The 461,373-nt window shown below is 38.1% G+C and carries 432 protein-coding genes, 1 tRNA gene and 5 pseudogenes (2 of these 438 cut by a window edge); 260 read left to right on the top strand and 178 right to left on the bottom strand.

Annotation, left to right across the window (positions count from 1 at the left end; all coding sequences use genetic code 11):
• The 30 genes and pseudogenes from AOLE_RS12355 to AOLE_RS12210 all read left to right on the top strand — a co-directional run.
• Nucleotides 1–711 carry the 3' portion of a hypothetical protein gene (locus AOLE_RS12355; RefSeq protein ID WP_005303969.1) on the top strand. Its footprint begins 690 nt before the window's first position, so the window shows 711 of its 1,401 coding nt (coding positions 691–1,401); its start codon lies beyond the left edge, outside the window; its stop codon occupies nt 709–711.
• A 14-nt stretch (nt 712–725) separates the two neighbouring features.
• Complete coding sequence (locus tag AOLE_RS12350) at nt 726–1,709, top strand: PoNe immunity protein domain-containing protein (protein WP_013198303.1); 984 nt, start codon at nt 726–728, stop codon at nt 1,707–1,709.
• Nucleotides 1,710–1,763: 54 nt separating this feature from the next.
• A pseudogene (locus AOLE_RS20750) lies at nt 1,764–2,967 on the top strand (RHS repeat domain-containing protein); the annotation flags it as partial.
• A 17-nt stretch (nt 2,968–2,984) separates the two neighbouring features.
• Nucleotides 2,985–3,503 carry a hypothetical protein gene (locus AOLE_RS12340; RefSeq protein ID WP_013198301.1) on the top strand — a complete coding sequence of 173 codons (519 nt, stop codon included), beginning with the start codon at nt 2,985–2,987 and terminating at the stop codon, nt 3,501–3,503.
• A gap of 77 nt (nt 3,504–3,580) precedes the next feature.
• Nucleotides 3,581–4,117, top strand: coding sequence for a hypothetical protein (locus AOLE_RS12335; RefSeq protein ID WP_013198300.1), 537 nt, complete (start codon nt 3,581–3,583; stop codon nt 4,115–4,117).
• Between the two features lie 88 nt (nt 4,118–4,205).
• Nucleotides 4,206–4,544 (top strand): annotated as a pseudogene (locus AOLE_RS12330) (hypothetical protein); the annotation flags it as partial.
• Nucleotides 4,545–4,889: 345 nt separating this feature from the next.
• Nucleotides 4,890–7,517 carry a type VI secretion system Vgr family protein gene (locus AOLE_RS12325; RefSeq protein ID WP_013198298.1) on the top strand — a complete coding sequence of 876 codons (2,628 nt, stop codon included), beginning with the start codon at nt 4,890–4,892 and terminating at the stop codon, nt 7,515–7,517.
• Between the two features lies 1 nt (nt 7,518).
• Nucleotides 7,519–8,438: pseudogene (locus tag AOLE_RS12320) on the top strand (hypothetical protein).
• Nucleotides 8,431–11,184 carry a T6SS effector BTH_I2691 family protein gene (locus tag AOLE_RS12315; protein ID WP_013198295.1) on the top strand — a complete coding sequence of 918 codons (2,754 nt, stop codon included), beginning with the start codon at nt 8,431–8,433 and terminating at the stop codon, nt 11,182–11,184. The pseudogene AOLE_RS12320 and the gene AOLE_RS12315 overlap by 8 nt, the downstream one beginning before the upstream one ends.
• A gap of 10 nt (nt 11,185–11,194) precedes the next feature.
• Nucleotides 11,195–11,929 carry a putative type VI secretion system effector gene (locus AOLE_RS12310; protein WP_081399337.1) on the top strand — a complete coding sequence of 245 codons (735 nt, stop codon included), beginning with the start codon at nt 11,195–11,197 and terminating at the stop codon, nt 11,927–11,929.
• A 51-nt stretch (nt 11,930–11,980) separates the two neighbouring features.
• A complete protein-coding gene (locus AOLE_RS12305; RefSeq protein WP_013198293.1) occupies nt 11,981–12,751 on the top strand; it encodes a putative type VI secretion system effector in 771 nt (256 codons plus the stop codon).
• A gap of 16 nt (nt 12,752–12,767) precedes the next feature.
• Entirely contained in the window at nt 12,768–13,673 is a 906-nt protein-coding gene (locus tag AOLE_RS12300) for a tetratricopeptide repeat protein (RefSeq protein ID WP_005304006.1), read from the top strand.
• A gap of 692 nt (nt 13,674–14,365) precedes the next feature.
• Entirely contained in the window at nt 14,366–15,055 is a 690-nt protein-coding gene (locus tag AOLE_RS12295; RefSeq protein ID WP_013198292.1) for a hypothetical protein, read from the top strand.
• Between the two features lie 16 nt (nt 15,056–15,071).
• Nucleotides 15,072–15,575 (top strand): type VI secretion system contractile sheath small subunit, encoded by a 504-nt coding sequence (gene tssB / locus AOLE_RS12290; protein WP_003651049.1) that lies wholly within the window; start codon nt 15,072–15,074, stop codon nt 15,573–15,575.
• Nucleotides 15,568–17,049: a type VI secretion system contractile sheath large subunit gene (gene tssC, locus AOLE_RS12285; protein ID WP_013198291.1), complete on the top strand. Its 1,482-nt coding sequence runs from the start codon at nt 15,568–15,570 to the stop codon at nt 17,047–17,049. The genes tssB and tssC overlap by 8 nt, the downstream gene beginning before the upstream one ends.
• 49 nt (nt 17,050–17,098) lie before the next feature.
• Complete coding sequence (locus AOLE_RS12280) at nt 17,099–17,602, top strand: Hcp family type VI secretion system effector (RefSeq protein WP_003651052.1); 504 nt, start codon at nt 17,099–17,101, stop codon at nt 17,600–17,602.
• 78 nt (nt 17,603–17,680) lie between these two features.
• The gene (gene tssE, locus AOLE_RS12275; protein ID WP_002048404.1) at nt 17,681–18,157 is read left to right on the top strand and encodes a type VI secretion system baseplate subunit TssE; all 477 of its coding nucleotides are present in this window, start codon (nt 17,681–17,683) and stop codon (nt 18,155–18,157) included.
• Between the two features lie 16 nt (nt 18,158–18,173).
• Nucleotides 18,174–19,985, top strand: a complete 1,812-nt coding sequence (gene tssF, locus AOLE_RS12270) for a type VI secretion system baseplate subunit TssF (RefSeq protein WP_013198290.1) — start codon at nt 18,174–18,176, stop codon at nt 19,983–19,985.
• Nucleotides 19,949–20,947 carry a type VI secretion system baseplate subunit TssG gene (gene tssG / locus AOLE_RS12265; protein ID WP_013198289.1) on the top strand — a complete coding sequence of 333 codons (999 nt, stop codon included), beginning with the start codon at nt 19,949–19,951 and terminating at the stop codon, nt 20,945–20,947. Before tssF ends, tssG begins: the two co-directional genes overlap by 37 nt.
• Nucleotides 20,944–22,353, top strand: coding sequence for a hypothetical protein (locus tag AOLE_RS12260; RefSeq protein WP_023274271.1), 1,410 nt, complete (start codon nt 20,944–20,946; stop codon nt 22,351–22,353). The genes tssG and AOLE_RS12260 overlap by 4 nt, the downstream gene beginning before the upstream one ends.
• Before the next feature lie 30 nt (nt 22,354–22,383).
• Entirely contained in the window at nt 22,384–26,205 is a 3,822-nt protein-coding gene (gene tssM / locus AOLE_RS12255) for a type VI secretion system membrane subunit TssM (RefSeq protein WP_013198287.1), read from the top strand.
• 37 nt (nt 26,206–26,242) lie between these two features.
• On the top strand, nt 26,243–27,202 hold the full coding sequence (gene tagF / locus AOLE_RS12250; RefSeq protein ID WP_004793188.1) for a type VI secretion system-associated protein TagF: 960 nt from the start codon (nt 26,243–26,245) through the stop codon (nt 27,200–27,202).
• Nucleotides 27,203–27,204: 2 nt separating this feature from the next.
• Nucleotides 27,205–27,972 (top strand): OmpA family protein, encoded by a 768-nt coding sequence (locus AOLE_RS12245; RefSeq protein WP_013198286.1) that lies wholly within the window; start codon nt 27,205–27,207, stop codon nt 27,970–27,972.
• A 16-nt stretch (nt 27,973–27,988) separates the two neighbouring features.
• The gene (locus tag AOLE_RS12240; protein WP_005304032.1) at nt 27,989–28,252 is read left to right on the top strand and encodes a PAAR domain-containing protein; all 264 of its coding nucleotides are present in this window, start codon (nt 27,989–27,991) and stop codon (nt 28,250–28,252) included.
• Between the two features lie 147 nt (nt 28,253–28,399).
• Entirely contained in the window at nt 28,400–31,081 is a 2,682-nt protein-coding gene (gene tssH / locus AOLE_RS12235) for a type VI secretion system ATPase TssH (RefSeq protein ID WP_081399174.1), read from the top strand.
• A gap of 21 nt (nt 31,082–31,102) precedes the next feature.
• Nucleotides 31,103–32,197: a type VI secretion system protein TssA gene (gene tssA, locus AOLE_RS12230; RefSeq protein ID WP_013198284.1), complete on the top strand. Its 1,095-nt coding sequence runs from the start codon at nt 31,103–31,105 to the stop codon at nt 32,195–32,197.
• Nucleotides 32,198–32,213: 16 nt separating this feature from the next.
• Nucleotides 32,214–33,578, top strand: coding sequence for a type VI secretion system baseplate subunit TssK (tssK, locus tag AOLE_RS12225; protein WP_005304041.1), 1,365 nt, complete (start codon nt 32,214–32,216; stop codon nt 33,576–33,578).
• 17 nt (nt 33,579–33,595) lie between these two features.
• Nucleotides 33,596–34,402 (top strand): type IVB secretion system protein IcmH/DotU, encoded by an 807-nt coding sequence (gene icmH / locus AOLE_RS12220; RefSeq protein WP_004793176.1) that lies wholly within the window; start codon nt 33,596–33,598, stop codon nt 34,400–34,402.
• Between the two features lie 12 nt (nt 34,403–34,414).
• Entirely contained in the window at nt 34,415–35,035 is a 621-nt protein-coding gene (locus tag AOLE_RS12215) for a hypothetical protein (protein WP_013198283.1), read from the top strand.
• A 7-nt stretch (nt 35,036–35,042) separates the two neighbouring features.
• Nucleotides 35,043–35,996, top strand: coding sequence for a M15 family metallopeptidase (locus tag AOLE_RS12210; protein WP_005304046.1), 954 nt, complete (start codon nt 35,043–35,045; stop codon nt 35,994–35,996).
• Here AOLE_RS12210 and AOLE_RS12205 read toward each other — a convergent pair.
• Nucleotides 35,993–36,850, bottom strand: coding sequence for a LysR family transcriptional regulator (locus AOLE_RS12205; RefSeq protein WP_013198281.1), 858 nt, complete (start codon nt 36,848–36,850; stop codon nt 35,993–35,995). The two genes, AOLE_RS12210 and AOLE_RS12205, sit on opposite strands and share 4 nt — an antisense overlap.
• 148 nt (nt 36,851–36,998) lie before the next feature.
• Between AOLE_RS12205 and AOLE_RS12200 the strand changes: the two genes are divergently transcribed.
• From AOLE_RS12200 to AOLE_RS12185, 4 genes are all read left to right on the top strand, one after another.
• Nucleotides 36,999–37,667, top strand: coding sequence for an ankyrin repeat domain-containing protein (locus AOLE_RS12200; RefSeq protein WP_013198280.1), 669 nt, complete (start codon nt 36,999–37,001; stop codon nt 37,665–37,667).
• Between the two features lie 16 nt (nt 37,668–37,683).
• Complete coding sequence (locus AOLE_RS12195) at nt 37,684–38,166, top strand: nucleoside deaminase (protein WP_013198279.1); 483 nt, start codon at nt 37,684–37,686, stop codon at nt 38,164–38,166.
• The gene (locus AOLE_RS12190; protein WP_013198278.1) at nt 38,166–39,347 is read left to right on the top strand and encodes a cyanate transporter; all 1,182 of its coding nucleotides are present in this window, start codon (nt 38,166–38,168) and stop codon (nt 39,345–39,347) included. The genes AOLE_RS12195 and AOLE_RS12190 overlap by 1 nt, the downstream gene beginning before the upstream one ends.
• A gap of 130 nt (nt 39,348–39,477) precedes the next feature.
• Nucleotides 39,478–40,635 (top strand): winged helix-turn-helix domain-containing protein, encoded by a 1,158-nt coding sequence (locus tag AOLE_RS12185; RefSeq protein ID WP_013198277.1) that lies wholly within the window; start codon nt 39,478–39,480, stop codon nt 40,633–40,635.
• A gap of 38 nt (nt 40,636–40,673) precedes the next feature.
• Here the strand turns inward: AOLE_RS12185 and AOLE_RS12180 are convergent, their stop codons facing one another.
• Nucleotides 40,674–41,129, bottom strand: a complete 456-nt coding sequence (locus AOLE_RS12180) for a GNAT family N-acetyltransferase (RefSeq protein WP_013198276.1) — start codon at nt 41,127–41,129, stop codon at nt 40,674–40,676.
• A gap of 111 nt (nt 41,130–41,240) precedes the next feature.
• Here AOLE_RS12180 and pdxR (AOLE_RS12175) point away from each other — a divergent pair, with 111 nt between their 5' ends.
• The gene (gene pdxR, locus AOLE_RS12175; RefSeq protein ID WP_013198275.1) at nt 41,241–42,719 is read left to right on the top strand and encodes a MocR-like pyridoxine biosynthesis transcription factor PdxR; all 1,479 of its coding nucleotides are present in this window, start codon (nt 41,241–41,243) and stop codon (nt 42,717–42,719) included.
• Between the two features lie 277 nt (nt 42,720–42,996).
• Here pdxR (AOLE_RS12175) and AOLE_RS12170 read toward each other — a convergent pair whose 3' ends face one another.
• Nucleotides 42,997–43,656, bottom strand: a complete 660-nt coding sequence (locus AOLE_RS12170) for an epoxyqueuosine reductase QueH (protein WP_081399173.1) — start codon at nt 43,654–43,656, stop codon at nt 42,997–42,999.
• Between the two features lie 439 nt (nt 43,657–44,095).
• On the opposite strand from AOLE_RS12170, the gene AOLE_RS12165 reads away from it, so the two are divergent.
• The 3 genes from AOLE_RS12165 (at nt 44,096) to AOLE_RS12155 (ending at nt 45,648) form a co-directional block, all read left to right on the top strand.
• Nucleotides 44,096–44,389 carry a hypothetical protein gene (locus tag AOLE_RS12165; protein WP_013198273.1) on the top strand — a complete coding sequence of 98 codons (294 nt, stop codon included), beginning with the start codon at nt 44,096–44,098 and terminating at the stop codon, nt 44,387–44,389.
• Nucleotides 44,390–44,586: 197 nt separating this feature from the next.
• Nucleotides 44,587–45,054 (top strand): redox-sensitive transcriptional activator SoxR, encoded by a 468-nt coding sequence (gene soxR, locus AOLE_RS12160; protein ID WP_081399172.1) that lies wholly within the window; start codon nt 44,587–44,589, stop codon nt 45,052–45,054.
• A gap of 159 nt (nt 45,055–45,213) precedes the next feature.
• Nucleotides 45,214–45,648 carry an I78 family peptidase inhibitor gene (locus tag AOLE_RS12155; RefSeq protein ID WP_013198272.1) on the top strand — a complete coding sequence of 145 codons (435 nt, stop codon included), beginning with the start codon at nt 45,214–45,216 and terminating at the stop codon, nt 45,646–45,648.
• A 75-nt stretch (nt 45,649–45,723) separates the two neighbouring features.
• On the opposite strand, the gene AOLE_RS12150 is transcribed toward AOLE_RS12155, so the two are convergent.
• Nucleotides 45,724–46,347 carry a hypothetical protein gene (locus AOLE_RS12150; RefSeq protein ID WP_013198271.1) on the bottom strand — a complete coding sequence of 208 codons (624 nt, stop codon included), beginning with the start codon at nt 46,345–46,347 and terminating at the stop codon, nt 45,724–45,726.
• A gap of 542 nt (nt 46,348–46,889) precedes the next feature.
• On the opposite strand from AOLE_RS12150, the gene AOLE_RS12145 reads away from it, so the two are divergent.
• Nucleotides 46,890–47,825 carry a dihydrodipicolinate synthase family protein gene (locus AOLE_RS12145; RefSeq protein WP_013198270.1) on the top strand — a complete coding sequence of 312 codons (936 nt, stop codon included), beginning with the start codon at nt 46,890–46,892 and terminating at the stop codon, nt 47,823–47,825.
• A 56-nt stretch (nt 47,826–47,881) separates the two neighbouring features.
• Here the strand turns inward: AOLE_RS12145 and AOLE_RS12140 are convergent, their stop codons facing one another.
• Complete coding sequence (locus tag AOLE_RS12140; protein ID WP_013198269.1) at nt 47,882–48,787, bottom strand: DMT family transporter; 906 nt, start codon at nt 48,785–48,787, stop codon at nt 47,882–47,884.
• Nucleotides 48,788–49,208: 421 nt separating this feature from the next.
• Here AOLE_RS12140 and AOLE_RS12135 point away from each other — a divergent pair, with 421 nt between their 5' ends.
• From AOLE_RS12135 to AOLE_RS12110, 6 genes are all read left to right on the top strand, one after another.
• Nucleotides 49,209–49,892, top strand: a complete 684-nt coding sequence (locus tag AOLE_RS12135) for a GntR family transcriptional regulator (RefSeq protein WP_000174668.1) — start codon at nt 49,209–49,211, stop codon at nt 49,890–49,892.
• A 179-nt stretch (nt 49,893–50,071) separates the two neighbouring features.
• Entirely contained in the window at nt 50,072–51,004 is a 933-nt protein-coding gene (locus AOLE_RS12130; RefSeq protein ID WP_013198268.1) for a 4-hydroxyproline epimerase, read from the top strand.
• Entirely contained in the window at nt 51,001–52,104 is a 1,104-nt protein-coding gene (locus tag AOLE_RS12125) for an NAD(P)/FAD-dependent oxidoreductase (RefSeq protein ID WP_013198267.1), read from the top strand. The genes AOLE_RS12130 and AOLE_RS12125 overlap by 4 nt, the downstream gene beginning before the upstream one ends.
• Complete coding sequence (locus AOLE_RS12120) at nt 52,105–52,335, top strand: (2Fe-2S)-binding protein (RefSeq protein WP_000615330.1); 231 nt, start codon at nt 52,105–52,107, stop codon at nt 52,333–52,335.
• On the top strand, nt 52,335–53,597 hold the full coding sequence (locus AOLE_RS12115; protein ID WP_013198266.1) for an FAD-dependent oxidoreductase: 1,263 nt from the start codon (nt 52,335–52,337) through the stop codon (nt 53,595–53,597). Before AOLE_RS12120 ends, AOLE_RS12115 begins: the two co-directional genes overlap by 1 nt.
• A gap of 44 nt (nt 53,598–53,641) precedes the next feature.
• Nucleotides 53,642–54,394, top strand: a complete 753-nt coding sequence (locus AOLE_RS12110; protein ID WP_005304095.1) for an AraC family transcriptional regulator — start codon at nt 53,642–53,644, stop codon at nt 54,392–54,394.
• A 67-nt stretch (nt 54,395–54,461) separates the two neighbouring features.
• Here the strand turns inward: AOLE_RS12110 and abaF are convergent, their stop codons facing one another.
• From abaF to AOLE_RS12095, 3 genes are all read right to left on the bottom strand, one after another.
• The gene (gene abaF, locus AOLE_RS12105) at nt 54,462–55,751 is read right to left on the bottom strand and encodes a fosfomycin efflux MFS transporter AbaF (RefSeq protein WP_005304099.1); all 1,290 of its coding nucleotides are present in this window, start codon (nt 55,749–55,751) and stop codon (nt 54,462–54,464) included.
• Nucleotides 55,752–55,912: 161 nt separating this feature from the next.
• A complete protein-coding gene (locus AOLE_RS12100; RefSeq protein ID WP_013198265.1) occupies nt 55,913–57,493 on the bottom strand; it encodes an aldehyde dehydrogenase (NADP(+)) in 1,581 nt (526 codons plus the stop codon).
• A 153-nt stretch (nt 57,494–57,646) separates the two neighbouring features.
• Entirely contained in the window at nt 57,647–59,218 is a 1,572-nt protein-coding gene (locus AOLE_RS12095; RefSeq protein WP_013198264.1) for an APC family permease, read from the bottom strand.
• 450 nt (nt 59,219–59,668) lie between these two features.
• On the opposite strand from AOLE_RS12095, the gene AOLE_RS12090 reads away from it, so the two are divergent.
• The gene (locus AOLE_RS12090; protein ID WP_013198263.1) at nt 59,669–61,048 is read left to right on the top strand and encodes an L-serine ammonia-lyase; all 1,380 of its coding nucleotides are present in this window, start codon (nt 59,669–59,671) and stop codon (nt 61,046–61,048) included.
• A gap of 139 nt (nt 61,049–61,187) precedes the next feature.
• Here AOLE_RS12090 and AOLE_RS12085 read toward each other — a convergent pair whose 3' ends face one another.
• The 3 genes from AOLE_RS12085 to folE2 all read right to left on the bottom strand — a co-directional run bounded on the left by AOLE_RS12085 (nt 61,188) and on the right by folE2 (nt 64,122).
• Nucleotides 61,188–62,543: a dihydroorotase gene (locus AOLE_RS12085; protein WP_013198262.1), complete on the bottom strand. Its 1,356-nt coding sequence runs from the start codon at nt 62,541–62,543 to the stop codon at nt 61,188–61,190.
• Nucleotides 62,533–63,093, bottom strand: coding sequence for a gamma carbonic anhydrase family protein (locus AOLE_RS12080; RefSeq protein WP_013198261.1), 561 nt, complete (start codon nt 63,091–63,093; stop codon nt 62,533–62,535). The genes AOLE_RS12085 and AOLE_RS12080 overlap by 11 nt, the downstream gene beginning before the upstream one ends.
• Nucleotides 63,094–63,219: 126 nt before the next feature.
• On the bottom strand, nt 63,220–64,122 hold the full coding sequence (gene folE2, locus AOLE_RS12075; RefSeq protein ID WP_013198260.1) for a GTP cyclohydrolase FolE2: 903 nt from the start codon (nt 64,120–64,122) through the stop codon (nt 63,220–63,222).
• 898 nt (nt 64,123–65,020) lie between these two features.
• On the opposite strand from folE2, the gene AOLE_RS12070 reads away from it, so the two are divergent.
• The gene (locus AOLE_RS12070) at nt 65,021–65,572 is read left to right on the top strand and encodes a TetR/AcrR family transcriptional regulator (RefSeq protein WP_081399335.1); all 552 of its coding nucleotides are present in this window, start codon (nt 65,021–65,023) and stop codon (nt 65,570–65,572) included.
• 86 nt (nt 65,573–65,658) lie between these two features.
• Here the strand turns inward: AOLE_RS12070 and AOLE_RS12065 are convergent, their stop codons facing one another.
• Entirely contained in the window at nt 65,659–66,570 is a 912-nt protein-coding gene (locus AOLE_RS12065; protein ID WP_013198258.1) for a LysR family transcriptional regulator, read from the bottom strand.
• A gap of 98 nt (nt 66,571–66,668) precedes the next feature.
• Here AOLE_RS12065 and AOLE_RS12060 point away from each other — a divergent pair, with 98 nt between their 5' ends.
• Nucleotides 66,669–67,265, top strand: a complete 597-nt coding sequence (locus tag AOLE_RS12060; protein WP_013198257.1) for an NAD(P)H-dependent oxidoreductase — start codon at nt 66,669–66,671, stop codon at nt 67,263–67,265.
• 56 nt (nt 67,266–67,321) lie between these two features.
• Here AOLE_RS12060 and pobR read toward each other — a convergent pair whose 3' ends face one another.
• Nucleotides 67,322–68,137, bottom strand: a complete 816-nt coding sequence (gene pobR / locus AOLE_RS12055) for an IclR family transcriptional regulator PobR (protein WP_013198256.1) — start codon at nt 68,135–68,137, stop codon at nt 67,322–67,324.
• 141 nt (nt 68,138–68,278) lie between these two features.
• On the opposite strand from pobR, the gene pobA reads away from it, so the two are divergent.
• The 8 genes and pseudogenes from pobA (at nt 68,279) to phnX (ending at nt 77,770) form a co-directional block, all read left to right on the top strand.
• Nucleotides 68,279–69,493: a 4-hydroxybenzoate 3-monooxygenase gene (gene pobA, locus AOLE_RS12050; RefSeq protein ID WP_013198255.1), complete on the top strand. Its 1,215-nt coding sequence runs from the start codon at nt 68,279–68,281 to the stop codon at nt 69,491–69,493.
• A 175-nt stretch (nt 69,494–69,668) separates the two neighbouring features.
• Nucleotides 69,669–70,391, top strand: coding sequence for a UTRA domain-containing protein (locus AOLE_RS12045; protein ID WP_013198254.1), 723 nt, complete (start codon nt 69,669–69,671; stop codon nt 70,389–70,391).
• Nucleotides 70,392–70,482: 91 nt separating this feature from the next.
• On the top strand, nt 70,483–71,520 hold the full coding sequence (locus AOLE_RS12040) for a putative 2-aminoethylphosphonate ABC transporter substrate-binding protein (RefSeq protein ID WP_013198253.1): 1,038 nt from the start codon (nt 70,483–70,485) through the stop codon (nt 71,518–71,520).
• Between the two features lie 22 nt (nt 71,521–71,542).
• Nucleotides 71,543–72,745 (top strand): ABC transporter ATP-binding protein, encoded by a 1,203-nt coding sequence (locus AOLE_RS12035; protein ID WP_013198252.1) that lies wholly within the window; start codon nt 71,543–71,545, stop codon nt 72,743–72,745.
• Nucleotides 72,739–74,448, top strand: a pseudogene (locus AOLE_RS12030) (putative 2-aminoethylphosphonate ABC transporter permease subunit). The gene AOLE_RS12035 and the pseudogene AOLE_RS12030 overlap by 7 nt, the downstream one beginning before the upstream one ends.
• 101 nt (nt 74,449–74,549) lie before the next feature.
• Nucleotides 74,550–75,704 (top strand): TIGR03364 family FAD-dependent oxidoreductase, encoded by a 1,155-nt coding sequence (locus AOLE_RS12025; protein WP_013198251.1) that lies wholly within the window; start codon nt 74,550–74,552, stop codon nt 75,702–75,704.
• Between the two features lie 26 nt (nt 75,705–75,730).
• Nucleotides 75,731–76,918 (top strand): 2-aminoethylphosphonate--pyruvate transaminase, encoded by a 1,188-nt coding sequence (phnW, locus tag AOLE_RS12020; RefSeq protein ID WP_035331459.1) that lies wholly within the window; start codon nt 75,731–75,733, stop codon nt 76,916–76,918.
• A gap of 36 nt (nt 76,919–76,954) precedes the next feature.
• Nucleotides 76,955–77,770 (top strand): phosphonoacetaldehyde hydrolase, encoded by an 816-nt coding sequence (gene phnX / locus AOLE_RS12015; RefSeq protein WP_013198249.1) that lies wholly within the window; start codon nt 76,955–76,957, stop codon nt 77,768–77,770.
• Nucleotides 77,771–77,985: 215 nt separating this feature from the next.
• On the opposite strand, the gene AOLE_RS12010 is transcribed toward phnX, so the two are convergent.
• Nucleotides 77,986–79,236, bottom strand: a complete 1,251-nt coding sequence (locus tag AOLE_RS12010) for an MFS transporter (protein WP_013198248.1) — start codon at nt 79,234–79,236, stop codon at nt 77,986–77,988.
• Nucleotides 79,237–79,297: 61 nt separating this feature from the next.
• Complete coding sequence (locus tag AOLE_RS12005) at nt 79,298–80,449, bottom strand: acyl-CoA dehydrogenase family protein (RefSeq protein ID WP_013198247.1); 1,152 nt, start codon at nt 80,447–80,449, stop codon at nt 79,298–79,300.
• A gap of 331 nt (nt 80,450–80,780) precedes the next feature.
• Between AOLE_RS12005 and AOLE_RS12000 the strand changes: the two genes are divergently transcribed.
• A complete protein-coding gene (locus AOLE_RS12000; protein ID WP_013198246.1) occupies nt 80,781–81,998 on the top strand; it encodes a CaiB/BaiF CoA transferase family protein in 1,218 nt (405 codons plus the stop codon).
• A gap of 186 nt (nt 81,999–82,184) precedes the next feature.
• The gene (locus AOLE_RS11995; RefSeq protein WP_013198245.1) at nt 82,185–83,030 is read left to right on the top strand and encodes an IclR family transcriptional regulator; all 846 of its coding nucleotides are present in this window, start codon (nt 82,185–82,187) and stop codon (nt 83,028–83,030) included.
• Nucleotides 83,031–83,094: 64 nt separating this feature from the next.
• On the opposite strand, the gene AOLE_RS11990 is transcribed toward AOLE_RS11995, so the two are convergent.
• On the bottom strand, nt 83,095–83,904 hold the full coding sequence (locus AOLE_RS11990; protein ID WP_013198244.1) for an enoyl-CoA hydratase: 810 nt from the start codon (nt 83,902–83,904) through the stop codon (nt 83,095–83,097).
• Between the two features lie 229 nt (nt 83,905–84,133).
• On the opposite strand from AOLE_RS11990, the gene AOLE_RS11985 reads away from it, so the two are divergent.
• On the top strand, nt 84,134–85,105 hold the full coding sequence (locus AOLE_RS11985; RefSeq protein WP_013198243.1) for an NAD(P)H-dependent flavin oxidoreductase: 972 nt from the start codon (nt 84,134–84,136) through the stop codon (nt 85,103–85,105).
• A gap of 60 nt (nt 85,106–85,165) precedes the next feature.
• Here the strand turns inward: AOLE_RS11985 and AOLE_RS11980 are convergent, their stop codons facing one another.
• The 6 genes from AOLE_RS11980 to AOLE_RS11955 all read right to left on the bottom strand — a co-directional run bounded on the left by AOLE_RS11980 (nt 85,166) and on the right by AOLE_RS11955 (nt 91,739).
• Nucleotides 85,166–86,338, bottom strand: a complete 1,173-nt coding sequence (locus tag AOLE_RS11980) for an MFS transporter (protein WP_081399171.1) — start codon at nt 86,336–86,338, stop codon at nt 85,166–85,168.
• A gap of 64 nt (nt 86,339–86,402) precedes the next feature.
• The gene (locus AOLE_RS11975; protein WP_009391028.1) at nt 86,403–87,245 is read right to left on the bottom strand and encodes an IclR family transcriptional regulator; all 843 of its coding nucleotides are present in this window, start codon (nt 87,243–87,245) and stop codon (nt 86,403–86,405) included.
• A 109-nt stretch (nt 87,246–87,354) separates the two neighbouring features.
• Nucleotides 87,355–88,560: a 3-oxoadipyl-CoA thiolase gene (locus AOLE_RS11970; RefSeq protein WP_013198241.1), complete on the bottom strand. Its 1,206-nt coding sequence runs from the start codon at nt 88,558–88,560 to the stop codon at nt 87,355–87,357.
• Nucleotides 88,561–88,574: 14 nt separating this feature from the next.
• The gene (locus AOLE_RS11965) at nt 88,575–90,098 is read right to left on the bottom strand and encodes a 3-hydroxyacyl-CoA dehydrogenase (RefSeq protein WP_013198240.1); all 1,524 of its coding nucleotides are present in this window, start codon (nt 90,096–90,098) and stop codon (nt 88,575–88,577) included.
• A gap of 61 nt (nt 90,099–90,159) precedes the next feature.
• Nucleotides 90,160–90,921 carry an SDR family oxidoreductase gene (locus AOLE_RS11960; RefSeq protein ID WP_013198239.1) on the bottom strand — a complete coding sequence of 254 codons (762 nt, stop codon included), beginning with the start codon at nt 90,919–90,921 and terminating at the stop codon, nt 90,160–90,162.
• Nucleotides 90,922–90,950: 29 nt separating this feature from the next.
• Complete coding sequence (locus AOLE_RS11955) at nt 90,951–91,739, bottom strand: enoyl-CoA hydratase (RefSeq protein WP_005304184.1); 789 nt, start codon at nt 91,737–91,739, stop codon at nt 90,951–90,953.
• 311 nt (nt 91,740–92,050) lie between these two features.
• Here AOLE_RS11955 and AOLE_RS11950 point away from each other — a divergent pair, with 311 nt between their 5' ends.
• From AOLE_RS11950 to AOLE_RS11925, 6 genes are read left to right on the top strand one after another with little or no spacing between them, the layout of a single operon-like run.
• Nucleotides 92,051–93,205, top strand: a complete 1,155-nt coding sequence (locus AOLE_RS11950; protein ID WP_005304187.1) for an acyl-CoA dehydrogenase family protein — start codon at nt 92,051–92,053, stop codon at nt 93,203–93,205.
• 57 nt (nt 93,206–93,262) lie between these two features.
• Nucleotides 93,263–94,546: an MFS transporter gene (locus AOLE_RS11945; protein ID WP_013198238.1), complete on the top strand. Its 1,284-nt coding sequence runs from the start codon at nt 93,263–93,265 to the stop codon at nt 94,544–94,546.
• 47 nt (nt 94,547–94,593) lie between these two features.
• On the top strand, nt 94,594–95,262 hold the full coding sequence (locus AOLE_RS11940; RefSeq protein WP_013198237.1) for a 3-oxoacid CoA-transferase subunit A: 669 nt from the start codon (nt 94,594–94,596) through the stop codon (nt 95,260–95,262).
• Nucleotides 95,262–95,915 (top strand): 3-oxoacid CoA-transferase subunit B, encoded by a 654-nt coding sequence (locus AOLE_RS11935; protein WP_013198236.1) that lies wholly within the window; start codon nt 95,262–95,264, stop codon nt 95,913–95,915. Before AOLE_RS11940 ends, AOLE_RS11935 begins: the two co-directional genes overlap by 1 nt.
• Nucleotides 95,916–95,951: 36 nt before the next feature.
• Nucleotides 95,952–97,268, top strand: a complete 1,317-nt coding sequence (gene dcaP / locus AOLE_RS11930) for an outer membrane trimeric porin-like protein DcaP (protein WP_013198235.1) — start codon at nt 95,952–95,954, stop codon at nt 97,266–97,268.
• Nucleotides 97,269–97,286: 18 nt separating this feature from the next.
• A complete protein-coding gene (locus tag AOLE_RS11925; protein WP_013198234.1) occupies nt 97,287–98,504 on the top strand; it encodes an MFS transporter in 1,218 nt (405 codons plus the stop codon).
• A 20-nt stretch (nt 98,505–98,524) separates the two neighbouring features.
• Here the strand turns inward: AOLE_RS11925 and AOLE_RS11920 are convergent, their stop codons facing one another.
• The gene (locus AOLE_RS11920; protein WP_081399170.1) at nt 98,525–98,974 is read right to left on the bottom strand and encodes a PaaI family thioesterase; all 450 of its coding nucleotides are present in this window, start codon (nt 98,972–98,974) and stop codon (nt 98,525–98,527) included.
• A 305-nt stretch (nt 98,975–99,279) separates the two neighbouring features.
• On the opposite strand from AOLE_RS11920, the gene AOLE_RS11915 reads away from it, so the two are divergent.
• Nucleotides 99,280–101,082: an acyl-CoA dehydrogenase C-terminal domain-containing protein gene (locus AOLE_RS11915; RefSeq protein ID WP_013198232.1), complete on the top strand. Its 1,803-nt coding sequence runs from the start codon at nt 99,280–99,282 to the stop codon at nt 101,080–101,082.
• A gap of 196 nt (nt 101,083–101,278) precedes the next feature.
• Nucleotides 101,279–102,082: a thioesterase family protein gene (locus tag AOLE_RS11910; RefSeq protein WP_013198231.1), complete on the top strand. Its 804-nt coding sequence runs from the start codon at nt 101,279–101,281 to the stop codon at nt 102,080–102,082.
• A 61-nt stretch (nt 102,083–102,143) separates the two neighbouring features.
• On the opposite strand, the gene AOLE_RS11905 is transcribed toward AOLE_RS11910, so the two are convergent.
• Nucleotides 102,144–105,626 carry an indolepyruvate ferredoxin oxidoreductase family protein gene (locus AOLE_RS11905; protein ID WP_013198230.1) on the bottom strand — a complete coding sequence of 1,161 codons (3,483 nt, stop codon included), beginning with the start codon at nt 105,624–105,626 and terminating at the stop codon, nt 102,144–102,146.
• Between the two features lie 204 nt (nt 105,627–105,830).
• On the opposite strand from AOLE_RS11905, the gene AOLE_RS11900 reads away from it, so the two are divergent.
• Nucleotides 105,831–106,772, top strand: coding sequence for a LysR family transcriptional regulator (locus AOLE_RS11900; RefSeq protein WP_013198229.1), 942 nt, complete (start codon nt 105,831–105,833; stop codon nt 106,770–106,772).
• Nucleotides 106,773–107,023: 251 nt separating this feature from the next.
• Here the strand turns inward: AOLE_RS11900 and AOLE_RS11895 are convergent, their stop codons facing one another.
• Genes AOLE_RS11895 through AOLE_RS11875 form a run of 5 tightly spaced genes read right to left on the bottom strand, consistent with a single transcriptional unit; the run spans nt 107,024 to nt 113,537 of the window.
• The gene (locus AOLE_RS11895; RefSeq protein WP_013198228.1) at nt 107,024–107,926 is read right to left on the bottom strand and encodes a hydroxymethylglutaryl-CoA lyase; all 903 of its coding nucleotides are present in this window, start codon (nt 107,924–107,926) and stop codon (nt 107,024–107,026) included.
• Nucleotides 107,923–109,914 (bottom strand): acetyl/propionyl/methylcrotonyl-CoA carboxylase subunit alpha, encoded by a 1,992-nt coding sequence (locus tag AOLE_RS11890; RefSeq protein ID WP_013198227.1) that lies wholly within the window; start codon nt 109,912–109,914, stop codon nt 107,923–107,925. The genes AOLE_RS11895 and AOLE_RS11890 overlap by 4 nt, the downstream gene beginning before the upstream one ends.
• A gap of 11 nt (nt 109,915–109,925) precedes the next feature.
• Nucleotides 109,926–110,729: an enoyl-CoA hydratase/isomerase family protein gene (locus AOLE_RS11885; RefSeq protein ID WP_013198226.1), complete on the bottom strand. Its 804-nt coding sequence runs from the start codon at nt 110,727–110,729 to the stop codon at nt 109,926–109,928.
• A 9-nt stretch (nt 110,730–110,738) separates the two neighbouring features.
• Nucleotides 110,739–112,340, bottom strand: coding sequence for a carboxyl transferase domain-containing protein (locus AOLE_RS11880; protein WP_013198225.1), 1,602 nt, complete (start codon nt 112,338–112,340; stop codon nt 110,739–110,741).
• A 24-nt stretch (nt 112,341–112,364) separates the two neighbouring features.
• Complete coding sequence (locus AOLE_RS11875) at nt 112,365–113,537, bottom strand: isovaleryl-CoA dehydrogenase (protein ID WP_005304222.1); 1,173 nt, start codon at nt 113,535–113,537, stop codon at nt 112,365–112,367.
• Nucleotides 113,538–113,681: 144 nt separating this feature from the next.
• Here AOLE_RS11875 and AOLE_RS11870 point away from each other — a divergent pair, with 144 nt between their 5' ends.
• The 5 genes from AOLE_RS11870 to AOLE_RS11850 all read left to right on the top strand — a co-directional run bounded on the left by AOLE_RS11870 (nt 113,682) and on the right by AOLE_RS11850 (nt 119,865).
• Complete coding sequence (locus tag AOLE_RS11870) at nt 113,682–114,299, top strand: TetR/AcrR family transcriptional regulator (RefSeq protein WP_013198224.1); 618 nt, start codon at nt 113,682–113,684, stop codon at nt 114,297–114,299.
• 109 nt (nt 114,300–114,408) lie between these two features.
• Complete coding sequence (locus AOLE_RS11865) at nt 114,409–116,103, top strand: AMP-binding protein (RefSeq protein WP_013198223.1); 1,695 nt, start codon at nt 114,409–114,411, stop codon at nt 116,101–116,103.
• Between the two features lie 72 nt (nt 116,104–116,175).
• The gene (locus tag AOLE_RS11860) at nt 116,176–116,847 is read left to right on the top strand and encodes a class I SAM-dependent methyltransferase (protein WP_005304229.1); all 672 of its coding nucleotides are present in this window, start codon (nt 116,176–116,178) and stop codon (nt 116,845–116,847) included.
• A gap of 278 nt (nt 116,848–117,125) precedes the next feature.
• Entirely contained in the window at nt 117,126–118,409 is a 1,284-nt protein-coding gene (locus AOLE_RS11855; RefSeq protein WP_085942212.1) for a DcaP family trimeric outer membrane transporter, read from the top strand.
• 100 nt (nt 118,410–118,509) lie between these two features.
• On the top strand, nt 118,510–119,865 hold the full coding sequence (locus AOLE_RS11850; protein WP_013198221.1) for an MFS transporter: 1,356 nt from the start codon (nt 118,510–118,512) through the stop codon (nt 119,863–119,865).
• A gap of 48 nt (nt 119,866–119,913) precedes the next feature.
• Here AOLE_RS11850 and AOLE_RS11845 read toward each other — a convergent pair whose 3' ends face one another.
• Nucleotides 119,914–121,152 (bottom strand): SGNH/GDSL hydrolase family protein, encoded by a 1,239-nt coding sequence (locus tag AOLE_RS11845; protein ID WP_013198220.1) that lies wholly within the window; start codon nt 121,150–121,152, stop codon nt 119,914–119,916.
• Nucleotides 121,153–121,263: 111 nt separating this feature from the next.
• On the opposite strand from AOLE_RS11845, the gene AOLE_RS11840 reads away from it, so the two are divergent.
• Nucleotides 121,264–122,169: a LysR family transcriptional regulator gene (locus tag AOLE_RS11840; protein ID WP_013198219.1), complete on the top strand. Its 906-nt coding sequence runs from the start codon at nt 121,264–121,266 to the stop codon at nt 122,167–122,169.
• On the opposite strand, the gene AOLE_RS11835 is transcribed toward AOLE_RS11840, so the two are convergent.
• Entirely contained in the window at nt 122,162–122,464 is a 303-nt protein-coding gene (locus AOLE_RS11835) for a hypothetical protein (RefSeq protein WP_005304244.1), read from the bottom strand. The genes AOLE_RS11840 and AOLE_RS11835 overlap by 8 nt on opposite strands.
• A gap of 904 nt (nt 122,465–123,368) precedes the next feature.
• Here AOLE_RS11835 and AOLE_RS20505 point away from each other — a divergent pair.
• The gene (locus tag AOLE_RS20505) at nt 123,369–123,515 is read left to right on the top strand and encodes a hypothetical protein (RefSeq protein WP_005304246.1); all 147 of its coding nucleotides are present in this window, start codon (nt 123,369–123,371) and stop codon (nt 123,513–123,515) included.
• Between the two features lie 266 nt (nt 123,516–123,781).
• Nucleotides 123,782–124,210 carry a hypothetical protein gene (locus AOLE_RS11830; protein ID WP_013198217.1) on the top strand — a complete coding sequence of 143 codons (429 nt, stop codon included), beginning with the start codon at nt 123,782–123,784 and terminating at the stop codon, nt 124,208–124,210.
• Between the two features lie 90 nt (nt 124,211–124,300).
• Here AOLE_RS11830 and AOLE_RS11825 read toward each other — a convergent pair whose 3' ends face one another.
• The 3 genes from AOLE_RS11825 to AOLE_RS11815 all read right to left on the bottom strand — a co-directional run bounded on the left by AOLE_RS11825 (nt 124,301) and on the right by AOLE_RS11815 (nt 125,706).
• Complete coding sequence (locus AOLE_RS11825) at nt 124,301–124,618, bottom strand: hypothetical protein (protein WP_004793048.1); 318 nt, start codon at nt 124,616–124,618, stop codon at nt 124,301–124,303.
• 115 nt (nt 124,619–124,733) lie between these two features.
• Nucleotides 124,734–124,949 (bottom strand): hypothetical protein, encoded by a 216-nt coding sequence (locus AOLE_RS11820; RefSeq protein WP_013198216.1) that lies wholly within the window; start codon nt 124,947–124,949, stop codon nt 124,734–124,736.
• A gap of 280 nt (nt 124,950–125,229) precedes the next feature.
• Nucleotides 125,230–125,706 (bottom strand): CinA family protein, encoded by a 477-nt coding sequence (locus AOLE_RS11815; RefSeq protein ID WP_013198215.1) that lies wholly within the window; start codon nt 125,704–125,706, stop codon nt 125,230–125,232.
• Between the two features lie 316 nt (nt 125,707–126,022).
• Between AOLE_RS11815 and AOLE_RS11810 the strand changes: the two genes are divergently transcribed.
• Together AOLE_RS11810 and katE are read left to right on the top strand one after the other, a co-directional pair.
• Nucleotides 126,023–127,441, top strand: coding sequence for an iron-containing redox enzyme family protein (locus tag AOLE_RS11810; protein ID WP_013198214.1), 1,419 nt, complete (start codon nt 126,023–126,025; stop codon nt 127,439–127,441).
• Between the two features lie 43 nt (nt 127,442–127,484).
• On the top strand, nt 127,485–129,629 hold the full coding sequence (gene katE / locus AOLE_RS11805) for a catalase HPII (RefSeq protein ID WP_081399168.1): 2,145 nt from the start codon (nt 127,485–127,487) through the stop codon (nt 129,627–129,629).
• A 55-nt stretch (nt 129,630–129,684) separates the two neighbouring features.
• On the opposite strand, the gene AOLE_RS11800 is transcribed toward katE, so the two are convergent.
• Both AOLE_RS11800 and AOLE_RS11795 read right to left on the bottom strand, forming a co-directional pair.
• Nucleotides 129,685–130,563: an SDR family oxidoreductase gene (locus AOLE_RS11800; RefSeq protein WP_013198212.1), complete on the bottom strand. Its 879-nt coding sequence runs from the start codon at nt 130,561–130,563 to the stop codon at nt 129,685–129,687.
• 139 nt (nt 130,564–130,702) lie between these two features.
• Nucleotides 130,703–131,105 (bottom strand): annotated as a pseudogene (locus AOLE_RS11795) (DUF6367 family protein).
• Nucleotides 131,106–131,579: 474 nt separating this feature from the next.
• On the opposite strand from AOLE_RS11795, the gene AOLE_RS20820 reads away from it, so the two are divergent.
• Complete coding sequence (locus tag AOLE_RS20820) at nt 131,580–132,815, top strand: KGG domain-containing protein (RefSeq protein WP_013198210.1); 1,236 nt, start codon at nt 131,580–131,582, stop codon at nt 132,813–132,815.
• A 59-nt stretch (nt 132,816–132,874) separates the two neighbouring features.
• Here AOLE_RS20820 and AOLE_RS11785 read toward each other — a convergent pair whose 3' ends face one another.
• Nucleotides 132,875–133,108, bottom strand: a complete 234-nt coding sequence (locus AOLE_RS11785) for a hypothetical protein (protein ID WP_004793031.1) — start codon at nt 133,106–133,108, stop codon at nt 132,875–132,877.
• 288 nt (nt 133,109–133,396) lie between these two features.
• On the opposite strand from AOLE_RS11785, the gene AOLE_RS11780 reads away from it, so the two are divergent.
• Nucleotides 133,397–134,008 (top strand): LexA family protein, encoded by a 612-nt coding sequence (locus tag AOLE_RS11780; RefSeq protein WP_013198209.1) that lies wholly within the window; start codon nt 133,397–133,399, stop codon nt 134,006–134,008.
• Nucleotides 134,009–134,080: 72 nt separating this feature from the next.
• Here the strand turns inward: AOLE_RS11780 and AOLE_RS11775 are convergent, their stop codons facing one another.
• Nucleotides 134,081–134,692 (bottom strand): LysE family translocator, encoded by a 612-nt coding sequence (locus tag AOLE_RS11775; RefSeq protein WP_013198208.1) that lies wholly within the window; start codon nt 134,690–134,692, stop codon nt 134,081–134,083.
• A gap of 157 nt (nt 134,693–134,849) precedes the next feature.
• Between AOLE_RS11775 and AOLE_RS11770 the strand changes: the two genes are divergently transcribed.
• Nucleotides 134,850–135,305: an Lrp/AsnC family transcriptional regulator gene (locus tag AOLE_RS11770; protein WP_000376211.1), complete on the top strand. Its 456-nt coding sequence runs from the start codon at nt 134,850–134,852 to the stop codon at nt 135,303–135,305.
• A 56-nt stretch (nt 135,306–135,361) separates the two neighbouring features.
• On the opposite strand, the gene AOLE_RS11765 is transcribed toward AOLE_RS11770, so the two are convergent.
• Nucleotides 135,362–136,978: a purine-cytosine permease family protein gene (locus AOLE_RS11765; protein ID WP_013198207.1), complete on the bottom strand. Its 1,617-nt coding sequence runs from the start codon at nt 136,976–136,978 to the stop codon at nt 135,362–135,364.
• Nucleotides 136,979–137,173: 195 nt separating this feature from the next.
• Between AOLE_RS11765 and AOLE_RS11760 the strand changes: the two genes are divergently transcribed.
• Both AOLE_RS11760 and AOLE_RS11755 read left to right on the top strand, forming a co-directional pair.
• On the top strand, nt 137,174–140,635 hold the full coding sequence (locus AOLE_RS11760) for a hybrid sensor histidine kinase/response regulator (RefSeq protein ID WP_013198206.1): 3,462 nt from the start codon (nt 137,174–137,176) through the stop codon (nt 140,633–140,635).
• Nucleotides 140,635–141,594, top strand: a complete 960-nt coding sequence (locus tag AOLE_RS11755; RefSeq protein ID WP_013198205.1) for a response regulator transcription factor — start codon at nt 140,635–140,637, stop codon at nt 141,592–141,594. The genes AOLE_RS11760 and AOLE_RS11755 overlap by 1 nt, the downstream gene beginning before the upstream one ends.
• A 45-nt stretch (nt 141,595–141,639) precedes the next feature.
• Here AOLE_RS11755 and AOLE_RS11750 read toward each other — a convergent pair whose 3' ends face one another.
• Both AOLE_RS11750 and AOLE_RS11745 read right to left on the bottom strand, forming a co-directional pair.
• On the bottom strand, nt 141,640–142,710 hold the full coding sequence (locus AOLE_RS11750) for an alpha/beta hydrolase (protein WP_013198204.1): 1,071 nt from the start codon (nt 142,708–142,710) through the stop codon (nt 141,640–141,642).
• 45 nt (nt 142,711–142,755) lie between these two features.
• On the bottom strand, nt 142,756–143,232 hold the full coding sequence (locus AOLE_RS11745; RefSeq protein ID WP_013198203.1) for a cyclophilin-like fold protein: 477 nt from the start codon (nt 143,230–143,232) through the stop codon (nt 142,756–142,758).
• 285 nt (nt 143,233–143,517) lie between these two features.
• Here AOLE_RS11745 and AOLE_RS11740 point away from each other — a divergent pair, with 285 nt between their 5' ends.
• Nucleotides 143,518–144,408, top strand: a complete 891-nt coding sequence (locus AOLE_RS11740; RefSeq protein ID WP_002048265.1) for a LysR family transcriptional regulator — start codon at nt 143,518–143,520, stop codon at nt 144,406–144,408.
• Here AOLE_RS11740 and AOLE_RS11735 read toward each other — a convergent pair.
• Nucleotides 144,386–145,591, bottom strand: coding sequence for an MFS transporter (locus AOLE_RS11735; protein ID WP_013198202.1), 1,206 nt, complete (start codon nt 145,589–145,591; stop codon nt 144,386–144,388). The two genes, AOLE_RS11740 and AOLE_RS11735, sit on opposite strands and share 23 nt — an antisense overlap.
• A gap of 261 nt (nt 145,592–145,852) precedes the next feature.
• Between AOLE_RS11735 and AOLE_RS11730 the strand changes: the two genes are divergently transcribed.
• A complete protein-coding gene (locus tag AOLE_RS11730; RefSeq protein WP_001025680.1) occupies nt 145,853–146,137 on the top strand; it encodes a GNAT family N-acetyltransferase in 285 nt (94 codons plus the stop codon).
• Between the two features lie 106 nt (nt 146,138–146,243).
• On the opposite strand, the gene AOLE_RS19920 is transcribed toward AOLE_RS11730, so the two are convergent.
• A complete protein-coding gene (locus AOLE_RS19920) occupies nt 146,244–146,357 on the bottom strand; it encodes a hypothetical protein (RefSeq protein ID WP_014206469.1) in 114 nt (37 codons plus the stop codon).
• Between the two features lie 64 nt (nt 146,358–146,421).
• On the opposite strand from AOLE_RS19920, the gene AOLE_RS11725 reads away from it, so the two are divergent.
• The 5 genes from AOLE_RS11725 (at nt 146,422) to AOLE_RS11705 (ending at nt 150,310) form a co-directional block, all read left to right on the top strand.
• A complete protein-coding gene (locus tag AOLE_RS11725; RefSeq protein WP_013198201.1) occupies nt 146,422–147,081 on the top strand; it encodes an amino acid ABC transporter permease in 660 nt (219 codons plus the stop codon).
• Complete coding sequence (locus tag AOLE_RS11720; protein ID WP_000418067.1) at nt 147,071–147,736, top strand: amino acid ABC transporter permease; 666 nt, start codon at nt 147,071–147,073, stop codon at nt 147,734–147,736. The genes AOLE_RS11725 and AOLE_RS11720 overlap by 11 nt, the downstream gene beginning before the upstream one ends.
• Nucleotides 147,737–147,738: 2 nt before the next feature.
• A complete protein-coding gene (locus AOLE_RS11715; RefSeq protein WP_013198200.1) occupies nt 147,739–148,470 on the top strand; it encodes an amino acid ABC transporter ATP-binding protein in 732 nt (243 codons plus the stop codon).
• A gap of 30 nt (nt 148,471–148,500) precedes the next feature.
• Nucleotides 148,501–149,361, top strand: a complete 861-nt coding sequence (locus AOLE_RS11710; protein WP_013198199.1) for a transporter substrate-binding domain-containing protein — start codon at nt 148,501–148,503, stop codon at nt 149,359–149,361.
• An 82-nt stretch (nt 149,362–149,443) separates the two neighbouring features.
• Nucleotides 149,444–150,310, top strand: coding sequence for a cysteine ABC transporter substrate-binding protein (locus AOLE_RS11705; RefSeq protein WP_000209985.1), 867 nt, complete (start codon nt 149,444–149,446; stop codon nt 150,308–150,310).
• 247 nt (nt 150,311–150,557) lie between these two features.
• Here the strand turns inward: AOLE_RS11705 and AOLE_RS11700 are convergent, their stop codons facing one another.
• The gene (locus AOLE_RS11700) at nt 150,558–151,493 is read right to left on the bottom strand and encodes a LysR family transcriptional regulator (protein ID WP_013198198.1); all 936 of its coding nucleotides are present in this window, start codon (nt 151,491–151,493) and stop codon (nt 150,558–150,560) included.
• Nucleotides 151,494–151,584: 91 nt separating this feature from the next.
• Here AOLE_RS11700 and AOLE_RS11695 point away from each other — a divergent pair, with 91 nt between their 5' ends.
• Nucleotides 151,585–152,223, top strand: coding sequence for a LysE family translocator (locus AOLE_RS11695; RefSeq protein ID WP_013198197.1), 639 nt, complete (start codon nt 151,585–151,587; stop codon nt 152,221–152,223).
• A gap of 373 nt (nt 152,224–152,596) precedes the next feature.
• Here the strand turns inward: AOLE_RS11695 and AOLE_RS11690 are convergent, their stop codons facing one another.
• From AOLE_RS11690 to AOLE_RS11670, 5 genes are all read right to left on the bottom strand, one after another.
• On the bottom strand, nt 152,597–154,558 hold the full coding sequence (locus AOLE_RS11690; RefSeq protein WP_013198196.1) for a family 2A encapsulin nanocompartment cargo protein cysteine desulfurase: 1,962 nt from the start codon (nt 154,556–154,558) through the stop codon (nt 152,597–152,599).
• Entirely contained in the window at nt 154,533–155,465 is a 933-nt protein-coding gene (locus tag AOLE_RS11685) for a family 2A encapsulin nanocompartment shell protein (protein WP_001107602.1), read from the bottom strand. The genes AOLE_RS11690 and AOLE_RS11685 overlap by 26 nt, the downstream gene beginning before the upstream one ends.
• 257 nt (nt 155,466–155,722) lie before the next feature.
• Entirely contained in the window at nt 155,723–156,664 is a 942-nt protein-coding gene (epsC, locus tag AOLE_RS11680; RefSeq protein WP_081399167.1) for a serine O-acetyltransferase EpsC, read from the bottom strand.
• A gap of 18 nt (nt 156,665–156,682) precedes the next feature.
• Nucleotides 156,683–157,192, bottom strand: coding sequence for a rhodanese-like domain-containing protein (locus tag AOLE_RS11675; RefSeq protein WP_013198194.1), 510 nt, complete (start codon nt 157,190–157,192; stop codon nt 156,683–156,685).
• A gap of 236 nt (nt 157,193–157,428) precedes the next feature.
• Complete coding sequence (locus AOLE_RS11670) at nt 157,429–158,166, bottom strand: SDR family oxidoreductase (RefSeq protein WP_013198193.1); 738 nt, start codon at nt 158,164–158,166, stop codon at nt 157,429–157,431.
• Between the two features lie 125 nt (nt 158,167–158,291).
• Here AOLE_RS11670 and AOLE_RS11665 point away from each other — a divergent pair, with 125 nt between their 5' ends.
• Nucleotides 158,292–159,194 (top strand): LysR family transcriptional regulator, encoded by a 903-nt coding sequence (locus AOLE_RS11665; protein WP_013198192.1) that lies wholly within the window; start codon nt 158,292–158,294, stop codon nt 159,192–159,194.
• 60 nt (nt 159,195–159,254) lie between these two features.
• The gene (locus tag AOLE_RS11660) at nt 159,255–160,073 is read left to right on the top strand and encodes an AraC family transcriptional regulator (RefSeq protein WP_004793004.1); all 819 of its coding nucleotides are present in this window, start codon (nt 159,255–159,257) and stop codon (nt 160,071–160,073) included.
• A 38-nt stretch (nt 160,074–160,111) separates the two neighbouring features.
• Here the strand turns inward: AOLE_RS11660 and AOLE_RS11655 are convergent, their stop codons facing one another.
• A complete protein-coding gene (locus tag AOLE_RS11655) occupies nt 160,112–160,714 on the bottom strand; it encodes a LysE family translocator (RefSeq protein ID WP_013198191.1) in 603 nt (200 codons plus the stop codon).
• A gap of 154 nt (nt 160,715–160,868) precedes the next feature.
• Here AOLE_RS11655 and AOLE_RS11650 point away from each other — a divergent pair, with 154 nt between their 5' ends.
• Nucleotides 160,869–161,276: a DUF2000 domain-containing protein gene (locus AOLE_RS11650; RefSeq protein ID WP_005304339.1), complete on the top strand. Its 408-nt coding sequence runs from the start codon at nt 160,869–160,871 to the stop codon at nt 161,274–161,276.
• 67 nt (nt 161,277–161,343) lie between these two features.
• On the opposite strand, the gene yghU is transcribed toward AOLE_RS11650, so the two are convergent.
• The 3 genes from yghU to AOLE_RS11635 form a co-directional block, all read right to left on the bottom strand.
• Complete coding sequence (gene yghU, locus AOLE_RS11645; RefSeq protein ID WP_013198190.1) at nt 161,344–162,192, bottom strand: glutathione-dependent disulfide-bond oxidoreductase; 849 nt, start codon at nt 162,190–162,192, stop codon at nt 161,344–161,346.
• Nucleotides 162,193–162,225: 33 nt separating this feature from the next.
• Nucleotides 162,226–162,852, bottom strand: coding sequence for a glutathione transferase (gene yfcF, locus AOLE_RS11640; protein ID WP_013198189.1), 627 nt, complete (start codon nt 162,850–162,852; stop codon nt 162,226–162,228).
• A 120-nt stretch (nt 162,853–162,972) separates the two neighbouring features.
• Nucleotides 162,973–163,878 carry a LysR family transcriptional regulator gene (locus AOLE_RS11635; protein ID WP_013198188.1) on the bottom strand — a complete coding sequence of 302 codons (906 nt, stop codon included), beginning with the start codon at nt 163,876–163,878 and terminating at the stop codon, nt 162,973–162,975.
• Nucleotides 163,879–163,988: 110 nt separating this feature from the next.
• Here AOLE_RS11635 and AOLE_RS11630 point away from each other — a divergent pair, with 110 nt between their 5' ends.
• A complete protein-coding gene (locus AOLE_RS11630) occupies nt 163,989–164,420 on the top strand; it encodes a CidA/LrgA family protein (protein WP_013198187.1) in 432 nt (143 codons plus the stop codon).
• 12 nt (nt 164,421–164,432) lie between these two features.
• Nucleotides 164,433–165,122 (top strand): LrgB family protein, encoded by a 690-nt coding sequence (locus AOLE_RS11625; protein ID WP_005304352.1) that lies wholly within the window; start codon nt 164,433–164,435, stop codon nt 165,120–165,122.
• 7 nt (nt 165,123–165,129) lie between these two features.
• Here the strand turns inward: AOLE_RS11625 and pdxR (AOLE_RS11620) are convergent, their stop codons facing one another.
• The gene (pdxR, locus tag AOLE_RS11620) at nt 165,130–166,620 is read right to left on the bottom strand and encodes a MocR-like pyridoxine biosynthesis transcription factor PdxR (protein ID WP_013198186.1); all 1,491 of its coding nucleotides are present in this window, start codon (nt 166,618–166,620) and stop codon (nt 165,130–165,132) included.
• Nucleotides 166,621–166,735: 115 nt separating this feature from the next.
• Here pdxR (AOLE_RS11620) and AOLE_RS11615 point away from each other — a divergent pair, with 115 nt between their 5' ends.
• Both AOLE_RS11615 and AOLE_RS11610 read left to right on the top strand, forming a co-directional pair.
• A complete protein-coding gene (locus AOLE_RS11615; protein ID WP_005304357.1) occupies nt 166,736–167,371 on the top strand; it encodes an FMN-binding negative transcriptional regulator in 636 nt (211 codons plus the stop codon).
• A 42-nt stretch (nt 167,372–167,413) separates the two neighbouring features.
• The gene (locus AOLE_RS11610) at nt 167,414–168,007 is read left to right on the top strand and encodes a GNAT family N-acetyltransferase (protein ID WP_005304360.1); all 594 of its coding nucleotides are present in this window, start codon (nt 167,414–167,416) and stop codon (nt 168,005–168,007) included.
• Between the two features lie 7 nt (nt 168,008–168,014).
• Here the strand turns inward: AOLE_RS11610 and AOLE_RS11605 are convergent, their stop codons facing one another.
• Nucleotides 168,015–169,202 carry an MFS transporter gene (locus AOLE_RS11605; RefSeq protein ID WP_005304361.1) on the bottom strand — a complete coding sequence of 396 codons (1,188 nt, stop codon included), beginning with the start codon at nt 169,200–169,202 and terminating at the stop codon, nt 168,015–168,017.
• A 408-nt stretch (nt 169,203–169,610) separates the two neighbouring features.
• Here AOLE_RS11605 and mdcA point away from each other — a divergent pair, with 408 nt between their 5' ends.
• Genes mdcA through madM form a run of 9 tightly spaced genes read left to right on the top strand, consistent with a single transcriptional unit; the run spans nt 169,611 to nt 176,916 of the window.
• A complete protein-coding gene (gene mdcA / locus AOLE_RS11600) occupies nt 169,611–171,290 on the top strand; it encodes a malonate decarboxylase subunit alpha (protein ID WP_013198185.1) in 1,680 nt (559 codons plus the stop codon).
• Nucleotides 171,290–172,174: a triphosphoribosyl-dephospho-CoA synthase gene (locus AOLE_RS11595; protein WP_013198184.1), complete on the top strand. Its 885-nt coding sequence runs from the start codon at nt 171,290–171,292 to the stop codon at nt 172,172–172,174. The genes mdcA and AOLE_RS11595 overlap by 1 nt, the downstream gene beginning before the upstream one ends.
• A 2-nt stretch (nt 172,175–172,176) precedes the next feature.
• Entirely contained in the window at nt 172,177–172,476 is a 300-nt protein-coding gene (locus tag AOLE_RS11590) for a malonate decarboxylase subunit delta (RefSeq protein WP_013198183.1), read from the top strand.
• Nucleotides 172,469–173,320, top strand: coding sequence for a biotin-independent malonate decarboxylase subunit beta (locus AOLE_RS11585; protein WP_013198182.1), 852 nt, complete (start codon nt 172,469–172,471; stop codon nt 173,318–173,320). Before AOLE_RS11590 ends, AOLE_RS11585 begins: the two co-directional genes overlap by 8 nt.
• On the top strand, nt 173,317–174,144 hold the full coding sequence (gene mdcE / locus AOLE_RS11580; RefSeq protein ID WP_013198181.1) for a biotin-independent malonate decarboxylase subunit gamma: 828 nt from the start codon (nt 173,317–173,319) through the stop codon (nt 174,142–174,144). The genes AOLE_RS11585 and mdcE overlap by 4 nt, the downstream gene beginning before the upstream one ends.
• Nucleotides 174,135–174,743, top strand: a complete 609-nt coding sequence (locus AOLE_RS11575) for a malonate decarboxylase holo-ACP synthase (RefSeq protein WP_081399166.1) — start codon at nt 174,135–174,137, stop codon at nt 174,741–174,743. Before mdcE ends, AOLE_RS11575 begins: the two co-directional genes overlap by 10 nt.
• Nucleotides 174,744–174,755: 12 nt before the next feature.
• Nucleotides 174,756–175,694, top strand: coding sequence for a malonate decarboxylase subunit epsilon (mdcH, locus tag AOLE_RS11570; RefSeq protein ID WP_013198179.1), 939 nt, complete (start codon nt 174,756–174,758; stop codon nt 175,692–175,694).
• Between the two features lie 48 nt (nt 175,695–175,742).
• Nucleotides 175,743–176,159, top strand: coding sequence for a malonate transporter subunit MadL (gene madL / locus AOLE_RS11565; protein ID WP_005132242.1), 417 nt, complete (start codon nt 175,743–175,745; stop codon nt 176,157–176,159).
• On the top strand, nt 176,152–176,916 hold the full coding sequence (madM, locus tag AOLE_RS11560) for a malonate transporter subunit MadM (protein ID WP_009388184.1): 765 nt from the start codon (nt 176,152–176,154) through the stop codon (nt 176,914–176,916). The genes madL and madM overlap by 8 nt, the downstream gene beginning before the upstream one ends.
• A 36-nt stretch (nt 176,917–176,952) precedes the next feature.
• Here the strand turns inward: madM and AOLE_RS11555 are convergent, their stop codons facing one another.
• From AOLE_RS11555 to AOLE_RS11540, 5 genes are all read right to left on the bottom strand, one after another.
• Complete coding sequence (locus tag AOLE_RS11555) at nt 176,953–177,885, bottom strand: LysR family transcriptional regulator (RefSeq protein ID WP_005132240.1); 933 nt, start codon at nt 177,883–177,885, stop codon at nt 176,953–176,955.
• Between the two features lie 100 nt (nt 177,886–177,985).
• Entirely contained in the window at nt 177,986–179,404 is a 1,419-nt protein-coding gene (locus AOLE_RS11550) for an aminotransferase-like domain-containing protein (RefSeq protein ID WP_013198178.1), read from the bottom strand.
• A 93-nt stretch (nt 179,405–179,497) separates the two neighbouring features.
• Nucleotides 179,498–179,632 carry a hypothetical protein gene (locus tag AOLE_RS19905; RefSeq protein ID WP_023274259.1) on the bottom strand — a complete coding sequence of 45 codons (135 nt, stop codon included), beginning with the start codon at nt 179,630–179,632 and terminating at the stop codon, nt 179,498–179,500.
• Between the two features lie 14 nt (nt 179,633–179,646).
• The gene (gene cydB, locus AOLE_RS11545; protein ID WP_013198176.1) at nt 179,647–180,654 is read right to left on the bottom strand and encodes a cytochrome d ubiquinol oxidase subunit II; all 1,008 of its coding nucleotides are present in this window, start codon (nt 180,652–180,654) and stop codon (nt 179,647–179,649) included.
• Complete coding sequence (locus AOLE_RS11540; RefSeq protein WP_013198175.1) at nt 180,647–182,092, bottom strand: cytochrome ubiquinol oxidase subunit I; 1,446 nt, start codon at nt 182,090–182,092, stop codon at nt 180,647–180,649. The genes cydB and AOLE_RS11540 overlap by 8 nt, the downstream gene beginning before the upstream one ends.
• A 643-nt stretch (nt 182,093–182,735) precedes the next feature.
• On the opposite strand from AOLE_RS11540, the gene AOLE_RS11535 reads away from it, so the two are divergent.
• From AOLE_RS11535 to AOLE_RS11520, 4 genes are all read left to right on the top strand, one after another.
• Entirely contained in the window at nt 182,736–183,554 is an 819-nt protein-coding gene (locus tag AOLE_RS11535) for a hypothetical protein (RefSeq protein ID WP_013198174.1), read from the top strand.
• A 135-nt stretch (nt 183,555–183,689) separates the two neighbouring features.
• Nucleotides 183,690–184,985 carry an acyl-CoA dehydrogenase family protein gene (locus tag AOLE_RS11530; protein WP_013198173.1) on the top strand — a complete coding sequence of 432 codons (1,296 nt, stop codon included), beginning with the start codon at nt 183,690–183,692 and terminating at the stop codon, nt 184,983–184,985.
• A gap of 177 nt (nt 184,986–185,162) precedes the next feature.
• Nucleotides 185,163–186,554 carry an LLM class flavin-dependent oxidoreductase gene (locus AOLE_RS11525; RefSeq protein WP_004642499.1) on the top strand — a complete coding sequence of 464 codons (1,392 nt, stop codon included), beginning with the start codon at nt 185,163–185,165 and terminating at the stop codon, nt 186,552–186,554.
• A gap of 194 nt (nt 186,555–186,748) precedes the next feature.
• Nucleotides 186,749–188,215: an MFS transporter gene (locus tag AOLE_RS11520; protein ID WP_013198172.1), complete on the top strand. Its 1,467-nt coding sequence runs from the start codon at nt 186,749–186,751 to the stop codon at nt 188,213–188,215.
• 60 nt (nt 188,216–188,275) lie between these two features.
• Here AOLE_RS11520 and AOLE_RS11515 read toward each other — a convergent pair whose 3' ends face one another.
• Nucleotides 188,276–189,460 (bottom strand): hypothetical protein, encoded by a 1,185-nt coding sequence (locus AOLE_RS11515; protein ID WP_013198171.1) that lies wholly within the window; start codon nt 189,458–189,460, stop codon nt 188,276–188,278.
• Between the two features lie 441 nt (nt 189,461–189,901).
• On the opposite strand from AOLE_RS11515, the gene tauA reads away from it, so the two are divergent.
• The 4 genes from tauA to tauD are packed head-to-tail and all read left to right on the top strand — an operon-like array spanning nt 189,902 to nt 193,502.
• Nucleotides 189,902–190,942: a taurine ABC transporter substrate-binding protein gene (tauA, locus tag AOLE_RS11510; RefSeq protein ID WP_081399165.1), complete on the top strand. Its 1,041-nt coding sequence runs from the start codon at nt 189,902–189,904 to the stop codon at nt 190,940–190,942.
• Between the two features lie 9 nt (nt 190,943–190,951).
• Nucleotides 190,952–191,746: a taurine ABC transporter ATP-binding protein gene (locus AOLE_RS11505; RefSeq protein ID WP_013198169.1), complete on the top strand. Its 795-nt coding sequence runs from the start codon at nt 190,952–190,954 to the stop codon at nt 191,744–191,746.
• Nucleotides 191,743–192,612 carry a taurine ABC transporter permease TauC gene (gene tauC / locus AOLE_RS11500; protein ID WP_002114284.1) on the top strand — a complete coding sequence of 290 codons (870 nt, stop codon included), beginning with the start codon at nt 191,743–191,745 and terminating at the stop codon, nt 192,610–192,612. The genes AOLE_RS11505 and tauC overlap by 4 nt, the downstream gene beginning before the upstream one ends.
• A gap of 8 nt (nt 192,613–192,620) precedes the next feature.
• Nucleotides 192,621–193,502: a taurine dioxygenase gene (gene tauD / locus AOLE_RS11495; RefSeq protein ID WP_013198168.1), complete on the top strand. Its 882-nt coding sequence runs from the start codon at nt 192,621–192,623 to the stop codon at nt 193,500–193,502.
• A 66-nt stretch (nt 193,503–193,568) separates the two neighbouring features.
• On the opposite strand, the gene AOLE_RS11490 is transcribed toward tauD, so the two are convergent.
• Both AOLE_RS11490 and AOLE_RS11485 read right to left on the bottom strand, forming a co-directional pair.
• The gene (locus tag AOLE_RS11490) at nt 193,569–194,303 is read right to left on the bottom strand and encodes an aspartate/glutamate racemase family protein (protein WP_013198167.1); all 735 of its coding nucleotides are present in this window, start codon (nt 194,301–194,303) and stop codon (nt 193,569–193,571) included.
• Nucleotides 194,300–195,769 carry an NCS1 family nucleobase:cation symporter-1 gene (locus AOLE_RS11485; protein ID WP_013198166.1) on the bottom strand — a complete coding sequence of 490 codons (1,470 nt, stop codon included), beginning with the start codon at nt 195,767–195,769 and terminating at the stop codon, nt 194,300–194,302. Before AOLE_RS11485 ends, AOLE_RS11490 begins: the two co-directional genes overlap by 4 nt.
• Nucleotides 195,770–196,166: 397 nt before the next feature.
• On the opposite strand from AOLE_RS11485, the gene AOLE_RS11480 reads away from it, so the two are divergent.
• Entirely contained in the window at nt 196,167–196,907 is a 741-nt protein-coding gene (locus AOLE_RS11480; RefSeq protein ID WP_013198165.1) for a GntR family transcriptional regulator, read from the top strand.
• A 48-nt stretch (nt 196,908–196,955) separates the two neighbouring features.
• On the opposite strand, the gene AOLE_RS11475 is transcribed toward AOLE_RS11480, so the two are convergent.
• Nucleotides 196,956–197,846, bottom strand: coding sequence for a LysR family transcriptional regulator (locus AOLE_RS11475; RefSeq protein WP_013198164.1), 891 nt, complete (start codon nt 197,844–197,846; stop codon nt 196,956–196,958).
• A gap of 197 nt (nt 197,847–198,043) precedes the next feature.
• Here AOLE_RS11475 and AOLE_RS11470 point away from each other — a divergent pair, with 197 nt between their 5' ends.
• From AOLE_RS11470 to AOLE_RS19895, 3 genes are all read left to right on the top strand, one after another.
• Nucleotides 198,044–198,730, top strand: a complete 687-nt coding sequence (locus AOLE_RS11470; protein ID WP_001043290.1) for a hydrolase — start codon at nt 198,044–198,046, stop codon at nt 198,728–198,730.
• Nucleotides 198,731–199,040: 310 nt separating this feature from the next.
• On the top strand, nt 199,041–200,915 hold the full coding sequence (locus tag AOLE_RS11465) for an amidohydrolase (RefSeq protein ID WP_013198163.1): 1,875 nt from the start codon (nt 199,041–199,043) through the stop codon (nt 200,913–200,915).
• Between the two features lie 57 nt (nt 200,916–200,972).
• Nucleotides 200,973–201,134, top strand: coding sequence for a DUF1427 family protein (locus AOLE_RS19895; RefSeq protein WP_000784879.1), 162 nt, complete (start codon nt 200,973–200,975; stop codon nt 201,132–201,134).
• Between the two features lie 69 nt (nt 201,135–201,203).
• On the opposite strand, the gene arsC is transcribed toward AOLE_RS19895, so the two are convergent.
• Complete coding sequence (gene arsC, locus AOLE_RS11460; protein WP_013198162.1) at nt 201,204–201,632, bottom strand: arsenate reductase (glutaredoxin); 429 nt, start codon at nt 201,630–201,632, stop codon at nt 201,204–201,206.
• An 84-nt stretch (nt 201,633–201,716) separates the two neighbouring features.
• Between arsC and AOLE_RS11455 the strand changes: the two genes are divergently transcribed.
• Entirely contained in the window at nt 201,717–202,046 is a 330-nt protein-coding gene (locus AOLE_RS11455) for an ArsR/SmtB family transcription factor (RefSeq protein ID WP_013198161.1), read from the top strand.
• 101 nt (nt 202,047–202,147) lie between these two features.
• Complete coding sequence (gene arsB / locus AOLE_RS11450) at nt 202,148–203,182, top strand: ACR3 family arsenite efflux transporter (protein ID WP_013198160.1); 1,035 nt, start codon at nt 202,148–202,150, stop codon at nt 203,180–203,182.
• Between the two features lie 82 nt (nt 203,183–203,264).
• Here the strand turns inward: arsB and AOLE_RS11445 are convergent, their stop codons facing one another.
• Complete coding sequence (locus tag AOLE_RS11445) at nt 203,265–204,167, bottom strand: LysR family transcriptional regulator (protein ID WP_013198159.1); 903 nt, start codon at nt 204,165–204,167, stop codon at nt 203,265–203,267.
• A 101-nt stretch (nt 204,168–204,268) separates the two neighbouring features.
• On the opposite strand from AOLE_RS11445, the gene AOLE_RS11440 reads away from it, so the two are divergent.
• From AOLE_RS11440 to ahpF, 3 genes are all read left to right on the top strand, one after another.
• Nucleotides 204,269–204,829: a chromate transporter gene (locus tag AOLE_RS11440; RefSeq protein ID WP_013198158.1), complete on the top strand. Its 561-nt coding sequence runs from the start codon at nt 204,269–204,271 to the stop codon at nt 204,827–204,829.
• Nucleotides 204,829–205,350 (top strand): chromate transporter, encoded by a 522-nt coding sequence (locus AOLE_RS11435; protein WP_009388239.1) that lies wholly within the window; start codon nt 204,829–204,831, stop codon nt 205,348–205,350. The genes AOLE_RS11440 and AOLE_RS11435 overlap by 1 nt, the downstream gene beginning before the upstream one ends.
• Nucleotides 205,351–205,529: 179 nt before the next feature.
• A complete protein-coding gene (gene ahpF, locus AOLE_RS11430) occupies nt 205,530–207,095 on the top strand; it encodes an alkyl hydroperoxide reductase subunit F (RefSeq protein WP_013198157.1) in 1,566 nt (521 codons plus the stop codon).
• A 54-nt stretch (nt 207,096–207,149) separates the two neighbouring features.
• Here the strand turns inward: ahpF and AOLE_RS11425 are convergent, their stop codons facing one another.
• The 8 genes from AOLE_RS11425 to AOLE_RS11390 all read right to left on the bottom strand — a co-directional run bounded on the left by AOLE_RS11425 (nt 207,150) and on the right by AOLE_RS11390 (nt 220,712).
• Entirely contained in the window at nt 207,150–209,156 is a 2,007-nt protein-coding gene (locus AOLE_RS11425; RefSeq protein ID WP_035331446.1) for an esterase/lipase family protein, read from the bottom strand.
• Between the two features lie 115 nt (nt 209,157–209,271).
• Nucleotides 209,272–210,216 carry an ABUW_2363 family tetratricopeptide repeat lipoprotein gene (locus tag AOLE_RS11420; protein WP_005304468.1) on the bottom strand — a complete coding sequence of 315 codons (945 nt, stop codon included), beginning with the start codon at nt 210,214–210,216 and terminating at the stop codon, nt 209,272–209,274.
• 105 nt (nt 210,217–210,321) lie between these two features.
• Nucleotides 210,322–211,137, bottom strand: coding sequence for a serine O-acetyltransferase (gene cysE, locus AOLE_RS11415; protein ID WP_013198155.1), 816 nt, complete (start codon nt 211,135–211,137; stop codon nt 210,322–210,324).
• Nucleotides 211,130–211,969: an RNA methyltransferase gene (locus AOLE_RS11410; protein ID WP_013198154.1), complete on the bottom strand. Its 840-nt coding sequence runs from the start codon at nt 211,967–211,969 to the stop codon at nt 211,130–211,132. The genes cysE and AOLE_RS11410 overlap by 8 nt, the downstream gene beginning before the upstream one ends.
• Nucleotides 211,970–211,983: 14 nt before the next feature.
• Nucleotides 211,984–215,547, bottom strand: a complete 3,564-nt coding sequence (gene dnaE, locus AOLE_RS11405; protein ID WP_013198153.1) for a DNA polymerase III subunit alpha — start codon at nt 215,545–215,547, stop codon at nt 211,984–211,986.
• 198 nt (nt 215,548–215,745) lie between these two features.
• Nucleotides 215,746–216,813, bottom strand: coding sequence for a type II asparaginase (locus AOLE_RS11400; RefSeq protein WP_013198152.1), 1,068 nt, complete (start codon nt 216,811–216,813; stop codon nt 215,746–215,748).
• Nucleotides 216,814–217,497: 684 nt separating this feature from the next.
• On the bottom strand, nt 217,498–218,805 hold the full coding sequence (locus AOLE_RS11395; RefSeq protein WP_013198151.1) for a dicarboxylate/amino acid:cation symporter: 1,308 nt from the start codon (nt 218,803–218,805) through the stop codon (nt 217,498–217,500).
• Nucleotides 218,806–219,281: 476 nt separating this feature from the next.
• Nucleotides 219,282–220,712 (bottom strand): pyridoxal phosphate-dependent aminotransferase, encoded by a 1,431-nt coding sequence (locus AOLE_RS11390; RefSeq protein WP_004792890.1) that lies wholly within the window; start codon nt 220,710–220,712, stop codon nt 219,282–219,284.
• Nucleotides 220,713–220,949: 237 nt separating this feature from the next.
• On the opposite strand from AOLE_RS11390, the gene msrB reads away from it, so the two are divergent.
• The 4 genes from msrB to AOLE_RS11370 all read left to right on the top strand — a co-directional run bounded on the left by msrB (nt 220,950) and on the right by AOLE_RS11370 (nt 223,393).
• Nucleotides 220,950–221,369: a peptide-methionine (R)-S-oxide reductase MsrB gene (msrB, locus tag AOLE_RS11385; protein ID WP_004792889.1), complete on the top strand. Its 420-nt coding sequence runs from the start codon at nt 220,950–220,952 to the stop codon at nt 221,367–221,369.
• Entirely contained in the window at nt 221,366–221,851 is a 486-nt protein-coding gene (locus tag AOLE_RS11380; RefSeq protein ID WP_005304488.1) for a glutathione peroxidase, read from the top strand. Before msrB ends, AOLE_RS11380 begins: the two co-directional genes overlap by 4 nt.
• On the top strand, nt 221,851–222,696 hold the full coding sequence (locus AOLE_RS11375; RefSeq protein WP_013198150.1) for an AraC family transcriptional regulator: 846 nt from the start codon (nt 221,851–221,853) through the stop codon (nt 222,694–222,696). The genes AOLE_RS11380 and AOLE_RS11375 overlap by 1 nt, the downstream gene beginning before the upstream one ends.
• A 64-nt stretch (nt 222,697–222,760) precedes the next feature.
• Nucleotides 222,761–223,393 (top strand): LysE family translocator, encoded by a 633-nt coding sequence (locus tag AOLE_RS11370; RefSeq protein WP_013198149.1) that lies wholly within the window; start codon nt 222,761–222,763, stop codon nt 223,391–223,393.
• 58 nt (nt 223,394–223,451) lie between these two features.
• Here AOLE_RS11370 and dapC read toward each other — a convergent pair whose 3' ends face one another.
• From dapC to AOLE_RS11340, 6 genes are all read right to left on the bottom strand, one after another.
• Nucleotides 223,452–224,621: a succinyldiaminopimelate transaminase gene (gene dapC, locus AOLE_RS11365; RefSeq protein ID WP_013198148.1), complete on the bottom strand. Its 1,170-nt coding sequence runs from the start codon at nt 224,619–224,621 to the stop codon at nt 223,452–223,454.
• A 25-nt stretch (nt 224,622–224,646) separates the two neighbouring features.
• Complete coding sequence (gene glnD, locus AOLE_RS11360; RefSeq protein ID WP_013198147.1) at nt 224,647–227,310, bottom strand: [protein-PII] uridylyltransferase; 2,664 nt, start codon at nt 227,308–227,310, stop codon at nt 224,647–224,649.
• A gap of 27 nt (nt 227,311–227,337) precedes the next feature.
• Complete coding sequence (gene purT / locus AOLE_RS11355) at nt 227,338–228,555, bottom strand: formate-dependent phosphoribosylglycinamide formyltransferase (protein WP_081399164.1); 1,218 nt, start codon at nt 228,553–228,555, stop codon at nt 227,338–227,340.
• Nucleotides 228,556–228,657: 102 nt separating this feature from the next.
• Nucleotides 228,658–229,047, bottom strand: a complete 390-nt coding sequence (locus AOLE_RS11350; protein WP_005304505.1) for a tautomerase family protein — start codon at nt 229,045–229,047, stop codon at nt 228,658–228,660.
• 130 nt (nt 229,048–229,177) lie between these two features.
• Nucleotides 229,178–229,519 carry an L-valine transporter subunit YgaH gene (gene ygaH / locus AOLE_RS11345; protein WP_013198145.1) on the bottom strand — a complete coding sequence of 114 codons (342 nt, stop codon included), beginning with the start codon at nt 229,517–229,519 and terminating at the stop codon, nt 229,178–229,180.
• A 1-nt stretch (nt 229,520) separates the two neighbouring features.
• Nucleotides 229,521–230,243, bottom strand: coding sequence for an AzlC family ABC transporter permease (locus AOLE_RS11340; protein ID WP_013198144.1), 723 nt, complete (start codon nt 230,241–230,243; stop codon nt 229,521–229,523).
• A 121-nt stretch (nt 230,244–230,364) separates the two neighbouring features.
• On the opposite strand from AOLE_RS11340, the gene AOLE_RS11335 reads away from it, so the two are divergent.
• The gene (locus AOLE_RS11335) at nt 230,365–230,835 is read left to right on the top strand and encodes a hypothetical protein (RefSeq protein WP_176564279.1); all 471 of its coding nucleotides are present in this window, start codon (nt 230,365–230,367) and stop codon (nt 230,833–230,835) included.
• Between the two features lie 74 nt (nt 230,836–230,909).
• On the opposite strand, the gene AOLE_RS11330 is transcribed toward AOLE_RS11335, so the two are convergent.
• On the bottom strand, nt 230,910–231,236 hold the full coding sequence (locus tag AOLE_RS11330; protein ID WP_013198143.1) for a hypothetical protein: 327 nt from the start codon (nt 231,234–231,236) through the stop codon (nt 230,910–230,912).
• 171 nt (nt 231,237–231,407) lie between these two features.
• The gene (locus tag AOLE_RS11325; RefSeq protein WP_013198141.1) at nt 231,408–232,112 is read right to left on the bottom strand and encodes a Crp/Fnr family transcriptional regulator; all 705 of its coding nucleotides are present in this window, start codon (nt 232,110–232,112) and stop codon (nt 231,408–231,410) included.
• A 96-nt stretch (nt 232,113–232,208) separates the two neighbouring features.
• Here AOLE_RS11325 and AOLE_RS11320 point away from each other — a divergent pair, with 96 nt between their 5' ends.
• The gene (locus AOLE_RS11320; RefSeq protein WP_013198140.1) at nt 232,209–232,730 is read left to right on the top strand and encodes an Mpo1 family 2-hydroxy fatty acid dioxygenase; all 522 of its coding nucleotides are present in this window, start codon (nt 232,209–232,211) and stop codon (nt 232,728–232,730) included.
• Nucleotides 232,731–232,778: 48 nt separating this feature from the next.
• Here the strand turns inward: AOLE_RS11320 and ychF are convergent, their stop codons facing one another.
• From ychF to AOLE_RS11280, 8 genes are all read right to left on the bottom strand, one after another.
• Complete coding sequence (gene ychF, locus AOLE_RS11315) at nt 232,779–233,870, bottom strand: redox-regulated ATPase YchF (protein ID WP_002050104.1); 1,092 nt, start codon at nt 233,868–233,870, stop codon at nt 232,779–232,781.
• 93 nt (nt 233,871–233,963) lie between these two features.
• Nucleotides 233,964–234,623 carry a methionine ABC transporter permease gene (locus tag AOLE_RS11310; protein WP_004792864.1) on the bottom strand — a complete coding sequence of 220 codons (660 nt, stop codon included), beginning with the start codon at nt 234,621–234,623 and terminating at the stop codon, nt 233,964–233,966.
• On the bottom strand, nt 234,604–235,680 hold the full coding sequence (locus AOLE_RS11305) for a methionine ABC transporter ATP-binding protein (RefSeq protein WP_081399163.1): 1,077 nt from the start codon (nt 235,678–235,680) through the stop codon (nt 234,604–234,606). The genes AOLE_RS11310 and AOLE_RS11305 overlap by 20 nt, the downstream gene beginning before the upstream one ends.
• 5 nt (nt 235,681–235,685) lie before the next feature.
• Nucleotides 235,686–236,519 carry a MetQ/NlpA family ABC transporter substrate-binding protein gene (locus tag AOLE_RS11300; RefSeq protein WP_013198138.1) on the bottom strand — a complete coding sequence of 278 codons (834 nt, stop codon included), beginning with the start codon at nt 236,517–236,519 and terminating at the stop codon, nt 235,686–235,688.
• A gap of 13 nt (nt 236,520–236,532) precedes the next feature.
• Nucleotides 236,533–237,363 (bottom strand): MetQ/NlpA family ABC transporter substrate-binding protein, encoded by an 831-nt coding sequence (locus tag AOLE_RS11295; protein ID WP_005304526.1) that lies wholly within the window; start codon nt 237,361–237,363, stop codon nt 236,533–236,535.
• A gap of 14 nt (nt 237,364–237,377) precedes the next feature.
• Nucleotides 237,378–238,790, bottom strand: coding sequence for an LLM class flavin-dependent oxidoreductase (locus AOLE_RS11290; RefSeq protein ID WP_013198137.1), 1,413 nt, complete (start codon nt 238,788–238,790; stop codon nt 237,378–237,380).
• The gene (locus AOLE_RS11285) at nt 238,790–240,013 is read right to left on the bottom strand and encodes an SfnB family sulfur acquisition oxidoreductase (RefSeq protein WP_013198136.1); all 1,224 of its coding nucleotides are present in this window, start codon (nt 240,011–240,013) and stop codon (nt 238,790–238,792) included. Before AOLE_RS11285 ends, AOLE_RS11290 begins: the two co-directional genes overlap by 1 nt.
• A 12-nt stretch (nt 240,014–240,025) precedes the next feature.
• Nucleotides 240,026–241,261 (bottom strand): SfnB family sulfur acquisition oxidoreductase, encoded by a 1,236-nt coding sequence (locus AOLE_RS11280; RefSeq protein ID WP_013198135.1) that lies wholly within the window; start codon nt 241,259–241,261, stop codon nt 240,026–240,028.
• 356 nt (nt 241,262–241,617) lie between these two features.
• Here AOLE_RS11280 and AOLE_RS11275 point away from each other — a divergent pair, with 356 nt between their 5' ends.
• The 5 genes from AOLE_RS11275 (at nt 241,618) to AOLE_RS11255 (ending at nt 246,186) form a co-directional block, all read left to right on the top strand.
• Nucleotides 241,618–242,382, top strand: a complete 765-nt coding sequence (locus AOLE_RS11275) for a glutathione S-transferase family protein (protein ID WP_005304538.1) — start codon at nt 241,618–241,620, stop codon at nt 242,380–242,382.
• A 538-nt stretch (nt 242,383–242,920) separates the two neighbouring features.
• On the top strand, nt 242,921–243,814 hold the full coding sequence (locus AOLE_RS11270) for an amino acid ABC transporter substrate-binding protein (RefSeq protein WP_005304540.1): 894 nt from the start codon (nt 242,921–242,923) through the stop codon (nt 243,812–243,814).
• A 92-nt stretch (nt 243,815–243,906) separates the two neighbouring features.
• Nucleotides 243,907–244,749 (top strand): amino acid ABC transporter permease, encoded by an 843-nt coding sequence (locus AOLE_RS11265; protein WP_005304542.1) that lies wholly within the window; start codon nt 243,907–243,909, stop codon nt 244,747–244,749.
• 2 nt (nt 244,750–244,751) lie between these two features.
• Entirely contained in the window at nt 244,752–245,429 is a 678-nt protein-coding gene (locus AOLE_RS11260) for an amino acid ABC transporter permease (RefSeq protein ID WP_005304545.1), read from the top strand.
• A gap of 13 nt (nt 245,430–245,442) precedes the next feature.
• Nucleotides 245,443–246,186 carry an amino acid ABC transporter ATP-binding protein gene (locus AOLE_RS11255; protein ID WP_004792844.1) on the top strand — a complete coding sequence of 248 codons (744 nt, stop codon included), beginning with the start codon at nt 245,443–245,445 and terminating at the stop codon, nt 246,184–246,186.
• A gap of 52 nt (nt 246,187–246,238) precedes the next feature.
• On the opposite strand, the gene AOLE_RS11250 is transcribed toward AOLE_RS11255, so the two are convergent.
• Nucleotides 246,239–247,546, bottom strand: a complete 1,308-nt coding sequence (locus AOLE_RS11250) for a DcaP family trimeric outer membrane transporter (RefSeq protein ID WP_023274254.1) — start codon at nt 247,544–247,546, stop codon at nt 246,239–246,241.
• 344 nt (nt 247,547–247,890) lie between these two features.
• Between AOLE_RS11250 and AOLE_RS11245 the strand changes: the two genes are divergently transcribed.
• Nucleotides 247,891–248,361 (top strand): Lrp/AsnC family transcriptional regulator, encoded by a 471-nt coding sequence (locus AOLE_RS11245; protein ID WP_004642558.1) that lies wholly within the window; start codon nt 247,891–247,893, stop codon nt 248,359–248,361.
• Between the two features lie 43 nt (nt 248,362–248,404).
• Here the strand turns inward: AOLE_RS11245 and AOLE_RS11240 are convergent, their stop codons facing one another.
• The 3 genes from AOLE_RS11240 to AOLE_RS11230 form a co-directional block, all read right to left on the bottom strand.
• A complete protein-coding gene (locus tag AOLE_RS11240; RefSeq protein ID WP_013198133.1) occupies nt 248,405–249,154 on the bottom strand; it encodes a YebC/PmpR family DNA-binding transcriptional regulator in 750 nt (249 codons plus the stop codon).
• Between the two features lie 161 nt (nt 249,155–249,315).
• Nucleotides 249,316–249,861 carry a 1-acyl-sn-glycerol-3-phosphate acyltransferase gene (locus AOLE_RS11235; RefSeq protein ID WP_013198132.1) on the bottom strand — a complete coding sequence of 182 codons (546 nt, stop codon included), beginning with the start codon at nt 249,859–249,861 and terminating at the stop codon, nt 249,316–249,318.
• Nucleotides 249,862–250,034: 173 nt separating this feature from the next.
• Entirely contained in the window at nt 250,035–250,607 is a 573-nt protein-coding gene (locus tag AOLE_RS11230; protein ID WP_005304556.1) for a TetR/AcrR family transcriptional regulator, read from the bottom strand.
• 278 nt (nt 250,608–250,885) lie between these two features.
• Here AOLE_RS11230 and AOLE_RS11225 point away from each other — a divergent pair, with 278 nt between their 5' ends.
• Nucleotides 250,886–251,749, top strand: a complete 864-nt coding sequence (locus tag AOLE_RS11225; protein WP_013198131.1) for an iron-containing redox enzyme family protein — start codon at nt 250,886–250,888, stop codon at nt 251,747–251,749.
• 181 nt (nt 251,750–251,930) lie between these two features.
• On the opposite strand, the gene AOLE_RS11220 is transcribed toward AOLE_RS11225, so the two are convergent.
• Nucleotides 251,931–252,007 (bottom strand) — tRNA-Ile (locus AOLE_RS11220).
• Between the two features lie 1,182 nt (nt 252,008–253,189).
• A complete protein-coding gene (locus AOLE_RS11215; RefSeq protein ID WP_013198130.1) occupies nt 253,190–254,074 on the bottom strand; it encodes a LysR family transcriptional regulator in 885 nt (294 codons plus the stop codon).
• A gap of 89 nt (nt 254,075–254,163) precedes the next feature.
• Between AOLE_RS11215 and AOLE_RS11210 the strand changes: the two genes are divergently transcribed.
• Nucleotides 254,164–254,601: a PACE efflux transporter gene (locus tag AOLE_RS11210; protein ID WP_013198129.1), complete on the top strand. Its 438-nt coding sequence runs from the start codon at nt 254,164–254,166 to the stop codon at nt 254,599–254,601.
• A gap of 62 nt (nt 254,602–254,663) precedes the next feature.
• Here AOLE_RS11210 and AOLE_RS11205 read toward each other — a convergent pair whose 3' ends face one another.
• From AOLE_RS11205 to AOLE_RS11195, 3 genes are all read right to left on the bottom strand, one after another.
• Nucleotides 254,664–256,079, bottom strand: a complete 1,416-nt coding sequence (locus AOLE_RS11205; RefSeq protein ID WP_013198128.1) for a purine-cytosine permease family protein — start codon at nt 256,077–256,079, stop codon at nt 254,664–254,666.
• A gap of 245 nt (nt 256,080–256,324) precedes the next feature.
• Nucleotides 256,325–256,789: a hypothetical protein gene (locus AOLE_RS11200; RefSeq protein ID WP_013198127.1), complete on the bottom strand. Its 465-nt coding sequence runs from the start codon at nt 256,787–256,789 to the stop codon at nt 256,325–256,327.
• A 242-nt stretch (nt 256,790–257,031) separates the two neighbouring features.
• Nucleotides 257,032–257,961: a DMT family transporter gene (locus AOLE_RS11195; RefSeq protein WP_013198126.1), complete on the bottom strand. Its 930-nt coding sequence runs from the start codon at nt 257,959–257,961 to the stop codon at nt 257,032–257,034.
• Between the two features lie 94 nt (nt 257,962–258,055).
• Here AOLE_RS11195 and AOLE_RS11190 point away from each other — a divergent pair, with 94 nt between their 5' ends.
• Nucleotides 258,056–258,907: a LysR family transcriptional regulator gene (locus AOLE_RS11190; RefSeq protein WP_013198125.1), complete on the top strand. Its 852-nt coding sequence runs from the start codon at nt 258,056–258,058 to the stop codon at nt 258,905–258,907.
• 63 nt (nt 258,908–258,970) lie between these two features.
• On the opposite strand, the gene AOLE_RS11185 is transcribed toward AOLE_RS11190, so the two are convergent.
• The 7 genes from AOLE_RS11185 to AOLE_RS11155 all read right to left on the bottom strand — a co-directional run bounded on the left by AOLE_RS11185 (nt 258,971) and on the right by AOLE_RS11155 (nt 266,484).
• On the bottom strand, nt 258,971–259,597 hold the full coding sequence (locus AOLE_RS11185) for a sterol desaturase family protein (protein WP_013198124.1): 627 nt from the start codon (nt 259,595–259,597) through the stop codon (nt 258,971–258,973).
• A 99-nt stretch (nt 259,598–259,696) separates the two neighbouring features.
• Nucleotides 259,697–260,695, bottom strand: coding sequence for an AraC family transcriptional regulator (locus AOLE_RS11180; protein ID WP_013198123.1), 999 nt, complete (start codon nt 260,693–260,695; stop codon nt 259,697–259,699).
• Nucleotides 260,696–260,783: 88 nt separating this feature from the next.
• Nucleotides 260,784–260,963: a hypothetical protein gene (locus AOLE_RS11175; RefSeq protein WP_035331443.1), complete on the bottom strand. Its 180-nt coding sequence runs from the start codon at nt 260,961–260,963 to the stop codon at nt 260,784–260,786.
• Nucleotides 260,964–261,517: 554 nt separating this feature from the next.
• Complete coding sequence (locus tag AOLE_RS11170; protein ID WP_013198122.1) at nt 261,518–262,537, bottom strand: fimbrial protein; 1,020 nt, start codon at nt 262,535–262,537, stop codon at nt 261,518–261,520.
• On the bottom strand, nt 262,534–264,990 hold the full coding sequence (locus AOLE_RS11165; RefSeq protein WP_081399328.1) for a fimbria/pilus outer membrane usher protein: 2,457 nt from the start codon (nt 264,988–264,990) through the stop codon (nt 262,534–262,536). Before AOLE_RS11165 ends, AOLE_RS11170 begins: the two co-directional genes overlap by 4 nt.
• A gap of 140 nt (nt 264,991–265,130) precedes the next feature.
• On the bottom strand, nt 265,131–265,874 hold the full coding sequence (locus AOLE_RS11160; RefSeq protein WP_013198120.1) for a fimbrial biogenesis chaperone: 744 nt from the start codon (nt 265,872–265,874) through the stop codon (nt 265,131–265,133).
• 73 nt (nt 265,875–265,947) lie between these two features.
• Nucleotides 265,948–266,484 carry a fimbrial protein gene (locus tag AOLE_RS11155; RefSeq protein ID WP_421613622.1) on the bottom strand — a complete coding sequence of 179 codons (537 nt, stop codon included), beginning with the start codon at nt 266,482–266,484 and terminating at the stop codon, nt 265,948–265,950.
• Nucleotides 266,485–266,930: 446 nt separating this feature from the next.
• On the opposite strand from AOLE_RS11155, the gene AOLE_RS11150 reads away from it, so the two are divergent.
• Together AOLE_RS11150 and AOLE_RS11145 are read left to right on the top strand one after the other, a co-directional pair.
• Entirely contained in the window at nt 266,931–267,281 is a 351-nt protein-coding gene (locus AOLE_RS11150; protein WP_004792817.1) for a hypothetical protein, read from the top strand.
• A 63-nt stretch (nt 267,282–267,344) separates the two neighbouring features.
• Complete coding sequence (locus AOLE_RS11145) at nt 267,345–267,557, top strand: hypothetical protein (protein WP_005304605.1); 213 nt, start codon at nt 267,345–267,347, stop codon at nt 267,555–267,557.
• A gap of 47 nt (nt 267,558–267,604) precedes the next feature.
• On the opposite strand, the gene bioB is transcribed toward AOLE_RS11145, so the two are convergent.
• Entirely contained in the window at nt 267,605–268,594 is a 990-nt protein-coding gene (gene bioB / locus AOLE_RS11140; RefSeq protein WP_004792815.1) for a biotin synthase BioB, read from the bottom strand.
• Between the two features lie 87 nt (nt 268,595–268,681).
• Nucleotides 268,682–269,782, bottom strand: coding sequence for a tRNA epoxyqueuosine(34) reductase QueG (gene queG, locus AOLE_RS11135; RefSeq protein WP_013198118.1), 1,101 nt, complete (start codon nt 269,780–269,782; stop codon nt 268,682–268,684).
• A 26-nt stretch (nt 269,783–269,808) separates the two neighbouring features.
• On the opposite strand from queG, the gene AOLE_RS11130 reads away from it, so the two are divergent.
• Entirely contained in the window at nt 269,809–271,266 is a 1,458-nt protein-coding gene (locus AOLE_RS11130; RefSeq protein WP_013198117.1) for an NAD(P)H-hydrate dehydratase, read from the top strand.
• 7 nt (nt 271,267–271,273) lie between these two features.
• Here the strand turns inward: AOLE_RS11130 and ruvC are convergent, their stop codons facing one another.
• A complete protein-coding gene (gene ruvC, locus AOLE_RS11125; RefSeq protein WP_002121356.1) occupies nt 271,274–271,819 on the bottom strand; it encodes a crossover junction endodeoxyribonuclease RuvC in 546 nt (181 codons plus the stop codon).
• Nucleotides 271,820–272,017: 198 nt separating this feature from the next.
• Between ruvC and AOLE_RS11120 the strand changes: the two genes are divergently transcribed.
• Together AOLE_RS11120 and AOLE_RS11115 are read left to right on the top strand one after the other, a co-directional pair.
• Nucleotides 272,018–272,611, top strand: coding sequence for a helix-turn-helix domain-containing protein (locus AOLE_RS11120; RefSeq protein WP_013198116.1), 594 nt, complete (start codon nt 272,018–272,020; stop codon nt 272,609–272,611).
• The gene (locus tag AOLE_RS11115) at nt 272,608–273,153 is read left to right on the top strand and encodes a GNAT family N-acetyltransferase (RefSeq protein WP_013198115.1); all 546 of its coding nucleotides are present in this window, start codon (nt 272,608–272,610) and stop codon (nt 273,151–273,153) included. The genes AOLE_RS11120 and AOLE_RS11115 overlap by 4 nt, the downstream gene beginning before the upstream one ends.
• A 77-nt stretch (nt 273,154–273,230) precedes the next feature.
• Here the strand turns inward: AOLE_RS11115 and blaOXA are convergent, their stop codons facing one another.
• Nucleotides 273,231–274,052, bottom strand: a complete 822-nt coding sequence (blaOXA, locus tag AOLE_RS11110) for an OXA-213 family carbapenem-hydrolyzing class D beta-lactamase (RefSeq protein WP_013198114.1) — start codon at nt 274,050–274,052, stop codon at nt 273,231–273,233.
• A gap of 499 nt (nt 274,053–274,551) precedes the next feature.
• On the opposite strand from blaOXA, the gene AOLE_RS11105 reads away from it, so the two are divergent.
• On the top strand, nt 274,552–275,115 hold the full coding sequence (locus AOLE_RS11105) for an FxsA family protein (RefSeq protein WP_013198113.1): 564 nt from the start codon (nt 274,552–274,554) through the stop codon (nt 275,113–275,115).
• A 65-nt stretch (nt 275,116–275,180) separates the two neighbouring features.
• Here the strand turns inward: AOLE_RS11105 and AOLE_RS11100 are convergent, their stop codons facing one another.
• The gene (locus AOLE_RS11100; RefSeq protein ID WP_013198112.1) at nt 275,181–275,375 is read right to left on the bottom strand and encodes a hypothetical protein; all 195 of its coding nucleotides are present in this window, start codon (nt 275,373–275,375) and stop codon (nt 275,181–275,183) included.
• Nucleotides 275,376–275,633: 258 nt separating this feature from the next.
• On the opposite strand from AOLE_RS11100, the gene AOLE_RS20550 reads away from it, so the two are divergent.
• Nucleotides 275,634–275,882, top strand: a complete 249-nt coding sequence (locus AOLE_RS20550) for a hypothetical protein (protein WP_005304620.1) — start codon at nt 275,634–275,636, stop codon at nt 275,880–275,882.
• 124 nt (nt 275,883–276,006) lie between these two features.
• Here the strand turns inward: AOLE_RS20550 and metK are convergent, their stop codons facing one another.
• Entirely contained in the window at nt 276,007–277,173 is a 1,167-nt protein-coding gene (metK, locus tag AOLE_RS11090; RefSeq protein WP_004792802.1) for a methionine adenosyltransferase, read from the bottom strand.
• Between the two features lie 539 nt (nt 277,174–277,712).
• Between metK and tkt the strand changes: the two genes are divergently transcribed.
• Entirely contained in the window at nt 277,713–279,701 is a 1,989-nt protein-coding gene (gene tkt / locus AOLE_RS11085) for a transketolase (RefSeq protein ID WP_013198111.1), read from the top strand.
• 55 nt (nt 279,702–279,756) lie between these two features.
• Here tkt and AOLE_RS11080 read toward each other — a convergent pair whose 3' ends face one another.
• Nucleotides 279,757–280,164 (bottom strand): OsmC family protein, encoded by a 408-nt coding sequence (locus AOLE_RS11080; RefSeq protein WP_013198110.1) that lies wholly within the window; start codon nt 280,162–280,164, stop codon nt 279,757–279,759.
• A gap of 216 nt (nt 280,165–280,380) precedes the next feature.
• Here AOLE_RS11080 and AOLE_RS11075 point away from each other — a divergent pair, with 216 nt between their 5' ends.
• The gene (locus tag AOLE_RS11075) at nt 280,381–280,971 is read left to right on the top strand and encodes a YceI family protein (protein ID WP_013198109.1); all 591 of its coding nucleotides are present in this window, start codon (nt 280,381–280,383) and stop codon (nt 280,969–280,971) included.
• Nucleotides 280,972–281,016: 45 nt separating this feature from the next.
• Here AOLE_RS11075 and AOLE_RS11070 read toward each other — a convergent pair whose 3' ends face one another.
• Nucleotides 281,017–281,607, bottom strand: a complete 591-nt coding sequence (locus AOLE_RS11070; protein ID WP_013198108.1) for a lecithin retinol acyltransferase family protein — start codon at nt 281,605–281,607, stop codon at nt 281,017–281,019.
• Nucleotides 281,608–281,800: 193 nt separating this feature from the next.
• Between AOLE_RS11070 and AOLE_RS11065 the strand changes: the two genes are divergently transcribed.
• On the top strand, nt 281,801–282,547 hold the full coding sequence (locus tag AOLE_RS11065) for a phosphodiester glycosidase family protein (RefSeq protein WP_023274252.1): 747 nt from the start codon (nt 281,801–281,803) through the stop codon (nt 282,545–282,547).
• A gap of 35 nt (nt 282,548–282,582) precedes the next feature.
• On the opposite strand, the gene AOLE_RS11060 is transcribed toward AOLE_RS11065, so the two are convergent.
• From AOLE_RS11060 to putA, 4 genes are all read right to left on the bottom strand, one after another.
• The gene (locus tag AOLE_RS11060; protein ID WP_003651412.1) at nt 282,583–282,813 is read right to left on the bottom strand and encodes a hypothetical protein; all 231 of its coding nucleotides are present in this window, start codon (nt 282,811–282,813) and stop codon (nt 282,583–282,585) included.
• 248 nt (nt 282,814–283,061) lie between these two features.
• On the bottom strand, nt 283,062–284,147 hold the full coding sequence (gene trmA / locus AOLE_RS11055) for a tRNA (uridine(54)-C5)-methyltransferase TrmA (protein WP_013198106.1): 1,086 nt from the start codon (nt 284,145–284,147) through the stop codon (nt 283,062–283,064).
• A gap of 106 nt (nt 284,148–284,253) precedes the next feature.
• A complete protein-coding gene (locus AOLE_RS11050; protein ID WP_013198105.1) occupies nt 284,254–284,727 on the bottom strand; it encodes a GrpB family protein in 474 nt (157 codons plus the stop codon).
• A 106-nt stretch (nt 284,728–284,833) separates the two neighbouring features.
• The gene (gene putA / locus AOLE_RS11045) at nt 284,834–288,586 is read right to left on the bottom strand and encodes a trifunctional transcriptional regulator/proline dehydrogenase/L-glutamate gamma-semialdehyde dehydrogenase (protein ID WP_013198104.1); all 3,753 of its coding nucleotides are present in this window, start codon (nt 288,584–288,586) and stop codon (nt 284,834–284,836) included.
• Nucleotides 288,587–288,710: 124 nt separating this feature from the next.
• Here putA and AOLE_RS11040 point away from each other — a divergent pair, with 124 nt between their 5' ends.
• On the top strand, nt 288,711–289,199 hold the full coding sequence (locus AOLE_RS11040) for an Lrp/AsnC ligand binding domain-containing protein (protein WP_005304655.1): 489 nt from the start codon (nt 288,711–288,713) through the stop codon (nt 289,197–289,199).
• A 33-nt stretch (nt 289,200–289,232) separates the two neighbouring features.
• Here the strand turns inward: AOLE_RS11040 and putP are convergent, their stop codons facing one another.
• The 14 genes from putP to AOLE_RS10970 form a co-directional block, all read right to left on the bottom strand.
• Nucleotides 289,233–290,723 carry a sodium/proline symporter PutP gene (gene putP, locus AOLE_RS11035; protein WP_005304658.1) on the bottom strand — a complete coding sequence of 497 codons (1,491 nt, stop codon included), beginning with the start codon at nt 290,721–290,723 and terminating at the stop codon, nt 289,233–289,235.
• A 400-nt stretch (nt 290,724–291,123) separates the two neighbouring features.
• Nucleotides 291,124–291,831 carry an SIR2 family NAD-dependent protein deacylase gene (locus AOLE_RS11030; RefSeq protein WP_081399158.1) on the bottom strand — a complete coding sequence of 236 codons (708 nt, stop codon included), beginning with the start codon at nt 291,829–291,831 and terminating at the stop codon, nt 291,124–291,126.
• A gap of 91 nt (nt 291,832–291,922) precedes the next feature.
• Nucleotides 291,923–292,297, bottom strand: coding sequence for a glycine cleavage system protein GcvH (gene gcvH / locus AOLE_RS11025; protein ID WP_013198102.1), 375 nt, complete (start codon nt 292,295–292,297; stop codon nt 291,923–291,925).
• A gap of 37 nt (nt 292,298–292,334) precedes the next feature.
• The gene (locus AOLE_RS11020) at nt 292,335–293,360 is read right to left on the bottom strand and encodes an AraC family transcriptional regulator (protein ID WP_004792780.1); all 1,026 of its coding nucleotides are present in this window, start codon (nt 293,358–293,360) and stop codon (nt 292,335–292,337) included.
• Nucleotides 293,361–293,467: 107 nt separating this feature from the next.
• The gene (locus AOLE_RS11015; protein WP_013198101.1) at nt 293,468–293,908 is read right to left on the bottom strand and encodes a MaoC family dehydratase; all 441 of its coding nucleotides are present in this window, start codon (nt 293,906–293,908) and stop codon (nt 293,468–293,470) included.
• On the bottom strand, nt 293,908–295,755 hold the full coding sequence (locus tag AOLE_RS11010; protein ID WP_013198100.1) for an ABC transporter ATP-binding protein: 1,848 nt from the start codon (nt 295,753–295,755) through the stop codon (nt 293,908–293,910). Before AOLE_RS11010 ends, AOLE_RS11015 begins: the two co-directional genes overlap by 1 nt.
• A gap of 365 nt (nt 295,756–296,120) precedes the next feature.
• A complete protein-coding gene (locus AOLE_RS11005; protein ID WP_005304667.1) occupies nt 296,121–296,657 on the bottom strand; it encodes a DUF2058 domain-containing protein in 537 nt (178 codons plus the stop codon).
• A 3-nt stretch (nt 296,658–296,660) separates the two neighbouring features.
• Entirely contained in the window at nt 296,661–297,341 is a 681-nt protein-coding gene (locus tag AOLE_RS11000; protein WP_013198099.1) for a YoaK family protein, read from the bottom strand.
• A 4-nt stretch (nt 297,342–297,345) separates the two neighbouring features.
• A complete protein-coding gene (gene sstT, locus AOLE_RS10995) occupies nt 297,346–298,548 on the bottom strand; it encodes a serine/threonine transporter SstT (protein ID WP_013198098.1) in 1,203 nt (400 codons plus the stop codon).
• A gap of 398 nt (nt 298,549–298,946) precedes the next feature.
• Entirely contained in the window at nt 298,947–299,258 is a 312-nt protein-coding gene (locus AOLE_RS10990) for an ArsR/SmtB family transcription factor (RefSeq protein ID WP_002121379.1), read from the bottom strand.
• A 466-nt stretch (nt 299,259–299,724) separates the two neighbouring features.
• Nucleotides 299,725–300,288, bottom strand: coding sequence for a TetR/AcrR family transcriptional regulator (locus AOLE_RS10985; RefSeq protein ID WP_004792769.1), 564 nt, complete (start codon nt 300,286–300,288; stop codon nt 299,725–299,727).
• A gap of 368 nt (nt 300,289–300,656) precedes the next feature.
• Nucleotides 300,657–301,820, bottom strand: coding sequence for a ribosomal protein uL16 3-hydroxylase (locus tag AOLE_RS10980; protein ID WP_013198097.1), 1,164 nt, complete (start codon nt 301,818–301,820; stop codon nt 300,657–300,659).
• A 31-nt stretch (nt 301,821–301,851) separates the two neighbouring features.
• Nucleotides 301,852–302,445 (bottom strand): Maf family protein, encoded by a 594-nt coding sequence (locus AOLE_RS10975; protein WP_013198096.1) that lies wholly within the window; start codon nt 302,443–302,445, stop codon nt 301,852–301,854.
• Nucleotides 302,445–302,828, bottom strand: coding sequence for a DUF2237 family protein (locus AOLE_RS10970; protein WP_003651438.1), 384 nt, complete (start codon nt 302,826–302,828; stop codon nt 302,445–302,447). Before AOLE_RS10970 ends, AOLE_RS10975 begins: the two co-directional genes overlap by 1 nt.
• A gap of 138 nt (nt 302,829–302,966) precedes the next feature.
• Here AOLE_RS10970 and AOLE_RS10965 point away from each other — a divergent pair, with 138 nt between their 5' ends.
• The 3 genes from AOLE_RS10965 to fba all read left to right on the top strand — a co-directional run bounded on the left by AOLE_RS10965 (nt 302,967) and on the right by fba (nt 305,683).
• Nucleotides 302,967–304,154, top strand: a complete 1,188-nt coding sequence (locus AOLE_RS10965) for a phosphoglycerate kinase (protein ID WP_013198095.1) — start codon at nt 302,967–302,969, stop codon at nt 304,152–304,154.
• Between the two features lie 124 nt (nt 304,155–304,278).
• Nucleotides 304,279–304,524 carry a hypothetical protein gene (locus AOLE_RS10960; protein WP_013198094.1) on the top strand — a complete coding sequence of 82 codons (246 nt, stop codon included), beginning with the start codon at nt 304,279–304,281 and terminating at the stop codon, nt 304,522–304,524.
• A 121-nt stretch (nt 304,525–304,645) separates the two neighbouring features.
• Complete coding sequence (fba, locus tag AOLE_RS10955) at nt 304,646–305,683, top strand: class II fructose-bisphosphate aldolase (protein WP_005304678.1); 1,038 nt, start codon at nt 304,646–304,648, stop codon at nt 305,681–305,683.
• A 115-nt stretch (nt 305,684–305,798) separates the two neighbouring features.
• Here fba and AOLE_RS10950 read toward each other — a convergent pair whose 3' ends face one another.
• Nucleotides 305,799–307,109 (bottom strand): peptidylprolyl isomerase, encoded by a 1,311-nt coding sequence (locus tag AOLE_RS10950; RefSeq protein WP_013198093.1) that lies wholly within the window; start codon nt 307,107–307,109, stop codon nt 305,799–305,801.
• Nucleotides 307,109–309,547 carry an LPS-assembly protein LptD gene (locus AOLE_RS10945; protein ID WP_013198092.1) on the bottom strand — a complete coding sequence of 813 codons (2,439 nt, stop codon included), beginning with the start codon at nt 309,545–309,547 and terminating at the stop codon, nt 307,109–307,111. Before AOLE_RS10945 ends, AOLE_RS10950 begins: the two co-directional genes overlap by 1 nt.
• A 120-nt stretch (nt 309,548–309,667) precedes the next feature.
• Between AOLE_RS10945 and AOLE_RS10940 the strand changes: the two genes are divergently transcribed.
• From AOLE_RS10940 to pyrF, 28 genes are all read left to right on the top strand, one after another.
• Nucleotides 309,668–310,681, top strand: a complete 1,014-nt coding sequence (locus tag AOLE_RS10940) for an aminoglycoside phosphotransferase family protein (RefSeq protein ID WP_013198091.1) — start codon at nt 309,668–309,670, stop codon at nt 310,679–310,681.
• Nucleotides 310,681–311,370 carry an N-acetylmuramate alpha-1-phosphate uridylyltransferase MurU gene (murU, locus tag AOLE_RS10935; RefSeq protein ID WP_013198090.1) on the top strand — a complete coding sequence of 230 codons (690 nt, stop codon included), beginning with the start codon at nt 310,681–310,683 and terminating at the stop codon, nt 311,368–311,370. The genes AOLE_RS10940 and murU overlap by 1 nt, the downstream gene beginning before the upstream one ends.
• An 87-nt stretch (nt 311,371–311,457) precedes the next feature.
• Nucleotides 311,458–312,090 (top strand): 16S rRNA (guanine(527)-N(7))-methyltransferase RsmG, encoded by a 633-nt coding sequence (rsmG, locus tag AOLE_RS10930; protein ID WP_003651451.1) that lies wholly within the window; start codon nt 311,458–311,460, stop codon nt 312,088–312,090.
• A 21-nt stretch (nt 312,091–312,111) separates the two neighbouring features.
• Nucleotides 312,112–312,894, top strand: a complete 783-nt coding sequence (locus AOLE_RS10925) for a ParA family protein (protein ID WP_013198089.1) — start codon at nt 312,112–312,114, stop codon at nt 312,892–312,894.
• The gene (locus AOLE_RS10920; protein WP_005304694.1) at nt 312,891–313,778 is read left to right on the top strand and encodes a ParB/RepB/Spo0J family partition protein; all 888 of its coding nucleotides are present in this window, start codon (nt 312,891–312,893) and stop codon (nt 313,776–313,778) included. Before AOLE_RS10925 ends, AOLE_RS10920 begins: the two co-directional genes overlap by 4 nt.
• 50 nt (nt 313,779–313,828) lie before the next feature.
• Complete coding sequence (locus tag AOLE_RS10915) at nt 313,829–314,464, top strand: MotA/TolQ/ExbB proton channel family protein (protein ID WP_013198088.1); 636 nt, start codon at nt 313,829–313,831, stop codon at nt 314,462–314,464.
• 14 nt (nt 314,465–314,478) lie between these two features.
• Nucleotides 314,479–314,907, top strand: a complete 429-nt coding sequence (locus AOLE_RS10910) for an ExbD/TolR family protein (RefSeq protein WP_004642621.1) — start codon at nt 314,479–314,481, stop codon at nt 314,905–314,907.
• On the top strand, nt 314,904–316,631 hold the full coding sequence (gene msbA / locus AOLE_RS10905) for a lipid A export permease/ATP-binding protein MsbA (RefSeq protein WP_013198087.1): 1,728 nt from the start codon (nt 314,904–314,906) through the stop codon (nt 316,629–316,631). Before AOLE_RS10910 ends, msbA begins: the two co-directional genes overlap by 4 nt.
• Before the next feature lie 2 nt (nt 316,632–316,633).
• A complete protein-coding gene (lpxK, locus tag AOLE_RS10900; protein ID WP_013198086.1) occupies nt 316,634–317,644 on the top strand; it encodes a tetraacyldisaccharide 4'-kinase in 1,011 nt (336 codons plus the stop codon).
• A 9-nt stretch (nt 317,645–317,653) separates the two neighbouring features.
• Nucleotides 317,654–318,415 carry a 3-deoxy-manno-octulosonate cytidylyltransferase gene (gene kdsB / locus AOLE_RS10895; protein ID WP_013198085.1) on the top strand — a complete coding sequence of 254 codons (762 nt, stop codon included), beginning with the start codon at nt 317,654–317,656 and terminating at the stop codon, nt 318,413–318,415.
• A 13-nt stretch (nt 318,416–318,428) separates the two neighbouring features.
• Nucleotides 318,429–319,409 carry a hypothetical protein gene (locus tag AOLE_RS10890; RefSeq protein ID WP_013198084.1) on the top strand — a complete coding sequence of 327 codons (981 nt, stop codon included), beginning with the start codon at nt 318,429–318,431 and terminating at the stop codon, nt 319,407–319,409.
• Between the two features lie 10 nt (nt 319,410–319,419).
• Nucleotides 319,420–319,761, top strand: a complete 342-nt coding sequence (locus tag AOLE_RS10885) for a PilZ domain-containing protein (protein WP_003651467.1) — start codon at nt 319,420–319,422, stop codon at nt 319,759–319,761.
• 17 nt (nt 319,762–319,778) lie between these two features.
• Nucleotides 319,779–320,552 (top strand): TatD family hydrolase, encoded by a 774-nt coding sequence (locus AOLE_RS10880; protein WP_013198083.1) that lies wholly within the window; start codon nt 319,779–319,781, stop codon nt 320,550–320,552.
• Between the two features lie 36 nt (nt 320,553–320,588).
• Entirely contained in the window at nt 320,589–321,197 is a 609-nt protein-coding gene (locus AOLE_RS10875; RefSeq protein ID WP_013198082.1) for a TetR/AcrR family transcriptional regulator, read from the top strand.
• A gap of 9 nt (nt 321,198–321,206) precedes the next feature.
• A complete protein-coding gene (locus AOLE_RS10870; protein ID WP_013198081.1) occupies nt 321,207–321,761 on the top strand; it encodes a type II secretion system protein in 555 nt (184 codons plus the stop codon).
• Complete coding sequence (gene gspI, locus AOLE_RS10865) at nt 321,751–322,131, top strand: type II secretion system minor pseudopilin GspI (protein ID WP_004792732.1); 381 nt, start codon at nt 321,751–321,753, stop codon at nt 322,129–322,131. Before AOLE_RS10870 ends, gspI begins: the two co-directional genes overlap by 11 nt.
• A complete protein-coding gene (gene gspJ / locus AOLE_RS10860; protein WP_013198080.1) occupies nt 322,131–322,946 on the top strand; it encodes a type II secretion system minor pseudopilin GspJ in 816 nt (271 codons plus the stop codon). Before gspI ends, gspJ begins: the two co-directional genes overlap by 1 nt.
• Nucleotides 322,946–323,905 (top strand): type II secretion system minor pseudopilin GspK, encoded by a 960-nt coding sequence (gspK, locus tag AOLE_RS10855; protein WP_013198079.1) that lies wholly within the window; start codon nt 322,946–322,948, stop codon nt 323,903–323,905. Before gspJ ends, gspK begins: the two co-directional genes overlap by 1 nt.
• Nucleotides 323,906–324,133: 228 nt before the next feature.
• Nucleotides 324,134–324,730, top strand: a complete 597-nt coding sequence (locus AOLE_RS10850) for a 6-pyruvoyl trahydropterin synthase family protein (RefSeq protein WP_013198078.1) — start codon at nt 324,134–324,136, stop codon at nt 324,728–324,730.
• 53 nt (nt 324,731–324,783) lie between these two features.
• Nucleotides 324,784–325,497 carry a uracil-DNA glycosylase gene (ung, locus tag AOLE_RS10845; RefSeq protein ID WP_005304723.1) on the top strand — a complete coding sequence of 238 codons (714 nt, stop codon included), beginning with the start codon at nt 324,784–324,786 and terminating at the stop codon, nt 325,495–325,497.
• Nucleotides 325,494–326,618, top strand: coding sequence for an enoyl-CoA hydratase/isomerase family protein (locus tag AOLE_RS10840; protein ID WP_013198077.1), 1,125 nt, complete (start codon nt 325,494–325,496; stop codon nt 326,616–326,618). Before ung ends, AOLE_RS10840 begins: the two co-directional genes overlap by 4 nt.
• Nucleotides 326,619–326,623: 5 nt before the next feature.
• Entirely contained in the window at nt 326,624–327,127 is a 504-nt protein-coding gene (tadA, locus tag AOLE_RS10835; protein ID WP_005304734.1) for a tRNA adenosine(34) deaminase TadA, read from the top strand.
• A 67-nt stretch (nt 327,128–327,194) separates the two neighbouring features.
• A complete protein-coding gene (locus AOLE_RS10830) occupies nt 327,195–327,635 on the top strand; it encodes an SRPBCC family protein (RefSeq protein ID WP_013198075.1) in 441 nt (146 codons plus the stop codon).
• 10 nt (nt 327,636–327,645) lie between these two features.
• On the top strand, nt 327,646–328,326 hold the full coding sequence (gene cmk / locus AOLE_RS10825; RefSeq protein WP_013198074.1) for a (d)CMP kinase: 681 nt from the start codon (nt 327,646–327,648) through the stop codon (nt 328,324–328,326).
• Between the two features lie 111 nt (nt 328,327–328,437).
• The gene (gene rpsA, locus AOLE_RS10820; protein ID WP_004792715.1) at nt 328,438–330,111 is read left to right on the top strand and encodes a 30S ribosomal protein S1; all 1,674 of its coding nucleotides are present in this window, start codon (nt 328,438–328,440) and stop codon (nt 330,109–330,111) included.
• Nucleotides 330,112–330,267: 156 nt separating this feature from the next.
• Nucleotides 330,268–330,570 carry an integration host factor subunit beta gene (locus AOLE_RS10815; protein ID WP_003651488.1) on the top strand — a complete coding sequence of 101 codons (303 nt, stop codon included), beginning with the start codon at nt 330,268–330,270 and terminating at the stop codon, nt 330,568–330,570.
• A 25-nt stretch (nt 330,571–330,595) separates the two neighbouring features.
• Nucleotides 330,596–330,961 (top strand): lipopolysaccharide assembly protein LapA domain-containing protein, encoded by a 366-nt coding sequence (locus AOLE_RS10810; RefSeq protein WP_004792713.1) that lies wholly within the window; start codon nt 330,596–330,598, stop codon nt 330,959–330,961.
• Between the two features lie 185 nt (nt 330,962–331,146).
• On the top strand, nt 331,147–331,845 hold the full coding sequence (gene pyrF / locus AOLE_RS10805) for an orotidine-5'-phosphate decarboxylase (protein WP_035331586.1): 699 nt from the start codon (nt 331,147–331,149) through the stop codon (nt 331,843–331,845).
• Here pyrF and AOLE_RS10800 read toward each other — a convergent pair.
• Both AOLE_RS10800 and AOLE_RS10795 read right to left on the bottom strand, forming a co-directional pair.
• Nucleotides 331,842–332,753, bottom strand: coding sequence for a lysine exporter LysO family protein (locus tag AOLE_RS10800; protein WP_013198072.1), 912 nt, complete (start codon nt 332,751–332,753; stop codon nt 331,842–331,844). The two genes, pyrF and AOLE_RS10800, sit on opposite strands and share 4 nt — an antisense overlap.
• 48 nt (nt 332,754–332,801) lie before the next feature.
• Nucleotides 332,802–334,349: a flavin-containing monooxygenase gene (locus AOLE_RS10795; RefSeq protein WP_081399157.1), complete on the bottom strand. Its 1,548-nt coding sequence runs from the start codon at nt 334,347–334,349 to the stop codon at nt 332,802–332,804.
• 121 nt (nt 334,350–334,470) lie between these two features.
• On the opposite strand from AOLE_RS10795, the gene AOLE_RS10790 reads away from it, so the two are divergent.
• From AOLE_RS10790 to AOLE_RS10775, 4 genes are all read left to right on the top strand, one after another.
• Entirely contained in the window at nt 334,471–335,493 is a 1,023-nt protein-coding gene (locus AOLE_RS10790) for an AraC family transcriptional regulator (RefSeq protein WP_013198070.1), read from the top strand.
• Between the two features lie 77 nt (nt 335,494–335,570).
• On the top strand, nt 335,571–336,713 hold the full coding sequence (zapE, locus tag AOLE_RS10785) for a cell division protein ZapE (RefSeq protein WP_005304748.1): 1,143 nt from the start codon (nt 335,571–335,573) through the stop codon (nt 336,711–336,713).
• Nucleotides 336,714–337,079: 366 nt separating this feature from the next.
• Nucleotides 337,080–339,245: a malate synthase G gene (locus tag AOLE_RS10780; protein ID WP_013198069.1), complete on the top strand. Its 2,166-nt coding sequence runs from the start codon at nt 337,080–337,082 to the stop codon at nt 339,243–339,245.
• A gap of 100 nt (nt 339,246–339,345) precedes the next feature.
• On the top strand, nt 339,346–339,807 hold the full coding sequence (locus AOLE_RS10775) for a GNAT family N-acetyltransferase (protein WP_013198068.1): 462 nt from the start codon (nt 339,346–339,348) through the stop codon (nt 339,805–339,807).
• 51 nt (nt 339,808–339,858) lie between these two features.
• Here the strand turns inward: AOLE_RS10775 and AOLE_RS10770 are convergent, their stop codons facing one another.
• From AOLE_RS10770 to AOLE_RS10750, 5 genes are all read right to left on the bottom strand, one after another.
• On the bottom strand, nt 339,859–340,272 hold the full coding sequence (locus AOLE_RS10770) for an ExbD/TolR family protein (RefSeq protein WP_013198067.1): 414 nt from the start codon (nt 340,270–340,272) through the stop codon (nt 339,859–339,861).
• A gap of 19 nt (nt 340,273–340,291) precedes the next feature.
• On the bottom strand, nt 340,292–340,714 hold the full coding sequence (locus AOLE_RS10765) for an ExbD/TolR family protein (RefSeq protein WP_004792697.1): 423 nt from the start codon (nt 340,712–340,714) through the stop codon (nt 340,292–340,294).
• Between the two features lie 15 nt (nt 340,715–340,729).
• Nucleotides 340,730–341,611, bottom strand: a complete 882-nt coding sequence (locus AOLE_RS10760; protein WP_005304760.1) for a MotA/TolQ/ExbB proton channel family protein — start codon at nt 341,609–341,611, stop codon at nt 340,730–340,732.
• A gap of 41 nt (nt 341,612–341,652) precedes the next feature.
• Nucleotides 341,653–342,366, bottom strand: coding sequence for an energy transducer TonB (locus AOLE_RS10755; protein ID WP_005304763.1), 714 nt, complete (start codon nt 342,364–342,366; stop codon nt 341,653–341,655).
• A gap of 107 nt (nt 342,367–342,473) precedes the next feature.
• Nucleotides 342,474–345,143 (bottom strand): TonB-dependent receptor, encoded by a 2,670-nt coding sequence (locus AOLE_RS10750; protein ID WP_005304765.1) that lies wholly within the window; start codon nt 345,141–345,143, stop codon nt 342,474–342,476.
• A gap of 779 nt (nt 345,144–345,922) precedes the next feature.
• Between AOLE_RS10750 and AOLE_RS10745 the strand changes: the two genes are divergently transcribed.
• The 7 genes from AOLE_RS10745 to AOLE_RS10715 all read left to right on the top strand — a co-directional run bounded on the left by AOLE_RS10745 (nt 345,923) and on the right by AOLE_RS10715 (nt 356,189).
• Nucleotides 345,923–347,701, top strand: coding sequence for an ABC transporter substrate-binding protein (locus AOLE_RS10745; protein WP_005304768.1), 1,779 nt, complete (start codon nt 345,923–345,925; stop codon nt 347,699–347,701).
• Nucleotides 347,702–347,719: 18 nt separating this feature from the next.
• Nucleotides 347,720–349,540: an ABC transporter substrate-binding protein gene (locus AOLE_RS10740; protein WP_013198065.1), complete on the top strand. Its 1,821-nt coding sequence runs from the start codon at nt 347,720–347,722 to the stop codon at nt 349,538–349,540.
• Complete coding sequence (locus AOLE_RS10735) at nt 349,541–351,574, top strand: M3 family metallopeptidase (protein WP_013198064.1); 2,034 nt, start codon at nt 349,541–349,543, stop codon at nt 351,572–351,574.
• A 12-nt stretch (nt 351,575–351,586) separates the two neighbouring features.
• Nucleotides 351,587–352,525 carry an ABC transporter permease gene (locus tag AOLE_RS10730; RefSeq protein WP_013198063.1) on the top strand — a complete coding sequence of 313 codons (939 nt, stop codon included), beginning with the start codon at nt 351,587–351,589 and terminating at the stop codon, nt 352,523–352,525.
• 7 nt (nt 352,526–352,532) lie between these two features.
• The gene (locus AOLE_RS10725) at nt 352,533–353,675 is read left to right on the top strand and encodes an ABC transporter permease (protein WP_013198062.1); all 1,143 of its coding nucleotides are present in this window, start codon (nt 352,533–352,535) and stop codon (nt 353,673–353,675) included.
• A gap of 13 nt (nt 353,676–353,688) precedes the next feature.
• The gene (locus tag AOLE_RS10720; protein ID WP_013198061.1) at nt 353,689–355,422 is read left to right on the top strand and encodes an ABC transporter ATP-binding protein; all 1,734 of its coding nucleotides are present in this window, start codon (nt 353,689–353,691) and stop codon (nt 355,420–355,422) included.
• Between the two features lie 107 nt (nt 355,423–355,529).
• On the top strand, nt 355,530–356,189 hold the full coding sequence (locus AOLE_RS10715) for an SOS response-associated peptidase family protein (RefSeq protein ID WP_035331583.1): 660 nt from the start codon (nt 355,530–355,532) through the stop codon (nt 356,187–356,189).
• Nucleotides 356,190–356,247: 58 nt separating this feature from the next.
• Here AOLE_RS10715 and AOLE_RS10710 read toward each other — a convergent pair whose 3' ends face one another.
• Entirely contained in the window at nt 356,248–356,616 is a 369-nt protein-coding gene (locus tag AOLE_RS10710; protein WP_004792677.1) for a hypothetical protein, read from the bottom strand.
• Between the two features lie 296 nt (nt 356,617–356,912).
• Here AOLE_RS10710 and AOLE_RS10705 point away from each other — a divergent pair, with 296 nt between their 5' ends.
• Both AOLE_RS10705 and AOLE_RS10700 read left to right on the top strand, forming a co-directional pair.
• On the top strand, nt 356,913–357,770 hold the full coding sequence (locus AOLE_RS10705) for a 3'(2'),5'-bisphosphate nucleotidase CysQ family protein (protein ID WP_013198059.1): 858 nt from the start codon (nt 356,913–356,915) through the stop codon (nt 357,768–357,770).
• Between the two features lie 57 nt (nt 357,771–357,827).
• Nucleotides 357,828–358,562, top strand: coding sequence for a histidine phosphatase family protein (locus AOLE_RS10700; protein WP_004792672.1), 735 nt, complete (start codon nt 357,828–357,830; stop codon nt 358,560–358,562).
• 57 nt (nt 358,563–358,619) lie between these two features.
• On the opposite strand, the gene rpsT is transcribed toward AOLE_RS10700, so the two are convergent.
• Nucleotides 358,620–358,886 carry a 30S ribosomal protein S20 gene (rpsT, locus tag AOLE_RS10695; protein ID WP_004792670.1) on the bottom strand — a complete coding sequence of 89 codons (267 nt, stop codon included), beginning with the start codon at nt 358,884–358,886 and terminating at the stop codon, nt 358,620–358,622.
• A gap of 212 nt (nt 358,887–359,098) precedes the next feature.
• Between rpsT and AOLE_RS10690 the strand changes: the two genes are divergently transcribed.
• The 8 genes from AOLE_RS10690 (at nt 359,099) to AOLE_RS10655 (ending at nt 368,356) form a co-directional block, all read left to right on the top strand.
• Nucleotides 359,099–359,764, top strand: a complete 666-nt coding sequence (locus AOLE_RS10690; RefSeq protein ID WP_013198058.1) for an NAD(P)H-binding protein — start codon at nt 359,099–359,101, stop codon at nt 359,762–359,764.
• Between the two features lie 12 nt (nt 359,765–359,776).
• The gene (rraA, locus tag AOLE_RS10685) at nt 359,777–360,283 is read left to right on the top strand and encodes a ribonuclease E activity regulator RraA (protein WP_013198057.1); all 507 of its coding nucleotides are present in this window, start codon (nt 359,777–359,779) and stop codon (nt 360,281–360,283) included.
• 21 nt (nt 360,284–360,304) lie between these two features.
• Nucleotides 360,305–361,087 carry a glutathione S-transferase N-terminal domain-containing protein gene (locus AOLE_RS10680; RefSeq protein ID WP_081399156.1) on the top strand — a complete coding sequence of 261 codons (783 nt, stop codon included), beginning with the start codon at nt 360,305–360,307 and terminating at the stop codon, nt 361,085–361,087.
• Nucleotides 361,088–361,229: 142 nt separating this feature from the next.
• Nucleotides 361,230–362,162 (top strand): Dyp-type peroxidase, encoded by a 933-nt coding sequence (locus tag AOLE_RS10675; RefSeq protein WP_081399322.1) that lies wholly within the window; start codon nt 361,230–361,232, stop codon nt 362,160–362,162.
• Between the two features lie 82 nt (nt 362,163–362,244).
• Nucleotides 362,245–362,601: a hypothetical protein gene (locus tag AOLE_RS10670; RefSeq protein ID WP_004792661.1), complete on the top strand. Its 357-nt coding sequence runs from the start codon at nt 362,245–362,247 to the stop codon at nt 362,599–362,601.
• 134 nt (nt 362,602–362,735) lie between these two features.
• On the top strand, nt 362,736–366,197 hold the full coding sequence (gene mfd / locus AOLE_RS10665; RefSeq protein WP_013198054.1) for a transcription-repair coupling factor: 3,462 nt from the start codon (nt 362,736–362,738) through the stop codon (nt 366,195–366,197).
• Between the two features lie 201 nt (nt 366,198–366,398).
• The gene (locus AOLE_RS10660; protein ID WP_004792657.1) at nt 366,399–366,833 is read left to right on the top strand and encodes an HIT domain-containing protein; all 435 of its coding nucleotides are present in this window, start codon (nt 366,399–366,401) and stop codon (nt 366,831–366,833) included.
• A 56-nt stretch (nt 366,834–366,889) separates the two neighbouring features.
• On the top strand, nt 366,890–368,356 hold the full coding sequence (locus tag AOLE_RS10655) for an adenylate/guanylate cyclase domain-containing protein (RefSeq protein ID WP_023274248.1): 1,467 nt from the start codon (nt 366,890–366,892) through the stop codon (nt 368,354–368,356).
• A gap of 53 nt (nt 368,357–368,409) precedes the next feature.
• Here the strand turns inward: AOLE_RS10655 and fdx are convergent, their stop codons facing one another.
• The 8 genes from fdx to AOLE_RS10615 form a co-directional block, all read right to left on the bottom strand.
• Nucleotides 368,410–368,748: an ISC system 2Fe-2S type ferredoxin gene (gene fdx, locus AOLE_RS10650; RefSeq protein ID WP_004792653.1), complete on the bottom strand. Its 339-nt coding sequence runs from the start codon at nt 368,746–368,748 to the stop codon at nt 368,410–368,412.
• A gap of 17 nt (nt 368,749–368,765) precedes the next feature.
• On the bottom strand, nt 368,766–370,625 hold the full coding sequence (gene hscA, locus AOLE_RS10645; RefSeq protein WP_013198052.1) for a Fe-S protein assembly chaperone HscA: 1,860 nt from the start codon (nt 370,623–370,625) through the stop codon (nt 368,766–368,768).
• A 38-nt stretch (nt 370,626–370,663) separates the two neighbouring features.
• Nucleotides 370,664–371,182, bottom strand: coding sequence for a Fe-S protein assembly co-chaperone HscB (gene hscB / locus AOLE_RS10640; protein WP_005304822.1), 519 nt, complete (start codon nt 371,180–371,182; stop codon nt 370,664–370,666).
• Nucleotides 371,183–371,264: 82 nt separating this feature from the next.
• The gene (iscA, locus tag AOLE_RS10635; RefSeq protein ID WP_004792648.1) at nt 371,265–371,585 is read right to left on the bottom strand and encodes an iron-sulfur cluster assembly protein IscA; all 321 of its coding nucleotides are present in this window, start codon (nt 371,583–371,585) and stop codon (nt 371,265–371,267) included.
• A gap of 30 nt (nt 371,586–371,615) precedes the next feature.
• Nucleotides 371,616–372,002 (bottom strand): Fe-S cluster assembly scaffold IscU, encoded by a 387-nt coding sequence (gene iscU / locus AOLE_RS10630; protein ID WP_004792646.1) that lies wholly within the window; start codon nt 372,000–372,002, stop codon nt 371,616–371,618.
• A 67-nt stretch (nt 372,003–372,069) separates the two neighbouring features.
• Nucleotides 372,070–373,287: an IscS subfamily cysteine desulfurase gene (locus tag AOLE_RS10625; protein ID WP_013198051.1), complete on the bottom strand. Its 1,218-nt coding sequence runs from the start codon at nt 373,285–373,287 to the stop codon at nt 372,070–372,072.
• Between the two features lies 1 nt (nt 373,288).
• Complete coding sequence (locus tag AOLE_RS10620; RefSeq protein ID WP_004792640.1) at nt 373,289–373,762, bottom strand: Rrf2 family transcriptional regulator; 474 nt, start codon at nt 373,760–373,762, stop codon at nt 373,289–373,291.
• A 109-nt stretch (nt 373,763–373,871) separates the two neighbouring features.
• The gene (locus tag AOLE_RS10615) at nt 373,872–374,519 is read right to left on the bottom strand and encodes a hypothetical protein (RefSeq protein WP_013198050.1); all 648 of its coding nucleotides are present in this window, start codon (nt 374,517–374,519) and stop codon (nt 373,872–373,874) included.
• 208 nt (nt 374,520–374,727) lie between these two features.
• Here AOLE_RS10615 and AOLE_RS10610 point away from each other — a divergent pair, with 208 nt between their 5' ends.
• The 3 genes from AOLE_RS10610 (at nt 374,728) to AOLE_RS10600 (ending at nt 377,621) form a co-directional block, all read left to right on the top strand.
• Complete coding sequence (locus AOLE_RS10610; protein ID WP_013198049.1) at nt 374,728–375,183, top strand: phasin family protein; 456 nt, start codon at nt 374,728–374,730, stop codon at nt 375,181–375,183.
• A 168-nt stretch (nt 375,184–375,351) separates the two neighbouring features.
• Nucleotides 375,352–375,624, top strand: a complete 273-nt coding sequence (locus AOLE_RS10605; protein WP_001043034.1) for an HU family DNA-binding protein — start codon at nt 375,352–375,354, stop codon at nt 375,622–375,624.
• A gap of 131 nt (nt 375,625–375,755) precedes the next feature.
• Nucleotides 375,756–377,621, top strand: coding sequence for a SurA N-terminal domain-containing protein (locus tag AOLE_RS10600; RefSeq protein ID WP_013198048.1), 1,866 nt, complete (start codon nt 375,756–375,758; stop codon nt 377,619–377,621).
• 50 nt (nt 377,622–377,671) lie between these two features.
• Here AOLE_RS10600 and AOLE_RS10595 read toward each other — a convergent pair whose 3' ends face one another.
• Nucleotides 377,672–378,616, bottom strand: a complete 945-nt coding sequence (locus tag AOLE_RS10595) for an AraC family transcriptional regulator (protein ID WP_013198047.1) — start codon at nt 378,614–378,616, stop codon at nt 377,672–377,674.
• A 189-nt stretch (nt 378,617–378,805) separates the two neighbouring features.
• On the opposite strand from AOLE_RS10595, the gene AOLE_RS10590 reads away from it, so the two are divergent.
• Entirely contained in the window at nt 378,806–380,029 is a 1,224-nt protein-coding gene (locus AOLE_RS10590; protein WP_013198046.1) for an alkane 1-monooxygenase, read from the top strand.
• Nucleotides 380,030–380,137: 108 nt separating this feature from the next.
• Here the strand turns inward: AOLE_RS10590 and AOLE_RS10585 are convergent, their stop codons facing one another.
• The 4 genes from AOLE_RS10585 to AOLE_RS10570 form a co-directional block, all read right to left on the bottom strand.
• Nucleotides 380,138–381,343: an acyl-CoA dehydrogenase family protein gene (locus AOLE_RS10585; RefSeq protein ID WP_013198045.1), complete on the bottom strand. Its 1,206-nt coding sequence runs from the start codon at nt 381,341–381,343 to the stop codon at nt 380,138–380,140.
• Between the two features lie 23 nt (nt 381,344–381,366).
• On the bottom strand, nt 381,367–382,650 hold the full coding sequence (locus AOLE_RS10580) for an acyl-CoA dehydrogenase family protein (RefSeq protein ID WP_171056869.1): 1,284 nt from the start codon (nt 382,648–382,650) through the stop codon (nt 381,367–381,369).
• A gap of 229 nt (nt 382,651–382,879) precedes the next feature.
• The gene (locus AOLE_RS10575) at nt 382,880–384,253 is read right to left on the bottom strand and encodes an ABC1 kinase family protein (RefSeq protein WP_013198043.1); all 1,374 of its coding nucleotides are present in this window, start codon (nt 384,251–384,253) and stop codon (nt 382,880–382,882) included.
• Between the two features lie 233 nt (nt 384,254–384,486).
• Nucleotides 384,487–384,789: a hypothetical protein gene (locus tag AOLE_RS10570; RefSeq protein ID WP_004792622.1), complete on the bottom strand. Its 303-nt coding sequence runs from the start codon at nt 384,787–384,789 to the stop codon at nt 384,487–384,489.
• A 190-nt stretch (nt 384,790–384,979) separates the two neighbouring features.
• On the opposite strand from AOLE_RS10570, the gene ybaK reads away from it, so the two are divergent.
• The 8 genes from ybaK (at nt 384,980) to AOLE_RS10525 (ending at nt 393,641) form a co-directional block, all read left to right on the top strand.
• Nucleotides 384,980–385,447, top strand: coding sequence for a Cys-tRNA(Pro) deacylase (ybaK, locus tag AOLE_RS10565; RefSeq protein WP_004792620.1), 468 nt, complete (start codon nt 384,980–384,982; stop codon nt 385,445–385,447).
• A gap of 625 nt (nt 385,448–386,072) precedes the next feature.
• Entirely contained in the window at nt 386,073–388,220 is a 2,148-nt protein-coding gene (gene mtlD, locus AOLE_RS10555) for a bifunctional mannitol-1-phosphate dehydrogenase/phosphatase (RefSeq protein WP_013198040.1), read from the top strand.
• Nucleotides 388,221–388,325: 105 nt separating this feature from the next.
• The gene (locus AOLE_RS10550) at nt 388,326–388,952 is read left to right on the top strand and encodes a 2'-5' RNA ligase family protein (protein WP_013198039.1); all 627 of its coding nucleotides are present in this window, start codon (nt 388,326–388,328) and stop codon (nt 388,950–388,952) included.
• Nucleotides 388,940–389,458, top strand: coding sequence for a bifunctional adenosylcobinamide kinase/adenosylcobinamide-phosphate guanylyltransferase (cobU, locus tag AOLE_RS10545; protein WP_013198038.1), 519 nt, complete (start codon nt 388,940–388,942; stop codon nt 389,456–389,458). Before AOLE_RS10550 ends, cobU begins: the two co-directional genes overlap by 13 nt.
• Before the next feature lies 1 nt (nt 389,459).
• Entirely contained in the window at nt 389,460–390,515 is a 1,056-nt protein-coding gene (gene cobT, locus AOLE_RS10540; protein ID WP_013198037.1) for a nicotinate-nucleotide--dimethylbenzimidazole phosphoribosyltransferase, read from the top strand.
• Nucleotides 390,508–391,107 carry a histidine phosphatase family protein gene (locus AOLE_RS10535; protein ID WP_013198036.1) on the top strand — a complete coding sequence of 200 codons (600 nt, stop codon included), beginning with the start codon at nt 390,508–390,510 and terminating at the stop codon, nt 391,105–391,107. Before cobT ends, AOLE_RS10535 begins: the two co-directional genes overlap by 8 nt.
• 124 nt (nt 391,108–391,231) lie before the next feature.
• Nucleotides 391,232–392,791, top strand: coding sequence for a histidine-type phosphatase (locus AOLE_RS10530; protein ID WP_013198035.1), 1,560 nt, complete (start codon nt 391,232–391,234; stop codon nt 392,789–392,791).
• A 106-nt stretch (nt 392,792–392,897) separates the two neighbouring features.
• Entirely contained in the window at nt 392,898–393,641 is a 744-nt protein-coding gene (locus tag AOLE_RS10525; RefSeq protein WP_013198034.1) for an adenosylcobinamide-GDP ribazoletransferase, read from the top strand.
• Between the two features lie 74 nt (nt 393,642–393,715).
• Here AOLE_RS10525 and AOLE_RS10520 read toward each other — a convergent pair whose 3' ends face one another.
• Nucleotides 393,716–394,825: a 3-deoxy-7-phosphoheptulonate synthase gene (locus tag AOLE_RS10520; protein WP_013198033.1), complete on the bottom strand. Its 1,110-nt coding sequence runs from the start codon at nt 394,823–394,825 to the stop codon at nt 393,716–393,718.
• 96 nt (nt 394,826–394,921) lie between these two features.
• Entirely contained in the window at nt 394,922–395,809 is an 888-nt protein-coding gene (locus AOLE_RS10515; protein ID WP_013198032.1) for a sulfite exporter TauE/SafE family protein, read from the bottom strand.
• 61 nt (nt 395,810–395,870) lie between these two features.
• On the opposite strand from AOLE_RS10515, the gene AOLE_RS19880 reads away from it, so the two are divergent.
• Nucleotides 395,871–395,987, top strand: coding sequence for a hypothetical protein (locus tag AOLE_RS19880; protein WP_081399155.1), 117 nt, complete (start codon nt 395,871–395,873; stop codon nt 395,985–395,987).
• Here the strand turns inward: AOLE_RS19880 and AOLE_RS10510 are convergent.
• The 4 genes from AOLE_RS10510 to AOLE_RS10495 form a co-directional block, all read right to left on the bottom strand.
• Entirely contained in the window at nt 395,962–396,243 is a 282-nt protein-coding gene (locus AOLE_RS10510) for a hypothetical protein (protein ID WP_013198031.1), read from the bottom strand. The genes AOLE_RS19880 and AOLE_RS10510 overlap by 26 nt on opposite strands.
• Entirely contained in the window at nt 396,240–397,796 is a 1,557-nt protein-coding gene (locus AOLE_RS10505) for a PepSY-associated TM helix domain-containing protein (RefSeq protein ID WP_013198030.1), read from the bottom strand. The genes AOLE_RS10510 and AOLE_RS10505 overlap by 4 nt, the downstream gene beginning before the upstream one ends.
• A complete protein-coding gene (locus AOLE_RS10500; RefSeq protein WP_035331580.1) occupies nt 397,789–398,088 on the bottom strand; it encodes a hypothetical protein in 300 nt (99 codons plus the stop codon). Before AOLE_RS10500 ends, AOLE_RS10505 begins: the two co-directional genes overlap by 8 nt.
• 66 nt (nt 398,089–398,154) lie before the next feature.
• Nucleotides 398,155–400,290, bottom strand: coding sequence for a TonB-dependent siderophore receptor (locus AOLE_RS10495; RefSeq protein WP_023274247.1), 2,136 nt, complete (start codon nt 400,288–400,290; stop codon nt 398,155–398,157).
• A 220-nt stretch (nt 400,291–400,510) separates the two neighbouring features.
• Here AOLE_RS10495 and lpxB point away from each other — a divergent pair, with 220 nt between their 5' ends.
• Nucleotides 400,511–401,686, top strand: coding sequence for a lipid-A-disaccharide synthase (gene lpxB, locus AOLE_RS10490; RefSeq protein WP_013198027.1), 1,176 nt, complete (start codon nt 400,511–400,513; stop codon nt 401,684–401,686).
• On the opposite strand, the gene AOLE_RS10485 is transcribed toward lpxB, so the two are convergent.
• Complete coding sequence (locus tag AOLE_RS10485; protein ID WP_013198026.1) at nt 401,683–402,330, bottom strand: CerR family C-terminal domain-containing protein; 648 nt, start codon at nt 402,328–402,330, stop codon at nt 401,683–401,685. The genes lpxB and AOLE_RS10485 overlap by 4 nt on opposite strands.
• A gap of 118 nt (nt 402,331–402,448) precedes the next feature.
• Between AOLE_RS10485 and AOLE_RS10480 the strand changes: the two genes are divergently transcribed.
• Genes AOLE_RS10480 through AOLE_RS10465 form a run of 4 tightly spaced genes read left to right on the top strand, consistent with a single transcriptional unit; the run spans nt 402,449 to nt 407,482 of the window.
• Nucleotides 402,449–403,468, top strand: coding sequence for an HlyD family efflux transporter periplasmic adaptor subunit (locus AOLE_RS10480; protein ID WP_013198025.1), 1,020 nt, complete (start codon nt 402,449–402,451; stop codon nt 403,466–403,468).
• The gene (locus AOLE_RS10475) at nt 403,461–405,224 is read left to right on the top strand and encodes an ATP-binding cassette domain-containing protein (RefSeq protein WP_013198024.1); all 1,764 of its coding nucleotides are present in this window, start codon (nt 403,461–403,463) and stop codon (nt 405,222–405,224) included. Before AOLE_RS10480 ends, AOLE_RS10475 begins: the two co-directional genes overlap by 8 nt.
• A gap of 10 nt (nt 405,225–405,234) precedes the next feature.
• Complete coding sequence (locus AOLE_RS10470) at nt 405,235–406,359, top strand: ABC transporter permease (RefSeq protein ID WP_013198023.1); 1,125 nt, start codon at nt 405,235–405,237, stop codon at nt 406,357–406,359.
• Between the two features lie 4 nt (nt 406,360–406,363).
• Nucleotides 406,364–407,482, top strand: coding sequence for an ABC transporter permease (locus AOLE_RS10465; protein ID WP_013198022.1), 1,119 nt, complete (start codon nt 406,364–406,366; stop codon nt 407,480–407,482).
• A 35-nt stretch (nt 407,483–407,517) separates the two neighbouring features.
• Here AOLE_RS10465 and AOLE_RS10460 read toward each other — a convergent pair whose 3' ends face one another.
• On the bottom strand, nt 407,518–408,387 hold the full coding sequence (locus AOLE_RS10460; RefSeq protein ID WP_013198021.1) for a DUF2797 domain-containing protein: 870 nt from the start codon (nt 408,385–408,387) through the stop codon (nt 407,518–407,520).
• Between the two features lie 39 nt (nt 408,388–408,426).
• Between AOLE_RS10460 and AOLE_RS10455 the strand changes: the two genes are divergently transcribed.
• The gene (locus AOLE_RS10455) at nt 408,427–408,888 is read left to right on the top strand and encodes a DUF6231 family protein (RefSeq protein ID WP_005304907.1); all 462 of its coding nucleotides are present in this window, start codon (nt 408,427–408,429) and stop codon (nt 408,886–408,888) included.
• 99 nt (nt 408,889–408,987) lie between these two features.
• The gene (locus AOLE_RS10450) at nt 408,988–409,581 is read left to right on the top strand and encodes a YidB family protein (RefSeq protein ID WP_013198020.1); all 594 of its coding nucleotides are present in this window, start codon (nt 408,988–408,990) and stop codon (nt 409,579–409,581) included.
• Between the two features lie 107 nt (nt 409,582–409,688).
• Here the strand turns inward: AOLE_RS10450 and AOLE_RS10445 are convergent, their stop codons facing one another.
• The 3 genes from AOLE_RS10445 to AOLE_RS10435 form a co-directional block, all read right to left on the bottom strand.
• Nucleotides 409,689–410,795, bottom strand: a complete 1,107-nt coding sequence (locus AOLE_RS10445; protein ID WP_013198019.1) for a porin — start codon at nt 410,793–410,795, stop codon at nt 409,689–409,691.
• Between the two features lie 255 nt (nt 410,796–411,050).
• Nucleotides 411,051–411,464: an HIT family protein gene (locus tag AOLE_RS10440; protein WP_013198018.1), complete on the bottom strand. Its 414-nt coding sequence runs from the start codon at nt 411,462–411,464 to the stop codon at nt 411,051–411,053.
• 17 nt (nt 411,465–411,481) lie between these two features.
• The gene (locus tag AOLE_RS10435; RefSeq protein ID WP_013198017.1) at nt 411,482–411,751 is read right to left on the bottom strand and encodes a YARHG domain-containing protein; all 270 of its coding nucleotides are present in this window, start codon (nt 411,749–411,751) and stop codon (nt 411,482–411,484) included.
• 864 nt (nt 411,752–412,615) lie between these two features.
• On the opposite strand from AOLE_RS10435, the gene AOLE_RS10430 reads away from it, so the two are divergent.
• On the top strand, nt 412,616–413,080 hold the full coding sequence (locus AOLE_RS10430; RefSeq protein ID WP_013198016.1) for a hypothetical protein: 465 nt from the start codon (nt 412,616–412,618) through the stop codon (nt 413,078–413,080).
• 152 nt (nt 413,081–413,232) lie between these two features.
• Here AOLE_RS10430 and AOLE_RS10425 read toward each other — a convergent pair whose 3' ends face one another.
• Together AOLE_RS10425 and AOLE_RS10420 are read right to left on the bottom strand one after the other, a co-directional pair.
• Nucleotides 413,233–414,105, bottom strand: coding sequence for an NAD(P)-dependent oxidoreductase (locus tag AOLE_RS10425; RefSeq protein WP_013198015.1), 873 nt, complete (start codon nt 414,103–414,105; stop codon nt 413,233–413,235).
• A gap of 10 nt (nt 414,106–414,115) precedes the next feature.
• Complete coding sequence (locus tag AOLE_RS10420) at nt 414,116–415,201, bottom strand: alpha/beta fold hydrolase (RefSeq protein ID WP_013198014.1); 1,086 nt, start codon at nt 415,199–415,201, stop codon at nt 414,116–414,118.
• 135 nt (nt 415,202–415,336) lie between these two features.
• Between AOLE_RS10420 and AOLE_RS10415 the strand changes: the two genes are divergently transcribed.
• The 5 genes from AOLE_RS10415 (at nt 415,337) to AOLE_RS10395 (ending at nt 419,583) form a co-directional block, all read left to right on the top strand.
• Complete coding sequence (locus tag AOLE_RS10415) at nt 415,337–416,524, top strand: O-succinylhomoserine sulfhydrylase (RefSeq protein WP_023274246.1); 1,188 nt, start codon at nt 415,337–415,339, stop codon at nt 416,522–416,524.
• A 159-nt stretch (nt 416,525–416,683) separates the two neighbouring features.
• Entirely contained in the window at nt 416,684–416,917 is a 234-nt protein-coding gene (locus AOLE_RS10410) for a hypothetical protein (RefSeq protein WP_013198012.1), read from the top strand.
• A 281-nt stretch (nt 416,918–417,198) separates the two neighbouring features.
• Nucleotides 417,199–417,528, top strand: coding sequence for a YbaB/EbfC family nucleoid-associated protein (locus AOLE_RS10405; RefSeq protein ID WP_005304937.1), 330 nt, complete (start codon nt 417,199–417,201; stop codon nt 417,526–417,528).
• Nucleotides 417,529–417,537: 9 nt separating this feature from the next.
• On the top strand, nt 417,538–418,134 hold the full coding sequence (gene recR, locus AOLE_RS10400) for a recombination mediator RecR (RefSeq protein WP_004792557.1): 597 nt from the start codon (nt 417,538–417,540) through the stop codon (nt 418,132–418,134).
• A gap of 324 nt (nt 418,135–418,458) precedes the next feature.
• On the top strand, nt 418,459–419,583 hold the full coding sequence (locus tag AOLE_RS10395) for a ribonuclease D (RefSeq protein WP_013198011.1): 1,125 nt from the start codon (nt 418,459–418,461) through the stop codon (nt 419,581–419,583).
• 454 nt (nt 419,584–420,037) lie between these two features.
• Here AOLE_RS10395 and AOLE_RS10390 read toward each other — a convergent pair whose 3' ends face one another.
• Complete coding sequence (locus AOLE_RS10390) at nt 420,038–420,721, bottom strand: FMN-dependent NADH-azoreductase (protein WP_081399154.1); 684 nt, start codon at nt 420,719–420,721, stop codon at nt 420,038–420,040.
• A gap of 119 nt (nt 420,722–420,840) precedes the next feature.
• Between AOLE_RS10390 and AOLE_RS10385 the strand changes: the two genes are divergently transcribed.
• The 3 genes from AOLE_RS10385 (at nt 420,841) to AOLE_RS10375 (ending at nt 422,573) form a co-directional block, all read left to right on the top strand.
• Complete coding sequence (locus tag AOLE_RS10385) at nt 420,841–421,692, top strand: LysR family transcriptional regulator (RefSeq protein ID WP_013198008.1); 852 nt, start codon at nt 420,841–420,843, stop codon at nt 421,690–421,692.
• A 97-nt stretch (nt 421,693–421,789) separates the two neighbouring features.
• On the top strand, nt 421,790–422,056 hold the full coding sequence (locus AOLE_RS10380) for a hypothetical protein (protein WP_005304955.1): 267 nt from the start codon (nt 421,790–421,792) through the stop codon (nt 422,054–422,056).
• Between the two features lie 181 nt (nt 422,057–422,237).
• Nucleotides 422,238–422,573: a hypothetical protein gene (locus tag AOLE_RS10375; RefSeq protein ID WP_013198007.1), complete on the top strand. Its 336-nt coding sequence runs from the start codon at nt 422,238–422,240 to the stop codon at nt 422,571–422,573.
• A 68-nt stretch (nt 422,574–422,641) separates the two neighbouring features.
• Here the strand turns inward: AOLE_RS10375 and AOLE_RS10370 are convergent, their stop codons facing one another.
• Nucleotides 422,642–422,806, bottom strand: coding sequence for a hypothetical protein (locus AOLE_RS10370; protein ID WP_002113596.1), 165 nt, complete (start codon nt 422,804–422,806; stop codon nt 422,642–422,644).
• Between the two features lie 471 nt (nt 422,807–423,277).
• Here AOLE_RS10370 and AOLE_RS10365 point away from each other — a divergent pair, with 471 nt between their 5' ends.
• The 8 genes from AOLE_RS10365 to AOLE_RS10330 all read left to right on the top strand — a co-directional run bounded on the left by AOLE_RS10365 (nt 423,278) and on the right by AOLE_RS10330 (nt 430,694).
• Nucleotides 423,278–423,583 (top strand): YcgL domain-containing protein, encoded by a 306-nt coding sequence (locus AOLE_RS10365; RefSeq protein WP_005304960.1) that lies wholly within the window; start codon nt 423,278–423,280, stop codon nt 423,581–423,583.
• On the top strand, nt 423,576–423,962 hold the full coding sequence (locus tag AOLE_RS10360; RefSeq protein ID WP_013198006.1) for a hypothetical protein: 387 nt from the start codon (nt 423,576–423,578) through the stop codon (nt 423,960–423,962). Before AOLE_RS10365 ends, AOLE_RS10360 begins: the two co-directional genes overlap by 8 nt.
• Nucleotides 423,963–423,991: 29 nt before the next feature.
• On the top strand, nt 423,992–424,843 hold the full coding sequence (locus AOLE_RS10355) for an AAA family ATPase (protein WP_002113662.1): 852 nt from the start codon (nt 423,992–423,994) through the stop codon (nt 424,841–424,843).
• A 15-nt stretch (nt 424,844–424,858) separates the two neighbouring features.
• Entirely contained in the window at nt 424,859–426,046 is a 1,188-nt protein-coding gene (locus tag AOLE_RS10350) for a vWA domain-containing protein (protein ID WP_013198005.1), read from the top strand.
• A 37-nt stretch (nt 426,047–426,083) separates the two neighbouring features.
• Nucleotides 426,084–427,289: a tryptophan synthase subunit beta gene (gene trpB / locus AOLE_RS10345; protein WP_013198004.1), complete on the top strand. Its 1,206-nt coding sequence runs from the start codon at nt 426,084–426,086 to the stop codon at nt 427,287–427,289.
• A 238-nt stretch (nt 427,290–427,527) separates the two neighbouring features.
• A complete protein-coding gene (prmB, locus tag AOLE_RS10340) occupies nt 427,528–428,532 on the top strand; it encodes a 50S ribosomal protein L3 N(5)-glutamine methyltransferase (RefSeq protein WP_013198003.1) in 1,005 nt (334 codons plus the stop codon).
• Nucleotides 428,533–428,544: 12 nt separating this feature from the next.
• Nucleotides 428,545–429,636, top strand: a complete 1,092-nt coding sequence (gene aroC, locus AOLE_RS10335) for a chorismate synthase (RefSeq protein WP_013198002.1) — start codon at nt 428,545–428,547, stop codon at nt 429,634–429,636.
• A gap of 332 nt (nt 429,637–429,968) precedes the next feature.
• Complete coding sequence (locus tag AOLE_RS10330) at nt 429,969–430,694, top strand: hypothetical protein (RefSeq protein WP_013198001.1); 726 nt, start codon at nt 429,969–429,971, stop codon at nt 430,692–430,694.
• Between the two features lie 242 nt (nt 430,695–430,936).
• Here AOLE_RS10330 and AOLE_RS10325 read toward each other — a convergent pair whose 3' ends face one another.
• Nucleotides 430,937–432,166: a GGDEF domain-containing protein gene (locus AOLE_RS10325; protein WP_005304984.1), complete on the bottom strand. Its 1,230-nt coding sequence runs from the start codon at nt 432,164–432,166 to the stop codon at nt 430,937–430,939.
• 320 nt (nt 432,167–432,486) lie between these two features.
• Between AOLE_RS10325 and AOLE_RS10320 the strand changes: the two genes are divergently transcribed.
• The gene (locus tag AOLE_RS10320) at nt 432,487–433,239 is read left to right on the top strand and encodes a TenA family transcriptional regulator (RefSeq protein WP_005304987.1); all 753 of its coding nucleotides are present in this window, start codon (nt 432,487–432,489) and stop codon (nt 433,237–433,239) included.
• A gap of 50 nt (nt 433,240–433,289) precedes the next feature.
• On the opposite strand, the gene AOLE_RS10315 is transcribed toward AOLE_RS10320, so the two are convergent.
• Entirely contained in the window at nt 433,290–434,429 is a 1,140-nt protein-coding gene (locus AOLE_RS10315; protein ID WP_013198000.1) for a hypothetical protein, read from the bottom strand.
• Between the two features lie 157 nt (nt 434,430–434,586).
• Nucleotides 434,587–435,573 (bottom strand): lipoyl synthase, encoded by a 987-nt coding sequence (gene lipA / locus AOLE_RS10310; protein WP_013197999.1) that lies wholly within the window; start codon nt 435,571–435,573, stop codon nt 434,587–434,589.
• Nucleotides 435,574–435,925: 352 nt separating this feature from the next.
• On the opposite strand from lipA, the gene AOLE_RS10305 reads away from it, so the two are divergent.
• The 6 genes from AOLE_RS10305 to AOLE_RS10280 are packed head-to-tail and all read left to right on the top strand — an operon-like array spanning nt 435,926 to nt 442,772.
• The gene (locus AOLE_RS10305; protein WP_013197998.1) at nt 435,926–436,888 is read left to right on the top strand and encodes a thiamine pyrophosphate-dependent dehydrogenase E1 component subunit alpha; all 963 of its coding nucleotides are present in this window, start codon (nt 435,926–435,928) and stop codon (nt 436,886–436,888) included.
• Nucleotides 436,889–436,901: 13 nt separating this feature from the next.
• Nucleotides 436,902–437,921, top strand: a complete 1,020-nt coding sequence (locus AOLE_RS10300; RefSeq protein ID WP_013197997.1) for an alpha-ketoacid dehydrogenase subunit beta — start codon at nt 436,902–436,904, stop codon at nt 437,919–437,921.
• 1 nt (nt 437,922) lies between these two features.
• Entirely contained in the window at nt 437,923–439,458 is a 1,536-nt protein-coding gene (locus AOLE_RS10295; protein WP_023274244.1) for a 2-oxo acid dehydrogenase subunit E2, read from the top strand.
• Between the two features lie 10 nt (nt 439,459–439,468).
• Nucleotides 439,469–440,872, top strand: a complete 1,404-nt coding sequence (gene lpdA, locus AOLE_RS10290) for a dihydrolipoyl dehydrogenase (protein ID WP_013197995.1) — start codon at nt 439,469–439,471, stop codon at nt 440,870–440,872.
• A 26-nt stretch (nt 440,873–440,898) separates the two neighbouring features.
• Entirely contained in the window at nt 440,899–441,684 is a 786-nt protein-coding gene (locus AOLE_RS10285) for an acetoin reductase (RefSeq protein WP_013197994.1), read from the top strand.
• A gap of 29 nt (nt 441,685–441,713) precedes the next feature.
• Complete coding sequence (locus tag AOLE_RS10280) at nt 441,714–442,772, top strand: 2,3-butanediol dehydrogenase (protein ID WP_000642319.1); 1,059 nt, start codon at nt 441,714–441,716, stop codon at nt 442,770–442,772.
• Between the two features lie 48 nt (nt 442,773–442,820).
• Here AOLE_RS10280 and AOLE_RS10275 read toward each other — a convergent pair whose 3' ends face one another.
• Both AOLE_RS10275 and AOLE_RS10270 read right to left on the bottom strand, forming a co-directional pair.
• Complete coding sequence (locus AOLE_RS10275) at nt 442,821–443,732, bottom strand: bestrophin family protein (RefSeq protein WP_005305012.1); 912 nt, start codon at nt 443,730–443,732, stop codon at nt 442,821–442,823.
• A 69-nt stretch (nt 443,733–443,801) separates the two neighbouring features.
• Nucleotides 443,802–445,073, bottom strand: coding sequence for a sigma-54 interaction domain-containing protein (locus AOLE_RS10270; RefSeq protein ID WP_013197993.1), 1,272 nt, complete (start codon nt 445,071–445,073; stop codon nt 443,802–443,804).
• A gap of 191 nt (nt 445,074–445,264) precedes the next feature.
• Here AOLE_RS10270 and AOLE_RS10265 point away from each other — a divergent pair, with 191 nt between their 5' ends.
• The 4 genes from AOLE_RS10265 to AOLE_RS10250 all read left to right on the top strand — a co-directional run bounded on the left by AOLE_RS10265 (nt 445,265) and on the right by AOLE_RS10250 (nt 449,762).
• On the top strand, nt 445,265–445,960 hold the full coding sequence (locus tag AOLE_RS10265) for an MBL fold metallo-hydrolase (RefSeq protein WP_013197992.1): 696 nt from the start codon (nt 445,265–445,267) through the stop codon (nt 445,958–445,960).
• A gap of 9 nt (nt 445,961–445,969) precedes the next feature.
• Nucleotides 445,970–447,625 carry a bifunctional protein tyrosine phosphatase family protein/NAD(P)/FAD-dependent oxidoreductase gene (locus tag AOLE_RS10260; protein ID WP_013197991.1) on the top strand — a complete coding sequence of 552 codons (1,656 nt, stop codon included), beginning with the start codon at nt 445,970–445,972 and terminating at the stop codon, nt 447,623–447,625.
• Between the two features lie 231 nt (nt 447,626–447,856).
• Nucleotides 447,857–448,648 (top strand): sulfite exporter TauE/SafE family protein, encoded by a 792-nt coding sequence (locus AOLE_RS10255; RefSeq protein ID WP_013197990.1) that lies wholly within the window; start codon nt 447,857–447,859, stop codon nt 448,646–448,648.
• Nucleotides 448,649–448,757: 109 nt separating this feature from the next.
• Nucleotides 448,758–449,762 (top strand): homoserine dehydrogenase, encoded by a 1,005-nt coding sequence (locus tag AOLE_RS10250; protein ID WP_013197989.1) that lies wholly within the window; start codon nt 448,758–448,760, stop codon nt 449,760–449,762.
• Between the two features lie 32 nt (nt 449,763–449,794).
• Here AOLE_RS10250 and AOLE_RS10245 read toward each other — a convergent pair whose 3' ends face one another.
• Nucleotides 449,795–450,712 (bottom strand): DMT family transporter, encoded by a 918-nt coding sequence (locus tag AOLE_RS10245; RefSeq protein WP_013197988.1) that lies wholly within the window; start codon nt 450,710–450,712, stop codon nt 449,795–449,797.
• 166 nt (nt 450,713–450,878) lie between these two features.
• Here AOLE_RS10245 and AOLE_RS10240 point away from each other — a divergent pair, with 166 nt between their 5' ends.
• From AOLE_RS10240 to AOLE_RS10200, 9 genes are all read left to right on the top strand, one after another.
• Nucleotides 450,879–451,733 carry a helix-turn-helix domain-containing protein gene (locus tag AOLE_RS10240; RefSeq protein ID WP_013197987.1) on the top strand — a complete coding sequence of 285 codons (855 nt, stop codon included), beginning with the start codon at nt 450,879–450,881 and terminating at the stop codon, nt 451,731–451,733.
• A 318-nt stretch (nt 451,734–452,051) separates the two neighbouring features.
• A complete protein-coding gene (locus AOLE_RS10235; RefSeq protein ID WP_023274243.1) occupies nt 452,052–452,795 on the top strand; it encodes a GntR family transcriptional regulator in 744 nt (247 codons plus the stop codon).
• 28 nt (nt 452,796–452,823) lie between these two features.
• The gene (locus tag AOLE_RS10230; protein WP_013197986.1) at nt 452,824–454,557 is read left to right on the top strand and encodes a fumarate reductase/succinate dehydrogenase flavoprotein subunit; all 1,734 of its coding nucleotides are present in this window, start codon (nt 452,824–452,826) and stop codon (nt 454,555–454,557) included.
• A 20-nt stretch (nt 454,558–454,577) separates the two neighbouring features.
• On the top strand, nt 454,578–454,823 hold the full coding sequence (locus tag AOLE_RS10225) for a 4Fe-4S dicluster domain-containing protein (protein ID WP_002049790.1): 246 nt from the start codon (nt 454,578–454,580) through the stop codon (nt 454,821–454,823).
• 19 nt (nt 454,824–454,842) lie between these two features.
• On the top strand, nt 454,843–456,273 hold the full coding sequence (locus tag AOLE_RS10220) for an ABC transporter substrate-binding protein (RefSeq protein WP_013197985.1): 1,431 nt from the start codon (nt 454,843–454,845) through the stop codon (nt 456,271–456,273).
• A 34-nt stretch (nt 456,274–456,307) separates the two neighbouring features.
• Entirely contained in the window at nt 456,308–457,162 is an 855-nt protein-coding gene (locus AOLE_RS10215) for an ABC transporter permease (protein ID WP_013197984.1), read from the top strand.
• 1 nt (nt 457,163) lies between these two features.
• On the top strand, nt 457,164–458,003 hold the full coding sequence (locus tag AOLE_RS10210; protein WP_013197983.1) for an ABC transporter ATP-binding protein: 840 nt from the start codon (nt 457,164–457,166) through the stop codon (nt 458,001–458,003).
• On the top strand, nt 458,000–458,998 hold the full coding sequence (locus tag AOLE_RS10205; protein WP_013197982.1) for a HEAT repeat domain-containing protein: 999 nt from the start codon (nt 458,000–458,002) through the stop codon (nt 458,996–458,998). Before AOLE_RS10210 ends, AOLE_RS10205 begins: the two co-directional genes overlap by 4 nt.
• The gene (locus tag AOLE_RS10200) at nt 458,982–459,263 is read left to right on the top strand and encodes a DUF971 domain-containing protein (RefSeq protein WP_013197981.1); all 282 of its coding nucleotides are present in this window, start codon (nt 458,982–458,984) and stop codon (nt 459,261–459,263) included. Before AOLE_RS10205 ends, AOLE_RS10200 begins: the two co-directional genes overlap by 17 nt.
• Nucleotides 459,264–459,302: 39 nt before the next feature.
• Here the strand turns inward: AOLE_RS10200 and AOLE_RS10195 are convergent, their stop codons facing one another.
• Nucleotides 459,303–460,589 carry an MFS transporter gene (locus AOLE_RS10195; protein ID WP_013197980.1) on the bottom strand — a complete coding sequence of 429 codons (1,287 nt, stop codon included), beginning with the start codon at nt 460,587–460,589 and terminating at the stop codon, nt 459,303–459,305.
• 524 nt (nt 460,590–461,113) lie between these two features.
• Here AOLE_RS10195 and AOLE_RS10190 point away from each other — a divergent pair.
• Nucleotides 461,114–461,373: the 5' portion of a TonB-dependent siderophore receptor gene (locus AOLE_RS10190; protein WP_035331419.1), read on the top strand. 1,945 nt of this gene lie beyond the right edge of the window; 260 of the gene's 2,205 nt are visible here — the first part of the coding sequence; its start codon is at nt 461,114–461,116; its stop codon lies off the right edge, out of view.

The following is a 461,373-nucleotide window of genomic DNA, read 5'->3' as shown; positions in this document are numbered from 1 at the left end:
TCTATAGCCCAAACAGCGATAACAAATTTATCAAATAAATATAAAGGGATTTTAGGGGAACATATGGCAGATTATTATTGTCAAGAAGTTAAGGGATGGGGAAACTCATCTCATGATAAATTAGGAACGAAAAACCCTAATAAGTTAAATGATAAGGGTGAAATGGTTAATCTTTTTTCTACAAAGAGCCGTGGACGCGGAATTGATGGTGTATGGAAAAAAAACACGAGTGATGCAAAACCTTATGTGATAGTAGAGGCAAAATGCAGCCAGAATCCAGCATCTTCATTGAAAGAATTGTTAGGGGATGCAAACGATAAAAATGGTATAGATAAATCAATACCTCAACAGCAACAAAAGTCTGGAAGACGGTCAAGAACACGTACTGGAAGTAGTGCAAATAATAAAAATTTAACTTTAGGTGGTGAAAAGTATAGAGATTCGAAAGGTAAAGTTGTTCAAATGAGTCATCATTGGATAACTAACCGCCTTGTAAAAGCGGTAGGAATTCAATTGGCTCCAATTATACTAAAAAAGCGAAGATATGAACGATATGTTATTTTCTTTAGTGGGCTTCAAGTTGTTGAGCATGCAGTTGCTTTATTAAAATTTTTAGCAAAGCAACAAGTAAGTGATAAAGATCACTCTTCACATCATGCGACGAGAGTATGGACTGATAAAGAAATTAGTGTAGTGGTTAATAATAGGTAAGTGGAAGTAATAGCATGCTAGATTATAAATTTAATCGAAGACAACAATTTTTGGATGAAAAGTATTATCTCTCTACCAGAGCTGCTTTAGTAAATGCTATTCAAGACTTTTTAGGTGAATCTAATAGTGATGAGGATGTTGAAGCGGGATGGATTGATTCTTATTCTATAGCTGCAAGATATCAATTTGATCTATTTATACTAGACTATACTGCTGGAAGATCTATTGATCACTTACGTGTAGATTTTGAGAGTGTTATAAATTTATTTAATGTCTTATCTGAAAAGCAAAGAACTTATTATAAAGATCCAAGTTTTAGTGTCTTTGATTTAGAATTGCTTGATGATTATTGCTTATATATTTGGTTAATTAGTCTTTGTTATTTATTAAAAAGAAATGACTTATTGGTGAGTGTTGCCAAATTAGTAGATGGAGAGACTCAAGAAAATGGTGGTAAAGACTGGATCGTTGAAGAATTTTTAGCTTTTTCTGATGATAATCGTTTTGACTGTTCTGATGTTCTTTTTCCCCAGCCTTACTTTGAGCTTTCAAATGCTTTTGTAAGCCAAGATAATAAGGTTTCTCTGAAGCATTTACATAAATTTTTAAAGAAATGGTATAAAGATTTAGCAGGTGCACCTTGGCATGATACCCATAAAGCTGATGGTGGATATTATGGGTATTGGTCTTTTGAAGCTGCTTGTGCCGTTATTTTATTGGAAATAAATGATGACAAAGAATTATACGATTATCTTTATTATCCTAAAGATTTAATTGCTTTCTATCATTCATTCAATCCAACAGCAGGAGAGGAAAATTTATTAAATAATTATAATAGAATAGCGATTAAAGCAGGTGAGAAGGCTCCTCAATCGGGTTATTGGTTTACAGTAGCTAGTAATAATTCTCGACAATATTTTAATGCTGGAGAGATTCTTCCAGAAATTAAAAAACAAGATTGGGGAGAAGTTTACTGGCAGTTTGAAAAAGAAGAATAAAAAATTAAAATATATAAGTAAGAAAAAACCCCATTATTTAATGGGGTTTTATATCAAAAAAGTTATGGCTATAACCGCTTAGTTAATAACATAGTTAAAGAATATCTTGACCAACAATATCAATATGATGCTTTTGGGCAACTGATTCGACAAAAGTCATCACAAGGTGATTTAAATCTTGAGTGGGATGTGTTGGGACGTCTTGTTCGTAGCCGAAATAATCAATACACGGCAGAATATCGCTACGATGCTTTAGGCCGACGTATTAAAAAGAAGTAAGCATCAACATACAGGTCAAGAGCAGAACATTATTTATGGTTGGGATGGTGATACTTTAGCTTATGAATCTAGCGCTGATTTAACAAAACACTATTTCTACGAAAAAGATAGTTTCGTGCCTTTGTTGCAAGCGGCGTATCATCACTCAATTGAGCTACACCAAACCCAAAACTGGACAGAAAAAACATATAGCATTTATAAAGACCCTTTGTGGAATACCGTAAAACAAAGCCAAGGTTTTGATGATGTATGGTTCTATCACTGCGACCATTTAGGCACACCGCAAGAAATGACCGACTATACAGGTGCAATTATTTGGAAAGCCGAATATAAAGCTTGGGGCGAGTGTAAAGCAGAGAAAGCCAAGTCGAATTTCTTCGAAAACATTGAAATTATTTCAAATAATATCCGTTTTCAAGGTCAGTATTTTGATGAAGAGACAGGGTTACATTACAATCGTTATCGTTATTATTCGCCGTATGTAGGTCGGTTTATTAGTAAAGACCCGATTGGATTGCTGGGTGGCTCTAATATTTATGCTTATGCACCTAATCCAGTGGGTTGGGTTGATCAGCTTGGGCTAGCAAAAACACCAACTCGAACTCTGCAAAAAAATTGGAAAAATTATGTAGGTTGTAAACATACTAATTCAGATATTCATCATGGTTTTCCCGAAGAATATGCAGAAAGATTTAAAAATATAGCTGGTATCGATGTGAATAATCCACAATATTATTATAATCTTCCAAAAGAAAAGCATACTAAATCTCCTGGTATTCATACTAACAGTTCGCGTACTGGTCAGAATTGGAATAAAACTTGGGGGGGAATTTTAAACCAAGTTGAAGCTATGAATTTATCACAAGCTGAATCGAAGGAAATCTTGGAGCAACGTTTGAGAGCATTAGCAAGGAAAGAGCGTATTGGAAAGCACAATGCTACAGCTGTTAAGGGTGCAAACTTTTGTCAATTACAGTAAGTTAAAAGGTATATGAAATGTTCGATAAATTAATGACAGATCAAGAAATTAAAGCGAAATTAATTGAAAGAAGTAGCGAAATAACGAAATTTAGCAAACTACCTCAGCTTGATGGTAATTATTTATCTTTTTTAGGTAAATTTAGAGAAATAGAGATTACACCCGATATTATAATTTTTGGATATGAAACAGCATTAAAAGAAAATCAATATCTTCATGAAAATTATCCTGAAATTAGTGAGAAAGTTTGGATAATTGGTCGTACCGGTCAAGGTGATGAATGGTTTATAGGTAAGGAAAAAAATAATATCTTGTTTTATGATCATAACCAAGGGGAGTATTTGAATATTAATCAGTTTATAGATATGAGAATTACTTTTGAAGACTTTCTTAAAATGGCATTTTCGTATCAACAACTTGAAGAAGAATTGGATATAAACGAAGAGCTTAATAAAGTTGAACAAGATCAATTTAAGAAATTAGTCAATTCTATTAATGAGGGTTTATATGAAAGATATCCCTTTGAATATTTTTAGTTTTTGTATTGGGGTTTAATGATTTTTAGATAAAATATTTGATACTATTTAATTGTATTAAATAGGGAGTCTTAATAGTGCAGGTTTGTTTTAAAAAATTATTAGAGGAAATTGATGATTGTAATGAAATAATTTATGGTGAAAGATTTCTTATTAATCAGGTTAATTCTGTTAATGATGATCTGTTTAAAAGCTATTTAAGTTGTATTCCTGAAAATGATTTTAATATTGATCTAGGAGGGAATATAAATGATTTTTTAGGAAAAGATCCGTTAGGCAATATTCAATATATGTTTGAAGATATATTCGATGAAGAATGTGCTACAGTATTCTTAACACAGCATGATGTAAATATCGTATACATAAATCATAATAATGGCGAGATAGGAGCATGTATTTCAGGCGATGAATTACATATAATTGCTAAAAAATTATTTGATTTTTTTTCGCAAATTAATATTGTGCAGAATTTAATTATTGACCTATATGATCCTAACCCTAGAGGTGAAAATGGAGGGTATAAAACAGGTTTTTTAGAAGAGTTAAAGGAAATTCTTATAAATGAAAAAGTATTGTTAGATCTAGAGAGTTTTATAGAGTTTTTTTATGATTAAAGTGTAAGTAATATTCAAAAATAAGTAGTATTTCTAGATGCTTGTTTAAAAGTACTACTTTGAAATAAGATGTTTTAAAGGTTGGTCTGTGAATTTTTATACAATTTATCCGTCTGAGTATATTGATAGAGATTTTTCTTTTGATTTGAAAGGGAAACAAGAAATTGTCATTGATTATTTTAAATTTGACTTAAGTAATCAATTTTTAAAAAATCCTAGAATAAATTTAGATTATGATAATATTTTTTCTGATCAATTAAATGAGATATTAGAGACTGATTTTTATTATTCATCTTCTGGAATTTTACTATTTTCAAAAAGATTTTTTAATAAAATGAAAGAAATTCTTGAAGATGAGTGTGATTTCTATAAGTGCTATGTGAGGAATGAAGAGGTAGATATTTATGCTATGTATATTAAAAGAAAAAACAATTTATTAGATGAGGATGATTTCATAAAAAAAGATCTTGCAATAGATGAATTTTTTATTGCTAGAGATACGGATAAACCTTATATTTATGTAGTAAGTCAAAAAATTGTAGATACTATTAATAAATTTAAATTAAAAATGAATTTCTTAGAATGCTAAAATATTAATAACTTTTAAAAGTGAATTAATAGCGTAAGTTTTTAATTCACTTTATATCTTTATTACGTTCGTCATCTTCATCCACTCTTGTATTCATATGGTTAAGTTTTTCTTTACAAAATAGACAGATGTTTCTGTATTTTATAAAATAATGCCAATCCTGACAAAGTTTTCATAAAAAAGATGTTATCTCATATACATAGAATTCTAGAAGATTTGGGTATCAGCTCGCAAAAACGCGTGCTTCATGTTCAGTTTTCTAATCCATCGTTGAATACTCAAGTCTTTTTACAAAGTATTGAAGGGCAGCATCAGTTAAATGAAGGACTGACTGCCGATTTATTTTGTCTTTCTACCAATGCCCATATTTCATTAAAACAATTTATTGGATGTCAGGTTGCAGTCGATCAAGTAACTGATCAGGGGCAGTTATATAGAACTACCGGAATTATTACCGAAGCCAGTCAGGGGCAGAGTGATGGTTCATTAACATTGTATAAACTGAGATTACAAGATCCGACCGCGCTATGGCATAAACGCCGAAATAGCCGTGTTTTTATGAATAAAAGTGTACGGGACATTACTGAAATTCTATTTACTGAGTGGCAGAACAAAAGCCCGTTGTTTGCTTCTGGCTTAACTTTAGATTTAAAAAACCTAAGCCAAGACTACGATGTTCGACCTTTTGTCATGCAAAGTAACGAAACGGATTATGAGTTTTTAACTCGACTTTGGCGTAGTGAAGGCATTAACTGGTTGGTTGATGAAGCTCAGCTTTGGGCCGCTGATAGCTCGGATGAGATTCAATCACAAAAGTTACGTTTAATTGATAGTAATGAATCATATTTAGCATTAGACCGAAGAAATATCCGTTATCACCGCAGTAGCGCAGTTGAACAACAAGACAGTATGACGAGTCTTGTGCCAACTCGAAGCTTGCAATCTACAGCCGTGCATGTACAACGCTGGCAGGCTGATGCTTTAAGTCAAGAAGAAGGCATGGGCAGTGTTCAGTCAAAGCATAGCCATAGTGCTAATCAGGATAATGCGAGTTTAAGTCTAGAACATGCATGGCATGTCAGCCCTGCTTGGATGCAAGATTTAAAAGGTGAAGATCAAGCTACCGCATCGGGTCACCAGCAGCTAGAAAAACTCAACAATAATCTATCTGATTATTATGCGTCTCAATCAAAATATTTCCGTGCACAAACTACGGTACGTGATACGCAAGTTGGCTATTGGTTTGAATTGGATGAACATCCTGAAATAGATACGCATAGTGGATCAGACAAAGAGTTTCTGATTGTTGGGAAAAGCTTCTATCTGCAAAATAATTTGCCTAAAGATTTGCAACAGCAAATCAATCAACTTTTTAGTCAAAGCCAATGGCAAAACTATCAATCAGGGCTAAATGACCAGACTGAGCGTCAGATTAATGAGCTCATCTTGTCGCGTAGAAATATTAAAACTGTTCCTGAGTATCATCCGTTAGAGCACCGTCCAGCTGCTTACCCGCAGCGCGCTAGAGTGGTGGGCTTGGAAGGCGAAAGTATCCATGTTGACCAATGGGGGCGCATTAAAGTTCGCTTCCTATTTACCCGAACTGACGACCATAGCCATGATGGTGGTGCAGGAAGTAACGATAATGATACTGATTCGGCTTGGGTCGATGTATTAACCCCATGGGCAGGTGAGGGTTATGGCGCACGTTTCTTGCCTCGCGTGGGCGAGATCGTGGTGATCGACTTCTTTGACGGCAACATTGATCGCCCGTTTGTGGTGGGTCGTATTCATGAGGCTGAACGTCACCCAACGCAATTCGACCAAAAAGGCCAACTACCCGACACTAAAAAGCTCAGTGGTATCCGCTCAGAAGAAGTCGACGGCAAAGGCTTTAACCAGCTACGTTTTGATGACACCACAGGCCAGATCAGTGCCCAGCTACAAAGTAGCCATGCGGTAAGCCAACTAAACTTGGGTAACTTAAGCCATCCAAAAGATAAGGCGGAGAGTGAAGGTCGTGGTGAGGGTTTTGAAATCAGAACAGACCAGTGGGGTGCAGTAAGAGCAGGCAGTGGTTTACTCCTTAGTACCCACAAGCAAAATCAAGCTCAAGGCCTACACCTCGATGCAAATGAGGCCAAACAACAAATAGAAGGCAGCCTAAATAATGCTAAGGCACTCAGTGAAGTTGCTAAAAATCAGCAAACCGACCCGTTAGATATGCTTGAGAATATTCAGACTTTCTTAGAAGCTCTCAAACAAGAAGATCCTAAAAAAGCTGCTGAGTTTCAATCAGCAGTGATGCTGCTGGCATCTCCAAAAAGTATTGCTGTAAGTAGTAATGAAGATATACACCTTAGTGCAAATGGACAGCTCACTCAAAGTGCTGGAGATAGTATTAATATTAGTACGCAAAAGAATATAGTGAGTCATGCGAGTCAAAAAATAAGTCTGTTTGCCGCGCAAGAAGGTGCTCGGCTTTTTGCTGGTCAAGGTAAAGTTGAAATTCAGGCACAAGGTGATGGCTTAGATGTGATTGCTCGAAAGGGCGTACAGATTACGTCAACCGAAGACACGGTTTTTATTACTAGTCCAACTGAAATTAATCTGACTGCAAATGGGTCTCAAGTAAAGCTAAATGGTTCAGGTATTTTCCCTGTTACGGGCGGTAAGCTTGAGGTGAAAGCAGGGCAGCATTTGTTTATGGGGGGCTCATCAATAAATCCACCTGCATTAGATTTACCAGACTGTTCTGCTAAACAGTCAGATGCAGCAAAAAATGGATCAGCAAAAGTGATATTAGACTAAGATGAAGCTTTTATTTTCTAAAGATGAATTAAATTCTAAAAAGTTAAGTGATTTAATATCAAACTTATTTGAACAAAATGGCCATATTAGTTTTTTATGTGATGAGACTTTATTGAGTGGATTCTTTGATGAGTTTATCGAAAAGCTAAAAGATTATGAATTGGAACCAATAGAGATTGCAGCTGGTGCTAAAAAAAATAGCCGTCCAGCTCTTTTCTTTATAAAAATAAAAGTGAAAGAAGATCTAGCAAATTCATTAGAGTTTATTACTCATACATTATTAATGAATTTGGATCAAAATGAGGATGGTTACTTTATTCATGGATTTAGCAAAATTGTTGATCTAAAAATTGCAGTTCAAACTTTTAAAAAACTTGTTATTGCAAAAGATACAAAGAATAAATTTATTTTCCGTTGGTATGATCCACGAGTGTTGGTTTACTTGCCCGCAATAATTGATAAGAAAAGCGAACGAATTGAATCATTTTTAGAGAATTGGCATTTTGTTTTTTTAACGGTTTGTATAAGGTGAAAATTCAGGAAAAAAGGCCGCTTTTTCCTCTTACTTTTACAAATGCTGAGTCAGCAAAACTAGATTTAATTGAGTTGTCGAATACGGTGATTAAGCAATCTCTTATATATGACGAGAAGTTATTGATTCGTCACGATGAGATATTAGATTCACTTCATCAAGCAACAACACAGTATGGAATTTTACATGTAACGGATCTTATTGCTTATGGAATGTATTCCGTTATTTTGCATAGAAACTTTATAAAAAGTCGTTTGATTTCAGACATACTTGATCATTATTGGGTTGATAGAAGTGAGGCCAACTCATTTACCAAAGCAATGGACTATTTAGAAGAAAATCAATATTCACAAGTTATAAGAGAATGTAAAGAGAGCTACCATGGCTAATGATAAACCGACTTTTGCGAAACAAATGAAAAAATTTGGGACGCCAGCACAACAAGAGCAGAAAGTAGTTCAAAAGTTAGGTGTTAGTCCAAACCCAAGCAAAATTAGTCAGCAGGCTGCTGCATCGACGACTCAGAATAATAAAATACCAGTCACTCAGATGTCTAAAAAGGAATGTACTAACTTTTGTCGCCCTACAGGTATAAATATATTACCTCTTAAATATTCTGTAGCTCGTTTAGGAGTAAAGCCATTACCAGCACAATTAGGGGGCAATGTTACTAATGTTCCACTTAAGGAATATAAATATACGGTTCGCATGATTGATTCAGGATATATTTACTTACTTATAAAAAGAAAATCAGGGAAAAAGGAGTGGGTTGCGTATATTACCAATAAAAAGGGGTTTCATCAGGAGTTTGCTATAGGAAGTAAAGCTCCAATTGTTGCTCAAGATTTTGCATGCAATAAAGCTGGGCATAGTGCTAATGCTTCTTTAATTACTATTCCTTCGGTAAATAATGATGATGCCCAAACGGTCTATTTACTTCACGCTCACGCTCCACTCACCAAAAAAATGAGAGAACAATTTGAAAAAAATGCTGATCAGTATGCGACTTCAGGCTACTGGCAAAAAATTGATGTAACAAAAGGAGCTGTCCAGCAACATTGTCTTTCTAGTACCCAGTTAAGTGCTGTTGCATTACCTTTGGAATCATATGGTTCTGCTCGTTGGGGAGCAATAAACAAGAAATTTAGTGAGAAACCCAAAGAGCATATTGGTGTTGCGCTTTATGATCCGATTGGAATTACTTCTAAATTAAATGAAGATCGTAATATATTAAGCTTTAAAGAGATTGATAGTTTCTTAAAAGAAAATAAAGACGGCTTTAGCAACGAACATAAGCTTCAAACTATGACTTTGATTGATAATATGAAGCAAAACTTAGTTGCAAACTCTATTCAGGCAAAGTTCAAAATTATTGATTCAAATGAACAGCAAAGGAAGAAAATTACAGAACCTTATCTTCAAGCAGCGATTCAAAGAGCTGAACGTATGGGTGATAAAAAGGGACTTGAGAATCTTAAAAATTTCGAAAAAAATGCGCCTGCAAAAGCTGCAGCCGAACTTGAAAAACAGAGAGCAGAGGCTGTTAAACAAGCGACTGTGGATGGCGATCATGCATGGAAAAAGTATCAAGCACAGTTAGATCTGAATGGCTTGGAAAAGTTCCGTAAGGATGTCGATAAGAAATCGGAAGAGAGTTATGCTGCTGCGGCTCGCTATGTAGATGATCATTATAACTGGCTGGTTTCTTCTAATCTTTTAAAAGGTCTGTTCTATTTTGACCAGAGTGAGGAATTGAAACAGGGTAAAACACCGAAAGAAAGCAATGGCTTTATTTTTCATGCGGTTATTATGGACTTAATGTATGGAATGAATTTATTGCAAAAAGGGAAAGATTTACTTAATAAATGGATATGTGAAAAAAAAGTTTTGGATAAAAACCTATTCTTGAGAGCCTATTGTTTTAATAACAAAGTCTTGATGGATGAGTATGCCAAGATATTTGAAAGTCCAAGTTCAGCAAAAGACTTACTGGATTATAGTAAACAGAGTTTTAGTATGTTTACCGCAGCCGATGCTGCCTTTGATAGTTGGTTGGGTAGTATTGAGGGGAAAAAATTTATCTCGGCAAATGATTTTAAATGGCCAGATAAACTGTTCTACTGGATATCTTTGATGCTGAATACGGCTCTAAAAGAGTTTGGTGATATACGTTTAAGAACAATAAATATTAGTACAATTACTATAATGGCGCGTGAAGGTGCTCAACGTCATACAGCTCAATTGTTATATTTAAGATCAGGAAATTTGGCTCAACAAATCCCATTGATGAGATTGATGTATAACCTAGAATTTAGAGCTGCTGCAATTTCGTCTTTACCGCAAAGTGGTATGACTTATACTTATCGAAATACTAGGGCGATAGAAATTAAAAACTCAGTATCCTTAGCAGTTAAAGGGCAACCTGATATTACCAAAAATCGAATACTTGCTATCGTAGGTGTTTTTGAGTTACTGAATTTTTATTTCCAATATGATGCTTGGAAATCTGATATTAAAGATAAGCCAGAGCTATCCGTACAATTAGTAGGTTCGATGTTCTCGGTATCTGCTGTTGCATTTGATATGTTAGGTGAGAGTTGGAGCCGTAGAACTGCCACAGGTGCAGCGGCCTCTGCAGCAGCATTTAGATTAACTGCTGGAAGTCTTGGAACTTTAGGTGGAATAACTGGTTTATATGTAGATTCAAAAACCTTAAAAGAGACGAACTCACTTGTTATCCAAACAATGTTATTTACCAGAATTTTGATCAACTTAGGCTTGTCAATTGGACAGGCAGGTGTATTAGCTAGTGCTATTTTACAACATAGCAAAAATGCAGTAATTAAAAGAGTTTTAACTAAATTCACAGCGAATGCTCTAGTCGCATTTTTAATGAGTGCTCGAGTAATTGCTGGATTGAATCTTATAACATTAGGCTTAATTAGCGCAGAAATTTTACTTAAAAAATATGTTTTGGATGATGCAATGGAAGATTGGTGTCAAAAAACAGCTTTTAAATTAGCATCTGACCCTAAAAAAGAGTCAATATTTAAATCTACATCTAGAAATGAAAAAAAATTCCAAACTGCAGATGAAGAATATGAAGAGTTTATGAAAGCGATAGTGAGCGTTTAAAATGTATGAGATGTTAAAATTTGAAGGTCGCATTCAAAGATTAGAGATTTATGATGACTCTTTAAGTGCATTTGGAAAGTCTGGTGATGCTCAAATTGCATCTTCAGCGATTTTGAGTGGTGTGGCAGAAAATGTTTCATTGTCTGCACAAACTGTATTTCTCGCTTCACGTAGTCGTTTACATGTCAAATCAGTTGTTATGGAAATCGATGGTAAAGTTTGCGTAGGGCAATTCCATCGTGCGTTATTTGAACATAATGAATATGTCATTTGTGTCGTAAGACGTCTTGAAAAAAATTTGTATGAACTTTATTCAGTATTGAGCCCTAAAACAGGCTTACTTCATATGCAGGTTGGGATGGGAGCTTCTGTTAAAGCTCATCAGACTTCTATAGCTAAAGGTAGAAATGTTTGGTACGCAATAACAATTTTATTAGGATCTTTAATTTATTTTTGGGCAAGAGGTTTTAATCAGGTTGATATATTAATTTTTTTAGGAGTGGCTATTTTATTTTATTTTATTTTATTTTTTATTATTAAAAATGCATCCAACTCATTAAAACATTTTTCAGAAAAGTCAGAACAAATTTTTAGTTTGTATGGCTTTAAAGATCCGCAAGAGGTTTTTTTATTGCCAAGTCGTTATTTGAGTGAAAAAGATCATTTGTTACTAGAATCCGTATATGAATATAGAAAAGTTATTGAAAGTGATCCATATCCAGAAAGCTATATAGAGCAAAAATAAAAGAATGGGGCCAATAACTAAAGGCTAAAAGGTTATTTAAAGGTAAAGATTTTGAAATTACATCTTCAATTGGTTCAGGGCCCAATCCATTCTCTAGATAAAGCCAAATCTAAAATACCTGTAAATCAGGATGTGGGCGGCATCGCAGCAGGTACCGCTTTTGCAGGTGTACTTGCTGGAAGCAGCTCCTTACTTACAAGCTCACCTATTTTATTAATGGCTGGAAAAGCAAAAGATGGTATAACTTTTATAGGTGAAATAGATAAGTATCCATTAGTAGGGCAATTTACGACAGCACGTTTTGAAGAAAATGACGAATTGATTGCTGTAATTAGCGAAAAAACTATTGATGGACGTCATCAAGTTTATGCAATTGTTGATCCTAAATCAGGTCTATTGTATATGATCTATGAAATGGGTCGTTCAGTAAAAATGGGATATAGAGCTATTATGATGCAGACTTGTTTTTTTAGTGTTCTGTCATTTGGCTTGTTCATGGTGATACTTATATTTAGTTTTATCTCTTCTTCTGATTATTCTGGTGAGAGTATAATATTCTTCTTTGAGGCAGTGCTTATAACATTTTTTATTTCATTTTCTGCATTCATAAATTATTTTAGTTTTCGAAAATCATACGAGAATTTTGGCAATTTATCTGAACAAATATTTGAAAAATTAGGTTTTGAAAATCCTAAAGAGCAGGATTTTTATAATGATTTTTTAACTGATAATGGTGTTCAGATTAGTGTAATGAAGTATAGAAAAAATTTAAAAGGCCAAGATCCTTATCCAGAAGATTATTTTGATAAGAAAAATTTTTGAAGTAAAAGGTTAATTAATGAAGCTTAGATTGTTTGTCATTACCTTAATATTATTCACATCTGCATGCACTCAAGACAAAGAAGAACACACTCACGGAACTTTGACTAAAGATTATAAAGATGTGTCTGAATACAAGTCTAAACATGATCTGGAAAAGGCTGTGAAGGCAAATGATGCAGAGGCTATTTTTGTATTAGCATCTATGTATGCCACAGGCGAAGGTGAAAAATTTGATCAAAAGAAAGCATTGGAACTATTTGAAAAATCTGCACAACTAGGCTCCTCAAATGCCATGCTTCAATTAGGACTGATTTATCGAAATGGCAATGAAGTTGTTAAAAAAGATGATCAAAAAGCTTTAATTTGGTTTGAAGAAGGAGCTAAAAAGGGAAATCCTTCCGCAATTCACAATGTTGGGTTGGCCTATTACAAAGGTTTAAATGTAAAACAGGATAGAGCAAAAGCTTTTACATATTTTATTCGATCTGCTGAATTAGGACTCATACAATCCCAGACGGTAGTTGCTGCTCAATTATATGTAGGTGATGGTGTCGAGAAAGACATCAAAACATCTTTTAAGTGGTTATTAAAAGCTGCTGAACAGGGAGATCTTGAGTCACAAAACAATGTAGGCTTGGCTTATGAGCGAGGTGATGGTGTAGAGCAAGATCCGCTTCAATCACTTGTCTGGTTTAAACGCGCTGCTGATCATGGACATGCGTTAGCGCAATATAATACTGCTCTTAAGTATTATAATGGTGCAGGTATGAAACAGAATTTAGATGAATCAATCCGATATGCAGAAATGGCTGTACGCAATGGAAATAAATCTGGAGCAGAGTTGTTATTTAATATTTATTCGGATGATAGTAGTTCAAAATTTAGTCCTGAAAAAGCTAATTATTGGAAGTCTAAAATATAAATTTATACTTAAATAAAAGTTCTTTTGAGTGGAAAGGTCTTTTTATTTTTCTCTAACTTAAAACTCGCAATATTCTTTAAAACTATAACGCCAAATAGTTTATTTTTCTTGATATTGAGTGTGGTTTTGAACTATCTAAGAACTTGACCTTAAGAGAAAGATGGTTACTCATAAATCTATGAGTTTTATTGATTCTAATTGCTCTCCCAGAGTGAAATAAAAAATATACCAAATAGACAGATTAGTCTTGACAAGTTAAATTTTATTTACATTGAATTTTACTTTCATAAATTTGAAATGTATCTTTTGCAATCATTTAATCTGTCCAATCGTTTAAATCAAATAAAATATTTTTAAGAAAATGTTTCATAAAACTTAACTAAATGATATTTATGATAATTTTTGGTTTAGTTTTAATTTTTATTTAATGCATAAAAATCAACAACTTATTTTTAATTACAAAAAATAACAATATTATATTTTTATAAGAATAACTTTATTAAGCTATATTTTATAACCATCTTAACTATTTACTTTTAGTTTAAGTTGATATGATTTTTATATAAAATATGTTTGTTTATATGATAAACTGCGCGTAAATTTTTTGAATATAAGGTTTTTAGACTGATTTTTTAATGTTTTATTAATATTAACTTTTCAGTAAAGCCTTGAATAAATAAGAAAACAGAGGAATGAAAGTTGTGTTGAAACGAAGTATTTTGATACTTTCTCTGACTGGAAACATTATCGGTCTATCAGGTGCTCATGCAGCAGAACTTGAGCCTGTAAAACTTAAAAAAAGTTGTATTAAAAAAAATCCTTTAGCAGAAGGTCAGAATGACCCTGAGCTATTGAATATTTTTAAACAAGTTTGTGATAGTGATAATACGACTCAAAAAAATGATTTATTAGCTAAAGCAGCTATGCGCTTTTATCAAACCAATCAACCAGTTAAAGCATTAAATTTGGCAAGTCAATTGCAAAGTCAAAATATACGCGGTTCATTAATAACAGATGTTTTATTTTTATCTGGTGTAAGCATTGCAAATAACTCTTTGCAGCAAATGCGAAGTCAGGAAATGCGTTATTTAAGCAATGATGTAACTTATCCACCCGCTAAACAATTAATTGAAAATATCCATACTTCAATGCCTGCGCCAGATATTTCAAATGTTAAGGCGGCTACAGAAGGTGGCTCAGTTGATAATGAAAGAAGAAGTTATAGAAAACAAACTGTAACCCGCAACAGAGTTACAGCTTCCAGAGCAGCAACAAAACGAGTAGCAACTCCAGCAAAAGCAACTGCGGTTAAACCAAAAACTGCCCCTGTAGCCAATGTTAATAAATCAAAAAGTTCGCCTTTTGACCCTTTAATTAAATAATCAGGAATAGAATCTTATGGCTAAGAGAGAAAGCGTACAAAAGAAGCTTCAGCGAATTCGACCTCCACGTGTTCAGCTTACATATGATGTCGAAATTGGTGATGCAAAAGAAGCGAAGGAACTACCATTTGTTGTTGGTGTGATGGGTGATTTTTCGGCAGCTTCTGAGCTTGAACGTACAAAATTAAAAGATAAAAAATTCATTAATGTCGATTTAGATAATATTGATGAAGTTATGGAGTCATTGTCTCCAAGAGCTGCTTTTCAAGTAGATAATACGCTGACTGAAGAGGGCGGAAGAATTGCAGTTGATTTAACATTTAAGTCAATGGAAGATTTTCGCCCAGAAAATGTTGTTCAACAGGTTGACCCATTAAAGAAACTTGTTGAAGCACGTGAGCGTTTAACAGATTTAAGAAATAAGATTTCTAACAGTGAGCGTTTAGAAGACTTACTTGATGAAGTGCTTAAGAGTACTGATCAAATCCGTAAATTAAGTGCGGAGGCTGATCATGAATAATGCTCAATCTGCAGCAATGCCTCTTGTTGAAAATGAACAAGTTAATCTTCTAGACTCGATTGTTGAAGAGAGTCGTATTGCTCGAAATGAAGAAGAACATTCGCGTGCAAAAAGCTTAATCGGTGAACTTGCCAAAGAAGTAATGGCAGGAACAATTACAGTTTCTGAAAATATGACTTTATCAATCGATAAGCGTATTGCAGAAATTGATGCTCTGATTTCAAATCAATTAAGTCAGATCATGCACAATGAACAATTCCAAAAGATTGAGTCAACTTGGCGTGGTCTTTACTACTTCTGTCAAGAAACACCTTCAAATCCTCTCATTAAAATTCGTATGTTGAATACGACTAAAAAAGAGTTGGTCAAAGATTTTCAAGGTGCTACAGACTTTGATCAAAGTACTTTGTTCAAAAAAATCTATGAAGAAGAATATGGATCTTTTGGTGGTGCACCATATTCGGCACTGATTGGTGATTTCGAATTTGACCGTACGCCTTCTGATATGTATTTGCTTGAGCAAATCTCTCATGTTGCTGCAGCGGCTCATGCACCGTTTATTTCGGCGGCTAGTCCAAGCATTCTTGGTCTTGAATCATTTACAGATATTGATCGACCTAGAGATGTGTCGAAAATCTTTGAAACAGCTGAATATGTTCAATGGCGTTCATTCCGTGACAGTGAAGATGCTCGTTATGTCGCTTTAACCCTGCCGCATGTGCTGGGTCGTCTTCCTTATCATCCAAAGGAAGGAACTGCTACAGAAGGGTTTAACTTTGCTGAAGATGTTTCGGGTGCAAACCACAACGAATATTTGTGGATGAATGCTGCTTATGCTTTCGGTACTCGTTTAACAAATGCATTTGATATGCATGGTTGGTGTGCTGCAATTCGTGGTGTTGAAGGCGGTGGTTTAGTCGAAGGCTTACCTGTTCATACGTTTAAAACACAAGATGGCGAAGTGGTATTCAAGTGCCCAACAGAAATTGCGATTACTGATCGCCGCGAAAAAGAATTAAGCGATTTGGGCTTTATTCCTTTAGTGCATTGTAAAAATACCGATTACGCTGCTTTCTTTGGCGCGCAATCAACTCAAAAACCTAAAAAATATGACAATGATACAGCAAATGCTAACTCTGCTTTATCGAGTCAAATTCAGTACATCATGGCCGTTTCACGTATTGCTCATTATTTAAAAGCAATGATGAGAGACAAAGTGGGTAGCTTTGCTTCTGCTGGAAATGTTGAAGCATTCTTAAATGAGTGGTTGTCACAGTATGTATTACTTGATGATGGCGCTTCTCAAGAAGCGAAAGCTCAATACCCTCTACGCGAAGCGTCTGTAAAAGTTGTAGAAGATCCTGCTCAACCAGGTCACTACAAATCTGTGGTTTTCTTGCGACCACACTTCCAGCTGGATGAGTTGTCAGTTTCTTTGCGACTTGTTACTGAGTTACCTCAGTCCTCAAATTAATAAAGGTCAGCGAAAGAATAACTTTAAATTACAAATAGGAAAGTTCTAAATGAAAGATATATACGTTGAGTTTCGCGGTAAATATAAAGTTGATGGCGAGTCTCGTGACTCTGAGCACAAAGGCTGGTTAGAAGTTAACTCTTGGTCTCATAACATTCGTCAACCTAAATCTGCTACTTCAAGTAGTGTTGGTGGCCATACTGCTGAACGTGTTGAACATTCAGATATGCTTTTTATTAAAGACCTAGATGCAACTAGCCCGAAATTATGGGAAGCATGTTCAGCTGGTTATACATTTGATGAAGTACAAATTGATTTTTATCGTGCAAATGGCGATAAACGTATCAAGTACTTACAAATTAAATTGAAGCATGTTCTAGTTTCTAGCGTAACTCCAACAGTTAACGAAGAAGGTGTTCCAACTGAAGCGTTTGGTTTGAAATACGCAGCTGTTGAGTGGACTTATAACCAACAAGATATTAACGGTACTGCTAAAGGTGCTGTTACTAAGAAATGGTCACTTTCTAATAATACTGCTTCTTACGCAGCATAATTATTTAAGTGAATATTTGGTGGAGGCTGACATAAAGTTAGCCTCTGCTGTCTTTAAGCATGCTTGTTGTGAACGCGAATGAATTTAGATCGGCTTTATCCATATGGATTTCGTTCAACTTTGTTTGATCGCTTAATTCCTGAAAGTGAAGATTATGCAAAGGGTCTTTCTATTCAACAGTTAAGAGAATCGGTAGCAAAAGATTTAGAAGACTTGCTGAATAGTCGAGTCGCTAAATTGGATCATGTGGTTGATGATTATCCGCTAGTTAAAAAATCTATACTTCAGTTCGGGATTATTGATTTCGTGGGGCTTTCTACAGCCAATCCGCTAGATCGAGACAAGATTTGCCAATCCATTGAACAATCAATAGCAGCTCATGAACCTAGATTAAGACAAATACGGGTAGAGATGTTGTTGGATGGACATAATATGGGGGCACTATGTTTAAGTATTCAGGCCTATCTAAATATTCATCCACTGTATGAACCTGTCGTTTTTGATGCATTGCTAAAACCGACAACGCAGCAATATGTAATTTCAGCGAGAACCTAAGCGTAGTGGGTGTGTTGTGATAGAAGAGCTTTTACCGTTTTACGAAAAACAACTACAAGAATTTGGTCAGCAATCTCGTGAATTTTCGCAAAAATATCCGAAAATTGCTCAGCGTTTATCTTTAAATCAAGAGCAAATTGATGATCCGCATATTGAGCGTCTTATACAGGCGTTTTCATTAATTGCTGCCCGCATTGATAAAAAGCTTGCTGATAGTTATGACGTATTTACGCGCTCTCTATTTGAGGTGATGTTCCCTCAATACTTACGTCACTTTCCTGCTTGTTCGGTAGTCAGTTTCGACGATATAAATAAGATAAAGCAGCTCACAGAAGCGCATATTGTTCCTGCACACACCGTCTTAAAGTCGCGTAGTTTTAAAGGGGTTCAATGTGAGTTTAATACGACGCAAGAAGTCAAATTACTCCCGATAAGTTTGCAAGCGCTAGAGTTTAAAAGTACACCTAGTGCACATATGCATTTAAGTCAAAATGCGACTTTAAATTTTAAATTCGAAATTTTTAACAATGCTCATCTATGTTTAAAAGATGAAAAACTACCTATTTATTTAGATGCAATTTCTAATTTTCCACTTCAAGTGCTAGACAGTATTTTTAAGAAGGGGACAACTTTTGCTATTAAAATAGGGCAGAAAGTTGTTGAGCTGAATAAAAATCCATTTGAATTAACTGGCTTTTCAGAGCAAGAAAGTCTATTGCCTCTCGATCAGCATACTCACCATGCTTATCGTTTGCTGATGGAATATTTTTGTTTTCCTGAAAAATTTAATTATCTAAAACTCGATTTAAGTTTTTTAAAGCTTCTATCTCTAGAAGAGAGTGATTTTGAGCTGCTTATACATTTTAAATTAAATTTAAATGATCAAGCCGTAGTCCGAAATTATTCTGAATTAAATATCGCTAATTTTAAATTGTTTACTACGCCAGTCATTAATTTATTTGAAAAATACGCTGAACCTCAAAAAATTGTACACAAGCAATTAGAATACCCACTGATTACAGACGCACATCATCCTGAGTTTTATCAAGTTTATTCAATCACTGAAATGAATATGGTTCGTGAAAAAACTAGTCACGAAGAGAGCTATGTTCCGGTACTGCCTTTTTTCGCGATGAGCCATTACCATGCAGACAAGGCTCGTTTTTTCTATTCAGTGAACTATCAAAAATTACAACCCAATTTCGTCGAAATGGGGTATTCAATTATTTCTAAAAATCTAAATCCTTCGTCAACACGTTCGGATTTTATTAGCACAAAATTATTATGTTCAAATCGTGACTTACCACATGAGGCATTGGGTCAGTCTAATAATATATTGAACCTCAATGATAGTAGTTTGGCTCGCCGTGCGATTGTTTTAAAAAGACCTACAAAACCATATCAATTTGGTCAAAGTCAGAGTGAGCAGTGGCGTGTTATTTCGCACCTTTCATTGAATAGTTTAGCTTTAATGAAAGGTGATGCGGTATCTCATATTAAAGAGTTACTTGCTTTATACAACTTACCATTGTCAAAAGAAAATTACCTAATTATTGAATCAATCAAGCATCTTGAATTTTCACTTACTCATAAACTTGTAGATGGAAAGCCATTTCCAATGTTTGTAAGGGGTGTGAAGGCCGAATTGCAAATTGATTCATCTGTATTTAGAGGGCATAGCCTATACATTTTTAGCCAATTGTTAAGTCGTGTTTTTAATTTAAAGGTTCAAATTAATAGTTTCGTTGATTTGGTTGTTAAGGATTATTCATCTCAGCAGGAGTTATACCAATGCAGTCAGAACGTTGGTGGCAAGACTCTTCTATAACAGCTGAGCTCTTTACAAAGCCAAAGTCTTTTGAATTTATTCAAGCAACACGGCTATTAAGACACGATTCAAGTTGCACATTTGGTACATCTTGGGGTGATCATTTTAAGTTTGAGACATCCTTTAATTTAAATTTTCCTGCTACAGAAATTGAAAATTTAGAATTAACGGATGAGCGGATTTATATCACGAATTTAATTGTTGGTCTTACGGGCATACAAGGCGCTTTGCCTTATACATATACGAATAAGATTAAGCAGGCCCCGCGTCAGCAAAGAGCAGAAACTAAAGAGTTTCTGAGCTTATTTAACCATAAGCTTACTGCTCAATATGTAGAGTCGAGCATTACCTATAATTTGCCGATTCGATATGAGATCGAGCATAAAAATGATTATCTGGATATTTTACATGCGTTGAATGGCTATGTGCGGTCGCAACATCAGCAAACAGAGCTTGATGATTATTTTGCAGAGTTTTCTGGATTAATGCAGGGCCAGAATAATACAGTTCATGCATTAAAAACGATGCTGTCGTGTATTTTTAAACATGAAATTACGATCAAAGAGTTCATACAAGAGTCTTTTAAATTGGCGAGTGACCAATTAACAACTTTAGGTGGAGCTCAGCCGAGTCTACTTGGTGTTAATACATTTTGTGGCGAAACTATTCAACAAATTGATGGGAAAATTGAAATTCAAATTGGGCCATTAAAGCGTCAGCAATATCTCAGTTTTTTACCAAATCAAGAGTTAAGTTTAAAGCTTAAAAAAATTGTAGAAACTTGGTGCAGTCCAACTTTATCAATAGATCTTAGACTCGTATTGGATGAGTCAGAAATACAACCTATTTGTCTCACTCACCATAATCAGAATGGTTTGGGGCAAGGTTCTTTTCTTATATCACGAGAACCGAAAGTACATAGTCATGAAACTTGCTATAGCCTTATTGGAGAGCGAATATGATTAAAAAAATATTACTCTCGTTCATCGCTATTTTTGCGTTAGTTAGTGGATTTATTATTTTTTACTGGCGCGATGTTCAATATGACCCTGATAAGGGTGATTTTTTCCTTTATTTCCTGCTATTACCAGCAATTATTACCTTGGTGATCTTATCCCCATGGTTAGTTTATAGCGCTTATAAAAATTATAAAGAAAAGAAAGAACAAGCTATAAATCACGATAAAGATGATGCTAATCAAAAACAAACCGTAGTAGCAGATGCACCATTCGAACAGTTAGATTTTAATATTTACTCTTCTTTTGCTGTACATGCACTTGGTGAGAATGAAAGCATTATTGCGGAGCTGCAAAACTTTAAAAGTCCAGAGCTGGATGATCAACTGTTAAATTCTTATGGATTACCTCTTTTATCTTACCGAATTAAAGACTTGGATGAAGATAATCATGAGGAGAGCGAGTATGCATCTCCACGACAAGTTCGTATGATGTTATTAATAAAACAGCAATTAGAACAAAATATAGAAAACTTATATCTTCTTGCAGAGCATTTAAAACGTTCAACTTTATTTTATGAGTCGCAGCAAGCACGTGAATATCATATGCATCCGGCATGGGTTGATCCTGAGTCTGAATATGATGATGTTCAAATGCCGATAGTCGAAGTTTATCGTTTAAATCGCTTAAATCTACATATCCTTCTTTCTGAAGATTTATTACATATCTGGAATGATGACCAAAGTAATGAATTAATTTTAGAGTTTTTTGCTGAGATCGGCATTCCTGCTCAAAAGATCCATATTGAATATCATTTTTTTGGAGAGCAACTGGCTTACCAAGAGCTGGTCCACCTATTAAAGGGTATTCATAAAAGAGAACACGAGATGTTCTTTTTGCTCGTCGCAGATTCCGAAATTGATCAGGATCTAGTCGATGAAAAGTCTTGGATGATTAAAGATTATATTCCTGCTGAATTTGCAGCAAGCTGTTTACTTGCCGATCCTTTAGTAAAAATTCAAGAATTAGAACCTGCTAAAAATCTGAAAGTTGTTGTGGGCCAACAAGATACGGCAAAGCTTTTTACTAATTTTGAATTTCATGACTTACCTCAGCATGAAGGTGAGGATCCTTATGTACTGATACTGTCAGATCAGACGGATATAAAAGTTTCGAAGAAATTGCAGCAACACTTTCTTCAAACACCTGTAGAACCACATCACTATATTTATGTGAAATCTTCATTAGGGCATACCCAACATTTAGCTGATATTTATGGCTTTATGCTGAGCATGCATTTCCCTGAACATATCATTCCTTTTGTCTTTGGTGAAAATACGGTGTCAGCACATACATTTGTGCAAAGTGTCACTGAAAATTCAGAAGATGATGTGATGGTGTTGAATAACTAATTTAAACTTTGGACTTAGAACGAGAATAGAATGCATACAATTTTAGGCTACTTGTGGCAGTACATCACGAATCCTAAAGCAATTATCGCCTTGTCATTGTTCGTGGCATTGATGTCTTCATATACTTCAATTCCTCATCATATATTCTGGGCTTTAGCAACTGCCTATGCTTTGGGTCTTATTGTTTATGGTATCTATTGGCTTATTCAACGAAGAAAGCATGCTGCTCAGGGTGAAGAGCTAGCTGAAGCAATTGAAAAAGACAACCAAGCTGAATATGGCAAAAATAAAGATAAAGAAGAGCTTCAGCTTGTTAGTCAACAAATGAAAGAATCAATTCAACTGATTCGTAAATCTAAGTTGGGTGATAAAAAAGGAAATGCTGCATTATATGAGCTTCCTTGGTATATGGTTATTGGTAACCCAGCCGCAGGTAAAAGTTCAGCTATTTATAATTCTGGTTTAAAGTTTCCTTTCGAAGAAACGCATCAAAAAATGGTATCTGCTGGTTTAAGCGGTACTCGAAATTGTGATTGGTTTTTCTCTACAGAAGGTATTTTGCTCGATACAGCGGGCCGTTATTCTGTTTATAGCGAAGATCATTCTGAGTGGTTAGGTTTCTTAAATATTTTAAAAAAGAACCGTTCTAAAGCTCCGGTTAATGGTTTGATTTTAATTGTTAGTATTGCTGAGCTAATTAGTCAAAGTCCTGAAAACTCGTTAAAGCTAGCTAAAAATTTACGTGCTCGTATTCAAGATCTAACCGAACGTCTAGAAGTAGTTGTACCTGTTTATTTAGTCTTTTCAAAGATGGATTTGATTGCAGGTTTTACCGAATTTTTTGAATTTTACGAAGCTCAAGAATATAACCAAGCTTGGGGAGCAACGCTTCCATATGAGCAGAGTTCTTCTCATAACGCGGTAGATTTGTTCGAAAAACATTACACTATTCTTTATGATGGTCTAAAAGGGGTAAGTTCGACTCATTTAAGTCGCCGTCATTCGCAAAATATCTCACCAAGTGTAATGACCTTCCCATTAGAATTTAAAACATTAAAACCAGCTTTAAAAAGCTTTATCGGTACACTTTTTGAAGATAATCCATATCAATTTCAACCTGTTTTCCGTGGGTTTTACTTCACCAGTGCTTTACAGGAAGGTGTCATTGAAAGTCCAATGACAGAACAAATTGCACAAGAATTCCAGCTGACTCAAATTGCTCAAAGTGATTTAAAAGATCATTCAAAAATTACGCCTAACCATGGTTATTTCTTAAATGGTCTATTTTCAGATGTTATTTTAAAAGATAAAGATCTTGTTAAGCAGCATGTAAATACGGGTAGAAAACGTCAACGCTATATTGCATTTATTGGTGCTTTAGCGGGCGTTTCAATTATTCTTGGCGTATGGGTTTGGTCATATCGTAATAACCAACAATTAATTGGTGAAGTTCAAGCTGATTTAAATAAGGTTGTTCAACTAGAAAGAGCTTCTGGTCAGCAATTGTCTACCCAATTAGAAGCTTTACTTATTCTTCAAAGACGTCTACAGCAGTTGGATGAGTTTGATGAAAATAGACCGCTTAAGTTTAGTTTTGGTTTATATCAGGGCAATGAGCTTCGTGAAAAGCTAAAAGCCGAATATTTAAAAGGTGTTAAGCAAATTGTATTAACACCGACACAGCAAAACATTGCTCAATATTTGCAACGTGTAAAAAATAATGAAGCAACATTAAAAGCGAATCATACGAATGTGGAGATCAAGCAAACTGCTCAGTCTCAACAATATTTAGAACCTTCAGATACAAATCCTCAAGATGCTTATAATGCATTAAAAGCGTATTTAATGATGAGTAATCCACAATACATGGATGCAAGTCATTTGAGTGATCAGGTTACGCGTTTCTGGCGTTCTTGGTTAGACGCAAATAAAGGTCAAATGCCACGTGCAGATATGATTCAGGAAGCTGAACAAATCTTGTCGTACGCAATGACTTTGGCAAATGATAAACAGTTCCCAATTTTAGATGCAGATTCGCAAATTGTTGATCAAACACGCCAAGTATTACTCTCTGTTGTTCGAGGAATGCCGGCGCGTGATCGTGTTTATAACGAAATAAAAATGCGTGCAGCAGTACGTTTCCCAGCATTGACGGTAAGTCAGATTGTGGGTGAAGCAAATAAAAATGTTGTATTAGGCAGTTATGCGTTGCCTGGCGTATTCACCCAAAAGGCATGGAATGACTATGTAGAAAAAGCAATTGAAGAAGCAGCAGATAAGCCAACAGATAGTAAAGATTGGGTGTTAAATAGCCGTCAATCTGATGATTTAACTTTCTCAGGTAGTCCAGAGCAAATTAGAAAGCAACTGACAGCACTCTATAAGCAAGAATACATTGCGGAATGGAGAAAATTCTTAAGTGGTATTCATTATGCTAAAGCTGGCCAATTTGCTCAGCAAGTAAAAAATATTGATGTTTTAGGTGAGCCACAGAACTCTCCAATTAGAACATTAATTGAAAGAGTGGCAATTGAAACAAACTGGGATAATCCAGTTGTACAAGCTGAGTTGGCAGCTCCACAAAAAGGATTTGTTGCATGGTTTAAACGTAAGGTTTTAAATCATGATGATAAGACTGCCAATCAAGTGGCAACTAATGCTCAGGGCGCTATTTCTCAAGAATACCAAATGTTCTATCAGTTGGTTCGCAAACGCGATGATCAACAAGGTAAATCATTGCTTGATGAATATATGACAAATTTAGCCCTTGTTCGTAGCAAGTTTAATGAGCTTAAGAATGCAGGTGAAGTTGGGCCTAATGCGATGACATTAGTCAAGCAAACCCTGAATGAGCAAACTTCTGTATTTAACCAGACGCAAAAAATTGTAGATGAAAAAATGGCGGTTGGTTTTAGTGAAATTGATCAGCGATTACTACAAAAATTAGTAGTTAGCCCACTTACACAGGCTTTCGAGAGTTTAATTACACCGACACAAGACGAAATTAATAAATTATGGGTCATGCAGGCGTATCAGCCATTTACAGCAAATCTTGCTAAGAAATATCCATTTAATTCATCAGCTTCTTTGCAGGCGACAAGTAGTGAAATTGGACAAATTTTGGGCGAAAACGGCAGCATTTCTCGTTTTGTAAAAGAAAATCTTGATCCATTTGTGATTCGTCGTGGTTATACATTAACGTCTAAGACATGGAAGGATTTAGGAATTAGTTTAAATCCTCAATTCGTTATGAATTTCCAAAGATACGTTACTCCATCTAATGGTATGGCAACAGGTGAGTTGAATAGTCAAGCTCCTGCTGTACCTGCAACTAATCAATCTAACTTCCAGTTCTACCCAATTCCAAATCCACAATTGCTTTCATATACCGTGGATATTGATGGTCAGCGCATGACTTATGAGAATGGTGTGCAACAGTGGGTGAACTTCATTTGGCCAAATCAAGGCAGTATTCCAGGTGCTCGAATTACCGCTGTAGATTTACAAGGTCAAACGCATACGATTTTTGATGAGCCGGGTGAATATGGTATTAATCGCTTAATTGATAGTGCTCAGCGTAAAGAACAAAATGGCGGATTTGAAATGCTTTGGCGTAGTAAAACCGACCCATCATTAGTTGTAAAAATGAATTTCCGTCTGATCAGCAGTAATTCAGGCAGTATTGGCTCAAGCCGTGGTTATGCAGGTATGCAACTAGTGGATAAAGTCACTGCCGACAAAGCTGCTCGCGTGGTGTCTGCTCAGCAGGCGCCAGCTCAAGCAGCAGCTCCAGCAAAAACAGAAAATCCTGTTTCAGCACTTGCTCAGCCTTCTGCGGGAGTTAAACCATGACATGGAAAATAACCTCTATGCGAAAGGAGGAGCAATCATGCAAACATTAAAAACAACTCCTTTGTATTACGGCAAAAGTCCTGCACGAGGCGACTTCTTAAAAACAAAAGGTCAGAATGCTTTAATACAGTTGCTTGATCAGTGGATTACTGAAGCATTGGAATATGCAATGCAATCGGGCAGCTTTAAAGAAGCTTATAACACGTTGCCTTCGCTCGACTTCTTTATTGCGAATCCTAAAGAAAATATGTTTTTAGCGGCGAACCTTCTCGCAAGTGAAGATAGTTCGGGTCGATCTTTTCCAATGGTACTCAGCCATTTATTAGAAATTGATTTACCGTATGATAATTTGCTATATGCGCCATATAGCTATAAACATGTACTTGTTGATTTATTTCAAAACAATCGTACTTTAAAAGGAATTAAAGATTCAGATCTATTACTTGGAAAATTAGGTCACTTACAAAATCAAATTCAGGTTTTAACTGAACGCGAGTGTGTAGGTTTCTATGAAAATCATACGATGCATTCATTTGCTCAATTAATGAAACTCAGTATTTATGAGTTAGCGCAAAGTATGATTGGGCTAGGATTATTACTTCAGCCAATTTTACAAAATGGAACTAGTCGCTTAAATAAAGTTTTAATTTTGCCTATTAATAATCCTGCTTACAGTTATGAAATAGCAGCCTTTTGGGTCAGTATTATTTGTCGCTTTTTAAAGGAACATAATACTGAGGTGTTGATAGGTTTGTTACATCGAGAGCAACCCGTATTGTTCTTCGGTTTTCAAGGGGCTGATATTTTAGCCCTGAGCGATATTTTTACTCAGAATATGGATAGTAAACATTGGGTTTCTTTAATAGAAGCGCAGTGGATTGATACTTATTTGGAGCAGAATGCTGGTTTAGCTACGCTAGAACAATCATTATGCCAACGCCAATTAAGTTTAAATCAAGGCTTAAAACTATTTAGACAGACTTTTTTGGGTGAATAATAATGAATCAACGAAATCAAACTAAACTTACAAAGCTCATAAAAGGCTGTTTTATCTATGCAATAGCTAATTATGCTTTGGCTCAGCCCATTGTTGTAGAAGGTGTGGTTCCAAATGAGGCGAGTAAACAGGCCATCTTATTAAAAATGCAATCTGTTTATGGTGCTGATCAGGTAGTAGATAAAATACAAGTGAGACCCGTCGCTGCTCCAAATGGATGGAGTGATTCTGTTACACGAGTTATTACACCTGACTTAAAAAAAGTTTCGCAAGGCAAATTAAGCGTAAATGGTACTCGATTTGAGCTAAGTGGAAAAATGCTGAATCCAGCAGATATTCAACCTACTATTCAATCTTTTCAAGGGTTAGTACAGCCACCATATCAACTGTATTCACAGTTATCAGTCAATCAGGCTGAGCAGAAAATCATTGATGACGCACTTAAAAATCGAATTATTGAGTTTGAGTCTGGTAGTGCGGTTTTAACTGATGCGGGTCAAAAAATTCTAGACGAGATGGCTGTTGCCTTGAATAAAGTAGGCGGTAAAAAAGTCAAAATCGTAGGACATACAGATAGTTCAGGTGATGCGACTAAAAACTTGAAACTTAGCCAAGATCGTGCGTTAGCAGTAAAAAACTATTTGATTAGTAAAAGTATTCCTGCCGACCATTTATCTGCGGAAGGTTTAGGTTCATCTAAGCCTGTTGCAGATAATACTTCTCCAGAAGGCAGAAAGAAAAACCGTCGAATTGAGTTTACTGTTCTATAAATATAAGGAGAAGAACATGGCTAGCCCTTACATTACGATTGGATGCCCAACAACTGGTGGAGGGCAAGTCATTTCAGGAAACAGTACATTTTTAATTGATGGAATTGCAATTGCCTGTGTAGGAGACAAGGCGACTTGCCCGTTACACAAAATAGTTGCAACGATTGTATCGGGAGATCCGAATATGCTTGTTATGGGTAAATCAGCAGCACGTGTAAATGATTCATTATCATGCGGCTGTAAATTATTGCCAAAACAGAGTTTAGTTAATCAAGGATAAGGGCCGAGATATTTTATATAGATATAAATATCTACCAAAACATATTAACGCTTGAAATGATGAGTAGTTTGTCTGATAAAGCTGAATTTTGTTAATATACAGGCATTATGATTTTAAGCATTAAATTATTTAAAAATATTGAGAGTAATGATGAGTAATTTAAAAATTTTAATTACAAAACTTTCTACAGTTGCGCGAACTGCTTTAGAAAAATCGGCTAATGCTTGTGTTATTCAACAAAATTATGAAATTGAAATTGAGCATTTATTCTTAGAGTTACTTAATCAATCTTTAGAGAATGATTTAAAGATTTTATTAAAGAAATATAAAATTTCATCTGAAGCTTTGGCTGATGATTTAAAAGAAACAATTTCTCAATTACCGAAAGGTAATTCAAGAACTCCTATTTTTGCTAAATCTATTGTTCGTTTGTTTGAACAAGCATGGTTATTGGCTTCGGCTGAGCAAAATCCAGTTATTCGCAGTGGTCATTTATTAGTTGCGTTATTAACTGCACCTGATTTATATCAAATTGCGACTCGTGCTTCGAGTTTATTTGATCTTTTACCAATTGATTCAATGAAACATAAGTTTCTTGAAATTTGTGAGAAGAGTGTTGAACAACAAGATGAAACAAAAACACCTTCTGGTGAAGCTGAAGCAACAGAAACGGTTGTAGCAAATGCCAAAACTGCTAAAACACCTGCACTTGATCAATATACGATTAATCTCACTGAAAAAGCGAAAAAAGGCGGTATAGATCCAGTTATAGGGCGTGAATATGAAATTCGCCTAATGCTCGATATTTTAATGCGTAGACGCCAAAACAACCCAATCTTAACTGGAGAGCCAGGTGTTGGTAAAACAGCTGTGGTCGAAGGTTTAGCTTTAAAAATTGCTCAAGGTTTAGTGCCTAATGCCCTAAAAAACGTGCATTTACATGTATTGGATATGGGGCTTTTACAGGCTGGAGCAAGTGTTAAAGGCGAGTTTGAAAATCGTCTGAAACAAGTGATTCAAGAGGTCCAAGCCTCGGTTCATCCTATTATTTTATTTATTGATGAAGCGCATACTTTAATTGGTGCAGGTGGACAAGCTGGGCAAAATGATGCTGCAAATCTTTTAAAACCAGCACTTGCTCGTGGTGAGTTGCGTACTATTGCTGCGACAACTTGGGCAGAATATAAACAATATTTTGAAAAAGATGCTGCATTGAGTCGACGTTTTCAGGTAGTAAAAGTAGAAGAGCCAACCGAAGAAGTTGCCGTAGATATGTTGCGTGCGATGATTCCTGTTATGCAGCAGCATTTTAAATTACAAATTGATGATGAGGCGATTGTTACAGCGGTTCACTCTTCACATCGATATATTAGTGGTCGTCAACTTCCGGATAAAGCAGTTAGTGTTCTTGATACGGCAGCAGCACGTGTTGCGTTGACCCAAAATGCTCAACCTGTAAAGCTTGATCAGTTAAAGGCTCAAGAGCATAACTTAAAGCTTGAACAGCAAATTTTAGAAAATGAACATCGTCAGATTCCAATTCATCATGAACGATTAGAAACTTTAAAAGCTAATTTAGAATCTTTGCAAAAAGAGATTCATGAAACTGAAGAGCAGTGGAAAAAAGAATTAGAACTTGTTCATAAAATTCAGGAATTAGAAGCACAGAATCATTCTAATGAATCTGAAGCTTATGATCAGATTAATTTACTGCGTAAAGATCTTGCTGAAATTCAAGGCCAGCAACCATTAGTATTTGAAAGAGTAAACTCTCAAATCATTAATGAAATTATTTCTGATTGGACCGGAATTCCTGTTGGAAAAATGGTTAATGATGAAATTAAACAGATATTAACGCTTGAAGATAAATTGGGCGAGCGTGTAATGGGGCAAGATTATGCACTTACACAATTAGTTCAAGGCATTAAAACTTCAAAAGCAAGACTTGAAGATCCGAATAAGCCACAAGGTGTATTTCTTTTGGTGGGTCCAAGTGGTGTAGGTAAAACTGAAACTGCATTAACTTTGGCAAATGAATTATATGGCGGTGAGCAGCATTTAATCACCATCAATATGTCTGAATATCAAGAAGCACATACTGTATCTTCGCTTAAAGGTGCACCTCCTGGATATGTGGGATATGGTCAAGGTGGTGTTTTAACAGAAGCTGTTCGTCGCAACCCTTACAGTGTTGTGTTGCTTGATGAAATTGAAAAAGCACATAGTGATGTTCAGGAACTGTTCTATCAAGTATTTGATAAAGGTACTTTAGAAGATGGTGAAGGACGAGTAATTGACTTTAAAAACACTACTATTTTGTTGACTTCAAATGCTGGCTCAAGCGTGATTATGCAAGCTTGCTTAAATACACCAGTCGAAGACTGGCCGACAGCTGAAGAGTTGATTGACCACTTAAAACCAAGTTTATATAAGCAATTCAAGCCTGCATTTTTAGGTCGAATGAGAGTTGTGCCATATTTCCCATTGCATGACGATCTACTTGTACGAATTATTAAACATAAGTTAGGCAAGATCACAGCAAGAATTGAAAAACAATACGGTACACAAGTCCAGTATTCTGAAGATTTGGTAGAGCTGCTTTTAAGCCGCTGTACAGAAGTCGATAGTGGTGCACGTAATGTTGATAATATTTTAAATTCTACGGTGTTACCTGCATTGGCTACAGAAATTTTAGTGGCTTTAGCAGAGCAAAAGTTGCCAAAAATTATCATGATTGATGCTAAAGATGACGAAATTCAATATTTACTAAATCCAGTTGCAAAAGCTGCTAAAAAAAGGACCAGTAAAAAGTTGAAGTCAGAAGTTTAAATTGAATAGAGCTAAAATTAGATGAATATTGATATTTCTGAACTCCTTGAACCCATTAGCGATAGCTTACCTTGTGGTGATGACTTTTCATTTTCTAATGAATTTCATGAAATCAAAAAGGCGAAAACACAAGATGATCTATTGCTAGATCAAGGCGATTGGGTTGCTGAGCGAAAACAAGCCGACTGGGATTTTGTATCAAATAAAACGAGTGTTTTGCTAAAAGAGAATACTAAAGATATTCGTCTATTAACTTGGCTCATAGAGGCTTGGACTCATCTTTACGGTTTTGAAGGTATGGCGAAAGGCTTAACTTTAAGCCATACCTTACTTAATCAATACTGGCAGGAAATTCATCCTGTTATTGAAGATGATGACTTAGATCAACGCATTGGTTTATTACAGGGTTTAATTAATCAGTTGCCTGGCTTGTTGAAGAAAGTCTCTTTAACCAATACAGTGCCTTATTACAATTTGCTTGATTACGATAATTTTCTATATCACGAGAACATTCGTCGTAAGCAAACTGAAGAGTACGATAGTCAGTCGGGACCATCGGAGTTAGAGCAGTTCGATCAAGCTATATTCAATACGTCTAAAACTTTTCAATATTCTAATTATCAAGATTTTAGCTCAGTCTTAACCGAGTGGGATGTTTTAAAGCAAACCCTTGACCATTTAATGGGACTCGACTCACCAAGTTTTGGTGCAATTGATTCAGCATTTGAAACCATTCACAGCACATTACGCAAGATTTATAAAGCAGAAGCTTTTGGTACTGGACTTACGCCAGTCCAAGAGCAGGCGACTGTCATCACGAGTTCATCTATGGAAAATCAAGTGCCTGTACAAGTTGTTTCAGATCAGCCTGCTTTTCAGCCTCAAGCTCAAACACACTTGGCGAATCGTGAGCAAGCAATGAAAGTGCTGCAAGAAATTGCGGATTACTTTCAGGCAAACGAGCCTCATAGTCCTGTGAGTTATATGCTTCAAAAAACCATTAAATGGAGTCAAATGCCGTTACATGAATGGCTAGCACAAGTCATTAAAGATGAGCATCCATTACAAATGGTTCAGGAAATGTTAGGTGTGCAGCCTAAAAATGAATACGAATAAAGATTGGTAAAGACATATGTTTAAAGCTGAAAAAGTCCTTTGGGGCGAAGGTTTATTTTTAAGACCTCAACATTTCCAAATTCAAGATACCTACCATGAACAACGCTTGAATCATACGGTTCGTGCGGTCGTACCGTTTTCATATGGTATTCAGAAATTAAGTTTCGATGAGGCTCAATTGAGCACACATATTCTTGCTCTTGAGTCTGTAGAGATGATCTGGCAAGACGGTGAAATTTATCAGGCACCTGCATATGATTTATTGCCTGAGCCAATTTTATTGGATGATCTTAATTTACGTGGTGAGATGCTAATTTATTTAGCATTGCCACTCTTGCAAGCAAATAAGCAAAATCTAATTGATCAAAACCAAGCACAAAAGGGCAGATATCAATCTCACCTTGTCGAAACGCATGATCTTTTCACTAACGCTACCGAAGCAGATATTAGTTTGCTACGCCGCCGTGCTGTTTTTAAATTATTAGATGTACATAGTAACCCAGACCATAATCTAGATGGTTTTTTATATCTGCCGATTGGAAAGATTAAACGTCAAAGTTCGGGTGCTTTTGAAATTGATCGAAAGTTTATTCCACCAATTTTGCATGTAGATGCATCAGAAACACTTATTTCAAATTTAAAAAGAACACTGAACGTTATTAAGGCAAAAATTAAGACGATTCAAACCAATAACCGAGAAAATGAACAGAAATTAATTGAATTCCGTTCAGGTGATATCGTTTCGTTCTGGTTAGTAAATGCGTTAAATACAGCTCATGCTGGTCTAAATCATTTTGTGCAATATCCACAAATTCATCCAGAGCGTTTGTTCTTCGAATTATTGCGTTTAGCAGGTTCATTATTAACGTTCTCGACGGCCTATGATGTCGATCAGTTGCCTGCCTATAAGCACCATAATTTACAAGAAAGTTTCTCGCAGTTAGACACGATTCTACGTGATTTGCTCGATACGATTATTTCGAGTCGATATATCAGTATTGCACTTAAAGAGATCCGACCTTCATATTGGGTGGGAAGTCTTGAGACCGATAAGATTACTCGAGATACTCGACTTTATATTGCAGTATCAAGTAGCGCAATGCAGACACATGAATTAATCCAGATTGTGCCTTTACGATTCAAGATCGGTAGTACTTTAGATGTAGAACAACGTGTAGTTGCTGCATTACCTGCGATTCCATTGCATCACTTAATTCAAGTTCCAACAGCAATACCGGTACGTTCTGGTGTGAGCTATTTCGAGATTGAACCACATCATGAGCTTTATCAGCGCATGTTAGATTCAGAGACGATTTGTATTTATGTTCCGGCTGGTTTCCAAGATATCAGTATTGAACTGATTGCGGTCATGAACGCTTAAGGGTAAAGGAGAGAAAAATGTCACAATCCACAGGTGCTCCTTCTTTATTTGATGATGGGCAGATTGGAACGGGCGGGAACAATAATAGCCAGTCTCAAGCAAAACTACAGGCAATCAATCTTATTGATTTATTGCATGACGGCTTTTATTTGGTTTTCTTGATTCGAAATCAGTATGTGCCAGCAGATGCTCAGCAATTTCGTGAAAAAATCTTAAATTTACTCAATCAATTTGAGCAACAAGCCAAAAAGTTACAATTTTCAGCTGATGATATTCATGATGCTAAATATGCATTCTGTGCTTTGATTGATGAAACGATCGTAACGCAACAAGACCCAAGTTATTTTAATTTGCAAAATGCTTGGTTAATTAGCCCGTTACAATTGAGCTTGTTTGGTTCTCAGTTAGCGGGTTATCGCTTCTTTGAAATATTGGAGCAATTACGTAGCCGTGGAAAAGAACGTCTAGCTGCTTTAGAAGTATTTCATTACTGCCTTTTATTAGGTTTTCAGGGTAAGTACCGAATCGAATCTACGGAAAGTCTCAACCATTTAGTATCAAGAGTCGGTGACGAAATTGACTATTTGAAAGGGAAAAAAGTTGCTTTTTCGCCGTTCTCGGCCATTCCCGATCAGATACGAAATATTATTCATCGTGAAGTACCTTTCTTTTGGATTTTGATCTTTTTATTGATTTTTGCATTGCTTACCTTTGCAGGGCTAAGATTTATGCTGAATAATCAAAATGATAAAGCATTATCTAATTATCAAAATGTGATTTCTGCTCCTCAAGAGCAAGCACATATTACAATTTATTTACCTTGATGATGGTACGAAATGGCTCAGGAAAAACCAACTTCTATTCGAGTTTTACAATCGAATAAAAAAAAGCCGAAATCACCAATACTTTATATTGTCATTGGTGTTATTGCCGGGGTGTTTGTCAGCATCTCGCTATTCCTGTTCTTGTCTCAACCGCATTCGTCAGAATCAACAGCAATTGAGAGTAAATCAACAGAAGAACAGATTTTAAATCAAGAAACTGCTCATTCTGCTGATGAACAAAATCAGGTTGCTGTCAGTCAAGACAACGAAACAGATTCAATGAGCCGTGATGGCTTTGAACAACCTAAAGATAATGAATTAAGTAATATCTTTAAACCTGCTCAGCATAAGCCTGCTACTGTCAATCAACAGCGAGTTTCTCCATTTGACGAACAGCTCACGGGTGAAAAGAAAGTTCAGGTTGTGCCTCAACTACAGACGGGTGCAGCTAAAACGACTCAACCGAAGGTACAGCCAACTCAGCAAAAGCCAGTGAGTAAACCGCAGCAACAAGTGGCACAGGCTAAACCTGTTGTTGAGAATAAAGCTCCAGCCGAACCCGAAGCTGAGGTTGAACCACCTAAAGCATCGGTAGATATTAAAATTACACGAAGTCCTTTTGCTGTGAATTAATGAACAAATGATGATTTTTCTCATTTTCTTTTGCTTTACATGCTTAGCAATTGGTTTAGCGTTTTTAATGTCTTATGAGCTAAGGACGAGAAGCAAAGATTTTGTTTTGTCATTACTACCGCAAGGCCGTAAACAGCTTAATCAGGTTAGACAATTTGCTCAAACAATGAATCAGGCGGCTGCGCCTGAAAAGTTGCAATCCCATTGGCATTTGCAGCAGTGGTGGATTGTTATTGCAGGCTTTTTCTTGTTTGCCAGCATTTTAGTGTTTGCTTTTACTCGGCCTATTAGCTCAACTCGAATTGAAGCTGAATATCTCAAAAAAACAGATCCTCAAATCTACGCGCTTTTGAACGGTGAAATACTATCGCCACCACCAGAAGTGGATGAAAGCCTAATTGAAGCCGCAATTGTAGAGGCTACACAATTAGAGCAACAATATTCTGCTCAAAATAGTGGAACCATTAATTCTTCACCTATTGATAATACGAGTTTTGATGGCCGAGCTATTTTAGATACCAGTTTAGTAGATCGTAAATGGAGCAAAATGAACCCGCGTTATAAGCAGCGTTTACTCATGGTTTTTAAAATCATGAAAGAACAATATGGCTATGAGTTGGTTCTATTAGAGGGATATCGTAGTCCTGTACGTCAGAATATGTTGGCAGGTAATCCGAACACGACAAAAGCAAAAGGGTATCAGAGTTATCATCAATTTGGTTTGGCAGCAGATGTCGCCTTTAAACGAAATGGAAAAGTGGTTATTTCTGAAAGAGACCCTTGGGCTATGCAAGGCTATCGTTTATATGGGCAAGTTGCTGAATCGGTTGGGCTTACCTGGGGCGGACGTTGGAAATCTATTCAAGATTATGGCCATACCGAGTTCCGTATGCCGGGCTTAAGAAAAACACAGGAAATGGCTGAAAAACTGATCGCTGAAAGTTTGAATGAAGTAAGTTAAACACTTATTGACGATTGAAAACGTTCTTGTAAAACAGTTGTCATCTTGTCTACAAGCTGGGAAATGATCCCAGCTTTTTCCCATGTATAAATTGAAACAACCATAGGGGGGACAGTCCCTAATGAATCATATCGACGTACTCGACGTCCGCGGGTTGTTGCCACAGGCAATAAAGATAATCCTAAGCCAGTTTCAACACTAACTAACACGCTTTCTAGGCTACTACCCGTAAAGGCAATATACCAACGTCGCCGTTCACGCTCTAACGTTGCGAACATCTCATCCCGATAAAGTCCGCCTTGAGGAAAGGTCACTAAACTCATGGGATCAGACCATGTAGTTGTTGAATTCTCGCTTTCAAACCATGCCATTTCTTCCGGGAATGTAGCGTGGTGATCAGCACTGGCCGCAGGTTCTTTGACAATAATAATATCGAATTCACCATTCCGATAACGTTCTGTTAAGTTGCGACTCAAGCCAGAGGTTACGTCTAAACGAATGGAACGATGCTCTTTGGCAAATATACCAAAAACTTCAGCCATTGCTGGACTCATCATATCTTCTGGTAAACCAATACGAATAGGAATACTTCCTGCCGGATCTTTAAGTAGTGCTTCAGCTTCTTCTTGAAGGGTCAAAATCCTTTGTGCATAACCAATCAGATATTCTCCAGACACCGTCAATTTGAAAGGTCGTGCTGTCCGATCTATAAGTGCATGTCCCACTGATTCCTCAAGACGAGCTAACTGCTGACTAATTGTTGATTGAGTCAGGTGTAATTGATCGGCAGCTGCAGTAAAACTGCCAGTTTCAAAAATAGTGACGAAAGCACGTAAAAGGCGAGGATCAAACATTATTAGGTACTACCACGCTTAAAAGCTAATGAAATAAGTATTCATAATCTTAATACTATCGATTAAATAATTTAATTTCCAAATACTTTTGGTGAAGCTTATTCTAATTGCAAAATGTTTTGCCATAAATTTCTATTGGGAGGCCACCATGCGTAAGTCACTGATATGGATGAATCTGATCGTCGCACTGGGGGCTTTGGGTTTTACAAATATGACGAATGCAATGGGTGATTATCCTTTACATCAGGCAGTGATAAATAACGACACTCAATCTATCAAACAGATTTTATCCCAAAAGACCTTAATTGATGAGCGAGATGAAACTGGTTCAACTGCTTTGATGGTCGCAACAAGAGCAAATAATGTACATGCTGCTCATCTGCTGATAGAGGCAGGCGCTGATGTAAATGCAAAAGATAATATTCAAGACAGTCCATATTTATATGCTGGTGCGCAAGGATATTTAAAAATTCTAAGAATGACACTCATGCATGGTGCCGATTTAAAAAGTATTAACCGTTACGGTGGAACTGCGCTCATTCCAGCAGCGGAACGAGGCCATGTCGAAACAGTTCGTACATTAATTGCCGCTGGTGTAGATGTTAATCATGTTAATAATTTGGGGTGGACGGCATTGCTTGAGGCCATCATTTTGGGAAATGGAGAACTTAAATATCAACACATTGTAGAGCTTTTATTAAAAGCAGGTGCTGATCCGAACTTGGCAGATAAAGACGGGATAACCCCCTTACAACATGCGCGTTCAAGAGAATACCGCGAAATTGAAAAAAGACTTCTTGCAGCTGGTGCAAAATAGAAAGTGAGAGTATGTGATGGAAAAAGGTGAACAGTTTTTACGTAATGCGATTGAGCTTGCCTATAACAATATTGAAAAAGGTGGCAGACCATTTGGAGCCGTGGTTGTAAAGAATGGAGAAGTTATTGCTTCAGGCGTAAATCAGATTCTGACAACGAATGACCCCACCGCACATGCTGAATTACTGGCAATTCGTGCAGCCAGTCAAATTTTAGGATCTGCCAACCTAGAAGGCTGCTCTGTGTATGCAAGTGGACACCCATGCCCAATGTGTATGGCTGCAATGCGTTTAGCCGGTATAAAGTCGGTGAGCTATGCTTATTCTAATGAAGATGGAACACCGTTTGGTTTGTCTACGGCCGAAATATATATTGAGCTTGCCAAGCTGTTTGCTGAGCAATCAATGAAAATTCAATATATACCGATCAGAGTTGAAAACCGCACTGATCTTTATGTGCATTGGAAGAATTATCAAGCCAATCATTCAGGCTCAGAATAATGAAACAGTCTGGCGCTTTTTTGACTCGTCCCATGCTTGTTGTAACGGTAGCTTTGGTGGGCCTTAATTTAAGACCCTTTATAACTAGTATTGGGCCATTGATTGCCAATATTCGAACAGCCACTGGCTTAAGCTTACAAGGGGTAGCACTGCTCACTTTGCTACCGATGATGCTTATGGGAATCGTTGCATTTGTTGGGCCAATATTGCAAAACTTTGTCGGTGAACGAAAGGCTATTCTTGGTGCATTGCTGACCATTTGTGCGGGATGTGCTTTCCGATTTTTATTTCCTACTGCCGAAGGATTAATTCTTAGTGCCATAGTGATTGGATTCGGAGTCGCGATGATACAAGCGGCATTTCCCGGTATGATCAAAAGAGAATTTAGCCAACATATTGGTCCGATGATGGGGCTTTACTCAGCCATGCTTATGGGCGGTGGTGCCTTAGGAGCATGGTTAGCGCCTGTAGTTTCAAATATCACGGGTTTATGGTCTATTGGGCTATCTTTTTTTGCTATTCCAGCTTTGTTTGCATTTATATTGGCGCTGGCTTTTTTACCTACAAAAGCTAGCTCATCCATTCATCGTGCGCCGGTAAGAAAGTTATTAAAGCAACCTCGAACTTGGTTATTAATGGCTTGCTTTGGGCTTGTAAATGGTGGCTACTCATCAGTCGTAGCTTGGTTAGCGCCTTCTTTTCAAGATCACGGTTGGAGCGCAGCACAAAGTGGGAAATTACTTGCTCTTCTGGCCTTGAGCCAAGCAGCTTCAGCACTCATTTTGCCTGTTTTAGCTAGGAAATATAAAGACCGACGTCCATGGCTATGGTTTACGTTAGCAATGCAAATGATTGGTTTTTCAGGAATGGCTTTTATACCTGAGATCGCCGCTATGCTTTGGGCAATTTGTTTAGGCGTTGGCTTAGGAGGATGTTTTGCATTAACGCTTATAGTTGCATTAGACCATTTTGATGAACCCATTCATGCAGGTGCTTTATCTGCACTGATGCAAGGCGGTGGTTTTTTACTGGCAGCAATTCCGCCGTGGATTATTGCAATTTTGCATGATCTTACGGGAGCTTACAAAGCAGGATGGCTTTTTCATTTAGCCAGTGTGATATTGGTTGTTATTTTAGTGATTAGATTGGCTCCCAAAAGTTATTTTAAGATGAGTCTGTAAAATATTGAGTTGACCGAGATTCTTTTTATAAAGAATTACTGATGCTAAAGCACAAGCAAATTAGGAAATAGTGATAGGATAGAACTGAAATTTTTCCGCTTCTAAATGAATACAACAATATTTGATTTCTATGACTTCTTCTTTAAAACAGCTGACTTTATTTAATCAAGGCTTAGGAAAAACCAGTCGATTTACAAAAGGTGTGGATGGCACTTTACAGGCGATTGAGCATTTAGGATATGTACAGATTGATACCATATCGGTTGTAGAGCGAGCTCATCACCATATATTGTGGAGCCGAGTGCCAGACTATGATTTAAATCATTTAAATAGTTTGGTTCGTGAGCGCCAGATTTTTGAATATTGGTATCATGCTGCATCTTATCTTCCTATGAAAGATTATCGCTATGCGTTGCCTGCCATGATGTCTGTCAGGAACGGAGAAAGTCGTTATTTCAATAGAGGTGATCAGCACCTTATGAATGAGATATTGGTGCGTGTTCGTGCCGAAGGTAAAATTCGACTGCGTGACATTGATAAGAATAATAAAAAGAGTTTGGGAAACTGGTGGAATACCGGACCAGGCCGCCGTGCTTTTGAGCAGTTATATATGCAGGGTGACTTGATGATCTGTGAGCGTAACGGCATGGAAAAAGTCTATGATTTGACCGAACGCTGCCTACCTGAAAATATTGATTTAAGAATGCCCACGCTTTATGAATATGCGCAGTATTTATTTAATAATACGCTTCGAGCACATGGAGCATTTACATGGAAACAATTAGTTCATTTAAAGAAAAATGATTTAAAAGAGGCTATGAGTGTTGTGCTAAAAGAGCAGATTGATGCTGGTGTTGTATCAGTGGTTAAACTTGCCGATGGTCAAACCCTATATGTGGATGTAGCTGCAATAGAACAAAAAGTGGAGACTGATTTTGGTTTAAAAATACTTTCGCCTTTTGATAACTCGCTTATTCATCGTGACCGCTTAACTTCTTTATTTGAGTTTGATTATCGGATTGAATGCTATGTACCAGCGGCTAAACGGGTATATGGATATTTCTGTTTGCCGATCCTATATCAAGATGAGTTAGTAGGCCGACTAGATTGTAAAGCACATCGGTCTATCAAAGAATTAGAAATGATTAGCTTGCATCTAGAAAAAACAATCAAAGATAAAGAGCATTTCTTTTTTGAACTAGATCAAGAGCTCAAACGTTTCGCAGCATTTAACCAGTGCTTAACCATTAATGACAAAGTGATTAAGCTCATTCGTACTAAAATTTAAACACCAAAAGCACTCCAACTTTTGGTGTTTTTACTTCTTTAGTTCAAAGGCATACGATATTCAATAATCCCTGGTTTTTGTGCAATCCAGTCATAAAGCTTTTGTGCTGTTAGATTGGTTTCTTGAGTATGCCAATATAAACGGTCACAGTTGTGTTCAATTGCTTGCTTCTGCACATATTCAATAAGTTGCTTACCAATGTGTTGTCCACGAACTTCGGGTGAAACATAGAGGTCTTCTAAATAACAATAATTATCTTCTGCCCATGTTGAACGATGAATAACATAATGCACAATTCCCAAAACTTGCTCACCTTGTTTGGCAACAGCACAATAAACGGGTTCATTTTCATTGAAAAAGCGTTCCCAAGTCACTTTTGTGACATGAAGAGGTAAATTTACCTGATAAAAATTTTGATAAGCAAGCCAATATTTTTCCCATTGTGAATAGTCCTGCTGTTGAACAGGCACGATTTGAATATCTTGATTTTGCATAATAATTACACTCTATTTTAAAGTAATGGAAAATGGACAACTAGAGTGTAGTTTTGATAGTGGTGTTTTTATAAGGTACACTTTTGATATTTTTTACAGTACCAGTTTGTTATGGCAGCTTCGATTTCGGCATCTTTCCCACATTTGATTTTGCCAAAAGGTCAGATTAAAGATGGGCTATATTCGGCTTTGCGTGATGCTATTTTAGATGGAAGACTATCTGCTGGAACAAAATTACCCTCAAGTCGTGCCCTAGCAGAGGTGATGTCAATTTCAAGAAATTCTGTATTGGCAGCTCTTGAACGATTACTTGATGAGGGATATTTATTTACCAAACCAAGTTCGGGTACCTATGTTGCTGAGGTTGTGCCAGATCATTTAATACATGTCCAAGAAAATTCAGAAAAAACGTCTAAAAATAATCATCAATCCTTAAATATTAATCCGAATATTGAAGCTTTATTGGATTCATGGCGAGAGCAGTCATGGGCAAGTCAAAAGAAAAAAATGTTCCATGTAGGTGTAGGTTGTGTTGATTTATTTCCTCATCAACTTTGGGGAAAGTTATTAAATCAAGCTTGGCGGCAGTCGTATTATCAGCTTGGTCAATTTCACGACCCGCGTGGCTATCTGCCTCTACGTCAGGCAATTTGTGAATATGTTCGCTCCACCCGAGGGCTGAACTGCAACGAAGAGCAAATTATTATCGTAAATGGGACACAGCAAGCTATTCATTTAACAGCCTATGCTTTACTTCAAACAAATGATGAGGTGTGTTTAGATGAACCAGGTTATGACGCAGCTTTTAATATTTTCCGAAGTTTTGGTGCGCAGGTAAATTTAATTGAAAGTGATGAAGAGGGAATGCAAGTCTCTGACATTATTCATCGTTATTCAAAAAGCAAACTGGTCTATACAGCGCCTTCACATCAGTTTCCTGTAGGTGGGACCTTAAGTCTCACACGCCGTTTTTCGTTACTTGATTGGGCATCTCAACAAGGGAAGTGGATTTTTGAAGATGACTATAATAGTGAATTTCGCTACGGCACACATCCTATTCAAGCTCTACAAGGTTTAGATCAGCAGCAAAGAGTCATTTACTCTGGTACTTTTACCAAAATGATGTTTCCAGAGTTTCGGTTAGGATTCATGGTTGTGCCTGAAGCATTGATCGAAACGTTTAGTGCAGCCAAATACTATACCGATGTTCGAAGTTCTTATTTAGAGCAAGTGGCTTTGTCTCAATTTATACAAAAAGGCCACTATGCTCGGCATGTACGCAAAGTTCGAAAAGCTTGCTATGAGCGCCAACAAGCATTGATTAAAGCTATTGATGAGCATCTTTCAGATGTGCTTAGTGTTCAACCCACAGATTCAGGTATCCATGCAGTGTGTTGGTTAAAAGGTAAGTGGACAGAGCAAGAATTTATTGATCAGTGTTCAGCTCTAAACTTGGCTGTTCAGCCATTATCAAGATATTGTCAGATGCCAAACAAAAAGGGCGCGGTACTTTTTGGCTATGCGGCCCACACACCTAATGAAATTATTGAAAACATTCAAAAAATTGAACAATATTTACAAGAAAAGTAATAGCCTAAGTTTTGTTATTTAGATAAATTTAATCATTCTTTAAATGCTTAAATACGAATTTCTATGATGATCAATTGGTTATATGAAAATAGAGATATTATTAAAATTTTTAAAAGTTAATTTTAATTAATATTATTTTAAGCTAGCACAATTAATCTAACTACATCAAAGCTTATTTAGTACACCTTTTGGCCACATTCTCCAGATGTGGCCGTTTTTTTATCAAAAATAAATATAGTTCCGAATAGCTTAATTAACTCTTAAAGAGAAATAAAAATTAATCTTCTTCCATGGCATTACTATAAAACTTAACACCCAGTTTAATACGATCACGCCCATTACCCATACGCCAGCGATTAGTATCTCTTAAAGAATATACACAGCCACAATATTCTTGTTGATAAAACTCTTCTCGTTTACTGATTTCAATCATACGGCTTGAGCCACCGTTTTTACGCCAGTTGTAATCCCAGTACTGAATTTCAGGATAGTGCGCAGCAGCACGAATTCCGCAGTCATTGATTTGCGCCATATTTTTCCAGCGAGAAATTCCTAGCGAACTACTGATGAGACTAAAGCCGTGTTCATGTGCGTAAAGGGCAGTTCGTTCAAATCGCATATCGAAGCACATAGTGCAACGAATACCACGTTCGGGTTCATCTTCCATACCTTTTGCTCGAGTAAACCAATTGTCAGTGTCATAGTCTGCATCAATAAATGGAATATTATGCTTTTCGGCAAAACGAATATTTTCTTCTTTACGGATGAGATATTCTTTTACTGGATGAATATTAGGATTATAAAAAAATATTGAAAATTTAATTTCTGATTCGATCAATGCTTCCATAACTTCTCCTGAACAAGGAGCACAACAGGAGTGAAGTAATAATTGATCATGTCCAGATGGGAGTTCTAATTTTAAACGTTGAGTTGACATAATAAAAAAATTAAATTGTAATGCAATTCATTATATATTTATTTTTTATATAATGTGAAATGAATTATTTTCAATTTTACTGTGAAATTAATTTAATTTTATCTATTAATATTTTTAATACTAAACTAAATATAATCAAATAAATATTATACCAAATATTGAAGTCGTCTTTATAATTAGCCTTAAGGTTATTGTTAAATATACTATATGTTTAAATAAATTATGGATGGGTTTTATATATTTTAAAATAATAAAACTTAAATATTTTTTGATAAGTGATTGATGTATCTAAATATAATTTTAAGTTTTTATTGTGATATGTGTCACAAATAAACCTTATTTTTTCAATTAAAGTATTTCTTTAGATTTATATCTTTAATAAATTTATACTATAAAATTCAGTGTGTTTTTTTAATTTAAGCGTGTGATAATTTGAGATATGAAAGATTGGCAATGTAAGTATTGTAACGGTTACATTATGGTTAATCATTCAAAGATTAGCGTAGGAGAAAAAGTTTACTTTTTGGTATATAAATTTGATGCAAAGAATGAAAGGAAAAAATTATATAAAAAGGGAATTGTGATTGCACGTCACGATAATATACTTCACATTGAATCACGTAAAAAAACTTATAAGATCGAGCAAATTAAAGTCTATCCATTAGGCGCCCCAATGCCTTTCGTTTACAACATGTTTTGGATTTGTGGATGTCCCTGTACTCTACAAAACTAATTTCTTAAATTTAACTGATAGCAAGTTATTTTATAAATAGAACTGGATTAATCATCAATCCATTTTTGTCTTTTGCTTTTACAGATAAGACCTATAACTTGATAAAAGCGGCTCATAACATATAGCAAAATCCCTGTTATTTATTTGACAAAACAAAGACGTACTCTTATAAACCTCAAGTAAAGTTGAGGTCAATTGTGATGAGTGAAAATAAAAAAGCTGACCCTAGTCGCGTTTTGACTGTGGGTGAAGTTGCAAAAAGGAGCGGGGTTCCTGTTTCAACCCTTCATTTTTATGAAGCGAAAGGACTTATAAAAAGTATAAGAACTAATGGTAATCAACGTCGCTATCCCTTAATTATTTTAAGATATATTGCGATTATTAAAGTTGCTCAAAGGGTAGGTATTCCTTTAAATGAGATTAAAGAAGCTTTGAGTCAGTATCCGATTGGTAGCAAATTAACAGCTAAGCAATGGAAGGATTTATCGAGTCATTGGCGAGAAAATTTGGATGATCGAATTCAAAAATTAACTCGATTAAGAGATGAAATGGACTGGTGCATTGGCTGCGGTTGTTTATCGTTAGAGCAATGTCCATTAAGAAATCCTGAAGATATTTTAGGACAAGACGGATCAGGGGCCCGAATTTTAGAAAGACCTGAATAGAATAGTTCAAAAAATGGCTTTTAATTGGGAATATCTTAATTTCCAATAAATTAAATTTATTTTGCTAGAACATTCAAGTGAGTTTTTTATTGTAAACAAGTCATATGAAACATGAATTTTTTTGATATCTTTAGTTTTTTTAGTAAGAAGCAAAAAATTATGAAAAAAACTATCTTTCTTGGCTTAGCGCTTGTTTCGTTAACGGCTTGTTCGTCTGTACAACATAAAGATTCAACTCCACCAAAAATTGGTTCACCAAACCCAGCTAGTCAATATTGTGTTGAACAAGGTGGGAAATTAGAAATTAGAAATGAAGCAAATGGTCAGGTTGGGTATTGTCATTTACCAAATGGCCAAGTCGTTGAAGAATGGAAATTATTCCGTGATAATCAAGCGAACTGTGTAGCAGAAGAAGCTCAAAAATTAGTGGGGCAATCAGGCCTGACTGATGATCAAATTAAACAAAAAACTAAATCAGAAATTGTGCGCACAGTAGCTCCAGGTCAACCAATGACAATGGATTACCGCACAAACCGAGTTACAGTTACTATTGATCCTGCTTCTAAGAAAATTACTCAGGCAACTTGTGGTTGATTTGTTTTAATTAAAGTTTGTTAAACCAAATCTTGAAGTACAAAAGCCTGTTGAAATGCAGGCTTTTTTATGACTTTAATTTTGGGAATAACGAATGACTGGATACTCTTTTTGTTTAGTCAGTTGTTGCAAAGCCTGATTAATTTTAATGAGAAAAATATCAACTTTATCTTGGCTTGGATTGTTGGTGTTGTATGAAGCTCTTTCTTGATAGTTAATTCCACATCCAATAATTTTCATATTTGCGGGATTAAAGCTCCAGTCATTTTTATTTTTGATCGAGATATCTAAATCACTATCACATTCTTTCCAGAGTTTTAAAAATTGATTGGAATATACAGCGGGAGCTTCTTGTGCTCGGTAGGCTGTAAATCCCTGCATTTCGGAGTTAGCAAATTGAAGGAGATGATTGGTGGGCATTCCTCCCCAAAGCATAGCGCTATCTTTTGGTAGCTTTATTCCTGTTATATGTTCTTCTTTAAGGGGCGCAGTTTGCTCATTTTTCTGTTTGGACTTTTGAGATTTATAAACTAGTTTTGTTCCAACAGGAACCGTTACGCCTTTGACTTGACTGATTTGTGTTGTATAGAAATAAGGCGAAGTATCACGGTTACAGCCTGTCGGGTTATAACAGCCAATACAACCACTTAACAATAAAACCGGAAAACTTAAAATACTTAATTTGAAAATTCGATTCATTTTTCTTGTCTTTCATTATGTCTAGAAATTTAATATATCAGTATTTAAATCAATAATAAAAAAAGCCCCTAGCGGACTAGAGGCAGAAAAACATCAGATGCAAGAACAGGTGAATTATGCATCTGAGTTAAGTAGGTTGTATCAAACCATGGAAAGCACTTTACCAGCAAAAATGAATAAAAATAGGGAGGTGCGACTAATGGCTAATGTTCTACGGTTGTTTTTTAAGCGCCTATAAACTCGGATTTAATTTCTATTCTGAGCACTAATTTTTAAATTCCATAAATTTTTACATCCAATTTTTAAAAAAAATATGAGTCAAATTTTGCTTTTTAATTCGATTATTAAAATTAATATTTGTTTTATATGAATTTTTCCGTCGGTAAAGAATTTGGAAAGGAAGACTATTCTTTTTGTTGTATATCGTATACGATATATGAAGAATGATTAAGCAGCTATTAATCCCATTCCATAACTTTTGAGATGGATTAACTCGAAAGTACGACTACCCAGAGTTTTATTTGTATTACTGAGGAATAATTATGAGTAATATCTTCACAGGATGTATCCCGGCGCTAATGACCCCATGTACTCCTAACCGTGAGCCAGATTTTGACGCGCTTGTGAAAAAAGGGCATGAGCTGATTGAAGCTGGCATGAGTGCGGTAGTGTATTGTGGTTCTATGGGTGATTGGCCTTTATTGACAGAAGCTCAACGCCAAGAAGGTGTAGCACGACTTGTTGCTGCTGGCATTCCAACAATTGTTGGTACTGGTGCAGTTAATTCAAAAGAAGCAGTTTCTCATGCAGCTCATGCAGAAAAGGTAGGTGCACAAGGGCTTATGGTTATTCCACGTGTACTATCACGCGGCGCATCACCAGCTGCACAAAAAGCTCACTTTTCTGCCATTTTAAAAGCAGCTCCAAGCTTACCTTCGGTGATTTACAATAGCCCATATTATGGATTTGCAACTCGTGCAGATTTATTTTTTGAATTACGCCGTGAGTTTCCAAACTTAATTGGTTTTAAAGAGTTTGGTGGCGCTGCCGATATGCGTTACGCAGCTGAGTTCATTACTTCACAAGATGATTCAGTTACCTTAATGGCTGGTGTAGACACTCAAGTTTTCCATGGCTTCGTCAATTGTAATGCAACCGGTGCGATTACAGGGATTGGTAATGCTTTACCTAAAGAAGTTTTACTGTTGGTTGACCTTAGTAAGAAAGCTGCAGCAGGTGATGCAAAAGCCCGTCGCTTAGCACAAGAGTTATCAAGTGCATTAGAAGTTTTATCTTCTTTTGACGAAGGAACGGATCTTGTTCTTTACTATAAATACTTAATGGTACTTAACGGTGATAAAGAATATACCTTACACTTTAATGAGACTGATGCATTGAGCGAATCGCAACGTAAATATGTTGAAACTCAGTATGAGTTATTCCGTACGTGGTACCGTAACTGGTCAGCTGAAATCTAAGTAAGTATTCATAAAAAAGAGGCTAACAATTCAGCCTCTTTTTTTATTTCTATGGATTACTTTTTGGTCAGAACAATAACGCATAGGAAAATGAGAATTAAACCTAAATAACTATGCATTGTTAAACTTTCACCCACTACAACAACTGCTAATAATGCTGCAACTGGAATTTCCACCAAAGCTAGTGTCATAGCTTGACTTGCGGGAATTCGTTTAAGACCAAAGCTAAAAAATAAATAGCCTAAAAACATAGGAACAATCGGAATATAAATCGCAACCCAAATGTTAGTTGGGTAAACAAAAAGGTTTTGTGCCGTAATGAATAATGTAGGTAGTAACAGCACTGCAGAGATACCAAAAATCACTCCCATGGCAGCTCTTGAGTCGACATCTTGGCGAATTAGGTTTCTCATTATCCAAGAATATGTTGCATAGCTCAGGCTAGAGAGTAAGCCAAAAAATACCCCTAAAATACGATCAGATTGTACGATTTGATGCTGCGCATGATCACCGGCATAAGAGAGTAAAATAATTCCTAAAAAACCGAGAATAAAACTGATGAGCCATTTTAAAGAAAGTTTTCGTTTATCTAAAATCCATTCTAAAAGCACTGAAAACAAAGGCGCACAACCAATAGAAATTACTGTGCCAATAGAAACACCAGCCAAAGAGACAGATGAATAAAATGCAAATGGACAAAGAATTGAAACAATGACCGCAATAAAAACTTGGGATTTATAGTTAAATAGTTTTTGGTAATTTTTTTTAATGGCTTTTAAGCTTAAAAATGTATGAATTAATCCACCGAAGCCCACAGAAATGGTAGCAATTACAAGTGGACTAATGCCTTTTGCAAAAGATGCCGCTGTACCTGCTGTACCCCATAGAAAAGCAGCAAATAGTACAGATAAGAAACCCGTATAATAATTCAGAGAAAATTTTGCTTCTGTTGGCGTACTCATATGAAGTGACTCAAACTTTAAAAGTTTTATGCAGCATGATTTTTACAAGATAAAAAATTTATCTTGCAGGCAATAACTTAGCTAAACGGATAGGAATCTTTTTGACAGTTACCCATCAAGAGAACAGGGTAGTATGCTGCTATTTATTATGATTTGCTTGGTTAGATACAATAAAATGATGACGATTTCAGCATAGTCTAATAATAGTTTTGTGAATTAAATGGTATAAAGTATACTTTAGCTATTAATGCAGTTAAAAATTATTAGCTCCAATAAATAGAGAAAATGAGTTTTAGCAGTATTGAATTAAAGGTAAGCCGTGCCGAAAATAATGCTTGAAAAGCAATGATTTCATTATGGCGGATGAATAAAAATTATCATCCTTTTATTTGTGTCATATTTTGAGGTTAAGAGAATATTCGTGACGCTACCATCTTTTAATGTATCAAATCTTGGTGCAATGCCTTCGGTATCTGAAGTTATTGTCAAATATATTAGAGAAGCAATTATTGCAGGACATATTGCTGAAGGCGAACCGATTCGTCAGGATGAAATTGCCAAACTTTTTAATGTCAGCAAAATTCCCGTACGTGAAGCCTTAAAGCAACTTGAAGCTGAAGGCTTAGTTGAGTTTATAAAAAATCGTGGCGCAATTGTGACCCGCATCTCTGAAGAAGAGTTGGCACAGATTTTTGAAGTCCGAGTGATGTTGGAAACGAAGCTGATTCAGCTCGCCGTGCCGAATATGACGGAGGAAACTTATAAAAAGGCAGATGAAATTTGTAATGCCTTTATCGATAACATGGATATTGGAAGCTGGACCACACTCAATTGGCAATTACATGCATGCCTTTATGAACCAGCACAACGGCCTTACATGCTTGGATTAATTCGTTCTATTTACGATAAAATTGAGCGCTATCTAAGATTGCAGATGAATGTTTCAGAAGGCAAATCACGTGCAAATGATGAACATAAAGAAATCGTGAAAGCCTGCAAAGCCAAAGATGTTGATTTAGCGGTTAAATTAATTGAAGAGCATATTAATGGTGTTTGCCAATCACTTTATGAACATCTACCTCACCATAAAAATGTGAAAAAATAAGCGCTCCATTCTTAATCATTTCAGTGTTATTTGAATTAGGCCACTGGCCTAATTTTTTTGTCTTTAGTTTAGGTGAAGCAAGTTTTCACTATGCTGATTTCGTCATCGATTCATAAGAAAACGATCAAGCTTGCTGTTTTGAGATCAGTCATCCTAGAAAAAAATGTAAGGATACTTCTATGAAAACAGTAAAAATTTTGGACTCTCATACTGGTGGCGAACCAACACGATTAGTACTTGAAGGTTTTCCTGATTTAGGTACAGGAGACATGGAAAGTCGCCGAAAAATATTATCAGAACAATATGACCATTTCCGTAGAGCAACTATGTTAGAGCCGCGCGGTAATGATGTTCTGGTTGGAGCGTTATTGTGTAAGCCGCTGAATCCCAAAGCGAGCGCGGGCGTTATCTTCTTTAATAACACGGGCTACCTAGGCATGTGTGGTCATGGCACGATTGGTTTAGTGGCTTCGTTAGCACATTTGGGAAAAATACAAGTAGGTACGCATTTAATTGAAACGCCAGTAGGTGATGTTGAGGCGACATTGCATGAAGATCATTCAGTTAGCGTGAGAAATGTACCAGCATATCGTTATAAAAAAGCGGTCGAAGTTGATGTTGAAAAGTATGGAAAAGTTACTGGTGATATTGCATGGGGCGGAAACTGGTTCTTCTTGATTAATGACCATGGTCAACATGTTGCAAGTGATAATTTAGATCAACTGACTGACTATGCGTGGACAGTCAGACAAGCGCTTACGGCACAAGGAATAACTGGTAAAGATGGACAAGAAATTGATCATATTGAATTATTTGCAAGTGACGCCGAAGCGGACAGTAAAAATTTCGTACTTTGCCCAGGCAAGGCCTATGACCGTTCACCATGTGGAACTGGAACCAGTGCAAAAATTGCTTGCTTAGCTGCGGATGGCAAACTTGAGCCAGGAAAGTTATGGAAACAAGCCAGTATTATCGGTAGCCAGTTTATTGCCTCTTATGAGCAAGCTGGGGAATATGTTATTCCAACCATTCGTGGTGAAGCTTACATGAGTGCCGAAGCAACTTTATTTATGGATGAAAATGACCCATTTGCTTGGGGTATTCAGCTATGAGAACCGATGCCATCGTCATTGGGGCAGGCATTGTAGGTGCGGCATGTGCTTATGAATTGGCTCGGCAAGGGTTAAATGTGCAAGTTTTGGATGCTCGTATCGGTGGGGCAACAGCTGCGGGCATGGGGCATTTGGTCATTATGGATGACTTGGACGCCGAATTAAAGCTTAGCCATTGGTCAGTTCAGTTGTGGCATGAATTAGGGCACGAGCTTTCAGAAGAATGTGCCTATCGCCAAACACCAACTTTATGGCTGGCAAGTAGCCCAGAAGAAATGCAGATTGCCGAAGAAAAATATCAACGTCTCACTGCACAAGGTGTCCGTTGCCAACTTCGAAATGCAGAGGAAATCCGTCAGCTTGAACCTCACATAAAGCATGGTCTCTACGGTGGGTTGGAAGTTTTTGATGATGGCATTTTATATGCACCCTGTGCTGCTGAATGGTTGTTAAAACAATTCCCGCAAAAGATTCAGGTTCAACAAGCTAAAGTTATTCATATTGAAGAAAATCGGGTTCAGTTAAGTGATGGAACATGGCTCGAAGCAGCACATATTGTTTTAGCAAACGGCATTCATGCGACAGATTTTTTTCCAGAGTTACCTATTGAACCTAAAAAAGGTCATTTAGCAATTACCGACCGTTATCCCGAATTAAATGTAAAACATACGTTAGTGGCTTTGGCTTATGCAGCCAGCACTCAAGCGACAAGTGGAATTTCAGTCGCTTGTAATATTCAACCTAGACCGACAGGTCAGCTATTTATTGGGTCATCTCGTCAGTTCAATACGGTTGATCCGACTGTAGAGCCAGAAGTGTTTACTCAGGTGCTTAAAGAGGCTGCTGATTATTTTCCAGCTTTGGCTGATCTTAATGTTATTCGGGCATGGACTGGTTTTCGTGCAGCTACTCCGGATGGCATTCCTGTTATTGGACGACATCCTGCATTTCAATCGGTTTATTTAGCGGTTGGTCATGAAGGACTAGGTGTAACCACTGCGACAGGTACAGCAAGACTTATTGCTTCCCATGTGTGTGGGTTAACTTTTGATATAAATCCTGAACCTTTTTTACCTCATCGTTTTATAGGAGCTGCATAGATGATTCAGCTTTTTATTAACGGACAATCAGTTTCTGTGATTGAGGGCACCAGTGTTGCTGCTGCTTTAGCACAAGCAAAGTCTTACAGTCGTCTATCTGTTTGTGGTGAAAAACGTACTCCATTTTGTGGAATGGGAGTTTGTCAGGAATGCCGTGTCAATATTAATGGACTCAGAGTGCTTGCTTGTCAGACGCTGTGCCAGCAAGACATGAAGGTGGAAACACAATAATGGAAAAACAATACGATGTAGTAGTTGTAGGAGCAGGCCCTGCTGGGTTATCAGCTGCTATTGCGGCCGCCGAGAGTGGTGGGCGAATTTTAATATTAGATAATAACCCACAGGCGGGCGGTCAAATCTGGCGTGCTGGACCGATTTTTCCTGTACCTGAAATGGCGCAGCAGAAATATCAACAAATCAAGGCTTATCCTAATATTGAATTTATGTTTGGTGCCAAGATTGTCGCTGCACCTTTTGTAGGCCAATTACTCGTTGAGCGACCTCATGACAGCCTAAATTTGTCTTATCGCCAGCTTATATTGTGTACGGGTGCAAGAGAACTATTTTTACCTTTTCCTGGGTGGACCTTATCTGGAGTAACGGGTGCAGGTGGTTTACAAGCTTTAATTAAAGCAGGTACACCTGTAAAAAATGAACGTGTTGTGATTGCTGGTTCCGGACCATTACTCCTAGCAAGTGCGGACACAGCAAAAAAAGCAGGTGCTCAAGTTCTCTATGTTGCTGAACAGGCAGCTTCATCTTCTGTTCGTAAATTTGCACTACAACTTTGGCGCTGGCCTGCGAAAATAATACAGGCGTTATCTTTACCTTATCGTCTATATCACCCTGACAGTTATGTGATTGAAGCGATTGGTCAGGAGCATCTTGAACGAGTAAGACTACAAACGCCGAAAGGAATTGTTGAAATTGAGTGTGATCGACTCGCTTGTGGGTTTGGTTTAGTACCGAATACTCAATTAGGGCAGTTAATGGGTTGTCAAATTAAGGACAATGCGATTGCGGTCGATGACTATCAACGTACATCACAGCCACAGGTGTGGGCAGCAGGTGAGTGTACAGGCTTTGGCGGAAGTGAGCTGGCGATGGTTGAAGGTAGCATCGCAGGTTATGCAGCTATAGGCCAAAATGAAAAAGCCAGTCAATTATTTGCTCAAAGACAGCGGTATCGTTTATTTGCAGATCTACTTGAGAAAAGCTTTAAGTTACGTACTGAATTAAAAACGCTTGCACGCCCAGAAACTATTTTTTGTCGATGTGAAGATGTGACTTTTGATAAGGTTGCCGAGCGTAGTAGTTGGATTGATGCAAAATTACATACACGTTGTGGAATGGGAGCATGTCAGGGAAGCACTTGTGCAACAGCTGCCGCCTGCCTGTTTGATTGGCAGCTACCTAACTCTCGACCGCCATTACTGCCTACCCGTGTAAAAAGCCTCATGGCGATGTCTACTTCTCCTTTAAATCAAAAATGAAATGTTCTAGAGTAGACAAGTTATTACTTTGCCCGCTCTAGCTCATGACTTTGGTTCAAATTCCGAAACTAACCACAACTTTGGAAGATTTCTTAAAAAATCTGGAAAGTATTGAACCATTATTTGATGCTTTATCTTCGGTGGTATTTTTCATCAAAAATACTGAAGCACGCTATGTCTTTGTTAATCAAACATTGGTAAATCGCTGTGGTCTAAAAGATAAAACTGCGTTACTTGGAAAGACCTCGGAAGAAGTCTTTCCTCACTCTCTTGGAAAAATATATACATCTCAAGACTTGCAAGTCATTCGCCGTGGTAAAAAGTTAACAGAGCAATTAGAACTGCATTTATATGCAAAGAACCAGTCGGGCTGGTGTTTGACTTATAAAGAACCTTTATTTGATGCGGATGGAAAGTTAGTAGGAATAGCGGGTATTTCTAATGATTTAAATGTGCCTGAAAATACACATCCTGCTTTTTATAAAATGGTTCAGGTTGAGGAATATATTAAAAAGAATTATGCCGAAACGATTACGTTGGCACACTTGACCGCAATTGCTGGTGTGTCGGTGGCTCAGTTAGAACGCTATTGCAAAAAAATATACCATTTAACGCCGCGGCAAATGATTAGCAAAATTCGTCTTCAGGTCGCCACTGAACTGCTTGCGACTGACTTACCGATTACTCAAATTGGTTTGCGCTGTGGTTATACCGATCATAGTGCTTTTTGTCGTCAGTTTAAGTTGCATACAGGCATGTCGCCTACTTTGTATCGTGCCTCTACCAAAAATATTTAGATAAAAAAATTGGGCTGTATATAACAACCCAAAATCATTATTAAGCTCTTAATTTATATTTTAAAGATTAATCTTTAAAAGCCAATGATCGGCCTTTGGTTTCTTTTACCAGCAAAATCGAGACTATAGAAATCAGACTTGCGGCAACTAAATATAAAGAAATTGGAACCGAACTATTAAATTCTTTGAGTAAGGTCAAGGCAATTAATGGAGCGAGTGAACCTGCCATAATGGGTGCGACTTGATAACAAAATGAAAGCGCCGTATAGCGAATGTGAGTTGGAAATAACTCAGTCATTAAAGCAGAGTAAGGCGAGTAGGTCATCGATTCAATAAATAGACCGAGCACAATCGCTAACATGATGAGCCAGTTATTGCCTGTATCCATTAACGGAAAGCCGACAAAGCCCCAAAATGCAGTGAGTACAGCTCCAATAAGGTAAATTGGTTTACGGCCAAATATATCGCTTAAATGCCCCATAACAGGAATAATAAAGAAATGGATCAGGTGAGCGCCGAACATGAGCAGTAATATCTGCGAAGTATCTTTATGGACGACCAACTTTAAATAACTGATCGAAAAAGTAACCACCATATAGTACAAAATATTTTCTGCGAATCGGGCACCGATACCCGCAATAACAGATTTCTTATGATATTTTAAAACTTCAATAATCCCGAGTTGTTGTTTTTCAAGAAGCTGTTGTTTGGCCTGTGCTTCTTTAAATACCTCGGCATCGTCTACATTTTTTCGAATCCATAAACCAATCAGTACCACGACCGCTGAAAACCAAAATGCACAGCGCCATCCCCAATCTAGAAATTGTTCAGGGGAAAGGTTTTTTGAAAGTAGTAATAAAACCAGTGTTGCTACTAAATTCCCGAGCGGTACACCAGTTTGGGGCCAGCTTGCCCAATAGCCTCTGCGATCATCGGGACTGTGCTCTGAAACCAAAATAACTGCGCCACCCCATTCACCACCAAAAGCAAAGCCTTGAATTAAACGCAGCATAACCAATAGTGTAGGTGCCCAATAGCCAATTTGATGAAAGGTCGGAATACAGCCCATTAAAAAAGTAGTGATACCGACAATAATCAGGCTAATTTGCAATAATTTCTTACGACCAATTTTATCGCCGTAATGGCCAAATACGAGGCCACCAATCGGTCTTGCTAAAAAGCCAACGGCATAGAGGGCAAAGGCCGCCAAAATACCATCTATAGCATTACCCGTTTGTTGAAAGAAAAGTTCACCAAAGACGAGGGCGGAAGCAGTTCCATACAGGAAAAACTCATACCATTCAGCTACGGAGCCGACCATAGAGGCCGCCACTACCTTTTTTAATGTTGTGGTCATATACCAATATCCTTATTTAAAAATATGTTACGCATGAGTTTGTTTGAGCATCTTGCTATTCATTTTTTGCACTTTTTTATTCGAAGAATGTGCGGTTACGTTGTGAGATTTGGGTCTAAATAAAAAGGAGCTCATCTCTTGGATAAACTCCTTCAAAAATATTAAAGTGCAGCTTTACTCATTTCACCATTCACTAAGCGTTCAATACCAAGCGGATTGGCATTTTGAAGGGCAGGTGGTAATAAGTGATCTGGATAGTTTTGATAGCATACTGGTCGTAAATAACGGTCGATTGCTAAGGTTCCTACCGAAGTACCACGTGCATCGGAAGTTGCAGGGTAAGGACCGCCGTGTACCATGGCATCACAGACTTCCACACCTGTTGGGTAACCATTTAGAAGTAAACGTCCTGCTTTTTCTTCAAGTAATGGAATAAGGGTAGAGAAGTTCTCAAAATCTTGCAGCTCGGCAATTAATGATGCGGTAAGCTGACCACGAAGTCCATTTAACGCTAGAGCAAGTTGCTCTGCCGATTCAACTTCAATCACAATCGTCGTTGGGCCAAATACTTCTTCTTGAAGTAGTTCATCCTGCTCTAGTAAAAGAGATACATCAGCTTTAAAGAGCTGAGGATAAGCTTGATGGCCTTGCTGTGGTTGACCTGCTAAATGCTCAATTTTGTCGTGTGCGAGTAATGCTTTCAGACCATGTTCATAGCTTCTTAACGTGCCTTTGTTAAGCATGGTTTGTGGTGGTTGCTGAGCCATTGCAGCCGTGAACTGCTCAAGAAATTGGCTAAATTCAGCTGATTTAATTCCAATAATTAAACCCGGATTGGTACAGAACTGACCGCAACCTAAAACCACTGAACCACTAAGTTCGGCTGCAATTTTATCACCACGCACTTTTAGAGCTTCGGGTAATAAAACCATTGGGTTAATGCTCGACATTTCGGCAAAAACAGGAATTGGCTCAGGGCGTGCAGCAGCTAAATCGCAGAGAGCACGGCCCCCTTTGAGTGAACCTGTAAATCCAACTGCTTTAATTGCAGGGTGTTTTACCAGGGGTTCACCAACACCTTGACCATAAATCATGCTAAAGATGCCTTTTGGCATAGCGCATTTCTCAATTGCACTACAAATCGCATTTGCAATGGATTCGGCGGTTGCCATGTGGCCGCTATGCGCCTTCACAATGACAGGACATCCAGCTGCAAGTGCTGAAGCGGTATCGCCACCAGCAGTAGAAAAGGCAAGAGGGAAATTACTTGCACCAAATACCGCCACTGGCCCAACACCGATTTTATATTGACGTAAATCTGGACGTGGAAGTGGTTGACGCTCAGGTAAAGCCAAATCAATACGGGCACCTAAATAATCACCACGGCGTAATACTTGAGCAAACAGACGTAATTGGCCAGTAGTTCGCCCACGTTCACCGCGAATGCGAGCTTCAGGTAAAGCAGTTTCTTGACAGACAGTGGCAATAAACTGGTCATCAAGCGCATCAATTTCACTGGCAATTGTTTCTAGAAAAACAGCGCGCTGTTCTGGTGTGGTTTGTCTAAAAGCTGGATAAGCCAATGCAGCTGCTTGAGCTGCCTGATCAATTTCTTCAGGAGTGGCTTGAGCAAATTGATAGGGTAATGCTTCATCTGTTGCAGCATCATAACTTAAGACAAATTTACTGCCCGAACTTGAACGTTGACCTGCAATAAAATTTTGACCAGTAATATTTAACATTATCAACCTCACTTTAGAGTGAACGTCAAAAGTAGTTCTTCTGACGTTGGAGAATTATCGAAGCCTAGGTTTTACTTTCGAAAAATATAGTATTTTGTATACGTTATTAGTCAAAAGAAAACTCCAACCTATATGTGTTTAAGCAAGTGATCGCTAAGCTTCATCATCATTTTTAATGAGTGCTTTTGGTAAACCTGAATGTATTCCCCAGTAGTAACAACCAAGAGAAATCACCATAACTAAAAGTGTGTCAAACGGAGCTGCCAATAGGTGTGATGCACCATCACCAAAGCTGCCAAGGTAAGAAACAATAATCATTAAAATGTAGTAAACAAGAAGCCAAGCTGATGACTTTAATTGTTGGGCTAGGCTGACTTCTTGGGTTGGCACATAGCGTTTAAAAATGACATAGAGTGCAAACAATACGATTTGTGCGCCTAATAACCATGAAATGACATTCCAGCCAGACCAATAGACAATAAAAGAGGCAATCACGAAGGCAAGTGGGCCAAGAACGGTAAAACCTTTTACATAGAATGGACGTTCAAGCTCAGGAGCATTACGACGTAAGGCACCCACTGTGACAGGAGCTAGGGCATAACTTAAAACTAACGCTGCCGAAACTACAGAAATTAATTTATCCCAAGATGGAAACGGCATAGTCCAAAATACAGAAAGTGCAAATGTTAACCATAATGCATAACGTGGAATGCCTGATTTTGGATCTACACGAGTAAAAATACGGAAGAACGTATTACTGTTCGACCATGCATAAATGACACGTGGAGTTGCAGCCATATAGATATTGCCGCAGCCAGACGGAGAGATAATAGCGTCTGAAACAACTAAAAGCGCTAACCATCCCAAACCTAATAACATGGCAATGTCGCGGTAAGGTAATGGGAACTTGTCACTGAGTCCTGACCAACCATTTGCTAACATATCGGTAGGTACAGCACCTAAGAAAGCAACTTGAAGCACGACATAAATAATCGTTGCTAAAACGACAGATAAGATGAGTGCAAAAGGAATGGTAAATTGAGGACGCTTTACTTCACTTGCGACTGAAATAATCGGCGTTAAACCTAAGTACGCAAAAATAATACCGCCAGCAGAGACGGCACCTTGTACGCCGTGAGCACCCATTGGGGCAAACTCGGTCATTGAAAAATTTGCTGGTTTAAAGTGATAGAGAAGTGCAACCATCACTAAAACTGGAACCGCAAACTTCAATGCACTAATGAGGTTGTTGGCAATTGCAAAGGTTTTTACGCTGTAATAATTCAAAGCAAAAAATACGCATAAAAGTGCAAACTGAAACAACCATCCAATGGTAGTTGGAGATCGGATGCCATCGTGTATTTCTGTAAGTGAAGGGAACCATGCTGCTGCATATTCACGAGCAGCAACGACTTCAATTGCAATTAAACTTGAAAAGGCAATGACGGTCACAGAACCAAGTAAATATCCTTGTAAAGGACCATGTGAAAATACGGGATAACGGATAATACCGCCTGCTCGTGGTAAGGCTGCACCTAACTCACAATAAATAATTCCCAGAATTAAAACGGCAAAGCCCCCAATAATCCATGACAATATACCCGCAGGGCCGGCTTGAGAGGCCACATGACTTGCTGAAAATAACCATCCAGAACCGAAAATGGCGCCTAAGCCAATGAATGTAAGATCCATTAGAGATAACTGCTTTTTAAACTGACTTGTCATTACGTTTTCCTTAACGACAGAACTATTGTTCTTTCATATATCGTATACGATATATGGTTATTGGTAAATAGGGGAATTTTTATTCTATTTAATGGCAAAGAGTGATCTGAATATTTAGTAAGTTATTGTTTTTAAGTTTGTTTAAATAATTTAAATTCCAAATAAATAGCTTGAAAACCAAATTTTTTTTATAAAAAATTGGGAAAGGTTCGCTATTTTATTTGTTAAAAAGAACAATTCTTAAATATTTGTTGAGTAATTTACCATTTAAATTAATGGAAAATTCCATTTTTTGGAAAATATTGAGTTAGAAATTGATTGTGTTGTTTTTAGGCAATGACCCATTTATTTTCAGTGCTTTATGGATGGCTTAATGATAATTTTAGAGTTATCCGAAAGGACACAATAACGACGAACATACGAATAATAATGAATTGAAGGTAGGACCCAGTGTTTATTAGTGTATTTGATCTTTTTAAAATTGGTATCGGTCCATCTAGCTCCCATACAGTTGGACCCATGCGAGCGGCATACAGTTTTGTGGATGATTTATTAAATCAAAATGATCTACAAAACACGCTTAGAGTTCAGGTGAAGTTATACGGTTCGCTTGCAGCAACGGGTGTTGGTCATGCGACAGATAAGGCTATTCTTTTAGGATTAATGGGTTTTGACCCTGAACATATCGATACTCAAGTAAGTACAAGTTTGATTGAAGATGTTCTTGAAAATAAAACGATCCAGCTCGATCAGCAAAAGAGTATTTCTTTTGACTATAAACGTGATGTGCTTTTTTTAGATGAATCTTTGGCTTATCACCCCAATGCAATGGAATTGATTGCGTATAACGATACGGAAGAAATTTTATATAAAGAAACCTATTACTCGATTGGCGGCGGTTTTATTGTTAGTCAAAAACAATTAACACAAACCCAATCTGAAACCAGTGATGTTAAGGTTCCATATCCATTTCACAGTGCGGCTGAACTTTTAAGCTTATGTAAAACTCATCGTTTATCAATCAGTGAGTTAATGCTTGAGAATGAAAAAAGCTGGCGTAGTGAAAGTGAGATTCGCACCAAAATTATGGACATCTGGAAAGTGATGCAGCAGTGCATTCACAATGGATTAAATAATGAAGGGATATTACCGGGCGGATTAAACGTAAAACGTCGGGCTAAAAAAATTCACGATAAATTATTACATAAGAAAAATTCAAACCTGATTGTGACGACTTTTCATGCCATGGAGTGGGTCAATTTATTTGCCTTAGCGGTAAATGAAGAAAATGCTGCTGGCGGCCGAGTAGTCACAGCTCCTACAAATGGTGCAGCTGGAATCATTCCAGCGGTCTTATATTACTACGTGACTTTTTCTAAAGATTTTTCCGAAGACAAAGTGGTTCGTTTCTTTTTGAGTGCAGCAGCAGTCGGTATTTTATGTAAGCTCAATGCATCTATTTCTGGTGCAGAAGTGGGATGTCAGGGCGAAGTAGGCTCAGCTTGTGCGATGGCTTCGGCTGGTTTAGCCGAGATTTTAGGTGCATCACCTGAACAAGTGGAACATGCAGCTGAAATTGGCCTTGAACATAACTTAGGTTTAACGTGTGACCCGATTGGTGGTTTGGTTCAGGTGCCTTGCATTGAGCGAAATGCAATTGCAGCCGTAAAAGCCATTAATGCTGCGCAAATGGCACTTCATGATGAAGGTGAGCATTTTGTGACGCTCGATAAAGTCATTCAGACCATGAAAGAAACAGGCAGAGATATGTCTGAGAAATATAAAGAAACTTCAAAAGGTGGCCTCGCTGTTAATGCAATTGAGTGCTAAATAATCAGATGGGGCGAGGTGCCCCTTATTGCTTATTGGATGTTCAAGGGCTGCATCGAAATTTTGATGAAGCCCGTTTTTTGTCGACTAAATGTGGAAGACGAAAACATGAATGCGTTAGGCGGCGTGTGGGCTAGTGTTATCTGTCTATGTCTAATGCCTTGCCTCGACAGCTTAAAAATAACTGATTTTGATGCCAAGCCAATTGCCCTGAAACAATAGTTGTATCGACTTCATAACGGAAGGTTTTATTTTGAAATGGCGTCCAGTTACATCGCATATAGTTTTTTTGATCTTTAACTGCAATAGCCTCTTTATTTTCTTTAAGTAGAACTAAATCTGCCCAATAACCTTCACGGATATATCCACGGTTTTTGAGTTTAAATAAATCAGCGACTTGGTGTGATGTTTTCTTAACCATTGTTTCTATACTTATTTTTTTATCTGCCACAAGTTCCATGAGTGCTGGAACAGCATGTTGAACCAAAGGCAGGCCAGCGGGTGCTTTTAAATAAGATTGTTGTTTTTCGTCCCATGTATGCGGTGCGTGATCTGTACCAATAATATCTAAGCGATTGGACTGAGCAATCGCAGTGATGAGTGCATCTTTGTCTTGTTGAGTTTTAATGGCTGGATTACATTTTATTAAATGGCTAAGCGCAGCATAGTCTGATTCATCAAAACTAAGATGGTGAATACATACTTCAGCAGAAATATGCTTTAGATTTAAAGGTAAATCTTTAAACAAACACAATTCTTTGGCTGTACTTATATGTAAAACATGCAGTTGGGTCCCATATTTTTCCGCTAAAGACACCGCTAAACGTGAACTCTCAAAGCATGCTTGTTTATCCCGAATTTTAGGGTGCATATGTGCTGGAATATATTCACCATATTTCCCGAAATGTAAATTTTCTCTTTCTTTAATGCGAGGGGGATATTCGCAATGCGTTAAAAGAATAGTCGGGACATTAGCAAACAATCGTTCAAGAATTTGTGGGTCATCAACTAACATATTGCCAGTAGAGGCTCCCATAAAAACTTTTACGCCGCTGATGAGCTTGGGGTTAAGCTGCTCAATAATATCTAGATTTTGGGAGCTTACTCCAAAATGAAAGGCATAATTTGCCATGCTATATTGGGCAGCAATTTGTCTTTTTTGCATTAAGGCATCTAAAGATATTGTTGGGGGATTGGTGTTTGGCATATCCATATAACTGGTAATTCCGCCAATGACTGCTGCCATAGATTCCGAAGCAATACTGCCTTTATGTGGTGAGCCTGGATCTCTAAAATGAACTTGATCATCGATCATTCCTGGAATCAGCCAGTTCCCGTTCGCATGAATGGTTTTAGCATTAACAACATGAGAAATTGATGGAGCAATTTTTTCGATTCGTCCATCTTGAATAAGTACATCTACAAATTCCTGTTTTCCCTCATTCACTAAATTGGCATCTCGGATAATGATTTTAGAATAGGGTTTAAAACTCATTTTGTAATGCCTTATAGCCTTTGACCAATTCAATATTTGTTGAGACAACACTCTCTGAAAACTCACTAATAGAGATATCAACCGGAGGGTATTGGTCTAAGTCGGTTTTAGAGTTGATGTAGCTCATTGCAGGGACATAAAAATGGTTCGGTAAATCACGTCCATCGACGACTGCGTTATGACGAATAGCGCTGTGATGACCGACCTTAGAGTTAAATATAACGCTGTTGAAACCGACAAAAACATGATGACCAATTTCACAAGGCCCATGAATAATTGAACGATGAGCAATTGATGTATTTTCACCAATTACAACTGATGCACCAGCTTTGGAGTGAATCACAACACCATCTTGAATGTTGGAATTTGCACCAATAATGATAGGTTCCATCTCTCCATTTTCGTCGGTTTCATCTGCACGAATCACCGCATAAGGGCCAATAAACACATTGGCATGAACAATGACTTTGCCGCAAATAATAGCGGTTTGATCGACATAGGCTGATTGATCAATAACAGGGAGATGGCCAGATGGATTTTTACGTAGCATTGGATTACCGTTTAAATCTGTTTATTTAAGTTGGGATGTTGAGGGTAGTAAGTTGAAACTATTTGATTTGTGACAAACAAAAGTCATTTTTATAAAAATCCTGATCAGTTTCAGATATATAATGTCCTACCACTGCCATGTCCCTTGGGCCACAGCATCATGTGCATGCAAACTTTCTGCATGAGTCACTTTAAATTTGAAACCATGAATATTTTTGTGATGTATAAATGAACCATAAAGGCGTCTTAATGCATCTTCGCAGAACATTAGATTTTGACCGTTGGCAACCGCAAATGCCTGTTCATCAATACGTTTCACGGCAGTTTGCACAGGAGTCATTAATGCCAGTTCAGCTTGGTTTATAAATTCGATGAGTGGAATATCTTGAAGGTTTTGATCTAATTTAAATTGAAGGAGGGCAAAACTTCTTTGGCTATGGGGCGTTGCTGCAATTGCATCTGTGGTATTTAACCAGTTCATAATGTCTTGTTGGTCAAGTCGAATTGCTTGATTTTGTAAGGCCGACTCAAACCGTTGTTGAATAATATTTCTTGAAAGTGCCGCAGAGCATGGGCAGGTTGAAGAATAGGGGATCTCGACTTTTAATTCCGCCTCAAATTGATCATTAGAAAGTTGGCCTGACAAAACAAAAGGATAGCTTTTCCACCCTGAAAGCTTGCTGACTAAGGCTGGTCGCTCGATATAAAGTTTACTGTGAATTTCAATTTTGGCATGCTGCGATAAATTTTGATGGCTGTCTAAGAAGTCCTCTAAAACTAATTTTAAATCAGGCATATTTATATTTTCGAGTGATGTTAACTCTAAAAGTCGTGTGTATAGACGCGACATATGAATGCCTTTTGCTAAAGGATCATCCAGACTGACATAAGCATTTATGTGGCTTGGGCATAAGGTATTTTCAATTCGAACGGGTAAAGCAATGTTTTCCATGCCGACCCAATCAAGGCGGTGGCTATAAGCATTTGGTAAAGTTGGCTCGGCAGATATATCTGGGAGAACAAGGTTCATTTATTAGCGGCTTATATTGTGATATTAATGTAATGTTATAACATAACATTAATAAGTGGCAAGTTTGCTATAGGCCTTAATGGAGTTAAATAACATTGAATAAGTAAACATAGATATATAAGCTCCTTGTCTCTTTCCGTAATGGTAGGACGGGAGAGGGACACCCTCGGGTGTGCTGGAGTCGAAACCAGTCCGCGACCCCTCTTTCGTTTTGCCACCATAAATCTTATGTTTTGGCAGAACTTCTAATAAAAAAGAAGCTAACGGTCATTTATTAAAGCCTAAGCTCAAATATTTACTTTAATTTTCAATCCCAATTTAACAATAAATTTTAATTATTTAGCCTTAGTTTTTTAATGATCTAATTTAAAACAAATGTCATTTTGCGTGCTTGACTGTAATAGGACAGAGCACTATCCTTTGCCTGCTGGCCACATTGCCAGCCGGCTTTGACAGGCTGAATGAAAGATCGCATCAGAGTTATTCCGTCTGAGGGATACTCTTATGTGTAAACTCCTAGTCTCCTCCCGTAGCGGTAGGACGGGAGAGGGACACCTTCGGGTGTGCTGGTTATATCTTTCACCAGTCTGTCAACCCTCTTTCGTTCTGCCACCATAATTTCTATTCATGTCGGCAGAACTCCAAATAAAAAGGAGTTGGCTTTGCACATCCATTATTTCTTGGCAGCCTTTGCCAAAAGCTATAACGACACAGCTTAAAAAACTAAAGCAGCTTGATTGCCCTAAGGCTTTCAGGCTTAAAGTCATTTTTAATTAAAACTTAGCAACAACAAAACTTGAGATGTGCTACGCACAGTCTTTACGGCTTTGCTATGCCTTTTTTTCTCCCAAAAAAAGTATCTCATTTAGAAACAACAAGAATTTATAACGGTAAAACCATGCCAAATTTAGTTCTCCCTGCACGTGCCATGCAAGTCGTAAATGAGTCGATTCATTTATTTCACCATTTTGGGTTTCATACTGTTGGGGTCGATAGAATCGTAAAAGAGTCAAAAATCCCAAAAGCAACTTTTTATAACTACTTTCACTCGAAAGAGCGTTTTATTGAAATGTGTTTGACTGTGCAGAAAGAACGATTAAAAGAAAAAGTGGTTTCAATTGCTGAGTACCACCAAGGCTTAAGCGTGAACGAGAAACTTAAGAAACTCTATTTCTTACACACCGATGTAGACGGGATGTACTATCTATTATTTAAAGCCATTTTTGAAACTAAACTGACCTATTCAAAAGCCTATCAAATCGCGGTGAGGTATCGAACATGGCTCATCAATGAAATCTATAGCCAGCTTATAAAACTAAAAACCGATGCGACTTTTCAGGATGCAAAACTATTTTTATATATGATTGAAGGCACAATCATTCAGCTTTTAAGCTCAGATGGGGCAGTCGATCGGGAAAAGGTGCTGGATTGTTTTCTAAATTCTAAATAGAAGGTCAAAGCGTTTGAATATAAGCAATAAACTTTGGCTTCGTGTATTAAAAAAGTCTTGCTGAAATGGACAGGGCCTTATTTACTTTAAACTTGTTTGTTTAGTTCAGCGGGTAAATGCTGCGCCAAATAATCAATTGCAAGACGGGTTTTCAGTGGCATAAAAGGCAGCGTAGGCCATACCAAATGAATCGGAAAAGCAATGCTCGACATGGTTTCTAACACCTGTACTAGCTTACCATCCTGTAATTCATTTTGAATAAGCCAGTCGGGCAGCCAAGCGATACCAGCTCCAGCAAGTGCTGCATTTTTAATGGCTTGCAAGTCATTTAAAAGAAGTTTTGTTTTGGGTTTAAAAAATAAAGGCTCGCTATTTTCCTGTTGAAGTTGCCATTTTTTTATTTGACCAAAATGCGGATCGGCAATTGTGACGTGGTGGTCTAAGTCCTCAATATTTTCCAAAAGACCTGCTTCATTTAAATAGTCAGGTGAGGCACAAAGTAGCATTCGATGCTCACCAATCGGTTTGGCAACCAACTGAGTGGTGTCAGGTAACGTTCCGATTCGGATGCATAAATCAAAACCTTCTTCGACCAAGTCTACAGTTCGATCATTAAATGAAATTTCTAGCTGTAAGTCCGCATGCTGTTGAGCAAATTTAACCATGAGTGGGGCTGCAAAGAGTTGCCCGAACAGCACTGGCACAGACATTCGTAAACGACCTGTTGCGTTAATTTTCCCTTGGTCTAATAAAGCCGCTGCATTTTGTATTTCACTCAACGCTCGGCGGCTATGTTCATAAAACAAGGTACCTTCATCAGTCATGCTGAGTGTTCGCGTTGTTCTTTTAAATAAAGCAACGCCAAGCTGATCTTCAAGCCGAGCAATATTTTTACTAATGGCTGAGCGAGTTAAATGCAATTGCTCGGCAGCTTTTACAAAACTTCCAGCTTCAACCACAGTCACAAATATAGAAATTGCACTTAGCTCATGTTGCATGATTGTTGCCTAAAAGGAACCAATATAAAGAAATAATATCACCACTGTTGAATTTATTGTGGAGTTAATATGGTTTCATCGAAAACGTGGAGATGGTCATGGCTAAAATATTGGTATTAAAATCCAGCATTATGGGTGAGGGTTCACAGACCAATAGCCTGATTGATGTAATGCTTGAGCACCGTAAAGGCCAAGGTTTGCAAGATGACATCACCATACGCAATTTAGCGGAAATGAATCTGCCTGTATTAGATTTGGAAATTTTCCAAGCGCTGCGTGGGGCTGAAAATAACAATCAAGACATTAAACAGATTGTTGCTTTGTCTGATGAATTGATTGCTGAATTAAAAAGTGCTGATTTGTTGGTGATTGGTGCACCGATGTACAACTTAAATGTACCGACTCAACTCAAAAACTGGTTTGATTTAGTGGCACGAGCAAGACAAACATTCCGCTACACCGAAACTTACCCTCAAGGTTTGGTTGAAGGGGTAAAAGCAGTGGTGGTAAGTAGTCGAGGTGGTATTCATGTCGGCCAAGAAACTGAGGCAGTCACGCCTTATCTCAAAGCGGTGTTAGGGTTAATGGGCATTCATGACGTCGATTTTATCTATGCAGAAGGCTTAGACATGCAAGCCTATCGCAGCAATGCATTGGATCTGGCAAGCCAGCAAGTCAAAGAATTCGCTATTTAAAATTATGGGTTGAAACTCTTGTTCCTCTAATTGATAACAAGAGTTTCTAAATCTATTTAAATCACATTTCTAAGTTCATTTGCCGTGTTGCGCAGCAATGGCAAAATTTGCTGAACCAAATAATCTTCTTGTACACGGTTGGTTTGAGACATACAGTTAAGCGCTGCTATGGCTTGACCTTGTGCATTAAATACCGGCACTGCAATCGCAATTACGCCAAGCTCATGTTCTTCTTTGGAAAGACAATAATCTGATAACGAAATGCCCTTAAGCACTTCAAAAAACTTGGACTCATCTACAATGGTAAACGGGGTTAAGCGTTTTAAACCATAAGTTTTGACCCATGCATGCTGAGCTTCTTCTGGCAGTGCTGCCAGCAATACTTTACCTGTAGATGTGGCATGGGCAGGGAGTCGGTTTCCTAAATGCATACCATAAGGACTAACGCGCAAATTATCTTGCTGCGGTAAATAACTACGGGCAATCGGTACCACTTCATTATCGTCTAACACCACAATTGAAAACGTCAGAGATGTTTGCGCGCACAAAAGATTTAGAAATGATTGAGCAACTTTAGGCAGGTGTGCCGAACTTAAATAAGAACTTGAAAAGCGCAGCACACGATGAGTGAGCCAAAAGTAATGTTCATCGGTTTCTAAATAGCCTAAGTATTTTAAAGTTTTCAAATATCGTCTTGCCGCGGTACGACTAATGCCAGTTCGCTCGGCCACTTGAGTCACATTGAGCCGTTGCCGATCTGTTCCAAAAGCTTCCAGTAAAGCCAAGCCTTTTGCTAACCCTGCAATGTAGTCTTCTTGACGAATTTTCTCATGCGAGTTTGGGTGCTCTAAAAAAGCATCGAGAGAAGGCATCCTTTCATTCCTGTTATTTTGGTTGTTTTTGTCCGCTATTCGGACAAACTAGATGATAAACGGTTATTTTCGTCTTGGATACATAGTGCACAAAACTTAAAGCCAGTAATTTAAAAGTCAGGATGAAACAAGGATGAAGTTATGGATATTTTAAAGACACAGGTTGCAATTATTGGTTCTGGACCAGCAGGGTTATTGCTTGGGCAACTTCTATATAAAGCTGGCATCGACCATATTATTGTTGAGCAACGTAGTGCTGAATATGTGGCTTCACGGATTCGTGCAGGAATTTTAGAGCAAGTTTCGGTCGACTTACTGAAACAAGCAGGCGTTGACCAAAACCTAAAAGACAAAGGATTACCGCATTCGGGCATCGAAATCTTAACCAATGGTGAATTGCATCGCGTTGATTTAGCCGCACTCACGGGTGGTAAACAAGTGACCGTATATGGTCAGACCGAAGTGACTAAAGATTTAATGACTGCGCGTGAAGCGGAGCAGCTCACTTCATTTTATGAAGCTCAAAATGTACAAGTGAAAGATTTTTACACTGCACCAAAAGTTGAGTTTGAGCACCAAGGTAAAGCTTTTCAAATTCAGTGTGATTTTATAGCAGGGTGTGATGGCTACCACGGTGTCTGCCGTGCCAGCGTGCCAGAAGATAAAATTAAGACCTTTGAAAAAGTTTATCCGTTTGGCTGGTTAGGGGTGTTGGCAGACGTTCCACCTGTAGCCGATGAACTCATTTACGTACAGTCAGAACGTGGATTTGCTTTATGCAGTATGCGTTCTGAAACGCGTAGCCGTTATTATTTACAAGTCCCTTTAACCGATCACGTAGAAGACTGGTCAGATGAAAAGTTCTGGGATGAGTTAAAACTCCGCCTAGATCCTGAAAGCCGTGAAAAGCTAGTAACTGGGGCCTCTATTGAAAAAAGTATTGCGCCGTTACGAAGCTTTGTGACCGAACCAATGCGCTTTGGAAAATTATTTTTAGCAGGTGATGCTGCGCATATTGTGCCACCGACAGGAGCAAAAGGCCTAAACCTCGCTGCTTCTGATATTGCTTACTTATCAAGTGCGCTTGTTGAATATTATGTCGAAGGTTCAGAACAAGGGATTGATGAATATTCAGAGAAATGCCTACAACGTGTATGGAAAGCAGAGCGTTTTTCTTGGTGGATGACTCATTTATTGCATCGCTTTGAAACTGAAAGTGAGTTTGATCACAAGATTAAACAGGCCGAGTTAAGTTATGTACTGGGTTCAATTGCGGGTAAAACTACATTGGCCGAAAACTATGTAGGTTTGCCTTATGAGATTAAGCAAATTGATAGTTTTAAGCACGCAAGTTAAAGGTTAGATAAAAATAAAAAGGGCATGAAAATGCTCTTTTTTTATATAAAAAACTCAGAGGAAAGAAATAGACTAAGAGATTGTTTTGCTTAAAAGATCAGCATTAATAAAAGCTTTTGTCACATTTTTTCAGTATATTGCTATTAATTTCTTTATTTATAAATTCTAAGTTTGTATGGAACAGGACCAAGCACGCATACCTAAATATATTCCTATCCGCGATGCAATTGCCCATGATATTGAATCTGGTGTATTAGAAGCCCACGCAAAACTCCCATCAGAAAGAGTGCTGTCTGAACAGTTCCAAACCACTCGTGTGGCTGCACGTGAAGCTTTACTGGCTTTGGAAACTGATGGCTTGATTTATCGCTTGGACCGCCGTGGTTGGTATGTTCGTTCTCCTCGTATTATTTATCATCCGCAATCGACAAAAAACTTTAATCAATTTGTGATTGAACAAGGCTATGAACCTTCGACCGAAGTAATTTCGAGTGAGCTAACGACGGCTACTTCTTGGGATGCCAAGCATTTAAAAGTTGAAAAAGGGCACCCGATTTATTCAGTTTGGCGACGTCGTTGTATTAATGGTCGACCTGTTTTGGTTGAGCATTTACGTGTGAATGCTGAGCTTTTTCCCGAGTTTTTAACTCATGATCTCAAGCAATCCATTACTTTACTCATGGCAAATCAATATACCTGCCATATCACCCGAGCTGACATTAACCTCTATCCAACCGCTTTATCTGACCAACAGGCGAAAGCATTGCATGTAAATACGGGCGCACTCGGTTTATATATTTGTCGTAGCAACAGAAATGAGCAGGGTGTAATCACCGATGTTGACCAAGAATATTGGCTACACGATGTTTTAGATTTGCACTTCGAAGCTCGAGCATAAAAATACAATCTGGTTTAAACCAGATTAATCAAACTGTCATATAAAGCTGTTGAAATACAATCATCAAATAATTGCATTCGATGGTTTGCAGATGAAACAGTATGTTCAACAGACAATTAAACTCGGCACTGCATCAGTTTTAGGTGTGGTGGTCGCTATTCAAATGGGATGTTCATCGGCAACATCAAAAAACTCAGAAGAAATTACAGTCTATACGGCAGTGGAAGCCGACCAGCTTAAACAGTACCAAGAAGAACTACATAAAGCTTACCCAGAACTCAAAGTAAAATGGGTACGTGATTCAACAGGTGTGATCACCGCTAAACTTTTGGCAGAGCAGAAAAACCCACAAGCAGATGTAGTTTTTGGTGTGGCTTTAACCAGTTTGCTGGTCATGGAAAAGAAGGATATGCTCGAGCCTTTTAAACCTGAAGGCATCCAAAATTTAAAACCAGAATTTGTCAGCCAAAAAACTGTACCGACTTGGACGGGTATGGATGCATGGGAATCTGCAATTTGTGTCAATAAAGTCGAATTAGAAAAACGTAAATTACCGATTCCAAGAACTTGGAAAGATTTAACCAACCCCATTTATAAAAACATGATTGTGATGCCAAACCCAGCTTCAAGTGGCACAGGGTATTTGGATGTGACAGCTTGGATGCAAATTTGGGGTGAAAAGCAGGCGTGGGAATATATGCAGGCTTTAAATAAAAACATTTCGCAATATCCTCACTCTGGTTCAAAACCTTGCAAAATGGCGGCACAAGGTGAAATCCCAATTGGAATTTCTTTCGGTTATCCGGCATTTAAATTAAAAGCAGAGGGTGCACCTTTGGAAGTGGTTTATCCAACTGAAGGTTTAGGCTGGGAAATGGAAGCATCAGCAATTGTGAAAGGAACCAAGAAATTAAGTAGCGCACAGAAATTTATCAATTGGTCGGTAAGCAAGGCCGCAAATGAAGCTTATGCACACAACTTTTCAATGGTGGCTTATAAAGGCATTGAAAATACCACCATGGACTTCCCAAAAAATCTTCCTCAAATGCTGGTAAAAAATGATTTTTATTGGGCGGCCGAGCAGCGTGAACGTATTTTGGCTGAATGGTCAAAGCGTTTTGAAAAGTGATCTTTTGGATAAGAGCCTCATTATGCAAATTCCTTCTTCATTGCAATCATCGCTGCTTGGGCAAAACCAAAAGGCCGAGTTGGCGGGACATTTATTGTCGACCTTAACGACCTATAAATATCCTGAACATGGCCCTTCGGTTTTAGAAGTGGTGGATATTCAAAAAAAATTCCAACACTTTCAGGCTCTAACGCATATTAATTTAGACCTTAAAGCTGGCGAGTTCGTGAGCTTTTTGGGGCCTTCAGGGTGCGGTAAAACCACATTGCTACGCATAATTGCGGGTCTAGAAAAACCTGATTATGGAAAAGTCATAAAAAAAGGCACAGACATTACGGTGTTGAGTGCTGAAAAACGTCACTGTGGCATTGTGTTTCAGAACTATGCGTTATTTCCAAACTTAAATGTTGAAGAAAATATTGCTTTCGGCTTAGACAAAAAGAAATGGGATAAGGCACAGCGTAGTCAAAGGGTTCAACAGTTATTAGAACTGATTGAATTACCCGATATTGCTAAAAAATATCCAAATCAATTGTCAGGCGGGCAGCAGCAACGTGTTGCGCTTGCTCGAGCAATTGCACCGAATCCTGATATTTTACTGCTTGATGAACCACTTTCTGCACTCGATGCTCAGGTACGTCTTAACTTAAGACAAAAGATTCGCTCAATTCAATCACAGCTTAATTTACCAACTATTATGGTCACACACGATCAAGAAGAAGCATTAAGCATTTCTGACCGTGTTGTGGTGATGAATCATGGCGTTATTGAACAAATTGATACGCCGCACAATATTTACTACAAGCCACAAACCCAATTCGTTGCAAAGTTTATTGGCACCATGAACTTTTTGACTGCCACTTGTTCGGTAGTTAATCAGCTCGAGGTTTTAGGTTTTATTCCTTTAAAATTGGAACAGCAGAAACTTAAAGCTGGGCAAAACTACAGTATTGGTTTTAGACCCGAAGCTGTCGAGTTGGTTGATGATTTGGGTAGTGATAAAGAGTCGTTGTATTTGCCAGTTAAAGTATTAAGCACGGAATTTTTAGGCGCAAAACGTCGTTTGTTTTGCACTATTCATATCGATGGAATTGAACAGGCAAAACACCTTTTGCAAATTGAGATTGAAAATATCAAGTTCAAATCCTTGCAAGAACTCATGTTTATAAAAGTACCTAATCAGCTCATCCATGTCTTTGACGAACAAGGGTACGCACTATGTTAAATGAAGCTGCTTCAGCGGTTTTAAAAACACAGCCGCGTCGAAAAACTGAATATTCATTAAGATCAAATATTGCTTTGGCTAGCGTTGCAATTGTTTTGACTTTAGCGATTATTGCTCCTTTAATGATGCTGTTTGAAACTGCATTTTTTGATGAAAATCAGACGTTTGTTAGTCTTGAAAACTTCTATAATTATTTTGCAAGTCCAGCTTTACTCAGCTCTGTATTTAACTCGGTGTGGGTCGCTTGTGCTGCTACTGTCATTACAGTATTTCTTGCCAGTATTTATGCTTTTGCACTCACCAATGTGAATATGAAAGGCAAAGGCTTCTTTAAAGTGGTCGCTTTTTTACCGATTTTAGCGCCATCACTTTTGCCTTCTTTGGCATTGGTTTATTTGTTTGGTAAGCAAGGTGTGTTTAAACCTTTACTGGGCGATATACAAATTTATGGCCCAATTGGTATTTTAATCAGTTATTGCTTTTGGCTATTTCCAGCAATTTGAATGTTGATGATGGTGTCTTTTCGCAGTGTCGATCAGCGTTTAATTGAGGTATCTTTGTCGCTGGGTAAAAATATCTGGAAAACCCATTACCATGTCACACTACCTGCAATTCGTTATGGACTCATCAGTGCAAGTTTAGTGGCTTTTATTTATGTGTTGACCGATTTTGGTATTCCAAAAGTCATTGGCGGTTCATTTAACATGATGGCGCTTGATGTCTATAAACAGATTATTGGTCAGCAAAACATGAGCATGGGTGCGGTCATTTCCATCTTGTTATTGCTACCCGCAGTTTTTGTGTTCATTTTCGATCGTATACAAAGCAAGCGCCATGCACGTTTTCAAGCTTTTCAGGCTAAACCTTATGTCTCTGCACCGAATAAAAAACTTGAAGTCGTTCTGAGCCTATTTTGTGGCTTGGTTTCAGGTTCGATTTTACTGATTATTTTTACGGCTGTGCTGGCTTCATTTATCCAGTCTTGGCCATACGATCTATCTTTGACCTTAGCACATTACAGTTTTGAATATGTCGATGGCGGCGGTTGGGCTGCGTACTTTAACTCAGTTCGTATGGCCTTTTTTAGTACGGTTGTGGGCACGGCACTTATTTTTATGGTGGCACTGTTAACTGAACGTTTTAAGGCACATCCTCTCATTAAAAATTATGTGCAAGCTTTGGTTTTATTACCCCTTGCAGTGCCAGGGCTGGTCTTGGGTATAGCTTATATTTTGTTTTTTAACCATCAAAGTAATCCGTTAAATGTGCTGTATGGAACCATGACCATTTTGGTGATTTCAACCATTGTGCATTATTACACCGTGCCACACCTCACTTTAACCAATGCCATTAAACAGATTCCACTACAACTCGATCAGGCAGCACAAACACTAGGAACATCAAAGTGGAAAACTTTTTGGAAAGTGTATTTGCCCATGTGTTTTCCAGCGCTATGCGATGTGTCGGTCTATGTTTTTGTGAATGCCATGACCACTGTGTCGGCTGCCATTTTCCTCTATTCACCAGACACAAGTTTAGCTGCGGTGGCTGTTTTGAATATGGATGATGCGGGAGACACGGTTGCTGCTGTTGCCATGAGTATTTTGATTTTGACCACTTCATGTGTTGTAAAACTCATTCATTGGTTATTTACCCGAAAAATTATGGCAAGAAGTCAGCAATGGCGTGAAAGTTCTCATTAAGTTTTAGCTAAACACAATTTTTATTTAACCGACTGAAACGAAATGCTTTGTTCAACAAGGCAAGGGTTTGTTCATCCTAAATTTCGCAAATTGGAAGTCTTATGAATAACACACAGTTTGATTTAATTGTTGTCGGTGCCGGTATTTTAGGTTTGTCTGCTGCCATACAGGCACAAGAGCAAGGCTTAAAAGTTTGTATATTCGAGAAAAATGCCAAGCCTGTAGGCGCAACTCGTCGTAATTTTGGCATGGTCGGAACATCGACATTAACCCATCCAGAGCAACAGTGGCGAAAGTACGCGCTTGAAACGCGTTCTTTTTACCAACGTATTCAAGCTGAAACTGATATTTCATTTGCTCAAAGGCAAGGTATCTATCTCGCCAATACAGCACTTGAATGGCAGGTTTTAAATGAGTTTGCCGAGCATGTAAATAATTATCAAATACCTGTGCATTTACGAAGTCATGATGAGCTGGTCACCCAATTTTCCTATTTGAACCCCGAGCAGCAGTTTCAAGGCGGTTTGGTTTTCGAAGAAGACTATTCGGTCGAACCGCATGTGATTGGGCAGAGACTATTGGCATATGCCGAAAGAAAAGGTGTAGAAATTTATACCAATGCTTGTGTTGTTCAAACTCAATATCAGCATGGAAGCTGTCACGTTCGTTTGGCAAGTGGAGTGACTTATCAGGCAAATAAAGTTTTGATCTGTCACGGTGAAATCATCGATGTTTTATATCCAGATCTCTTACAAAGCTTGAACCTGAAACGTTGTGGCTTACAAATGGCACTGACTCAACCATTTCAACAAAAATTAAATGCTTCTCTTTATTCAGGCTTATCTATCTCACGTTATCCAGCTTTTGAAATTTGCCCAAGTCATGCTGAGTTGGTTAAAGCGTCACAGCAGGGTTTCATTCAAGAATTCGGCATTCATATTCTGATTAAACAAAATGAATTTGGTGAACTGATCGTAGGTGATAGCCACGAATATCATTCGATTAATGAAGCGCCTCAGTTTGAGCAGCGTGAAGAGATTAATGAGTTTATTCAAACGTACTGCCACGAAAAATTAGGGCTGACTTTACCGCCAATTCAAAAACGTTGGAATGGTTATTACCTGACCCATGAACATGAGTTGGCCTGTATCACTGAAGCTGAAAAAAACATCTTTCTGGTGAGTGCAATTGCCGGTAAAGGCATGACTACGGGGGCCGGATTTATGAAAGAAGTTTTAACACAAAATATTTATTAGTTTGTAATCTGGTTTAAACCAGATTGATGTATATTGAAATTAACGCGAACAAGATGAGCAACATTATGAACATGCAACCACAACTCGATATGGACTTAGAGAACAAATATTTGCTTCTAACGCCAGGTCCGTTATCAACATCGGCGACAGTACGCCGTGCGATGCAAAAAGATTGGTGTACTTGGGACCAAGAATACAACTCGCTGGTACAAGATATTCGCTCTCGTCTAGTCAACTTAGCAACCAGCCAACCTGAAAAATATACGGCTGTATTAATGCAAGGCAGTGGTAGTTTTGCCGTGGAGTCCGTACTTGGGTCAGCTATTCCGCGTGATGGCAAAATCTTGATCATTAATAACGGCGCATACGGTGCACGCATGGTGCAAATGGCGCGTTGCTTAAATATTGAAGTTGTAGAACTGAACTATTTAGAAACCCAGTCACCAGATTTACAAGAAATTGAGAGTGTTTTACAAGACCAAAACATTAGCCATGTTGCTTGTGTGCACTGTGAAACCACCACAGGAATTTTAAACCCGATTCAAGACATTGGCCGTTTAGTTAAAGCAGCAGGAAAAATCTGGATTGTAGATGCTATGAGTTCATTTGGTGGTGTGCCCATGGATATGGCTGAGCTGGAAATTGATTTCCTGATTTCAAGTGCAAATAAATGTATTCAAGGTGTTCCGGGCTTTGGTTTCATTTTGGCGAAACGGGATTGCCTAGACGCATGTAAAGGTTTGGCACGTTCGGTTAGCCTCGATTTGTATGATCAGTGGCATACGATGGAGCAGCATAACGGCAAATGGCGTTTTACCTCGCCAACCCATGTGGTACGTGCATTTTATCAAGCATTGCTTGAGCTTGAGACAGAGGGCGGAGTAGCTGCACGTTATCAACGTTATTTACAAAACCAGCAAACCTTATCTAAAGGTATGCAACAACTGGGCTTCGAATTGGTACTCGGTGAAGAGTGCCCACAATCACCCATCATTACCACTTTTCTTTACCCAACAGCCAAATCATTTAGCTTTCAGTCCTTCTACGAAACCCTGAAAAAATCAGGCTATGTGATCTATCCGGGCAAAGTCACCGATCTAAACTGCTTCCGTATTGGCAATATTGGCGAAGTTTATATTCATGACATTGAAGGGCTTCTTGCTGCGATTGCGAACTACTGTGAAAACCACCTAAACCAAGCTGTAACAGCATAATTTTTATTAAAACATTTGAATTAAAGGGAATACACCATGACGACCAACAATACACAAATTCAGGCTGTGGTTTTTGACTGGGCTGGCACAACTGTAGATTTTGGTTCACGTGCACCGATTTTGGCTTTTATTGCTTTATTTAAAGACAATAAAGTTGAAATTACGGTTGAAGAAGCGCGTGCCCCAATGGGTTTAGAAAAACGTGACCATATTGCAGCAGTTTTAAAAATGCCACGTGTAGCGGCGGCATGGCAGGAAGTATATGGGAAGCCTGCAACTGAAGCAGATATTGACCGTTTATATAAAGACTTTATTCCTTATCAATTAGATTCGATTCCAACATGCTCGGCTTTAATTCCGGGTGCATTGGAAACGTTTGAAAATATTAAAAAGCGTGGTGCAAAAATTGGAAGTAACACGGGCTATGCATCCATGATGATTGGTCGTTTGGTTAAAGATGCTGCTGATCAGGGCTATCGACCAGACTGTATTGTCACTGCCAGTGATGTGAAATATGGCCGTCCATATCCTGAAATGCTATGGAAAAATCTAATTCAACTCGACGTATCTGATATCAAAACTGTTGTCAAAGTAGATGATACCGTGGTGGGTATCGATGAAGGTTTAAATGCTGGATGCTGGACAGTTGGGCTTGCAATTAGTGGTAACGAAGTCGGTTTAAGCTTTGAAGAGTGGAGCGCGTTATCGGCTGATGAACAGATTGTTCTAAAAGATAAGGCATACCAGAAAATGAATGCGTCGGGAGCTCACTATGTGATTGATAGTGTCGCTGACTTACCAAATGTACTAGATGATATTGAACGCCGTTTGGGGCAGGGTGAACGACCTTAAATAGAGTTTAGGCCAATATATTTTTAAGCTTAGCTCCCTTGGGAGCTAAGCTTACCTAAAAAATTAAAATGAAGAGTAGATAAACTCTACATATATGGAAATAAGGAATAACTTAAACGAATAGATTCCTTATTTCCTGCTAACCATCTAAAACACTTGTTTAAATGGTTAGCACCATCAACCATATAGGCCTATGACCTATGTGATAGATCTTTTTATGACTTTTGAGGGTCATATAGTTTTTCTTTAATAAATAGGGCTGGTATCACACCACAAATCAGATAAGCTGCACCCATGACGACAAAACCTAAACCAATAGACCCGCCAGAGGCTAAGAATCCAATCGTTGCAGGGGCTAACGCAGCGCCTAAACGTCCGACATTATAAGCTCCACCAATGGCTGTACCGCGAATGGCAGTTGCAAAGCTTTCGGTCATATAGGTTGCATTTACGCCATAAGGGATACCGTAGAGGAAACCAAAAGTGATCAGTAAATATAGAATGTTGCTTGGTGAGTTATAAAAAACAATCAGAGGTAAGAAAATAGCAGTGCCAATAGCACCAAAGGCATAAGTAAAACGACGCCCTAATTTATCTGCCATCATGCCCGCAAGAACTTTACCTAAAATCATGGCGGTATATGTACCTACCATATAGGCAGTCATTTCTTTGAACTTCATACCGAGTTCACTTTCAAGGTATGACGGCATCCAGTTATTTACGCCATAGTAGCCAAACTGTAAAAAGCCTGCTGTTAAAGCCCATAAGATAAACATATTGCGGTTTCGTTTATCTTGGAAAATAAGCTTAAATGCCGAAGTTTTCGATGCGTTTTGAGCCAAAATAGGTTGTTGAAGTCGAGACTTTTGCCATGCTTCTGGTTCGGGTACTAAAATATGCATGAGAATAGCAATAATGACGGGAATAATCGCAACATAAAACAGCATGCGCCAGCCATGATCTGGAATAATCCAACCTGCAAGCAAAGTCGCAACAATATATCCTACGGTCCAGCCAGCTTGTAGTGTGCCCAGTACTGTTGTGCGGAAACGTGTTGGTACATATTCGGCCATGAGAGTATTACAGGCAATATAAAGTGAACCCAAACCGAGTGATGCAAAAAATCTTAAAATACCAAATTGAAGAAAGCTCTGAGTAAAACCTAAGCCACAGGTGAGGAGTGAGAAAATTAAAATAGAAATAACAACAATGCGGACGCGACCAAATTTATCGCACGCCCATCCCCCAAAAATTCCACCAACAGCCATACCTGCCAGTGTAAAACTGCCAAGCATACCTGCTTGTACTGAACTTAATCCAAAATCTGCCTTAATACTATTTAAGCTATAAGACAGCAGCATCAAATCTGCACCATCTACCAATAGTGCTAGAAATGCAAAAATAAATGCTATTTTCCACGTATGAGGCTGTATACGAGAAAGACCTTCTTTGTAATTTGTAGCCATAATCCATTACCTACATTTGATTGAAAGTACTTCAAGTCGTTTTGAAGTGCTTAAAATTTGATTAAGACGCAGCGCGAATCATGTTTCGGGCAATAATCATTTGTTGAATTTGGGTCGTGCCTTCATAAAGGCGGAACAAACGGACATCTCGATAAAAACGTTCAATCGCATATTCACTGATATAGCCCGCACCGCCATGAATCTGTACGCAGCGATCAGCAACGCGGCCACACATTTCGGTTGCAAACATTTTTGCGCAAGAAGCTTCGGTGCTAACGTTTTGACCTGCATCGCGTAGGCGTGCAGCGTCTAAGACCATACATTTAGCTGCATAAATCTCGGCTTTTGAGTCGGCAAGCATGGCTTGAATGAGTTGAAATTCCGCAATCGGTTGTCCAAATTGCTTACGTTCGATGGCGTAATTTAAAGAATCGTCTAGCATTCGGGTTGCTGCTCCAACACTCAAAGCCGCAATATGCAAGCGGCCTTTATCCAGCACTTTCATAGCCGTTTTAAAACCAACTCCTTCAACGCCACCAATGAGTGCTGAGGCAGGAATACGACAATTTTCAAAAATAACGTCACAGGTATGGGCGCCTTTTTGCCCCATCTTTTTATCGCGTTTGCCAAGAAAAATGCCCGGAGTTTGGCTATCGACAATAAACGCAGAAATACCACCAGCACCTTTAATATCAAAGTTTGTACGAGCCATGACTGTAAATACGCCAGCATGAGGAGCATTGGTAATAAAGCGTTTGGTGCCATTTAAAATGTAAAAGTCACCGTCTTTTACTGCGCTGGTTTTTAAAGAGGCAGCGTCAGAACCCGCATCTGGTTCGGTTAAGCAAAAAGAACTAATCACTTCACCATGTGCTAAACGAGGCAAGAAAAATGATTTTTGTGCCTCAGTACCATCAATAATCAGGCCACTTGAGCCAATGCCATTATTGGTTCCAATGAGAGAGCGAAAAGCAGGAGAGGTGCGACCCAATTCGAAAGCCACATAGACCTCTTCTTCCATTGTTAGTCCAAGACCTTCGTACTCTTCAGGAATGGTTAAACCAAATAAGCCGAGAGCTTTCATTTGCTCAACAATATCTTGAGGAATTTCATCCGTTTCAGCGACTTCATTCTCATGAGGAATTAATACACCTTCAACAAATTGTCGAATCATATCAACAAGTTGATCTAAGGTTTCCTGATCTCGAATCATAGTCTCGTCCTTTTACTACATGCAAAAAACATCAATGTGATGTTCGTAAAATCACCAATATTTGAAGCGATAGTAATCAAAGGATGAATGCAAAACAATACATTTTGAAAATTAATTTCGCAATGCGGTACTTTGTTGTTGGTTTATGTTTGGCTAATTTATTGATTTATTTAAGCTATATTTTCTTATAAAAAATCATTATTTTTAGTGGAAAATTAAAGTTTGATTTTTAAAAAGAGCTGTGTATATTAAAAATATATATCGCTATGCGAAATTTTAAATGGATAAGTTTTCCTATAGGAAATAAGTCACAAAATATAGTGGGATGAAGATGGGTGCTTTAAATGGAATTCGGGTACTTGACTTAAGTCGGGTATTGGCTGGGCCTTGGTGTGGGCAGATTCTTGCCGATTTAGGCGCAGAAGTAATCAAGATTGAACGACCGAAAGTCGGTGATGACACCCGTTCTTGGGGGCCACCTTGGATGAAAGATGACTCAGGCCAAGACACTCAAGAAGCTGCTTATTATCAGTCCACCAACCGCAATAAATTATCTGTTGCTATCGACATTGCGAGTTCTGATGGCCAAGAATTGATTAAAGCCCTCATTCAAGACACCGATGTCGTGATCGAAAACTACAAAGCGGGGTCTTTGAAAAAATACGGTTTGGACTATGAGTCTTTATCTGCCATTAACCCTAAACTGGTGTATTGCTCAATTACAGGTTTTGGTCAAAATGGCCCAAGAGCAGAAGAGCCTGGTTATGACTTTATTATTCAGGGCATGGGCGGGCTTATGTCAGTCACGGGTGAGCGTGATGATTTGCCGGGTGGAGGCCCTCAAAAAGTAGGGGTCGCATTTTCTGATTTAGCTACAGGACTTTATTCTACGATTGCCATACAGGCTGCTTTACTCAACCGCCATGTGACAGGTTTAGGTCAATACATTGATATGGCTTTGCTTGATGTTCAAATTGCCACAATGGCAAATCAGGGAATGAATTATCTTTCATCGGGTAATATCCCTAAACGCTATGGCAACGCACATGCCAATATTGTGCCTTACCAAGTGTTCAAAGCTTCTGACCGTGATTTTATTATTGCATGTGGAAATGACACTCAGTTTATTCAACTCTGTCGAAGTATAGGTTTACCCGATTTACCAAATGATGCGCGTTTTGCCCGAAATGCGGACCGAATCAAGCATCGTGATGAAATTATCGGAATTTTACAAACACACTTTTTAACTAAAACGGCTGATGAATGGGTAGATGCAATCTATGCGGCTAAAGTTCCGGTAGGTGTGATTAATAACTTGGAACAAGCTTTTCAAGAGCCGCAAGTCATTGCCCGAGAAATGTTAGTCGAGATGAACCATCCTCAACGTGAAAAATTGAAGGTAATTGGGTCACCAATCAAACTTTCTAGAACGCCAGTTGAATACAAAACAGCTCCTCCGTTGTTGGGTGAACATACGCAGGCGGTTTTAGGTCGAGTGGTTTCTTCGGAAAAACTAGCTGAGCTTAAAGAAAAGGGTGTAATTGGATAAGTGGCTTAAAAGCGGAAGGTTAAAATTATATTTAAAATCAGAAAATAAAATATTTAATCTTTCGCTTTAATGAGTTAAATGAAGTTATCTTTTAGATGCAGACTCGGATGTTTGCTCTTTTGCTATTTATAGAAAAAATAGATTATAATTTTCGCAGTGCGAAACAAAATATGGATTGGTATGACAATGAACGATGCAGTTGATGCAGAACCGACAGAAAAATTATTAGCGCCATTAAGGCATGAATTATTACATCCGATTGAAGACATGCAGGATGAAAATGATCGCCAATTTATTACTGCATTAGCACGTGGTTTAGAGCTATTACGTTGTTTTACGCCGAAGCATCAGCATTTGGGCAACCAAGAGCTTGCTCAGATGACAGGTTTGCCAAAACCAACCATTACTCGCCTTACACATACCTTGTCGCGTTTGGGCTATATCAAACAAGTACCTAACTCAAGCAAATTCCAGCTTTCAGTGGGTGTTCTTGCATTTGGTTATTCCATGCTGTCTAACGTGTCGATTCGCTCTATTGCTCATCCATATATGAAAAATTTGGCAGACTATGCGGGCGCTGCTGTTGCAATGGCAACACGTGATCGACTGAATATGATTTATCTTGATGTGGTACAGGGTAAAGGCAATATGACTATGCGCCGTCAAGTTGGAACCTATTTACCGATTCATTTAAGTTCGATGGGACGTGCGTGTTTAGCCGCGATGCCTGAAGATGAACGAGAGTTTTTACTTGATGCCATTCGTAGCAAGCACAAAGAAGACTGGATCAAAATTAATCGTGATCTAGACAAAGCCTTTAAAGACTACCAAGATTTTGGATACTGTTTTTCAATCGGTGAATGGCATAAAGATGTAAATTCAGTTGCAGTACCACTCATCCATGAACAACATGGTTTACTGGTATTTAACTGTGGCGGTCCAAGTTTTATTATGAACCGTGAAAAACTCGAAGAAGATATTGCACCGCGTCTTTTACACATGGTGAATAATATTCGTACCGAGATTAGCTAAACTTATCTGATTCACTTAAAAAAGCCAGCTTTGTTTTTCAAGGCTGGCTTTTTAGTGGGTGTATCTAGACTGTTTGGCTGTGAAAGTTCGGTTTTCTTTTTTCTTTGAAAGCACTTAATGCTTCTTTAAACTCGGAACCCTGTAAACAGTGTGAGAAAATAGTCGACTCATGGTCAATACGATTGAGTAGATCATCAATAGGCATATCTCTTAGCAATTTTTTACTCAGTTGTAAGGCTTGACTTGGTTTATGAGCAAGTTTAATTGCCACATCTTCAACTACTTGATCTAGCTCAGTTGCTTCAAATATTTCATTCACCAAGCCATAATTTTTTGCTTGCTCTGCCGAAAATTTTTCACCTAATAAAATAATTTCCGAAGCTCGAGCAAAGCCCAATAATCTTGGCAAGATGTAACTTGAACCCGCTTCAGGTACAAGTCCCAAATTCACAAAAGGAAACTGAAAAATAGAGTTTTGGCTTGCATACACAAGGTCACAATGTAGAAGCATAGTGCTGCCAATGCCAATTGCCACACCATTTACTTTAGCAATAATCGGTTTTGGAAACGTTGCTAAGCTTTTTAAGAAAACAATCGAAGCGGGTGGTTCTGAACTGGTGGTATCGCGTTTTTCAAATGCATTGACATCATTACCACTCGTAAATGCGGAGTCTTCACCAGTAAGCACAACCACATGAATGTCTTGATTAGTTGCAGCCTCATCTAATGACTGACTTAGCGCCGCATACATTTCATAATTAATCGCATTCTTTTTAGTTGGATTACTCATGGTGAGCGTTAGTATATTTCTATCAAAATATTCATGAATTGTGCCTGTTTTAAGCTCGTTTTGAGTTTTGTTGTCCTGCTGCATGATTCATTCCTTTAAATAACTTCTGTCTAAAAATTAAACTCATTAAAATAATGCTATCGAAAAACAATTCCGTTATCAATTATTTTGTTTTATATTGTGGTATATAATTTTGTATTGTGAAATTTTTAACTTAAATTACTTTAAATGCTGATAGGATTTATGAGTAAATAAGCATCTAGCTCTGCTAAGGAAATGAGAAGCTAGCTATAGAACAGTGAGTGGAAAGAATATGAAGACCAAAATTACAGAACTATTTGAAATCGAGCATCCAATTATTCAAGGTGGTATGCATTATGTTGGTTTTGCAGAGCTTGCTGCTGCGGTTTCTAACGCGGGTGGGTTAGGTATTATTACTGGACTGACTCAGCGAACACCTGAAAATCTGGCAAAAGAAATTGCACGTTGCCGAGAAATGACCGACAAGCCTTTTGGAGTGAATTTAACCTTTTTACCTACGGTAAATACCCCTGATTATCCGGGTTTTGTAGAGGCTATTATTAAAGGCGGAGTCAAGATTGTGGAAACAGCGGGGCGTAATCCTGAACAGGTGATGCCATATTTAAAGGCTGCTGGTATTAAAGTAATTCATAAGTGTACTTCGGTTCGACATAGCTTAAAAGCGCAACAAATTGGATGTGATGCGGTTTCTGTAGATGGTTTTGAGTGTGGTGGGCACCCAGGTGAAGATGACGTGCCAAATATGATTTTATTGCCTTTAGCAGCCGATGCATTAGAAATTCCGTTTGTTGCTTCAGGTGGAATGGCAGACGGACGCTCACTCGCTGCTGCATTAGCGATGGGAGCCGATGGAATTAACATGGGAACGCGTTTTATTGCGACTCAGGAAGCTCCCGTACATGCAAATGTGAAACAGGCGATTTTGAATGCAACCGAACGAGACACGCGTTTAATTATGCGTGCTTTGCGAAATACTGAACGTGTCATGAATAATGCTGCTGTAGAAAAAATCGTGGCAAAAGAAAAAGCACTTGGCGATAACATTAAATTTGAAGATATTATTGAAGAAGTTGCAGGGGTTTATCCAAAAGTCATGATTGATGGGGACGTTAATGCTGGCGCATGGTCATGTGGTTTAGTGGCAAGTTTGATTCATGATATTCCGACATGCGATGAACTGGTTAGCCGAATTGTTCAAGATGCAGAAGACATTATTCGTGGTCGATTATTAGGGCTTTTATAGGACTTAATCTAGCTCCTCTAATTAACTATTAGCATACTTTATATAAGATCAGCACAAGTTTTAATTGTGCTGATCTTTTGCATCACTCACACAATAATAAAGACATAAAGCAGCAAAAATTAAGCCTAAAATGCAGACACCTGCCCATCCGAAGTGTTTCCAAGCGTAGCTTCCTGCCGTTGTGCCTAAAGCGCCGCCAGCAAAGTAACCCGTCATATAAATCGCGTTAAAACGTGAGCGTAGTTCTTGATTAAGTTTAAATACAATACTTTGGTTGGTGACATGCACAGCAGAAAGAGAAGCGTAGAGAATAAGTAAAGCAATAATGTAAAAAGTGAAATGGTAGGGTAAAAGTGAAAAAAGTATCCAACTTAAAATAAGCCCAATGCCGCAAAAAATTGAAATTTTATGGATATAGCCTTGGTCAATAAATTTGCCTGAAAAATTGGCAACGAAAGTTCCTAACACGCCAACAAAACCGAAAAGGCCAATGGTAAAGTCACTAAAAAAATAGGGCGCTGGAGCCAGAAGCAAAGACATGGTGGTAAAGGTTAAGCTTACACAAGCAAATGTAAAACCACCAATATAAGTTCTGGTTCTTAACCGTCGATTTTGAATAAAAATCTGTGGAAGAGAGCGAATAGTTTTTACATAATTTTCAGATTTAGTCGGTGGAAATAACCCAATATTACGATGCAAAATGAAGGCAATCACAAGTAACAGAAAACCACTAACCAGATAAATAATATTCCATGCAAAAAGCGTAGACATCAGCCCTGAAAGAGAGCGGGCGAGTAAAACCCCCATCATCAGTCCACTCAGTAAAAAGCCAACAACACGGCCACTTTGTTGAATCGGAACCAGACTTGCAGCAAGGGGTAATAACAGTTGAGCTGAACTTGAAAATAGACCAGTAATGACGGTGCCAAGCAGTAAAAGATAGATGTTGTGCGAAAAACCGCTAATAATTAATCCACTTGAAGCCAATAACATAAAGATAAATAGTAGTTTGCGCTTTTCTATGATGTCTCCCAGCGGCATTAAGAAGAGTAAGCCACATGCGTAGGTGATTTGGGCTAGAGTCGGCACCCACGCTGTAGTTGTTTCAGTTAAATTTAGGCTTACACTAATTGAATGAATAAGTGGCTGACTAAAATAATTTCCGCCTGTACAAATGCCTGCTGCAATTGCCATTAAAATAATGGTTGGGGTATAGAGTGCGTTTTTCATCATGCCTATAGTCATAATGAAAGTGGAACTTTAATCAACACAACCATGACTGTTTTAAGTATGGTTATTAGTGCGTTTCATTCAATGCATCTTGAATATTGTGCACCATGTGGATTAAACGTGGTCCAATTTCACCTTCAAGTTTTTCTGGATTTAAATGAAAACTTGGCGCACCACAGTTAAAAACATAAAGACCATGTTTGGAGCTGACCAGAGGTACAGCCACCGAGTTCACTTCTTTATGCCACTCGCCTAAAGACAAACAATATCCATAATCTTGATAATCACGGAAAGCTCGTTCTAAAGAGCGTTTTATGGCTGGCCAGTTTTCGGGGTTCTTTTGTTTCAACGCATCAAGTAGAAAGTTGCGCTCACGTTCAGGAGTCGCAGCCAAGCATGCTCGTCCCATAGAACTGCTATGCAGTGGTAAGGTCGAACCAATTGGACGGCGCATATTTAAGGCTGTTTCAATTTGCACAACATCGATATACACCATATTTAAGCGGTCACGCGTTGCCATCGCCACAGGGGCCTGAACATACTGACTCAACTCTTCCATATATTGATGAGCAATATTACGAATTGAGATGTTAGATAATGCTGCATATCCTAAAGATAAAACACCAATGTCTAATGTGTATTTGGTTGAGTTAGGCAATTGTTTTAAATAACCTAATGACACAAGGGTATTGGTAATTCGTGCAATGGTCGGTTTAGGTAACCCCGTCATTTTTGCTAATTCTTGGTTACCGAGCACCTGATTATTTGCAGAAAAGCATCTTAAAAGTTCTAAACCGCGCGCTAAAGAAGCAATAAACTGCGGGTTGTTTTCCCGATGTATATGCGAAATAGGATCTAAACGTATCTCATCAAAATTTATTGGTTTTTCAGTTTCCGTGTTTTGAGACATTCGATCCTCAAATATAATTAAAGCAATAGTTTTGCCATTATATTTCGCTATGCAAAATAAATCCATTCATCACTGCGCTGTTGTGATGAATGGATATCTGGATCAATGGTTATGAAACGTTTTCAATCACCATCGCAAGACCTTGGCCTACACCAATACATAGGCTCACCACTGCATATTTCTTTTTACGGCGAATTAACTCACGAGCTACTGTTAAGCTAAGACGAGCGCCAGAGGCACCAAGTGGATGACCAACCGCAATCGCACCACCATTTGGATTTACGCGTGGGTCATTAAAATCAACATTTAAACCTTTTAAACAAGATAAAACCTGTGAAGCAAAAGCTTCATTAATTTCAATAATATCCATGTCATCTAAAGTAAGGCCAGCACGCTCAACTGCTTTTTTAATGGCTTCAATAGGGCCAGCACCCATAATGCGTGGCTCAATACCGGCGGCGGCGGCTGACAAGATTTTTGCCATTGGTTTTAGGCCATATTTTTGACCTGCCGCTTCTGAACCAATCAAGATGGCTGCTGCACCATCATTAATACCTGAGGCATTACCAGCAGTGACCACGCCACCTTCAAAGAGTGGTTTTAACTTTGTGAGTGCTTCAACAGTTGAGCTTGGGCGAGGGTGTTCATCTTCTGAAACGAGTTTAGGGGGTAATTTTTTGCCTTGGAAAACTTCAATTGGCGTAATTTCATCGGCAAAGAAACCTTCTTCTTTAGCTTTTTGATATTTAGCTTGTGATTGGGCTGCAAATAAGTCTGCTTGCTCACGGCTAATACCAAAATCGGCTGCAACGTTATCACCTGTTTCAGGCATTGAATGTCCGCCGTACTGAGCAATAATTTTTTTATTTGGAAAACGAGAGCCAATTGTGGTGTCATAAATTTTTGCATCACGGCTATAAGCACTTTCCGCTTTACCCATTACAAAGGGAGCACGTGACATACTTTCTACACCACCTGCGATATAGAGCTCGCCTTCACCACAAGTAATAGCGCGTGCTGAGTCAATGACCGCACCTAACCCACTAGCACATAAGCGGTTTACTGTCTGGCCCGGTACAGTGACAGGTAAGCCTGCAAGTAATAGCGCGTTTCTCGCCACATTACGACTATCTTCTCCAGCTTGGTTGGTATCGCCTAAAATCACATCTTCAATATCAGCACCCGGAACACCAGTTTTTTCAAGTAATTTTTGAATAACGGTTGCTGCTAAATCATCAGGGCGAATTGAGGCAAGTTCACCTGCATGACGGCCAAATGGACTACGTAAACCATCATAGATATATGCATTTAACATTGAGAAATTCCTTTTCAAGACTCGTGAGTAAAAGTAAGAGGTAAATGAAGTGCGACACGGCGCTGTAACCACGGGCTAGGGCGGTAACGTGGGTCATGCGTAAGCGCTGTTATACGGTTCAGAATGAGTAAGATTTTTTGGCTGCCGACTTGATCGCCCCATTCAATTGGACCAAATGGATAGCCTAAGCCAAGACGAACCGCGGCATTAATGTCATCTACTGTTGCAACATTTTGCTGGGCAATATCACAGCCTAGATTAATCACCATCGCTAAAACACGCTGAGCAACAAAGCCAATACTTTCATTAATCATACTCACCAGATTTCCATCTAGATTGAAAATAGAGTGAGCGGCTTGTCGGTATTCAGGTTTGGTAATAAGTGATGGCATTAAGGTTCGATGCTTTGTAATGCCATAAAGCATGTCTATAGCAACAGCATGTTCAGGGTTAACTCCTAAGCGGGTCGCCGCTTGGGTTGTGTCTTCGCCGTAACAAGCAAGTAAACATAAGCTATCTGTTTGTGGTTCAGGATTAGTGTCTAGGGCAATATTTTGCTGAGTTAAATAATCTTCGAGTTGTTTCTTATCTTCAGGGAAATCGGCAGCTACCCAAACTTTTGGATATTGTGCTAAACGCTCTACAAATTTGGCAGGTTGTTCACCTGTTTTTGAACCGGTTTCATAGTTATAAAAACCTTGATTGACTTTACGTCCAAGTTGTTTGGCATCAAGCATTTGCTTGGTTAACGGGTTTGGTTTGTAGCGGGCTTCTTCATAGTACTGATGATAAATCGACTCCATAACTGGATGAGAAACATCAAGACCAGTTAAATCGAGTAATTCAAAAGGACCCATTCTAAAACCAACGCCGTCACGTAAAATTCGGTCAATTTCACTGATGTCGCAGACATTTTCATTTAAAATTTTGAGTGCTTCGGTGCCATAAGCTCGGCCCGCGTGATTAATAATAAATCCAGGGGTGTCCTTCGCTACAACAGGGCGGTGACCAAATGCACGAGATAAATCGTTTAAAGCATCAATAATAAGTGGATCTGTTTTTAAACCACGAATGACTTCGACCACTTTCATGAGTGGAACGGGATTAAAGAAGTGATAGCCCACAACACGTTCAGGTTTTTTGCAGTTCGCCGCAATGGCTGTAATAGAAAGAGAAGAGGTGTTTGAGGCTAAAATAGTATTATCCGAAACAATGTCTTCAAGCTGTTGCATCAAGTTTTGTTTGATATCGAGGCGTTCAACAATTGCTTCTACAATGAGGTCACAATTTTTTAAATCTTCAATTTGATGAGCAACAACTAAATGGCTATTTGCCAGAGCTGCTTGCTCAGGTGTAATTTTATTTTTGTCGACTAACTTTTGAAATGTGGCAGCTAGTTTTTCTTTGGCCTGTTCTGCTGCACCGGCTTTGGCATCATATAAATAAGTGGTATGACCTGACTGTGCAGCAATTTGAGCAATACCGCTGCCCATAATACCGACACCAATCACAGCCATGTTTTTAATATCATAAGTCATGTCGATCATCCTGATGATTAATCTATATTTGAAATTAAACGGAAAAATAGGGTTTGGTGATTTAGCTTAAGCATTGTTTATCACCATCAATCGGTAAGATTTGACCTGAAATTGAGCGACCACTGTCTGATGCTAAAAACAGGCATAAATCTGCAATATGCTTTGGATTGACAAAATATTTGAGCGACTGATTTTTCAGTGCATTTTGAGTCACTTCTTCAAGTGAGGTATTTGCTACTTCGGCGCGGGCCTGTAATACGCGTTGAACCCGATCACCATCGACTGCACCCGGAAGAATAGCGTTTACTCGAATATTGTCTGCACCAAGTTCCATAGAAAGCGTTTTGGTAAAACCGATCAGTCCCCATTTTGAGGTGGAATAGGCCAATCGATATGGATAGCCTAAGCGGCCAGCAATAGACGACATATTAATAATCACGCCTGCCTGTGCTTGCTTTAAATAGGGAATGGCTAACTGGGTAATTAAAAAAGTGCTATTCAGGTTTAAATTAATGACAGTATTCCAATCTTCAAAACTTAGTTCATCTGCTGCAACGGTCGGGCCTGAAATGCCTGTGTTATTGACTAAAATATCAATACCGCCAAGTTTCGAAATTGCTTGACTAAACATCAGCTTAATTTTTTCATGATCAGCCAAATCACAGGCATGTATATGCAGCTTTGGATAATCTTGTTGAAACTGTTCTAGGCTCTCAGCATTGATATCACAAACAAAAACTTCATCATGATTGTTTAAAAATGCTTCGGCAATGCATCGTCCAATCCCTGAACCACCTGCACTAATTAATACTTTTCTGGTCATGCTCATTCCTTTGTTATTATGGTTTTAAATTATTTACCTTGATATGACGGCTTACGCTTCTCGATAAAAGCTTGAACGCCTTCATTTTTATCTTCGGTCGAAAACAGTAACTGGAATGCTTTACGTTCTAGGGTTAAGCCTGCATTTAATGGAACGTCTTCGCTCATTAAGGCAACTTCTTTAATTTGTTGCAGGGCAATCGGAGGCATTTTTGCGAGGCTTTGCGCCATTTGGATGGCTGTTGGAATAGTTTGGTCATCTTCTGTGACTTGTGAAACAAGACCGATGGTATAAGCTTCTTCGGCTTTCACCATAGCACCCGTCATAATCATGCGCATGGCATGAAATTTACCAACAGCACGGAACAAACGTTGTGTACCACCAGCACCCGGCATTAAACCAACCTTAATTTCCGGTTGGCCAAAGGTTGCACCTTTACCTGCAATAATAATGTCAGCGTGCATTGCAAGTTCGCAGCCACCACCTAATGCATAACCATTTACAGCAGCAATCACAGGCTTAGGGCATTGGGCAATCGCGTTCCAATAACGTTCCGTATGACGCAATAACATTTCTGTTGAAGTTGCTGTTGCCATTTCTTTTAAATCTGCACCTGCGGCAAAGACTTCTTCACCACCTGTGAGTACAACCGCATTGATCTCATCGTTAAAACTTAATTCGGTAAAAGCTTGTGCTAGTTGTTTGCGAACCTCTGTATTCAGTGCATTTTTTGCTTCAGGTCGGTTAATTTTAACAACCGCTATTTTTTGAATAGAAAAGTCGACTTCTACGAAATTATTCCCTATTGATACACTCATTTTTGAATTCCTTGTTTCGCACATCAAAACTATATTCCTTTTATGATGCTTATTTTGGAATTTATTTCAAGTCTTATTTAGCCCATTAGAGCAATTATGATTTATTAAATAAGCTAAGTGTTTGATATTACGTAATGGTGTATTTTTAAATTTCGTTTAACGAAATTAATTTTCAAAAAAGCTTGAAATTTGTATTTTCGTTCTCGTACTATGAAACACATCCGCAGTAAACAAGATTTAAAACATGGTATCCAGACAAGCTGGAGATGGCTGATGGGTACGATGGAAATACATAAAAAGGGAGATCACAGATGATCCGTGATGAAGGGATGTTGGAGCAGTTACTTTCAACAATTCGAGATTTTGTAAAAAATGAATTGATCCCTCGTGAAAACGAAGTGGTAGAGAAAGACAAAATTCCAGATGACATTGTGCAGCAAATGCGTGAGCTTGGTTTGTTTGGCCTCACAATTCCCGAAGAATATGGTGGCCTAGGCATCACCATGGAAGAAGAAGTCAGAGTTGCATTTGAACTTGGGCAAACTTCACCAGCTTTTCGCTCTTTAATTGGTACTAATAACGGTATTGGCTCAAGTGCAATTTTGATTGATGGCACAGAAGAGCAAAAGCAAAAATATTTACCGCGTTACGCAAGTGGCGAAATTATTGGTTCATTTTGTTTAACCGAGCCTGAATCTGGCTCTGACGCTGCCTCTTTAAAAACCAGTGCAGTAAAAGACGGCGATTTTTATGTATTAAACGGCACCAAGCGTTTTATTACCAATGCACCTCATGCTGCAACTTTTACCGTAATGGCCCGAACAAATCCTGAAATTAAAGGCTCTGGTGGCATCTCAGCTTTTTTAGTTGAGGCCAATACACCAGGCATTACGTTAGGCAAAATTGACCAAAAAATGGGGCAAAAGGGTTCGCACACCTGTGATGTGATTTTTGAAAATTGCCGTGTACCTGCTTCTGCACTCATTGGTGGGGTAGAAGGTGTTGGTTTTAAAACGGCCATGAAAGTGCTTGATAAAGGGCGTTTGCACATTGGTGCCTATAGTGTGGGTGTTGCCGAACGCATGTTAAACGACGCATTGCACTATGCGATTGAGCGTAAACAATTTGGTCAGCCTATTGCAAACTTCCAGTTGATTCAAGCGATGCTTGCTGACTCAAAGGCCGAGATTTATGCAGCTAAATGTATGGTTTTAGATGCAGCTCGCCGCCGTGATAATGGCGAAAACATTAGTACAGAAGCGTCTTGCGCAAAAATGTTTGCAACTGAAATGTGTGGCCGCGTTGCTGACCGCTGTGTACAGATTCATGGTGGCGCAGGCTATATCAGTGAATATGCCATTGAGCGTTTTTATCGCGATGTGCGTTTGTTCCGTTTATATGAAGGAACCACACAAGTTCAACAAATTATTATTGCCAAAAACATGATTAGGGAAGCTACTACCTAATAAAAAACAAATGCCATGAGGCATTGGATGCCTCATGTTCCTTCTGAGGATATGGACATGACAACAGAAACAGTTGCACAAAATACGGCTAGCAGTGAAGCTATCCAGACACCAAAAAAGATTTGGATTACCGCATTTATATTCGCTTTTTTAACATTGTTGTGTGATGGGGCAGACTTAGGTTTTTTGGCATTAAGCCTGACCAGTCTTAAAACAGAATTTCATTTAACGGGTGTACAAGCCGGAACATTAGGCAGTTTAACACTTTTAGGTTCAGCAATTGGTGGCTTGATTGGTGGTTGGGCTTGTGACCGTTTTGGGCGGGTCCGCATTATCGTGTTCTTTATTGCTTATTCTTCAGTTTTAACCAGCGCACTGGGTTTTACTGATTCTTATATGCAATTTGCAGTTTTAAGAACTTTTGGAGCGATGGGTTTAGGTGCGCTCTATATTGCTTGTAATATTTTAATGTCAGAAATGGTGCCAACCAAACATCGCTCGACTGTTTTGGCTACCCTTATGACGGGTTATACCTTAGGTTCCTTGCTAGCGACCTTATTAGCAGGACATATTATTCCTGAACACGGCTGGCGTTTCCTATACTGGATTGCGATTACGCCTGTGGTGTTGTCAATTTTAATGCACTTTTGTGTACCTGAACCTGAGTCTTGGAAAAAAGCACGTCAATTAAAAGCGTTAGAAGTCGCTCAAAGTAACCAACCTAAAAAACGTCAAAACCCATATCTTGAAATTTTAAGAGATAAGAAACACGGCACCATGTTTGTTCTTTGGATTATTAGTACAGGTGCATTGCAGTTTGGTTATTACGGTGTAAGTAACTGGTTACCGGCTTATTTAGAGTCTGATCTTGGCATCAAATTTAAAGAAATGGCCATGTATATGGTCGGTACTTTCCTAATTATGATGTTTGCCAAAGTAATTGCAGGGATCGTTGCCGACAAATTAGGGCGCCGCGCTGTATTCGCTTTCGGAACCATTGGTACAGCTTTATTTATTCCGGTTATTGTCTATTTAAATACACCAACCAATATTTTATGGATGATGCTGTTCTTCGGTTTCCTTTACGGTATTCCATACGCAATTAATGCTACCTATATGACAGAAAGTTTCCCGACTTCAATTCGAGGTTCGGCAGTGGGTGGTGCGTATAACATTGGCAAAGTACTTTCTATTTTCTCTCCATTAACAATTGGTTTTCTATCGCAGAACGGTTCTATTGGCTTAGGGCTTTTGGTGATGGCTGCGGCTTATTTTATCTGCGGGGTAATTCCATTGTTATTTATTAAAGACCGACTATTTAACCCGCAAAAGGCAGAGTGACAGATCAATCTGTCACCTTAAATTAAGGATGAAAAGGGACAAGTGAGATGATAAATAAAATCACCAGTGACATTGAACCGATTTTAAAAGCTATTCCTGATGGAGCAACCATCATGACAGGTGGGTTCGGTGTGACAGGGCAACCTGCTGAATTAATTGAAGCCTTAATCGATTTAGGAAAAAAAGAACTCACCATTGTAAATAACAATGCGGCTTCGGGTGATCGTGGTTTAACAAATCTGATTATTGCCGGTTGCGTTAAAAAAATGATTTGTTCATTTCCGAAATCTGCTGGGTCAACCGTTTTTCAAGACTTATATCGAGCTGGAAAAATCGAGTTAGAACTGGTTCCGCAAGGTAATTTGGCATGTCGTATTCAGGCTGCAGGTGCGGGTCTCGGTGCTATTTTTACTCCGACTGGTTATGGCACCAAAGTTGCCGAGGGTAAAGAGACCCGAACCATTAACGGTAAAAACTATGTGCTTGAATATCCACTTGAAGCTGATTTTGCATTGATTTATGCCGATAAAGCTGATCGCTGGGGCAATTTAACTTACCGTAAAGCAGCCCGTAATTTTGGCCCAATCATGGCAAAAGCCGCTAAGAGCACGATTGTTCAAGTGAATGACACAGTTGAGCTAGGACAGCTTGACCCAGAGTGCATTATTACACCGGGAATTTTTGTTCAGCACGTTGTAAAAGTAGGAGATATCTAATGTCAGTTCAAAAGCGTTCTCGTGAAGATATTGCCAAACTCATCGCCAATGACATTCCGGAAGGTTCCTATGTCAATCTAGGCATTGGCTTACCGACCAACGTTGCTAAATTTTTGCCAAAAGACAAAGAAATCTTTTTACATTCGGAAAATGGTGTCTTGGCTTTTGGGCCTCCACCACAACCGGGTGAGGAAGATGAAGACTTAGTCAATGCTGGAAAAGAACTTGTCACTTTATTAGATGGTGGATGTTTTATGCATCATGGTGACTCATTTGACATTATGCGTGGCGGCCATCTGGACATTTGCGTAATTGGGGCATTCCAAGTTGCGGTAAATGGAGACTTAGCAAACTGGCACACTGGTAAAGCAGATGATGTGCCGGCAGTTGGCGGTGCTATGGATTTGGCAGTCGGTGCAAAAACGATTTATGTCTATATGGAGCATGTCACTAAAAAAGGTGTGCCCAAAATTGTAAAAGAACTGAGCTATCCAATGACGGGTGAGCAGTGTGTAAACCGTATTTATACCGATTTATGCATTATTGAACTCAAAGACCAAAAAGCTTACGTCACAGAAATGGTGGAAGGTCTTAGTTTTGATGAATTACAAGCGGTCACTGACTGTGAACTAATTGATGCACGTGTAGCCTAAATACACACGGAAAAACGCTTCTTTAAGGATTAAAAGATGAAAAAATTAATTTTAGCTGCAGCTTGCGCTGCGGCTTCAGGGACTATTTTTGCAAATTCTTCAGATACGACAGAACAAAGAATCAATTTGCTAGAAACCGAGCTGCAAAAATTAAAAGCAGAACTTGCTGCTCAGAAACAAACTCAAAATAATTTACAGGTCAAACAGGTAAAGATCGAAGAGAACATTGAAAAAACTAAAGCGACTGTAACAGAAAAGCCCGTTGCTCCTTCGTGGGTCACTTGGACGGATAACGTGAAGGTTTACGGTATTGCTCGTATTGATGCGGCGGTCGATTTTAAATCTTCACCAGATTCGGGTGGTAGAACGACCAGTAGCCTGTACCGAACACCTTTTGAAACTGAAAAACGTTCAAATCATGCACGTTCCGATGCCATGATTAATGCAAGCCGATTGGGTGTTTATTTTAATAGCCCAAATAAAGCTGTGACGGGAAATATTGAAGCCGATTTCTTTGATAGCTCTAACATGGGAACTGGCGATGGTAAATTCCGTATCCGTCATGCTTTTTTCACTTATAAAGACTGGACCTTTGGTCAAACATGGTCACTCATGTCTAACATGGAAACCCGTACCGAAGCTGTCGATTACACGCAATTTGTGGGAACCTCGTATACGCGTACTCCTCAAATTCGCTATGACTGGAAAATTGATGCCAATAATGATTTAAAAGTAGCCTTGGAATATACAGGTTCGAGAGTCTCGGCATTTCCAACTTTAACGGGTCGCTATAGCTTTAAACAAGGGCCTTTAACGGCACTTGCTCAAGGTTTTATTAATGAAAAATCCGCAGATGTCGCAACTGCCACGGTTAAGAAAGTAAGCTGGGGTGCTGGAGGCGGCTTAAAATATCAATTAACACCTCAGCAGTCGGTACAAGCAAATTATCAATATATTGTCGGCGATCAAAAATTTATGCCGTATACCACCCAAAGTGGTTTGGCAAATTCAACAAATTTAAATGCCGCGGGTGATTTTTCTTTAAATGAAGATAAAACAGATTTGGTTATGAATAAGTTGAATAGCATCAATATTGGTTATTCATATAAATTCAATGAGCAATGGCGTGCAAACTTATCGGCTTCGATGTTTGATTATGATGACGACACTGCTTATGCCAAACTCAACCCAGATGCCAACAAACGTCTAACGGACTACGCAGCTAACGTCTTTTATTCACCGATTGAGCAAATGGATATTGGTATGGAATATCATCAAGGCAAACGAGAAGTGTTTGATGGCAGAACCGCTGATGTATCACGCGTAAACTTTGTATCGATGTATAAATTTTAAAATAGGGCGTAGTTAAAAATGGAAAAAATAGTTGAGCCCAATGCAGAAAATATACTGTCAAAAAGCTTTATTTTTATCATGGCAATGACATGTGGAATTTGTGCGGGTTCAAACTATTATAACCAGCCCTTAATCTATTCAATTGCAGAAGCATTAAAAGTTAATGCCGATCAAGTCGCTTTAACTATTGTGATTAGCCAACTGTCATATGCAGTTGGTCTTTTTATATTAGTTCCCCTAGGCGACTTTTTTGAAAAGCGCAGTTATATTTGCTTGCTCATGTGTTGTACCGGCCTTGCTCAAGTAGGGTTATCCTTAAGTCAAACCTTACCAGCTTTATATGGCTTTACCTTTTTAGCCACATTCTTTTCAATTGCAACTCAAGTTTTAGTTCCTTTCGCCGCAGGTCTAGCTAGCCCGAAAAAAAGCCCTCAAGTTGTAGGCACTCTCATGAGTGGTTTGTTTTTGGGAATATTATTGGCGCGTTCGATTGCAGGCTTACTTTCTACAGTTTGGTCTTGGCATGCGGTTTATTTAATTAGTGGAATTGTCATTTTGGTGTTTGCTTGGGTAATGTGGGTAAAGTTACCTGTTGCACGTAAGTCTCACCAACTCAATATTCTACAAATCTATGGTTCATTATTTTCATTAGCAGCTCATCAGCCTCATTTACTACGCCGTGGTTTGGCAGGGGGAATTGGCTTTGGTATTCTGGCTCTCATTTTTACCACCATGACTTTTATTTTGGCGAATGAGCCTTATCACTTTAACGATTTCCAGATTGGTTTATTTGGAATTGTTGGACTGGCAGGTGTGTTTGCGACCCCTTGGGCAGGTAAGCAAATTGCAGCAGGCCTTGAGAATAAAATTGCAGTGATTTGTATGGGCTTATTAATAAGTGCATGGATACCACTATTTTTTGCACAGCAGTCTCTGGTTGCCTACGCTGTTGGAGTGGTTATGGCTTATTTCGGTTTGTCGGCATTTCATGTACTTAATCAAAATCTGGTCTATCGAATTTCGGCCGAGGCTCGTTCGCGTATTAACTCAATTTATATGACCTTATATTTTGGTGGAGCCGCTTTGGGTTCTTTTATTGCGGTGTATGCATGGAAACATTGGGGATGGGAAGCCTGTGCTGCTTTAGGTTTAGCGATGGCAATATTAAGTTTTATGATTGATCGCTTAGATTTTTATGAAATGAACAAAATTGCAAAGCAAGAAAAAGCTCCATAAACAGGAGCTTCAATATTTTATTATTTGCGAATAATCATTAAAGTTGCCGAAGCAAAAGCATACACTTTGCCGTTCTCATCTACGATTTTTCCTTCGGTACTAATAATATTACGGCCCGCATTAATCAACTCGGCTGTCGCATAGTAAGATGTATCAATCTGCATAGGGCGGATCATTTTTACATTTAAATCAATAGTTCCATAGCCAACGCCATGTTCGAGCAATGTATGAGCTGCACTGCCAGTAGCTGTATCTAAAGCTGTGGCGCAAAAGCCGCCGTGTACACCGCCTTGAATATTTCTATGTTCTTTGCGAGGGGTAACTTTATAAGTTGCTTTACCTTCGGAAACTTCAACGAGTTCCATTGGTATGGTGTGAGCCATAGGTGATGGAGAAACTTCACCATTTTTTAAAGCGGTTAAAAACTCAAGACCTGTGTATTTCGGGCTTTCCATGAATCGTCCTTGGATAATTAAGCAATCTAAATCACCATACTATAAATTGAATTTTTACGGAATAAAATTTTGCAATACAAAATATAAATTTATTCTATTTAAAACGAGACTAATAACTTTTTATTTTATATATGTATTTAAAACATATATTTATATTTTATTCCTATGGTTAAGTTATGATAATTTTATTAAATTAGTGAAAATATATTTTGCTATAAGAAATTTTTTGATATTTTGATGAGATTGAAACAATAAAAGTCCATTTTAAGGAAAAACGATATCTGCCCATAACACAGGCAGAGAGGTGAAAGGAAAAAACTATGCCTTTATACAAAGCTCCATTACGCGATATGCAATTTGTACTGCATGAAATGCTTCAAACAGAACAGAATTATCAAGGTTTAAGCAAATATCAGGAAAGCGTAAATCGAGAATTAATTGATCAATACTTAGAGGCAGCAGCAGATTTTTGTGAAAATGAATTGGCGCCCATAAATCAAAATGGCGATCAGGAAGGCTGTCATTTAAATCAAGGCGTAGTCACAACGCCGAAAGGTTTTAAAGAAGCCTACCAAAAATATGCTGAGCTTGGATTTACCTCTTTAACCGCCGATCCAGAATATGGCGGACAAGGCTTACCAACATTGCTGCGGATTGCGGTTTCTGAAATGTTATGTGGTTCTAATTGGGCATGGGCAATGTATCCGGGCTTGTCTCATGGTGCAATGAGAACCATTGAGCATCATGGCACCGAGCAACAAAAACAGAAGTTTTTGGCTAAGCTCATTAGTGGTGTCTGGACCGGAACCATGTGTTTAACCGAATCACATGCGGGTTCGGACCTTGGGTTAATTAGAACGAAAGCAGAACCCAATCCGGACGGTAGTTACTCAATTACGGGTGAAAAGATTTTTATCTCGGCAGGTGAACACGATCTTTCTGAAAATATTATTCATATTGTTTTAGCCCGTCTGCCTCAGGCACCCGCAGGGACTAAAGGTATTTCTTTATTTATTGTTCCAAAATTTAATGTGAGTGACGACGGTCAGGTACTGGACCGTAATAAAGTCGTTTGTAGTGCGATTGAACATAAAATGGGGATTCATGGCAATGCGACCTGTGTACTGAATTTTGATGGCGCAAAAGGTTATTTGATTGGTCCTGAAAATCGCGGACTCAATTGTATGTTTACCTTCATGAATACCGCACGTATTGGAACAGCAGTACAAGGGCTTGCTGCTTCTGAAATTTCATTTCAAGGCGCATTAAGTTATGCCAAAGAGCGACTCGCCATGCGATCGTTATCTGGTCCTAAATATCCTGAAAAAAATGCCGATCCAATTATTGTGCATCCCGCTGTGCGCTCGATGCTAATGACGCAAAAAGCTTTTTCTGAAGGTGGTCGTGCACTGGCTTACTTTTTAGCTCAGCATGTTGATATTGTAGAAAGTTCAAATGATCAGGAACAGCAAAAACACTCTGATGAATTACTGGCTTTTTTAACGCCAATTGCCAAAGCTTTTTTAACAGAATCAGGTAATGAGTCTGCCAAGCATGGCGTTCAAGTATTTGGTGGCCACGGCTTCATTGTTGAGCATGGTATGGAGCAAATTGTACGTGATGCGCGTATCTCAACATTGTATGAGGGAACGACCGAAATCCAGTCTTTAGATCTACTTGCACGTAAAGTTCTAAAGTCAGAAGGCAAACTTCTAAAGAATATGACCGATCTAATTGATCAATTTATTGGTCAACAACAATCTAGTGAAACCCTGAAACCTTATCTAGAAAAATTAGCTGAGCTTAAGCAACAATGGCTGTCACTGACTAAAACGATTGCAGAGAAAGCCAAGCACAACCCTGAAGAAATAGGGGCAGCTTCAGTAGATTATCTTTATTTTTCTAGTTATGTCGTGTTCGCTTATTTGTGGGCTCAAATGGCACAAGTTGCCCATGAAAAATTAGAATCGGGTACACAAGAAGAAGCTTTTTATAAAGCAAAGTTAACGACAGCTAAGTTTTTCTATCAAAAGCTTTTACATCGTACACAGAGCCATGCTGCTTCAATTGAGTCTGGCGCTGAATCGATCATGGAACTTGATCAAGATGCTTTTGCATTTTAATGAATCGTAATATTTAGAATCACTGGGTGAAATTGACATGCAAAATTTTACCTAGTGATTAAATTTGCAATTTTAGACTCATCAGTTTTTGGTAGGAAAAACCAGTTGAGCCAAAGAAATAGAGGGTTAACATAAGCATTAAAATGTGAATTTTCATCAAATATTGATGTTGGATAAGGACTACGGAAAGAAAATCATGAATGCTTATTATCAATTACTGAATAGAACAATTGGTCCTCAAGGTGAAGTTATTGCTCATTATTGTTCAACTGTTCATGCACAAGGGGCTTGGAATCCTCATGAACAGCACATGGCGCCTGCAAGTGGTGTCATCGCAGCTGAGTTAGAGCAATTTTCGCCACGACAAGATATGCGAATTGGTCGAATTAGTTTTGATATTTTTGGATTGATTGCATTTGGTGAATTTACGATTAAGACACATGTGATTCGTGCCGGTAAAACCATTGAATTGATTGAAGCCGAAATGCAAGCACAAGGTAAAACCTGCATTGTGGCTAGAGCATGGCGCATGTGTACTCAAGACAGTTCCGATATTGCTGGGCTTGAAGATCAGCCAGTTCACCATCCAGATACCTTTACAGAATGGACAGGTATGAAAAGATGGCCGGGTGGTTTTATCCAGACACTCGTCACTAAAACTGATGATCAGCATCGTGCGGGTAAAGGCATTGTTTGGCTCAATAATGATAAAGAAATCGTGGAAGGGCAGCCGACCACAGATTTTGCCCATTTAATTGGCATGGTAGATGCGGCAAACGGCATTGTCCCACGACAAGAAGGCGAATTTACTTGGGGCTTTCCAAATCTTGATTTACAAATCCACATGCACCGTTATCCGCAAGGGAAATGGCTAGGTCTGGAAACCGTTCAGCAATATGGTTCGGATGGTATTGGTTTAACCAGTGCAATTTTACATGATGTATATGGCCCATTTGGACGAAGCGAGCAGATTTTGACTTTACGTAAAATGACTAAATAAATTTTTGAGCCAATAAAAAAGTCATCCCTAAGGATGACTTTTTTATTTTGAGATTTAATTTTTAGTTACGGACTTTTAGCAGTGTTGGTGTAAGTTCATCCCAACGTTGTTTTGCAGCGTCCATTGCTTTCATTTTGATATGTCCATAACCACGGACTTCTGCTGGTAATTTTGCAATTTGCTCAGCAACTACCAAGTTATGATTGTCTGGTGCTTCAACAAGTGCTTCAACAAATGCGATGTAACGATCACGCCATGCTTGTTCGTGTTGACGTTCTTCTTGACGTGCAAATGGGTCAAGGAAAGTTTCACGAAGCCATTGTAAGCGAGCAAGCATCATCATTGGGAAGCGCATCCAGTAACCAAACGCACGTTTACGGACATTCTTCAGCCCACCAAGTAACGCTGGCGGAGCAAGATGATACGTTAAACGTAAGCCTTTACCGAATTGGGTTTCAATCGATTCTTTGAAGCTTTTACCTGTTAAAAGACGAGCAACTTCATATTCATCTTTATAAGCCATGACTCTGTAAAGCTGAGTTGCAATGGTACCCGTTAATTCTTCTGGTAACTTTTTAGCTGCCAATTCTACAAGTGTGCGGTATTTAGCTGCATAAGCTTCATTCCAGTAGTCTGTTAAACGAGCAGAACGATCTTCAACAAGTTCAGCCAAAGTTTGCGGAGTTTTGGTTTTTGGCATTGCCGCAACTAAGCGTGCAGCTAAAGTTGGGTCACTTGCAAGATGACAACCCACACGGAAAGCTTCGATATTCTTTTCAACAGCAGTACCATTTAAGCGAATTGCTTTTTCAATGCTTTCACGTAATAGCGGAATGCGTCCAGACTGCCATGCCATACCGAGTAATAACTGGTTGGTATAAATTGAATCACCTAAGAGTTGTGTTGCAATGCGAGCGGCTGGCAGAGAAACCAGTTGACCTTGGCGAACACGACCACGAAGACGGTCTATTAAATCACTAATAGGCGCATACCAGTCACGAGATTTAATAAACTCAGAAGTAGGGGTGCTGTCTTCATTCACAATAACTAAGGCATCATCTTTTAAGCGAGATAGAGCAGCGCTACCACCAGCCACTACCGCATCTGCACCAATCAATAATTCACATTGACCTGCCGGAATTTTGGTAGAAGAAATTTGCTCATCACTTGCTGCAAGTTGAACGTATGAATAAACCGTACCACCTTTTTGAGCAAGACCTGCCATGTCCATAACACGTGTAGCTTTACCTTCTAGGTGAGCTGCCATACCAAGGAGTGCACCAATAGTCACAACACCTGTACCACCAATACCACCAACCATAATACGACTTGGAACGTCATATAACTGAGGAATAACTGGTGATGTTGGCCAGCCTGCACCAATACCTTCAAATTTAGCCGGACGTTTCATGTCACGTGTATGAACAGTCACAAAACTTGGGCAGAAACCTTCGGCACAAGTGAAGTCTTTATTACAGCTACTTTGGTTAATTTGACGTTTAGTACCTAAAGCAGTCTCTACTGGCTCAATAGATAAACAGTTTGATTTTTTCGAACAGTCGCCACAGCCCTCGCAAATATCACTGTTAATGTATAAACGCTCAGCTGGATCAGGGTAGGCATCACGTTTACGGCGACGGCGTTTTTCACTGGCACAGGTTTGTACATAAATTAAAGCGGTTACGCCAGAAACCTCGCGAAGCTCGCGTTGAACTGCGTCGAGCTCATTACGGTGGCGAATTTCTACACCTGGTGCAATGCCATCTTCTTCATTTAATAGTTTAACTTCATCAGTCACGATGACTTGTTTTTTAATACCTTCAGCAGCAAGCTGACGAGTTAACTGTGCAACGCTCAAATGACCATCTACATGCTGACCGCCTGTCATAGCGACGGCATCGTTGTAGAGGATTTTATAGGTAATATTAGTTTTTGCAGCGATGGACTGACGGATTGCTAAGTAACCAGAGTGGAAGTAAGTTCCGTCACCAAGGTTCGCAAAAATATGTTTTTCATTGGTAAATGGTGATGCACCCACCCAACTTACACCTTCACCGCCCATTTGCGAGAATGTTTCGGTACCACGGTCAAGTGAAACTGCAATATAGTGACAACCGATACCGCCTAATGCACGGCTACCTTCAGGAACGACTGTTGAAGAGTTATGTGGGCAACCACTACAGAAATACGGTTTACGTTCAGCAAGATCAATAACACGTTTTGATTCTTGCTCTGCTTTTAGCAGTAAGTCGATTCTGCTTTGGATTTGTGTTTTTAAGCTTTCTGGAATATCGAGTTTTAAGAAGCGAGCAGCCAGCATTTTTGCAATAGGTTCAGGCTGGTACTCATAGTGACCAATGAGCGGTGCTTCTTCAATAGAGGTACTCCATTCACCTTTGCCATCAGTTGCTTTACCAATCACATGTGGGCGTTTGCCATCAGGCAGTGAGTACAGCTCATCTTTAATTTGTGTTTCAATAATTGGACGTTTTTCTTCAATAACGATCAGTTCTTGTAAACCTTCGGCAAACTCACGAACACCTTGTGGTTCTAAAGGCCAAATCAGACCAACTTGATAAACACGTAGCCCAAGTTGTTGGGCAGTTTCATCTTCAATACCTAAAATGCGTAAGGCTTCAATCGTATCTAAATAACCTTTACCACTTGCGGCAATACCAATACGGGCATTTTCACAAGGCCATGTAACGGTGTTGATTTTATTCGCGCGGGCATAAGCCAAAACAGCAGGTAAGCGATATTTATAAAGGCGTTCTTCTTGCTGAATGCCATGATCTGGCCAACGAATATTGACGCCACCCTCTGGGAAATTGACATCTTCTGGTATAACCGGAGTAACACGGTCTAGGTCGACATGAACAGAAGCAGAAGTTTCTACAATTTCACTAACCAGCTTCATTGAAGACCAAAGGCCAGAAAAACGTGAAACTGCAATGGCGTGAACACCAAAGTCTAAAATTTGTTGAACGGATGTTGGGTAGAAAATTGGAATACCGCAACCAATCATGACATGTTCAGACTGGTGAGGGATTGTAGAAGATTTACATGAGTGGTCATCACCAAATAAAGCAACGACACCACCACGTTCAGAGGTACCAGCTAAGTTAGCATGGCGGAGTACATCGCCTGAACGGTCAACACCCGGGCCTTTACCATACCACCATGAAGACACTCCATCATATTTGCCTTGGCCTGAAAGGTTAACTTGTTGCGTACCCCAAATTGCGGTAGCAGCTAAGTCTTCGTTTACACCAGGTTGAAATACAACATTATGGGATTTAAGTAATCCTTGAACTTGCCAAAGGAAACTATCATAGTTACCAACAGGAGAACCGCGATAACCAGAAATAAAACCAGCAGTATGATAACCATTGATCGCGTCACGGCGAGTTTGGGCAAGAGGCAACCGAACAAGTGCCTGAATGCCAGTCATATATGCTGTACCGTTATCACTTACATATTTATCTTCAAGTGACACATCCTTTGTTGCAATAATATTTGGAGTGACTTTTGTAGCTATATTCATTTATATCTCCTTAGAATTTTTAGTAGCTCGGACTACTTTCTTTTTTCAACATCCAGTTGAATATTTGGAGCAAGTGACATACGAAATAAAAAAAGATCGGTTCCTCTTCTTAAAAAGAATTAGTGCCAATGTATGTACATTTAGTCATTGTGGTTGAACTAAACTGGTGCAACAATCCGTAATTTAGGAAAACATATTTACGTTATGCGCAAAAATCTCGATGGTGGACTATTGCATGCAATGCATGCATTCCTGAAAGTGATTGATAGCGGGAGTTTCACAGCAGCAGCTGAGCAGATGGATCTGACCACAGCACAGGTTTCACGTCTTATCAGCGAGCTAGAAACACGCTTAGGTACAAAACTCATACAACGCTCAACGCGCCAGCAGGCACTGACCGATATTGGTGCGACTTATGCAGAGAGCTGTCGCCAAGTCATTTCAATGGTGGATGAAGCAGAATCAGAAGTAACAGGAACGGCATCTAAACCCAAAGGGCGTTTACGCGTATTAAGTATGGGAAGCTTTGGGCATCATTATGTTTTTCCAGTAATGGCCGAGTTTTGTAAGCATTACCCTGAACTAACCGTGGAATATACGACTTCACAGTACGTTCCAGACCTATTGGCAAAAGGGGTGGATGTCAGTCTTTATCTGACTGAATCATTAACAGATTCTCGGTTTGTTGCACGCAGAATTGGGACCATTTTTTCTGTTTTATGTGCATCACCTGCATATTTAGAAAAACATGGTGTGCCGAAGTCCCCAGAAGACTTAAAAAACCATGCCTGTTTACGCTTAGTAAACCCATCTATTACACCAGATTGGCACTTATTAAATGCAAAAGGTGAGTCTTACCAAATTGATACTGGCGGGCAACTCATTGCAGATAACCCTGAGTTATTATTAGATGTGGTGCAACAAGATATGGGCGTGGCGTTATTACCGATGTTTTCGGCTTTAGATGCAGTTCAGAATGGAAGATTATGTCATATCTTGCCAGAGTGGCGTTCGCCCGATATAGGGGTTTATACCTTATTGCCTTCACGCCATTTTATTGATGCTAAAACACGTGCATGGTTAGACTGGGTGGAAGAATATATTTCGCCAAGAATCGAAATGGATGCATCTTATTTTTATAAATAATGAGATAATTTTTTTAAGGACTAAGCTAGAAAAGGATGAAGAATAATACGGATTTAGAATAAAAATAGGGTAGAGAATGCTTCTGTTGAGAGGGGCATTTAATACAGAGATAAATGATAAATTTTAAAAAAATTGCATGAGAGGTTCAGTCCCAATTCCTGAATGAAATGAGATAAAGATGAGATAGGATGATCTGGTACTTTGCCTAATATTAAGCCTTATACCAGATGCTGAGCTATTTTAATTTATGACTACGCACACTTGGTTTGCCAATAAGCATTTGCATAATTCGACAAGCTTTTTCGATTTAATACATTGCTAATATTTTGGCTGGCTTGCATTAGTTTCTCTAAATCAATGCCCGTTTCAAACCCCATGTGCGACAGCAAATAAAACAGATCTTCGGTCGATACATTGCCAGAAGCACCTTTGGCATAAGGGCAACCGCCAAGTCCTGCAAGGGACGAATCAAAAACACGAATGCCTTGCTGTAAAGACTGATAAATATTGGCAATCGCCATACCATAGGTGTTGTGGAAATGTCCTGCCAAAACCTTGCTGTCGAGTTCAGCGAGGCAGGCTTGCCAAACCTTTTGAACGCGATCTGGCGTTGCTGTGCCAATGGTTTCACCTAAAGACACTTCATAGCAGCCCATGTCATAGAGTCGTTTAACAACTTTTACGACTTGTTCAGGAGCAATTGCGCCTTCATAAGGGCAATCGACAATACAAGAGACATAACCGCGTACACGGATGTTATGTGTTTTTGCTGCGCTCATGACATCGCTAAATTTTTCAAAGCTCTCATCGATTGAGCAGTTGATATTTTTACGGGTAAAGCTTTCAGAAGCTGCGGTAAACACCGCAACCTCTTTGCATCCTACCGCTTGAGCAGTTTCAAAACCTTTGATATTGGGAGTGAGCAGGCTAAATTGCACATCGGTTGTTTGGGGTAACAGCTTAAATAGCTCGTCACTTTGAGCCATTTGCGGCACCCATTTTGCCGAAACGCATGAACCGACTTCAATCGATTTTAGGCCAGCATTAATCAGGTCATTAATGAAGTTTAAGCGTTGTTCGACGGTTAAAGCTTGCTTTTCGTTTTGGAGGCCATCTCTGGGACCGACCTCCACGATTTTGACAAACTCACTCATGCAACTTCCTCCTGAGCAGGCTGAAATTCCACAAGCTCGTCGCCAGCTTTGACTTGATCACCGACTTGGAAATAGGAGTCTACAATCAAGCCGTCTTTAGGCGCACGGATGGTATATTCCATTTTCATCGCTTCAAGCGTCATTAAAATATCGTCTTTCTTAACGCTATGATTTGCACTCACCAGCACTTGTGTGACTACACCCGGCATTGGGGCTTTCAGGTGACCTTCATCGGCTTGGTTATCTGCTTGATTAAAATCTTGACGAATATAAGCAAATTTATAGCTTTGCCCATTTTGGAATAATGTAATGCCTTGCTGACTTTGGTTAAAAGATAGCTTTTGCTGAGTTCCACCAATTTGAACAGAGGCAGTATGCGCATCAATTAATTGACCAGAAATAGGGTAGCTTTGTCCGTTATATTCTGCGGTGAAGCCTTGTTCACTTGAAGCAAATTTGATTTGGATATTTTGGTTTAAATAATTCAGTTTAATGCTGTGCTGATAGGCAATATTTAAACGCCAAAGTGGCTGAGCCTGCCAAAGCTGTTTTTGGCTTGAGCTGTTGTTATTAAGTTTACTTAGAAACTCAATAAATGCTGCTGCCACTACAAGTTCTGGTTTGATATCTTCAGGGCTAAACAAGAAGTTTTGTTCGCGTTGAATCAGGTTGGTATCAAGCTTGGCTTGTTTGAATGAGTCGCTGCGAACAATCTTTTCAAGAAAGGCAATGTTGTTGCCTAAGCCATCGACATGGAATTGACTTAAAGCGTGTTGCATTTGAATAAGCGCAGCTTCACGGTTTTTACCCCATACGATCAGTTTAGCTATCATCGGGTCGTAATAAGTCGTGATTTCATCGCCTTCAACAATACCGCTGTCTACACGCACATATTGGTTTTGAGTTGGGTAGTGCAAATAGTCAATTTTACCAATCGCAGGTAAAAAGCCTTTTTCAGGTTCTTCGGCATAGATTCGTGCTTCGAGCGCATGCCCGTGAATTTGCAATTCGTTTTGTAGTTTAGGTAAAGGTTCGCCATAAGCTACACGTAGTTGCCATTCAACCAAGTCTTCACCGGTAATCATTTCAGTCACTGGGTGTTCGACTTGTAAGCGGGTATTCATTTCCATGAAATACGCCGTACCGTCTTGTTCCACAATAAACTCAACCGTACCGGCACCGACATAATCTACGGCACGTGCAGCATCAATTGCAGCTTGGCGCATTGCATCGAGCTTTTCGCTTGGCATTTGTGGAGCAGGGGCTTCTTCTAACACTTTTTGGTGGCGGCGTTGTACAGAACAGTCGCGTTCAAACAAATGAACATAGTTGCCATGTGTATCGCCAAACACTTGAACTTCAATATGTCTAGGCTGAATCACATAACGCTCAATTAAGACGTCATCATTACCAAAGCTTGATTTTGCTTCACGTTTACAAGAGGCTAAGGCATGCAGAAAATCTTCACTGCGTTCAACCAGACTCATGCCTTTACCACCGCCGCCCGCACTGGCTTTAATTAAAACAGGATAGCCAATTCGGTCTGCCTGTTGTTTTAAAAAGTCGGCATCTTGGTTGGTCCCGTGATAACCCGGTGTTAAAGGGACACCAGCTTTTTCCATTAAAGCTTTCGAGGTCGCTTTTAAGCCCATCGCTAAAATGGCATCCACTGGTGGGCCTATAAAGCAAATGTTGTGTTGTTGGCAAGCGAGTGCAAACTGGTCATTTTCAGAAAGGAAACCGTAGCCTGGGTGAACTGCTTGGCTGCCTGTATCAATCGCTGCTTGAATAATGCGGTCGGCTTGCAAATAACTTTGTGTTGCAGGGGACTGACCAATATAAACCGCTTCATCTGCAAGTTTGACATGTTGTGCATTTGCGTCTGCATCGGAGTAAACGGCAACCGTTCTAATACCTAATTTTTTAGCTGTACGAATCACGCGGCAGGCAATTTCGCCACGGTTCGCAATTAAAATCTTTTCAAACATGATGATCGTCCTTAATTGTTGTTATTCGAGTTAGAAACCCAAGCAGGCTGTTGTTTATTTAAAAAGGCACTCAGACCTTCTTTTGCCTCGCTGCCTTGACGAACTTGAGCAATATGATGTGCTGTCTGTTGCAGCAACTCATTGCTCATGGTCTGGTTGCTCACCATTTGAATGAGTTGTTTTGATGCCGCTTGAGCATGCGGGCCACCGAGTAATAGAGCATCAACAATTTCTTGAACTTTTTTATCTAAGTCTTCAGCATCTGCAACTTCATGTGCCAAGCCAATGTGTTTGGCTTCACGTGCAGAAATTCGCTCGGCAGTTAAGAAGTAACGAGAGGCTTGTCTTGCACCAATTGCACGAATTACATAGGGGCTAATGGTAGATGGAGCAAGCCCTAAACGAACCTCAGATGTTGCAAACTTGGCATCAGTGCTGGCAATGCAAATATCACATGCCGATGCCAAGCCCATACCGCCGCCAAAGGCAATGCCATGTACACGAGCAATAGTCGGTTGTTTAAGTGTTGCAAGTGCATCCAACATTTGCGCAAGTTTTAATGCATCTGCTTCATTTTCTGCTGAAGATGCCTGACCTGCCTGTTTCATCCAGTTGAGGTCGGCACCTGCCGAAAAGCTTTTGCCGCGACCTGCTAGAACCACTACACGAACATCATCACGTGTATTGATTTGCTTAAAGCAAGCATGCAGCTCTTCAATAACTGTCGTATTAAAAGCATTGTGTAGTTCAGGGCGGTTCAGCCAAACATAGGCAACCTGACCTTGTTGTTCGAGTTGTAAAAATTGATAGCTCATATACACCTCTTACATGCGGAATACGCCAAATTTGGTTGGCTGGATTGGAGCATTCATCGCAGATGCAAGACTTAAACCGAGTACTTGGCGAGTTTGCGCTGGGTCGATTACACCGTCATCCCAAAGGCGGGCAGATGCATAATATGGATGGCCTTGGCGCTCGTACTGTTCACGAATTGGTTGTTTAAACTCGTCTTCTTGTTGAGCTGACCACTCGGCACCTTTTTGCTCAATCTGATCACGTTTTAAAGTCGAAAGTACACTTGCGGCTTGTTCTCCGCCCATCACAGAAATACGAGAGTTTGGCCATGTCCATAAAAAGCGTGGTGAATAAGCACGGCCACACATGCCGTAGTTACCCGCACCAAACGAACCGCCAATAATTAGGGTGAGTTTAGGTACATTTGCGGTTGCAACTGCCATCACTAATTTGGCGCCGTTTTTTGCAATTCCTTCATTTTCATACTGACGACCAACCATAAAGCCCGTAATGTTTTGTAGGAATAACAATGGAATATTGCGCTGTGTGCATAGCTCAATAAAGTGCGCACCTTTTTGTGCAGACTCGGAAAATAAAATCCCGTTATTGGCAATAATCCCGACTGGCATACCATAGAGTGAAGCGAAACCAGTAATGAGTGTTGAACCAAAACGTGCTTTAAACTCATCAAAACGAGAGCCATCTACAATACGTGCAATGACTTCACGAACATCAAAAGGTTTACGTGCATCACTTGGAACCACACCATAGAGTTCTGATGCATCAAACAATGGTTCATCAACTTGTTTATTTAAGTCGTTTGGCTTTTTATTAAGGTTAGCGACAATATTTCGTGCAATCGCAATTGCATGCTCATCATTTTCAGCTAAATGGTCAGCCACACCTGAAAGACGTGTGTGTACATCACCACCCCCTAAATCTTCACTGCTTACGACTTCGCCAGTTGCAGCTTTTACAAGAGGAGGGCCACCTAAGAAAATCGTACCTTGGTTACGGACAATAATGGTTTCATCAGACATGGCTGGAACATAAGCACCACCTGCGGTACAGCTTCCCATTACCACAGCGATTTGGGCAATACCTAGGCTCGACATGCGTGCCTGATTATAGAAAATACGCCCGAAGTGATCGCGGTCTGGGAAAACCTCATCTTGCATTGGTAAGTAGGCACCGCCTGAGTCCACCAAATAAATACAAGGCAAATGATTTTGTTCGGCAATTTCTTGTGCGCGTAAATGCTTTTTAACCGTAAGTGGGTAATATGTTCCACCTTTAACCGTTGCATCGTTGGCAACGATCATACAAGTGATGCCGTTGACTTGACCAATACCCGCAATTACGCCCGCGGCAGGAACATCATCTTCATAAACGTTGTATGCTGCCAACTGACCAATCTCTAAAAATGCCGTACCGACATCAATCAGTTGATCAATACGTTCACGAGGTAAAAGTTTACCTCGAGCCAAATGTTTTTGACGGGCATTTTCACCGCCGCCTAAAGCAATATGCTGTGCAACTTGTTTTAGATCTGTGACCAATGTTTGCATGGCTTGCTGGTTTGTTTTGAAGTCTTCACTTCGAACATTAATCTTGCTTTGTAATTGGTTCATAAGATGCGTCCTTATTTATAATTATTATTTGGTTTCATTGAAGAGTTCGCGGCCGATCAGCATGCGGCGAATTTCAGAAGTTCCGGCACCAATTTCATAAAGTTTTGCATCGCGCCATAAACGCCCAGCAGGGAATTCATTGATATAACCATTACCGCCTAAAGTTTGGATTGCTTCACCAGCCATCCATGTTGCTTTTTCGGCAGCATATAAAATGGCACTTGCAGCATCTTTACGTAGGCTGCGGTCATGGTCAGCTTTATCACATGCAGCACCAACAGCATAAACAAGAGCTTTACATGCCAACCAAGTTGAATACATATCGGCAAGTTTGCCTTGCATAAGTTGGAATTCACCTAAAGCTTGTCCAAACTGTTCACGTTGGTGTAAGTATGGAATTACCACATCTAGGCAGGCATCCATAATGCCTAAAGGTCCGGCACTTAAAACTGCACGTTCATAGTCCAAACCACTCATGAGTACTTTTGTGCCGTTACCAACACCGCCGAGTACGTTTTCAGCAGGTACTTCCACATTGTCAAAGAACAGCGGGTAAGTGTTAGAGCCACGCATACCGAGTTTGTCTAAGTGGTTGCCGTGACTAAAGCCTTTCATGCTTTTTTCAACTAAAAAAGCAGTCATGCCTTTTGCACCAGCTTGCGGATCAGTTTTAGCGTAAACCACGAGTACATCTGCATCACCGCCGTTAGTGATCCACATTTTTGAACCATTTAAAACGAAGTGATCACCTTTTTGTTCAGCACGTAATTTCATGCTAACGACATCAGAACCCGCATTGGGTTCAGACATTGCAAGGGCACCAACATATTCACCGGAAATCAATTTTGGTAAATATTTCTGTTTTTGCTGCTCGTTACCGTTACGGTTAATTTGGTTTACACATAAATTAGAATGAGCACCGTAAGACAAACCAATGGCTGCCGAAGCACGAGAAATTTCTTGCATAGCAATAATATGAGCTAAATAACCCATATTTGCACCGCCATATTCTTCAGAAACAGTCATGCCTAAAAGGCCCATATCTCCGAATTTTTTCCAGAGATGTGCAGGGAATTTGTTGTCTTGATCAACTTGTTGGGCAATTGGTGCAATTTCTTTTGCACAAAATGCGGCTACCGAATCTTGAAGCGCAATTAAAGTTTCATCTAGACCGAAATTCAAGCTGCGTAGGTTCATGATATTTTCATCCTATTGGTTATATTTGTTGTCCATAAAATATTTTGTGGGTATTTGATAAGTAACATACAATGATTTTTTGAAAAAGTGAATACAGATTCATAAAATGATTTACAATTCATTTTATTTGTTAGAGAATAAATTATGAGCTATAAACGATCATCTTTAATGCAAGAGCGGATGGAGCAAAATCGTAAATCGATTTTGAGTTCAGCCAGAAAAATAATTTCAGAGGGAGGATTTAAAGACGCGCAAATACAAACAATTGCAGAGCAAGCGGGTGTATCTAGTGGACTGGTTTATCGCTACTTTGATAATAAAAGCCAAGTGCTGATTGAAGTTTTGTCCGAGGCTATTAATACAGAACTATTGGTGATTGATTCGATTACCGAAAGTGAATTATCGGCAAAGCAGAAATTACACAAGGCGGTGGCAACCTTTGTAAAACGGGCACTGAATAGTCCTCAGCTTGCATATTCACTCATGTTTGAACCCGTCGATTCAACGGTTGAACATGAGCGTTTTCGTGTGAAGCAATTGATTAAACAGAGTATTAAAAAAATACTTGCGGATGGAAATGCAAGTGGTGAGTTTGTCTTGGATGATTTAAACACAGCAGCACTTTGTGTTGTCGGGGCCATGACCTATGTGGTAGTTGAACCCCTAGACCCAGCTCAAAATACAAAGTTTGATCATGCGCACAAAGACTATTTTTCAAAACAGATTGCTGACTTTTGTGTAGATGCTGTGCAGAAGAAATAGGGCATATAAAGGATAAACATTACAAAGTAGGCGGTTTGGAAAAGTAGTTGCAGTAACAACAATTAGATCAGGTAAGAAGAGAATTAAAAGAATCAAGGAGAATGATTCAATGCAACAAGAACGGTTAAGCTACGCCTCGGGACCAAGCACACAGCCCTTATTGGGTATGACCATTGGTGAACAATTCGATCAGGCCTGTCGGCAATATGCAGAAAAGGAAGCCATCGTCAGTTTCCATCAAAACAGACGATTAACCTATAAAGCTTTACAGGATGAAGTAAACGCTTTTGCTTGTAGCCTTTTAAAATTGGGATTAAAAAAAGGAGATCGCTTAGCGATTTGGTCGCCTAACTGTGTGGAATGGACGGTAACCCAATTTGCAGCTTTTAAAGCAGGAATTATTTTAGTCAATCTAAATACAGCTTATAAAAGCCATGAACTTGAATATGTATTGAATAAAGTCTCATGTAAAGGATTGATTATTGCTTCTCAATTCAAAACCACTGATTACCAAGAATTACTGACAAAAATTGCCCCTGAATTACCTAATAGTCCAGATAAAGTGCTCAGTTCAGCGCGACTACCACATTTAAAATTTGTCATTAAAATCGATGACCAACAGCATACGGGTATTTATCGTTTTAGTGATTTAGTCACCACACCAACATCAGAACAGCTAGAACAATTAAAACAATTAGCGAAGCAACATCAGTTTGATGAAACCATTAATATCCAATTTACTTCAGGTACAACAGGTAACCCTAAAGGGACCATGTTGACCCATCATAATATTTTAAATAACGGTTATTTCGTGGGGGAAGGCATTCGTTTAACCCCTCAAGATAAAGTTTGTATTTCTGTGCCGTTGTTTCATTGTTTCGGCATGGTCATGGGGAATCTGGCATGTGTGACACATGGTTCAACCATGGTCTATCCATCGGCGGTATTTAATCCTTTAGAAACTTTAAAAGCGATTCATCAAGAACGTTGTACGGCAGCTTATGGCGTGCCGACCATGTTTATTGCCACTTTAGAACATGAACAGTTTAATGAATTTGACCTGTCGAGCTTAAGAACAGGAATTATGGCAGGTAGTCCTTGTCCACGTGAAATTATGCAACGTGTCATAGACCGAATGCATATGTCTGAAATCACCATTTGTTATGGTATGACTGAAACCTCACCAGTAAGTGTACAAAGTTCGGTAAATGATTCGATTGATAAACGAGTAAGCACGGTTGGGCATGTTCATCCGCATGTTGAAATTAAAATTGTCGACTTAGAAGGGCAGATTGTTCCGCAAGGCACTTTAGGTGAGCTATGTGTTCGCGGTTATTCAGTGATGGCTGGCTATTGGGGCGAAGAAGAAAAGACCAAAGAGGTCATTGATTCAGCTGGCTGGATGCATACGGGTGATATTGCCGAAATGGACCAAGACGGTTTTATTAAAATTAAAGGCCGTATTAAAGATGTGGTGATTCGTGGTGGGGAGAATCTTTTTCCAAAAGAAATTGAAGACTTTTTATATACCCATCCAGATGTAAGCGATGTACAAGTCATTGGCTTACCAGATGCCAGATATGGCGAAGAACTTTGTGCTTGTATTATTTTGCATGACCATCATCAAATTGATGAAAACAGTATTCGCCAATTCTGCAAAGAGCATATTTCTCATAATAAAGTGCCGCGTTATGTCCGATTCTTTAATGAGTTTCCAATGACTGCTTCAGGCAAAGCGCAAAAGTTTAAATTGCAGGAAATTATGCGAGCTGAGCTTAATTTAACTGGAAATGTCTTTGACTAAAGAAGTCGAAAGCCCGTTCAAAGTGCAGCAAACTATAAATTTAAAGGCAGTTTAAATAGAGGATAAAACAAAATGGCAAAAGACTTTAATAGCCCCAAAGTAGTCGAAGGATATGACGAACATATTCGTAAATTAATTCCAGGTTATGAAGTCATCCATCAACAGGTGGATGCCATTTTACAATCGGTGTTGAAACCTAATGCTCATATCTTAATTGTGGGTTGTGGTACGGGGTATGAACTCGAATATTTACTTAAACGACATCCGAACTGGAAATTTACAGCAGTTGATCCATCTTTGACCATGCTGCAAAAAGCCCAAGAACAGGTTGAACTTTTAGATAAATCTTCACAAGTAACCTTTGTTCACGGTGAAACTTCGGCTTTGCCTCTGGAAAATTGCTTTGATGCTGCACTTTCTATTCTCGTAGCGCATTTTATTGCAGATGAAATAAAACCTGTTTTTTTTAAAGATATTTATGATCGCTTAAAAGAAAAAGCGGTTTTACTTACTTACGATTTAATGACGTGTGTAAACCCACAGCAGCTTCAAGCACTACGTTATTTATGCTTGGATCAAGGTTTAACGGAAGACCAATGTCAGAAAATGTTAGAGCGTATGGCACAAGACTTTTTTAGCTTAACTACTGAAGGATATATAAAACTTTTGCAAAAGACTGGTTTCGAGAGTGTACAGCCGTATACGCAAATTTTGACGTATCAGGGTTTTATTGCAAAAAAATAATGTCAGTAGAGACAAAGGAATATTGTCTTAACACCTAAATATTCTCAATGAGGATGAGAATATAAAAAAACGAAAAAATTAGAAGAACTAGCTTTACCTATAACACATTAAAAAGTGGCCTCAATGCTGCTTAAGGGAGGTTTTGTCTAAAAAATATGAGGAAGACTTTCTAGAGGAAGAAAGTCTGATGTTTAAGAGCCTGTTTTAGATAGGTATATAACAAAAAGGATGTCGAGATCTTTAAGTCTAATTAAAGATCAAAAAAGGAAAGTTTTATGATAAATGCTTTAAATACAACGGTTCAAAAAAGCCTATTGGCAGTTTCTGTGACCCTGTTTGTGTCTTCTGCTTTTGCAGGTCAAACAGATCCTGAAATAGAACAACTTCGCCAAGAAGTAAAAGAACTACGGGCTATGCTACAAGCCAACATGCAAGCTCAGAAATCTTTATCGCAACAAAGAGTAGAGCTAGCAACTTCTGCAATGCCCCAAACTGCTCAGCCTACAAAACAAGTGTTAACTAAGTCTGGTGCAGAATTTAATTTATACGGTTATATACGGGCAGATGCTTCTTATCAAATGAAGGGCGCATCTACCATGTATAACAATATTAGTGGGGTTCCACTCGAAAATACGCCAGAAGAATCTGCTCAAAAAGACCAAGTACACAGTACCGTTAATGTGACACGTTTCGGGTTGAATTTTAAAACCCCAACGGCTGTGGGTGATGTGGGCGGGAAACTGGAAATGGACTTCTTTGGGGCTGCTACTCGGGATCAGTTTCGGATACGCCATGCTTATTTAACGTTTGATAAATGGCTCATTGGCCAAACGTGGTCAACATTTATCGCACCTGAATATTATCCGGAAACGATTGATGCAGGCACATTTGTAGGTAGTGCATTATTAAGATCGCCGTTGGTTCGATACAGCGATAACATTACGGCAAATACCAGTTTTGCAATATCAGTTGAAGACCCGAAATATACTGCGACAACTGACCCTGACAATAAAATGCGCTTACCAGCTTTGGTAGGACGCTTAAATCATAAATTTGCCAATGGTTCGATGTTATCTGCCCGTAGTTTAGTTGCCGAAAAAAGAACGAATAATGATGAGCAAGTCGCTTGGGGCGTGGGCTTCGGCGGTAAATACCAAATTACGCCCGATACATTACTCAAAGCCGATTATTACCATGTCAAAGGAGATGGGCGTTTCTTGCTATGGAGCAATAGCGGCTATGCAATAGATGATCAAAATAATATGCATAGCAATGAATTTGACACTATTTCTTTAGGTATTACTCATCAATTTACACCACAAATTCGTTCAACCTTAGCTTATGGCTATATGAAAGCCAAAGATGACAACCGTTTTGCCGAATTACAACGTAATAGCACTACTCAAAACAAAGAGCTTTGGCAGGGCTGGGTAAATGCACTGTATAACCCTTACAAGCCAATTACCTTGGGGGTCGAATATGTGTATGGCGAACGAGAAACTTTTGATGGCCGTAACGGGATTGATAGCCGCTTCAATATGATGGCGAGTTATGACTTTTAATTTATTCAACAAGACCTTGAATAATCTGTTTTTTCTTTAGGGTGCAATATGTCGTTTTAAAAAATTAAATATGAATTTATCTCACAGAGGAGGTGAGTAAATGACAACATCTAAATTAAATGTAAATGAAGTTATTGATCAGGCCCGATTTACCCCTTTTCACTGGAGCATTTTGCTTTGGTGTTTATTAATTATTGTTTTTGATGGTTATGATCTGGTGATTTATGGCGTTGTACTGCCTTTGCTAATGCAAGAATGGTCATTAACAGCTGTACAGGCGGGGATGTTAGCAAGTACAGCACTATGCGGAATGATGTTTGGGGCAATGTTCTTTGGAACTTTGGCAGACAAAATAGGCCGTAAAAATGTGATTTTAATTTGTGTCACTCTTTTTAGTGGTTTTACCTTTTTAGGTGCTTTTGCATCAAGCCCACTTGAGTTTGGGGTACTTCGGTTCTTGGCGGGACTAGGCATTGGTGGGGTTATGCCAAATCTAGTTGCTTTAACCTCGGAATACGCACCTAAACGTATACGTAGTACTCTGGTGGGGACCATGTTTAGTGGTTATGCGATTGGTGGAATTCTTTCAGCCTTAATTGGTAGTTATTTGGTTGAAAGTCAGGGGTGGCAAATTATGTTTTTAATTGCTGGTATTCCATTATTTTTATTACCTGTAATCTGGAAGTTTTTACCTGAATCTTTAACCTTCTTGGTTAAAACTGGTAAAACTGAACAGGCACATAAAATTATTCAAAAAATTTCACCTGAACAAACACTAACAACCCATACGCAATTAGTGCTTAATGAAGATAATGTTCCAACAGGCAGTTCTGTAAAGGGATTATTTCAACAAGGCCGTGCCTTCAATACACTCATGTTCTGGCTCGTATTTTTCATGTGCTTACTCATGGTGTATGCCTTAAGTAGCTGGTTACCAAAACTCATGCTGGCAGCAGGGTATTCATTGGGCAAAAGTATTTTATTCTTGCTTGCTCTAAATGTTGGCGCAATGATCGGTTCAATTGGTGGAGGTATTTTGTCTGATAAATTCCATTTAAAACCGGTAATTATGGGAATGTTACTGGCAGGAGTTTTAGCATTAATCGGTTTAGGCTTTAAGTCACCAGCCTATGTTTTATATGGTTTGGTGACCGTTGCAGGAGCTGCAACGATTGGGACCTCAATTCTGCTTTATAGTTATGTTGCACAATATTATCCATTAAGTGTGCGTTCTACAGGAATTGGCTGTGCCTCTGGTGTTGGTCGAATTGGGGCAATTGTTGGTCCAATTTTAACGGGCTTGTTATTGGGTTTAGAATTGCCACATAAAATGAATTTTGTGATGATCGCAATCCCTGCAATTTTGGCGCTTTTCGCTGTCATGGTTCTAAGACGTTATGCAGCTGAAAAACAGCCGATTACACCAAAACTTACCGCCGAGTTAGAGGGTAATTAATGAATATTGATGCAGGTAGGATACGAATTCCTACCTGCATCTGGCGTTTTATTGATTAACTAGCTGGTTTAAATCAACCAGATTTGCCATTTGTTGATTCCCGCGATCATTAGGATGTAAATGATCTCCAGAATCATAAATTGGATTTAATCGGTCAGAATGTTTTGAATCTTTTAAGCCTTCTTCAAGATCAAGAACCCCATCAAATGTTTTACTGGTTCTCATCCAGTGGTTAATGCGCTGGCGTAATTCATCTTTATTCGGTTGGTAATAATTATCTAAAGGTGTATTAGGTAAAGCGCCTGAAAAGGGAAGTAACGTCGCCCCAATCACTTGAATACCTTGCTCATGAGCTTTCTTTACAACACGTTTATAACCTTCGGTTAAGGCTTCAATCGACGGTATTTGTTGTTTAGGTGCAAAAGCTGTACCGGGCCATGAAATATCATTAATACCAACTAAAACAATTAAAGTTTTAACACCTGAGTATTGAAACACTTCACTGTTTAAACGTTTTAATGCACTGTCACCCATACCGTCTGTAAGTAGTCGATTCCCTGAAATTCCACTATTAATAACCGCTATTTGATGGGTCGATAAGCGCTTAGCTAAAAAGTCAGTCCATCTCGTATTTGCATCTAAAGTTGCAGTTGCGCCGTCAGTAATGGAGTCTCCAATGACTGCAACAACATGGGCTTTACGCTTCGCTTTTACTTCAATAGCCGATAATAATAACCGTGCAGTTGTTGTTTTGGCACTGCTAGACGTATTTAAGTTCGCGGTCTGATTACCAGCAATAATCCAACTGGTTTGTTTCGCATCCCAATGAAAAGTTTTAAATGTAGTCGGCCTTTGAATAAAACTATTTACCATTAACTGCGCATGATCGGGAACTGGTAATTGGATTGGATCACTAATCAGTTGTTTGCCAGGTAAAATCTGTGCTTTAAGTTTCCCAGAAAAATAAACAGGATAGACACTCTTAGCTTTTAGACTTTGTCCTTTGAATATTCCCACAGTTGTTTTATCAATATATAACGGTTGATCCCCATATTGATTTGTAAAGACAAGCCTAACAGCTTCACCACCTAAACTAATTTGACTGATTTGTTTAATGGTCTGATTAGATATTTGCTCTGGAATATTGGTCGGGAAAACGAAATCTTTATTCCAGACTTTTTGTGGGCTAGCTGCCCAAGTGGTAACCCATTGGCTCTTTTGTACTTCTGCTTGTGCAAAGCTCGTAAATAAAATGAGAGAGAATAGGGCGGGTTGATAAAGTTTCATCTCGTGAACTCTTTAAAACGAATTAAAGTTATCTTGAAACAAATTGCTGGCTTGTTATAGCGACATAAGCGGAATAAGATTTGTGAATGAAATTCATAAATAGATGTTGTTATGTCATATTTTGATATTAATCGGTCTGGCGAGTTGGCAATTTTTATTCGAGTGGTCGAGCTTGGGAGTTTCTCTGCCGTTGCAAGAGCTTGTGACATGACGCCGTCTGCGGTCAGTAAGTTAATTTCTCGGTTGGAAAAAAGACTTGGCGTTAGATTGCTTAACCGTTCAACACGCCAGTTTCAGCTTACCAGTGAAGGATGTCAGTTTTATGAGCAAGGCATTCACATACTCAATAACTTAGATGAACTAGAGCAATCAGTTACTGCAAATCACATGCCGCAAGGGCGAATTAGAATTCATACCAGTCTTTCATATTGGACGCATTTTTTATTGCCTTGTATTTCTCTATTTAACGAGTGCTATCCACAAATTGAATTAGAGGCACATTTGAGTGATGAAGTCATTAATTTAGTTGAGCAACGGATTGATGTTGCAATCCGGACAGGGCCTTTAAAAAGCTCAAATTTGGTTGCTCGCTCACTCGGAAGCACACAGAAACATTACGTCTGTTCACCTGCATATATTGAAAAGTATGGTTGTCCGCAGCACCCAGAAGAGCTTTATGCACATCAGCTTTTAGATGTAAGTTATCAGCGTCAGAATAAAACATGGTTGTTTAAAAAAGATGAGCAAGAAATCACACTTGCACCTACTCAAGTCCTGAGAGTAAATCATGGAGAAGCAATCTTACAATTAGCGCTTGCAGGTGTTGGTGTTGCACAGCTTAATGAATTCCAAGTTCGAAAAGCGCTAGAGCAAAAACTATTGGTTAAAATTCTTGAAGACTGGAATATCAATGCTTCTGAAGAATTTCATGCTGTTTGGATAGGACATGACAAATATGTCCCTAAACGCGTAAGGGCATTTTTAGATTTCTTGGTAGAGCAGGCAAAGATTAGTTAATTAAGTTTTTTCTAGCACTTAACTGACATTGGTGCATGGTTTCATTCATCGTTTCCACAAAGTGCATATCCGCATCAATATTTTGTAAGCTTACTTTAGGTAAGTTTTCTACAAATTGTGGCGAATAATGTTCTTCTAAAGAGTTATAAATACAATTACATTGTGAAAGTGCGCGTCCTGCCCAAACACAATGTCTGTTAAATTCATTTTTACTGATAGATCGGCAACCTAATAAACTTATAGAACTTATTAATAGGATGCTCATTAAAACAATACGATATAAAAAAAACATCATAATTGCTCTTAGTTGGTTGTTGTTATCGTTCGATTTGGTATAGAGATGTTTTAATCTTTAATTGGCGTTAAATCTTGAGATTTTTTCCGTATAAAGATAAAAGTTTGGATAGGTGAAAAGATGGTAGGAATTCTTTAAAAGTGTTTTAAGCTGAACGATAAGATAATAAATTTTAAGAAAAATAAAATGATATAAAATAATAGTCATTAGAGACTCCTTGATAAAAGAAGTTACGCCCAATCACTGCTATTAATTATGGTGGTGAAACGAAAGAGGGTTAGCAGACTGATACCTAAGAAACCAGCGCACCCGAAGGTGTCCCACTCCCGTTCCTCCGTCAAAGGCACGAGGGGCTCCACACCAAAAAACGTGTTTTTAGTGCTCTTAGGTAGACGGTCTGCTAAAACCGACTGACAAAATAGGTCAGCCGGAGCATCATAAGCTGAGCATTAAAGCGGGTCAATTGCAAAAATAAAAGATTGGTTTATATAAACAAATATTAATATTTTTAAATTTTTATTAATAAAATAACTCATTATTTGGAATTTAAGCGATTGATTAATTATTATACCTAATCTTAATAATTGAGTTTTAATGTTTATATATCAAATATTTATTAATTGTTAATTTATATATTGTTTGCAATCATTGACTTAATAAGACACAAACTCGGAAAGGATGAATAATTTTACTTTCATCAATATGATAATCTGAATTAATTAGCTAATGCCAAAATTTAATTAAAATATCAATTGCAAGAATGATATTTTTTGATCATTTATTTAATTTTGATTTTTACAAAAGCTTGCATAATCTACAAAAGTTAAGAGAACCACTGCGGTAGGTCAACAGAAGATAATGTTATTCATAAGCTTACATCTTAAGATTAATCAGGGTGATCTCAATGTTAAGAATTTTTTGTGCTGTGAGTATGGTATTTGCAATCGCAATGGGTATGAGCGCTTGCCAAGATCGACATTCAACAGATGATGATGGAACACATGGCTCTAATGATCCAACCGTTCCTCAACAAATGGATAAAAACTCATAATTATTTCATCTAAGAAAACTCACTTTTACGTGGGTTTTCTTATCGTTATTTTCTATAAAATACGTAACACAATAAAAAAGATAATTATATGAAAATATAAGATTAATCAATGAATTAAGTTGGTATTGTCTTTTTAATAATTTGTTGTTAATGAATTGTTTTTCTAGTAAATTATAGTTTCAAAAAATTAATAAAATAAACACAACAAGTTACTTATATTCATCCAAAATTCATTTTAGTGATAACAGTTTTATAAAGGTAAGGATATGCCCCAGTACTTAAGAATAGCTGAGAAAATCTATCAAAATGTTAAAGAAAAAAAAGGCTTTACAGATGAGCCTATGGAGGATCTTAACAATTTGATGATTGAACTCAGACATGAGCTTAAGGGGACAAAACTTAAGCTTTTATACAATTATATTGATTTTGCTGAATTACTAATTAAACCCTTACAGGAATCTAAAATTAAATTGGATTTAAGCCTTATTCCAAAGAGCAAAAATACACAAGAATTTGTTCTGTGGCTTGCAGGTTTTATTGAAAGAATTACTACAGGTGGACAGGAAAAATTACCGCCAATTCAGACTAAAGTTGCTTTACCTGACTACGCCTATGAAGAAACACATTCTTCTCCAGTAAAACCAGTCAATAATGGAGAAGAAATTATTGAATATTTTAAGAAAAAAGAAAGTTAAATCGTGGCATATAAAAAAAGCCTATTTCCGAGGGCCAATCGGAAATAGGCTTTTAGTTTTTGGACCAAAAGAGAATGTTATAAAAACAACTTATCTTCCATTCCATGCATCTTTAATTGCTTGTTTAGCATGTTCCCATTTTAAGCGAGATTCAGCTTTGAGTTCTTCCCATTTTTGTTCCAAACCGCCTTCGACATCTTCAAACTGAGTGCCTTGTTCCGATTCAGCACGTGCGCGATGACCTAATTCATAGGCTGTCGAAAAGTCTCGGTCATAATCGAGATCGGGAGTAGTAAGCTGAGCTTCTTGATAATAAGGACGAGTAAGGTAACTTTCGCGCCAATAAGTGTCAGAATAATTATGGTCGCCGGCTGGCAGTCGTGCGTGATCGCTATTTTGATCTGTCATCAGTTTTTCCTCATCTATTATTTAATTTTATGCTTATGGTAAATTTAGGAAGGTGAGGGCACCTTCCTAAATAAAATGAATGACCGCATCAAATGACATTTAAGTCAGCATCGGATTAGCGTTGCTGATTATTGTTATTTGAGTTTTGTTGGCCTGAATCTTTTTGATTCGAGCCTTGTTGTTGGCGGCGATTGTCATTTTGCTGTTGTTGCTGTTGGTCTTTTTGCTGTTGGTTGCCGTTTGGCTGTTGCTGATTGTTGCGGTTGTCATTTTGCTGTTGTTGTTGCTGTTGATTATCGCGTTGATTGCTTTGATTATTAGTAGTGCTCATCTTTAATTACCTCATATCATTTATGATGTGTGTTTTATCTGAGAGCTTCAGATAGGTTTATTAAAACATGAAAATTTTTAATGTGTAGCCTTCGGGTGTTACCCTATATTTAACTGTAAATTTAAAAATTAAATAAAACCTTGATTTCTATAAAATGTAACTTTTATCAGTAAACATAATTAATATGAAGATAGATAAAATTACATTTGAGCAAAATGGTGTTAAATAAATGCAATGGTCATTTCTAAATGTGTATATGTTATCTTTTATTAAAATGAATTTATTTTTTATTATCTAATATTATGTATTCTATATCTTTAGAAATGCAATAAATAAGTTGTCTAATTTTAAGGCATGCTGGTCCTTTAAATAGTCGTCTAAAGTTATAAAAATTATTTTTATAATAAATAGAATAAAAAAAGGTGCCTACAGGTTTTTCTTTAGTCTCAGAACCTCCTTTTTTTAAGAGACCTGTGCAGGCAATATAAAGATCGGCATGTAGGAGTTCTTTGCCTTTTTTGATCATCTCCACAGTGACTTGCATCGATTCAGGTGTATATTTTTCAATAAGTTCAGGTGAGATATGAAGTGTATTTTCTTTGACACGTAAGTCATAGCTGACTAAGCTTCCAATAAGAATATCACCTGAATAGGGACTTAAAGAGAAGCGATAAGCTAAATAGCCCGCCGAAGCACTTTCAAAAAGTGCAATTTTAATTTTTTCTTGTGCGAGTAATTTGCAACATGAATTAAACATTAGTTTTCTCCCTAAAACTTTTTTTAATTTAGTTATAAGATTATTTTTAATTTATTTTTGTTAAGTTTTTAAACTTTATAATTCTTAAGGTAACTTAAATGTAATTAAAATTTATTATTTATATATCTTTTATAAAAATAAATATTTAAATAATTCTAAAGTTGAGAATGTAACTTTGTGTTGTTTTTTATCTGTTTGAAATATAATAAATTTAAAATTATAGGTTGTTTCTTGATAACGTAATATAACAAAGGTAGGCTGGGATTATAGTTTAGCTGAAGTATGGTGGTTTATATCTCACTAAAGGAGAATAGAAATGCCTGTTGTAGTGAAAGAAAGATTATTAGACTTATTACAAGATAATCAACAAAACTATTACGAATTATTTGTTTTTTTCCTTGATCCTGATATTTCTAGTTTTGAAAAAGAAAAGAAAGCACGAGATTTTCTTAATAAAGAAATTGATAAAATAGATCAAAAGAAAATTGATTTTCCTGCAACTATAAATACGGTTAAAGAATGGTGTGAAAACGATAATAAACAAAATTGTGAATTATTTCAGACTTACCTAAACCGTAGACAAAACGGGGGGGAGAGAGAATATTTTAAAAATGTTGGTCAGGCATTCGAATTTTTAATTAAGGTTTCCCCAACTAAAAAAGTAGATGGTGCATGGCTATATAGTTCAGTTCACTACTGGAATGATCCGGTTTTTCATGACCTCATTATTACTTATTTGGAAGAGCTGGGACTAGGTGAGCCGAAAGCAAACCATGTCTGTATCTATGATGACTTGCTACGTAGTCTGGGACTCGATAGTTTTGATCTGCTATTAGAAGATGAATATTATCATAATGCCGTGATTCAGCTGGCGCTTGGTTATGCTCCACCTGAGTTCATTCCTGAAATTGTCGGCTTTAATTTAGGTTATGAGCAACTGCCACTGCATCTACTCATCAGTAATTATGAGCTTGCAGAACTGGGTATTGATTCTAAATATTTTAATTTGCACATCACTATCGATAACATTGATAACGGGCATGCAGATAAAGCAATTAAAGTTATAGAAAATATTTACGATAAATATAGAGATAAAGAACTTTTCTTTAATAAATTGAAGCGCGGTTTTGCGCTTAATAACCATGGTGTTTCATCTTCAAAAATTATTAAAAATTTAAATCTTGAAGATTTAGTCCTTAAAATTTTAAAAAGAAAAGCGCTCGTGGGTCAGCTCATTCATAACGAAACTAGACAGTTTGGATGTAAAACCATTAACCAATGGTTATCAAATCCAGAAGACGTTAACGGGCTAGTTACACATCTCATTGATCACAAGTGGATTAAATTTAATACCGACCCTGAACAGAGTGTGTTCTGGCGAATGATTAATGAAGAAAATGGAAAAATGTTTGGGGTATTTAACCCTGTAGAACGTCAAATTATTCATGATTGGATTGCTGGTAGTGATCATTCTTCTAACTTCTTGGCCTATAGCAGGGAATTAAAGAATAGCCAGCGTATTCAAGATTATCTCTTTAGTTATATTTCCGATGGCGAACTGGATGCACTGCAAGAGCGTGTTCAGAAATCACATGATCTTGCTATAAAAATATGCAAGCTGACTCCGTTTTTGGCCCCAGATTCACATCATAAAAGCATTGGACTTTGGAGCACACGTAAATACGTCGAACTCCTTTTTCCATATTTAAGTTCCTTTAACAAAACTAACTCTTGAAGTTTTTTAATTCACCCCACGTTTAACTTTAAAAACATAGGTAATGAACATGACTGATAATGTTAAATCAACAAATAAAACAAGTGAAATGGCTGGTGCTGACGCTGCAAATAAAGCCAATACTACCCAAAAAACTGAACAATTAGACTCAGTCAGAGATGATGCAACCAATGAAGCATTAACCACAAACCAAGGTGTTAAAATAGCGGATAATGAGAATAGCTTAAGAGCGGGCATTCGTGGTTCAACGCTATTAGAAGACTTTATTTTAAGAGAGAAGATTACTCATTTTGACCATGAGCGTATTCCTGAACGTATTGTGCATGCGCGCGGTGTAGGTGCGCACGGTTACTTTCAAGCTTATGAAGGAAATGAGCGCTTAACAAAAGCCGGTTTTTTAACTGATCCAAGCATTCAAACACCAATTTTTGTACGTTTCTCAACAGTGCAGGGACCACGTGGCTCTGCTGACACCGTTCGTGATATTCGTGGTTTTGCGATTAAATTTTATACCCAAGAAGGTAATTTCGATTTAGTCGGCAACAATGCACCAGTATTTTTTGTACAAGATGGTATTAAGTTTCCAGACTTTGTTCATGCCGTAAAACCTGAACCAGATACAGAAATGCCAACAGGAGCCACAGCACACGATACTTTCTGGGATTTTGTATCTTTAGTACCTGAGTCAGCTCATGCAGTAATTTGGGCAATGTCAGACCGTGCTATTCCACGTAATCTACGCTCAATCCAAGGGTTTGGGGTTCATACATTCCGTCTTATTAATGCTCAAGGTAAATCTCATTTTGTGAAATTCCACTGGACCCCTAAACAAGGTTTAAGTGCTTTAGTGTGGGATGAGGCTCAAAAGCTTGCAGGTAAAGATCCAGATTTCCACCGTCGAGATCTTTATGAAGCGATTGAGAATGGGGTTTATCCTGAATGGGAGTTGGGCGTACAAATTGTCGAAGAAGAAGATGAAATGAACTTTGACTTCGATTTATTAGACCCAACCAAAATTATTCCTGAAGAGTTGGTTCCAGTGACTCCAATCGGCCGATTTGTTTTAAATAGAAATGTAGATAATTTCTTTGCAGAAACAGAGCAGGTGGCTTTCTGTCCGGGACACATCGTACCAGGCATTGATTTTACAAATGACCCACTTTTACAAGCACGCCTATTTTCGTACACCGATACACAGCTAAGTCGTTTAGGTGGACCAAACTTCCATCAAATTCCGATCAATAAACCAGTGTGTCCATTCCATAACAATCAACGTGATGGTATCCACCAACATACGATTCACAAAGGGCAGGCTTCCTATCAACCAAACTCAATTGATAATGATTGGCCAGCAGAAACGCCACCCGCCGCTTCAAATGGTGGTTTTGAAAGCTATCCTGAACAAATTAGCGGGCATAAACTTCGTCAAAGAAGTGAAACCTTCTCCGATCATTTTTCACAACCGCGCCTTTACTACAAGAGCCTTGCGCCTCATGAGCAAAAGCATGTGGTCGATGCCTATACTTTTGAATTAAGTAAAGTACAAAGAAAACACATCCGTGAGCGCCAAGTTCAACAAATTTTGGCAAATATTGATCTCGACTTAGCTCGACAAGTAGGTGCTAATTTAGGAATTGAAGTTCCTGATTTAACTCTAGATTATAAGAAAACCGCAGTTGAAAAATCGGCTAAATTATCTTTCTTGGCTTTCCCACCAGAAGATATTCAAGGCCGAAAAGTTGCTGTGCTTATTCATAACCTTGTGAAGTCAGATACACTTGAAGCTATTAAAAATTGGGCGATTAAAGAAGGTGCGGTTGTTCATTTACTAGCGCCGAGCTTGGCTCCAGTAAAAGACCATAAAGACAACATTATTGTGGCTGATGGCATGCAGATGGCTGAACCTTCAATTGCTTATGATGCGGTGATTATTCCTGATGGCGATAACTTAAATGCCGTGCTGCAAGATGGCGTAGCGCGCCACTATGTACTCGAAGCTTATAAGCATTTAAAACCAATTGCGTTTTTAGGTAATAAATCTGACTTGCTTGAACCGCTAGGTTTAGTTGCCGATGAGGGTACTTTAGTTGAAGATAAATTCCAGCCTATTGCTGAAAAATTCAAAAAACTGATTATGGCTCATCGTGTTTGGTCACGAGAACAAATAGCCGCTAAGGTACCAGCTTAATAAACAAAAAAGCCCTGAAAGATTTATCTTTCAGGGCTTTTTTATATCCTAGGGATTAACCATTTACGATTTGACCACCGTTTACATGAATCACCTGACCTGTAATATAACTTGCATCATCTGAGGCAAGGAAAAGATAAGCAGGTGCAACTTCACTAGGTTGTCCCATTCTTCCCATTGGTGTGTCTTTACCAAATTCTTTAACGGTTTCCGCATCGAAACTGCTTGGAATTAATGGAGTCCAGATCGGACCTGGTGCAACACCATTCACCCGAATTCCTTTTTTCTGCTTCATTAAATTGTTTGATAAGCTACGTGTAAAAGTCGTAATCGCACCTTTGGTACTTGCATAATCAATAAGCTCATCATGGCCTTGATAACTGGTAATACTGGTTGTATTAATAATACTGTCGCCTTCTTCCATATAAGGAATAGCTTCTTTAGTAAGATAAAACATTGGAAAAATATTAGTTTTAAATGTTTTTTCTAATTGCTCATTACTAATACTTTCAATTTCCTTTTGTTGATATTGCACGCCAGCATTATTCACTAAAATATTAATTTTTCCATAATGTTGTAGAACTTTATCAATATCGAGTTTTGCAACATCTGGGTCAGAAATATCTCCTTTTAATAAAAGGCAATGTTGTCCTTCTCTTTCAACAAGTTGTTTAGTGATTTCGGCATCCTTATCTTCTTCAAGATAAAGGATGGCAATATCCGCACCTTCACGGGCAAACAATACTGCGACAGAACGGCCTATACCGCTATCGCCACCACTAATAACGGCAACTTTATCTTTTAACTTATCGCTACCTTTATGAGAGCTTTTTATAATCTCAGGTTCAGGATGCATTTTTTCCTGATCGCCTGGTTGATGAGATTGAACTTGTGCAGGTGCAGATGTTGGATACTGATTTGTTGAGTTTTCCATACGTCAAATACCTCGGTTAAATATCTAATTCATCAATAGTGCGTTGTTACTACGTAAATATGAGTAAAATGAATTTTTTAATAAGTTGTCTTTGTTATTTTATTTATAAGGATGTAAAAAAATATTTTATATTTAAAAGTTAAATAATATCTATTAATTTGATTTTGTTCTTATCAATCATACTTTCAATAATGGATCTATTTCCAGTATCTTCTAGCCAGTTTTCAATAGATATATTATTGGATAAGTCTAAAATTTCTTTAATAATTTTTTTTAGCGCCTTCAATATTTTGTGTTTCTTTATTATTTTTATTAATGATGTTGTCAAGCAATAACTTTATATCTTCTTGCTCTATATTCTTTGACTTAATAATATATAAATCTCTTTGGAAGGGATGGCTCGCATGCGGAGGATCTAATCTATAGCTCCATTCTTGGTCATAATTTTGCCATGAATTCTTAGATTTAATATGGCCGAGTAAAATTTCTGGAATAGAAATATGTATGTATTGTAGTGTTGACTCTTGATCTTTTAATTGCATGGCTAAACCACTCAAATTGCCTTAATAAAACTAGTTTTAAATATTCATATTAATCTCTCAAGTAAATTTCCTTTGAAAATGTAATGATATATATTATTGTTTTCTATTGAAAATAAGTGTTTTAATCTGTGTTTGTTTAAGTAAGTATGTTTCATTATTTTACTTTTTGTTTATAGTTAAGCTGTTTCGTTGTTTATATAGATATTTTAAATCTGTTTGTAAAAATATATTGTAATGTGCAGTTAAGTAATAATAAGTGAGCTAATTATTTAAAAAGTAAAATGTGAGAAAAATTAGAATGTATAAATCTTTATTTAAATAATGAAGTTGTAGAATTTTTAATCTTTCATTTTATATACATTTAAATTGATTGATACAGTGCATCGGTAGGAAAATATTATAGATCTTCTATCTTTATTAAATCCGTTAATCAAAAGCGGTAGTGACTATAATTAAATATAGGAAGATATAACTATGGCTAATACTAGATATGAAGATGATGATAACAATAGTACAGGTACTTCAAATCGTGGATTTGCAAGTATGGATCCTGAAAGAGTTAGAGAAATAGCCAGCAAAGGTGGGCGAGCAGCCCATGCCAGTGGTAATGCGCATGAATTTACATCTGAGGAAGCTCGTGAAGCGGGTGCCTTAAGCCATAAAAATGGTGGTCGCGGTCGTAGCCGCGATGATGACGACGATGACGATGATCGCGGTAGCCGTTCAGGTGGCCGAGGCCGTGGTCGTAGCCGTGATGACGACGACGATGATGACGATCGCGGCAGCCGCTCAGGCGGCCGAGGCCGTAGCCGTGATGACGACGACGATGATGACGATCGCGGTAGCCGCTCAGGCGGACGAGGTCGTGGCCGCAGCCGTGATGATGACGACGATGATGACGATCGCGGTAGCCGTTCAGGTGGCAGAGGACGCGGTCGCAGTCGTGATGACGACGATGATGACGATCGCGGTAGCCGTTCAGGTGGCCGAGGTCGCGGTCGTAGCCGCGATGACGACGATGATGATGATCGTGGCCGTTCAGGTGGTCGAGGACGCGGTCGCAGCCGTGACGACGATGATGATGACGATCGCGGTAGCCGTTCAGGTGGCCGAGGACGTGGCCGCAGCCATGATGACGATGATGATGACGATCGCGGTAGCCGCTCAGGTGGTCGAGGACGCGGTCGCAGTCGTGATGACGATGATGATGACGATCGTGGCCGTTCAGGTGGTCGAGGCCGAGGCCGCAGTCGTGATGACGACGATGATGACGATCGCGGTAGCCGCTCAGGTGGTCGAGGACGCGGTCGCAGCCGTGATGACGATGATGATGACGATCGCGGTAGCCGTTCAGGTGGCCGAGGCCGTGGCCGCAGTCGTGATGACGATGATGATGACGATCGCGGTAGCCGCTCAGGTGGTCGAGGCCGTGGCCGCAGTCGTGATGACGATGATGATGACGATCGCGGTAGCCGCTCAGGTGGTCGAGGCCGTGGCCGCAGTCGTGATGACGATGATGATGACGATCGCGGTAGCCGCTCAGGTGGTCGAGGCCGTGGCCGCAGTCGTGATGACGATGATGATGACGATCGCGGTAGCCGCTCAGGTGGTCGAGGCCGTGGCCGCAGCCGTGACGACGACGATTATGACGGTCGTGGTCAAAACTCTCGTAATCAAAAACGTGATGCCTCTGGACGTTTTACGTCTTAAGCATAATGTTTTAAAAACGAAGGAGGCTTTTGCCTCCTTCGTTTTTTAATTTATTTACTTTACTGTGGGAGCAGTTGTAGTCCTTTTACAATATCAATGTATTCAGAACCGTTTAACCAAAAAGATTTTTTTAAAAATAGCGTCGTCATAATACTTTCGGCTGCTTCGCTATCCGGATTTTCACAGAATAATCCGTAGCTTTCACCTAAAACCGCATCATTTTCAATCAGGCGGATATAGTAAGCATGTTGCTCATTTGCATAACCTAAAACCGCATCACGTTGATTTTTCATTTCGCATGTCTCCATACCAAAAAACTGAATTTAACCAGAATGTTAAGTGTTCAGAATCTCATTTGATAAAAATCAAAAAACAGTCAGCAATAAAGACTATCTCGAAATAGGTTTTGATTTTCTTCAAATTGCCATTTTGATTAAAACATCCCTGTTAAAAGCAAAATGGATTAAAATCTGATCATGAGATTTATTGTTATGCAAAAAAAATATTTCGTCAACTTGAAAATGTAACTTTTTCAAGTTACATTGTTTGTGTAGGTTTTGAACAGTGAAAAGGGAGGCAATATGCCAAAGAAAAAAGAGTTCGAGCATGGCGGTGTACGAGAAAATGCCGGACGTAAAGCACAGTTCAATGAACCCACCAAAGTCATTCGTGTTCCCGAATCTCAAGTTAACTTTATCAAAAATTGGTTACTGAATAATGTCAAAACCAATAATTTAACCGACTTTAACTCAAAACTTAATGTTCAACAGGTTCACCCGAATAACGATAAAATTTACCACATTCCTTTAGCAACAGAACGTGTTGCGGCAGGTTTTCCTTCGCCTGCACAAGATGATATTGAGCAAGCACTCGATTTAAATGAATATTTAATTAGAAATGAAAATGCCACGTTTATTGTCAAAGCCAATTCTTTATCCATGCTAGACGCTGGAATTGATATTAATGATCCGCTTATTGTGGACCGTAGTATTTCCGCTAAATCGGGTGATATTGTGATTGCACTCATCGACAATGATTTCACTGTTAAGCGCTTAATGATTGATAGTCAATTTCAGCCACCTAAAGTTTGGCTAAAAGCTGAAAATCCTGATTATCAAAATATTTATATTGAAGAGGGGCAAGAACTTGTTATTTGGGGAGTCGTGACGTATAACCTCAAACGAATGAGATAAATTTTTCTTATATTTTACTATTCAAGTTACTGACCCGAAATGATGGCCAGTAACTTTTTGTTGAATGACTTTTTAAATTTGTCCAATCAATAAGCACGTTGCGATAATGACCATCAAACCACCTGAGAAACGACCAACTAACTGTGCTGCTTGTGGTCTGGTTTTCAAAATAGCCTCTGAACCATAACCCACCATTAAATAAATAATCGCGCAGCTAATCATGTGTACAACACCAAAGGCAAGAATTTGTGTTGTCACGGACCATGAAGCAGTAGTGTCAATAAATTGAGGAAGCAGCGCTAAAAAGAGTAAAAAAACCTTCGGGTTTAATCCACTTACATAAACGCCTTTAGTTGCCCAGCTCAACCATGACTGAGCCTTTTCAGAACCAGACTCATTCGGAGTAGGAGGGGTAAGTAATAAGTTTATTCCCATCCATAACAAATAAGCAGAACCCGCAATTGTTAGGATCATGAGTGCAGTTGGATTATTTGCTACAAGCAGCCCAACACCAGCCGCTACCAATAAAATCGTAATAAAGTGCCCAAATAGCATACCTGCGACAGCGGGTACGACGACTTTGCCCTTAATTCCTGCCGAAATGGCATAGGCCCAGTCTGCCCCTGGAGTAATAATAAAAAGAATGGAGACACTCCAAAATGCAATAAAAATGTTAAAAGCCATATGCTTATCTCGGCAAACTATTTTCCAAAGGTTTCGCTCGTGGTTTAGAAAAAAATCCCTATTTATTCGAGCTTGTTGAAAATAATATGCTCATGTATTTAGAATGTGCTTTTAAATATTTGCTCATATCACACTCATTTGGGGTAAATTTTTCTAAATGGATCGCACAGATAAAAAGATTCTTGCTGAATTGCAATTAAATGGCCGATTATCTATTACTGAATTGGCAGAAAAAGTAGGCTTGAGCATTTCACCTTGTCATAGACGAGTGAAGGCTTTAGAAGAATCGGGAGCCATCAAAGGCTATCGGGCAGAACTCGACCCAAACTTAGTGGGATTTGAATTTTCAGCGATTGTTTTTATTACGCTTAAAGAAGGTGATAAACAGGCAGTCGAGAAGTTTGAAAATGCTGTAATTGATATCCCGCAAATTATTCAGGCCCAGCGCTTGTTTGGTGAGCCAGATTATTTACTACATGTGGTCGCTAAAGATTTACCGGCTTTTCAGCGTTTGTATGATGAAAAATTATCTGCTATTCCAAGTGTGCAACGACTCATTTCAACCATTGTGATGAAAGATGTAGTGCCTGAACGTTTATTTCCGATTGGTTAAAAACATCAGGCGTAAAAAAAGAAGCTTTAAAACTTCTTTTTTAGTTTTAAGAATATTTAAGCGTCGAGTGTTTTACACAAAGAACAGATCGTGCCGTTATGTTTGTGAGAGAACATAATATCTGGACGCTCATAACCTTGCTCACATACGCGGCAGTGGTAAACCGTTGCTACAGGTGTACCTTCAGCATCGTAACGTGGTTCTTTAATACCGTCATCATGTGACTTGATGTAGTATTTTCCTTTGGTTAATAAACCCATGATTGGAGTTAAGACAAAAGCAAGTACAAGTGCGATAAGCGGTGAGTAAGGCGCCAAGAAGCTACCAAGTAAACCGAAGAATGCTGCAATTGATAAGCCTGCTGATACAAGGAATGCAACCATACCGACAGGGTTTACGTTGTAGAGCATGTCACGGCGATATTCAGGTTCTTTAGGTGAAAGTTTTAAAACATATTTGTTGATTGAAATGTCTGTTGCAACAACTACCACCCAAGCAATTGCAAAGTTTGAATAGAACCCTAAGATTTTACCTAGTACCGCAAACATATTGCCTTCCATCAAAGCAAGCGCAATTGCTAAGTTCACCATCACAAAGACAATACGACCAGGATAATGTTTGCTAATACGAGTGTAGGCACTTGTCCATGCAAGGGAACCAGAGTAAGCATTGGTCACATTAATTTTAATTTGAGAAATAACCACCAAAATCACTGCAAGTGTTAAAGCTGCCCAGCCCGGAAGCATGTCATGAAACGCTGCATTAAACTGTTGAACAGGTTCAGTGCTGTTTACGCCCGGTATTTTAGTGAGTAAATAGAATCCTAAAAATGCCCCAATAATTTGTTTAATTGCCCCTAAAATCACCCAACCCGGACCCGCTGAAATAACGGCTGCCCACCATGCTTTGCTATTTTCTTTTGTTTTTGCAGGCATGAAGCGTAAGTAATCAATTTGCTCACCAATTTGCATGATTAACGATAAACAAATACCAGCACCTAACATGATTGCAGCCATGTCTACGGTTGCAAAACCTTCTTTACCTGTAAAAGTAGCAAATTGGCTGACTAAAGTAGGTTCTTGATAAATCAGGTAGGCCACAGGACCAATCATCAGAATAAGCCAAAGTGGGGTAGTCCAAACTTGTAATTTACTTAAAGCTTTCATACCGTAAATGACGAGTGGAATGACCATAACGGTTGAGATGAGATAGCCAGCCCAAAGCGGAATGCCTAAACCAAGCAATAACCCTTGCGCCATGATTGAACCTTCAAGGGCAAAGAAAATAAATGTGAAACTGGCGAAAATGATACTGGTAAGAACCGAACCGATGTAACCGAAACCAGCGCCGCGGGTAATCAAGTCAAGGTCGATGTTATAGCGCGCTGCGTAGTAGGCTAAAGGAATGCCAGTTAAGAAGATAATAATCGCTGCAAATAAAATGGAGAAAACAGCATTGGTTGTTCCGTAAGACATACCAATACTGGCACCAATAGAAAAGTCAGCAAGATAGGCAATACCACCAAGTGCAGTAATAGCGACAACTTTGGGACTCCAGCGCCGAAAGCTGTGTGGAGCATAACGTAAAGTATAATCTTCTAAGGTTTCATTCACTGCTTTTTGTGAATCTGTACCTTGCACAGTGTCCAGATTTGGATGTTCAGATACACTCATAACATCAATCTCCCAATCATTTTCGGTCAATCAACACAAATATTGATCATTGTTTTTTGATGTTTTTGAGTGTGTGATTTTTGGGAAAAATTGAAAATACGTTATTTTGCGTATATGTGCGTATTAGAAAAAATCGACATGATAAGTGACTTTTGGCATAAGGATTGCTGGGTTTAATGCAGCCCTATCCAAAACATGAGTGTTATGCCAGATTCTTCACGCCCCCAACAAGCGCCACAACGTGTGATCAAAACACGCCGTGAATATAATATTTGGGTGGCAGATGAAAGTATCGAAGATTATGCGCTCCGCTACGCACCCACCTCAGTAAGAAAATGGTCACCTTGGACTGTTACCAATACCGCAATCTCGACAGTCAGCTTTTTGGCTATGGAAGCCATTGGGGCGACTATGCTTTGGCAGTATGGCTTTAGCAATGCAGTCTGGGCAGCAATTGTCGTATGTACCATCATATTTTTAACCAGTTGGCCGATTAGTTACTACGCCGCAAAATATAATGTAGACGTCGATTTGCTTACTCGTGGTGCAGGTTTTGGCTATATTGGCTCGACCATTACCTCTCTAATTTATGCCAGCTTTACCTTTATTTTGCTTGCGTTTGAAGCCGCAATTATGGCGATGGCACTTGAACTGGCTTTAGGTATTCCGCAAGTTATTGGTTACTTAATTTCTGCCATAGTGATTTTGCCTTTAGTGGTCAAAGGCATTGGTTTTATTAATAAAGTTCAGGCAATCACTCAGCCAATCTGGCTCTTATTGCTGTTATTACCGTGGTTTTTTGTACTTTGGAAACAGCCACAAATTTTAAGTAGTAGCCTGCATTTTGTTGGTGCGGTTTCAAACTCGACCGATTTTAATCTGTATTACTTTGGTGCGGCGTGCACTCTTATTTTTTCTTTTGTGATCCAAATTGGGGAGCAAGCCGACTATTTACGTTTTTTACCGCAAAAAGAAAAGAACAGAACTGCATGGCGTTTTGCTGTTTTTTTAGGTGGTCCATCTTGGATTATTTTTGGATTTCTAAAAGTTTTGATGGGTATGCTGCTGATGGTGTTGGCTTTTCAGTTGTTTATTCCTGTCTCTGAGCTAGACAATCCGACTTATCTATATTGGGTTGCCTATCAACAGTTTATTCCAAACCCTCAGCTTGCATTAATTCTCACATTAGCACTGGTTTGCTTGGCGCAAATTAAAATTAATATGACCAATGCCTATGCTGGCTCATTGGCATGGTCCAATTTTTTTGCCCGTTTAACTCATAGCCATCCGGGGCGAATTGTCTGGCTTCTTTTTAACGTGTTTATTGCTATTGTTTTGATGGAAATGGGCATTAGCCATGCAGTTGAACGCATTTTGGGGCTATATAGCAATATCGCTTTGGCATGGATTGGCGCCGTTGTTGCCGATTTAATTATCTGTAAGCCTTTGGGTTTAAGCCCGAAGGGAATTGAATTTCGTCGTGCTTATTTATATGACATTAACCCTGTAGGTGTGGGCGCATTACTGATTGCCTCAGTGTTATCGATGCTTAGCTATTTGGGCTTTTTCGGACTCATGGCAAAAGGATTAGCGAGTTTCATTGCTCTAGGAAGTGCGGTGTTATGTGTTCCTATTATTGCTTACTTAACCAAAGGCAAATATTACATCGCACGCCAGCCTGAAAAAATTCAGGCGACTTCGGTTGCTAACTGTGTGGTATGTGAAAGGGACTATGAACTTGCCGATATGGCGGGCTGTCCAGCCTATAACGGTACGATTTGCTCTCTATGCTGTTCACTTGAAGCACGCTGCCACGATTTATGTAAACCCGATGCACGCTGGTCAGTTCAACTTAAAAAAGCCATCTGGCACTATTTACCAGAGCGTTGGGCCAGCCGTTTAAATAGTCGAGTCAGTTTATATTTATTACTGACTTTAGGGCTGTCGATCGTTTTAGCAGTGAGTTTAAGTCTGGTTTATATCCAAGAAAAAACCTATTTAGAAACAATTAATGCAGCAGCCGTTCCTCAGTTATTTACGCTGTTTGTGAAAATTTACACCATTTTATTTTTATTGATGAGTGTTGCTGCATGGTGGTCAGTACTAAACGATGAAAGTCGTCGTAATGCCGAAATCGAAACGCATCAGCAAACAGCATTATTGATTGATGAAATTGCTGCTCATGAAGTCACTTCAAAAGACTTACAAGACGCCAGAATTTCGGCAGAGCGGGCTAATGACGCAAAAAGCCGTTATGTCATTGGCATTAGCCACGAACTAAGAACACCTCTAAATAGTATTTTGGGCTATAGCCAATTACTTCAAAAACAAGAGCAACTTTCAGAACAAGGCAAAATGGCGCTCGGTGTGATTAGCCGCAGTGGTCAACATCTGACTTCACTGATTGACGGTTTACTAGATTTAGCACGAATTGAAACAGGTAAAATTTCTTTAAATGTAGTGGATGTTCATTTCCCAAATTTTATTGAACAGATTATTCAAATGTTTCAGCCGCAGTTTGAACAGAAGAATTTACAGTTTGTTTATGAAATTGGAGAGAACTTACCGCACTATGTGCGTACCGACAAAAAACGCTTAGAGCAAGTGCTCATCAATTTGCTGGGCAATGCTTTAAAGTTTACAACGAGCGGCACAATTACTTTGAAAGTCGAGTACCGATTTCAAACAGCATATTTTGAAATTAGAGATACGGGCTGTGGTATTGCCGAGGCAGATTTAGAACGAATCTTTAACCCGTTTGAACGGGGCAGCAATGTAGTGCAAGGTGGATTTACCGGAACAGGGCTTGGGCTTCCAATTGTAAAATTGTTGGTCGATTTACTCGGTGGACAGCTATCTGTGACTAGTCAGCTCAATCAGGGTTCACAATTTAAGATTAAGTTTTATTTACCTTCAAAAGAAGTGGTTCATCCAATTTCTAATGTTTACTCCAACCAAATTACAGGCTATCAAGGCGAGCGAAAACGAATTTTGGTTGTCGATAATGAAGCGGTGGATCGAGGTTTAGTCGCTAATTTTCTAAAACCTTTAGGATTTATGATTGAAGAAGCCGAGTCGGGTATTGACTGTTTAAGACGAGTACCTATTTTTCAGCCTAACCTGATTTTGATGGATTTAAATATGCCTTTGATGGGCGGCTGGGAAACAGCGCGATTATTACGTCAGAATAATATTACCAATGTGCCGATCTTAATTATTTCAGCCAATGCAGGCGAGCGCGAAGTCAATCCACAAGATGCGGTCTTAAGTGAAGACTTTATACTAAAACCAATCGACCTCAATTTGTTGCTGAGTAAAATTGGAGACAAGTTAGGCTTGGTATGGATTGATTCCAAATCAGATGCACTACTTGAAAATAATGAAGTTCAAGCATTGGATGTAAAGGTGTTTAAGCAAGAGCAAACTACTGTTCATAGATCAATCCAACAACCGGAAAATAATGATCTGCTCGATTTACCACAAAGCTTGCAGCAATTAAATGATTTGATTGGACAGGGGTACATTCGAGGAATTCAACAGACTTTAACGCAATGCCGTCAAAATTTTCCGGAACATAACGAGTTATGGGAACAGCTTGAACAGGCTATTCAAAAGTTTGATTTAAAACACGCCCAACGATTAATTCAGGATAAGTAATGAGTACGCAACATGTTTCTTTTCAGCAAGCTTCGCCAAACGAGCAGGCTGTTATTCTGATTGTGGATGATGTTCCGGAAAATTTAGGCTTGTTACATGAAAGTCTAGATCAGGCAGGTTATCGCGTGCTTGTCACAACTGATGGGTTAAGTGCAATTGAAATAGCTCATCGATGCTTACCAGATATGATTTTGCTCGATGGCAATATGCCACATATGGATGGTTTTGAAAGTTGCATACAGCTTAAAGCAAGTCCAATTACGCAGTTTATTCCCGTCATTTTTATGACAGGTTTGTCTGAGACAGAACATATTGTGCGTGGTTTTCAGGTCGGTGGGGTAGACTATGTAACCAAACCTCTGAATATTGAAGAAGTATTAGCAAGGGTAAAAACACATTTGGCACATGCCAAACTATTGCAGCAACAAAAACAGGTGATTGATGCAACGGAAACAGCCATTCTTGCGCTAGATGTTCACGGTAAAATTGTTTGGAAAACCCAAAAAGCCAGTGATTTACTGAATCAATATTTACCTGAGTTAGAGGGCTTTGAAGCAGGCTTAAAAGCTTGGTTTTCAGACTTAGAGCAAGAAAAAGACCCCAAAAAATTAACAAGCTGTTCTTATTCAACGCCATCTCAGCAATTACAGCTTTTATTGCTTACGCCGTGGCAAACTGAACCAAGTGTGGCAAAAAATTATCTGATACAGATTAAGACTTCTACGCCGGCTTTGGAAATGGCTGATATTTTGAAATATTGCCCACAGTTGACTCAACGTGAGGCCGAAGTCATGCACTGGTTGTTGTTAGGCAAAACCAATAAAGATATTGCAGAAATTTTGGAGCTGAGCCCACGGACGGTGAACAAACATTTAGAGCATGTTTTTGAAAAACTTTGTGTTGAAAATCGAACTGCTGCCGTAGCGCATATTAATAGTCTGGTACAAGAGTTTCATTAAGTGCATTTAAAAATAGAGGCCCGTGCTGAGCCTCTATCATTTTTATTACTTCAAGTTCTGTTTAAAGAAACTGGTTAATTTATTAAATGGAATGAGATCGACCCGATCATATAAATCGACATGTCCAGCACCCTTAACGTAGTAAAGTTCTTTAGGTTGGCCTGCGAGTTTATAAGCTTCTTCACTAAACTCCTTTGAATGAGCTTGATCACCGGTAATAAACAACATCGGACGTGGTGAAATCGTTTCAATGTCGTTAAATGGGTAGAAGTTTAAAAATTTGACATTACTGGTGAGCGTTGGGTGGGTTGTAAGCTCTCTCGATGAACCTTTAGGCGTATATTCTCCGCGTGGAGTACGATAAAAGTCGTAAAATTCACGTTGAATAGGGTGTGTATCTGCTGTTAGCTCATGCGTAGTTCCGCTGGTATATTTGGTTTCACCACCTTTAAACTCAACATAACGCTGTGCAGCGGCTTCTGCAATAATTTGTTTTCTTTGTTCTAGGGTTTGTGAGTGACGTAAGCCATTGCGATTTGCTGCACCCATGTCGTACATACTTACAGTGGCAATAGCTTTTAAACGCGGATCAATTTTTGCTGCACTAATGACAAAACTCCCGCTTCCACAAATACCCAGTACACCAATGTTATTACGGTCAATGAAAGATTGTGTTCCCAAATAATCTACAGCGGCACTAAACGCTTCTGCATAAATGTCCGGTGCAACCACATTTCTTGGTTGGCCCGCGCTTTCACCCCAAAATGATTGATCAATTGCTAAGGTCACAAAACCTTGTTCAGCCAGTTTTTGTGCATAAAGCATAGAGCTTTGCTCTTTTACAGCCCCCATAGGGTGACCAATTACAATTGCAGAGGCTTTAGTTTTTTTATTCAGATGTTTGGGAATAACCAGATTACCGACTATATCCATGTTGTATTGATTTTTAAAAGTGACTTTCTGAATAGTCACTTGCTGACTTTGATAAAAGTTATTTGCGCCATTCGACATGTCTGCTGTCATACCTGAGGTTGAAGAGAATAAACCAATTGTTGCAGCGCAAATCGCAGCCGCAGTATGGGTTTTAAGCTTTTTAAATAAGGGAGATGGAGTCATAAATACCTCAATTTAAACAATGTGAATGAGTGAATAGATAGATGTTTATTCGATTTGGGAAATTGAAATTTTGATGGGTTGTTTTTGCTTGAATGCTTGGGGAATAGCATCTAGTTTTCCAAGAAAAATGAGGCCATTGGCATAACCAACATGAGAATCCTTATAGAAAAAAGCTAGATTACCCCAAGGAGCATAATAGGTAAGATCACCTGCTTTTCCGGCATATCCATGAGGCGCGTTTTGTGTAGTTAGCTTGGTGGGTAAATCAGCTATTTTTTCAGTGGAGTCATAATCTTTAAGTATTAATGTCAGTGGAAGCTGCTTGGCAAAATCTTCAACAGTAGGTGACATGGCTAATGTGGCAAATAGCGGTTGCTGTGTTCCATCAATATCAATACGGATTTTCATCATCGATCCCCTTTGTTGATTTTTACCTTGAGGCTTTATTGCATAAGAAGCGGAGGTCACTGAGAACAAAACACATAGGCTGACTAAGCCTTTAAAAAACTTATAACTAGCCATATCAACTCACCTCGCTTCTTTAAGAAAAAGCACATAAATGCAATGAAGCTATTTATTCTTTAACGTAAAGATATGAGTGGAATTTATTAATTTTTTACAATAATAAAATGACTCATAATAATCGCCTCAGTTTATTTAAATCTTCATATTTACTGCTTGATATGGATTTTAACGAATCTTCTTTTTAATAATTAGTCTAAAAAACAAACATGGACTTATGAGTAATATTCATGAATAGTTTTATCCTTTATAATGAGGTTGACTCCCCAATAAGAGATAAAGCAGATGATAAATAAAGAAAACTATAATGATCTTTATGCTTTTTTAATGGTGGCAAGAGAGGGTAGTTTTACTAAAGCCGCAGGGAAAATGGGAATTTCACAATCTGCGCTAAGCCATACGATTCGGGGTTTAGAAGAACGTTTGGGAATGTTACTCCTGACCAGAACTACACGTAGTGTTTCACCTACAGCAGCAGGCGAAAGGTTGAAACAAACGATTAGTGCTAGTTTTGACCAAATCGATAATGAATTATCCCTTTTAACTTCATTTCGAGACCAACCCGCTGGTACGGTTCGGATTAATGCCAGTAGCCATGCGATACGGGAAGTGCTGATTCCAAAACTTAAAAAGATTGCGGGTGATTACCCAGATGTGCAAGTTGAACTAACTGCCAATAGTGGGATGGTCGATATTGTGGCAGAGCGCTTTGATGCAGGCGTTCGTTTCGGAAGCCGCGTAGCTGATGGCATGATTGCAGTACGTATTAGTCCAGATGTCAAAATGGCGGTAATAGCAACACCAGCATATTTTGAACAATATGGAATTCCTAATACTCCTAAAGATTTAATCAATCATCAATGTATTGGCTATCGTTTAACCACCCAAGGCAGCGTGTATGCGTGGGAATTTGTGAAAGATGGTCAAGAGACAAAAATCAAAATTCAGGGGCAATGGATATTTAATGAAAGCTACGATATCGTCGAGGCGGTTAGAGCTGGATTTGGACTTGCTTATATTCCCGAAGATTTGATTCGAGAGGATCTAAAAGAAGGGACGCTGATTCAAGTTTTAGCAGAGTACAGTATCCAGTTTCCCGGATACCATTTGTACTATCCACATCGAAGACAACTTTCACCTGCATTACGATTGGTTATCGATGTACTACGTGAGTAGCATTTCGCCATGTGAGAAAAGCAGTAATTGCGCCTAATAGCAAAATAGTTGCGCTCATATAGAACGTGGCACTATAGCCATATGAGTCATATAATAATCCACCTATAGTTGCACCTAGAGTAATTGCAAATTGAATAATCGCAACCATCAAACCACCGCCAATTTCAGCATCTTGATGTAGTGTTTGGGCAAGCCATGTATTCCATGCAACAGGTGCCGACGTTCCAATAAAGCCCCAGAAACCCATCAATATGGCAACAAACCATAAATGCTCACCACCAAATACAAAAGCTCCAGCAATCAATGCCATGATGAATGGAATAAGAATCAGATAACGATAAACATGTTGGTGGAGGATTAAACTAATTACAAATGTACCCACTAAACCTGCTAAACCCAATATTAATAATAAAATGGATAGCATTGTCGCATCGACATGAGTAACGGTTTCTAGAAATGGGCGTAGATAGGTAAATAGCGCAAATTGGCCCATAAAGAGTAATAAAATTCCGGTCATCCCATAAAGTACAATTGGGCGTTTTAGTAAACCAAATGGATTTTTAGATTTCTCAACTGACAATATTGCTGGAAGAGAGGGCATACTTTTAAATTGCCAAATAAGTGCAACAATCGCGATAGGAACAATACAGAAAAAAGCACCACGCCAGCCAATAATTGAACCCAAAAAACTTCCTAATGGTGCTGCAATTGTGGTGGCTAGAGCATTTCCGCCATTTAATAAACCGAGTGCTTTAGGTACTGAAAGCGGAGGAACGAGTCGCATGACAATTGATGTCGACATTGCCCAAAAACCACCAATAACTACGCCTAAGATTGCACGACCCAACATAAACAAAGCCGCAGAATGGGCAGATGTAATGACTATGCCAGAGACAATCATCAGTAGGGTGAGTAATAAAATGATATGACGGCGATCCCATGTCTTAAATACACGGCTAATAGTTAAGCTGGCTACCACAGCAAAAATGCCTGAAATTGCGATCGCCTGACCGACTTGGCCTTCACTCATATTTAAATCTGAAGAGATTGGTGTGAGTAAACTTACGGGCATGAATTCTGAGGCAATTAATACTGCGCAGCATAGTGACATTACAAATACAGCACCCCATGCTGGTGTGCTATTTTCATGTGTATCTTGCTCAATTTGATGAAAAGAAGACATAAAAGTTCCGACTTTAAAACCGTTAAATGTTCATAAAAGAAATGAACAAATCTGGTTGCAGAGCTTATCAGTAAGAATTTGAAAGGATTAGACGTAGAATTACGAATAGAATTATGAGTTTTATGCATGAATTGTCTTTAAAAAGCATACAGACTCGCTGCTAAAAACAGGCTATTTTTTTACACTTAGATTTGTTCTTATAGTTCAAGATATACAAAGTCATTTTTAAATAAATATGAGTCGTAAGAAGAGGAATTTATTGTGAATATTCAACAAAAAGATGATACAAAACACGGCAGCTTTAGCTTACTTGATGGTGAAACCGTTGCAGGTGAAATGACTTATACATGGGCAGGCGAGAGCATGCTAATTATTGATGCCACAGATGTGAATGAAAATTATCGTGGACAAGGTGTAGGTCGCCAATTACTTGATGCCTTGGTGGCTTTTGTTCGTGAAAAAGACGTAAAAGTAATTCCGCTTTGCCCATATGCAAAATCAGTTTTTGATAAAGACCCAAGTATTGGTGATGTACTTAGAAAATAAGAAATAGATTGAAAATCATTTAATAAAAATCGGGCCTTAGTGTCCGATTTTTTATTGGTTTTATTATTCATCTTTGTTTTAGTGAATATGCTTTGAGCGGTTGTATTCAACTGATTTGAAGGTTTTCGATTGCCAGATCGAATTTATCAAACTTATAGAAAAGCTTATCTAATAAAAATAGTTTTAGACCAATTGGGAAAAAAATAAACTCGTTGCACAAATATTTAATAGCTGACGAAAGCTAAATATTTATAACGTTTTAATATTATTTTTTGGAATTTTCCTTGAACTGGCAGTATATCCATAGTGTGTTGCCGCAATTTTTCTCTGCAACTTTGACCACGCTGAAAATTTCAATTATCAGCATTATTTTGGCAATTCTTGTAGGGTTAATTTGCAGCATTTTAATCACATATCGCGTGCGGGTGCTAAATAGAATTGCCCAGTTCTATATTGAGTTATCTCGAAATACCCCTTTATTAATTCAACTGTTCTTTTTGTATTACGGTTTGCCAAAGCTTGGCATCAAAATCGATGGTTTTGCCTGTGGTGTGATCGGATTGACCTTTTTGGGTGGAAGCTATATGGCTGAAGCCTTCCGAGCAGGTTTGCAGTCTGTTGCTAAAGGGCAGATTGACTCTGCAAAAAGTATTGGTCTGCAACCGATTCAAATTTTTAGATATGTCATTTTTCCTCAAGCACTGGCTATTTCAATTCCGGCAATAGGGGCAAATTGCCTATTTCTGATTAAAGAAAGTTCTGTGGTCAGTGCAATTGCTGTCGTTGAATTGCTTTTTGTCACCAAAGACTTAATTGGCATGGACTATAAAACCACAGAAGCTTTGTTCTTACTCATCATGGCTTATCTCATTATTTTATTGCCCGTGTCTATTTTAACCAGCTATCTGGAGCACAGAAGTCGGAAGGTGAGCCATGGAACTTGATTATCTATTTCAAGCGAGTCACCTCGAACGTTTAATGTGGGGACTTTGGGCAACTGCAAAAATTGCATTTATTTCAGTGTTTTTCTCTGCAATTTTCGGCACAGTTTTCGGCGTCATTATGACTTCTAAAAATATAGTCGTTAAAGCATTGTGCCGCCTGTATTTAGAAGCCATTCGAATCATTCCAATTTTAGTTTTGCTGTTCGTGTTTTATTTCGGCTTTGCGACATGGTTTAACTGGCAGTTTTCCGCAATGTGGGTGTGCGTTGTTGTGTTTGTTTTATGGGGTACGGCTGAAATGGGCGATTTGGTCCGTGCAGCCATTACTTCAATTGATCAGCATCAACGTGATTCTGCCTATGCGCTCGGACTTACCCATGTTCAAGCCTTGGTCTATGTCATTTTCCCGCAAAGTCTAAAACGAGTAACGCCAGGTGCGATTAATTTATTTACTCGAATGGTGAAAACCAGCTCTTTGGCAGTCCTGATTGGTGTGGTTGAGGTGATTAAAGTTGGCCAGCAAATTATTGAAAATTCGCTGTTGACCGTGCCGAGCGCTTCTCTTTGGATTTATGGCTTTATTTTTATTTTGTATTTTCTGATTTGCTATCCCTTATCTCGTTTGGCGGCACATTTAGAAAAGGTCTGGGAGTAATTATGCCTTTGTTATCGATACAACAATTACAGAAATCATTTGCACAAAGTCATATTTTACAGGGCATTGATCTGGATGTAGAACAAGGAGAGGTGGTAGTTATTTTAGGTCCATCGGGCTGCGGTAAAAGTACTTTATTGCGCTGTATTAACGGCTTAGAACCGATTCAGAGTGGTGAAATCCGTTTAACAGGCTCAGGTGTGCTTGGTAAAGATGTGGACTGGACTAATGCTCGTCAAAAAATTGGCATGGTTTTTCAGAACTATGAGCTATTTGGGCATATGAACGTCATTGACAACATTTTGCTTGGACCACTTAAAGTACAAAAACGTCACCGTGATGAAGCTGAACAAGTCGCAGATGAGTTGTTAAAGCGAGTGGGACTATTTGAGCGAAAACTCGATTATCCGCGACAACTTTCAGGTGGACAAAAGCAGCGTATCGCTATTGTGCGTTCACTGGTTATGCAACCTAAAGTCATTTTACTTGATGAAATTACTGCTGCGCTTGATCCGGAAATGGTCAGAGAAGTACTTGATGTAGTCCTTAAGTTGGCGAATGAAGGCATGACCATGCTGATTGTGACACATGAGATGTCATTTGCACGCAAGGTTGCTGACCGCATTATTTTTATGGATAAGGGCAAGATTATTGAACAGGCTTCACCAGAAGAATTTTTTGAACAGCCAAAAACAGAACGAGCGAAAGCTTTCTTAAATATTTTGTCGTACTAAATTTTTATTATTTGAATCATGAGGAAGTGAATGTTTAAACGTAATTCAGTAAAAATATTAAGCAGTATTGCCGTTGCTGGGGTGTTATTAACTGCGTGTAGTAAAACGCCATCAACTGAACAGGCAAGTAATGCTCAAACAGACCATTCTTTAGAGCAAGTCAAAAAAAATGGAGTACTACGAGTTGCCGTTTTTGCAGATGATCCGCCGTTTGGTTATGTAGATAGTGCGGGTAATAATCAGGGCTTTGATGTGGCTTTAGCAAAACGGGTGACTAAAGATTTGCTTGGTGATGAAAAAAAAGTTGAGTTTATTGTAACTGAAGCTTCAAATCGGGTGGAGTTTTTAAAATCAAATCGTGCCGATGTGGTATTTGCGACATTTACAGTAACCCCTGAACGTAAAGAGGTTGTCGATTTTTCCGAACCTTATTTAAAAGGTGCTTTCGGCATTGTCTCTCCTAAAGCTAAGCCGATTACAGACATTGCTCAATTAGAAGGTAAGACTTTAATTGTAAATAAAGGCACAAGTTCGGATACCTACTTTACCAAGCATTATCCTAAAGTAAATTTACTCAAGTTTGAAAGAAACTCGGATGCCTTCAAAGCTTTAACCGACGGTCGTGGTGACGCAATTTCACAAGATAGTACATATGCTTTGGCGTGGGCCGCGAAGAACCCAAGTTATGTGGCGGGTATTCAGTCTATTGGTGATCAAGAGTTTATTGCACCAGCAGTTAAAAAGGGTAATACCCAATTATTGAATTGGCTCAATACTGAAATCAAGCAGCTAAGAACAAGCGGTGAAATTAAAAAAATTTATGATGAAACCTTGAAACCAATTTACGGTGACTCAGTCAATCCGAATGTGTTTTTAGATGTAGGCCAGTAATTTTCGATATCGCTAGAGCAGTGTTTAAAAGTAGGCGCTGCGATTTTAAATAAAACTTTTACAAGAACGATAGGGTGAAATAATGACAACATTAACATTTCAAAACGTGAAGCATATTTTAGCTGCGTCTTTACTGAGTTTGGGTTTAGTTGCATGTGACAAAGGAACTCAGTCTACTGAAAAAACGGCCGATACCACACAAACTGTGTCGAGTATTGAACAGATCAAAAAGAATGGCGTAGTACGAATTGGTGTATTTAGTGATAAACCGCCGTTTGGATATTTAGATGCTCAAGGTAAAAATCAGGGTTTTGATGTAGAAATTGCCAAGCATGTTGCGAAAGATTTGCTGGGCGATGAAAACAAAGTTGAGTTTGTTTTAACTGAAGCGGCTAACCGTGTCGAATACTTAAAAGCCAATAAAGTGGATATTATTTTTGCCAACTTTACCGTTACGCCAGAGCGTAAAGAAGTGGTCGATTTTGCTAAACCTTATTTAAAAGTTGCACTAGGTGTGGTTTCCCCTAAAAGTCATCCGATTACTGATGTGGCTCAACTGAAAGATAAAACTTTATTGGTAAACAAAGGTACAACAGCTGATTCATTCTTCACCAAGACTCACCCTGAAATTAAGCTACAAAAGTATGAGCAAAACACAGAAACTTTCGATGCTTTAAAAGATGGTCGTGGTGCTGCTTTGGCACATGATAACTTGCTGGTTTTAGCTTGGGCTAAAGAAAATCCAAATTACACTGTTGGCATTACCAATTTAGGTGAGCAGGATTTAATTGCACCAGCAGTGAAAAAAGGCGATAAAGAGTTATTGGACTGGTTGAACCAAGATTTAGAGAAACTGGCTAAAGAAGGCGTGATTCATCAGGCTTATGAAAAAACTTTAAAACCAGTCTATGGCGATACGATTAATCCAAAAGATTTATTGGTTGAGTAGTTTTACTCATAGCCCTTAATGACTAGGATTCTAGATAGTATTTGCTTGAGCTAGGATTCATCTACAGCCTGCCCATAATTTATAAAGATAATATTTTTGCAATATTTTTTTATAGATGGAAACAGTGGTCAGGTTCTGTAGATGAGAAAGTTTTTTGGTTACTTTTTTCAAAAAAAGTAACAGAATTAACTGAGTGCTTTAGAGGTTAAAAGGTAGGATTCCATCGTGCTAATTCCTTGACTCTATATTACTTTAACTTAAATAAAGTCGGCTCTGCTGCTAATTTATCAGCCAAATATTGAATCAATACACTCAATTTAGGCGGGACATGCCGTGTCGGTGGGTAAAGTAACCACAGCCCGCCACTATAATAGGTTTTAAAATACCAATCTGGTAAAACCTGAACTAAGCTACCTTGTTGTAGTGCATGACGTGCAACGAAGTACGGCAAGCTCGCAATACCTAAATGCTGTAATGCAGCACTCAAACGCACACCTGTATGGTTTGCAGCATAACGACCACGCACAGCCACACTGATCGATTTGTTTCCTTGTTGAAATTTCCATTTTGAGTCACTGGCTTGTTCGCCCAAGTAAATACATTCATGCTGCTTTAAATCATGAGGGTGGTTCGGTGTACCATGCTTTGCTAAATATTCAGGTGTAGCGCAAACCAAGTGATCAATATCAATCAGCTTTCGACCCATAAGGCCACCCGGTGGTTGCTCTGTAATTCGAAGTGCTAAATCGACTCCATCATCAATGAGGTCTACATAGCGATCTTCTAAAAGCATCTGTATATCAATTTTCGGGTAGCGTTCTAAAAATTCGGGTAAATGCGGATGAATCATAAAATGCCCCACAGCTTTCGGAACACTCATGCGAATAATACCTTCTGGCTCGACATGAAATTGCCCAGAACTTTCCATGACTGCTTGCGCCGCATTTACCATATCTAAACAACGTTGATAAACCTGTTGTCCGCTTTCACTTAAACGAAGTTTCCGTGTGGTCCGATAGAGTAAGCGGGTGCCTAAAGCACGTTCTAAACGAGCAATCGCACGACTAACAGCAGAAGGTGTTGTACCAAGCTGGCGGGCAGTTTCAGAAAAACTTTCCGACTCGACAACCTTAACGAAAGTCGCCATTTCATTTAACAGAACCAGACTTTGATTTGTGCTCATGAGGCAAAAGTTATTTGGATTTTGATTGGATTATCGCGTCTAAAAAATCGCAATACAATCTTTTAGTTGATTTTCAGGAAACTAAATTGTTATGTGGCAGTTGTATGGACATGAGTTTTTAACGCTAGCTCTTATTCATTTTATGGCGGTGATTTTACCGGGACCAGATTTTGTGATTACGGTAAGACAAAGTGTACGTTATGGCTATTTGATTGGATGTCTAACTGCAATTGGTATTGGTGTGGGGATTTCAGTACATGTGTTTTATACACTGGTTGGTATTGGCTTTTTGATTCAGCAAAGTGAATGGCTCATGTCATTTATCAGAACAGCGGGGGCAGCTTACTTAGTGTATTTAGGATGGCAGTGTTTACGAAGCCAGCCGAATCCTAATATTGAGATTAATGGACAAACAGACAGTGACACTCCGAGTTTACTTAAAGCGTTTACAATGGGTTTTCTTACCAATGCGTTAAACCCAAAAGCCACCATCTTTTTTCTGGCAATTTTTACGACGATTGTAAGTACGACCACACCAATGAAAGTTCAGGTCTTTTATGGGGTCTGGATGTGTATGGTCAATGCCATCTGGTTTATGGTGGTGAGTGTACTGTTTGCTCAGCCTATTGTACGTAAAAGATTTTTAGAGTTTGGGGTGTATTTTGAGCGGGTGATGGGAGTTTTATTAATTGGGATTGCGTTGAGATTGATTTGGGGATTGTTTGTTTAAGTTAGTTTTCTTTATAAGTGGATGGACTGTCGCGACGGAGTCTTACCGTTTATACATCGGAAGAAAGTAGCTAATTCTGTTACTTTTTTTGGAAAAAGTAACCAAAAAACTTTGTCATCTACAGAACCTGTTCACTGTTTCCATCTATCAGAAAATGTTGCAAAAACATTATTTTTGCAAATTATGGGCAGGCTGTAGATGACTCTTAGCTCGAGCCGAAGGTTAATCTAGGAATCGAAATTAAAATAACAAGACTCCGCTGTGATAGCTACTTTGACTTGTTCCTATATATGAAGTTGTGATCAATAAGGTTCAGTAAATAATTTATAAAAAAGACCGCTCAAAAGCAGTCTTTTCTAGTCTAGAAATAGATTTAATTGCTACGTCTATTACGCGTCAGTTGATGTAACACCGACACCAATAAATCAATTTCTTCAGTCGTATTATAAAAAGCCAAAGACGGACGCACGGTTTGTTCTACACCAAAACGACGTAAAATTGGCTGTGCACAGTGATGGCCAGAACGTACGGCAATACCATGTTGATTTAAAGCTTTACCGACTTGTTCAGTTGAATAGCCTTGTAAGGTAAAGGACATAACACTGGCTTTGTGATGTGCCGTTCCGATCAGACGTAAACCAGACACACTGCTCAGTGCATTTTGACCATATTCGAGTAGATCATGTTCATAGCGAGCAATGTTATGAATGCCTAGACTTTCGACATATTCAAGCGCAGCACCCAAACCAACAGCATCGGCAATGTTTCCAGTTCCAGCTTCAAACTTGTTTGGTGCAGGTTGGTAAACTACTTGTTCGAAGGTCACATCCTGAATCATGTTACCGCCGCCTTCCCAAACAGGCATGCTTTCTAGCAGTTCTGGTTTTGCATATACCGCGCCAATACCCGTCGGCCCAAACACTTTATGTCCAGAAAACACAAAAAAGTCCGCATCGAGAGCTTGTACATCGGTAGGGATGTGCGAAACAGATTGAGCACCATCAACTAAAACACGTACACCTTTGGCATGCGCAATTTTAATGACTTCAGCAACAGGTGTGACTGTGCCTAAAGCATTCGAAACTTGAGTAATCGACAGCAGTTTAGTGCGTTCATTAATCAGTTTTGGCAACTCTTCTAAAATAATCTGGCCCGTGTCATCCACAGGAATGACTCGTAATTTTGCTCCAGTTTTTTTAGTGAGTTGATACCAAGGCACAATATTGGCATGGTGTTCTAAGTGAGAAACGATAATTTCATCACCTTCGCCAATATTTTGTTCACCCCATGTTTTTGCAATCAGGTTAATGCCTTCGGTTGTTCCTCGAACAAAGATAATTTCTTTAGAAGAGGGTGCACCAATAAATCGGGCAACTACATTTCTTGCATGCTCATAGGCATCGGTTGCACGAGCCGCTAACTCATGTGCAGCACGGTGAATATTTGAGTTTTCATGCTGATAAAAATAAGCAATCCGGTCAATCACGCGCTGCGGTTTTTGTGTGGTCGCAGCATTATCCAACCAGACCAGAGGACGACCATTTACGCGTTCCTGTAAAATTGGGAAATCGCGACGTATGGCATGCACATCGAGTGGTTGAGCACTACTTGCTACAAAAGTGGGTTGCGATGGTTGATAGTGACTATAACTTTGTCCACTTTGAGGCAAGTCTAAAAAATAAAATGCAGAGCTTGCCGAACTTTGGGGCGGTGTGTTCGTTGCAAAACGATCTTCAGTTAGCAATGATTTCAGCTGGTCACCATGTGGCAATTGAAAAGACTGTGCAACCGAATAATTATCTTCAACACCTTTAACAGACGGTTCTGCTGTATTGGGAGCAGAAAAATCATTTAAAAAATAATAAGGTGATTCACCTGCACCAGTGGGTAAGTTTGGTTCAATGCGCGGCACATTGGGTTCACTATGAGTAGCTTGTGGCAAATGTGGTTCAAATGGTGGGCGTGGCAAATTAGCTCCACCAACCACAGGCGCAGACGCTACAATTCGGCGTTCAGGGTAGTCTGGCAAATTTGGAATATGTTCAGGATATTCCGGATTGAGACTTTTCTGAAAGGCGATATTGGGCGCACGACCACTCAGTGCAGAAAATGGTTCACCTGGTTGTGGAGGGTGCGGTGGCGCTCCGACAGGTAAGTCCAAGTTAAGGCCCGATGGAGAAGCTGAACTGCTTGAGCTTGGTAATGCTGAAAAAAACTCATTAGCAAGTCGAGCAATGGTGGACTCATCAGGGAAGTTGGCTGGTGGATTAACACCAGTCACTTCAGGCCCCGTTGGACTACCTTGCAGATTACTTGTAGTTAACTGGGTAGTCATGATATTTGTCCACCTCCACATCATCTAATACTGCCAACGCATCATCAGTGAGTACTGCAAGTGAGCAATATAACGAGATTAGATACGACGCAATCGCGTTACGGTTAATTCCCATAAAGCGTACTGAAAGCCCTGGTGACTGTTCACCAGCAAGACCTGGTTGGAACAAACCAACAATCCCTTGACGCTTTTCACCAACACGAAGCAGCAAGATTTTAGTTTTGCCATCTTCTACAGGAATTTTATTTGATGGAATGAGTGGAATACCGCGCCATGTAATGAATTGCGAACCAAATAAGCTAACCGTTGGAGGTGGCACACCACGGCGTGTACATTCACGGCCAAATGCGGCAATCGCATCAGGGTGTGCTAGGAAAAATCCCGGTTCTTTCCAGACTTTACGTAGCAAATCATCAAGATCATCTGGAGTAGGTGGGCCATTTAAAGTCGAAATACGTTGGTCATCTGTCACACTTGCCAGTAAACCGTATTCGGGGTTATTGATAAGCTCACTTTCTTGACGTTCTTTAATGGTTTCAATCGTTAAACGAAGCTGTTCTTTAATTTGGTCGTGTGGGCTGCTGTAAAGGTCAGCAACACGTGTATGTACATCTAAAACAGTAGACACACCATTTAAAAAGTATTCGCGTGGTTCTGGGTCATAATCAACAAAAGTTTGAGGTAAAGTTGCTTCATCACGTTGTGTGCAAGCGACTTGAATATCATCAGTATTATTTACACGGTTTAAGCGGTAGATACCTGCTTCAACAGGAAGCCATTGAAGTAAGTGAGTCAGCCATCTGGGAGTAATTGTAGAAAGTTGGGGAGCAGTTTTGGTTGCATTGGCCAGTTGACGGGCTGCGTGGTCCCCCAGCGCAAGTTGGGCTTTGTCAGTATTTTTCGCCATGAATCATTTTTCCTTATTACAGTGGCTTGGTTATAAAATGTTAAATTTTTAAATTATCGTGTTAACAGATTAGAATTAAATATTCGATTTTCAAAATATGAATAAGGTATAAATAAATGAACACAGTTCACTTATTATGAATAAGCATATGTTTATGAAAATTTAATATAAATAAGTAATAAACTGATTTATATATACCAAATTCATGTTTTTAATATATTGGTTAAAACTCTTATATATAAAATTATGAATACGATTTATTTAAATTCTGGATTTTTTTGATAAGACTCCAGTGGTGACTGTAAAATCTGGCTTCCTGCGGGAATACTATGTGTAAGCCAGACATTTCCCCCAATAATGGACCCTCGACCAATCGTAATACGACCTAAAATAGTAGCACCTGCATAGATCACCACGTCATCTTCAACAATTGGATGGCGTGTATAGTCTTTTTTCAAACCACCATCATCATTCGTTTCAAATCGTTTCGCTCCAAGGGTCACTGCCTGATAAATACGAACACGCTCTCCAATAACGCTAGTTTCACCAATCACCACACCCGTACCATGATCGATGAAAAATCCTTTACCGATTTTTGCACCCGGATGAATATCAATACCAGTTGCAGAATGCGCCAACTCGGAAATAATGCGCGACAATAAAGGCACTTGGGCATACAGTTGATGCGCTATTCGATGATGAATAATCGCAAATATGCCTGGATAGCAAAGTAATACCTCATCCACACTATGCGCCGCCGGATCGCCTTCATAAGCAGCACGCACATCGCCGTCTAAAAGACGTCGTATAGAGGGTAAGGTGTTGGCAAAATCCTGCACAATATTTTGAGCAAGTTCTTCTGGCTGTTGGACTGCGTTCGAATGACTCAAATGACGTTTTGCTTCATAATTTAAAGCCAGTTGTACTTGAGCATGTAAGGCTGTGAGTACCCGATTTAAAGTATAGGCAATATAAGAATCTTCAGTTTCTTGACGTAAGTCAGCAGGGCCTAAACGCATTGGGAATAAAATTCCACATAGGTCATCTAAAATAGCTTTTAACGCTTCTTTAGATGGAAGTTCACGGCCCCCAAATTCTTTGGTCCTGTGTTGCTGCTGACGCCAGTCATGCCTTGCTTGTTGTAAACCTTGTACAACCGCATTAATGTTCCATTGAGTCACAAGCTTTCCTTGATTCACTGAAAATTGATTAAAATATTAGTCTTGTTGCCAAGGAAGTTGATGGATGCGCCAGCCATTTTTCTGATTACGCTGTTGCTGATCATTTAGATCGCCTTCGAAGCCTTCAAGAACGTTATAAATGTGCTCAAAACCAGCATTAAATGCGGCCTCGGCAGCTTGTGCTGAACGGTTGCCACTACGGCATAACAAAAGAATGGTTTTGTCTTTGCCAACTTTTGTTTCGAGTTCTTTTAAAAAGCGTGGATTACGGTTAAACGATGTGCCTGTTGCCCAAGCGACATGAACACTTTCAGGGACATAACCCACAAATTTACGTTCTTCATTGGTACGTACATCAACTAAAACAGCTTCGCCTTGTTGTACGAGCTGCCATGCATCAGTAGGTGATAAACTGCCACTAAAATTAAGTTCATGGTCTTGTGCGTATTGCTGTGCTTTACTAAGAATAGTGTCTTTTGACAAAGATGTATTAGAACTCGAAGAGATAAAACTAGATGGGTTTTCAGTATTTAATTTGGCATTCATTTAAATAATTCCTTATCTTCGATTCAGATTGTTATTGTTCAATTTACGCGTTTTTAAATATAAGCAAAAATAAGTAATATCTATTTATATATATTTTTTTAATAAATAAGCAAGCTAAATATTTTATATAAAACCGTATTAATTAATCTTATAAAGTTCTTCTAATAATATGTTTAAAATATTTTAACGTTTGGTAAAAACCATATGGGTTAAAATAATCCATATGGTTTTAAATATTAAGCAAATCCACCATTTACTCGAATGACTTGTGAATTTACCCACCGTCCATCTGGGCCAGCTAGCATGGCAACTACACTGGCAATTTCTTCAGGTGTTCCGATTCTTTCCAAGGGAGCGAGTTTTGCAATTGCTGCCACTTGCTCTTCGGTTTTTCCATTGTAAAAAAGGTCTGTGCCTGTCGGGCCGGGCGCAACGGCATTTACAGTGATATTTCGTCCACGTAACTCATTTGCTAACACATGTACCAAACCTTCTACACCTGCTTTTGAAGCAATATAGGGACCATATAAAGGAAAAGATTTGGCAATTACACTCGTTGAAAGCGTAATAATTCGGCCACCATCTGGTACTGTTTCGGCTGCATGCGCTAATATTAAAAATGCACCACGTAAATTGGTATGAATTACTTTATCGAAATCTGGCAGACTTTCAGGGGTAATTTTTGCCATAGGCATAATACCGGCACTATGAACCACAACGTCTAATTGACCGTTAATCGCTTTTGCTTCTTGAAATAAACCACTCACCTCATGTTCATTTGCAACGTCTGCTTGAATAGCTGAGGCTTGACCACCTTGCTCAATAATGTGCTCTACAGTGGCTTGGGCATGCACTTTATTGCCAGCATAGTTAACAATGACATAAAAACCATCTTGAGCTAAGCGTTCAGCAATAGCACGACCAATACCGCGTGATGCGCCAGTAACCAGAGCTGTTTTTCTTGAAATATTCATTTTTAGATTGCCTGTTTGAGTAGGTATGGCTTATTTTAATAATATAGAAATATGGGATAAATCTTCATAATTGGATAAGATAATTCCATATTTATTAATAATAGATAGGGTTAAAAGCGAGCACCATGGATAAATTTGATACCTTGCAACTTTTTACCCGCATAGTAGAGCTGGGTAGTTTTAGTCAGGCAGCCGATCAGCTAAATATCCCACGCGCTACAGCAAGTAATGCCATTAAAGAGTTAGAAAATAATTTACAGTGTCGATTGCTAGAGCGGACGACTCGGCATGTAAGACCATCACTAGATGGGCAAGCATTTTATGAGCGTTGTACACAAATATTATCGGAACTTGATGATGCCGAATCATCTTTACGGAATGTAATTGCACAGCCCCGTGGTTTATTACGTGTCGATTTATCAGGCGCACATGCGACTAAAATTGTTTTACCCAATATCGATCAATTTCACGAGTTATATCCCGACATTGAACTTGTAATTAGTACGGGTGATCGTTTGGTTGATCTGATTCGGGAAGGGATAGACTGTGTGGTGAGAGCGGGGCGTTTGGATGATTCCACTTTAATTGCTAGACATTTGGTCGATATGCCACAAGTCATTTGCGCAAGTCCTGACTATCTAAATAAACATGGAACACCACAGCAACCAGAAGATTTGTTATCACATTATTGTGTCAATTTCTTTTCGACATCAGGCGGACGGAATTATCCATTTGAATTGATGGTGAATGGCAAAAAACAAGATTATTTTTTGAAAAGCTGGATCGCGGTAAATGATGCTGAAAACTATGTATTATCTGCTTTACGTGGGGCAGGTTTAATTCAGGTTCCGCGCTACCATGTGGCGAATGAGTTAAAAGACGGGCAGTTGGTTGAGGTTTTATCTGCGTGGGAAATCCCGAAGATGTCTGTTTCTGCTTTATATCCGCAGCACAGGCAGCTCTCGCCACGCGTACGCGTTTTTGTCGCTTGGCTGAGTGAGTTATATACAGGCTATTTTTCAAAATAACGATAGCGTATAACGTATAGGTAGAATGCTCTCTAGCACATATAAAATTTTGGTGAATATGTGATTGAATTACCCAATGCAAATGATTGGATTGTTAGAAATTCTGACCCGAATAGTCTCGAACGAATTGAAGCCTTTTTTACCGATCATGCTTATGAGTCGCATCGTCACGATACTTTTGCCATTGGTCGAACATTAACCGGTGTTCAAAGCTTTCATTATCGTGGAGAGATGAAACATAGCCAGCCGGGTATGACGATGGTTTTACATCCTGATGAAAAACATGATGGAGAGTCAGGTAGTCGAGATGGTTTTAGATATCGGATGGTGTACGTAGAACCTGCAACCCTACAGGAAATTATGAAAGGTAAACCTTTACCATTTTTTGAAAATGGCTTGAGTCAGGATCCCCGTTTATTTAAAGCAACTGATGTTTTATTACAGGGAATGGATCAACATATTGATCCTTTAGAAAAACAAGATGCTTTATATGATCTGGCAACCACACTGTACGAAATTTCTGGTAATAATCAGCGCACCTCACATTCTTATGACTATGTCGCAGCAGAGCGCGCTAGAGAATTTATACATGCCTCTTTATATGAAAATATCTCTTTAGATGATATTGAAAAAAATGTGGGACGAGACCGCTGGAGTCTTTCACGCGATTTTCGACTACTGTTTGGTACAAGTCCACATCGATATATGACCATGCGTAGGCTGGAAGTTGTGAAGTCCTGTTTGATGTATGGAGAGTCTTTAACTCAAGCTTCATTGATTGCAGGATTTTTTGATCAAAGCCATATGACACGTCATTTTCTAAAAGCATTTGGATTGACTCCAGCCCGATGGCGGATGATCAATAAGCTCTCTTCTTAAACAAAAGCCAGCCTGTTTAGGCTGACATAGACTTTAACTTAAATTAGGCTCATGCCTTTCAAAAAATCATAAAACATAAATATGCCAGAAACGATTAGCATCATTCCCATGACTTTGTTTATACGATTAAACCAGATTTTATTTTTAATTTTTTTACCTAACACTGCACCTGCCCAAGAATAAAGACAGGGCGCGCCAGCTGCACCCAGTGAAATGAGCAATGATACTAAGAATATTTGAACGCCAATGATATGTGCTGTCGGGTACATAATGGTTGTAACAGGCAGAATCACTAAAATTCCTTTTGGGTTTAAAGCTTGTATCCAGAAACCATTCCAGAATGAAAGTGCCTGAACTTCAGTGGCTTCGTCACTAATATCAATATCTGACTTTAGCATTTGATATGAAAGGTAAAACGTATAACACGCGCCAAACAAAGCAATATAGTGCAAGGCATTTTGTGGAATGATCGCGGCACCGATATATCCAAAAATCATGAATAACATCAGCATTGCACAACCGACACCTATAAAAAAATAAATTGTTCTTTTGAATTGTCCGGTTAGCCCAGCGTTTAGTCCCATAAAATTTACAGGACCAGGGCTATACATCACACTCAAGGTATAAAAAAAGATTTCCATAACGTATCTGCTGAAACAAAAACAACCCAGCATAGTGACTCGCAAATTTATGGTCTTGTACGTTTGTGATGGCTCCTGCACAAACGTACAAGACGAGAAAAATCTAAATGAGTCATGATGAGCGAGTTAAAGTTATGATTCAGGAAAGAGGTTTATGTTTGACACAAAAATTGCGCTGATTGTCCGTAATGATCTTGCGACGTGGCAGAGATTAAATGTGGTGGCTTTTTTGGCAACGGGGATTGCCTCTGCTGTACCTGAAATGTTGGGGAAACCTTATATCGATGCGAATGGCTATGAGTATGGCAACATGTTAGGGCAGCCGATGTTGGTATTTGAGGGGGAGTTATCTGGTCTACAAAAAGCACATCGGAAAGCAATTGAGCAAGATTTAACGATAATTCCCTATGTACATGCCATGTTTTCTACAGGAAATGATGAGGATAATCGGGCGGTTTTTTTAGCTGACGATGCGAATCAACTAAATTTGGTCGGAGTGGCGTTAAGAGGACCTAAAAAGGCAGTTGATAAAGCAATTAAAGGACTTTCTTTACATCAATAAGATTTTTATTGGAAGAATGATAAAACCCACTTTTTGAGCAAAAGTGGGTTTTATTTAAAAATGATGATTAAACTTTATCTTGAGTCTTGGTCTCAAAATCACTCGCATCATGGCGTTCATGCAACTGTGTAGCTAAATCACCAAAAGTACGGTTGACCATACGACCACGTTGAACCGCAGGGCGCGCTAAAATCGCATCTGCCCAGCGCTGAACATTTTTATATTGATCGACACCTAAAAACTCCGCGCCGTTATACACCCAGTTTTTAACAAGACCACCATACCAAGGGAACGCCGCAATATCAGCGATGCTATATTCAGAACCAGCCAAATATTCATGCTTTGCTAGATGCTGATCTAACACATCAAGTAAGCGTTTTGTTTCCAAGGCAAAGCGGTTAACCGCATATTCAACTTTAATGGGTGCATAAGCATAAAAATGCCCAAAACCACCACCTAAGTATGGCGCGCTACCCATTTGCCAGAATAACCAATTAAGGCATTCAGTACGTGCAGCAATATCAGTTGGAATGAAAGCTTTAAACTTTTCAGCCAAGTAAAGCAAAATTGAGCCAGATTCAAACACTCTTAATGGTGGGTTTTGGCTATGGTCAACTAATGCTGGAATTTTAGAGTTGGGATTAATTTCGACAAAGCCACTGCCAAATTGCTGTCCTTCACCAATTTTAATCAGCCATGCATCATATTCAGCATCTTGATGACCTAATGCTAAAAGCTCTTCTAGCAAAATAGTGACTTTTTGACCATTAGGCGTTGCTAAAGAATAGAGCTGGAGCGGATGTTTCCCTACTGGAAGTGTATGCTCGTAACGCGCACCTGAGGTAGGTTGGTTTAAATCGGTTTTCTCTCCAGTCCATTGCCAAACTTGTGGAGGAATATAGTTTGAATCGCTCATTTTTTATCTCATGTTTGGTGTAAATATAAGGATTTATTTATGTCGCAAGGCAAGCCATTTTTGTACGGTCGGTCGTTGCCATTGCTGTAATGCATAGTTTTTTAAACGTTCTGGTACAGCATCACCATTTTGAATAAGGCGTTGCAGCATCAGGGCAAGTTCAGCATCCACAATGCTCCATGAACCAAAAAGAAATTCGGCATCAGACGCAAGAAGTTTTTCTGCAACAAAGAAAAGTTTCTCCGCAGCTTTTTTGCCTTCTTCTGAAAGTGGAGTGGACTTGGGCTGAATAAAAATAACATCGGTTGGTCGTTCAGTTCTTAGTGCAATTAAGTCTGATCGGAGCCATGCCTGAATTTGTCTTGCTCTTGCGCGTGCTTGAATATCTTTTGGATAAATAGATGTGTTTGGATAAAGCTCTTCAAGATATTCCAAAATGGCAGATGATTCTGATAAGGCAAAATCGTTATGCTCAAGTACAGGCACTTTGGCAGTTAATGACTTTGCTACATAAGATTTTTCAAACTGGCCTTGCTGGCCTAAGTTGATGGTCGCTATTTCAAATGGAATTTGTTTTTCATGTAGCCCTACAAAAACTGTAAACGCGTAGGGGCTTAGAAATTGTGAATCTGTGTACAGCTTAAAATGTTCATTATTCATTGTTATTGTCCATGTCATAAAACAATCGGATCTAGTCTAAGTGAGCTGATCCAAGATTGGGTAGCTTTTTTGTGGAAAAGCTTTATCGGTTTTTGAATTAAGCCATTTCAGTGTTCTACGTTAGGGCTTAATGTGCTGAAAATGTTGACGAACAATGTTCAGCCATGCCTGTACGGCTGGTGAGACAGGAAGATTCTTTTTCCAAGCCATGACTAAATGCCACTGAATATTTGGTTTTTCGAGTGGTACCGCTGCAAATAAACTAGGGTCAAGCATGTCGGTATAATACTGTGGGAGAAGCGCAATCCCCATACGTTGTAGCACCATATCTGCCAAGAGGTGCCATTGGCTGGTACGGCAAGCAATGGTTGGATAAAAACCATGCTGTTTACAGGCATCGAGAATAATACTGTTTAAAGAGAAATTTTCAGGAAACATTAAAAATGATTGGTGTTGTAGCTCTTCTAGATTTATTTTTTTGCGGGTTGCCCAACTCGCATCCCGACGTAAAAGAACCATTAAAGGGTAGTTACATAGCTCAATGCTATTAAAGATTTGCGTATCAAAAGGCTGCAATAAAACGCCAACATCTAACTCGTTATTAAGCAAAGCTTGTTCAATACCACGTGAACCCACTTCCATAAAAGCTAATTCAATAGCTGGCAATTGTTGATGATAATCAAATAGAGCAGTCGTTAAGAGCTGTGAGCCTAAAGGCGGAACGCCAAGTTTTAAAGTTCCTGTTTTTAATTGTTGGTAGTTTTCTATCTCAAGAAAGATGTTCTGTTCTGCTTGAAGAAGCTCAATCGCATGTTGATAAATCCGCTCTCCAATTTCAGTTAATTCAATTTGTCTTTTACGGCCATGATCAGGTTTAACCAAAAGCTGTACCTGAAGTTGCTCTTCAAGCTGCTGTAATATTTTACTAATAGTCGGTTGAGTCAGATACAACTCTTCAGCAGTACGGGTAAAACTTTTAGTTTTTACCAGCGTAACGAAGCAATGTAGTGATTTTAGAGAAAGCATAATAAAGAATAAATTATTCCATTTTTGAATGATAATAACATGAATAATTCATATTTAGCAGCTTTAACCAAGATAGCATAATAGTGTAGTTAACCATTTAATTTCGCAAAATGAGTACTGAATCTGCTTCTGGAACACCCACACAACCTTCATTTTTAGTTTTAGTTAAACAAATTTTGATTTTGGCTAGTTTTTGGTGGGTCGGATATCTCTTACATCAAAAACTCGGTGTGCCTGTATCGGCAGGAATTTTAGGTATGTTTTTATTGCTTCTATGCCTGTTCTTTAAAATTATCAAAATGGATCAGGTGGCAATGGGAGCAACCGTTGTTTTAGGTGAACTGTTACTATTTTTCGTGCCCGTTGTAGTCGCCGTAGTTCAGTATAAAACTTTATTTATGACCGAAGGCTGGCAAATTGTCTTGAGCATTGCGGTTGGGACCATTTCGGTCATGCTCAGTACATGTCTGACGATTCATTATTACAATCGTTTGAAAGCTTATTTGCATGCTCGAAAACGTCTTCAACATAAGCATATCTAAAGAGCAAATGACATGAATATTTGGTCAATTCTTTGCCTGATCTGGACTTTGGTCGCCTATGTTGTGGCAAAGAAAATCTATCAGAAAAATCCAAAACTTTGGTTATCGCCTGCGATTAGCGTGCCTGTACTCACCATTATTTTGATGACGATTTTTGGAATTTCATATCAAACATATGCTGAAGATACGCAGTGGATTGTTAATTTATTAGGACCAGCAACGGTTGCTTTCGCTGTACCGATTTATCGTTATCGGGAAACGATTCGTAAAAACCTGGGGGTCCTTTCGATTGCGATTATTGTGGGGATGAGTGTAGGTGTGATGTCTGCCTATGAAATGGCACAGTGGTTCCACTTTAGCCCAGAAGTGACCAACAGTTTAATGGCACGTTCTATTTCAACACCATTTGCCATGATTTTAGCGGAAGATATTCACGGTTCGGCAGCATTGGTTTCACTATTTACCGTTATTACTGGTTTGGTTGGTATGATTTGCGGCGATGCAATTTTAGCGATTACTAAAATCCGTTCTAATGTAGCAAATGGGGCAGCTTTCGGAAATGCAGCCCACGGTTTTGGTACAGTTAGAGCACAGCAGCGCAATAGTGAAGAAGGTGTAATTGCCAGTTTGACCATGGTTATTGCTGGTATTTTAATGGTATTGATTGGGCCATTTGCCATTCATCTATGGTTGCTGTTGTAGGCTATATCTAAGTCGGCTTGTCATGTTGTTGAATAATCTTTGATAGTTTTTTGATGGCTTGTCTCATCAGTTCAGGTTCAAAGTCGCCTAAGCCAACAATTAACCCCGGACGTTGTTGTTCTTTTGAAAATGTCGGTGAAATTGCTTTAATCGCAATGCCTGCACCGACTGCCGAGCTTGCAACGTCAATGTCATTAATATGATGAGCAAGCCATAACACCATATGCATGCCTTGATCGCCCGGCTGTAACCAAGCCAGTTCTTGAGGTATGTATTTTTCAATCAAGCCAATAATGTATTCTCGAACTTCTGCATAGACATTCCGAGTCCGTCGAATATGCCGCTCTAAATAACCTTCTTGAATAAAAGCAGCTAAAACATGCTGGTCGGCAGCAGGTGGGTGTCGATCAATTAATACTCTTAGCCCACAAAAAGGTGCCACCAATTCTTTAGGCAACACGGCATAGCCAAGTCTAAGTGATGGAAATAGGACTTTACTGAAAGTCCCAAGATAAATGACTTGGTCGGGTGCCATACCTTGTAACGATGGGAAGGGCTGACCGTTATAACGGAGTTCACTGTCATAGTCATCTTCAATGATCCATACATTTTGCTGTTTTGCCCAAGCCAATAAAGCCGTACGCCTTGCTAGACTCATCGGCATGCCAAGTGGATATTGGTGAGACGGTGTCACAAAAGCAGCACGCGCATGTTTAGAAAGCTTAATCCCAGTTTCAACCTGAATGCCTTCTTCATCGACAGGAACACGTACCATCCGAATGTTTTGTACAGCATGTTCAAAAATGGCTGTGGTGCCACGATAAGCTGGATCTTCAATCCAAACTTCATCCTTTACTTCAAATAAAATCTGGCTGCAAATATAAAGTGATTGCTGAATACCGGGAGTAATTACAATTTGTTCAGGTTCGCAGTGGACAGAGCGTGATCGGCGTACATAGTCTGCTATAGCAACTCTGAGTGATAGAACGCCTTGAGGCTCGCCATAACCCGAAGGAGCACCAGCACCTCGAGATCTAAATTTATTACCAAACTTACGCCAAATATCACTCGGTTGGGTACGGGCAATCGGGACAGATACTGCAAAAGGGGCATGAGGAAGTGGTTTAAACTCTTTAAGCACTTGGGCATAAGAACGTGCCGATTTCGTCAAAGGGATTGAGTTAGGTGTGGTCTCTTTTTGAGAATGTTGCGGCGTAGTTTTTTTAGTTAAAGCATGAGACACATAGGTGCCCGTTCGTGCTTGAGAGTCAAACACACCTTCGGCTAAAAGCTGATCGTAAGCTTCGATAATCGTTCCGCGAGCGACCCCAAGTGTTAGAGCCAATTCACGTGAAGAAGGCAACGGATCGCCGGGCTGTAAATCACCACTTTGTACAGCTTCACGCAAAGCTTGGGTCAGTTGAGCACTTATCTTTCCTTGGCTTTTATTAATCTTTGCAATCGACGGAAGTTCAACAACTTTTGCCATTCTTGCCATAATTCTGGTCTACTTAAAAAAATACAAAGTGGTTCTTTTTAATAAACCACATAAACCAGAAAATTTACAACACAAAATATAAATAATCCTGATATTTACAGCGAGGTTTTGAGCCATGTATATCCCCGATGATTATGCAGAAAACCGTTTGAACGTATTGCATTCTCTTATTACCGAATATCCATTTGGTGTGCTTTTTACTCATGGAGGTAATGGCTTAGATGCAAATCATCTTCCATTTGAATTACAGGCAAGCGAAGGGGAATTGGGTGTACTACGTGCGCATGTGTCTAGAGTTAATCCAGTCTGGCAGGACATTAAAAATGGAGATGAGGTGTTGGTCGTGTTTCAAGCGGGCGATGCTTATATTTCACCAAACTGGTACCCATCCAAACATGAACAGCACAGACAAGTACCGACATGGAACTATAGGGTTGTGCATGCTTATGGCAAAGTAACCATTCGAGATGATGAACGTTACGTCCGTGGTGTTGTGGCTCGTTTAACTCGTACCCATGAAACATCTCAACCTGAACCATGGAAAATGTCCGATGCACCAAAGGACTATCTTGAACCGATGTTAAAAGCCATTGTAGGTATTGAGATTGAAATTACCAGGCTGCAAGGCAAATCAAAACTTGGGCAAAACAAAGAACGTCGAGACATTTTGGGCGCGGCAGATGGCCTATCGAAATCTGGTCATCAAACCATAGCAGACGCTATGTATAGTGTGGCTGAGTTAAATAAATAATTTTGAAAATATAAAACTTTAATATCAATTGAGGAGACAAAGATGTCTTTTACTACACCTGTTGAGTTGGTAGGTGAGCACGTTATTTTAAAGCCCTTAGACTTAACTCAAGCTGAATTACTGGCGGAGGCTGTTTGTGATGGGGAACTCTATAATCTTTGGTATACCCGTGTGCCAAGACCTGAACATATGACTGCTGAAATTGAAAGACGTCTCGGTTTGCAAAATTCTGGTTCTATGTTGCCTTTTTATATTGAAGACCGAAAAACAGGTCGGGCGTTAGGTATGACAACTTTAATGCATATTGAAGAAGCCCATCGCCGTGTAGAAATTGGGTCGACGTGGTACCGTAAGTCTGCACAGCGTTCGCCTGTAAATACCGAGTGTAAAAAGCTATTGTTGGCTCATGCATTTGAGACTTTAAACTGTATTGCGGTTGAGTTACGCACATCTTCTTTAAATGTTCAAAGTCAAACTGCAATTCTGCGTTTGGGAGCAAAGCTTGATGGTGTGCTGAGAAGCCATCAAATTGTGAAAGATGATATTTTGCGAGACACCCATGTTTATAGCATTTTAAAACATGAATGGCCTGCGGTTCACCAAAATCTGGAATGGATGTTGAATAAACCGCGTTAGGAATGATTTAAATAAGCTGCTTTTCTCTTTTTTGGCTTAACCAAAAAAGAGAAACCCCTGCAATAACCAACCACGGTACTAAAGCAATATTCATTGCTTCCCAGCCAAATAAATCGAGTAAAGCACCTGCGCTAAAAGAACAAATTAAACCGACAACAAAAACAGTCATGTCGTTAATGGCTTGAGCCTTGGCTTTTTCAGCCGCTGTATACGTTCCGGTAAGCAAAGACGTGCTACCAATAAATAAAAAGTTCCAACCCACACCTAATAAAATGAGTGAGATTGCAAAAGATGCGAACTGAATACCCGAGAGGGAAAAACCAATATAGCAAGCAAATAATATAAGACCGGCAAACATGATTTTAAGCACACCAAATCGGGCGATTAAATGTCCAGTAAAGAATGAAGGTAGGAACATACCAAGCACATGAAGCTGAATGACGGTTGTAATCGTGCCTAGTTCATGATGTGAATGTCGCATGGCTATGGGTGTTGCGGTCATACCTAAAATCATGATGCCGTAGCCTGTTACGGCACCAAACAAAGCAACTAAATAGGTAGGCTGAAAAATAATCTTTTGCCATGGGCGACCAGCAGTAAAATCAGATTTTTGCTCAACTGTATTGGCAATATGTAGGCTAGATAAAATGCCCATTGCCACAAGTGAAATGATACTAATAATTAAAAATGAACCGATATATTCTAAATGTTGAAATAATGGGCCACCAAAGCGCGCCAAAGTCGGACCAATCAGTGCGGCAACAATTCCACCTGCCATAACCCAAGAGATAGCACGTGAACGGAATGCATCATCTGCTACTTCACTGGCAGCAAAACGATAAAACTGGGCAAAGGATTGATATGCGCCAATACATAACGTGCCTAAGGCTAAGAGAATAAGTGAACTATAAAAGATACCAATGGCGGCAATAATACCGCCAATTACACCTAAAAAAGCGCCGAAAAGAAAACCCTTACGCCGTCCCACATGTGCCATCAACATTGATGCAGGGAACATCATTAAGGCTGTACCCAAAAACATAGATGCGATGGGTAAAGTTGCAAGTATCGGTGTATTAGAAATATTTGCCCCAGCCAAACCACCAATCGTCATGACCATGATCGATACGGTTTGGTAAAGTGACTGAGAACTCGCCAAAATAAGAACTTGGCGATGCATCGTATTTTGAAGCATGAGAGCCTTTAATTATATGTGTTAATCGATGAGTTTGGGTGCTGAGTTTTTATATAAGAAGAAAGTATCAACAGCTCAGCTTGAAAATGTTGAGGTGTTCTTGGTGGTAGTTATAACAATATTTCTTTGGCATAAACTATTTTTTATCAAGTAATTGCAGCTGAATAATCAGACTTAATATTCTATCATCTGATAGTTTGATACAAAACAATTGAAGCCCCAATTTTTCTAAATAAGTCTATTTATTTAAGACATTTAATATGTCTATTCTCTCAAATTCTTTTTCAGCCACCTTAAAATAAATCATTAACCTGAAGTTAATAACTGCTCATGTAGGTTGATTGATCGAAACTCCATAAAGCGTTTTTATAGATACAGAACAAAACTGCGATCTATATAGGTAAGCACATGGAAGGATCAGTTCAGAATAAAGAACGGTTATGGACAAAGCGGCGTCATGCCAAACAATTAAAACTAGAGATGGCAAACCAATATACCGACGGTGTGGTGATTCCAACTCAAGACATTATTAAAGTTTTAGAAACCTTAATTACACCAGGTGACAGAGTTGTACTCGAAGGGAATAACCAAAAGCAGGCAGATTTCCTTTCGCGTTCTTTAGCACAAACCAATCCAGATGTTTTGCATGATTTACATATGATCATGCCAAGTGTTGGGCGTTCGGAACATCTTGATCTGTTTGAAAAAGGCATTGCGCGTAAGCTCGATTTTTCTTTTGCTGGCCCACAAAGTTTACGCATTAGCCAGTTAATTGAAGATGGACTGCTAGAGATTGGTGCCATACACACTTATATCGAATTGTATTCACGTTTGGTGGTTGACCTTATTCCAAATGTGGTGCTCTCGGCGGGCTTTATGGCAGACCGTCAAGGCAATATCTATACAGGTCCAAGTACCGAAGATTCTCCAGCACTTATTGAACCTGCGGCTTTTAGTGACGGTATTGTGATTGTTCAGGTGAATGAACTGGTCGATGACGTCTCAGAGTTACCACGTGTCGATATTCCTGCCTCTTGGGTGGATTATGTAGTGGTTGCAGACCAGCCATTTTATATCGAACCCTTGTTTACCCGTGACCCGAAACATATCAAGCCTGTGCATGTACTCATGGCAATGATGGCAATTCGCGGAATTTATGAGAAGCATAATGTGCAATCGTTAAACCATGGGATTGGTTTTAATACGGCAGCAATTGAACTGATTTTACCGACCTATGGTGAGTCGTTAGGTTTAAAAGGAAAAATTTGCCGAAACTGGACTCTGAATCCGCATCCAACCTTAATTCCAGCGATTGAAACAGGTTGGGTTGAAAGCGTGCATTGTTTTGGTACCGAACTCGGTATGGAAAAATATGTTGCAGCTCGTCCCGACGTGTTCTTTACAGGTCGTGATGGCGCTTTACGTTCCAACCGTATGATGTGTCAGCTTGCAGGTCAGTACGCCGTTGATTTGTTTATTGGCGCAACTTTGCAAGTTGATGGCATGGGCCATTCTTCGACTGTTACCAAAGGTCGTTTGGCTGGTTTCGGTGGTGCACCAAATATGGGGCATGATCCGCGTGGCCGTCGTCACGATACGCCAGCATGGTTAGATATGCGTTTGCAAGGTGCTAATGAAACAGAAACTTATTTGGCACGTGGTAAAAAACTGGTGGTGCAAATGGTGGAAACTTTCCAAGAGGGCGGTAAGCCAACTTTTGTAGAGCGTCTCGATGCAATTGATGTGGCTAAAACGGCTGGCCTACCTTTAGCACCGATTATGATTTATGGCGATGATGTCACTCACTTACTCACCGAAGAAGGCATCGCTTATCTATATAAAGCAAGCAGCCAAGAAGAGCGCCAAGCCATGATTGCTGCGGTGGCAGGCGTGACCAGTATTGGTTTAACTCAGGACCCTAAAACAACAGCACGTTTAAGAAGCGAAGGCTTGGTGGTATTCCCTGAAGATTTAGGCATTCGTCGTACCGATGCAACACGGGAGCTTTTAGCTGCAAAAAATATTGCCGACTTGGTGACATGGTCAGATGGTTTATATCAACCACCTGCAAAATTCAGGAGTTGGTGATGATGGCACAAGTTCAATATCAAACACTTAGCGATAGTCAGCTTTTAGCAGATATGGCGGTCGAGGCTTTAATTGATGAAGTTAATCTGACGCCTAAACCAGCCTTGGTAGATCGCCGTGGCAGTGGTGCACATGATGACCTGACTTTGGAATTAATGGAGCGCTCTGCGAAAAGTTTAAGGCCTATGTTTGATGCAATGGCCCAAGCTGCAAAGCATCATGGAAAAGTCTGTTTGGCCTTGCGTGAAGACATTGGTGAAATTGGCCGCCAAGGTGAAAAGACCATGATGTTGGCGACAAATAGTGTCAACACACACCGCGGTGCAATTTGGGCGTTGGGTTTAATGGTTACGGCAGCAGCATTGGCACGCACGAATCAACAATACTTATCGGCTGTTGAGCTATGCCAGTTAGCAGGCCAGATTGCTCAGCTTGAAGATCGTTTTATTCCAAAGCAGGCCTTGAGTCATGGTCAACAAGTACAAAAGAAATTAGGCATCTTAGGTGCCAAAGAACAGGCTCAACAAGGTTTTCCAACTATTGTGAATTTTGGTTTAAAGCAGCTTTACCAAAGTCGTAGTAAACCCATGAAAGAAGAGTTCGCTCGCTTAGATGCCTTACTTGCGATGATGACCAACCTGACCGATACCTGTGTGCTTTATCGCTCTGGAACATCTGGTTTAAAGCGTATGCAACAAGGTGCTCAGCAAGTACTCGATTTGGGTGGCAGCTCAAGCTTGGAAGGTCGACGTGCTTTGCATCTTTTAGAGATTGACTTGCTTAGGGTGAAGGCTTCTGCTGGTGGTGTCGCAGATTTGTTGGCAGCAACATTGTTTATAGATCGTGCTGAGCAGTCATCTGTGAAAAATAAAAAGGGATTTTAATTATGGAAACACTTCATTTTGAATTTGTGGCCACAGAGCCACCTGTAAAAAAAGCACTAGTAGGATGTGTTGGCTCTGGTGATTTAGAAATTTTGATGGAACCTGGCGAAACAGGAAAAGCTTCTATTCACGTGGTGACTTCGGTAGATGGCAGTGCAGCACGTTGGCACAATCTTTTTGAACGAATTTTTACTGCGCAAATACCGCCAGCGGTCAATATTGATATTCATGACTTTGGTGCAACTCCCGGTGTCGTTCGCTTACGTCTGGAACAAGCATTGGAGGAGATAACTCATGACTGATATTCAGAGTTTGTTAAATAAACAAGATTTTATTGAACTCAGCGCCAGAGAGCGTACCAAAGCGCTATTAGATGAAGGGACTTTTCGAGAGCTACTCGACCCATTTGCACGTGTTATGTCGCCTTGGCTCGTTAAGCAAAATATTGTGCCGCAAGCCGATGATGGTGTGGTGGTTGCAAAAGGATCTATTCAAAAACGCCCAGTGGTTTTAATTTCAATTGAAGGTTTATTTCAAGGTGGAAGTTTAGGCGAGGTGGGTGGTGCCAAAATTGCAGGTGCCTTAGAACTTGCAGTTGAAGACAATATGAAAGGGATTCCAACAGCGGCAATTTTACTATTAGAGACGGGCGGTGTTCGCTTACAAGAAGCAAATCTGGGTTTGGCTGCAATTGCTGAAATTCAGGCTGCAATTGTGAACTTACGGCAGTATCAACCCGTGATTGCTGTGGTCGCAGGCAGTGTAGGGTGCTTCGGTGGTATGTCAATTGCGGCTGGTCTATGTAGCTATATTGTAATGACACAAGAAGGACGTTTAGGCTTAAATGGCCCGCAAGTAATTGAGCAGGAAGCTGGGGTACAAGAATACAACGCCAAAGATCGTCCATTTATATGGAGTATTACGGGTGGTAATCAGCGTTTCGCTAGTGGTTTGGCAGATGCTTATATTGACGATGATCGCCAGAAAATTCGTGAGCAAGTCATCGATTATTTAACTCAAGGCGTGCCTCAGCAGCATCGTAGTTCAAACTACTCATTCTATTTAGCGAAGCTACAACAAGTCGATACTGCTGAGCAGATTACCCCAGCACAGGTTCAAGCTTTGTATCAAGGAGAACAAGTATGAATATCGCCGTTGATACATTAAAAGCGTCTACTCGTGGTGCACATTGGTTTAAAGCACTCACGCAGGGCTTTAAGACAATTGAAGGTTTTCCAGCTTCTATTTGGGTGGCTGATGGTCAGATTGATCAGCAAGCAGTACGTGTGATTGCAGTTGTCCATGACAGTAATAATTTGTTCCCACGCGCGGGACAAGGTGAAGTTGGACTGCTGGAAGGCTGGAGCTTGGCAAAAGCGGTTGATGACGTGATTCAAGCCGATGCACAGGCTGAAACTAAACGCGGCATTTTATGCTTGGTTGATGTGCCAAGTCAGGCCTATGGGCGCCGTGAAGAATTATTGGGTATTCATCAAGCTTTAGCGGGTGCAGTAGATAGCTATGCTAGGGCTAGGTTGGCAGGCCATCCTGTTGTCAGTTTATTGGTTGGTAAGTCAATGTCGGGTGCTTTCTTGGCGCATGGATACCAAGCCAATCGTATTATTGCCTTAAAAGATTCAGGTGTTATGGTGCATGCAATGGGTAAGGAATCTGCTGCACGCGTTACCTTACGGTCGGTTGATGAGTTAGAGCAATTGGCATCAAGCATTCCTCCAATGGCTTATGACATTGAAAGTTATGCCACGCTTGGTTTGTTATCTGAACTGTTATCTGTCGAAAACCCTGAACAACCGACAAACGATGATCTTTCGTTAGCGAAGCAGGCAATTGCTCAAGCGTTTAAAGAAATTAATGCTGATCAATCTAGAGGATTGGAACAAAGACTTCACGGCCAAAACCGTCAAATGTCTAAAAAAGTCCGTGAATTATTGCGCGAGCAATGGTCATGAAACTTAATCTCGAAGCCCATGATTTACTGTGGGGCATGACGGTCGATTGCTTAGCCGCTGATGCTCCGCATTGGGTAAAAGAGGTATTGCAACGAGGTGATCCTGTTGTGGTTCGACGGGCAATTACTCCTGAAAATCAGGTGGCTGTGGGTGTAAGGGGGCAATTTCGTCATCAACGATATGCAGCTCAAATGCCAAGAATTGCTATTAACAGACAACTTAAACCCGAAGAATTGACTCATGTAGATACGCAGCAGTTTGAGCACTTAGCAGAACGTTTACAGAGCATTTCTAGCATCATGAAAAAATTTTCAGGATGTTGGGGATATACAGGAAGTTTTGGGTTTGAACTGGCAACGGGCATTAAAACAGTAACCGAGCAAAGTGACATTGATTTGTTGATTCGAGCTGAACAACCTTTTGCCAAAAAGCAGGCGATTGAGCTACTCGAAAATTTTCAGCAAGCAGGGCTGAATGTGGATATACAGCTACAACTTCCGCAAGGTGGGTTGGCGTTAAAAGAATGGGCTGGGAATAGTGGAAAAGTTCTATTGAAACGTCCTGATGGTGCTGTTTTAGTAGAAAACCCATGGAATTAGGGAATAGATATCATGGCTTCAATTTGGGTATATCCGGGGCAAGGTGTGCAACGAAGCAATATGTTGCACGACTTACCTCAAACCGCTCTAGTTAAAGAATACCTTGAGCGTGCATCGGATGTACTCAAAGAAGATGTCTTGATGCTAGATAGTCCGGCTGCATTGCAGTCGACACGTGCAGTACAGCTTTGTTTATTGATTTCAGGTGTGATGAGTTCAGCCTTATTAACAGCGGAAAACTTAACACCAGATTATGTAGCAGGTTTATCAATTGGTGCATGGTCGGCTGCGGTTGTAGCAGGAGTTTTAGCCTTTGAGGATGCCGTTCGTTTAGTTGCCTATCGAGGTGAACTTATGCAAAACGCTTACCCCACTGGATATGGCATGACAGCTCTGATTGGTACAGACCGTGCAGCTGTTGAAACATGGGTCAAACAGATTTATGAAATAACGCCAGAGGTGTTTGTCGCAAATATTAATGCACATAATCAAATTGTTATTTCAGGAAGTTTTAAAGCTATGAACCAAGTTGCTGTTTTGGCTAGGCAACAAGGTGTGGTGGCAAAAAAATTAGATGTATCGGTGCCATCGCACTGTGAATTATTAAGTCAGCAAGCAACGCAACTTGCAGCGTCTATGGAGGGAGTGACTTTAAAGCAGCCTAAAATACGTTATTTAAGTGGTACAACGGCTCGTACGCTTAGCAGGCCAGAACAGATTAGTGATGACTTGGCTTTTAATATGAGTCGAACTGTAGATTGGGAAAGTACCATCCAAGCTGCATGGGAGCGAGGTGTGAGGTTACAGATCGAAGCTTTGCCGGGAACGGTGCTTACTACACTTGCACGTCGAACATTTAAAGAAGGAACCGTGTTGTCATTTCAAGGGACACGCATAGACACTATTCAGATGGCAATGCAAAAAGAACAGGCAAATAGTTTTTCTTTTTGAGTCAAATTTTACAAAAGCATAAATGATCCAAGGATATGAGGGATTGTCATGATTATATATGGAGTTGGTTTACTCGCACTTTGCACCTTGGTGGGTGTTATTGTTGGCGATTTGTTGGGCGTTTTATTGGGTGTAAAGTCCAATGTTGGTGGCGTGGGTATCGCCATGATTTTACTCATTTGCATACGGTTATGGATGGAAAAACGTGGTGTTATGACAGTTGAAACCGAAAAAGGCGTTTCATTCTGGGGCACCATGTACATTCCTGTTGTTGTTGCCATGGCAGCACAACAAAATGTGGTTACAGCATTATCTAGTGGACATATGGCACTCTTCGCTGCGGTAGTTTCAGTTATTGTTTGTACACTGACCATTGCAGGCTTAAGCCGCTATAACAAGGCAAGCCCTTTACCGAAGGAAGAAGACACCACATTAAACCGCATTGGAGGCAAAGTTCATGGTTGAATTATTATTAAAGGACTTAACCCATTTAGGTTTAATTACAGCTTTCGCCTTAATTGCTTTAATTATGTGGTTGTCGACCAAGCTATCTAAATATTTAACCAATGGGCGTGTACATGCTTCAGCAATTGCGATTGTGATTGGTTTAATCTTGGCATGGTTTGGCGGAAAAATGACAGGTGGTGAAAAAGGTATAACCGATCTTGCACTCTTTACCGGTGTCGGACTCATGGGCGGTGCAATGCTTCGTGACTTTACCATTGTCGCAACTGCATTTGAGGTACAAGCGACTGAGGCGAAAAAAGCCGGGTTTATTGGTGCCTTCTCTTTATTTCTCGGAACTATTTTGCCATTTATTGTTGGTTGTATGTTTGCTTGGATTTTTGGTTATCGTGATGCTGTGAGTATTACTACAATTGGTGCGGGTGCAGTGACTTATATTGTGGGACCAGTGACAGGTGCTGCCATTGGAGCAAGTTCTGAGGTCATGGCGCTTTCCATTGCAACGGGGCTGGTGAAAGCGATTTGTGTAATGGTTTCAACACCGCTTACAGCAAAATTTATGGGATTAGACAATCCACGTTCTGCCATGATTTTTGGTGGCTTAGCTGGAACTGTGAGTGGTGTGTCGGCTGGTTTAGCAGCTACAGATCGCCGTTTGGTTCCTTACGGTGCGCTTACAGCAACGTTCCATACAGGTCTTGGTTGCTTAATGGGACCGACTGTTTTGTTCTTCGCGGTTAAAGCTTTAGTCGGTTAATCAGTATTTAATATTCAGTCAAAAAGGCCGTTGCTATTAACAACGGTCTTTTTTATTTTTGAAATTAGAGGCAAACATTCGACATTCAGCAATCAGAGCAAGTAAGTTAGGGTCTCGTTCCTTACTTTTTAAAAAGACCAGACCGATTTCTTGTTGCATGTGATATTGCTGTTTTAGTGGAATAAGTTTTACTGAGCTTTCATAAACTGCAGAAATACGGCCGGGTAGTAGAGCAAAACCGACACCTGAGCTGACCATACTAATTAAGGTAAAAATATCATTGACCTGTAAAGCAACTTTTGGTGAAAAACCTGCTTTTTTAAAAATAATGTCGCTGTCGTTATGAGTTGCAAAACCCTTAGTTAAAGTTAAAAAAGTTTCTTCTTTTAAAAGGCTTAAATCAATGTCTTTAAAATCGGCATATTTTGAATCTTTATTGACTGCCAGAAAAATGTCATCTGAAAACATTGGCAAAATTTCAAAGTCATCATCTTGAGTGGTTTCATTAAGAGCTACGATAATGGCATCAAGCTCAGTTGCTTTCAGCTTTTTCACTAAATCCTGATTTGAACTCAGCAATAGTTGAATATCAAGCTCACTACGTCTGAGTTTAAGACCGCTAATCACATTTGGAATGGTGTTTACCGTCAAAGAATAAAGAGATCCTAAATGTAAAACCTTAGCTGCAAAGCCAGCGGCTTCTCTGGTTTTATTTACGGTGATAAAAATGTCTTGTACTATTTTTTGTGCCCGTTCCTCAAAGACATAAGCACTTTTTAAAGGAATGAGGTTACGGCCTTCATTTTTAAAAAGAGGACAACGTAAAGCGCTTTCTAAAGAATGTAAGGCTTTATGAACACTGACATTACTCAGCTGCATTTCTGTGGCTGTTTTAGACAAATTTCCACAGCGCATGAAAGCCAAAAAAATCTGTATTTTTTTAAGGGTGAGTTCTTCATCAATTTCCATATTAATTCCTTGAACCTGTTTCCCTTAAAACTATAGATTTGAGCTATAAAGTTAACACAAAATAAAGACTATAAAATTGTGCTTAGGTCGAAGCATTTCTTTAGAGACTTGCTTCAACTCTTTGTTGAATGGTTTTGATAACCTGATCTAATGCATTTTGAATTTTAGTGTTCCATTCAAAAGAGCAGTTGATTCGCAAATAATGCTGCTGTGCGGGTAAAACACTAAACAGAGGGCTTGGTGCAACGCCAATGTCTTGCTGAATCAACGCTTCATAAACTTGCATACTGTCTAGCGTACTAGGGAGTTTGACCCATAGAAAATAGCCACTTGGGTAGTAATACACTTCGCAAGAGCTAGGTAAATGTTGTTTTAAATAGTGATAAAACTGCTTTTTATAACGTTCAAGTGAAAGCCTAAGCGTACGTAAGTGTTTTTCATAATGATGATGAGACAGAAATTCAACTAGCGCATTTTGAATGAGTGCATTGACTGAAATAGTACTCATGAGCTGTAAGTGTTGAATATGGTCCGAAAATTTACCGGCATAGACCCAACCGACCCGAAAGCCTGCGCCTAAAGTTTTAGAAAAAGAAGAGCAGTGAAGCACCAGATTTTGTTGATCAAAATACTTCATTGAAAGTGGTTTTTGGCCGCCATAAAAAAGCTCTTCATACACATCATCTTCAATTAAATAGATTTGATGTTCGTGAAGCAACTTGGCAATTTTATATTTAATGTCATCACTGACTGTAAAACCAATCGGGTTGTGGGCATTCAGCATGAGCCAGCACACCTTGATTGGATATGTTTGAATGACCTGTTCAAAAGCTTCTAAGTCAAAACCATGCTGAGGATGTTCAGGAATGGTAATCACTTTAAGCCCTAAACGCTCGGCGGCTTGCCAAGCCCCATAAAACACAGTTTGCTGTAATAAAATATAATCGCCGGGTTGAGCGACAGCTTGTAGCGAAAGGTTCAATGCATCTAAACCTCCAGATGTAATGACAATGTCATCTGGATCAGTCTGTATGCCTTGCATACAGTAGCGCTGAGCAATCAGTTTTCTTAAGGCTAAATTGCCTGGAGGTAGGCTTGTGGTCTGGTCATAACTTTGTCTTTGCCGCGCAAGCTGTCCCATAATTTGAATGAGTTTGGGAGCTGTTAAAAGCTGACTGTCGGGAAAAGCTGAACCAAAAGGTACGACAGATTCATGTTGAATTGACTTAAGATATTTAAAAACTAAGGAATTAATTTCAATTTTAGAATTGAGCGAAACAACTGAATATTGTTCGAGTGGCTTTAGTGCAATTTGCTCGGCAACAAAGTACCCAGATTTTTCTTTTGAATAGATCAGACCTTGTGATTCAAGCTCCTGATAAGCATTCATTACGGTCATTAAACTAAAGCCAGAGCGTTGTACCTGATCTCTCAATGACGGTAATTTTTCATGCGCACTTAAAGTGCCACTTTCAATGAGTTGGCGAATGCTATGAGCGAGTTGTTCTGATTTATACATGTATGAGCTGCACGAAATAAAAAAAGATGCACTGAATCAATAATAAATGCCGTTTGCAGAATCTACAAACGGCATTTGTTTAGAAAGTTGGAATTACTTTAAGTAAGGGGCTGCATAAATCAATATCACTTTAAACAATCCCGCAATCACAGCTAGGGCAAAAAAACCTCCAAGCCATAGCAGAATAAACCATTGGGTTTGGTTGAGTTTAACGGATGACTTTTTCATAAAACCCTCCATACTTAATGATAGCCTTCATCACCTACACGGACTTTGTCTCTAAATACCCAATAAGACACAATGGTGTAAGCAATAATGATTGGAATCAAAATAAGTGCACCGACCAGAGCAAACATTTGGCTTGAATGAGGTGCTGCAGCCTGCCAGATGGTGACTGATGGCGGAATAATATAGGGCCATAAACTAATCACAAAACCAGTAAATGCAAGGAAAACGAGAGCCAATGTATATGCAAATGGTTTGAGGTCGTGATTCTGCTTTTTACATGCCGATAAAATTAGGCCAACAAACAATAAGACCAAAATAGGTACAGGACTAAAATAGAAAAGATTTGGTAAGGAGAACCAGCGATCTGCAATTTCAGGATGAGTCAAAGGCGTATATAAACTTACAGCGCCAAAAATAATGAGTAGTGCAATAATTAGCTTAGGCATAAGCTCATACATACGTTGCTGTAAGCCTTTTTCAGTTTTTAAGATCAGCCATCCACAGCCCAAAGTTGCATACATCGCAACTACACCGATACCTGTAAATATCGTAAATGGAGATAACCAGTCAAATGGACCACCAGCATAAATACCATTTTCGGTTTTGATCCCTTGAATATAAGCACCCAAAATAATCCCTTGAAGGAAGCTCGTTAAAACCGAACCCCAAATAAAAGCCAAGTCCCAAAGGTGTTTGGTGCGATGAGCTTTAAAACGGAATTCAAAAGCAACGCCACGGAAAATAAGGGCAATCACCATGAAAATAATAGGTAGATAGAGTGCTGATAAAACTGTTGAATAGACCAGTGGAAATGCTGCATATAGACCAGCACCCCCAAGGACCATCCACGTTTCGTTACCATCCCAGACAGGGGCGACGGTATTCATCATCACATCACGTTCTTGGCTGTTCTTAATGAAGGGGAACATGATCCCGATTCCTAAGTCGAAGCCATCCATGACCACATAAATCATGACACCTAAACCGATAATACCGACCCATATTAAAGAAAGATCAATCATGACGGTTCTCCCCAGAGTTTTGTTTGCTGTCAATATTTTCATCGACTGCACTAAGTGGACGCATTGGTGTTTTAAAGTGTCCTACGCCACCAGTTTCAACATTTGGTGAATCAATGAATGATGGACCTTTGTTAATTAGTTTTAAGGTGTAGTAAATACCGCTACCAAATACGATGGTATAGACCACCACAAAAATAAACAGGCTCAGTCCGACCTGATCTGCGGAAACCGTATGTGAAAGTCCATCTTTAGTTCGCATAATGCCGTATACAACCCACGGCTGACGGCCAACCTCAGTAGTTACCCAACCTGCAAGCATAGCGACATAACCAGATGGTCCCATCACCAATGCAAATTTATGGAACCACGAAGTTTCATAGAGTTTTCCACGCTTACGTAACCAAAGCGCAATGAGTGACAAAGTGACCATGAGTACACCAAGACCCACCATCACACGGAAGCTCCAGAAAACAATCGTTGAATTTGGACGATCTTCAGGTGCGAAATCTTTTAAGCCTGTCACTTGGCCATCTAAGCTATGCGTTAAAATTAAGCTACCCAAATAAGGAACACCCACTTCGAAGTGGTTACGTTCTTCTTTCATATCTGGAATTGCAAATAGCAATAATGGCATAGGTTCATTGTGATTGGTTTCCCAGTGACCTTCCATTGCGGCAAGTTTGGCTGGTTGATGTTCACGGGTGTTTAAACCATGGTTATCGCCAATTACTACTTGTAAACATGAAGTCACAAGCACCATCCAGAGACCCATCGAGAACGATTTTTTCACCAATTCATCACGACGGCCTTTTACTAAATGCCATGCAGATGTTCCGACGACCAATAATGATGAAACTAAGAAGGCGGCAGCACCCATGTGGGCAAAGCGGTAAGGGAAGGATGGGTTAAAGACAATTGCAAACCAGTCTTTTGGGACAATAATGCCATTTTCGATGGCAAAGCCTTGAGGTGTCTGCATCCAGCTATTAGAAGATAAAATCCAGAACATGGAAATACATGTTCCGATGGCCACCATAAGTGTTGCGAAGAAATGGGCTCGAGGACCGACACGTCCCCAACCAAATAACATAATGCCTAAGAAACCTGCTTCTAAGAAGAAGGCACTCAAGACTTCATAGGTAAGTAAAGGACCAGTAATACTTCCGGCGACGCGTGAAAATTCACTCCAGTTAGTACCGAACTGGTAACTCATGACCACGCCCGAGACCACACCCATACCAAAGGCAACGGCAAAGATCTTAATCCAGTATTTAAATAGATCTTTATAAATCGGGTTTTGGGTTCTTAACCATTTCCACTCTAGCACTGCTAAAAAGCAGGCAAGACCGATGGAGGTGGCCGGAAAAATAATATGGAAGGATACTGTAAAAGCAAATTGTATTCGCGCTAATTCTAGAGCGGTTAGACCGAGGCTCATAAACTTTCCCCCTGTGAACTAGCTGATGATGGTTAAATGAGTTAAATACTTATTTTCAGGCAACAAAGTATTTTGGCGATTAAACTTGCTTCTGTGATAAATGTTCTTAGCAAGTAAAATGCCAACAGGGTTAAGCAATATAATTGCTTGATATTTCAAGAGAATAGACTGATTGATTGTTCTCAATCTGTTAACAAAGTTTATGCTTGATGTTGCATTTGTAAAAATGCATGTTGCATTGAAACATTGATGAAATATCTGGCGATATGCAATAGATCGTCTCATGAAAACTACCTACCTTAAGAAGTTTCCTTAATCATGCACTTACTATTTTTGTATATGTAGATACAGAAATTTTTTATAAAACTATAACAGTCTGAAGCGCTCATGAGGTGTGCTATAGTTTTTTTTCAAATATCTGTAGCTATGTATCCATTCTTCAAAAGTCCAAAATAAATGAACAAGATTTACGAATGGCCAAAATCACTTTTCAAAACAGAGTAAATGCGACTTTGGGTAATAAGCGCAGAATAGTTTCTTCTCTTTTATTCCTTTGTTGTTTTGCGTGAGGTCTGGTTGTTACGTAGGTTATTAAAGACCTGATTTAAGTGTAGCTCTTCTAAAATAGCTTGGATGTTAAAAAATGTTTATTACTTCTCAACTCAATGTCCTGCATAAAATCATTAAAAATCAGCCTATTCCTGTATCTATATTGGCTCAATTAGAGCAAACCTACGTTAATTTTGAAGCTACTTTATTAAGAGCGAAAGTACTCAGAGACTTTTCTAAATCTGAAACAGTATATTTAATTCAATCTCATATTGAGGCACATCAAAGTAGTGTGGCTTATCTATTTTCACCATTTATTTTTGCTAACTTAAATAAGGCCGCTATTTATACAACGCCTGCAACTGTACCTGTGCTTTCAATTCTTAATAAATATTACCAAGCTGAAAAAAAAGCCTTATTCAAAGTAGATGATGTTTTAGAAAGTCTAAAAATTTATATAGATTTGGAATTTGCAGAGCTTAATGAGGTTGAGTTTATTTATTTAAGCTTAATCAAGGCACTGTGCCGAAGTGATCTCTCTACCGTTTTTTTAATTACGAGTTTAGAGGTAGATGTCGAGCATTTAAAAACACTAGAACAATTTTTAAAGGTCAAAATTTATTGGATTAAAACCACAAAAGATGATGACTTAAAAAACCTTAATGGCTTAGAAATGCGGAAATTATTATTCAAAAATAAAGATGAAACTTATGTAAAATTATGCGCGAAGTTTGCTCAAATGAACGCAGCGCTGGTTGGTTTATGCGACACCTTTACTGCTGGGCAAATGACACATTTAATTGATGATATGTTCTATTCAGAGCATATTTTCGAAAAGTTATCTGTCTATTCAGAATATATCCAAACACTTCTACAAAGCCAGCAGAGCATTAGACAAAAAGAACTATCTTAGGGCTTGGGAGATGAGCTTTTTATGTTTGTGCTTGGGGGGCTTATATAAAGAATGAATACAGTTATAAAAAAATAATCGTTTTCATGTGAAATAAATATTTTATGGTAAAAGCAAAGCAATATTGGTTTTACTTACATGACAAATTTAAATTTTGAGCATCATCTCGGTTCACTAACGCATGCAGCACTTAGTCAGGCTTCAATCATTTCTCGCGTGTGGGGTGAAGGGCCTTCAGAACGTTATGATGAATTGGCAAAAAATTTCAGACCGACTTTTGCCCGTATTAAAGAAGGGGCTTTAATCCGCGAACAGCAGCATATTTTGCCTTATGAACAACTTCAGTGGCTCAAAGATATTGGCTTTACGCGCTTAAGACTTCCAAAAGATCATGGTGGCTTTGATGCAACTATTCCTGAATTATTTGCATTACTCATTGAACTTGCAGAAGCCGATTCAAACTTACCGCAAGCTTTACGTGTGCATTTTGGTTTCACTGAAGATGTCTTAGTAAGTAAAGACAAAGCGTTTCAACAGCGTTGGCTGAGCCGAATTGCCAACGGGGAAACTGTCGGTAGTGCATGGTCTGAAGGTGGGAAAGAATCAATTGATCAGTTCGAAACTCATTTATATCGAGACGGTGAAGGAAAAATTCGCGTTAAAGGGAAAAAATATTACACCACAGGGAGTCTATATGCCGATTGGGTGGACGTTGGTGTAACAGATTTAAAGGGTGAATCTGGCTCAGTCGTTGTTCGCCGTGAAGATGAAGGTGTTGAAATTGTTGATGACTGGAATGGCTTTGGTCAGCAACTCACCGCGAGTGGTACAGCATATTTCCATGATGTATTGGTCGATGAAACTGAAATTTTACCTGATGATGATCGTTTTAAATATTCAGCGGCTTACTATCAACTGGTTCAACTGGCAATCATTACAGGTCTAGGACGTGCTGCAACCTATGATGTTTCTCAAGCTGTTGCTAAACGTACCCGAAACTACACGCATGCGAATGCCCAATTTGTAAAACAGGATCCGCAAATTTTACAAGTCGTGGGACAAATTCGTGGTGCAGCTTACAGTGCAGGAGCGATTGTTGAAAAAGTTGCACAAAGCTTACAACGTGCTTACTTAGCTGCATTTCAAAATAATGAGCAACTTGAAGAGGAGCAAAATGCGCTTGCCGAACTTGAAAGTGCGCAGTCTCAAACGGTCATTACCGATCTAATTTTAAATGCTTCTACGATTTTATTTGATGCTTTAGGTGCTTCTGCAACAGACAAAGATTTAGGCCTAGATCGATACTGGCGTAATGTAAGAACTTTATCTTCACATAATCCGAGAGTATTTAAAAATCGAATTATCGGTGATTTTAGTGTAAACGGCACATTACCACCGTATCAATGGCGAATAGGGAATGTTGATAAACAATAAATTATAGTTTTAGATATTAAGCTGCTATTTTTAGCGGCTTAATGTTATTTATATTTTTTAAAATAAATTATAAAAAACTATTAGAATAAAATCATATTTTGTTTGGGGTATATATTATAAAGAAAACATAAAAATTGCTTTAGTATAAAAATTAAATAAAATGCTGGCTGATATTTTATGACTAAGAAAATTAGTTTTAATGCTTTTGAAATGAATTGTATTGCCCACCAATCTCCTGGATTATGGCGACATCCTCAAGATCGATCTGTTGAATATAAAGATTTAGAATATTGGACAGATTTAGCACAAATTCTTGAGCGTGGTTTTTTTGACGGTATTTTTATTGCAGATGTGCTTGGTATTTATGACGTTTATCATCAAAGTGCTGAACATGCCTTAACAGGCGCGGTACAAGTTCCAGTCAATGATCCGCTACAGATTGTGCCGGCGATGGCAGCAGTCACAAAGCACTTGGGTTTTGGTGTCACGACTTCTATTTCCTTTGAACATCCTTATCCTTTTGCTAGACGTATTAGCACGCTAGATCATTTAACCAAAGGTCGAGTTGGTTGGAATATCGTGACGTCTTATTTGGAAAGTGGTTCGAAAAACTTAGGTCTAAAAACTCAGGTTAATCATGACAATCGTTATGATATTGCTGATGAATATTTAGAAGTCCTTTACAAACTTTGGGAAGGGTCTTGGGAAGAAGGTTCGGTACTTCGTGACCGTGAAAGCGGTATCTTTGCTGACCACAAAAAGGTGCATCCAATTCAGCACGAAGGTAAATACTTTACTGTACCGGGCATCCATATTTGTGAACCATCACCGCAGCGAACACCAGTACTCTACCAAGCGGGGGCTTCATCACGCGGGCAGAAGTTTGCTAGTCAAAATGCCGAATGTGTATTCATAGCAGCGCCGTCTAAAATTGCCACTAAAAAAGTGGTACAAGGCATTCGCCAAAAATTGGCTCAAGAAGGTCGCGACCCGTACTCTGTCAAAATTTATGCACTTTTGTCGATTGTCACTGATGAAACCGATGCAAAAGCACAAGCTAAGTTTAAAGAATATCAAAGCTATGGAAGCTACGATGGGGCGTTAACATTACTGTCTGGCTGGTCGGGTGTTGATTTTTCACAATATCAACCGACCGATAAAGTTGAATATATTCAAACCAACGCGATTCAATCTTTATTAGATTCTTATGTAAATGCGGATCCAGAGCGTGTTTGGACCATTGAGGAAATTGCAAACTGGAACAGCTTAGGTGGTAATGGGCCTGTGTTAGTGGGTTCGGCAGAAACAGTTTCGGATGCTTTACAGCAATGGGTTGAAGATACCGATATTGATGGCTTTAACTTGGCCTATATTTTGGCTCATCAAACCTTTGCCGATGTGGTTGAGTTTATTGTTCCAGAGTTGCAAAAACGAGGGGTATATCAAACCTCTTATGCACAAGGAACATTAAGAGAAAAACTATTTGGTGCTGGGCCATATTTGCCTGAAAATCACCGCGGTGCAAAATATCGTAATCTAAAGGAATTAAAACTTGCTGAGGCGAGTTAATGTTTTAGGAAGTCTTTAAATAAAAAGCTGGTTAAATATCAGCTTTTATTTTGCCTTTTTATATCGGTTTTACTGCTGAGTTAATAATGAAAAAATAATTCTATAATTTAGATTAAAACATCAGATTAATTTGTTTTTGTATTATGTGAATAATCATTATTTTGTTCCTGTTATTAAAATTCAGGAATTATTAAGTGAGCACACAAGAACTCGATCATAACCATCGTTATGAAATTAAATCTCCCGATGATGTTTCACAATTAATTTCAAAATTTGCAGGGAAGGGTAAATCGAATAAAGTTATTTGGTTGGCACTAATTGGGGTATTTATTGATGCCTATGATTTAACAACGTTGTCCTTTGGTATTGAGCAAGTCATCTCAGAGTTTTCTTTAAGCCCTGTCATGACTGGTGTGGTGGCTTCGGCAATTGTCTGCGGAACCATTGTTGGTAACCTGATTGGTGGTTGGCTGACAGATAAAATCGGCCGTTATCGGGTCTTTATGGCGGATATGGTGCTGTTTGTCATTGCGGCAATTGTCGCAGGCTTTGCACCAAATGTTTGGGTTTTGATTTTAGCCCGATTTATTATGGGAATTAGTGTTGGTATTGATTTGCCTGTCGCAATGTCATACTTATCTGAGTTTTCTAAATTTAACGGTAGTAGCAACAAGGCAGCGCGTTTAGCTGCATGGTGCCCAATGTGGTATGCTGCTTCTTCGGTCTGTTTTGGTCTAGTTCTGGCGCTTTATTTTCTTTTACCCCCTGAGCATAGCAACTGGTTATGGCGAGCATCTTTAATTTTTGGAGCAGTGCCAGCGTTACTCATTATTTTTATTCGCGGTAAATATTTAACTGAATCACCCATTTGGCTTGCAAACCAAGGCGATTTAAAAGGTGCAGCTAAAGTTCTACAAGAATCCTATGCAATTAATGCAGTCGCTACAGTTGAAAAAGTAGAAAGAACTGCTGAAAAGAAAAAGCGCGAGGGTTTTGCAGTTTTATTTAATAAAACCTATTTGCCAAGAACGATTGTGGCAATTGTGATTCACATTTCGGTGGCATTTCAGTACACGACCATTGCCTTCTTTTTACCTTCCATTTTAACGCGTTTCTTTCATACCGATGTCTTGACGACGATTACTACAACACTCGGGCTTAATTTATTGTTTGCATTTACGGGCGGGCTGTTAGGCGTATTTGTTGCTAGCAGATTTAAATCTCGTCATGTGTTGCTTACAGGCTTTTTACTCCAGTTTATAGCCCTCATTGCCTTAGCATTAATTGGTGAACCCGGTAATAGCTTTCTACTCTACACCGCAATTGGAATGCTAGGTTTATGGCTTTTTGCCGAAGGCTTTGGGCCTGGGGCACAAATGATGGTTTATCCAACTATGGCTTATCCAGCTTCGATTCGTGGCGTTGGGGTTGGCTTTAACCGTGCGGTAACGGGTGTTGCTCAAGCAATTGCTTTGTTTGTTTTACCGATCTGGATGGCGGGATATAAAACTGATGTTTACCTCATTATTTCTATCTTTGCATTTATTCCTTTAATTGTGATTGGGTTACTGATTAAGTTTGAGCCTACCGCCCAAGATGTCGATGTGATTGATGAAGATAAAGCAGAACTTCCTCTCAATAATTCACCAGTAATCGACTAGAGTAAAATTAGATATCTAAATAAAATAAAGGCCAACATCTGTTGGCCTTTATTTTTGGAGTTAGAAGTAATAAGCAAAAATTACAAATGCTTTTTTATTCCATTTATCATTGGTTCCACCAGCGGCAAGACCTTCACTATCTCCTAGATATGGATCATGTTTACCAATGAGTAACTCGGCTTGTACTGTCAATTTTTGATAGTTAAAGGCAATGCCGGGAATAAAACGGGTGGAGTCTTTAAAGCCATCTTGCTCTTTTCGATAAGAACTATAGTTTAGGTATGGGCGAACAGAGGTAATAGGGCCAAACTGCTGAGGAAATAAATAGCTCAGTTCGGCTGAATAAATCTGACCTTTGGTTGCCGAGTTAAATGAATAATCGAAACCGCCCAAAGTCAGATGATCTTTATATTGGGTGTCGGCATTATCAATGTCTTGATAACCAGCCAAAAGCTGTAAATTCCATTGGTTATAATTGGTATTGCTAAAAACTGAATAGACTTGGCGATCGCCATCTTGCCCTGAACGTTTATTTTCAATAGTGGAATACCATGCAGAGGCACCCAGTTGAGTAGAGAAATTTTCTTGGCCTAAGACATTTTTAAAGGTATGAGCACCGCGAACAACAATCGAGTTCTTTTCTTTAGTATTGGTGCCTTGTGGTACAGAGTCATCCGCATTGACAGGGTTGATACTAAATCGACTCGAGTCTTTGCTTTTACCTCTATAGGTGCCACCATCGGTAGGATAAAAGGCGAGTTGTGCTTCATTGATTCCATCATTGAAATCATATTTCACCCCAAGATTATGTACATCTTCCCAACCTGCACTATTGGCAACGCCTAAATAATAAGTATTTCCCCAAAAGCGACCCAAGCCAAAAGGAACTGGGTTTAAGCCCGCAATAATTTTACTGTTATCATTAATTTTATAACCCAACCACGCATCGGTAAGCCAATTGGCATCGCCTAAACGCCCGTAATATTCATAAACCCGATAATCTAGGCGGCCAATCCATTTCGGGGAGTTGTAATCTAGCCATAATACCGCGTCATTAAAGGAAAATTTACTGGTAGTGGGATCAGAGTCAAAATCATAAACATATTTAGCTCGAACAGTACCACTTACTTTTAGTTGACCTTCTTCAACATTACCAAAGGTGAGAGCCGCATGACTTGAAAGGCTAAATGTAATTAAAGACGTTGTAATTAATGTTTTTTTCAAAAATTGAGAATGTTTAAACAAAAGAATTTTTCTCCTCTTAAAAATAAAAATTAAATTTGCGTCATGTATAAACCAGAAAAAGATTTGTTCAAATCTTAATATTTGCAGAAGTTTTAAGATAAAAAGATAATAAAATCTGAACTTTATATAAAAGAATGAAAATTAATTAGATTCAAAACTCTGGATGCGATAAGCAAAAAATAAAAATGACGAAATGAGTAGGATAAAATAATTAGAGTAGGTGTGTCAGGTTTTTCTCATCATATGATTTGGGAATAACGTTTTTAATTATTGATATATAAGTATTTTAATTTTGTATCTATTCTATAAGATTACTTAAAATTTTCTTTTTACCAAAAGATAAAAACTTATGAAAAAAAGTTATTTATAAAAATTAGATAAGCAACTCATATTTTTTTATTTTTCATTATAAAGCCAGCTGCATACCATGGGCTTATATTATTGAAAGATCATGAAATTATGAGCACAAAGACCAAACCGTTGATTATTACGGCAATTGTGGTTGTAGCAATTGTTGCATTTATCGTATGGCAAAATAAGAAAGATAATAATACGGGTGCTTCAGTTCGTGACAACAAACCTGTCGTGATTGCTTATCAGACCGGGGTTGACCCAAGCAAAGTTGCACAGGCAAACGGAGATTATGAAAAACATAGTCAACGTAACATTCAATGGAAAAAATTTGATGCGGGTTCAGATGTTGTAAATGCGCTTGCTTCAGGCGATGTCGTACTTGGCAATATTGGTTCAAGCCCACTTGCTGCTGCGGCAAGCCGTGATTTACCAATTGAAGTATTCTTAATTACTTCAAAACTTGGTGGGTCTGAAGCATTAGTGGTAAGTAATAAATCAGGCATTAAAACTCCTCAAGATTTAATTGGCAAAACCATTGCTGTACCGTTTGTTTCAACCACGCATTACAGCCTTTTGTCGGCACTTAAACATTGGAACATTCCAGAAGATAAAGTAAAAATTATTAACTTGCGTCCACCTGAAATTTCAGCGGCTTGGGAACGTGGTGATATTGATGCTGCCTATGTGTGGGAACCAGCTTTAAGTAAAGCCAAAGCATCTGGTACGGTTTTAACCGACTCAAAACAAGTGGGTGAATGGGGCGCTCCAACTTATGACTTATGGGTTGTGCGTAAAGATTTTGCAGAGAAAAATCCTGATTTCTTAAAAGCTTTTGTTAAAACTACGCTTGAGCAGCTTGAAAAATATAATCAAGATCCAGCCGCTTACGTTAAAGATGCCGATAACGTGCAGAAAATTGCGCAGCTTACAGGTTCTGATCCAAAAGATATCCCGCTTTTATTAAGTGGAAATATTTATCTAGACCACGCTCAGCAAAAACAAACGTTAGATGGTGAATTTGCGCAAAATATTTTTGATACAGCAAAGTTTTTAAAAGGTCAGGGCAAGGTCGATCAACTGAAAGCCGATTATAAAGGCAATGTGAATTCTTCATTTTTGCAGCCTTAAGGAGTTGTCATGAGTGTACTAGAAGCCAAACATATTCATCTGACTTTTCCTAAACAGCAAAAGCCAGTTTTACAAGACATTAACCTAACGATTGAAGAAGGTTCTTTAACCGTGATTTTAGGCGAGTCAGGTTGCGGCAAAACAACTTTGCTTAATATCTTGGCAGGGTTTCAAAAGCCGAGTTCAGGTGATGTGCTTGTAAATCATGAAGTGGTAAATGGACCAGATGTAACCCGCGCTGTCGTGTTTCAGGATCATGCACTCCTTCCTTGGTTGAATGTTGCAGATAATGTTGGCTTCGCTTTGCAGTTAAAAGGTTTAAAGCGCGCAGATATCGAAGCACAAGTGAACGCAATTTTAAAAATTGTGGGTTTAAGTCACGTTGAAAAAGCCAATATTTGGGAACTTTCCGGTGGTATGAAACAACGTGTTGGTATTGCCAGAGCTTTGATTAGCCACGCGCCGTTTATTTTATTAGATGAACCTTTTGCGGCATTAGATGCTTTTACGCGTGAAAACATGCAGCAGTTAGTGCTCGATTTATGGATTCAACAAAATAAAAGCTTCTTTTTAATTACACATGACATTGAAGAAGCATTATTGCTTAGCAATCAGTTAGTTCTGATGACAGCGCATCCAGGCAAAATTGTAGAAACTCTACATCTCGATTTTGCTAATCGATATCGTCAGGGCGAGTCTATTCGTTCAATTAAATCGGACTCTCAATTTATTCAGCTCAGAGAGCAGTTATTTGAAAGTTTAAGGGCACAAAAGCAAAGCGGTAAGGAGGCGTTAACCACATGAGTACTAAAGATAACGTCTATGAATATGATAAAGCAGGGCTAAAACTTAAGCCAGATGTGCAAACAGAAAATGCTTCATTTCTATCGTCATTTTTTGAAAAGCATCGTACTTTGGCAGTTAGCATAATTAGTGTGGGAAGTGTGGTTGCACTCTGGTTCCTCATTACTGCTTTGCATGTCGTACCTGAACTGTTTTTACCGAGTCCACAGGCAGTTTGGCAAAAATTTATATCGGTCAGCCAAGAAGGCTTTATGAAGGCTACTTTGTGGCAACACTTGGCCGCTAGTATCTCTCGTGTATTTTTAGCTTTGATTGCTGCCGTGGTGATTGGTGTACCACTGGGCTTATGGATGGGCCTGAACAAATGGGTTCGCGCTGTTCTAGATCCTTTGGTTGAATTATTACGTCCAATTCCGCCGTTAGCTTATTTACCTTTACTCGTAATTTGGTTCGGTATTGGCGAAACCACAAAAGTACTTTTGATTTTCTTCTCGATCTTGGCGCCTGTCATCATTAGTAGTGCGCATGGTGTGTTAAGCCATCAGCTGAATCGTGAGCGTGCGGCATTGTCATTAGGGGCAAGTCAGGCACAAGTATTTTGGCATGTCATTTTACCAACAGCTTTACCTCATATTATTACCGGTATTCGTATTGGTCTTGGGGTGGGGTGGTCAACATTAGTTGCAGCAGAATTGGTTGCAGCGGACCGTGGTATTGGTTTTATGGTGCAATCGGCAGCACAGTTCTTAATTACCGATACGGTGATTCTGGGCATTATTGTGATTGCGATTGTCGCAGTTAGTTTTGAGCTGTTTTTACGTTGGTTACAAAAACAGTTTTCTCCTTGGTATGGTCAGCAGTTGTAGTAAAGAAGATGAATACAGTAGTAGCAAACTTAAATATTGAAGTGATCAAGCCTACCATTGGCGCAATTATTCACGATATTGATTTGAATGCGTTAAATAAACAGACAACGCAACAAATCCAGCAGGCTTTGCTTGATCATCAGGTCATTTTTTTTCGAAAGCAACAATTAGCGCCTCAAGCACAAGCAGACTTGGCACGTAGTTTTGGCAGCTTACATGTGCACCCGATTTATCCTTCAATTGAAGATGTACCTGAAGTGATGGTGCTCGACAGTTGGAAACAAGACTTGCGTGACAATGAACTTTGGCACACAGATGTGACTTTTAGTAAAAATCCACCTTTAGGTTGTGTGTTGCAAGCCATTAAAATTCCACCTGTAGGCGGAGATACATTATGGTCGAGTAACACAGCAGCTTTTAAATGGCTTCCGCTTGAGTTACAGCAAAAACTACGTGGCTTAACTGCAACCCACGATATTCGTAAGTCTTTTCCGCTTGAACGTTTTGCTCATAACGAAGAAGAACGTGAAAAGCTTTTGCAAACATTTAAGCGTAACCCACCAGTGGTTCACCCAGTGGTGCGTACCCATCCTGTTACAGATGAGCCTTTGTTGTTTGTAAGTGAGGGCTTTACCACTCGCATTAATGAGTTACCTGAACAAGAAAGTGAGCAATTACTTGATTTCTTGTTTGAACATGCGACCCAAGAGCAATTTCATTTGCGTTGGAAGTGGCAAGATGGTGATATCGCGATTTGGGATAACCGTTGCACACAACATAAAGCATTATTTGATTATGGCGATGCTCATCGCATCATGCACCGTGCAACTATTAACGGTGATGTGCCATTTTATAAAAATGAACAACAGCCAGAGTTAGCTGAAGTCTAATTCTTTTGTTTTCAGCCGTTTCAATTCCAACGCAGCGTTTTGAGTTGGAATTGAAACAATAGCTCTTTAGCGCATTCCAAATTCTGACAAGATGCCTGTATAACTCTTTACGGGAGGTGAGGCCCAATCACCAACTTTGCTGGTTTTTAAATTTAATTGAACTAACATTTCAGCTTGTTTAACTGCTGCTGCAACACCGTCAATAACAATCACTCCCAACTCGTTTTGTAGCTTTAGACATAAATCACTCATACCTGCACAGCCCAAAACAATCGCATCGCTTTTATCTTCCGCTAGTGCTTTTTTGCACTCATCTCGTATGGTTCGATAAGCATCTGAGTCAGGAAGCTCCAACTCTTCAACTGCAATGTCACAAGCTCGAACATTTTTGCAAAATGGTGTAGCCCCATAGCGATGAGCCAGATGCCAGCTCATATTCACTGTGCGTTGTAAGGTTGTGACTACACTAAAACCAGTACTTACATAACTTGCAGTTCGCATAGCTGCTTCGGCAATCCCAATCACAGGCGCTGAAGTCATTTCACGGGCAGCATAAAGCGCAGGGTCACCAAAACAGGCAATAACATAAGCATCTACACCTAGAAATTCGCCTTGGCGAATTTCCTCTAGCACACCTACTGCACTTAGGGCTTCATCATAATAACTTTCAATCGTAGCAGGGCCCATTTGAGGACTCACTGCAATAATTTGAGTATCAGAACCTGCGACTATCTTTGCTGATGTTGCAATTTTGTTAGTCATGCTTTGAGTAGTATTGGGATTAATAATTTTAATTTTCATTGTACTTTTGCCTTCGTCATTGCCGATTTAGCATGCGCAAGCGGTTGATTAAGAAATCGGTAAATGACAAAACCGAATCCCATCCCAATAAACCATGTGAAATTAGCTAGCCCTGATAGTTGTGGTAAAAGTACGCAGAGAATAGGAATTAATGAAGCTGGAATTAAGGCATAAAAGGCAGAGTGGTTATAACCATTTTTGTACCAATACAAACCTTTGGTATCTAAGGTATATAAATCATCTACTTCGATTTTCTGTTTTTTAACGAGGTAAAAATCGGCTAGCAATACACCAAAAAGTGGGCCAATAAATGCACCTAAAATATCAATGGTGTAGTGGATTACTTGAGGATTATTAAATAAATTCCATGGGGTAATGAAAATTGAACCAACTGCTGCAATCATTCCACCCATGCGCCAGCTAATTTTGCTCGGTGAAACATTAGAAAAATCAAAGGCAGGTGAAACAAAGTTAGCGACAATATTAATTCCAATGGTGGCAATCATTAAGGTTAAACTGCCTAAAATCACCACAAATGTATTATCTAGTTTTCCAACCATCTCAACAGGGTCTGTAATGAGCTTGCCGTAGACTGGAAGCGTTGCTGCAATACACACCACAGTAAGTAAAGAAAAGCCTAAGAAGTTAATCGGTAGCCCAAGAAAGTTCCCCATTTTAATAGCATTAAAGCTTTTGCCATAACGAGAAAAGTCACCAAAGTTCAGCATAGGCCCTGAAAAATATGAAACAACAAGCGCAATAGCACCAATCATGACAGGTACAACCGCAAAACCGTCGTATTGAACACCGCTCAAGTTTAAATCAATATTTTGCCAGCCAGCTTTCCAGATGAGCCATACTGCCATCGCAAACATCACAACGTAGACAGCCGGACCCGCCCAGTCAATAAACTTCCGAATGCTGTCCATGCCAGACCAAAAAACAATCGCTTGCAGTAGCCAAAGCAGCATAAATCCAACCCATCCTAAATAGGAAAGTCCAAGAAAGCCATAAGTTGAAACATCGGCATAGACCGAACATTCTGGAAAGAACTTTAAAATGATCAATAAGAAAGCACTTGAGGCCAAATAGGTTTGAATGCCATACCACGCGACAGCAATAAGACCACGAATAACGGCAGGAATATTTGCACCAAGCACACCGAAGGTTGCGCGGCAAATAACAGGATAAGGCGTGCCAGTTTGTTGGCTAGACTTGGCAATCAGGTTTGTAAAAAACTGAACTATGGCAATGCCAATGAGTAAAGATAAAAGTACCTGCCAGCTATTGAGCCCTAGTGCAAAAAGGCTCCCAGCCATGACATAACCGCCGACACTATGAACATCAGACATCCAGAAAGCAAAAATATTATAAGCGCCCCATGTTTGCTTTTTTAAAGGAGCTAAGTCTTGATTTGTCAGTTTTGCATCATAAGAAGGTTTAATTATTGCTTCGGTATTATTCATCTTGAACACTCACTTCCTTAAGATGGAGGCACTTTCAGCAGCATTGTTTTTCTGTCTAAAAGAATAAAATTAAGATTGTGTACAATGTGATATTTAAATTGTGCACAATCTTAATTGAGCAAAAGTTATGCCAAATTTACGAAGTAGCGCTTATTGGTTATTTAAACTGATATGAATTTTGGATGTGCAGAGACAGATTTATAAAATGAGAAGTGCTTAATTTTTTTATAAAAAGTAAGTAAATTTAGGTGTATAAGTGGATCTTTAGAGATTTAATTTTGAATTATTTGGTTCAGTATATTTGTTGTGAAAATAAGAGCAATATTCCAAAACGTTTAAGTTAAAATTACACTATTGTCATTAGCTAAAGTTTTAAAAAGAGGGGGCGTTAATAAAAATGGAAAAATCAATGCCATTGAATGCACCAAAAAAAGCCGTAGAAATGAGCAATGATGAAATTGATGACCATATATATAACGCTATTGTAGATGCTATTTTAAATCGACAACTTGCCCCTGGCGCACGTTTAATTGAAGCACCTTTGTGTGAAGCATTCGGTGTAACGCGAGGAGTGTTAAGACGTGTTTTCGTCAAACTTGCACATGATAAGGTCATCGAAATTCAGCCCAATCGTGGAGCACTCATCGCAAAACATAGTGCTCATGAAACAAAAGAGGTCTTTGAAGCACGGAGCATGCTTGAAATCGCTACTGTAAAAAAGCTAGCTCAGAAGTCACATAGCCTAGATTTTAGTGAGCTTCGAGGTTTAGTAGATCAAGAGTCTCATGAGCGTTTAGCTGGCAATTGGGCCGAGTGGATTAAGCTATCAGGGCAATTTCATTTAAAGCTGATTGAAGCAAATCAAAATACAATTATGACCAGTTATTTACAGACGCTTATTGCAAGGACTTCGTTATTAATTGGGTTATATGAAATTCCCAAACATAATAATTGTTCGGCAGATGAACATCGTGCAATTTTAAATGCCATTGAACAAGGCGATGAAAAACGAGCCACTCAATTGATGGAAGAGCATTTAGAACACTACGCGACGACATTTGTTGAAGAAGACAGCACAGCAACAGCAGATCAGAATTTATTAAATTTATTTAAAAATAAGAAAATTGAAACCATTTAAACTAACTAAAAATAATGGGCCATTTCCTATGGAAAAGGCCCAGATTTGTTATTTTATAGGAATGATTTGATGCGTTAAAAAATCAATAAATAGTTTTACCTTCTTCGACAAAATTTTACGGTTTGGCCATGTTACATATAAGTGAAGTGGCTGACTGGTGTAGTCCTCCAAACACTTTTGTAATTTACCCTCTTTGTAGTAAGGCTCTGCAATAAATTCTGGAAGAAAAACAATACCGTGATCTTTTAAACACATATCTAATAATAATTCACCATTATTACAGGTCATGACTGGGAAGCAATTAAAGGACACTTCTTTTTGATCTTTTTGGAAAATCAGTTTTTTATGTCGGCTATCTTGATAATAAATTAAAAATTTATGATCTTTAAGTTCTTCTAAAGAGGCTGGTAATCCATGCTGATTGAAATACTCAGGTGTTGCGTATAAATATCGTTGGTAGGTATTTAATATTTTACTATTTGCCAAATTTGGAGGAGAGCCATCTACACGAATGGTTAAATCAAATTTATTATTATTCATGTCTAGTAGTTGATCAGTCATGAATAGATCAATTTTAATGCTGGGATATTTCTCAATAAAGTCTGAAATGATATTTTGAAGAAAAATATTGCTAAAAGACATTGGCGTATTGAGCTTGAGTTCACCTTCTGGGTACTGCTGGTTGTAGCTAATTTCGTAGGCAGCCCATTCAAACTCACTTAAAATGACTTTACTATGCTGATAAAACTTTTCTCCACAAGAGGTGAGGTTCATCTGTCTTGTGGTTCGGGTTAACAGTGTGGTTTTCAGGTCATTTTCGAGGTAGCAAACACGTTTGGCCACTAAGTCACGAGAGATGTCGAGTGCTCTGGCTGCGCTACTAAAATTCCCATGTTCTACGACACTTACAAAAGTGGAAATACAGTCTAATCGATCCATGGATAAGCAAAAGTTAAAAAAATATATATCAATGATTAAACTATAAAAATTAAAAAGCAATCATTGATTTTATTGTATTCGTACAGCATACAGATTCGTGTTGATTTGCTGTCTATGCTTTTACATTTTTATCTGTTTTGATAATGAGCAGTAAGCAATTTTAATGCATTACTCATAAGGAATAATGGAGTTTACCCATGAATAAGTCACTTTTAGAACAACTTTCACCAACAAATTGTCAGGTTATTTTTATTGATCATCAGCCACAAATGGCTTTTGGGGTACAATCAATAGACCGCCAAGTATTAAAGAATAATACTGTAGGCTTAGCAAAAGCAGCTAAAACATTCAATATTCCTGTCACCATTACCACAGTTGAAACTGAAAGCTTCTCTGGTCATACCTATCCAGAACTTTTAGATGTATTTCCAGATGCTCCATTACTAGAACGTACTTCAATGAATTCATGGGATGACCAAAAAGTACGTGATTCGCTTGCAAAAAATAATCGTAAAAAAGTAATCGTTTCAGGTTTGTGGACTGAAGTGTGTAATAACACCTTTGCTTTTGGTGCCATGCTTGAAGGCGATTATGAAATTTATATGGTTGCCGATGCTTCTGGTGGTACATCAAAAGAAGCACATGACTATGCCATGCAACGTATGATTCAAGCAGGTGTTGTTCCAGTAACTTGGCAACAAGTCTTACTCGAATGGCAACGTGATTGGGCACATCGTGATACGTATGATGCAGTTATGGCAATTGTACGCGAGCATTCTGGTGCTTATGGTATGGGTGTGGACTATGCCTATACGATGGTACATAAGGCGCCTGAACGTACAACATCAAAACACGAAGTACTTGCACCAGTTCCTGCAAAATAAGAAATAGTTGAGTTAAGGGTATTTCGATATTTAAGTTGATTTATTCGATTTTTGACTATATTTGATAAGTGGAAAAGCCATCTGCAACTGTTCGAGGCAGGACAAAATCTGAAAAGATTGTAATTGAACGAGTTTTGCAGATGGCAATGGTTTTGGTTACTTTTCCCGAAAGAAAAGTAACAGAATTAACTCCTCTTATTGGATGTAAAACGGTCAGACTCCGTCGTGTAAAATCAAAAAGAATAATGAAATATATATGTTGCTATACCTTTATTTTTTAGAACGATAATTCACAAGAATGGAGTTCAGAATGACCGAAATAAACCTCATACTCATAAACGGTAAAATCACAACACTAGATCCTCAGAACCCCGAAGTACAAGCAATTGCGATTGCAGACGGTAAAGTCGTACGCACAGGCACAAATGATGAGGTTATGAAGCTCGCAACATCTATAAGCAAAGTCGTAGACTTAAATGGTCGTCGCGTTATACCAGGTCTAAATGACAGTCATCTGCATATTATTCGTGGTGGCTTAAATTACAATATGGAACTGCGCTGGGAAGGTGTGCCATCCGTTGCTGATGCATTACGCTTACTTAAGGAGCAAGCAGACAATACGCCAGCTCCACAATGGGTTCGTGTCGTAGGCGGATGGACTGAGTTCCAGTTTGCCGAAAAGCGTTTACCGACTTTAGAAGAAATTAATAAAGCTGCGCCAGATACTCCTGTATTCGTTTTACATTTATATGCCAGTGCTTTGTTGAATCGAGCTGCGCTTGAGGTATTAGGCTTTAACAAAGACACGCCAGACCCACCGGGTGGCAAGATCGTACGAGATGAAAAGGGTGAGCCAACAGGTTTATTGCTGGCAACTCCATCCGCTATGATTTTGTATTCGACCTTAGGTAAAGCACCGAAATTGCCAGTTGAAGACCAAGTCAATTCAACTCGTCATTTCATGCGTGAGTTGAACCGATTAGGTATTACTTCAGCAATTGATGCAGGTGGCGGTGGTCAAAACTACCCTGAAGATTATGATGTCATTAAGCAATTGCATGATCAAAATCAGATGACAGTGCGAATTGCTTACAACTTATTTGCTCAGAAGGCAGGCCAAGAGCTTGATGATTATCGCCGTTGGACAGAAATGACATTTCCGGGTGATGGTGATGAGTTATTTAGAATGAATGGAGCAGGTGAGAACCTGACTTGGTCAGCGGGTGACTTCGAAGATTTCTATGAGCCACGTCCGGATTTACCAGAAAAAATGGAAGGCGAACTCGAAGCCATTGTAGAACACTTGGCTGAAAAGAAATGGCCATTCCGTATTCATGCAACCTATGATGAAAGTATTAATCGTTTGCTCAATGTCTTTGAGAAAGTAAATTCAAAACAGCCGTTTGCAACTCGATTTATTATTGACCATGCCGAAACTGTATCTGAGCGTAATATCGAACGTATTGGTGCGTTGGGTGGTGGTATTGCCATTCAACACCGTATGGCATATCAAGGTGAGATTTTCGTAAAACGCTATGGTGCCGAAGCTGCTCAGGCAACGCCACCAGTTAAGAAAATGTTAGAACTTGGTGTTCCTGTGGGGGCTGGGACAGATGCGACTCGTGTTGCCTCTTATAACCCTTGGGTGTGTTTGTATTGGCTAAGTACTGGTAAAACAGTCGGTGGTTTACCACTCTATGATGAAAAAAATCTGTTAGACCGTCAGACAGCACTTAAACTCTGGACTAAAGGTTCGGCTTGGTTCTCAGGTGAAAAAGATGTCAAAGGTTCACTCACAGCAGGGGAACTTGCTGACTTGGTCGTATTGTCCGATGACTACTTCAAAGTGGAAGCAGAAGATATCCAGTGGATTGAGTCTGTACTCACTGTTTTAGGCGGAAAAGTGGTATATGCAGGTGCAGAGTTTAAGCAAGACGATCCACCGTTACCGCCAGCATCTCCAACATGGTCGCCAGTAAAACGCTTTGGTGGTCAGTGGCGTTTATCCGAAAATCGTAATGCACCTTCGAATCAATCATTACAGTCACAAAGTGCATTGTGTGAATGTGCTAGCAGTTGTGGCATGCATGGGCATAGCCACTCGTGGATGCTTGATGTTCCTGTAAATGATAAAGATAAAAAATCTTTCTGGGGTGCACTCGGGTGTTCTTGTTTTGCATTTTAAATAAAACAGTTTGGGAACCTGCTTCGTTAAATGGCTTGCTTCCTTAAGGTATGTACGATGAAAATGTACTTGTTATCTTTGGCTGTAGGGTTGCTCGTTGGTGTCTTATATTACGTTTTAAATGTTAAGTCACCAGCTCCACCTCTTGTTGCATTAGTCGGTTTATTAGGCATGGTAATAGGAGAGCAACTCCTTCCTTTTATCAAATCCTATTTTTAATCCGTTTCATTCAAAAAAAGCTAAATGGTTCCATGCCATTTAGCTTTTTATACTAATAAGTATCTTCAATTACTTTATACGACTGCCTTGTTCATCAATAATCACTTCACCATCTTCTTTTGCAAAATAGCCTAAGTTTTTTGAATCTAAAATGTCGAGCACCACTTCAGAAGGGCGGCAAAGTCGTGTGCCTTTTGGTGTAACCACAAATGGGCGATTAATTAAAATTGGGTACTGAACCATAAAATCAATTAACTGCTCATCGGTCCAATCGGCTTGTTCCAACTCTAAATCTTTATATGGATCAACATTTTTACGAATGGCTTCTCGTACAGTTAAGTTTGAATCCTTAATGAGTTCTATTAGCTCATCTTTACTTGGTGGTGTTTTTAAATATTCAATAACAATAGGTTCAAGCCCGGCATGACGAATGAGTGCCAAAGTATTGCGTGACGTGCCACATGCCGGGTTATGGTAGATCTTCACTAATTCAGTCATGGTAAATTTATTGTCAAATTAAGATATTGCATTTATATATGGATATCCGTATATTTGCAATAACGAATATATTCTGTTGAAGATATGATCAGCCAAGTCGATTTCTTTAAATGTCTATCTGACCAAACTCGGTTAAATATTCTTAAATTAGTTCTAAACAAACAAAATATTTGTGTTTGTGAGCTAACCGAACAGCTTGAGTTGAGCCAGCCGAAAATCTCTAGGCACTTAGCCTTATTAAGAGCTCATGGCGTATTGTTGGATGAAAGAAAAGGACAGTGGGTCTATTACAGCTTAAATCCTGATTTACCTGTCTGGGCTTTAGATATTTTAAAGGTGATAGAAAATGAAGAGAGTAAGACAAGAATAAAACAACAAGATCAACCTTTCGCTACTACAACGTGCTGTGATTAATCTTCCTAGTTTTTTGTCTTAAAAATTTGTTTTTTTAGTATCAGTACTTAGTCAGTTGTATGCATTGAACAACATTAATCAATTCTTTCATCGAGTAGAGCATGACCAAACAAGGGCTTTCCTTTTTAGATCGAAACCTGACGCTGTGGATTTTTATTGCGATGGCTTTAGGCTTAGCGATTGGAGTTTTCTTTCCTCAAGCATCTGTGTCTTTAAATGAATTAAGTGTAGATAACGTTAATATTCCAATTGCGATTGGTTTAATTTTGATGATGTATCCACCTTTAGCAAAGGTTGATTACGCTGCGTTACCAGAAGTATTTAAAGATAAGAAAACCTTAACTTTATCGTTGGTACAGAACTGGATTATTGCTCCAGTATTAATGTTTATCCTTGCGATTATTTTCTTACATAGCTATCCAGAGTATATGACTGGCCTCATTTTAATTGGCTTGGCACGTTGTATTGCAATGGTATTGGTCTGGAATGGTTTGGCTTGTGGCGATAACCAATATGTTGCAGCGTTGGTTGCTTTTAACAGTATTTTCCAAATTTTGTTCTTTAGTACTTATGCATGGCTTTTCTTAACTTTCTTACCGCCTTATTTTGGTGTGGCAGGGCAAGTCATTGATGTGAATTTTTGGACCATCACACATGCGGTTTTGGTGTACTTAGGTATTCCATTCTTAATGGGGTTCTTGACGCGTTTGGTTTTAGTTAAATCAAAAGGGTTAGATTGGTATCAAACTAAATTTTTACCAAAAATCAGCCCGATTAGTTTAATTGCTTTACTTTTTACCATTGTGGCGATGTTTAGTCTAAAAGGTGGTGATGTGGTGAGCTTACCTTTAGATGTATTACGTATTGCGATTCCACTCACGATTTACTTTGTGGTGATGTTCTTTATTAGCTTCTTTATGAGTAAACGTATGGGGAATAATTACCCGCGTACAGCGGCAATTTCATTTACCGCGGCAGGTAATAACTTTGAGTTGGCTTTAGCTGTTGCGATTGCAACTTTTGGTTTGGCATCACCTGTAGCATTTACTACAGTAATAGGACCATTGGTTGAAGTACCTGTGCTGATTTCATTGGTTTCAGTTTCGCTTTGGTTAAAGAAAAAGTATTACGCTTAAGAGATATAACAAAATTTATTTGATCAAAGTTTTATTAAAGTGCCTTTAGACAGGCACTTTTTTATTGTCTCGTTATTCACATTCAAGTCATCGTTGGTAATAGTTTTTGCAGTAGTTCAATGAAGTTTGAAACTTTCGCTGAATTCTCATTTTCTCGTGTAATCAAGTAAATAGGCGCATTCATTTTTATAGAGTCATCAAACTCGCGATATACAATTTCATGTTCCCAAAAGTTATGCATTGAGGCTGGCACAATCGTTATACCAATTCCAGCCGCCACTAAATTTAATGTTGCGGTTGGACGAGGTGCTTCCTGAATAATGCGTGGACTAAAGCCTGCTTGATAGCAGCTATATAAAATATTGTCATATAAGCCTTGTCCTGAAGAACGACGGTATAAAACAAAATTTTCATCTGATAAGTCATTTGAGCTAATTTTTTCTTTTTGTGTAAGTGGGTGGCCCATAGGTAATGCCACTACCATTGGCTCATCTAATATATGAAGATGCTTTAGCCCAATATCACGGCTGATGGGTGCTCTTAAAAAAGCGATATCAAGTTTCTCTGAGATTAATCGATCTAATTGTTTTTGGCTGCCTGCTTCTTCAAGTTTGGTTAGTACCTTTGGATATATTTCTCGATATGACCGCAATACGAGTGAAATGAGCGGATGCAAACCTGCGGAACTTGTAAAACCAATATTGAGTTGTCCAGTTTTACCTTGGCTAACATCTTGGACTAATTTTGGAATATGTTTGGCATGTTCTAATAAAAGTTGTGCTTCTTTAAATAAGGCTAAACCCGCTTCAGTCGGTTCAATGCCACGAGGCTGGCGAATAAGTAACTGTGTACCGAGTTCTTCTTCAAGCTTTTTGAGTAAACGCGTCAAAGGCGGCTGTTGAATAAATAATCGGTTTGCTGCATGCGTGATATTTTTTTCTTCTACCACCACCACAAAGGCATGAAGCTTATGTAAATCTAGCATAGGAATACCTTTAGGGTATGGTTAGTGAAAATAAAAGCATTTGTAGATATATCATAAAAGTAGCATTCTATCTTGGTCAGATAAAGTGAAAAGTAACGAAAATGAACCATGTTGAGATTGCTGTGCAAAAGGAGACCGTACCGACTTGCACAGAACTGTTTTTAGGTTTTTTAACATTAGGTTTAATCGGATTTGGTGGCGTATTGCCTTTAGCTCGTAAAGTCGTTGTAGAGCAGAGGCAGTGGCTAAGTCCTGAAAAATTCACTGAGTTACTGGGTCTGTGTCAATTTTTACCGGGCGGCAATATCATTAATTTATCTGTTGCGATTGGCATGGAGTTTCGCGGTGTCCGTGGCGCGGTGAGTTCACTGATTGGGTTGATCCTTGCGCCTACGATAATTGTTGTACTTTTACATTATGTCTATGAGCAGTTCCAAGACAACCTTATGGTTAAGCATCTTTTTGAAGGGTTAGGAGCAGCAGCAGCTGGGCTTCTGGTTGCAACTGGTTTGAAAATGTTGAAACCATTGTTACGTAACCCAATAGCGATGTGTGTTGTTGTGGCAGCAATTGTTAGCATTGCTTTTCTAAAAATCTCCTTGCTTTTGACCATGCTGATTTTGTTGGCACTTTATTCAACTATTATTTGGAGACGTGTGTAATGGGTGCAGTTCTACTTACTTTAGCCATCATTTTTACTCAATTGTCTCTTATTGCATTTGGTGGCGGCAATACAATTTTGCCTGAAATGCAACGCCAAGTCGTTGATATTCATCATTGGATGACGGCACAAGAATTTAGTGCATTATTTGCCATGGCTCAAGCAGCTCCCGGTCCAAATATGATGATTGTACCGTTGGTAGGATGGCATGTAGCAGGGTTGTCAGGTCTACTGGTAACGTCTACTGCTAAATTTTTACCTTCATCAATTATTACTGTGTTTGTAATGAGAGGTTGGTCAAAATTTAAAGATAAGAAATGGCGCCGTGTTTTACAGCTTGCTTTACAACCTGTCACTGTGGGAACTGTGCTTGCCAGTGCATGGATTATTTCTGAGGCAGCGGCAATAAATACTTTACTTGTCATTATGGTAGTCATTGCAACTTTATTGTCTTTAATTAAAAAGGTTCATCCCTTGCATGTCTTAATTGCTGGAGCGGTATTTGGCGTGGTCTTACTCTAGTTTAACCAGTTTGCCGACCTGCGCTGGATGAGTTCAGGTTGGCTTTTTTTGATGAAGTAAATAACAATTAAATCTAAAAAACCGATTAAATCTATAAAAACATACTGTTTCACCTATTTTGTGTTTTAACGTACTATGCATCTATTGAAAGAATTTGGATGCATTGGAGTAAAAAACAGATGTTAGATCAAAACATTAAAACTCAATTAAAAGCTTATTTAGAACGTTTAGAAAGTCCAATCGAATTAGTTGCTGCTTTAGATGAATCAGATAAAGCAGCTCAAATTAAAGAACTAGTGACAGAAATCGCTGAGCTTTCTGACAAAGTGACTGCCCGTTTTGATGGTAACAATACACGTCGTCCAAGCTTTGGTGTCGCTAAAGCAGGTGAACAACCTCGTGTGTTCTTTGCTGGCTTACCGATGGGCCATGAGTTTACGTCTTTGATCTTGGCACTGTTACAGGTGTCTGGTTATGCACCGAAGGTTTCTGATGAAGTGCTGAACCAGATTAAAGGTTTAAACCTCCAAGCTAACTTTGATGTGTTTGTATCGTTAAGCTGTCATAACTGTCCGGATGTGGTACAGGCGCTGAACCTGATTGCCATTTATAACCCGAACACCACAGCAACCATGATTGATGGTTCATTCTTCCAAGACGAAGTGGAAGAACGCAAAATCATGGCTGTACCGATGGTGTTCCAAGATAATGAGCACATTGGTCAAGGTCGTATGACCCTTGAAGAGATTGTGGCAAAACTTGATACCAACTCAGCTGAAAAAGATGCAGCAGCACTCAATGCCAAAGATGCGTTTGATGTATTGGTAATTGGTGGTGGACCTGCGGGCGCAACAGCAGCCATCTATGCGGCACGTAAAGGTATTAACACCGGTATCGTGGCTGAACGCTTCGGTGGTCAGGTGATGGATACCATGGACATTGAAAACTTCACCTCTGTGCAAAAGACTCAAGGTCCTAAGTTTGCTGCCGAAATGGAAGCACATGTTCGTGAATACGATGTTGATATCATGAACCTGCAACGTGTCAGCAAAATCACAGGTGCAAACCAAACGATCAATGGTCTGGTTGAAGTTGAACTTGAAAACGGTGCGAAACTTGAATCGAAAACTGTGATCCTTTCAACAGGTGCACGTTGGAGAGAAATGAATGTACCGGGTGAGCAAGAATACCGTACCCGTGGTGTCGCGTACTGCCCGCACTGTGATGGTCCATTGTTCAAAGGCAAACGTGTTGCGGTGATTGGTGGTGGTAACTCAGGTGTTGAAGCTGCAATTGACCTTGCAGGGATTGTTGAGCATGTGACTTTGGTTGAGTTCGATACAAAACTTCGTGCTGACCAAGTGTTGCAAAACAAACTACATAGCTTGCCAAACACAACTGTGATTATGAATGCGTTAAGCACAGAAGTGTTAGGCGACGGTTCACAAGTGACTGGTCTTAAATATAAAGACCGTGCCACTGATGAAGAGCATGTGGTAGAGCTTGCAGGGATCTTTGTACAGATTGGTTTACTGCCAAATACTGACTTCTTAAAAGACAGTGAAGTTGAGTTAACCAACCGTGGTGAGATCATTGTGAATGACCGCAATGAAACCAATGTCAAAGGTGTATTTGCTGCGGGTGACTGTACGACTGTGCCTTACAAGCAAATCATTATTGCCACAGGTGAAGGCGCCAAAGCATCACTCTCTGCGTTTGATTACATCATCCGTTCTGGGCAATAAAACTTAATTTCAAAACAAAAGAGCCAAAGGATAACCTTTGGCTCTTTTTTATTTTTATGGTTTATATAAACCGTGTTCAACTAAATGCTCTCGTAAAATACGACGTAGCTCTAGTACCGCTTGAGGTGTTAACTGAATAGAGTGTCCACCTGGAAGAACTTTCTCAGATTTTGCACCTTCTAAGTGGGCGCTCTTATAGGGAACGATACCATCGGTAATCACATTTGGGTCATCACTCTTGGTAATGTTACCCATAATAGAGTGGAAGACTAACCCTTGGTGCGGATTAATATTTTCTGTAAGTTCCATAAATTTAGATTGATGACTCAAGTCACTTGGACCATTTTGAATCAAACCATTATCAATATTACTCAAGAAATCTTTAACATCTAAATTTTCAGTGGTGAGTGAAGTGGCTACAGCCGACAAAAATGCACCCGGTAAACGAATAATTTTACGTGCAGCTAACGTAAACCAACGATCTGCATAATCTGTACCTCGATGAGGAGAAGCTAAGAAAATTGCACGATCAAAATTATTGATTGAATGCATTTGCAATCGCTCAGTAACCATTGGATGTTTCTTAAAACGGTTTTGCTGACGAATGGTCATCAAATCTAAAGCGGGCTTGGTAATATCCCCATCACTGACCAGTAACCGGCTAATAATACCTCCCATACTATGGCCGACAAGAACAGCATCATGTGCAGCAGGGTCACTAGGGTTCAACGAACCAAAAGCTTGCTTAAGAAGGGCATAAGTTTGGAAACGGCTTTCCAAAATCGGCATATTGGTTGAATAAAAAACTTGCCAAACTTGATAGTTATCTCTTAAAACCGTGTCACCCATAACATCATTGGTCAAAGCAATCCACGCCTCAGGACTACTTGCTAGACCATGAATCAACACAATAATCTTCTTATTGGGGTTGTATGGCTCAAGCATGTAGAGATGTGGCATGGTCAAGTGCTGATCACGATCAATTAGGCTTAAATAAGCTGCCACTCCTAAGTTATTTTCTGCCAGCCATAGACCATAAGGTGCAGAGAAGTTGGCTGCTAGAGGATATTGCTTACCAGCGACATTAATATTATCGGTGCGATAAGGGTCGTAAACGCGAATCACGAATTCAGAATTATTAATAATTTCTTCAACAGTGGTCGCATGTTTTGGTTCAGCGACAATAGTTGCAGCCAAATAACGTGCATGATGAATATTGGGGTTAACGCCATTTTTATAATTGTATTTAAGCGGGTCTAAAATATATTCATTAATATCTTCTTTTCCTGAGCTAGGAAAAACTGCTACAAATTCAGAGCCAAAACCATCGCGGCGGTTAATGGTTCTTAATCCTGAAAAATTTAAATTATAACTAGAAATTAACTTTTCTAATTTTTGTCCAGCAAGTTGTTGGTGAAATTCAAAATCAATCGAATAGACACTTTTACCAATATGTATTTGAGGTTCTACGACATCTTTTTTTGGATAGCGTAAATCATAAACGCTCACCATTTTTGCTATAGCCTGATTGTAAAAGTCCCGAATCTGAACTTGTCTATTATCAAAAATACGGTCGGTAGGCTTACGTTTTGTTGAAAATAGATAGGCGTAGCTATAACGAATACTTTTATCGAGTAAATTTAATTGTTGGTCTAAGCAATCATCATATTTATTCTGAATATTGGTTTGTTCTTCTTCGGACTTGTGTTTAGTAAACCTACTAATTTTACAATCCGAGGAATCTGACAAAGCCATTGCTTTTGCCAGATACATTTCACTTGCAGCTGATAAAAACTGTTCATCTAAAATTTGAGGAAGTTTTTTGAGTTGATTTACACAGTTATCAGGGGTTTCAGTGCAGACTTTAGCTTCCTGACCAGACATTGATAAAACATTCAGACTTGCTTCGCTGAGTTTATCTTGCGTAAGAATACTATTACGTTCATTTGCAATAGTCACATTCAAAGCTTGCTGTTTAACATTAACGACCTGACAACCACTCAGAATTGAACCGAGTAGCATGACCGTCAATACTGTTTTGCTTCTTTTTATTGAAAACATTATGGTCAAAATTTAGTGGCTCAATGGTAGGTAGATCATACAAATTTTAAAATATTTTTCAAATGATCAAATAAAAAAAGGGCTGTCAAAACAGCCCTTTTTTATCTATTTAAGCTTATTTTTTAGGTGTTGCACTTGGTGTTGTAGTTGCAGACATTGCTGGGTTAGTCAAAACTTGCCATACATTCCAACGACCTTGTTTTTCAATTTCCTGAATTAAACGATCAGCAATTTCCGATTCATCTGGATATTTCACTTTATAATTTTTAAGTGTCTGAATCGCGTTTTTCTTTTGCTCCATTGCAATATAGTTGTTTGCAGCAGCTAGATATGCTTCTTGAACATTACCTTTAATGGCTTTATCTAAGTAAGGAATAGCTTCACGTTGACCACCACCTTCAGATAAACCGAAACCAAACCAGAAGTTTGTTTCTGCATCATCTGGGCTAATTTTTAAAAGTCGTTGAGCATATTCTAAAGATCGAGTGGTATGAACAGTACCTAAATCAAGGTTACGTGCAAGAACGCTTGCTTTGAAAGCGCGAAGCAAAATATCAAATGATGCATTTGGGTTTGCAGCAAGTGTATCAAGTTGTTGTGTTACTTCTTTAAGTTTACTTTCGAAGCCTTTACGCTCTTGACGATCAGTAAAACGAGGTGGGTAGTGACGAGCTTTGCCTTCTACTAACTGTAAAAAGTCATCAATACTTGTAACATCAATTTCATTTTCACCAGCTAAAACTGCGTATTTCATTGAACGCTGTGAATTATTTACAGTCGGAACAATCAGTTTATTGACGTCGAGAGTAAGCTGTTTAGTCGGGTCATCTTGACGATTAACGACCATTTTGGTTACTGGCTGTGCAGCAGCGTCTTTTAAGGCAACTTCAAATGCTGGCGGTTGATCGTAGTTAAAAGGATTTAACGCATAAAAAGGAGGAGTAAGCTCTGGTTCCTTGAAAACAAAAGGCTCAATTTTTTGTTGTTTTACAGGTGCCATTGTACAAGCTGTTAAACTTGAAGTCGCAAGGATGATATATGCCAAAGGCTTAAAATTCATAGGATCTTCCGTTCATTTTAGTAAAGTCAGATTTGGTAGTGACAAGTCTAGAAAAAGCTAAACCGACATGCAAGGGTAAGCGTGTTACATTATGAATCAAGAATATTACGTTTTTGATATCTTGTTTTGTGCACCACATTCACGACGCACTTCTTCAAGAATTTTTAGCTCTTCATCACTAAAAGGTTGTTCATCTTGACTTTCTTTTTCGAAGCTAGGATCTAGCTCTGATAAACGCTGACATAAATTATTCATACGCGTTTCATTGTGCTGAATACGATCTAGTAAAACACGCATGCCTTCTAAAATAGGGTCTGACTGATCAGCAGTTGTCGCATATGGGGCAAAACCAATACTTTGCGCATAATCGCGGCGACGCTCTTCATCTTTATCTTTAGTTTTGTCGGTATCTTTATAGATATATCGTGCAGGGTTTCCTACAGCAGTTACTCCGGCAGGAACAGCTTTAGTCACTACAGCATTTGAACCGACTTTGGCACCTTTACCTACAGTAAATGGACCCAAAATTTTCGCACCGGCACCAACAACAACACCGTCTTCTAAAGTTGGATGGCGTTTACCAGTTTTCCATGTGGTACCACCTAAGGTAACCCCATGATAAAGCGTAACATCATCACCAATTTCAGCAGTTTCACCAATCACAACACCCATGCCATGATCAATAAAAAAACGCTTACCGATTTTAGCGCCAGGATGAATTTCAATTCCAGTTGCAAAACGGCTAAATGAAGAAAGTAGGCGAGCTGCACCTTTACAATCTTTTTGCCATAATTCATGCGCAACACGATGCATCATAATTGCATGAATACCTGGGTAAGTCGTAAGAACTTCTAGTGTATTGCGGGCAGCAGGATCTCGCGCAAATACAGCTTTTATATCTTCTTTAAGCTGCTTAAGCATTGGGTTGATCCTCCTTGTCAGATAATGCTTTTTTCCATTTACCACTTGTTAAAGCTTGTACGCGACTAAAAATACCGCGAAGTAAATGATATTCCATACGATCTAATTGTATACGACCAAATAAACGACGCAAGCGTAAAGGTAATAAGCGTGGATTTTCTGGATCTAAAAATTCGATTTCGGTCAGCATTTTTTCTAGATGAGGATAAAACTCTTCCATTTGTTGCTGAGTCACCAAAGGTTCATCCCATTGCATGCTTTGGCCTTGAACTAATGGCATTTCATCTACATTCTGATCGACTTGCTCTTGCTCAAGAGCAGACATGCGAAGTTCGTAACATACAACTTGAATCGCTTGTGCAACATTCAACACGCCATAGTCCGGATTGACAGGAATAGTTAAATGATAATTTGCCAGTGCTAATTCTTCATTTGTTAAGCCACGGTCTTCACGGCCAAAAACAATAGCAATTTGTTGTCCTTGAGTGGTGGCCTTAATAGCTTCTTTAGCCGCAGGTCTCACATCAAGTAAAGGCCAAGGAATGGTGCGGCTACGTGCACTTGTTCCAAATACTAAATGACAGTCTTTAATCGCATCTTCTAAGGTATCTACAATCTCAAGATGTTCAAATAAATCTTGGGCACCTGCGGCAAGTGCTTGTATATCTGGATGAGGGTATGTTTTTGGTGCTACGAGAACTAATTTAATTAGTCCCATTGTTTTCATGGCACGTAAAGCACTACCAATATTGGCAGGCAAAGTTGTATTTACCATGACAATACGCACTTGTGCTAATTGCTTTGACACGGTGGTGTGGTCAAACGAACTCATAAGATTTCCAGAAATTACGAATATTGAGAAACTTCGCTTTGGTATAAATCCAATGCATCGTCCATAGACATACCCGCAGGAGGAGGGGCAACAGCATGTGGACGAACAGGGTCTGCTGCTTTAGCTGCTTTCGACTTTACTTGATATTCAATATAAATATTATCTTTACCAAAATAATCTCTGAGTTTAGCAAGTAATTCATCTAGAGGAGCGACTTTCCATTGCGGACCAAACTGAAGTTCGGCTTGAGCATAGGATTGATCAATCTGTAACTGTAGAGAGATATGTTGATGCATATCTACATTGCAAAATGGCAAGATCATGTTTTGCAGATCTTTTGCCAGTGTTGGCTGCATGAACTCTTCTGTCAATTTGATTTGAATACTGTTAGCACGTTTTTGTCTTATTTCATTTAACGTGAAAGCCTTGGTTAAACGTCCCATTGGACGATCAAAGCCTTCTCGCTCATAGATTTCGCCTTCGAAAACGACAACACGTTCAACTTGCACAATATCTTTAAAACGTTGGAAACGCTCATGGTTACAGCTGACTTCAATACGTGCCGTACCATCATCTAGTACAATAACCACACGGTTCGGGAAGTTTGCGACATCAATGACCAAACCTGCATAAACCGTTGTAACACCACGACGCGTCGCAGTAATTTCGTTTAGTTTTACAGGAATAAAAGCTTTGAGTTCTTGTCGGTAAACATCAATTGGATGACCGGTTAAATATAAACCAAGCGTATCTTTTTCGCCTTTGAGACGAACTTCGTCACTCCATGGTTTTACTGGTTTAGCTGGCTTACGCTGAACTTCTTCAACCTCACCAAATAAATCCATAATTCCGCTTTCACGGTTACTTCGAGCTTGTTCAGCGGCTTGAACAGCTTCAGGCAATTGAGCCATTAAGCTTGCACGTTCAATTCCTAAGCAATCGAGTGCACCCGCGCGAATTAAAGCTTCAAGAGTACGCTTATTGATTTTCTTCAAATCAATACGATGGCAAAAATCGAATAGATCTGTATAAGGACCAAATTGTCGACGAGAGTCAATAACTGACTGCATTGCTTGTTCGCCGACGCCCTTAATTGCACCTAAACCATAAACAATCGTTTTATCGTTACTTGCATGGAAGTGATAAGTCGACATGTTGACTGATGGTGGTAAGACTTCAAGATTATTGTTTCGACAGTCATCAATCAAAAATACAACACTGTCCGTGTTTTGCATTTCGGATGTCATTACCGCTGCCATAAACTCAGCAGGGTAATGAGCTTTTAACCATGCAGTATGGTAGGCAACTAGGGCATAAGCAGCCGCGTGAGATTTGTTAAAACCATAGCCTGCAAACTTTTCCATATAGTCAAAGATATGGTTTGCTGTGCTTTCGTCAATCCCTTTTTCAGCAGCACCTTCTAAGAAGATTTGGCGCTGTTTGACCATTTCCTCAGGTTTCTTTTTACCCATTGCACGGCGTAGTAAGTCTGCGCCACCTAAGGTATAACCTGCACAAATCTGTGCAGTCTGCATTACCTGTTCCTGATAAACCATAATTCCGTAAGTTGGTTCTAATACACCTTCTAAAAGAGGATGGAGATATTCAAAATCTCCACCATGCATACGGTGAATAAAGTCAGGAATCAGGTCCATTGGACCCGGACGATACAAGGATACGAATGCAATAATTTCTTCAAATTTGCTTGGACGTGCTTCTTTAAGCATCCGTTTCATGCCGACGGATTCAAACTGGAATACCGCTGTTGTATTTGCATCGGCAAAGACAGAATAAGCTTTAGCGTCGTCTAGAGGAACATGCAGGATATTGAGTTGATCATTACTGTCGCGGTTTTTATTAATATTTTGAATCGCGTCTTCAATAACGGTTAAGTTACGTAAACCCAAGAAGTCGAACTTGACCAGACCTGCTGCTTCTACATCGTCTTTATCATATTGAGCAACGCGGTTTGTTCCGTCTGCATCACAAAGTACAGCCGAGAAATCGGTAATTTTACCTGGTGCAATAACTACACCTCCGGCATGTTTACCCGTATTTCGGGTTACACCTTCTAATTTTAATGCCATTTCCCAGATTTCACTTGCATCGTCGTTATCTGGGTTAGAGGGGTTGGTCACAATATCTTTAAGCTGTGGTTCCATATCAATAGCGGTAGCTAAATCCACACCGAGTGGTTTGGTAGGCACCATTTTTGAAATACGGTCAGCTAAACCGTAAGATTTACCCAATACACGCGCAACGTCACGGATTGCACCTTTTGCTGCCATGGTTCCGAAAGTTGCAATTTGTGAAACGGCTTCACGACCATAAGTACGCGATACGTAATCAATAACGCGGTCACGTCCAGCAATACAGAAATCGACGTCAAAGTCAGGCATCGATACACGTTCTGGGTTCAAGAAACGTTCGAAGAGCAGATCGTAACGAAGTGGGTCAAGGTCTGTAATTTTTAAGCTGTATGCGACTAATGAACCTGCACCTGAACCACGACCCGGCCCAACTGGCACACCATTATTTTTTGCCCATTGAATGAAGTCCATGACGATGAGGAAGTAGCCGGGGAAACCCATCTTCAGGATAATACCGACTTCATAATCAATTCGTTCATCGTAAGGCTTACGAATCTCTGGCCAATCTTCACCACGTTTTTCAACAGGGTAAAGATAATTTAAGCGCTCTTCCAAGCCTACTTTAGATAAATGTTCAAAATAAGTATCGATGGTAAAACCATCTGGAATTGGATAGTCAGGTAAAAAGTAAGTTCCGAGTTGCAGTTTAACGTTACAGCGTTTAGCAATATGATAGGTGTTCTCGATAGCGCTAGGAATATCGGAAAACAATTCGATCATTTCATCTGAGGTTTTAAAGTGCTGCTCAGGACTATATATGCGTGGACGACGATTATCTGCGAGTACATAACCATCAGCGATACAAACACGTGCTTCGTGTGCTTCGAAATCTTCTTTTTCTACAAAGTGCACATCATTATGTGCAACTACACCAACATTATATTGTGCAGCAAGTTTAGCTGCTTCTTGAATAAAGTCTTCTTCACCAGGACGGTCGGTACGTGTTAAAGCAAGATAAACACGGTTACCAAACTTTTCGAGCCATGCTTCTAAAAGGGGAGCTGCTTTTTGTGGGTTAGATGAACAAAGCATCTGACCAACATCACTATGCTGGCCAAGTAAAACGATAATATCTTGATGCTGTTCAAGTACCCATTCTTTTTTTACACATGGAATACTGAGCTGTTGTCCTTCAATAAAACCGCGTGAAACGATTTCGGTGAGACTTTTCCATCCAACATCACTCATTGCAAGTAATGTTGCACGGTGTTGAGCATCATCAAGGCGAATCGTACTACCTAAAAGAGGCTTAATGCCTTTTTTTAAACAAGCATTATAAAATTTTACCGCCGCATGGAGGTTAGAGAGGTCAGTTAATGCCAACGCAGGCATTTGGTCTTTAACCGCAGCATTGACCAAGTCAGGTATGCGAACTATCGACTCTGTAATCGAAAATTCTGTATAAATACCTAGATGAACAAACTGCATAAACCAATCCTTAATGCGACCGAAGCATAGTTTAACACGCAAAGTTAAAAGGAAATGGTTAATATTTTGGCAAACTGTTAAGGATTTTATTATTTAAGAAGAATGAGTTGAACATCTATTGTACAGTTTTAATATAAAAGACATTATTTTTATAAAATATGACCAGCTCAAACACCAAAGTTTGAGCTGGTTGAAAACTTAGTACTGCCAGAACATACGTTGAATTTCTTTAGCGTCATTAGTCTTAGTAAGAGCTAATGCAGCAAGAAGACGTGCTTTTTGTGGGTTTAAGTCATGAGCAGCTACCCAACCATATTTATCATCAGGTTGTTCAGCATTACGTAATACGAAACCTTGTGGTACACGTGATGAACGGATAATTTGAATACCGTCTTTATCATGAAGTTTTTGTAAAGTTGGAACGATATAGTTCGCAACAGAACCGTTACCAGTACCTGCATGGATAATCGCTTTAGCACCAGCTTTTGCATATGCTTCATAAGCATCAGGAAGCATAGAGTCTGAACCGTAAACGATTTGTACCAGTGGAAGTGCATCACCTTTAATATTTTCGATATTAAATTCTGAAGCATTTGTAAAACGTTTTACAGACTGTCTGAACCAGTATGGCTTGCCTTCAACTAATGTACCTAAAGCGCCCCATTGGCTAACAAAAGCATTTGTATGAATGTTAATGCCTTTAGTGACATCACGCGCTGCAAAAATAGAGTCGTTCATCAGAACCATAACGCCTTTATTTTTTGCATCATCAGAAGCTGCTAAAGCAACTGCGCTATAAAGGTTAAGTGGTCCATCTGCTGAAAGAGCAGTTGAAGGACGCATTGAACCAACAATAACAATCGGTTTATCAGTGTGAACAACAAGATTTAAGAAAAATGCTGTTTCTTCTAAAGTGTCTGTACCGTGAGTAATCACGACACCATTAACAGATGGTTTTTTTACCAGCTCATTTACTTGACGAGCAATTTGTAATAATTCCTTGTCAGTAATACTTTCAGAAGCGACCTGTAATGCTTGAATACCAGTGACATTCGCCAAATCTTTGATTTGTGGAACAGCATTAATTAAGGCATCAACTGGAACTTTTGCAGCAGTGTAGGTTGCACTGTTTGCTGAGCTTGCGCCAGCACCCGCGATAGTACCGCCAGTGGCTACAACAACTACATTATTTTTTGCGTAAAGTGGGAGAGAGCAGGCCAATAAGCCCATCGCTAAACCTAAAGATTTAACAGTTTTAGTCAACATCGAAAATATCCTTATGAAGTGACGAAGTAGAAGTTTGCCGAATACGCCTGCTTTTCCTAAGCAAAATACATACCATGTAAAACATATTCGTAACTTGTTTGAATAAGAAGCATCCCTGAATAGCATTTTGTTTCATCAACAATTGCTTAGTCATTGCCTTTATTTAGCGTTAATAAATATCATGAATAAAATAAAAAATCTATTAAGTTTTTCTAATTTATCTCAATTTTTTTGTTTTTAATATAAATGATACAAATGATTTTCTCATTATTATAAAATTTAAAAATAATGGGAGTGATATGCTTTTTCTTTACCATTTGATATTTATATATCATTGATTGTATATCATATTGTTTGTAAATAAAATTATATAAATTTTTTGATAGATAAACTAAATAATAATTTCAATAGTTTAATATAATTAAGTGTTAATGAAATGAATTAAAAATTAATCAATTGATGTTTATTTTTAAGGATATAAATTCTGTTTGGGTGAATTTTATTCTCTTTTTAAGGTTTGTTTTAAGAAAATTTAATAGCAGTAAAAATACATTATTGGGTTCATTATTTAATATGGAAATACACATAAATTTTTATTGTTTAATTTTAGAATAAAAAGAAGAGCAATTTTATAAGGTCATATAAAATTGCTCTTAAGTTGGGAGAGTGGGAGAAAAGAGAAACTTAAGCGGGCGTTTGTTCTTGAGTTGATTTAATTAATACTGGCTCTGGTAGCTCTTCAGTATCTGCTACTTTTTCGCCTTCAAGCTTAGCAACAACTGCGGTAGCAATACTGTTACCTACTACGTTTGTTGCAGTACGACCCATATCAAGGAACTGATCAATACCAAGCAATAAGAGAATGCCAGCTTCAGGTAAATGGAACATGGTGAGTGTTGCTGAAATAACCACAATTGAAGCTCGTGATACACCTGCAATACCTTTACTTGTCACCATCAGAGTTAACAGAATTAAGATTTGTTGAGTGAAGCTAAGATCGATGTTGTAAGCTTGAGCAATAAACAGTACTGCAAACGTGGTGTACATCATTGAACCATCTAGGTTAAATGAATAACCCAACGGTAATACAAAGCTAGTCACTTTTTTAGGCACACCAAATTTATTGAGTGCATCCATTACTTTAGGGTAGGCAGACTCACTTGAAGCTGTAGCGAAAGCAAGAGTTACAGGTTCACGAATTAATTTACCTAAGCGGAAAATATCTTTTTTAAGTACGATTGCACCAACAGAGAACAAAATGATCCAAAGTAACAGAAGACCGAAATAGAACTCAGCGATTAAAATACCGTAGTCAACAATTAAGCCTAAACCTTGTACTGTAATTGCTGAAGCAATTGCAGCAAATACTGCAAAAGGTGCAAACATCATGACGTAATCGGTGATTCGGAACATGATCTTGCTAAGTTCTTCAGTCAAACGAACAATAACTGAATCTTTTTCGTTGCCTTGATTTACAAAAGCGAGTGCTGAACCAAAGAAAATAGCGAAAACAAGCACTTGTAAAATATCGTTATTTGCCATTGCTTCTGCAATGCTGCGTGGGAACACATGGCTTAAGAATGATTGCAGTGTAAAGCCAGTAGTCTCTGGGAGAGAAGCGCCACTAAGTTGTTGAGCTGTTGGTAGTGCTAAATCTAGAGCTGCGCCGGGTTGGAAAAAGTTTGCTAAACCCATGCCGATCGCAAGTGATACAAACGAAGCAGTAATAAACCAAGTCATTGACTTGAGTGTGATACTACCAATCGATGTAGATTTCCCCATTGATACAATGCCTGAAACAATTGTGGCAAATACCAATGGAGCAATAATCATTTTGATGAGGCGTAAAAAGATGTCTGTGCCGATGCTAAAATAAGAAGCGATTTGTTTGAGTTGGTCACCTTCATTAAAAAAGTGGTGACAAATCCAGCCTGTCAATACGCCAAGTAAAATAGCAATAACAATATACTTGAGCAATTTCTTTTGCTTCATATGAACCTCTATCCATTTGATTCAATCATTCTTTGATGGGATTTGAATGATTGAAAGCTTTCCTTGTTAGTTCAGTCCGGTCGTTCTACCGATTTTATCTTCCTAGATATCTGAATCTGTTTTAACCGAATCGAATATGGTGATGTTGTTATGGGAAGGGATTGTTGCTCGATTTTGAAGCAGTGTGAAATGCAAAAAAATATTGATCCATGCATTTTTTGCATAATGAAGATTGCAGTAAATGTGAAATTACGCACAAATTTAAACGTATGGTAAAAAATATAGAAATGAATGATTAAACAGAATTTAAAGATTAAATAAATTAAAATTTTAATGAAAAGTATTTAAATTCAAATAGTTATTTTAGTGAAAATAAAAGCGCGGAAGAGTTTGTAATTATTCTTTTTTTAAATTAGTTAAATAAAATTATCAAAAAAGGCATCTAATTTAAGATGCCTTTTTTGATATGCATTTTTTTAACGACGATTGGCTAAGAAACGACCTAAACGAGTGATTGCTTCTCGTAATTCATTTTCAGCTGGTAAGAAAACCACACGGAAATGATCTGGAGTTGGCCAATTAAAGCCCGTACCTTGGACCAATAACACTTTTTCTGCACGTAACAAATCAAGCATTAACTTTTCGTCATCTTCAATTGGATAGATGTTTGGATCGAGGCGAGGGAAACAGTACATTGCCCCATCTGGTTTTACGCAGCTTACGCCAGGAATTTCATTTAGCATTTCCCAAGCGATATTACGCTGTTCGTACAAACGGCCACCCGGACGAATCAGGTCATTAATTGATTGATAACCGCCTAAAGCAGTTTGAATCGCATATTGAGCCTGAACGTTTGCACATAGACGCATTGATGCCAACATATCTAAACCTTCGATATAGTCAGCAGCGCGGCTTTTATCTCCGGTAATTGCCATCCAGCCTGAACGGAAACCTGCGATACGATAAGCTTTTGATAAACCATTAAAAGATACGCAAAGCTGGTCGCCAGCTAATGAAGCTACTGAAACATGTTCAATACCGTCATAAATAATTTTGTCGTAAATTTCATCAGCAAATAAAATTAGATCATATTTTTTTGCAAGCACTACAATCTGTTCAAGAATATGACGTGGATAGACTGAACCAGTAGGGTTGTTTGGGTTAATGATGACAATACCGCGAGTATTCGATGTAATCTTGCTTTCAATGTCAGCAATATCTGGATACCAGCTATTTTCTTCATCACATTTATAGTGAATTGCTGTACCACCCGAAAGATTAACAGCTGCTGTCCAAAGTGGGTAATCCGGCATTGGAATCAACATTTCGTCGCCATCATCAAGCAAGCCTTGCATCGCCATAACAATAAGTTCAGACACGCCATTACCGATATACACGTCATTCACGTGCATATTTAGGATGCCTTTTTGTTGGTAATATTGGCAGATAGCTTTACGTGCTGGAAAGATACCTTTTGAGTCAACATAACCAATCGCATTTGGCAGGTTTAAAGCAACGTCATTAATAATTTCTTGTGGGGCTTCAAAACCAAATGGAGCAGGGTTGCCGATATTGAGCTTGATGATTTTATGTCCTTGCTCTTCCATTTCATTGGCGGCTCGTAATACTGGTCCGCGAATGTCATAACAAACATGCTCAAGCTTCGATGATTTCTTTATTTCTCGAGAAGTTGGCATGGATTGGAGGATAGCAGTATTTTTAGACATAGCTGGATTCACTTTTGCATATCGGTATAAATAACTTTTAAATGTTTTAACTGTTACCAAATTCAGATCGTGTTGATCTTTTAGTAATTCAACAATTTTTTCATGGGTAAAGCCCGATTGCTGATACTGTTTGATAACTGGTAATAGTTGCTGGAAAAGCACACTTTTTTTCTGAGACATGTTTTGTCCTATACAACCGTGCCGAACAAGAATAGCACCATCTTTGCTTCCTTGGAAGAAAATAAAACATAAATTTGCTTACTTATAATTTTGATTTTTGCCTACTTTTTGCTTTCCATTGCTTAGGTGATTAAATTCCAACAAATTTTACGTTCAGAGACTAGTGTTTTTGTGAGGAATGGCGTAAATATAAAACTCAATCATCAGAAATGTTTCATCAGAATAAAGGTGCATGTCATGGGAAAAGTCAATAAAACAGACCGGGAATGGCAAAGAGAGTTATCACCAGAAGAGTATCGGATCACACGACAAAAGGGCACTGAACCTGCATTTACGGGGCAATACTGGAATACTAAGCAACATGGCACCTATGTCTGCCGTTGCTGCGGTGCAGAATTGTTCTCCTCAGATACTAAATATGACAGTGGTTGTGGTTGGCCTAGCTTCTTTAAACCGATTGAGCCAACTGCAATTGAAGAACATGACGATTTATCGCATGGTATGGTCAGAACAGAAATTGTTTGTCATGATTGCGAAGCCCATTTAGGGCATGTTTTTGAAGATGGACCACAGCCGACTGGTTTGCGCTATTGTGTAAACTCGGCATCATTACAACTTAAATCACAAGAAAAAAATGATGAGGAAACCTATCCATGAGTAATATTTATCAGTTTGAAGCTGAACTGTTAGAGGGTGAAGTTAAGCAATTAGCTGATTACAAAGGTAAAGTTTTACTAATTGTAAATACTGCAAGTAAATGTGGTTTTACACCACAATTTGCTGGCCTTGAAAAGCTTTATGAGAAATATAAAGATCAAGGCTTGGAAGTTTTAGGGTTTCCCTGCAACCAGTTTGGTGGGCAAGATCCGGGTAGCAATAAAGAAATCGGTACGTTCTGCCAGCGCAACTATGGGGTGAAATTTCCGATGTTTGCTAAAGTAGATGTAAAAGGACCAGAAGCTCACGTCATTTTTAGATATTTGACACGTGAAGCTAAAGGCATTTTAGGAAGCAGCACGATTAAATGGAACTTTACTAAATTTTTGGTAGGGAAAGATGGTGCAGTGCTTAATCGCTATGCGCCTACGACTAAACCAGAAGCATTAGAAGCTGATATTGAAAAAGCATTAGCTAGTTAATGAATTCGATGAACGCTATTCCTCAAGCTTTTGAGTTTTGGCAAGATGGACGTATGCCTTATGTTGAAGCCAGAAGATCTTGTTTTAGTCGAACATGTTATAAGTCTCATAGTCATCCAACATTTTCTATTGGAGCTATAGATGAAGGGAATAGCGTTTTTCAAAGTTCATTTGGTACAGCACAAAAGATTTCTGCTGGTACGTTAGTCATTGTACCTGCCCACATAGAACATTCTTGTAATCCATTACCTGATCAGGCTTGGAGTTACCAGATGTTGCATATGGATATATCTTGGCTTAATCAATGGTACGCTGAGTTTCAAAAAGAGGGCTTTGATTTAAATTTACCTCAGCATAAACCTCTCATTATTAAAGATGAGTCTTTATATCAAGCTTTTTCTGGGATGAATAAAACTTTATTTGACCCTCAAAGATTGATTCTTGAAAAAGAACAGTCGCTTATCTATTGCCTTACTCAGCTGTTACTACCTCATTTTATATTAGAAGAAATACAGAAAACTCAATATTTGTATGAGGACTTCTTGGACTTAATTCATATTATTAAATCATCCGAACGATTTATTTCTCTAGAAGAGCTTGCACAGCAGGTAGGTCTTAGTCGATATGCAATTATTCGTCTATTTAAAGCTAATGTTGGCTTAACGCCCCATGCATTTCAAATTAATTTAAAGATTAATCAAGCCAGAGCTCAATTAAAACACGGGATTTCGCTTGTAGAGTTGGCAGTAAATTTGGGCTTTAGTGATCAGAGCCATTTTCATAAAGCTTTCAAAGCGCATACAGGAATCACTCCTCGTCAGTTTCAACTCGCAGCCGCGCAATAATTTACAATAAATTATTTTTCTCTATTTTTAAGCTATTCCATACAGTTTTAAAGATGAAATCGTTATGGAAGTTTTTTTAGTTATCGCCTTTACTCACTTTTTAGCGCTGCTATCTCCGGGACCTGATTTTTTTCTTATTCTCACCAGTCTTTTGCAAAAGGGTTCTCGTTACACTTACGGTGTCATTGCAGGAATTACGTTTGGTAATGCCTTAATTTTGATGGCGTGTATGTTTGGATTTATGTTACTTGGAAATTTGAGTACGACTATTCTTTTAGTACTTAAGTGGCTTGGGGCAGGGTATTTGGTTTATTTGAGTTATCTTTGTTTTAAGGCTGCTCGCTCTGGCAACTTAACTTTTGCTACTGAAAAAAATGATTTGATTGATCAAGAGTATCAACATCAGGATAAAGTTAAGAGCTTAATGTTGGGAATACAATCTAGTCTACTTAATCCCAAAAATATTATGTTTTATAGTAGCTTGATGTTGCTTATTCAGCATCAATTTAGTTTAGTTCAAAAATTGCTGATGAGTACGTGGATGACTGGAGTCGTACTTGGTTGGAACTTACTGTTGGTTCGGCTATTGCTTCAAAATCGAGTTCTAGAACAGATTAAACGTTCAGCGATAGGTTTATATTATTGCTCTAGTCTGGCTTTTATATGTTTTGCAATCTTACTCATTGTTTATAGTTAATGTCGGTTGTATAGCCTTCATGCTAAATAATTATGAAGGCTATACAACTTATGTATGCTTAAAGAATTGCTTTTAAACGCTTAACTACTTCTTCGCATTGCGCTAAATCGGCAACTAAAGCCATACGTACATGATTTTCCCCAGGGTTACCTTGATCTGTGTCGCGAGATAAATAACGTCCTGGTAAAACTTTAATATGGGCTTTTTCCATTAGCATCTTGGCAAAACTTTCATCGTTATCGACTTTTAACCAATAATAGAAACCTGCATCTGGCTTTTGCAGAGGTAATAAGTGACCTAGTTCGTTTTGGAATAAATCAAACTTTGCACGATATTGCTTACGGTTTTCTTCAACATGGTTTTCATCATTCCATGCCGCAATTGATGCAAGCTGGTGTTGAACAGGCATTGCTGCGCCATGATAGGTACGGTACTGCAAATATGGTTTTAATAATTCTGCATCACCCGCTACAAAACCTGAGCGTAATCCTGGCAAGTTTGAGCGTTTAGAAAGTGAATGAAATACGACACAGTTTTTATAGTCATCACGACCAAGTTCTGCACAAACTTCTAATAAACCAGTAGGTGCTTGCTCGAACCAAAGTTCTGAATAACATTCGTCAGAAGCAATAACAAAATTATATTGATCAGATAACGCGATTAGCTTTTTAAATTGTTCTTTAGAAAGCACAGTGCCAGTTGGGTTGCCCGGCGTACATACAAAAAGAAGGGCTGTTTTTTCCCATACTTCTGCGGGTACTGCATCAAAATCGCCTAAGTAACCATTTTCTTCGGTGCAATTGATGAAATAAGGTTTTGCGCCGGCAAGTAGAGCTGCGCCTTCGTAAATTTGATAAAACGGATTCGGCATTACTATATAAGGCGCATCTTCACGGTTAATGAGCGCCTGAACAAATGAGAAAATCCCTTCACGCGTACCAGACACTGGCAAAATGTGGTTTTCAGCACTAATGCTGTTAAGTTTAAAACGCTTAGTTAGCCAGTCTGCAATACTTTGGCGAAGCTCAGGTAAGCCTTTGCTATTTGGATAAGTTGAGAGGTGATTGAAGTTGTCAATAATTACCTGTTTAACAAACTCTGGTGCTGGATGCTTTGGTTCGCCAATTGATAGAGGAATCAAGGGAAGGTTAGCAGGGGTAGTATCCTTAAAAAGTTGGTTTAACTTTTCAAATGGATATGGGTGCAATAACGACAAGCTAGAGTTCATTAAACAGTTACCAAGTAGTTGAGTTTCAGTGCTGACAAATTTGATTAGATGCTTCATCTAATGCAGCTTTAAGCTTTTCCGAGAAGAGTTTAACCTCTTCGTTATTTAACGGTTTTCCATCTTTTTTCGTGACAAAGAAAATATCTTCTGCACGTTCACCTAAAGTTGCAATTCTAGCTGAATGGATGTCTAAACCTTGCATCATAAATAAGCCACCTACACGTGCAAGTAGTCCGGGGTGATCGAGTGTTGAAATTTCAACCATATTTTGCTGTAACGCTTCATTCAATGTAACGTCAACTGTATTTTCAATATCGAAGTGACGTAGCTGACGTGGAATTCGGCGTTGCATAAGTCCCGGATATTGGTCTGGCTGACTAAGCGCCTTCACTAATGCGGTTTTAACTGTTTCTTCGCGTTCGGGGTCCGTTAGCAATGTACCAAAGCGATCGAGCACAACATAGGTATCTAAGCTAAAAGCGGTACTTGCTGTGATAATTTTTGCATCCTGAACGTCTAAGTTCATGCGGTCTAAAACTGCCACAGTCGTTGCAAAAAGGTTGGGTTGGTCACGCGTGTATATAAAGATTTGCACGGCATCTTGGGCAGCTTTACGGTGAGCACGTAATAGTACTAATGGCTCTGGGTTGTCTCCGTGTTTCAAAATTGCTTGAGTATGCCATGCAATTTCATCTGCCGATTCTTTAATGAAGTATTCATCACCCAGTTCTTGCCATACTTTTTCAACGTCTGCCAATGAGAAACTATTCACCAGTAATTCACTTGCTGCAAATTTGGTGTCTTCAATTAGCATTTGATAGTCAACAGGACGGCTTAAACCTGTACGAATGACATCACGGGCATGCGTATAAAGTTGACGCATAAGCGACGCACGCCATGTGTTCCACAGTTTTGGATTTGTCGCATTAATATCTGCGACTGTTAAAGTATATAGATAATCAAGATGTTCCATATCGCCAAGTTTTTCGGCAAAATCTTTAACAACATCTGGATCGGAAATATCCTTTTTCTGAGCTGTTAGTGACATGAGCAAATGGTTGTGAATGAGCCATGCAATTAATTTACATTCACGCTCTGTAAAGCCGTGTGCACGTCCAAACTCAATCGCATCTTCTGCACCAAGTTCACTATGGTCTCCACCGCGGCCTTTAGCAATGTCATGAAATAATGCAGCAATAAACACAATATCTTGACGTGCAAGACGCTGGAAAACAGAACTTACAACAGGGAACTCTTTAGCAAATTCTGGTTCTTTAAAACGGTTTAAATTGCGCAGTAATAATAATGTGTGAGCATCGACTGTATAGATATGGAATAGGTCATATTGCATGAGACCCATAATTTGACCAAAGGCTGGAATATAGTTTCCTAAAACACCATATCGTTTCATCGCTACCAAAGTATCGTATAGACGATAAGGTGAGCGAATAATCGACATAAATAGGGCTTGATGCTCAGGATTATCTCGAAAATTTTGGTTAATACGTTTTGCAGCAAGAATAAGTAAACGTAAAGTACGAGCGCGAATACCTTCAATATCTGGTCGATTAGCCAAAATATAGAATAGTTCTAAAATAGCACTTGGATGTTCTGCGAAGATTTTGTGGTGCTGTACGGCAAGTTTATTGTCGACAATCTTAAAGTGGTCATTAACGACTTCAATTTTACGTTCGTAATTTGGTAAACGCGGAGTAATAACTGATTCGCTAAAATAGGCCAATAACATTTCATTAAGTGTTGAAACCTGTTGAGCTGTACGGTAGTAGCGTTTCATGAACTGCTCAACACCGTAGTTTACAGGCTGACCTTCTTGACGAGCGTAACCAAATTGAGCCGCAATTTCTCGTTGATGATCGAACAGAAGACGGTTTTCATCACGCTTCGCTAAACGATGTAAATGGTGACGAATTTCCCAAAGAAAACTTTCAGCTTCTTCTAAAACGTTTAATTCGAATTCTGAAATAAAGCCTAAATGAACTAAGTCATAAATGCGGTTTACGCGGAAATGACGCTTAGCAATCCAGCCAATCTGGTTAATATCACGAATACCGCCAGGCGCATTTTTAATGTCGGGTTCTAAGTTGCTTTCAGTATTGTTGTGTTGATGGTAACGCTTAGCTTGTTCAGCCATTTTTGCATCAAAAAAGGTTTTGTCTGTCCACGTTTGCGAAACAATACGACGCGGCCATTTTGCAAGTTGACTATTACCGGTAATTAAACGAGCTTCGATGAGTGTAGTTGCAACAGTTAAATCGGTAGCAGCTTGTTCAACACAACTTTGAATGGTGCGAACGCTAATACCGGGTTTGAAATTGCCAACATCCCATAAAGAGGAAATGAATGTAGAAATGCGTTTTTCATTTTCTTCGTTAATTTCATGTTCCGATAAAATCATAATATCAACATCGGAATAGGGCAACATTTCACGGCGCCCATAACCACCTACAGCAAAAAGACCTAGCCCTGTCTGATCAAGTTCAGCATGTTTCCATAAAAAGATCAGTGCTTCGTCAACGAGGTCTGAGCGTGCTTTAATGACTTCCCGAATAGATTGCCCATTTTCATATGAATCCTGCAATTGCTTTTCTACATCCGTTCGCCATTGATTAATGGCTTTAATATCATGATGGCTTGTAACGTAGTTCAGCAATGGCGATGTATTGATCATGAAAATGGGTCTACCAAAAAGTAAATATTAAGAGTTGGTTTTTACGCTTACTTGATCAGCGGTTTCTTTCGCTAAAGTACGAGCAAGATCAGTATTTTCTGCACGAGCAGTTGCCACACCCATACGACGTCGTTTGAAACCTTCTGGTTTACCAAACAGGCGTAAATCGGTATTTGGGTTAGCTAATGCCGTATTTAAGCCGCTGTAGCTTAAATTGTTGGCATCGACCCCAGCATAAATAACTGCACTAGCCGCAACACTATGGCGAGCTGTATTTACTGGCAATCCTAAAATTGCACGAGCATGCAGTTCAAATTCACTTTGAAATTGTGACGCTAGAGTAACTAGACCAGTATCATGTGGGCGAGGCGAAACTTCACTAAACCAGACCTTGTCGCCTTTAATAAACAGCTCTACACCAAAAATACCACAACCGCCCAGTGCTGTTGTCACTTTATTTGCAATACGTTTTGCTTCTTCAAGTGCAGCTGCAGTCATTGGTTGAGGCTGCCAGCTTTCTACATAATCACCTGCATCTTGACGGTGACCAATTGGGTCACAGTAGTGAGTTTCGATTTCGCCAGTTTCAGGATTTTTAGCACGAACGGTAAGTAATGTAATTTCAAAATCAAAATCAATTTGAGATTCAATGATGACTGTACCTTGGTTAACACGACCACCTTGCATCGCATATTCCCAAGCAGCATCGACTTCATCGAAACTTTTTACACGAGACTGACCTTTACCTGAAGATGACATTACTGGTTTTACAAAGTTTGGATAACCAATGTCATCAGAAGCAGCGCGGAAGCTTTCTAGTGAGTCAGCAAAGCGGTAAGCAGAAGTAGGTAAACCAAGTTCTTCAGCCGCAAGACGACGAATGCCTTCACGGTTCATGGTCAGGTTTACAGCTTTAGCGGAAGGAATAACAGTTGCAGTTTGACTCGCTTCAATTTCAAGCAAAACTTCTGTAGCGATGGCTTCAATTTCTGGAACAATTAAATTCGGTTTAATTTTCTCAATGAGCTGTTTTAACTCAGTTGGATTAGCCATATTTAACACATAAGAAAAATGTGCAACTTGCATGGCTGGCGCATGATCATAACGGTCGGCTGCATGTACTTCAACACCAAGGCGTTGTAAAGAAATTACAACTTCTTTGCCAAGCTCTCCTGAACCTAACAATAAAACTTTAAATGCAGAAGATTGAAGGGGGGTACCGAGTGTCACGCTCATGCGAATCATCCTGACAAAATTATTTTTTTAAGCATAGCAGAACTTATGAGGGAGTTAAGCTTTATCACACATAAAAAAATTAATTTTGTCGGACAATTAAGATGTGACTTTTTAGATATTAACTTGATAGTTTAAAAGTAACTCATCTGCATTTTTGCCGCGAATACCCCAATTTTCTTTAGGGGTTTCAAAAATCGTAATTTCAATATCTTGCGGAGCTATTTTGCATTGTTGTTCAATATTGCGAAATAAAGTTTGAATGAGTTGTTTCTTAGTAGCCGCGCTACGTCCTGCAAACATTGAGAGTTCGATAATAATGTAGTGTTGGCTGCGGTCAGAAGGATAGATAAAATTTCCAGGCTTAAGACTGATAAAACGCTGAAATCTTTTCTCGATAGGATATTTCAATTCTTCAATGAGCGCTTGATGGATTGCATGAGAAAGTAATTCTCGATACTGCATAATCGTTTGTTCATTTGCGTAAATTTTAACTTGTGACATTTTTATCTCTATTAAGTAGGTAAGATTATCTTTTTAATCAATTCAAAAATTAGATTTTTACGCCAGAAGTTTCAATCTTAAAGGCTTCTGGCTAGGTTTTATTTTATATAAGGAAGATCAGTTTATCTATTTATAAAGGTAAATAAGTATAGATCAGACCATAAACAATTGCGGCAGTTAACGTTGCCGGAACAATTTTCTTAAATTTAAAATAAAGACCTGCTAGCACTAAAAAACCGATAAGCATGGCTAAGCTTTTATCTGGATTCTCAAGAAGTGGCGGAAGAGTGGCAACAATAAGCATGGCGCTAATTGCTGATATACCAATGCTTCCCAAAGCAATTTTTAGCCAGACTGAACCACGTTTTTGCTGTGTCCCTTGTAGCTTTTGTATAACAAAGAATGGTCCAAAACGTGAGGCAAAATTGGCAATACCAACAATGATACCAACCAGAATAATCTCTAGATTCATTTTAAACTTCGACCTCTTCTTGTTGTTTCAGCACATAATGTTTAAACAAGCCGGCTAAAATGCCTGAAAGAATACCAATAAAAATAGCCGCAGATAGGTTAATCCAATAGCAGGACAACGCTGAAACAACCAAAGATACAGCAACTACAAGACTATGCTTTCGCTCAAATGCTGCTAATAAAAAACTTAAGAATAAAGCAGGCAATAAGAAGTCTAAGGCTGCTTGTAAAAACTTTGGAAGATGAGACACTTGATCTGCAAATAATCCCCCTAACAATGAGCCAGTTGCCCAAGCCATCCAACTAAATAGACTCAAGCCTAACATCCAAGACTCGGACCATTGTTGTCTACGCTGTGAAAGTTGGATCATTCCACTTGCAAAAACTTCATCGGTTAAGCCCCAAGCCCATACCGCCGTTTTTTTTAGATTTAATTTGTTTGGAATCAGGTTATATAAAGCTGGTCCATAAAGCACATGGCGAATATCCAGTGCAATGACTGTTAATGCAGTTAACCAGATAGATGAACCACTGGCTAAAAGTGCGACAACTAAGAACTGGCTGGCTCCAGCATACATTGAACAAGATAGAAAAAATGCTTCCCATGGTGTAAAACCAAACTGAGATGAAGAAACGCCAAAGGCAAAAGAAACGGGTAAATAGGTGAGTACGATAGCTTGGCTATCTTTGGCGCCTTGCCAAAAAGTTGCCGTTTGGGCAGGCATCAATTGTTGTTCGGACACAATACACCTTGGCAATAAACCAAATGATAAAAATACTTGAAAGATTGAGTATTGTAGCCGAATTTAATAGCATAGTGCCGAAATGTTTAATCGGCAGTTTGCTATGTTCAACGCAAAGATTCGTTTAGTTTATATCGCCATGTTGAGTGCAGGTATTTTTACATTGCAGGGCTGTGACAATGGTAATCATGAGGCAGAAAAAAAAGTAGAAATTAAGCCAGCACCTAAACTGACCAATGACGCAACTGTTTATGCTCAAAAAGCATGGACATTGATTAATACGGTTGAGCATTTGGTTTATGAAAAGCAGTTGAGCCAAATCGATGACAAAGTTCGTAAACCTTTACGTCAATTGAGTACGGACTGGCGCATTAATGTGAAAATGACTGATTCCGTGACAGAAGGGAAATATGCCCTTTGTCGTAAAGCCCTGACAAGTTTAGATGTGTGGGCTCGTGAAACGCTTGAAAATAATGATTCAGTTGCTAAGAAACAAGCAGACTATGAGCGAGATAAAGCGCAATGTAAGGATGCGATCAATACGCCGAATCTTGGAAACACATCTCCAAAATAAAATTTATAAATATAAAAAAGCGAGATGATCAATCTCGCTTTTTTGCTTTTAAAACGATAATGAGTGAATGTTAATTACGGCTTTGTCGCAGCTTTAGCTGTGTTTGCTGTTTTCACTGCATCTTGTTTCATTTGATGAGTCATTTGCTGTGATTCATGTTGAGCATGCGTAGATTTCATCATTGCTTCATGCTTTTGTTCAGTCATATCTTTTTTAACATCTTGTTTTGCTTTTACTGCTTCTTTTTTAGCAGTTGCTTTGCCGTGTGCAGCAACACATTTTCCGCCTTTATGATTTGGCCCTGTACCACCTTGTAATTGAGTTCCTTTTGGACATGCAAATGCCGAAACACTTAACATAGTCAATACGCCAGCTGTAAGAATTGTTGATAATTTTTTCATGTTAATCAGCGCCTTGTTGAGTATTATTGCTCAGCTTGAGTGTAAAATGAAAATATCTGCTTTAAAACATTTATTTTGTGAAATAGAGTTTGAACAATGTGTTGTTTTGCAGCGTTATCTATTTTTTTAATTTGGTTTTAAGTTTTTGTCATATAGCTGGTTGTGCAAAGATTAGGAATGGGCTTGAGCAACTATTTTTAATTTCTCAATGTCTAGAATCTCAATTTTTCTAAAAGCAATTTTAATGATTTTCTGTTTTTCGAGCAGGCTCAACTCATGGTTGATCGTCTGTCTAGATGTGGTCAGCATATTTGCCAATTGTTCTTGAGAAATATGGATGTGATGATCTTGAATAAGAATATGATTCCCATATCCTTCTAAAATAAATAGAAGACGTTGAGCAAGCCTTTGAGAAATACTGCGTGTTTGGATAGCAATCTGTTCTAAGAAAACGTACCTGAGTTTTTGGCTGGTTAAACGAGCAAAGTAGTACCAATAATATGGATTGTCTTTGAGTAATTCATTTAATGGTTTTGCAGGAATATGCAGAACAGTACTTTTTTTCAAAGCAATTGCATCGTGTGAGCGCGGTTCATGATCAATCAGTGATATTTCACCAAACCACATAATTGGCTCAGCAATTGCAGAAAGAGCTTCATTACCATTTACATCGACATAACCTAAGCTAATTGAGCCTTCAAGCACAGTATAAATGCCATCAAACACATCTTGGGCACGGAACACATAATTGTTTTTTTCAAAGGCTCTTTGCTTACCATGCTCTAGAATAAAGTTTTGGAATGCCTCTGGAAGCACACTAAACCATGTATTTTCTTTTAGTCGGTTAATATAAATAAGGTCCAATATTGGGGCCATCCATGAAAAAAATCATTACTTTGTCAAATAGCTGACAACTTTAAGTTTTCCTTATTTGTACAGTATGACTATATGTAGATGAATAGGGAACAACTCATGTCGAATCTGGAGCAACAGCTTAGCAAATATGCGGCTTACCACTTAAATCATAAAAATATTTTGACGCATTTTATTGGTATTCCACTCATCGTGTTTTCAATTTTATGTTTAACAGCAAGAGCTGGGATAGATATTGGTAGTTTTAAATTTACTTTAGCTATAGTGTTGATTGCAGCTAGTACGATTTATTATTTTATTTTAGATAAAGTATTTGGTTTACTCATGCTGATTCTTTTAGTCGCTGTCTATCCACTGGCGAGCCAAATTGCTCAATTATCTTGGGGAGAATGGTTAGCAGCAAGTATTGGCTTCTTTGTGGTGGGGTGGGTCTTTCAGTTTGTTGGGCATTATTTCGAAAAGAAAAAACCAGCTTTTGTGGATGATGTAATAGGACTTGCGATTGGGCCGTTATTTGTATTGGCAGAATTTATATTTATGCTAGGTTTTAGAAAGCCTTTGCATGCGCGTATTTTACAAGAGGCGCGCAGTAAACGAGAGGCGATGGATTTAAGTCATTAAATATAAAAAAAGCCCCAATATATTGGGGCTTTTTTTTAAGCTTTAAACTTAAACGTTAAAGCGGAAGTGCATTACATCGCCGTCTTGAACAACGTAAGTTTTACCTTCTAAACGCCATTTACCAGCTTCTTTAGCGCCGTTTTCACCGTTGTATTGTACAAAGTCATCATATGCAACAACTTCAGCACGGATAAAGCCTTTTTCGAAGTCAGTATGAATTACACCAGCTGCTTGAGGAGCGGTTGCACCAACTTTTACTGTCCAAGCACGAACTTCTTGGACACCAGCAGTGAAATAAGTCTGTAAACCTAAAAGCGCATAACCTGCACGAATAACCACATTTAAGCCTGGTTCTTCCATACCCATTGCTTCTAAGAACTCAGCACGATCTTCATCTTCTAATAATGAAATTTCAGCTTCGATCTGGTTGCAAAGAGGAACAACAATTGCGTTTTCTTCAGCCGCTAGTTTTTTAACTGCTTCTAAGTGTGGGTTGTTTTCAAAACCATCTTCTGCAACGTTTGCAATATACATGGTTGGTTTTAAAGTCATTAAACCAAAACCACGAACTAATTTACGTTCGTCATCAGACAAATCAGCCGCGCGAGCTGGTTTACCTTCGTCAAGTAAAGGTTGGATTTTTTCTAAAACTGCTTTAGTTGCTACAGCTTCTTTGTCACCGCCTTTAGCAACTTTAGTTAAGCGTAAAATTGCTTTAGCAACAGTTTCAAGATCGGCAAGCGCAAGTTCAGTATTAATAGTTGCGATATCGTCTAATGGATCAATTTTACCATTTACGTGAATTACGTTTTCGTCTTCGAAACAACGTACAACATGAGCGATTGCATCAGTTTCACGGATGTTAGCAAGGAATTGGTTACCTAAGCCTTCACCTTTTGATGCACCAGCAACAAGACCTGCAATGTCCACAAATTCCATTGTAGTTGGCAAAATACGCTGTGGTTTAACAATCGCAGCAAGTTTGTCTAAACGCGGATCTGGTACAGGAACAATACCTGTGTTTGGTTCAATGGTACAGAAAGGGAAGTTTTCCGCTGCAATCGCTGCTTTCGTTAATGCATTGAAAAGGGTAGATTTCCCTACGTTTGGCAGACCAACAATACCGCAATTAAAACCCATGAAAACCACTCACAAATGTGTAAATTAAAAATTGTCGCTGATTTTACATGAAAGCCATGACAAAGTCATGGCTAGAGCGGGGGTGTATTGCTTTTAAACTTTACGTTTATCAAGTTGCTGGGCTAATGCATCGCCAGTCGCTTGTACTAACATGACTAAAACAATCAGCACAAAAATTACAGCCAACATAATTTGCATATCAAAACGTTGATAACCATATCTATATGCGATGTCTCCTAGACCACCTGCACCAATAGCACCAGCAATCGCAGAGGAGTTAATCATAGTCACAATAGTCACGGTAAAGCCTGCCACAATACCCGGCAAAGCCTCTGGTAAAAGCACATGCCAAATAATTTGTTTACGGTTACAACCCATGGCTTGAGCAGCTTCAATTAAGCCTTGGTCGACTTCACGTAAGCTGACTTCTGCAATACGAGCAAAAAAGGGAATTGCCGCAATCGTCAATGGAACAACGGCTGCCCAAACGCCATAACTTGTACCTACAATCCAGCGAGTAAGCGGAATAAGTGCAACCATTAAAATAAGAAAGGGCACAGAACGAGTAATATTAATGACCCAACCCAAAGCCTGATTAATCTTTTGTGACGGATGAATGCCATGCTCAGAAGTGCTAACTAAAACAACAGCAATAGGTAAGCCAATTAAAAAAGCAATAAACGCAGATGCACCTACCATGAGTAAGGTGTCTACAGTTCCAGTAATTAATAAATCAATGAGCTGGTCGTGCATAGCCAAGTACCTCAAATTGTGCAATTGCAGTTGATGCGTCTTGTCGTATAGATGAAAGATCAATTTCTACGTTAGGAATACCGACTAAAAGAGAACCAATAATGTGCCCTTGAATGGTATCGACCTGACTTTGATATAAATTGACGGGCGCTTTAAATCTAGCAAGTAGTTCTTGAATATCTGGAACCTGATGTGCTTCAGCTTCATATTTCAGTTTTACAATAATATGAGTCGAATCTTCATCGGGAAGTGGAGTGATTTTAAATGGCAGAGTGATCTGCTCAAGGTTTAACAATTCTTGAGTAATTTGTTGCTCTGGTCGTGAAAATACGGACCAAACTTGTCCAGCCTCGACAATTTCACCTTGGTCAATCACCACGACTTGATCACAAATTTCTCGAATCACCTGCATTTCGTGAGTGATGAGTACAATCGTTAGACCAAGTTCTTGATTAATCTTTTTAAGTAAAGCCAAAATAGTGGCGGTACTTTCAGGGTCAAGTGCTGAGGTTGCTTCATCACACAGTAAAATTTCAGGGTGGTGAACAAGTGCACGTGCAATACCGACACGTTGCTTTTGTCCGCCCGAAAGTTGTGATGGATAATGACCAGACTTATCCGCAAGACCTACGAGTGCCAGAACTTCATTTACACGTTGATCGATATCTGCTTTGTTGTAATTGGAAACTTTTAAGGGCAATGCCACATTTTCCCAGACCGTTTTTGCAGACATCAAATTGAAATGTTGAAAAATCATTCCAATACGTTGGCGAGTTTGGATGAGCTCGGAATGACTCAATTCAGCAATGTTTTGTTGATGAATATGAATACTGCCTGTATTCACTTGTTCTAAGCCATTTAACGTGCGGAGTAGGGAAGATTTTCCCGCACCACTTTTACCAATAATGCCTAAAATCTTACCTTGAGGAATATCAAGGTTAATCTCTTTTAAAGCATGCAGCTTTTGACCCTGCGATTGGTAAAACTTATTTAAACCACGAATTTTGATATGGGGCAGAGAAAAATCAACTTGTGATCCAAAACTCACCATCGTCATTCTCCTTATTTCCAGCCTTGAAACCACATACCTTGGCCAAAGTCTTTATCCAGAATATCTTGTGCTTGTTTTGAGTTCTGGAATGCTTTAACAAAGGTTGCAAGTTTTTGGTTTTTATCTTGGTAATCGCGACGGGTCACAAACAAAATTGCATATTTTTTATCGATTGGATCTAAAAATAATGCGCTATGTGGGTCGGTTACCTTTGCCATTTTTAAGTAGTGAGGGAAGCCGAAAATTAAATCGACATCGTTATATGCATGTGCGGTTTGAGGACCTTCAACCTCAACAAAGCTCAGCTGTTTGGGATTAGCAATAATGTCTTGAGTGGTTGAAAGTTCATTATTAATGTCTTTAAGCTGAATTAAACCTGCACGGTGCAATAAAATTAAAGCGCGAGCTAAATTGACGGGATCGTTTGGAATAGCAACACGTGCATTTGAAGGTAAGTCTTTAAGTGATTTATATTTTTTTGAATATAAACCGACATGACTTCCTGAGCCCACGGCAAATGCATGTAAGTCATAACCCGTTTCTTTTACAGCATTACGTAGAAATACGCTTTGCTGGAAAAAGTTTGCATCAATATCGCTGTTTTGTACGGCAACATTTGGTGCTCGCCAGTCAGAAAATTCAATGAGTTTGACATGCACGCCTTGCTTTTCTACTTCATTGGCAACGCTTTGTAATAACTCAGCATAAGGCGGGCTAATGCCAATCGTTAAAACATCATCGGCTTGTTTATTTTTAATATAACGGTAACCGACGAGGCCCAGAACTACGATAATAATCGTAATTCCGAGTAACCAAGGCTTATGCTGTTTGAACTGAATCGCCATAATCTTTCCGTTATTACTTCCAGCCAGGGAACCAAAGTTTTGGCCCAATCTCAGCATCTAATACAGCTTTAACTTTTGGCGAGTTTTGATAGATCTCAACAAATTTCTTCAATTTGTCGCCCTTGTCCTGATAGTCGTCACGTACTACAAACAAAATTGCATAACGTTTATTGGTATTGTCATCAAGTAAAAGAGCACTATCAGGGTCAGCTGTTTTTGCTAAGCGCAAGTAATGTGGGTAGCCAAAAGCCAAGTCAACATCATCAATTGCACGAGCAGTTTGGGGTCCTTCAACCTCAATGAATTGCAAGTTTTTAGGGTTTGAAACAACATCTTTAAGTGCAGATAAATGGTTGTTTGAATCTTTAAGCGTAATTAATTTAGCTTGCTGTAAAAGTAGTAGGGCACGACCTTGATTCACTGGATCGTTTGGAATGACTACACGTGCGTTTTGTGGCAATTCATCAAGGCTTTTATATTTCTTTGAATAAAGTCCCACATGTGATGCTGCACCCACTGCAAATGCTTTTAATTTAAAGCCAGTTTCTTTAATTGCATTGTCTAAGAACGGTTGATGCTGGAAAAAGTTGGCATCAATATCCCCATGATTTAAGGTAATATTTGGTGTGTTCCAGTCAGAAAATTCAACCAGTTTCACATTTAAACCTTGTTGTTTTGCTTCATCGGCAGCAGCTTGTAAAGTTTTTGCAAATGGTGGACTAATACCAATCACAAGTTCATTTGAGCCACTTTGACGGTGTTTATTCCAAAAGAATAAAGCAACAAAAAGGACTACAACGACTAAGCCTACGCCTAGCCATTTTTTAGAGGCTGTTTGAGCCATGTCTATCTCCAAATTTAAGCGGTTATTTCTTCAATTGTTGTTAGGTCTTTGCTGTTGTTATAGGGACTACATCGGAACGCTTGAACAGGGTGTTGTTTTGGTAATTGATCACCCCGATTAAAGATTTTGTTCCGTAGTGAACCCGTTTTATATGCAGTTTTATAGCGACTACGTTGTTGTAGCTCAGGAATAACCAAGCGAATAAAGTCGTGGTGAGACTCAGGTGCAACTGTACGTGTCAAATTAAAGCCATCAATATCTGTTTCATCTAAAAGATGAATTAAGTATTCAGCAACTTCTTCGCCACTACCCACGATGAGGGGATAACGACCACCTAAAACATGCTGAGCTTTTAAGTCATTTTTCGTGATTTGTTGCTCTTTAAATTTTTCGGTAATCGAAACAATACTGTTACTTTTTTGGTAAGGAATCGCTTCATCGTCGGCAAATTTACTTAAGTCGATACCAGTTGAACTCGCAAAATGCGCGAGGCCTGCTTCAGGGCTTGCATACTGACGATATTCATTAAGTTTTTGTACAGCCAGATCATGTGTTTCGGCAACAACAACGGTTATACCGACAAAGACTTTAATGTCATCTGCTGAACGGCCTTGCTGTTCTGCAAGAGCACGAATCTTTTTCACTTGTTCGCGTATTTTTTCGGGTTTGTCGCCGCCAATAAATACACATTCAGCATGACGAGTCGCAAACTGCATACCTTTGGGTGAAGCACCTGCTTGAAAGAGTGTTGGGGTGCGTTGCACAGAAGGAGACACCTGAAAAACACCTTCACTTTGGTAATATTTTCCCTGGTGGTGAATGGTGTGAACTTTAGAAGGGTCTGTAAAAACACGCCGTGCTTTATCTTTTTTTACTGCGTCGTTTTCCCATGAACCTTCCCAATATTTGTAGCAAAGTTCTAAAAATTCTTCAGCTTGTTCATAGCGGGCATCGTGGTCTTTTAAACCCTTTTGACCAATCAAGCGTTCCGCACTATCTAGATAACCCGTAACGATATTCCAGCCAATACGACCTTGAGTTAAATGGTCGAGACTCGCAAAGCGGCGGGCAAATTGATACGGATGCTCATAGCTTAAGTTCACAGTGACCCCAAAACTTAAGTTTTGAGTGACTGCTGCCATAGCAGAAATGAGTGTAGATGGATCATGGCTCGGGAGTTGAATGGACTCTTTTAAAGTCAGATCAATACCATTTTGATAGACGTCATACACACCTGTAATATCTGCAATAAACAAACCATCAAATAAACCACTTTCTAGAGTTTTGGCTTGTTCTGTCCAATAGCTCAGTTCATTAAAGCGGTGTGATTCATCACGTGGATGTGTCCATAAACCATGATTAATATGCCCAACACAGTTCATATCAAAAGCATTTAATAAAATTTCTTTCGCCTTAAAGTCTGTCATTACAATGTCCCCCGACGAGGTGGTAGAACACCGTTAAGAACATAGTTCCCAATAAAGTAATATTTCCATCGTGCAGCATCATGTAAGGTATGTACGCGTGCATTTCGCCAAAAACGATCTAGTCCATCTTGCGACTGACTACCACGGCTTCCTGCAAGTTCAATCAGCTTAGAAGATGCTTTGAGTGCGATATCGCTACTATGAGCACGCACTTTGGCCACATCAATTGAAGCTTTTGCAATGCTTTCAGGTGTGGTTTCAATTTTTGCGGCATCAATTGATTGAGCAGCTTGTTTTAATAACACTTCACTTGCTCGTACATCTACGGCAATGCGTCCTAATTCATAAATCGTTAAAGGATCTTGGTTAGCCGTTTCTACATTTGAATCAATCCATGGGCGGGCTTGATGCACTCTTTGCAAGCTTTCTTCAAAGGCTCCACGTGCAATGCCTACCTCAATTGATGCATGCATAATTTGAGCAAAAGGGCCCACTAAGGTTGGTTGTAAAAATGCAGTATCAAAAGGAATAACATCATCTGCATCGACAAAAACCTGATCAAATTTAACTGTGCCGCTGCCTGTGGTTTTCTGCCCAAAGCCAGACCAGTCATCAACAAGTTTCAATCCTGGTGAACCACTTTTTACAAAGGCTAGATATTCTCGACCTGCATCGTCTAGAACTAAGGTTTGAATACGGTGAGCAAATAAACTTCCTGTGCAGTAAAACTTTTCACCCTGAATGAGATAACCATTTTCATGCGGACGGATATTGGTTTGTTTATGGGTTGAAGTTTTAGTTTTAAACTCAGCAAGTGCATTACCAAAACGAGTGCCATTTAATACTTCGCTATATAAACGTTGTTTTTGAGCTTCTGTACCTGTATTGCGCAAGACTTCTAAAGCGTAAAAATGGTTTTGTGGAATTTGTCCGATTGAACCATCTGCACCACTTAAAAGTGCAATCACTTTAGCAACTGTATGACTTGAAACTTCGGCACCACCATATTGCTTTGGCACTGTAATTGCCCAAAGACCAGATTGGCTCAATGCATCGATTTCGGTATAGGGTAAAATTCGTTTAGAGTCTCGCTCAACTGCGGTTTTTTTAAATTGCTCAGCAAACTGTTTTGCAATTTCTAAAGCTTCAGCATCATTTTGAATAATGTGCGCTTGGCCAGATACCGATGTTTGTTTAGTTTGAACCGATTGATATGAAGTCATGACAATTTCTCCTTAAATCCAGGCATGGCGGGCAGGGAAATGACCATTAAGGTAATAATTGCCAATGGCATGTAATTTCCAGCGAACAGGGTCGTGTAAGGTATGTACACGAGCATTTCGCCAATGTTGATCTAAATTGTGTTGGCTTAAACTTGAACGGCTACCGCCTAGTTCCAGCAATTTTTCAGAGATTTGTAGAGCAGCATCATTGGCATAGACTTTTGCTTCTGCGACCAAAATTGAAGCTTTTGCTACCTGTTCGTCAGTCACAGTTTCAAGTTGATCAAGTTCATCTAAATATTCAGCAGCTTCATCAAGCAGTAAAATTGCAGCATCGAGTAAAATATTTAACTTACCTACTTCTTGCAGGGTGTAATGTTCAAAGCTGGCTTTTTCAACATTTGCATCAATAATTGGACGTGCTTTATGAATAGTCGATAACGTATCGTCAAAAGCGGCTTCTGCAATCCCCACATCAATGGCAACTTGTAATAACTGAGAATAAGCACCGCGATAAGTAGGGGCTTTAGTTAATAAGCGTTCATCAAAAATGAGTTCTGGATTAACTTCAACTTGATTTAATTTAACTGTACCACTCGCTGTAGTACGTTGACCAAATCCATTCCAGTCATTAATGACTTCAATACCTTGAGCTTCTCGATTCACAATAACTAAAACCACATGACCTTCAGGATGAACCGCTTTAATTGCGAGCCAATGCGCAAAACTTGTACCTGTCGAATAAAACTTTTCGCCGTTTAAAATATATTTATCATTTTCAATGGTGAGTGTGGTTTTTAATGTTTTTGAGTCATGTGTATTACGTTCTGGTCCACCGTTAGCAAGACGTTTTCCTGCCAATATTTCTGAAAAGATAAATTGTTTTTGTTGTTCTGTGCCCATAATTTCGATCAGGTTTAAAAGGCTAATCTGATTTTGTGGAATCTGACCAACGTTCGCATCACCTTTACTTAAAATACGGAAAACCTGAGCTAGTGTTTTATTGGAAACAAAAGCTCCGCCATATTTTTTCGAAATTCGAATTCCGCCTAAGCCTTTTTGGCTAAAGCTTTCGATTTGCTCATGCGGTAATAAGCGTTGTTGATCACGTGTATTACGACCCTCTAAAGCATAATCAGCCACTTGATAAGCAGCATTAATGGCTTGTTGATCATTTTGAATGATTTGGACGTATGCCGTCGTTTTAGATAGAGAATTAGACATAATGACACCTTGTATTGCTGTCATTACCTTACAAAAGAAATATTTTTCCACTAAACGAGGACTTATGCTCAGCTTATGAAATAAAGTGCAAAGCATTTTTTTTGATTTTTAATGGAGAAATACAGATATTAAAAGTATTTATAAATCAATAAATTATCTTTTTTATGCGAAAAATTGATAATAGAAATAGTTTTAATATGAAAAAGAGCAATAAGTACGGTAAAAAAAGATATAAAAAAAGATATAAAAAAATAGACCTAACTGTCAGAAAAAAATGAGCACAATATCCATTGTTTTAAATAAAAATAGCTTCTAAAGTATCTACTTACCATCGACCATTTTTGTACAAATAGTCAAATAAAAATAAACGTGGAGATTTTATGCGGGTTTTGTATCAGTTTCCTTTGTCCCATTATTGTGAAAAAGCTCGCTGGTTGTTAGACCATAAAGAACTTGATTATGTGGCTCATAACTTAATTCCAGGGTTTCATCGTGCTTTTGCACAACTCAAAACAGGCCAAAATTTATTGCCAATTTTGAAAGATGACCATCAATGGATTGCTGAATCAACCAAGATTGCACTTTATCTGGATGATACCTACCCAGAACACGCGCTTTTGCGTCGTGATGAGCAACTTAGACAACAAACTCTTAAAATTGATAGTTTAGCTGATGAGCTTGGTATACATGTACGCCGTTGGGCTCTAGCTCATACGTTGGCGCAAGGAGACCATGCTTTAGAAATTATGATGGGTGAACAAGGCTATTTACGTCAGTTTGAAAAAATATCGAAACCTTTTCTCAAAACACTCGTAAAGAAGAACTATAAACTTGAAGAGGAGTTGGTGGGTCAGTCCAAAGAGCAAATGGACAAACTCATAAATGAATTAAACCTCTATCTCATAGAAAATCAAGCGCGCTACATGGTGGGTGATCGCTTAAGTCTTGCTGATATTTCTGTGTGTTCAATGCTTGCACCATTGTTAGAGGTGAAGGGTACGCCATGGGAGCGTGAAGAAGCAGAAGAAGTTTCTGAGGAATGGAGCAACTATCAAAAATATTTGCTTGATTTACCTCTAGGCCAATATGTTTTAAGAATATATCAAACCGAAAGAAACGCACGCGTAGATTGGCGAGGAATTTAAACTTTATAAAAAGCCCTGATTTTTCTCAGGGCTTTTTTGTAATATTTCTAAGTTCAGTCATTAACTTAAATATTACTATCAATTTTCTAAATGATTTTTATTAAACCATTTGCATATATTATTTTACTCCTGCAACTTCTTTATTTAGCTCATTATTCAAACTTATTCTAAATACTTAATAATTTTAATTTTTATAATTTTTTGCAAAATCCAATTTTTCTAAAAACAGTTTTTAGCTGAAGTTAAGCCACTTTATTGTGCATGTGTTTACATTGTAATCAATAATTGCCACATTTAAGTGTAAATAGATGAGCTTAATAATAGACAGAAGATTAAAACATAGATTAAAGTAGAAACATGTTAGCAGTTTTAAAGGTATTAACTCTGCAAAACAGACTGAATAAAATAAGTGAAGCAAATGGATGTGTCCTACTTGGAAAAGTTGGCGCGATAATTGCAATTTAATAATAAATCACTCTATTGCTCTATATGAATGATTCTATAGATAAATAGAGAGAATGATCATCAAGGAGTTCTTATGAAACGTTCTGCAACCTCTCTCATTATTTCAACATTTATGCTTTGTACGGTTGGTGCTACTTCTCAAATTCAGGCAGCAGATACATTAGCTAAAATTAAAAGCAGCGGAAAAATCGTTATTGGCCACCGAGAATCTTCTGACCCAATTTCATATGTTGTTGCAGGTAAACCAGTGGGTTATGCAGTCGATATCTGTAACCAGTTTGCAAATGACATTAAAAAAGAATTGAAAATGCCTGGGCTAAAAGTTGAATACAAGGCAGTAACTTCATCAACACGTATTCCTGAACTTTTAGCAGGTAATATCGATATGGAATGTGGTACGACCACAAACTCTAAGCAACGCCAAGAACAAGTGGGTTTCTCAACTAACTATTATGCAACAGAAGTACGTATGGCAGTTAAAGCCAACTCTGGCATTAAGAGTTTGGCAGATTTAAACGGCAAGGCAGTTGTAACAACTCAAGGCACAACATCTGATAAATACATCAAGATGAATGAAAAGGGTCAGTCAATTAATGTCCAAAATATTTATGGTAAAGATCATGCAGACTCTTTTGCCATGATGGCATCTGGCCGTGCTGCCGCATTTGTAATGGATGATAATATTTTAGCTGGTTTGGTTGCCAAGTCTTCTACACCTAAGGCATTTGCAATTGTAGGGCCAGTACTTTCATCTGAACCTTACGGTATTATGCTTGCTAAAGATGATCCAAAATTTAAAGCGATTGCAGACCGTACTGTAAATAATTTATGGAAAACTGGTCAAATGGACGCTTTATATAAGAAGTGGTTCTTATCGCCAATTCCACCAAAAAATACAAATTTGAACATGCCACAAAGTTCATCTTATAAAAAACTAAAAGCTCACCCAACAGATGCAGGGATCTAACAAGATCTTTTTGTCCTAAATTTACTTAAGCAAGTGAGACTCACTTGCTTAAGCGGTCTATTTTCCTAAAGATATTCATTTAAGGGGCAAACATGTCAGTCGGCTCGCTAAACTGGACTATATTCTGTGCGGAGTCTAATGAATATGGTGTCGATAAAGCCGCATGGGCAGAATCAGTCTGTAGAGCAATTGGTAGTACAAGCTACAATGCTCATGCTGAAGCGCCCACATGGTTACAAATGTTAGGTTCAGGCGTCTTTACTATGGTTTGGACAGCTGTTATAGCCTTTCTTATCGCATTTTTATTAGGTTCTCTCCTAGGGGTAATTCGTACATTACCTAACAAACCTCTGGCATTTATTGGCAATTGTTACGTTGAAATCTTCCGTAATATTCCACTTATTGTACAGCTATTCTTCTGGGCATTTGTTTTTCCGGAATTCTTACCGGACAGCTTAAGTGCAGGCAGTGGGGACGTTGTTGCAGGTGGATGGTGGAAAAATATTTTAAATCAGCAACCTGCGGTTATTGGTGTTTTTGCATTAGGTCTCTACACCGCTGCGCGTGTATCTGAACACATACGTGCCGGTATTAATACTGTTTCTCGTGGACAAAAGTTTGCAGCTTCTGCAATGGGTTTTACCACTGCACAAAGCTATCGTTATGTCATTTTACCTGTTGCATATCGTACAGTGTGGCCAACGATTACTTCTGAAGCAATGAACGTTTTCAAGAACTCGGCAGTTTTATATGCTTTGAGTGTTTTGAACTTCTTCGCTTATACAAAAACCATGCGGGAAGAAACTTCTCAGGACATCATTATTCTTATTCTCTCTACACCTGTTTATTTAATTATTACTTATAGTATTAAATTTATCATGGCATGGATTGAGAAACGAATGGCTGTGCCTGGCTTAGGCTCAGGAGGGAAGTAATTATGGATTTTTCTTTATTACATAACCCTGACGTGATCGCGGCACTCAAAGAAGGTTTCATTTTTACCCTGACCGTGACTGTATTGGCGATGATGGGCGGTATCCTAATCGGAACCCCATTGGCAATGATGCGTTTATCAAACAATGCCATCGCAAGTAATTTCGCAAAATTTTATGTCGATCTGTTTCGTGGTATTCCACTGATTCAGGTGATCTTTATTTTCTACTTTTTGTTGCCGAAGATATTTGAGTTTCAATCTGATACGTATTGGGGACCATTGTTTTCAAGTGTTGTGACTTTTGCTATTTTTGAAGCTGCATTTTTCTCGGAAATTGTACGTTCCGGAATTCAGTCTATTTCAAGAGGTCAGGTCAATGCAGGCTACGCGCTAGGTTTTACCTATGGTCAATCAATGCGCTACGTGGTTTTACCTCAAGCCTTTCGTAACATGCTCCCAGTATTGTTAACTCAAACAATTATTTTATTTCAGGATATCTCATTAGTTTATGTGATTAGTGCACCAGACTTTTTAGGTCGTGCAGATACATTGGCTAATACATATGGTCCTGAAACCAAAGCAACATTCTATTTAATCGTCGCTGTAGTTTACTTCTGTAGTTCGTTTGTGTTGTCGCAATTAGTCAAACGCTTACAGCAAAAAATTGCCATCATTCGCTAATTGGAGATTTTAAATGCCAATGATAGACATCCAACATATCTCTAAATGGTATGGTGATTTTCAGGTTTTAACAGATTGCACGACGAGTATTGAAAAAGGTGATGTCGTTGTTGTTTGCGGACCGTCTGGTTCAGGAAAATCAACACTCATTAAAACAGTAAATGCGTTAGAACCATTTCAACAAGGCGATATTATTGTTGATGGAGTCTCTCTGAAAGATCCAAAAACGGATCTTGCTAAATTCCGTTCACGAGTGGGAATGGTGTTCCAGCATTTTGAACTTTTCCCGCACATGACTGTTTTGGAAAATCTAACCATTGCTCAAGTTAAAGTGTTAAAGCGTTCAGTTGCCGATGCTCGTGAAAAAGGTCTGAAATATTTAGAACGGGTAGGTTTGCTTGCGCACAAAGATAAGTTTCCGGGCCAATTGTCTGGTGGTCAGCAGCAACGTGTAGCGATTGCTCGTGGCTTGTCCATGGACCCAATTTGTATGTTGTTTGATGAACCAACTTCTGCACTCGATCCAGAAATGGTCGGGGAAGTACTTGAAGTGATGGTGCAACTTGCACATGAGGGCATGACCATGATGTGTGTTACACATGAAATGGGTTTTGCTAAAAGAGTATCTAACCGTCTAATTTTTATGGATGAAGGTAAGATTTTAGAAGACTGTCCAACGCATGAATTCTTTGATAATTTAGATGCTCGCCACGAGCGCGCGAAGCTCTTCTTAGAAAAAATTCAAGCCATGCATTAATACCATTAATAAAAAAAGAGCCTTTTAAAAGGCTCTTTTTTTATTTGCAATTTTAGAAACTATATTTTGCTAATAAATTGACACGAGAGTAATCACCCTTATCGCCTGCGAAAGTTTCTCGTTGGCCATATGTATATTCTGCACCTAAATCAATATTTTTAACCGGATTCCAGATTAAATTGACCAAGGCATTATAAATTTCTTTGTTATAGCTGGTGCTGGTTAAATTGCTATTTGCATAGGTGCTATCATCTTTGTATTGAATACCGCCTATTGCAAAAGTAGAGCGAAGGATAGGGCTCCATTTCCGTTGATAGCCAATAACGGCACTATCAAATTCACCTAAATTAATATCCTGAGTTGTTGTGTCATAGGCATAAGCTGAGTTGCTATAAAGTAAATAGCGGCCATCTCCTTTAACATGATAGTAATTAGCAACCAAGCTATCTTGAGGCGTTAAATCATATTTACCACCAACGCCGACACCCCAACCAAATTTTTCTTCAGAAGTACTATCTTTTGGAGCTACGCGGTTTTCATGGGCAAGACCATGTAACTGTAATAGGCCTTTATTATCTGTAGTCTTGAAATCATATCGTGCTGTTAAAGCGGGAAAGCGGCTTCCACCAGCAGCATTCCCAGCTTTTTCAACATCACCGCCTTCTAAGGCAACTAATATTTTCTGTTGTGCATTAATTGGCTGAGTGTACCTAACCTGTACTGTACGTGTAGTACCTGTACCAATAGCGCCATTAAAATCTACCGTTTCTGGTGATGTATCGGTATTTACAAATGGTGAGGTCGTTTGACCAGCTAACCATTTTCCTAAAGACATATAAGCATGGCGAACCCGGAAAGTACCATTACCATTGTCGCCATTTCCACCCATGAAATCGGCTTCAATTTTGCCGGTTAAATCTCCGTACTGAGTAGGTCGAGTAATGTCTAGACCAATTCTTGAAGTTGCAGCAGATACATTTAGTGAGTCTTGTTTCGGATCATCTTTATTTAATGGATAGTTAGCGCCATTTGAAATGCTGCCATTTGAACCTTTAAAGTCATAGGTTGCATCTGCGCGGACACTACCATAAAGCTTAACTTGGGTTTGTCCATCCGCCATCGCCATCCAACGTGGTTTTGATACAGGAGGTGTAGGTGTAGCTACGGGAATTGTTGCTGGAGCACTAACCGACAAAGCTGTTTTTTGTTGATCAGATAGTTTCTGGACGAGTTGTTTTAACTCCTTTACTTCATCACGTAAGGCGTTAACTTCAGCATCTGTAGCGGCATGCACAGGCATCGTCACGCTAATTGCGCCTATAGAACTCATTGCTAGCACGAGTGTTTTGATCTTATTCACAGGAACTCCCCGACATGGATAAAAATTTTCCTGCAAATACATAACAATAATAATGCCAACTTTAAGAATTTAGAAAAATGGTAAAATATCTATAATTATCATAGGTCTATGTGTAAATAATGGGGAGAGTAATATCTTATATTGAAAAAAATAAATGAGAGCATGAAATTGACTTTCTAAAATGCGCCATATGTTCCATTATTTGCACGGTTAAAATGCACATCTGCAATAAAATGTGTAAAAGAATTAAACGTTTTAGCTATTTTTAAACCTTTGTATTTTAAATGCAGGTGAGTTGTATAGGGTATACTGTCCTCACTGTAAAATTCTGGCTGGAGATAACAATGGAGTTAGATCGTTTTGATAAACAAATTCTAGAAATTTTGTCTCATGAAGACTTAAATTTGAATGAACTTTCAGAACGGATCAATCTGTCAGTCAGTTCTGTGCATCGCCGGATTAAGCATCTGATTGAAGCCAACGTTATGGGGCAGCTCAAAAGGGAAATTAATTTTAGTAAACTTGGATTTACCTTACACATCTTATTGCAAGTTTCGTTGAGTAAGCATGACACCGAAACATTTGATAAGTTTCTTTCTGAAATAGAAGCAATTCCAGAAGTGACCAATGCATTTCTTGTGACAGGGCAAAGTGCCGATTTTATTTTAGAACTTGTAGCACGTAACATGGATGACTACAGTGAAATTTTATTAAGACGTATTGGAAAAATTGATAATGTTGTCGCGCTGCATTCGAGCTTTGTGATTAAAAAATATAATGTTTTTAACTGCTATAACTTACTCAATAAACTATAAAAAAACGCACCAAATGGTGCGTTTTTCAATTCAAATGTTTGATTTAGGCATCAAGTTGAGCCAAAACTTCATCTGTGAACTCAACGTTAGTATAAACGTTTTGTACATCATCAAGATCTTCAAACATATCAATCATTTTAAGAATTTGTTTTGCTTGGTCGACATCAGTAATTTCAGCTTTAGTTGATGGACTCATAACAACTTCTGCGTTGTTAGATTTTAAACCAGCAGCAGTTAGAGCATCTTGAACTTCACCAAAAGTTTCTGGTGAAGTGATTACCAAAATTTCATCTTCTGAAACTTCAATATCTTCAGCACCAGCTTCTAAAGCAATTTCCATGATTTTGTCTTCTAAAGAAACATCTTCAAAAGTAATTTCACCACGTTTAGTAAATAGATAAGCGACAGAACCCGCAGTTCCTAGGTTACCATTTGTTTTACTAAAACAGTGACGTACATCTGGTACTGTACGGTTTAAGTTATCTGTCATTGTCTCAACAAGAACAGCAACACCGCCAACACCATAACCTTCGTAAGTTACTTCTTTTAAATCATCATTATCTTCACCACCGGCACCACGTTGGATTGCACGGTTGATGGTGTCACGTGTCATATTAACTGAAAGAGCTTTTTCAACTACTGCACGCAAACGAGGGTTACTAGCAGCATCTCCACCACCAAGTTTGGCAGCAGTCACAATTTCACGAATATATTTAGTAAAAACTTTACCGCGACTTGCATCTTGTTTCGCTTTACGATGCTTAATATTGGCCCATTTAGAATGACCCGCCATGGACGTGAACTCCAAAAAAAGAAAATGCAAAAGTGCTGGAATATTAGCATAGGCTTGGTTTTGTTGAAAACTATTGCCCTGCGTTTTGTTAGCCAATTGAATAAGAATAATAACCTTAAGGCCTAATGAGTGAGATCAGGCCGAATCAAATCCAATTTGATCTAGTTAATTTTGACATCTATGTCAAATTTCGCATATAGCTCTTTAATCGTTTCCAGATCTTTTTGTAAGTCTGTTGGGTAAATTTTGCCTAGAATTCCGCCTTGTTTGCTTCGGGCATTGGCATACATGAGTACAATTGGAACATTAGCGGCTTTCGCAATATGCCAAAAACCTGTACGGATAGGTTTACGTTCTGAGCCATCTTTCGCACGAGTAGCTTCGGGAGCAATCACCAAGTTAAAAGTTTCATGAGTTTGAAATTGTTCAACCATTTGAGAAACAATATCTTTACTCGCTTTGCGGTCAACGGGAATGCCACCAAGTTTTTCTAAAACTGGCTTAAGGGGACCCTTAAAGAGTTCTTTCTTTATTAAAGTATGAATCTTAATGTCTAAAATTTGGAAGAGAGCAATAGAGAGCACTGCATCTAGATTTGAGGTATGTTCAAATCCAATAATAACTTGTTTTTTTTCAAGAATTTCGGGATCTACATTATAGGTCCAACCAGCAGCTTTAAAGATAGAGTTAGCTAGAAATTTTTTCATAGATCAGTGCAAGGTGATAAATTTGCAGGATTCTAATATGAGTTTGTAAAAAAGCCTAGAAAAATTATGAAAGCTAAAGTAGCCAATTAAAAATGAAGATTATCTAAGCTTGAAGATTTAAAAAGTTCTTTTTTATTTTTCTTTAAACATAATAAACTTAGATAATTTTAAAATTAAGAAACCTGTTGAGGTATTTCTTCATTAATTAAAAACTCAATATACTGCCAAATTTTTTCAGCATTAATTAGTTTTTTATCTGTTGTTCCATCAATAATCATCCCATCAATAATAGAAATAATAATATGAGTAAGGGGAGTAGGGTTTTCTATACCTAATTGAGTGAGCTGGTCTTGTAGTAAATGAGTTAACCACTTTGTATACTCATAAAATGGTTCACGAATTGAAGTATATTGTTTAGATACTTCAATAAATGCTTTTTTAAATAAGCAACCATTAAATGTTTCGCTATTGATCCATTCAATATACCAATTAAAAATAATATGAATTTTCTCAAGCGGGTTAGCATCTTGACGTAAATTTAATTGTTCATTAATTGAATTTTGAATATTTAAGTTTCTATGTTGCAAACACTCCATAATTAAATTTTCTTTTGAAGGAAAATATTTATAAAAGGTCATCTTTGCAACATTAGATTCAGCAATAATACGGTCAACACCAGTTGCATTGTAGCCAATCTGATTAAATAAATTTAAAGCAGTATTTATAATATCTTCTTTTTTTGACATTACTATTCCATATAGTTAGAACTAATTATAACTTAATCGAAAAAATTAAAATTTTAATATTAATGATCATAATAAAAAAAGGGATTGGATTCAAGTTGATATTGTGATAATGATAATCATTAACATAAGTTTTTTTTAATTTTCTATTTGATTTCGTACGATTTTAATTCTAATATGGATTGATAAGGGAACATATTTAAATATTAATTTAAGTCATTGTTTTTATAATAAAATATGTAAAAATCGATCAGGCTTCAATAAGTTTAATGAGAGTAGATATGCCTAAGAAATTTGAGAATTTTAATAATCCTAGAAAGAAAGCACTCGCAGGGATGAAGCAAAGCATTTCTACTGAACTATGGGAAAAAAATTCAGACTTTTTGACCCAATTAAGAGAAAAAATTGCTAAACATGCGGTGTCACATCATCCTGCAATTGATATTTTAAATAACGGAGAAATTAATAAAGAAAATTTAAAAAAAATACACTTAGAATACCGCCATGCAATTGTACAAACTTTTACTGATGCATTGCTCATGGCCCAATTTCAAACTAAACAACTAGAGCCAAGATTGCATGCCGGTGCGAAAATGTTTCCGCGCTTTCTTTTGAGCCTAAATATTTTTGATGAGTTTGGATTTCGTCCAGGTTTAGACAAAGATGGTTATTATCAGGGAAATCCTGAATATGCTCACTATCCTTTATTTGAAGACGTATTAAATGATTTTGGTATTACAGAACAAGATCGTCTGACTTATCAGCCGACTGAAATTGCAAATCAAGTTAGAGTGTTTTTAGAAAATGCTTATGATGACTATAAAGCTGTTTCAGCCTTATTAGCAGTCGCAGAAGAAGAGGTGATTCTTTATAGTCCACCGTTACGTAAAGCGACTAAAGCTGTAGGTTTAGAGGTAGAGGGTGGTGGTTATTATCATGTGCATGGTATTTCTGAAGATGAAAGTGCCGAAGCCGCAGATGATGATCATGAAGAAGACTTATGGTATGTCTTAATGCAAGCTTGTACAGAAGAAGATTATAACTATATCGAAAAGTTATGCTTAGAGTATTGTGATTTATGGGAAAAATTTTGGGACGCTCAATTAGAACATACAGAGCTTATGCGGAAGAGAATCTTAGCTTAATAGAAGAAATAGAAGTATTAAGTTTAGAAAAACGTATTTTAAAGCAGTTAAAATTTTAAGATAAAATAAAATTTACATTTTGATAATTAAATTTTGAATATTGTTTATAACGGTAAAACGAATTCTATTTAGATAAGCATTAAAAAACCCCATAAACTTTTTAGTTTATGAGGTTTGAATTTGGTGGGCCCACCGTGACTTGAACACGGGACCAACGGATTATGAGTCCGCTGCTCTAACCAACTGAGCTATAGGCCCTATAAGTCAGAAAAGCTTTAAATCTCAAGGCCTTTCAGTGCGTGCAATACTAATCAATTTTTTAATCAAACACAAGTCATTTTCTAAACTAGGCACATACTAGACCTAAAAAATATTGTGTTATTTTGGTTAAATATTACGAGCGAGAGTGATTCTAGCGTATGAGTAGCTCATGAGTAAAGTGAACTTAGTTATTTATCGATCAATTAGAACTTATGTCAGTCAGAAGTTTATAGTGATTGGGTTTTAGTTAATTATCAGTTCGAATAGTTAATTCTTTTAAAAACATCTTTTGTTTGAAGAGTAATCAAATTTCAGGTTGATTGAATATTGCTTGAAATGTGACCAAAATTGGTTTTTCAAAAAAGTTTACAAACATAATTTATACATTTATGTCTTACACAGAATTTATAAATATTTGTTCAATAACGACTATAGAATATTCTAAATAAACTTAATTTAAGAAATATTTATCTACGCTAAATATTTAGAAAACGTATAACTTTATAAAATCCTATTTATAGAATGATGTACTCTTATCATAGTCAATTCTATATCATTTTAATGAGAGGTTATTCTTTGCAGTCTAATAGTTACTGTAATAAATCTAGTGAAAGTGATTATTTTTTTGAGTAAGGTGAATCCAAAATTCTAATTAATTTTTAAAAAACTAGTAATACAAAGATAATATTTATGAAATTAATTTTGTTTAGCGCATAGGGAAAAATCCATAAGTTTTAACGAGGAAATACAAAAATAAGGGAGTAAAGTGAGCTTCCTTAAAATTAAGACCTTTATCTGATTTTTAAAAAATTAGAACTTTTTAGTGGGAGAATTGGAAATTTTTTTAATTGAAATTTCTTTCTTTTTCTCATGTGTTTTCTATACAAAACTTAAAGTGTGACTACTTTCACGCTCGATACAAATGATTGTATTTTATTGAATTTATTCTTGACTAAAATGCTAGGTTTTAATAAAGTACAAATGTATTTTCCCAAAATAAAAAACTATTGCTTAGTCCTGAAATACAGTAAGAAGCCTGCTTTTTAAAGTAGGCTTCTTGCTTTTTGTAATATAGAGAAAATAGGAAAGAGCAATAATCTGAATTTTAAAAGTAAGTATATAATTAGAAATAAAACTATAAAAAGATCATGTGTGCTCAGAGAGCTACAGTATAAGAAATTATAAGTTTTCTTGAATAATCTGAATGAGTTCTCGAGCCGCTTTAGATAAGGGACGGTCTTGAAGCCAAATTAAGTAAATGGATAGAGGTAAATGATTTTTAGTATTTTTAAAATCTAAAAGAACTAAATGACCTTGTGAAATTTTTTCTTGTACTAATGATAACGGGAAATTTCCCCAACCGAGTCCTGCTTCAACCATATTAATTGCTGTTTGTAGACTATTCGTTTTCCAATACATAGCACCAATAATTGATCGGGAATCTGTCATTTCATGGTCGCTACTCGCCACTACAATTTGTCTAATATTGATTAACTCTTCAATAGAAAAATGCTTTGTTTTTTCTTGTAGAAGAGTATGACTAGACGAGATAGTAGCAACGACTGTTTCAGTCATTACTAATTGCAGATTCTCACGCATTTTTATATTGAGGTCTGAACCAGCTAAGCAAAGACTAATTTCTTCCCTATAAAGTAGATTAAGGATGTCATCTTGAGGTGCAGTAATAACCTCTATATTTAGTAAGGGGAATTTATCAGCTAACTTCTTTATTGAAGAAAATAATAGTTTTGTATTTACATCTGAGACCACACCAATACGTAACTTACTCTCTAGTCCTAAAGAAAGTTCATGGGCATGGGTACTAAATAGTCTAAGTTGTTCAGAAATAATTCGTGCTTGAGGTTCCAAAGCTAATGCGGTAGGTGTAGGAATGACCTTGCGTGGAGTACGTTCAAATAAGGTGTAACCCAATTCTGCTTCTAGATTAGCAACTGCCATACTGACTGCTGAGGGTACTCGATTTAGTTTGCGGGCAGCAGCAGAGAAAGATCCTGTATCTAGTACAGTAATAAAGAGTTCAATATTTTCGCTGTTAAAATTCATTTTGATATCAGTAGAACTGAAAGCTATTAACTTTATATATGATTTTGACTGAAATTAAAATATAAAGAATTAGTTAGAGTTTGCCTATTATGCAAGGTGTAAAACGTCGAATTGTCTATGTTTCTGCTTATGAAGTCATCGGAATGATTATTTCATCAGTAGGTTTAGCGATTTTGGCAGGTGATAGTGTTGAACATACAGGACCACTCTCTGTCATGATTACGACCATCGCTGTAACTTGGAATTTTATCTACAATATTTTATATGAGAAGTGGGAGGCTAGACAAAGCAGTAATGTTCGTACAGTTAAGCGTAGAGTTGGACATGCTATTGGTTTCCAGCTTACCTTAGTCCTATTTTTGATTCCTCTTATTGCATGGTGGATGGATATTTCTCTGATTGCTGCTTTTTGGTTAGATGTGGCTTTTATTATCATTATTCCTATCTATACTTTTATATTTAATTGGAGCTTTGATAAGTTATTTGGATTGCCTATTTCGGCACAAGCTAAAGCACTGCAAGAATAGTCGCTAAATCATCTTAATAAGCTATCAAGGTGTGTGACTTTGATAGCTTATCTCTAGTTTAATTATTTGATTTGATCAATGACTAACTGCTTTGAAAACTTAAGTTGAGCTTTCTTGGCGAAAATATAATAAATCACTGCTGTAGAAATCAGTCCTACCAGCCATGATAAGTCGATCCCTCCTAACATTGCAGCAATTTGACCCGTGTAGAATTTACTATCAATAAAGGGTAGTTGGATCAAAATACCGAGAAAGTAGCAGGTGATACCAATTCGATTCCAACGGCCATACTTGCCATTTGGATCATAGAGCGCATCTACATCACATTCTTCTTTAGAGATAAAGTAGTAATCAACCAGATTAATAGCACTCCATGGAATAAAGAAGGTAAGTAAAAACAAAATAAATGCTTTAAAAGCACTTAAAAAAGTATGTTCACCTATAATTGCAATAAAAGTCGAAATCACAACCATAGCAAGGACAATGAGTAATCTTGTTATTTTTGAGATTTGATTTGTCGATTTGAAACTATTCCAAACCGTAGCAATGCACATAAAACTACCGTAAGCATTTAAGGTTGTCAGAGTAACTTTGCCAAAAGCGATACTAAAATATAAAAAGGTCACGACGAGGGCAATTGGGTTCATACCCACAACATATTGAACTTCATTTCCGACAAAATTGCCGTTTGCGACTTGAGCAATCAAAACACCTAGGCTCATGGAAATTTGTGAACCCAAGAGAGAACCTAAACCAACGGCCCAAAATACACGAGATGAAGACGTTTTAGTTGGAAGATAACGGGAGTAGTCTGCAACATAAGGCCCAAAAGAAATTTGCCAAGAAGCAGAAAGTGAAACTGCTAATAAAAATGAAGACCAACTGAAATGACGTACTGCTAAGAGTTCTGATAAATCAGAAAGTGCTAAAATTTGAGTCAAGATAATCACAAAAGCGATTAAACCAATAATACTTGCTATTTTGCCTACCAAATGAATTAAACGATATCCAATCGTTGCAAATATAATGATTAAACATGCGTAAATTAAGATACCAGTTGTATTGCTGACATGTGCTAGATGTGCAATTGCTTTACCAGCTAATACCTCTCCAGTTGCGGTAAAGCCAATATACATGAGGCAAACAAGTATGATTGGAATACAAGCACCATATACCCCAAATTGCACACGGCTTGAAATCATTTGAGGAAGGCCAAGTTTAGGACCTTGGGCAGCATGTAGTGCCATAACGGCAGCACCAAAACATTGACCCACGAATAAACCAATAATAGACCAAAAAACATCCCCGCCTAATACAACTGCTAGCGCACCCGTCACAATGGCTGTGATTTGTAAATTAGCACCAAACCAGAGGGTGAATTGAGCAAATACTCCGCCATGTCTTTCATTTTCTGGAATAAAGTCAATACTTCGGTTTTCAATAAAACTACTATTTGCTTTCTCAGCCGATGAGTCCATTTCACTCTCCTTGTCCTTTAAGAGTCCACTCTATTTTTATTAATTCAATATTTGTACAAACAAATATAAACATGTATATACAAGTAATTTGAAAAATAATCAAACAGTTTTTGAGGCTGTAAAAGCTAAAAGTGGCTTAAATAATTCATAGATAAATAGAAAATATATTTGATTAATTTTATTGTTTAAAAAGTTAAATAATTGAAAAATAATATATAAAAAAGCCCTCTACAGAGGGCTCAACTTTATGCGTTTGCATCTAAAACGATTTGGAAATAAGTAGGAAGTTCAGAAAATTGCACAAGTTGGGTTTTATCTTCTTGCTTAAAATAATATTGATAATTTGGAGTTTCTAAATAGTTATCTAGATATTGTGTTGCATCAGTAAACTGGGCTTTTGCAATGGGCTTATCTTTCTTGCATTTAATAATAACAGGATTTACCGAATTTAATTTTACAGGAACACCATTTTCAAATTTAGCAGTTTCAATCAACAAAGAAATTTTGAAATCACCAAAATTTACACAAAAGTGGCCTCCATTTTCTGTCTTAACTTCTCGGTCAGAGAAAAGATCTTTAAATAAACTCTTCAGGGATTCCCGGTGTTTATCTAAAGCAAGTTGAAATTCATGATCTCGTTGCTCGATCTTTTCTTGCTCTTCTTGTAGCAATTTGGCTTGCTTTTCAATAGTTGTAAAATCCAGCTTCATTTTAATATCTCCTTTGGTTGTTTTAAAACTATATATGGCAATCTTTTATTAAGTTTTAAAGAAACATACAGTATTTGTTACAACGGAATAATTAAGATGAGCTTTTGTATAAAACTTCAAAAATGTAAAAAATATTTTCGAAATATAGGAACTTAAAGAAATTAGCGAGAGGTGATTTTGTATTTTATATTTGAAAATACTGCTACATATTAATAGTAGATTTTAATGTAGCAGCATATTTCTTATTTTGTACAATGTTTTGCCATAAGTGGAGTACTTTTAATTTTTAAAAAACCTCCGCTACTCATTACACCAAGCATCACCAAAGCTGTTCCTATCAACTGCCAGATATTAAGGGTTTGTCCAGCAAGTAGAGCAATTATCATACTGAACACTGGCACAAAGTTAAAAAATACCGAAGCGCGTCCAGCACCTAACTTTTGTATACCATTAAACCAGAATAAATAAGCAATCATGGTAGAGCAGATAACAACATATCCCATAGCTAAATGTGCATTTACCGGTGCAGATGCAATGGCTGAAAAAGGATTTTCAAATATCATACTCAACAAACCAAGTGTTATTGCTCCAAACATCATAGAAAAAGTCGTTGTTTCTAGCGGAGTAGCATTTTTTACATAATGACGAGACAGTACATTTGCGAAACAAAATCCAAATGCACCCAATAATATAAATAGATCTCCAATGTCTATTTTGAGGTGAAGTAAAGTTGTTATATGGCCCTGACTAATCACAAGTAAAACGCCACTTAAACCGAATAAAACGCCTAAAAATTTACTAGTGGTAAGTTTTTCACCATCTAGCATGATTGTCATTAATAGAGTCATTAACGGTGTCGTTGCCATAATTAAAGCACCGTTTACGGCAGATGTCGTTTTTAAGCCATAAAAACAGCCTATGTTGAAGCCTGCAATTCCAATTACCCCAATCACAAGGTAGATAACTAAATTCTGGCTTAAGGCTGCCCATCTTAGTTGGCCTGTTATTGAAAAGATTAGAAGTAAGCCTAGGCTTGCAATTGAAAACCGTTCAGATGCAGCAGATAGCGGGGGCATATGTTGAATGATATAAGACATTGCATTAAATGCTGATCCCCAAAAAAACATTGTTAAGGCAACACCAGCATAGGCATAAGCCACCGTTCTGTTCATGGACAGGCTCCCATCAAGAAAGGTTTTATTCTGGGCAATTACATAAAGGTGTACAATTCCATATTAATACACTTCTAATGTGAAAATTTGCACAATGATTGATTGGGAAAATTTACATTACTTTTCAGTTTTTACAGAAGAAAAGTCACTGTCAGCGGCTGCCCGAAAATTGGGAGTAGATCATGCAACTGTATCTAGAAGAATTGCCCAGCTAGAACAGAACTTAAAACTTAAATTAGTTGATCGTAGACCACGTACTTACATCCTAACTCCTGATGGTGAACGTCTTGCGCAAATGGTTGCTCGTATGATGGAAGAAACTTTTTCTATTGAACGTTTAACTCAGGCTGGTCAGCAAGAAGTGATGGGAAGTGTTTCTATTAGTATGCCTCCTTTAACTGCGGCACATCTCATCATGCCTCATTTGGGCAGATTTTATCGTCATTATCCTCAATTAAAATTGCGTGTGCTCGGTGATGTTCATTATGTTTCATTACAGCATAGTGAGGCTGATATCGCGGTAAGATTTGGCCGTCCTAAAGATGAAAATTTAGTAGCTCGTAAAGTAGGTGAAATTCCTTTTGGAATATATGCGGGTCCAAATTATTTGGCTTCAACGGCTCCTGAAAATTATGAATGGATTAGTGTGGAAGTAGGGGGAGTACATGGTCAAAAACAGCAAAAACTAAAAGAAAGATTAAATTATAAAGAACCCATAATTGTGACCAACCATCCCGAGTTACAGTGGAGAGCTGCATGTGGAGAAGTGGGATTAGCGGTCTTACCGGATTTTTTAGGCGCTCTTAGTAATTTAGTTAGATTACAAGATGACCATCCGATGAGTGCTGAAATTTGGTTAGTTACACATGAAGATTTACGGCATAGTCCAGCAATAAGAGTAGTAATGGATTTTCTTGTGAGCTGCTTCGAACCTTTTAAAGTTTAAGCTGTTAACTATCGATTTATATAAAAAGCTGCTGGAGTCCGCAGCTTTTTTATTTTGATATATTTAGGTTAAACTGACTTCTATTCCGTTGCGTAAATTAGATTGATCCTGAACAGAATTTGAATCAATTTTGGCATAGGATTTGGTAAGTATACGTCTAGCAGTAAAATTAATTGGTTTTTCTAAAAACTTTGGTAATTTAATACCAAGTGGATTGGTCTCGGTTTGAGACACTTCGGTAGTGACTCTAGTTCCCATAATATAGTCAAACCAAGGTTTAGTAACGCACCAATTAGCATTTTGATTACTTGTCATGTGATGATCATAGTGCCAAGGAATACGTTTGTTTGCATATTCTGAATCTAAATGTGCTTTTGAATGTACACGCCAATAATTCCATAAACCATAATAGAGCCCAGCTGTAAAAAATGGAGCGACAGGCAAAAAAATTGTAGCAGCTCCAGCTAATCCAATTAATGCTGTTTTTTCATTATAAATTTCAGCATTTTTGAACATCGATTCAGCATAACCTTCATCTTGAAAACCATTTAAGCGAGCGCGCTTATGATGAGCGATGTGAGTGAAAAATGGGCTATTACGATACTGACTTGGATATTCGTGTAACCAGACTTTATGAAAGTACCATTCAAGACCATTAGCAACAAAAACACCTACAGGAAAACCAAGCATATTGGGAACTTCTTAATTACAATTTAAAATGATTGTAAAAGAAGAATGTTTTATCCCTTTGACTTAACAGGCAGCTAGATAAGTGTCATTAGAATCAATTTAACTATTTTGTTTACGCTGACGATAAGCACTAGGAGTCTCACCAGTCCAACGTTTAAAAGCTCGCGTAAAAGCAGAGGGTTCAGAAAAACCAGTTAGATAAACTATTTGATCAATGGTTTCTTGTGTGTGAGCAAGTAAACGTCTGGCTAGTTTTTCCCGATGCTGATTTAAAATTTTCTCATAATTTATATTAATTGCCTGTAAATCTGCTCGAAGGGTACGAGGGTTACGATTTAATTGTTCAGCAATAAATTTTTGATCAAAATGCCCAGATTCCAGTAATCCATTGCTAAGAAAACGCTCAATAGCATAAACGAGTTGATGCTTTTCTAAAGTCAGTAACTGTTGTTCTGCAAGCGTTTCATGAATTCTTAATAATTCTGGTTCAGCAGCTGGTGAAGCTTTATTTAAAAGTACGCTAGGAAAAATAATAGAACCTTCCATTTGCCCTAAAATCACGGAGCAATTCCATATTTCCTCATATATTTCTGCTGATGCACCTTCTTGATGGGGCAAGATAATTTGAGTAGGTCTGAACTCTTTATTTGTAATATATTTAAAAAAATTAAGAAAAATACCTATGGCACATTCAAGATAATGTCTTACGGGGTGCTTAAAACCAGACAGTATTGCTTGATCTTCCTTAATTGTTAATTTTAGGTCAAATACATCTGTAAGTATGGCTTGATATCTTAGAGCCCGCTGTAAACCTTCTCCAAAAGTTGAGCTACTCAAAAATAGATATTCAATTACTAATCCCCTGAATGGTGGCATTTGACTACCTACATGCAAGCCAATATCAGGGTCTTCACTTATTTCTTCAGCCGCTGTCCAAAACCTTTGTTGAGTCGAATTATCTCTACGAATATTTTTATCGGGAGGCTGATTGGGTAAATTTACACTTGCAAAAATAGATGCTGCATCTAAGCCCATCTTTTGCATAGTCTGATAAGTCATCCACAAAAAAATTCCAGCATCTGAAGAACTTTTTGACATATTTTGATTACAACCATCCCTATAGGCTCTATGGTGCATTCAATCATGATTTTACTATTGATGCTATATCCTAGAAATTCATAGTATTTTAATTATCGGGAAAGAAACCAGCATCTTCACGTGCTTGCTTTAAAGCTAAGATAAAGCAGATTAATAAAAGGAAACCTATAAAAAAAAGAAAAAAATCGATGTTACTAATCGCAAAACCTATACTTGTAGCGCCTAGACTTAGTAATAAGATACATAATATTTTCCAAAAAATGAGCATGTTACGTTCTGATAAAAAGTCTAAAGATATTATTTGCAATTGAAGGGGAATTCTAAATTTTTTTATGTTTTTTTTATTATAAATTATGTAATTCAGTAAAATTTTAATTTTTATAGTTTTTGATATAAAATTATGAAAATAAAAGGATTTTTGTTTTATTTGGCTTGGTGAGTGAATTTTAATTTTTCTTAAAATTAAGTTTTTATTAATTAATAGAATGATAATTCTTTAGAAACACTATAAAATAGTGCTCATGAATTAAATTTATTTTTTTAATTTATTTAAAACAATATGTTATGTTGGCTATTAGAATCTTTGTTAAAAAAAAGACTTGATCTTTAAGCTATTTTTTGAAATTATAGTCATGCAAATTGTGATCTATTTCCCACAATTTGTATTTCAGGTTAAGTGGTTATCACTAATGCTCATTTGCTATTTTTGCTTATGAGCATTTTTTTATGTGATTTTTTAATAGAACTACAAAGTTAAAAAATAGCCTTTGTGTTCCCTTGGTATCGTTAAGCTTATTTTTTTAGTAATTTTATAGAGCATAGTTAATCATATTGAATCGTCACCGTCGCTGTAGCTTTAACCTCACCTGCGGTCACATTGGTGGCGGTCTGATAATAACGGGCAGTTAAAGGAATATCATATTCAACAGTTTGGTTGGAACTCACGCTACCTATATTGAGTTTGGTTGCTTTTTGAATCGGCTTATTTGCCCCATTCATATTCCATAACAGTTCAACACCAACACCGTTAGCTTTTATTGAATTCGTAGCACTGTTATTAATCACCTGATTATTGGAGGTATCAGAATTATAATCAAAACTTAAGCTGATCGTATTGCTCGTAGCGATACCAGAGTTGTTTTCACCACCATTACATAAGATTGATAGATTAAAATTCTGTTCCCCTTGGGTTGATCCAATCGCTCTAAAGCCTGATTTCATCACGGTTGGAAGTTGAACTGGTGAATCTACACCATTTTGAATTTCACAAGATGAAGACGCAATAAGAATAGGGGCATTACTTAATACAGTAGTGGTTAAAAATGGGCGGTTCTGTTGCCCTGATACGTAATAGGTACTGTAACGGCCTGCAACTAGTGCACCAGAACCAGTTGTCATGGCAGTTTTAATAACTTCCATAACAAAATATCCAGGGGAAAGTGTATATATTTGATTCGGTGTTAATGTACGTCTATAAGGATAATATCCTGAAAAATCTGAAGCATCGGCAGCTTCGCGATAAAGTCGAATACCAATACCTGGAATATTGGTGGCATAAACATTATTGCCTATTGGGCTAATTGGATAATTTAAGGGGAGAGCTGCAATAATTTGATCACTCGCACGATTACAAGTTGCAGTCGAATTATTAGGAGATATTGTAAAAGTATTCTTTTGTAAGATCGTTCCTATTGGATCGTTTGGTTTTACTACGATTTTACCTATCGTCATCGGAATATCGACGGTAGTAAATCCTTTACTTAAATTGCAATTTGCATTTGTATGGCTATAAGCAAATAGACTCACTGCCAGAAATCCAATTTTTTTTAAAATATTATTCATTTACAGACTGCCTTTGTCATAATAATTGGTTGGTTGTTATGCTTTATTTGATCCGCTATATCGTATTCAATCTCGCATTTTTCAGTACTCGTATTTCCCCATTTCACATATAAACGATCATGGGTTAAGGGTGTTCGTAAATAAATGCGACTGCCTTGTGCGACAATGCCTATTACTTCGTTATTCTGGTTATATACCTGTGCGGCAAAAGGTAGATGTGAACCATCTAATGTTGTTGTACTAATAAAAAGTGCATAACCTTTTTTTGTTGAGAATTGGACTTTAGTGATTGAGCCTGCATAAGGCGCAATCCGTAAACTACTTTCAGCAAGTTCAACTTGGGTAGATATGTCTTGTGGGTCAAGACTAATGTCATTCATACGGTAAGGCGTAACATAGGGAATAACGGCATATCCGTTTTTGTTAATACTTAGCCCAGGTGTATTACCGACTTGTGCTCCAGTAGCATCCGGCGCATAGACCAACACCATAGTTTGGGCTTGATCTGGCCCAAACAAAATTCCTTGAGAATGTGCAACAACATTACCACTGAAGCTAAGCATTTCTTGTTGGTATGAATTTGCATGACTGAATGAAGCACCAAGTGTTGTATAGTTGGTTTTATAGGTGCCATTAATATTTAGGTTGGTTTGATCATGGTCCTGATTAGAAATTGATGCGCCGTAGTTTAAGCGATTTCCTGTAAAGCCACTGAAGCTTAAAATCTGACTGTTATCACCAATAACACTATTAAAAGTCAGAGAATTTTTCTTAAAATCTAATGGAAAAGAGAAAGACGCAAGGTACTGGGTATCTTGTCCTGTGCGAGCGCCGTCTTCTTCAATCTCGCTGCTCATTGCAGATAAACTATAAGTTAAATCTTTAAATTGATTGCTATAACCTAATTGGAACTGTTTATTTGTCTTGGGTTGATTCCAATAATTTATCCATGAACCGACTAAGTAAAAATTTCCCCATTGCTTTGGAAGTACCTGATTTAAAGTAATCTGAAATTCACTTTTTTGTTTGCCTACGGAAAAGCTATCAATATTTTGCTTTTGTAAATCTTGAATTAAAATTGCATCACGCAATTTGAGGTAGTTTTCTGTTGAATAGCGATAAGTCGCTAATGTTAAACTAGTATTTGTTGGGGAAAATAACTTACTGTAGCTTAAACGATAACTTTGCCCAGTCATTGTAGGTTGATGATCAAACTCAGTTTTTGACTGGGTAGCATCAAAAGAAATCGCTCCAATAGGTGTTGAAAAAGCCGTACCTAGTAAGAGTGAGAGATATTGTTGCGTTGCTTGAAGTGCGGTGTAAGTTGTGAGGTAATTATTAATTCCCCGTTGATACTTACCTTGTATTAGCCAAGGATTTAGACCTAGATTTGAATCTCGAAACTGTCCTAATGTGAAAGAGTATCGACTCATTTGCGGGCGTAGCATTTCGACGACAGAAGCATAGGGAATAGCGAATTTCTGAATTACCCCATTAGATTCAATTACCGAAACTTGTAGCTCGCCCCCAAATCCTGTTGGGTAAAGATCATTAATTTCAAAGTTTCCGGGCGGTACTGTTGTTTGATAAATTAAATTGCCTTGTTGCCTAACCTCGACTTTCGCATTGGTTTTTGCATAACCTCTCACTCTGGGAGCATAACCGAGCATACTGTTTGGAAGCATTCGGTCATCACTTGAAATATTTACTCCGCGATACGGTAAAGAATCGATAAAATCACTATTAGTAAAATAATCGCCTAAAGTCACAACACCATGAATTTTCGGAAATGCTTTTTGTATATATGTATTTGTTGAAGTATAAGAAGAATTATCAGATTGAAAATCAGTATGGTCTTGCCATTTCCATTGTCCATTATGGCGAAATTGCCAACTCGCTAAATTTGCTCCAAGATTAGTCCCCATGAAAGCATATACACTTTCATGTTGTTCGTTAACTATTCGATAAGCAGTCGCGTTATATGTCAAAAAAGCTGCATTAATACCTCGATCCCAAAGATGTGGATCGATATAGCCCTGTGCATTTTTTTCTAATGTGACTTGGGGGATAGAGATATCAATTCTTAAACGAGAACTATCAAATAAATAAAAAGCATTATCTATCCAATGACCTAGTGCATCACAAGAAAGAGAGGATGTATGAGAATGTTGGCTAAGCACATCAGCTTTTACACCATATTCTAGTAACATGGCTTCTGTAAAACAGGTTTCGGCATTTACGTTAGGAGAGCTGGCATTAAAGCGCATGCGTCGTTTACCAAACCATTGATCATTAATATAGACATCTAAGCTATATTCACCAGCTAAGATGGGGTTTCCATATTTGAAACGACCTATATCAATTTTTTGTGCATTACCTACTAAAAAATTGCTATCAAATTCTGCTTTTGAGAAACCTGAAACATCAACATTATTTTGTGCATATGCTGCCAAAGGCATAAATAACGCAATACTTGAGGCCACATAACAAGTAAAAGGGCTTTTTAAACATATATAAGGTATAAACCATTTAGACATAGTTTTAGAGCCTATTCATGATAGGTATTTAGATTTTTTTAAGTAATATAGTAAGCTTAGAACTTTATTGGATGCTCAACTCTTCCGCCGTAATCATTGATATATACAAAGCTCATATCTGCTACATTTTTATTCTTTAGTTTTATTTTATCTTCAGAAAAAGGGGCAACCATTAAACCTTGTTGTAACAAGTCTGCTTTATGGCCTTCAGTTCCTTGAAAAATGGAAGTGATAGTGAGGAAAAAGGGAGTCGGATTCTTTACTACTAGATATTGATCATTTATTTTCCATTGAACTTTTTCACTTAGCTGTTCAATATTTTCTTTTAGATCTATAGGACGATAAAAGAATTTAATTCGCGAACGTACAGCGAGCTGTAAAAAATTATTAGAAATTGGGGTACTTTGGTCTTGTTGAGTTTTGCCTTCGGGTTTAGGAGGTATATCTAAAACATTAAGCCAGAAAATTGATTCTTGTTGCTGACTTAATTGAGACGAATTAGGTAGAGCTGTAATTCTTAAAGTTTGGCCCTTAGTTGCTTCTACTCGTGAAATCGGGGGAGTAATAATGAAAGGCACATTTGCTTCATCGGGAGTTGATTTTGCATTTCCATCATCAATCCAAGCTTGAACAAGAGACGGAGCTGTGCCGTTATTGCTTAGTTGTAATGTGATCTCACGTGCATTTGAAGGATAAACGACACGAGTTCCATGCAAAACAATTTCAGTATGACCTATGGTAGTCAGTGCTACCTGTAGGCAAACTAATCCCCAAAAAAACTTACGACCACGAAAAAGCATGAGCCATATTCTCAATAATGAATAATAGATAGGAGATAGCTTCTATTTAGAAATAGAAGCTTCAGTTTTAATTTTATTGATAAATAATCGTGTATTTTACTTGCGACGTTACCGTACCAGCAGTAGAAGCACCTGTAGCATAATATTCAGCATAATAGTTAAGGTCAGCATCACCACCTGCTGAAACATTTACCCATTGCGAGTTGGTCTGCGTGCTATTCGTGCTTGTAGCAAGTACGGGGATTACAGCATTATTACTGCCTAGCAACTGGATATTCACGTTTGTTGCCGCACCCGAGGTTGCTTGGTTTAATAAACGACCAGTATTAAAGTCAACGGTAGCGCCCGGTTCAAAATAAGTGGCTACTTTACCAGCAGAAGCACAGTTCGTTAAATTAATTTGAAAAGGGGTACGACCAGCCACGTCACCTGCATTTTTTAAAGTCTGAGATGAAACTGTAGGTAGATTAATTGTTAGGTTTTTATCTCCAGTATCAATAGTACAAGTATTATCTGTAACAAGGCCATTAATAGTAATTGTGCCATCTGCTGCTTGTGCATTTGTTATATTTAAGAGAGAAACCGCTGCTATAAAAATAAACTTTTTCATAAAATCCCCAGAATAGCCTTTTAAAATAAAATCCATTACTTTTCAGCAAGTTTATTCTGCTTAAGTAAGGCGAAGGAAATATATCACTTTTCAACCAAAAAACAAGAAGAACATTATATTTATATATATTTTGATCAATTGTTTTTATAAATAAATTTTTTTTGAAATATATTTTTTATCAGTTGGTAAAATACTTTATGATTCATTTTTAAAATAAAATTAAAAAACTCGTAATATTTAAGTATTTGTATTTTATTAAATTAATCCAAATTTAAAATATTCCTGAGAGTAAATATTTATTTTATTTATATAACTATATGTTTTTAATAATAAATTTATTTTTTTAATTTATCTTGTGAATAAATTTATTTTTTAAGAATTTTTTAAGATTCAATTCCTACTGTTTTAGTTGTAATTCAATAAAAGATAATCTGGAGTTCCGTTCCATGAATAGTATGAAGTATAGCTATAAACCAAATTACTTTTTCTTTGCTCATAAACTAGTTTTGTTTTTAAAGGATTATCTGATTAAGCACCCAACGGAGCAGCAGACAACGTTTAACCTACAGACGATTTATGACATCTTTAGTCATGATCTTGCTTCAAGTACAACTAATCTTGAGGGTATCTTAAATATTGCAGATGAATACGTCTTTGAAACAGAAGATGGTTTACTTCCATTGATTAGTAAGCACTCTGTTAATCTCAAGAATCATGTACTTTCTTTGGAATTCTCACCACAAGCTTTGACAAGCTTATTGTCAGGTCGCTCTTTAGTGAATCCTAAAGCAGCTTAGATTTTCTTTTAAGGTAGAGTGAACTCATATAAAATTCATAAAATTTATTTTTAAGAGTTATTTATGAGTAAAGACTTTAAGGCCTTAACTTATATTGCGGATGATAAGATAGCAGATACAGTGACTTGGCTCTTACACCATCAAGATGTTTTCGATTCTTTTAATTTTGATGTATTGAGCCAGGAATTGTCTGTAACGCATGCAGCAGGAAAAGACATTATTCGAGTAGGGACATTTCTTAATGCCACTTACGGAATTTTAGTTACTTCTGTTTAAATAAAAAAGCCCTGAAAATCAGGGCTTTTTTATTTTACTGCACTAAGTTATGCACTCATTGCATTTACTGATAAGTCAGCAACCGTAGGTTTTGGTTTTTCTGCGGTTAAGCCAAGTTTATTAAACAACGCTTGGTCTTTACCTTCACCAGCATTTGGTGTGGTGAGTAATTTATCACCAGAGAATAGTGAGTTTGCACCCGCCATAAATGCTAATGCTTGATCTGAATCACTTAATGACTCACGACCAGCAGATAAACGAATATAGCTATGCGGCATAATAATGCGTGCAACAGCAATAGTGCGGATCCACTCAATTACATCAAGCTTTTCAACATCTGCTAAAGGTGTTCCTTCAATTGGAACAAGCATGTTAATTGGCACTGATTCAGGATGAATTGGCAAGGTAGCTAGTTCATGCAATAAACCAACACGGTCATCACGGCTTTCACCTAGACCTACAATACCGCCACTACAAACTTTCATACCAGCTTGGCGAACATAATCTAGGGTATTTAAACGATCATCAAAAGTACGTGTGCTAATGATGTGAGAGTAGTACTCACGAGATGTATCTAGGTTGTGATTGTAATAATCTAAACCAGCAACTTGTAGACGCTCTGCTTGAGATTGGTTAAGCATGCCTAAAGTCATGCATGTTTCTAAACCTAACGCTTTTACTTCACGTACCATTTCTAAAACATAAGGCATATCGCGCTCATGTGGGTTACGCCAAGCAGCACCCATACAAAAACGAGACGAACCTGAATCTTTTGCAGCTTTTGCTTCGCTAATCACTTTTTCTACAGCGATACGTTTTTCTGCTTCTAATTTTGATTCGTAATGTGCGGATTGTGAGCAGTATTTGCAATCTTCAGGACATTTACCCGTTTTAATAGATAAAAGGGTACTGACCTGAATCGAATTGGCAGTGAAGTGCTCACGATGTACTTGCTGAGCCTTGAAAACTAAATCCAAAAAAGGTTGTTCATATAAAGCTTGGATTTCTTCACGATTCCAATCATTACGTAGAGTCATTGTCATATCCATGATGATGGCATTAATTCACTACACATAATCATACAGAATTCGTATTAAAGCTATAGGGCAAAAAACATCATTTTTTTAATTTGATAGCTGAAGTTGATTAAGTTGCTGTTCAATTGCCCAATCAATATGCACATTGACGATTTCGTCATGTAAATTTTTGCCTTTGTGTAGCTGATCTACAATTTCTTTTGAATAAGGAGCATTTCCTAATCCGATAGCAATATTACGTTTAAATGACTGATAACCCGTCCTACGAATAGGGCTACCTTCTGTATTGGCTAAAAAAGTGGCTTCATCCCACTGCCAGATATCCAGTAGACTAATATTGTCTAATCCATTTCTAGGATTGAAATCGCTAATGGACGCAGTTTTGGCAAAACTATTCCATGGACAAATTAATTGGCAGTCGTCACAACCAAAAATTCGATTACCAATCCCTGCACGTAATTCTTCAGCAATAATTCCTTTGTATTCGATAGTTAAGTAAGCAATACAACGTCTTGCATCTAGCATATAAGGTTCGACAATTGCTTGCGTTGGGCAAATGTCGATACACGCGCTACAAGAGCCACAATGTGCTGTTGCAGGTTCGTCAAAAGGTAGGTCGAGTGATGTAAACAATTCACCTAAAACGAAAAAAGAACCCGACTTTTTATGAATGAGCAAAGTATGCTTACCTGTCCAACCCATACCGGCACTTTCAGCTAATGATTTCTCAAAAATAGGAGCCGAATCTGCAAAAGGGCGAGATTCAAAATCGCCGACTTTTTCACGAATTCTTGTTGCTAAAGTTTTCAATCTGCCACGCATGACTTTATGGTAATCACGGCCACGTGCATAACGGGCGATAATCGCAGAGTTGGGTTCGAAAGGTACATATCGAGGTTTTGGAGATTCCACAAGATAGTTCATACGAACGCAAATAATACTTTTTGTGCCAGGAACTAATAATGTAGGGTTGGCTCGTTTTTCTAGATTTTCTTCTAAATAGGTCATGTCTGCATGATAACCACGTTCTAGATATTCTAAAAAACGTGGCATTTGCTCTTGAGCATCTGGTTTTGCAATGACACAATCAGCAAAACCCAAGTCTAAGGCCTGAGCTTTGATCCATGCTTTTAATTCATGAGGATCAAGTTGTTGCACTGCAATGCGTGATGTGTCGGAAGATGTCATAAACCAAAATGCAAGAGGATAATAATATGCAGGCGGTAGTTTACCATAGCGATGATATTCGAGCATGGGAGCAGCGTTGGTTTGCTGCACAAAACTCCTCATTAGGTTTAATGCAACAAGCAGCTTGGTCAATCGCTCAGCAGTTCATCGAGCTTTTTAAAGATCGTAGCATTAATAATATTGCTGTTTGGTGCGGGCAAGGCAATAACGCAGGTGATGGCTACTTCATAGCAGGTTATCTAAAGCAAGCTGGATTTCACGTTGAAATATTTGCGGCTCAATTGGGTGAATCAAACGATTTACATTGTGCAGCGCAATTTGCTATAGAAAAGAAAGTTCAAATTCATTCAGATTTTGATATTAAAAGAACATTCGATTGCCATATTGATGCTCTATTTGGCATAGGCTTAAATCGTGAATTAAATACTAATTGGCAACAAGCTATTCAACAATTTAATGAACAATCTGGTTTAAAAGTTTCGATTGATATACCGAGTGGCTTACATGCAAATACAGGCTGTGCTTTACCTTTTGCAATACGAGCTGATCATACCTTTACTGTTTTAGGTCTTAAAGCTGGATTATTTACAGGTCAAGGTAAAGAATATGTGGGGCAAGTTCATTTAGTTAATTTAATTCCAATAGATGAAGACCTGAAACCATTAGCTTATTTGACATCTACAAATATTAAGCTTCCTAAACGTTTGGCTTTTGGTCATAAAGGGAGCTATGGTCATGTCTTAGTGGTTGGTGGACATGAGCAAATGGGTGGCGCTGTCATTATGGCTGCTGAGGCTGCTTTTCATGCAGGTGCAGGTAAAGTGACCGTGATTTGTCATCAAAAGCATCATCAAGCTATTTTGTCGCGGGCACCTAATATTATGCTCCGTGATATTAATGCTTTAGATGAAGAAAATATTAGAGAGATTTTATTTCAAGTTGATGCGGTATGTTTTGGAATGGGCCTAGGCCGTGACGATTGGGCAAAGCAAATTTATCAGCAATGGTTTAATTTGTTAAATCAAAGTACACACCTAGAAACTGTTTTAGATGCAGATGCTTTATGGTTTCTTGCCAAGCAGCCTGAAAAATTGGGGGAACATGTTTATGCGACACCGCATCCGGGGGAAGCTGCTACCTTACTTGGTTTCTCTACAGCACAAATTGAAAATGACCGAATTGCTGCAATTTATGCGTTACGACATAAATATGCGGGTCAGTGGGTACTTAAAGGAGCGGGTAGCTTAATTTTAGAGGATAACTTGTATATTTGTACCGAAGGTAATGCTGGTATGGGAACTGGTGGAATGGGCGATGTATTAGCTGGAATGATTGCAAGTCTAAAAGCCCAGTTCCATAAGGCAATTGCATTACATGAGATTGTTACCCTTCATGCTCAAGCAGGTGATGAACTTGCAAAACAAGGTATGCGTGGTTTACAGGCTTATCAAATGAATGAAGCAATTACTCAAGTAGTGAACTAAAAAAGTTTTAACGTCTACGACTGCTAGAGCGGCTTCGTCCACGTGCCATACCACCTAAGGCATTAAGGACAGAAAGTTTACTCATACTTCCCGATGCATGAGCATGGCAAATAGCGGCAGCAAGAGCATCGGCTGCATCGGATTGAGGTTTAATCGTCAAGTTAAGTAATCGCATGACCATCATTTGTACTTGTTCTTTGTCTGCTGCACCATACCCAACGACAGACTGTTTAATTTGACGGGCAGTATATTCTGCAACTTGTAAATCTAAATTAACTAATGCGGCTATGGCAGCACCACGAGCTTGCCCCAGTTTTAAAGCAGAGTCTGGGTTTTGAGCCATAAAGACCTGCTCAACCGCAGCTTCCGTGGGACCATGAAATTTCACAATTCGCTCAACGCCAGCAAAAATACGCTTTAAGCGTTCTGGCATTTCTTGAGTTTCAGTTCGGATTGTACCAGCATCAACAAAACGCAGTTTACTACCATCTTTTTCAATGATTCCATAACCTGTTAAGCGTGAACCCGGGTCAATTCCAATAATCAATGCCATGTGAAGACTTATATAAATAGTTCAGTAGGTATTGTTACATAGCCAAAACGGTTCTGCATGAGTAATTTAAAGAATGCTGTGATGAATGGTTATTTTTCGGTTTTTATTGAACCAAATTATATTTTCTAAAATTATTTGATGTAATTCTATTTTAATGGAATACTTATCTATAATTTTGGAATTAAAGTCTGTCGGCAGATGGAAGATATAAATATACGCATTGCGCAGCAAGTACGTGAATTGCGTCTAGCCCGTGGATATACCTTAGATATTCTTGCAACTCGATGTCAGGTAAGTCGTTCTGCAATTTCGTTAATTGAACGAGGTGAGGCGAGTCCTACAGCTGTTGTCCTTGAAAAGCTGGCAAATGGTTTAGGTGTGCCTTTGACTCAGCTATTTGATATCCCACAAAACAATCAATCACCTCAACCTATGGTTCGGCGTACTCAACAATCAGAATGGAAAGATCCCGAAACAGGTTATATTCGCCGTCAGGTTTCACCGCCAAATTGGAAATCTCCATTTCAAATCGTTGAAATCGAATTCCCGCCTCAGTCACGAATTACTTATGAAATTAGTGAAACCTCCAAGGTGGTACAACAGCAACTCTGGGTGGTTGAAGGGGAAATTGATATTCAATTAGGTGATTCTTCTTATGCTTTAAGCACAGGGGATTGCTTGGCAATGCAACTCAACCAGCCCGTCATATATAGCAATAATTCATCTCAAGTCGCTCGCTATATTTTAGTCGTCTCTAATCAACTTGTTTCTGTCGTTAAGGAATCTTTATGACCTATTCCCTCAATTCTAATTTTCGTTTAATTGATTGTAATGAAGCAGAATATTCTGGGGCTATATTAGAGATTCTGAATGAGGCAATTATCAACTCTACCGCTCTATATGACTATTTACCGCGCTCTGAAGAATCGATGAAAAACTGGTTTTCAGTGAAACGAGAAAATGGTTTTCCAGTGATTGGTATTATTGATGAAACAAACAAGTTATTAGGTTTTGCGAGCTGGGGAACTTTCAGGGCTTTTCCTGCCTATAAATATACTGTTGAACATAGTATTTATATTCATCATGAGCATCGTGGTTGTGGGCTAAGCAAAATTTTAATGCAAGAGTTGATTAAGCGTGCTCAAGAGGCTGAGCTACATGTATTGATAGGCTGTATTGATGCGACCAATCAGGCAAGCATTGGTTTACATGAAAAAATGGGCTTTATCCATGCAGGTACTTTTAAACAAGTCGGGTTTAAGTTTGGACAATGGTTGGATGCCGCTTTTTATCAGTTAAATTTAAATACGCCACAGCAGCCAGTTGATGGGTAAATCATAAAGCTCAAATCTCAAGTTTAAGAAAATAGCCCAGTTTGTGATGAAATAAAAACAGGGCTATAGAGCCTAAATTATAAAATACCGAGTTGTTCTAATCCTTTATAAGCAATTTCTTTTCGAATAGAACTGGGAATTCCTTTTTTCATTTCTAAATTGAGCGAGAATGCCACAATTTCTCCTTGTGGTTGAACGACCCAGCCGGTTAACCAGCCAACTTGTGGTTCAACATCCCATCCCCAACCACTTTTAGCATAAATTTTACGTCCATTTTTTTCTTCTATAAACACCATTGATTGGACTTGTTCTTGTACATTTTTACTAAATGGAAGAGTTTTATTAGCTAATTCATAAGCAAATTGGGTTTCTTGCTCAGGAGTAATTTTAAGTGGGCCGACAAGCCAAAAATTATCTACTTTTGAACCAATGTCTGCATTACCGAAACCAATACGTTTTACCTCTTTAGACATAAGATCAAGTCCAATTCTTCGCGCTAGTTCTTGATAAACTGGAATAGCAGAAGCTTTCATTGCATCGCCTAAAGTCATGTCCTTTTCCCAATCAGGAAATAAACGCTTTTGCCCGTCCCATTTAAATACTTCAGTTGTCGTTGCTTTATGATGTTCAAGTCCAATTAAAGCATTTAGCATTTTAAAGGTAGAGGCGGGAACATATTCTGTTGATGCTCTTTTAAGATCATTGCCATAAATTTCTTCGGTCTGCCCACGCTTAATCACTAAAACTCCCGTGGTCTGTGCCTGATCAAACAGAGATTTAATTTCTTCTGAATTTTTATTGGCAGAAATAGAATGTATTTGATGTTGTTTTACTATGTTAGAAGAGCAGGCAGATAAAAAGAGAGTAGCTGTTGCAACGACAAGGACTTTTTTATACATAGTTCTGACTAAGTGTAATTTGTGAAGTGTTATTAATTAATTTAACTTGAATAGAACTGACTTTAGATAGGTAAAATGTAAGCTCTTTAGGGAAGTTTACATGTCTGTGGAACTTTTAAAGTTCTCTATATGTATAGCGGAAATAAAGAAACAATCTGAACTTTGCTAAGTAAATAAGATCTTTTTTGACTAAATATGTTCTTTTTCGAAGAACTTTCCTCTCAAATAAAGTAAAAAATTTAAAATCTGATTGAAGTGGCACTTGATAAACCTGATACAGCACTCATTAATAAGAAAGCATGTTTGTTTTTATCGAGTTAAAATCAAATGTACTCCAGTATTGCAGACTCTTATTGATCCGATAGTATTGTTAATTTTTTAGAAATTAGACAAAACAATCAGAGTTAAGAGAAATGCTTAATCCTTATGTGAAACTTAGATAGGGTTAGGTCAAATAAAACTGCAATGAATTTTCTTTTTGAGATAGATAAAGTTTTACATGAATTTACTTCTTATTGTAGTTCTGGGCGCGATTGTTGAAATTGCCTTATGGATTGGCGTAGCACAGTTCATCAGTGGATGGTACGTGTTCTTTTGGTTCATTATTGCTTTCTTTATTGGTTTGGGGCTTATTCGCAGAAGTACTGCTGGTATTATGCCTCAATTACAGCAAATGCAGATGACAGGCCAGCTAGGTAGTGACCCAACTGTAACTAAAAAACTTGCTTACGCTTTTGCAGGTTTCTTATTAATGTTGCCAGGTCTTGTATCTGATGTTTTGGCTGTTTTAATTTTGATTCCTGGTGTTCAAACCGCATTCCGTAACATAGCGATGAGAACTCTTGCAAAACGCCAACAAGCCATGATGAATAAAATGATGGGTGGTATGGGCGGTAATGCTTCGGGACAAAATCCATTTGCTGATTTAATGCGCCAAATGCAAGATATGCAGAATCAGCAAGGTGGTGGTCAAGGCCAATACCATGATTCAAACATTATTGATGGCGAAGCGCGAGATGTTACGCCAAACCACAAAACAATTGAGCATAAAAATAAAGATTAATAAGTAATGATGTTATGAAAAAGCTTAAACCTGATGGGTTTAAGCTTTTTTTATTTTTAAAATTATCATTGATTCTGTGAAACCGAAGTAGATGAATCACTATCGTCTATTTCTAATTTAGTTTCTTCTTGTGGTTTTGACTGCGGTTGATATTTATTTGAAGGTAGAGCGGTTTGCTTGTTTTCAGATTGTTGATAACCTCGACTTCGGTTTGCTCTTTCGCGAAAGCCACCTTTATTAATCAGCTGTGTATGAGACATGCATTTGCCTAAAATATGAGATTATTCGCTTATTTTAGCAAATTTGGCAAAATATCAAAATAAGAAAAATAGTGCCAAAAAAATAATATTTAACTTATCTTTTTGTATTTTAATAATATTTTTTAATTGACTCAATTGTTCATTCAGATTGAATTATCTTTTCATTTCACATAGGATAAATATAAAGGATGTATAAATTAAAAATGCAGCAAACCTATTAAAAAAACAACGGTTGAAATGAGGGAAGGAGGGTTACCTATGCTATATCAATACCATTGTGCGTGTTGCGACAAAGTTGTGGCATCAACTGATAAATCATGTCCATATTGTGGTTCGCAACATATTCGAAGCCCGTATGGTTTGTGGATGTTTTGTGTGATGGCTTGTCTAGCAGTTGTCGTTGTATTTAAAGTTGTCCATATTTATGTCCAGAACCATCAAGATACTCCGACGCAGTCAACATTACTTGATGTATTAAATCAGGATGATAAAACCACAAGACAATAAATTTTGATCAGAGCTACAAATGATATGGCATCAAGGATGGTTGCTAAAAGAGTAAACCCTGCATATTATGAAATTTGAACTGTAAAAAAGCCCGCTCATTGGCGGGCTTTTTTATGACTTTATATTAGAGGCCAGCAGCATCTTTAAGAGCTTCAACTTTATCAGTTTTTTCCCATGTAAATGCAGTATCTGATCCTTCGCGACCAAAGTGGCCATAAGCCGCAGTTTGTTTATACATTGGCTGAATAAGATCCAGCATACGAGTAATACCAAACGGTCTTAAATCGAAATGATCACGTACAAGTTGAATAATCAACTCATCAGAAACTTTTGCTGTACCAAATGTATTAATTGAAATTGAAGTAGGTTCTGCTACACCAATTGCGTAACTCACCTGAATTTCACATTTGTCAGCAAGACCAGCTGCTACAATATTTTTTGCAACATAACGGCCTGCATATGCAGCAGAACGGTCAACTTTAGATGGATCTTTACCAGAGAAAGCACCACCGCCGTGACGAGCCATACCACCGTATGTATCAACAATAATTTTACGACCTGTTAAACCACAGTCACCTACAGGGCCGCCAATAACGAACATACCTGTTGGGTTAATGTGGAATTTAGTCGCAGCGTGGAACATTTCAGCAGGAATGATCGGCTTGATAATTTCTTCAATAACAGCTTCTTTAAGCTGGCTTTGAGTAATTTCAGGATCATGTTGAGTCGATAAAACAACTGCATCTAGGCGTACAGGCTTGCCATTTTCATATGCAAAAGTAACTTGGCTTTTTGCATCTGGGCGTAACCATGGAAGTGTGCCTGAGCGACGAAGCTCAGCCTGACGTTCCATTAAACGGTGAGCATAAGAAATCGGAGCAGGCATTAAAACATCTGTTTCACGGCTTGCATAACCGAACATTAAACCTTGGTCGCCGGCACCTTGATCTTCAGGTTTTTGACGGTCTACACCTTGTGCAATCTCTGGTGATTGTTTACCAATCATATTGATTACAGCACATGTTGATCCATCAAAGCCAAGATCAGAGTGGTGGTATCCAATACCGTTAACAGTATTACGAACAACAGCTTCAACATCAATATTAGCAGTCGTTGTTACTTCACCAGCAAGTACAACAGCGCCTGTTTTTACCAGTGTTTCACATGCAACACGTGCGTATGGGTCTTCTTTTAAGATTGCATCCAAAATAGCGTCGCTAATTTGGTCGGCCATTTTATCGGGATGACCTTCGCTTACAGATTCCGAGGTAAAAACAGCGTACTCGCGCATGAAAGTCCTATCTTGGTTATTTCAAAAGACATAATATGTTACATCGACTTGAGCTTAAGGACCAGTTCATACTGACCAAAAAGCATGAATTTGTTTCATTTATACTGTGTTTTAATTGATAAGTGTATTAGTAAAATTGATATAAAGAATGTTTATTTAAAGTATTGGTATTTTAATAACAAGTTATTAGAGTACTTTTTAGACATATGAATTAACAAAAAGGTTATGTCTTATTAAGTAGGATTTTAAAGAAAAGAAACATGATCGACCTATATAGAGATTTCAAAATATTTTATCTATATATCAAAGTCTAATAGAAGTGCCTGTTCGTATAGGGGAGCAGTATTTAAGAAAATGAGCACTGTTTTGTATAACTTAAAGGTCCAAATGATTTTTGTGTAACCAAGAAACGGTTAAAAATAAAGAAATATACTATGTTGGGGTTTACCCTCAGCCTTTTTTTTAAGACAATATAGCGGCATTGAATTGTTATTCATCTTCTTCTTTTCATCAATCTATTAAAATTGGATTCTGATCTTATGACGACCCCTTTAAACGAACGTCGTATTGCAAATGCAATTCGTGTATTGGCAATGGATGCTGTGCAACAGGCAAACTCAGGGCATCCTGGTGCTCCAATGGGGATGGCAGATATTGCTGACGTCGTCTGGCGCGAGTTTTTAAATCACAACCCAACTAACCCACAATGGGCAAACCGCGACCGTTTCGTTTTATCAAACGGCCATGGTTCAATGTTGCAATATGCTTTGCTTCATTTAACAGGTTATGATCTTTCAATTGAAGATTTAAAACAGTTCCGTCAATTACATTCAAAAACTCCAGGTCACCCTGAATATGGTTATGCACCAGGTATCGAAACTACGACTGGTCCTTTAGGTCAAGGTATTGCTAATGCAGTTGGTTTTGCATTGGCAGAAAAGACTTTAGCTGCCCAGTTCAATAAAGATGATTTAAAAGTAGTTGATCACTTTACTTATTGTTTCTTGGGTGATGGCTGTTTAATGGAAGGTATTTCTCACGAAGTATGTTCTTTAGCAGGTACTTTACAGCTTGGTAAATTGATTGCTTATTATGATGACAATGGCATTTCAATTGATGGTGAAGTAGAAGGCTGGTTCAGCGATGATACAGAAGAGCGTTTTAAAGCCTATGGTTGGCAAGTTCTTCGTGTAGATGGGCATGATGCTGATGCGATTCGTCAAGCAACAATCGAAGCAAAAGCTGAAACTCAAAAACCAACAATCATTATGTGTAAAACGATTATTGGTTTAGGTTCACCAAATAAGCAAGGTAAAGAAGATTGTCATGGTGCGCCATTAGGTAAAGATGAGATTACTTTAACTCGTGAAGCATTAGGCTGGAAAGAAGAAGCATTCGTTATTCCTGCTGATGTATATGCTGCATGGGACGCGAAAGCAAAAGGTACTGAATCTGAAGCAGCTTGGGATGCGGTATTTGCACAATATCAAGCAAAATATCCAACTGAAGCAGCTGAATTACTTCGTCGTATTAGCGGTGATTTACCAGCAGAATTTGCAGCGCAAGCAGATGCATTCATTCGTGAAACAAATGCGAAAGGCGAAACCATCGCAACACGTAAAGCGAGCCAAAACACATTACAAGCATTTGGTCCTTTATTGCCTGAATTACTAGGTGGTTCTGCTGACTTAGCTGGTTCTAACTTAACGCTTTGGAAAGGTTGCCAAGGCATTCAAGAAAACCCAGCTGGTAACTACGTATATTATGGCGTACGTGAGTTCGGTATGACTGCAATTGCGAATGGCGTTGCATTGCATGGCGGTTTTGTTCCTTACGTTGCAACATTCTTAATGTTTATGGAATATGCGCGTAATGCAGTACGTATGTCTGCATTGATGAAACAACGTGTAATTCATGTTTATACACATGACTCAATTGGTCTAGGTGAAGATGGTCCAACTCACCAACCAATCGAACAAATTGCTTCTTTACGTGGTACACCGAACCTAAATACATGGCGTCCTGCTGATACTGTAGAAACTGCTACTGCGTGGAAATCTGCTTTAGAACGTAAAGATGGCCCTACAGCACTTATTTTCTCTCGTCAAAACTTACCATTCCAAGCACGTTCTGAAGAACAAATTCAAAATGTTGCAAAAGGTGGTTACGTTCTTGCTCAAGAAAAAGGCGAATTGAAAGCAATCATTATTGCAACTGGTTCTGAAATTTCTTTAGCAATGGAAGCTTATGCTCAACTTGACGGTGTGCGTGTAGTTTCTATGCCATGTGCAGAAGAGTTTATGAAACAAGATGCTGCATATCGTGAAGCTGTATTACCAGCTCATATCCGTGCACGTGTTGCAGTTGAAGCAGCTCATGTTGACTACTGGTGGAAGTTTGTTGGTCTTGATGGCAAAGTAATTGGTATGACAACTTATGGTGAGTCTGCACCAGCAAAAGACTTGTTCCAATTCTTTGGTATTACAACTGAAGCTGTTGTTGCAGCGGTAAAAGAATTAACTGCTTAAATATTAAAGTAGTGTAAAAAGCGCTCCTCATGGAGCGCTTTTTTATATTTGAAGATTAAATGCTAAGTTCGGTTTGAATACTGATTTGAGACGTCAGTAATTTATGGATAGGGCAGTTCTCGGCAACTTTTAATAAGCGCTTGTGTTGGTCTTCCGTGAATTCACCTTTGAGTGTGATTTTGCGTTCAATATTATTTTGGCCTTTCTCTGGTTCACCATTTGGGTTTAATGCTAAGTCCACTTGAACATGATCAATCTTAATACCTTTAAGATTCGCATACATCTCTAATGTGATGGTAGTGCAAGCACCTAAAGCAGATAGTAAGATTTGAACTGGGTTTGGTGCAGTATCTTGCCCACCTTTGTCTGTAGGTTCATCAGCAAACCATTGATGACCTGAAGGATCGGTAAGAGTTACTCGATATGGAGTGGAAGTACTTTGTGCTTGAGCAGTGTTAGCCATGTTTTACCTTATTATTAATCAAAAATCGAAGTAAAAACGAATTAATTTAAGAGTCCAGACACGGTACGATAGTACCTATACTTTATAATATTGTTTTTAAATAATAACTGTAACGCTTTTATTGTTGCATGGATGAAACATATCGTTTTATAAAGAATAGTGAATTAAATTACTTGATGTATACACTAACGACTATATCAATAAAGGATACGAAAAATGCATCTTAAAACATTAAGCTTCGGTTTGGCAGTAGCATTAGCTAGTTCAGTTACTTTAGCTGCACCAGTCGACTACAAAATTGATCCAACACATACAGCTACTGTTTTCTCGTGGAATCACTTTGGTTTCTCTACTCCAAGCGCTAACTTCTCGGATATCCAAGGTGTAATTAAAGTTGATAATGCTAAACCAGCAAACTCATCTGTTAATGTAACTATTCCTTTAAGCAGCGTAAATACAAACGTTCCTGCTTTGGATAAAGAGTTCCAAGAAGAAGCTTGGTTTAATGCAGCTAAATATCCAAACATTACTTTTAAAAGTACTAAAGTTGAAACCAAAGACAAAAAGCACTTTAAAATTACTGGTGACTTAACTGTTAAAGGTGTAACGAAGCCTGTTGTACTTGATGCTATTTTAAACAAGCAAGGCGAACACCCAATGGCAAAAGTTCCAGCGATTGGTTTCAATGCTACAACTTCATTTAAGCGCTCTGATTTTGGTCTAGGTAACTACGTTCCAAACGTGGGTGATAAAATTACTGTAAACATTACGACTGAAGCAACTGTTGCTAATGCAGCTAAAAAATAAGTTATAAGTTTTCTAAAAAGCCCTCATCTTTGAGGGCTTTTTTATTTAGATTGGTTCTTTTTTATCTGGATCTATAAATACTAAAGGGACTGAAGGATCAATATTCCTTTTTTCAGATTTTTCTCTTAGGAATTGGTAAGTAGGAACCTTCATTTTTGCCTGATCACGTAATTTCTTTTTTATATAAAGAACAAGAGCAAAACATGTTGTTGCAACAGTGAGCATCATACCATTCATATAGCTCATAATTGAACTTACATAACCGATGGTGGTTAATCGGTGCATCATACGTTCAACCTGAGTACTACTTTCAATTCCGGTAATTGCCCAGCTACATAAATGTTCGCAGTTGTTAATAATGAGATGATAGTGGTTTTCATGCATGCGTGAACGCATTCGACGCACGACTGCTTTTCCTTTATAGCGTGGTGTGTCATAAGAGCGAACGTGAATTTTTTTGCCATGCGAGAATGCATCTATTGAGGTGATCTCAATCGGACGTTTTTTGATGAAATGTGCTAAGCCAGAATAATGGATAACTCGACCTCTCCCAGCATATATACCATGGTGGCTATAGCCGAGATGCTTTACGATGAGATGAGCCCCTAGAGGGTAGCGTTTATTCGATTGCTGCATGCTTACGCTGATCCAATAAAGTGTAAATGGCTTTTATTGAAAAGCTGCCAACCATTATAACCAATATCAGCAATGCAGAGTGTATTGATTACGTCGAATGAATGAGTTTGGCACATACCCAATCTATTTGTCTTTATTGTATATAATTTAAAGATTTCATATGAAGGAAAAATGTCATGCTTGGTGGTACTAAATGAAATGGTTGATGTGGTGCTTAACGATATATGGTCTTTTGATTCAGTCTGTCTATGCCATAGAACATCAGCAAGTTAAAACAGCGGAAGGTGACCAATATGATGTGATTGCAATTAGCAATTTAAAACAGTTACGTCTGTTTCTTAAGAATTCCAATAATCAACAATATTACAAAAGCTTTAGTAATATTCAGAAAAATTTAAAGCGATGTGAACGTCTTTCTTTTGCAATGAATGCAGGGATGTTTCATCCGGGATTTTCTCCAGTAGGGCTATTTGTTGAACAAGCTAAAGTGATTCAGCCATTGAATGAAAATAAAGGATTGGGAAATTTCTTTTTACAGCCGAATGGTGTGCTAGGTTGGAATAAAAAACAGGCCTTTATTTTAACAACGCATCAATATAGCCAACGAGATTTCAACCTTGAGTATGCGACACAATCTGGCCCGATGTTAGTTATTGATGGGAAGATAAACTCCCTTTTTTTACCAGACTCTCAATCGAATAAAATTCGTAATGGTGTTGGTATTCGAAATAATAAGCTTTACTTTGTAATATCGAAAAATAGTGTGAGTTTCTACAGATTTGCTCAGTTCTTTCAAAGAAATCTTAAGGCAGAGCAGGCTTTATATCTCGATGGTTCTATTTCTAGTTTATATATTCAAAAAAACAAGCGTAATGATCAATTGTTTGAAATGGGGCCAATTGTTGGTTCGGTTGAACAAACAGATTGCCGAATAAAGTGAAATATAAAAAAGCCAGTACAAGACTGGCTTTTTTATTAGTGAATAGATGGTTTTTGAGTGAGTTCATTTAACTCTTTTCGGCTATAACCACGGGAAATAAGAACTTTTTTTATTCCCTTAATGACATCTTCATCTGTTGCTAGTGCAAGAGCACTTAGAAGTTGTTCATTTGTTTTACATGAGCAGTCATTTTCAACACAAGCAGTTTGGTTTTTATGCTCGTTATGCTGTTGATCTGCTAAGAACAGCTTTTGCCAAAAACTCATAGAGCCTTCATATACAACCTAACATAGCTCGAAATATAGCCAATTTAAAATAAAATACAAGTCTCTATAAGTGATAAATCCACCAATTGAACTCAAGAATTTTCGATAGGAATGCTCGAGTTAAACGAAATTATGACGAATAGATGACTTGATATTTTTTGAAAATTTAAATACTTAACTAATAAAGTGTTAAAAAATAAGGAGGTACAAAACCTCCTTATTTTAAACTTTACAATGAAAGATTTTGTTTAAATCTTCTCAAGTAAAACACCTGACTCAACATGATGCGTATAAGGGAATTGATCGAACAATGCAAACTTAGTAATACGGTGAGTTAAACCTAATATTTTTAAGTTCTCATACAATGTATCTGGGTTGCATGAAATGTAAATAATACGTTCAAAACCTTGTAATAATTTCAAAGTTTCATCATCAATCCCTGCACGTGGGGGATCAACAAATACGGTATCAAAATCATAGCTCTGAATATCAATATTTGCTTCTTGTAGACGGCGGAATTCGCGCTCACCTTGATAAGCTTGAGTGAATTCTTCAGCTGAAAGACGGGCTACTTGAATATTATCAATCTGATTTTGTTCAATGTTCCATTGAGCGGCATAAACGGAAGATTTTGCAAGTTCTGTTGCTAAAACGCGTTCAAACTTTAAAGAAAGTGGAAGAGTAAAGTTACCGTTACCACAGTACAGCTCTAATAAATGCTTTTTCGATCCTTCTGCCGCATCACATGCCCATTGCAGCATTTTTTTGCAAACTTGTGCATTTGGCTGAGTAAAGCTACTTTCAATTTGTTTGTATTTAAATGAACGGTTTAAAAGTTCGAATTCTTCAACGACGAAATCATTGCCAATAATAATTTTCTGGCCACGACTGCGGCCCATAATTTTAATGTCTAACTTCTCAGCAAGCGCTTTAGCTGCCTGTTCCCATTCTTGATCTAGTTTACGGTGGTAAATTAAGGTAACTAACATTTCTCCGCTAAGTGTAGCGAGGAAATCAGCTTCGAATATACGGCTAGAAAGCTTGGGTTCCGCTTTGAGTTCTTCCAAAAGTTTTGGCATTAAATCATTAATGCTTTGGTCCGCAATAGGAAATTCATCAATGCGTACAACTGTTTTTTGCTTGTCATCATCGTTACGTTCAAACATGGCATAGAACATGTCATTTTCTGTATGCCAGATACGAAACTCAGCACGCATACGGAAATGTTGTTCAGGTGACTCAAACACTTCTAATGTAGGTGGAGTAAATTCAGAAAATTGGGCAGTAATGCGGTCAATTTTAGTTTGAAGTTGTTGATGATAAGAAGAGGTCATAGACAAAGAAAATTTAGACAGAATCAAATAGTGAATGGTATCAAAAAAAATGGGGTTACAGGAGCCAATTTTAGCTAGATATCAATAAGCAAGACTAACGTTAAAATTAAGGATGTTTCAAAACGCGATTAATAAAATCTGCTTTTATTGTTCTATATTGATCATGATCTAAATGGCTACATTCTAATTTTAATTGGTTATATTCGTTGACTAGAGCTGGAGAATCCATAAGCTTATTTCTAAATGTTAAGAAAAATGTGAATACTGAATCCGTTACTACAATTTGAAATGCCACATCATCGTTATTGAGTGATTCGAGCATACAAAGCTCATGTGTTCTTAGTGTGTTTTGCTTCTCTACAAAATTAAGGGTTTTTAACTTCGCTATTGCGAATTCAAAATGCTCAGGTTTAACTTCAATGTAAATATCTAGATCACCTTTTGAAATTGCATTAGGTATTGCAGATGAACCAATGTGCTCAATTTGGGCAAATTGTAGAAGTGAGGAAATATCTTTTTTATACGAATTAAAAAGTTGAGTGCATCTTTGTTGATATTGTTCTGGTTCTAAAAAGACCATTATGAAAATCTCAATTTGATAAAATTTATATATTTAAGAATAGATTACTTTATTAAATAAAAAAGCCCAAATACTGAGATTTGGGCTTTTTTAGAAAAATGATGGATTAATCAGTCATTGTCATTAAGCTTGCGTTACCACCAGCTGCAGCTGTATTCACACTAATCGCACGCTCAATCACTAAACGTTCAAGTGGAATATTCTCATTTGGCTCAACGTGCGTAATACCAACAATTGCACCAGAACGTTTAGCAACTTCTTGCTGTAATGAGAAGATTTCTTCACGGTTACCATGATGTAAAACTGCATCAAAATCATCTGATGTAATATTTTTAACCGTAGTAATTGCTGCAAGTACATCTTTTGGCAAAGTTTGTTTGTATTTTGCCAATAATGGACTATTTGGCATTACTGCTGCTTGGCTACCCACTGCAAAAATTGCGAGCAACTGATGCAATTGATTTTGTTCAGTGTCTGCAATTGAAAGCACACGATGGCGCGGCAAAATAATATATTGGTTACTTTCCCCAGTAGGGCCTTGTAACTCATAGAATTTACCCACACCAAATGGTTCAATCTCACGATTTGCTTGCGGTAAATGCTGTTTCGCCCAATTTTGTAAGCTCTGATAAACCTCACGGTTAAAGCCTTCAAAAGCAGTTTGCTCATTCTTCATGGCAAATGGTGTTGCCAGTACTTTGTTTGAACAGTGCTGCATTAAGCGGTACATATAGAGCGGACCACCAGCTTTTGGACCTGTACCAGATAGACCTTCACCACCGAATGGTTGTACACCAACTACAGCACCAACAATATTACGGTTGATATAGAGGTTACCAACTTCAGCATGCTGAATGACGGTTTGGATGGTTTCATCAATACGGGTATGTAGACCCATTGTTAAACCATATCCTTTGGCATTAATACGTGAAATGAGTTGTTCGAGTTCACCATACTTATAGGTAATGATGTGTAAAACTGGACCAAAGACTTCACGTTGCAAATCATCAAGATTAGGTAACTCAATTGCCGTTGGTATAACAAAAGTTCCTTTATCTAATTCATTCTGGCTTGTTGCACCAAACATCAACTGATGTACAGGGTAGCCTTTAGATTTCATTTTTTTGATGTGCTGGTCAATCGTCTGCTTTGCTTCATCATCAATAACAGGACCAATGTCAGTTTTTAAAATTGCAGGGTTACCTACGATCAACTGTTGCATTGCACCTTTAAGCATTTTAATTACGCTTGCAGCACTGTCTTCTTGCACACATAAAATACGTAAAGCAGAGCAACGCTGACCCGCGCTATCAAAAGCAGAACTTACAACATCGAGTACGACTTGTTCAGTTAATGCGGATGAATCCACAATCATGGCGTTTTGACCGCCAGTCTCTGCAATGAGAGGAATAGATTGGCCATTATCAGATAAACGTTTTGCAACAGTTTTCTGTAAAATTTTGGCAACTTCAGTCGAGCCAGTAAACATGATGCCATTGATACGACTATCTTGGCTAAGCTGTGCACCCACTGTTTCACCACGGCCGGGAAGTAGCTGTACAGCACCATGTGGAATACCAGCTTCCCATAAAATCTGAACGGCTTGAGCTGCGATCAATGGCGTTTGTTCAGCAGGTTTAGCAATAACACAGTTACCACTCACTAATGCGGCAGCAATTTGACCAGAGAAAATTGCAAGAGGGAAGTTCCATGGGCTAATACAAAGTACTGTACCTAAAGGTTCAATCGCTGTATTCGCAGGAAGATTCTCAACTTGAGTTGCGTAGTAACGTAAGAAATCTACAGCTTCACGAACTTCTGCAATCGCATTTGCATAAGTTTTACCACTTTCACGGCAAAGCAAAACCATCAATTCTTGAATGCGGCTTTCCATGAGGTCTGCTGCACGTTTTAAGTATTGAGCACGTTGTTCTTTAGGCGTGTTTGACCATTCAGATTGAGCTTGTTCAGCTGCATTCAATGCAATTTCGACATGCTTAAGATCAGCTTCTTGCACGTGCCCAACAATTTCATCATTTTGTGCTGGGTTTGTAATTGCAACAGAATGACCTTGCTCTAATGAATCGTTATTTGCCAATAATGGATGGCTTTGCCAAATACGATTACGGAGCTGTTGAGCTGTGCTATCTAAAGCTTCAAGTGGGGCATCATTTGCTAAATCATAGCCTTTAGAGTTTTTACGGAGTGATCCGTACATATCTAAAGGTAATGGAATTGATGGGTGTTTTAAACCAACTGAACCTTCAAGCTTAGCAGCATGACGAATATCATAAATTGGAGACTGGATAAGATCTTCAACTTTAAGTGTTTTATCGGCAATACGGTTAACGAATGAAGTATTCGCGCCATTTTCAAGTAAACGACGAACTAAATAAGCTAACAATGTTTCATGGTTACCAACAGGAGCATAAATACGGCATGGCACGCCTAATTTATTTTGCTCACGTGGACCAACAACTTGTTCATAAAGCGGTTCACCCATGCCATGTAAGCATTGGAATTCATATTGACCCGCATAATATTTGCTTGGATCAGCTAACTGATAGATCGTTGCCAATGTTTGAGCATTATGAGTTGCAAATTGAGGATAGATGAAATCTGGCGCAGCAAGTAATTTTTTTGCACAAGCGATATAAGATAAATCTGTATGTACTTTACGTGTGAAGACAGGGTAGTCATCCATACCTTCGATTTGTGCTTTCTTAATTTCGCTATCCCAATATGCACCTTTCACAAGACGGATCATGAGACGTTTTTGGCTGCGTTTAGCAAGGTCAATAATATAATCAACCACGAAGAAACAGCGTTTTTGGTAAGCCTGAATAACGAAGCCAATGCCTTTCCAGTTTGCAAGTTCTGGCTCGAAACAAAGACGTTCAAGTAACTCAAGTGAAATTTCTAAGCGTTCTGATTCTTCTGCATCAATATTTAAACCAATATTGTAATTTTTAGCTAAAAGAGCGAGTTCAAATACTTTGCCGTAGAGTTCTTGATGAACACGTTCAATTTGTGCACGTTGATAGCGAGGGTGTAAAGCAGAAAGCTTGATTGAAATACCCGGGCCATCATAAACGCCTTTACCATTCGATGCTTTACCAATTGCATGAATGGCTTGCGTATAATCGTTAAAGTAACGTTCAGCATCATGTTCGGTTAATGCTGCTTCACCCAACATGTCGTACGAATAGCGAAAACCTTTTTCTTCGAGTACTTTCGCATGGTCTACAGCTTCTTCAATGGTTTCACCAGTTACAAACTGCTCACCCATCATACGCATTGCAACGTCAACAGCTTTACGAATAATGCCACGTCCACTACGTGCTAAAAGGCCAGTAAGTACACTTGAAAGACTGGTTTGCTTTGGAGTTTCCATAAGCTTACCAGTTAACATGAGGCCCCATGCCGCAGCATTTACAAACATTAAGCTGCTTTGGCCAACGTGTTCTTTCCAGTTACCTTGATTGATCTTATCTCGAATAAGTAAATCACGTGTTGCAGAATCTGGAATACGAAGCAAAGCTTCAGCAAGACACATGAGTGCCACGCCTTCTTGTGAAGAAAGAGAGAATTCTTGTAATAACCCTTGAACAATACCTGCTTTACCCGAAGAGGTCTTACGTTCACGTAAATTATTAGCAAGATTAAAAGCAAGGTCATAAATTTTATGATCTAAATCATCAGATACCGCAGCAGCTTGTAATAGCTCTTCTACAGCTTCTGGTTCAGCACGTCGCCAAGCTGTATTGATGCGTTGTTCAAACTCACTTTTATCGTTGAATTCGGTGATATAGCCTTGGTGAGATTTATCCATTTGATGAAAAGTATCCATTGTGTTCATATCTGTTTCCGCCAACCGACTCTCGTACAAAGATCTTGAGTAGAGAGGTTTAGATAATTTATCATTACAGAAGAAACACCGAATAACTCACTATATTTAGCCCATTTTTTAGAGGAAAATTCAGATGAATGGCCCAATATTAAGCCTTGATCGCACTGATTTAAAAATTTTGGATATTCTTCAAACAGATGGGCGTATTTCTAACAGTAAATTAGCCGAACTTGTGAATTTATCTCCAACTGCTGTGATGGCCCGAGTTCAAAAGCTGACAAAAGATGATTTCATTTTGGGTTATGAAGCAAAATTAAATCCAGTCAAATTAAATGCAAATTTTTTGGTGTTTGTTGAAGTATTACTAGATAAAACCACACCTAATGTTCTAGATGAGTTTATTGATGCTGTGGTTCACTATCCGGAAATTGTTGAATGTCATATGGTGAGTGGAGGGTTTGATTTTTTAATTAAATTACGAAGTGGCAGTATGGAAGAATTTAGACGTATTGCGGGGCAGGTGCTATGGCAGTTACCGGGCGTGAAAGAAACTCGGAGTTATCCAGTAATGCAGGTAGTCAAAGATACTTCAAAAATTAAAATTAAAACCAAAAATAAATAAAGGGGCTAAAGCCCCTTTATTTATTTCAATGATTTATACGCTTTCTTTGTAGAGTTTATCTGCTTCTTCAAAGCGTCCAGTTACAGTCGTATTTGGCGCTTTAGTTAAAAGACTCACTACAATGATGCTGATAAATGCAAGGATAAAGCCAGGAATGATTTCGTAAACACCTGTGCTTGCGAAAAGATTTTTCCAACCAATAACCACAACTGCACCAACGATCATACCAGCTAATGCACCTTGTAAATTCATACGTTTCCAGAACAATGACAAGATGATAAGCGGACCAAACGCTGCGCCGAAACCAGCCCATGCATAAGCAACAAGACCAAGAACCTTGCTATCAGGGTTGCCTGCAAGAATAATTGCAAGAACAGCAATAACAAGAACCATGACACGGCCAACCCATACAAGTTCTTTTTGAGATGCATTTTTACGAAGGAAACCTTTGTATAAATCTTCAGTTAAAGCACTTGAACATACTAAAAGTTGACAGCTTAGCGTACTCATAACAGCAGCTAAAATTGCAGCCAAAATGATACCCACAATCCATGGATTGAATAAAATTTTAGTCAATTCCATAAATACAGTTTCAGGGTTTTTGCTTACAACTGCTGCTAATTCAGGATGTTGCTCGAAATAAGCAATACCGAAGAAACCAGCACCGACAGCACCACCTAAACACAAGATCATCCAAGTCATACCAATACGACGAGCAGCAGGAATAGATTTTACTGAGTCAGCTGCCATGAAACGTACAAGGATGTGTGGTTGACCAAAGTAACCAAGACCCCAAGCCATGGAGGATAAAACTGCTACCACACCAAAATCTGAGATGAGATTAAATGCATGCGGGCGTGCAGTTTCAATGAGGGTAACAAAATGAGTTGTGTCCCCGATCGCAAGGTAAGTCACGATTGGTGTTAAAATCAGGGCAAAAATCATCAATCCAGCTTGGAATGTATCAGTCCAGCTAATTGCTAAGAATCCACCGATACAAACATAACTGATGGTTGCAATAGCACTGAGCCAAATAGCTGTGTTGTAAGACATGCCGAATAGATTTTCAAATAAACGGGCACCCGCTACCATGCCTGAAGCACAGTAAATAGCGAAGAAAACCAAGATGATAACGGCAGAGAAAATACGAAGTACTTTTTTCTGGTCATCAAAACGGCTTGTAAAATAATCTGGCAAAGTTAATGCATTGTTTTGAATTTCAGTATGAACGCGTAATCGACCAGCAACCAGTAGCCAGTTAAGCCAAGCACCGATAATAAGACCAATTGCAATCCACGCTTCAGATAAACCAGAAAGATAAATTGCTCCTGGTAAACCCATGAGTAGCCAACCACTCATGTCTGATGCGCCTGCGGATAACGCAGTAACGAAACTGCCTAAACTACGACCACCGAGAATATAATCTGAGAAGTCGCTTGTAGCACGGTAGGCAAATAAGCCAATAAGTACCATTGCTACGATGTACACCATAAACATGATGAGGGTGGGATCAAAATAACTCATGATGGATGTGTGTCCTTATATCCATAATCCGTGATTGTAACCTAATCCAGGTCGCTGTTTTCTTGTACGGCATTCAAGAGGTTGAGATTCAACCACAAAAGATTTTTTTTGCTCTGTTATTTTTATATTATACTTTTGTATCTTTGTGTAATTTGAAATAAGTGATTTTTTTAAGAGGAAAATTATAATATTAATCATTAACTTATAATTTTTTAATATTTATTTTTTTAAGATTTTGTGGAAAATAAAAATATTTTTAAAAAAATAACTCTAAATTTAGTTACAACGGACTTTGGGGATAAAGTTTTATTGAGCAAAATTAGAACAATGTTAAAAAATTTTATCTAAAAAATAGTAATTTTTATTCAAATTAAATTTATTTAGTCCTTAAAAATAGCAATTAATTGGTTAAATTCTCAAAAAGTTCATGCATTCCTTGAGTCGCTGACATCTTTAATAATTCGTATTGTTGAGGAACACGTCCATGATCTGCTTTGGGATCTATATAGTAAGCTTTACATTGAGCTGCAATTTCATGCACTAAACCCGCAACCGGATAAACGCTTAATGTAGAGCCGATTACAATAAAAATATCTGCACTTTGCACGACTGTAATGGCTTCTTCATAAGCAGGTACAGCTTCACCAAACCAAACAACATGTGGGCGAAGGGGATAACCATCTGGACACAGGTCATGTTCTAAATCTAATTTCCAACCGTTAATGTCATAAAACTGAGTTGTAAATTGTGCATTTGGGCCAGAACTTTTTGCTAAACGAATGTTTCCATGCAAATGTAAAACTTTGGTACTTCCAGCACGTTCATGTAAATCATCAATGTTTTGAGTAATAACTTGTACGTCAAAATAGTCTTGTAACTTTGCAATATATTGATGAGCTGAATTGGGTTGAGATTCTAAAATATTTTTACGTCGTTCATTGTAAAAGCGTTGAACTAGAGCAGGGTTCTTTTGCCATGCTTCAGGTGTGGCAACTTGTTGGATGTCGTAATTTTCCCATAGACCATTACTGTCACGAAAAGTGCTAATTCCACTTTCGGCACTCATGCCAGCGCCAGAGAATAAAACAAGCTTTGTCATAGAGGTCACCGATTCGTAAAACTGAATTTGAATAGATAAAGAAAAAACCAGTTTAAGACTAAACTGGTTTTTATTAAATATGAAAAGCTTTAGCTATCTTTTATAAGCCAGCTTCATATTCTGCATTTGTTAAAAGTTTTTCAACATCTGCAATGCTGTCTGGTTTGATTTTATAAATCCAACCTTTACCATATGGATCGTCATTTACAAAATCAGGATCATCTTCAAGGTCAGTATTTACTTCTACTACAGTGCCTGAAACAGGAGCATGGATATCAGAGGCAGTTTTTACTGATTCAACCACACCAGCTTGTTCGCCAGCAGTAACTTTACTCCCAACTTCTGGAGTTTCAACGTAAACCAAATCGCCAAGTTCATCTTGTGCATGATCGGTAATCCCTGTAATAACAAGATCACCCTCAATCTTTACCCACTCATGTGTACGTGCATACTTCAGTTCTGAAGGATGATTCATGGTAACTCCTTAAGCTTGTGTCCAATAGTTTTAAAAATTATAAGTATGGGTCTTTACGCCAGTTGCTCGGACTGCGGCCGCTCCAGCGTTTAAAAGCACGGCTAAAGTTTGCAACATCCGAATAGCCAAGTTCATCAGCAATTTGTTCAAGACTATAATCTGTACGTGAAAGTAAAGATGTTGCATGTCGATAACGTACTTCATCAACTAACGTTGAAAATGATGTTCCTTCTGCTGCTAATTGACGTTTGAGCGTTCGATCAGACATATGTAGACATTCAGCTACATTTTCGATGCTTAAATAATGTTGTTCAGAATTACTTAAAATATCACGAACTCGCATTGCTAAACGACGGCGTTCACCTAAAGCGGATAGTTCAGCTTCGCACTGATTAATAGCAACTTGACTTGCGATAGGGTCAGCATTAACCAATTTAATTCCTAAATATTTTTTATCAAAACTTGAAATTAAATGAGGTTGGTTAAAGCGAATTGTGCTGCTTAGCTTATTTCTATATTTGTCAAAACCTTCTGGTTCTGGGAAATCTAAATCTACATCACCAGCTAAATCTTCAATACCAGTAATCGCTTTGGCCATGCTCATGATACCAATGGTTAAACCTAAAACGATTTCTGTACGTAAAGGTTCAAGTTCAATATCACACTGTAATTGTAAGGTTGCTTTAGGCCCAAAAGTTGAAAAATATAATTGTAAAAAGGGTAAGCGTAGCTGAATAAAGCGAGCCGCAAGAGCAATTGCTTCAGTAATATCTTTGGCTGTCATAATTGCATAGCCAATGAAGCCATGAATTGAAATACGCATTTGAGTACCAAGATGGTAACCCAACGTAGTTTCGCCAGTTAAATTAAGAGCGTGTTTTACTAGTTCATTTGCTACTGGTGTAGAAATACGATAGTCAGGGTCAGCCAGTTGCTCGCTGGTAAGATGAAATGGAGCAAATAATGTTTCGTCGTTGTATCCCCAACGTGAAACAACATCTAATAGCAATAAGCCATAGACACCCGGAATACCCTGATCTTGACGAGCTGAGGTAATTTTCATATGCGTTCCATTGCTCTCATCAATTTTTCACATGCATTTCTTACACATCTTGTCATGAAATATAATCTGAGTTTATAAAAACTGTTAGACAATCATATCAACCATTTTTAAACATTTTTTTTAAAGACAACAATTTTTGTTGTTGAAATAAGTAAAACATCCCCGTGTTGATTTAAGGCTTGAGTAACGTAACTAACAATACCACGATCTAATTTTGTTTTGGATGGTGTGATAGCTGAAATTTCAGCTTCAACATGAATTCTGTCGCCAGGTCGAGTGGGGCGTGGCCATCGTAGACTAGATTCGGAACCTATGAGGCCGCCATGAATTGGCATGCATTCTGTCCATAAACGCATAGTGATGGCTGACGTATGCCAACCACTTGCAGCAATCCCCTGAAAAATAGGGTCATGCTTAGCTTGCTCTTCATCTGTGTGAAATATTTGAGGGTCATAGGAGTTTGCAAATTTTTTGATTTCATCTAAGGTGATTTCATATTCACGGCTGATGAAACGATCACCAATTTTCAAATCTTCTAAATAAAGCATTAATCTTGACCCTGTAAAACTTTTTGTTCAAACAGGAAGCCGCCTGTTTGGCGTTTCCATAATTGTGCATATATTCCATTTTGAGCAATTAACTCTTCGTGTGTTCCTTGCTCAGCAATTCGACCTTCATCAAGAACAATTAAACGGTCCATTTGTGCAATAGTAGATAATCGGTGTGCAATTGCAATAACCGTTTTATCAACCATAAGGTCATTTAAACTAGATTGAATTGCTGCTTCAACTTCTGAATCTAGTGCACTGGTCGCTTCATCTAAAATGAGAATAGGAGCATCTTTTAAGAATACACGTGCGATAGCAATACGTTGTCTTTGACCGCCAGAAAGTTTTACACCACGTTCACCAACTTGGGCGTGATATCCATTACGACCTTTTAAATCAACCAATTGAGGTATAAATTCGGCTGCTTTGGCTTTATTTACAGCATTCTCCATCTCGGCATCAGATGCATCTGGACGGCCATATTTAATATTTTCAGCCACTGAGCGATGTAATAAAGACGTATCTTGGGTTACTAAGGCAATATTCGCTCTTAGACTATCTTGAGTCACATTTTCAATATTTTGCCCATCAATTAAAATTTCACCGTCTTTAAGATGATAAAAATGTAAAAGTAGTTGGATTAGAGTGGATTTACCTGCACCTGAACGCCCAACAATACCAATCTTTTCGCCTGCTTTAATATGTAAATTGAAATGATCAATTACATTTTTATTGTTATAAGCAAAACTCACATCTTTGAATACAATTTCACCTTTGGCAACTTCAAGAGTTTTTGCATCTGCTTTGTCTTGAATATTGATTTTTTTACCTAATGTTTGCATACCATCTTGAATAGTTCCAACATTTTCAAATAACGCGGACATATGCCACATCATAAATTCAGCCATACTATTAAGCTTTAAAATCATGGCAGTAGTCGCTGCAATGACACCTAATGCTGCTAAACCTTGAGTCCATAGCCAAACTGAAGTGCCAATAACGCCAATAAATAAAACAGCTGATAGCATGTTGATACTTATTTCAAAAAGAGTACCTAAACGCATCTGAGCATAGACTGTTGTCATAAACTCTTTCATTGATGCTTTGGCATATTGGCTCTCACGTCCTGCATGAGCAAACAATTTAACAGTTTGAATATTGGTGTAAGCATCGGTAATGCGGCCAGTCATCACTGCTCTGGCATCAGCTTGTTGCTGTGAAACTTTACTTAAACGAGGAATAAAGAACCATGCACTTAAGAGAAATAAAGCTAACCAAACTAAAAGTGGTATTAACAAAATAGGAGAAATAGCCCCAAGGACAATGCTAACCGTAATAAAGTAAATAGCGACATAAGCCAACATGTCACCCAAAATAATCCAGAATTCACGGATTGCCAGAGCCGTTTGCATAACTTTTGCGGAAAGCCTTCCAGCAAAGTCATTATGGAAAAAATCTAAGCTTTGTTTTAATAAAAGATTATGGAACCGCCAACGCAAACGCATTGGAAAAGTACTATATAAAATCTGGTGTTTAATAATAGATTGAATATTTACGAAGAAGATATTGGCAAATAAAACACCAATTAAAAGCAATAGATCAGTTGCATGTTGACTTAAAAAACTTTCAGGATGACTTTTACTTAACCAATCTACGAGTTGTCCAATCTTTGAAAAAAGTAAGGCTTCAAAGCTTGCAGCACCTGCTGTAAACAGAATAAGTAATAATAAGTAAGGGCGTAAGCCTTCTGTCGCTTGCCAAATAAATGGAAAAAAACGAGTTGGTAAAGGTTCATCCAGACCTTTTGTTGGGTAGGGATCTACAAGTTTTTCAAACCACTTCAGCATGAATTACTACCTTTAAGACAAAAGCCACTTAATTAAATCTTTGCAATTAAATTTACAAGAAAGTCAGTCAGATCAATATCACTTAGTTTTCGATCTTTTGAGTATGTGTAAATACACAGAACTGATTACGTTGTACGTCATTCATTTGTACATGACGTAAAATTTGGATACCTGAAGAAATCTTCAAGAATGTCGCGAGGACTTAAAAAATTATGATTTATTATATCGGGATTAATAGATAAAGTGGTGAAGGAATTTATTCTTTAAGTATTTTTTCTTAATATTTTGAACATTTGTTAAATTAATATTTTTAACCCAAATCAAAAAAGGCCCTTAGATTTGCATCATAAAGGCCCTTGTATGCATTACCACATCAAATCATCAGGAATAACATACGCTGCATAAGGATCTTCTTCATCAGTGGCTTGTTCATTTTTCTCAGCATTATTCATTAAAATGAAACCTTGCATTTTTTGATCGATTTTTTCAGCTAAAGCTTTTGGCAAATAAGCGTATTGATCTTGATCTTTAGCAATCACTAAGCTACCGCTAACAAGTGCATTATATACTTGCTGAGAAATGTATACCTTCTTGATCTTACCCTCATCAATAAATTGATAAACACTATCACCATCAGTATTTGAAATTTTATGATGTTTAATCATTTGAATGATTGATGCTTTGAGGGCTTTTTCCTCAAGTTGTTGTTGTTTTTCTAAGTTTAAAGCCTGATCTTTAGCTAACTTTTCTTGTTGAGCTTTTTCAATATTCGCTTTGATTGCTGGTTCATCACTTTGACCGATACGTTGCTCATGGTGAGCTTGTTTTGTTAGTTTTTTTGCTTTTTTATTATCCACTAACCCAGCTTTTAGTAGCTGTGCTTGTAAGGCATTTTTAACCATGACTTAATCCTTATGTGAAGTTGAAGGGCTATAGAGATAAACTACCCAGTAAGAAATACTCAAGACTAAGCTTAAAGTTGCTGGCAATAAAAATGCTTGTAACTTTAAATACGGATGTACGAGCGCGGCGAGTATCCCACCAAATAGAAAACCTGTAAAAATAAGTAAGTGTAAAACAATACGTCGGTTTTCTACTGGTAAGCCTCTAGCTTTATATCCAAGTGCTAAACCAATATCTGTTAAAACACCAGATAGATGGGTAGTTCGAATAATGGTTCCTTTATAATGGCTTACCATTGCATTTTGTAAGCCCATCGCTGTACAAGCCCATAATAATCCATAGCGTGGAAAATAAGGAAGTAATAGCCAACAAAGAAAAATGAATAAGGCAACCAGACTCAAAGGTAGTCCATAGCGACGACCTAATCGAAAATGGCTGCTGCCTAAAATAAAACCACTATAAAATGAACCGCAAACATAACAAATAATTACCAGAACCAAGAAAATGATATGTTCTGGCTGCCACTCTACCAAACTCATAGCTAGCATACTAACGTTGCCAGTCATATGTGAAATAGATTGATGCAAAAGGGTAATTAACCCTAATACATTAATCATTCCGGCATTGAATGCCAGTAAAAAGGCTCCGAGTTGGAACCAGTTTGGTAGACGTTGAAATGGCATGTGTTTATGAAGCTTGTTTAGAGCGAATATCTACAGCTGCGGTAAATAAAACATCCGTAGAAGAGTTAAGCGCTGTTTCTGTAGAGTCTTGTAATACACTAATAATCATACCAATAGCCACGACTTGCATAGCAATTTCAGTTGAAATACCAAATAGACTACAAGCTACTGGAATCAGAAGTAAAGAACCACCTGCTACACCAGAAGCACCACATGCTGAAACTGTAGCAACAACTGATAAAATAAGCATTGTTGCAAAATCAACATGAATTCCAAGCGTATGTACAGTTGCTAGCGTAAGTACAGTAATTGTTACTGCTGCACCCGCCATATTAATTGTGGCACCTAATGGAATGGACACACTTGCTGTAGATGGATTAACACCTAAGCGTTCTGCTAAATCTAAGTTAACTGGAATGTTGGCTGCTGAACTTCGTGTGAAAAAAGCAGTAATCCCACTTTCTTTAAGACACTTAAACACAAGAGGGTACGGATTCCCGCGTATGGTAAGTGCAACAAGAATTGGATTGATAACTAAAGCAACAAAGAACATCGTACCCAATAGGACTATTAATAATTGTGCGTAACTTTCAAGAGTCGCGAGGCCAGCGTCAGCAAAAGTTACTGCAACCAAACCGAAAATACCAACAGGTGCAAAAGCAATTACTTTATGAATAATAGCGCTGACAGCATGAGCAACATCTTGCATTACTTCTTTAGTGGTGTCTGAGCTATGGCGCATAGCCAAACCTAAGCCAATTGCCCAAGCTAAAATACCGATAAAGTTTGCTTCACTGATTGCTTGAACAGGGTTTGCAATAAAGCTCAAAAGCAGATTTTTTAAAATATCGGCTAAACTTCCTGGGGCTTGCAAATCATTGTGCGAAACAGTGTTAAGGAACAAAGTGCTAGGAAAAGAAAGACTAACAATCACAGCTGTGAAAGCAGCAAGCAACATACCGACTACATATAAAATCAAGATTGGACGTAAATTTGCACTATGACCCACTTGGAAGTTGGCGATAGAGGAAAGTACCAATACAAAAACTAAAATAGGGGCAACCGATTTTAAGGCTTTAATAAAAAGCTCACCAAATAAACTTAAATAAGGCGTAACGTTTGGAAATAATAATGCAACGCCAATACCTAAAATAATGGCGATAATAATCTTAGTGACTAAGCTTAATCGAGAAAAGAATGCAAGCATATAAAGGCCTTATTAACCTAATCATGGCTAAAGGTTGAACAAGCGGAGTATTTTATACTTAAGTTAAGTGAATCTTAAGCTTTTTTATGCTAACTAGATTTTTTTATAGTGATTGGTAATATTAAACCATTGTTTTAATTTTATTTATTATTGGAATTTAACTTTTTACGTTAATTGTTTTGCTTGTTAATTGTTCGTCAGAAAAAGAGTTATATCAAATAATTATCAAATCGCAGAGAAATGAATAGATGAAATAATAAAGGGGATCAGTGAGACTTTGGAAAAGCTACGCGAATTTTCAAAACTCTGTGCTTGGACTAAACTCTAAGCTTTCAAGCTGAAAAATCGCATATTTCAGGAAATTACTAATATTATTATAAATTTATAGTTTAAAGATATTATTTACTTGCACAGTACAGTTGGTGAAGCGTATTTAAAATTGAATGCATATTGTCGTCCTTAATAGAATAAAAAATTTGCTTACCATCACGACGAGTTGATACAACGTCACTTTTACGTAGCATCATAAGTTGTTGTGAAAGAGTGGGCTGTGTAATTTGGGTCTTCTCTTCAATTTGTGAGACATTTAGCTCTTCATAAGCTAAATGACATAAAATTAATAAACGATCTGTATTCGCCAAAGATTTGAGAATTCCAACGACTGAATCAGCCGCATTTTTCATTTCTTCAATTTGGAGTCCATCTTTCATACTTTATACCTATATCAATATAGCGGGCATAGTATAGATTGATCTTGCACAAATGAATGTAGCAAAACTAATCAATCCAATTGTTTTTGTTGAAAAGCAATATAAGGGGAACTGATAAATAAGTAGTATTTTTAATTAAAAACAGTTGTTTGTAGTTCTTTTGTGTCTAAAGTGTTGCATTGTGTTATAAGTTTAATTGTTAAGTATAAGTGAATTGAAGCTAATATGAAATAACTGCTATTTCACTCTGATAAATAGTTAAATCTAATTTATCTTTAAATGAATCATAAAAAATGATTGAGTTTTTATTTTTTAAATATATAATCTGTTTTGTACAGACAGGTCTGTATATTTTGGTTCGGTAGGGTCGAAAAAAACGTCTAATTTTGAACCAAAATGACTTTCAGACGCAGCGTGATAGATAAGAAGAACATTAATATAAGAAGAAGAACATCACGCTTTATTTTTAAGCGGCTCTTTCAAAGTCGATTAACTTTTCAACTCGATTCCAATAATCATAAATTTTTATTGAACCATGTTCGACCTGAGCTTGAATGGTCATACCTTCCAATATATTAACGAGTAGTAAAGATAAAGGACCAGGTTCTTTTACATCATATTGATTAAGAAGATTTTGCATAAGTTGAGTCAACCAAGCTTTATACAATGTAGCAGGTTGGTGTGTTGACGGATACTGTTTTAAAACTTCTTCCAAAGCTTTTTGAAACATACAGCCATTAAAATCTTCACTATTAAACCAGTCGGAATACCATAAGAATACTGCTTTAATTCTCGCGAGAGGGTCTAACTCATCATGTTGTGATAAGGCAGAAGTCAGAGAGTTTTGTAAAAGCGTATTCCGTAGAAGTAGGCATTCTTCAATTAATTTTTCTTTTGATGGAAAATGCTTATAGAAAGTCATTTTTGCAACGCCAGATTCATTAATGATGCGATCTACCCCTATAGAATTATAGCTATACGAGTTAAAAAGTCTTAATGCGGTGTTAATAATGTCATCTTTTTTCGACATATTTTTTAGCCTCTCACAAATGAATTGCTATTCGCTTGAACTGTGATCTGTATTAATGAGAATCTGGATCTTTAATTTTACAAGGTATTGTTTGTTATTGATAGAAAAAAGATATTATTTTTTTAAACGGTCTCGTTTAAATTTTAAGGAAAAAGTAAGTAAGAGGTATGCTATTTCTCTAATAATAAGGTTTTCTATTTTTAATTTTGATTTCAAAATTTCTTACGCTTAATAACTTTAATTACGCGCTATTTAAGGATTTGCAGGTAAATTTAATGAGTAATAATCGAGTTTATTTTGAGTTGGGTTGTTAATTTAAAAAGTAGACTTTTCCACGGTCATGTAAAAGTCTACTTTTATTAAGATGTTTACTCTGCAGGAGGTAAAAGCATCAGAATAGATTCATTTAACAAGTGAGCAACGTTTTCTAGCGTTTCATCATTATCAAATTGGCTATCGAAAGCTAGACTTTCTCCATTAGCAATTGCTTTTAATTTTTGCTCAAAGGACTCAGCTATAAATAGCGCTTCACCATTGCCCCAAAAGTTTAGGGTGCCGTTTTTTTCTGTATAGAGTAGGCGAGAGGCAGGCTCTAAAAGAACTTCGTAACCTTCGTGTAAAATTTCCTTCAAGTCATCGGCTTCGATTTCATCAGCCTCTGGAATATTATCCGGATATTTAGGTTCACTCATATAAGACATGATAGCGGCATCAAGTGTTGCCGAATCTTGTAATTGAGCTAATACTAAGTCTTTTAGGTGGCTAAGTTCAGAGGCATTAATTTCCCCAATTTGACTCATCTGTTTGCGCGTGATGTCGACAACAGGATTTTGCAATAAACTATTAGCTGAAAATTGATCACTAATACGTTCCATCATCCCTGCAACGTTTGGCATGCGAAAACCAAATGAGAACGTTAGGCAATCATCTTCAGCAACGCCATAATGTGCCATTCCAGGCGGAACATATAGCAAATCACCAGGTGCCAAAATTTCATCAAATTGCACATCTATTTCTGGCAATAGTTTTAATGGTTGATTTGGTACAAAGGCAGTATTTGCATCGCACATTTGTCCTAACTGCCAGCGACGATGTCCATGACCTTGAACTAGAAACACATCATAAAAATCAAAATGCTTTCCTACCGAACCACCTTTAGGGGCGTAAGAGACCATAATGTCATCACGGCGCCATTGAGGAATAAATGGAAATTTTTTCCAAAGTTCAGACAAATCAAATGAATAATGATCTACAGCTTGTACTAAAAGCGTCCATAGTTTTGGTAGCTTTTGAAAATCACCCTTGGTTAAAGGTGAAGACTTGACGTGCCATTCATTTGGATTTTTATCTTTTTGGCGAATGAGTCGGGCACTCGCATGTTCTTCCAAAGCAAGTTCTTGCACATCTTGGGGTTCTAAAAGACCGACAATTTCTGGCAACCCGTTACGTACCAGTAAAGGTTTTTTCTGCCAATATTCTGCTAAAAATTGTTCGGCAGTAATACCGCCTAAAACTGCTAAAGGTTCTGTCATGGAAATAACCTATTTATAAAAACATCTAAAATTAAGGAATTTGTAGACCAAGCTGCCTTAAGATATGGCAAAGTTGAATCATGGGTAACCCCATAAGTGTCGTCTGATCTAGGCCTGTCATTTTTTCGAACAAACTAATTCCTAAACTTTCACACTTAAAGCTACCAGCGCAATGGAGTGGTTGATCTAATGCAATATATCGTTCAATTTCAGCTTGAGTTAGGGTTCGGAATTTAACTTGATAATGTTCAACAAGCGTTTGCTCAAAATTCCCATCAAGCCATTGCACACTGAGTGCCGTACTAAAGAAGACAGTTCGACCTGAGTTTTCTGCTAACTGTATTTTGGCATTCTCAGTGGTCATTGGTTTACCAATAAAGTCGTTAGGAGCGTGTTCTCGCCATGCGACTTGATCGGAACCAATAATAATTGCATGTGGGTTTTGTGCAGCAACCACTTGAGCTTTTGTGAAAGCTAGCCTTTTCGCAAGTTCATCGGCATGGGTTTCATTGCGAGGGCTCTCATCAATATCAGGACTAATACAGATATAGTTAATCCCTAAGCGATCCATTAAGGCTTTACGCGTTTGACTGCTTGATGCCAAAATAATTTGTGCCTGAACCATTACACTGCAAATTCCATTAAAACATCTAAAGGCACATAGCTTAAAACAGCTTGGTGACATGCATGTATTTTGATAGGAGGTGCTTGACCTGCTTGATATGCTTCAACCCAACGGGTTACACAGATACACCAGAAATCACCGGGTTTTAGACCAGGGAAATCTACTTCTGGTAACGGGGTAATAAGATCATTACCTATTTTTTGTGAAAAATTTAAGAAATCAGAGGTCATTTGCGCACATACGGTATGCTGACCAAGGTCTGTTACTGCTGTGTGGCAGAAGCCATTTCTAAAATAGCCAGTAATAGGGTCGAAACAACAGCTTGCTAAAGGTTCCCCTAAAACATTTAAACGATTGATTTGTGGATCTGGATGAATAGACATAATGGATGAAATATCAAATGACTATCTCTATCATAATCAAAACTCAGGCTTTCTACAGCTTTTATGCAAAAAAACTAACCTTTTTTGATGTAATCATTTAAAATTGGCGCGTTTTTAAAATCATAAAGAGAGCTTTACATGAATTTTCAGCGTATGACTGACCTTAACTTAACAGGTAAACGCGTCCTTATTCGTGAAGATTTAAACGTTCCTGTCAAAAATGGTGTGATTACTAGTGATGCTCGCTTACGTGCAGCATTACCAACTATCAAGGCTGCTTTAGAAAAAGGCGCAGCAGTGATGGTGTTTTCACATCTAGGTCGTCCTGTTGAAGGTGAACCAAAGCCGGAACAATCACTTGCACCAGTCGCTGCTTATTTAACAGAAGTATTGGGTCAAGAAGTTAAATTGTTAACTGATTACCTAGAAGGCGTAGAAGTTGAAGCTGGTCAAGTTGTATTGCTTGAGAATGTACGCTTTAACCATGGCGAAAAGAAAAATAATCCAGAGCTTGCACAAAAATATGCTGCATTATGCGATGTATTTGTAATGGATGCATTTGGTACTGCTCACCGTGCAGAAGCGTCTACTGAAGGTGTTGCTCGCTTTGCTCCAGTTGCAGCAGCTGGCCCTTTATTGGCAGCTGAGTTAGATGCATTAGGCCGTGCAATGCAAACTCCTGAAAAACCAATGGTTGCAATTGTTGCAGGTTCTAAAGTTTCAACTAAACTTGATGTTTTAAACTCACTTTCTAGTATTTGTGATCAACTTATCGTTGGTGGTGGTATTGCAAATACATTCTTGGCAGCTGCTGGTTTCAATGTTGGTAAGTCACTATACGAAGCTGACTTGGTTGAAACTGCAAAACAAATTGCAGCTAAAGTAAGTGTTCCACTTCCTACAGATGTGGTAGTTGCGGATGCTTCGCAAATTAACTTTGAAGATTTCTTGGGTTCTTTAGCAGCAGCGCAAGCAGTTGTGAAGAAAGTAGAAGATGTAACATCAAATGACATGATTTTAGATGTTGGTCCGGAAACAGCTAAAGCATTTGCAAATATTTTAACAACGTCAAAAACGATTCTTTGGAATGGTCCTGTAGGCGTATTTGAAGTTGATCAGTTTGGTGAAGGTACGAAAGCACTTTCGCTTGCTGTTGCTGAATCTGCTGGTTTCTCTATTGCTGGTGGCGGAGATACTTTAGCTGCGATTGATAAATATAACGTTGCTGATCAAATCGGTTATATTTCTACAGGTGGTGGTGCCTTCCTTGAGTTTGTTGAAGGAAAGACTTTACCAGCAGTTGCGGTTTTACTTGAGCGCGCTTAATACTGTTATCTAAAAAGAAGAAGGGATTGGGTTGCCAGTCCCTTTTTTCATGGATAGGTCATTAAACTGTCATATATCTGCAATAAAATAGCGAGCATTAAATCACCAACTGTGGACAATAGTGATGAATTTAAAGCTTACATTTGCTGCCGTGTTAATTGTACCGATGATGTTGACTGCTTGTGCTAAGAAAGATGAAGCATCTCAGGCTGGACAAGAATCGGCAGCTTCTACTGCTGTTTCTGAAAAAGTAACGCCTGAGCAACAAGCAGCAATTGATGCAATTGATAAGCCAGTTTTAGATGAAAAGAATACTGATGTGGTTGAAGGTAGTGCATCCAGTGAGGCTGCTGCTTCAGAAACACATTAATTTGTTGTTTTTTGTTAAAAAATCCCTGCATTTGCGGGGATTTTTTTTGAAATACTGTGATTTGTTGCTGAATTGAAATAAATGAAAGGGTAGAATAACCCGCACTACCTGGGAGGATATTATGGCACTCATTTCAATGCGCCAGCTCTTGGATCACGCTGCTGAACATAACTACGGCGTACCAGCATTTAACGTAAATAACTTAGAACAAATGCGCGCAATCATGCTTGCCGCGGATGCAACCAATTCACCTGTAATTGTTCAAGCATCAGCTGGAGCTCGCAAATATGCAGGCGCTCCATTCTTACGCCATCTTATTTTGGCTGCAATTGAAGAATGGCCACATATTCCAGTGGTAATGCACCAAGATCATGGTACAAGCCCTGATATCTGTCAGCGTTCAATTCAGCTTGGCTTTAGCTCGGTGATGATGGATGGTTCATTAGGTGTAGACGGTAAAACACCTACATCTTATGAATACAACGTTGATGTAACTCGTAATGTTGTTGCTTTAGCACATGCATGTGGTGTTTCTGTTGAAGGTGAGATTGGCTGTCTAGGTAGCCTTGAAACTGGTATGGCTGGTGAAGAAGATGGTGTTGGCGCAGAAGGTGTGCTAGACCACTCACAACTTTTAACTTCTGTTGAAGAAGCGACTCAGTTCGTTGCTGATACAAATGTTGATGCACTAGCAATTGCAGTTGGTACTTCACACGGCGCTTATAAATTTACGCGTCCACCTACAGGCGATATTTTGGCAATTGACCGCATTAAAGAAATTCATGCGGCATTACCAAATACTCACCTTGTAATGCATGGTTCGAGTTCTGTTCCGCAAGAATGGTTAAAGGTAATCAATGAGTTTGGCGGTAATATTGGCGAAACTTATGGCGTACCTGTTGAGCAGCTTGTAGAGGCAATCAAACACGGTGTACGTAAAATCAACATTGATACTGATTTACGTTTAGCTTCAACAGGTGCGATTCGTCAATTTTTGGCAGAGAATCCATCTGAGTTTGATCCACGCAAATACTTTGCTAAAACCGTTGATACAATGAAGCAAATTTGTATCGATCGTTATGAAGCATTTGGTACAGCTGGAAATGCTGACAAGATTCGTCCAATTTCTTTAGAGAAAATGGTTGATCGTTATAAATAATTCCCGTTAGGGTTTAATTTAAAAAAACCGGTTATTTATAACCGGTTTTTTATTAAGTGAATTTTATTCATAAAAAAACCTGCGATGAACGCAGGTTTTAATGAAGACAAAAGACTTACTTTTGTAAGTTCTTTTTGTCTAGACTTGGATCTTTAATTTCTACATAAGCATTCGCACGCACTTCACGCAACCAACTGTCGATTTCAGTATTAAATTGACGTTCACCTAAAATTTGACGTGCCATACGCTCTTGATATTCATGAGTCATATCTTTTTCACGTTTTTCAGTTACTTGTAAAATGTGCCAACCGAATTGAGTTTGGAATGGTTCGCTGATTTCACCGACAGGAATTTCCTGCATTTTTTTGTCAAATTCAGGCACCATCATGCCAGGCGTCACCCAACCTAAACTGCCGCCATCACGCGCAGAGCCTGTGTCATTTGAGTAGGTCGCTGCAAGAGTTGCAAAATCATCGCCAGCTTTTAAGCGCTTATAGATGTTGTCAATAATTTGCTTGGCATTATCAAGGCTAACCACTTCAGACGGTTGAATAAGAATATGGCGAGTTTGATATTGAGGTACTAAAGCTTTTTGCTCATTTTGTTTGCGTTCAATAAGCTTTAAAACATGTACACCATCACGTACTGAAATTAAGTCGGTTGTTTGACCTTCTTGTAATGGGGTAATACGGGCTGCAAGCTCGGCAGGAATATCTGAAAGTGGGCGGAATCCCATGTCAGCCCCATCAACTTTTGCATTTGCAGTTGAAAGCTTTTTCAATACGTTTATATCATTACTTTGTGCAAGCTTTGAGCGTACCTCTTGAGCTACAGATTGAACTTCCTGCGGATTATCGCCAGTAATACGCATATGAATTACATGCGCTTGGTTGCCTAAAGCAGCCTGTCCCTGAGGTGATTTCAAGAAGTTTTCTACATCTTGGTCACTAATTTTAATACGAGACATAACTTGTTGTTGGCGCAAACGGCTAATCGCTAAATCCTCAGCGATTCGGCCACGTAAACTTTCATAAGTTCCTGGTGCCATAGCATCCAACTTTTGCTGGAAAGCTTCTAAACTTTTACTTCCAGATTGACTTGCTACTTTTAAGACTGCTTCATTTAAGCTTTTTTCATCAGGTTTGATGCCATATTTTTTAACTTGTTCAAGTTGTGCCTCACGCAAGATGAGTTGATCTAACACCTGAAATTGTAAATATTGCTGAGGTGGAACCTCTTTTTTTTGTGCTTGTAGTTCGTGAGCGGCTTCAGCCATCCCTTGTTGAAGATCACTTTTTAAAATTACGCTATTGTCCACAATTGCCACAACTTCATCAGCGGGTTGGGCAAAACTATGCATTGATGAAGAGATTAGGGCAGCAAGGGTAGTTGCTTTAAAAAACTGTTTAAGATGCTTTGTCTTCATTAACGTTGTGTCCAAGATTGATTAATTTTGTTAAAACCTAAAACGCGATTTTCAAGTAAAGACGCGAGTTTATTGTTTAAACCACCTAAACCTTTTAGCGTAATTTCGGCCATAATGGCACGTTTTTCACTAACATCTGGAGATTTTGGATCATCTAGATCGTTATAGTATGAGCGACCATAGACAGAAATGCCCCAGCAACATGACTCATAGTTAACCCCTAGTAATATCTCGCGGGCAACATCATTGTCCATGTCATATTGTACGTGGCCCATAATACGCCAATTATCTTTAACTGGTTGTATAAACGATGCAACAACCTGATCGTAAGTATCTTGACGTCCTGCAATGTCTTTACGGTAGAAATAGCCTAAGTTATATAGGTTTCCTTTATCTCCAGTATAATAAACTTGGAAATCACGCTGAGCATTGTCACCATTAGACATCCATGCTGAGTTGGCAGCAATGGTGAAGTTTTGGTTTAACTGGCTTGTTAAACTTACAACTGGACCAGTGTTACTTTCAGTATCAATCTCATCTTGTTGCTTTAATGTCACACGACGATCTTCAAAATAATAACTTTGACCAACACTTGCACGTAAACGCTCTAAGCCGACTGTGTCAAAAAGGCTATAGCTTACGCCAAGTGATAGAAAGTTGTTGTCTTCAAGACGGTCATGTCCGTAGAAGCGGTAAGGGTTAAATAATTGATCGTAACTTACTGATGCTGAAGTTGAGTCAAAATTTGGATAGTTGTCTTGGTTTTTGTATGGAGCATATGCATAAAACGCACGAGGGGTAAGTGTTTGTAGGTACTTGCCCTCACGTTCAAAATTCAGTCCAGTATCCAATGTGAATTGAGGTACAACGACTGATTTATTTTCAGAACCGCCATCCAGACCTTGAGATGCGATACTGTCCTTATCGTAGAATGTTTGAATAGAACGTACTGAAACTTCAGGGATTACAAATGCAGCTGGTGTGCGGTAGTTGTAGCGTGTTGCAAACTGGTTGTAGATACGTGTACCGCTACTTTCCTGAGCAGAATCATCATTAATTGATTTCTTGAAGTATGCAGTATCGTTATTAAATTCGTATTGTAAACCTAATGGATTACCCGTGACATAATTTAATAAGAATTGTGGCAAGCGTGCATAAGGCTTATCAACATCGGCAATGTCAGGATCAAGTGTCTGGAAATCTTCGACTTTAAGCTGAGCTTTTAAACCCGGAATACCGTGTTGATAGTTAAGTTCCCATGCTCTGCGTAAGTTTAGGTCTGTTTTAGAGTTAGGGCTGCTATCTAAATCTGAGAAATAGTCTTTATCTGAAGCATAGTTGTACTCTAGATTGGTCGACCATTGATCGTTGATATTCCAGTTATGTAAGAAATGGAAATCTTTACGATCTTTATCATCATATTCTTTGTCAGATGGCAACATGCCACCCCATATTTCACCCGCACCAAAGCCATCGGTTAAATATCTAAAGTCACCTTTTAACATTGCACCGCGGTCTGCTAAATAGCGCGGAGTAAGTGTCAGATCATAGTTAGGTGCAAGGTTTAAATAAACCGGAACAGAAAGCTCAACACCACCATCGTTTGAGAAACCAAACTGTGGATTAAGAATACCTGTAGTTCGGCGATCATCAATTGGGAAGTTAAAGTAGGGAATTGCTAGAACTGGAACATCTTTAACATATAGTTTTGTTCCGTGGGTTGTACCACGTCCAGTTTCCTGATTTAACTCAATTTTATTTGCTTGAATTTTCCAACCAGGTTTTTGACCCGGTGGACAAGTCGAGTAGGTCGCATCGTTAAGAACCATCACATTTGGTGATGTTCTTTCGATTTTCCCTGCGTGACCATGAGCATGTTGCTGTTCAGAAATATAAAAACTATTTTCTAAATTACCAGTCTGGTTTTTTAGGTTGTAATTAATTTCGTCACTCTGTGAAAGCAACCCACCTTGAGCGAGTTGTACTCGGCCTTGTGCGTGTGCAAAGGTTTGGGTCTTATCAATCGTAACCTTATCAGCACGAACTGTGCGTCCTTCCTGATCAATAACGACATCGCCTTCTAAAACCGAGTCGCCGGCAGGATTATAATGTCCATAATTAGCCGTAACGACAGAAGTCGTCTTATCGGCATCTACGGCTTTGGTCTGTGGGTTAATCGGTGTAACCCAAGTACCTTGGCAAAATGCCGAGCTTAAATATTTATTGTCACGAAGCTGGGCCTCAGGTGCAGATTTATCAACATAGTACTGTTGAAAGAATTCTTGACCCGGGTAGGCTTCTTTGATGCTCGCTTTAAGTTGATTATTGTCTATATTGGAGACAACATCAGCTGACTCAGCATAACTTGATTGTATGGAGCCACATAAGAGCGTAAAAATAGCTGTCGCTAAAGGATTAAATTTAAACTGATGCTTCATTGTCTCATTAACCAAGTATGCTAATTCACAATTAATTATTGTCGCATCATAGAGAAAAAGTTTATAAGTGGCTACACTTAACCCTTCAAAAATCTCAGCTTGTTTTAGATTTTATTGCAAATGAATACACAACGTGAACAATTGATATATACATGGCTTACATCTGTTCTTAAAAATGATCAATTTAAGATCGCTTTTTTAGCAGGTGATGCAAGCTTCCGACGTTATGCGCGTATCCAGTTACAAAATAAAACGTATATGCTTATGGATGCCCCTCCAGAAAAAGAAGACTGTGTTCCGTTTGTGACCATTGACGAATTTTTTGCAGGCCATGGTGTACGCGTACCGCAGATCGTCGCGAAAGATTTGGCTCAAGGTTTTCTGCTATTGGAAGATTTTGGTGATGTACTGTTGTCTACATTATTAAATGATGAAACAGTCGATAAATACTATGAACAAAGTTTTAAACAACTTATTCAATTGCAATCTATTGATGGGACTAACCAGTTTCCAGCTTATTCCTACGAAAAATTAATGTCGGAAATGCAGTTGCTCACAGACTGGATGTTGCCATCGCTTGCTATTCAGCCGACTGCTGAGCAGAAAAAAACGATTGATGATGCATTTGATTTCTTGGCTCGTGCCGCAGTAGCCCAACCACAAGTTATTGTACATCGAGATTTTCACAGTCGTAATCTGATGAAAATTGAAAATGAACTAGAGCTTGGGGTAATTGATTTTCAGGATGCTGTTATTGGGGCTGATACATATGACTTAATTTCGATTACTCGTGATGCATATGTTCAATGGAATGCTGAGCATGTTTATCAATGGTTTAGAACCTTTTATGACTTATTGCCTGAGTCTGCCAAACAGAACCGCAGTTTTGAGCAATTCAAGCGTGATGCAGATTTAATGGCTATTCAACGCCATATTAAAATTCTTGGCATTTTTGTTCGTTTGTTTGAGCGTGATGGTAAGTCTGGATACTTGAAAGACTTACCGCGAGTCATGTGGTATTTACTCGAAGAAAGTCGTGGTTACGCTGAACTTGAAGAATTTATGGTATTTATAAATAACGTAGTCATACCTAAATTTATCGAGAAATATGGTAGCTATGAGGTGGCAGCATAATGAAAGCAATGATTCTTGCTGCTGGCTTGGGTAATCGTATGCGTCCACTTACGCTATATACACCAAAGCCTCTGCTTGAGGTGGGCGGTAAGCCTCTAATTGTGTGGCATATTGAAAAACTTAAGAAAATTGGTGTAACTGAAATCGTCATCAATTCTGCATGGTTGGCAGATAAACTCATCGGTAGCTTAGGTGATGGTTCGCAATTTGGTGTGGATATCCGTTGGACACGAGAGGATGAGGGGCTAGAAACAGCTGGTGGAATTATTAATGCTTTGCCACTACTTGGAACAGATCCGTTTATTCTGGTGAATGGAGATGTATGGACCACAATGGATTTTGAAGTTTTACCCCATATTAAGTTAAATGATGATTTAGCACATCTTGTATTGGTTGATAACCCTAAACAGCATCCTGAAGGTGACTTTACATTATTGGATGGACGCGCTTTTACATTCGATCAAGATGTGACAGGTGAGAACCTCACTTTTAGTGGTGTATCTGTTATCCATCCTAAGCTTTTTGATGGATTGGAACCTGGTAAACGTCCTTTAGCTCCACTCTTGAAGCAAGCGATGCACAATCAAAAAATATCTGGTGAAAAGCTTAAAGGTGCATGGGTCGATGTGGGAACGCCTGAGCGTTTAATGGAGCTAGATTTGCAAATTCGTGAAGGCTTCTACGATTAAGTGTGTAATCCCTAATCGTTAACTAGTGTTCCACGATGCATAAATGGGTATACTTTGTTTTAAATTTTACTTAGATGTTATCTGTTTATGCATCCGTTTTTTCAAGAGTTACAACAGGGTAGTCAAAAATTAGGTTTATCGCTTAGCGATGAAGCTTTGGCATTATTGTTAAAGTATCAAGATGCTTTGGTACTTTGGAATAAAGCATATAATCTGACAGCAATTCGTGATCCGAAAGAAATGTTAGTGAAGCATTTGTTGGATAGTCTAAGTATTTTAAATGACTTACCTGAAGGTAGACTACTTGATGTGGGTACAGGTGGTGGAATGCCTGGCATGATTATTGCTCTTTGTCAGCCACAACGCCAATGTGTTCTTTTAGATTCTAATGGTAAAAAAATTCGTTTTTTGAAGCAATTTATTGCTGATCTAAAATTGAGTAACGTTGTGGCAGTGCAAACACGTGTTGAGAATCAAGATACAATTGATGAGCTTGGCCAGTTTGACGTCATAACAAGTCGAGCTTTTGCTTCTTTAACGGACTTTGTAGATGCAGCTCAGCCATATCTTCATCAGAGCAGTATAATCGCAGCGATGAAAGGTGTAGTGCCAGTTGAGGAAATTGAGCAGCTCAAGCAGGACTTTTCATGTAAAGTGATTGAACTGCGCGTACCAAGACTTGATGAACAACGTCATTTACTTTTACTTCAACGTATCTAAATAAAAAGTATTAAGGTTACCATGGCTCAAATTATTGCGATTGCAAACCAAAAGGGTGGTGTTGGTAAAACAACGACTGCAGTAAATCTTGCAGCGTCTCTAGCTGTATTAAAAAAACGTGTATTACTTGTAGATATGGATTCACAAGGTAATGCTACGATGGGGTCTGGTATTCAAAAGAACGATCTTTTGTATTCAATTACAGATGTTCTTCTTGGCGAAGTTCCAATTGAAACAGCCATTCAAAAAGCAGAAGTTGGATATAAAGTTCTAGGCTCAAATCGTGAGCTTTCAGGTGTAGAGCTCGCTATCGCAGAGCAGGAAGGTCGTGAATACATTCTAAAGAATGCTTTGAATGAAATCAGAAACTCATTTGACTATATCATTGTGGATTGTGCTCCAAGCTTGAGTTTGATTACTGTCAATGCTTTGGCGGCTGTAGATAGTGTAATTATTCCCATGCAATGTGAATATTATGCGCTAGAGGGTTTGGCTGATTTAACTCAGACTATTGATCGTATTCAAAAAGCACTCAATCCTGATTTAGAAATTATTGGTGTATTACGTACGATGTACGATGCACGAAATGCTTTAACACGTGATGTGTCTGCAGAACTAGAGCAATATTTTGGCAAGAAACTTTATGATACTGTTGTTCCACGAAATGTCCGCTTAGCAGAAGCACCAGCACACGGTTTACCTGTTATCTATTTCGAAAAAAGTTCTAAAGGTGCAGTTGCATACTTAAATCTTGCAGCTGAGATGTTAAAGAGAAGTAAAGTGAAGAAAGGAAGTAAAGTATGAGCATCAAAAAACGCGGATTGGCTAAAGGACGTGGTTTAGATGCATTACTTGGTTCAATTCAAAAAGAAAAACTACAACTGGAAGCGCAGGCGTTAGACCACGGACAGTTAAAGCAAATTGATGTGAATTTACTGAAACGTGGTGAATATCAACCACGTCGTTTTATTCATGAACATGATTTACAAGAGTTAGCATCTTCTATTGAAAAACATGGCGTGATGCAGCCTATTGTAATCCGTCCAGTTGATGATGAAACACATCCATATGAAATCATTGCCGGTGAGCGTCGTTGGCGTGCAGCTCAACTTGCGGGCTTAACCGAAATTCCTGCAATTGTTCGTGATTTAAATGATCAGGTTGCAATTGCATTAGCGTTAATTGAAAACATTCAGCGTCAAGATTTAAATCCAATTGATCAAGCAATAGCTCTACAACGCTTTCATGATGAATTTGGTTTAAGTCATCAGGAAATTGCCGACACAGTTGGTAAAGCACGCACCACTGTCAGTAATCTACTGCGCTTATTGAGTTTAGCTGATGATATTAAAGATTTCATGCAGCAAGGGCAGCTTGATATGGGGCATGCTCGAGCAATTTTGACATTGAAAGGTAAAGATCAATTAGAAGTTGCTAAAATTGTAATCGAGAAAGGATTGTCCGTTCGTCAAACAGAGCAATTGGTGCGTGATAGAAGTGAGCCTAAGCAGGAAAAGGAAAAAGCGCCTGTAGCACCAGATATTGAGCAATTGACACAAAAATTATCAGAGCGTTTTGGCGCTAATGTAAAAATTGATCATAACCAAAAAGGTAAGGGTAAACTTGTTATTCATTATCATACCTTGGATGAGTTAGATGGCATTTTAAATATTTGCTTGCCAGAATAATTTGCAGTTGGGTCATGTATTTCTAATTTTATATTCTTGGGGAAGAACATATGTGGGAACTTGTGAGAGCGGGTGGCTGGTTGATGCTGCCCTTAATTCTATGCTCAATTTTAACTGTTGCGATCAGTATTGAACGTTTTGTTCGGTTAAGACGTTCACAAGTTCTACCCGAAGCATTAAGCGGTAAGAGCTCTTTAAGAGCTGAAGATATAGTGGAAAGTTTAGAACAAAATGTAGAAGTGCAAAATAGTGCATTGGGACACATTTTAAAAGCAGGCTTTGAGCATCGCGAACATGGTGAGCAATTTGCTCGCGCGCAAATGGAAGTTGCTGCTTCTCAAGAAATTTCCTATTTAGAAAAAAATATTAATTTCTTGGGCACTTTAAGTGCTGTAGCGCCGTTACTCGGATTGCTTGGCACTGTGGTGGGAATTATTGAGTCATTTCTTGTGATTGATTTTGGATCGGCTGGTAGTCCAAGTTTAATGATCCCTGGTATCTCTAAAGCATTAATTACCACGGCTGTTGGAATGTTAATTGCAATTCCTGCTCTAATTGCTTATCGGTATTTCCAAAGAGTAGTGCAAGATTATATTGCTGAATTAGAACAGCAATCGACCTTGTTTCATGCTTCATTGTTCTATAAACGTTCTTCGTCTGTAGCTGAACACCGCCGTGTTGGTTAAGAGGTGGACGCCAAATGAAGTTTAAACGTTCTCAAGTTGAAGACATTCATATCAATTTAACGCCTATGATTGACTGTTTGTTATTCATTTTGGTTTTTTTATTGCTGTCGACCACTTTTAATCAGCCAAGTCGCATCAATTTAACATTACCAGATGCACAAGGTGTTCCACCAAAACAGTACGATCATAAAATTGAAGTCGTGGTAGACTCTGCTGGTCATTATGCTGTGAATGGTCAAGCGCTTTCATCTAAAGAGGTTGCTGATCTGAGTACTGCAATTAAGCAAGTTGCTCAAGAGCACCGTGACTTTATGTTCATCATTGCTGCGGATGCCAAAGCGTCTCATCAGGATGTTATTCGCGTTATGGATGTGGCAGGACAACTCGGTTTTGTTAACATCAATATTAGTACCAAAGTTCCTTCTAGAGGTTTTTCTGAGTGAATCAAGATTTTAAGGTTTATACGCGTCTCTTAGCCTATTTAAAACCTTATTGGGGCGTGGCCTTATTAGTACTTATCGGGTTCGGTATTAACTCAGCAACAGAAGTTTCCGTTGCTAAATTGATTAAATTTATTATTGATGCAATCCAAAACAGTAGTAGAGCAGATTTGGATTGGTTCCCGTTATTAATTATTTTATTAGTATTCTTCCGCGGCTTAGGCCTATTTATGGGCGGCTACTATACTGCTGTGATTTCCCGTAGTTTAGTTTTTAGTATTCGTCAGGAAGTTTACGCCAAACTTTTAAGACTCCCAGCACAATATTACTTAGATAACTCATCTGGCCATATTACTGCCAAAATTATGTATAACGTTGAACAGCTAACAGCTGCTTCTTCAGAATCATTAAGAACCATTGTTAGGGATGGGATGATTACTATTGGACTATTAGGCTATCTGTTCTATACCAATTGGCGTCTTACCTTATGCGTTTTTGTGTTTTTACCAGTAATTGGTGTATTGGTACGTAAAGCTTCGAAACGTATGCGAAAGCTTTCGTTACAAGTTCAAGATACGATGGGTGATGTGAACCATGTTGTCCAAGAAAGTATTAATGGTAATGCTGTAGTAAAAACTTTTGCTGGTGAAGAATCTGAACAAAAACGTTTCTATAAGTCATCGGAAGAGAACTTAAAACGTGGTTTAAAAATGGTGATTGTACAAAACCTGAATAGTCCTGTTGTTCAGGTGGTAATGGCTTGTGCTATGGCCCTTATTGTATGGTTAGCTTTGCGACCTCAGATTTTAGGTAATACAAGTGCTGGTGAATTTGTAGCCTATCTTACCGCTGCTGGTCTATTAGCAAAACCAGTTAAAAGCTTGACTGATGTTAATGAAAAGTTACAACGTGGTTTAGCAGCAGCTCATTCTGTTTTTGAATTACTAGATTTACCTGAAGAGCAAAATAATGGTCAATTGAAGCCTAAATTAAATGGTGCAATCCGTTTTGATCATGTGACATTAAATTATGCTGATGGTGTAGCAGCTATTAAAGATTTTTCTTTAGATATTCTCCCAGGTCAAACAGTAGCATTGGTTGGTCGTTCAGGAGCTGGTAAAAGTTCATTAGTGAATATGTTGGTACGTTTTCAAGAAGTATCGAGTGGACAAATCTATTTAGATGATTTGCCAATTAATAATATTGAACTTTCTTGTCTGCGCACGCAAATTGCAATGGTAAATCAACAGGTTATATTGTTTAACCGTACTGTTCGTGAAAATATTGCATATGGTCAGTTGGAAGGCGCATCAGATGAAAAAATCTATGCAGCGGCAAAAGCAGCCTATGCACATGACTTCATTATGAATTTGCCAAATGGTTACGATACTGTTTTAGGCGCACAAGGTTTAAATCTATCGGGTGGCCAGCGTCAACGAATTGCAATTGCTCGAGCAATCTTAAAGAATGCTCCAATTCTAATTTTAGATGAAGCTACAAGTGCTCTCGATAATGAATCTGAACATTTTATTCAGCAAGCATTTGATGAAGCGATGCAAGACCGTACAACGATCGTTATTGCACACCGTTTATCAACAATTGAAAATGCTGATCGTATTGTAGTGATGGATCAAGGGCAAATCGTTGAGCAAGGTACTCATAAAGAGCTTCTTGAGAAACATGGTGCTTATTATCAATTACATCAGCGTAATTTTGAGGATAACTAAGCATGTCATTGGCCCAGCTGATCCAGAATGCATGGAATAAGCAATCAAGTTGGTTGATTGCTTTACGTCCATTATCTTGTTTGTATCGTGCTGGGTTTCTATTAAATCGTAATTTTTATACTGCGGGTTTAAAGAAAGTTTATAAGGCACCTGTACCTGTCATGGTGATTGGTAATATTACTGTAGGTGGAAGTGGCAAAACCCCATTATTAATACAACTGGTGAATTATCTACAACAGCATAATGTCAAAGTTGGGGTCATTAGCCGTGGATATGGTGGTATAGGTCCTTTTCCAATGTTGGTTACTTCGGGTGCTCAAGCAACTCAGGTTGGAGATGAGCCTGCATTAATTGTTCAATCGACAAGTGTACCAATGGCAGTGGGGCCTAATAGGCAGGCTGCAATAGAACTTTTATTAGCATCAACATCAGTAGATTTAATTATTAGTGATGATGGTTTGCAGCATTGGGCATTGGGACGACAAATCGAGTGGATTGTACTTGACCAAAATCGAGGCTTAGGAAATCAAAAACTATTACCTGAAGGATATTTGAGAGAGCCAGTTGAGCGTTTAGAAACTGGAACAGTAATTGCACATGCTTATAAACCAACTACAAAATTAAATATGCATCTTGAGACTGGGCAGCCATATTTACTCAATCCTTCGCCAAGGGACGAACACCGTTTTAATCCTCAAAGTAATTATCACGCTGTAGTGGGTATTGGCTTTCCACAGCGTTTTTATCAAACACTTAAAGATTTAGGCCTGAAACAATTTCAAGAACATGCGTTTCGCGACCATCATGATTACTCAATCGATGATTTAATTTTTAATGATGAACTGCCACTTATTACAACTGAAAAAGATGCGGTTAAATTATTGCCATTGCTTGAAAAATATCCAGAATTTAAACAGCCTATTTGGGTTGTTCCTGTTAAAGCTATCCTGTCTGTAGAGTGTTATCAGGTTTTAAAGCAGCAACTGCAACAACTTGATATCCAATTATCTTAGGAAGAAAAAATGAAACACATCGTCATTCCAGCACGCTTCTCAAGTTCGCGTTTGCCAGGTAAACCATTGTTGCTTATTCATGACCGTCCTATGATTTTACGCGTAGTGGATCAAGCCAAAAAAGTCGAGGGTTTTGATGATCTATGTGTGGCAACAGATGATGAACGTATTGCTGAGATTTGTCGTGCAGATGGTGTAGATGTTGTTCTTACAAGTCCTGATCATCCATCAGGAACAGACCGATTAAGTGAAGTTGCGCGTATAAAAGGTTGGGATGCTAATGACATTATTGTAAATGTTCAGGGAGATGAACCTTTATTGCCAGCCCAACTTGTTAAGCAAGTTGCAAAACTTTTGGTTGATAAACCAAATTGTTCAATGTCGACGTTGTGCGAGCCTATTCATACCTTAGATGAATTTCAGCGCGATAGTATTGTAAAAGTAGTCATGTCTAAACAAAATGAAGCCTTATATTTTAGCCGAGCAACTATTCCTTATGATCGGGATGGAGCTAAACATGATGAACCGACTTTACATACACAAGCATTTCGTCATTTAGGTTTATATGCGTATCGAGTGAGCTTATTACAAGAATATGTGAATTGGGATATGGGTAAGCTTGAAAAATTAGAAAGTCTTGAACAATTACGTGTTTTAGAAAATGGACATCGTATTGCGATTGCTGTTGCTCAAGCAAATTTACCACCTGGTGTAGATATTCAAGCTGATCTTGATCGCTTAAATAATATGCCAGTCGAATCTTTTGAATAAGCGTTAATTTTTAATGAATCCGAATGTAACTTCAAAGATTTATCCTTGGCAGAAAACAACTTGGGACACCTTAACAACAAGGTTTCCCAATATTGGACATGGTCTGTTATTTTATGGCAAGGAAGGCTGTGGGAAACATGCTTTTGCTAAGCATTTCTTGGCTTGGGTGCTTTGTCTAAATAAGCAGCCTCATGGTGCTTGTGGTGAGTGTAGCAGCTGCCAATGGTTAAAATCGGATACTCATCCAAATTATGTCCATATCACAACAGATGAAGAAAATAAAAAGCAAAATGCAAAAATAAAAATCGAAAAGATTCGAGATTTGCTGCCTTTTGTGCAACAAACAGGAGAGGGTTGGCGCGTTATTCTTATTGAACCTGCTGAAGCTCTAAACTTGGCATCTTCAAATGCGCTATTAAAAACCTTGGAAGAACCAGGTGAGCGCGTTGTTTTAATTTTATTGGCCGATCACTACCTTAAATTACCAGCCACTATTCGTAGCCGATTGCAGCACTTTGCTTTAGATCGCATTTCATATGAGCAGGCTACTTCATATTTGAATGAGCATTTATCTGAAATTGCAGAAGTCCAACCTGATTTATTACTTGGTCTATCTAATGATATGCCTTTACAAGCCATAGAAATTGCAAAAAGTGATTGGTTTACTAAACGACAGATTTTCTTAAATGACTGGCTAAAAATTGTAGCTCAAAAAAATATGCCTTTATTTTTCTCAGGAAAATGGCAAAAAGAATTAAGTTTTAGCGATTTTATCGTACTTTTTGAGTACTTGTTGGGAGATTTAATTTGTGTCAAGCTAAATCAACCGCAGAAAAATACAGATTTAGATTTTGATCAATTAATTCCATATTACGATTTGGAAAGCTTATTCAATATTTATAGTGAACTACAACAAGCAAAAAAGCTTGTTGAGCAAAATGTACAAAGTCAACTTATTATAGATCAATTGTTTATAACGTTAATGAATGTTTAAGGGGAAGATTATGCAGCCGCAAATGGGGGGGATTATTCAGGTAAATATTCCTGATAGAGCTACTTTACAAGCAAGCTATATGGGATATGTGCAAGGTGGAGGCCTATTTGTACCATCAAAACAAAAAGTAAAAATGGGACAAGAAATTTTCATTTTAGCTACTTTGCCTGAGCAGTCTCAAAAAATTCCTCTTACGGGTAAGGTGATTTGGATATCGCACAAGCAGAGTGGATTTAAACCTCAAGGTTTTGCTATTCAATTAAGTGGAGATAAGGGAATTTACTATAAAGCTGAGGCAGAAAGAGTTTTGGCTGGTAGTATGTCTCTAGATCGTCCAAGTTATACCATGTAATCAAATAGGATAGAAAAGTGTTTGTTGATACGCATTGCCATTTAACGATGTTAGATTTAACGCCTTATAACGGCGATCTGGACCTTGCGCTTGCAGCAGCGCGAGCAGAAGGTGTGTCTAAATTTATGGCAATATCCGTTGATCTTGATGACCACATTGCACTAGCAGAGATTGCAAAGAGACATGAAGACGTTGGTTATACAGTAGGTGTTCATCCTTGTGAAGATGCCGATACAATGGCTCGTGCCACGACCGAATACTTGATTGAATTGGCTCAGTCGAAAAAAGTATGGGCTCTGGGTGAAACTGGACTGGACTACTACCACAGTACAGATTTTGTTGAAGAGCAAAAGGCATGTTTTGCAAGACATATCCAAGCTTCGAAAATTGTAAAAAAACCGGTTGTCGTTCATACGCGTTCAGCAAAGCATGATACGGTAGATATTATTCGTGCTGAAAACTCCACTCATGGAATTTTGCATTGTTTTACCGAAGATTGGGAAACAGCAAAGGCTGTTCTGGATTGTGGTTATTACATTTCTTTTTCAGGTATTGTGTCATTTAAAAATGCACAAGACTTGCGTGATGTAGCTAAACAAGTGCCATTAGATCGTCTTTTAATTGAAACAGATAGCCCTTATTTGGCACCTGTTCCATACCGTGGAAAAACAAATGAACCAAAATATGTACCTTATGTAGCCAAAGCGCTCAGCGATGTATATGATAAATCGGTTGAGGAAATTGCAATGATCACCTCACAAAATTTTGAGAACTTGCTAAAAGCGATTTAAGTTATAGAAACTATATAAGAGAGTAATTGCGTGAAGATGGATCGTCAGGCTCAGTTCCGAGCAAGAGAAGTATTAATATTTCAGGTTGCGGAGCAATTATTGCTAGAAAATGGCGAAGCCGGAATGACACTTGATGTCTTGGCTGCTGAGCTTGATTTAGCAAAAGGAACTTTGTACAAACACTTTCAAAGTAAAGATGAATTGTACATGCTGTTGATTATTCGTAATGAACGTATGTTACTCGAAATGGTTCAAGATACTGAAAAGGCCTTTCCAGAACATTTGGCCTTTTTTATGCTGCATCATTTACACCATCCTGAACGGACAGTTTTATTTCATCAAATTGAGGAAAAACTTTCGATTACAGCTCAAGGTGTGCATCACCTTTTTAATGAGCTTTATCAAGTGCGTAAACAGCGATTACGAATTATCATTCGCATGACAGATCACTATTTAGAATCGATTCAAAGCAATATGACAACTCGAGATTATCTGGCTTCTATTTGGTCGTTAACTCATGGTGCAGCAGCTATTCTCAACTCAAGTTTTTACCAACGCTATTTAGGTTCACGGGACACCTTAAGAGTGGCTTATATTGATCAGGCATTAGCCTTACCTAAACAAACTGCTGAGCAATATGCTTAATAGGTCGATATGAAATCTCAATCACCGCCTAAATCACAAAAAGGTTTTACCCTCATTGAAGTGATGGTGGTGATTGTTATTATGACGATTATGACCTCTCTTGTTGTACTTAATATAGGTGGGGTTGATCAAAAGAAAGCGATGCAAGCAAGAGAGTTATTTTTGCTTGATGCACATAAAATTGGTAAAGAGTCACTTGATCAGTCTCGTGTTTTAGCTCTATCTACTATGAGTGAAACTGACGTTTCTCCATTTTCTTATGAGCTGTATGAATACCACGATCAGAGTAAATTACAGGTACAAGATTTAAAAAACCGTTGGCAGAAATACCCAGAATTTACTACGCGCGAATTGCCTAAACATGTATCGTTTACAGTACAACCTCTAGACGGTCAAACCTATTCAAAAGCTACGAATACAGATTTAATTGGCGGGCAGGCTCCGCAGTTAATCTGGTTTGGAAATGGTGAAGCTAAAACAGTTAAAATACAGTTTTACTTTGAACAAAAACCAATTGGTTCAGAAATACAGATTGATCATTTGGGTAAAATAAATGAAATCTAAAGGCTTTACTCTATTAGAGGTAATGGTAGCTTTAGCAATTTTTGCGGTAGCTGCCGTCGCATTAACTAAAGTGGCCATGCAATATACCCAATCTACCTCAAATGCAATTCTTAGAACAAAAGCTCAGTTTGTGGCTATGAATGAAGTTGCCTTAATGGAGATAAATCAAGAATGGCTTCAAGGTACTCAAAGTAAGCAAGTTACTTCTCAAGGTGAAACCTGGCAGATTGATAAATCTGCTGAATCTACAGTCAGCCCGAATGTTCAGAAAGTAGATTTGCAAATTAGCTTATATGATTCTGATAAAGGGAAAGTTCAAAATGGTATTACCCACTTGGTATTTTTTAATTATCCAATGAAAGCAAAATAATGATAAAAAATAAATATCTTCGCTCGAGAAGTCCAGTTTCTCATCTTGCTGCACGATCGGAGCAGATGATGAGAGGTTACTCCGAGCAAAGCTCTTCGTCTTGCGCTCAGACAAAGCGTGGCTTTAAAGACTCTCACACTCGAAACACAGTTTCTCGTCTTACGGCACGATCGAGCAGTGCTCGATTAACTCGTGCCTCAGGATTTACTTTAGTTGAGCTTTTAGTCGCAATTGCAATTTTTGCTGTTCTATCTTTGTTGGGCTGGAAGATCTTTGATTATTTATTAAAAGTCCGTGATCGTAATGCACAACACGAAGTACAGTTATTCGAATTACAAGATGCTTATCAACAAATTTTACGTGATACGTTGCAAATTATACCTTTATCGGCTAATCAAGGCGGGCAACTACGTCCAGCCTTAGAACTTGATAATCAAGTTCTTCACTTTAGTAAGGCTGGTGTTACGGATCCCTTAAAACAAGGGTTGTCACCTTTTGAGCGTATCGAATATCGATATGATCCTGATCAAAAAAAGCTTTATCGCCTTAAATATAGTAATTTAAATACTTCAAACAGAGAGCAACCACTATCAAGTACGCTGTTGAGCCAAGTTGAACAATTTCAAATTATGGTGCTAACGCCTCAAGAAGTGACAAAGTGGCCAGAAATTAATATTGATCCCACAAAACCTGAAGAATTTAGAAAGTTGCCGAAAGGAATAAAAATACAACTTACAGTTGCCGGTGTAAGTTATGAGTGGATTTATAGCTTAAATCAAGGTGATTTATCGCTCTCCAATAAAGGAGTGGGATAGTGTTGCATTATAAAAAAAGCCAGCAAGGCGTTGCTTTGCTCACCATTCTAATTATGGTTGCTTTGGCTACAATTTTGGCTGCCTCTATTGCAAAGCATCAAACTAATACCATGGAAAATACTGGCTATTTGATGCGTCAAAATCAGTCATTACTCTATGCAAAAAGTGCAGAGGCCTTTTTTTCTGAATTATTAATTCAAGATGCAAATAATGCTGGTGGCGTTGATCATTTAAAAGAAACATGGGCACAGCCGATGCCACCTTTTCCAATAGAAGATGGAACAGTATCAGGGCGTTTACTGGATGAGTCAGGCAAATTTAACCTAAACAATTTGACGACGAATGAAGGTAAGGTAAACGAAGCTGCTAAAAATTGGTTTGAGCGATTACTTGTACGTGTAGGCTTGCCAGCAGAATTAAGTCAAGCAGTCATCGATTGGCAAGATCCAGATGACGAACCATCTGGGCCTATGGGTGCTGAAAGCAGTTATTATGAAGGTCTTGATCCTAGCTATTTAGCTTCAAATGCTAAATTTCATCGTATTGAAGAGTTAAAATTAGTAAGAGGGTTTGATGGTAAGAAATATGATTTAATTGCTCCTTATATTTCTGCATTACCTGAAAATACAAAAGTGAATATTAATACAGCCTCGCCATTAGTTCTGGCGAGTATTGATCCAAAATTAGATTTAGGGGCGGTAGAAAAAGAGCTCCAGATGCGCCAACAAAATTTAAAATTCTTTCAAAATGTTGATGAATTATGGCAATTGAATGCTTTTTCAACAGTCGACACTCAAAAGAGAACTGAAGTGAATAGCTTGTTAGATGTAAAGTCGAGTTTTTTTCAAGCACAAATTGAGGTCGTGCTAAATAATCGGAAAAGACAATTTACAAGTGCACTAATGCGTAATGATAAGCAGGTTTATGTTTATTCTAGAAACATGTCACCATTTAACTGATTGAAAAATTTTAGTTTATTTGTTTTTATCATGTTGTTAAAAAGTCATATTTAGAAACTTCTCTGATGATTAAATAAAATGAAGATAAATTTTCTATATATTTATCTTCAATATTTCTTCACAAGTCTTATCATACTTTTCGCTAATTGTTTCTAATTGAAAAGTGGTGCGAAGTTTTCGTCTTTTGCTTTATAATAATGTTCCTAGAAGGAATGATCGATTTGGCACATGTTAATTCGTAAGTTATTTAAGTTTGAAAATGCACATGTTGTACGTAACTGTACATCGGATCGTTGTAAGCGATCAATTCATGGACATAGCTATAAAGTCGAATTATTGCTTAAAGCTTCGAAATTAGATCATGGACAAATGGTTTATGATTTTGGGCTTCTAAAAGGAGTAATAAAAGACCTTATTGACAGCTTTGATCATGCAATCTGTTTTTGGGAAAAAGATGATTCTCAATACATTGATGCTTGTCAGACTTTTAGTGCTCGTTGGATTTCTTTACCTGTTTCACCTTCGGCTGAACAGTTTTCACGTATTTTCTTTTATCTAGCTCAGCAAGTTTTACAATCAACCATCACTCAAAATGGGGAAGGTGATGTTGAGGTTTATTCAGTTATTGTTCATGAGACTGATACTGGATATGCACAAAGCTTTATTGAAGATATTCAAAATGAACAAATGGGGATTTTAAGTCTCGATGGAATTATTTTTTCAGAACAAATCCAGATAGAGTGGGCAAATCCTCAAATGTATGAAGACTTGAAAAATGGGATTAAATTTAATAATCCTCAAGTTGATTTACAAGTCGAAGTATAAATCGAATTACTTACAGTATTTGTAGAATTGAAAATTGATCTAGGATGACATTAATGCAATTAACTGAGCAACAGCAAGATAAACTCAGTAAAGTTCAATTAGAAGAAAGCTGGAAAATATCTTTAGCGCCTTTTTTGTTAAGCCCTCAAATGGATAATTTGCGCGACTTCTTATTTCAAGAGAAACAAGCACAAAAAATAATATATCCACCGAGTAAACAAATCTTTAGTGCTCTAAATACGACACCATTGGCTGATGTGAAGGTCGTTATTCTTGGACAAGATCCATATCATGGACCAAACCAAGCAAATGGATTAAGTTTCTCCGTTCAAAAAGGTATTGCATTACCACCATCTTTACGTAATATTTTTCATGAATTACATACAGATTTGGGTATTCCAGCTCCTCGTCATGGCGACTTAACGAAATGGGCTACGCAAGGTGTACTTTTACTGAACAGTGTGCTTACTGTTGAAGCTGGACAGCCAACCTCACATCAAAAGCAAGGTTGGGAAGCATTTACTGATGAAGTCATTGATGTCCTGAATGAGCAAAGAGAGCATATAGTATTTATTTTGTGGGGTGCTTATGCACAGCGCAAAGGACAACGTATAAATAGAGATAAACACTTGGTTTTAACCGCTGCACATCCATCGCCCCTTGCTGCAAACAGAGGTGGTTTTTTTGGATGCAAAGTGTTCTCAAAAACAAATCAATATTTGAAACAACATGGCATTGAGCCCATAGACTGGCAATTGGACGCATGATGAACTCTCCCAATCTAAATAACTATCACCCGGACTTGGTGGTCGAAGAAGCAAAAAACGGCTGGCGTATAGTACGTTTGAATCGTCCTAAATCATTGCATGCTTTAGATGAATCAATCGTAACGGCATTATTACGGGTATTTGAAGATTTCCGTGATGATGAGAACGTTAAAGCAATTTGGTTAGATTCAACAACACCAAAAGCTTTTTGTGCAGGTGGTGATGTTAGAAAATTACGTCAACTTGTTATCAATCAAGAAGTAGACACAGCGAATAAGTTTTTCCAGCAAGAATATGCTTTAGATTTACTCTTACATAATTATGCTAAGCCTGTAGTTGTTTGGGGCGAAGGCTATGTTATGGGTGGTGGTTTGGGCTTGTTTATGGCAGCACCATTCCGTTTAGTAACTCCATATTCTCGTCTGGCAATGCCTGAAATTAATATTGGTTTATATCCGGATGTAGGGGCGAGCCGCTTCTTAGCAGATCGTGGTCCAATAGGGTTGTTTACTGGTTTAACTGGTTCAATCATGACAGCCGCTGGAGCATATAGCATCGGTTGGGCAACACACATTTGTGAAGCACAACGTGATAATGTTTTGCAAAAAGTTTTAAATATTAATTGGGCTCATTATCCTGCAGGGGATTTCCGCGCAATTGATGATACTTTAAATAGTTTGCATCGTCCGGTTGCGGCAGGTCCATTACAAAACTCACTTGATGTGATTCATAGCGTTTGCCGCGGTTTTAATTTTGAACAAGATTATCAAGCTATTGTGAGTTTGCGTGATGCGAGCAGTGACTGGTTACGTCAAGCGAGTGAGAACTTACAAAAAGGATCTCCTAGTACTGCGGCGATCACTTGGTTGTTGTGGCAATGGGGTAAACAGATACATTCTTGGGATGAGGTTTTTGATCTTGAAGCTCAGATCTCTGAGTGGAAAATTCGTCATCCTGACTTTGTTGAAGGGGTTCGTGCACGGTTAGTTGATAAAGATTTATCACCAGAATGGAAACCATGTGAAGACTTAAGCTTAAGAGGCATATTAGCTGATTGTCCGCCAGTGACTTCAATAGATAGCTGGAATGCGTTACTTAGACAACACGGTGTGATCACCTAAAATACATGACTGAATTTAGTGATGAATACTGGATGCAGCTTGCTTACGAGCAAGCTGAATTAGCTGCACAGCAGGGTGAAATTCCTGTTGGTGCGATTGTAGTAAGCCAAAATCGAGTGATTGGATCTGGCTATAATGCTCCAATTAGTTTGTTAGACCCAACTGCACATGCAGAAATTCAAGCTATCCGTGCAGCATGCTTATCATTAAATAATTATCGATTACCTGACGATGCGACTTTATATGTCACTCTTGAACCATGCACAATGTGCGTAGGTGCATTAGTACATGCAAGAATTAAACATGTGGTTTTTGGTACAACAGAACCTAAAGCAGGTTCATTGGTAAGTGCTCGTCAGTTACTACAAGATGGTTATTACAATCATCGGTTTACCTTTCAACAAGGTTGTTTACAAGAAAAATGTGCCCAACAACTCAGTCATTTTTTTAAACAAAGACGCGAGCAAAAGAAACAAGAAAAACAACAGAAAACGTCCTTAAATGATTAAAAAGTAACACGAGCTTATGGCAAACTAACGCGATTTTACTGCCATGTTTTTTAATAAGGAATATTCAATGCGTAATGTAATTACCGTAAAAAAAGAATTTAATGCTCCTCTTAGTGACGTATTTAATTTGCTTTCTAAACATGCAACTTACAATACTGCTTTTGCACCATTACAAGTTGTACGTGTGAAAGATTCAGCAGATTCTAAAAGACCTGATGGTTTAGGTTCAGTTCGTCGTATGGGGTTTGGCCCAATCAAGCCAATTAAAGAAGAAATTACCTTGCTTGAAGAAAATAAAAGCATTGAATATAAATTAATAGACAATCCTTTGATTAAACACCATTTAGGTCGAATCGAGTTTTCTGAAATCACCCCATACATAACTTTAGTTACATATCGCATCGAGTTAACGGCAAAAGCTCCAGTGGTAAGTAAATTAATCCTTGCACAGCTAAAACTAGCCATTACACTAGGCTTTTCGAGATTAGCTAAAGCAGTTGCTTCTTAGTGAGAGTTCAATGACAGTTCAAATTATTACTATTGATGGTCCGAGTGGTTCGGGTAAAGGAACATTGGCAGCAAAACTTGCAGCATATTATCAATATCATTTACTCGATTCTGGTGCCTTATATCGTTTATTAGGGTTGTCATTACATAAACACGATTTATTAGAGAAATTAGACAGTCAACTTGACGAATGTATTCAATATGCACGTCAATTGGATATTAAATTTGAAACTTCCGCAGCAGGCATTCTAGTTTTTCTAGATGGCGAAGATGTATCTCAAACAATTCGTACAGAACGTGTGGGTGAATATGCATCGAAGGTTGCGGCAATTCCTGAACTTAGACAGGCATTATTTGAGAGACAAAGAGCTTTTGCACAACAACCTGGCTTAGTTGCAGATGGCCGTGATATGGCTACAGCTATTTTTCCAGAAGCAAATGCAAAAATTTATCTGACTGCTTCGGCTGAGTCACGTGCTGAGCGAAGAGTAAAACAGTTGCAGGGCATGGGCCTAGATGCTAAAATAAACGACATTTTAGCTAATATACAGGCGCGTGACAAAAGAGATATGGAGCGAGAAGTTGCTCCGCTCAAGCCAGCCAAAGACGCTTATATCATTGATAGTTCGGAATTAACGATCGATCAGGTATTTAAGTTGATGGTTGATTATGTCGATAGCCGTACCATTTAGCAAATAGAATTATCAGTTGACGCATAGCTTGATCAGTCTATAAAGACTATGTTGATACTTAACTAAACCGGCCTTGTCTGATCCAAGACCGCTGAATTTATCAGGTATATCATGACCGAATCTTTTGCAGCCCTCTTTGAAGAAAGTGAATTAAACCTCAACGTTGAAAAGGGTGCAGTCATCCAAGGTGTTGTTGTAAACATCGATAGCGACTGGGTAACTGTTGACACTGGCCTAAAGTCTGAAGGCATTGTTGACCGTGCTGAATTTTTAAATGAACAACGTGAACTTGAAGTTCAGGTTGGTGATACTGTTGACGTAGTTGTTGAAGCTCTTGACAACGGTATGGGTCAAACAGTTTTATCACGTGAAAAAGCTAAGCGTGCTGAAACTTGGACTAAACTTGAAAAAATCTTTGAAGATGGCGAAATCGTTACTGGTGTTATCTCTGGTAAAGTTAAAGGCGGTTTCACTGTTGACATCGGTCCTGTTCGTGCATTCTTACCAGGTTCATTAGTTGACACTCGTCCTATCCGTGACACTACTCACCTTGAAGGTAAAGAGTTAGAGTTTAAAGTAATCAAACTTGATGCTAAACGTAATAACGTTGTTGTATCTCGTCGTGCTGTTATGGAAGCTGAATCTTCTGCTGACCGTGAAGCATTACTTGCTCAACTTGAAGAAGGTCAAACAGTTACAGGTACAATCAAAAATCTTACTGATTACGGTGCATTCGTTGATCTTGGCGGTATTGACGGTCTTCTCCATATCACAGATATGGCTTGGAAACGTATCAAGCACCCTTCAGAAGTTGTTGAAGTTGGTCAAGAAGTTACTGTTAAAGTACTTAAATTTGACCGTGAGCGTAACCGCGTATCTTTAGGCCTTAAGCAATTAGGCGAAGATCCATGGTTAGCGATCATGAGCCGTTACCCTAAAGGTTCTATCGTTAAAGCTCGTGTAACTAACTTAACTGACTACGGTTGTTTCGCTGAAATCGCTGAAGGCGTTGAAGGTTTAGTTCACGTTTCTGAAATGGACCACACTAACAAAAACATCCACCCATCTAAAGTTGTTCAGATTGGTGATGAAGTTGATGTTATGGTTCTTGAAGTTGACGAAGAACGTCGTCGTATCAGCCTTGGTATCAAACAAACTCGTGCTAACCCATGGGAAGAGTTTGCTAAAGCTCATGAGAAAGGCGAAAAAGTATCTGGTACTATCAAGTCTATCACTGACTTTGGTATCTTCATTGGCTTGAACGGCGGTATCGACGGTTTAGTACACTTGTCTGATATTTCTTGGAACGAGCAAGGTGAAGAAGCTATTCGTCGTTACAAGAAAGGTGACACTGTTGAAGCTGTTATCTTGTCTGTAGACGCTGAAGGTAACCGTATCAGCCTTGGTATCAAGCAATTGAACAGCGATCCGTTCAATGATTTCTTAGCTGCTAACGAACGCGGTGCTTTAGTTAAAGGTACTGTAACTGCAGTTGATGCTCGTGGCGCAACTGTTAAGTTGGCTGACGAAGTAGAAGCTACTCTTAAAGCTTCTGAAATCAACCGTGACCGCGTTGAAGATGCAACTAAATTCTTAGAAGTTGGTCAAGAAGTTGAAGCGAAAATCATCAACGTTGATCGTAAATCTCGCTCTATCAACTTGTCTGTTAAAGCAAAAGACGAAGCTGAAGAGAAAGAAGCAGTTGCTAGCTTGCGTACAGCAACAACAAATCAAGAAAATGGTCCTAAGACTATTGGTGATTTGATTAAAGCACAAATGAAGTAATAGGTTAACAAAGTACAGTTTCATGTAACGGAATTGTACTTTTTATACAAATTACTGTAAACGGTAGCCTAGTATTCAACATACTGCGCTACCGTTTTGTATTTAAACAGGTTATTATCAGACGACATAGAGTAGCAATAAATAACGAGGTCGTAGATGACTACTGAAGCTCTTAATAAGTCTGATTTGATTGAACGCATTGCGCTGAAAAACCCACACTTAGCTGAACCTTTGGTGGAAGAGGCGGTTAAAATTATGATTGATCAAATGATAGAGGCCCTATCAACTGATAATCGAATTGAAATCCGTGGTTTCGGTAGCTTTGCTTTACACCACCGTGATCCAAGAGTTGGTCGTAATCCTAAAACAGGAAGATCAGTAGAAGTGGCAGCTAAAGCTGTTCCACATTTCAAACCGGGTAAAGCACTGCGTGATGCAGTCAACGAATCCGGGAAATAAATAAAAATTTATAAGCGGGGTGCCTATGCGTTATATTTTAATTGCATTGCTTATTGTTGTATTTGGTTATTCTTTAGCACTTGTATTGCAAAATCCAACAGAGCTGTCTGTTGATTTGTTATTTACCCAAGTTCCAGCTATGCGTTTAGGCTTATTATTGCTACTCACATTGGTGCTTGGAACAGTGGTTGGTCTTTTGTTAGGCGTGCAAGTTTTCAGAGTATTTCAAAAAGGCTGGGAAATTAAACGTCTTCGCAAAGATATTGACCATTTGAGAAAAGAACAGATTCAAAGTGCTCAATTAGCAGCAGCAGAAGCCGCTGCGAATGTAAGACATGAAAAAACCGTTTTAGATGTTTATCCCCAAGATAAAAACTCTACTCCGTTATAATTTGAACACTACTCTTTATTTACGGGTAAAGAGTAGTAAATTCCTTAATTTATTCGCCTGTTCTTCTTTGTATTTTTCTAAAAATAAGTCCCCATAACATTATTGTCTCTAAATTTGAAAGCCTTCCTTATACATTTCTTTATTACTTGATGACTTGTCTATTATAATGATGCTGATTTTATATGATGGAAGAAAGTCTCTTGAGTATCATTGTTGCGTTAGATGCAAAAAGCCAATATGACGCTTTAAAAATTGTTGAACAACTTGATCCTACTTTATGTCGTGTAAAAGTGGGTAAAGAGCTTTTTACTCATGAAGGCCCATCTGTTGTAAAAAAACTTCAAGAACAAAACTTTGAAGTTTTTCTTGATCTTAAATTTCATGATATTCCAAATACTACCGCTCAGGCTGTTTGTGCAGCAGCTGATCTAGGCGTGTGGATGGTCAACGTCCATGCTTCAGGCGGCCGTAAAATGATGGAAACTTCTGTAGAACGCTTAAAAGCAGGTAACTATCAAACTCAATTAATTGCGGTAACTGTGCTAACTTCAATGGGCCGTGAAGATTTAAAAGATATTGGTCTAGATGTTGAGCCAGTAGAGCAGGTAAAACGCTTAGCTAAACTCACTAAAGAAAGTGGATTAGATGGTGTGGTTTGTTCTGCACAAGAAGCTAAAATTCTACGTGAATTGATTGGACAAGACTTCTCTTTAGTAACACCTGGTATTCGTCCAGAAGGTTCAAATGCGGACGACCAAAAACGTATTGTGACTCCGAAGCAGGCTATGCTTGATGGTTCTACACACTTGGTTATTGGTCGACCAATTACTAAAGCAGAAAATCCAACAGAAATGTTGAAGTCTATTCTTAGTTCAATTGCTTAAAAATTTAGGAATAAGCTAATTAATAGTGGGGCGAGTAGGCTTAATAATAAGCCGCTCATCATGGCATGTGGTACATAATGTGTACCGCATGACTGTTTTACCATGGCTAAGGTAACATCCATTGACGTTGCGCCAGCACTTGAGATAGCAGGGCGTGGAAAACGCCATCCCATTGTATACATTAAAAATATAGCCACAATTTCTCTAAATAAATCAGTTAATAATGCAATACCACCTAGTTCTGCTGAGTGTAATTGCGTAAATAAGATCCCTGACATTGAATACCAGCCATAACCTTGTGCTAATGCTAACGTCTCATTCAGTGCAAAATGCTTGCTAAGCAAAAAGTAGTTAAAGAAGCCCGCTATACATGAGCCGATAAATGCAGCCAAAGGTACAATTAAAATCTTCCAGCTTAACCACGTACGGTTGAAATGAGTGAAGGCAAGTTCAATACCAATTAAGAAAATAAAGAGTAATAATAAATACCAACTATTAAAGGCTATATGTGAATTGAATTGAGTGGCAATAGCTCCTAATAGAACACCGACGCCTAAAGCAAGAAAGGCCTTTGCAATATTTTTTAAAGCATTTACAAAAAGTTGAAGTGAAATTTTGCCTTTGACACTTTGTTTATCAAAAATTGTATAAGCCAATAAACAGGTAAAGAAAGAACCAAAAGATGTGGTAAGTGCAATAATAATAGCGGGTGGAAGTATGGCAGAAGGATTCTCAATTTGATCAAGTGCTAGTGTTAATTCTAAAGCTACACTTGCTAAGAGAATATAAGAAAAATAGGGCAGTATTTTAAAAATAAACTTTTGGATATTTAAAGATAGTTTGGGTGCTAGAAAATAGCCGAAAGCGAGTGCTAAAAATATTTGAATGATGAGATAAAAAGATTGCATATAATAATAGGTGGATTGTTTTAACCCACCTATTATGTCTTGAACATTTTAAGCTGCATAGCTCTGTGCGCTTTTATTTAAGAGTAAATAATCTTTAGGATTAACTTTGCGCGTTTCTAACCAGTACTTCCATGTATAGGTGGGCCATAGTGAAAAGTTTTTTCCATCGGCAGATTGATACCAGCTACTACAACCTCCAGCTTGCCACACAGTTCCTTGAAGCTGAATTTGAACCCGTTCGTTAAAAGCATCTTGAACTTCTGGTTTAATCTCAACAGCTTTTTGGCCTGTTTTTTCTACAAGTTGGATGAGTTGTAAAATGTAATTTACTTGAGATTCAATCATAAAAATAACCGAATTATGACCTAATACTGTATTAGGGCCGACTAATTGAAACAGATTAGGAAAGTTTTTAGTCATAATGCCATAATAACTTTCAGCACCATTTTTCCACGCCTGTTTTAACTCTATTTGATTGCGTCCAATACAAGTGAAATGTTTCAAGTAAATACGTGGGTCAGTAATAAAACCAGTACCATAAATTAAACAATCAATAGATCGTTCTTTACCATCTTTAGTGACAATACTGTTTTCTTTGATTTCTTGAATATTATCCGTTACTAGCTCAACATTTTTACGGTTAAATGTAGGGAAATATTTATTTGAAATAAGAATACGTTTACATCCCATCACAAAGTCAGGTGTAAGTTTCTTGGCTACTTCTTTATCTTTCACTTGGAAGCGAATGAAAGCTTCTGCCAATTTCTGACCATATTTCATAATTTGGGGTTGAACAATAGGTACAACGCGCGACTCATTACTCCAATAAAGACGACTACGATGAATTTGACGATAAAGATTAGAAGATTTGAATAATGCTTTACTCAAACGAGAGTATTTGCGTTCATCTCGTGGTATTACCCAAGCTGCTGTTCTTTGGAATACATAGAGCTGTTTAACATTTCCAGCTATTTCTGGAATATATTGAATCGCGCTACCACCAGTACCAATAGATGCGACTGATTTACCATTTAGGTTATAATCATGTTCCCACTGTGATGAATGAAAAACTTTCCCTTTGAATTTTTCGATGCCTTGAATATGGGGGATTTGTGGGATGTGTAGGGGACCTGATGCAAAAACAACAAATTGAGCTTCAATCGAAGGCTGATTTTTAAAATCAAGAGTCCACACATGACGCATTTCATCATATTGGACATGAGTTACATCGTGGTTAAACTTACAGTAATTTTTAATCTTATATTTTTCTGTAATATCTTGAATATATTCAAATATCTCAGGTCCCTCAGCGTAACGTTTCGACCAGTCTGTTTTAGGGGCAAACGAGAGAGAATACATATGAGATTGAACATCACATGCCGCACCAGGGTAGCGATTTTCGCGCCATGTTCCGCCGACATCGTTTGATTTTTCTAAAATAACAAAGTCTTGCTGTTGATTTTGCAGTAAGCGAATTGCCATTGCTAGGCCACCAAATCCAGCACCAATAATAGCGATTTTAGTTTTTTGAATAGCATCTTGCTTTGCGTTTAGCATTGGAAACCCTACATAAGCTGAAAAGAGGATTGCATGCAAGACTAACGTTTTTTGATCAGTTTAAACATGATTGGATCGACGTGAAAATTGATAGATTCGGCAATTAATTTTCTTTCTTCTTTATAGTAAAACATTTGAGTCTAGGGAAATTGATAGAAGAATGAAACGGTCGATACTTGGTTTAATGTATTTAATTCAAGGAATGCGCAATGCGGGCATTGATGTCGACTCACGTTTGGCTGGTATAGGAATTAAGGTTGATGCTTTAGATCCGAGCTCCACAATTCATGATCGCTTAGAATGGGATATTCAACAAATTATTAGCGAAAATGTTGAGCCTGAAAAGGGGCTATTCATTGGACAGCATTATGCTTTGGCCGGTTACGGACCACTACTTATGTTGCTTGTAACAAGTAATGATGTTCAAACTGCATTAAGTAAAGGAATAAAATATCAAAGACTTACTCATTTGTTTGGTGCTTTAGGGCTTTATGAAACGGATGAGCGCACGATCTTAAATTATTTGCCTGTTGATTTGAAAACCCAAGTGGGACAGTTGCGGGCACAATGTGAAGTTTCAGGAACTTATAAATTTATTCAAGATATTTATATGATGATGGGATTAGAAATGCCCGCTATGCGTATAGAACTTCCATTTGAAAAACCAACGGACTCAGAGACCTTATCTCGCTATTTTGCATACTATGGCGATGATGTGCACTTTAATGGTAAATATGCAGCATTTAGCCTAAGCAAGGATGTACTTGAAATCAAAATTCCTTCTGCAGACATCATTACACATCGTATTTATGAATCAAAATGTATTACAGAAATAACAAGATTAAATCAACAAGATCACCAAACTCCACATATCATACAATGTGTGCAAGATTATCTTGAGTTGCAACAAGGAATTATCCCGAGCATGGCGGAAACAGCTTTTGCATTGAAAATGCCTGAAAGGACATTAAGGCATCAATTGCAACAGTTAAATACGAGTTATAAGCAAATTCGTGAACAAATTATCAAGAATAAGGCATTAAAGCTTATGGAATATAGAGAATACTCAATAGAAGTTATTGCCGACTTACTCGGTTATTCTGAACCAGCGGCATTTAATCATGCATTTAAACGATGGTTTGGGCAGAGTCCTCGACAATATGGCAAAGAGTCATCGTCGTAATTCTTGATGCTAAAAGCTAATGTGGTTGAACAAAATGTTCGCTATACTCCTATCAGTTAAAATTGAAATAAAACGATATGTTAAATTTAAAATCTTCTCATAGTACTGCATTCTCACCTTCTTCCCCAGCAGAACGCTATGCTGAGGCTTTAGCTTCAGGCCAGTTTATGGCAGATGAAGCGCAAGCACAGGCAGTGCAAGAATTAGACCGTGTATGGAAAGAACTTTTAAACCGTTATAAAGCCTCTAAAAAAGCTTTCCGTCGTTTTCGCCGCCAAACTTCACCTAAAGGTGTTTATATGTGGGGTGGAGTAGGCCGTGGAAAAACTTGGCTTATGGATCAATTTTATGAGTCAGTGCCATTTCGTCGTAAAACACGTATGCATTTTCATCATTTCATGCAACATGTTCATAAAGAATTAAACAAGCTTTCTGGTCAACGTAATCCACTTGAAATTGTGGCTGACCAAATTTATAAAGATGCAGTCGTTATTTGTTTTGATGAGTTCTTTGTATCAAACGTAACTGATGCAATGATCTTGAGTGATTTATTCCAAAAATTGTTTGTTCGTGGTGTGACATTGATTGCTACATCAAACATTGCACCAGACGGTTTATATAAAAACGGTATTCATCGTGATCGTTTCTTGCCAACAATTGAAATGGTTAAAAAGAATTGTACTGTTTTAAATGTAGATGCAGGTGTGGATTATCGTTTACGTGTCTTAAAACAAGCTCAATTATTTAAATCTCCATTAAGTAATGAAGTGCAAAGTTGGATGGCGGAACGTTTTAGCGCTTTAACTCACACACAAGCTCACTCTCAAGAGCCGATTGTGATTAATAATCGTGTGGTCGAGACTCTGGGTCATACAGAAGATGTGTTGTGGTGTGAGTTTTCTGAACTTTGCTTTAAACCACGCAGCCCAGCAGATTTTATTGAAATTGCAAATATCTATAATACGGTTCTGGTAAGTAATGTTCCGCATTTAACAGATTTCTTGTCTGAAGGTACACGTCGTTTTATCTACTTAGTCGATGAGTTTTATGATCGTGGAGTAAAACTACTTTTAACTTCGCAAGATAGTATTATTGATATTTATCAAGGTGAAAAATTAGCCTTTGAAATTGAGCGTACTCGTTCGCGTTTATTGGAAATGCAATCAGATGAATATTTGCATTCTGAACATCGCCATATTGATGAAACTAAAAACGCATAAAAAATAGATATGAAAAGCGCTCTTTATAGGGCGCTTTTTTTACAACAAAAATAGATAAATTTAGTTAAATAATGCTTTTTCAGACTGCAAAGTTTGATATAACTAAATACGCTTTAGAAAAATAAGATAGTGGAATTTTTTGTCTGTTAACAAAAAGTCTAGTTTCAGTATCTTTAAATATTGAATAAATTGTTGGGAATCCTAGTTAGAATTTTAATATTTCCTATATAGAAAAATTTATCTTTGTCAATAGTTTTACAAGGGAAAATGCTTACTATTTAGGAATGTGATATTAGTATTCAGCTTAATTTAAATCGGTATACTAGGATTCTCTTGGTATAAAAAGTAGCAACTTCAGGAAAGACAATGACTGCACGTATTCAAAAAGGCAAGTTAGCGATTGCTAAAGAACTTTACGATTTTATCGAAAATGAAGCTTTACCAGGTTCTGGTTTAGATAGTGAAACTTACTGGAAGAACTTTGAGCAAGTTGTTGTCGATCTTAGCCCAAAAAATAAAGCATTATTGGCTAAGCGTGATGAATTACAAGCAAAAATTGATGAATGGCATCGCAACAATAAATTTGAATTAGGTGCTTATAAGGCGTTCTTAACAGAAATTGGTTATTTATTGCCAGAAGTTGAAGACTTTCAAATTACAACTGAAAACGTTGATGAAGAAATCGCATTATTGGCAGGGCCGCAGTTAGTTGTACCTGTACGTAATGCACGTTATAGCTTAAACGCAGCAAATGCTCGTTGGGGCTCTTTATATGATGCACTTTATGGCTTCGATGTAATTTCTGAAGAAGGCGGAGCTGAAAAAGGTAAAGGATATAACCCTGTACGTGGTGCAAAAGTGATTGAGTTCGCTAAAAACTTCTTAAATGAAGTTTTCCCACTTGCACAAGGCTCACATGCAGATGCGACAAAATATGCAATTGAGCAAAACAAACTTGTTGTGACTTTGAAAGATGGTTCAAAAACAGGTTTAGCTCATGAAGCTCAGTTCGTTGGTTTCAACGGTGAAGAAGCGAACCCTACAGAAGTTGTTCTTTTAAGTAATGGCCTTCATGTCATTATCGAAATTGATGCATCTAGCCCAATTGGTCAAACTGATTTAGCGGGTGTAAAAGACTTAACATTTGAAGCGGCTGTAACTACTATTCAGGATTTAGAAGATTCTGTTGCGGCAGTAGATGCTGAAGAAAAAGTTGAAGGTTACCGTAACTGGTTAGGTTTAATGAAAGGTACGCTTCAAGAATCTATCGAGAAAAATGGTAAAACGATTGTTCGTGATTTAAATAAAGATCGCGAAATTAAAAACTTAATTGGTGGTACAACGAAACTTCATGGTCGTTCACTTATGTTACTTCGTAATGTAGGCCATTTAATGACTAACCCAGCGATTTTAGTAGATGGTGAAGAGATTTTCGAAGGTATTATGGATGCATTGGTAACACCATTGTTGTCAGTTGCGGACATTCGTAGTGAAAACGAAAATAAGAACTCTCGTAAAGGTTCTATGTATATTGTTAAGCCAAAAATGCATGGTCCAGAAGAAGTTGCGTTTGCTGTAGAGTTGTTTGAACGTGCTGAACAAGCGATTGGCTTACCGCCTAAATCGTTAAAAATCGGTATTATGGATGAAGAGCGCCGTACATCTGTAAACTTGAAAAACTGTATTGCTGCTGCAAAAGACCGCACGATCTTTATTAATACTGGTTTCATGGACCGTACTGGTGATGAAATTCATACTTCAATGGAAGCTGCACCAGTTGTTCGTAAAGAAGCCGTAAAAACACAAAAATGGATTGCTGCTTACGAAAACCGTAACGTTGCAATTGGTTTGAAGTCAGGTTTACAAGGTAAAGCACAAATTGGTAAAGGCATGTGGCCAAAACCAGATAGCATGAAAGATATGTTGGCAACTAAAGCTGCACATCCAAATGCGGGTGCTTCATGTGCTTGGGTTCCATCTCCAGCAGGTGCAGTACTTCATGCGATGCATTACCATCAAGTGAATGTTAAAGCACGTCAAGATCAGTTGAAAGCTGAAGAAATGTTGTCATTAGATGACTTGTTAACTCCTCCCTTTGCACCAGAAACAAACTGGTCAGCAGAAGAAATCAACAATGAGCTTGAAAATAACTGCCAAGGTATTTTAGGTTACGTTGTTCGTTGGGTTGACTTAGGCGTGGGTTGTTCGAAAGTTCCTGACATTAATAATGTAGGCTTAATGGAAGACCGTGCAACATTACGTATTTCTTCTCAACACGTAGCAAACTGGTTACGTCACGGTATTGTGACTCGTGAACAAGTTGAAGAAGTACTTAAACGCATGGCAAAAATTGTTGATGAGCAAAATGCGAATGATCCATTGTATAAACCAATGGCTGCTAATTTTGAAACTAACATTGCTTTCCAAGCCGCTTCTGATCTCATCTTTAAAGGTTGTGAACAGCCTTCAGGTTATACTGAGCCGTTACTTCATGCTGCTCGTTTAAAGTTAAAAGGTTATACAGGTGACTAATTTTAACCTGTCATAAAAAAAGCCTCTTCGGAGGCTTTTTTTAGTCTCGGTATATTTTTTGCTTAAACTAAGAAAATGTATCTCTAAAGGATTTTTGAATTTGATTAACTTGAAAAGTCTAGATCGTGAGAATTGGCTTCTATGCGCAAAATTATCATTGGATGAATCTCAAAAAGACTATGTTGCACCAAATGTTTATTCTATTGCTGAGTCTAAAGTGGAAGAACATTACTGTCCAAGAGTGATCTGTTTCAATAATGACGTCATTGGGTTCTTAATGTATTGCGTCGAAATTGATCCACCTGATGAGACATTATTCTGGTTATTTCGTTTTATGATTGATAAAAATAATCAAGCTAAAGGTTATGGTACCGAAGCATTGCAAATTGCAATTGATGAAATATTTACAAAAGGAGCTAAACAAATTCGAACTATGTATAAATCATCTAATCATTATGCTGGAAAACTTTATAAAAAATTGGGTTTTATAGAAACTGGAGAATATGATGAATGTGGAGATATTATTTTAGAGTTGAATATTTCCCTTCAAAAAAAACGCTAACCGAAAATTCCAGTTAGCGTATGAAGTAATAGAATAGATTTAAAAGCAATATTAGTTACTGCTCACAATTCCAATTTTGGTGACACCTAAACGCTGCGCTGTAGCCATGACCATCGCTACATTCTTATATTCAGCCATTTGATCTGGTTTAAGTTTGATCTGGTCTTGATCTTTTTTGGCAACCACACTTTGAAATAAAGTCTCTAGTGCGGTGCGGTCTGAAACCTGCTGGTTATTCCAAAACACTTTACCTGCTGCGTCAATTCTTACATCAATCACTTCAGGTGGCTTTTCATTTGTTGGAGGCGGTGTGCCGTTTGGCAAATTAATATTAATCGCATTGTTTGGTGCTGGGATGGTAATAATGAACATAATAATAAGTACCAACATGACATCAATAAGAGGCGTCATGTTAACTTCTAACATCACATCGTCATCATTATTTGAACCGACATTCATACCCATAAAATTCTCCTTAAAATAATTACTGGGAGGCTGGAGGGGTAGTAACAAATGCAATTTTGCCAATACCAGCTTGTTTGGTCGTGCTAATGACCTGATCTATCGCCTCAAAATGAGTAAGCTGGTCTCCACGAATATGAACTTCTGGCTGAGGCCTTTTTTGCGCAACTGCTTGAAGCTTTGATAGCAATATTTCTTTATTAGGCACATAACTTTCATTCCAGAAAATATCTCCTTTCTTGTTCACAGAAAGTTGAATATTTTCAGGTGTGGTGGCATATGGCGTATTTTTTTCTTCTGGTAGTTTCACTGGAACCGTATGTGTAACTACCGGAATCGTAATTAGAAAAATAATAAGTAAAACCAACATGACATCAACCAGAGGCGTCGTATTAATTGCACCAATCATTTCATCGTCATCTTCAGAACCAACACTCATACCCATAACGTTTGCTCCTCGTTATTTAATGCTGCGGTTAACCGAATTATTGGTACTAATTTCTCCGCTTAATAAAACTGCGTGTAAATCTGAACCAAATGAACGAACATTTTCCATAACGGCTTTATTACGGCGAGTTAGCCAGTTGTAACCAAGTACAGCGGGTACTGCGACTGCAAGACCAATAGCTGTCATAATTAAAGCTTCACCGACAGGACCAGCAACTTTATCAATAGATGCCTGACCTGAAATTCCGATGGCAGTTAATGCGTGATAAATTCCCCAAACCGTACCAAAAAGACCAACAAAGGGTGCCGTTGATCCAACGGTTGCTAAGAAAGCTAAACCACCACCTAAATGATTTTGTATTTTTTCAATTGCACGTTGAATTGATATGCTCACCCATGTATTAAAATCGATTCGCTCAAGTAAAGAGCCGCCGTGCGATTTAGTTGAGTTAATGCCTTTTTCAGCAATAAAGCGATATGCGCTACTTTGTTCTAAATTATCAGCTGCATTATCTAGTGAAGTTGCTTCCCAAAAACTTTTCTCTGCCTCTTTGCCTTGTCGTTTTACTTTAGCTTGTTGTAAGAATTTTGAAATAATGATGTACCACGTGCCAATAGACATCAGTACTAATATAAATAAGGTAGATTTAGCGACTAAGTCTCCTTCACGCCAAAGCGCTTCTAGACCATAAGGGTTTTTAACAGTTTCGCTTGTTGCTGGTTTCGGTGGTGGAGTTGGAGTATTTGCATTTGAAGTAGCTTCAGCGGTTGCTGTTGCCACAGGAGTATTACTCGTTTCTTCTGCAAAAACCGAGTTTAATGGAAGTAATGAGCAAGCTGCGATTAAACTTGCAGAAGCGAAACGTACTAGCGGTTGAGTTGATTTTTTCATCATATTATCTCCAATATTTTTTAATTTCTGACTAATTCAATTGTTTATTCAATTACGAATGGATATTCAATTTCATACCAGTCTTGCTGAGGCACGCCATCTTTCATTGCTGGTTTGAATGTACATAAGCTGTAAGCTTTAGTTGCTGCTTTATCTAAGGTTTTGCTGCCACTTGATTTTTTTACTTTGGCATCAATGACTTTGCCTGAAGTATCAACCAAAACACGTATACGCACCGTACCTTGTTCTTCATTCATCAGTGCTTCACGAGGATATTCCGGTTTTTCACAGCCAGCAGAACCTTCCGAAACACCGCGAGTTACGCCAGCTGGTTTAGGAGCTGGGGCAGCTGCCACTGGAGCTGGTGCGGCAACAGGGCTTGGTGATGGGGTGCTAGGTGCAGCAGGAGCTGGAGTAGCAACTTTAGTTGGTTGAGCTACTGGTGTCGTTTTTTGTACCGGTGTCGCTACTTTCTCTACTTGTTTAGGCGGCTCAGGAACTTTGGCAACTTTTTCTACCATTTTAGGTGGCTCAGGTGGTTTTTCCTTAGGTTTTGGCTCCTCCGGTTTAGGTGGAGGAGGTGGTTTAATGTCTTGAATAATTTGTAATTCCACAGGTTTTTCTGCTGGTTTTTGAATATTGTTTGCTAAACCTGACATCAGAATATAGGCAACAATAAGATGCAGAAAAAGTACTGCGGCAATACCAATAAGGCGCTTTGCAGATTTATTTTCTATGTCTGTAAAAGTCATGCCCATAGTTACTCCTGAAACTTGAGACAAACAATTCTTAAATTAATGTTTGACTAAGGGTGAGTATTTGTTCTGCAAACACGATGTTTAAGTCATGTTTGCAGAACAACCATTTAGAACTTATATGTACCTCGTACAAAGTACGTACGCCCTAAAGGATCTGCGTAACGTGGGTCATATCCCATTTGAAAGTTATCAATTACATTAGAAGCAGGAGGGTCTTCATCAAAAATATTTTTAATACCAGCGGTCACTTCTAGATTTTTAAAGCCTTTATAAGTGCCTGAAATATTGTATGTTGTATAGTCGCTGACTCTATGGTTTTGGTCGTTAGAGTTTTGATCTTGGTACCCACGAGAGAAGTTTTGTTGCAGATTTAAAGCCCAGTTTTCATAATTCCAATTTAGGTTTGCGGTATGTTTCCAACGCAGAATAATAGATTGATAGTCTAAGCCGCTATATGACCCAGCAACACCTATCCATTCTCCATCTGGCTCGGCTTGGTATTTGTAGTCTGTTATATATGTACCATCAATGTTGAAACCGAATCGACCTGTAGCAGTCATTGGAGAAACCCAACTTAAGCCGACGTCGAAACCAGAAGTTTTAATTCCACCTAAATTTTGTTGTGTTGTAATAATATAATCTAATGAGCCATCAGGATTACGTACAAATTTGTCTGCATATTTCACAGGGTCATTAAAAATAGCAGTTTCCGAAAGTGTAGCAATTTGCTTGTCGACTTCGATATTGAAGTAATCAAGAGTGAAGGCTAAATTTTTAATTGGTTCAAATACTAAACCTGCAGTAAAAGACTTTGACTCTTCTGGATCTAGAGTTTTATTACCTCCATTTTGTCTATCAAATTGCATCTTACAATCACGTTCTTTTTGCCCTCCTGGTTGTACAACTCCACCAGGGCAAAGCAGTGGATCATTATATGATGCACCTGTATTGGTTATCGAATTTGCGCCATTAACTTCCCAAAGTGTTGGTGCTCTGAAACCTGTACTATAAGTTGTACGGAACATTAACTGTTTAATAGGTTCCCAACGAAGTGCAAATTTTGGATTAAACGTATCACCAAAATCGTTGTAGTCATCATAACGAGCGGCAATTTGAGCTTCTAAAGTTTTAAGAAGTGGGATATGAAATTCAGTAAATACCGATTTAATATTACGATCGCCAGTATTTACTGGTTCATCAGGATCGACACCTGTACTAGGTGCTACTCGGGCAACATCAGTAACGACTTTTGAAGTCCAATCTTCATAACGATAGCTTGCTCCAACTGCAAAACCAACATCTCCAGCTGGTAATTTAAATATAGGTCGGCTTGCAGTGAAATCAACCGTAGTTGTATCTAGGTTGGCTTTTAAATATTTACCTTCAACTCCTAACTCATTCCATACATTAGCATCTTCAGGGTTTTGTGGTCCGAATGGGTTTAAAATACCATTATTTAAAGCTTCTTGTGTTTTATCAAAGTTTAAATAGCCACTTACGATAGCATCCGATGCACTACTATGTGCATAGGTAACGCCTGAATTAATGTCCCAACCATGAGTTTCACCCTCAATACCAGCAAACAATCTATGTGATTGGTTAATACTGTTACTTATACGATTACCCGATTGTGAACGCAGATATAAAGGGATAGTTCCCTTCGCGCCTGCTAAAGCTGGAGTTATGCCGTTTCCTGGATAATATTTACTATTAGAGTCAAGCGTCAGATCAAAAAATACATCTGGCGCAACTGAAGTAGTGACTTCACTTCTTGCATATAAATATTCTGCAATCGCGTTAAAATTATCATTTAGTTTAAATGTAGCTCGGCCCATAGCTGAGATGTCTTCTGTTTTTGGAACAATTCCAATCACAGCTTGACTGTTATATCGACAAGTTCCATCATCGACACTATTAAGAGGGTTATTACCACAACCAGTGGATGCGTAAGGGTTACCTAAACCTGGGACATTGGCAGGGAATGAACCACTACTGGTTCTATTGACACCTAATTCGGGTAATATGCCTCCACGCCGACTAACTTTACGGTCTTTGGCCATGACATCATCGCCTTTGCGATAGTCCACCACACCAAAAACGTTATAGCCATTTTCGTCTAAATCACCGAAGCCACCAAAGATGCTGTAGTCTTGCTGCTCACCGCCTTTTTGTTCTGGTTTTTGATAACCAGCGGTCAGATTAAGTCCGGTAAATTGCTTTTTGGTAATAAAGTTAATTACCCCGCCAATTGCATCTGTTCCATAAATGGAAGAGGCGCCATCTCTTAGAACCTCAATGCGGTCTAACATTGCGAGTGGGATAATATTTAAGTTTGTGACGCCACTGTCATATGCATTTGCAGCTAATCGACGACCATTAAGTAAAACAAGTGTTTTATTGGCACCTAAGGCTCTCAAGTTTGCCGCTGAACCAGCTGTTTTACTTGCACCCACGTTACTGGCAGTAACAAAATTAGATTGGTTTGCACTAATTTTGGCTAAAGCTTCTTCAGTTGTAGTTACCCCTTGTTTTAAAATTTCATCCACTTTTACGATAGTAATTGGTGAAGCACTTTGAGCTGCAACTCCCTTGATTGAAGAGCCTGTCACAGCAACTTTTACAACTTTGACGGGTTTATCATCATTGCTTGATTGTTCTGTTTCTGCTGCTTGTGCCATGGTAAGACACATCATGCTTAAACTAAGGGTACTTAATTTAAGAATTGTTTTGCCAATCTTGGGGGTTACCTGAGATCGAACATTGTATTTTTTTTTCATCGTGGATTTGATCCCTTTTTGTTGTAGTTAGCGATATTGCTGGAAAGTTTTTAAGCAAAGCAAGTGCCAACTATATATTTTTCTTTTTTAGTTTATGCAAAATATTGATATATATTGATTTTATTATGTTTGTGGTGAGGATTTAGTGTTTTATCTTCACCTAAAAAATTTTCCATTTGGTAAGTTTTCATACAGTGGCCAAAAGTTCCAAAATTATTTGTACAAAAAGTAATCATTATTGGATTGTTCATGTATCGATTCGTATCTTTTGTATCTTTTTAGAACTTTTTTAAATGTAATTGTATAATGTAACATTTCTTTTGTTTTTTTATTTTTTAATATAAATTAGCATCTTATGTTGATATTTCTTGTTTGGTCTATAAAAAAATTATGAACTAGAATGAAACATTCATGACTTTTAATTGTGCATTATAGGCTAATAATGGATAAGTTATATAAATATAATATTTGGCAAAAACTTACTTTTATTTATATAGTCCCAGAAGTTTTAAGTGCCTAATTAAAATGTAAATTTTAAATATTTCTATATGAATTATTCTTGATCATAAAATATGGCATGAAATTCGCTTTATATTAGATAGTTACAGCTTTCTAATTTCATTATGATGTTTTCCATTCGATCAAATAAAAGATTGAATAGAAAGGTTAATAATTTACAAAGAAGAAAGTAGTCCATTGAGAAAGAACTTTTCTTATTCGGATTTAGATGTTACTCAAAAGGATAATATCTTTAAAAAATTAATTAAGTAGGTAGGAACTTGAAATTAAAAATTTTTAAGCTCGCAATTCTAAGTCTGGCTATTACATCAGTTTCTTGTGCTTTCGCCCAAACGCCTGCGCAACCAAACAAAATATTACACGTTGCCTATGAAGCCCCAGATGATGGTTTTGACATGGTTAAAACCACCAATTTTTATAGTGCCAGTATCGCGGAAACCATATTTGAGCCTTTACTCAAATATGATTATTTAGCTCGTCCAGTACAGTTAGTTCCATATACGGCTGAAAGCCTGCCTAAGGTTGAACAAGACGGTAAAGTTTATACATTTAAAATTAGGCCCGGTATTTATTTTACCAATGACCCTGCTTTTAAAGGTAAACGCCGTGAGCTAGTAGCTGAAGACTACGTCTATACAATTAAACGCATTTTAGATCCTGAAAATAGGGCACCTTCAGTTTCTTTTATTGAGGGTAAATTATTAGGTGCAGATGCAGTTGTAGCTCAAGCAAAGAAAACGGGAAAGTTTAATTATGCTACTCCAATTACTGGGGTTAAAGCACTTGATCGATATACTTTACAATTTACTTTGACTCGCCAAGATTTTAATTTTCCTTATATTCTTGCCTATATTACCTTTGGTGGCGTTGCAAAAGAGGTTGTTGACTATTACGGTGACCGTATCGGTATGCATCCAGTTGGTACCGGACCGTACATGCTAAGTAAATATGTACCGAGAAGTAAGGTCGAATTAGTTGCCAATCCTGATTATCGAGGTTTTGTCTGGAATTTTAAGTCAACAGGCACGCCGTGGGATAACCAGCTTATTAAAGAAATGAGCGGTAAGAAAATGCCCCAAATTGGTAAGGTTGTAGTCAGTATTATTGAGGAACAACAGTCACGATGGTTAGCTTTTCAGTCTGGTCAATTAGATTTTGACAGACTTACAGCAGATGCTGTTCCTCAAGCTTTAGATGGAAATCAACTTAAGACTTCTTTTCAGAAAAGGGGAATTAAGCATTTTCCAAATAAAGAACCTGAAATGACCTATACGATGATGAACATGCGTGATCCGGTCATTGGTGGTTTTAGCCCAGAAAAGATTGCACTTCGTAGAGCAATTACGTTGGCATATAATCAAAAAGAAAGTATAAGACAGGCTTACAAAGGCCAAGCTGTTAGAGCAGAAATGTTCATACCTGAAGGTGTAAATGGATATAACCCCAAGTACAGAAGTAGCGTAGGGTATAATCCATTATTGGCAAATAAATTACTTGATTATTATGGTTATAAAAAAGGGGCTGATGGCTATCGAAACTTGCCAAACGGAAAACCTTTGGTTTTAAAAATTAATAATGAAAATAGTTCAGCATCGGTTATTCACTCCGAACTCTGGAAAAAAAATTTAGACGCGATTGGTATTCGCGCAGAATTCAAAGTGAGTAATTTTGCAGATAACTTAAAGGCTGCAACTCAATGTAAATATATGATTTGGAGCGGCGCATGGATTGCTGACTATCCTGAAGGAGACAATTTTGCACAATTACTGTATGGACCAAATGCTGGTCAGGGAAACCATGCTTGTTACCAGTCTAAAACATATGATGCCCTTTATAATCAAGCCACTCATTTACCACCCCAACAACGTCTACCATATTATGAAAAGCTTAACCGCCAGATTGAAGCTGATAATCCCTGGATTATTCATGTAACGCGAATTCGTAATTGGTTGATACGGCCACAAGTTCAGGGTTTTAAACCTCATCCAATAATGAACACAAACTGGCAATATCTTGATATTACCCCTGATAAAAAATAATTTTAGATAAAGATAAATATGACTGAAAATTTAATAAAACAGCTCAAGCATTGTGGTGTCAGTTTTTTACTTGCTAGCATGGCATTAACTGGTTCTACAGCTCTATGTGCTAAAAGCCCAGCCGATCCCAATAAAGTTCTACGTTACGTATTCCCGACAGCAGAAACAGGTTTCGACCCAGCTTATATTCATGATCTATATTCAGCACATGTAACCACTTCAATATTTGAAACTTTATATACCTATGACTACTTAGCAAGGCCAGCAAAACTTGTTCCGAAAATAGCCACAGCCATGCCAGAAGTCAGTCCCGATGGTCTGACTTATACCATTCACATAAAAAAGGGTATTTATTTTACACAGGACCCTGTTTTCAAAGGTAAACCACGAGAATTAACAGCCAATGATTATGCGTACTCTTTTAAGCGTTTATTGGACCCGAATTTACGTTCTCCAAATAGCTGGTTGCTAGAGAACAAAATTGAAGGTATGGATGCATTAATAAACGCAGCCAATAAAACTGGAAAATTTAACTATGACCAAAAAGTAATTGGTTTACAAACACCAGATAAATACACCTTGGTGATTCGTTTAGTTAAGCCAGATTATAACTTTCCTTTGTTACTGGCACATGACCCTACAGGTGCGGTGGCACGTGAAGTCATCGAAAAATATAAAGATAAAGCAGGTTATGTAATGGGCCATCCTGTAGGGACTGGACCTTATGTACTCAGTAAATGGGTACCAGCATCACGAATTGTTTTAAAAGCGAATCCTGATTTCCGTGGTTTTACTTGGAACTTTGCTGCCAGTAGCCCTGAGGATGAGGCAATTGTAAAACGCCTTAAAGGTAAAAAAATGCCTCAAATAGGCACAATTGATATTCAGGTTATGGAAGAAAATCAATCGCGATGGCTGGCATTTCAGCGTGGTGAAATTGATATATTTCAGCTTGAAGGTCAACTGGTCGCAAAAGCAATTAAAGACGGTAAATTAAGACCTGAACTTGCTAAAGAAGGTGTGCAGCTATCTCGTATTGTTGATCCTGAAATTAGCTATATCTATTGGAACCTTAAAAATCCGGTCGTTGGCGGAATGAGTAAAGAAAAGATTGCTTTGCGCCGTGCAATAGCAATGTCTCGTTCAATAGATCAAGAAATTAAATTAGTAAGAAATGATGATGCTCAGCGTTTAGATTTTCCAGTTCCACCAGGGGTAGTGGGTAACGATCCACAGTATAGAACCAGTACGCCATATTCCGTGAAAGCAGCAAATTTATTATTAGATCGATATCACTATAAAAAAGATGCTTCAGGTTGGCGTACACAACCAGACGGTAAGCCTCTCGTCATTGAATATATGGCGCGCAGTGACAGTATTGGTCAGCAAAGCGCTGAGCTTTGGAAAAAGAACTTTGATAGTTTAAATATTCGCATGGTCTTTAAACCCATGCTTTTTGCAGACCTCATTCGAGCGCAAAAACAATGTGAAGGTATGTTTGGTTCTTCTGCATGGATCGCCGATTATCCAGATGGGGATAATTTTATGCAGAATTTTTATGGACCCAATACGCATATGACGAACTGGTCTTGTGGTTCGACACCAGAGTTTGATCAGTTATATCGTCAGACACAACAAATGCAAGCAGGTCCTGAGAGAGACGCGCTTTATCGAAAAATGACACGTTTATTAGAAGTGTATATGCCTGTTCAAGTCTCTTATGCACGCTACCGAAATATGCTGGCTCAACCACAAATCATTGGATATAAAAAGCATCCAATTTTACATGCTGAGTGGATGTATTTTGATATCGATACACATACTAAATCTAATCATTAAATGAAAAAAATTGGAGATATGATGAAAAATAATGCATTGAAAATGACAACTTTATGTATGTTGACCATAGGTATAAGTCAGTTTGCAACGGCAGAGACAACACGTCCTACTTTGCCATTACTTAAAGCACAACAGCTCCCGGCATGGTGTGATGCTAATTTAAAAAAGATTCAACAACAGATTACTATTTTTGAAAAAACGCCTGTGAAAGATAATGCAGCAGCGGCACCTATATTGGCAAAATGGGATAAAATTTTTGCGCATTTTGAAGATTTCTCAGGTCCGATAAGTCTATATAGTAACGTAGACCCAGATGCAAAATTACGTAAGGCATCTGAAGACTGTGAAATCAAAATTAATCAGTTTCACACTGATATATTTCAGAACCCGAAGCTATATAACTTAATTAAAAATACACAAGCAACAGACCCAATTGACCAAAAATACCGCCAAGATATTCTAGATCAGTTTGAAGACACAGGTGTTCAACTTGAACCGGTAAAGCGTGCACGAATGAAGGCCATTCTGGATGAGCTGACTAAACTTGAGCAAGAATATGCCCGTAACGTCCGTGATAATCCGGAGAAACTTGAGTTTACTCCTGAAGAGATGAAAGGCTTACCTCAAAGTTATATTTCAGCATTAAAGAAAAATGCTAAAGGCAATTATTTATTAGGGTTTGAATATCCTGAATATCGTCCTTTTATGGAGTTGGCAGATAATGATGATGCTCGGAAAAGATATCAAATTGCCTTTACTCGACGTGGTACTGAGCAAAATTTAAAACTACTTAAACAAGCAATTGATTTGCGTTATGAGCTTGCGCAGTTATTTGGAAAAGCAAGTTATGCAGATTGGGTTTTAAAAGACCGTATGGCTAAAACGCCTGAGGCTGTAAATCAATTTTTAGCAGAAGTTCAAAAAACAGTAGCACCACTTGAACGTAAAGAAGTAGAAGAACTCCGTGAGTTTAAAGCACAAACCTTAAAAACCCCATTAGAAAAAACCGAGATCACACGTTGGAGTGAAGCTTACTGGAGTGAAAAACTTCGTAAGAATAAATATCAGATTGATCAGGAAAAACTTCGTGATTATTTCCCAACTTTAGCTGCTCAAAAATGGTTGTTTGCCATTTCATCTGACCTTTATGGTATTGATTTTAAACCAGTCAAAGTGAAAGCATGGCAGGATGAAGTTGAATATTACGATGTAGTTGACAAAAAAACAGGAAAGCTTCTTGGCGGCTTATATATGGATAAATTTCCTCGTGAAGGGAAGTATGGCCATGCCGCTGTTTGGGGAGTATACGGTGGCAGCACTTTAACCAATCGATTACCAGTTTCAGCATTAGTTACCAATTTTAACCGTAAAGGTTTAAACAGTGACGAGCTTGAAACTTTTGTTCATGAGTTTGGTCATGCCTTACATGGCATTTTATCAAATACACGTTATGCCAGTCAGTCAGGAACATCCGTAGAGCGTGATTTTGTAGAAGCGCCGTCTCAAATGTATGAAGAGTGGGCACGCCGTAAAGAGACTTTATCTAAAGTGGCCGATTATTGTGATCCAGCATGTCCACGTGTTGATGATGAACTAATTGCCCGTTTAAAAGCTGTACATAACTATGGTCGTGGCTTGCGCTATGCGCGTCAGACTCTTTATGCACAGTACGATATGTCATTGCATACTGCTGATGCCTTAAAAGTAAAACCTTTAGAAAATTGGCAAAAAATGGAAGCTGCTACAGCTTTAGGTTATGTACCAACAACCGAATTCCCGGGGCAGTTTGGGCATTTGATGGGTGGTTATCAAGCAGGTTATTACGGATATATGTGGTCTGAGGTTTTAGCTTTAGACATGCTTTCTGCCTATGGGGACAACCTTAATAACCCGCAAGTTGGACAGCGTTACCGTCAAACCATTTTGTCACAAGGTAGCCAAAAACCGGCAGCTGAATTAGTTAAAGATTTCCTTGGCCGTGAACCTGATAACAAAGCGTTCTTTAATGAAATTACCGGACAACGGGTTAAATAAGGAATTATCACTATGCTAGCATATGTTATTCGGCGTTTATGGCAGATGATTCCAACCATGTTGGGGGTAGTCTTACTTATTTTTATTCTTTTTAACTGGGTAGGTGGCGATCCTGCTTATATTTTAGCGGGCAAGATGTCTAATCCTGAGCAGATTGAAAACATTCGTAAGCAGCTTGGTGTCGATCAGCCTTATTACGTTCAGCTCTGGATTTTCATTAAACAAATACTGACTTTTGACTATGGTGCAAGTTGGAGTACTGGCGAACCTGTTTCTCAAATTATTTTAACTCGATTAGGGCCATCGCTCGCGCTTTTAATTCCACTGACTATTTTACAGACGGTTATTTCAATTATTTTGGCATTAGCTGTTGCAGCTGTACGTGGTTCTCTAACCGACCGTATGGTCATGATGTTATGTACCATCGGCATGTCGATCAGCATCTTAGTTTACATTATCGTTTTTCAATATGTTCTGGCTTATCAGCTAAGTTGGTTTCCTGTACAAGGCTGGAGCGATAGCTTTACTGATAATTTATTTAAGTTTGCCTTACTGCCGATTCTAATCATGCTGGTGGTGAGTATTGCACCGACTTTACGTTTATATCGTAGCTTTGTGCTTGATGAAATTAATCAGGACTATGTTCGAACAGCACGTGCTAAAGGTGTAGGTGAAAGCCGAATCTTAGGTGTACATGTACTGCGGAACGCTTCAATTCCTATTATTACCGATGTGATGTCAACTTTACCTGCATTGCTCATAGGCGCATTTTTAATTGAACGTTTTTTTGGTATTCCCGGGATTGGTCGAGAGGTAATTATTGCAGTTGAGCGGAGTGATTTTCCTGTTATTAAAGCAATTACAGTTTACATCGCAGCTGCAACCATGATTTTTAATCTGATTGCCGATTTGGTCTACAAAGTGGTTGATCCACGTGTACAGTTGAAGTAGGTGGGCTATGCTGAGCGTTTTATCAAAAAGAAAACAACAAACAAAAACCGAAGCTCATTCATCTGGCCTGTGGAAACTTGCCATGCGTCGTCTTCGGGCCGACAAGATCGCAATGTCATCGCTAGTGATTGTATTGCTTTATTTTATTATCTTGGTTCTATCAATGACGGGTGTGATTGCATCTGACTGGAATAAAGAGGTTGCAGTAAGTTATGCACCACCTACATTTATAGGCGCAGATAAGACAACAGGTGCAGGGCAAAATGCAGCAGCGATTGAAGAAGAGTTACCAGAAAATCCTGTTGATCCTTTAAAAGATGTAATTCACCAACTCAAGGCTGAAATTAAACAAGAAAAGAGTGAGGGAAGTGCAATTGATTATTATGGTGTAGTTGACCCTTTAGCTGAGGATATGAAAGCAATTGATCAACAACTCGGAGGACATTTACTTGATCAGCAAAGTGAACTTAAAAGCACACTAATATTTGGAGCTGACAAATGGGGACAAGATGTCCTTAAAAAGACCATTAAAGGTGCTGAAACATCAATTATTGTTGGGGTGATATCCGCTTTACTTGCAGTAGGTATCGGTACACTTTTAGGCGCAATTTCTGGATATTTTGGTGGTTGGGTTGATGACATTCTCAACTGGTTTTATAACATTTTTACTTCAATTCCATATTTATTATTAGTGCTTGCTATTGCTGCCGTACTTCAACAAAAAGGCATTTTATCCATTGTTCTGATTTTAGGTTTAACGGGCTGGACGGGTGTTTATCGTTTAATTCGTGCCGAATATATGAAACATACTGCACGTGAGTACGTTCTTGCTGCTAAAGCAATTGGCGTTGGACACTTTCGCCGTATGTTCATTCATATTTTCCCTAATGTCAGCCATATCGCTTTGGTCCAAATGTCAATTTTGGTGGTGTCTTTCATTAAATCTGAGGTCATCTTGAGTTTCTTAGGTTTTGGTGTGCCAGTAGGCGTAGTGTCTTGGGGGAGCATGTTAAATGAAGCACAAAGTGAACTTCTTTTAGGTAAGTGGTGGCAGCTTGTCGCAGCCTCTGTCGCGATGGCTGTTTTGGTAACGGCATTTTCAATGTTTACTGATGCACTCCGTGATGCATTAGATCCAAAACTAAAATAAGAGGAAGATCCAAATGATCGAACAAGAAAATAAGAATGCGCCGTTATTGCACGTTAAAAATCTACGAGTAAGTTTTAAAGGTGAAGATAAACAATATATTGAAACCGTAAAAGGAATTAGCTTTGACATTCCAGAAAACACCACGGTTGCTTTAGTAGGTGAGTCGGGTAGCGGAAAATCGGTTACTTCTTTGGCAACTATGGGATTACTGCCTGTAGGTCAGAGTAAAATTGACGAGCAAAGTAAAATTATATTTGAAGGCAAAGATTTACTGAGCTTATCTCGTACAGAGATGCGTAAAATTTGTGGCAAAGATATTGCGATGATTTTTCAGGAGCCGATGTCATCATTAAATCCTGTTTTTACGGTTGGCAATCAAATTGCAGAAGTGTTGTGTTTGCATATGGGATTGAGCCGTAAACAGGCCCGACAACGCGTTTTAGAGTTGCTTAAAGAAGTAGGTATTCCTTCACCTGAAACTAAAATTGATGCCTATCCAAACCAACTTTCGGGTGGTCAACAACAACGTGTCATGATTGCTATGGCGATTGCGTGTGAGCCTAAACTACTCATTGCCGATGAGCCGACTACGGCACTTGATGTCACGATCCAAAAACAGATTATTGATTTACTTGAGTCATTGCGTAAGCGCCGTCAAATGTCGATGCTTTTCATTACTCACGATTTAGCGTTGGTTGGTGAAATTGCAGATAAAGTCATTGTGATGCGTCATGGCGAGATTAGAGAGCAAGGCGTTGCTGAAGAGGTTCTTGAACAGCCTAAAGATGTATATACGAGAGCATTACTTTATTGTCGCCCGCAAATGTCGCAACGACCTTATCGTTTACCAGTGACCAGCGATTTTATGCGTCAAGAAGACAACATCTTGGTCGAACAAAGCTTTGATGCTTCAGAAATTCCCGAGCGCAAACGTGGCTTAAATGGTGATGAGCAAATCATCTTAGAAGTAAAAGATCTGAAAAAAAGCTTTTATAGTCGTAAAGGTCTATTTGGCAAAGAAGAGTTTCAGGCCGTTAAAGGAGTTTCTTTTAAACTCGCTAAAGGAAAAACTTTGGTTTTAGTCGGTGAGTCAGGTTCAGGTAAAACGACTGTTGGACTATTACTCATGCGCTTACATCAGGCATCTGGTGGGCAGGCTTTCATCGAAGGTAAAGATATCCTTTCATTAACTGAAAAAGAGTTTGCTAAATATCAACGGAAAATCCAGATCATTTTTCAAAACCCATATGCCTCTCTTAATCCACGTTTTACCATTGGGCAAATATTATTAGAGCCTATGCAAATTCATGGTATTGGTAAAGATGATGCTGAGCGCAAACAAATTGCACTTGGTTTACTTGATAGAGTGAATTTACCTGAACAAGCTTATTATCGATACCCACATGAGTTCTCGGGTGGACAACGCCAACGTATTGCGATTGCACGCTGTTTAACGCTAAAGCCTGAAATTTTGATTTGTGATGAATCAGTTTCTGCGCTCGATGTTTCAGTCCAAGCGCAGGTACTTAACTTATTACAAGACTTACAAGATGAGTTTGGGCTTAGTTATATCTTTATTTCACATGACTTATCGGTTGTGAAATATATCTCTGATCAGGTCATGGTCATGAATCATGGAGAAGTTGTGGAAATTGCCAATTCGGATGAGCTTTATGCACATCCTCAACATGATTACACTAAACGTCTATTGCAGGCGATTCCTCAAGGGATTCAACACATTTCATAAGCGTAAAGTTATGTCGTTAAGGGCACTTTCGAGTGCCTTTTTATTTGGTTTATTGCCTAAATGCTTATAAAATAACAGAAGTAAATATAGAGTATTTTATTCTTGCTATGTGTGCCAACTTTAAACCTTTAACTCTTGCTCAATTACAGCAACTTCAGTTGCCTGTGGTTGGCTTTAGCTATCCCGAAGAGGTTTATCCTGCAGGAACAATGCCACTATTATTCAAATCACCACAAGGTCTTGAATGGCGTGAAGTCATGTTTGGCTTGGTTCCAAAGTGGGCTGAAGATACCAACATAGCGAAACATACCTACAATGCCCGTCATGAAACGATTTTCCAAAAACCGAGTTTTCAAGAGGCTGCTCTTAAATGTAAGTTTGGTGTAATTCCAGTGACCGAGTTTTATGAAAGTAAATATATAAATGATAAGCCGGAACGATGGGGTGTACGCCGTAAAGATGGGCAAGCTTTTTTTATTGCAGCGATCTATGAAATTTGCAAAATCAATGAGACGGTTATTCGTTCTGCAAGCATGTTGACCATGGACGCGATTGACCATCCCATGATGAAAGACTTTCACGAACCAGGCGATGTCAAAAGATCAGTGATTGTGATTCCACATGACCGACTAGAAGAGTGGTTAAGTTTAGAATCACCTGATATTTCCAGCTTTATCGAAGGCTTTCCGGTTGAAGAATTTGAATGCTCTCATGTGCCAAAAGAAAAAGTTATAAAACCGACACCACAGTTAAGCATGTTTGATTAATCTATCTAAAATAAGATGAGGTTATTGATATCAACTCTGAATCAATAACCTATATTGTTTATTCAATATTTTTACTTAATGTTTGTACTTCAGAATCCTGAGCTAGATAACTTAATTCAATGGGTGAAATAACAAAAGTTGTATTATCTGAGGTCTGTTTAAATACAAAACCATATTCAAAAGACTGGCTACTTTTGTTTGGTAACCAGAATAGATAAGGACATCCTGTATAACTACCATCCCAACCCATTTCTCTTGCTAAAGCTAAAGCTGTATCTGATTTTGCAATAATTTCTTTAAGAGATTCTTTATCTCTTGTTGAAACATCACCATCATCATCTGCAAATGTTTGTAGGAACTCATTTAAGGGCGTAAGTTCTTCCCAGTTACGTTCTATTGTCGAGAAATGATATCCATATAGCATCATGTGCGCTTTCTTCCATCTTGTTATTGTGTGATTGAACATAGCAAGAAATACATGAAAAGGAAATGGATGGATCTGATTTAAGTTGTTTATTTTTCATAACTTATAGATTGTTTTTTGTACATAATAATGGTTTTTTTAACATCATCATTTTTCATATTAACTATACAGTGTGCACAAAAAGCATTGTTCATCTAATCATTAAGATAAATTACTTTTTTAGTAAATCAAACTGTTGGCGAATATTGAATTGTTCATAATTCACCTATAATAGAAATGAAACTATGTAGAGCATATTTATGTTTATAACAACTACGCGCCCACAAGATACTTTGATTAATCAGCTTCTTCCAGTCTTGGAACAAGCGAGCCAGATCCTATTACAAGAATATCAAAATTATTCTGCGGGTTATGAGTTTACTATTCATGAAAAACAAGATGATTCACCTGTAACTCAAGCAGATTTAAAAGTGAATCTTTTCTTATTAAAGCACTTGGCAGAGATTACCCCAGACTTGCCTGTTTTGTCTGAAGAAAGCGATTATAGTGCTCGCCATGACTGGTCTACGTGTTGGATGTTAGATCCGCTTGATGGAACTAAAGAGTTTATTCATGAGCGTGATGAATTCACGATTAACCTAAGCTTGATTAAAGGTAAAGAGACAATCTTTTCAGTTATTGCGGTGCCATGTGAACAAGTCGTGTATTTAGGATATCTGCAAGATTTACCTTTTAAATATAGCTTTACTCAAAAGCAGTGGTATCAATATCAGATAACTTCGCCTTCGCTAGATGTACCTATACAAATAGGACTTAGTCATGGCAGTAAAAATCCGAAATATCAAAGATTTATTCAGCCTATCGAAAAAGAACATAACATTATTAGAAGAGAAGCAGGAAGTGCCTATAAATTTTGCATGATGTTGGAAGGTGAAATAGATATTTACCCGCGATTCCATCCAACTTCTGAATGGGACACAAGTTCTGGTCAAGGGTTGTTGGAAAGTATAGGTGGTGGTTTACTTACTCTTGATGGAAAACCTTTTGAATATAACCAGAGACACACGGTTTTAAATAAGGGCTTTATCGCATTTCGTGATCAAGAAAGCAAAAAAATAGCATTTGAAGCATTAGCCCAATCAGGTGTTATAGATTGAGAGTTATGCCAGACATGTTATAGTGGCAAAGTATTGAAAAAAGATGACAAGATAACAATGGCACTCGATTTATTGCCTAAAAGTATGTTTGAAGCAATTGATTTATTGCCCGATGCTTCAACTCCCGTGACCTTATTTACGCGCCATTCTCTAAGAGAACTTGTGGATGGGCAGGGTTTAGCAGGATATGACCTCCAACTTACTCCTCAAGGGCGTGAGCTTGCGCAGGCATGGGGTAATTATTTAATTAAAAATACAGATCGTGTTATCCAGCATTGTATTTCAAGTCCAATACAACGTTGTGTCGATACGGCTGCGCTCATGATTGAAGGGGCTGATGATGTAAGTCCCGAATCTAATACACATACCATTGAAATTATTGAGCAGGGACTACTGGTTGAACCTGGTAGCTTTGTACTAGATATACAGCAAGCTGCTCCTTATTTTAAAAAACAAGGCGCTTTGGGTTTTATTAATAGTTTTGTTAATAATGCATTACCTGGCATGAAACACCCCATTACTGGTGTTCTAGACGTGCTAGAGCTTATTTACCGTACTCATCCCAAAACTCAAGGTGGACTTAGTTTAGCTGTCAGTCATGACACTATTATTGCTGCAATTGTTGCTGTAATTTCTGGTGAAAATAAAATTAAGAAAGAAGATTGGCCTGAAATGATGGAAGGCTTATTTGTATGGTTTGAGGGCGAAGAGTTTCCAAATTGCAAATTAAAATGGATTTGGAGAGGTAAGGCCTATGAGCTGAATGTAGCCAAATTTAACACAGGGCTATAAGCTCAAAAACGATAGGTAATAAAAAAAGCCCAATAGGGCTTTTTTTACATGCTTCAATTAGTTAGCTAACGCTTTAACTTGAGCATTTAAACGGCTCTTATGACGAGCAGCTTTATTTTTGTGGATGATGCCTTTATCAGCCATACGGTCGATTACAGGAACAGCTTTTTTGTAAGCTTCTGTAGCAACAGCATGATCACCACCAGCAATTGCACTTAAAGTACGTTTGATGTATGTACGAACCATAGAACGCAAGCTTGCGTTGTGTTTACGTGCAGTAACGTTTTGACGCGCACGTTTTTTAGCTTGAGCAGAGTTTGCCACTCTTGCACTCCTTGAAAATAAGTTGGTCTGGGCGGGCTGTGGTCAATCCAGTAAACTGGTGCAACCATCACCAGCCCGTAAACAAGTGCCATATTGTGATGAATAGACACCGTGAAGTCAAGCCTTGAGAGCATTTTAAGCGGTTTTAGGGGCTGCTAAAACCGTAAGAAAAGGTTAAATTTGATACAAACTTAAAGAGGGTTGGATAAAAAATGACTATAAGTACGAAAAAAGCAATTGTGATAGGTGCTACAGGACTTGTGGGTTTAGCTCTTGTCGAACAGCTTGAGCAGACACCAGAATTTGAAGAGATTACTGTTGTGGTAAGAAAAGAATCACAACTACTTAATACATATAAAAAAGTTAATCAGCTGGTTGTAGAAGATTTTTTAATGTTGAATGATGAAGATGTGAACGGTCATACCCATGCATTTAGCTGTTTGGGAACTACATTGAAAAATGCAGGCTCAAAACAGGCCTTTTACGCTGTGGATTATGAAATCAATGCTCATTTGGCAGATTTAGTACAAGATAAACATATTCATTTATTGTTAGTGAGTGCACTTGGTGCAAATGCCAATTCACCGATTTTTTATAATAAAGTGAAAGGACAACTAGAAGATTATATTGAAAGTCTACAACTTGAGAAATTGTCTATCTTTAGACCATCTTTACTTATTGGTAAACGCAGTGACGTACGATTCATTGAAGATTTAGGGCAAAGTCTATTTAAATTTATTGAGAATAAATTACAAAAACCATTCAAATATAAACCTGTAACTGCGGAGCAATTGGCTCATACGATGGTCGTAGCGGCGCTAACGCAAATTGAAGCCTTTAAACGATATGATAATCTGAGCATACAGAAAACTCGATAAGGGAGAATAAAAGTGTCGACAGTGCCATTTGTAACATGTGATTTATTAGATGATAACCCTGAAAAAGACTTACAGGTTGTAATTCCTTCAATGGATGGAAAGTTCTTTCAAAGCTATGGTGCACGTAAAACTTTTGGGGGGCGAGTTGTAACAGTAAAGTGCTTTGAAGATAACTCACGTGTAAAAGAGTTATTGGCAACAGATGGTACAGATAAAGTATTAGTGGTAGATGGTGGTGCCTCTATGCGCTGTGCACTGATGGGTGATTTGATTGCTGAGTCAGCAGTTAAAAATAACTGGAATGGTGTCGTGATTTACGGTTGTGTACGAGATGTAGATGCGCTTGCAACTTTGGATTTAGGCGTACATGCATTGGCTGCAATTCCGCAAAAAAGTAATCGTAAAGGCATTGGTGAAGTAGATATTAATTTGTATTTTGGTGGTGTCACAATTCAATCAGGTGATTTTATCTATGCTGATAATAATGGAATTGTGATTGCAAAAGAAAAATTAGTCTAATTCTCTAATATAAAGGAACGCATGATGGTGATTCATCAAATTAAAGTACTTCAAGCGGTTGTATCTGCAATTGCTGAAGGCGGTAGGGGCGTAACAGGCACTGCTTTTCCTCAGCAACCTGTAAAAGCTTTGAAACTATATGAATTTGAAGGTTCACCATTTTGCCGCCGCGTTCGTGAAGTGATTACACTTTTGAATCTGGATGTCGAAATTTATCCATGTCCTAAAGGTGGAACAAAGTATCGTTCAGTTGTAAAAGAAAAAGGCGGGAAATTACAATTTCCTTTTTTAATTGATGAAAATACTGGTGATGAGCTATATGAATCACAAGATATTATTCATCATTTATTTAAACACTACGGTAAGACTGGAAAGACACCTCAGAAATTTTCGAGTTACCCGAACATGCCGTATGTGGCATTTGCAGGGACCATATTAAATGGTGCTCGTGGAGTTTGGATAAATAAAAAAATTGTTGATAGAGCTGCGCCTGAGCAAAAACTTGAGTTATGGAGTTTTGAGGCAAGTCCTTATTCAAGAGTCGTAAGAGGTTTGCTCTGTGAACTTGAGCTTCCATATATTTTGCATAATGTGGCAAAAGAAAGATGGCAAGATCAGGGTCCAGCTATTCTTCGTTTAAAACCGGGTAAATATGTACCTTTAAAAGGTGGAAAAAGAGAAAAAATATTGCCTGTCATGCAATGTAAAATGCAGGTCCCTTATTTGGTAGATCCAAATACTGGAGTGAAGATGTTTGAGTCTGCTCAAATCGTAAAATATTTAAAGAAGCAGTATGGGCGTTAATTAATATCTATTTTAGTAAGAGTTTAAGGCGCTTTACTTAAACTCTTTACAACCTCAGATTTCATTACAAGATGTATGAAAAGAAAATGAGTATGCTAAATTAATAAGGTTAATTACCTAAAAGGCATATTTTATGGAATGTATGAGAATTCAGCCTGTAACGAGCGCTCCTGGTGAAAATGCATTATTTATTGTATTGGGACTGGCTCAAGGTGATTCTGTAATAGAAAAAGTAAAAGATTTTGCTGCTAATTTTTCAGCACTAACCAGAAGTCTATCTAACCGTTATCCAGAAAGTAAATTTAATGCTACGTTGGGTTTTAGTTCAAACGCATGGGATATTTTATTCCCAGAGCAAGCGAAGCCTCAAGAGTTACAACCATTTCAAGAAATTAGAGGCCCGAAATATACGGCTGTCTCAACTCCAGGTGATTTATTTTTTCATATTCGTGCCGATCATCAGGCTTTATGTTACGAGCTGGGCAATATAATTAATCAACAGCTTGGTAAAGTAACGTATCCAATTGATGAAGTTCATGGTTTTCGTTATTTTGACGGACGTGCAATTATTGGTTTTGTTGATGGGACTGAGAATCCAGAACCCGTTATTGCGGCGCAGTGGGCATTAGTGGGTAATGAAGATCCTGATTTTATCGGGGGAAGTTATGCTTTTATTCAAAAATATACACATGACATGGAGAAATGGCGTTCATTAACCGATGAAGAGCAAGAAAAAGTGATTGGGCGCAAAAAGTTTAATGATGTTGAACTCGGTGATGATGAAAAGCCTTTAACTGCTCATAATGTTGTAAGTAAAGCTCATGATGCAGAAGGCAATGAGCTTAAAATTATGCGAGCTAATATGCCTTTTTCAAATCCTTCTAGAAATGAATATGGCACATTCTTTATTGGTTACTCGCGTAAATTTAGTACAACCCGACAAATGCTTGAAAACATGTTTTTAGGTAATGAGGATGGTAATCTTGATCGGTTGCTTGACTTTAGTACTGCTCAGACTGGTACCTTGTTTTTTGTACCAACTGTCGATTTTCTCGATGATTTAGGCGATGAATAGTCGTTAAATTAGAAGGATTATGTCATGGAAGTAGTTAGATTGCTTCCATGACATAAATTTAAAATTAATATGATGTGATGAAATGTTTAAGAAGATAACTCAGCTTTTTCAAGGCTCAAAAGAAACGCCAGAACAACTTTACTTACAAGAGAATCAATTAAAATTTGATTCTGAACGAGGACCTATCATTAACGATGTAGTAATCAATGAGAAATGGTCAGAACATCTTGAGTATTTCTCAAATCGTAAATTACAAAATTTTGATAATCTTCAGAAGTTATTCCTCATCACTCCACAAATTAATGAAAAAATTGATCTGGAAATAGCAACACAACGTTATGTAGAAAGATTAGGAAATACACAAGAAAAGCTACTTCAGCTTAAAGCGATTATACAAATATTAAATCAATATTACGTTTTGTTTTTGCGTGATAAATAATCATAGTTAATTGATTAAAAAATATAAAAAGTAGGGCTAACTAGTAGTTTGATTTTCAAAAAAATAACTCAATTCACTAAAAACATCATGCTACTATTAGGCCTATATCTTCTTAGCTGATAAAAGCCATATACATGTTTCAACAAGAAATCTCTCAATTGAATTTACAACAGCTCAAGGCCGGTGAAAAGCGTTGGGTGGGGTCGTTATTAGGTTCATCTGCTGCATTATTATTTAAGGAAATTGCTGTTCAGCATTCGTCTTTACTTGTTGTGGTTGCCAGAAATAACCAGCATGTAGCTCAATTAGAAAGTGAACTTGAATTTTATGGCATAAAACCAACAATTTTCCCTGATTGGGAAATCTTACCGTATGATCGTTTGTCACCTCATCAAGATATTGTTTCAGAACGCCTCGCAATTTTATCTAATATGCCTCAGAAGGGTGTGTTGCTCCTTTCAGCAAGCACTTTAGCCCAAAGAGTTGCACCATATTCATGGGTTTTAGGTGAGCATTTTGATATTCATGTAGGTCAAAAATTTGATTTAGAACAGCAAAAATTACGTTTAGTACAAGCTGGTTATCATTTAGTAGATACTGTTTATGATCACGGTGAGTTTGCTGTGCGTGGCAGTATTATGGATATTTTTGCCTCAGGACAAGAAGCACCTATCCGTATTGATTTGTTTGATGATGAAATTGATACATTAAAATTCTTTGATCCAGAAACACAAAGAACGACTACAGCTTTAAAAAGTTTTACAGTTTTACCTGCAAAAGAATTCCCATTAAAAGAAGCCCGCTCAATTTTTAGAGATCGATATTCTGAACTTTTTCCTACTGCTAATCCTAAGAAAAACCCGATTTATCAAGATGTCTTAGAGGGAATTGCTTCTCCAGGAATTGAATTTTACTTACCATTATTTTTTGATAAAGCACAAATGCAATCGCAAAGTACACTTACAACGTACTTACCAAAGAATTGCATTGTAATTACAACTAATGATGTAGACACCGATTTAACTAATTTTTGGAAAGAAGTTTTCCGTCGTTACGAAGACAGACGTCATAATGTAGATCAGCCAATTCTTCCTCCTGAAGAACTATTTATTGCTCCAAACCATTTACTGAGTGCTTTAAACCAGTTCCCGCGTATGCTTGTAAGTGCCGAATTGGTTGAAGAAAAAGCTGGCGCATTAAATCTTAAGGCTGAGCAGCCGCCAAAATTAGCAGTCGATCCGAAAAAGGAAAAACCGTTTACCGTCGTCAAAAAATATATTGATGAAGCAAATCATCCTGTTTTATTGGTTGCAGAAAGTGCAGGCCGACGTGAAAGCTTAAGAGATGGTTTACGTGCTAGTCTGGGAGATATCCCTAGTGTAGACAGTTTTGAACAATTTCAAACGAGTCAGTTTGCGATTGCTATTACAAATGCACCGCTCGACCGTGGCTTAGTTTTAACAGACCAATTAACTGTAATTTCAGAAAATCAGTTATATGAACATCGGGTAGTTCAGCGTCGTCGTAAACGTCAGCAAGAAGTTTCAGAAGAGTTCTTAATTCGCAGTTTGACTGAACTCAGTATTGATGCCCCAGTTGTTCATATTGATCATGGTGTGGGACGTTATGCAGGATTAGTTACTTTAGCAATTGAAGGGCAAGATTATGAATTCTTGCAACTCAATTATGCTGAAGGGGCAAAAGTTTATGTTCCTGTGACTAATTTGCATCTGATCAGTCGCTATAGTGGTGGCGATCCCGATCTAGCGCCACTTCATAAAATTGGAAGTGATGCGTGGAGTAAAGCTAAACGTAAAGCTTTAGAACAAATTCATGATGTTGCAGCCGAACTATTACATATACAAGCACGTCGTCAGTCAAAACCTGGTTTTGGTTTCGAACTCGATCAATCGCTTTATATGCAATTTGCTAGTGGATTTGCCTACGAAGAAACACTCGATCAGGCGAATGCTATTGAAGCGACTCTTCATGATATGCAGCAAGCTAGACCTATGGATCGACTTGTTTGTGGTGATGTCGGTTTTGGTAAAACTGAAGTGGCAATGCGAGCCGCATTTGTTGCTGTGCAAAATGGTAAGCAAGTTGCTGTTTTAGTGCCTACGACTTTACTTGCACAACAACATTATGAATCTTTTAAAGATCGTTTTGCTGATTGGCCTGTGCGTATAGAAGTGCTATCACGCTTTGGCTCAAGTAAAACCCATACAAAAAATATTGAAGATCTAATTGCTGGTAAAGTCGATATTGTGGTGGGAACACATAAACTTTTACAAGAAAATGTGCAATTTAAAGATCTGGGCCTAATGGTAGTCGATGAAGAACATCGATTCGGTGTGCGTGATAAAGAGCGTATCAAAGCTTTACGAGCAGATGTGGACATGTTGACGCTTACCGCAACGCCTATTCCACGAACTTTAAATATGGCTTTTTCTGGAATGCGTGATCTATCTATCATTGCTACACCGCCAGCCCGTCGTTTAGCTGTTAAAACCTTTGTGCAAGAGCATACAGAAGCCTCTGTGAAAGAGGCGATTTTGCGTGAGTTACTACGTGGTGGCCAAGTATATTTCTTACACAATGAAGTCGATACGATTGAACGGGCTGCTGAAAACATCCGTGTTCTTGTACCTGAAGCTCGTGTGGCAGTTGCTCATGGGCAAATGAGAGAAAGAGAGCTCGAACAAGTGATGCAGCAGTTCTATCACAAAGAATTTAACGTATTGGTATGTTCAACCATTATTGAAACCGGAATTGATGTTCCAAATGCCAATACAATTTTGATAGAACGGGCTGACAAACTCGGTTTGGCTCAATTACATCAATTACGTGGACGTGTAGGGCGCTCACATCATCAAGCCTATGCTTATTTGTTAGTTCCTTCTATAAAACACTTAAAAGGCGATGCAGAAAAACGTTTGGATGCAATTCAGAGAGCTTCCACTCTCGGTGCTGGCTTTATGTTAGCTACAGAGGATTTAGAAATTCGTGGTGCTGGTGAACTTTTAGGTGAACAACAAAGCGGTTCAATGCAGGCAATCGGTTATAGCTTGTATATGGAGATGCTGGAAAAAGCCACTAAAGCAATTCAGCAAGGTAAAACACCGAATTTTGATGCACCTTTATCGCTGACTGCGGAAATTAATTTACATATTCCGGCATTGATTCCAGATGAGTATTTAGGAGATGTGCATCAGCGTTTATTGTTCTATAAACGTATTAGTAATACAGATACACAAGAAAAACTCGATAATATCCGTATGGAACTTATTGATCGTTTTGGGGTTCCGCCGCAATCGGTTAAACATTTGTTTACTGTCCATCAGATTCGCTTGAAAGCAGAGCAACTGGGTATCACAAAAATCGATATTAATACTCAAGGTGGTAATATTGAATTCTCACCTGATACACCTGTTCAAGCGATTAGTATCATTCAGCTGATGCAAAAGCATCCGACCTATTATCGTATGGAGGGCGGACAGCGTTTAAAAGTTATGGTTCAGTTAGAAGAACAGGAAAAGCGCATCCAATTTATTAATGATTTATTAGCTAAATTATTAAATGAATTACATGCTTAAATAGTGTTTCAAAGTGATTTTAATCTCATACAAATTTTTTAAAAGCTGATATCAGAATTTTATGCACGATTTCTCGGATCAGAGGAGGAATAAGTGCATAAAATCATTGTTATTTGTAATCAAACCAGCCACTAGCAATACTCACATCAAAACTGATGTGATAGTATTAGCCATTATTGTTTATTGTCATTTATAAAAGATATGTTTAGTTTGCATCCACAACTTGCTCAAGATACTTTTTTTGTCGGCGATTTTCCGCTTTCAACATGTCGTTTAATGAATGATATGCAATTCCCGTGGTTGATTTTAATCCCTCGTGTACCGGGAATCACAGAATTATATGAATTGAGCCAAGCTGATCAAGAACAGTTTTTACGTGAATCAAGTTGGTTATCTAGCCAGCTAGCTCGAGTATTCCGTGCTGATAAAATGAATGTTGCAGCTTTAGGTAACATGGTACCTCAGTTGCATTTCCATCATGTTGTACGTTATCAAAATGATGTTGCATGGCCTAAGCCAGTTTGGGGAACACCTGCAGTTCCATATACAAATGATGTACTGGCTCATATGCGTCAAACCCTTATGCTTGCTTTACGTGGTCAAGGTGATATGCCTTTTGATTGGCGCATGGATTAAATCAATGAAATGCCACATTTATACGAATGTGGCTACATTGAGGTATGGAGGACAGGGTGCAATTAGAGAGGTTTATCGATAGAGAGCCTAAGCAGTTTGCATATTTTCATCGTTTGATGGGATATTCAATTCTGTCCTTAATTTTAGTGATCTATGCTTTTACCTCACCTAATACAAATTATCAGATCTACGTTCCTCCTTTTTTTCTCTTTTTACTTTTTATTAGTTCGAAGTTAGAACATTGGCTTCAATACCAATTCGATAAGAAAACTCAAAAAAGTGTCTTTTTTGCAATTGATGCAATTGTTGTAGCGGTTACCTTGGCAGGGTTGCATCTTAATTTAGTCCCTACATTTATTGCGGTATTTGCATTATTTTATTCTGCAATTAATAGTCGTATTTCTTTCGCAGTTATTTGTTTGACGAGCCTGCTAGGCGCGATTATTTTTTATTTAAGTACTTTTTTCCTATTCGGTTTTTATACATATTTTGAACCTACTAGCCAAGAGTTAACTGTAATTACACTCTTGGGTTTGGTCATGTTTATTACCATTGGAAATTACTACCAACATCGTTGGGTTAAAAAAATCAGTCAGCAGCGTCAACATTACTATGACCAAATGACCCGCTATATTGCTTTTGCTAATCAGTTAAGCCGATATGCACCACTACAGTTGTGGCAATCTATCATGCGCGGTGAGGCAGAAGCAAAAATTGAATATAAACGAAAAAAAATGACTGTATTTTTTTCTGATATTCAGGGTTTTACAGAATTATCAGAAACTTTAATTCCTGACGATTTGGCATTTTTGCTTAATGACTATTTAAGCCATATGACGGAAATTGCCAAGCAGTATGAAGCTACGGTCGACAAATTTATGGGGGATGCCATCCTCATATTTTTTGGTGATCCGAATTCTCAGGGTGTAGAGCAAGATGCAAAAGCCTGTGTAGAAATGGCAATCGCTATGCGTCAGCAAATGAAATTGCTGCGTGAGCGTTGGAAAAAAATGGGCTACTCAGCCTTACATATTCGCATGGGAATTAGTACTGGTTACTGCCACGTAGGGAACTATGGGGCAACACATCGTATGGCTTATACTATTGTAGGTCGTGATGTGAATTTGGCAGCTCGTTTACAATACGCTGCTGAAATAGATGAAATTTTAATTTCAGATGATACTTATCAATTAATTAAAAGTGATTTTCTTTGTGCTCCAAAAACACCAATTTACTTAAAAGGTATTCAAGGTGCTGTGAAGACATGGCAAGTAATGGAGAAATATACAGGGAATAAGTCAGATCATCAGCAATGGTTCGACTATGAATATAAAGGCTTCCATTTAGTCCTTAATTTAGAAGAAGTACAAAACTATGAGTACCCTGAATTAGTAGAAGTACTTGAGAAAATGATTCAACGACTTAAAGTTCAACAAACTTTAATTAATACTCAAGGTATTGCACGTTTAAGACTTGAAGATGAAGTTAAGCCTATTGAAATTGATCAGCAAGATCAGGTGTAAAGCTTAAAACGTGAAGTAAAAAAAAGCTGCCTTTAAAAGCAGCTTTTTTTATTTTAATGGCTTTCGGAAGCGTGATTGATTGTATATTTAGGAATCTCAATTTCTAAATCTTCATCAACAATCTTCACTTGGCAAGAGAGACGAGAATCTGGTTCAAGACCCCAAGCGCGATCTAAAAGATCTGCTTCAACATCATCCATTTCTTCTAGGCTGTCAAAACCCTTGCGAACGACTACGTGACAAGTTGTACATGCACACGACATGTCACAAGCGTGTTCAATTTTAATTCCTCGATCAAGCAAACTTTGACAAAGATTTGCATTTTGTTCAACTTCAAATTCTGCACCTTCAGGACAGAACTGAGCATGAGGAAGTACTTTAATACGGGGCATATTGATCACCTATACCTTTAGTTTGAATTTGACCAATCTTCAAGTTTTGTACCTTTTAAGGCGTGGTCAATATGTCGATTCATACGTAGTGCGGCAAAAGCATCACTATGTACTTTAAGTTGTTCTACAGCTTTTTCAATTGCTTGAATATCATTGCCTTCAAGCTGAACTTTTAGCAAATTTTCAGCAGTTTTAAGTGCTTCAAGCTGCTCATCATTAAGCAAATCAGCATCAACTTTGAGAGCTTGTTCTAATGCTTCAAGTTCACGTTGGGCTTCAACTTTGGTTTCTTTTAAATGGCGTAGATTTTTATCTTCTTCCGCGTGTTGGAAACCTTCAATTAATAAGCGCTCAGTGTCAGATTCTGATAAACCATAAGATGGTTTAATATCAATTTGAGCCTGTACACCAGAAGTTGTTTCACGAGCTGAAACAGTAAGTAGACCATCTGCATCTACCTGAAAGGTAACTTCAATACGTGCTTGACCAGCAGTCATTGGTGGAATGCCGTGAAGGACAAATTTTCCTAATGAACGACAATGTTCTACCAAATCTCGTTCACCTTGAACCACATGAATAAGCATGGCGGTTTGGCCATCTTGATAAGTTGTGAATTCTTGACGACGAGCAACAGGAATAGCAGTATTACGTGAAATAAGGCGCTCTACTAATCCACCCATGGTTTCTAGACCAAGTGAGAGAGGAGTTACGTCTAAAAGTAATGAACCGTCTTGACTGTTTCCAATTAATTGGTTGGCAGTAATCGAAGCACCAATTGCAACCACTTCATCAGGGTTGATCGTGCAAAGAGGTTCTTGATTAAATACATTACGAACCGCTTGTTGAACAGCATACGAACGCGTAGAGCCACCAACTAAAACAACATTTTGAATATCTGATAATTCAAGTTTTGCATCACGTAAAACACGCTTACAAACACTGATTGTTTTATCTAAAGCAACTTGAATAATACTTTCAAAAGTTGGACGGTCCAGTGTTAATACATTTTCAAGTAATTTTAACTGAACTGATTCTTGAGTAGATAATTGTTCTTTAGCTTGACGAGCAGCAACCATAAATACTGCATATGCTTCATCGCTCAAAGTATCAATATCTAACTGCTTTTTAGCCCATTTAACAATGAGACGGTCTAAATCGTCACCACCTAGAGCAGTGTGGCCACCGGTAGCTAATACTTCAAAGACACCTTGTGAAAAACGCAAGATTGATACGTCAAAAGTACCACCACCTAAATCATAAATTACATAGTTATGATCTGTAGCTAAATTAGTTTCTTGGTCTAAACCATAAGCCACAGCAGCAGCGGTTGGCTCATTTAATAAACGTAATACATTCAAACCAGCAAGTTGTGCTGCATCACGAGTTGCTTGTCGCTGAGCTTCATCAAAATAGGCAGGAACAGTAATAACTGCACCATTTACTGGATTTTGTAGGCTAGTTTCAGCACGATCTTTTAATTGTTTTAAAATTTCTGCAGAAATTTCAACAGGGGTTTTACGACCAGCACGTGTTTCAAAAGCTGGCATCTCATTTTCAGAACCCATTAATTCATATGGATGCTGAAATTTGATATCCGCTTTTGAACGACCCATAAAGCGTTTTACAGAGACAATTGTATTTTTCGGGTCGGCAATAAGGAAAGGCTTTGCTTCTTCACCGTAGTGAGTTGCATCGTTTCCATAGTGCACAATAGAAGGAAGGAGTCTTCTTTCTTTTTCATCATTGAGTACTTTAGGCTTGCCTGATAACACTGTCGCAACTAAGGAGTGTGTTGTTCCTAGGTCGATACCAATCGCAATGCGGTGTTGGTGTGGGGCACTGGATTGACCCGGTTCAGCAATTTGCAAAAGTGCCATGAGTTAAATCCCTTGAATATAAATTGGAAAAAGCAAAATTAAAAATCGTCGTCTAAATCAAAGTTGTCTTCGTCATCCAACATTTGATCTTCTGCTTTTTCAATATCATTAAGAACGCGCTGAAAGAACCGTAATTTACGTACAGTATCGCGAGCTTCACCCCAGTCTTCATCTGAGTAATCAATTTTAAATTCGCGAACTAAACTTTCTATCCATTGAAACACTTCTTGTTTAAGAGTGCTTAGATGTTCTGGGGAGGTTGCTTCATCCAGTTGCTCACGAAGTTCCAAAGCTGATTGTAAGAACTCAAAATCGCTAATAGATTGATCAAGGTGATGATCTTGCTTTTTTAATGCTAAAAGATAAGCTGCGCGGCTATCTACTTGCGATAATGTTTTAAAAGCTTGATTGATTTCACTTGATTTGATCAATGCCTGATTTTTATCTTCTGCTTTATCTGGATGATATTGCTGCTGCAAATTCAAGAAACTAGATTTTAAGCTCGCCAAATCGATATCGAGTTCTACGGGTAAATTGAACAACTCAAAATGATTCATTAGAAAGGAGGTCCACGTTAATTAAATACATTAAAACAGTGCTAAAAAGACACTGTTTTAATGAGAGATGGAAGGAGAAGGGTTATACAGTGAAAGACTCACCACAACCACATTCGCCTTTTTTATTGGGGTTGTTAAATTCGAACCCTTCATTAAGGCCATTTTTGACGTAGTCCATTTCTAAGCCTTCTAAATAGACATGACTTTTTGGATCTACAAATACCTTAACGCCAAATTGTTCGAAAACTTCGTCATGTTCATCGACAGAATCAACAAATTCAAGAACGTAAGCCAACCCAGAACAGCCAGAAGTTTTCACACCCACGCGAATGCCTTCACCCTTACCTCGGTTTTTGAGGTAATTGCTAATATGAGTCGCAGCATTTTCAGTTAAATGAATCATGAAAACTCCAACGTTTACAGTAATAACAAATTAAGCTTTTGATTTTTTAGTGCGGTAATCTTCAATCGCAGCTTTAATCGCATCTTCAGCTAGTACAGAGCAGTGAACTTTTACTGGTGGAAGAGCAAGCTCGGTTGCGATATCAATATTCTTGATTGCTTGAGCTTCATCAAGAGTTTTACCTTTTAACCACTCAGTTACAAGTGAGCTAGAAGCAATTGCTGAACCACAGCCATAAGTTTTAAAGCGTGCTTCTTCAATCACACCGCTATCGTTTACTTGAATTTGTAAACGCATCACGTCGCCACATGCTGGTGCACCCACCATGCCTGTACCTACATTTTCAGAGTTTTTGTCTAAAACACCAACATTACGAGGGTTTTCGTAATGATCAATTACCTTTTCGCTATAAGCCATTTCGCTTCTCCAAACCTCGGGGTCAGCCTAATATTAATATGAGGGTAAAAACACTAATTTCAATGAATTAGTGTTCAGCCCATTCAACTGTAGAAAGATCGATACCTTCTTTGTACATATCCCAAAGCGGAGAAAGTTCACGTAATTTCTCAACAGCGGCTTTGGTAATTGTAAGCACATGGTCAATATCTTCTTCAGTTGTGTATTTACCAAAACTGAAGCGGATAGAGCTGTGTGCTAGCTCATCAGATAAACCTAATGCGCGAAGAACGTATGAAGGCTCTAAAGTTGCAGAAGTACAAGCAGAACCACTTGATACTGCAGCATCTTTGAGCGACATCATTAAAGATTCACCTTCAACAAAGTTAAAGCTGACATTTAAATAGTTAGCAACGTTTTGAGTTGGATGGCCATTTAAGAAAACTTGTTCAAGATCTTGTAAACCATTCCAAAGCTTGTCGCGAAGCTTGCGAATACGCTCTTGTTCTGCTTGCATTCTTTTGCCAGCAATTTCAAAAGCTTCACCCATACCTACAATTTGATGGGTAGCTAAAGTACCAGAACGCATACCACGCTCATGACCACCGCCATGAATTTGTGCTTTTAAACGAACACGTGGACTACGACGTACATATAATGCACCGATACCTTTTGGACCATAAATTTTATGAGCTGAGAAACTCATTAGGTCAATTTTCATAGTAGATAGGTCAATTTCAACTTTACCAGCAGCTTGAGCAGCATCTACATGAAAGAAGGTTTTATTGGCACGTGTTAATTCACCAATTGCTGCTACATCTGTAACTGTACCGATTTCGTTGTTTACCATCATAAGAGAAACAAGAATAGTATCAGGACGAAGGGCAGCTTTTACCATTTCAGGGGTAATTAAACCAGTTTGTGGTTCTGGTTCTAAATAAGTAATTTCAAAACCTTGGTCTTCTAATTCACGACAAGGATCTAGAACAGCTTTGTGTTCAATTTTACTTGTAATGATATGCTTGCCTTTAGATGCATAAAATTGTGCTACACCTTTTAGAGCAAGGTTATCTGATTCAGTTGCACCAGAAGTCCAAACGATTTCACGTGGATCAGCTTTAATTAAATTTGCAACTTGCTCACGTGCATATTCAACTTTCTCTTCTGCCTGCCAGCCATAAGCGTGGGAACGAGATGCAGCATTACCAAAGGTACCGTCGAAAGTTAAACACTCCATCATACGTTCTGCAACTTGCGGATCTACTGGAGTGGTTGCTGCGTAATCAAGATAAATTGGACGTTTCATATCAAATACCTGTACCCGATAAAAGAGCTGAATCTATGCCAGTCACATTTTGGCGTAATGCAACAGTTTGAACGTTGTCTCGGCTAATGAGGTCGGCAAGAGAGATTTTTGCTAAATAGTCGGCAATATGATGAGAGAGTTCTTGCCATAAATCGTGTGTGAGACACATTGCACCATTTTGGCAGTTACCTTTATGGTCGCAACGAGTTGCATCAACAGTTTCATTTACAGCTTCAATAATTTCTAACACAGTAATTTCATCAGCATTTCGAGCCAAATGATAACCACCATTTGCACCACGAACACTAGAAACTAACCCATGACGCTTAAGTTTTGCGAATAACTGTTCTAAATAAGCAACTGAAATGGATTGGCGAGCTGCAATTTCGGCGAGCGTGATCGTTTGTTCAGTTGGCTGCAAAGCTAAATCAAGTAGAGCAGTCACTGCGTAGCGACCGCGAGTTGTAAGGCGCATGATTCGATACACATGTTAAGACTAGATAATAGGATTTTATGAATCCCGACTAAAATAGTCAAGTTTTTTTATTTTTAATTCAAGTGCAGGAACAAAATGGAAAAATAATTTAAGCAACCCACAAATTATATATGAAATAAACAATAAATATCAGGCTAATTATACCAAAGGAGAAGTTAATATTTCGTTGACGCTGCTGTAAGCGAGTAATTCGATTTTGATATTGTTTAATTTCCACATGAAGTGAATTGATTTCTGATCGTTGTTGATCAATTTTTTCAAGCAATGGGGCAATTCTTTTGCGTGAAGCAAGGGCTTCAGCTTCATCATCAGGTGTATTAAACCATTGCTTCCAGTCTGCTAAAAGTTTAGGCAGAGTAAGGTGAGAAATTAAATCTAATAACTCTTTTTTAGTTTCTTCATCACCATCGATACGCATATTTTTAAGACTGCGCTGGTTTGAAAAAGCGAAAATCTTAATTAAATCGATAAGTGTACTATTGATTTCAAGATCAATACGTCGGTCAAAAGAATGGATATCGAACAACAAACCCTTTTCTGTAAATTGAACATAAAAGTCAAAAAAAGGTAGATAGCTATTGATACGAATAGTCGTTTTGTTTGAAATAAACTTTTTCGCTTGCAAGCGGAGGACACCATCGTGGGTGAGAATAAATGAAAAGAAAGTTTCTAAAATAATTAGAACGATATTCAGCAACAGACGGGGATGTTTTTGTCTTTGTTGCGTTTCACTCATAAAAGTTTATCCTTACAAATAGCAGTTAACCGAAGAATGGGACATCCTATCCCAAACTTAACACAATGTCGTGTTAAATATATTTACATGACTTAATTGCTTTGTAGAACAGTTTTGTAAATGGATCAAGTCTTTACTTTGATATTATAGAAATATTTTGTGGTCAAATCAGTCATCATCTCTCTCATCTGATTAGGAGTTTAGATTAATGGATAATGCAAATATAGAGACACAGGTAGAAGAGTCAGAAGAAAAAAATAAATTAAAATCAAGAAGTTCAAGAAAATCAGCTTTGGATTTTAGAAAGTATACCAAGCAAATTTGGTTGGCTGGGTTAGGAGCTTTTTCACGCGCAGAAGAAGAGGGCAACAAACTCTTTGATTCCTTAGTCAAAGTTGGTGAAGAACTAGAGTCAAAAACTGGAGACTTAGCAGATAACACCGTAGGTAAAGTCACAGAAAAAGCAAAAGAATCTGTATCTGAAACAAAAGATAAAGTAGAGAAAATTCTTGATACCAGTGTGAACCATTCTTTAAACCGGATTGGATTGGTCACTCCGAAGGATTTACAGCACATTGAACAGCTCTTGGTACAGCTTCATATTAAGGTGGATGCTTTAATAGAAGAAAACCAACAATTGAAAGAAAAATTGAATAAAAAGTAAAAAATGTTGGGATTTAGCAAATATATAACAGTTTTTTAGCATTTATTTTCGCTAAAAGCCCTGCTCTAGTATTGCGTTTTCCCCCAAAGCATTGCTATAAAGGCGTCATGGCCTTTTAAACTATAGCCTTGGACCTTAAACAAACGATATTAAGAGGATGTTTTATTCATGAATAAATCAGAATTAATCGATGCAATTGCTGAAAAAGGGGGAGTATCTAAGACTGATGCAGGCAAGGCACTCGATGCGACAATTGCGTCAATTACTGAAGCACTTAAAAAAGGTGACACAGTAACTTTAGTTGGTTTTGGTACTTTCAGTGTTAAAGAACGTGCTGCACGCACTGGTCGTAACCCTAAAACTGGTGAAGAGCTTCAAATTAAAGCAACAAAAGTACCTAGCTTCAAAGCTGGTAAAGGTCTTAAAGATTCAGTAGCTTAATCTTTTAAGATGATTAAACGCGCCAATATAGGCGCGTTTTTTATTAAAAATCTGAATTGACCAATATTGCTCATTCATTGATTGTGGTTTTTCAGTTAAAATTCTCCTCGAAATAAAATATTGGAATACTTATGGAATCGTTTCGTACAGTCATTAAGGGTTGGCTCGGCAAAGTCCTTCTAATTTTGTTTTTGACCCCTTTAGCACTTGTAGGTATTGAAGGATATTTTAATAGGGGAAACAAGGCTGATGTTGCAAAAACAGTAAATGGCCAAGAAATATCTAAAAAAGACCTTGAAACTTTAACTCAGTCTTACAAAGAACAATATTTAGCTGCTGTTAAAGGCGATGAGAGTTTACTTAATTTGCCTGTTATTCAGGCTAAGGCACTCGATATTTTAGTGTCGCGTAATTTGCTAATTCAACAAGCTGAGAAATTAGGTATCTCACTTAGTGATACTCAAATTGAGCAAATGTTAGCTCAACAGCCTAGTTTGCAAGAGAATGGACAGTTCTCGCAAAAACTCTATGAAAATTATTTACGTTCTATTGGTATGACAAGTCAGGGCTTAATTGCTAGTCTTCGTCAAGATCATGCTTTAAAAATGCTAACGTCAACTTTTTCTGATTACTCTTTAGTAAGTAAAGTTGATTTAATGCAAATTGCGAATTTGCAAACTGAACAACGTACGTTACATTTGGCTAGTATTAAATTAGATGGTTATAAAACTGGTTTAACTGCTTCTAATCAAGAAGCTACAGATTATTACAACAAACACCAAAATGAGTTTAAACAACAATCTTCTGTTGATGTGGATTATGTGGTTGTGTCGCCATCACTAATGGCTAAACCAGCTCCTGCAACTGAAGCTGAACTTCAACAAGCGTATAGTAAGTTTGTTGAAACTCAGAAAAAAGATGCTAAACGTACTGTGAAGCATATTTTAATTACTACAGATGCTCGTGATGATGCCGCAGCTCAAAAACTTGCTAAAGAAGTATATGCGAAAATTCAAGGCGGTCTGACATTTGCACAAGCTGCATCTCAGTTCTCTGAAGATCCAAGTTCGAAAGCAAAAGGTGGTTTAGTTGAAGCATATGCACCAGGTGTTTTTTCCGATGCATTTGATAAAACTGTAGTGAGCTTGAAAAATGGACAGATTTCTCAACCAGTAAAAACTCAATATGGTTATCATATTATTGAGGCAGAAACTCAAGCTAGTCAAATCCCTTCATTCGAAGCAGAGAAGGCGCGTTTAACTGCTGAGGTTGAAAAGAATAAAGTTGCAACTGTTTATTCAGATACCGTAAACAGTTTAAATGAAACGATTGTTGGTAATGATTCTTTAGAAGCTGTTGTACAAGAAGTAAAAGGTACAAAAGTTGAATCATTAAATGGCGTAACTTTAGCTACACAAAATCCATATTTAAGTGATCCAAACGTTAAAATTAAATTGTTTAATGATGACGTGAAAAATGGTGACCGTAATGCATCATCTAATATTCAGTTAGCGAATGGTGATACGGTATGGGTTAAAGTACGTGATTATCATGCTGCTGGTGTAAAACCTTTAGCACAGGCGATGAATGAAGCAAAAGCAAAAGTTATCGATGAAAAAGCGCGTAAAGCTGTTCAAGCTAAAATTGCTACAATGCTAGCTGAATTTAAAACTCAACCAGCAGATCAAGTAGTTGCTAAAAATAAAGTAGCATTTGAATCGGCTGGCGTATTTAGTCGTTCACAAGGATTAAAGCGTGAAATTGAGCGCGCGGCATTTAGTGCAACTACACCTAAGCCAGGTATGTGGTCTGTTACAACTGCAAATTTACCAAATGAGCTAGTTGTTGTTGCAGTTTCAAATGTAAATTCATCTGCTGCGAATGCTATCCCTGCTGATCAGTTACAGCAATTAAAGCAACTTTATCGTCAGTCACGTGGTCAACAAATATTGGAAGATTACAGTCAATATTTAAAATCACATGCGAAAATTAAATAATAATTTGATTCAATAAAAAAAAGCGCCTCGGCGCTTTTTTTTATTGGCAGTTAATCTAAGCTGTGCCCAATATATTGCTGTCTATATTGTTTAGGAGATAAATCAAAAATTCGTTTAAATGCCTGACTAAATGCTGTTTCGGATGAATAGCCAACCTTATTTGATATTTGCTGAATTGATAAGTTACTTGTGCGTAAATACTGGCTGGCTAAACGGAAACGGTAATGTTGTAAATAAGTTAGAGGTGGCTCACCAATAATACTGCTAAATAAGTTTGCAAATTTAGAACGTGACATACAGCATTGTTCAGCTAAAGATTCAACTGTCCATGTGACTTCTGGCTGGCTATGAATAGCAGATAGCGCATTGCTTAGTTCGGGATGAGTTAAAGCACTTAACCAGTTTTGTTGATCTGTCATCTGTTGAATATGATCACGAATGCATTCGATGAGCAAAATACTGACTAAGTGATCAATAATTTTGTCGTGACCCGGCCTGATTTTTTGAGTTTCGATTGCTAGAAAATAAAGTCCAATTTGTAGCCATTCAGGTGGGGTAGTTTGATTTTCATGCTGAATATGCATGATGGACGGCAGGGCATTAATAAGTGGCCCAGCCATATGGGTATCGATTTGACAGCGTAAAGATAGCAATAATGTATTATCTGGAGATGAAGTACCAAATTCGATGGCATCTTGTCTATGACCATTAAAAAGCGACGTTATATCTAAAGAATCTACCAATTTACTCGCTGTTGATTTTGAGTCAGTCGCACTATGTGCTTTCCCCGAAGGAATCAAAATAATATCGCCAGCAGTCGCTGTTATTTTTTCTGAAGTGTTAAGTTGAATATATACTGAACCAGTTAAAACAATATAAGCAAGTAGAGCAGATTGATCTTGTGTTTTAAAAGCCCATTCTCCTTGCGCTTTTAAATATATGTATTCAGACTTATTCAGGTGAATATCATCAAAAAATTTACTTAGTGCATCCATATTTAAATGATCAATCATTATTTTAATAAAATTATAGTGAGCTATAAGAATAGATCAACATGTGTTTTTAGGACAGAAAAGTGGAAGAAAATGCCAAAGACTTTAACATAGGTTTTTTGGACGGTTACTACTGTTAACTAAACACTATTTCTTTAACTATATAGACATATAGAAAAAGGAAATATAGCTATGAATGCACCAGTAAATGTTCAGCAAGAACTTATGCCAGTGCCTGCGTCTATGCGTGAAATAGATCGCAAACGCTTTTTATGGATGATTAGTCCTGCTTTACCTGCTATCGGTTTGGGTATTTTAGCTGGTTATCAGTTTGGTCCACGTCCTTTGAAGAAAGTTTTCGCATTAGGTGGTCCACTTTTATTACATGTCGTGATTCCTGCAATTGATACTATTATTGGGAAAGATGCTCGAAATCCGACAGATGAAGAAATTAAGCTATTAGAAAAAGATCCATATTACTCACGTCTTGTGAAGAGTTTTATTCCTCTACAGTATGCTGCGAATGTTTATGCATGTTATTTAACAAGTCGTAAAACAACATCTTTTATTGATAAGATTTTACTTGGTATCTCAATGGGTGCAATCAATGGTATTGCGATTAATACAGCCCATGAGTTAAGTCATAAGCATGATCGTATAGACCATATTCTGTCTCATCTTGCTTTAGTTCCAACTGGCTATAATCATTTTCGTATTGAGCATCCTTACGGTCATCATAAGCGTGCAGCAACACCAGAAGATCCAGCTTCATCACGTATGGGTGAAACATTCTATGAGTTCTGGCCACGTACTGTTGTTGGTTCTTTTAAATCTGCAATAGAAATTGAAAAAAATCGTTTGAAACGTAAAGGTAAAGAATTCTGGTCTTCAGATAATGAACTATTACAAGGCTGGGGAATGACTGCTGCTTTTCATGGTTCTATGGTTGGAATCTTTGGTAAACGTACAATTCCATATTTAGCGACACAAGCATTTTATGGCATTAGTCTTTTTGAGATTATTAACTATATTGAGCATTATGGTTTATTACGTCAGAAAAAAGAAAATGGTCAATATGAGCGTACAATGCCAGAGCATAGCTGGAACAATAATAACGTTGTAACAAACTTATTCTTGTACCAATTGCAGCGTCATTCAGACCATCATGCTTATCCGACTCGTCCATTCCAAGCATTACGTCATTTTGACGAGGCACCTGAGCTACCAAGCGGTTATGCAAGTATGTTACTACCAGCATTAATCCCTTCATTGTGGTTTAAAATAATGGATAAGCGAGTTTTTGATCATTATAAAGGTGATTTAAACAAAGCAAATATTTCGTCAAAACGACGTGCAAAAATCTTTAAGAAATTTGGTGTAGTTGATAAAGCGTTAGACAGTACAACTACCGAATAAATAAAAAATTTAATTCCTGAAATACGAAGCCCTCTAGTTTAATCACTAGAGGGCTTTTAAGTTTTTACATAAAAAGCTAATAAAAGAAGGAGAAATTTCCCTTAATTATTATTTTAGTTCGCTAGAAGATTTACCCAGTTCTCGGCGGGCAATGATTAATTGCTGGATTTGCTGAGTACCTTCAAAGATATCGAGAATTTTCGAATCACGTGCCCATTTTTCAAGTAACTCATCTTCGTTATAGCCAACACTTGCTGCCAATTCGACACATTTTAAAGTGATCTCATTACCCACACGACCTGCTTTAGCTTTTGCAATAGAAGCTTCCTTAGAGTTTGGTTTTTTGTTATCTGCCATCCACGTTGCTTTTAACATGAGTAGGCGAGCGGCTTCCCACTCAGCTTCCATACGGTAGATTTGAGCTGCAAGGTTAGAAGCATGTAGGTAGGGGGTAGAGTAATTAGGATCGAGTTGATCTTTAAAAATCTCTTTAATACGTTCTAGTGAAGCTTTAGCACAACCGATTGCCATTGCTGCAACTAAGGGACGAGTATTGTCAAAAGTTTCCATTACTCCAGCAAAACCTTTAGCGACATCTACTTCGGCATTACCTAAAAGGTTTTCGGCTGGCACACGGCAATCAATAAAACTAATCACTGCCGTATCTGAAGCTTTAATTCCTAATTTATGTTCGAGACGTTCAACCTTCATTCCCGGTGTACCTTTAGGTACCACAAATGACTTAATCGCTGCACGTCCAAGTTTGCGATCAAGCGTGGCCCAAACGACGACAGAATCTGCACGTTCGCCAGAAGTCACAAAAATCTTTTCACCATTTAAAATATAGTCATTGCCATCTTTGGTTGCAGTGGTGCGGATCGCAGCAGAGTCAGAGCCGCATCCTGGCTCAGTAATGGCCATTGCTGCCCATGTTCCTTTGAAAAGCTCCAATTGTTCATCATTTGCCACAGCAGCGATTGCTGAGTTTCCAAGCCCCTGACGCGGCATACTCAGCAATAAGCCTGTATCGCCATAACACATCTCAATGATTCCAAGAGCGGTCGACATGTTGGTTCCGTTACGAACACCTTCACTTTCTGTATCACCGCGCTTTCCAGCACCTGCAGCTCCAGCATTAATTCCTTCGCCACCTTCATTCATACCATCAATGAGTGAAGCGAGCATATCCAGCTCTTTGGGATAAGCATGTTCAGCTTTATCATATTTACGAGAAATAGGGCGTAAAACATTGATCGCAACATCATGTGCTTGATCAATCATCATTTTGAATTTTTTAGGATTTTGTAAATTCATTAAAGTATCCTCTGATTGATCATTTAAGCATGTAAGCCAGATTGTACAATTGCAGTAGCGCGTAGATCACGGTACCAACGTTCAACTGGATGTTCTTTTGTGAAACCATGTCCACCAAGAATTTGCACACCATCTGTACCGATTTTCATGGATTTTTCAGCACAAAGTAGTTGGGCTAGATAAGCTTCGCGGTGAAATGGCTTGCCTGACTCTGCAAGACTTGCCGCATTTAAAATCAACATACGCATCGCATCAATTTCAATAGCCATATCTGCAATCATGAAAGCGACACTTTGGCGATGAGAAATTGGTTCACCGAAAGCAGTTCGTTCATTGGCATATTTAATACAATAAGCTTTTACAGCTTCACATGTACCTACAGCCATTGCACACCACATTAAGTTACCCAAATCTAAAAAAGCAGTGTAATCAAAATCTGTTGCACCTAAGCGTAGAGCAGGTGTGTGATTAAAGCGAAGAGTTGCAGTTTCTGTGGCTTTAAGACCCATGGCCGAAGTGTTTTTAATTGAAATTGTGTCACCGCATTGCACGACAAATACGTCTGGTTTGCCGTTAAAGTCTGCACTTACTAAAAATACATCAGCTAAATCACCTAAAATTACTAATGTTTTTTCGCCATCAATAAAAAACTGATCATTTTCAAGTAATGCTTTTGTTTTTAAAGCATAAGGATTAAATGCTGGAGTTGCTTCTTGAACTGCAAAGGTTGCTGTAATATCTGAGTCTTCTGCAAAACATGGTAGGTAAATTGACTGAACTTCAGCAGAACCCCAACGTGTGATTGCATTGATAACGCTAAATGTACTGAGTAATCCTGCCGTTAGGCTAAAATCACCTTCAGCTAGTTTTTCAGCTATTAATAGATTACTTACAATATTTTGTTCGGTCGCGACACCACCTAATGCCTCTGGAAGCGCATAGTAGTTAAGACCTAAATCCTCAACATATTGCCAAAGACTTTCAGGAAACTGAGCATTCTGGTCAGCTTCATGTGCTAATCCTAATAAAACCTCTTGAGCAAATTGAGACATTGCATCAGAGGTCATTTGTTGTTCTTCAGTTAGGCTTAAATCAAATAGATTTTTTTGTTGGCGAGGTAATCGCTGTTGGGATATCTGTTTTGGTTTAAATGCTTTTTGAGTCTGGCTTAATGCTTTAAAACCAGCTTTTGAACCTTGATAAAGAGATTTTTCAACAAATTTACGTAACTTGAGTTGATCAAGTACATCGCTTCCAGCCAATCTGGTGATCAGCGATAAACCCAAACCCTGAGCTTTATTGATCATACTTGTCATGATTATGGTGTCCTAACACGTTGTTATTGTTTTATGCTGACACGCCTTATATTAAAAAACTATGTCGTTACTGACATTCAAAAAATGAGTAGATAAATGGCAAATAGAAAATAATAAAATTATAAGTTTTTGATTTTATTTGTTTAAAATTATTTGATGATTGGGTGGGTTGAGAGGTATTGACTAGAATGACATGGAATCATTCTAGTCCTTTATTAAATTAAGCAAAGTTACGAATCATACGTCGCACATTTGTTTTTGCATCAATAACTGTCATAAACGTATAGGCTCCAATAAACTTACGGCTAATAAACATAAATTCTTTTGGAGGAACTGAGAAATAACGTGATGCCATTGATTTACTTGCTTGCTGCATGACACGGCTATGTAACTGACTTTTCTTCCAGTCATAACGTTCATTTTCATCCATAAGGCCAGCAGGCATATCTGGATTATTTGCAGGGGTACTAAATGCTTCTGTCGCGATTAAAAAGACATCGGCCATGCCTGGTTTAATACTTTCAGGCATTCCATCAAAAAACTCATATCCAGTCATGGCTTGTACCATCGCATTTTTATCATGCTGATAACCTGCCTGAATGAGTTGACGTGCAACTGCTAACAGATGTTCATCAAACTGACGGATAGCACCAAAATCTAATAACACAATTTTGTCTTGAACGTCTTGGCCATTACCCAAACGAACAAGGTAATTACCAAAGTTAGGGTCAGTCTGCATTTCACCCCATTCAAAAATTTCACGAACTGCAATTTCGAGTGAAGCTTCACCGAGCTGATTACGACGCTCTTGAGGTAAAGACAACATCACAGGGCTATTGATTGGAACACCACGTTCAAAAGTCATGCAAAGTACTTGATTGGTACAGTATTCATCTACAATTGTCGGAACAATATAACGCTCGTCATCTTTTAAGCGTTCACCGAAACGACGGGTAGTGGCAGCTTCAACATCATAATCAACTTCACGATGCATCATTTCACGTACTTCATCAAACCACTGATCAAATTCACGGGTTTGTGGCACCATACGTGTCAGTTTAAGCATGTTCTTAAACAAGCTCATATCTGAATCAATTGCATTTGCAACGCCAGGATATTGGATTTTTAAAACTAACTCTAAGCCGTCTGATTTACGTGTTGCACGATGTACTTGTGCGAGAGATGCAGTACCAATTGGTTCATGATCAATCGTTAAATCATTTAATTTAGCACCCAGTTGCTCTTGTAGATGTGGCTTAATTGCAGGCCAATCTAAGGCAACGGTTTGGTTATTTAGGGTATTTAATGCTTGTGTAATCTCTTCTGGTAAAAAGTGTTCACCATAAAGAGCCATCATTTGGCCAATTTTAACAATAGAACCCTTAAGTTTACCTATTTCAGAAACCAGATAATTAGCTTGTTCGCTCATCGCTTTTTTGCGTTTCTTTTCTTTTTCTTCTTCATTAGAAAATAAAGAAGAGGCACTTGCAGTTGCCCAACGTGTTCCTGCAAGTAAAGAAGCTTTCGCGATTGATAAGCGTCGATCCATGGAAGAAGTTTTTAAACTCTTAAGCTTATCTTTCTGATTTGACATGAAAATAGAATCCTATGCGCATCATGCAGCCAAACGCTGGTGATCTAAAATTGTAACGAATATTACATGTTTTGAGCGTATTAAAATAGTTCTCTCAGACTGAATGATAGGCCGAAATGGTCATCTTTATTCCAATAATTCTTAAATAGCCTAAGCAATGTGGAAATTTAAGAAATTAAAACAATTCAGATGAGTAAAACTAAGATAAAACAGATCTTTGATAACAAAATGGATTACATTTTAAATTGAATCTTTAATTCAGATTTCTGCATCAAATGCAGGCGATTGGTCTGAATATGTTGCAATAACATCTGTTTGACTGAATCATGCATAAAACCAAGTGCATGAGCTTTTACTATAATGATGCTAGGAAGGGTGTAAAAGAAGTACTTAACATCATCAAGAGTTGCATTATTAAAAATACCTTGTTCAATTAACGTCTGCTGCAAAAATTGCTTTTCATTTAATACAGAATCTGAAGATTCATCCCAAAAACGGTGACGCATAGCCATCAGATTGTTGTGTTTATAACTCATAAAATTGTCAGCTCAGACTTCAAATCTAAATAAAATATATGGAGTCGAGCAACGAATATCAAGTTGAGATTATTTTTTCTTCAGTTGCTGTTTGAATTTTTATGTAACTCTTGTAAATAGCCTAAGCAAATTTAAAAATTTTTCTAAAAAAACTATAATCGAAACAATTTCATCTATAACACCACTTATTATGACTCCTGCATGTAGATTGTTAAAAAGTAATAAAATCGAATTTTCTATTCATGAATATGAACATGATTCAAATGCTAAAAGTTTTGGATTAGAAGCAGCCGAAAAATTAGATTTAGATGTAAACGAAGTATTTAAAACTCTAATGGTAAGTGACGATAAAAATTATTTCGTTGCTGTCTTACCAGTTAATCATCAATTAAATTTAAAAAAAGTAGCTACGGCGTTTGGATGTAAAAAATTACAGATGGCTAATCCTAAAGATGCTGAACGTTTAACAGGATATTTAGTAGGAGGGATTAGTCCTTTAGGTCAAAAGAAACGATTAAAAACGGTCATTGATGCATCAGCTCAAAACTTTAATAAAATTTATGTAAGTGGTGGAAAAAGAGGGCTGGATATTGGTTTAAATCCAAAAGATTTAGCTCAGCTTTTAAATGCTCAATTTGTTGATGTACTTGATCAATAATAATGGCTTAAAAACTTACTTTAAGAACTAACCATGATTCTCTATCTGTATTGAGAAAGTACTTTATTGCAGATCTTTTTTTAAAAGAGAGAAGCACAAATAATGAAGAAAAAGCTTGAACTATCAAATGAAAATGATTATCATTATTGTTAATGGCGATATAGCTATTTTCTAAAGGAGCAAAGACATTGGTTGTAATATCAATCTTATATTCTATTCGTTCATGCTCATTTTCTTATGAATTTTAGAGTTATACCAGAAGCACCAACAATGAGAATAGCGAAAGGTGAGTTGATTTCTGGTATATGACACCTGCGAGACATTATAAAAATATGCAGGTTCAAGTAGCGGTAAATGGAACTAAGAAAAATAAATACTATCAGCGCAACAAAAAGAATAAACCAAGAGTGGCAAGCGAGGATGGCTTGCCACTCTTGTATTTACAGTTAGCTTCATACTTATTCATATTGTTCAACCTTTTTAGAGTATTAACGCTATTCAGTAACAGATCTATTATATTTTTGACTAAAAAATAACCACTAATGTTTCATTTATTAATATCCTGCCTTTTAAACCAATTTTTTGTATACCCTGAATAAAACATGATCAAAAAAGAGGTAAAAGCGTGCTTATTTTTCATGGAAAACCTGTTCATGGAGCAATTTTTGATATGGATGGGACAATGTTTGATACTGAGAGGTTGCGGTTTCAAACATTGCAACAAGCATCTCAAGAACTCATTGGACAGGAATTTTCACACGAATATTTAATGCAATGTTTAGGTTTAAGTGCAACTACGGCTGAACAATTGGCTCAACGGTTATATGGGGTAAATGTTCCCTATAAGGAAATTCGAAAAAAAGCTGATGAGATGGAACTTGAATATATTCGGAAACACGGTGTACCGATTAAAAAAGGTTTAGTTCAAGTTTTAGAACGTTTACGAAAATCTGGTTTAAGAATGGCTGTTGCGACTTCAAGCCGTAGAGCAATTGCCGAAGAATATTTAATTAATGCGAATGTTTATAAATTTTTTGATGTGATTACCTGTGGTGATGAAGTCGAACAAGGAAAGCCGCATCCTGAAATCTTTTTAAAAGCTGCTAGTCAACTTCACTTGGATGCTAACCAGTGTCTTATGTTTGAAGATTCTGAAAATGGTTTAACTTCGGCTCACACTTCAAAAGGTTTGACGATTTTATTAAAAGATATTAAAGAACCAAATGATGAAATGCTGGAAAAAGCACATTTTTATTATGATCAGATGTATGACTTGTTAACTGATCTCGACCAATTTATTCCTGTTATGGATATGCCAGATATGCAGGAGCCTTTTCCGCAAAGCCTAAATCAACTGACGGTTGGAATACATGGTTTCGGTGCTATTGGCGGTGGTTATATAGCGCAAATCTTGTCACATTGGGATGGGTACACAAAACCAAAGAGAATTATTGCTTCAACACGTAATAGTCTTTTTCGAGAGGCTGTGAATGCATTTGGAACTTATAGTATTCGCTATGGTCAATTTTCTTATGATGAACGTATTGAGAATATGACTATTGTTGATTCTGACAATGAACAACAAATGTTAGAGATGTATACACATTCAAGTTTGATTGCACTTTGCTTACCTGAGCAAGCTATAGAGGTTGAGTCAAAAATAATTGCAAAAGGATTATATGCGCGTTTTAACTCGCCACTTGAAACATGTATTGAACCGTTAACTTTTCTAATTATTTTAAATAAAGTCGGTGCGAAATATTTGGTTATGAAGCATCTTAGAGACGCTCTACTAGAGTTAACTAACGATGAAGATGTAACTGAGCATATTTTAAAAGAACATTACTTTTGCGACACTGTTGTAAACCGCATGGTTTCAAAGCTATCTAATCAAAATTTATATCGCCAACTTCGCATTAAGCATCACTTTCTTGAACAGCATTTATCTGATGTCGAGCATGAAGAACAAGTCGAAATTGAAGATTGCAATAAACTGACTCAAGATCAGCAAAACCAGGCATCTTTATATGTTGATAACATGCGCCGTAATTTCCAGCCAGGTCATATATTACAAAGCATGGACCTAATTCTGTTTCATAGTGAAACGGATATGCCAATTTATGTAGAAAAAGGCAGCCCTTTACTCGAAAAGTTACGTCAAGTTGTCTTGGTTAATCAGATTACAGATATTCAATTAATCAAAAATCGACTATGGAATGGCGTGCATGCCATGCTTGCTTGGTACGCATCTTTACTAGGTTATGAATCTATTGGTATTGCCATGGGTGATCATTCAGTTAAAGCATTTGCAGAAAACTTAATTAGAGAAGTAAAGCAAGGGCTTGCAATTGTATTACCTAACTATGCAAAAGATTTGGATCGTATGGCACAAAGCTTTCTAGACTCATGTGAATATGCTTTTAAAGACCCTTGTCAACGAGTGGCCAGAGATCCACTTCGCAAATTAACTCATAATGAAAGAGTAATTGCGTCAATTGAGGTGAATATAGGTCATGATTTGCCTTATAAAAACTTATTAAAAGGCGCTGCGCTAGGGTATGCGTATGCAATTCAATATTTAGAAATTGAAGAGGCTGATGTAATCAAACATTTACAACAGCAAATTCAAAAAATGGATATGAATACTACCCAAAAAAGACAACTTGAAGTTGAGTTAACGCAATTAGTTCAATATTTATTTTCTGAACAAGGCAAACAGCCTTTAAACATGAATATTACCAACTCGAAAAGTACGCGTACTCAGTATGCTTAAGTTCGTTTAAATAATTAATGTTCTACAACTGAAAGGCAAACGTGCTTTAATATGAAAATTGAATGATTTTGAATTAAAGCTGTGTTGCTAAAACCTTCGACGTTCATGGTGCCAACATCTATACGGGATTATCCCGAATGGCATCTTGGGCGCCAAAATTATGCTTTATGGTATTTAGAAATTAATGATCAAAAAGTAGTTGATTATTTAGATGCCTTGCGCGCGCATTTTTCAGAATTCTTATTAGAACCCAATAGCCGTCAATATCATATCACGCTGTTTATATGTGGATTTTTAACACACGAAACTGAACTCTATAGTGATGACTTTAGTTTGAGTGAATTTGAGCAGCAAAGAGAAATCTTAAGAAAAGAGAATTTTTCCTCATTTCAATTAAAAATTGGTTCAATTGATAGTTTTACTAGTGCTTTATTTGTAGAAATCCAAGACACCGAAAATATTTTATCTCAAATACGTCAAAAGTTAGGTTTAGTTTCTAATGAAATTGCCGCTTTAGAGTATTGCCCACACATTACATTGGGATTATATGAAAATGCCTATAGTAGTGATTTGATTTTACATAAAATTTCTGAATTACCTGTACAATACAAACACGCTGAATTTGATCTTAAGTTCGAGCATCTAACGTTTGGTTATTATCAAGCTCAAACTTTACAAGGTAAGTTATATCCATCTCAGCATTTGTTTTTAGGTGATTCATGTTGCAACTGATTTTAGGTGGAGCCCGTTCTGGTAAAAGTCGACTGGCTGAACAAACGGCAATAAATAAGCAATTAGCTGTGACTTATGTTGCTACGGCGCAAGCGCTTGACCCAGAAATGCACAGTCGAATTGAACATCATCAAAATCAGCGTCCTGCTCACTGGTCTTTGGTTGAAGAACCATTATATTTAGCAAATGCTCTGCAAAAAATTGATAGACCTAATCAAATTATTCTGGTGGATTGTTTAACGCTTTGGCTAACCAATTTGTTACTTTTAGATGATCAAAGTGTTCAACAACTTGAGTGTGAGCAGCTGTTAAAAGTTTTACCTACGCTTGAGTCAGAAGTTATTTTAGTAAGTAATGAAACGGGTTTAGGCGTTGTGCCACTCGGTGAGATAAGTCGACGATTTGTCGATGAAGCAGGCAGACTACATCAAGCTCTAGGGCAAATTGCAGATAAGGTTGTGTTTTGTGTGGCGGGTTTTCCAATGATTTTAAAAGGTGAGAAATAAAATGAACTGGTGGTTAGAGTCTGTACAGCAACCAAATTTGGACGCAAAACAACAAGCAGAGCAACATCAACTCCAACTCACAAAACCTACTGGTGCCTTAGGTGATTTAGAACTGATAGCAGTTAAACTTGCCAGTTTACAGTCAAATGCACATCCACAAGTTAGCCATCCCTGGATTACGATTTTTGCGGGCGATCATGGCGTGGTTGAAGAAAATATCTCTGCATACCCTCAAGCTGTAACTCGTCAAATGCTGCAAAACTTCACGACTGGCGGGGCAGCAATTAGTGTAATTGCCAAATATCATCAAGCTCATTTGCAAGTGATTGATTGCGGTACCGTAGGTGAAGCATACCAATACTCAGGCGTTGAACGTCATTGTATTCGAGCTGGTACAGCAAATTTTGCTAAACAAGCTGCAATGAATACTGAAGAATGTCGTGCTGCTCTAGAGTTAGGTAAAAATAGTGTAGACACGGCTAAAGCCGACGGCGCGGATATTTATATTGCCGGTGAAATGGGAATTGGAAATACCTGTTCTGCTTCTGCCTTAGCATGTCTTTTATTAAATGATACTGCTGAGCAATTAACTGGAGTAGGGACAGGAATTGGTGCCGATCAGTTAAGACATAAAATTGAAGTAATTGAACAAGCAATTGAGCTTCATCATAAACATGTTGCTGGTGATGCGTTTAAAACATTGTGTGCAGTTGGTGGATTGGAAATTGCTGCAATTGTAGGTGCTTATATTCGATGTGCACAGATTGGTTTACCTATCATTGTGGATGGCTTTATTAGTTCGGTCGCAGCTTTGTGCGCGGTACGAATGAACCCTAAAGTACGTGATTGGATGTTATTTGGCCATCAATCGGCAGAATATGGCCACCATCGTATTTTACAAGAACTCAATGCTGAGCCGATTTTAAAAATGAATTTGCGGTTAGGTGAAGGGAGTGGTGCAGGTACTGCTTTGTCATTAGTTAAAATGGCATGTGTATTACACAATCAAATGGCTACTTTTGCTCAAGCTGCCGTAAGCGGGGATAAAATTGGGTAAATTCAGAATCGATTTACTCAGACATGGCGAGAGTCAATATAGCCATACTTTACGTGGCCATTTGGATGATGAGTTAACGGAAAAAGGTTGGCAGGAAATGCAGTCAACCATTGAGCAAGTTGCAAATCAGTCATGGGATGTCATTATAAGTTCATCATTAAAACGTTGTGCTTGTTTTGCTGAGCAACTTGCAAAGACAACTCAGCTACCTTTACTTTTAAACCATGACTTAAAAGAAATGTATTTTGGTGAGTGGGAAGGCGTCTCAACTCAGCAAATTTATGAAACTTCACCAGAATTACTGGCAAATTTTTGGCAAAAACCGAGTCAGTATTGCCCACCTCGTGCAGAAACATTAATGCAGTTTCAAACAAGGGTTCTTAAAGGCTTTCAAGAACTACTCATAGAAATGCAAAACCAAAACTGGCAACATGGATTGGTTGTTACCCACGGTGGTGTAATTAAGCTATTGGCTTGTTTAGCCAAGCAACAATCTTTAGATGATTTACTGAAAATGCCGGCAGAGCTTGGGAAATTATATTCATTCGAATTTTCTGAAACAGATGGTCAATTAACTTTCATGTTGAGATAGCAAATTTATATTTTTATACATATGTAAGTTATTATTTTTATAAAAATATTTGAGTATTTGTAATAGAGCTGTCATTGCCAAAAATTAAGCTATTGGCATTTCTTATTAATCACTCATCTGACTTATGAATATTTTATTTAAAACGACTGTGCTTGCAGCCTCATTATTACTTGTGGCTTGTAACAATAATGATGATCAAACAACTGCCCTAACAAACTCATCAAAATATTATCAAACAAAAACACCTTATCAACCACAACAAGAAATAAAAAATTATGAAACAGCACCCAATGGGTTCCAGCCAGTTTTTACAGAATTAGTGGCACGTCACGGTTCAAGAGGTCTCTCAAGTCTGAAATATGATTTGGCACTTTATAATTTATGGAAACAGGCAAAAGCAGAAAATGCCTTAACACCATTAGGTGAACAATTGGGTGCTGATTTAGAAGCAATGATGAAAGCCAATATCTTATTAGGCTATGGCGTGGAAGGAATTCGCCAGTACGGTTATGGAAATGAAACCATGACTGGTATTTTAGAACACCGCGGCATTGCAGATCGTTTATTACAACGCTTACCAAGTCTTTTAAATTCGCAAGCATCTATATTGGTACAAAGTTCTGGGGTAGATCGTGCAGTTGATAGTGCTAAATTCTTCACTGCTGAACTCATTCAACAACAACCGCAACTTAAAGATAAAATTGTGCCAACGTCTTATACTAGTTTATCGAGTGAAAGCGTTCCAAATGTTGAAGATGGTGGTGTTGATCGTTTTAAACTCTATTTTCATAGTTTGAATGCAGATGAAGACTTGACTCAACCACTTAGTGCTAGTCAACAAAAAATTTATAATGCTAGTCAGACCTATCAAGATTTTGAAGAAAATAATAAAGATTTAGCCCAAAAGTTAGATGAGTTATCAAAAAATACAGCAGCTGAAAAAACTGCCCAAACTGTACTTAATCCGATTTTTAAAGCAGACTTTATGAAAAAACTGGGTACAACAGGTTATAGCTTTAGCAATACCGGATCCTTTACTATAACTTCACCAAAAGGTGAGCAAATTACAGAAAAAGGTAAGGGTAAAAATACAATTGCCAGTGCAGTTGATGCTGCAGCTTATATTTATGAGCTCTATTCAATTTCTGGTGGCATGAAAGATGAGTTAAAAGGTATCGATTTTGATAAATATATGCCGTTAGATGCTGCGAAATTCTACGCTGAATTTAATGATGCAAACGATTTTTACGAAAAAGGTCCAAGTTTTACAGAGTCAAATCAAGTCACGAGTGAAATTGCTCAAGGACTTAAACAGGACCTATTCCAACAAGTTGACGCCGTGGTGAATAAAGCTCAGCCTTACAAAGCAGTTTTACGGTTTGCCCATGCTGAAATTATTATTCCTTTAGCAACCAGCCTAGATTTACATAATATGATGCAGCCTTTACCACTACGTCAGACCTATAATTACTCAACTAGCGCATGGCGTGGTGAAGTAGTTTCACCTATGGCGGCAAATGTTCAATGGGATATTTACCAAAATAGCCAAGGCAATACTTTGGTAAAAATGCTTTATAACGAAAAAGAAACTTTGTTCAAATCTGCATGTAACTATGCACGTTATACACCAACTAGTTTTTACTACGACTACATCAAATTGAAACAGTGCTATCAAATGCAATAGATTTTTAGTTTTTGAAGTCTTTAATGGGAATAGGGATTGCTATTCCCATTTTTATTTCTTCATAATCCAATTTGCTTTTAAATATAGATCAGTTAGAGACTTGGATATGACACCTTTTTGGATTGCATTGCAATTTTTAACTGTTCTGCCTATTGAGCTAAAGACAATGCCTACGGCGCAACAAAATGGTCGAGCTATTTTGTTTTATCCACTGGTCGGGCTGATTATTGGCGGCATTCTTTTTCTTATCTCGTGTCTTTTAGTTAAATTACCCGTTATTTTGCTTACTGCTATCATAATGACTTTATGGATTTGGCTGACAGGGGGATTACATCTAGACGGGCTAGCAGATACGGCAGATGCATGGGTAGGTGGTTTTGGAGACAAACTACGCACTTTGCAAATTATGAAGGATCCAAGTTGTGGTCCAATTGGAGTGCTAAGTTTAGTTATTATTTGTTTGCTCAAGTTTGTACTGATTTATGTGTTGATTGAACAGCATCAAACGTTATTTTTAGTCTTTGTTCCCGTACTTGGCCGTGTTGTGCCGTCTATTTTGTTTTTAACTACACCATATGTCCGTGAAAAAGGTTTAGGTCGTTCGTTGACTGATCATTTACCTAAAACAGCCTCATGGATAATAACTGCGATAGTTTTGTTATTGGCTTTATATTGGGAATGGCAAGGGCTCATCGCCATTATTGGCTTTTTGATCAGCCTGGTTTATTTAAGACATCTGTTTATTAAAAGAATTGGCGGTATTACAGGTGATACAGTAGGGGCAGCAATTGAGCTTAGCGAAACCGTGCTGCTTTTTTCTTTTGTGGTGAGTTATTTTTATTTAGTTTGATGTTGAATTCCGACAAAGAAAAATAAAAAAGCCCTCAAAAATGAGGGCTTAATTGATCTTCTTAAAAAGATGTATTAACGATTTGGTAAAACGTCTTTTAAAGCTTCATGCATTTCAAGTAATGTTTTTTCAGTCGTTTCCCAGTCAATACAGCCATCAGTCACTGATTTACCATATTCGAGATCACAAAGATTCTCAGGAATATCTTGGCGGCCGCCTTTTAAGTGACTTTCAACCATAAGACCAACAATTGACTTATTACCATCTAAAATTTGTTCAGTAATATTTTTAAGAACAAGTGGTTGTAAGTATGGGTCTTTATTTGAGTTTGCGTGGCTCGCATCAATCATGATTTTAGTGCTAACTTTTGCTTTCGCTAAAGCATTTTCAGCTTCTTCAACAGAGCCAGCATCGTAGTTCGGCTTACCATTACCACCACGTAATACTACGTGTGCGTAAGGGTTACCACTCGTATTAATAATCGAAACTTGTCCGTCTTCATTAAGACCTAAGAAGCTATGACCATATTTAACAGACTGCATCGCATTGGTTGCAACAGTTAAACCGCCATCTGTACCATTTTTAAAACCTACTGGTGATGATAGACCAGAAGACATTTCGCGGTGAGTTTGGCTTTCAGTTGTACGTGCACCAATTGCAGACCACGAAATTAAGTCTTGGTAATACTGCGGAGAGTTCGGGTCAAGTGCTTCAGTTGCACATGGTAAACCTTTTTCATTTAATTCAAGCAAAAGCTTACGACCAATACGTAAACCTTTTTCAATATTAAAAGAGTCATTCATGTCAGGATCATTAATGAGACCTTTCCAACCAATTGTTGTACGTGGTTTTTCAAAATAAACACGCATAACTAAATATAGTGAATCTTTAACCTTTTCACTTAATGCTTTTAAACGATCGGCATATTCGTGAGCAGCTTTTGGATCATGAATAGAGCAAGGACCAATAACGACAAACAAACGCTTATCTGAACCATCTAAAATATTACGAATGGTATCGCGACCTTTTAGAACAGTTTGTGAAGCAACATCAGATAAAGGAAGTTCTGATTTAAGCTCGGCTGGTGTTACAAGAGTTTGAATGCTTTTAATATTAACGTCGTCGATATCTGGCTTTGAAACGGAATTTGAATGTGTAGTCATTGCTGTCACTGGTTCGATCATACTAAAGGTTGTTTTGTGTACTGAATATACCATGAAATAATTATGAAAATCCTACATCTCATGGTATTTCAGTTTGGAAAAATCTTATTGATTTTGCTATCTTTCAGTTGAGTTGCTTGTTTTTTCGGCAACTACAGCTTGTTGTTGTACCACAGGTGCTTTCGGTTTTGCTTTGACTGGGTGAACCATAAAGTTAACACCGAGGGCAAATAAGGTAATCCCTAAAATTTTTCGGATTAAACGTTCTGGCATACGAGAACTAATGAGCGTACCAACAATAATTGCAGGAATTGAACCCACCAATAACCACATAAGAAGCGTAAAGTCGACGTTACCAGCACTCATATGTCCAAGGCCAGCCACTAAAGTGAGTAATACGGCATGTACAACATCTGAACCAATAATTCGAATCATTGGCAAGTTCGGGAACATGATCACGAGTGCCATAATCCCAAATGCACCAGCACCGACTGATGAAAGCGTTACGAATACACCTAAGATGATACCCATCACCACGATAAAGCTACGTTTCTTATGGATAGCTAAATGCTCAGTCTCAGTTTGAGTGACTTCTTTACTTCTAAAACGACTAAAGAACTTCTCAATACGAGAGCGGAAAATGATAGATACACCAGTTAAAGTCAGCATAAAACCTAATACCATGGTGAGTACAGCTTTATAGTGTGTTGACTGACTTAAATAATGCTCAAGTATCCATGTGGTACCGAAAGATGCAGGAATACTGCCTACTGCTAACCATAAAACAATTGGCCAGACAATATTGAGCTTTCTAGCGTGAACCATTGATCCACAAAATTTTGAAATTGCGGCATAAAGTAAATCGGTACCAATTGCGATATGAGGTTCAATTCTAAAAAGGCCAATTAAAATTGGTGTCATTAATGATCCACCACCAACTCCTGTAATCCCTACACAGAAACCAACTAACATACCTGCTAAGATAAATTCAAAAGCACCAGACATCTTTATCGCCACTTATCACGAAACGCACATATCTTATTCCTTTTAGAGATAAACAGTTGTCATGAATAATGATTTGCTTATGCAAAAAAAAGCTAAGCAATCAAAATATTGCTTAGCTTGTTCTATTTTTCATCATTTTTTAAAGAAAAAGATTATTTTGAAGACTTTAGAGGATTAACTAAAAGTATAAGAATAAAAGTTAATGGCGTTGCAAAGATCCACCAACTGACAAAACCAATTGAAAATTTATAGTGTTGAATAAGAATAAATGCACATAAACCAAATAGCATGAATGCAGCTATTTTAATGTGTCGGTAATATTTTTGAGCTAACGATTTGAAATGACCTGTTGATTTCGGCGATCGATATTTTTCGCTCGCCATAAATAGTAAATACATACCTAATAAAATTAAGATGAAAGCTATAAGAATCATGAGCTCACCTCAGTATCTAGTTTATTCAGCTTTTTTTGAATCTTTGCGACAGCTTTATGCTGGATAGGTTGAATTTTGCAGAATATAAAAATTGCTAAAGCTGCAAAGATCCACAAAAATACATCTACACGTGCAAAGGTCCAATAATCTCTGAGGCTTTGAACATACTCATGTTTAAGTAAATAACTTAGATTTAAGATGGGAAGTGCAATACAAAGCATAATAAAAACGCAAAGTTGAGTTCGCCACAAATGCTGCTTTTTAGTGAATAAAGCAATGATCAAGCTGATTAACCAAACTAAGAAAAAACTATAAATTTCATAATTGATGGTGGTTGATGTGACTGTAAACAATCGATTCGCGCTTAAATAGGCGACAGTTGCACAAGGTAATCCAACAAACGCTGCAACATTTAATCGGTCAACTAAGTAATGCCCGAAATGAAACTTACAATTCTTATTTTGAATTTGTCGTTTAAGACTCCACAGTAACAAACCAGAGGCAATCATTACACAGCCTAAAATGCCTGAGAAAAAGAATCCTAAACGAAGTAAAGGTTGAGCAAATGTTGCCATGTGCAGGCCATAAACACCCGCATTCAATGTCGCAATAGGGCTATTATTACGTGTGTCTTCTAAGACTTTGCCGGTTGAAGCATTTAATGTAATTTGAGCTTGATTACGAGTAATAGAGCGGTCTTCTTGCTGAATAAATGTAATTTGCGCCTGATTGGTATTCGGATTTTTTACACTAATCGTTGATAAAGGTTGATTACCCCAACTTTGTTGAACTTGATTCAATAGCTTATCAATAGCTAAGTTTTGAGCAGGCTGAATTGATTGATTCTCAAGTACAGTCTTTGTGCGGATTTCCGTAAAATATTGATAAGGGTTTTCAGGGTAAATCTTTTGCATTCCCCAAGGTAGATATAAATAAAAGAAAATAGCTAAGCCCGTAAATGTAATGGTTAAAAAGAAGGGCAGTGCAACGACTGAAGAAATATTGTGAAAGTCTAGCCATGAACGCTGAGACTTAAATGTGCGTAAAGTAAAAAAGTCGGTAAATATTTTTTTATGGGTAATAATGCCTGAAACCAAAGCAATCAGCATAATAAATGCGGCAAGACATACGACTAATCGCCCAACTATGATTGGAATGCCAAAAAGTTGGTAATGGAAGCGGTAAAAAAAATCTCCGCCTAGAGTTGCCGAAAGTTGAAGTTCTTTTCCCGTGTTAGCATCAAGTGTGGTATTGCCATAACCGCCGTCAGCTTTTTCCCAATACATAGTGTTGACGGGGCTTTCTGGTGTAGCAACTGTTAAATACCAAGATTTGGCATCTGGAGCGTTTTCTTGTAAATAATGATATGCTGTTTTAATAGCAATATCTTGCTTTACATCATATTGTGCAAGTGCAGGCTGCATCCATAAATTAATTTCGTGGCGGTAATAAGATAGGCTACCCATTAAGAAAATAGCAAATACGAGCCATCCAAATATTAAGCCAGTCCATGAGTGTAGCCATGCCATAGATTGACGTATACCTTTATGCATAACCCACCACACGTGTCACAAAAAAGAAAAGGGCGCACAAAACAATTGATAGCCCAGTGAGTTTCAAAAGTGATTGAACGCAGAAACCAACAATCACAAAGATGACGTAAAATAGAATTGCTATAAATGCTGCGAGATATATAGCTTCAGCTTTGTCGAGGGTCAAAAGGAAAATTCCAATGAGTCCAAGACTTAAATACGCCATACAGGCAAAGCCCATACCGAAAACTAGCAAGAATCGATAGAAAACTTTTATACGATATGACACTGGGAGATTTACAGTTTTGGACATCTTTACTGACACATACACAAAGAATAATAAGTAAAGCCAATCCCTAAATTGGGATTGGCTACGATATTAATATTTAAACTTTACAGCAACTGTATAGTTGGCAGAAGGACCATAAAAAGCTTGGCCATCTGGAAAACTATTTAAATATTTCTTGTCAAAAATATTATTACCATTTGCTTGAAGTGTAATATGATCGTTGACTTCATAGCTGGCCATTAAATTAACTAAAGCATATGCATCTTGTTTAATCGTACTGTTAACATTTGAATCATATAACTTTATCCCATCTTGCCATTGTAACCCTGCACCAACTTTTAGCTTCGGTAAAACTGGTGGCGTGTAGGTGGTTAGCACGTTAAGTGTCTGGTTTGGATTATAAGTTCTTGCTTCGCCGCCATTCTTAATATCTTTAATACTAAATTGAGCATAGCCGAAAGAAAGATTCACATTATTTGTGATTTGACCTGATAAGCCGACTTCTACACCTTGTGACTCTAAATCACTGGTTGGTACTTTTCGATTAAGTGGATTTCCATCAGAGCTGCGTAGAGGGTAATTATTTTGTTCAGTTTTAAATACTGAAAGTGTTCCTGTTAAACGGTCATCTAACCATGAACTTTTTACGCCCATTTCATAGCTTTTACCATCAATAGGTTTTAAAGCTTGATTGGTATCTTTATCAATACCAGTTTGAGGACGGAAAATTGAGGTGTAACTCATATAACCTGTATATTCAGGTGTAAAGTTATAAGTTAGTCCAACATAGGGTGAGACTTTACTTTCACTATATGACATTGGGGAACCATAACTTTCACCTTTACTTTCAGCTTGGACATAGTTTGCACCAAGTAAAAGTTTTAAATCTTCATTAAGATGTAAGCGTGTCGCAGCATAGATGGAATTAATATTCTGCTTATAGTTTGCAGCTTCTGTGAAATCTGACCAAGTTATAGATTGAGGTGTCCAACTTGACCAATCCGTAGTGGTTGATTTTATGACGTTACTATCGTTAATCGTTCCTGTAGATTGTTTATCTTGCTGATGACTACGTACATAGCTATAGCCTAAAGATGCTTCATGTTCTCGATTGAAAAGTTTATATGTTCCTTCGAGATTTAAATCGACAGCATGTTTTTCTTGGTGCTCTTGACCACCCCAAGGGGTTAGAGAAACACCTGATCCATCAGCTTTTGGATAACCATAATAATAAAGAAGACGACTATTATGTTTGGTATCAAGATAGTTATAGGTCAGCTTAGCGGTCCACTGATCATTAATTTTTTGCTTTAATTCAACAAAAGCATTTTGTGTTTCATTATCCCAGTGTGCCCAGTCGGGGTTTGGATTATATGAGCGGTCATATGAAATTTGTTTACCATTGGCATCTAACAAAGGCAGAGCACCCCAGTTGTTTGCATTGGGTTTATTTTGTTCTTGGCTATAACCAGCGGTCAGTAAAGTACTATCTGTCAAATCAGCTTCAATAATACCTGCGAAACCATTTCTCTCTGACGAATATCGATTAAGGTAAGAATCACCAGTTTGCTCATAGCCCATAATACGGCCACGTACTTTTCCACTCTGTATGATTGCGCCAGAGACATCAGCTTCATAACGCTGAGTATCCCAAGAACCATAACTTACACCGCCACTTGCTTGGAATTCTTGAGTCGGGCGTTTTCTAATATTGTTGATTGTTGCGCTCGGGTCACCGAAGGCGTTAGTTAAAGAATCAGCACCTTTAACGACTTCTACACGATCATAGAAATAAGTATCAGGATTCGTATTGTTATAGTTATAACCTGAGAGGGGAAAACCCACGCCGTCAGTTAATATATTTGAAATCTCAAAACCGCGAGCCATATAAGTAGTTCGCTCAGTTTCTTGATTAGATACGGTTACACCGGGAGTATTTTTTAAAACATCTCGTGTACTGGTAAGTCCGAAATCTTCAATTTGCTGACGAGTAACGACATTAATAGTTTGAGGGGTTTCTTTAGCCTCAATATTAAGCTTGGTTGCGCTACTCGAGTTCTTAACATTATATGCTTTGGTTTGTTCAGAAGACTGCTCAGCATTTGATGCTTTAACTTGGATCGTCTGTAAAGATTGTACCTCTGAGTCTTGAGCATAAGAGAGGTTCGCATAACAAATCGCGCAGGCGATTACGGTAAGCTTAAATGGTCGAGGTGGGATATTCATAAGATTAAAGATAATGTAAATAATTCTCATTTATTTTATTGTTTGTAAATGTAAGCTACAATTCAAATTGCATTGTTAATTTAGATTAAAAGATGGTGAATGAATGTAATTTTAGATAGTTTGTGCTGTGACTGCTTTTGGTAAGTACATATCGATCAAGTTCAAGATTGATAAACCTCTATGCTAGAATGCATTATTTCAAATTCTTGGGTAAATCGCCTTGGCAAACCGAAAACTTAAAATAGGCATTGTAGTTGGGGAAGTTTCTGGAGATACGCTTGGTGTGAAACTTATGCGTAGTTTTCGAGAACAAGGAATCGATGCCGAATTTGAGGGAATCGGTGGTCCTCAAATGATTGCTGAAGGTTTTAACAGTTATTACCCAATGGAAACTCTGTCTGTGATGGGGATTGTTGAGGTATTAAAAGACTTAAAAAAATTATTCGCTGTACGTGATGGTTTAATCAATCAATGGACTCAAAATCCAGTTGATATTTTTATTGGTATTGATGCACCAGACTTTAACCTTAGACTTTCGAAAAGTATTAAAGAAAAGAATCTTCCAATAAAAACAGTTCAATATGTCAGTCCTTCAGTTTGGGCGTGGCGTCAAGGACGTGTTCATGGCATTAAGCAGAGCATAGATTTAGTACTTTGCTTATTTCCTTTTGAAAAAGTTTTTTATGAACGATATGAAGTTCCAGCAGCATTTGTAGGCCATCCATTAGCTAAACAATTGCCACTTGAAAATCCAATCCAAATTGCCAAACAGCAATTAGGTCTTAATGAAAATCAAAAACATATTGCGTTATTACCAGGCAGCCGAAAAGGTGAGGTAGAACGACTTTTGCCTATGTTGCTTGGAACTGCCAATATTCTGCATAAGAAATATCCAAACATTCAATTTTTAATTCCCGCAATTAACGATGCGCGTAAACAGCAGATTGAGCAGGGTGTTGAACAATTAGCGCCTAATTTGAAAACTGTAATTCATATTTTAGAAAATACAGATAGTGAGTCTAAAGTTGGCCGTATGGTCATGAATGCAAGTGATATCATTGCCTTAGCTTCTGGGACTGCAACATTAGAAGCCATGCTCATGCATAGACCGATGGTCACTTTCTATAAATTGCATTGGTTGACCTATATAATTGCTAAGCTTTTGGTGAAAATTCCTTATTATTCTTTGCCTAATATTATTGCGGGTAAGAAAGTCATTGAAGAGCTGATTCAGGCTGATGCAACACCAGAACATTTAGCTACTGAAATAGAAAAACTAATGAATGTTGAGACAGCTCAAATTCAAGTGATGCAACATTTAACCATGCATAAACAGCTTATTTCTGGAAATACAGAAGATCCGGTACAAGCCATTTTGCAATGTTTGAATCGCTAATTTTTAAGATTTGATTGGCTAATTGCTTTTAATCCTGCTAATGAAAATTTTTTAAAATGTTCAACTAAATCATGTAATGGCATCTGGGCAATATTTTTAAGCGGCTCAGGTGCTTGAGCATTAGGTCCGGCAATAATGAGCATCATGCAAGGTGTCATCACGCTTAAAATACAAGGCAAAACAGCTGGATCATTTTCATCTAAACCAGCAACTTGACTAATGAGCCTACGAATAAGAAAAAATTTCCTCATACCTGCAAGTTCAATAAAATTTAATAAATGCTCAGAAGGTGAAAAGAGTTCACGAATAAAGACTTTGCCATGCCAAACATCTTTTTCGGTTAATTTATGCAGCAAGGTCTCAAGTAATAAGCTTAGCTTTTCTTCTGGTGACTGAGTGCTTTCAACAAGTTCTAGTAAATATTTTTCATCTAGATAGTGAGCGTGAGCTTCCACTAACACAGCTTGATACAGCCCTTCTCGACCATCAAAGTGATAATTAATTGCAGCCAAATCAACATTCGCAGCGTTAGCAATTGTTTTGTTCGCTGTCTTTGCAAAACCATATTGGGCAATTAAAGGTCCTGCTGCCTCAATAATTTTGGACTTGGTTAAGTCACCATCACTTCGTCTAGATCTGGACATATTTAACCCTAACTTTGATTCACCATAAAAGTATATCTTTTATTCAAAGATTGGAGTAATTTAAATTTAAATTGAATTTAAACTAATAAAATTTGAATTTAATAAGAAGGCCAATAAGATGAATAAAAAACTGATTGTCGTCGTCTTGGTTGTTATAGCTGTGGTTATCATCGGCTTTTGGGCATGGAAATATAATAATAAAAATCAAAAAGATAATGTATTAACATTATATGGAAATGTTGATATTCGCCAAGTTTCACTTGCATTTGAACAGTCTGGTCGTATAGAGAAACTGTTAGTACAAGAGGGTGATAAAGTTAAAGCAGGGCAAGTACTAGCGACTCTGAATACCAATGCACTACACATTCAGGCAAAGCAAGCTCAAGCACAACTTAAAGCTCAACAAGAGGCAATTGTTAAACAAGATGTGGGTGCTCGCCCAGAAGAAATCACTCAAGCAAAAGCACAACTTGCATCTGCCCAAGCTGAGCTTGATAAAACCAATAAAAACCTGCAACGCTTACAAATTTTGGTAAGTAGTACTGATGGTCGGGCAATTAGCCAACAGGAGCTCGACTATGCCAAAAGTAATAAAGATAGTGCCGAGGCAGCAGTCCGTGAAAGACAAGCTAATTTAGAATTGATCATTAAAGGTGCTAGACAAGAAGATCGTGAAGCGACCAAAGCACAGTATGAAGTAACCAAAGCTAATTTAGATTTAATTAACTATAACCTTACTCAAGCTGAACTAAAGTCTCCTGTAAATGCAGTGGTAAGAGCTCGGTTACAAGAAGTTGGGGATATGACAACTGCGCAAAAGGCCGTTTATACATTGGCTTTGACCGATCCCAAATGGATTCGTGTGTATGTAAATGAACAAGATTTAAGTTCTATCAAGATGGGTGGCACGGCCCAAGTTATTCGTGATTCTGATTCTAATCAGCCCATTAATGGAAAAATTGGTTATATATCTTCAGTGGCAGAGTTCACCCCTAAAACAGTACAGACCGAAGAGATTAGGACAACACTGGTTTATGAGGTTCGAGTGTATGTAAATGATCCGAGTGATCAATTGAACATGGGCCAACCTGTGTCTGTAAAAGTGCCACTTGCTTCAGGTGAAAAAGCTCATGACTGATGGAACAGTAGTGGTTCAAGCTCAAAATTTGTTCATGACTTTTAAGGCTGAGAGTAAAAAGACAGCAGAAATTACGGCAATTGTTGATTTGAATATGCAAATTAACAACGGAGAACTTACCGCTTTGGTAGGTCCGGATGGCTCGGGAAAAACAACTTTATTAAGATTAATTGCAGGATTATATAAAGCGACTTCTGGTTCATTAAATGTACTTGGAATTGAAGTAAGTAAAAATCCGCAAGCTGTACAAGACCGTATTAGCTATATGCCACAACGTTTTGGACTATATGAAGACTTAAGCGTACAAGAGAATTTAGATTTATATGCCGACTTACATGGCGTTTCAAAGGATGTACGGGGGCAAAGGTTTAAACGCTTATTGGAAATAACGGATCTTACTCAATTCACTCAACGCCTAGCTGGGCAACTTTCTGGTGGGATGAAACAAAAACTAGGGCTGGCATGTACTTTAGTTCGTTCCCCAGAGTTACTGTTACTTGACGAGCCTAGTGTTGGAGTGGACCCTTTATCAAGGCGGGATTTATGGATCATTATTGAACAGCTTGTTCAAGAAGAAAACTTAAGCGTAATTATAAGTACTGCTTATATGGATGAAGCAGAAAAATGTGCTCACGTGTATATCATGCACGAAGGCAAAATTTTAAAACAAGGTTCACCTGAACAATTAAAAGAAATAGTAAGTGGACAAACGTGGAATATAAAACCTTCAGAGCTGATTAAGGCTCGGACCTTACAAGCCCAGTTACTTGATAACCATGTAGAGATTATTGATGCTGTTCCAAAGGGTGAACAAGTAAACTTTATTAGTCGTCAAAAAGAGCTATCAGCCGATATTTTACCTGAAGGGCTAAAAGCCAATGTGCGACCAGCAGAACTTGAAGATGCGTTTATGTTGTTGTTACAGCAGACTCAAAAGCAACCAAAACATATACCTATTTCTGAGCAAGCTTTTCAATTAGAACAAAACAATAATTCCAAGTCAGAGCAACCTATCATTGTAGTTAAAGATTTAGTCCGAACTTTTGGAGATTTTACTGCTGTTGCCAATACATCATTTACTGTACAACGTGGCGAAATATTTGGATTACTTGGGCCCAATGGCGCGGGTAAAACGACAACATTTCGAATGTTATGTGGATTACTACCGGCAAGTAGCGGGTATTTGGAAGTTGCTGGTAAAAATTTACGGACAGCTCGTGCTGAGGCAAGAGCCAAAGTGGGGTATGTCTCTCAAAAATTTGCACTGTATAGCAATTTAACTGTCTTAGAAAACTTGAAGTTTTTTGGTGGAGCATATGGGCTATCTGGCAAAAAACTAAATCAACAAATTGATAAAGCCTTACAGCAATACGATTTAAAGCCTCATAGTAAAAGTGGTGATTTACCGGGTGGATATAAACAACGGCTATCAATGGCTGCTGCACTATTACATGAACCAGAAATTTTATTTTTAGACGAACCCACGAGCGGAATTGACCCGCTTGCACGGCGTTCATTTTGGTACAGCATTGGTGAACTGGCAAATCAGGGCATTACCATCATTATTACCACGCACTTTATGGAAGAAGCAGAGTATTGCGACCGCATTGCCATACAAGATGTTGGAAAGTTATTAGCCTTAGGCTCTCCCCAACAAGTCCGTAAATTGGCAAGTAAAGATAAACATATTGCTGACATGAATGAGGCTTTTATAGCAATTGTGGAACAAGCACGCGCGTTAAGGCACGCTGGTTAGGAGGTCTACAATGAGCTTTGGATTTTGGAATCGGCTGACAGCATTAGTTCGTAAAGAAACTAAGCAGCTCATTCGTGATAAAAGCAGCCTCGGGATTGGACTCGTTTTGCCTGTTATTTTAATTCTACTGTTTGGTTATGGACTTTCCTTTGACTTAAATCAGGCCCGAGTCGGTGTTGTTGTCGATCAGTCTTCACCGCAGATCAATCAGGCTTTAGCTGGTTTAAATGGCTCACGATATTTAGCCAGTCAAGAGTTTCATAATTTGCCTGAAGCAGAGCAGGCCATTAGAGATGGCGAAATTGATGCCATTTTGCATTTTCATTCAGATTTTGCCAGTCAGGTACAGCAAGGTAATGCCAAGGTTCAACTATTATTAAATGGTACATCCACTACCATAGCAACAGCTCTAGAGGGATATGTTGCAGGTGCTTTAGCTACCGCGCCGTCTATACAGTTTGACCGTAGCCCAATATTAGCAACGTCAAGTGCCGTTAATATTGAACAACGAATATGGTTTAACGAATCTGGTAACAGTACTTGGTTTTTAGTCCCTGGCTTAATGGTACTCATTTTAACTTTAATTGGCGCATTTTTATCTGGTTTACTTATTGCCCGTGAAAGGGAACGGGGAACTCTAGAAGCTTTATTTGTCACACCTGTACGGCCATTTGAAATTGTATTAGCAAAACTCATTCCTTATGTGGTGATCGGCATGATTGATATCGTGATCTGTATTGTTGCTGCATATTTTATTTTTGAAGTACCTATGCGCGGTTCATTATTTTCAATTTTATCGGCTTCATTTCTCTATTTAGTTGTTTCTTTATTACTTGGTTTAACTATATCTGGCTTTGCTCAAAGTCAGTTTCAGGCAAGTCAAATTGCTTTATTGGCAAGTTTTATGCCCGCACTTATGCTTTCAGGATTTGTTTTTGATACCCGTAATTTACCTTTGGTTGTGCAAATTATTAGTCAGTTACTACCGGCTACACATTTTATGATTTTAATTAAAACCTTATTTATGGGAGGTGATGATTGGAAGTTATGGTTTAAAGAGTGCGGTTTTCTGTTGGGATATATCGTTGTTTTGATATGTGCTGTGAACTTTTCACTGAAAAAACGGTTGAGATAAAGTTATGTGGCAGCAACTAATCTCTTGGCTAAAACATTTAAGTTTTTTGGTCAAAAAAGAATTCTTAACCATTTTTAGTGACCCTGCAAATAGAGTCATTTTATTTGTACCAGCCCTCATGCAAGCACTTTTATTTGGTTATGCTGCTACTTATGATGTTAACCATGTCGATTATGCAATTTTAGACCAGAGCAATGGGCAGGTCTCACATGAACTCATCTCAAAATTAGATGGTTCTGGTATTTTTAAGCGTGTTGCAACACTTGAATATACCGATCAAATCAAACAAGTTATTGATAATCGTCAGGCACTGGTTGTAATTACGATACCGTCTGACTTTGAGAGTAAATTAAATAATAACCAAAGTTCATCTATACAAGTGATTGTTGATGGCAGGAACTCATCAACTGCTGTTGTAGCTGGTTCATATCTAAATAAAATTGTTGGTCAGTTTAATCAGCAAAAATTTAACTCAGCTCTGCCGATTAGCCTTGAAACAAGAACATGGTATAACCCAAATCAAGAGTCTCGATGGAGCCTAATGCCCTCATTAATTGCAGCCTTAAGTATGATGCAAACATTACTTTTATCAGCTTTATCAGTCGCGCGTGAACGTGAGCAAGGTACATTTGATCAGTTATTAGTGACACCGTATACACCATTACAAATTATGATTGGTAAAGCCTTACCGCCAATTTTTGTAGGGCTGATGCAATCAACCATTATTTTATTGATTATTTTGTTCTGGTTTAAAATTCCCATGAATGGCTCTATAGGGCTGCTTTATTTTGGTTTATTGAGTTTTAATGTGGCTGTAGTTGGTGTGGGCTTATCAATTTCGGCATTATCTTTAAATATGCAACAAGCTATGTTATTTACGTTTTTAATCATTATGCCTTTAATGTTGCTTTCAGGTTTATTAACTCCTGTAGAAAACATGCCAGAAGCACTACAAATAGCAACGTACGCAAATCCTTTAAGGTTTGGAATTAACTTGGTACAACGAGTTTATTTGGAAGGTGCAAGCTTTGCACAAGTTAAATTCAACTTTATTCCAATGATCATACTTGGACTGGTCACTTTACCTTTGGCAGCTTGGTTATTTAGAAACAGATTATCTTAATTAAAAAGCCCCATTTTAGGGGCTTTAAAACTCACTTAAGCACGTACAATCAGCTCGTAACCTGTATATTTACGGATATTGATAACACCGATATCAAAAATTAAATATTGACCTTTAATACCTTGTAATACACCGCGAATTTTTGGTGTTTTATCTAAGTTTAAAGACTTAATTTTTTCAGGATATTGTTCAACTGGATAAACAAACTCACGTGGCAATTCATTTTCTAGTAGTTCAACCGTTTCGTTAAATTCAAGGTTTTGACTGAATTCCTCACGAATAGTTTGAATTTTCGGTGCAAACTCTTCGATTAACTGATCACGTTGTTCAGTCAGTTTTAGAGGTTCAGCTTCTCCTTTAAGGAGTTTACGCCAGTCAGTTTTGTCAGCAACTAAAGAACCAAACATAGTTTCAAGCTGACCAGATAAACGGCGGGATCCAACTTTTAAAATTGGTAAGGCTTGTGTTGCACCTTGATCTAACCAACGGCCTGGCATATGGCTAACACGAGTAATACCCACTTTTAAAGCACTCGAATTTGCCAAATATACAATATGAGGTTGGAAACAAACATTGTGGGCAAAGTCATCTTCACGACATGTACCTAAATGATAGTGGCATGTTTCAGGTTTCATAATGCATAGGTCACATTCTGCTTTAGTTTTAAAGCATTTAAAGCAGTGGCCTTGAGAATAAGATTTTGGTGTTTTAGTGCCACAAGAAGTGCAATAAATATTACCTGTCCATTCGATTTCTAGTTCTTGTCCTAAATTAAAAGGAAGATCAATTTCTGAACGGTCTAATACAAATTTGTATTCAACATTTGCCTTGGTTGTCTGTTGATCAGTTACACTAGCATCTTTTAGGCCTGCATGCATTTTATGGCAAATGCCTTGTAGTTCCATAAAGTTTAAACTCACATCTTTCAATTAAGGGTTGCAGTTATGGCTGAACAAAATGTCATCACTTCTATGCTAGACGATTTATCAAACGAACAGCCCATTCATACTGCACTTTGTATTGGCCAGAAAATTGACCAGAATAACGCAATTCAATGGCACTATTTTACCGTAACTGAGCTTTTAAGTCTGCCTTTTACTCAGCGTTATGACTTGGGTTTTGTATTGTTTGATACAGATGAAATGCAGAACATAACTGAACTACAAAAGTCACAATTATTAGTGAAGCTAAGAGATTTATTAGCAAAGCGAATTGTTGTAGTGAGTAAACGCAGTGATGAACAGTTATTACGTTCTTTAGGTTTCACGCAACTCATTGATAAAACTTCACATGATAGTGATTTTGCTTTATGGCAATTTAACATCTTGACTTATAAGCATGTTCCAGATTGGTTTAATTCAAAGTTCTGGGCAAACCCAGAGAACTGGAATAAATTCCGCTGGTAAAAGAGCACTAAATCTCTTTCAAAATTTAACAATTTGGCTTTTGCTGTCTTCACAAGAATCCGCGTATGCTCGTGTATAAACCATACATAAGAGTTACACATGACAAATTTAAGCAACATTGTAGAAGTTTTGGCTCAGCAGGCTTTAGGTGGGAACCAGCAAGCATCAGGTCAAGGTGGTTTAGGTGGAATTTTAGGTTCAGTACTCGGACAAATGGGGGGCAATACTTCTTCTGGCGCACAAGGTGGTCTTGGAGGAGTACTAGGTTCTGTATTAGGTCAAGTGACTGGAAATAATAATAACGCACCTCAAGCAGGTGGTGGCGTACAAAGTTTATTAATTGCAGTTGTACCTTTAATCTTAGGTTGGGTTCAACAACAAGGTGGTTTGCAGGCTGCTTTAGAAAAGCTAAAAGGTGCAGGTTTAGGTAATCAAGTTCAAAGCTGGGTTGATCCAAATCAAAGTAATAGCGAAGTTCCTACTCAACAATTGCAGAGTTTATTTAATCCAGCTGACATTGAGCAAGTTGCTGTGCAAGCTCAAGCTCCAAAAGAGCAAGTTTACAGTGCAATTGCTTCAGTCTTACCTCAAGTCATTGACTCATTAACACCTCAGGGTGAAAGTACCGATCATCAAGAAGCGAACCAAGACATTCAAAACGTTATGAATCTTGTAAGTGGTTTCTTAAAGTAAGCTACAAAGTAAAAAAAGCCGATATAAAAATATCGGCTTTTTAATCTGAACAATAAAATAAAAGGGCATTAGCCCTTTTATTTTAGATTTGAATCGAAGATAACTAATTAGAAGTTATATTCGATACCTGTACCTACAACAGTTTGCTTGTCATCATCATTCAACCAATCGCGTTTTTGTTGAGCAACAATGCCATAGAAACGAGCTTGCTTGTTGATTTGGTAGTCAAGACCTAAACCATACAAGTCGATTTTACGATCTGCTTGACCACTTACTTGTGTTTCAGCTGAAGCATATTCTGCTTTCACTTTAAGTTTAGTGTTAGGAATTTTATAAGCAGCTGTTACTGCATATGCTTGTTCCTCTAAACCACGGTAAGCTTTACCAGCTTTATCGATTGAACCATCTGATTTATATGATTGACCATATGCAGTCAATTCATCAGTAGGTTCAGCATGTTGCCATAAAGCACCTACCACAAAACCTGATTTTGCGATGTCATAAGAACCAGTTACACGGTAAGCATCTGTATAAACATCTTTCAAACCGTAAGCAGCATATTTACCTTTAATACCAAAGTCACCAGCGGCAGCTACTGCTAAACCAAGATCTTTGTTTTCATAACCAAGCGCAGTAGACACAGAGTCAAAGCTGTCATTCTTGCTGTCTTTACCAGTTTCACCTTGTTTGCTGTCAGAGGTGCTTTCACCAGTTTGAGCCATGATGTTGAAAGTTAAACCAGCTAATAATTTAGGGTCTAATTCAAAACCAACTACGTTATCTAAGCGGTTTTCACCGTACATGATATTGGTAATATCTAAACGTGTATCGTCATTAAAGATGTCTTGGTTACCACCAGCAGCAGTTTTAAAGTAAGAGTCGTATTTACCTACTTTTAAGGTACCAACACCTTCAGTTTTTAAACCGATGAAACGGTTACGAGCGCTAAGGTCACTATCAGAACCTGAACCATCAGTAGAAATTGCCCATTCAGCTAAATAAACAGCAGATAACTTGTCAGTTAATTTCTCTTCGCCTTTTACCCCAATGCGAGAAGAGTTTGAGTTAACTTCGGTAACATCACTTTTACCATCGAAATTTTTATTATCAACTTGGTTAATAGAAACATTTAGTTTGCCATACAAAGTTGGCGCTGCTTGCACCGCGTTTATGCTCAAAGTTGCAACTGCGGCAGCGAGTAGCAATTTCTTCATTGAGATTTCTCCAAAAGGTATTTAAAAATGGCGTATGCCTAGTTAACTATTTATTTTGTAGTTGACTTATGTACAAAAAGTTACAAAAGCTCACCAACTTGCTAAGCAGTATCGGCAAACTTTGTGACAGGGGCGTGAAAAATAAATGACAGTTTTATGACGATTAAAATTTAGAAATAAATTAATTATTTTAGGTTTTTATATTTTTTAGACGAAAAAAAGCGGAGTCAAAACTCCGCTTTAATATATTAAAAATCAAAGAGCTGCTTTAATTTTCTCAGCTAAAGCTTTAATTTTTTCTTGATCGCCTAACTCTACAGCATGTCTTCCTAGTTGATGCACATTTGTAGGAATAAGGTGAAAATGAACATGTGGAACAGTTTGTCCAGCCGCTGCTCCAGAAAGTTGCATCAAAACAATACCTTCTAAATTGAAGGCTTTTTCCATTGCTTTCGCAATTTTCTGAACAATTTGGATGGTATATGCGGCTGCTTCTGGGGGTAAATCAAGCAGCGTTACAGCTGGTGTTTTTGGAATAACTAATGTATGACCATCGGCTTGAGGCATAATATCCATAAAAGCTAGAACTTGATCATCTTCATAGATTTTTATCGCTGGAAGTTCTCCACGTAAAATTTTTGCGAAGATATTTTGATCATCATATGCCATGTATTAGTCCTTTAAAATTATTTACATTTCAATTCTTTCTGACGCTCTTTAATAGCATCAAGACGTTGTTGCTCTTTGTCAGAAAACTTTGGTTTTGTCGTATGACAGTTTTCATTACCATATTTTTCTTTAGCATCAGGATCTTTAAAACAAAAGCCTTTTGATGCATAAATCAAATTATAGTCGTCTTGCAATTTCTGACATTCTTGCTCAGGCGTTGCAGCTTGAACGCTTAAACCAGCCATGCTCACCACGCCAGTAAAGACTGCAACCATAAATTTATTCATGAGCGTTTCCTCAGTTAAAGGTATGAACCTGTACTCAATATAAGGTTTATTACCAATATTTCAATGATTATTAATTACTCAAATGTCATTTTGGGTGATAATTTGTTCATAAAACAAATAAAAACTTTAGATATCAATAATTTATAAAAATCAAATAAAAACATAAACTTAAGAGAAATTATATATATTTTTTTAGAATTTGATTCTTTTAAATTCACTTTTAACTTTTATTGGCGATATAAAAATATGCCTAAGATTAAGGTGATCAGATATAAAAAATTTTAGCAAAAGATGAGATCTTATAGCCTATTCCATTTGCTAAATAGACAAATGAAGTTTGAAATTAGGTCAATGAAAAAGGGGATTAGCAATGACATTATCAAAAACACAAAACGTGATAATTATCACAGTTTGTGTTTTTAGGATTAAGTGGAATTCACTGGGCCCATTTTAATTTAGACGGAAATGGGCTTTTTCTTTTAAGCTGTAAAATATTAATAGACCAAAAGTAATCTTATTTTACACTTCAATTGAAAGATGTATTGATTTTGCATGTTTTAACTTCTATTATATAGTCCTTAAATTGCTGCGTTTGATAGTTTTTTGTTTTTGTAGCCCATTTCTAAAATTGAGATGGGTTTTTTTTATTTAAGTTATTTCGAAATATATTAATTTAACCCCACTCTTGTGAGTGGTAATTAGCTATATGTTTAATTAGTGTGATGCATTAGGCATACAACTTTCACTTTTACTGTTGTGGTTACTTTTTAATCTAACTAACTTACATATAGCAATGTTATATTCATCATACTTCCTTAAAGGACCTGATTATTCATCGGAGACAAGATTAAAAGGAAATAGAGAATGCCACAATTTTTACTCATTGCTGAAAGCATTTATGAGAAATCTGAAGAAGAAAAGCTTTTCTCAGAGGATATTATTGAGCACTTGAATCGCTTAGTTAGTATGATTCGAAAAGAGATAAAAGATACTTCATATAAATTAAAATATAACTTTATTGATTTTGAAGAATGTTTAAATAAGCCAGCAAATGAATGTTCAGCTAAACTCGATATTAGTTTAATGCCAACATATAAAAATAAAAGTGAATATATTATGTGGTTGGCTAGTTTTATTGAAAAGATTACTTTGGGAGGAAGAGAAAAGTTCCCACCACTTGCTAATACTTTGCTTCCTAGCTGTATGCTTGCCAATCCTTATTCAGCAAAAATGGAACAGGCTAAGGTTGTATCCGAAAAAAGTGCACAAATGATTGTAAATTATTTTAGATCCTCCGATTATAAAAAGGTTAATAAAGTACCTACGTAGTATAAAAATAATAATCTTTCAGATACTTAATGTTTTTATATAGAAAAATTTTCGTAATGAATGACATGAGTTTGCATGTTTGAGATTTCCTGCTATTCATTATTGAGCCTATTAAAACTAAGTTTAATAGGCAGCCTTCTAAAAGATTAAATTTACTCTAATGTAATCTTTGTCCACGCTTCATACATTTTAACTGCCGCAGAGAAGTCACTGTTGTCTTCAGCAGTTAAATGAGCAGCTTGGATTAAACTTTGTGTTAATGACAAAAGTGGGGCAGGAAGCTTTGCTTGCTTGACTAAATCCAAAGCAATTCCTGTGTCTTTGGCAAGAAGAGGTAAGCCAAAGGTTACTGGAAATTCACGACTCAATACACGCTGTGGGAAGATAGTTTCTGTTACCAGACTTTTACCACTTGAAGCGTTAATACATTCTAAAGCTTCGTTCAAACTTACCCCATGCGCTTTTAAAGCACTGAAACCTTCTGCAACAGACCAAAGGTTGACCGCAAGTAGCATATTATTAACTGCTTTTACTGCAAATCCAGCGCCAGACTCACCGACATGTTTAATTAATTTTCCTACCGCTTGTAGAGCTGGTAATGCGTGTTCGAAAGCTGCTACATCACCACCCACCATTACAGTCAAAGTTGCGTTTTCAGCTCCTACGGTTTGACCGCTTACTGGAGCATCCAGAAAATCAACATTTAATTGCTTTAATGAGCTGGCTAAGGCGCGGGCAGAGTCAGGAACCCCGCTGGTACAGTCTATCCAGATTGCTCCAGATTTAATTTCTACACTACTAATAAGCGTTTCTACATCAGTACTTGTCGGTAAGCATGAAAAGATAATATCTGCTTGTACAGCTTGCTCTAATGAGACAGCCTGAGTGCCATAGTCTGCTGCATGTTGTTTGGCTTTTTCAAAATTTCGATTCCATACATAGACAGTATCGAAGTGTTTTGGTAAATGCGCTGCCATACGGTAGCCCATTGCACCCAAACCAATAAATGCAACAGATTGACTCATGACCTTATCCTTAAATTTGTGTTGAACGTTCGGCGAGCCATGCAGCCAGTTTCGGCCAAAACTCCAGAGCACTTGCTTGACTCGACATTAGGCCTAAATGACCACCGGGGATGAGAGTAAACGTGACATCCTGACTGCTTGTCAATTGACTTAATGGCGAAGCAGCGTCAGCAGTGACTAACTGATCACTACGACCCGCGCCAACTAAGAGGGAACAATCTATATTTTTTAATTCGATTTTCTTATCTTTTAACTGAATAAAGCCGCGTTTTAGCGGATTTTGTAGCCAGACATTAAACAACATGTCCTGATTAATGCCACCCGGATAGTCAATCATATTGTTTAAAAAGTTACTTAGGGTGGCATGCTCTTGTACAAATTGAAGGTCATCAAGATTCTTTAGCAATTGCACATGTCCATCTAACCAACCTTTAGGATCAAGAATTTTGAAACCTAATGAATTTAAAATTCCGGGACTGTGGATCAGGCGTTTTGGCAATCCAGAGTAAATACGTTCCTGTATTTTCTTATTGCGACTAATCAAATGATTTATGGTTTGATAGAGCTTACCAATATGGCCAGATGCATAACTATCTATTGGACTACCAAGAACAATTAAATTTTTAATGTAGTTGGGTTGGTTTAGAGCAGCATATAAAGTCACGAATATGCCTGCCATGCTCCAACCATGGAGCGAGATTTGCTCACTTCCTGAATGTGCGCGAACGAGTTCTATTGCTTTAGGAATGAAATCTTCAATAAATGATAAAAAGTTAAGGTGTCTATCTTTAAACTTTAAGCGTCCCCAATCGACCAAATAGACATCAAAACCTGCATTTTGAAAGTATTTAATAAGAGAACGATAAGGATATAAATCATAAATCGCCATATTAATTGCGAGTGGCGCAACAAAAACTAATGGTTCTTTAAATTTTTTTTGTGTTGCTGAGTAATAACGAATACGGGTTTGATTGAATTCGCCAATCACCTCAAAGGGGGTGCTTTGAGATAGTACTAATGTTTTTGAATGAAATAGTCGGGCAGAAAGGTGCTTGATTTGGCTTTGTTCTGAGACAAGGGACTTTAAGCGTTTCATCTTGCTTTACCAACTATTTACTAAAATTAAATAAAGTCTAAGCGATAATTTTCAGGTTTACCTTGACCTTAAATACCTTAGACACTCAAAATGATGATAGTTTTTTAGTACATGACCAGTAAAGGCGAACATTTAATGAACCAGTCTGATGATTTAGAATACCAACTTGATACTTTAGCCATTCGTACCGGACATACTCGTAGTTTTGAAGGTGAGCATGGCGAACCGATTTTTTTGACATCATCTTTTGTATATGAAAATGCAGAAGAAGCTGCAGCAAAATTTTCTGGTCAAGTTCAAGGAAATATCTATTCTCGTTTTACCAATCCGACTGTATCGATGTTCGAAAAACGTTTAGCAGCTTTAGATGGTGCTGAACGTGCTGTTGCGACAAGCTCAGGAATGGGCGCGATTTTGTCAGTTACTATGGCATATCTCAAAGCGGGTGATCATGTTATTTGCTCAAGAGCAGTTTTTGGTTCAGTTGTTGCTTTGTTTGAAAAATATATTGCCAAGTTTGGTGTAGATATTACATTTGTCGATTTATGTGATTTGGACGATTGGAAAAACGCAGTACGTCCAGAAACTAAACTTTTATTTGTTGAGTCGCCGTCTAATCCTCTAGCCGAGATTGCAGATATTCAAGCACTTGCAAATATTGCTCATGCGAATGGCGCATTACTTGCGGTTGATAACAGCTTCTGTACTCCTGTTTTACAGCAACCATTAAAGTTTGGGGCCGACCTTGTCATTTACTCTGCGACTAAATATTTAGATGGGCAAGGGCGCGCATTAGGTGGTGCTGTTGTCGGTAATCATCAGTTATTAGAAGAAGTTTTTGGTGTTGTCCGTACACTTGGACCATCAATGAGTCCATTTAATGCATGGGTTTTCTTAAAAGGCCTAGAAACTTTACGCTTACGTATGAAGGCACACTGTGAGAGTGCTCAAATTCTTGCAGAGTGGTTATCTACTCATGAAAAAGTAGAAAAAGTTTACTACGCTGGTTTACCAACCCAAGAAGGTCATGAACTTGCCGCTAAACAGCAAACTGGTTTTGGTGGGATTGTTTCTTTCGTTGTTAAAGGTGAACGTGAAGGTGCTTGGAAGGTTATTGATAATACTAAGTTTATTTCGATTACTGGTAACCTAGGTGATGTGAAATCAACAATTACCCATCCTGCAACGACTACACATGGCAAACTTTCTGCTGATGCAAAAGCTGCGGCCGGTATTCAAGAGGGTTTAATCCGTGTATCTGTGGGCTTAGAAGATATTAACGATATTATTCGTGATATCTCACGTGGTCTTGATCTGATTTAATTATCCTTAAACCATCTCTTTAATTGAGATGGTTTTTATATTTAAATGTTACTCAAATTTCAGAATTACAATAAAAAAACTACATTTTTGTTTAAATGAGGGGTAAGAGTACAAGGTATAAAGACTGTAAATTTAATTAAAAGAAATGTGAGTTTTAAAATGCTTAAGCCTATTGCTATTGTCGTTGTAGTGGGGGTAATCGGGGTAGTTGGATACAAATTGCTGACGAAACCGAGTCAGCACCCAGTGAATGAGACAACTTTATTGATCAACAATGCAGAGAAGTCTGTTCAAGAAGCAGATAAATCTATTCAAGAAGCAAATACCTCCTTTAAGAAAGTTCCCTTAAGTGAATATAAAACAATTGATAAAGGTCTACAGGCATCTCAATAGTGCTATGAGTTTTTACAAGACTTTAATGTATGCCATCTAAATATTTAGGAAGTGTACCTAAGTATGAGCATGTTACTCATGTCGCTACGTAAAATAGAGCTAGAGATACTGATAGAAAACATTAGCCTATTGTGTCAGAATTACGGATTAATTTGAGTTCAATGCACTAATCTGTATGTATTTTAATCGCATAGGTTGGTTCAATGAGATTAAGTTTTTATAAAGTATTACCAGATAACGCATAATACTTTAAAGATTTGATAGAGATACGGAGTAAAGTTATGAATATCAATATGCTCATGCAGCAAGCGCAGCGCATGCAAAAAGATATGGAAACAAATATAAAAAAGGCGAAAGAAGAGCTTGCTCAAACTGAAGTTCATGCAGAAGCTGGTGGCGGTTTGGTTAAAGTAACCATGACTGGGCGCTATCTTGTAAAACGTATCGAAATTAACCCTGAATTACTTCAAGATGAACCAGATATGATTGAAGATTTGATTGCTGCAGCGGTAAATGATGCTGTACGTCAAGCAGAAGTTATTTCTGAAGAAAAAATGCAAAAAGCGAATTCTGGTATGGGCTTGCCACCTGGCTTAGCGGGCATGTTCTAAGGAAATTCTGTGTTTAGCGATAGATTTGAACAACTCGTTCAAGCTTTACGTATATTGCCTAGCGTTGGTCCGAAATCGGCTCAACGTATGGCATTACATCTTTTGATGAAAAATCGAGAAGGTGCGTTTGCATTAGCCCATGCTTTACATGAAGCTTCAAGTTATATTCATGAGTGCAGCGTTTGCCATTCTTTAACTGAACATGAAATTTGTGATATTTGCGCCTCAACTGAGCGAGAAGATCAACTATTGTGTGTGGTTGAATCACCAGCAGATGTAATGGCGATTGAGCAAAGCGGAAGTTTCCGTGGTAAATACCATGTTTTAGGTGGGCATCTATCACCTTTAGATGGTATTGGTCCAGAAGAAATTGGTATTCCTTATCTGATTCAGCGTTTAAGCCAAGGCAAAATTGAAGAAGTGATTCTGGCAACAAATGCGACTGTAGAGGGACAGGCAACCGCTCATTATTTGGTAGAAGCGACTAAGCATTTACCTATACAAATGACACGTATTGCTCAAGGTGTACCGCAAGGTGGTGAACTTGAGTATGTAGATAGCCATACCTTAAGTCAGGCAGTTCATAATCGTATGAGAATGAAATAAGCATTTCGATGCTTGTTTCATTGATGTCATATAAAATTGAATTAGATTTATTAATTTAGTTATAAAAGATGAATGTTATTTTGTCTTTAATTAAAAAAGTTTAAATAAAATATGAAAGCCCATAAGAATGAAAAAGATCTTATAGATTTTAAACAATGAATATTTGGAGTTAACTTTAAAAATATAAATAAAAGATCAAAAAGTTATCTATTTTCGAAAAATTGTTCAAAAATAGAGTATTCATAAAGGTTTAAGTGGTAATTTCCTACTTCTATGTTATATATACCAGAGTTCTAAGCACTCTTTGCATTTACTTGAGAAAGCATGTTTCAGTTTATCCAACAGCAAACCGATTTGGTTGATGTTCTTCAAAAAATGGATCAATGTTCGATATATGGACTTGATACAGAATTTATTAAGGTTGACACACTCTGGCCTAAACTTGGAGTATGCCAAGTTAATGTAAATGGCGATGTCTATCTGTTGGATGGTGTTTCATTAGATCTAAGTCAGTTTTGGAAAAAAATATTTCTCGCTCAGCAGAACATTTTTCATGCATGCGGGGAAGACATTGATTTAATCTATCATTACGCTGATCAAGAAGATCTGCTTAATGTGTTTGATACTCAAGTGGGGCTTTCTTTCTTGGGCCATGGGCTGCAAGTAAGTTACCAAGGTGCGTTGAAGCTTTGCCTCGACATTGATATTGAAAAAGATCAAACAAGATCTGATTGGTTAGCTCGACCTTTATCGCCTCAGCAACTTTGTTATGCGGCAAATGATGTTCTATATATAATGAAGTTAGCTCACCATATTCAAGAACAGCTTAAGCAGAAAGGGCTTTATGATTACGTTCTTGAAGATTGTAGTAGTTTAACTAAAGAAATTATTAGTGAAACACCGACAGAGTTTCTTTATACCGATGTTGGTAATTATCGTCATTCGCGCCGTCAATTGATGCAACTGCAAAATTTAAGTGAATGGCGCGAATACATTGTTAAAGCAACGAATCAGCCACGCAGTTTTATTCTTAGAAACTCGACCATGATTGATATGGTTGAAAAGAATCCACGTAATAGTTTTCAACTCTCGCAAGTTAAAGATATTTGCCCAAATGTAGTTCGTGAATATGGAAAAACTATTTTAGAATTACTTAAAGATTTACCGATTGAAAGTGAATGGCCAACAAGAATTGCCAAACCTTTTAAAGTAACATCTAAAGAAACTTTGCGTAAAATGGATATGGTACTTGCCCATGCAATAAGTGAGACGTCTATTCCTAAAGAAGTATTGCTTAGAAAGAAATGGCTAAATGCAATTCATCAACATGTTCTTTCTCAAGGGGATGAACAAGATTTGCCTGATTATCTTTTGGGTTGGCGTTACGAGCTATTAACTCAACCATTAATTCAGTTATTTCAAGAAGAAAAACAAAGTCTATCCATTTAAAATGATGTGACAGTTAAAATTTAAAAGCTCATCTTCGTGATGGGCTTTTTTAATGAAGAGTAATGAATAATTTAAATTGAGTAGTTTTTATTTATAAATAATAGATATTCAATATTAATAGTTAATAAAGTAAATGTTTATATTAGCTATATTAAATAATTAACCTTATTAAAAAGCTAGTAAAGTGATGGGTTGAAGTAATTTTAATTTGTAAAATTGATAATGAATTAAATTAACTTCTTCAATGAGAAAAATTCAATTGATTAAACATACAGGTCTGTATATTCTTGGTTGTAAGAAAAACAATTTCAATATAAATAATATATAACTATAAGTTTGTTTCGGTGCAGAAATAAAAAAGCCAACCCAATTGGGTTGGCTTTTTATTTTTAATCATACAATTCAGTTAAAAAGTCAGTAGGTTATTAAATTTTAAAAATTAAGGACTCATATTTTACGAACTTTCTGTATATGAAGCGGAAAGTTCAGCTACGAGTTTCTCTGCTTTTTGAAAAGCATTTTCTAAAGATTTTAGATGTCGTGCATCTCCAAATTCTTGATATTCTGAAGCAATTTCATAAACTTTCTCTACGCCTAAATATTTGCTGAGCGTGCGAAGGTGAGGTATCAGATGATTCATGTGATGGCGGATGCCTTCTTTCTCAAAACCAAACTCTCCACTAGAGGTGATAATGATTAAAATTTTTCCATATAGAAGCGGTTGTAAAGGAAAGTCTCCTCGAGCAAGGTCAAAATCAAATGTTTTATTAATCCGAATAATTTGGTCAAACCATGCTTTAAGTTGAGCAGGCATACCATAATTGTACATAGGGGAAGAAATTAAAATGATATCTGAACTCGAAACTTCCGCTATTAACTGATCTGATATAGATAAAACATTACATTGAGCTTGAGTTCTTTTATTTTCAGGTGTGAATACAGCATCAATCCAGTCTTGAGTAATAAATGGTGGCGGATTCATTCCTACATCACGATAGATATACTCATCTATAGCCAGTTGCTTTTTCCATGAGCTGACCAATCGGCTGGCAATATTTTTAGAAATCGAATTATGGTTTGGATTGGGGTTAATCGCAGCTCTTACACTAGCATCTATATGTAATATTTTACTCATCATAAATTCCAAAAAAGTTAAGATTTAATTTATTTTGAGTTTTAAAAGATAAGTAGACAAACGAGAAAATTACATTTATAGATGAGTTTAGATCATCTATAAATATAAACTTTGGAGAAAGCATGCAAGTCTCTTTGCAAGCACTTAAGGCATTTGAATCAGCCGCTCGATTGGGGAGTTTTAAATTGGCTGCTGAAGAACTTTCGCTAACACCAACTGCGATTTCACATCATATTACTAATTTAGAAAGCAGATTAAATGTTGATTTATTTCATCGACAAGTAAGAAAAATAACGCTTACAACCACCGGAGAGAGACTTGCTGGGGCAATTTCTGAAGGGTTTCGTAAAATTGAAGATGCATTAGATGAAATAACAGTAAATGGAAATGTAGTGAGAGTGGCTAGTACATCTTCACTCGCTGCAATGCTGTTAATTCCTTCTATAAATGAATTTTATCAATTGCACCCCGATATCTCAGTTGAATTCTCTACAGGCGAAGCTTTAGAAAGTCATTTATATACATTGCCTATTCGATATGGTGATGTATCTTCAGTACCAGCTAAAGATGTCCTTAAATATGAGTCTTTTAATGTATTTGGTGCATCTAAACTTGCTCTGACCAAAGATGCGAGTGAGCCAATAACGTTATTTACCACAGAATGGAAAAATAAAGCATTACCAAGTCCACCATTAGACACATGGCTTAAGGTGAATGGATGGGACCAAAAGAGGGTGATAATTAAGAAATTTGATCAGGAAATTTTTGGCATACATGAGGCTTTATCTGCCAATGGATTAGTATTTTGTTCTGCTACACTTACCCATAGGTTCATTAAGGCGAATCTTTTACAGGAGTTTAAAACCAAACCCATTCAATCCGAGCTGTGTTACTACATTCCAAATAAGGAAGATTTTAAAAATAGAAATGCGAGAAAATTTATTGAATGGGTAGAAAGTTTATTCAACCAGTAAACTTATATCTTTGATTGGTTTTAACTACACAACACTAAAACTCATATAGCCTTTTTATGCTATAAACTTAGATAAATTAATAATTAGAGAGATAAATATGCTTAACAACTTTAATGCTGAACAAGCTCGTCAAAATGCTAAAAACTTTAAAATAAACCAAGACGTCATATTGGAAAAAATTTTAACTGGTACTGAGTCTGAATCTAAGGAGGGAAAGAGAAAAGCAACTTTCTGGTTTCCTGTTGATGCTATAAGCCCTGATCATCTTACTCTGGTTGAAGAGGAGCTTAAAAACAGAGGGTTTAATGTCTCAACTGATATTGAGCACTCTGGTACCACGATCACAATTGAAATAAGTTTCTAATTATCGTTGTGTTTTAACCAAACCATCCTTAAAACAAGGATGGTTTTTTTTGTTGCATGATTTTCTGTGATTTAGAGGAAGTAAATATAAATTTATTTACAATTAAATTTATATTAATCAGGATATTATTTGACAGACTCCATCTTCTTCTGTAGCTTTACTTTTTGAGTGGAATATGGATATGAACTTCCAAACAATACTTTTATCTTTCAAAAATCAATCTACTGGTACAGATGCATTTAAAGATTTAAAAAATGCTTGTGAACAGTCTCTTAAAGAATCTCAAAATACAAAAGAAAAAGCAGCCGTCTATTTAATCTATGGTTTTGCGCGTAGCTACGTGATCTTATATGAAGATGAAGCAGTAACGTCTGAATTTGCCAACACCTCTAAGTCTACGCTTATAGACTACATGGAATGTTTAAATGAAGCTCTATTAAGTCAAAATGATAGCGCTATTTTGAATGCCTTAAATCAAGTAAGCGATGACTATATAAAGAGCTCTCGAGTTTTCTAAACACTATTAATTTATTTTTGATGAAAATACTTCTTTAGCCCAAGCTAAAGAAGTATTTAATGTTTGTTTTAGTGAGACTTTTTCTTACCGCCACCATCTTGTTTATTGACAGTAGACCATGCAATTCGTTCAGCTTCTTCTTGAGAATGACCTCTATCTACTTCACTCTCAACAATATGTTTAGCCTGACGTTTTTGCTTTGCTGTGTAAGCTGTTTTATCACCGCGAGGCATAAGTTCATCCTCCATATCTATCATTAAGATACTTAATATTTAAACATGCTGAGAATTTAAACCAGTTAAGTAATGTCTCCCAATGTGTATTAACTAGTTAGAAGTTTTACCTAAATGTGAATTTGAAAAGGTAATAAATCACTTTAATATCATAAATTTCATAGTATTAATGTGTGCAAGTATTAAAAATAGATCACAAAAAGTACTCAGTAACGAACATTTTTTCTTTTTTCCTAAAAATTGTTTTTATTTTATTAAAGTTGAAAATTAGGTTTAGTGTTTAAAATCAAATATTTATTAATTTGTTGTGAAAGCGAATTTTTATCTGGAACAAAGTTATTATCGACCTTAATCAATGTTGTAGGTTAATATTTCCCAAGAATTAAAAAAACGACTGATGCGTAAACAAACCTGCGTGTGTGAGTCGTTTTTTTTCATGTATGCTGTCCTTAGTTCAAGAGTTGATTTGAAATGCACTGTGATATTTATAGATCGAGCAAAAAAGATGAAATGTACATGTATATTGCTCGTCCAAACTATCCTGACGATGCGGAACAAGCTGATCCGTTTGAAAATGTTCCTGAAGCTGTTTTACAAGCGTTTGGTCGTGCAACGTTTGTCATGCATTTAGAATTAGCTCCAACACGTAAATTGGCGCGTGCTAATGTTTTACATGTTTTAGACTCATTACAAACAAAAGGTTTCTTTATTCAGATGCCACCAGAAGGGTTAATTAACCCAAATGCGGTTGAACCAGAGGGCTTACGTGGTGCGTGAAGATCAAACTGGAATAATGAATCAATTATTCTCTTTTTTGGATGTTGTTCCTGAAGGTGTTATTGCTTTAACAGCTTACGGAATAGGCGCTATTATTGCTTTATGGTGTTGGTGGCGATTAATGCGTCGCCTTCCTACAACTTTTGGTGCAATTAGCTGGCTTATTGTATTTGCTATTTTAGTTACCCCAACAGTGTCTGAAGGACCAAATGCATCGGTAGCACCGGCTATTTTTGGACTTCTATTTGGTGTTTTAACCAAAGATAGCCCTCTAATTTGGTCAAATTTATCTTTAATTCTGTTTGTAGTTGGTCTAGGTTTGGTTGTTGGCTATTGTTGGTCAAAATATTCAACAAACAAAAGCATGCGTTCCATCTAACCATTGAAATAGAAAAATAAGGTCTTTACATGTCTGCTGATACCCAACATTTTACCGGTACAGATCAATATATCGCGACTGATAGCCTTAAGCTCGCTGTAAAAGCAGCTCGTGCTTTACAAAAGCCTTTACTAATTAAGGGTGAACCTGGCACGGGTAAAACTTTACTTGCTGAACAAGTAGCACAAAGTTTGGGTTTAAAACTGATCACTTGGCATATCAAATCGACAACCAAAGCGCAGCAAGGGTTGTATGAATATGATGCGGTTTCTCGTTTACGAGACAGCCAGTTGGGTGATGATCGAGTTTACGATATTAAGAACTATATTAAACCCGGTAAACTGTGGGAAGCTTTCACGAGTGAAGAGCGTTGTGTTTTGTTAATTGATGAAATTGACAAAGCCGATATCGAGTTTCCAAATGACTTGCTGCATGAACTCGATAAAATGTCTTTTTATGTTTATGAAACCAATGAAACAATTACGGCAACACAGCGCCCAATTGTAATTATTACTTCGAATAATGAAAAAGAATTGCCAGATGCTTTCTTGCGTCGTTGTTTTTTTCATTACATTGAGTTTCCAGATGAAGCTACAATGCGAGAAATCATTGCTGTTCATTTCCCAAATATCTCTGCAACACTAGTAAACGAAGCTTTACAGGTTTTCTTTAAACTACGTGAAATCCCTAATTTGAAGAAACCACCATCAACCTCTGAGTTAATTGATTGGTTAAGCTTGCTCATGGCAGATGATATGCCAGAAGATGTATTACGCAATCGAGATACATCAAAAGCGATTCCACCTTTATATGGTGCACTGATCAAAAACGAGCAGGATGTGCAACTCCTCGAACGTTTGGCTTTTATGTCTCGACGTTAAAGGAGGGAATAACCCATGTTTGTGCGGTTATTTTACACCTTACGTAAATACGGTGTTCCAGTTACAACTCGTGAACTCATTGACTTAAACCGTGCTGTGAATGAAGGCTTAGTTTTTGCTGATCAAGAAGAGTTTTATCAACTTGCTAAAACAATTTTAGTTAAAGATGAGCGCTTTTTTGACAAGTTCGATCGTGCCATGAAAGATTACTTTGATGGCATTGAAACCTTTGATCTGGATGAGTTACTCAAGCAAGTTCATAAGTTGCCAAAAGACTGGTTTGATTTAGAACTTCTAGAAAAGCATTTAACTCCTGAACAACGGGCAGAACTCCAAAAAGCAGGTTCCTTAGAAGAACTGATGAAAATGCTGGAAGAGCGGTTACGCGAACAGCATAAAAAGCATCAGGGTGGTAACCGCATGGTGGGTACTGGTGGTACTTCACCTTTTGGAGCCTTTGGAGATCATCCAGAAGGCGTCAGAATTGGTGGACCAGGGCGTAAACGTTCGGCAGTTAAAGTCTGGGAACAGCGTAAATATCAAAATCTGGATGATGACCAAGTTCTTGGTACTCGCCAAATGCAAATTGCTTTACGACGCTTACGTAAATTTGCGCGCCAAGGTGCAGCCGAAGAGTTGGACGTTGACGGTACAATCCGTGAAACAGCTAAGCAAGGTATTTTAGATGTTCAAATGGTACCTGAGCGTCGAAACCGAATAAAAGTGCTGATGTTGTTCGATGTGGGCGGTTCGATGGATGCTCATATTGCACAATGCGAAAAACTGTTTAGTGCCGCTAAAAGTGAGTTTAAGACACTCGAATATTTCTATTTCCATAATTGTCTCTATGACTATGTCTGGAAAGATAACTACCGAAGAACAGCAACCCGTATGAACACATGGGATCTGTTTCACACCTATGGACGCGACTATCGTGTAATTGTAGTGGGTGATGCCAGTATGGCACCGTATGAGTTGAAATCGGTGGGTGGCTCGGTTGAATATATGAATGATGAAACAGGCGAGGTTTGGTTACGTCGCCTACGTCAACATTTTGATAAAACAGCGTGGTTAAACCCTGAAACAGAAGGGTATTGGCATTACACTCAAACCATTGGTTGGATTAAAGAGATTTTTGAAAATCATATGTATCCAATGACGCTAAAAGGCATTGAGGATTTGACGCGTTACCTTTCTCGATAAGCTTAATAACTTTAATAATTTTAAAAAGAGGGATGATATGCAACATCAAATTAACGGTATTGCTTTGCCGAATGAACAAGGATTTTTTGGTGAATATGGCGGACAATTCATTCCTCCACATTTAAAAGAAGCAATGGATGAAATTAATGTTGCCTATGAAGAAATTCGCCATACAGCTGAATTTCAAAATGAACTATCAGACCTCTTTACGAATTATGTAGGCCGTCCAAGTCCGTTATTTCATGCGAAGCGTTTGTCTGAACAGTTAGGTGGCGCACAAATTTACTTAAAACGTGAAGATTTGAACCACACTGGTGCCCACAAAATTAATCACTGCTTAGGTGAAGCTTTACTTGCTAAATATATGGGCAAAAAGAAAGTTATTGCTGAAACAGGTGCTGGTCAGCATGGGGTCGCTTTGGCAACCGCTTGTGCATTAGTAGGAATTCCCTGTGAAATTCACATGGGTCAAGTCGATATCGAAAAAGAACATCCAAATGTGGTCAAAATGAAAATTTTGGGTGCTCATTTGGTGGCAGTTACACGTGGTACAGCAACATTAAAAGATGCTGTAGATAGTGCATTTGAAGAATATTTAAAAGATCCTAAAAACTTTATATATGCTATTGGTTCTGTTGTAGGTCCACATCCATTCCCTAAAATGGTTCGCGATTTTCAATCGATTATTGGCAATGAAATTAAAGATCAAACACATCAGCGATTTGGAAAAAGTCCAGATTATGTTGTGGCATGTGTAGGTGGTGGTTCAAATGCAATAGGTGCATTTACTGCATTTTTAAATGACTCAGACGTAAAACTTGTTGGGGTTGAGCCAGCTGGACATGGTTTAGAAACCAATATGCACTCAGCAACGCTAACTTTAGGTAAGCCAAGTCAAATTCATGGTATGGCGTGTTATGTGCTTGAAAATGAGGCTGGTGAACCTTTACCCGTGCATTCTATTGCCTCAGGACTAGACTATCCAGGTGTTGGGCCACAACACAGTTTTTTAAAAGATTTAGGTCGTGTTGAATATAGCACTGCAACTGATCAAGAATGTTTAGAGGCTTTTATGACACTTTCTCGTGTTGAAGGCATTGTTCCTGCACTTGAAAGCTCACACGCTGTCGCATGGGCAATTCGTGAAGCACCAAAACTGCCGAAAGAAACCATGATTGTGGTGAATCTATCGGGCCGTGGAGATAAAGACTCTGATTATGTTGCCGAAAAGCTTAAGCTTTAAGCCGACTAAACTCGAAAAGCGGTCAGTATTTAAAGGCCGCTTTTTTTATTTTAAAAATTTAAATCCATCTCTAGTTAAAAGTTCATTATTTCTTAATTAAAACAAAGTATTCTGATTTTAACGTGTGATTGTTAGAGATCGGCATGTAAAACTCTTGTTCACAAGGCAAAGCGTTGCTTTGCTGTACCTCACTCAGTAGAATAGTCACTTTGCAAAATTTGCCTTTGGAGACGCCTAAGTGGAGCGACCGACGATTAGCCCTGAAAATTTACAGGAAGCGGCTGAAAATTTATCAACAATTCGAGATTTTATTCGTTTTGGGGTATCAGCATTACGTCAACATGATGCACATTTAGGACAAGGTACTGAAGATTATTTTGCAGAAAGCTGTGCATTAGTTTTACAAACCTTATCTCTTGAATGGTCAGCAGACGCAGAGATTCTAGATGCGAAGTTATTACCAAGCGAAAAAGCAGAATTTTTAAGCTTATTGGAACGTCGTATCAATGACCGTATTCCAACATCTTATTTATTAAATCTTGCTTATTTCTTTAATAAGCCATTCTATGTAGATGAGCGTGTACTCATTCCACGTTCACCAATTGCAGAATTAATTGAGCAACGTTTTGCACCATATTGTTTAGATGAAAATGGTCAAATGCGTGAAGCTCTTAATAATTTGCCAGAAAATACAAAACCTAAAACTCCACAACGTATCTTAGATATGTGTACAGGTTCTGGATGTATTGCGGTTGCTTTGGCTTATGCATATCCAGACGCTGAAATAGATGCAACTGACATTTCTAAAGAAGCTTTAGAAGTTGCTTCAATTAATACTGAACACCACAATAAGCAATATCAAGTTGCATTACTTGAATCTGACTTGTTTGCCAAGATTCCAGCTGAAAATCAGTATGATTTGATTGTAAGTAATCCTCCATACGTTGATGCTGAAGATATGGCTGACTTACCAGAAGAGTTTTTACATGAACCTGAACTTGCATTGGCAGCAGGCCAAGATGGTTTAGATTTAGTTCGTAAAATGCTTGCACAAGCGGCAGATTACTTAACTGAAGATGGTCTTATTGTCATTGAAGTAGGTAATTCTGAATGGTCTATGCGTCAGAACTTTAATACGATTGATTTCAACTGGCTCACTTTCCAAAAAGGTGGTTCAGGTATTTTTGCTTTGACTGCTGAACAATGTCGCCGTTATAGAAAACTATTTGAAGAGCAAATATAAGGAGTTGGGCATATGGCAGGGAATAGTATTGGACAACTCTTTCGTGTAACCACTTGTGGTGAGTCTCATGGCGTTGGCTTAATGGCAATTGTTGATGGTGTGCCACCAGGCCTTGAGCTAACTGAAGAAGACTTGCAAAAAGATCTTGATCGTCGTAAACCGGGAACTTCTAAATTTGCGACTCAACGTAAAGAGCCAGATCAGGTTAAAATCATTTCAGGTGTTTTTGAAGGTAAAACGACAGGAACACCAATTGGTTTATTGATTGAGAATACTGATCAGAAATCAAAAGATTATGGCAATATTGCCCAAACTTTTAGACCTGGCCATGCCGACTATACATATACGCAAAAATACGGTTTCCGTGACTATCGTGGCGGTGGCCGTTCAAGTGCTCGTGAAACTGCTATGCGTGTTGCAGCGGGTGCAATTGCTAAAAAATATTTGGCAGAAAAATTTGGCGTCTTGATCCGTGGTCATGTTACTCAAATCGGCAATGAAGTTGCCGAAAAACTGGATTGGAATGAAGTTCCGAATAATCCATTTTTCTGTGGTGATGTAGATGCTGTTCCACGTTTTGAAGCTTTGGTGACTTCTTTACGTGAACAGGGAACAAGCTGTGGCGCGAAGCTAGAAATTTTAGCTGAAAAAGTTCCTGTAGGCTGGGGTGAACCTGTTTTTGACCGTTTAGATGCTGATATTGCTCATGCGATGATGAGTATTAATGCGGTTAAAGGGGTAGAAATTGGTGATGGTTTTGCAGTTGCGGGACAGTTTGGTCATGAAACACGTGATGAATTGACCAGTAATGGCTTTTTAGCGAATCATGCTGGTGGGATTTTGGGTGGTATCTCAAGTGGTCAATCCATTCGAGTTGCTATTGCACTAAAACCAACAGCAAGCATTACGACACCAGGTAAAACGATTAATTTAAATCGTGAAGATACCGATGTGTTGACTAAAGGTCGTCATGATCCATGCGTAGGTGTACGTGCAACACCGATTGCAGAAGCAATGCTAGCGATTGTTTTAATGGATCACTTCCTACGCCATCGCGCTCAAAATGCAGATGTTATTCCGCCATTTGCGCCAATTGAACCTTAATCATATTTTTTGATTATAGTACATAAAACCCCGTATTTAATTTAAATATGGGGTTTTAATTTTTTATTACACTGAAGTTTGATTAAATTTTAAATTATTGTCTTGTCTTATAATATTTATATAAATATAATATTCTGCGATTTATTTTTGAATATATTCATCTGTAAAATCAGCAATTAAATATTGTTAATTTTTACTACACCAGATTTTTATATTTATCAAATAAAGTTAATTTAATCAAATTGCTTTTATATAAGCTTACTACACATTTAAATTTTTATTACTTTAAACAAAGAATTTTCAAAGTCATCATTGAAATTGGGGAAATATCAATGAATCAATGCACATATAGAATTGGCTGTATGTCAAAGGATAGGCTATTGCCTAAAAATTTAGAGGCAATGATAAAAGTTATTCATGACTTATCTTTGTCATCTCATCTTTTAGGGAATTGGATATACAGCGAAGACAATCCAGACATACATATTATTGATTTAGATAGCGGTTACACCAATATACTTATTCCAAAAAAAATTAAGATCGTATTAAGTAATAATCCTGAACTTTTAAAAGGCTACCAATATGGTTTGAAGAGACCAATAAGGTATCAGGAGCTTCTAAATATTTTACAAGATATTGAGAAGAATGAATATTTTAAAATTAGTCATCAAGAACGTATAACAAATAATGAGAATATCGTTTCTAAAGATCATTTAGAGACAAAGATTCTTTATAAACTTGTTTGTTATCCAAACTTTAAAAACATTCATGCAGAGCAGATTGTTAATGTTACTAGAGTTTGTGCTTTATTATCTATTGAGTCAAAAACAGCTCAAGAAATTAAGAGGTTTTTGAATTTATCCCTTGATGAAATACAAAAAATTATAGAAATAATAAAAAAAGAAGCTTATCCAAATTATGAAACAATACATGAAAATATTGTTTCGATTTTACCATTTTCGGCTGAAAATATTTCTACTGTGCCGCAGAGAATAGAACAAAATTCTTTTTTTTATTTTTTAATTAAATTTTGGAAGAAACTGAAGAGAGGATTCTAATGAAGTGGAATTTTTCTACATTATATGGATTGGAGCCTGTAATTTTTATTATCTAAAATAGAGTGTTGATTAATTGAAAGTCGCTAAATTTATTAAGTTTATATAAGCTATTTTTAACAGATGGTTTAAATTTAAATAAAAGAGGTTTTCGTATGTACTGATTCTAAATTATTTTTTAGCTTTGCCACGGATGGAAAAGCTAATTATTTATATTGAGTCATTTCAAATGGAAGTCAGACTTTTTAAGTTAAGTCTACAATTTGTTCTTCGTTTACAGCAATCTTATATTGATTACGCCCATTCGTTTTTGCCTTATACAAAGCATGGTCAGCGCGAGCTACGAAAGCAGAAATTGAATCATTTAGACGTGGAATCGTGGTTGCCACACCAACACTAATAGTGACTTGTGGTGAAACATCACTACATGGGTGTTTAATTGCAATTTTATCAATAGCATTCATTAAACGTTCAACCTGAATCAAGGCTTGCTGAGAATTTGTCATCGGAAATAACAGTAAAAATTCTTCGCCACCATAACGAGCAACTAAATCACCACTACGTGCAGCAATAGAGGAAATAGCAATAGCGATTTCTTTTAAGCATTCATCACCCTTTAGATGCCCTAAAGTATCATTGTAAGCTTTAAAATAGTCGATATCGACCATCATGATGGTAAGGGGTGTTTCATGCCGTAAAGCACGGCGCCATTCGTTATCCAGTGTTTCGTCTAGATAGCGTCGATTGGCTAAACCGGTGAGTGCATCTTGCTGGGAAAGCAAAGATAATTGCTGTGCTTGCTGCATCAGTTCAATGCGATTCAGCTCGATCATGCAGTTTTGTAAGTAGTTTTCTCGATGTTGGCGGTCAGTTGCATAGGCAAGGGTCATTCCCAAGAAGCTACTGAAGGTGTAAGTTCGGTTCAAGAAAGTCCAGTCGATCACCCCATTTAAGTAGTTACTTACCAAAATTCCAACAAGTCCTCCAACCCATCCAGCAAATATGGCGGTATAAAAACGCATACCTACTGCACCATAGATAATCACAATCGCATACATCATCGCCGCATGAAAAAGAACGTTCTCTTGGCCATTTTCTATAACGTTAATTAAAATAAAAGTAATTGCGACTGCTAAAGCTGAGCCAATTCCTACATAATAATCAAAATACTGATTTAATTTTTTAATAAACGATAAAATCCAGGCAAGGAAAATAATTACACCCACCCAAGAATAATAGCTAAACCAGGGTAAAACTTGTTCAGTTGGCAATACTTGATATATACCAAAGCTTAAAAATATATATAATATTAAAATAATAGGCGCTCTATAGCGGAACTCATAGGCAGCACCGTTTTGGTATTGAAAACGATAAATCGTTTCAAGCTGCTTTGGAAACCATACGAAATTTAATCCTCGTGTGGTTAATAAATCTATTTGTTCCTGTCCCAATATATTGGAACCCTGCAACTTCATAATTAATGCTCTCTATATTGGAAGTTGTCATAAAATGAGACTTATTTTTAGTAAAGTTCCATCTAAAAATATTGATTATATAATGTGTGATTTATTCAAAATAATAATACAGATTTTTTAAAAAAGTAATGATTTTTATCTGAGTTAAATGTGATAAAAATCACGACATTTCAATGATTAGCGTAACAATTATCTAAAGCATCGCAATCCATCGAAAAAAGTTACAAATGGTCGATTAACGATTGTATCTTTATCATTTTCGGATAGACTTGTAGCGTGAAATACAGATGATTGCTGTCATATAAATAGGAAAATTAGCAATGACTGCTCTAAATCAATATGGAATGCATTTAGAAATTACACCGCATAATGGATGGTCACAGCAGTTCTGGGATGACCTGCTACCAGCGAAAGAACGGGTAAGTAAACATCCGTTTTTTTCGGAAATGGCCAATGGGGGATTGAGCCTAAATAGTTTCCGTTATGCTTTACTTAATTTCTATCCATTAGTCGCGCATTTCCCGTCATATATGGCTGGGGCGTTAGGCAAAGCAACAGGGTTTTCTGAACCTGGCGTTACAGAAGCACGAGATTGGTTAATCCAAAATATTAAGGTCGAAGAGCGGCACTTAAAATGGTATCGCGATTGGGCTGGAGGTTTTGGTTTAACTGTAGAAAAGCTTGATAGTGTGCGGCCACCAGCTGCGATGAATGCAGTAAACCATTTCTTATGGAATATGAGTCATCGTGGTAATTTGGCAGAGTGCCTTGCTGCAACAAATCTAGCAATTGAATGGGCAACTGGAGACTGGTCTATTCAGGTCTATAAGGGTATTCATGCCTATACTGATCATCCTGACGTAACGATTGATAAACGTTCTTTGGCTTGGTTACGTGCACATGCGCATTATGATGATCTTCATCCTTATGAAGCCATGGAGCTGATTAAGCGTTTATGTAATGATCGTCCTGACTGGCAGCAAAAAGCATTTCATGCTGCTGAAGAAGGGCTGCGTTATTATGAATTAGCCTTAGATGATTGTTATCGGGTGCAGCTTCAAGCTTCTGCTTGATCTTGCCTCAATAAAAGGGAGAATATTTATACGATATTCTCCCTTTTATTTTATTCGAGTAATTTTAAAAGTTTAGTTCGATAAGGTGTTTCTTCAGGTAATAATTCAAGTAAACGTTCAACAGCATCTACACGATCTGGCACACGACTGACCACTCGTAATAGTTGATCAACATCTTCAATTTGATAAATCACATGACTCAAGCGAGCATCAAAGCAATCTCTCCACGCACACAAAAATGGGCTTTCTGATTTAGCTAAAAAACTTCCTCTATAGAGTGTAAGAGTAGTCGATGTGAAGCCTAGGTTTAATGCTTGCTCTGCCATTAAGAAATCACATTGGATTTCACAGTTAAGTTTATAAGGGCGAGACTCGATAACATCGGGGATTAGGTTTCTAAGTTGAGAAAGTTCTGCTTTTAAAGTGGTGGTACTTACTGGTCGATCGCCATATAAAGCATAATGAAGTTCTTCAAGATTAATCCCTTCGGGACAAAGGGTTAGAATACATAGAATTTCAATCTGACGTTGAGTCAATGTAAGGCTGTGTTGGTTATATTGAACTTTAGGAGTACCAAAGGCTTTAATATATAAAATATTTTTCTGATGAAGCTGAATTGCTTGCTTCACAATATCAGCGCATCTTTCAACAGCTAAAAGCCCCAGAGAATTATGTTTTTGATATTTGGTCGACAAATTCATAATGCCATAAAATTGGCCTGTATTTGTATCGGTAATTGGTGCCGCATAGCAGACCCAATCTCTTACACTATTCATTTGGTTTTCGTGTGAGTAAACGCAGTTAGCTGAATGAGTATTTAATGCTAAACCAATTGCATTTTGACCTACTGCCTGAGTTGACCACTGACCACCTTCAACAAAATGGACTTGCTCTGCCGATGAGCGCATCGGTGTACTACTCCATGTCCAAAGTAGAGTGCCATGTGGGTCGGTCACACCAATTGCCATATCGGCATCTTCGGCAATATGCATTAAATTCCGATGACACTCGTGAATCGAACGACCAAACAATGAATGTTCCCATTCTTCGGTTAGGTCAAATAACGGAGCCGCTTCGAGGTCAACTGGTGGTTTTTTTCCTAATTGTTGAGAATGAGATGACTTTTCTGGCCGGAATAATGACGGCGTGGTATCTAAAAAAGGTGATGATAATTGTTTTGACATATCCATATCGAAATTCCTTTATCATTGAAATGGCGTATCCGTAGCCGCTCAACCGTTATAACTTTCTTATTGTGGCTATTTCCTAGTTATCTCCTTACCTTAAATAATTTTATAAGCCTTGACCATTATCCTATTGGATAAGTTTTGTTAATTACCTGATCTTTTAAGCTAAGACATCTTGTCGGCTGAAAGGCTTTGGTACTTCTTCTCCAAAATATTGTCGATCAGCAAAGTAGCTAGAGCGGACCATAGGAGCACTCCAAATATTTTTAAAACCTAATCGTTTACCGTGTCGCGTGTATCTTTCAAATTCTTGTAAATTTACAAACCGATGAATAGGTGCATGTGACTTTGATGGCTGTAAGTACTGTCCAATAGTAATAAGGTCTACCTGATAATCTTTTAAGTCGTTCAGTAGAGCAAGTACTTCCGCTTCAATTTCTCCTAATCCAACCATTAAGCCAGACTTGGTTTTAATATCGGGACAATATGCTTTAAACCGTTTTAGTAACTCTAGTGAGTGTTGATAGTCTGAGCCAGGGCGCATCGCTTTATATAAACGCGGGACTGTCTCAATATTATGATTAAACACATCTGGAGGAGATAAGCTCAAAGTTGAAAGCGCTGTCTCTAAACGACCGCGAAAATCTGGTACTAAAATCTCAATCAAAGTTTCTGGGCAGCGTTTTCGGATTTCTTCAATGCACTTTACAAAATGTGCAGCGCCACCATCGTGTAGATCATCACGGTCTACAGAGGTAATCACGACATATTTTAAGTTTAAGTTTGCGACCGTTTCTGCCAAATGTTTAGGTTCATCTTCATCTAAAGGTTTTGGGCGACCATGTGCTACATCACAAAAAGGGCAACGTCTAGTACAGATATCTCCCATAATCATAAATGTTGCCGTACCTCCACCAAAACATTCAGGTAAATTGGGGCATGCTGCCTCTTCACAAACACTATGTAACTTCTGTTGGCGCAGCAAATTTTTTATGCGTTTAATTTCTTCAAAATCGGTTATTTTGGCTCTAATCCAGTCTGGTTTAGTCGGTAAATCTTCTGTAGGTAAAATTTTAATCGGAATGCGAGCGACTTTATCTGCTCCTCGTAATTTAATACCAGTTTCTACTTGTCTTTTAAAATCCATATTCATAATTCCATTTTATTTAAAACCCGCTTAAACTCCTATATTTTTAATTTAATTAGATCATATTAAAAAGCGCAATTAATTAAAAACACAGGGTGTGGCGAGTATTATAAAATAAGAAAGGTTGGTTAAAGGTTTGTTTTATAACTTAGTGAAAATTATAAAAAAATTTTAAAATTATTTTTGATAATTAAGTTTTTGAAATTTAAAAAATAATTGCATTTATTTTAATTAAAAACTTTTTGGTCTAATAGATTGATTATTAATTTTGAGTTTAAGTATTTATAGCGAATTAGATTTTCGCTTGAAACTTGGTTGAATTTTTAAAATCAAGATAATAAAGGAAAAGGATATGCAATTAACGGAAGAGCAATTACTCGCAGCATATAAACGCATGCGTGATATTCGTGAATTTGAGGATCGACTTCACGAAGAAAATACCAATGGTGATATTCCTGGCTTTATTCACTTATATAGTGGTGAAGAAGCTGTAGCAGTCGGGATTTGCGAAAACTTAACCGACAAAGACTATATCACTTCAACACACCGTGGACATGGACACTGTATTGCAAAAGGCTGTGACATTCACGCCATGATGCTGGAAATTTTTGGTAAAGATGACGGACTATGCCGTGGAAAAGGCGGTTCTATGCATATTGCCGATTTAGATAAAGGTATGCTCGGTGCCAACGGGATTGTGGGTGGCGGGCCTCCTTTAGCAATTGGTGCAGCGTTGACAGCAAAAACCTTAAAGACAGGTGGCATCGGACTATCTTTTACAGGTGACGGTGGTTCAAACCAAGGTCTTACTTTTGAAGCAATGAACATGGCGGTTGTTCTTAAACTTCCAGTCATTTTCGTTTTCGAAAATAACGGTTTTGGTGAAGGGACTGGTCATGATTATGCAGTCGGAAGCAAAGATATTGCTGGTCGTGCAGCAGGTTTTGGTTTACCGGCTGTTAAAGTTGATGGTACCGATTTCTTTGCCGTCTATGAAGCCGCCCAAACTGCTATTGAACGTGCACGCCGTGGTGAAGGTCCAAGCGTGATTGAAACCATTACAAACCGTTTTTATGGCCACTTCGAAGGTGACCCTGGCTTGATTCGTTCTAAAGAAGAAGTCGAGTTCATCAAAGAAAATAAAGATCCTTTGAAAATTTTCCGAGAGAAAGTTAAAGGCAAAATTGATGAAGCTAAGCTAGACGAGATTGATGCAGCATCTAAGGCAAACGTTGATGATGCCGTTGCTAAAGCTCGTGCTGCAGCTTACCCGCAACCAGAACAACTCCTTACCGACGTCTATGTCTCTTACTAAAGGAATAGTAAAGATGCCAAATAAAAGTTTTCGTAATGCAATTAAAGAAGCCATTGAATCAGAAATGCGCCGCGACCCAACGGTTTTTGTAGTTGGTGAAGATGTTCGCGGTGGACATGGTGGTAAAAATACCGAAGATAACGAGCTTGAAGGTTTCGGTGGTGTACTTGGCGTAACCAAAGGCTTATGGACAGAATTTGGTTCGGAGCGTGTTATTGATACGCCAATTACCGAATCTGCAATTATTGGTATGGCCGCTGGTGCTGCTGCAACAGGTTTACGTCCTGTTGCTGATTTAATGTTTATGGATTTCTATGGCGTGTGTCATGACATGCTTTATAACCAAGCCGCTAAATTCCGTTATATGTTTGGTGGAAAAGCAAAAGCGCCAATGGTTGTACGTGGCATGATTGGCGCAGGTTTCTCTGCGGCAGCTCAGCATTCCCAGTCACCATATAACGTATTCGCTGCGGTTCCGGGCTTAAAAGTTGTGGTTCCATCTAGCCCATATGATGTGAAAGGGCTATTAATTCAGGCCATTCGAGATGATGACCCTATAGTCTTCTGTGAACATAAAATGCTTTATGACATTAAAGGCGAAGTTCCAGATGATGCCTATACCATTCCTTTTGGTGTAGCAAATTATACCCGTGAAGGGACAGACGTGACCATTATTGCGTTAGGGCTGATGGTACAGCGTGCCAATGAAGTGGCAGACAAACTGGCAAAAGATGGTATTTCGGTTGAAGTGGTAGACCCTCGTACAATTTCACCTCTGGATGAAGAAGGAATTTTAGAGTCTGTTGCATCGACTGGGCGTGTGGTTATTGTGGATGAATCAGCAGCACGCTGTGGTTTTGGTCATGATGTGGCTGCACTAATCGCCCAAAAAGGTTTCCACTATTTGAAAGCACCTGTTGAACTCGTAACGCCACCACATACGCCTGTTCCATTCTCTCCAGTTTTAGAAAAAGAATGGATTCCAAGTGTAGAGCGTATTGAGCAAGCTGTGCGAAAAACATTGGAGACTTAGGATGAGCGAAATTAAAACGTTGGAGATCCCGAAATGGGGATTATCCATGGAAGAAGGCACGATTGCCCAATGGTTGATTAAAGAAGGCGATAGCTTTAATAAAGGCGATGAAATTTGTGAAATTGAAACCACAAAAATCGTCAATGTGTTAGAAGCACCTTTTGCAGGAACGCTCCGTAAAATTTTAGCGAAAGATGGTAATACTTTACCTGTTGGTGGTCTTATTGCCGTATGTGCTGATAGTGAAGTTTCTGATGCAGAAATTGAAAAGTTTATCGCATCATTAGGTGGTTCAGCAGCTCAAGCACCTGAAGCACCTTCGGAACAAAGTAAAGCGGAAACATCTGCACCTATTGCTGAAAAAGCCGAACAACCACAGTCTGTAGCTGCAAGTGCTCCAGCTCCTGTAAAGGTAGCGAAAGGTGACTATGCTGTACCTGAGTCATTACAAGGCTATCAAACATCTGATGAGTTGTTTGCAACGCCGCATGCGTTAAAGCTTGCAGAAAAACACAATGTAAACTTGGCAAAAGTCACAGGTTTTGGTCGTGAAGGACGTATTAGTGTTCAAGACATCCAGAAAGCTGTACAAGCAGCTGGAGGTCAGTGGCCTGATGTTAAGCAGCAAACTCAGGCTAAAGTGGTTAAATCTACGGCTGATGATAGTCGAGTTTCAGCGACACCTGTAGCACGCCGTTTAGCAAAAGAATGGGGCATTAATCTAAATGACTGCCGTATTTCAGGTACTCGTGGCCGTGTCTGTAAAGAAGATGTTGAAGCGGTTTACTACCGTAATAACCCTGCATCGGTAAATGAACAATCTGCTCAATGTGCTGCTCAACCACAATCGACCGTTACTACTGTCGCGATGAATGGTATGCGTAAAGCAATTGCTTCACGGCTACAGGCTGCAAAACGTAATGCACCACATTTCCGCTTAGTGGTCGATCTAAACGTAGAGGCTTTGCAAAATTTACGTAAACAGATTAATGAGACCGTTCCGCAAGTGAAACTTTCTATTAATGACATGCTAATTAAAGCGGCGGCAGCGGCACTGATTAAAGTGCCTGAGGTGAATGTTCAATTTGATGAGGCGACTCAATCAATTTTACAGTTCTCTCAAGCGGATATTTCGGTGGCCGTAGCGATTCCAAACGGTTTAATTACACCCATTGTAAAAGCAGCAAATCAGAAGTCTTTAGCACAAATTTCTGATGACATGCGTGATTTGGCAACACGCGCTAAGACTGGCAAGTTACAACCTGATGAGTTTCAAGGCGGCAGCTTTAGCATTTCAAATTTAGGAATGTTAGGCATTAAACAATTCGACGCCATTATTAACCCACCGCAAGGTGCAATTATGGCATTAGGTGCTTCTGAATCACGTGCTGTTGTTGAAAATGGCAATGTAGTGGTTCGTGAGATTGTCACAGCGACGTTGTCATGTGATCACCGAGTTATTGATGGTGCAGTTGGGGCGAAATTCTTGGCCAGCTTTAAGCAGTTTGTTGAAAATCCTGCTTTAATTTTGGTGTAGGAGAACCCGCATGTCAGAAACTCAATTTGATTTAATTGTGATTGGCGCGGGACCGGGTGGGTATGTGGCTGCAATTCGTGCAGCCCAGCTCGGGTTAAAAACCGCAATTGTAGAAGAGCAACATTTAGGCGGAATTTGTCTAAATTGGGGCTGTATTCCAACCAAAGCTTTGCTTGCAGGGGCAGAGCTTGCAAACCAGTTTAAACATGCTGGACAGTTTGGTTTTCAGGTATCTCAACTCGATTTTGATATTCAAAAGCTTGTGCAACATAGCCGCCAAGTATCAGCTCAGTTAGTACAAGGCATTGATTACTTGCTGAAGAAGAATCAGGTAACTGTGTTTAATGGTCGTGCTCAGCTGACGGCTAAAGAAAAACTTGAAGTGACCGATGCTCAAGGTAACAGTCAGGCTTTGAGTGCGCCCCACATCATTTTGGCAACGGGTGCCAAGGCTCGACATGTTCCTCAGCTTCCCGTAGATGGAACATATGTCTGGAGCTATAAAGAAGCGCTTGTTCCAGAGGATTTACCCAAAAGTTTACTGGTTGTAGGCTCAGGTGCAATTGGTAGTGAGTTTGCTAGCCTTTATCAAGACTTGGGGTGTCAGGTCACGCTTATTGATTTAGCCAAGCAGATTTTACCAACCGAAGATGCGGAAGTTGCTCAATTTGTCAGAAAGCAATTTGAACAAAAAGGAATGAAAATCTTAACCGATGCTGTCGTTCAAAGTATTCAAATTGAAAATGATCAAGTTCACTGTGTGATTGAAACAGCAAATGACATTCAAACGCTTGTTTTTGACCGTGTGCTTTCGGCAATTGGTGTACAGCCTAATACTACGGGGTTAGGACTAGAACGTTTAGGTGTGGAACTCAATCCACAAGGTTTTGTGGCAATTGATGACTATTGTAAAACCAATGTAGCAGGGCTTTATGCCATTGGGGATGTTGCTGGAGCACCGTGTCTTGCCCATAAAGCAAGCCATGAAGCCATGATATGTGTCGAGAAAATTGCTGGTGTAGCTAATGTGCATTCACTCGATCGTAGCCAGATTCCGGGTTGTATTTTTACCCATCCACAAGTGGCGAGTATTGGTTTAACGGAAAATGCAGCAAAAGCTAAGAATTTACCTATACGAATCGGCAAGTTTTCTTTAACTGCAAACGGCAAAGCTTTAGCAATTGGTGATGCATCAGGTTTCGTTAAAACAATCATACATGCAGAGACGGGTGAATTACTTGGTGCACATATGGTCGGCCATGAAGTGACCGAGCACATTCAAGGCTTTGCAATTGCTAAATATCTAGAAGCAACTGATGAAAGTTTAGCTCAAGTGATTTTCCCGCATCCAACATTATCAGAAGCCATGCATGAATCCATTTTGGCCTCAATGCAACGAGCAATTCATATGTAGAAACTCTACATTTACAGGAGTTGAATATGGTTAAGGGATTAAAAGATAAAGTCGCTTTAGTGACTGGGGCAGCTCAAGGCATTGGCCGTGGGATTGCCCTGCGCTTGGCGGAAGAAGGAGCACATATTGCATTAGTTGATATGAAACAAGATCGACTGAATGATGTGCAGCAAGAAATTCAGGCTTTAGGCGTAAATGCGAGTACATTTATTGCCGACGTAAGTGACCGCGAGCAAGTGTATGCCGCTATAAATCATGCTGAGAAGACCCTTGGTGGGTTTGATGTCATAATTAATAATGCTGGAATTGCACAAGTTCAAGCGATTGCGGATATCACACCGGATGAATTTCAAAAAATTGTTGATATTAATATTGGTGGCGTGCTGTGGGGCATTCAGGCTGCAGCTGCAAAATTTAAACAACGCCAAAATAAAGGTAAAATCATTAATGCTTGCTCAATTGCAGGCCACGATGGGTTTGCTTTACTCGGTATTTACTCGGCAACCAAATTTGCGGTACGAGCACTTACCCAAGCTGCGGCAAAAGAATATGCCAGTCACGGTATTACGGTAAATGGATATTGCCCCGGAATTGTCGGAACGGACATGTGGGTTGAAATCGATAAACGTTTTGCTGAAATTACCGGTGCAGCAATCGGTGAAACTTATAAAAAATATGTGGAAGGCATTGCCTTAGGTAGGGCCCAAACACCAGATGATGTAGCTGCATTAGTTGCTTTTCTGGCAAGTGAAGATTCGGACTATATTACGGGTCAATCCATTTTAACAGACGGCGGAATAGTCTATCGCTAAAAAAACATCCTGATTTGAGGGAGATAATAATGAAAGCAGCGCGTTTTTATGACAGAGGCGATATTCGTATTGAAGATATCCCTGAACCAGAAGTCACTCCCGGTACTGTAGGCATTAAGGTAGCTTGGTGTGGAATATGTGGTACAGATTTGCATGAGTTTATGGAAGGGCCAATTTTTATTCCACCATGTGGACATCCACATCCTATTTCAGGTGAATCTGCACCGATTACTATGGGACATGAATTTTCAGGTGTTGTCTATGCTGTAGGTGAAGGTGTTGATGATATTGAAATTGGTCAACATGTCGTCGTAGAGCCTTATATTGTGGCCGATGATGTGCCGACTGGACCGGGCGATAATTATCATCTTTCCAAAAATATGAACTTTATTGGTTTAGGCGGTCGTGGCGGTGGTTTATCCGAAAAAATTGCGGTTAAACGCCGTTGGGTGCATCCAATTTCCAATAAAATTCCACTAGATCAGGCAGCCTTAATTGAGCCGTTATCGGTGGGTCATCATGCCTATGTGCGCAGTGGTGCAAAGGCTGGTGATATTGCACTGGTAGGTGGTGCGGGTCCAATTGGTTTATTGCTTTCGGCAATTTTAAAAGCGAAAGGTCTTAAAGTCATCATTACCGAACTAAGTGCTAAACGTAAAGAAAAAGCCAAAGAGTCGGGAGTCGCAGATTATATTTTAGACCCGTCAGAAGTTGATGTTGTTTCTGAGGTCATGAAAATCACTAATGGCGATGGTGTCGATGTAGCTTTTGAATGTAGTAGCGTTAACAAGGTGTTAGATACTTTAGTCGCGGCAGTGAAACCAACAGGTGTGATTGTTATAGTTTCGATTTGGAGCCATCCAGCATCAATTAATGTGCACAGTGTGGTAATGAAAGAGCTTGATGTACGAGGTACAATTGCCTATGTAAATGACCATCAAGAAACCATTAAACTGGTTGAAGAAGGTAAAATAAATCTGGAACCTTTTATTACGCAGCGTATTCAACTTGATGATTTGATTTCACAAGGTTTTGAAACCTTAATTCATAACAATGAGTCAGCCGTTAAGATTATCGTACATCCATAAATAGACACTTAAACCTATAAAAAAGAGCGAATCATCGCTCTTTTTTTATTAAAGTAAGTTGTTGTTTTGAGCTTCAATAATAGGGGGTAATGGTTGTCCTAAAGAGCTTAAAGACTCCCGTTCAATTAAACGTACAATTGAATCGAGCGGTAAATCATTTTCTTGCAAACCAAAAGGTTCTTCAATTTGAGCACTTAAGGCATCTAAACCTAAAAACATATAAGCGATTAAGCCCACAATAAGCGGTGTCCAAATACCTAAAGCAGCTTCAAGGCTAAACGGTAAGATGAAACAAAAACAATAAACAGCACGATGTAAAAGTACTGAATATGAGTAGGGTAAAGGTGTTCCAGCAATCCGGTCACAACCTGCTTGGATATTGCCTAGCTCAATAATATGTCGATTTAAGGTACTATAGATAATGTCACTGATTTCGCCATCTTTTAGTATTTTAACTAAATCTTTTTGAATATTTTCGAGTACAAATTGCGGTGCATTAATATGCTCATTTAAATAGTTAAGTGAAGAGTTATTTAAATAAGCATGTTCAAGAAATTTTGTGGGTTCGACTGTTTGTTGACGTAAACGATCACGCAATAAATTACTAAAAATTAAGACCTGATGGATTAAATGTTCACGTTGTTCATTAGATAAAACATGGCTATCTCTAACGATATGTCTGGCATTGGCAATTAAAGCACCCCAAAGTTTGCGGCCTTCCCACCATCGGTCATAACACGCATTATTTCGAAAACCCGTACAAATCGAAAGAATCACACCAAATATTGTAAATCCGATCGCGGGTACGGTAGGGATTTGAATCCAATGATAATAAGAGAGCCAGACCACACAGGCTGAAATAAGTACAACAAAACTCAGTGCTGGCAAGACCTTCGGTAAAATTGTTCCTTTCCAAGCAAATAAAAGTTTAAATACATTGCTTTTATCACGAACAATCATATAAAGCCTTTGAACTAATGAACCTAACCAAGTGTAATATGATACGCCTTAGACGAGTTAAATACCTAACTAAAGCTTATGCTTTTGTCTATAGCGCCAAAGGGTAGTACGGCTAATACCAAAAATATTCGCGACCATATTCAGGTTATGGTTATATTTTTCTAAAGCAGCTTGTACATTTTCTGGACTAAGCTCTGTATTTGTCTCGGGTAATTTAACGTAATCCTCTGCATTTAATAGCTCATTTGGTAAGTCCTCAACTTCAATTTCATCCTTACCATTTGCCATGGTTAAAGCATAAAGCAGGGTGTTTTTAAGTTCACGAACATTCCCAGGCCAGTCATAGTTCAATAAAATCTGCATGGCTTTTTGATTAACATGACGAGGCATTGTGTCTAGTTGAGTGGAGCTTTCTTTTAAAATTTGATCAACAATAAGAGGAATATCGACTTTCCGCTCTCTGAGTGGTGGTATAAAAATTGGAATTACGCGTAAACGGTAGAGCAAATCATGACGGAAACGCCCAGCCTTAGCCTCTTCGCGTAAAGCTTTATGTGTTGCGGTAATAATTCGGACATTGGCTTGAATCGGTTTTTCACCACCTACAGGCGTAAATTCACCTGTTTCTAACACCCGTAATAATTTAGCTTGTAGCTCTAAAGGAATCTCAGCAATTTCATCCAGAAACAGAGTTCCACCTGCGGCACGTTCAAACACGCCTTTATGGTCACGAATTGCTCCTGTAAAAGCACCTTTCACATGCCCAAATAGTTCACTCTCTAAAATATTAGAATTTAAAGCTGCACAGTTAATGGCAACAAAGATCTTATTTTTACGTTGGCTATAATCATGAATTGCTTTTGCCACCAGTTCTTTACCACTACCAGATTCGCCGCGGACAAGCACTGGAAACTCAGTAATTGCCACTCTTTGAATAATTGAAAACATACGAGCCATTTCTGGCGAGCAGCTATTAAAAACCTTAGCTAAGTCTTCTAATTGTTCTGTTAGCTCTACTTGATTAGCAATATCATTGTCCATGCTAACGGGTTGTAGAATATGCAATTTCCCGATAATGCGATGCTCTGCAATGTAAATATCATTTTCCTGATAGATGAATCGCTTTCTCATTTTAGGAGTATTAATTTCGAGATATTGATTGTGATGATCTTGAGTAAGCGCTGCCATGCTCTCAACAGAAATGTCATCTGTATTAAATTTATAGTGAATTGCTTGAGTCGTTGTGTCTGCTAAAAACAGACTCGCACTTGGGAATAAAGCTTTTAATTGCTCAAATAAAATAAAAAAATCTTGTTCTGACTTAAAATTTAACTTTGCCATTTCATGTGTTTCACAATCGTTTCATTGAAACATACTTGAGTTTCATAGGAACATCAAGCTGCGTTTGTTTTCAAACTTTAATTTCACTTATTATTTTAAATATTTGATTTTTATATTTATTATTTAATTTTAAATAATTGGCACCTTATTTGCAAAATATAGGAAAGAAATAAATTATTGGGGTATAAATCATGTTCTTTAAGCAGTTTTTTGAGCAGGAAAGTTCGACTTATACATATATGCTTGGGTGTGAAGAAACACGAGAGGCTGTTTTAATTGACCCAGTTGCATCAGATATAGAGATTTATACAAAAGAATTAGAGCAGCATCAATTTACGCTCATCTATACCTTAGATACTCATGTTCATGCAGACCATATTACTGCTGCGAATTTGCTTCGTGAACGTTTTCATTGCAAATCGGTTTTACACCGTAATTCAGATGTAAATTGCGGAGATATTTTAATTACAGATGGTTGCATGCTTAAAGTCGGCAATCTCAGTATTGAAGCACTCTATACACCAGGTCATACCAATGCTTGTACGAGTTATCTAGTTGGAAACATGGTTTTCACTGGTGATGCATTATTAATTGATGGATGCGGTCGAACTGACTTCCAGCAAGGTAATGCAGGCACACTTTATGACAGTATTCATAAACAACTTTTCAGCCTACCTGACGACACTATTGTGTATCCAGGGCACGATTACAAGGGTCGTCTGTCTTCAACAATTGGTTATGAACGCTTAAATAATTTACGTCTAGGTCAGAATCGCTCGCGAGAAGATTTTATTAAATTGATGAATAATTTAAATCTGCCATATCCAAAACAAATCGATAAAGCGCTACCTGCCAATCAGGCCTGTGGCTCAACTTCACAATCATAAGGTGGCGATATGGAACTTAAACGAGTTAATCAAGAATTTTATGTTGCTGACCAGATTACTGCCGAGGATATTGCGAAAATTGCTGATCAAGGGGTAAAAACTCTGATATGTAACCGTCCAGATGGAGAAGGTGCAGACCAACCCAATGTGATTGAAATTGAAGAAGCAGCTCAACAATATGGTCTAAACGTAATTTATCAGCCTGTGACCAGTGGCAAAATTACCGACCAACAAGTTACAGAGTTTAAGCAGCATTATCAGAATGCCCAAAAACCTGTTTTAGCGTATTGCCGTTCTGGTATGCGTGCAGTCAGTTTGTGGGCTTTGGCTGAAGTTGCTCCAAAAGATGCAGCACTGTTAGTAGAAGCAGGTAACAAACTTGGTTTTAACTTAAAAGGCTTAGTGCCACGTATTTTAAAACGTGACCATGAACCAGCCACAATTCCTTGTTATAGCGTTGTAATTGTGGGTGCTGGAGCAGCTGGAGTTTCTGTAGCATCGAGCTTACTGTCTCGTGAACCTCATTTAGATATTGTCATTATTGATCCGGCAGACACTCATTATTATCAACCAGGCTGGACCATGGTTGGTGGTGGTATTTTTAAACCACAAGTAACAGCACGCTCAATGGCAAGTGTGATTCCGGCAAAAGTGAAATGGATGAAAGCAGCAGTTGCCGGATTCGACCCTGAGCATAATCAAGTTATTTTGGAAGGATGCCAACCCATTCAATATAAAGCATTGGTCGTCTGTCCTGGTTTAAAACTCAATTGGCATGGAATTGAAGGTCTAGTCGAAACCTTAGGTAAAAATGGTGTGACGTCTAACTATCGTTATGATTTAGCGCCGTATACATGGGAATTGGTGCAACAACTAAACGGTGGAACGGCAATTTTTACCCAACCGCCTATGCCGATTAAATGTGCGGGTGCTCCTCAAAAAGCAATGTATCTTTCAGCCGACTACTGGTTAAAGCAAGGCAAACTCAAAGATATCTCTATCCATTTTTATAACACCGGCGGTGTTTTATTTGGTGTAAAGGAATATGTACCTGCACTAATGCAATACGTCAAAAAATATGGTTCAGAACTGCACTTTAACCATCAACTTGTCAAAGTAGATGGACCTGCAAAAAAAGCATGGTTTAAGGTGGTGAATGATGAAAATGCAGCATTAATCGAGACTGATTTCGATATGTTACATGTTGTTCCACCACAACAAGCCCCAGACTTTATTCGTGCAAGTACTCTCACTGATGATGCAGGCTGGGTGAGTGTGAATCCTCAAACTTTACAGCATACACAACATGCCAATATTTTCGCTTTAGGTGATGTGATGAATGCGCCTAATGCCAAAACTGCTGCTGCGGCACGAGCACAAGCCCCAATCGTTGCTGTGAATGTTATAGCACAGCTCAAGGGTGATCAGAATTTCTGCGAGTACAACGGCTATGGCTCATGTCCACTCACGGTAGAGCGTGGAAAAATCGTTCTGGCAGAGTTTGGTTACGGCGGAAAACTACTTCCAAGTTTTCCAAAATGGGTGATTGATGGGCAAAAGCCATCTCGGTTGGCTTGGTTACTTAAAGAACAGATTTTACCGCCGATTTATTGGCAAGTCATGCTCAAAGGCCGCGAGTGGATGGTCAAACCTGAGCGAGGATAAGTAAAGCAACGCTTTACCCGAGCGCAAGACGAGAGCTGTGCTCGAGTTAAGAGGTAAGCAAAGCAACGCTATGTACGAGCGCAAGACGAGAGCTGTGCTCGAGTTAAAAGGTTAATCAAAGCAACGCTTTGTCCTGAGAAGCGGCTAAGGCTTCGCAAGAAGACGAGATCTATTCACTCATTAACCAGCATTCTACTGCAAATGATGTATATGCAATTTTAGGCTTTTGATATGTTATTACTTGTCGTTGAAGGCATCGTGATTGGCTTTTTACTTGGTCTTACTGGCGCAGGTGGCGGTATTCTTGCTGTACCTGCGCTCATGACCAGTCAAGGCTGGAGTGTGGCTCAAGCTGCGCCGATTGGGTTATTGGCAGTTGCGCTGTCTACACTCATTGGAACCATTGAAGGCTTATTTAAAAAGATTGTTCGTTATCGTGCTGCTATTTGGATTGCCTTAATTGGTGCCCCTATGGCACATATCGGAATTTTAATAGCCAACGCGATTTCGCCTGTTTGGCTCATGTTAATGTTTAGCTCGGTCATGTTTACAGTGGGTTATCGGCTTATTAGTAACCGAGTATCAGATTTTCATAATCCGCCGTGTCAGGTCAACCCAAGTACGGGACGCTTTATCTGGAATTTTAAAACGGGAAGCGTTCTTGCCAGCATCGGAATTATTGCTGGGCTTTTAACTGGCATGTTAGGGGTTGGTGGCGGCTTTGTAATTGTGCCAGCGCTTAGAAAAGTCACAAATTTGGATATGCATAGCATTGTTGCAACGTCACTTATGATTATTTTTCTCATTAGTGGAATGAGTATTCTGATGCATATTGCAGAGGGTTTTCACTATCCAGTAGGCATTACTAGTGCATTTGCGCTCGCATGTGCAGTTGGTATGTTATTAGGGCGCAGAGCTATTCGTTTTATTCCCTCTGCAATTGTGCAAAAAGTCTTTGCTTTAATGGTTTTTGCTGTCGCAATTTATATGGTCATTAAGATAGTTAATCTAACAAATATCTAAGTAATATAGTATTTTAACTATCTCTGTAGTTAGCAATTTTCCAAAGACGAGATGTTAAAATTCTCTTTGGAAATTTGATTTAAACCATATAAATTTTTGAGAAAGCGATATGAAGCGAGTTAACGTGGCAATTTGTGGTTTTGGACGTATTGGGCAACAAATTGCAGAGCTTCTTTTAAATCGATCGGCATACTATCAACAAAAATATCAAATTGATGCCCGTTTAGTGGGTGTCTGTAAATCATCATCAGGTTTAATTGATCAAGAAGGTTTACAAGCTGCAAAGTGGCTAGATAAAACACAATATCAAGCAGGTCTAACTGAGCAAAAATTTTTAGAACAGGTTCAGGCGGATGTCATGATTGAGACAGGGCCAAGTGACTATGTGACAGGTGGAAAGGGTTTATTTTATTTAAATTATGCTTTAACACATAGCATGAATGCGATTGCAGTGTCTAAAGGTGCTTTAGTTGTAGAAGGTAAAAAATTAGTTAACTTGGCACGTCAGCACAATAAAAAACTATTTTTTAGCGGTGCGACGGCTGCCGCCTTACCAACTGTTGATTTGTTTAAATATAACTTAGCAGGCTGTGAAATTTTAGAAATAGAAGGTGTGTTTACAGGCACCACGAATTTTATTTTGAATGATATGTTGCAACACGAATGTGCATTTGCAGATTCTCTTGGAAAAGCTCAAACAAAAGGGATTGCGGAACCTGACAGTTCTTTCGATGTAGATGGATGGGATACCGCTGCTAAAATTACCATACTGGCAAATACTGTTTTGGGAGCTGATGTAAAAATTCAAGATATTCCAAGACAAGGAATCAGTCATGTCACAGCCGACCATATAGGTGATTGGAAAAAAGAAAATGTAGTTCCTCGTCTGGTCGGTTTTATTCATATTAAAAATCAGCAAATTCAAACAGGTGTTGAATTAAGATTAGTTCCGGCACATCATCCTTTTGCACATCTGCAAGGTTCTAATAAATGCATTCGGGTGTTAACTCAAGAAATGGGGGAACTTGTTGTAAGTGGAGGAGCATCTGCGCCTTTAGCTACGGCAGCTGCGGCTTTAAAAGATTTTGAGCTGATGCTAAAAACGTACTGCTGAAATTAATTATGATTTATAAAAAAAGCAGGCTTTTAGGCTTGCTTCTCACAACTTTTTTGAGTATTAAATAACTTTTTCCCAATTTCAAATTTACTAAACATTAAGTAGTTACCAAGTAAGATTAGTAAAATTCCAAATACAGCATTTAAAGTCCACTCATATCCCTCAAAGAAAGTAGAAACTGTTAGAGCAACTAAAGGGAAGAGTAATGTGCTATAGGCTGCTTTGGCTGCACCAATTCGCCCAACCAAAGAAAAATAAGCCGAGAACCCAATAACCGTACCAAATACAGCCAAGTAAAGTACCGAACTTAAAAATGGGAAATTCATTGGAGGCATTAGATCTTGGCCTGTAAATAAAGCTAGACTTAACATTACCAATGCACCATAAGTCATGGCATAACAATTTGTTGAAAAGATATTTAGGCCACGTTTTTGATGTCTAACACTAATCATATTTCCTAAAGAAAAACCGTAAGTACCTATTGCACATAACCCAATTCCCATCAATAACTGTGCATTAAACTGGCTATTAATGAGGTCATGCCAAAACAGTAAAACAATACCACCTAGTCCTAAAAGTGCAGCTGGAGCAAAGTTTGGGGAAGGTTTTTGCTTAAAAAAGATAAGCGCATTAATGGCATTAAAGAAAACAGCCATCGAAAAAATAACGGACTCTAAACCGCTATTTACATATTTAACGGCGGTATAAAAACAAATAAAGTTTAGGCCGAAAACACAAAGACCTTGCAGCATACAAAACAAATGGTCTTTTAAAGCAATTCGCTGTAATTTTCCTGAAAATAGTAGAACAACCCAAAGTAATAAGGCTGAAATAGCAAAACGCCATAAAATTGCGACGACGGGTGTTGCATAATGGCTCTGAACGGCAATTCCAATCCATGTTGTTCCCCAAATCAACACTACCGCAACATAGAGCAAAATATTCATAAGTTCATCCTCGATTACCAAACTTAAGTATCTAGGAATGCTTCATTTTTCACGTATATATTCTTGTGTTGTACATGCAAGATCTTGCGTTTTTTATATGACTGAACTAGCTGAATTTTGCTGAATATGGTTAACTTAAGCTCAATGATATTCGTTTTAATTTTGCATGGCCTATCAAACTTTAGAACAGCTACAGCAATCTAAAGCCAAGCTTCACGAAACTGTGGTGCTTGATGAAAATATGCAACTTGCATTTTGGTCTAATGAGCAAGATCGGGTAAGTGTCTGTAGCGATCACCATACTTTAAGTCTTTATATTCAAGATGGCTATGAAAGCTATCAAAAAACACCTGCGGGCTGGAAAAATGGCGGTGGGCCGGGTCGTTTTTGTTTGTTGCCTGAACATCAGGAGTCTACTTGGGATATACGAGGTGGGCTTAAATTTGTTCACTTGTATTATACCGACCAACATTTGCGTGATGTTGCTGAAAAAATATGGGACAAAGAGCCCAATCAAATTGAACTAAACGAAGTTGTCTTTAATGATGACGAAAAGATTCGTGCGCTATATCAGTTTTTCTTGTTAGATTGTGATTGGAATGATTCATCAAACCATTTACAAATGAGTACAACAGCCAATTTATTGTTGAATCATTTAATTCGAAGATATAGCAATGTTAAGTGGCAGCAGCCTGTCATTAAAGGTGGACTGGCACCTCATAAACTCAAATATATTCAAGACTGGATTGAAGGGCATTTAGACCAAGCACTTACTTTGTCAGACTTGGCAAATATTGTGAATTTAAGTGAATACCATTTTGCCCATATGTTTAAGCAATCCATGAATATGGCACCTCATCAATATGTCATGCAAAGACGCTTAACTAAGGCAAAAGGGTTAATTCAGTCATCTCAGCTTTCTTTACAAGATATTGCCCTAGTATGTGGTTTTAGTTCAGCAAGCCATTTAAGTCATCGCTTTAAGCAGTTTTATGGCATGAGCCCTTCACAGTTACGTTAAAGGACTCATGACTCATTTTTATAAAAGATAAACAATTAATTCAACTAGTAGGTTGCTAACTCTTATGTTTCAGCATTGGGTAATAACATGCAGTAGTTAATATTATGTTCAAATTTTTTGGACTATCTAGAGCTTTTATTCAACATAAATACATATATCTTTTTTATAACAATAATTAAATTCCATAGATAACCATTCATTAATTTATTGATATTCATTGAAATTATTTTTTTAACTAAAGTTATCGCTTTAAATTATTTCCAAAGCTGAAACATTTTAAACATTATTTGCTCAAGTTGTTATAACAGGTTGTAAGCCGTGAGCCAGCTACCCCACGATCCCAAAAATCATAAACCTCTTTACGATCAGTTAAGGGAACTCATCCTTAACAAAATTGTAAATGGTGAATATGCCGTGTTGAGTCAAATTCCATCTGAAAACGAATTTGCTGAACAGTTTGGTGTAAGCCGAATCACAGTTCGCCAAGCACTCAACCAATTACAGTTGGAAGGCTATATTTTTAAGGTGCCAGGTAAAGGGACCTTTGTAAGTAAGCCAAAAACATTCCAGAACATTTCAAGTTTGCAGGGTTTTGCGGAAGCAATGTCATCTGCTGGTCACGAAATTTTAAACCGTGTCATCTCGGCCGAGCTTAAACAGATCCCGATGCACGTTGTGCCCAAATTAAAGTTACCTGTTAAAGCCAATGTATATGAAATTCAACGTGTTCGTTTGCTCAACCGTCAGCCAGTGTCTTATGAGTTGACTTATTTGCCAGAACATATTGGTTTGAAACTTAAAGAAAAAGCGATTGATTTACGTACAACCGATATTTTCAAGGCATTAGAACAAGAGTGCGACATCCCTTTAGGACATGCGGATTTAAGTATTGATGCCACGGTGGCGGATGAAGAATTAGCGGCTCTGTTGCAAGTCGAAATCGGAACTCCTGTATTACGGGTCGAACGTTTGACTCACGATGCAAATGGCCAACCGATTGACTATGAATATCTCTATTTCTCGGGCGATACCTTCCAGTACCGTTTACGTATTCATCGTTAATAGCTCAGATAAAAATAAGGATTTTATAATGGAAACTAAATATCTTGAGTTCGATATTGTGGTTATTGGTGGTGGAACTGCTGGACCAATGGCTGCGATTAAAGCAAAACAAGAAAACCCGAATTTAAAAGTCTTGCTCATTGAAAAAGCGAATGTAAAACGCAGTGGAGCAATTTCAATGGGAATGGACGGGCTGAATAATGCTGTCATTCCGGGCTATGCAACACCTGAGCAATACACCAAAGAAATTACCATTGCCAATGATGGAGTGGTTAACCAAACCACTGTATATGCATATGCAAAGCATAGTTTCACAACTATTCAACAGCTCGATCAATGGGGTATTAAGTTTGAAAAAGATGAGACAGGCGAGTTTGCTGTAAAAAAAGTACATCACATGGGGGCATATGTTTTACCAATGCCTGAAGGTCATGACGTTAAAAAAGTTTTATATCGTCAGTTAAAGCGTGCTCAAGTCAAAATTAATAATCGGATTGTCACCACAAAGCTTTTAAAAAATGAGCAAGGTGCAATCAATGGTGTACTTGGTTTTGACTGTCGTAGTGGTGACTTTTATGTCATTAAAACGAAAGCTGCCATTTTATGTTGTGGTGCGGCAGGGCGTTTAGGTTTGCCATCTTCTGGCTACTTAATGGGTACTTATGAAAACCCAACCAATGCAGGTGATGGCTATGCGATGGCCTACCATGCAGGTGCTGAACTTGCCAACTTAGAATGTTTCCAGATTAATCCGTTGATTAAAGATTATAACGGCCCAGCTTGTGCCTATGTGACCGGACCTTTAGGAGGTTATACGGCCAATAGTAAAGGCGAACGTTTCATTGAATGTGACTACTGGAGTGGTCAAATGATGTGGGAGTTTTATCAAGAATTGGAAAGTGGTAATGGTCCAGTTTATTTAAAAGTAGATCATCTGGCCGAAGAAACAATTCAAACCATTGAAGAGATTCTGCATACCAATGAGCGCCCAAGCCGTGGTCGTTTCCATGAGGGCCGAGGAACCAATTACCGTCAAGATATGGTGGAAATGCATATTTCAGAAATTGGTTTCTGTAGCGGACACAGTGCTTCTGGTGTATGGGTCAATGAAAAAGCCGAGACTTCGGTTAAAGGATTATATAGCGCTGGCGATATGGCGGCTGTACCTCATAACTATATGCTTGGTGCATTTACCTACGGATGGTTTGCAGGTGTAAATGCCGCGCAATATGTGAATGCAATTGAAGATAGCGAATTAAACCAAAGCGAAATAGAAGCAGAAAAAGCTCGAATATTTGCACCACTGGATTGTTCTGAAGGTTTACCAGCCGAACAAGTGGAATATAAGCTGCGTCGTTTTGTAAATGACTATTTGCAACCGCCTAAAACTCGCCAAAAAATGGAGATTGGGCTCAAGCGTTTTGAAGAAATTAAACAGGATATTAAGCGAATCTCTGCAAGAAACCCGCATGAGTTGATGCGTGCTGCTGAAGTTTCTTTTATTCGAGACTGTGCGGAAATGGCAGCCAGAGCCTCACTCTTTAGAAAAGAAAGCCGTTGGGGACTGTACCACTATAGAGCAGATTTCCCTCAAAAAAATAACTCGGATTGGTTCTGCCACGCGCATTTGAAAAAAGATGAACACGGCAACATGGTCAGTTTCAAAAAACAAATCGAGCCTTATGTGGTTCCGATTAACCAAGATGAAGCTGTGTCGTATGACCGTTTACGCATTCAAAAAGACGTTGCTCTAGCAGACTAAATAAATCAGGAACTCAAATCATGGCTTTTATTTTTAAAGAAGTTCAGCACCGTACTGTCGCACCCGTCATTATCGATGAAGATAAATGTATTGCTGATAAAGGATGCACAGTCTGTGTTGATGTTTGTCCAATGGACTTATTGGCGATCGATCCAATAACTCAAAAAGCTTTCATGCAGTTTGATGAATGTTGGTATTGCATGCCTTGTGAAAAGGACTGCCCAACAGACGCAGTCAAAGTAAATATCCCATACCTACTCAAATAATTAATTTGGAATACGCAACATGAGACAAAATAAATTGATCAATAAAAAACTATTACTCAGTAGCTTAATTGGTGCCATTGTACTTGGCACTTTGGGGTGCGGCAGTAAAACAGAAACTGTTCGTGTAGCGATTGGTACGCAGGACACCACCATTAACTGTGCAACAGGTGGGTTGCTCATTCGTGAATTGAATCTATTACCAAAATATTTACCTAAAGATGGTGAATACAAGAATGTTAAATATGACATTCAATGGAAAAACTTTACCTCTGGTGCACCACTGACCAGTGAGATGGTGGCTGGGCGTCTAGATTTGGGAGCAATGGCTGACTTTCCTGCTGTTAATAATTTAGCGGCATTTAAAAAAGCTGGAAAAGAAAGCATATTTTTAGCGCCTTTGTCAGGCAGTATTAATGGCAGTGGTAATGCGATTGTTGTTCCAATTGATTCAAAAGTCACTTCACTTAAAGAGCTAAAGGGGCAAACAATTTCTGTACCTTTTGCCTCAACTGCTCACGGACTATTATTGCGAGCAATTCAAGCTGAGGGGTGGCAACTTGATAAAGATATTAAAGTGATTGCTCAGGCGCCAGAAGTGGCGGGGCCTGCATTAAAAAGTCATAAGATTGCTGCGCATGCTGACTTCGTACCATTTGGAGAGTTATTTGCTTACCAAGGTTTTGCTAAAAAAATCTATGATGGTTCTCAAGCAAAATCACCCACATTTCATGGTTCACTTGCCAGCAAGGATTATGCACAGCAGCATCCGGAAGTCATAAAAGCTTATTTACAGGCAACTATTGAAGCGAATCGACTGATTCGAGAACAACCTGAAAAATATAGTGAATTTATTGCTGAAAAAACCGGTATTCCTGCCGAAGTTGTTTATCTATTTCATGGTCCATTAGGTTTGCAAACTCGTGACTTAACGTGGAAACCTGAATATCGAAAAGCGACTCAAATTGCGATAGATACCTTAAAAGTTCTAGGCAAAAACGACGGTACGCTTGATGTAAATAAATTTATTGATGACCAATATATTAAGGATGCATTTCAAGCATCTGGACTTAATTATAGCCAGCAATTGGCTGACTATGCAAAATCACCTTTGGTTGCCAATGACGCTTTAACGGGCCAACCCATCAAAACATTTGATCGGGTAACTCAAATTTGGGTAAAGGGTGAAGAAAAAGTGCGTAGCTATGAAACACCTGAGCATGCTTTTTCTGATTTAAAGAAAATTCAAGCCGCTGGAAAAACGGTGCGTGTGGTTTATAGCCAAGATCATCAGTCCGACATTAAGTTACTTGCCAATCTGGCATGGTATGCCACAGATAAAGCAGGACAAATTCAGGCCTTTTTATTAAAAGATGATGCTGAAAAATGGGCTAAACAACAGGGCGGAAAAGTATATGACTTTAAAGCTATTCAGCTTGTAACCCAGAGCTGATGTGTTGTCTTACCTAATAAGCAGGAGGTGACGAATGAGTAGTTTAGTCCAGACAAAACCTAAAAACCAAAGTACATTTTTGATTAAATTTTTTCAGCAGTTGAGATCATATCCGGCGCATTTAAAAAGCTATGTTATTGCTTTTACATCGATAGTTTTCTGGATAGCAGTTTGGCAAGGACTTGCTCAGTTTAAAATAAATTTAGGCATTGTGAACTTTAGCAATGTCCCGACACCTTTAGATGTCATTCATGCGCTATGGGCTTTCTTTCAACTCAGCACTGCATTTGAACATGTTGAATCTAGTGTCTTTCGCGTAGTGGTTGGTTTTGTACTCGCGGCTTTAATTGGTGTAGGTATTGGTTTGTTAGCAGGACGTTATCAAAAACTTGCTGCATTTCTGATGCCGCCATTAGAAGTATTACGTCCAATTCCAGCAGTTGCATGGATTCCTTTAGCGATTCTGATTTTTCCATCCTCAGAAGCTTCTATGATTTTTATCACTTTTATCGGGGCTTTATTTCCAATTTTATTAAACACTGTACATGGTGTTGGTGCAGTTGACCCAAGACTCGTTGCGTCAGCGAAAAGTCTAGGTGCTTCTGATCTAGCTATCATTTATGAAGTCATTATTCCGGGTGCATTACCGAACATTACTACGGGTTTATCTATTGGAATGGGTACTTGTTGGTTCTGTTTAGTGACTGCCGAAATGATTTCAGGCCAACATGGAATTGGATACTTCACATGGGAATCGTTCACCTTGCAAAACTATAGCAATATCGTGGTTGGTATGGTGCTGATAGGAGCGTTAGGTATGTTTAGCAGTACATTGGTACGTGTGATTGGAAACCGATTTACCCCATGGTATCAACTGAGGAAATCATAAAATGTCAATTACACAAGGCCATGTGCGTATACAAAATCTATCGCTACATTTAGGGCAAGCTAAAAATCGTTTTCAGGCATTAGATCGGGTTAATTTTGAAATACAACCTGGCGAGTTTATATGTCTACTTGGCCCATCTGGTTGCGGTAAATCAACATTATTAGGTGCTTTGGCAGGGCACTTACCCATTAGTTCTGGGACTTTAACGGTCGATAATGAATCTATACTTGAACCGCATCCAGACAGAGGTTTGGTGTTCCAGCAACATACCTTATTTCCATGGAAAAGCGTGCTTGAAAATATTGCCTTTGGTTTAAAAATGAAAGGCATCGCCAAACAAAAGCGTATTGAACAAGCTCAGAAAATGATTGATCTGGTCGGGCTTAAAGGTTTTGAGCATAAATTTCCAGCCGAACTTTCTGGTGGCATGCAGCAACGAGTTGAAATTGCGAGAGTACTGATTAATCAACCGCGCATTTTATTAATGGATGAGCCTTTTGGTGCGTTAGATGCGCAAACTCGTTTAAAAATGCAAATGCTATTACTCGAAATTTGGCAAGAAATCCAAACGTCGGTTTTATTTATTACCCACGATATTGATGAGGCACTTTTTTTAGCTGATCGAGTATTGATTATGAGCCATCGACCGGGGCGAATTATTGAGGAAATTCCGCTTAAGTTTGAACGTCCACGAGACGTTGAGCTTGTAACAAGTAGTGAATTTACAGCCATTAAAAAACATTGCATCCAGACTTTAAAAGAAGCTACTCAACAAGAAGAGTTAAGCCGCTTAAATCCATTAGGGCTTGGAAAGAAATCACAAATTAAGGAATACGAATGAGTTTTTATTATCAAGCTTTAGATGACCTCGATGAATATAATCAGGAATTTCTTGCACAGCTTAATCACGAAGATGAAAAGATTCGCTTTGTTGCTTTAATGAATATTGGCGATGAAGAAAATCCGGATTTACTTCCTTGGTTGCATGCGGCACTGCAACACGACTCTTCAGCTTTAGTTCGTCAAGAGGCGGCAAAAAAGTTAGAAAGCTGGGAAGATCCAACCAGTTTACAAGTATTAGCTCAAGCTTTATTTGATACTGATCTGAATGTGAAACAAGCTGCCAGTCAAAGTTTAAGTGAAATAAAAAATGCGGCATCAGCCCAGATCCTTGCGCCTTATTTAAAGCATACGGATACTTTTGCTCTTAGTGCAATTTTACGTGCTTTAAAACCTTTACGACCAAAGCAATTATTCACAGAGATATCTGCTTTGGTACACCATGAAGATGCTCTTGTGCGCCGTGAGGCAGTCAGTGCATTAAGTTGGTTACAGCAAGACCAAGCGATTACGATATTGGCAAAAACTGCTGAAACAGATTTGGATGATGAGGTTCGCCGCATTGCAACAGGTGGTTTGGCTTATAGTCAGAGCATATCAGTTGAGGTGATCCAAGCACTTCAACACTCTTTAACCTCGGAAAGTTGGCAATTAAGAGTCGAAGCTGCACTTACGATTGGAAAATTACATATCGTTCAGCTCGAAACTCCCTTAATTCATGCTTTATCTGACTTATATTGGCAAGTACGTATTGCCACAGTTCGAAGTTTAGGGTTGCTGAAGTCGCGTCTGGCAGTTGCTCATTTGTCTGATAACTTTAATCATGAAATTAGCAATTTACGTAAAGAGGTCGCTTTAGCGCTCGGTGAAATTGGCACATCAGAAGCTCAAACTTTATTGGAACAACATCAAAATGACACCGACCCAGAAGTACGAAAAGCGATTCGTATTGGATTAAATCAAATTGGTGAGGTGAAATATGCAAACCAGACCTGATATTCGTGTTGATACTACAAATAAACAGGTTCACTTTATCTGGACCGATGGTTTAAGCATCTCTCTGAGTCATCAAAATTTAAGGGAAATTTGCCCATGTGGCTTTTGCCGAGTGAAGCGAATTAAGCAAATTAAAATTGAAGATCAAAATGTCGAAGTAACAGCTATGTTCGATCAAGGTTACGGTGCCCAAATTTGTTTTAGTGATGGACATGATAAAGGAATTTTCCCGTGGGCTTTTTTAAAAGAATTTGCTAAGTGCTAAAAAATGCCTTCTGCTTGGGACAGAAGGCATTTCATTTAATTAATGATCATGTTCTAAATAATCTGGTTTTTTCGGAAGTGCAAGGCTACACAAGAAACAGATAATCAGCATGACAATCACATAAGTAAAGAAGGTATTTTCGATTCCGGCAGCTTTGAATTGCAAGGCTACCGAAGGTGCAGAACCACCAAAAATAGCATTACCTACCGCATATGAAAATCCTACCCCGAGTGCACGTACGTGAGGTGGGAACATTTCAGCTTTTACTAAGCCACTAATAGATGTATAGAAACTCAAAATCATCATCATAAAAATGAGTAGCAAGGTAATGATGATCGGTGAATCTATATAATTAGGCATCCCAATTGCCATCACTGGATAGATAAAAATCGCAGATAATAAGCTAAATGCCAGCATTGAAGAACGTCGCCCAATACGATCCGAAATGGAACCAAATACAGGTTGAGCACACATATAGACAAATAGCGCGAAGGTCATGATATAACCAACGGTTTTTCCATCCATACCTAAATTAGTTAAATAGGTTTTTGAATAAACAGTTTCTACATAAAACGTTAATGAACCAGCAGAAGTGTATCCGACCACCAATAAAAAGGTTTTCCAATGCTTTTTAAAGAGCTCTCTTAAGCTACCAGACTCTTTGCGTTCACTATCTTGATGTGAAAGTGTTTCTTCTAAACGACTCCGTGCAAGTAAAGATAGAATGGCAGCAATACCACCAATAATGAACGGAATACGCCAACCGCCATCAAGTAATTGTTGTTCACTTAGAAACGTTAATAAGATTACGCCAAGTAGGCTGGCAAGTAACTGGCCACCAGAAAGGGTGACATATTGGAAAGAGGAATAAAAACCACGTTGACCCTTTAAGCCTAATTCACTCATGTATGTTGCTACTGCACCATATTCACCACCCACCGATAGACCTTGAAGTAAGCGTACTACCAGTAAAAGGAAAGGGGCAAATAAACCAACTTGTTCATAAGTGGGTAGGGCTGCAAATAGAAAAGAGCTCAAAGCCATTAAGCAAATTGAGACAATCATTGATTTTTTTCGACCATGGCGGTCTGCAATGCGTCCAAATATCCAGCTACCAATAGGACGCATAAAAAAGCTTGCTGCAAATACACCCCAAACATAAATTGATTTGGTCGTACTATCCATGTCTGGTGCAGTTAGAGCTTGAGTAAAATAAGCAGCAAATACTGCATAGATATAAAAGTCGAACCATTCGACCAAATTACCTGAAGCTGCGCCTACAATCCCTCGTATTCTGCTGCTCTTTTCTTCCTTAGTATATGTCATAGATATTCCGTCAGTTAGCAGAAAAAAATAGAAATTTTCAGATGTACTGAACAGGAAATAGAATGAATCTTTAAATATCACTCAATCCTGAGTACTTTCTTAGAATTCCTCTCCATTTATTTTTTATAATTTTAAACTTCCATTCTAGTGATTCTATGATCTTTTGTTCGATTTAAAGATATTTTTACCGATTATCGAACAATTCCTTAATTTAGTGAGTTGATCAATCCACCATAAACTTTATTTAAAATCAAACATCTAATTTATCAAGCATATTGATTATTGTATTCCTCCTTGGTCTAGACCTATTTCTGAGCTTAGTTTTATTTTGACTATTTGGTAATACTTAAAAAGTTATAGTCCCAATTTCAAAGAAAATAAATGAAATTTATATAATGATGATGCTTTATTACACAAAATTTACTTGATCTAAAAATTATATAATTTGTTGTTTCTCGATATTTGTCACTGTATTCTTGCGTGGCTAAAAATAGGCTCAGCAGTTACTTCTAGCGCTTCAAATTATGCACGGTATGGCAGGTAGTTATTCAATGGAAAGACGTTCGTTAAATCTTCACTTCATAACATGCTCTAAAACAGCATTGGCTTCATCTATTGCACTGATGACATCTGTAGTCTACGCAAATGAAGCGGAGGTTTCGCAGCTCCCAACCATTACTGTGAACGCTACACAAAATAGTAATGCGCTATATACATCTAAAAAAGTTAATTTATCTGGTTTTCAAACAGGCGATGTAAAGAAAGTTCCTGCATCTATTACCAC

This window comes from Acinetobacter oleivorans DR1 (assembly GCF_000196795.1).
In the GTDB taxonomy this organism is placed as follows: domain Bacteria; phylum Pseudomonadota; class Gammaproteobacteria; order Pseudomonadales; family Moraxellaceae; genus Acinetobacter; species Acinetobacter oleivorans.
The sequence above is the reverse complement of the archived record's forward strand: the minus strand, read 5'-3'. Positions and strand labels throughout refer to the sequence as shown.

What these genes read in the sequence shown, in the direction of transcription:
- AOLE_RS12350 (WP_013198303.1), top strand. Translation starts at nt 726, where the DNA reads ATGCTAGATTATAAATTTAATCGAAGACAACAATTTTTGGATGAAAAG.
- AOLE_RS12340 (WP_013198301.1), top strand. Translation starts at nt 2,985, where the DNA reads ATGTTCGATAAATTAATGACAGATCAAGAAATTAAAGCGAAATTAATT.
- AOLE_RS12325 (WP_013198298.1), top strand. Translation starts at nt 4,890, where the DNA reads ATGTTATCTCATATACATAGAATTCTAGAAGATTTGGGTATCAGCTCG.
- AOLE_RS12315 (WP_013198295.1), top strand. Translation starts at nt 8,431, where the DNA reads ATGGCTAATGATAAACCGACTTTTGCGAAACAAATGAAAAAATTTGGG.
- AOLE_RS12310 (WP_081399337.1), top strand. Translation starts at nt 11,195, where the DNA reads ATGTTAAAATTTGAAGGTCGCATTCAAAGATTAGAGATTTATGATGAC.
- AOLE_RS12300 (WP_005304006.1), top strand. Translation starts at nt 12,768, where the DNA reads ATGAAGCTTAGATTGTTTGTCATTACCTTAATATTATTCACATCTGCA.
- AOLE_RS12295 (WP_013198292.1), top strand. Translation starts at nt 14,366, where the DNA reads ATGAAAGTTGTGTTGAAACGAAGTATTTTGATACTTTCTCTGACTGGA.
- tssB (WP_003651049.1), top strand. Translation starts at nt 15,072, where the DNA reads ATGGCTAAGAGAGAAAGCGTACAAAAGAAGCTTCAGCGAATTCGACCT.
- tssC (WP_013198291.1), top strand. Translation starts at nt 15,568, where the DNA reads ATGAATAATGCTCAATCTGCAGCAATGCCTCTTGTTGAAAATGAACAA.
- AOLE_RS12280 (WP_003651052.1), top strand. Translation starts at nt 17,099, where the DNA reads ATGAAAGATATATACGTTGAGTTTCGCGGTAAATATAAAGTTGATGGC.
- tssE (WP_002048404.1), top strand. Translation starts at nt 17,681, where the DNA reads ATGAATTTAGATCGGCTTTATCCATATGGATTTCGTTCAACTTTGTTT.
- tssG (WP_013198289.1), top strand. Translation starts at nt 19,949, where the DNA reads ATGCAGTCAGAACGTTGGTGGCAAGACTCTTCTATAACAGCTGAGCTC.
- AOLE_RS12260 (WP_023274271.1), top strand. Translation starts at nt 20,944, where the DNA reads ATGATTAAAAAAATATTACTCTCGTTCATCGCTATTTTTGCGTTAGTT.
- tssM (WP_013198287.1), top strand. Translation starts at nt 22,384, where the DNA reads ATGCATACAATTTTAGGCTACTTGTGGCAGTACATCACGAATCCTAAA.
- tagF (WP_004793188.1), top strand. Translation starts at nt 26,243, where the DNA reads ATGCAAACATTAAAAACAACTCCTTTGTATTACGGCAAAAGTCCTGCA.
- AOLE_RS12245 (WP_013198286.1), top strand. Translation starts at nt 27,205, where the DNA reads ATGAATCAACGAAATCAAACTAAACTTACAAAGCTCATAAAAGGCTGT.
- AOLE_RS12240 (WP_005304032.1), top strand. Translation starts at nt 27,989, where the DNA reads ATGGCTAGCCCTTACATTACGATTGGATGCCCAACAACTGGTGGAGGG.
- tssH (WP_081399174.1), top strand. Translation starts at nt 28,400, where the DNA reads ATGATGAGTAATTTAAAAATTTTAATTACAAAACTTTCTACAGTTGCG.
- tssA (WP_013198284.1), top strand. Translation starts at nt 31,103, where the DNA reads ATGAATATTGATATTTCTGAACTCCTTGAACCCATTAGCGATAGCTTA.
- tssK (WP_005304041.1), top strand. Translation starts at nt 32,214, where the DNA reads ATGTTTAAAGCTGAAAAAGTCCTTTGGGGCGAAGGTTTATTTTTAAGA.
- icmH (WP_004793176.1), top strand. Translation starts at nt 33,596, where the DNA reads ATGTCACAATCCACAGGTGCTCCTTCTTTATTTGATGATGGGCAGATT.
- AOLE_RS12215 (WP_013198283.1), top strand. Translation starts at nt 34,415, where the DNA reads ATGGCTCAGGAAAAACCAACTTCTATTCGAGTTTTACAATCGAATAAA.
- AOLE_RS12210 (WP_005304046.1), top strand. Translation starts at nt 35,043, where the DNA reads ATGATGATTTTTCTCATTTTCTTTTGCTTTACATGCTTAGCAATTGGT.
- AOLE_RS12205 (WP_013198281.1), bottom strand. Translation starts at nt 36,850, where the DNA reads ATGTTTGATCCTCGCCTTTTACGTGCTTTCGTCACTATTTTTGAAACT.
- AOLE_RS12200 (WP_013198280.1), top strand. Translation starts at nt 36,999, where the DNA reads ATGCGTAAGTCACTGATATGGATGAATCTGATCGTCGCACTGGGGGCT.
- AOLE_RS12195 (WP_013198279.1), top strand. Translation starts at nt 37,684, where the DNA reads ATGGAAAAAGGTGAACAGTTTTTACGTAATGCGATTGAGCTTGCCTAT.
- AOLE_RS12190 (WP_013198278.1), top strand. Translation starts at nt 38,166, where the DNA reads ATGAAACAGTCTGGCGCTTTTTTGACTCGTCCCATGCTTGTTGTAACG.
- AOLE_RS12185 (WP_013198277.1), top strand. Translation starts at nt 39,478, where the DNA reads ATGACTTCTTCTTTAAAACAGCTGACTTTATTTAATCAAGGCTTAGGA.
- AOLE_RS12180 (WP_013198276.1), bottom strand. Translation starts at nt 41,129, where the DNA reads ATGCAAAATCAAGATATTCAAATCGTGCCTGTTCAACAGCAGGACTAT.
- pdxR (WP_013198275.1), top strand. Translation starts at nt 41,241, where the DNA reads ATGGCAGCTTCGATTTCGGCATCTTTCCCACATTTGATTTTGCCAAAA.
- AOLE_RS12170 (WP_081399173.1), bottom strand. Translation starts at nt 43,656, where the DNA reads ATGTCAACTCAACGTTTAAAATTAGAACTCCCATCTGGACATGATCAA.
- AOLE_RS12165 (WP_013198273.1), top strand. Translation starts at nt 44,096, where the DNA reads ATGAAAGATTGGCAATGTAAGTATTGTAACGGTTACATTATGGTTAAT.
- AOLE_RS12155 (WP_013198272.1), top strand. Translation starts at nt 45,214, where the DNA reads ATGAAAAAAACTATCTTTCTTGGCTTAGCGCTTGTTTCGTTAACGGCT.
- AOLE_RS12150 (WP_013198271.1), bottom strand. Translation starts at nt 46,347, where the DNA reads ATGAATCGAATTTTCAAATTAAGTATTTTAAGTTTTCCGGTTTTATTG.
- AOLE_RS12145 (WP_013198270.1), top strand. Translation starts at nt 46,890, where the DNA reads ATGAGTAATATCTTCACAGGATGTATCCCGGCGCTAATGACCCCATGT.
- AOLE_RS12140 (WP_013198269.1), bottom strand. Translation starts at nt 48,787, where the DNA reads ATGAGTACGCCAACAGAAGCAAAATTTTCTCTGAATTATTATACGGGT.
- AOLE_RS12130 (WP_013198268.1), top strand. Translation starts at nt 50,072, where the DNA reads ATGAAAACAGTAAAAATTTTGGACTCTCATACTGGTGGCGAACCAACA.
- AOLE_RS12125 (WP_013198267.1), top strand. Translation starts at nt 51,001, where the DNA reads ATGAGAACCGATGCCATCGTCATTGGGGCAGGCATTGTAGGTGCGGCA.
- AOLE_RS12120 (WP_000615330.1), top strand. Translation starts at nt 52,105, where the DNA reads ATGATTCAGCTTTTTATTAACGGACAATCAGTTTCTGTGATTGAGGGC.
- AOLE_RS12115 (WP_013198266.1), top strand. Translation starts at nt 52,335, where the DNA reads ATGGAAAAACAATACGATGTAGTAGTTGTAGGAGCAGGCCCTGCTGGG.
- AOLE_RS12110 (WP_005304095.1), top strand. Translation starts at nt 53,642, where the DNA reads ATGACTTTGGTTCAAATTCCGAAACTAACCACAACTTTGGAAGATTTC.
- abaF (WP_005304099.1), bottom strand. Translation starts at nt 55,751, where the DNA reads ATGACCACAACATTAAAAAAGGTAGTGGCGGCCTCTATGGTCGGCTCC.
- AOLE_RS12100 (WP_013198265.1), bottom strand. Translation starts at nt 57,493, where the DNA reads ATGTTAAATATTACTGGTCAAAATTTTATTGCAGGTCAACGTTCAAGT.
- AOLE_RS12095 (WP_013198264.1), bottom strand. Translation starts at nt 59,218, where the DNA reads ATGACAAGTCAGTTTAAAAAGCAGTTATCTCTAATGGATCTTACATTC.
- AOLE_RS12085 (WP_013198262.1), bottom strand. Translation starts at nt 62,543, where the DNA reads ATGAGTTTTAAACCCTATTCTAAAATCATTATCCGAGATGCCAATTTA.
- AOLE_RS12080 (WP_013198261.1), bottom strand. Translation starts at nt 63,093, where the DNA reads ATGCTACGTAAAAATCCATCTGGCCATCTCCCTGTTATTGATCAATCA.
- folE2 (WP_013198260.1), bottom strand. Translation starts at nt 64,122, where the DNA reads ATGAACCTTGTTCTCCCAGATATATCTGCCGAGCCAACTTTACCAAAT.
- AOLE_RS12070 (WP_081399335.1), top strand. Translation starts at nt 65,021, where the DNA reads ATGCCAAATTTAGTTCTCCCTGCACGTGCCATGCAAGTCGTAAATGAG.
- AOLE_RS12065 (WP_013198258.1), bottom strand. Translation starts at nt 66,570, where the DNA reads ATGCAACATGAGCTAAGTGCAATTTCTATATTTGTGACTGTGGTTGAA.
- AOLE_RS12060 (WP_013198257.1), top strand. Translation starts at nt 66,669, where the DNA reads ATGGCTAAAATATTGGTATTAAAATCCAGCATTATGGGTGAGGGTTCA.
- pobR (WP_013198256.1), bottom strand. Translation starts at nt 68,137, where the DNA reads ATGCCTTCTCTCGATGCTTTTTTAGAGCACCCAAACTCGCATGAGAAA.
- pobA (WP_013198255.1), top strand. Translation starts at nt 68,279, where the DNA reads ATGGATATTTTAAAGACACAGGTTGCAATTATTGGTTCTGGACCAGCA.
- AOLE_RS12045 (WP_013198254.1), top strand. Translation starts at nt 69,669, where the DNA reads ATGGAACAGGACCAAGCACGCATACCTAAATATATTCCTATCCGCGAT.
- AOLE_RS12040 (WP_013198253.1), top strand. Translation starts at nt 70,483, where the DNA reads ATGAAACAGTATGTTCAACAGACAATTAAACTCGGCACTGCATCAGTT.
- AOLE_RS12035 (WP_013198252.1), top strand. Translation starts at nt 71,543, where the DNA reads ATGCAAATTCCTTCTTCATTGCAATCATCGCTGCTTGGGCAAAACCAA.
- AOLE_RS12025 (WP_013198251.1), top strand. Translation starts at nt 74,550, where the DNA reads ATGAATAACACACAGTTTGATTTAATTGTTGTCGGTGCCGGTATTTTA.
- phnW (WP_035331459.1), top strand. Translation starts at nt 75,731, where the DNA reads ATGTATATTGAAATTAACGCGAACAAGATGAGCAACATTATGAACATG.
- phnX (WP_013198249.1), top strand. Translation starts at nt 76,955, where the DNA reads ATGACGACCAACAATACACAAATTCAGGCTGTGGTTTTTGACTGGGCT.
- AOLE_RS12010 (WP_013198248.1), bottom strand. Translation starts at nt 79,236, where the DNA reads ATGGCTACAAATTACAAAGAAGGTCTTTCTCGTATACAGCCTCATACG.
- AOLE_RS12005 (WP_013198247.1), bottom strand. Translation starts at nt 80,449, where the DNA reads ATGATTCGAGATCAGGAAACCTTAGATCAACTTGTTGATATGATTCGA.
- AOLE_RS12000 (WP_013198246.1), top strand. Translation starts at nt 80,781, where the DNA reads ATGGGTGCTTTAAATGGAATTCGGGTACTTGACTTAAGTCGGGTATTG.
- AOLE_RS11995 (WP_013198245.1), top strand. Translation starts at nt 82,185, where the DNA reads ATGAACGATGCAGTTGATGCAGAACCGACAGAAAAATTATTAGCGCCA.
- AOLE_RS11990 (WP_013198244.1), bottom strand. Translation starts at nt 83,904, where the DNA reads ATGCAGCAGGACAACAAAACTCAAAACGAGCTTAAAACAGGCACAATT.
- AOLE_RS11985 (WP_013198243.1), top strand. Translation starts at nt 84,134, where the DNA reads ATGAAGACCAAAATTACAGAACTATTTGAAATCGAGCATCCAATTATT.
- AOLE_RS11980 (WP_081399171.1), bottom strand. Translation starts at nt 86,338, where the DNA reads ATGATGAAAAACGCACTCTATACCCCAACCATTATTTTAATGGCAATT.
- AOLE_RS11975 (WP_009391028.1), bottom strand. Translation starts at nt 87,245, where the DNA reads ATGTCTCAAAACACGGAAACTGAAAAACCAATAAATTTTGATGAGATA.
- AOLE_RS11970 (WP_013198241.1), bottom strand. Translation starts at nt 88,560, where the DNA reads ATGTTAAATGCATATATCTATGATGGTTTACGTAGTCCATTTGGCCGT.
- AOLE_RS11965 (WP_013198240.1), bottom strand. Translation starts at nt 90,098, where the DNA reads ATGACTTATGATATTAAAAACATGGCTGTGATTGGTGTCGGTATTATG.
- AOLE_RS11960 (WP_013198239.1), bottom strand. Translation starts at nt 90,921, where the DNA reads ATGACCAGAAAAGTATTAATTAGTGCAGGTGGTTCAGGGATTGGACGA.
- AOLE_RS11955 (WP_005304184.1), bottom strand. Translation starts at nt 91,739, where the DNA reads ATGAGTGTATCAATAGGGAATAATTTCGTAGAAGTCGACTTTTCTATT.
- AOLE_RS11950 (WP_005304187.1), top strand. Translation starts at nt 92,051, where the DNA reads ATGATCCGTGATGAAGGGATGTTGGAGCAGTTACTTTCAACAATTCGA.
- AOLE_RS11945 (WP_013198238.1), top strand. Translation starts at nt 93,263, where the DNA reads ATGACAACAGAAACAGTTGCACAAAATACGGCTAGCAGTGAAGCTATC.
- AOLE_RS11940 (WP_013198237.1), top strand. Translation starts at nt 94,594, where the DNA reads ATGATAAATAAAATCACCAGTGACATTGAACCGATTTTAAAAGCTATT.
- AOLE_RS11935 (WP_013198236.1), top strand. Translation starts at nt 95,262, where the DNA reads ATGTCAGTTCAAAAGCGTTCTCGTGAAGATATTGCCAAACTCATCGCC.
- dcaP (WP_013198235.1), top strand. Translation starts at nt 95,952, where the DNA reads ATGAAAAAATTAATTTTAGCTGCAGCTTGCGCTGCGGCTTCAGGGACT.
- AOLE_RS11925 (WP_013198234.1), top strand. Translation starts at nt 97,287, where the DNA reads ATGGAAAAAATAGTTGAGCCCAATGCAGAAAATATACTGTCAAAAAGC.
- AOLE_RS11915 (WP_013198232.1), top strand. Translation starts at nt 99,280, where the DNA reads ATGCCTTTATACAAAGCTCCATTACGCGATATGCAATTTGTACTGCAT.
- AOLE_RS11910 (WP_013198231.1), top strand. Translation starts at nt 101,279, where the DNA reads ATGAATGCTTATTATCAATTACTGAATAGAACAATTGGTCCTCAAGGT.
- AOLE_RS11905 (WP_013198230.1), bottom strand. Translation starts at nt 105,626, where the DNA reads ATGAATATAGCTACAAAAGTCACTCCAAATATTATTGCAACAAAGGAT.
- AOLE_RS11900 (WP_013198229.1), top strand. Translation starts at nt 105,831, where the DNA reads ATGCGCAAAAATCTCGATGGTGGACTATTGCATGCAATGCATGCATTC.
- AOLE_RS11895 (WP_013198228.1), bottom strand. Translation starts at nt 107,926, where the DNA reads ATGAGTGAGTTTGTCAAAATCGTGGAGGTCGGTCCCAGAGATGGCCTC.
- AOLE_RS11890 (WP_013198227.1), bottom strand. Translation starts at nt 109,914, where the DNA reads ATGTTTGAAAAGATTTTAATTGCGAACCGTGGCGAAATTGCCTGCCGC.
- AOLE_RS11885 (WP_013198226.1), bottom strand. Translation starts at nt 110,729, where the DNA reads ATGAGCTATCAATTTTTACAACTCGAACAACAAGGTCAGGTTGCCTAT.
- AOLE_RS11880 (WP_013198225.1), bottom strand. Translation starts at nt 112,340, where the DNA reads ATGAACCAATTACAAAGCAAGATTAATGTTCGAAGTGAAGACTTCAAA.
- AOLE_RS11875 (WP_005304222.1), bottom strand. Translation starts at nt 113,537, where the DNA reads ATGAACCTACGCAGCTTGAATTTCGGTCTAGATGAAACTTTAATTGCG.
- AOLE_RS11870 (WP_013198224.1), top strand. Translation starts at nt 113,682, where the DNA reads ATGAGCTATAAACGATCATCTTTAATGCAAGAGCGGATGGAGCAAAAT.
- AOLE_RS11865 (WP_013198223.1), top strand. Translation starts at nt 114,409, where the DNA reads ATGCAACAAGAACGGTTAAGCTACGCCTCGGGACCAAGCACACAGCCC.
- AOLE_RS11860 (WP_005304229.1), top strand. Translation starts at nt 116,176, where the DNA reads ATGGCAAAAGACTTTAATAGCCCCAAAGTAGTCGAAGGATATGACGAA.
- AOLE_RS11850 (WP_013198221.1), top strand. Translation starts at nt 118,510, where the DNA reads ATGACAACATCTAAATTAAATGTAAATGAAGTTATTGATCAGGCCCGA.
- AOLE_RS11845 (WP_013198220.1), bottom strand. Translation starts at nt 121,152, where the DNA reads ATGAAACTTTATCAACCCGCCCTATTCTCTCTCATTTTATTTACGAGC.
- AOLE_RS11840 (WP_013198219.1), top strand. Translation starts at nt 121,264, where the DNA reads ATGTCATATTTTGATATTAATCGGTCTGGCGAGTTGGCAATTTTTATT.
- AOLE_RS11835 (WP_005304244.1), bottom strand. Translation starts at nt 122,464, where the DNA reads ATGATGTTTTTTTTATATCGTATTGTTTTAATGAGCATCCTATTAATA.
- AOLE_RS20505 (WP_005304246.1), top strand. Translation starts at nt 123,369, where the DNA reads ATGTTAAGAATTTTTTGTGCTGTGAGTATGGTATTTGCAATCGCAATG.
- AOLE_RS11830 (WP_013198217.1), top strand. Translation starts at nt 123,782, where the DNA reads ATGCCCCAGTACTTAAGAATAGCTGAGAAAATCTATCAAAATGTTAAA.
- AOLE_RS11825 (WP_004793048.1), bottom strand. Translation starts at nt 124,618, where the DNA reads ATGACAGATCAAAATAGCGATCACGCACGACTGCCAGCCGGCGACCAT.
- AOLE_RS11820 (WP_013198216.1), bottom strand. Translation starts at nt 124,949, where the DNA reads ATGAGCACTACTAATAATCAAAGCAATCAACGCGATAATCAACAGCAA.
- AOLE_RS11815 (WP_013198215.1), bottom strand. Translation starts at nt 125,706, where the DNA reads ATGTTTAATTCATGTTGCAAATTACTCGCACAAGAAAAAATTAAAATT.
- AOLE_RS11810 (WP_013198214.1), top strand. Translation starts at nt 126,023, where the DNA reads ATGCCTGTTGTAGTGAAAGAAAGATTATTAGACTTATTACAAGATAAT.
- katE (WP_081399168.1), top strand. Translation starts at nt 127,485, where the DNA reads ATGAACATGACTGATAATGTTAAATCAACAAATAAAACAAGTGAAATG.
- AOLE_RS11800 (WP_013198212.1), bottom strand. Translation starts at nt 130,563, where the DNA reads ATGGAAAACTCAACAAATCAGTATCCAACATCTGCACCTGCACAAGTT.
- AOLE_RS20820 (WP_013198210.1), top strand. Translation starts at nt 131,580, where the DNA reads ATGGCTAATACTAGATATGAAGATGATGATAACAATAGTACAGGTACT.
- AOLE_RS11785 (WP_004793031.1), bottom strand. Translation starts at nt 133,108, where the DNA reads ATGAAAAATCAACGTGATGCGGTTTTAGGTTATGCAAATGAGCAACAT.
- AOLE_RS11780 (WP_013198209.1), top strand. Translation starts at nt 133,397, where the DNA reads ATGCCAAAGAAAAAAGAGTTCGAGCATGGCGGTGTACGAGAAAATGCC.
- AOLE_RS11775 (WP_013198208.1), bottom strand. Translation starts at nt 134,692, where the DNA reads ATGGCTTTTAACATTTTTATTGCATTTTGGAGTGTCTCCATTCTTTTT.
- AOLE_RS11770 (WP_000376211.1), top strand. Translation starts at nt 134,850, where the DNA reads ATGGATCGCACAGATAAAAAGATTCTTGCTGAATTGCAATTAAATGGC.
- AOLE_RS11765 (WP_013198207.1), bottom strand. Translation starts at nt 136,978, where the DNA reads ATGAGTGTATCTGAACATCCAAATCTGGACACTGTGCAAGGTACAGAT.
- AOLE_RS11760 (WP_013198206.1), top strand. Translation starts at nt 137,174, where the DNA reads ATGAGTGTTATGCCAGATTCTTCACGCCCCCAACAAGCGCCACAACGT.
- AOLE_RS11755 (WP_013198205.1), top strand. Translation starts at nt 140,635, where the DNA reads ATGAGTACGCAACATGTTTCTTTTCAGCAAGCTTCGCCAAACGAGCAG.
- AOLE_RS11750 (WP_013198204.1), bottom strand. Translation starts at nt 142,710, where the DNA reads ATGACTCCATCTCCCTTATTTAAAAAGCTTAAAACCCATACTGCGGCT.
- AOLE_RS11745 (WP_013198203.1), bottom strand. Translation starts at nt 143,232, where the DNA reads ATGGCTAGTTATAAGTTTTTTAAAGGCTTAGTCAGCCTATGTGTTTTG.
- AOLE_RS11740 (WP_002048265.1), top strand. Translation starts at nt 143,518, where the DNA reads ATGATAAATAAAGAAAACTATAATGATCTTTATGCTTTTTTAATGGTG.
- AOLE_RS11735 (WP_013198202.1), bottom strand. Translation starts at nt 145,591, where the DNA reads ATGTCTTCTTTTCATCAAATTGAGCAAGATACACATGAAAATAGCACA.
- AOLE_RS11720 (WP_000418067.1), top strand. Translation starts at nt 147,071, where the DNA reads ATGGAACTTGATTATCTATTTCAAGCGAGTCACCTCGAACGTTTAATG.
- AOLE_RS11715 (WP_013198200.1), top strand. Translation starts at nt 147,739, where the DNA reads ATGCCTTTGTTATCGATACAACAATTACAGAAATCATTTGCACAAAGT.
- AOLE_RS11710 (WP_013198199.1), top strand. Translation starts at nt 148,501, where the DNA reads ATGTTTAAACGTAATTCAGTAAAAATATTAAGCAGTATTGCCGTTGCT.
- AOLE_RS11705 (WP_000209985.1), top strand. Translation starts at nt 149,444, where the DNA reads ATGACAACATTAACATTTCAAAACGTGAAGCATATTTTAGCTGCGTCT.
- AOLE_RS11700 (WP_013198198.1), bottom strand. Translation starts at nt 151,493, where the DNA reads ATGAGCACAAATCAAAGTCTGGTTCTGTTAAATGAAATGGCGACTTTC.
- AOLE_RS11695 (WP_013198197.1), top strand. Translation starts at nt 151,585, where the DNA reads ATGTGGCAGTTGTATGGACATGAGTTTTTAACGCTAGCTCTTATTCAT.
- AOLE_RS11690 (WP_013198196.1), bottom strand. Translation starts at nt 154,558, where the DNA reads ATGACTACCCAGTTAACTACAAGTAATCTGCAAGGTAGTCCAACGGGG.
- AOLE_RS11685 (WP_001107602.1), bottom strand. Translation starts at nt 155,465, where the DNA reads ATGGCGAAAAATACTGACAAAGCCCAACTTGCGCTGGGGGACCACGCA.
- AOLE_RS11675 (WP_013198194.1), bottom strand. Translation starts at nt 157,192, where the DNA reads ATGAATGCCAAATTAAATACTGAAAACCCATCTAGTTTTATCTCTTCG.
- AOLE_RS11670 (WP_013198193.1), bottom strand. Translation starts at nt 158,166, where the DNA reads ATGAATATTTCAAGAAAAACAGCTCTGGTTACTGGCGCATCACGCGGT.
- AOLE_RS11665 (WP_013198192.1), top strand. Translation starts at nt 158,292, where the DNA reads ATGGATAAATTTGATACCTTGCAACTTTTTACCCGCATAGTAGAGCTG.
- AOLE_RS11655 (WP_013198191.1), bottom strand. Translation starts at nt 160,714, where the DNA reads ATGGAAATCTTTTTTTATACCTTGAGTGTGATGTATAGCCCTGGTCCT.
- AOLE_RS11650 (WP_005304339.1), top strand. Translation starts at nt 160,869, where the DNA reads ATGTTTGACACAAAAATTGCGCTGATTGTCCGTAATGATCTTGCGACG.
- yghU (WP_013198190.1), bottom strand. Translation starts at nt 162,192, where the DNA reads ATGAGCGATTCAAACTATATTCCTCCACAAGTTTGGCAATGGACTGGA.
- yfcF (WP_013198189.1), bottom strand. Translation starts at nt 162,852, where the DNA reads ATGAATAATGAACATTTTAAGCTGTACACAGATTCACAATTTCTAAGC.
- AOLE_RS11635 (WP_013198188.1), bottom strand. Translation starts at nt 163,878, where the DNA reads ATGCTTTCTCTAAAATCACTACATTGCTTCGTTACGCTGGTAAAAACT.
- AOLE_RS11630 (WP_013198187.1), top strand. Translation starts at nt 163,989, where the DNA reads ATGAGTACTGAATCTGCTTCTGGAACACCCACACAACCTTCATTTTTA.
- AOLE_RS11625 (WP_005304352.1), top strand. Translation starts at nt 164,433, where the DNA reads ATGAATATTTGGTCAATTCTTTGCCTGATCTGGACTTTGGTCGCCTAT.
- pdxR (WP_013198186.1), bottom strand. Translation starts at nt 166,620, where the DNA reads ATGGCAAGAATGGCAAAAGTTGTTGAACTTCCGTCGATTGCAAAGATT.
- AOLE_RS11615 (WP_005304357.1), top strand. Translation starts at nt 166,736, where the DNA reads ATGTATATCCCCGATGATTATGCAGAAAACCGTTTGAACGTATTGCAT.
- AOLE_RS11610 (WP_005304360.1), top strand. Translation starts at nt 167,414, where the DNA reads ATGTCTTTTACTACACCTGTTGAGTTGGTAGGTGAGCACGTTATTTTA.
- AOLE_RS11605 (WP_005304361.1), bottom strand. Translation starts at nt 169,202, where the DNA reads ATGCTTCAAAATACGATGCATCGCCAAGTTCTTATTTTGGCGAGTTCT.
- mdcA (WP_013198185.1), top strand. Translation starts at nt 169,611, where the DNA reads ATGGAAGGATCAGTTCAGAATAAAGAACGGTTATGGACAAAGCGGCGT.
- AOLE_RS11595 (WP_013198184.1), top strand. Translation starts at nt 171,290, where the DNA reads ATGATGGCACAAGTTCAATATCAAACACTTAGCGATAGTCAGCTTTTA.
- AOLE_RS11590 (WP_013198183.1), top strand. Translation starts at nt 172,177, where the DNA reads ATGGAAACACTTCATTTTGAATTTGTGGCCACAGAGCCACCTGTAAAA.
- AOLE_RS11585 (WP_013198182.1), top strand. Translation starts at nt 172,469, where the DNA reads ATGACTGATATTCAGAGTTTGTTAAATAAACAAGATTTTATTGAACTC.
- mdcE (WP_013198181.1), top strand. Translation starts at nt 173,317, where the DNA reads ATGAATATCGCCGTTGATACATTAAAAGCGTCTACTCGTGGTGCACAT.
- AOLE_RS11575 (WP_081399166.1), top strand. Translation starts at nt 174,135, where the DNA reads ATGGTCATGAAACTTAATCTCGAAGCCCATGATTTACTGTGGGGCATG.
- mdcH (WP_013198179.1), top strand. Translation starts at nt 174,756, where the DNA reads ATGGCTTCAATTTGGGTATATCCGGGGCAAGGTGTGCAACGAAGCAAT.
- madL (WP_005132242.1), top strand. Translation starts at nt 175,743, where the DNA reads ATGATTATATATGGAGTTGGTTTACTCGCACTTTGCACCTTGGTGGGT.
- madM (WP_009388184.1), top strand. Translation starts at nt 176,152, where the DNA reads ATGGTTGAATTATTATTAAAGGACTTAACCCATTTAGGTTTAATTACA.
- AOLE_RS11555 (WP_005132240.1), bottom strand. Translation starts at nt 177,885, where the DNA reads ATGGAAATTGATGAAGAACTCACCCTTAAAAAAATACAGATTTTTTTG.
- AOLE_RS11550 (WP_013198178.1), bottom strand. Translation starts at nt 179,404, where the DNA reads ATGTATAAATCAGAACAACTCGCTCATAGCATTCGCCAACTCATTGAA.
- AOLE_RS19905 (WP_023274259.1), bottom strand. Translation starts at nt 179,632, where the DNA reads ATGAAAAAGTCATCCGTTAAACTCAACCAAACCCAATGGTTTATTCTG.
- cydB (WP_013198176.1), bottom strand. Translation starts at nt 180,654, where the DNA reads ATGATTGATCTTTCTTTAATATGGGTCGGTATTATCGGTTTAGGTGTC.
- AOLE_RS11540 (WP_013198175.1), bottom strand. Translation starts at nt 182,092, where the DNA reads ATGAGCCTCGGTCTAACCGCTCTAGAATTAGCGCGAATACAATTTGCT.
- AOLE_RS11535 (WP_013198174.1), top strand. Translation starts at nt 182,736, where the DNA reads ATGTTTATTACTTCTCAACTCAATGTCCTGCATAAAATCATTAAAAAT.
- AOLE_RS11530 (WP_013198173.1), top strand. Translation starts at nt 183,690, where the DNA reads ATGACAAATTTAAATTTTGAGCATCATCTCGGTTCACTAACGCATGCA.
- AOLE_RS11525 (WP_004642499.1), top strand. Translation starts at nt 185,163, where the DNA reads ATGACTAAGAAAATTAGTTTTAATGCTTTTGAAATGAATTGTATTGCC.
- AOLE_RS11505 (WP_013198169.1), top strand. Translation starts at nt 190,952, where the DNA reads ATGAGTGTACTAGAAGCCAAACATATTCATCTGACTTTTCCTAAACAG.
- tauC (WP_002114284.1), top strand. Translation starts at nt 191,743, where the DNA reads ATGAGTACTAAAGATAACGTCTATGAATATGATAAAGCAGGGCTAAAA.
- tauD (WP_013198168.1), top strand. Translation starts at nt 192,621, where the DNA reads ATGAATACAGTAGTAGCAAACTTAAATATTGAAGTGATCAAGCCTACC.
- AOLE_RS11490 (WP_013198167.1), bottom strand. Translation starts at nt 194,303, where the DNA reads ATGAAAATTAAAATTATTAATCCCAATACTACTCAAAGCATGACTAAC.
- AOLE_RS11485 (WP_013198166.1), bottom strand. Translation starts at nt 195,769, where the DNA reads ATGAATAATACCGAAGCAATAATTAAACCTTCTTATGATGCAAAACTG.
- AOLE_RS11480 (WP_013198165.1), top strand. Translation starts at nt 196,167, where the DNA reads ATGGAAAAATCAATGCCATTGAATGCACCAAAAAAAGCCGTAGAAATG.
- AOLE_RS11475 (WP_013198164.1), bottom strand. Translation starts at nt 197,846, where the DNA reads ATGGATCGATTAGACTGTATTTCCACTTTTGTAAGTGTCGTAGAACAT.
- AOLE_RS11470 (WP_001043290.1), top strand. Translation starts at nt 198,044, where the DNA reads ATGAATAAGTCACTTTTAGAACAACTTTCACCAACAAATTGTCAGGTT.
- AOLE_RS11465 (WP_013198163.1), top strand. Translation starts at nt 199,041, where the DNA reads ATGACCGAAATAAACCTCATACTCATAAACGGTAAAATCACAACACTA.
- AOLE_RS19895 (WP_000784879.1), top strand. Translation starts at nt 200,973, where the DNA reads ATGAAAATGTACTTGTTATCTTTGGCTGTAGGGTTGCTCGTTGGTGTC.
- arsC (WP_013198162.1), bottom strand. Translation starts at nt 201,632, where the DNA reads ATGACTGAATTAGTGAAGATCTACCATAACCCGGCATGTGGCACGTCA.
- AOLE_RS11455 (WP_013198161.1), top strand. Translation starts at nt 201,717, where the DNA reads ATGATCAGCCAAGTCGATTTCTTTAAATGTCTATCTGACCAAACTCGG.
- arsB (WP_013198160.1), top strand. Translation starts at nt 202,148, where the DNA reads ATGACCAAACAAGGGCTTTCCTTTTTAGATCGAAACCTGACGCTGTGG.
- AOLE_RS11445 (WP_013198159.1), bottom strand. Translation starts at nt 204,167, where the DNA reads ATGCTAGATTTACATAAGCTTCATGCCTTTGTGGTGGTGGTAGAAGAA.
- AOLE_RS11440 (WP_013198158.1), top strand. Translation starts at nt 204,269, where the DNA reads ATGAACCATGTTGAGATTGCTGTGCAAAAGGAGACCGTACCGACTTGC.
- AOLE_RS11435 (WP_009388239.1), top strand. Translation starts at nt 204,829, where the DNA reads ATGGGTGCAGTTCTACTTACTTTAGCCATCATTTTTACTCAATTGTCT.
- ahpF (WP_013198157.1), top strand. Translation starts at nt 205,530, where the DNA reads ATGTTAGATCAAAACATTAAAACTCAATTAAAAGCTTATTTAGAACGT.
- AOLE_RS11425 (WP_035331446.1), bottom strand. Translation starts at nt 209,156, where the DNA reads ATGTTTTCAATAAAAAGAAGCAAAACAGTATTGACGGTCATGCTACTC.
- AOLE_RS11420 (WP_005304468.1), bottom strand. Translation starts at nt 210,216, where the DNA reads ATGAATTTTAAGCCTTTGGCATATATCATCCTTGCGACTTCAAGTTTA.
- cysE (WP_013198155.1), bottom strand. Translation starts at nt 211,137, where the DNA reads ATGCTTAAGCAGCTTAAAGAAGATATAAAAGCTGTATTTGCGCGAGAT.
- AOLE_RS11410 (WP_013198154.1), bottom strand. Translation starts at nt 211,969, where the DNA reads ATGAGTTCGTTTGACCACACCACCGTGTCAAAGCAATTAGCACAAGTG.
- dnaE (WP_013198153.1), bottom strand. Translation starts at nt 215,547, where the DNA reads ATGCAGTTTGTTCATCTAGGTATTTATACAGAATTTTCGATTACAGAG.
- AOLE_RS11400 (WP_013198152.1), bottom strand. Translation starts at nt 216,813, where the DNA reads ATGTTGACTAAAACTGTTAAATCTTTAGGTTTAGCGATGGGCTTATTG.
- AOLE_RS11395 (WP_013198151.1), bottom strand. Translation starts at nt 218,805, where the DNA reads ATGAAGCAAAAGAAATTGCTCAAGTATATTGTTATTGCTATTTTACTT.
- AOLE_RS11390 (WP_004792890.1), bottom strand. Translation starts at nt 220,712, where the DNA reads ATGTCTCAGAAAAAAAGTGTGCTTTTCCAGCAACTATTACCAGTTATC.
- msrB (WP_004792889.1), top strand. Translation starts at nt 220,950, where the DNA reads ATGGGAAAAGTCAATAAAACAGACCGGGAATGGCAAAGAGAGTTATCA.
- AOLE_RS11380 (WP_005304488.1), top strand. Translation starts at nt 221,366, where the DNA reads ATGAGTAATATTTATCAGTTTGAAGCTGAACTGTTAGAGGGTGAAGTT.
- AOLE_RS11375 (WP_013198150.1), top strand. Translation starts at nt 221,851, where the DNA reads ATGAATTCGATGAACGCTATTCCTCAAGCTTTTGAGTTTTGGCAAGAT.
- AOLE_RS11370 (WP_013198149.1), top strand. Translation starts at nt 222,761, where the DNA reads ATGGAAGTTTTTTTAGTTATCGCCTTTACTCACTTTTTAGCGCTGCTA.
- dapC (WP_013198148.1), bottom strand. Translation starts at nt 224,621, where the DNA reads ATGAACTCTAGCTTGTCGTTATTGCACCCATATCCATTTGAAAAGTTA.
- glnD (WP_013198147.1), bottom strand. Translation starts at nt 227,310, where the DNA reads ATGATCAATACATCGCCATTGCTGAACTACGTTACAAGCCATCATGAT.
- purT (WP_081399164.1), bottom strand. Translation starts at nt 228,555, where the DNA reads ATGATTCGCATGAGCGTGACACTCGGTACCCCCCTTCAATCTTCTGCA.
- AOLE_RS11350 (WP_005304505.1), bottom strand. Translation starts at nt 229,047, where the DNA reads ATGTCACAAGTTAAAATTTACGCAAATGAACAAACGATTATGCAGTAT.
- ygaH (WP_013198145.1), bottom strand. Translation starts at nt 229,519, where the DNA reads ATGAATCTAGAGATTATTCTGGTTGGTATCATTGTTGGTATTGCCAAT.
- AOLE_RS11340 (WP_013198144.1), bottom strand. Translation starts at nt 230,243, where the DNA reads ATGCCTGCCCAAACGGCAACTTTTTGGCAAGGCGCCAAAGATAGCCAA.
- AOLE_RS11335 (WP_176564279.1), top strand. Translation starts at nt 230,365, where the DNA reads ATGTTCAACGCAAAGATTCGTTTAGTTTATATCGCCATGTTGAGTGCA.
- AOLE_RS11330 (WP_013198143.1), bottom strand. Translation starts at nt 231,236, where the DNA reads ATGAAAAAATTATCAACAATTCTTACAGCTGGCGTATTGACTATGTTA.
- AOLE_RS11325 (WP_013198141.1), bottom strand. Translation starts at nt 232,112, where the DNA reads ATGGCCCCAATATTGGACCTTATTTATATTAACCGACTAAAAGAAAAT.
- AOLE_RS11320 (WP_013198140.1), top strand. Translation starts at nt 232,209, where the DNA reads ATGTCGAATCTGGAGCAACAGCTTAGCAAATATGCGGCTTACCACTTA.
- ychF (WP_002050104.1), bottom strand. Translation starts at nt 233,870, where the DNA reads ATGGGTTTTAATTGCGGTATTGTTGGTCTGCCAAACGTAGGGAAATCT.
- AOLE_RS11310 (WP_004792864.1), bottom strand. Translation starts at nt 234,623, where the DNA reads ATGCACGACCAGCTCATTGATTTATTAATTACTGGAACTGTAGACACC.
- AOLE_RS11305 (WP_081399163.1), bottom strand. Translation starts at nt 235,680, where the DNA reads ATGACGATGGTGAGTTTTGGATCACAAGTTGATTTTTCTCTGCCCCAT.
- AOLE_RS11300 (WP_013198138.1), bottom strand. Translation starts at nt 236,519, where the DNA reads ATGGCGATTCAGTTCAAACAGCATAAGCCTTGGTTACTCGGAATTACG.
- AOLE_RS11295 (WP_005304526.1), bottom strand. Translation starts at nt 237,363, where the DNA reads ATGGCTCAAACAGCCTCTAAAAAATGGCTAGGCGTAGGCTTAGTCGTT.
- AOLE_RS11290 (WP_013198137.1), bottom strand. Translation starts at nt 238,790, where the DNA reads ATGACAGACTTTAAGGCGAAAGAAATTTTATTAAATGCTTTTGATATG.
- AOLE_RS11285 (WP_013198136.1), bottom strand. Translation starts at nt 240,013, where the DNA reads ATGACTTCATATCAATCGGTTCAAACTAAACAAACATCGGTATCTGGC.
- AOLE_RS11280 (WP_013198135.1), bottom strand. Translation starts at nt 241,261, where the DNA reads ATGACAGCAATACAAGGTGTCATTATGTCTAATTCTCTATCTAAAACG.
- AOLE_RS11275 (WP_005304538.1), top strand. Translation starts at nt 241,618, where the DNA reads ATGCGGGTTTTGTATCAGTTTCCTTTGTCCCATTATTGTGAAAAAGCT.
- AOLE_RS11270 (WP_005304540.1), top strand. Translation starts at nt 242,921, where the DNA reads ATGAAACGTTCTGCAACCTCTCTCATTATTTCAACATTTATGCTTTGT.
- AOLE_RS11265 (WP_005304542.1), top strand. Translation starts at nt 243,907, where the DNA reads ATGTCAGTCGGCTCGCTAAACTGGACTATATTCTGTGCGGAGTCTAAT.
- AOLE_RS11260 (WP_005304545.1), top strand. Translation starts at nt 244,752, where the DNA reads ATGGATTTTTCTTTATTACATAACCCTGACGTGATCGCGGCACTCAAA.
- AOLE_RS11255 (WP_004792844.1), top strand. Translation starts at nt 245,443, where the DNA reads ATGCCAATGATAGACATCCAACATATCTCTAAATGGTATGGTGATTTT.
- AOLE_RS11245 (WP_004642558.1), top strand. Translation starts at nt 247,891, where the DNA reads ATGGAGTTAGATCGTTTTGATAAACAAATTCTAGAAATTTTGTCTCAT.
- AOLE_RS11240 (WP_013198133.1), bottom strand. Translation starts at nt 249,154, where the DNA reads ATGGCGGGTCATTCTAAATGGGCCAATATTAAGCATCGTAAAGCGAAA.
- AOLE_RS11235 (WP_013198132.1), bottom strand. Translation starts at nt 249,861, where the DNA reads ATGAAAAAATTTCTAGCTAACTCTATCTTTAAAGCTGCTGGTTGGACC.
- AOLE_RS11230 (WP_005304556.1), bottom strand. Translation starts at nt 250,607, where the DNA reads ATGTCAAAAAAAGAAGATATTATAAATACTGCTTTAAATTTATTTAAT.
- AOLE_RS11225 (WP_013198131.1), top strand. Translation starts at nt 250,886, where the DNA reads ATGCCTAAGAAATTTGAGAATTTTAATAATCCTAGAAAGAAAGCACTC.
- AOLE_RS11215 (WP_013198130.1), bottom strand. Translation starts at nt 254,074, where the DNA reads ATGAATTTTAACAGCGAAAATATTGAACTCTTTATTACTGTACTAGAT.
- AOLE_RS11210 (WP_013198129.1), top strand. Translation starts at nt 254,164, where the DNA reads ATGCAAGGTGTAAAACGTCGAATTGTCTATGTTTCTGCTTATGAAGTC.
- AOLE_RS11205 (WP_013198128.1), bottom strand. Translation starts at nt 256,079, where the DNA reads ATGGACTCATCGGCTGAGAAAGCAAATAGTAGTTTTATTGAAAACCGA.
- AOLE_RS11200 (WP_013198127.1), bottom strand. Translation starts at nt 256,789, where the DNA reads ATGAAGCTGGATTTTACAACTATTGAAAAGCAAGCCAAATTGCTACAA.
- AOLE_RS11195 (WP_013198126.1), bottom strand. Translation starts at nt 257,961, where the DNA reads ATGAACAGAACGGTGGCTTATGCCTATGCTGGTGTTGCCTTAACAATG.
- AOLE_RS11190 (WP_013198125.1), top strand. Translation starts at nt 258,056, where the DNA reads ATGATTGATTGGGAAAATTTACATTACTTTTCAGTTTTTACAGAAGAA.
- AOLE_RS11185 (WP_013198124.1), bottom strand. Translation starts at nt 259,597, where the DNA reads ATGCTTGGTTTTCCTGTAGGTGTTTTTGTTGCTAATGGTCTTGAATGG.
- AOLE_RS11180 (WP_013198123.1), bottom strand. Translation starts at nt 260,695, where the DNA reads ATGTCAAAAAGTTCTTCAGATGCTGGAATTTTTTTGTGGATGACTTAT.
- AOLE_RS11175 (WP_035331443.1), bottom strand. Translation starts at nt 260,963, where the DNA reads ATGCTCATTTTTTGGAAAATATTATGTATCTTATTACTAAGTCTAGGC.
- AOLE_RS11170 (WP_013198122.1), bottom strand. Translation starts at nt 262,537, where the DNA reads ATGAATAATATTTTAAAAAAAATTGGATTTCTGGCAGTGAGTCTATTT.
- AOLE_RS11160 (WP_013198120.1), bottom strand. Translation starts at nt 265,874, where the DNA reads ATGCTTTTTCGTGGTCGTAAGTTTTTTTGGGGATTAGTTTGCCTACAG.
- AOLE_RS11155 (WP_421613622.1), bottom strand. Translation starts at nt 266,484, where the DNA reads ATGAAAAAGTTTATTTTTATAGCAGCGGTTTCTCTCTTAAATATAACA.
- AOLE_RS11150 (WP_004792817.1), top strand. Translation starts at nt 266,931, where the DNA reads ATGAATAGTATGAAGTATAGCTATAAACCAAATTACTTTTTCTTTGCT.
- AOLE_RS11145 (WP_005304605.1), top strand. Translation starts at nt 267,345, where the DNA reads ATGAGTAAAGACTTTAAGGCCTTAACTTATATTGCGGATGATAAGATA.
- bioB (WP_004792815.1), bottom strand. Translation starts at nt 268,594, where the DNA reads ATGACTCTACGTAATGATTGGAATCGTGAAGAAATCCAAGCTTTATAT.
- queG (WP_013198118.1), bottom strand. Translation starts at nt 269,782, where the DNA reads ATGACATCTTCCGACACATCACGCATTGCAGTGCAACAACTTGATCCT.
- AOLE_RS11130 (WP_013198117.1), top strand. Translation starts at nt 269,809, where the DNA reads ATGCAGGCGGTAGTTTACCATAGCGATGATATTCGAGCATGGGAGCAG.
- ruvC (WP_002121356.1), bottom strand. Translation starts at nt 271,819, where the DNA reads ATGGCATTGATTATTGGAATTGACCCGGGTTCACGCTTAACAGGTTAT.
- AOLE_RS11120 (WP_013198116.1), top strand. Translation starts at nt 272,018, where the DNA reads ATGGAAGATATAAATATACGCATTGCGCAGCAAGTACGTGAATTGCGT.
- AOLE_RS11115 (WP_013198115.1), top strand. Translation starts at nt 272,608, where the DNA reads ATGACCTATTCCCTCAATTCTAATTTTCGTTTAATTGATTGTAATGAA.
- blaOXA (WP_013198114.1), bottom strand. Translation starts at nt 274,052, where the DNA reads ATGTATAAAAAAGTCCTTGTCGTTGCAACAGCTACTCTCTTTTTATCT.
- AOLE_RS11105 (WP_013198113.1), top strand. Translation starts at nt 274,552, where the DNA reads ATGAATTTACTTCTTATTGTAGTTCTGGGCGCGATTGTTGAAATTGCC.
- AOLE_RS11100 (WP_013198112.1), bottom strand. Translation starts at nt 275,375, where the DNA reads ATGTCTCATACACAGCTGATTAATAAAGGTGGCTTTCGCGAAAGAGCA.
- AOLE_RS20550 (WP_005304620.1), top strand. Translation starts at nt 275,634, where the DNA reads ATGCTATATCAATACCATTGTGCGTGTTGCGACAAAGTTGTGGCATCA.
- metK (WP_004792802.1), bottom strand. Translation starts at nt 277,173, where the DNA reads ATGCGCGAGTACGCTGTTTTTACCTCGGAATCTGTAAGCGAAGGTCAT.
- tkt (WP_013198111.1), top strand. Translation starts at nt 277,713, where the DNA reads ATGACGACCCCTTTAAACGAACGTCGTATTGCAAATGCAATTCGTGTA.
- AOLE_RS11080 (WP_013198110.1), bottom strand. Translation starts at nt 280,164, where the DNA reads ATGGCTAACACTGCTCAAGCACAAAGTACTTCCACTCCATATCGAGTA.
- AOLE_RS11075 (WP_013198109.1), top strand. Translation starts at nt 280,381, where the DNA reads ATGCATCTTAAAACATTAAGCTTCGGTTTGGCAGTAGCATTAGCTAGT.
- AOLE_RS11070 (WP_013198108.1), bottom strand. Translation starts at nt 281,607, where the DNA reads ATGCAGCAATCGAATAAACGCTACCCTCTAGGGGCTCATCTCATCGTA.
- AOLE_RS11065 (WP_023274252.1), top strand. Translation starts at nt 281,801, where the DNA reads ATGAAATGGTTGATGTGGTGCTTAACGATATATGGTCTTTTGATTCAG.
- AOLE_RS11060 (WP_003651412.1), bottom strand. Translation starts at nt 282,813, where the DNA reads ATGAGTTTTTGGCAAAAGCTGTTCTTAGCAGATCAACAGCATAACGAG.
- trmA (WP_013198106.1), bottom strand. Translation starts at nt 284,147, where the DNA reads ATGACCTCTTCTTATCATCAACAACTTCAAACTAAAATTGACCGCATT.
- AOLE_RS11050 (WP_013198105.1), bottom strand. Translation starts at nt 284,727, where the DNA reads ATGGTCTTTTTAGAACCAGAACAATATCAACAAAGATGCACTCAACTT.
- putA (WP_013198104.1), bottom strand. Translation starts at nt 288,586, where the DNA reads ATGAACACAATGGATACTTTTCATCAAATGGATAAATCTCACCAAGGC.
- AOLE_RS11040 (WP_005304655.1), top strand. Translation starts at nt 288,711, where the DNA reads ATGAATGGCCCAATATTAAGCCTTGATCGCACTGATTTAAAAATTTTG.
- putP (WP_005304658.1), bottom strand. Translation starts at nt 290,723, where the DNA reads ATGAGTTATTTTGATCCCACCCTCATCATGTTTATGGTGTACATCGTA.
- gcvH (WP_013198102.1), bottom strand. Translation starts at nt 292,297, where the DNA reads ATGAATCATCCTTCAGAACTGAAGTATGCACGTACACATGAGTGGGTA.
- AOLE_RS11020 (WP_004792780.1), bottom strand. Translation starts at nt 293,360, where the DNA reads ATGAAAATTACCTCAGCTCGTCAAGATCAGGGTATTCCGGGTGTCTAT.
- AOLE_RS11015 (WP_013198101.1), bottom strand. Translation starts at nt 293,908, where the DNA reads ATGCTTTATTTAGAAGATTTGAAAATTGGTGATCGTTTCATCAGCCGT.
- AOLE_RS11010 (WP_013198100.1), bottom strand. Translation starts at nt 295,755, where the DNA reads ATGCTGAAGTGGTTTGAAAAACTTGTAGATCCCTACCCAACAAAAGGT.
- AOLE_RS11005 (WP_005304667.1), bottom strand. Translation starts at nt 296,657, where the DNA reads ATGGTTAAAAATGCCTTACAAGCACAGCTACTAAAAGCTGGGTTAGTG.
- AOLE_RS11000 (WP_013198099.1), bottom strand. Translation starts at nt 297,341, where the DNA reads ATGCCATTTCAACGTCTACCAAACTGGTTCCAACTCGGAGCCTTTTTA.
- sstT (WP_013198098.1), bottom strand. Translation starts at nt 298,548, where the DNA reads ATGCTTGCATTCTTTTCTCGATTAAGCTTAGTCACTAAGATTATTATC.
- AOLE_RS10990 (WP_002121379.1), bottom strand. Translation starts at nt 299,258, where the DNA reads ATGAAAGATGGACTCCAAATTGAAGAAATGAAAAATGCGGCTGATTCA.
- AOLE_RS10985 (WP_004792769.1), bottom strand. Translation starts at nt 300,288, where the DNA reads ATGTCGAAAAAAGATGACATTATTAACACCGCATTAAGACTTTTTAAC.
- AOLE_RS10980 (WP_013198097.1), bottom strand. Translation starts at nt 301,820, where the DNA reads ATGACAGAACCTTTAGCAGTTTTAGGCGGTATTACTGCCGAACAATTT.
- AOLE_RS10975 (WP_013198096.1), bottom strand. Translation starts at nt 302,445, where the DNA reads ATGGTTCAGGCACAAATTATTTTGGCATCAAGCAGTCAAACGCGTAAA.
- AOLE_RS10970 (WP_003651438.1), bottom strand. Translation starts at nt 302,828, where the DNA reads ATGTCTATTCATCCAGATCCACAAATCAATCGTTTAAATGTTTTAGGG.
- AOLE_RS10965 (WP_013198095.1), top strand. Translation starts at nt 302,967, where the DNA reads ATGAATTTTCAGCGTATGACTGACCTTAACTTAACAGGTAAACGCGTC.
- AOLE_RS10960 (WP_013198094.1), top strand. Translation starts at nt 304,279, where the DNA reads ATGAATTTAAAGCTTACATTTGCTGCCGTGTTAATTGTACCGATGATG.
- fba (WP_005304678.1), top strand. Translation starts at nt 304,646, where the DNA reads ATGGCACTCATTTCAATGCGCCAGCTCTTGGATCACGCTGCTGAACAT.
- AOLE_RS10950 (WP_013198093.1), bottom strand. Translation starts at nt 307,109, where the DNA reads ATGAAGACAAAGCATCTTAAACAGTTTTTTAAAGCAACTACCCTTGCT.
- AOLE_RS10945 (WP_013198092.1), bottom strand. Translation starts at nt 309,547, where the DNA reads ATGAAGCATCAGTTTAAATTTAATCCTTTAGCGACAGCTATTTTTACG.
- AOLE_RS10940 (WP_013198091.1), top strand. Translation starts at nt 309,668, where the DNA reads ATGAATACACAACGTGAACAATTGATATATACATGGCTTACATCTGTT.
- murU (WP_013198090.1), top strand. Translation starts at nt 310,681, where the DNA reads ATGAAAGCAATGATTCTTGCTGCTGGCTTGGGTAATCGTATGCGTCCA.
- rsmG (WP_003651451.1), top strand. Translation starts at nt 311,458, where the DNA reads ATGCATCCGTTTTTTCAAGAGTTACAACAGGGTAGTCAAAAATTAGGT.
- AOLE_RS10925 (WP_013198089.1), top strand. Translation starts at nt 312,112, where the DNA reads ATGGCTCAAATTATTGCGATTGCAAACCAAAAGGGTGGTGTTGGTAAA.
- AOLE_RS10920 (WP_005304694.1), top strand. Translation starts at nt 312,891, where the DNA reads ATGAGCATCAAAAAACGCGGATTGGCTAAAGGACGTGGTTTAGATGCA.
- AOLE_RS10915 (WP_013198088.1), top strand. Translation starts at nt 313,829, where the DNA reads ATGTGGGAACTTGTGAGAGCGGGTGGCTGGTTGATGCTGCCCTTAATT.
- AOLE_RS10910 (WP_004642621.1), top strand. Translation starts at nt 314,479, where the DNA reads ATGAAGTTTAAACGTTCTCAAGTTGAAGACATTCATATCAATTTAACG.
- lpxK (WP_013198086.1), top strand. Translation starts at nt 316,634, where the DNA reads ATGTCATTGGCCCAGCTGATCCAGAATGCATGGAATAAGCAATCAAGT.
- kdsB (WP_013198085.1), top strand. Translation starts at nt 317,654, where the DNA reads ATGAAACACATCGTCATTCCAGCACGCTTCTCAAGTTCGCGTTTGCCA.
- AOLE_RS10890 (WP_013198084.1), top strand. Translation starts at nt 318,429, where the DNA reads ATGAATCCGAATGTAACTTCAAAGATTTATCCTTGGCAGAAAACAACT.
- AOLE_RS10885 (WP_003651467.1), top strand. Translation starts at nt 319,420, where the DNA reads ATGCAGCCGCAAATGGGGGGGATTATTCAGGTAAATATTCCTGATAGA.
- AOLE_RS10875 (WP_013198082.1), top strand. Translation starts at nt 320,589, where the DNA reads ATGGATCGTCAGGCTCAGTTCCGAGCAAGAGAAGTATTAATATTTCAG.
- AOLE_RS10870 (WP_013198081.1), top strand. Translation starts at nt 321,207, where the DNA reads ATGAAATCTCAATCACCGCCTAAATCACAAAAAGGTTTTACCCTCATT.
- gspI (WP_004792732.1), top strand. Translation starts at nt 321,751, where the DNA reads ATGAAATCTAAAGGCTTTACTCTATTAGAGGTAATGGTAGCTTTAGCA.
- gspJ (WP_013198080.1), top strand. Translation starts at nt 322,131, where the DNA reads ATGATAAAAAATAAATATCTTCGCTCGAGAAGTCCAGTTTCTCATCTT.
- AOLE_RS10850 (WP_013198078.1), top strand. Translation starts at nt 324,134, where the DNA reads ATGTTAATTCGTAAGTTATTTAAGTTTGAAAATGCACATGTTGTACGT.
- ung (WP_005304723.1), top strand. Translation starts at nt 324,784, where the DNA reads ATGCAATTAACTGAGCAACAGCAAGATAAACTCAGTAAAGTTCAATTA.
- AOLE_RS10840 (WP_013198077.1), top strand. Translation starts at nt 325,494, where the DNA reads ATGATGAACTCTCCCAATCTAAATAACTATCACCCGGACTTGGTGGTC.
- tadA (WP_005304734.1), top strand. Translation starts at nt 326,624, where the DNA reads ATGACTGAATTTAGTGATGAATACTGGATGCAGCTTGCTTACGAGCAA.
- AOLE_RS10830 (WP_013198075.1), top strand. Translation starts at nt 327,195, where the DNA reads ATGCGTAATGTAATTACCGTAAAAAAAGAATTTAATGCTCCTCTTAGT.
- cmk (WP_013198074.1), top strand. Translation starts at nt 327,646, where the DNA reads ATGACAGTTCAAATTATTACTATTGATGGTCCGAGTGGTTCGGGTAAA.
- rpsA (WP_004792715.1), top strand. Translation starts at nt 328,438, where the DNA reads ATGACCGAATCTTTTGCAGCCCTCTTTGAAGAAAGTGAATTAAACCTC.
- AOLE_RS10815 (WP_003651488.1), top strand. Translation starts at nt 330,268, where the DNA reads ATGACTACTGAAGCTCTTAATAAGTCTGATTTGATTGAACGCATTGCG.
- AOLE_RS10810 (WP_004792713.1), top strand. Translation starts at nt 330,596, where the DNA reads ATGCGTTATATTTTAATTGCATTGCTTATTGTTGTATTTGGTTATTCT.
- pyrF (WP_035331586.1), top strand. Translation starts at nt 331,147, where the DNA reads ATGGAAGAAAGTCTCTTGAGTATCATTGTTGCGTTAGATGCAAAAAGC.
- AOLE_RS10800 (WP_013198072.1), bottom strand. Translation starts at nt 332,753, where the DNA reads ATGCAATCTTTTTATCTCATCATTCAAATATTTTTAGCACTCGCTTTC.
- AOLE_RS10790 (WP_013198070.1), top strand. Translation starts at nt 334,471, where the DNA reads ATGAAACGGTCGATACTTGGTTTAATGTATTTAATTCAAGGAATGCGC.
- zapE (WP_005304748.1), top strand. Translation starts at nt 335,571, where the DNA reads ATGTTAAATTTAAAATCTTCTCATAGTACTGCATTCTCACCTTCTTCC.
- AOLE_RS10780 (WP_013198069.1), top strand. Translation starts at nt 337,080, where the DNA reads ATGACTGCACGTATTCAAAAAGGCAAGTTAGCGATTGCTAAAGAACTT.
- AOLE_RS10770 (WP_013198067.1), bottom strand. Translation starts at nt 340,272, where the DNA reads ATGGGTATGAATGTCGGTTCAAATAATGATGACGATGTGATGTTAGAA.
- AOLE_RS10765 (WP_004792697.1), bottom strand. Translation starts at nt 340,714, where the DNA reads ATGGGTATGAGTGTTGGTTCTGAAGATGACGATGAAATGATTGGTGCA.
- AOLE_RS10760 (WP_005304760.1), bottom strand. Translation starts at nt 341,611, where the DNA reads ATGATGAAAAAATCAACTCAACCGCTAGTACGTTTCGCTTCTGCAAGT.
- AOLE_RS10755 (WP_005304763.1), bottom strand. Translation starts at nt 342,366, where the DNA reads ATGGGCATGACTTTTACAGACATAGAAAATAAATCTGCAAAGCGCCTT.
- AOLE_RS10750 (WP_005304765.1), bottom strand. Translation starts at nt 345,143, where the DNA reads ATGAAAAAAAAATACAATGTTCGATCTCAGGTAACCCCCAAGATTGGC.
- AOLE_RS10740 (WP_013198065.1), top strand. Translation starts at nt 347,720, where the DNA reads ATGACTGAAAATTTAATAAAACAGCTCAAGCATTGTGGTGTCAGTTTT.
- AOLE_RS10735 (WP_013198064.1), top strand. Translation starts at nt 349,541, where the DNA reads ATGAAAAAAATTGGAGATATGATGAAAAATAATGCATTGAAAATGACA.
- AOLE_RS10730 (WP_013198063.1), top strand. Translation starts at nt 351,587, where the DNA reads ATGCTAGCATATGTTATTCGGCGTTTATGGCAGATGATTCCAACCATG.
- AOLE_RS10725 (WP_013198062.1), top strand. Translation starts at nt 352,533, where the DNA reads ATGCTGAGCGTTTTATCAAAAAGAAAACAACAAACAAAAACCGAAGCT.
- AOLE_RS10720 (WP_013198061.1), top strand. Translation starts at nt 353,689, where the DNA reads ATGATCGAACAAGAAAATAAGAATGCGCCGTTATTGCACGTTAAAAAT.
- AOLE_RS10715 (WP_035331583.1), top strand. Translation starts at nt 355,530, where the DNA reads ATGTGTGCCAACTTTAAACCTTTAACTCTTGCTCAATTACAGCAACTT.
- AOLE_RS10710 (WP_004792677.1), bottom strand. Translation starts at nt 356,616, where the DNA reads ATGATGCTATATGGATATCATTTCTCGACAATAGAACGTAACTGGGAA.
- AOLE_RS10705 (WP_013198059.1), top strand. Translation starts at nt 356,913, where the DNA reads ATGTTTATAACAACTACGCGCCCACAAGATACTTTGATTAATCAGCTT.
- AOLE_RS10700 (WP_004792672.1), top strand. Translation starts at nt 357,828, where the DNA reads ATGGCACTCGATTTATTGCCTAAAAGTATGTTTGAAGCAATTGATTTA.
- AOLE_RS10690 (WP_013198058.1), top strand. Translation starts at nt 359,099, where the DNA reads ATGACTATAAGTACGAAAAAAGCAATTGTGATAGGTGCTACAGGACTT.
- AOLE_RS10680 (WP_081399156.1), top strand. Translation starts at nt 360,305, where the DNA reads ATGATGGTGATTCATCAAATTAAAGTACTTCAAGCGGTTGTATCTGCA.
- AOLE_RS10675 (WP_081399322.1), top strand. Translation starts at nt 361,230, where the DNA reads ATGAGAATTCAGCCTGTAACGAGCGCTCCTGGTGAAAATGCATTATTT.
- AOLE_RS10670 (WP_004792661.1), top strand. Translation starts at nt 362,245, where the DNA reads ATGTTTAAGAAGATAACTCAGCTTTTTCAAGGCTCAAAAGAAACGCCA.
- mfd (WP_013198054.1), top strand. Translation starts at nt 362,736, where the DNA reads ATGTTTCAACAAGAAATCTCTCAATTGAATTTACAACAGCTCAAGGCC.
- AOLE_RS10660 (WP_004792657.1), top strand. Translation starts at nt 366,399, where the DNA reads ATGTTTAGTTTGCATCCACAACTTGCTCAAGATACTTTTTTTGTCGGC.
- fdx (WP_004792653.1), bottom strand. Translation starts at nt 368,748, where the DNA reads ATGCCCCGTATTAAAGTACTTCCTCATGCTCAGTTCTGTCCTGAAGGT.
- hscA (WP_013198052.1), bottom strand. Translation starts at nt 370,625, where the DNA reads ATGGCACTTTTGCAAATTGCTGAACCGGGTCAATCCAGTGCCCCACAC.
- hscB (WP_005304822.1), bottom strand. Translation starts at nt 371,182, where the DNA reads ATGAATCATTTTGAGTTGTTCAATTTACCCGTAGAACTCGATATCGAT.
- iscA (WP_004792648.1), bottom strand. Translation starts at nt 371,585, where the DNA reads ATGATTCATTTAACTGAAAATGCTGCGACTCATATTAGCAATTACCTC.
- iscU (WP_004792646.1), bottom strand. Translation starts at nt 372,002, where the DNA reads ATGGCTTATAGCGAAAAGGTAATTGATCATTACGAAAACCCTCGTAAT.
- AOLE_RS10625 (WP_013198051.1), bottom strand. Translation starts at nt 373,287, where the DNA reads ATGAAACGTCCAATTTATCTTGATTACGCAGCAACCACTCCAGTAGAT.
- AOLE_RS10620 (WP_004792640.1), bottom strand. Translation starts at nt 373,762, where the DNA reads ATGCGCCTTACAACTCGCGGTCGCTACGCAGTGACTGCTCTACTTGAT.
- AOLE_RS10615 (WP_013198050.1), bottom strand. Translation starts at nt 374,519, where the DNA reads ATGAGTGAAACGCAACAAAGACAAAAACATCCCCGTCTGTTGCTGAAT.
- AOLE_RS10610 (WP_013198049.1), top strand. Translation starts at nt 374,728, where the DNA reads ATGGATAATGCAAATATAGAGACACAGGTAGAAGAGTCAGAAGAAAAA.
- AOLE_RS10605 (WP_001043034.1), top strand. Translation starts at nt 375,352, where the DNA reads ATGAATAAATCAGAATTAATCGATGCAATTGCTGAAAAAGGGGGAGTA.
- AOLE_RS10600 (WP_013198048.1), top strand. Translation starts at nt 375,756, where the DNA reads ATGGAATCGTTTCGTACAGTCATTAAGGGTTGGCTCGGCAAAGTCCTT.
- AOLE_RS10595 (WP_013198047.1), bottom strand. Translation starts at nt 378,616, where the DNA reads ATGGATGCACTAAGTAAATTTTTTGATGATATTCACCTGAATAAGTCT.
- AOLE_RS10590 (WP_013198046.1), top strand. Translation starts at nt 378,806, where the DNA reads ATGAATGCACCAGTAAATGTTCAGCAAGAACTTATGCCAGTGCCTGCG.
- AOLE_RS10585 (WP_013198045.1), bottom strand. Translation starts at nt 381,343, where the DNA reads ATGAATTTACAAAATCCTAAAAAATTCAAAATGATGATTGATCAAGCA.
- AOLE_RS10580 (WP_171056869.1), bottom strand. Translation starts at nt 382,650, where the DNA reads ATGATCAATAAAGCTCAGGGTTTGGGTTTATCGCTGATCACCAGATTG.
- AOLE_RS10575 (WP_013198043.1), bottom strand. Translation starts at nt 384,253, where the DNA reads ATGTCAAATCAGAAAGATAAGCTTAAGAGTTTAAAAACTTCTTCCATG.
- AOLE_RS10570 (WP_004792622.1), bottom strand. Translation starts at nt 384,789, where the DNA reads ATGAGTTATAAACACAACAATCTGATGGCTATGCGTCACCGTTTTTGG.
- ybaK (WP_004792620.1), top strand. Translation starts at nt 384,980, where the DNA reads ATGACTCCTGCATGTAGATTGTTAAAAAGTAATAAAATCGAATTTTCT.
- AOLE_RS10550 (WP_013198039.1), top strand. Translation starts at nt 388,326, where the DNA reads ATGGTGCCAACATCTATACGGGATTATCCCGAATGGCATCTTGGGCGC.
- cobU (WP_013198038.1), top strand. Translation starts at nt 388,940, where the DNA reads ATGTTGCAACTGATTTTAGGTGGAGCCCGTTCTGGTAAAAGTCGACTG.
- cobT (WP_013198037.1), top strand. Translation starts at nt 389,460, where the DNA reads ATGAACTGGTGGTTAGAGTCTGTACAGCAACCAAATTTGGACGCAAAA.
- AOLE_RS10530 (WP_013198035.1), top strand. Translation starts at nt 391,232, where the DNA reads ATGAATATTTTATTTAAAACGACTGTGCTTGCAGCCTCATTATTACTT.
- AOLE_RS10525 (WP_013198034.1), top strand. Translation starts at nt 392,898, where the DNA reads ATGACACCTTTTTGGATTGCATTGCAATTTTTAACTGTTCTGCCTATT.
- AOLE_RS10520 (WP_013198033.1), bottom strand. Translation starts at nt 394,825, where the DNA reads ATGATCGAACCAGTGACAGCAATGACTACACATTCAAATTCCGTTTCA.
- AOLE_RS10515 (WP_013198032.1), bottom strand. Translation starts at nt 395,809, where the DNA reads ATGTCTGGTGCTTTTGAATTTATCTTAGCAGGTATGTTAGTTGGTTTC.
- AOLE_RS19880 (WP_081399155.1), top strand. Translation starts at nt 395,871, where the DNA reads ATGAATAATGATTTGCTTATGCAAAAAAAAGCTAAGCAATCAAAATAT.
- AOLE_RS10510 (WP_013198031.1), bottom strand. Translation starts at nt 396,243, where the DNA reads ATGATTCTTATAGCTTTCATCTTAATTTTATTAGGTATGTATTTACTA.
- AOLE_RS10505 (WP_013198030.1), bottom strand. Translation starts at nt 397,796, where the DNA reads ATGCATAAAGGTATACGTCAATCTATGGCATGGCTACACTCATGGACT.
- AOLE_RS10500 (WP_035331580.1), bottom strand. Translation starts at nt 398,088, where the DNA reads ATGTCCAAAACTGTAAATCTCCCAGTGTCATATCGTATAAAAGTTTTC.
- AOLE_RS10495 (WP_023274247.1), bottom strand. Translation starts at nt 400,290, where the DNA reads ATGAATATCCCACCTCGACCATTTAAGCTTACCGTAATCGCCTGCGCG.
- AOLE_RS10485 (WP_013198026.1), bottom strand. Translation starts at nt 402,330, where the DNA reads ATGTCCAGATCTAGACGAAGTGATGGTGACTTAACCAAGTCCAAAATT.
- AOLE_RS10480 (WP_013198025.1), top strand. Translation starts at nt 402,449, where the DNA reads ATGAATAAAAAACTGATTGTCGTCGTCTTGGTTGTTATAGCTGTGGTT.
- AOLE_RS10475 (WP_013198024.1), top strand. Translation starts at nt 403,461, where the DNA reads ATGACTGATGGAACAGTAGTGGTTCAAGCTCAAAATTTGTTCATGACT.
- AOLE_RS10470 (WP_013198023.1), top strand. Translation starts at nt 405,235, where the DNA reads ATGAGCTTTGGATTTTGGAATCGGCTGACAGCATTAGTTCGTAAAGAA.
- AOLE_RS10465 (WP_013198022.1), top strand. Translation starts at nt 406,364, where the DNA reads ATGTGGCAGCAACTAATCTCTTGGCTAAAACATTTAAGTTTTTTGGTC.
- AOLE_RS10460 (WP_013198021.1), bottom strand. Translation starts at nt 408,387, where the DNA reads ATGGAACTACAAGGCATTTGCCATAAAATGCATGCAGGCCTAAAAGAT.
- AOLE_RS10455 (WP_005304907.1), top strand. Translation starts at nt 408,427, where the DNA reads ATGGCTGAACAAAATGTCATCACTTCTATGCTAGACGATTTATCAAAC.
- AOLE_RS10450 (WP_013198020.1), top strand. Translation starts at nt 408,988, where the DNA reads ATGACAAATTTAAGCAACATTGTAGAAGTTTTGGCTCAGCAGGCTTTA.
- AOLE_RS10445 (WP_013198019.1), bottom strand. Translation starts at nt 410,795, where the DNA reads ATGAAGAAATTGCTACTCGCTGCCGCAGTTGCAACTTTGAGCATAAAC.
- AOLE_RS10440 (WP_013198018.1), bottom strand. Translation starts at nt 411,464, where the DNA reads ATGGCATATGATGATCAAAATATCTTCGCAAAAATTTTACGTGGAGAA.
- AOLE_RS10435 (WP_013198017.1), bottom strand. Translation starts at nt 411,751, where the DNA reads ATGAATAAATTTATGGTTGCAGTCTTTACTGGCGTGGTGAGCATGGCT.
- AOLE_RS10430 (WP_013198016.1), top strand. Translation starts at nt 412,616, where the DNA reads ATGCCACAATTTTTACTCATTGCTGAAAGCATTTATGAGAAATCTGAA.
- AOLE_RS10425 (WP_013198015.1), bottom strand. Translation starts at nt 414,105, where the DNA reads ATGAGTCAATCTGTTGCATTTATTGGTTTGGGTGCAATGGGCTACCGT.
- AOLE_RS10420 (WP_013198014.1), bottom strand. Translation starts at nt 415,201, where the DNA reads ATGAAACGCTTAAAGTCCCTTGTCTCAGAACAAAGCCAAATCAAGCAC.
- AOLE_RS10415 (WP_023274246.1), top strand. Translation starts at nt 415,337, where the DNA reads ATGAACCAGTCTGATGATTTAGAATACCAACTTGATACTTTAGCCATT.
- AOLE_RS10410 (WP_013198012.1), top strand. Translation starts at nt 416,684, where the DNA reads ATGCTTAAGCCTATTGCTATTGTCGTTGTAGTGGGGGTAATCGGGGTA.
- AOLE_RS10405 (WP_005304937.1), top strand. Translation starts at nt 417,199, where the DNA reads ATGAATATCAATATGCTCATGCAGCAAGCGCAGCGCATGCAAAAAGAT.
- AOLE_RS10395 (WP_013198011.1), top strand. Translation starts at nt 418,459, where the DNA reads ATGTTTCAGTTTATCCAACAGCAAACCGATTTGGTTGATGTTCTTCAA.
- AOLE_RS10390 (WP_081399154.1), bottom strand. Translation starts at nt 420,721, where the DNA reads ATGATGAGTAAAATATTACATATAGATGCTAGTGTAAGAGCTGCGATT.
- AOLE_RS10385 (WP_013198008.1), top strand. Translation starts at nt 420,841, where the DNA reads ATGCAAGTCTCTTTGCAAGCACTTAAGGCATTTGAATCAGCCGCTCGA.
- AOLE_RS10380 (WP_005304955.1), top strand. Translation starts at nt 421,790, where the DNA reads ATGCTTAACAACTTTAATGCTGAACAAGCTCGTCAAAATGCTAAAAAC.
- AOLE_RS10375 (WP_013198007.1), top strand. Translation starts at nt 422,238, where the DNA reads ATGAACTTCCAAACAATACTTTTATCTTTCAAAAATCAATCTACTGGT.
- AOLE_RS10370 (WP_002113596.1), bottom strand. Translation starts at nt 422,806, where the DNA reads ATGCCTCGCGGTGATAAAACAGCTTACACAGCAAAGCAAAAACGTCAG.
- AOLE_RS10365 (WP_005304960.1), top strand. Translation starts at nt 423,278, where the DNA reads ATGCACTGTGATATTTATAGATCGAGCAAAAAAGATGAAATGTACATG.
- AOLE_RS10355 (WP_002113662.1), top strand. Translation starts at nt 423,992, where the DNA reads ATGTCTGCTGATACCCAACATTTTACCGGTACAGATCAATATATCGCG.
- AOLE_RS10350 (WP_013198005.1), top strand. Translation starts at nt 424,859, where the DNA reads ATGTTTGTGCGGTTATTTTACACCTTACGTAAATACGGTGTTCCAGTT.
- trpB (WP_013198004.1), top strand. Translation starts at nt 426,084, where the DNA reads ATGCAACATCAAATTAACGGTATTGCTTTGCCGAATGAACAAGGATTT.
- aroC (WP_013198002.1), top strand. Translation starts at nt 428,545, where the DNA reads ATGGCAGGGAATAGTATTGGACAACTCTTTCGTGTAACCACTTGTGGT.
- AOLE_RS10330 (WP_013198001.1), top strand. Translation starts at nt 429,969, where the DNA reads ATGAATCAATGCACATATAGAATTGGCTGTATGTCAAAGGATAGGCTA.
- AOLE_RS10325 (WP_005304984.1), bottom strand. Translation starts at nt 432,166, where the DNA reads ATGAAGTTGCAGGGTTCCAATATATTGGGACAGGAACAAATAGATTTA.
- AOLE_RS10320 (WP_005304987.1), top strand. Translation starts at nt 432,487, where the DNA reads ATGACTGCTCTAAATCAATATGGAATGCATTTAGAAATTACACCGCAT.
- AOLE_RS10315 (WP_013198000.1), bottom strand. Translation starts at nt 434,429, where the DNA reads ATGGATATGTCAAAACAATTATCATCACCTTTTTTAGATACCACGCCG.
- lipA (WP_013197999.1), bottom strand. Translation starts at nt 435,573, where the DNA reads ATGGATTTTAAAAGACAAGTAGAAACTGGTATTAAATTACGAGGAGCA.
- AOLE_RS10305 (WP_013197998.1), top strand. Translation starts at nt 435,926, where the DNA reads ATGCAATTAACGGAAGAGCAATTACTCGCAGCATATAAACGCATGCGT.
- AOLE_RS10300 (WP_013197997.1), top strand. Translation starts at nt 436,902, where the DNA reads ATGCCAAATAAAAGTTTTCGTAATGCAATTAAAGAAGCCATTGAATCA.
- AOLE_RS10295 (WP_023274244.1), top strand. Translation starts at nt 437,923, where the DNA reads ATGAGCGAAATTAAAACGTTGGAGATCCCGAAATGGGGATTATCCATG.
- lpdA (WP_013197995.1), top strand. Translation starts at nt 439,469, where the DNA reads ATGTCAGAAACTCAATTTGATTTAATTGTGATTGGCGCGGGACCGGGT.
- AOLE_RS10285 (WP_013197994.1), top strand. Translation starts at nt 440,899, where the DNA reads ATGGTTAAGGGATTAAAAGATAAAGTCGCTTTAGTGACTGGGGCAGCT.
- AOLE_RS10280 (WP_000642319.1), top strand. Translation starts at nt 441,714, where the DNA reads ATGAAAGCAGCGCGTTTTTATGACAGAGGCGATATTCGTATTGAAGAT.
- AOLE_RS10275 (WP_005305012.1), bottom strand. Translation starts at nt 443,732, where the DNA reads ATGATTGTTCGTGATAAAAGCAATGTATTTAAACTTTTATTTGCTTGG.
- AOLE_RS10270 (WP_013197993.1), bottom strand. Translation starts at nt 445,073, where the DNA reads ATGGCAAAGTTAAATTTTAAGTCAGAACAAGATTTTTTTATTTTATTT.
- AOLE_RS10265 (WP_013197992.1), top strand. Translation starts at nt 445,265, where the DNA reads ATGTTCTTTAAGCAGTTTTTTGAGCAGGAAAGTTCGACTTATACATAT.
- AOLE_RS10260 (WP_013197991.1), top strand. Translation starts at nt 445,970, where the DNA reads ATGGAACTTAAACGAGTTAATCAAGAATTTTATGTTGCTGACCAGATT.
- AOLE_RS10255 (WP_013197990.1), top strand. Translation starts at nt 447,857, where the DNA reads ATGTTATTACTTGTCGTTGAAGGCATCGTGATTGGCTTTTTACTTGGT.
- AOLE_RS10250 (WP_013197989.1), top strand. Translation starts at nt 448,758, where the DNA reads ATGAAGCGAGTTAACGTGGCAATTTGTGGTTTTGGACGTATTGGGCAA.
- AOLE_RS10245 (WP_013197988.1), bottom strand. Translation starts at nt 450,712, where the DNA reads ATGAATATTTTGCTCTATGTTGCGGTAGTGTTGATTTGGGGAACAACA.
- AOLE_RS10240 (WP_013197987.1), top strand. Translation starts at nt 450,879, where the DNA reads ATGGCCTATCAAACTTTAGAACAGCTACAGCAATCTAAAGCCAAGCTT.
- AOLE_RS10230 (WP_013197986.1), top strand. Translation starts at nt 452,824, where the DNA reads ATGGAAACTAAATATCTTGAGTTCGATATTGTGGTTATTGGTGGTGGA.
- AOLE_RS10225 (WP_002049790.1), top strand. Translation starts at nt 454,578, where the DNA reads ATGGCTTTTATTTTTAAAGAAGTTCAGCACCGTACTGTCGCACCCGTC.
- AOLE_RS10220 (WP_013197985.1), top strand. Translation starts at nt 454,843, where the DNA reads ATGAGACAAAATAAATTGATCAATAAAAAACTATTACTCAGTAGCTTA.
- AOLE_RS10215 (WP_013197984.1), top strand. Translation starts at nt 456,308, where the DNA reads ATGAGTAGTTTAGTCCAGACAAAACCTAAAAACCAAAGTACATTTTTG.
- AOLE_RS10210 (WP_013197983.1), top strand. Translation starts at nt 457,164, where the DNA reads ATGTCAATTACACAAGGCCATGTGCGTATACAAAATCTATCGCTACAT.
- AOLE_RS10205 (WP_013197982.1), top strand. Translation starts at nt 458,000, where the DNA reads ATGAGTTTTTATTATCAAGCTTTAGATGACCTCGATGAATATAATCAG.
- AOLE_RS10200 (WP_013197981.1), top strand. Translation starts at nt 458,982, where the DNA reads ATGCAAACCAGACCTGATATTCGTGTTGATACTACAAATAAACAGGTT.
- AOLE_RS10195 (WP_013197980.1), bottom strand. Translation starts at nt 460,589, where the DNA reads ATGACATATACTAAGGAAGAAAAGAGCAGCAGAATACGAGGGATTGTA.